The sequence below is a fragment of the Micromonospora eburnea genome (genome assembly GCF_900090225.1).
GTDB classification, from domain to species: Bacteria; Actinomycetota; Actinomycetes; order Mycobacteriales; family Micromonosporaceae; genus Micromonospora; species Micromonospora eburnea.
In genome coordinates, this window is sequence record NZ_FMHY01000002.1 from 1,020,032 (window position 1) to 1,481,404 (window position 461,373).

At 72.2% G+C, this 461,373-nt stretch carries 390 protein-coding genes, 7 tRNA genes and 7 pseudogenes (1 of these 404 running past the window's edge); 265 read left to right on the top strand and 139 right to left on the bottom strand.

The window, feature by feature from the left end:
* Positions 1-175: 175 nt before the first annotated feature.
* Entirely contained in the window at positions 176-952 is a 777-nt protein-coding gene (locus GA0070604_RS05030; protein WP_091114950.1) for a hypothetical protein, read from the bottom strand.
* A 97-nt stretch (positions 953-1,049) separates the two neighbouring features.
* Here GA0070604_RS05030 and GA0070604_RS05035 point away from each other — a divergent pair, with 97 nt between their 5' ends.
* The 5 genes from GA0070604_RS05035 to GA0070604_RS05055 all read left to right on the top strand — a co-directional run bounded on the left by GA0070604_RS05035 (position 1,050) and on the right by GA0070604_RS05055 (position 9,620).
* On the top strand, positions 1,050-2,366 hold the full coding sequence (locus GA0070604_RS05035) for an AAA domain-containing protein (RefSeq protein ID WP_091114953.1): 1,317 nt from the start codon (positions 1,050-1,052) through the stop codon (positions 2,364-2,366).
* Between the two features lie 41 nt (positions 2,367-2,407).
* Positions 2,408-3,121, top strand: a complete 714-nt coding sequence (locus GA0070604_RS05040) for a hypothetical protein (RefSeq protein ID WP_244161753.1) — start codon at positions 2,408-2,410, stop codon at positions 3,119-3,121.
* 3 nt (positions 3,122-3,124) lie between these two features.
* A complete protein-coding gene (locus GA0070604_RS05045; RefSeq protein WP_091114959.1) occupies positions 3,125-3,583 on the top strand; it encodes a MaoC family dehydratase N-terminal domain-containing protein in 459 nt (152 codons plus the stop codon).
* Positions 3,580-3,978, top strand: coding sequence for a MaoC/PaaZ C-terminal domain-containing protein (locus GA0070604_RS05050; protein ID WP_208601973.1), 399 nt, complete (start codon positions 3,580-3,582; stop codon positions 3,976-3,978). Before GA0070604_RS05045 ends, GA0070604_RS05050 begins: the two co-directional genes overlap by 4 nt.
* Before the next feature lie 92 nt (positions 3,979-4,070).
* Positions 4,071-9,620, top strand: a complete 5,550-nt coding sequence (locus GA0070604_RS05055) for a fibronectin type III domain-containing protein (protein ID WP_091114961.1) — start codon at positions 4,071-4,073, stop codon at positions 9,618-9,620.
* A gap of 65 nt (positions 9,621-9,685) precedes the next feature.
* Here the strand turns inward: GA0070604_RS05055 and GA0070604_RS05060 are convergent, their stop codons facing one another.
* Positions 9,686-13,162: a S8 family peptidase gene (locus tag GA0070604_RS05060; RefSeq protein ID WP_244161754.1), complete on the bottom strand. Its 3,477-nt coding sequence runs from the start codon at positions 13,160-13,162 to the stop codon at positions 9,686-9,688.
* Positions 13,163-13,409: 247 nt separating this feature from the next.
* Here GA0070604_RS05060 and GA0070604_RS05065 point away from each other — a divergent pair, with 247 nt between their 5' ends.
* From GA0070604_RS05065 to GA0070604_RS05120, 13 genes are all read left to right on the top strand, one after another.
* Positions 13,410-13,850, top strand: a complete 441-nt coding sequence (locus GA0070604_RS05065; protein WP_091114965.1) for a SigE family RNA polymerase sigma factor — start codon at positions 13,410-13,412, stop codon at positions 13,848-13,850.
* 52 nt (positions 13,851-13,902) lie between these two features.
* Positions 13,903-15,465: a recombinase family protein gene (locus tag GA0070604_RS05070; protein WP_091114967.1), complete on the top strand. Its 1,563-nt coding sequence runs from the start codon at positions 13,903-13,905 to the stop codon at positions 15,463-15,465.
* Between the two features lie 126 nt (positions 15,466-15,591).
* A complete protein-coding gene (locus tag GA0070604_RS05075) occupies positions 15,592-15,969 on the top strand; it encodes a hypothetical protein (protein WP_020217626.1) in 378 nt (125 codons plus the stop codon).
* A 358-nt stretch (positions 15,970-16,327) separates the two neighbouring features.
* Positions 16,328-17,452 (top strand): hypothetical protein, encoded by a 1,125-nt coding sequence (locus tag GA0070604_RS05080; RefSeq protein ID WP_018800503.1) that lies wholly within the window; start codon positions 16,328-16,330, stop codon positions 17,450-17,452.
* 3 nt (positions 17,453-17,455) lie between these two features.
* Entirely contained in the window at positions 17,456-17,986 is a 531-nt protein-coding gene (locus tag GA0070604_RS33315; protein WP_244161755.1) for a hypothetical protein, read from the top strand.
* A 14-nt stretch (positions 17,987-18,000) separates the two neighbouring features.
* The gene (locus tag GA0070604_RS05090) at positions 18,001-18,591 is read left to right on the top strand and encodes a hypothetical protein (RefSeq protein ID WP_018800500.1); all 591 of its coding nucleotides are present in this window, start codon (positions 18,001-18,003) and stop codon (positions 18,589-18,591) included.
* Between the two features lie 14 nt (positions 18,592-18,605).
* Positions 18,606-21,731 (top strand): coiled-coil domain-containing protein, encoded by a 3,126-nt coding sequence (locus GA0070604_RS05095; protein WP_244161756.1) that lies wholly within the window; start codon positions 18,606-18,608, stop codon positions 21,729-21,731.
* A 12-nt stretch (positions 21,732-21,743) separates the two neighbouring features.
* A complete protein-coding gene (locus tag GA0070604_RS05100; protein ID WP_018800499.1) occupies positions 21,744-23,138 on the top strand; it encodes a serine/threonine-protein kinase in 1,395 nt (464 codons plus the stop codon).
* Complete coding sequence (locus tag GA0070604_RS31640; protein ID WP_141721238.1) at positions 23,135-24,142, top strand: hypothetical protein; 1,008 nt, start codon at positions 23,135-23,137, stop codon at positions 24,140-24,142. The genes GA0070604_RS05100 and GA0070604_RS31640 overlap by 4 nt, the downstream gene beginning before the upstream one ends.
* A 676-nt stretch (positions 24,143-24,818) precedes the next feature.
* The gene (locus GA0070604_RS05105; protein ID WP_244161757.1) at positions 24,819-28,445 is read left to right on the top strand and encodes a hypothetical protein; all 3,627 of its coding nucleotides are present in this window, start codon (positions 24,819-24,821) and stop codon (positions 28,443-28,445) included.
* A gap of 1,108 nt (positions 28,446-29,553) precedes the next feature.
* Positions 29,554-30,387 carry a DUF2637 domain-containing protein gene (locus GA0070604_RS05110; protein WP_091114976.1) on the top strand — a complete coding sequence of 278 codons (834 nt, stop codon included), beginning with the start codon at positions 29,554-29,556 and terminating at the stop codon, positions 30,385-30,387.
* A 437-nt stretch (positions 30,388-30,824) separates the two neighbouring features.
* Positions 30,825-31,751, top strand: a complete 927-nt coding sequence (locus GA0070604_RS05115) for a replication-relaxation family protein (protein WP_091114979.1) — start codon at positions 30,825-30,827, stop codon at positions 31,749-31,751.
* A gap of 488 nt (positions 31,752-32,239) precedes the next feature.
* On the top strand, positions 32,240-32,524 hold the full coding sequence (locus tag GA0070604_RS05120) for a hypothetical protein (RefSeq protein ID WP_018800494.1): 285 nt from the start codon (positions 32,240-32,242) through the stop codon (positions 32,522-32,524).
* A 207-nt stretch (positions 32,525-32,731) separates the two neighbouring features.
* Here the strand turns inward: GA0070604_RS05120 and GA0070604_RS05125 are convergent, their stop codons facing one another.
* Both GA0070604_RS05125 and GA0070604_RS05130 read right to left on the bottom strand, forming a co-directional pair.
* Positions 32,732-33,211, bottom strand: a complete 480-nt coding sequence (locus tag GA0070604_RS05125; RefSeq protein WP_018800493.1) for a GNAT family N-acetyltransferase — start codon at positions 33,209-33,211, stop codon at positions 32,732-32,734.
* Positions 33,208-36,267, bottom strand: coding sequence for an orotidine 5'-phosphate decarboxylase / HUMPS family protein (locus GA0070604_RS05130; RefSeq protein ID WP_244162157.1), 3,060 nt, complete (start codon positions 36,265-36,267; stop codon positions 33,208-33,210). Before GA0070604_RS05130 ends, GA0070604_RS05125 begins: the two co-directional genes overlap by 4 nt.
* A 530-nt stretch (positions 36,268-36,797) precedes the next feature.
* On the opposite strand from GA0070604_RS05130, the gene GA0070604_RS33320 reads away from it, so the two are divergent.
* From GA0070604_RS33320 to GA0070604_RS05180, 10 genes are all read left to right on the top strand, one after another.
* Positions 36,798-36,968 (top strand): hypothetical protein, encoded by a 171-nt coding sequence (locus GA0070604_RS33320; RefSeq protein ID WP_244161759.1) that lies wholly within the window; start codon positions 36,798-36,800, stop codon positions 36,966-36,968.
* 114 nt (positions 36,969-37,082) lie between these two features.
* Positions 37,083-38,516, top strand: coding sequence for an APC family permease (locus GA0070604_RS05140; RefSeq protein ID WP_208601974.1), 1,434 nt, complete (start codon positions 37,083-37,085; stop codon positions 38,514-38,516).
* Positions 38,513-39,511 (top strand): acetamidase/formamidase family protein, encoded by a 999-nt coding sequence (locus GA0070604_RS05145; RefSeq protein WP_091114986.1) that lies wholly within the window; start codon positions 38,513-38,515, stop codon positions 39,509-39,511. The genes GA0070604_RS05140 and GA0070604_RS05145 overlap by 4 nt, the downstream gene beginning before the upstream one ends.
* Before the next feature lie 6 nt (positions 39,512-39,517).
* Positions 39,518-40,192 carry a GOLPH3/VPS74 family protein gene (locus GA0070604_RS05150; protein ID WP_020217615.1) on the top strand — a complete coding sequence of 225 codons (675 nt, stop codon included), beginning with the start codon at positions 39,518-39,520 and terminating at the stop codon, positions 40,190-40,192.
* 86 nt (positions 40,193-40,278) lie between these two features.
* Positions 40,279-41,193, top strand: coding sequence for an SAM-dependent methyltransferase (locus GA0070604_RS05155; RefSeq protein ID WP_244161760.1), 915 nt, complete (start codon positions 40,279-40,281; stop codon positions 41,191-41,193).
* Positions 41,193-41,798: a deoxynucleoside kinase gene (locus GA0070604_RS05160; protein WP_091114992.1), complete on the top strand. Its 606-nt coding sequence runs from the start codon at positions 41,193-41,195 to the stop codon at positions 41,796-41,798. The genes GA0070604_RS05155 and GA0070604_RS05160 overlap by 1 nt, the downstream gene beginning before the upstream one ends.
* 56 nt (positions 41,799-41,854) lie before the next feature.
* Positions 41,855-42,883: a zinc-dependent alcohol dehydrogenase gene (locus GA0070604_RS05165; RefSeq protein ID WP_018800485.1), complete on the top strand. Its 1,029-nt coding sequence runs from the start codon at positions 41,855-41,857 to the stop codon at positions 42,881-42,883.
* Positions 42,873-43,994 carry a DegT/DnrJ/EryC1/StrS family aminotransferase gene (locus GA0070604_RS05170; protein ID WP_018800484.1) on the top strand — a complete coding sequence of 374 codons (1,122 nt, stop codon included), beginning with the start codon at positions 42,873-42,875 and terminating at the stop codon, positions 43,992-43,994. The genes GA0070604_RS05165 and GA0070604_RS05170 overlap by 11 nt, the downstream gene beginning before the upstream one ends.
* The gene (locus GA0070604_RS05175) at positions 43,991-44,446 is read left to right on the top strand and encodes an NUDIX hydrolase (protein WP_018800483.1); all 456 of its coding nucleotides are present in this window, start codon (positions 43,991-43,993) and stop codon (positions 44,444-44,446) included. The genes GA0070604_RS05170 and GA0070604_RS05175 overlap by 4 nt, the downstream gene beginning before the upstream one ends.
* Before the next feature lie 280 nt (positions 44,447-44,726).
* Entirely contained in the window at positions 44,727-47,159 is a 2,433-nt protein-coding gene (locus tag GA0070604_RS05180) for a hypothetical protein (protein ID WP_244161761.1), read from the top strand.
* A gap of 194 nt (positions 47,160-47,353) precedes the next feature.
* On the opposite strand, the gene GA0070604_RS05185 is transcribed toward GA0070604_RS05180, so the two are convergent.
* Positions 47,354-52,369 (bottom strand): ATP-binding protein, encoded by a 5,016-nt coding sequence (locus GA0070604_RS05185; RefSeq protein WP_244161762.1) that lies wholly within the window; start codon positions 52,367-52,369, stop codon positions 47,354-47,356.
* Between the two features lie 719 nt (positions 52,370-53,088).
* On the opposite strand from GA0070604_RS05185, the gene GA0070604_RS05190 reads away from it, so the two are divergent.
* Positions 53,089-54,354, top strand: a complete 1,266-nt coding sequence (locus tag GA0070604_RS05190; protein ID WP_091115000.1) for a hypothetical protein — start codon at positions 53,089-53,091, stop codon at positions 54,352-54,354.
* A 178-nt stretch (positions 54,355-54,532) separates the two neighbouring features.
* Here the strand turns inward: GA0070604_RS05190 and GA0070604_RS05195 are convergent, their stop codons facing one another.
* From GA0070604_RS05195 to GA0070604_RS05210, 4 genes are all read right to left on the bottom strand, one after another.
* Complete coding sequence (locus tag GA0070604_RS05195; protein WP_091115004.1) at positions 54,533-55,747, bottom strand: ABC transporter permease; 1,215 nt, start codon at positions 55,745-55,747, stop codon at positions 54,533-54,535.
* Positions 55,744-56,439 carry an ABC transporter ATP-binding protein gene (locus GA0070604_RS05200; RefSeq protein ID WP_091115008.1) on the bottom strand — a complete coding sequence of 232 codons (696 nt, stop codon included), beginning with the start codon at positions 56,437-56,439 and terminating at the stop codon, positions 55,744-55,746. The genes GA0070604_RS05195 and GA0070604_RS05200 overlap by 4 nt, the downstream gene beginning before the upstream one ends.
* Entirely contained in the window at positions 56,436-57,485 is a 1,050-nt protein-coding gene (locus GA0070604_RS05205) for a peptidoglycan-binding protein (RefSeq protein ID WP_091126913.1), read from the bottom strand. Before GA0070604_RS05205 ends, GA0070604_RS05200 begins: the two co-directional genes overlap by 4 nt.
* A gap of 137 nt (positions 57,486-57,622) precedes the next feature.
* On the bottom strand, positions 57,623-58,177 hold the full coding sequence (locus GA0070604_RS05210; RefSeq protein ID WP_244161764.1) for a hypothetical protein: 555 nt from the start codon (positions 58,175-58,177) through the stop codon (positions 57,623-57,625).
* 132 nt (positions 58,178-58,309) lie between these two features.
* Between GA0070604_RS05210 and GA0070604_RS05215 the strand changes: the two genes are divergently transcribed.
* The 6 genes from GA0070604_RS05215 to GA0070604_RS05240 all read left to right on the top strand — a co-directional run bounded on the left by GA0070604_RS05215 (position 58,310) and on the right by GA0070604_RS05240 (position 62,157).
* On the top strand, positions 58,310-58,966 hold the full coding sequence (locus GA0070604_RS05215) for a response regulator transcription factor (RefSeq protein ID WP_208601975.1): 657 nt from the start codon (positions 58,310-58,312) through the stop codon (positions 58,964-58,966).
* Entirely contained in the window at positions 58,963-60,234 is a 1,272-nt protein-coding gene (locus GA0070604_RS05220) for a sensor histidine kinase (RefSeq protein ID WP_091115014.1), read from the top strand. The genes GA0070604_RS05215 and GA0070604_RS05220 overlap by 4 nt, the downstream gene beginning before the upstream one ends.
* Before the next feature lie 213 nt (positions 60,235-60,447).
* Entirely contained in the window at positions 60,448-61,155 is a 708-nt protein-coding gene (locus GA0070604_RS05225; RefSeq protein WP_091115017.1) for a hypothetical protein, read from the top strand.
* 13 nt (positions 61,156-61,168) lie between these two features.
* A complete protein-coding gene (locus GA0070604_RS05230) occupies positions 61,169-61,429 on the top strand; it encodes a hypothetical protein (protein WP_091115021.1) in 261 nt (86 codons plus the stop codon).
* Entirely contained in the window at positions 61,426-61,830 is a 405-nt protein-coding gene (locus GA0070604_RS05235) for a hypothetical protein (protein WP_091115025.1), read from the top strand. The genes GA0070604_RS05230 and GA0070604_RS05235 overlap by 4 nt, the downstream gene beginning before the upstream one ends.
* A gap of 108 nt (positions 61,831-61,938) precedes the next feature.
* Positions 61,939-62,157, top strand: coding sequence for a hypothetical protein (locus GA0070604_RS05240; protein WP_091115028.1), 219 nt, complete (start codon positions 61,939-61,941; stop codon positions 62,155-62,157).
* A gap of 79 nt (positions 62,158-62,236) precedes the next feature.
* Here GA0070604_RS05240 and GA0070604_RS05245 read toward each other — a convergent pair whose 3' ends face one another.
* The 3 genes from GA0070604_RS05245 to GA0070604_RS05255 form a co-directional block, all read right to left on the bottom strand.
* A complete protein-coding gene (locus GA0070604_RS05245) occupies positions 62,237-65,020 on the bottom strand; it encodes an AfsR/SARP family transcriptional regulator (RefSeq protein WP_091115032.1) in 2,784 nt (927 codons plus the stop codon).
* Positions 65,021-65,132: 112 nt separating this feature from the next.
* On the bottom strand, positions 65,133-65,453 hold the full coding sequence (locus GA0070604_RS05250; protein WP_091115036.1) for a GYD domain-containing protein: 321 nt from the start codon (positions 65,451-65,453) through the stop codon (positions 65,133-65,135).
* A 30-nt stretch (positions 65,454-65,483) separates the two neighbouring features.
* A complete protein-coding gene (locus GA0070604_RS05255; RefSeq protein ID WP_091115040.1) occupies positions 65,484-65,705 on the bottom strand; it encodes a hypothetical protein in 222 nt (73 codons plus the stop codon).
* Between the two features lie 95 nt (positions 65,706-65,800).
* Between GA0070604_RS05255 and GA0070604_RS05260 the strand changes: the two genes are divergently transcribed.
* Positions 65,801-69,013 (top strand): ATP-binding protein, encoded by a 3,213-nt coding sequence (locus tag GA0070604_RS05260; RefSeq protein ID WP_091115044.1) that lies wholly within the window; start codon positions 65,801-65,803, stop codon positions 69,011-69,013.
* 66 nt (positions 69,014-69,079) lie between these two features.
* On the opposite strand, the gene GA0070604_RS05265 is transcribed toward GA0070604_RS05260, so the two are convergent.
* From GA0070604_RS05265 to GA0070604_RS05275, 3 genes are read right to left on the bottom strand one after another with little or no spacing between them, the layout of a single operon-like run.
* Positions 69,080-69,934: an ABC transporter permease gene (locus GA0070604_RS05265; RefSeq protein WP_091115048.1), complete on the bottom strand. Its 855-nt coding sequence runs from the start codon at positions 69,932-69,934 to the stop codon at positions 69,080-69,082.
* Complete coding sequence (locus tag GA0070604_RS05270) at positions 69,931-70,944, bottom strand: ATP-binding cassette domain-containing protein (protein WP_091115052.1); 1,014 nt, start codon at positions 70,942-70,944, stop codon at positions 69,931-69,933. Before GA0070604_RS05270 ends, GA0070604_RS05265 begins: the two co-directional genes overlap by 4 nt.
* Positions 70,945-70,970: 26 nt before the next feature.
* Positions 70,971-71,525, bottom strand: a complete 555-nt coding sequence (locus GA0070604_RS05275) for an NADPH-dependent FMN reductase (RefSeq protein WP_091115057.1) — start codon at positions 71,523-71,525, stop codon at positions 70,971-70,973.
* A 136-nt stretch (positions 71,526-71,661) separates the two neighbouring features.
* Between GA0070604_RS05275 and GA0070604_RS05280 the strand changes: the two genes are divergently transcribed.
* Complete coding sequence (locus GA0070604_RS05280; RefSeq protein ID WP_091115061.1) at positions 71,662-72,162, top strand: GNAT family N-acetyltransferase; 501 nt, start codon at positions 71,662-71,664, stop codon at positions 72,160-72,162.
* Positions 72,163-72,210: 48 nt separating this feature from the next.
* On the opposite strand, the gene GA0070604_RS05285 is transcribed toward GA0070604_RS05280, so the two are convergent.
* A complete protein-coding gene (locus GA0070604_RS05285; protein ID WP_091115064.1) occupies positions 72,211-73,194 on the bottom strand; it encodes an aldo/keto reductase in 984 nt (327 codons plus the stop codon).
* Positions 73,195-73,264: 70 nt separating this feature from the next.
* On the bottom strand, positions 73,265-74,014 hold the full coding sequence (locus tag GA0070604_RS05290; protein ID WP_091126915.1) for an SDR family oxidoreductase: 750 nt from the start codon (positions 74,012-74,014) through the stop codon (positions 73,265-73,267).
* A 103-nt stretch (positions 74,015-74,117) separates the two neighbouring features.
* Between GA0070604_RS05290 and GA0070604_RS05295 the strand changes: the two genes are divergently transcribed.
* The gene (locus tag GA0070604_RS05295) at positions 74,118-74,972 is read left to right on the top strand and encodes a helix-turn-helix transcriptional regulator (RefSeq protein ID WP_091115069.1); all 855 of its coding nucleotides are present in this window, start codon (positions 74,118-74,120) and stop codon (positions 74,970-74,972) included.
* A 2-nt stretch (positions 74,973-74,974) separates the two neighbouring features.
* On the opposite strand, the gene GA0070604_RS05300 is transcribed toward GA0070604_RS05295, so the two are convergent.
* Together GA0070604_RS05300 and GA0070604_RS05305 are read right to left on the bottom strand one after the other, a co-directional pair.
* Positions 74,975-75,829, bottom strand: a complete 855-nt coding sequence (locus GA0070604_RS05300) for an aldo/keto reductase (protein ID WP_091115072.1) — start codon at positions 75,827-75,829, stop codon at positions 74,975-74,977.
* Positions 75,830-76,007: 178 nt separating this feature from the next.
* A complete protein-coding gene (locus GA0070604_RS05305) occupies positions 76,008-76,976 on the bottom strand; it encodes a LysR family transcriptional regulator (protein WP_091115074.1) in 969 nt (322 codons plus the stop codon).
* Positions 76,977-77,059: 83 nt separating this feature from the next.
* Here GA0070604_RS05305 and GA0070604_RS05310 point away from each other — a divergent pair, with 83 nt between their 5' ends.
* The 3 genes from GA0070604_RS05310 (at position 77,060) to GA0070604_RS32260 (ending at position 80,833) form a co-directional block, all read left to right on the top strand.
* Positions 77,060-77,992, top strand: coding sequence for a serine hydrolase (locus GA0070604_RS05310; RefSeq protein ID WP_091126916.1), 933 nt, complete (start codon positions 77,060-77,062; stop codon positions 77,990-77,992).
* A gap of 106 nt (positions 77,993-78,098) precedes the next feature.
* Entirely contained in the window at positions 78,099-79,100 is a 1,002-nt protein-coding gene (locus GA0070604_RS05315) for an MBL fold metallo-hydrolase (RefSeq protein ID WP_091115076.1), read from the top strand.
* 260 nt (positions 79,101-79,360) lie between these two features.
* Positions 79,361-80,833 carry a helix-turn-helix domain-containing protein gene (locus tag GA0070604_RS32260; RefSeq protein WP_167363399.1) on the top strand — a complete coding sequence of 491 codons (1,473 nt, stop codon included), beginning with the start codon at positions 79,361-79,363 and terminating at the stop codon, positions 80,831-80,833.
* A gap of 39 nt (positions 80,834-80,872) precedes the next feature.
* Here GA0070604_RS32260 and GA0070604_RS05325 read toward each other — a convergent pair whose 3' ends face one another.
* From GA0070604_RS05325 to GA0070604_RS05335, 3 genes are all read right to left on the bottom strand, one after another.
* Positions 80,873-81,412, bottom strand: a complete 540-nt coding sequence (locus tag GA0070604_RS05325) for a DUF1697 domain-containing protein (protein WP_091115078.1) — start codon at positions 81,410-81,412, stop codon at positions 80,873-80,875.
* Between the two features lie 148 nt (positions 81,413-81,560).
* Positions 81,561-81,956, bottom strand: coding sequence for a hypothetical protein (locus tag GA0070604_RS05330; protein ID WP_091115080.1), 396 nt, complete (start codon positions 81,954-81,956; stop codon positions 81,561-81,563).
* On the bottom strand, positions 81,953-82,885 hold the full coding sequence (locus GA0070604_RS05335; RefSeq protein ID WP_141721241.1) for a ParA family protein: 933 nt from the start codon (positions 82,883-82,885) through the stop codon (positions 81,953-81,955). The genes GA0070604_RS05330 and GA0070604_RS05335 overlap by 4 nt, the downstream gene beginning before the upstream one ends.
* Positions 82,886-83,001: 116 nt before the next feature.
* On the opposite strand from GA0070604_RS05335, the gene GA0070604_RS05340 reads away from it, so the two are divergent.
* Genes GA0070604_RS05340 through GA0070604_RS05360 form a run of 5 tightly spaced genes read left to right on the top strand, consistent with a single transcriptional unit; the run spans position 83,002 to position 86,929 of the window.
* The gene (locus GA0070604_RS05340; RefSeq protein ID WP_091115083.1) at positions 83,002-84,621 is read left to right on the top strand and encodes an AAA family ATPase; all 1,620 of its coding nucleotides are present in this window, start codon (positions 83,002-83,004) and stop codon (positions 84,619-84,621) included.
* A 27-nt stretch (positions 84,622-84,648) separates the two neighbouring features.
* On the top strand, positions 84,649-85,101 hold the full coding sequence (locus tag GA0070604_RS05345; RefSeq protein ID WP_091115085.1) for a hypothetical protein: 453 nt from the start codon (positions 84,649-84,651) through the stop codon (positions 85,099-85,101).
* Positions 85,098-85,310 carry a DUF2997 domain-containing protein gene (locus tag GA0070604_RS05350; protein WP_091115087.1) on the top strand — a complete coding sequence of 71 codons (213 nt, stop codon included), beginning with the start codon at positions 85,098-85,100 and terminating at the stop codon, positions 85,308-85,310. The genes GA0070604_RS05345 and GA0070604_RS05350 overlap by 4 nt, the downstream gene beginning before the upstream one ends.
* Entirely contained in the window at positions 85,294-86,265 is a 972-nt protein-coding gene (locus tag GA0070604_RS05355) for a helix-hairpin-helix domain-containing protein (RefSeq protein ID WP_091115090.1), read from the top strand. Before GA0070604_RS05350 ends, GA0070604_RS05355 begins: the two co-directional genes overlap by 17 nt.
* The gene (locus tag GA0070604_RS05360; protein WP_091115092.1) at positions 86,243-86,929 is read left to right on the top strand and encodes a 4Fe-4S single cluster domain-containing protein; all 687 of its coding nucleotides are present in this window, start codon (positions 86,243-86,245) and stop codon (positions 86,927-86,929) included. The genes GA0070604_RS05355 and GA0070604_RS05360 overlap by 23 nt, the downstream gene beginning before the upstream one ends.
* Before the next feature lie 11 nt (positions 86,930-86,940).
* Here GA0070604_RS05360 and GA0070604_RS05365 read toward each other — a convergent pair whose 3' ends face one another.
* Genes GA0070604_RS05365 through GA0070604_RS05375 form a run of 3 tightly spaced genes read right to left on the bottom strand, consistent with a single transcriptional unit; the run spans position 86,941 to position 89,347 of the window.
* Positions 86,941-87,660, bottom strand: a complete 720-nt coding sequence (locus tag GA0070604_RS05365) for a YqeB family protein (RefSeq protein WP_091115094.1) — start codon at positions 87,658-87,660, stop codon at positions 86,941-86,943.
* A gap of 2 nt (positions 87,661-87,662) precedes the next feature.
* Positions 87,663-88,454, bottom strand: coding sequence for an ABC transporter permease (locus tag GA0070604_RS05370; RefSeq protein ID WP_091115096.1), 792 nt, complete (start codon positions 88,452-88,454; stop codon positions 87,663-87,665).
* Positions 88,451-89,347, bottom strand: coding sequence for an ABC transporter ATP-binding protein (locus GA0070604_RS05375; protein ID WP_091115097.1), 897 nt, complete (start codon positions 89,345-89,347; stop codon positions 88,451-88,453). Before GA0070604_RS05375 ends, GA0070604_RS05370 begins: the two co-directional genes overlap by 4 nt.
* A gap of 131 nt (positions 89,348-89,478) precedes the next feature.
* Between GA0070604_RS05375 and GA0070604_RS05380 the strand changes: the two genes are divergently transcribed.
* Together GA0070604_RS05380 and GA0070604_RS05385 are read left to right on the top strand one after the other, a co-directional pair.
* Positions 89,479-90,723 (top strand): sensor histidine kinase, encoded by a 1,245-nt coding sequence (locus GA0070604_RS05380; RefSeq protein WP_091115099.1) that lies wholly within the window; start codon positions 89,479-89,481, stop codon positions 90,721-90,723.
* Positions 90,702-91,415, top strand: a complete 714-nt coding sequence (locus GA0070604_RS05385; protein ID WP_091115101.1) for a response regulator — start codon at positions 90,702-90,704, stop codon at positions 91,413-91,415. Before GA0070604_RS05380 ends, GA0070604_RS05385 begins: the two co-directional genes overlap by 22 nt.
* 18 nt (positions 91,416-91,433) lie before the next feature.
* On the opposite strand, the gene GA0070604_RS05390 is transcribed toward GA0070604_RS05385, so the two are convergent.
* A complete protein-coding gene (locus GA0070604_RS05390) occupies positions 91,434-92,207 on the bottom strand; it encodes a D-Ala-D-Ala carboxypeptidase family metallohydrolase (RefSeq protein ID WP_091115103.1) in 774 nt (257 codons plus the stop codon).
* Between the two features lie 333 nt (positions 92,208-92,540).
* Between GA0070604_RS05390 and GA0070604_RS05395 the strand changes: the two genes are divergently transcribed.
* Together GA0070604_RS05395 and GA0070604_RS05400 are read left to right on the top strand one after the other, a co-directional pair.
* Positions 92,541-93,182 (top strand): DUF6642 family protein, encoded by a 642-nt coding sequence (locus tag GA0070604_RS05395; protein WP_091115104.1) that lies wholly within the window; start codon positions 92,541-92,543, stop codon positions 93,180-93,182.
* Positions 93,183-93,218: 36 nt separating this feature from the next.
* Complete coding sequence (locus GA0070604_RS05400) at positions 93,219-93,683, top strand: PPOX class F420-dependent oxidoreductase (RefSeq protein ID WP_091115106.1); 465 nt, start codon at positions 93,219-93,221, stop codon at positions 93,681-93,683.
* A gap of 7 nt (positions 93,684-93,690) precedes the next feature.
* Here the strand turns inward: GA0070604_RS05400 and GA0070604_RS05405 are convergent, their stop codons facing one another.
* A complete protein-coding gene (locus tag GA0070604_RS05405) occupies positions 93,691-94,332 on the bottom strand; it encodes an NAD(P)-dependent oxidoreductase (RefSeq protein WP_091115109.1) in 642 nt (213 codons plus the stop codon).
* Between the two features lie 174 nt (positions 94,333-94,506).
* Here GA0070604_RS05405 and GA0070604_RS05410 point away from each other — a divergent pair, with 174 nt between their 5' ends.
* Entirely contained in the window at positions 94,507-95,565 is a 1,059-nt protein-coding gene (locus GA0070604_RS05410) for a hypothetical protein (protein ID WP_091115111.1), read from the top strand.
* Between the two features lie 46 nt (positions 95,566-95,611).
* On the opposite strand, the gene GA0070604_RS05415 is transcribed toward GA0070604_RS05410, so the two are convergent.
* The gene (locus GA0070604_RS05415; protein WP_091115113.1) at positions 95,612-96,844 is read right to left on the bottom strand and encodes a serine hydrolase domain-containing protein; all 1,233 of its coding nucleotides are present in this window, start codon (positions 96,842-96,844) and stop codon (positions 95,612-95,614) included.
* A gap of 65 nt (positions 96,845-96,909) precedes the next feature.
* Between GA0070604_RS05415 and GA0070604_RS05420 the strand changes: the two genes are divergently transcribed.
* Positions 96,910-97,503 carry a pentapeptide repeat-containing protein gene (locus GA0070604_RS05420; protein WP_091115115.1) on the top strand — a complete coding sequence of 198 codons (594 nt, stop codon included), beginning with the start codon at positions 96,910-96,912 and terminating at the stop codon, positions 97,501-97,503.
* A gap of 83 nt (positions 97,504-97,586) precedes the next feature.
* Positions 97,587-98,558, top strand: a complete 972-nt coding sequence (locus GA0070604_RS33860; protein ID WP_091115117.1) for a hypothetical protein — start codon at positions 97,587-97,589, stop codon at positions 98,556-98,558.
* Between the two features lie 86 nt (positions 98,559-98,644).
* Here the strand turns inward: GA0070604_RS33860 and dacB are convergent, their stop codons facing one another.
* Positions 98,645-100,228 (bottom strand): D-alanyl-D-alanine carboxypeptidase/D-alanyl-D-alanine endopeptidase, encoded by a 1,584-nt coding sequence (dacB, locus tag GA0070604_RS05430; RefSeq protein WP_091115119.1) that lies wholly within the window; start codon positions 100,226-100,228, stop codon positions 98,645-98,647.
* Positions 100,229-100,599: 371 nt separating this feature from the next.
* Between dacB and GA0070604_RS05435 the strand changes: the two genes are divergently transcribed.
* A complete protein-coding gene (locus tag GA0070604_RS05435) occupies positions 100,600-100,881 on the top strand; it encodes an iron-sulfur cluster biosynthesis family protein (protein WP_091115121.1) in 282 nt (93 codons plus the stop codon).
* Between the two features lie 89 nt (positions 100,882-100,970).
* On the opposite strand, the gene GA0070604_RS05440 is transcribed toward GA0070604_RS05435, so the two are convergent.
* The 3 genes from GA0070604_RS05440 to GA0070604_RS05450 form a co-directional block, all read right to left on the bottom strand.
* Complete coding sequence (locus GA0070604_RS05440) at positions 100,971-101,525, bottom strand: PepSY domain-containing protein (protein WP_141721242.1); 555 nt, start codon at positions 101,523-101,525, stop codon at positions 100,971-100,973.
* A gap of 81 nt (positions 101,526-101,606) precedes the next feature.
* Positions 101,607-102,884 (bottom strand): sensor histidine kinase, encoded by a 1,278-nt coding sequence (locus GA0070604_RS05445; protein WP_091115126.1) that lies wholly within the window; start codon positions 102,882-102,884, stop codon positions 101,607-101,609.
* Entirely contained in the window at positions 102,881-103,576 is a 696-nt protein-coding gene (locus GA0070604_RS05450) for a response regulator transcription factor (RefSeq protein ID WP_091115128.1), read from the bottom strand. The genes GA0070604_RS05445 and GA0070604_RS05450 overlap by 4 nt, the downstream gene beginning before the upstream one ends.
* Before the next feature lie 222 nt (positions 103,577-103,798).
* Between GA0070604_RS05450 and GA0070604_RS05455 the strand changes: the two genes are divergently transcribed.
* Positions 103,799-104,110, top strand: coding sequence for a PadR family transcriptional regulator (locus tag GA0070604_RS05455; protein WP_091115131.1), 312 nt, complete (start codon positions 103,799-103,801; stop codon positions 104,108-104,110).
* A gap of 14 nt (positions 104,111-104,124) precedes the next feature.
* A complete protein-coding gene (locus tag GA0070604_RS05460) occupies positions 104,125-104,679 on the top strand; it encodes a PspC domain-containing protein (protein ID WP_167363400.1) in 555 nt (184 codons plus the stop codon).
* A gap of 452 nt (positions 104,680-105,131) precedes the next feature.
* Here the strand turns inward: GA0070604_RS05460 and GA0070604_RS05465 are convergent, their stop codons facing one another.
* Positions 105,132-105,959 (bottom strand): abortive infection family protein, encoded by an 828-nt coding sequence (locus GA0070604_RS05465; protein WP_091115138.1) that lies wholly within the window; start codon positions 105,957-105,959, stop codon positions 105,132-105,134.
* A 320-nt stretch (positions 105,960-106,279) separates the two neighbouring features.
* On the opposite strand from GA0070604_RS05465, the gene GA0070604_RS05470 reads away from it, so the two are divergent.
* The 4 genes from GA0070604_RS05470 to GA0070604_RS05485 all read left to right on the top strand — a co-directional run bounded on the left by GA0070604_RS05470 (position 106,280) and on the right by GA0070604_RS05485 (position 110,803).
* Positions 106,280-108,685 carry a M14 family zinc carboxypeptidase gene (locus GA0070604_RS05470; protein ID WP_167363401.1) on the top strand — a complete coding sequence of 802 codons (2,406 nt, stop codon included), beginning with the start codon at positions 106,280-106,282 and terminating at the stop codon, positions 108,683-108,685.
* A gap of 157 nt (positions 108,686-108,842) precedes the next feature.
* Positions 108,843-109,319, top strand: a complete 477-nt coding sequence (locus GA0070604_RS05475; RefSeq protein ID WP_091115146.1) for a septum formation initiator — start codon at positions 108,843-108,845, stop codon at positions 109,317-109,319.
* A 108-nt stretch (positions 109,320-109,427) separates the two neighbouring features.
* Positions 109,428-110,210 carry a hypothetical protein gene (locus GA0070604_RS05480; protein ID WP_141721243.1) on the top strand — a complete coding sequence of 261 codons (783 nt, stop codon included), beginning with the start codon at positions 109,428-109,430 and terminating at the stop codon, positions 110,208-110,210.
* Positions 110,211-110,410: 200 nt separating this feature from the next.
* Positions 110,411-110,803: a cupin domain-containing protein gene (locus tag GA0070604_RS05485; protein ID WP_091115154.1), complete on the top strand. Its 393-nt coding sequence runs from the start codon at positions 110,411-110,413 to the stop codon at positions 110,801-110,803.
* A gap of 60 nt (positions 110,804-110,863) precedes the next feature.
* Here GA0070604_RS05485 and GA0070604_RS05490 read toward each other — a convergent pair whose 3' ends face one another.
* Positions 110,864-112,051 carry a threonine synthase gene (locus GA0070604_RS05490; RefSeq protein WP_091115157.1) on the bottom strand — a complete coding sequence of 396 codons (1,188 nt, stop codon included), beginning with the start codon at positions 112,049-112,051 and terminating at the stop codon, positions 110,864-110,866.
* A 9-nt stretch (positions 112,052-112,060) separates the two neighbouring features.
* Entirely contained in the window at positions 112,061-113,095 is a 1,035-nt protein-coding gene (locus GA0070604_RS05495) for a DNA polymerase ligase N-terminal domain-containing protein (protein ID WP_091115159.1), read from the bottom strand.
* Positions 113,096-113,224: 129 nt separating this feature from the next.
* On the opposite strand from GA0070604_RS05495, the gene GA0070604_RS05500 reads away from it, so the two are divergent.
* Complete coding sequence (locus tag GA0070604_RS05500; protein ID WP_091115163.1) at positions 113,225-114,010, top strand: aldo/keto reductase; 786 nt, start codon at positions 113,225-113,227, stop codon at positions 114,008-114,010.
* Positions 114,011-114,094: 84 nt separating this feature from the next.
* Here the strand turns inward: GA0070604_RS05500 and GA0070604_RS05505 are convergent, their stop codons facing one another.
* Both GA0070604_RS05505 and GA0070604_RS05510 read right to left on the bottom strand, forming a co-directional pair.
* The gene (locus tag GA0070604_RS05505; RefSeq protein WP_091115166.1) at positions 114,095-115,231 is read right to left on the bottom strand and encodes a glycoside hydrolase family 12 protein; all 1,137 of its coding nucleotides are present in this window, start codon (positions 115,229-115,231) and stop codon (positions 114,095-114,097) included.
* A gap of 157 nt (positions 115,232-115,388) precedes the next feature.
* Complete coding sequence (locus tag GA0070604_RS05510) at positions 115,389-116,168, bottom strand: IclR family transcriptional regulator (protein ID WP_244161765.1); 780 nt, start codon at positions 116,166-116,168, stop codon at positions 115,389-115,391.
* Between the two features lie 198 nt (positions 116,169-116,366).
* Between GA0070604_RS05510 and GA0070604_RS05515 the strand changes: the two genes are divergently transcribed.
* Together GA0070604_RS05515 and ctaD are read left to right on the top strand one after the other, a co-directional pair.
* Positions 116,367-117,473: an FAD-dependent monooxygenase gene (locus GA0070604_RS05515; protein ID WP_091115173.1), complete on the top strand. Its 1,107-nt coding sequence runs from the start codon at positions 116,367-116,369 to the stop codon at positions 117,471-117,473.
* A gap of 142 nt (positions 117,474-117,615) precedes the next feature.
* Positions 117,616-119,376, top strand: coding sequence for an aa3-type cytochrome oxidase subunit I (gene ctaD / locus GA0070604_RS05520; protein WP_091115176.1), 1,761 nt, complete (start codon positions 117,616-117,618; stop codon positions 119,374-119,376).
* Positions 119,377-119,601: 225 nt separating this feature from the next.
* Here the strand turns inward: ctaD and GA0070604_RS05525 are convergent, their stop codons facing one another.
* The 5 genes from GA0070604_RS05525 to GA0070604_RS05545 form a co-directional block, all read right to left on the bottom strand.
* Positions 119,602-120,360: an alpha/beta hydrolase family protein gene (locus tag GA0070604_RS05525; RefSeq protein WP_091115180.1), complete on the bottom strand. Its 759-nt coding sequence runs from the start codon at positions 120,358-120,360 to the stop codon at positions 119,602-119,604.
* 75 nt (positions 120,361-120,435) lie between these two features.
* Positions 120,436-121,695 (bottom strand): MFS transporter, encoded by a 1,260-nt coding sequence (locus tag GA0070604_RS05530; RefSeq protein WP_091115184.1) that lies wholly within the window; start codon positions 121,693-121,695, stop codon positions 120,436-120,438.
* A 64-nt stretch (positions 121,696-121,759) separates the two neighbouring features.
* Positions 121,760-122,341 (bottom strand): isochorismatase family protein, encoded by a 582-nt coding sequence (locus tag GA0070604_RS05535; protein ID WP_091115187.1) that lies wholly within the window; start codon positions 122,339-122,341, stop codon positions 121,760-121,762.
* 10 nt (positions 122,342-122,351) lie between these two features.
* Positions 122,352-123,638, bottom strand: a complete 1,287-nt coding sequence (locus GA0070604_RS05540; RefSeq protein ID WP_091115191.1) for a nicotinate phosphoribosyltransferase — start codon at positions 123,636-123,638, stop codon at positions 122,352-122,354.
* A gap of 17 nt (positions 123,639-123,655) precedes the next feature.
* Positions 123,656-126,331, bottom strand: a complete 2,676-nt coding sequence (locus GA0070604_RS05545; protein WP_091115195.1) for a LuxR C-terminal-related transcriptional regulator — start codon at positions 126,329-126,331, stop codon at positions 123,656-123,658.
* Positions 126,332-126,530: 199 nt separating this feature from the next.
* Between GA0070604_RS05545 and GA0070604_RS05550 the strand changes: the two genes are divergently transcribed.
* The 9 genes from GA0070604_RS05550 (at position 126,531) to rdgB (ending at position 133,488) form a co-directional block, all read left to right on the top strand.
* Positions 126,531-128,084 (top strand): P-loop NTPase family protein, encoded by a 1,554-nt coding sequence (locus tag GA0070604_RS05550; protein WP_091115198.1) that lies wholly within the window; start codon positions 126,531-126,533, stop codon positions 128,082-128,084.
* 115 nt (positions 128,085-128,199) lie between these two features.
* A complete protein-coding gene (clpS, locus tag GA0070604_RS05555; protein ID WP_091115201.1) occupies positions 128,200-128,490 on the top strand; it encodes an ATP-dependent Clp protease adapter ClpS in 291 nt (96 codons plus the stop codon).
* Between the two features lie 73 nt (positions 128,491-128,563).
* Complete coding sequence (locus GA0070604_RS05560) at positions 128,564-129,061, top strand: DUF2017 domain-containing protein (protein WP_208602224.1); 498 nt, start codon at positions 128,564-128,566, stop codon at positions 129,059-129,061.
* A 55-nt stretch (positions 129,062-129,116) separates the two neighbouring features.
* Complete coding sequence (locus GA0070604_RS05565) at positions 129,117-129,605, top strand: M67 family metallopeptidase (RefSeq protein ID WP_091115208.1); 489 nt, start codon at positions 129,117-129,119, stop codon at positions 129,603-129,605.
* A gap of 66 nt (positions 129,606-129,671) precedes the next feature.
* Positions 129,672-130,007: a MoaD/ThiS family protein gene (locus GA0070604_RS05570; RefSeq protein ID WP_091115212.1), complete on the top strand. Its 336-nt coding sequence runs from the start codon at positions 129,672-129,674 to the stop codon at positions 130,005-130,007.
* Between the two features lie 12 nt (positions 130,008-130,019).
* Positions 130,020-130,985 (top strand): PLP-dependent cysteine synthase family protein, encoded by a 966-nt coding sequence (locus GA0070604_RS05575; RefSeq protein ID WP_091115215.1) that lies wholly within the window; start codon positions 130,020-130,022, stop codon positions 130,983-130,985.
* 222 nt (positions 130,986-131,207) lie between these two features.
* Positions 131,208-131,954: an MBL fold metallo-hydrolase gene (locus GA0070604_RS05580; protein ID WP_091115218.1), complete on the top strand. Its 747-nt coding sequence runs from the start codon at positions 131,208-131,210 to the stop codon at positions 131,952-131,954.
* Between the two features lie 191 nt (positions 131,955-132,145).
* Complete coding sequence (gene rph / locus GA0070604_RS05585) at positions 132,146-132,871, top strand: ribonuclease PH (RefSeq protein ID WP_091115221.1); 726 nt, start codon at positions 132,146-132,148, stop codon at positions 132,869-132,871.
* On the top strand, positions 132,871-133,488 hold the full coding sequence (rdgB, locus tag GA0070604_RS05590) for an RdgB/HAM1 family non-canonical purine NTP pyrophosphatase (protein ID WP_091115225.1): 618 nt from the start codon (positions 132,871-132,873) through the stop codon (positions 133,486-133,488). The genes rph and rdgB overlap by 1 nt, the downstream gene beginning before the upstream one ends.
* A 265-nt stretch (positions 133,489-133,753) precedes the next feature.
* Here the strand turns inward: rdgB and hutH are convergent, their stop codons facing one another.
* From hutH to GA0070604_RS05620, 6 genes are read right to left on the bottom strand one after another with little or no spacing between them, the layout of a single operon-like run.
* Positions 133,754-135,289, bottom strand: a complete 1,536-nt coding sequence (hutH, locus tag GA0070604_RS05595; RefSeq protein WP_091115228.1) for a histidine ammonia-lyase — start codon at positions 135,287-135,289, stop codon at positions 133,754-133,756.
* Positions 135,286-136,461 (bottom strand): imidazolonepropionase, encoded by a 1,176-nt coding sequence (gene hutI / locus GA0070604_RS05600; protein ID WP_091126917.1) that lies wholly within the window; start codon positions 136,459-136,461, stop codon positions 135,286-135,288. The genes hutH and hutI overlap by 4 nt, the downstream gene beginning before the upstream one ends.
* A gap of 41 nt (positions 136,462-136,502) precedes the next feature.
* On the bottom strand, positions 136,503-137,855 hold the full coding sequence (locus tag GA0070604_RS05605) for a formimidoylglutamate deiminase (protein ID WP_091126918.1): 1,353 nt from the start codon (positions 137,853-137,855) through the stop codon (positions 136,503-136,505).
* Positions 137,852-139,072 (bottom strand): allantoate amidohydrolase, encoded by a 1,221-nt coding sequence (locus GA0070604_RS05610; RefSeq protein WP_091115232.1) that lies wholly within the window; start codon positions 139,070-139,072, stop codon positions 137,852-137,854. Before GA0070604_RS05610 ends, GA0070604_RS05605 begins: the two co-directional genes overlap by 4 nt.
* A gap of 11 nt (positions 139,073-139,083) precedes the next feature.
* Complete coding sequence (gene hutU, locus GA0070604_RS05615; RefSeq protein ID WP_091115235.1) at positions 139,084-140,727, bottom strand: urocanate hydratase; 1,644 nt, start codon at positions 140,725-140,727, stop codon at positions 139,084-139,086.
* Between the two features lie 12 nt (positions 140,728-140,739).
* The gene (locus tag GA0070604_RS05620) at positions 140,740-141,588 is read right to left on the bottom strand and encodes a MurR/RpiR family transcriptional regulator (RefSeq protein ID WP_091115239.1); all 849 of its coding nucleotides are present in this window, start codon (positions 141,586-141,588) and stop codon (positions 140,740-140,742) included.
* A gap of 127 nt (positions 141,589-141,715) precedes the next feature.
* Here GA0070604_RS05620 and GA0070604_RS05625 point away from each other — a divergent pair, with 127 nt between their 5' ends.
* The 7 genes from GA0070604_RS05625 (at position 141,716) to GA0070604_RS05655 (ending at position 151,536) form a co-directional block, all read left to right on the top strand.
* A complete protein-coding gene (locus tag GA0070604_RS05625) occupies positions 141,716-143,815 on the top strand; it encodes an acyltransferase family protein (protein WP_091115242.1) in 2,100 nt (699 codons plus the stop codon).
* A 195-nt stretch (positions 143,816-144,010) separates the two neighbouring features.
* Positions 144,011-145,258: a hypothetical protein gene (locus GA0070604_RS05630; RefSeq protein WP_091115246.1), complete on the top strand. Its 1,248-nt coding sequence runs from the start codon at positions 144,011-144,013 to the stop codon at positions 145,256-145,258.
* A gap of 172 nt (positions 145,259-145,430) precedes the next feature.
* Positions 145,431-146,495: a glycosyltransferase gene (locus GA0070604_RS05635; protein WP_341845331.1), complete on the top strand. Its 1,065-nt coding sequence runs from the start codon at positions 145,431-145,433 to the stop codon at positions 146,493-146,495.
* Positions 146,482-147,603: a glycosyltransferase gene (locus GA0070604_RS05640; RefSeq protein WP_091115248.1), complete on the top strand. Its 1,122-nt coding sequence runs from the start codon at positions 146,482-146,484 to the stop codon at positions 147,601-147,603. The genes GA0070604_RS05635 and GA0070604_RS05640 overlap by 14 nt, the downstream gene beginning before the upstream one ends.
* Before the next feature lie 10 nt (positions 147,604-147,613).
* Positions 147,614-148,798, top strand: coding sequence for a glycosyltransferase family 4 protein (locus tag GA0070604_RS05645; RefSeq protein WP_244161768.1), 1,185 nt, complete (start codon positions 147,614-147,616; stop codon positions 148,796-148,798).
* Entirely contained in the window at positions 148,795-150,300 is a 1,506-nt protein-coding gene (locus tag GA0070604_RS05650; protein ID WP_091115253.1) for a hypothetical protein, read from the top strand. The genes GA0070604_RS05645 and GA0070604_RS05650 overlap by 4 nt, the downstream gene beginning before the upstream one ends.
* Positions 150,301-150,303: 3 nt before the next feature.
* The gene (locus GA0070604_RS05655; RefSeq protein WP_091115255.1) at positions 150,304-151,536 is read left to right on the top strand and encodes a hypothetical protein; all 1,233 of its coding nucleotides are present in this window, start codon (positions 150,304-150,306) and stop codon (positions 151,534-151,536) included.
* Positions 151,537-151,560: 24 nt separating this feature from the next.
* Here GA0070604_RS05655 and GA0070604_RS05660 read toward each other — a convergent pair whose 3' ends face one another.
* The 5 genes from GA0070604_RS05660 to bcp all read right to left on the bottom strand — a co-directional run bounded on the left by GA0070604_RS05660 (position 151,561) and on the right by bcp (position 155,549).
* Positions 151,561-152,931, bottom strand: coding sequence for a glycosyl hydrolase family 28-related protein (locus tag GA0070604_RS05660; protein WP_091115257.1), 1,371 nt, complete (start codon positions 152,929-152,931; stop codon positions 151,561-151,563).
* Positions 152,932-153,119: 188 nt separating this feature from the next.
* Complete coding sequence (locus tag GA0070604_RS05665; RefSeq protein WP_091115261.1) at positions 153,120-154,193, bottom strand: LCP family protein; 1,074 nt, start codon at positions 154,191-154,193, stop codon at positions 153,120-153,122.
* A 114-nt stretch (positions 154,194-154,307) separates the two neighbouring features.
* Entirely contained in the window at positions 154,308-154,841 is a 534-nt protein-coding gene (locus tag GA0070604_RS05670) for a GNAT family N-acetyltransferase (protein WP_091126921.1), read from the bottom strand.
* Between the two features lie 64 nt (positions 154,842-154,905).
* Positions 154,906-154,992 (bottom strand) — tRNA-Leu (locus GA0070604_RS05675).
* A gap of 86 nt (positions 154,993-155,078) precedes the next feature.
* Positions 155,079-155,549, bottom strand: a complete 471-nt coding sequence (gene bcp / locus GA0070604_RS05680; RefSeq protein ID WP_091126922.1) for a thioredoxin-dependent thiol peroxidase — start codon at positions 155,547-155,549, stop codon at positions 155,079-155,081.
* A gap of 160 nt (positions 155,550-155,709) precedes the next feature.
* Here bcp and GA0070604_RS05685 point away from each other — a divergent pair, with 160 nt between their 5' ends.
* Genes GA0070604_RS05685 through GA0070604_RS05700 form a run of 4 tightly spaced genes read left to right on the top strand, consistent with a single transcriptional unit; the run spans position 155,710 to position 158,392 of the window.
* Positions 155,710-156,429: an energy-coupling factor ABC transporter permease gene (locus GA0070604_RS05685; protein ID WP_167363402.1), complete on the top strand. Its 720-nt coding sequence runs from the start codon at positions 155,710-155,712 to the stop codon at positions 156,427-156,429.
* Positions 156,426-156,839 carry a PDGLE domain-containing protein gene (locus tag GA0070604_RS05690; protein WP_091115264.1) on the top strand — a complete coding sequence of 138 codons (414 nt, stop codon included), beginning with the start codon at positions 156,426-156,428 and terminating at the stop codon, positions 156,837-156,839. The genes GA0070604_RS05685 and GA0070604_RS05690 overlap by 4 nt, the downstream gene beginning before the upstream one ends.
* A 12-nt stretch (positions 156,840-156,851) precedes the next feature.
* Entirely contained in the window at positions 156,852-157,622 is a 771-nt protein-coding gene (gene cbiQ / locus GA0070604_RS05695) for a cobalt ECF transporter T component CbiQ (protein ID WP_091115268.1), read from the top strand.
* Complete coding sequence (locus GA0070604_RS05700) at positions 157,619-158,392, top strand: energy-coupling factor ABC transporter ATP-binding protein (RefSeq protein WP_091115272.1); 774 nt, start codon at positions 157,619-157,621, stop codon at positions 158,390-158,392. The genes cbiQ and GA0070604_RS05700 overlap by 4 nt, the downstream gene beginning before the upstream one ends.
* 45 nt (positions 158,393-158,437) lie before the next feature.
* On the opposite strand, the gene GA0070604_RS05705 is transcribed toward GA0070604_RS05700, so the two are convergent.
* From GA0070604_RS05705 to GA0070604_RS05720, 4 genes are read right to left on the bottom strand one after another with little or no spacing between them, the layout of a single operon-like run.
* The gene (locus tag GA0070604_RS05705) at positions 158,438-159,550 is read right to left on the bottom strand and encodes a hypothetical protein (RefSeq protein ID WP_341845332.1); all 1,113 of its coding nucleotides are present in this window, start codon (positions 159,548-159,550) and stop codon (positions 158,438-158,440) included.
* Positions 159,547-160,263 (bottom strand): DsbA family protein, encoded by a 717-nt coding sequence (locus GA0070604_RS05710; RefSeq protein ID WP_091115276.1) that lies wholly within the window; start codon positions 160,261-160,263, stop codon positions 159,547-159,549. Before GA0070604_RS05710 ends, GA0070604_RS05705 begins: the two co-directional genes overlap by 4 nt.
* Positions 160,256-160,780 carry a MauE/DoxX family redox-associated membrane protein gene (locus tag GA0070604_RS05715; protein ID WP_091115280.1) on the bottom strand — a complete coding sequence of 175 codons (525 nt, stop codon included), beginning with the start codon at positions 160,778-160,780 and terminating at the stop codon, positions 160,256-160,258. The genes GA0070604_RS05710 and GA0070604_RS05715 overlap by 8 nt, the downstream gene beginning before the upstream one ends.
* 32 nt (positions 160,781-160,812) lie before the next feature.
* Positions 160,813-161,400, bottom strand: coding sequence for a sigma-70 family RNA polymerase sigma factor (locus GA0070604_RS05720; RefSeq protein WP_091115284.1), 588 nt, complete (start codon positions 161,398-161,400; stop codon positions 160,813-160,815).
* A 242-nt stretch (positions 161,401-161,642) separates the two neighbouring features.
* Here GA0070604_RS05720 and GA0070604_RS05725 point away from each other — a divergent pair, with 242 nt between their 5' ends.
* The 3 genes from GA0070604_RS05725 (at position 161,643) to GA0070604_RS34230 (ending at position 165,169) form a co-directional block, all read left to right on the top strand.
* Entirely contained in the window at positions 161,643-163,325 is a 1,683-nt protein-coding gene (locus GA0070604_RS05725) for a copper resistance CopC/CopD family protein (RefSeq protein WP_091115288.1), read from the top strand.
* Between the two features lie 16 nt (positions 163,326-163,341).
* A complete protein-coding gene (locus GA0070604_RS05730; protein ID WP_091115292.1) occupies positions 163,342-164,070 on the top strand; it encodes a YcnI family copper-binding membrane protein in 729 nt (242 codons plus the stop codon).
* A 151-nt stretch (positions 164,071-164,221) separates the two neighbouring features.
* Entirely contained in the window at positions 164,222-165,169 is a 948-nt protein-coding gene (locus tag GA0070604_RS34230) for a hypothetical protein (protein WP_377592623.1), read from the top strand.
* Positions 165,170-165,333: 164 nt separating this feature from the next.
* Here the strand turns inward: GA0070604_RS34230 and GA0070604_RS05740 are convergent, their stop codons facing one another.
* Positions 165,334-166,593 (bottom strand): glycosyltransferase 87 family protein, encoded by a 1,260-nt coding sequence (locus tag GA0070604_RS05740; protein ID WP_091115294.1) that lies wholly within the window; start codon positions 166,591-166,593, stop codon positions 165,334-165,336.
* Between the two features lie 73 nt (positions 166,594-166,666).
* Here GA0070604_RS05740 and orn point away from each other — a divergent pair, with 73 nt between their 5' ends.
* Both orn and GA0070604_RS05750 read left to right on the top strand, forming a co-directional pair.
* The gene (gene orn / locus GA0070604_RS05745) at positions 166,667-167,257 is read left to right on the top strand and encodes an oligoribonuclease (RefSeq protein WP_091115298.1); all 591 of its coding nucleotides are present in this window, start codon (positions 166,667-166,669) and stop codon (positions 167,255-167,257) included.
* A gap of 100 nt (positions 167,258-167,357) precedes the next feature.
* A tRNA-His gene (locus GA0070604_RS05750) sits at positions 167,358-167,430 on the top strand.
* A gap of 176 nt (positions 167,431-167,606) precedes the next feature.
* Here GA0070604_RS05750 and GA0070604_RS05755 read toward each other — a convergent pair.
* Both GA0070604_RS05755 and GA0070604_RS05760 read right to left on the bottom strand, forming a co-directional pair.
* Positions 167,607-168,917 carry a L,D-transpeptidase gene (locus GA0070604_RS05755; protein ID WP_091115301.1) on the bottom strand — a complete coding sequence of 437 codons (1,311 nt, stop codon included), beginning with the start codon at positions 168,915-168,917 and terminating at the stop codon, positions 167,607-167,609.
* A gap of 223 nt (positions 168,918-169,140) precedes the next feature.
* Positions 169,141-170,421: a L,D-transpeptidase gene (locus tag GA0070604_RS05760; RefSeq protein ID WP_091115305.1), complete on the bottom strand. Its 1,281-nt coding sequence runs from the start codon at positions 170,419-170,421 to the stop codon at positions 169,141-169,143.
* Positions 170,422-170,607: 186 nt separating this feature from the next.
* On the opposite strand from GA0070604_RS05760, the gene GA0070604_RS05765 reads away from it, so the two are divergent.
* The 3 genes from GA0070604_RS05765 (at position 170,608) to GA0070604_RS05775 (ending at position 173,996) form a co-directional block, all read left to right on the top strand.
* Positions 170,608-170,680, top strand: a tRNA-Lys gene (locus GA0070604_RS05765).
* 233 nt (positions 170,681-170,913) lie between these two features.
* A complete protein-coding gene (locus GA0070604_RS05770) occupies positions 170,914-172,242 on the top strand; it encodes an MFS transporter (RefSeq protein ID WP_091115308.1) in 1,329 nt (442 codons plus the stop codon).
* Positions 172,239-173,996 (top strand): glycoside hydrolase family 2 protein, encoded by a 1,758-nt coding sequence (locus tag GA0070604_RS05775; protein WP_091115313.1) that lies wholly within the window; start codon positions 172,239-172,241, stop codon positions 173,994-173,996. Before GA0070604_RS05770 ends, GA0070604_RS05775 begins: the two co-directional genes overlap by 4 nt.
* On the opposite strand, the gene GA0070604_RS05780 is transcribed toward GA0070604_RS05775, so the two are convergent.
* Complete coding sequence (locus GA0070604_RS05780) at positions 173,981-174,961, bottom strand: DUF2804 domain-containing protein (protein ID WP_091115316.1); 981 nt, start codon at positions 174,959-174,961, stop codon at positions 173,981-173,983. The two genes, GA0070604_RS05775 and GA0070604_RS05780, sit on opposite strands and share 16 nt — an antisense overlap.
* A 284-nt stretch (positions 174,962-175,245) precedes the next feature.
* On the opposite strand from GA0070604_RS05780, the gene GA0070604_RS05785 reads away from it, so the two are divergent.
* Positions 175,246-175,321 (top strand) — tRNA-Lys (locus GA0070604_RS05785).
* 330 nt (positions 175,322-175,651) lie between these two features.
* Complete coding sequence (locus GA0070604_RS05790) at positions 175,652-176,284, top strand: hypothetical protein (protein ID WP_091115318.1); 633 nt, start codon at positions 175,652-175,654, stop codon at positions 176,282-176,284.
* 156 nt (positions 176,285-176,440) lie between these two features.
* Here the strand turns inward: GA0070604_RS05790 and GA0070604_RS05795 are convergent, their stop codons facing one another.
* On the bottom strand, positions 176,441-177,196 hold the full coding sequence (locus GA0070604_RS05795) for a MarR family transcriptional regulator (protein ID WP_091115324.1): 756 nt from the start codon (positions 177,194-177,196) through the stop codon (positions 176,441-176,443).
* A 237-nt stretch (positions 177,197-177,433) separates the two neighbouring features.
* On the opposite strand from GA0070604_RS05795, the gene GA0070604_RS05800 reads away from it, so the two are divergent.
* The 5 genes from GA0070604_RS05800 to GA0070604_RS05835 all read left to right on the top strand — a co-directional run bounded on the left by GA0070604_RS05800 (position 177,434) and on the right by GA0070604_RS05835 (position 192,980).
* Positions 177,434-178,099 (top strand): DUF4097 family beta strand repeat-containing protein, encoded by a 666-nt coding sequence (locus GA0070604_RS05800; protein WP_091126925.1) that lies wholly within the window; start codon positions 177,434-177,436, stop codon positions 178,097-178,099.
* A 127-nt stretch (positions 178,100-178,226) separates the two neighbouring features.
* Positions 178,227-179,033 carry an alpha/beta fold hydrolase gene (locus GA0070604_RS05805; RefSeq protein ID WP_091126926.1) on the top strand — a complete coding sequence of 269 codons (807 nt, stop codon included), beginning with the start codon at positions 178,227-178,229 and terminating at the stop codon, positions 179,031-179,033.
* Positions 179,034-179,371: 338 nt separating this feature from the next.
* The gene (locus GA0070604_RS05825; RefSeq protein WP_244161769.1) at positions 179,372-185,848 is read left to right on the top strand and encodes a carboxypeptidase regulatory-like domain-containing protein; all 6,477 of its coding nucleotides are present in this window, start codon (positions 179,372-179,374) and stop codon (positions 185,846-185,848) included.
* Positions 185,849-186,139: 291 nt separating this feature from the next.
* Positions 186,140-192,274 carry an RHS repeat domain-containing protein gene (locus GA0070604_RS05830; protein WP_244161770.1) on the top strand — a complete coding sequence of 2,045 codons (6,135 nt, stop codon included), beginning with the start codon at positions 186,140-186,142 and terminating at the stop codon, positions 192,272-192,274.
* Positions 192,255-192,980, top strand: a complete 726-nt coding sequence (locus GA0070604_RS05835; RefSeq protein ID WP_141721245.1) for a hypothetical protein — start codon at positions 192,255-192,257, stop codon at positions 192,978-192,980. Before GA0070604_RS05830 ends, GA0070604_RS05835 begins: the two co-directional genes overlap by 20 nt.
* A 241-nt stretch (positions 192,981-193,221) precedes the next feature.
* Here GA0070604_RS05835 and GA0070604_RS05840 read toward each other — a convergent pair whose 3' ends face one another.
* The gene (locus tag GA0070604_RS05840; protein ID WP_091115343.1) at positions 193,222-193,875 is read right to left on the bottom strand and encodes a response regulator transcription factor; all 654 of its coding nucleotides are present in this window, start codon (positions 193,873-193,875) and stop codon (positions 193,222-193,224) included.
* Positions 193,863-195,845, bottom strand: a complete 1,983-nt coding sequence (locus tag GA0070604_RS05845; protein WP_091115346.1) for a sensor histidine kinase — start codon at positions 195,843-195,845, stop codon at positions 193,863-193,865. The genes GA0070604_RS05840 and GA0070604_RS05845 overlap by 13 nt, the downstream gene beginning before the upstream one ends.
* 159 nt (positions 195,846-196,004) lie before the next feature.
* On the opposite strand from GA0070604_RS05845, the gene GA0070604_RS05850 reads away from it, so the two are divergent.
* From GA0070604_RS05850 to GA0070604_RS05865, 5 genes are all read left to right on the top strand, one after another.
* Positions 196,005-196,373: a hypothetical protein gene (locus tag GA0070604_RS05850; RefSeq protein ID WP_091115350.1), complete on the top strand. Its 369-nt coding sequence runs from the start codon at positions 196,005-196,007 to the stop codon at positions 196,371-196,373.
* Complete coding sequence (locus GA0070604_RS05855; RefSeq protein WP_091115354.1) at positions 196,370-197,047, top strand: hypothetical protein; 678 nt, start codon at positions 196,370-196,372, stop codon at positions 197,045-197,047. The genes GA0070604_RS05850 and GA0070604_RS05855 overlap by 4 nt, the downstream gene beginning before the upstream one ends.
* Positions 197,048-197,147: 100 nt before the next feature.
* Positions 197,148-197,573, top strand: a complete 426-nt coding sequence (locus tag GA0070604_RS32265; protein WP_167363403.1) for an effector-associated constant component EACC1 — start codon at positions 197,148-197,150, stop codon at positions 197,571-197,573.
* Between the two features lie 2 nt (positions 197,574-197,575).
* Positions 197,576-201,907, top strand: coding sequence for a type VII secretion protein EccCb (gene eccCb, locus GA0070604_RS05860; RefSeq protein WP_167363404.1), 4,332 nt, complete (start codon positions 197,576-197,578; stop codon positions 201,905-201,907).
* A gap of 98 nt (positions 201,908-202,005) precedes the next feature.
* Positions 202,006-202,737: a Clp protease N-terminal domain-containing protein gene (locus GA0070604_RS05865; RefSeq protein WP_091115363.1), complete on the top strand. Its 732-nt coding sequence runs from the start codon at positions 202,006-202,008 to the stop codon at positions 202,735-202,737.
* A gap of 49 nt (positions 202,738-202,786) precedes the next feature.
* Here GA0070604_RS05865 and GA0070604_RS05870 read toward each other — a convergent pair whose 3' ends face one another.
* The 3 genes from GA0070604_RS05870 to GA0070604_RS05880 form a co-directional block, all read right to left on the bottom strand.
* Positions 202,787-203,305, bottom strand: coding sequence for a hypothetical protein (locus GA0070604_RS05870; protein ID WP_091115366.1), 519 nt, complete (start codon positions 203,303-203,305; stop codon positions 202,787-202,789).
* 121 nt (positions 203,306-203,426) lie between these two features.
* Positions 203,427-203,612: a DNA repair protein gene (locus GA0070604_RS05875; protein ID WP_091115368.1), complete on the bottom strand. Its 186-nt coding sequence runs from the start codon at positions 203,610-203,612 to the stop codon at positions 203,427-203,429.
* Between the two features lie 463 nt (positions 203,613-204,075).
* A complete protein-coding gene (locus tag GA0070604_RS05880) occupies positions 204,076-205,527 on the bottom strand; it encodes a glycoside hydrolase family 3 N-terminal domain-containing protein (RefSeq protein ID WP_091115370.1) in 1,452 nt (483 codons plus the stop codon).
* Between the two features lie 123 nt (positions 205,528-205,650).
* On the opposite strand from GA0070604_RS05880, the gene GA0070604_RS05885 reads away from it, so the two are divergent.
* Complete coding sequence (locus GA0070604_RS05885) at positions 205,651-206,826, top strand: ROK family transcriptional regulator (RefSeq protein WP_091115373.1); 1,176 nt, start codon at positions 205,651-205,653, stop codon at positions 206,824-206,826.
* A 114-nt stretch (positions 206,827-206,940) separates the two neighbouring features.
* Here the strand turns inward: GA0070604_RS05885 and GA0070604_RS05890 are convergent, their stop codons facing one another.
* Positions 206,941-207,951 (bottom strand): ABC transporter permease subunit, encoded by a 1,011-nt coding sequence (locus GA0070604_RS05890; RefSeq protein WP_091115377.1) that lies wholly within the window; start codon positions 207,949-207,951, stop codon positions 206,941-206,943.
* Positions 207,948-208,958 (bottom strand): ABC transporter ATP-binding protein, encoded by a 1,011-nt coding sequence (locus tag GA0070604_RS05895; RefSeq protein WP_091115381.1) that lies wholly within the window; start codon positions 208,956-208,958, stop codon positions 207,948-207,950. The genes GA0070604_RS05890 and GA0070604_RS05895 overlap by 4 nt, the downstream gene beginning before the upstream one ends.
* Before the next feature lie 75 nt (positions 208,959-209,033).
* Here GA0070604_RS05895 and GA0070604_RS05900 point away from each other — a divergent pair, with 75 nt between their 5' ends.
* Both GA0070604_RS05900 and GA0070604_RS05905 read left to right on the top strand, forming a co-directional pair.
* Positions 209,034-209,885, top strand: coding sequence for an ABC transporter ATP-binding protein (locus GA0070604_RS05900; protein ID WP_377592637.1), 852 nt, complete (start codon positions 209,034-209,036; stop codon positions 209,883-209,885).
* A gap of 17 nt (positions 209,886-209,902) precedes the next feature.
* Positions 209,903-210,802 (top strand): ribokinase, encoded by a 900-nt coding sequence (locus tag GA0070604_RS05905; RefSeq protein WP_091126928.1) that lies wholly within the window; start codon positions 209,903-209,905, stop codon positions 210,800-210,802.
* Between the two features lie 4 nt (positions 210,803-210,806).
* Here the strand turns inward: GA0070604_RS05905 and GA0070604_RS05910 are convergent, their stop codons facing one another.
* The gene (locus GA0070604_RS05910) at positions 210,807-211,775 is read right to left on the bottom strand and encodes a helix-turn-helix domain-containing protein (protein WP_091115388.1); all 969 of its coding nucleotides are present in this window, start codon (positions 211,773-211,775) and stop codon (positions 210,807-210,809) included.
* A 72-nt stretch (positions 211,776-211,847) separates the two neighbouring features.
* Between GA0070604_RS05910 and GA0070604_RS05915 the strand changes: the two genes are divergently transcribed.
* Complete coding sequence (locus GA0070604_RS05915; protein WP_091115391.1) at positions 211,848-212,300, top strand: rhodanese-like domain-containing protein; 453 nt, start codon at positions 211,848-211,850, stop codon at positions 212,298-212,300.
* 7 nt (positions 212,301-212,307) lie between these two features.
* Here GA0070604_RS05915 and GA0070604_RS05920 read toward each other — a convergent pair whose 3' ends face one another.
* Positions 212,308-212,790, bottom strand: coding sequence for a DUF6232 family protein (locus tag GA0070604_RS05920; protein WP_091126929.1), 483 nt, complete (start codon positions 212,788-212,790; stop codon positions 212,308-212,310).
* A 252-nt stretch (positions 212,791-213,042) separates the two neighbouring features.
* Here GA0070604_RS05920 and GA0070604_RS05925 point away from each other — a divergent pair, with 252 nt between their 5' ends.
* The gene (locus GA0070604_RS05925) at positions 213,043-213,450 is read left to right on the top strand and encodes a nuclear transport factor 2 family protein (RefSeq protein ID WP_091115393.1); all 408 of its coding nucleotides are present in this window, start codon (positions 213,043-213,045) and stop codon (positions 213,448-213,450) included.
* Here GA0070604_RS05925 and GA0070604_RS05930 read toward each other — a convergent pair.
* Positions 213,396-213,914 carry a DUF6232 family protein gene (locus GA0070604_RS05930; protein WP_091115396.1) on the bottom strand — a complete coding sequence of 173 codons (519 nt, stop codon included), beginning with the start codon at positions 213,912-213,914 and terminating at the stop codon, positions 213,396-213,398. The two genes, GA0070604_RS05925 and GA0070604_RS05930, sit on opposite strands and share 55 nt — an antisense overlap.
* A 150-nt stretch (positions 213,915-214,064) precedes the next feature.
* Between GA0070604_RS05930 and GA0070604_RS05935 the strand changes: the two genes are divergently transcribed.
* Positions 214,065-214,838, top strand: a complete 774-nt coding sequence (locus GA0070604_RS05935) for an enoyl-CoA hydratase-related protein (RefSeq protein WP_091115400.1) — start codon at positions 214,065-214,067, stop codon at positions 214,836-214,838.
* A 110-nt stretch (positions 214,839-214,948) separates the two neighbouring features.
* A complete protein-coding gene (locus tag GA0070604_RS05940; RefSeq protein ID WP_091115404.1) occupies positions 214,949-216,571 on the top strand; it encodes an acetolactate synthase in 1,623 nt (540 codons plus the stop codon).
* A 37-nt stretch (positions 216,572-216,608) separates the two neighbouring features.
* Here the strand turns inward: GA0070604_RS05940 and GA0070604_RS05945 are convergent, their stop codons facing one another.
* The 3 genes from GA0070604_RS05945 to GA0070604_RS05955 are packed head-to-tail and all read right to left on the bottom strand — an operon-like array spanning position 216,609 to position 217,727.
* Positions 216,609-217,016 carry a PLD nuclease N-terminal domain-containing protein gene (locus GA0070604_RS05945; protein ID WP_091115407.1) on the bottom strand — a complete coding sequence of 136 codons (408 nt, stop codon included), beginning with the start codon at positions 217,014-217,016 and terminating at the stop codon, positions 216,609-216,611.
* A gap of 28 nt (positions 217,017-217,044) precedes the next feature.
* On the bottom strand, positions 217,045-217,344 hold the full coding sequence (locus GA0070604_RS05950) for a DUF202 domain-containing protein (RefSeq protein ID WP_091115410.1): 300 nt from the start codon (positions 217,342-217,344) through the stop codon (positions 217,045-217,047).
* Positions 217,341-217,727: a YidH family protein gene (locus GA0070604_RS05955; protein WP_091115414.1), complete on the bottom strand. Its 387-nt coding sequence runs from the start codon at positions 217,725-217,727 to the stop codon at positions 217,341-217,343. The genes GA0070604_RS05950 and GA0070604_RS05955 overlap by 4 nt, the downstream gene beginning before the upstream one ends.
* Before the next feature lie 41 nt (positions 217,728-217,768).
* Here GA0070604_RS05955 and GA0070604_RS05960 point away from each other — a divergent pair, with 41 nt between their 5' ends.
* The 14 genes from GA0070604_RS05960 (at position 217,769) to GA0070604_RS06025 (ending at position 235,037) form a co-directional block, all read left to right on the top strand.
* Positions 217,769-218,566, top strand: coding sequence for a GNAT family N-acetyltransferase (locus tag GA0070604_RS05960; RefSeq protein WP_091115417.1), 798 nt, complete (start codon positions 217,769-217,771; stop codon positions 218,564-218,566).
* On the top strand, positions 218,563-218,973 hold the full coding sequence (locus GA0070604_RS05965) for a hypothetical protein (protein ID WP_091115420.1): 411 nt from the start codon (positions 218,563-218,565) through the stop codon (positions 218,971-218,973). The genes GA0070604_RS05960 and GA0070604_RS05965 overlap by 4 nt, the downstream gene beginning before the upstream one ends.
* Before the next feature lie 389 nt (positions 218,974-219,362).
* Positions 219,363-220,142, top strand: coding sequence for an electron transfer flavoprotein subunit beta/FixA family protein (locus tag GA0070604_RS05970; protein ID WP_091115424.1), 780 nt, complete (start codon positions 219,363-219,365; stop codon positions 220,140-220,142).
* 9 nt (positions 220,143-220,151) lie between these two features.
* Complete coding sequence (locus GA0070604_RS05975) at positions 220,152-221,111, top strand: electron transfer flavoprotein subunit alpha/FixB family protein (protein WP_091115428.1); 960 nt, start codon at positions 220,152-220,154, stop codon at positions 221,109-221,111.
* A 203-nt stretch (positions 221,112-221,314) separates the two neighbouring features.
* Positions 221,315-222,490: a cysteine desulfurase family protein gene (locus tag GA0070604_RS05980; RefSeq protein WP_091115431.1), complete on the top strand. Its 1,176-nt coding sequence runs from the start codon at positions 221,315-221,317 to the stop codon at positions 222,488-222,490.
* Positions 222,491-222,527: 37 nt separating this feature from the next.
* The gene (gene mnmA, locus GA0070604_RS05985; RefSeq protein WP_091115435.1) at positions 222,528-223,601 is read left to right on the top strand and encodes a tRNA 2-thiouridine(34) synthase MnmA; all 1,074 of its coding nucleotides are present in this window, start codon (positions 222,528-222,530) and stop codon (positions 223,599-223,601) included.
* A 207-nt stretch (positions 223,602-223,808) separates the two neighbouring features.
* A complete protein-coding gene (locus GA0070604_RS05990; RefSeq protein WP_091115438.1) occupies positions 223,809-224,813 on the top strand; it encodes a uroporphyrinogen decarboxylase/cobalamine-independent methonine synthase family protein in 1,005 nt (334 codons plus the stop codon).
* Positions 224,814-224,853: 40 nt separating this feature from the next.
* Positions 224,854-225,222 carry a VOC family protein gene (locus tag GA0070604_RS05995; RefSeq protein ID WP_208601976.1) on the top strand — a complete coding sequence of 123 codons (369 nt, stop codon included), beginning with the start codon at positions 224,854-224,856 and terminating at the stop codon, positions 225,220-225,222.
* Between the two features lie 44 nt (positions 225,223-225,266).
* Positions 225,267-226,280 (top strand): ADP-ribosylglycohydrolase family protein, encoded by a 1,014-nt coding sequence (locus GA0070604_RS06000; protein ID WP_091115444.1) that lies wholly within the window; start codon positions 225,267-225,269, stop codon positions 226,278-226,280.
* Between the two features lie 159 nt (positions 226,281-226,439).
* Entirely contained in the window at positions 226,440-228,575 is a 2,136-nt protein-coding gene (gene ligA, locus GA0070604_RS06005; protein WP_091126930.1) for an NAD-dependent DNA ligase LigA, read from the top strand.
* Between the two features lie 161 nt (positions 228,576-228,736).
* Complete coding sequence (locus GA0070604_RS06010; protein WP_091115447.1) at positions 228,737-231,322, top strand: putative bifunctional diguanylate cyclase/phosphodiesterase; 2,586 nt, start codon at positions 228,737-228,739, stop codon at positions 231,320-231,322.
* Between the two features lie 188 nt (positions 231,323-231,510).
* Positions 231,511-231,816, top strand: coding sequence for an Asp-tRNA(Asn)/Glu-tRNA(Gln) amidotransferase subunit GatC (gene gatC, locus GA0070604_RS06015; RefSeq protein WP_091115452.1), 306 nt, complete (start codon positions 231,511-231,513; stop codon positions 231,814-231,816).
* 236 nt (positions 231,817-232,052) lie between these two features.
* Positions 232,053-233,528 (top strand): Asp-tRNA(Asn)/Glu-tRNA(Gln) amidotransferase subunit GatA, encoded by a 1,476-nt coding sequence (gatA, locus tag GA0070604_RS06020; RefSeq protein ID WP_091115456.1) that lies wholly within the window; start codon positions 232,053-232,055, stop codon positions 233,526-233,528.
* A gap of 153 nt (positions 233,529-233,681) precedes the next feature.
* Positions 233,682-235,037: a putative Ig domain-containing protein gene (locus GA0070604_RS06025; RefSeq protein WP_091115459.1), complete on the top strand. Its 1,356-nt coding sequence runs from the start codon at positions 233,682-233,684 to the stop codon at positions 235,035-235,037.
* 42 nt (positions 235,038-235,079) lie between these two features.
* On the opposite strand, the gene GA0070604_RS06030 is transcribed toward GA0070604_RS06025, so the two are convergent.
* A complete protein-coding gene (locus GA0070604_RS06030; protein WP_091115463.1) occupies positions 235,080-236,039 on the bottom strand; it encodes a helix-turn-helix domain-containing protein in 960 nt (319 codons plus the stop codon).
* 98 nt (positions 236,040-236,137) lie between these two features.
* Here GA0070604_RS06030 and GA0070604_RS06035 point away from each other — a divergent pair, with 98 nt between their 5' ends.
* The 3 genes from GA0070604_RS06035 to GA0070604_RS06045 all read left to right on the top strand — a co-directional run bounded on the left by GA0070604_RS06035 (position 236,138) and on the right by GA0070604_RS06045 (position 241,341).
* The gene (locus tag GA0070604_RS06035; protein WP_091115466.1) at positions 236,138-237,241 is read left to right on the top strand and encodes a WD40/YVTN/BNR-like repeat-containing protein; all 1,104 of its coding nucleotides are present in this window, start codon (positions 236,138-236,140) and stop codon (positions 237,239-237,241) included.
* A gap of 136 nt (positions 237,242-237,377) precedes the next feature.
* A complete protein-coding gene (gene gatB / locus GA0070604_RS06040) occupies positions 237,378-238,877 on the top strand; it encodes an Asp-tRNA(Asn)/Glu-tRNA(Gln) amidotransferase subunit GatB (RefSeq protein WP_091115469.1) in 1,500 nt (499 codons plus the stop codon).
* 106 nt (positions 238,878-238,983) lie between these two features.
* Positions 238,984-241,341: a transketolase-like TK C-terminal-containing protein gene (locus tag GA0070604_RS06045; protein ID WP_091115473.1), complete on the top strand. Its 2,358-nt coding sequence runs from the start codon at positions 238,984-238,986 to the stop codon at positions 241,339-241,341.
* A gap of 58 nt (positions 241,342-241,399) precedes the next feature.
* Here the strand turns inward: GA0070604_RS06045 and GA0070604_RS06050 are convergent, their stop codons facing one another.
* On the bottom strand, positions 241,400-243,037 hold the full coding sequence (locus GA0070604_RS06050; protein WP_091115477.1) for a metallophosphoesterase family protein: 1,638 nt from the start codon (positions 243,035-243,037) through the stop codon (positions 241,400-241,402).
* An 84-nt stretch (positions 243,038-243,121) separates the two neighbouring features.
* Entirely contained in the window at positions 243,122-244,297 is a 1,176-nt protein-coding gene (locus GA0070604_RS06055; protein WP_091115482.1) for a PQQ-dependent sugar dehydrogenase, read from the bottom strand.
* Positions 244,298-244,366: 69 nt separating this feature from the next.
* Here GA0070604_RS06055 and GA0070604_RS06060 point away from each other — a divergent pair, with 69 nt between their 5' ends.
* Positions 244,367-245,293, top strand: a complete 927-nt coding sequence (locus tag GA0070604_RS06060; protein ID WP_091115484.1) for a 2-hydroxyacid dehydrogenase — start codon at positions 244,367-244,369, stop codon at positions 245,291-245,293.
* Positions 245,294-245,335: 42 nt separating this feature from the next.
* Here the strand turns inward: GA0070604_RS06060 and GA0070604_RS06065 are convergent, their stop codons facing one another.
* Positions 245,336-245,713, bottom strand: a complete 378-nt coding sequence (locus GA0070604_RS06065) for a PH domain-containing protein (protein ID WP_091115487.1) — start codon at positions 245,711-245,713, stop codon at positions 245,336-245,338.
* A 242-nt stretch (positions 245,714-245,955) separates the two neighbouring features.
* Here GA0070604_RS06065 and GA0070604_RS06070 point away from each other — a divergent pair, with 242 nt between their 5' ends.
* Entirely contained in the window at positions 245,956-248,130 is a 2,175-nt protein-coding gene (locus tag GA0070604_RS06070) for a putative bifunctional diguanylate cyclase/phosphodiesterase (protein WP_091115491.1), read from the top strand.
* A 73-nt stretch (positions 248,131-248,203) separates the two neighbouring features.
* Here GA0070604_RS06070 and GA0070604_RS06075 read toward each other — a convergent pair whose 3' ends face one another.
* On the bottom strand, positions 248,204-249,223 hold the full coding sequence (locus GA0070604_RS06075; protein ID WP_091115495.1) for a LacI family DNA-binding transcriptional regulator: 1,020 nt from the start codon (positions 249,221-249,223) through the stop codon (positions 248,204-248,206).
* 386 nt (positions 249,224-249,609) lie between these two features.
* Here GA0070604_RS06075 and GA0070604_RS06080 point away from each other — a divergent pair, with 386 nt between their 5' ends.
* The 4 genes from GA0070604_RS06080 to GA0070604_RS06095 all read left to right on the top strand — a co-directional run bounded on the left by GA0070604_RS06080 (position 249,610) and on the right by GA0070604_RS06095 (position 255,412).
* Entirely contained in the window at positions 249,610-250,893 is a 1,284-nt protein-coding gene (locus GA0070604_RS06080) for an ABC transporter substrate-binding protein (protein WP_091115499.1), read from the top strand.
* A 106-nt stretch (positions 250,894-250,999) separates the two neighbouring features.
* The gene (locus GA0070604_RS06085) at positions 251,000-252,013 is read left to right on the top strand and encodes a carbohydrate ABC transporter permease (RefSeq protein ID WP_091115503.1); all 1,014 of its coding nucleotides are present in this window, start codon (positions 251,000-251,002) and stop codon (positions 252,011-252,013) included.
* A gap of 68 nt (positions 252,014-252,081) precedes the next feature.
* Positions 252,082-252,924: a carbohydrate ABC transporter permease gene (locus tag GA0070604_RS06090; protein ID WP_208602227.1), complete on the top strand. Its 843-nt coding sequence runs from the start codon at positions 252,082-252,084 to the stop codon at positions 252,922-252,924.
* A 34-nt stretch (positions 252,925-252,958) separates the two neighbouring features.
* On the top strand, positions 252,959-255,412 hold the full coding sequence (locus GA0070604_RS06095; protein ID WP_091115510.1) for a glycoside hydrolase family 2 protein: 2,454 nt from the start codon (positions 252,959-252,961) through the stop codon (positions 255,410-255,412).
* A gap of 54 nt (positions 255,413-255,466) precedes the next feature.
* Here the strand turns inward: GA0070604_RS06095 and GA0070604_RS06100 are convergent, their stop codons facing one another.
* Entirely contained in the window at positions 255,467-256,177 is a 711-nt protein-coding gene (locus GA0070604_RS06100; RefSeq protein WP_091126931.1) for a hypothetical protein, read from the bottom strand.
* 89 nt (positions 256,178-256,266) lie between these two features.
* Positions 256,267-258,114: a dihydroxy-acid dehydratase gene (gene ilvD, locus GA0070604_RS06105; protein WP_091115514.1), complete on the bottom strand. Its 1,848-nt coding sequence runs from the start codon at positions 258,112-258,114 to the stop codon at positions 256,267-256,269.
* 111 nt (positions 258,115-258,225) lie between these two features.
* Between ilvD and GA0070604_RS06110 the strand changes: the two genes are divergently transcribed.
* The 5 genes and pseudogenes from GA0070604_RS06110 (at position 258,226) to serA (ending at position 267,121) form a co-directional block, all read left to right on the top strand.
* Entirely contained in the window at positions 258,226-260,676 is a 2,451-nt protein-coding gene (locus GA0070604_RS06110) for a putative bifunctional diguanylate cyclase/phosphodiesterase (protein WP_091115518.1), read from the top strand.
* Between the two features lie 181 nt (positions 260,677-260,857).
* A pseudogene (locus tag GA0070604_RS06115) lies at positions 260,858-262,752 on the top strand (acetolactate synthase large subunit).
* Positions 262,753-262,798: 46 nt separating this feature from the next.
* Positions 262,799-263,314: an acetolactate synthase small subunit gene (ilvN, locus tag GA0070604_RS06120; protein WP_091115522.1), complete on the top strand. Its 516-nt coding sequence runs from the start codon at positions 262,799-262,801 to the stop codon at positions 263,312-263,314.
* 87 nt (positions 263,315-263,401) lie between these two features.
* Positions 263,402-264,415, top strand: coding sequence for a ketol-acid reductoisomerase (gene ilvC / locus GA0070604_RS06125; RefSeq protein WP_091115525.1), 1,014 nt, complete (start codon positions 263,402-263,404; stop codon positions 264,413-264,415).
* A 1,107-nt stretch (positions 264,416-265,522) separates the two neighbouring features.
* Positions 265,523-267,121: a phosphoglycerate dehydrogenase gene (serA, locus tag GA0070604_RS06135; protein WP_091115531.1), complete on the top strand. Its 1,599-nt coding sequence runs from the start codon at positions 265,523-265,525 to the stop codon at positions 267,119-267,121.
* A gap of 62 nt (positions 267,122-267,183) precedes the next feature.
* On the opposite strand, the gene GA0070604_RS06140 is transcribed toward serA, so the two are convergent.
* Together GA0070604_RS06140 and GA0070604_RS06145 are read right to left on the bottom strand one after the other, a co-directional pair.
* Positions 267,184-267,540 carry a hypothetical protein gene (locus GA0070604_RS06140; RefSeq protein ID WP_091126932.1) on the bottom strand — a complete coding sequence of 119 codons (357 nt, stop codon included), beginning with the start codon at positions 267,538-267,540 and terminating at the stop codon, positions 267,184-267,186.
* A 336-nt stretch (positions 267,541-267,876) separates the two neighbouring features.
* On the bottom strand, positions 267,877-268,749 hold the full coding sequence (locus GA0070604_RS06145; RefSeq protein WP_091115535.1) for an FAD:protein FMN transferase: 873 nt from the start codon (positions 268,747-268,749) through the stop codon (positions 267,877-267,879).
* A 221-nt stretch (positions 268,750-268,970) separates the two neighbouring features.
* On the opposite strand from GA0070604_RS06145, the gene GA0070604_RS06150 reads away from it, so the two are divergent.
* Both GA0070604_RS06150 and GA0070604_RS06155 read left to right on the top strand, forming a co-directional pair.
* The gene (locus tag GA0070604_RS06150; protein WP_091115538.1) at positions 268,971-270,002 is read left to right on the top strand and encodes a 3-isopropylmalate dehydrogenase; all 1,032 of its coding nucleotides are present in this window, start codon (positions 268,971-268,973) and stop codon (positions 270,000-270,002) included.
* Positions 270,003-270,203: 201 nt separating this feature from the next.
* Entirely contained in the window at positions 270,204-271,301 is a 1,098-nt protein-coding gene (locus GA0070604_RS06155; protein ID WP_091115542.1) for a branched-chain amino acid aminotransferase, read from the top strand.
* A 185-nt stretch (positions 271,302-271,486) separates the two neighbouring features.
* Here the strand turns inward: GA0070604_RS06155 and GA0070604_RS06160 are convergent, their stop codons facing one another.
* The 4 genes from GA0070604_RS06160 to GA0070604_RS06175 all read right to left on the bottom strand — a co-directional run bounded on the left by GA0070604_RS06160 (position 271,487) and on the right by GA0070604_RS06175 (position 273,927).
* Complete coding sequence (locus GA0070604_RS06160; RefSeq protein ID WP_377594171.1) at positions 271,487-272,236, bottom strand: tyrosine-protein phosphatase; 750 nt, start codon at positions 272,234-272,236, stop codon at positions 271,487-271,489.
* Positions 272,237-272,286: 50 nt separating this feature from the next.
* On the bottom strand, positions 272,287-272,745 hold the full coding sequence (locus GA0070604_RS06165; RefSeq protein WP_091115549.1) for a PRC-barrel domain-containing protein: 459 nt from the start codon (positions 272,743-272,745) through the stop codon (positions 272,287-272,289).
* Positions 272,746-272,833: 88 nt separating this feature from the next.
* A complete protein-coding gene (gene ahpD, locus GA0070604_RS06170; RefSeq protein WP_091115552.1) occupies positions 272,834-273,364 on the bottom strand; it encodes an alkylhydroperoxidase, AhpD family in 531 nt (176 codons plus the stop codon).
* Positions 273,365-273,366: 2 nt separating this feature from the next.
* Positions 273,367-273,927, bottom strand: a complete 561-nt coding sequence (locus GA0070604_RS06175; protein ID WP_091115555.1) for a peroxiredoxin — start codon at positions 273,925-273,927, stop codon at positions 273,367-273,369.
* A 363-nt stretch (positions 273,928-274,290) separates the two neighbouring features.
* Between GA0070604_RS06175 and cimA the strand changes: the two genes are divergently transcribed.
* Positions 274,291-275,871 (top strand): citramalate synthase, encoded by a 1,581-nt coding sequence (gene cimA / locus GA0070604_RS06180; RefSeq protein ID WP_091115559.1) that lies wholly within the window; start codon positions 274,291-274,293, stop codon positions 275,869-275,871.
* A 45-nt stretch (positions 275,872-275,916) separates the two neighbouring features.
* Here the strand turns inward: cimA and GA0070604_RS06185 are convergent, their stop codons facing one another.
* Positions 275,917-276,912: an endonuclease/exonuclease/phosphatase family protein gene (locus GA0070604_RS06185; RefSeq protein ID WP_091126933.1), complete on the bottom strand. Its 996-nt coding sequence runs from the start codon at positions 276,910-276,912 to the stop codon at positions 275,917-275,919.
* A 203-nt stretch (positions 276,913-277,115) separates the two neighbouring features.
* On the opposite strand from GA0070604_RS06185, the gene GA0070604_RS06190 reads away from it, so the two are divergent.
* The 8 genes from GA0070604_RS06190 (at position 277,116) to GA0070604_RS33335 (ending at position 282,732) form a co-directional block, all read left to right on the top strand.
* Positions 277,116-278,165 (top strand): AAA family ATPase, encoded by a 1,050-nt coding sequence (locus GA0070604_RS06190; protein WP_091115563.1) that lies wholly within the window; start codon positions 277,116-277,118, stop codon positions 278,163-278,165.
* The gene (locus GA0070604_RS06195; protein ID WP_091115567.1) at positions 278,162-279,163 is read left to right on the top strand and encodes a DUF58 domain-containing protein; all 1,002 of its coding nucleotides are present in this window, start codon (positions 278,162-278,164) and stop codon (positions 279,161-279,163) included. Before GA0070604_RS06190 ends, GA0070604_RS06195 begins: the two co-directional genes overlap by 4 nt.
* Positions 279,160-280,119, top strand: a complete 960-nt coding sequence (locus GA0070604_RS06200) for a VWA domain-containing protein (RefSeq protein ID WP_091115571.1) — start codon at positions 279,160-279,162, stop codon at positions 280,117-280,119. The genes GA0070604_RS06195 and GA0070604_RS06200 overlap by 4 nt, the downstream gene beginning before the upstream one ends.
* A gap of 48 nt (positions 280,120-280,167) precedes the next feature.
* A complete protein-coding gene (locus GA0070604_RS06205; RefSeq protein ID WP_091115574.1) occupies positions 280,168-281,028 on the top strand; it encodes a S1C family serine protease in 861 nt (286 codons plus the stop codon).
* Positions 281,029-281,156: 128 nt separating this feature from the next.
* Positions 281,157-281,462: a hypothetical protein gene (locus tag GA0070604_RS06210; protein ID WP_091115578.1), complete on the top strand. Its 306-nt coding sequence runs from the start codon at positions 281,157-281,159 to the stop codon at positions 281,460-281,462.
* 9 nt (positions 281,463-281,471) lie between these two features.
* Positions 281,472-281,897: an alternative ribosome rescue aminoacyl-tRNA hydrolase ArfB gene (gene arfB, locus GA0070604_RS06215; protein WP_091115583.1), complete on the top strand. Its 426-nt coding sequence runs from the start codon at positions 281,472-281,474 to the stop codon at positions 281,895-281,897.
* 143 nt (positions 281,898-282,040) lie between these two features.
* Positions 282,041-282,628: a GNAT family N-acetyltransferase gene (locus GA0070604_RS06220; RefSeq protein ID WP_091115586.1), complete on the top strand. Its 588-nt coding sequence runs from the start codon at positions 282,041-282,043 to the stop codon at positions 282,626-282,628.
* Positions 282,625-282,732: a cellulose-binding domain-containing protein gene (locus GA0070604_RS33335; protein WP_244161772.1), complete on the top strand. Its 108-nt coding sequence runs from the start codon at positions 282,625-282,627 to the stop codon at positions 282,730-282,732. The genes GA0070604_RS06220 and GA0070604_RS33335 overlap by 4 nt, the downstream gene beginning before the upstream one ends.
* Positions 282,733-282,842: 110 nt before the next feature.
* On the opposite strand, the gene GA0070604_RS06225 is transcribed toward GA0070604_RS33335, so the two are convergent.
* A complete protein-coding gene (locus tag GA0070604_RS06225) occupies positions 282,843-283,733 on the bottom strand; it encodes a 3-methyladenine DNA glycosylase (protein WP_091115589.1) in 891 nt (296 codons plus the stop codon).
* 34 nt (positions 283,734-283,767) lie between these two features.
* Complete coding sequence (locus GA0070604_RS32270; RefSeq protein ID WP_091115592.1) at positions 283,768-285,156, bottom strand: hypothetical protein; 1,389 nt, start codon at positions 285,154-285,156, stop codon at positions 283,768-283,770.
* Between the two features lie 188 nt (positions 285,157-285,344).
* On the opposite strand from GA0070604_RS32270, the gene GA0070604_RS06235 reads away from it, so the two are divergent.
* From GA0070604_RS06235 to GA0070604_RS06250, 4 genes are all read left to right on the top strand, one after another.
* Complete coding sequence (locus GA0070604_RS06235) at positions 285,345-286,148, top strand: fumarylacetoacetate hydrolase family protein (protein ID WP_091115596.1); 804 nt, start codon at positions 285,345-285,347, stop codon at positions 286,146-286,148.
* Between the two features lie 106 nt (positions 286,149-286,254).
* Positions 286,255-286,326: transfer RNA gene (locus tag GA0070604_RS06240), tRNA-Gln, on the top strand.
* 135 nt (positions 286,327-286,461) lie between these two features.
* Positions 286,462-286,537 (top strand) — tRNA-Glu (locus GA0070604_RS06245).
* 253 nt (positions 286,538-286,790) lie between these two features.
* Positions 286,791-286,866, top strand: a tRNA-Glu gene (locus tag GA0070604_RS06250).
* Between the two features lie 186 nt (positions 286,867-287,052).
* Here the strand turns inward: GA0070604_RS06250 and GA0070604_RS06255 are convergent.
* Complete coding sequence (locus tag GA0070604_RS06255) at positions 287,053-287,739, bottom strand: IclR family transcriptional regulator (protein ID WP_091115602.1); 687 nt, start codon at positions 287,737-287,739, stop codon at positions 287,053-287,055.
* A 49-nt stretch (positions 287,740-287,788) separates the two neighbouring features.
* Between GA0070604_RS06255 and leuC the strand changes: the two genes are divergently transcribed.
* The 4 genes from leuC to GA0070604_RS06275 all read left to right on the top strand — a co-directional run bounded on the left by leuC (position 287,789) and on the right by GA0070604_RS06275 (position 292,826).
* A complete protein-coding gene (gene leuC, locus GA0070604_RS06260) occupies positions 287,789-289,231 on the top strand; it encodes a 3-isopropylmalate dehydratase large subunit (protein WP_091115606.1) in 1,443 nt (480 codons plus the stop codon).
* A gap of 15 nt (positions 289,232-289,246) precedes the next feature.
* Positions 289,247-289,834: a 3-isopropylmalate dehydratase small subunit gene (leuD, locus tag GA0070604_RS06265; RefSeq protein ID WP_091115610.1), complete on the top strand. Its 588-nt coding sequence runs from the start codon at positions 289,247-289,249 to the stop codon at positions 289,832-289,834.
* Positions 289,835-289,995: 161 nt separating this feature from the next.
* Entirely contained in the window at positions 289,996-290,643 is a 648-nt protein-coding gene (locus GA0070604_RS06270; protein WP_091115614.1) for an HU family DNA-binding protein, read from the top strand.
* A 128-nt stretch (positions 290,644-290,771) separates the two neighbouring features.
* A complete protein-coding gene (locus tag GA0070604_RS06275) occupies positions 290,772-292,826 on the top strand; it encodes an endonuclease/exonuclease/phosphatase family protein (RefSeq protein ID WP_091115617.1) in 2,055 nt (684 codons plus the stop codon).
* Between the two features lie 70 nt (positions 292,827-292,896).
* On the opposite strand, the gene GA0070604_RS06280 is transcribed toward GA0070604_RS06275, so the two are convergent.
* The 3 genes and pseudogenes from GA0070604_RS06280 to cofC form a co-directional block, all read right to left on the bottom strand.
* Positions 292,897-293,778, bottom strand: a complete 882-nt coding sequence (locus GA0070604_RS06280; RefSeq protein ID WP_091115620.1) for an NUDIX hydrolase — start codon at positions 293,776-293,778, stop codon at positions 292,897-292,899.
* Positions 293,779-293,818: 40 nt separating this feature from the next.
* Positions 293,819-296,119 carry an RNA degradosome polyphosphate kinase gene (locus GA0070604_RS06285; RefSeq protein WP_377594326.1) on the bottom strand — a complete coding sequence of 767 codons (2,301 nt, stop codon included), beginning with the start codon at positions 296,117-296,119 and terminating at the stop codon, positions 293,819-293,821.
* Between the two features lie 276 nt (positions 296,120-296,395).
* Positions 296,396-296,986 (bottom strand): annotated as a pseudogene (gene cofC, locus GA0070604_RS33345) (2-phospho-L-lactate guanylyltransferase); the annotation flags it as partial.
* A gap of 133 nt (positions 296,987-297,119) precedes the next feature.
* On the opposite strand from cofC, the gene GA0070604_RS06295 reads away from it, so the two are divergent.
* The 4 genes from GA0070604_RS06295 (at position 297,120) to GA0070604_RS06310 (ending at position 301,052) form a co-directional block, all read left to right on the top strand.
* On the top strand, positions 297,120-297,854 hold the full coding sequence (locus GA0070604_RS06295; RefSeq protein ID WP_091115624.1) for a lysophospholipid acyltransferase family protein: 735 nt from the start codon (positions 297,120-297,122) through the stop codon (positions 297,852-297,854).
* 76 nt (positions 297,855-297,930) lie between these two features.
* Complete coding sequence (locus tag GA0070604_RS06300; protein WP_091115628.1) at positions 297,931-298,938, top strand: NAD(P)H-dependent glycerol-3-phosphate dehydrogenase; 1,008 nt, start codon at positions 297,931-297,933, stop codon at positions 298,936-298,938.
* 10 nt (positions 298,939-298,948) lie between these two features.
* The gene (locus tag GA0070604_RS06305; RefSeq protein ID WP_091115634.1) at positions 298,949-300,064 is read left to right on the top strand and encodes a cystathionine gamma-lyase; all 1,116 of its coding nucleotides are present in this window, start codon (positions 298,949-298,951) and stop codon (positions 300,062-300,064) included.
* Positions 300,065-300,266: 202 nt separating this feature from the next.
* Positions 300,267-301,052, top strand: a complete 786-nt coding sequence (locus GA0070604_RS06310; protein WP_091115638.1) for a putative protein N(5)-glutamine methyltransferase — start codon at positions 300,267-300,269, stop codon at positions 301,050-301,052.
* Positions 301,053-301,147: 95 nt separating this feature from the next.
* Here GA0070604_RS06310 and GA0070604_RS06315 read toward each other — a convergent pair whose 3' ends face one another.
* Complete coding sequence (locus tag GA0070604_RS06315) at positions 301,148-301,345, bottom strand: DUF397 domain-containing protein (RefSeq protein ID WP_091115642.1); 198 nt, start codon at positions 301,343-301,345, stop codon at positions 301,148-301,150.
* 7 nt (positions 301,346-301,352) lie between these two features.
* Complete coding sequence (locus GA0070604_RS06320) at positions 301,353-302,198, bottom strand: helix-turn-helix domain-containing protein (protein WP_091115645.1); 846 nt, start codon at positions 302,196-302,198, stop codon at positions 301,353-301,355.
* A gap of 273 nt (positions 302,199-302,471) precedes the next feature.
* Here GA0070604_RS06320 and GA0070604_RS06325 point away from each other — a divergent pair, with 273 nt between their 5' ends.
* Entirely contained in the window at positions 302,472-302,699 is a 228-nt protein-coding gene (locus GA0070604_RS06325; protein WP_091115649.1) for a hypothetical protein, read from the top strand.
* Between the two features lie 182 nt (positions 302,700-302,881).
* Complete coding sequence (locus tag GA0070604_RS06330) at positions 302,882-303,982, top strand: D-alanine--D-alanine ligase family protein (protein WP_091115652.1); 1,101 nt, start codon at positions 302,882-302,884, stop codon at positions 303,980-303,982.
* A 25-nt stretch (positions 303,983-304,007) separates the two neighbouring features.
* Here GA0070604_RS06330 and GA0070604_RS06335 read toward each other — a convergent pair whose 3' ends face one another.
* Together GA0070604_RS06335 and GA0070604_RS06340 are read right to left on the bottom strand one after the other, a co-directional pair.
* A complete protein-coding gene (locus GA0070604_RS06335; protein WP_208601977.1) occupies positions 304,008-304,670 on the bottom strand; it encodes a DUF3515 family protein in 663 nt (220 codons plus the stop codon).
* Positions 304,671-304,904 (bottom strand): Lrp/AsnC ligand binding domain-containing protein, encoded by a 234-nt coding sequence (locus GA0070604_RS06340; protein ID WP_018786298.1) that lies wholly within the window; start codon positions 304,902-304,904, stop codon positions 304,671-304,673.
* Positions 304,905-305,066: 162 nt separating this feature from the next.
* On the opposite strand from GA0070604_RS06340, the gene GA0070604_RS06345 reads away from it, so the two are divergent.
* The 3 genes from GA0070604_RS06345 to GA0070604_RS06355 all read left to right on the top strand — a co-directional run bounded on the left by GA0070604_RS06345 (position 305,067) and on the right by GA0070604_RS06355 (position 307,629).
* A complete protein-coding gene (locus GA0070604_RS06345) occupies positions 305,067-306,014 on the top strand; it encodes a thiamine-phosphate kinase (protein ID WP_091115656.1) in 948 nt (315 codons plus the stop codon).
* Between the two features lie 63 nt (positions 306,015-306,077).
* A complete protein-coding gene (locus tag GA0070604_RS06350) occupies positions 306,078-306,545 on the top strand; it encodes a GNAT family N-acetyltransferase (protein ID WP_091115658.1) in 468 nt (155 codons plus the stop codon).
* 448 nt (positions 306,546-306,993) lie between these two features.
* The gene (locus tag GA0070604_RS06355; RefSeq protein ID WP_091115661.1) at positions 306,994-307,629 is read left to right on the top strand and encodes a C39 family peptidase; all 636 of its coding nucleotides are present in this window, start codon (positions 306,994-306,996) and stop codon (positions 307,627-307,629) included.
* Between the two features lie 146 nt (positions 307,630-307,775).
* On the opposite strand, the gene rpmB is transcribed toward GA0070604_RS06355, so the two are convergent.
* Entirely contained in the window at positions 307,776-307,967 is a 192-nt protein-coding gene (rpmB, locus tag GA0070604_RS06360) for a 50S ribosomal protein L28 (protein WP_073832489.1), read from the bottom strand.
* A gap of 238 nt (positions 307,968-308,205) precedes the next feature.
* Here rpmB and GA0070604_RS06365 point away from each other — a divergent pair, with 238 nt between their 5' ends.
* Complete coding sequence (locus GA0070604_RS06365) at positions 308,206-309,822, top strand: DAK2 domain-containing protein (RefSeq protein ID WP_091126936.1); 1,617 nt, start codon at positions 308,206-308,208, stop codon at positions 309,820-309,822.
* Positions 309,819-312,020, top strand: coding sequence for an ATP-dependent DNA helicase RecG (recG, locus tag GA0070604_RS06370; RefSeq protein ID WP_091115665.1), 2,202 nt, complete (start codon positions 309,819-309,821; stop codon positions 312,018-312,020). The genes GA0070604_RS06365 and recG overlap by 4 nt, the downstream gene beginning before the upstream one ends.
* Positions 312,021-312,310: 290 nt before the next feature.
* Here the strand turns inward: recG and GA0070604_RS06375 are convergent, their stop codons facing one another.
* A complete protein-coding gene (locus tag GA0070604_RS06375) occupies positions 312,311-313,327 on the bottom strand; it encodes a hypothetical protein (protein ID WP_091115669.1) in 1,017 nt (338 codons plus the stop codon).
* Between the two features lie 254 nt (positions 313,328-313,581).
* On the opposite strand from GA0070604_RS06375, the gene rsmD reads away from it, so the two are divergent.
* From rsmD to GA0070604_RS06420, 9 genes and pseudogenes are all read left to right on the top strand, one after another.
* Positions 313,582-314,145 (top strand): 16S rRNA (guanine(966)-N(2))-methyltransferase RsmD, encoded by a 564-nt coding sequence (gene rsmD, locus GA0070604_RS06380; protein WP_091126937.1) that lies wholly within the window; start codon positions 313,582-313,584, stop codon positions 314,143-314,145.
* The gene (coaD, locus tag GA0070604_RS06385) at positions 314,142-314,630 is read left to right on the top strand and encodes a pantetheine-phosphate adenylyltransferase (protein ID WP_091115673.1); all 489 of its coding nucleotides are present in this window, start codon (positions 314,142-314,144) and stop codon (positions 314,628-314,630) included. The genes rsmD and coaD overlap by 4 nt, the downstream gene beginning before the upstream one ends.
* A gap of 158 nt (positions 314,631-314,788) precedes the next feature.
* On the top strand, positions 314,789-315,286 hold the full coding sequence (locus GA0070604_RS06390) for an SPFH domain-containing protein (protein WP_091115677.1): 498 nt from the start codon (positions 314,789-314,791) through the stop codon (positions 315,284-315,286).
* Positions 315,287-315,412: 126 nt separating this feature from the next.
* On the top strand, positions 315,413-315,976 hold the full coding sequence (locus GA0070604_RS06395; protein WP_091115681.1) for a YceD family protein: 564 nt from the start codon (positions 315,413-315,415) through the stop codon (positions 315,974-315,976).
* A 5-nt stretch (positions 315,977-315,981) separates the two neighbouring features.
* Positions 315,982-316,155, top strand: a complete 174-nt coding sequence (gene rpmF, locus GA0070604_RS06400) for a 50S ribosomal protein L32 (RefSeq protein ID WP_091115685.1) — start codon at positions 315,982-315,984, stop codon at positions 316,153-316,155.
* Between the two features lie 111 nt (positions 316,156-316,266).
* On the top strand, positions 316,267-317,247 hold the full coding sequence (locus tag GA0070604_RS06405) for a phosphate acyltransferase PlsX (protein ID WP_091126938.1): 981 nt from the start codon (positions 316,267-316,269) through the stop codon (positions 317,245-317,247).
* A complete protein-coding gene (gene rnc, locus GA0070604_RS06410) occupies positions 317,244-318,062 on the top strand; it encodes a ribonuclease III (protein ID WP_091115688.1) in 819 nt (272 codons plus the stop codon). The genes GA0070604_RS06405 and rnc overlap by 4 nt, the downstream gene beginning before the upstream one ends.
* Positions 318,055-318,911, top strand: a pseudogene (gene mutM / locus GA0070604_RS06415) (bifunctional DNA-formamidopyrimidine glycosylase/DNA-(apurinic or apyrimidinic site) lyase). The gene rnc and the pseudogene mutM overlap by 8 nt, the downstream one beginning before the upstream one ends.
* 235 nt (positions 318,912-319,146) lie before the next feature.
* Positions 319,147-321,366 (top strand): MMPL family transporter, encoded by a 2,220-nt coding sequence (locus GA0070604_RS06420; RefSeq protein WP_091115692.1) that lies wholly within the window; start codon positions 319,147-319,149, stop codon positions 321,364-321,366.
* Between the two features lie 97 nt (positions 321,367-321,463).
* Here GA0070604_RS06420 and GA0070604_RS06425 read toward each other — a convergent pair whose 3' ends face one another.
* Positions 321,464-322,360 (bottom strand): endo alpha-1,4 polygalactosaminidase, encoded by an 897-nt coding sequence (locus GA0070604_RS06425; protein ID WP_244161773.1) that lies wholly within the window; start codon positions 322,358-322,360, stop codon positions 321,464-321,466.
* A 128-nt stretch (positions 322,361-322,488) separates the two neighbouring features.
* Positions 322,489-323,541, bottom strand: coding sequence for a CAP domain-containing protein (locus tag GA0070604_RS06430; protein WP_091115696.1), 1,053 nt, complete (start codon positions 323,539-323,541; stop codon positions 322,489-322,491).
* A 371-nt stretch (positions 323,542-323,912) separates the two neighbouring features.
* Here GA0070604_RS06430 and GA0070604_RS06435 point away from each other — a divergent pair, with 371 nt between their 5' ends.
* The 3 genes from GA0070604_RS06435 (at position 323,913) to GA0070604_RS06445 (ending at position 328,646) form a co-directional block, all read left to right on the top strand.
* Positions 323,913-324,107: a hypothetical protein gene (locus GA0070604_RS06435; RefSeq protein WP_007456482.1), complete on the top strand. Its 195-nt coding sequence runs from the start codon at positions 323,913-323,915 to the stop codon at positions 324,105-324,107.
* Positions 324,108-324,429: 322 nt separating this feature from the next.
* Positions 324,430-328,029 carry a chromosome segregation protein SMC gene (gene smc / locus GA0070604_RS06440; RefSeq protein WP_091115699.1) on the top strand — a complete coding sequence of 1,200 codons (3,600 nt, stop codon included), beginning with the start codon at positions 324,430-324,432 and terminating at the stop codon, positions 328,027-328,029.
* Positions 328,026-328,646 carry an HAD family hydrolase gene (locus GA0070604_RS06445; protein ID WP_091115703.1) on the top strand — a complete coding sequence of 207 codons (621 nt, stop codon included), beginning with the start codon at positions 328,026-328,028 and terminating at the stop codon, positions 328,644-328,646. The genes smc and GA0070604_RS06445 overlap by 4 nt, the downstream gene beginning before the upstream one ends.
* A gap of 67 nt (positions 328,647-328,713) precedes the next feature.
* Here GA0070604_RS06445 and GA0070604_RS06450 read toward each other — a convergent pair whose 3' ends face one another.
* The 5 genes from GA0070604_RS06450 to GA0070604_RS06470 all read right to left on the bottom strand — a co-directional run bounded on the left by GA0070604_RS06450 (position 328,714) and on the right by GA0070604_RS06470 (position 333,801).
* Complete coding sequence (locus tag GA0070604_RS06450) at positions 328,714-329,235, bottom strand: DinB family protein (protein WP_091115707.1); 522 nt, start codon at positions 329,233-329,235, stop codon at positions 328,714-328,716.
* A gap of 65 nt (positions 329,236-329,300) precedes the next feature.
* Complete coding sequence (locus GA0070604_RS06455; RefSeq protein ID WP_091115710.1) at positions 329,301-329,792, bottom strand: universal stress protein; 492 nt, start codon at positions 329,790-329,792, stop codon at positions 329,301-329,303.
* A 130-nt stretch (positions 329,793-329,922) separates the two neighbouring features.
* Positions 329,923-331,533 carry an MDR family MFS transporter gene (locus GA0070604_RS06460; protein ID WP_091115713.1) on the bottom strand — a complete coding sequence of 537 codons (1,611 nt, stop codon included), beginning with the start codon at positions 331,531-331,533 and terminating at the stop codon, positions 329,923-329,925.
* A 104-nt stretch (positions 331,534-331,637) separates the two neighbouring features.
* Positions 331,638-332,075: a MarR family winged helix-turn-helix transcriptional regulator gene (locus tag GA0070604_RS06465; protein WP_091115717.1), complete on the bottom strand. Its 438-nt coding sequence runs from the start codon at positions 332,073-332,075 to the stop codon at positions 331,638-331,640.
* A 13-nt stretch (positions 332,076-332,088) separates the two neighbouring features.
* Positions 332,089-333,801, bottom strand: a complete 1,713-nt coding sequence (locus tag GA0070604_RS06470; RefSeq protein WP_091115721.1) for an alkaline phosphatase D family protein — start codon at positions 333,799-333,801, stop codon at positions 332,089-332,091.
* 148 nt (positions 333,802-333,949) lie between these two features.
* On the opposite strand from GA0070604_RS06470, the gene ftsY reads away from it, so the two are divergent.
* The 11 genes and pseudogenes from ftsY (at position 333,950) to GA0070604_RS06525 (ending at position 346,864) form a co-directional block, all read left to right on the top strand.
* A complete protein-coding gene (gene ftsY / locus GA0070604_RS06475; protein WP_091115724.1) occupies positions 333,950-335,122 on the top strand; it encodes a signal recognition particle-docking protein FtsY in 1,173 nt (390 codons plus the stop codon).
* Between the two features lie 7 nt (positions 335,123-335,129).
* The gene (locus tag GA0070604_RS06480) at positions 335,130-335,996 is read left to right on the top strand and encodes an aminoglycoside phosphotransferase family protein (protein ID WP_208601979.1); all 867 of its coding nucleotides are present in this window, start codon (positions 335,130-335,132) and stop codon (positions 335,994-335,996) included.
* A gap of 282 nt (positions 335,997-336,278) precedes the next feature.
* Positions 336,279-337,580 (top strand): ammonium transporter, encoded by a 1,302-nt coding sequence (locus GA0070604_RS06485; RefSeq protein WP_244162163.1) that lies wholly within the window; start codon positions 336,279-336,281, stop codon positions 337,578-337,580.
* 25 nt (positions 337,581-337,605) lie between these two features.
* The gene (locus GA0070604_RS06490) at positions 337,606-337,944 is read left to right on the top strand and encodes a P-II family nitrogen regulator (protein ID WP_067307311.1); all 339 of its coding nucleotides are present in this window, start codon (positions 337,606-337,608) and stop codon (positions 337,942-337,944) included.
* A gap of 14 nt (positions 337,945-337,958) precedes the next feature.
* Positions 337,959-340,324, top strand: a pseudogene (locus GA0070604_RS06495) ([protein-PII] uridylyltransferase).
* A gap of 137 nt (positions 340,325-340,461) precedes the next feature.
* Positions 340,462-341,364 (top strand): ABC transporter ATP-binding protein, encoded by a 903-nt coding sequence (locus GA0070604_RS06500; protein ID WP_091115738.1) that lies wholly within the window; start codon positions 340,462-340,464, stop codon positions 341,362-341,364.
* On the top strand, positions 341,354-342,175 hold the full coding sequence (locus tag GA0070604_RS06505; RefSeq protein ID WP_091115741.1) for an ABC transporter permease: 822 nt from the start codon (positions 341,354-341,356) through the stop codon (positions 342,173-342,175). Before GA0070604_RS06500 ends, GA0070604_RS06505 begins: the two co-directional genes overlap by 11 nt.
* Positions 342,176-342,216: 41 nt before the next feature.
* On the top strand, positions 342,217-343,344 hold the full coding sequence (locus GA0070604_RS06510) for a sensor histidine kinase (protein WP_091115745.1): 1,128 nt from the start codon (positions 342,217-342,219) through the stop codon (positions 343,342-343,344).
* On the top strand, positions 343,341-343,997 hold the full coding sequence (locus GA0070604_RS06515; RefSeq protein ID WP_091115748.1) for a response regulator transcription factor: 657 nt from the start codon (positions 343,341-343,343) through the stop codon (positions 343,995-343,997). The genes GA0070604_RS06510 and GA0070604_RS06515 overlap by 4 nt, the downstream gene beginning before the upstream one ends.
* Positions 343,998-344,121: 124 nt before the next feature.
* Positions 344,122-345,681 (top strand): signal recognition particle protein, encoded by a 1,560-nt coding sequence (gene ffh / locus GA0070604_RS06520; protein WP_091115751.1) that lies wholly within the window; start codon positions 344,122-344,124, stop codon positions 345,679-345,681.
* Between the two features lie 103 nt (positions 345,682-345,784).
* Positions 345,785-346,864 carry an amidohydrolase family protein gene (locus GA0070604_RS06525; RefSeq protein ID WP_091115754.1) on the top strand — a complete coding sequence of 360 codons (1,080 nt, stop codon included), beginning with the start codon at positions 345,785-345,787 and terminating at the stop codon, positions 346,862-346,864.
* A 19-nt stretch (positions 346,865-346,883) separates the two neighbouring features.
* Here GA0070604_RS06525 and GA0070604_RS06530 read toward each other — a convergent pair whose 3' ends face one another.
* Entirely contained in the window at positions 346,884-347,447 is a 564-nt protein-coding gene (locus GA0070604_RS06530) for a hypothetical protein (protein ID WP_091115758.1), read from the bottom strand.
* Positions 347,448-347,565: 118 nt separating this feature from the next.
* Here GA0070604_RS06530 and proS point away from each other — a divergent pair, with 118 nt between their 5' ends.
* From proS to GA0070604_RS06590, 12 genes and pseudogenes are all read left to right on the top strand, one after another.
* The gene (proS, locus tag GA0070604_RS06535; RefSeq protein ID WP_091115761.1) at positions 347,566-348,981 is read left to right on the top strand and encodes a proline--tRNA ligase; all 1,416 of its coding nucleotides are present in this window, start codon (positions 347,566-347,568) and stop codon (positions 348,979-348,981) included.
* 72 nt (positions 348,982-349,053) lie between these two features.
* Entirely contained in the window at positions 349,054-349,701 is a 648-nt protein-coding gene (locus tag GA0070604_RS06540; RefSeq protein WP_091115764.1) for a ribonuclease FAU-1 family protein, read from the top strand.
* 242 nt (positions 349,702-349,943) lie between these two features.
* Positions 349,944-350,390 carry a 30S ribosomal protein S16 gene (gene rpsP, locus GA0070604_RS06545; RefSeq protein ID WP_091115769.1) on the top strand — a complete coding sequence of 149 codons (447 nt, stop codon included), beginning with the start codon at positions 349,944-349,946 and terminating at the stop codon, positions 350,388-350,390.
* Positions 350,365-350,625, top strand: a complete 261-nt coding sequence (locus tag GA0070604_RS06550; protein ID WP_187399607.1) for an RNA-binding protein — start codon at positions 350,365-350,367, stop codon at positions 350,623-350,625. The genes rpsP and GA0070604_RS06550 overlap by 26 nt, the downstream gene beginning before the upstream one ends.
* A complete protein-coding gene (gene rimM / locus GA0070604_RS06555; RefSeq protein WP_091115778.1) occupies positions 350,625-351,167 on the top strand; it encodes a ribosome maturation factor RimM in 543 nt (180 codons plus the stop codon). The genes GA0070604_RS06550 and rimM overlap by 1 nt, the downstream gene beginning before the upstream one ends.
* 16 nt (positions 351,168-351,183) lie before the next feature.
* Positions 351,184-351,962, top strand: a pseudogene (gene trmD, locus GA0070604_RS06560) (tRNA (guanosine(37)-N1)-methyltransferase TrmD).
* A gap of 143 nt (positions 351,963-352,105) precedes the next feature.
* Complete coding sequence (gene rplS / locus GA0070604_RS06565; RefSeq protein ID WP_091115781.1) at positions 352,106-352,465, top strand: 50S ribosomal protein L19; 360 nt, start codon at positions 352,106-352,108, stop codon at positions 352,463-352,465.
* Between the two features lie 189 nt (positions 352,466-352,654).
* Positions 352,655-353,529, top strand: a pseudogene (gene lepB, locus GA0070604_RS06570) (signal peptidase I).
* A gap of 9 nt (positions 353,530-353,538) precedes the next feature.
* Entirely contained in the window at positions 353,539-354,171 is a 633-nt protein-coding gene (gene lepB, locus GA0070604_RS06575; protein ID WP_091115788.1) for a signal peptidase I, read from the top strand.
* 48 nt (positions 354,172-354,219) lie between these two features.
* Positions 354,220-354,687, top strand: a complete 468-nt coding sequence (locus GA0070604_RS06580) for an NUDIX hydrolase (RefSeq protein ID WP_091115791.1) — start codon at positions 354,220-354,222, stop codon at positions 354,685-354,687.
* The gene (locus GA0070604_RS06585) at positions 354,681-355,517 is read left to right on the top strand and encodes a ribonuclease HII (protein WP_091115795.1); all 837 of its coding nucleotides are present in this window, start codon (positions 354,681-354,683) and stop codon (positions 355,515-355,517) included. Before GA0070604_RS06580 ends, GA0070604_RS06585 begins: the two co-directional genes overlap by 7 nt.
* A complete protein-coding gene (locus GA0070604_RS06590; RefSeq protein ID WP_007075222.1) occupies positions 355,514-355,837 on the top strand; it encodes a DUF2469 domain-containing protein in 324 nt (107 codons plus the stop codon). The genes GA0070604_RS06585 and GA0070604_RS06590 overlap by 4 nt, the downstream gene beginning before the upstream one ends.
* Positions 355,838-356,187: 350 nt before the next feature.
* On the opposite strand, the gene GA0070604_RS06595 is transcribed toward GA0070604_RS06590, so the two are convergent.
* Positions 356,188-356,838: a class I SAM-dependent methyltransferase gene (locus GA0070604_RS06595; RefSeq protein WP_091115798.1), complete on the bottom strand. Its 651-nt coding sequence runs from the start codon at positions 356,836-356,838 to the stop codon at positions 356,188-356,190.
* A 300-nt stretch (positions 356,839-357,138) separates the two neighbouring features.
* On the opposite strand from GA0070604_RS06595, the pseudogene GA0070604_RS06600 reads away from it, so the two are divergent.
* Positions 357,139-357,768 (top strand): annotated as a pseudogene (locus GA0070604_RS06600) (M23 family metallopeptidase); the annotation flags it as partial.
* A 20-nt stretch (positions 357,769-357,788) separates the two neighbouring features.
* Here the strand turns inward: GA0070604_RS06600 and GA0070604_RS06605 are convergent.
* The 5 genes from GA0070604_RS06605 to GA0070604_RS06625 form a co-directional block, all read right to left on the bottom strand.
* Positions 357,789-358,970, bottom strand: coding sequence for an aminotransferase class V-fold PLP-dependent enzyme (locus tag GA0070604_RS06605; RefSeq protein ID WP_091115802.1), 1,182 nt, complete (start codon positions 358,968-358,970; stop codon positions 357,789-357,791).
* A gap of 188 nt (positions 358,971-359,158) precedes the next feature.
* A complete protein-coding gene (locus GA0070604_RS06610) occupies positions 359,159-360,106 on the bottom strand; it encodes a tyrosine-type recombinase/integrase (RefSeq protein WP_091126941.1) in 948 nt (315 codons plus the stop codon).
* A gap of 260 nt (positions 360,107-360,366) precedes the next feature.
* Positions 360,367-361,587 (bottom strand): DNA-processing protein DprA, encoded by a 1,221-nt coding sequence (locus GA0070604_RS06615; RefSeq protein WP_091115805.1) that lies wholly within the window; start codon positions 361,585-361,587, stop codon positions 360,367-360,369.
* A gap of 147 nt (positions 361,588-361,734) precedes the next feature.
* Complete coding sequence (locus GA0070604_RS06620) at positions 361,735-363,255, bottom strand: YifB family Mg chelatase-like AAA ATPase (RefSeq protein ID WP_091115809.1); 1,521 nt, start codon at positions 363,253-363,255, stop codon at positions 361,735-361,737.
* Between the two features lie 2 nt (positions 363,256-363,257).
* Positions 363,258-363,617 (bottom strand): YraN family protein, encoded by a 360-nt coding sequence (locus GA0070604_RS06625; protein ID WP_091126942.1) that lies wholly within the window; start codon positions 363,615-363,617, stop codon positions 363,258-363,260.
* Positions 363,618-363,869: 252 nt separating this feature from the next.
* Between GA0070604_RS06625 and GA0070604_RS06630 the strand changes: the two genes are divergently transcribed.
* The 8 genes from GA0070604_RS06630 to GA0070604_RS06665 all read left to right on the top strand — a co-directional run bounded on the left by GA0070604_RS06630 (position 363,870) and on the right by GA0070604_RS06665 (position 373,063).
* Positions 363,870-365,003 carry a hypothetical protein gene (locus GA0070604_RS06630; protein WP_425256102.1) on the top strand — a complete coding sequence of 378 codons (1,134 nt, stop codon included), beginning with the start codon at positions 363,870-363,872 and terminating at the stop codon, positions 365,001-365,003.
* Between the two features lie 386 nt (positions 365,004-365,389).
* Positions 365,390-366,217: a 30S ribosomal protein S2 gene (gene rpsB / locus GA0070604_RS06635; protein ID WP_091115816.1), complete on the top strand. Its 828-nt coding sequence runs from the start codon at positions 365,390-365,392 to the stop codon at positions 366,215-366,217.
* A 135-nt stretch (positions 366,218-366,352) separates the two neighbouring features.
* Positions 366,353-367,180, top strand: a complete 828-nt coding sequence (gene tsf, locus GA0070604_RS06640; protein WP_091115819.1) for a translation elongation factor Ts — start codon at positions 366,353-366,355, stop codon at positions 367,178-367,180.
* A gap of 161 nt (positions 367,181-367,341) precedes the next feature.
* Complete coding sequence (pyrH, locus tag GA0070604_RS06645) at positions 367,342-368,109, top strand: UMP kinase (RefSeq protein WP_091115822.1); 768 nt, start codon at positions 367,342-367,344, stop codon at positions 368,107-368,109.
* Positions 368,110-368,186: 77 nt separating this feature from the next.
* Complete coding sequence (gene frr, locus GA0070604_RS06650; RefSeq protein ID WP_091115825.1) at positions 368,187-368,744, top strand: ribosome recycling factor; 558 nt, start codon at positions 368,187-368,189, stop codon at positions 368,742-368,744.
* A gap of 260 nt (positions 368,745-369,004) precedes the next feature.
* The gene (locus GA0070604_RS06655; protein ID WP_091115828.1) at positions 369,005-370,555 is read left to right on the top strand and encodes a phosphatidate cytidylyltransferase; all 1,551 of its coding nucleotides are present in this window, start codon (positions 369,005-369,007) and stop codon (positions 370,553-370,555) included.
* A 104-nt stretch (positions 370,556-370,659) separates the two neighbouring features.
* A complete protein-coding gene (gene rlmN, locus GA0070604_RS06660; protein WP_091115831.1) occupies positions 370,660-371,808 on the top strand; it encodes a dual-specificity RNA methyltransferase RlmN in 1,149 nt (382 codons plus the stop codon).
* Positions 371,809-371,839: 31 nt separating this feature from the next.
* Positions 371,840-373,063 (top strand): DivIVA domain-containing protein, encoded by a 1,224-nt coding sequence (locus GA0070604_RS06665; RefSeq protein WP_091115835.1) that lies wholly within the window; start codon positions 371,840-371,842, stop codon positions 373,061-373,063.
* 74 nt (positions 373,064-373,137) lie between these two features.
* Here GA0070604_RS06665 and GA0070604_RS06670 read toward each other — a convergent pair whose 3' ends face one another.
* Positions 373,138-373,362 (bottom strand): DUF2631 domain-containing protein, encoded by a 225-nt coding sequence (locus GA0070604_RS06670; RefSeq protein ID WP_091115838.1) that lies wholly within the window; start codon positions 373,360-373,362, stop codon positions 373,138-373,140.
* Between the two features lie 346 nt (positions 373,363-373,708).
* Between GA0070604_RS06670 and GA0070604_RS06675 the strand changes: the two genes are divergently transcribed.
* Positions 373,709-375,271 (top strand): Rieske 2Fe-2S domain-containing protein, encoded by a 1,563-nt coding sequence (locus GA0070604_RS06675; RefSeq protein ID WP_091115842.1) that lies wholly within the window; start codon positions 373,709-373,711, stop codon positions 375,269-375,271.
* 131 nt (positions 375,272-375,402) lie between these two features.
* On the opposite strand, the gene GA0070604_RS06680 is transcribed toward GA0070604_RS06675, so the two are convergent.
* On the bottom strand, positions 375,403-377,004 hold the full coding sequence (locus GA0070604_RS06680; protein ID WP_091115845.1) for a phytoene desaturase family protein: 1,602 nt from the start codon (positions 377,002-377,004) through the stop codon (positions 375,403-375,405).
* Between the two features lie 37 nt (positions 377,005-377,041).
* The gene (locus tag GA0070604_RS06685; protein ID WP_091115848.1) at positions 377,042-377,779 is read right to left on the bottom strand and encodes a TetR/AcrR family transcriptional regulator; all 738 of its coding nucleotides are present in this window, start codon (positions 377,777-377,779) and stop codon (positions 377,042-377,044) included.
* A 109-nt stretch (positions 377,780-377,888) separates the two neighbouring features.
* Here GA0070604_RS06685 and GA0070604_RS06690 point away from each other — a divergent pair, with 109 nt between their 5' ends.
* The gene (locus GA0070604_RS06690) at positions 377,889-380,063 is read left to right on the top strand and encodes an MMPL family transporter (RefSeq protein WP_091115852.1); all 2,175 of its coding nucleotides are present in this window, start codon (positions 377,889-377,891) and stop codon (positions 380,061-380,063) included.
* A 55-nt stretch (positions 380,064-380,118) separates the two neighbouring features.
* Entirely contained in the window at positions 380,119-380,664 is a 546-nt protein-coding gene (locus GA0070604_RS06695; RefSeq protein WP_091115856.1) for a GNAT family N-acetyltransferase, read from the top strand.
* Positions 380,665-380,689: 25 nt separating this feature from the next.
* Here GA0070604_RS06695 and GA0070604_RS06700 read toward each other — a convergent pair whose 3' ends face one another.
* Positions 380,690-381,868: a serine hydrolase domain-containing protein gene (locus GA0070604_RS06700; RefSeq protein ID WP_091115859.1), complete on the bottom strand. Its 1,179-nt coding sequence runs from the start codon at positions 381,866-381,868 to the stop codon at positions 380,690-380,692.
* Positions 381,869-382,132: 264 nt separating this feature from the next.
* Here GA0070604_RS06700 and dxr point away from each other — a divergent pair, with 264 nt between their 5' ends.
* Genes dxr through ispG form a run of 3 tightly spaced genes read left to right on the top strand, consistent with a single transcriptional unit; the run spans position 382,133 to position 385,773 of the window.
* Positions 382,133-383,344, top strand: coding sequence for a 1-deoxy-D-xylulose-5-phosphate reductoisomerase (gene dxr / locus GA0070604_RS06705; RefSeq protein ID WP_091115862.1), 1,212 nt, complete (start codon positions 382,133-382,135; stop codon positions 383,342-383,344).
* Positions 383,344-384,591: a M50 family metallopeptidase gene (locus GA0070604_RS06710; RefSeq protein ID WP_091115866.1), complete on the top strand. Its 1,248-nt coding sequence runs from the start codon at positions 383,344-383,346 to the stop codon at positions 384,589-384,591. The genes dxr and GA0070604_RS06710 overlap by 1 nt, the downstream gene beginning before the upstream one ends.
* Before the next feature lie 9 nt (positions 384,592-384,600).
* A complete protein-coding gene (gene ispG, locus GA0070604_RS06715) occupies positions 384,601-385,773 on the top strand; it encodes a flavodoxin-dependent (E)-4-hydroxy-3-methylbut-2-enyl-diphosphate synthase (RefSeq protein ID WP_091115869.1) in 1,173 nt (390 codons plus the stop codon).
* A gap of 74 nt (positions 385,774-385,847) precedes the next feature.
* Here the strand turns inward: ispG and GA0070604_RS06720 are convergent, their stop codons facing one another.
* On the bottom strand, positions 385,848-386,534 hold the full coding sequence (locus tag GA0070604_RS06720) for a winged helix-turn-helix transcriptional regulator (RefSeq protein WP_091115875.1): 687 nt from the start codon (positions 386,532-386,534) through the stop codon (positions 385,848-385,850).
* Positions 386,535-386,661: 127 nt separating this feature from the next.
* Between GA0070604_RS06720 and GA0070604_RS06725 the strand changes: the two genes are divergently transcribed.
* Positions 386,662-387,483 carry a class I SAM-dependent methyltransferase gene (locus tag GA0070604_RS06725; RefSeq protein ID WP_091115879.1) on the top strand — a complete coding sequence of 274 codons (822 nt, stop codon included), beginning with the start codon at positions 386,662-386,664 and terminating at the stop codon, positions 387,481-387,483.
* A gap of 71 nt (positions 387,484-387,554) precedes the next feature.
* Here GA0070604_RS06725 and GA0070604_RS06730 read toward each other — a convergent pair whose 3' ends face one another.
* On the bottom strand, positions 387,555-388,142 hold the full coding sequence (locus GA0070604_RS06730; protein ID WP_091115884.1) for a PadR family transcriptional regulator: 588 nt from the start codon (positions 388,140-388,142) through the stop codon (positions 387,555-387,557).
* A 121-nt stretch (positions 388,143-388,263) separates the two neighbouring features.
* Here GA0070604_RS06730 and GA0070604_RS06735 point away from each other — a divergent pair, with 121 nt between their 5' ends.
* From GA0070604_RS06735 to GA0070604_RS06760, 6 genes are all read left to right on the top strand, one after another.
* Complete coding sequence (locus tag GA0070604_RS06735; RefSeq protein WP_091126943.1) at positions 388,264-389,487, top strand: MFS transporter; 1,224 nt, start codon at positions 388,264-388,266, stop codon at positions 389,485-389,487.
* Between the two features lie 89 nt (positions 389,488-389,576).
* Complete coding sequence (locus GA0070604_RS06740; RefSeq protein ID WP_091115886.1) at positions 389,577-390,416, top strand: GNAT family N-acetyltransferase; 840 nt, start codon at positions 389,577-389,579, stop codon at positions 390,414-390,416.
* 172 nt (positions 390,417-390,588) lie between these two features.
* Positions 390,589-391,416: an ATP-binding cassette domain-containing protein gene (locus GA0070604_RS06745; protein ID WP_091115890.1), complete on the top strand. Its 828-nt coding sequence runs from the start codon at positions 390,589-390,591 to the stop codon at positions 391,414-391,416.
* Positions 391,413-393,563, top strand: a complete 2,151-nt coding sequence (locus GA0070604_RS33865; RefSeq protein ID WP_091115893.1) for a YhgE/Pip family protein — start codon at positions 391,413-391,415, stop codon at positions 393,561-393,563. The genes GA0070604_RS06745 and GA0070604_RS33865 overlap by 4 nt, the downstream gene beginning before the upstream one ends.
* A gap of 65 nt (positions 393,564-393,628) precedes the next feature.
* On the top strand, positions 393,629-394,222 hold the full coding sequence (locus tag GA0070604_RS06755; RefSeq protein ID WP_244161774.1) for a TetR/AcrR family transcriptional regulator: 594 nt from the start codon (positions 393,629-393,631) through the stop codon (positions 394,220-394,222).
* An 88-nt stretch (positions 394,223-394,310) separates the two neighbouring features.
* Positions 394,311-397,841: an ATP-binding cassette domain-containing protein gene (locus GA0070604_RS06760; RefSeq protein WP_091115897.1), complete on the top strand. Its 3,531-nt coding sequence runs from the start codon at positions 394,311-394,313 to the stop codon at positions 397,839-397,841.
* Between the two features lie 34 nt (positions 397,842-397,875).
* Here GA0070604_RS06760 and GA0070604_RS06765 read toward each other — a convergent pair whose 3' ends face one another.
* From GA0070604_RS06765 to GA0070604_RS06780, 4 genes are all read right to left on the bottom strand, one after another.
* Positions 397,876-398,943: an NADH:flavin oxidoreductase/NADH oxidase gene (locus tag GA0070604_RS06765; protein ID WP_091115901.1), complete on the bottom strand. Its 1,068-nt coding sequence runs from the start codon at positions 398,941-398,943 to the stop codon at positions 397,876-397,878.
* Positions 398,944-399,005: 62 nt separating this feature from the next.
* A complete protein-coding gene (locus GA0070604_RS06770) occupies positions 399,006-400,298 on the bottom strand; it encodes a dicarboxylate/amino acid:cation symporter (RefSeq protein ID WP_208602230.1) in 1,293 nt (430 codons plus the stop codon).
* A 235-nt stretch (positions 400,299-400,533) separates the two neighbouring features.
* Positions 400,534-401,154 (bottom strand): DUF998 domain-containing protein, encoded by a 621-nt coding sequence (locus tag GA0070604_RS06775; RefSeq protein WP_091115907.1) that lies wholly within the window; start codon positions 401,152-401,154, stop codon positions 400,534-400,536.
* Positions 401,147-402,112 carry a glutathione S-transferase family protein gene (locus GA0070604_RS06780; RefSeq protein WP_091115911.1) on the bottom strand — a complete coding sequence of 322 codons (966 nt, stop codon included), beginning with the start codon at positions 402,110-402,112 and terminating at the stop codon, positions 401,147-401,149. The genes GA0070604_RS06775 and GA0070604_RS06780 overlap by 8 nt, the downstream gene beginning before the upstream one ends.
* Positions 402,113-402,215: 103 nt before the next feature.
* On the opposite strand from GA0070604_RS06780, the gene pcaF reads away from it, so the two are divergent.
* Positions 402,216-403,415 (top strand): 3-oxoadipyl-CoA thiolase, encoded by a 1,200-nt coding sequence (pcaF, locus tag GA0070604_RS06785; protein ID WP_091115915.1) that lies wholly within the window; start codon positions 402,216-402,218, stop codon positions 403,413-403,415.
* Between the two features lie 55 nt (positions 403,416-403,470).
* Here the strand turns inward: pcaF and GA0070604_RS06790 are convergent, their stop codons facing one another.
* Positions 403,471-404,724 (bottom strand): serine hydrolase domain-containing protein, encoded by a 1,254-nt coding sequence (locus tag GA0070604_RS06790; protein WP_091115918.1) that lies wholly within the window; start codon positions 404,722-404,724, stop codon positions 403,471-403,473.
* A 113-nt stretch (positions 404,725-404,837) separates the two neighbouring features.
* Here GA0070604_RS06790 and GA0070604_RS06795 point away from each other — a divergent pair, with 113 nt between their 5' ends.
* Positions 404,838-406,175 carry a sensor histidine kinase gene (locus tag GA0070604_RS06795; RefSeq protein WP_208601980.1) on the top strand — a complete coding sequence of 446 codons (1,338 nt, stop codon included), beginning with the start codon at positions 404,838-404,840 and terminating at the stop codon, positions 406,173-406,175.
* A complete protein-coding gene (locus GA0070604_RS06800) occupies positions 406,172-406,849 on the top strand; it encodes a response regulator (protein WP_091115922.1) in 678 nt (225 codons plus the stop codon). Before GA0070604_RS06795 ends, GA0070604_RS06800 begins: the two co-directional genes overlap by 4 nt.
* Before the next feature lie 398 nt (positions 406,850-407,247).
* Here GA0070604_RS06800 and GA0070604_RS32275 read toward each other — a convergent pair whose 3' ends face one another.
* Positions 407,248-407,568, bottom strand: coding sequence for a hypothetical protein (locus tag GA0070604_RS32275; protein WP_167363405.1), 321 nt, complete (start codon positions 407,566-407,568; stop codon positions 407,248-407,250).
* Between the two features lie 504 nt (positions 407,569-408,072).
* On the opposite strand from GA0070604_RS32275, the gene GA0070604_RS06810 reads away from it, so the two are divergent.
* A complete protein-coding gene (locus GA0070604_RS06810; RefSeq protein ID WP_091115928.1) occupies positions 408,073-410,379 on the top strand; it encodes a helix-turn-helix domain-containing protein in 2,307 nt (768 codons plus the stop codon).
* Here GA0070604_RS06810 and GA0070604_RS06815 read toward each other — a convergent pair.
* The gene (locus tag GA0070604_RS06815; protein WP_091115931.1) at positions 410,376-411,536 is read right to left on the bottom strand and encodes an MFS transporter; all 1,161 of its coding nucleotides are present in this window, start codon (positions 411,534-411,536) and stop codon (positions 410,376-410,378) included. The two genes, GA0070604_RS06810 and GA0070604_RS06815, sit on opposite strands and share 4 nt — an antisense overlap.
* A 48-nt stretch (positions 411,537-411,584) precedes the next feature.
* Here GA0070604_RS06815 and GA0070604_RS06820 point away from each other — a divergent pair, with 48 nt between their 5' ends.
* From GA0070604_RS06820 to GA0070604_RS06830, 3 genes are all read left to right on the top strand, one after another.
* Complete coding sequence (locus tag GA0070604_RS06820) at positions 411,585-412,100, top strand: CGNR zinc finger domain-containing protein (protein ID WP_091115935.1); 516 nt, start codon at positions 411,585-411,587, stop codon at positions 412,098-412,100.
* Positions 412,101-412,257: 157 nt separating this feature from the next.
* The gene (locus GA0070604_RS06825; protein WP_091115939.1) at positions 412,258-412,998 is read left to right on the top strand and encodes a VOC family protein; all 741 of its coding nucleotides are present in this window, start codon (positions 412,258-412,260) and stop codon (positions 412,996-412,998) included.
* Positions 412,999-413,167: 169 nt separating this feature from the next.
* Entirely contained in the window at positions 413,168-414,004 is an 837-nt protein-coding gene (locus GA0070604_RS06830) for a serine hydrolase (RefSeq protein ID WP_091126946.1), read from the top strand.
* 84 nt (positions 414,005-414,088) lie between these two features.
* Here GA0070604_RS06830 and GA0070604_RS06835 read toward each other — a convergent pair whose 3' ends face one another.
* Complete coding sequence (locus GA0070604_RS06835) at positions 414,089-414,289, bottom strand: DUF397 domain-containing protein (protein ID WP_091115943.1); 201 nt, start codon at positions 414,287-414,289, stop codon at positions 414,089-414,091.
* Positions 414,280-415,077: a helix-turn-helix domain-containing protein gene (locus tag GA0070604_RS06840; RefSeq protein WP_091115947.1), complete on the bottom strand. Its 798-nt coding sequence runs from the start codon at positions 415,075-415,077 to the stop codon at positions 414,280-414,282. The genes GA0070604_RS06835 and GA0070604_RS06840 overlap by 10 nt, the downstream gene beginning before the upstream one ends.
* 227 nt (positions 415,078-415,304) lie before the next feature.
* Here GA0070604_RS06840 and GA0070604_RS06845 point away from each other — a divergent pair, with 227 nt between their 5' ends.
* From GA0070604_RS06845 to GA0070604_RS06855, 3 genes are all read left to right on the top strand, one after another.
* Positions 415,305-415,487: a hypothetical protein gene (locus GA0070604_RS06845; protein ID WP_091115950.1), complete on the top strand. Its 183-nt coding sequence runs from the start codon at positions 415,305-415,307 to the stop codon at positions 415,485-415,487.
* Positions 415,488-415,527: 40 nt separating this feature from the next.
* Entirely contained in the window at positions 415,528-415,776 is a 249-nt protein-coding gene (locus GA0070604_RS06850; protein WP_091115954.1) for a flavin reductase, read from the top strand.
* Between the two features lie 275 nt (positions 415,777-416,051).
* Positions 416,052-416,933, top strand: coding sequence for a fructosamine kinase family protein (locus GA0070604_RS06855; RefSeq protein WP_091115958.1), 882 nt, complete (start codon positions 416,052-416,054; stop codon positions 416,931-416,933).
* Between the two features lie 154 nt (positions 416,934-417,087).
* Here GA0070604_RS06855 and GA0070604_RS06860 read toward each other — a convergent pair whose 3' ends face one another.
* Positions 417,088-417,651 carry an ArsR/SmtB family transcription factor gene (locus GA0070604_RS06860; protein WP_091126947.1) on the bottom strand — a complete coding sequence of 188 codons (564 nt, stop codon included), beginning with the start codon at positions 417,649-417,651 and terminating at the stop codon, positions 417,088-417,090.
* A 65-nt stretch (positions 417,652-417,716) separates the two neighbouring features.
* Here GA0070604_RS06860 and GA0070604_RS06865 point away from each other — a divergent pair, with 65 nt between their 5' ends.
* On the top strand, positions 417,717-418,286 hold the full coding sequence (locus tag GA0070604_RS06865) for a dienelactone hydrolase family protein (protein WP_091115962.1): 570 nt from the start codon (positions 417,717-417,719) through the stop codon (positions 418,284-418,286).
* A gap of 100 nt (positions 418,287-418,386) precedes the next feature.
* Here GA0070604_RS06865 and GA0070604_RS06870 read toward each other — a convergent pair whose 3' ends face one another.
* Positions 418,387-419,208: a TetR/AcrR family transcriptional regulator gene (locus GA0070604_RS06870; RefSeq protein WP_244161776.1), complete on the bottom strand. Its 822-nt coding sequence runs from the start codon at positions 419,206-419,208 to the stop codon at positions 418,387-418,389.
* Between GA0070604_RS06870 and GA0070604_RS06875 the strand changes: the two genes are divergently transcribed.
* The 10 genes from GA0070604_RS06875 (at position 419,137) to GA0070604_RS06920 (ending at position 433,425) form a co-directional block, all read left to right on the top strand.
* On the top strand, positions 419,137-420,267 hold the full coding sequence (locus GA0070604_RS06875) for an FAD-dependent oxidoreductase (protein WP_244161777.1): 1,131 nt from the start codon (positions 419,137-419,139) through the stop codon (positions 420,265-420,267). The two genes, GA0070604_RS06870 and GA0070604_RS06875, sit on opposite strands and share 72 nt — an antisense overlap.
* 188 nt (positions 420,268-420,455) lie before the next feature.
* Positions 420,456-422,033, top strand: coding sequence for an amino acid permease (locus tag GA0070604_RS06880; RefSeq protein ID WP_091115969.1), 1,578 nt, complete (start codon positions 420,456-420,458; stop codon positions 422,031-422,033).
* Positions 422,034-422,101: 68 nt separating this feature from the next.
* The gene (locus tag GA0070604_RS06885; RefSeq protein ID WP_091115972.1) at positions 422,102-422,905 is read left to right on the top strand and encodes a FadR/GntR family transcriptional regulator; all 804 of its coding nucleotides are present in this window, start codon (positions 422,102-422,104) and stop codon (positions 422,903-422,905) included.
* 64 nt (positions 422,906-422,969) lie between these two features.
* The gene (locus tag GA0070604_RS06890; RefSeq protein ID WP_091126949.1) at positions 422,970-424,334 is read left to right on the top strand and encodes a glutamine synthetase family protein; all 1,365 of its coding nucleotides are present in this window, start codon (positions 422,970-422,972) and stop codon (positions 424,332-424,334) included.
* A 152-nt stretch (positions 424,335-424,486) separates the two neighbouring features.
* The gene (locus GA0070604_RS06895) at positions 424,487-425,842 is read left to right on the top strand and encodes an aldehyde dehydrogenase family protein (RefSeq protein WP_091115976.1); all 1,356 of its coding nucleotides are present in this window, start codon (positions 424,487-424,489) and stop codon (positions 425,840-425,842) included.
* 1 nt (position 425,843) lies between these two features.
* Positions 425,844-426,611 carry a 3-oxoacyl-ACP reductase gene (locus GA0070604_RS06900; protein ID WP_091115980.1) on the top strand — a complete coding sequence of 256 codons (768 nt, stop codon included), beginning with the start codon at positions 425,844-425,846 and terminating at the stop codon, positions 426,609-426,611.
* Between the two features lie 115 nt (positions 426,612-426,726).
* The gene (locus GA0070604_RS06905) at positions 426,727-427,455 is read left to right on the top strand and encodes a gamma-glutamyl-gamma-aminobutyrate hydrolase family protein (RefSeq protein WP_091115983.1); all 729 of its coding nucleotides are present in this window, start codon (positions 426,727-426,729) and stop codon (positions 427,453-427,455) included.
* Between the two features lie 9 nt (positions 427,456-427,464).
* A complete protein-coding gene (gene map / locus GA0070604_RS06910) occupies positions 427,465-428,322 on the top strand; it encodes a type I methionyl aminopeptidase (protein WP_091126950.1) in 858 nt (285 codons plus the stop codon).
* Positions 428,319-429,032, top strand: coding sequence for a VIT1/CCC1 transporter family protein (locus GA0070604_RS06915; protein WP_091115986.1), 714 nt, complete (start codon positions 428,319-428,321; stop codon positions 429,030-429,032). The genes map and GA0070604_RS06915 overlap by 4 nt, the downstream gene beginning before the upstream one ends.
* Before the next feature lie 184 nt (positions 429,033-429,216).
* A complete protein-coding gene (locus GA0070604_RS06920) occupies positions 429,217-433,425 on the top strand; it encodes a S8 family serine peptidase (RefSeq protein WP_091115989.1) in 4,209 nt (1,402 codons plus the stop codon).
* A gap of 71 nt (positions 433,426-433,496) precedes the next feature.
* Here the strand turns inward: GA0070604_RS06920 and GA0070604_RS06925 are convergent, their stop codons facing one another.
* From GA0070604_RS06925 to GA0070604_RS06945, 5 genes are all read right to left on the bottom strand, one after another.
* Complete coding sequence (locus GA0070604_RS06925) at positions 433,497-436,181, bottom strand: FtsX-like permease family protein (RefSeq protein ID WP_091115992.1); 2,685 nt, start codon at positions 436,179-436,181, stop codon at positions 433,497-433,499.
* Positions 436,178-436,840, bottom strand: a complete 663-nt coding sequence (locus GA0070604_RS06930; RefSeq protein ID WP_091126951.1) for an ABC transporter ATP-binding protein — start codon at positions 436,838-436,840, stop codon at positions 436,178-436,180. The genes GA0070604_RS06925 and GA0070604_RS06930 overlap by 4 nt, the downstream gene beginning before the upstream one ends.
* Before the next feature lie 174 nt (positions 436,841-437,014).
* Positions 437,015-437,596, bottom strand: coding sequence for a PadR family transcriptional regulator (locus tag GA0070604_RS06935; protein WP_091115996.1), 582 nt, complete (start codon positions 437,594-437,596; stop codon positions 437,015-437,017).
* 70 nt (positions 437,597-437,666) lie between these two features.
* Complete coding sequence (locus GA0070604_RS06940; protein ID WP_091116000.1) at positions 437,667-438,116, bottom strand: ferritin-like domain-containing protein; 450 nt, start codon at positions 438,114-438,116, stop codon at positions 437,667-437,669.
* Positions 438,113-438,559 (bottom strand): hypothetical protein, encoded by a 447-nt coding sequence (locus tag GA0070604_RS06945; RefSeq protein WP_208602231.1) that lies wholly within the window; start codon positions 438,557-438,559, stop codon positions 438,113-438,115. The genes GA0070604_RS06940 and GA0070604_RS06945 overlap by 4 nt, the downstream gene beginning before the upstream one ends.
* A gap of 230 nt (positions 438,560-438,789) precedes the next feature.
* Between GA0070604_RS06945 and rimP the strand changes: the two genes are divergently transcribed.
* From rimP to GA0070604_RS07000, 11 genes are all read left to right on the top strand, one after another.
* Complete coding sequence (gene rimP, locus GA0070604_RS06950; RefSeq protein ID WP_091116006.1) at positions 438,790-439,473, top strand: ribosome maturation factor RimP; 684 nt, start codon at positions 438,790-438,792, stop codon at positions 439,471-439,473.
* Entirely contained in the window at positions 439,470-440,513 is a 1,044-nt protein-coding gene (gene nusA, locus GA0070604_RS06955; protein WP_091116010.1) for a transcription termination factor NusA, read from the top strand. Before rimP ends, nusA begins: the two co-directional genes overlap by 4 nt.
* Before the next feature lie 16 nt (positions 440,514-440,529).
* Positions 440,530-440,865, top strand: coding sequence for a YlxR family protein (locus tag GA0070604_RS06960; RefSeq protein WP_091116013.1), 336 nt, complete (start codon positions 440,530-440,532; stop codon positions 440,863-440,865).
* A 93-nt stretch (positions 440,866-440,958) separates the two neighbouring features.
* Positions 440,959-443,952 (top strand): translation initiation factor IF-2, encoded by a 2,994-nt coding sequence (gene infB, locus GA0070604_RS06965; RefSeq protein WP_091116017.1) that lies wholly within the window; start codon positions 440,959-440,961, stop codon positions 443,950-443,952.
* A gap of 76 nt (positions 443,953-444,028) precedes the next feature.
* On the top strand, positions 444,029-445,093 hold the full coding sequence (locus tag GA0070604_RS06970) for a TRM11 family SAM-dependent methyltransferase (protein ID WP_091116021.1): 1,065 nt from the start codon (positions 444,029-444,031) through the stop codon (positions 445,091-445,093).
* A 125-nt stretch (positions 445,094-445,218) separates the two neighbouring features.
* Positions 445,219-445,512, top strand: coding sequence for a DUF503 domain-containing protein (locus GA0070604_RS06975; protein ID WP_091126952.1), 294 nt, complete (start codon positions 445,219-445,221; stop codon positions 445,510-445,512).
* 198 nt (positions 445,513-445,710) lie between these two features.
* Complete coding sequence (gene rbfA / locus GA0070604_RS06980) at positions 445,711-446,199, top strand: 30S ribosome-binding factor RbfA (protein WP_091116024.1); 489 nt, start codon at positions 445,711-445,713, stop codon at positions 446,197-446,199.
* Positions 446,196-447,242, top strand: coding sequence for a DHH family phosphoesterase (locus GA0070604_RS06985; protein WP_091116028.1), 1,047 nt, complete (start codon positions 446,196-446,198; stop codon positions 447,240-447,242). The genes rbfA and GA0070604_RS06985 overlap by 4 nt, the downstream gene beginning before the upstream one ends.
* A gap of 65 nt (positions 447,243-447,307) precedes the next feature.
* Positions 447,308-447,715, top strand: a complete 408-nt coding sequence (locus tag GA0070604_RS06990) for a hypothetical protein (protein ID WP_091116031.1) — start codon at positions 447,308-447,310, stop codon at positions 447,713-447,715.
* Complete coding sequence (locus GA0070604_RS06995) at positions 447,715-447,924, top strand: DUF6186 family protein (protein WP_208602232.1); 210 nt, start codon at positions 447,715-447,717, stop codon at positions 447,922-447,924. The genes GA0070604_RS06990 and GA0070604_RS06995 overlap by 1 nt, the downstream gene beginning before the upstream one ends.
* Before the next feature lie 501 nt (positions 447,925-448,425).
* Entirely contained in the window at positions 448,426-449,751 is a 1,326-nt protein-coding gene (locus GA0070604_RS07000) for an MATE family efflux transporter (protein ID WP_091116038.1), read from the top strand.
* Between the two features lie 15 nt (positions 449,752-449,766).
* On the opposite strand, the gene GA0070604_RS07005 is transcribed toward GA0070604_RS07000, so the two are convergent.
* Positions 449,767-450,771 carry a hypothetical protein gene (locus GA0070604_RS07005; RefSeq protein WP_091116042.1) on the bottom strand — a complete coding sequence of 335 codons (1,005 nt, stop codon included), beginning with the start codon at positions 450,769-450,771 and terminating at the stop codon, positions 449,767-449,769.
* 177 nt (positions 450,772-450,948) lie between these two features.
* Between GA0070604_RS07005 and truB the strand changes: the two genes are divergently transcribed.
* The 7 genes from truB (at position 450,949) to GA0070604_RS07040 (ending at position 458,994) form a co-directional block, all read left to right on the top strand.
* On the top strand, positions 450,949-451,833 hold the full coding sequence (gene truB, locus GA0070604_RS07010; protein ID WP_091126953.1) for a tRNA pseudouridine(55) synthase TruB: 885 nt from the start codon (positions 450,949-450,951) through the stop codon (positions 451,831-451,833).
* 33 nt (positions 451,834-451,866) lie between these two features.
* Positions 451,867-452,793, top strand: coding sequence for a bifunctional riboflavin kinase/FAD synthetase (locus GA0070604_RS07015; RefSeq protein WP_091116047.1), 927 nt, complete (start codon positions 451,867-451,869; stop codon positions 452,791-452,793).
* A gap of 228 nt (positions 452,794-453,021) precedes the next feature.
* Complete coding sequence (rpsO, locus tag GA0070604_RS07020; RefSeq protein WP_043962418.1) at positions 453,022-453,291, top strand: 30S ribosomal protein S15; 270 nt, start codon at positions 453,022-453,024, stop codon at positions 453,289-453,291.
* A gap of 223 nt (positions 453,292-453,514) precedes the next feature.
* Positions 453,515-455,878 (top strand): polyribonucleotide nucleotidyltransferase, encoded by a 2,364-nt coding sequence (locus GA0070604_RS07025; RefSeq protein ID WP_091116051.1) that lies wholly within the window; start codon positions 453,515-453,517, stop codon positions 455,876-455,878.
* A gap of 232 nt (positions 455,879-456,110) precedes the next feature.
* A complete protein-coding gene (locus GA0070604_RS07030; protein ID WP_208601981.1) occupies positions 456,111-457,478 on the top strand; it encodes a M16 family metallopeptidase in 1,368 nt (455 codons plus the stop codon).
* Positions 457,479-457,658: 180 nt separating this feature from the next.
* Positions 457,659-458,432, top strand: coding sequence for a 4-hydroxy-tetrahydrodipicolinate reductase (gene dapB, locus GA0070604_RS07035; protein WP_091116057.1), 774 nt, complete (start codon positions 457,659-457,661; stop codon positions 458,430-458,432).
* An 85-nt stretch (positions 458,433-458,517) separates the two neighbouring features.
* Positions 458,518-458,994 carry a GNAT family N-acetyltransferase gene (locus GA0070604_RS07040; protein ID WP_091116061.1) on the top strand — a complete coding sequence of 159 codons (477 nt, stop codon included), beginning with the start codon at positions 458,518-458,520 and terminating at the stop codon, positions 458,992-458,994.
* Between the two features lie 33 nt (positions 458,995-459,027).
* Here the strand turns inward: GA0070604_RS07040 and GA0070604_RS07045 are convergent, their stop codons facing one another.
* The gene (locus GA0070604_RS07045; RefSeq protein ID WP_091116064.1) at positions 459,028-461,151 is read right to left on the bottom strand and encodes an amylo-alpha-1,6-glucosidase; all 2,124 of its coding nucleotides are present in this window, start codon (positions 461,149-461,151) and stop codon (positions 459,028-459,030) included.
* 143 nt (positions 461,152-461,294) lie between these two features.
* Between GA0070604_RS07045 and GA0070604_RS07050 the strand changes: the two genes are divergently transcribed.
* Positions 461,295-461,373: the start of a LacI family DNA-binding transcriptional regulator gene (locus GA0070604_RS07050; protein ID WP_091116066.1), read on the top strand. It continues 911 nt past the right edge of the window; the window shows 79 of its 990 coding nt (coding positions 1-79); the start codon lies at positions 461,295-461,297; its stop codon lies off the right edge, out of view.

A 461,373-nucleotide genomic window follows, 5' to 3' on the forward strand; every position in this document is an offset into this window, starting at 1 on the left:
CATGTCAGGCCTGTTCGCATCATGAATAGCCTTTCCCTCGGGCGGGTATTCCACCTCCTCTCTCCACCGAGCGCTGATCCGGTTCCCGATTCACGCGAAGTAGCCCGCGAATGATCGCGGGCTACTGGTGTGGGCCTGGCCGCCGGGACCGGTCCGGCGGCCAGGGCCGCGATCGTCAGCCGTTCTCGACGGCGGTGAGCCGCACCGTGGCCGTGTTGTCGGACGGGTCGGCGTCGGTCAGTTCCTGCAGCGGGAAGTACATCGCGCCGACCTGGAACGTGGCGGCACCGAGGTCACCCGCCGGCATCTCCGCCGGGGCGACGACGAGCAGGTCGAAGTCGCGCTCCTCGCCCGGCACGAACCGCTGACCCGGGACGTACAGCCGGGTCTCCGTGGTCGCCGGGCCGCTGTCCGGCTCGGTGGCCCACACCCGCACCCCGTTGGGCAGGCTGACGCCCTCGACCCAGAGCTTGTCGTGCGCCGCGTCACCCGCGTAGCGGGCCGTCATCGGCACCCGGCCGAACCAGTGGCCGTCCGCCACCCGGGTCAGGGTGGCGTCGCCCGCCGTGAGCGACGCCCTGATCTTGCTGTCCTGCACGTACGGCCGCGCCGGGCTCAGCCGCCCGTCCGCCGAGCGGAACAGCGTCCCGAAGTCGTCCCGACCCGCCGGCTCGCTCTGGTAGAAGACGGTCGCCGTGACCGTGCCGCTGCCGGCGCGCATCGCGTATGCCCGAACCGTCGTCAGCACCTCGAACGACAGGACGGCCTGCCGGCTCTCGCCCGGCTGGAGGTAGAGCGACGGCGAGCAGTCCCAGGTGCGCCGGCCGTCGCGCAGGTCGTCGAGGCTCAGGCATGGCGCGTCCGGGCCGGCGGTGCGGAACGAGCCGGCGACCGGCTCCAGGATCTCCAGGTCGAAGCTGTCCGCGGTGCTGCCGAGGTTGGTCACGGTCATCTGCCGGACGCCGGGCGGGAACCGATCCTTCCTCCCCACGCGTATGGTGGCGGCACCGCCGCCGGTCGGAGCGGCGGCCGATTCAGGAAGGTGATCAATGGTCGCTGGGCTCGCGGTGCCGCCCGCGATCGAGGCGGAGCGGGTCATCACCGCCGTGCTGACCGACCTGCGTTCCGGCGCGCACCGGGGCGTCGTGGTCGACTCCCCGCCCGGCGCGGGCAAGTCCACCCTGGTGGTGCGGGCCGCCGTCGAACTGGCCGCCGCCGGCGAGCCGCTGATCATCGTGGCGCAGACCAACGAGCAGGTCGACGACCTCATCGACCGCCTCGCCCGCAAGGCCCCCGAGCTGCGTATCGGGCGGCTCTCCGCCACCGACTACCGGCCGTCCGAGCGGGTCGAGGGCCACGAGACGGTCCGGGTCGCCGCGAAGGTCGCCGACCTGGCCGCATCGGCCGTCGTCATCGGTACGGCCGCCAAATGGGCCACCGTCGCCGAGGGCGTCTGGCCGTGGGCGATCGTGGACGAGGCGTACCAGATGCGCTCGGACGCCCTGCTGCGCGTGGCCGGCCGGTTCGAGCGGGCGCTGTTCGTCGGCGACCCCGGGCAGCTCGACCCGTTCTCCACCGTCGAGACCGCGCGCTGGACCGGCCTGACCTGGGATCCCATGCAGTCGGCGGTGGTCACGCTGCTGCGGCACAACCCGGAGCTGCCGGTGCACCGGCTGCCGGTGTCCTGGCGGCTGCCGGCCACCGCGGCACCGGTGGTGGCGGAGGCGTTCTATCCGTTCACCGGCTTCCGGGCCGGCACCCGCCTCGCCGACCGGGCGCTGTCGTTCACCGAACCCGGGCCCGGCGACGGGTACGACGCGACCGTGGAGGTGGCCGCCGCCACCGGCTGGGGGCTGTACGAGCTGCCGGCCGGGCACACGCCGCGTACCGATGGCGAGGCCGCGGCGGCCTGCGCGGGTCTCGCCCTGCGGATGCTGCGGCGCGGCGCGGTCGCGGTCTCCGAGCAGGCACCCGGCGGCGCGCCCGTCACGGCCGACCGGATCGCCGTCGGCGCCGCCCACCGCGACCAGGCGGCGGCGATCCGGGCCCGGCTCGGCGAGGCCGGCGCGGGCATCACCGTCGACACCGCCAACCGGCTCCAGGGCCGGGAGTACGACGTGACGATCGTGCTGCACCCGCTGTCCGGCCGGCGCGACGCGACCGCGTTCCACCTGGAGTCGGGGCGGTTGTGCGTGCTCGCCTCCCGGCACCGGCACGCGTGCGTCGTGGTGGCGCGGGCCGGGATCACCGAGCTGCTCGACGCGCACCCGTCGACCGAGCGGGTGCACCTGGACGTGCCGGTCAAGTTCCCGGACGGCTGGGCGGCCAACCAGGCGATGCTCACCCACCTCGCCGCACACCGCTGACCAGCGGTCTCGACAGTGGAAGGTCTGTGATGCTCGACGACATGCGCGTGCTGCGTGACGCGGTGGCGGGCTACCGGGCGGCGGCGACGGCCGCCGGAGTCCCCTGGCCCGAGGGCGGCGACCGGCACGACGGGCTGCCGGCAGATGTGCTCTGCCGGGCCTTCGACGTCGACCGCATCCCCGAACAAGTGCTCTGGCTCCACTCCGAGGGCCTGCCGTACGAACGGGTCCTGCCCGACGGCGCGTACCCGCTGGAGTGGAAGGACGCCGGCGAACTGCTCGAATACCTGTCGTTCTCGGTCGCGATCCCGTTCCACTGGCGGCACCAACTGCCGCTGTTCTTCGTCGACCACCTCGTCTTCACGTTCGTGCTCGCCGAGAACCACGAGGGGGAAATCTGGCGCTACCAGATCGACGCCGACGACCGGAATCCGCTACGCGCCGCCCCCAGCCTGGCCGCGCTGTTCACCGAGTGGACCGACGGCTTCCCGGCGGGGGTCTACTCCCGTTCGCCGTACGACGGCTGCCTCCAGATCGGTGACGGCGGCCGCGACCCGGTCGACCTGCTCCTGGACCGGGGACTCAACCCCTTCGCCTACCCCGTGTACGTCTCGTTGGCCTCGCACGAGGATCTGATCCGCGCCCGGCAACAGGAGTGCGGTGTCGACACCGACCGTGCCGACGAGTTCGAGAGCCTCGAAGAACTGCGCGACGCCGTCGACGCGGCCCGCGCCTCGCTGCGGAGGCTGAGCTGACCGATGCCCGTCGACCCGGACCAGGCCAGGGCGCTGACGTTCGCGCCGATCACCGTCACCGTGGAGCGCGGCCGGCTGCGGTTCTTCGCCAAGGCCGTCGGCGAGACCAATCCGGTGTACGTCGACCTGGACGCCGCCCGGCAGGCGGGCCACCGCGACCTGCCCGTACCACCCACGTTCTTCTTCAGCCTCGAAATGGAGGGGCCGGACTCGTGGGCGTACCTCGCCGAGCTGGGCGTCGACCTGCGCCGGGTCCTGCACGGCGAGCAGTCGTTCACCTACCACTCGATGGTGTACGCCGGCGACACCGTCGCGCTGCGCACCCGGATCGTCGACGTGTACGCCAAGAAGGGCGGCGCGCTGGAGTTCCTGGTCCGCCGGACCGACATCACGCGCGGCGGTGACCTGGTGGCCGAGGCGACCTCTGTCATCGTCGTACGCAACCCGGAGGCAGCCCGATGACCACAGCAGGCATCCAGGTCGGCACCGAGCTGCCGCCGCTGCGGCTCCCGCCGGTGTCCCGGGCCACGCTGGCGCTCTTCGCCGGCGCCTCCGGCGACCACAACCCGATCCACATCGACCTCGACGTGGCCCGCTCCGCCGGGCTCGACGACGTGTTCGCCCACGGCATGCTCTCCATGGCGTACCTGGGTCGGCTGCTGACCAACTGGGTGCCGCAGGACCGGATCCGTTCGTACCGGGTGCGCTTCACCGCTATCACCCCGGTGCACGGCACGCCGACCTGCACCGGCCGGGTCGTCGCCGTCGCGGACGGGCTGGCCACCGTCGAACTCGCCGTCACCCTCGCCGACGGCACCACGACGCTGACCGGCGAGGCGGTCATCGACCTGACCTGACAACCGGTGGCCGTAGCGCACGTGGAACTTGCACTGTCAGCCTATTGATCGATTAATTTACAAGTAGTCGTGGGATGTTTGAGCATGTTCGCATGCATCCGAGCGCAGATGGACACCCTGGACCTGTTCACTTACCGGGCCGTTTCCGGCGGCGCGGCGGGATCGCGCGGCTCGCGCTGGTCGTACCGCTGACGCTGGCCCTGCTCGTCTCGCCGGCGACCGTCGCCCGGGCCGCCCCGCCCCCCGGCGGCATGTCAGCGGCACAGCTCACCGCGGCCTTCGCCGGATACGGCGACACCAGTGGCCGGTGGAACGGCGGTGACAGCACCGCCTCGGTCGAGCTTCCCGACGGCCGGGTGGCCTGGCTCTTCTCGGACACCTTCGTGGGGCCGGTCAACGCCGACGGCTCCCGCCCGCCCTTCCAGCCGATGATCCACAACTCGATGGTGGTCCAGGACGGCGACGCGCTCACCGAAACGCTCACCGGCGGTACGGCGGAGGAGCCGAGGTCGCTGGTCGGCGGGGAACACGACGGCGACCCGGCCGAGGCCGGGCACTGGGTGGCCGACGGCACGGTCGAGGGCACCACGCTACGGGTGCTCTACAACCACTACCGACGGACCGGGACACACCCGCTCGACGTGAAGCTGAGCGGCACCTCGCTCGCCTCCTTCGACCTGCCGGACCTGACCCTGCGCTCGCTGACGCCGCTGCCACTGTCGGACCGGATCGCCTGGGGCTCGGCGATCCTGGAGGACGGCGACACCACGTACGTCTACGGCACGAGCCTGCTCAACGACGCCGGCCCGGTGAAGTCCGTCTACCTGGCGAAGGTCGCGGCCGGCCAGCTCGCCGGTGCCTGGCAGTTCTGGACCGGCGCCGGCTGGTCGGAGCGGGAGTCCGACGCCGCGCGGCTGATGGGCGGGGTGACCACGGCGTTCGGCGTGCAGAAGGTCGGCGGCCAGTACGTCCTGGTCACCGTCGACGGCAACCTGGTGTTCAACTCGGAGGTCGTGGCCTACACGGCCACCTCGCCCACCGGCCCGTTCACCGGCCCGATCCACCTGTTCCGGGCGCCCGAGCCGCAGCCCGGCCGGGAGGTCATCGTCTACGACGCCCGCCTCCACCCCGGGCTGGCCCGGTCCGGGAAACTCCTGGTCTCGTACAACGTCAACAGCCTCGCCGACGGCGACAACCAGACCGACGCCCGCCTCTACCGGCCCCGGTTCACGGAAGTGGACTGGCCCCGGCCGGCCCCCGATCCGGCGACCCTGCCGCCGGTCCCGGCCGGGCTGACCGTCGCCGCCGACCAGCAGCGCAACGCCCGGCTCACCTGGACCGCCTCGCCCGGCGCCACCGGATACCGGATCTACCGGCGCGACGTCTCGTACGGCCAGAGCCACCCGGTGCGGCTGCCGAACGACCTGCCGGCGTCGCCCTTCACCGACGCCGGCCTGGCCGACGGCCACCTGTACGAGTATTCGGTCGCCTCGGTCAACGCCAACGGCGAGAGCGCCCGGTCGGCCCCGGTGGCGGTCACCGCCCGGGGCGGCCCGACCCAGGAAGGCACCTTCCAGACCGCGCCGGAGGGCAGCGCCGTCACCGGGTCGTACCTCGTGGATCTACGCGACAGCGCCGCCGCCGGTGAGTACGGCATCAAGGAGATCGCCGACCGGCTGGTCGCCCGCTACGGCGGAAGCCTGAAGTACGTCTACTCCGCCGGCCTCGGCGGCTTCTCGGTCAGCGGAATGACGGACGCCCAGGCACGGCAACTGGCTACCGACCCGGCGGTCGAGGTGGTCGAGGAGGACCGACAGGGAAGCGTGGCGGGGGCCGGCGGGGTCCAGGCTGACCCGCCCTCATGGGGTCTCGATCGCATCGACGGCAAGGTTGACCAGCGCTATGTCTACCCGTCGACGGGTGCCGGGGTGACCGCGTACGTGATCGACTCCGGCATCATGACCACCCATGCCGATTTCGGCGCACAGCGGGCGGAGTTCGGCTACAGCGTCTTCCAGAACGCCCCCCTCGGCTGCAAGGCCCACGGCACCCACGTCGCCGGAATCATCGGCGGATCGACATACGGGGTGGCCAAGGACGTTCGCCTCGTCGATGTTCAGGTTTCGTGCGACGGGCTCCTGGCGAGCGATCTCGTCAAGGGCGTGGACTGGGTGACCGAGCACGCCAAGCTGCCCGCGGTGGCGAACATGAGTGTCGTTGTGCCGGCCGTCGAGGAAGCCAACGGCGTCGTCAAGGCGGTGCAGGGCATGATCGACAAGGGTGTCACGGTTGTCGCGGCAGCCGGTAACGACAACGGCGACGCCCGGTCGAGGATGCCTGCGGCGATGCCGGAGGTGATCACTGTCGGGGCCACCAACAGCGGAGACGAACGCTGGGACGAGCAATCGAGGGGCAGCAACTACGGACCTGTCCTCGACCTCTTCGCACCAGGCGCCGACATCACGTCGGCCTGGATCGGGTACGACCACGACGAAGAGGTCGGCAGTGGCACGTCCCAGGCGGCACCGCACGTCGCCGGTGCGGCGGCGCTGGTGCTGCAGGCGCACAAGAACTACACGCCCGAGCAGGTGACCGCCGCGCTCCTGGGGCAGGCCGAAGCGGACGTGGTCCGCAATCCCGGCAACGGCTCCCCCAACCTGCTGCTGCGGGTCGCGCCGCCGCTGAACGAGGCGCCGACCGGCCTCACCGCCACCCCCGCCGACGACGGCACCATCAACCTCGCCTGGCAGCCGGTCAACGCCGACGGGGTCAGCTACCAGGTCTCCCAGCGGGATGTGACCGCCGGGCAGCCGACTGCCACGCCGTGGGACACCAACGTCTGGAGCGGCACCACGGCGGTCGCTCGGGCCCTTGTGCCCGACCACACCTACGAGTTCACCGTGGCCGCGGTGAACACCATGGCGGTCAGCCCGCAGTCGAACGTGGCCACCGCGAAGTCGACCATCGCCCCGCCGCCCGCGCCGAGCGGGCTGACCGCGACCGCCCAGGGCAACGGCACCATCAAGCTCACCTGGACCGAACCGCAACCGGACGTCTGGTACTGGGTGTACCAGCGCGACGTGACCGCCGACGAGCAGGAGTTCACCAAGCTGCCGCTGCCACTCACCGAGTGCTGCTCCCTGGAGGCCGGGTTCCTCGTCCACGGCCACCGGTACGAGTTCAAGGTCTCCGCGACCAACCGGGGCGGGGAGGGGCCGGCGTCGGAGCCGGCGAGCGCGACCGCCTACTTCGACGCGCCGGCGCCTCCGACGAATCTGCGAGCCACCCCGGGGGACGGGCGGGCCACCCTGACCTGGGATCCGTCACCTACCGACGACGTCTGGTACTGGGTCTACCAGCGAGACGTCACGGAGAACGAGGGGTGGGAGCAACTTCCGCTGCCGCTCAGCGACTGCTGCACGCTGACCGCGCAGTTCCTGGCCAACGGGCACGAGTACGAGTTCAAGGTGACCGCCACCCGGGGCTCGGAGAGCGTCGCGAGCAACGTCGTCCGGGTCAAGCCCATGCCCGCGAAACCGGGCAAGCCGACCAACCTGCGTCTGCAACCGCTAGGGACCGGGGAGATCACCCTGACCTGGGACGCCCCCGGCCCCGATCTCTACTACCGCGTCTACTGGCGGGACGTGACCGCCGGGGAGACCACCTTCCGCCGCAGCGACCTGCCGACCGACAAGACGACCGCGACCTGGGGCCTCCTCACCCACCTGCACGTGTACGAGTTCAAGGTCACCGGCGAGAACCTGTCCGGCGAGGGGCCGGCGTCCGACCCGGTGCAGGCCAAGAGCCAGGTCGCGCTGCCCAAGGCACCCACCAACCTGCGGGCCACCACCGCGGGGAGCCTGGAGATCGACCTGTCCTGGGACGCCCCCGGGCCGAACGTGCTCTACTGGGTGTACTGGCGGGACGTTACGGCGGGCGAGACCACCTTCCGCAAGTCGCAGTATCCGACCGACCAGACCGAGGCGACCTGGCAGTACCTGACCGACAAGCATGTGTACGAGTTCAAGGTCAGCGCCACCACCGCCGCGGGTGAGGGACCGGCGTCGGCGACGGCACGGGCCACCGCGGTCGGCATCGCGCCGCAGCCACCGACGAACCTGAAGGCGACACCCGGCGACGGCGTCGTCCGGCTCACCTGGACCGCCAGCACCACCGCCGGCGTCAACTACGTCGTCTACCTGCGGGACACCTCCAAGGGGCAGTCCTGGCAGAAGTTGCCGTACCCGGTCGGCTCCTGCTGCACCTTCACGGCGGAGTACCTGACCAACGGCGACACCTACGAGTTCAAGGTGGCCGCGACGAACGCGGGTGGGGAGAGCAAGCCGTCGAACGTGGTGACGGCGAAGCCCATGCCGCCGTTCCCGCAACCGCCGACGAACCTGCGGGCCACCGCGGGCAACGGCGAGGTGAAGCTCGCCTGGTCGGCGAGCCCCACCCCGCAGGTCTACTACTGGATCGAGTACCGCAAGGCGGGTGGCTCCTGGACCCGGTTGAAGTACCCGCTGAGCACCTGCTGCACGTTCACGGTGGACTACCTGAACAACGGCACCACCTACGAGTTCCGGGTCCGCGCCACCAATGTCGCGGGCGACAGCAACCCGTCGAACGTGGACAGCGCCCGCCCGATGCCGCCCTTCCCGCAGCCGCCGTCCAACCTGTCGGCGACCGCGGCGGGCGACGGAAAGGTCAAGCTGACCTGGTCGGCGAGCCCCACGTCGCAGGTCTACTACTGGATCGAGTACCGCAAGGCCGGCGGCTCCTGGATCCGCATGGAGTATCCGGTCACCACCTGCTGCTCGTTCACCGCCAAGTACCTCACCAACGGCGTCACCTACGAGTTCCGGGTCCGGGCCACCAACCTCGCCGGCACCAGCGCCGCCTCGAACGCCGACAGCGCCCGCCCGATGCCGCCCTTCCCGCAGCCGCCGTCGAACCTGCGGGCGACCCCGGGCGACAGCCAGGTCAAACTGACCTGGTCGGCCAGCTCGACCCCGAACGTGCTGTACAACGTGTACCAGCGCGACGCGAGCCTGAACGGCTGGTGGGAAAAGCTGCCGTACCCGATCAGCAAGACCTCGCTCACCGCCCAGTACCTGGCCAACGGACACCGATACGACTTCAAGATCACCGCGATCAACGTGGCCGGGGAGAGCAAGGCGTCGAACATCGTGACCGTCATGCCCCGCTGGGCGGACGGGACGACCACCCCTCCGGCGAGGGTGACCAGCAGCTGGATTCTCAACGACTATCAGGGCATCGAAGCGATCCAGCGCGACGACGTCACCGCCTCGGTGCAGGGCACCCGGTCCGGCGACTACATCCGGCTGAACGGGGACTGGAACACCAGAAACGGCAAGACGCTACTCTCCGGCATCTTCTGGTACAACATCATCGACTGCGTGGAGGGCTACAGCGTCGCGCACGACAACCTGGTCTATGAGGTCGGTCCGGAAACCCACGGCGGCATCAGTTTCCAGTACCGGATGAATCCGCAGCGGACATACAAGGTGGAGGTGCACGGCCAGGGCGACCTGACCTACAGCGGCGGCATCCACGGCAAGTTCGCGCTGCACCCACCGGGACGGATCATCCCGTTCATCGCGGAGACCGCCTGCTTCTGAGCGGTGCCTGACCCTGGCGGGTTGTGGCCGGCGACCGACCACAACCCGCCAGGGTCCCTCCCGAGTCAGCCGGCCCGGTAGGCCCGGATGATCGTCTGGTCGATCCCGCTGCCGCCGTCGGCGGTCACCTTGACGCGCAGCGACACCGCCTGCCCGTCACCCGGAGTCGGCAACGCGGCGGTGAAGCCACCGTCGCCGCCGGCCCTCACGGTGACCGGCTGCCAGGTGCCGCCGTCGTCGGTGGAGGTCCACAGCTCGAACCCCGTCACCCGCTGCTTCGCCACGCCGTGCGACTGGTGCACGGTGAAGCCGGCGGTGCCGCCGGTCGGGTGGTTGGCGGCGTCCAACGGCAGCGCGTAGTCGACCGACAGCAGTGGCACCGGGACACTGCGGTGGTCGGACGGCCCAGTCGACCGGAACGTCCAGGCGGTGCTCACCCTGGTCGACACGGGCAGCAGCCCGCCCATGTCCAAGTCGTAGCTGAGCCGGTAGTCACCCGCCTGCTGCGGAATGGTGAAGTCACCGGACGACCCCGCGTACTCGCCGACCAGGCGCCCGTCGCGGTGCAGGGTCAGCTTCCGCTTCGCCACCTCCTCGAACTCGTCCCAGCCGAGGCAGTCGAAACGCTGGTGCTCGTCGGCCAGCTCGACCAGGTCGACGTGCAGATTGCCCCGGGTACGACGGATCGGCTGCGGCATGCAGTCGCTGTACGACGTCGCGGGATCGTCGTACCAGTCCGGGCGCAGCGGTTGGCGCACCCAGGTCTTGGTGTGCCGGCTGCCGGGCGCGTACTGCCGATGCGCCTCCTGCGTCACCGCCTCGTAGTCGCTGTTCGGACCGGAGAAGAACGCCTCGTCGTCGTAGAAGAAGCCCGGCGAGAGGTAGTCCACCCGGTTGGTCGGCACGTTCTCGGTGTAGGCGTCGAGGAGGTTGAGCCCGGCGGCGGTCCAGGCGTACCGCTTGTGGCCGGTGGTCGAGCCCGGCTTGTCCAGCCGGTGGAAACGCTGGTCGATCCGGGCGTACGTGGCCAGCTCGCTCGCGGTCACCCGGTGCGTCAGATTCGCGGGAATGCCGTTGGGCAGCGCCCGGATCACCTCGTAGACGAACGGGCTGGGCTGCTCACCGGGCGCCCGCAGGCTGAACGTCGTGTACGCCTCGAACCTACCGACCGTCGGCTCGGCCATCGGCACCGCGTACACGCCCCAGTCGCGGGCCTCGTCGCCCCAGGCGTACGCGAAGTCCTCGCTGACCAGGGTGCCGTTCGGCGCGTACTGCTGGTAGGTGATGCCCGCCTGGCTGGCCTCGGTCGACACCCCGTCGACGCTCACCCGCAGTTGCTCGGCCCGACCGGCGTCGGCGACCAGCGCGGTGTCCCGGTCGACCAGCACCTCCGGGGCACCGACCAGCGCCATCCGGCTCGCCCAGGTATCCCAGTCGGTTTCCATCTGGTAGCCCGCGACGGTGTACCGGCCGGCCGGCACCCGTACGGTCTCCGGCTCGCCCGGCGCCACGTTGGCGAACTCGGCGAAGATCGTCGGGTCGTCGAGGTTCACCACCCGTACTCCGCCGAACTGGTCGACACCGGCAGCCGCGTTGGGCAGCCGCGTCGCGCTCAGCGTCAGGTCATAGCTGCGCGGTTCCACGTAGAACGTGACCGGGGTGACGGCCACGAACCCGCCGGCGGCCCGGGCGGTGACGACCGCGGTGTACAGCCCCGGCTTCGCGGCGAACCGGGCCCGGTCGATCCGCAGGGTGACCCGCGCGGTGCCGCGCGGGGAGACCGCCACCTGGTTGGCCGAGAGTGCCCCGGCGGCGGCCGGCGCGGTCGTGCCGTCGCGGTGCCGGATGGTCAGGCCCAGGTCCAGGCGCAGCGCCCGCGACTCGGTGTTGCGCCAGGCCAGTGCCGTCGACGCGGTACCGGACTGCGGGTAGTCGAAGGTGCCGAGGTTGATCAGGTCCTGCCCGGCGACCACCCCGGTCAGCGCCCGCGCGGCGTTGAGCCGACCGGCGCCCACCGCGTAGCTGTCCGCGCCGGCCAGCGGGTCGGCCGCACCGACCAGGGCCGCCTTGAGCTGGTCGGGCCGCCAGTCCGGGTGCCGTTGCGCGAGCAGCGCCGCCGCCCCGGCGACGTGCGGAGTGGCCATCGAGGTGCCCGAGGCCATGGTGTACCGGGCGTCGAGCGCGTTGCCCATCAGGGTGCCCGTGGCCCGTGCGGCCACGATGCCCACACCCGGAGCCACCAGTTCCGGCTTGGCCGCACGGGTGTTGACCAGCGGACCGCGGCTGGAGAAGTCGGCCAGCGCGTCGTTGGGGTCCACCGCGCCGACGGTGAGGGCCGTGCTCGCCGCGGCGGGCGCGGCGATCCAGCCGTCGGTCGGGCCGTCGTTGCCGGCGGCCACGACGAAGAGCGTGCCGTGCTGCCGGGTCAACTCGTCGACGGTGAGGGACATCGGGTCGCTGCCGTCGCTCGGCGCGTCGCCGCCCAGGCTCAGGTTCACCACGTCGGCCCGCGCCGCCGCCCATTCCATCCCGGCGATGACCTGGGACTCGGTGCCGAATCCGTCGTCGTCGAGGACCTTGCCGACCAGCAGCTTCGCACCGGGAGCGACACCGCGACGCTCGCCGCCGGCCGCCGCGCCCGTGCCGGCGATCGTCGCCGCGACATGCGTGCCGTGTCCCATGCGGTCCACGGCGTCACCGTCCGGCGTGCTGAAGTCCGCCCGTTCCACCACCTGGCCCACCAGATCCGGATGGGTGAAGTCGGCGCCGGTGTCCAGCACGGCCACCCGGGTGCCCGCCCCGGTCACCCCGCTCCGCCACGCCGTCGGGGCCGCGATCTGGGTCAGGTTGCGGTCCAGGCCACCGGTGGTCTGCTCACGCCGGGTCGGCGCCGGCGCCGCTGTCGCGCGTACCCGCCGGTCCAGCCACACCTTGGGGCCGGCCTGCGCGGCCCGCGCGGCGGGCCGGCCCGCCGTCCGCGACGTCAGGGTACGGATGAACGCCGCCCCGCTCCGCTTCGACTGCCGCCCGGCCACCGCGCCGATGGACGGCAGCGCCCGACGCCGGCCCAGGCCGGTGGTCAACGGATCCGCGGCGAGCGTGCCCGCCCCCGCGTCACCCGGGCGCACGATCAGCGGCAGGTCCTGGCTGCGCGCGTCGTCGTAGCCGTTCATGATCAACGCCGTCACGTCGAACAGCGACTCGTCGAGCACCGAACCGAGCAGCCCGGCGACCTCCGCGGGCACGACCCGCAGGTGGCCGTCGGGCCCGCAGCCGCGATGCTGCACCCCGTGCGGCTTCGCCGGCCGTACGGTGACCGCCGGGCAGGCGGAGCCCCGCCCGGAGACGGTCACCACGTCACCGGTCAGCAACGTCAGCGTGTACGTCCTGCCGACCGGCAGCACCGGGCCACCGCCCTGGTCGGTGCCGGCCTGCTGCCGCGTCGGCGGCTGCGTCGGGGGCCGCGCCACCGCGCCGCCACCGTCGATACCGAGACTCAGCGCGACCGCTCCCGCGATCACCCCGAGTCGTCTTGAGAACATGCGTCTACGTCCTGTCAGCACAGCTTCCTCCACACCGGGTCGTTGCCGTCTCGGCCGACAGCCACGAGGCTGCGGCCGTGCGGTACTCGACGTGTTCCTCCACATAGGAGACGGAGGCCAGGCTTGATCGGTTGTACGACGGCACAGGCGTCTGGTGACCGAGGGCAGCCGGCACGGACCGGGCAGCGGCGTACAACCGTTTCCGAGCGGCGGCCGTCTGTAGGGGGGAACCGATGGAGGTAACCGGATGCCCGACGCATCGGAACAGGAATACATCGAGTACGTCAGTGCACGGCTACCGATGCTGCACCGGCTGGCGTACTCGCTGTGCGGAGACAGTGACCAGGCCGACGATCTGGTGCAGGAGACGGCGGTACGGCTCTTCGAGCGCTGGTCGCGGGCGTCTCGGGCCGAGCAGCTCGACGCGTACGTCAGAACGATCCTGGTGCGGCTCTTCCTGGACAGCCAACGCAAGGGCTGGTGGCGGATCCGGCTCTTCGCCGCGCCGCCGGACGTCCGCCGGACCGAGGACCGGGGCACCGAGGAGCGGACGGTGCTGCGGGACGCGCTGGCGAAGGTGCCGCCGCGTCAGCGGGCCGTCCTGGTCCTGCGGTTCCTGCACGACCTGCCGGTGGACGAGGCGGCGCGGATCCTGGGCTGCTCGGCCGGCACCGTCAAGGATCGTTAGATACTAGGGTCGATGTTGCCAACCACGAACGTCGATCTAGGGGAATGGTCTGATGGTACGGCGTAAGGCCCGGTCGGGGAATCGGGGCCGGTTCGACAGCAAGGACGCGTTGTCGGCTGGTGGCGCGGATGTGCGGGCGCTGCGGTATCAGCGCGCCAGCCAGGACAAGAAGGAGCAGGGCAAGAGCGTCCACGACCAGGGCGTACTCAACCTGGCGGAGATCACGAAGCGGTCCTGGACGGACGCGGGGTCCTTCACCGACAACCACCGCTCGGCCAGCCGCCGTGCCACGAAGGAGCGCGAGCAGTTCGAGTTGCTGATCGAGCAGATCCGCGCGGGCAAGGGCGACGTGCTCGTGGTCTGGGAAATCTCCCGCAAGGAACGCGACCTCGCGGTGTTCGTAAAGATCCGCGACATGTGCCACGAGGTCGGTCTCAACTTCTGGCTCGTCGGCGGCGTGCTGTATGACCTGCGGGACAAGAACGACCGGATGATGCTCGGCTTCCAGGCCGTGCAGGCCGAGTGGATGGCCGACTCGATCCGCGACAACGTGCTGCGCGGCATCGTCGGCGCCGCCGAAGCGGGCCGCCCGCACGGGAAGGTCACCTACGGGTACCGGCGGATTTACGACCAGCGCACCCGTGCCCTGCTTCGTCAGGAGCCGGACACCGAGATCCGCACGGCCGTGGCGACCGACGGGACGGTGACGCAGTACTCGCGGGCCCAGGTGGTGCGAGACAACTTCCGCAAGGTCTCCGAAGGCATGCCGCTGATCGCGGTCGAGGCCGAACTCAACCGACTCGGCATCCCCGCCTCCGAGGGCGGACTCTGGCGGCGCGGCATCCTGCGCAAGCAGGTGATGAACCCGGCCTACATCGGCAAGCGGGTGCTCCGAGGCGAGATCGTCGGCGACGGCATCTGGCCCGCCCTGGTAGAGGAGGAGACGTACTGGTCGGTGGTGCGGATGCTGGGCGACCCGTCCCGGACGACGACCCGGCCCGCTCGTGCGGTGCATTTGCTGTCGTACCTGGTGCGCTGTGGCGTGTGTGACGGGCCGTTGTCGTCGCAGAAGGTGAACCGGCACGGCTGGACCGGGCAGGTGTACTCCTGTCTGCACAAGCGGTGCGCCGCCGTGAAGGCCGAGTACTTGGACGAGTACGTGCAGCGCACGGTGGTGGCGTGGCTGTCGCGCCCCGACGTGTACGACATCCTCACCGCCGCCAGCGCCACCGACGAGGAAGTCGCCCACGCCCGCGCCGAAGCCCAACGGCTGCGCGGGGAGTTGGAGGACTGGCGCAAGCTCGGGGAGGAGGGCGAGGTTACCGCGATTGCCTACGCACGCGCCGAGAAGGGCCTCCTCGCCCAGATCGCCGAGCACGAGCAACGCGCGGCCGACGCCGGGATCCCGGCCGTGCTGCGCGGGCGCATCGGTGACGAGGCGGTGCAGGCGTGGCAGGAACTCGGCGATGACATCGCGGTCAAGCGGGAGATCATTCGACTCGTCGCCGACATCAAACTCCTGCGCGCCGGGTTCAAGGGTGAACGCCGCACCTTCGGCCGCCACCGCCTGGACTGGCGGTGGAAGTTCGGCCCGCAGGACCAGCAAGCGGCCTGAACTCGGCGAATGCTGAGCTAGGGGCCGTGGAGGGCGACTTGACCTGCGGGATGAGTCGAGCGTCGATGGTGTCCGCCGCCCGCCACGGGTCGGGCGGCGTGATCCGTCGACGGAAGGTGTTCGGCTGTGCCCCGTGAACGACTCAGCACCCTGGCCATGCTGCCCAACGATGTCACCGATGCGCTGCTGTGGCGGCTGGCCTTTGACGTCGCCTCCGCCCACCAGCCCAACGAGCGCGGCGACTGCCGCAACCTCCAATGTCACGGGCAGCGCGGCATGTGCGCCGCCGCTCGCGCCGCCCGCCGCGCGATGACCGCCGCGCGCGCACCGCGAGCGACAGCGCCGCCCCCGCTACCTCATCGGGGCCGCACCGCCGTGGCCGGCCCATCCAAGCGCAGTTTCGCCGGCTGGTTCACCGCACGCTCGCCGATCGGGGTGACACGTCCGACCAGCCGTCCGGAGGCGCTGCCGCGCCGGTCGGATTCAGGGCGCGCGGTGGCGTGACAGGCCCAGGTCTCCGTTGACGGAAAACGCCGCCGCGGCACATCCGGTGTGGCATCGTTGGCGAGATCCGGCCAGCGTGACCAGGTCATCAGCTAAGCGAGCCCTCCTCGATCATCCGACCTGCTGGACCTGTCGCCCTGGGCCTAGCCACTATCGCTCGGTGGATGACAACGCGTGACGTGACGAAAAGTTTGGGCTTCGGTACCTTCGGTAGGTGACCCAGCCGGAGATGGACCGAGATCCGAGCCTTGGCTCGTCGGATCGGGGAACTACGGCCCCACTCCCTCGATCCGCGCACCAGTTCCGCAGCAAGCGGGCTAGACATGCCGCGGCAGCCCTGGGGCCGCTGCTTCGTGAGGTGGGCGCGTTCGACTCCTCCGATGAGGATATTGACGCCGCGGTCGAGTTGTGCCGGTCCCTCATCGACCTGGATCCGGATGGACGTGGTGTTCCGACTCGACGTGTGTTCGAGCACCTGGCCGATCGGTTCCCGCGTGACCTCTTGGCTCGTCGCCTCAACGCCTTGATGCTGGGTGGAGCGGTCGCGAAGAAGAGCGACCGGCTCCATGAGCAGGATGTGCGTCTGGGTCTGTCGGGCTGGCTGGCCATCGCGTTGATCCCGTGGATCTCGACGATGTCTCGGCACAGGGCGCTGTTGGAGATGATGAACCGGACGGAGACCCGGGCTTCGGCACCCGGCGCAACCGCTGCGGATGTTCGGGCTGATCTGAACGATCTCAGCCGCATGCTGTCGGCCTATGCGAACGGGCTACGGCAGATCATTGAAGAGCGGGACGTCAAGGCAATGATGGAGCACGCCATTGACGTCGATGACGAACAAATCCGGGCGCGCGTCAGGCAGACCAGCAAGGCCGTCAACCGAGGATTCGAGTCGCAGCTCAATGATGCGCTCAAGCAGCTTCAGGCGGCAGCCAGCCGGTATGTGCGGCAGCAAGTGCGGCTGCTTCAGGCGTTGAAAGTGGTTCGAGGCTCTGTCCGGCTCTGGATCCGCAGCGACGAGGTACATGAAGTCCTCAAGAAAGCCTCGTTGGGCGACCTCGCCGTCCTTTGGGATGGCATCGCCTTCGACGAGTCTCCGTACTGGATCGATCCCGCGAGAGTCATGAAGGCGGTCAGCGATCTGACGTTCGTCGAAGACGACGAACGCGTGCCAGAGGCATCGGACGATGCCGTCGAAGTCGGCGAGCCGTTCTTCGAGGACAACCTCCGTGATCTCGCTGAACAGCTACTCGACGGGCGTGACGAGATGGATCTGACGGAGTTTCTTCTGAGCCGCCCTTGGCCGGTTCCGGCCGTGGCCATCACGCAACTGTCCGCCTTGGCTGGCCTAGAGCTGGGCTACGACCTCGAATACGATCATATGATCGCCACTCTTGACGATGGCCCGTCGACGCGCCTCGCAACCAAGATCATCCTACGCCGCGTGGCCGTTGTATCCCCGGCGCCGGGTGGCGGAGGGTGAGCAGTGAACAATACGTTGCCCGTGCAACTACAACTGGCGCTGCTGCGGCAGCGCGGCGTACGCGACGCCGAAGGCCAGCCCGTAGCGGAGATGGAGCGAGCCGCAGAAGCTGCAGGTCGACGGGTGCATGCGGTCGAGAGTCCCCATGGCGGTGCGCTCTTGGTCCTCGGCTGGGCTGGCCACGATCCGGGAGTCGGAAGCCAACCCCGGATCGCGCGACGACAGCTCACCATGGGAACTACCAAGGTTCTTATTGTCGGCCTGGCATTGCTGTCCGACGGCCGCCGTGGGCAGGCCACCACGTCCCTCGCGGAGATTGCAGCCGTACTCGAATGGCTGACGGGAAAGTCGTCGGCGGGGGTCGTGGGCACAGCGATAGAGGTGCTGACACGTGCTGGCCTGCTGCACCTGTCTGGTGACGAGCTGACCCTGGGACCGGTCGCCCTTACCTGGGATACCCAGACCCGCGACACCGTGGGCGCAGCCGTCCAGAAACTGCATGAGTACCCGGGCTGGGAGGAACGGACCGCATGACGGTGGATACATCGGTGGATGACCCGATCGTCCTGGAGACGGTCCGAGCGTTGGAAGCAGCCAGCGCACCCCTTCGGCCGCAGGAGTGGTACGCGCTCGCCGACAGCCACTTGCGAACGATGGTCGAGCATCGCCTGCGGGCGATCGGACGTGAGCTCGTTGATGTGAGCGAGCACGACGGCAAGCCCGGCGGGTACCTCAGCGGCTGGTCGGACGAGGTGGCCCCGACCGTCGCCGCCCATCGCGGGGAACTGCAGACGAAGGATCTCGCTGTCCTCAGCATGATCTACCTACACAGCCACATACTCGGCACACTACTCGGTGAACAGACCATCCCGTTGAGTGCCCAACTCGACGCCCACGAAGGGCCAGATGGCCGGGATATCGTCACAGCGGCGGAGCTCGGCGACTGTCTACGCACACTTCAATCGCACGAACTCATCGACCACGCCAAACGTCCCGGGCTCGCCCTGCGTCGGCTGTCTGTCTCGCAACGACGTCGACTGGATGAAAACCTGGTACTGCTGTGCCGGCCCAACAGTCTTTGGGCTCGGCAGATACGGCAGGACAGAGCACAGCAGCCGCAATCGGAGGCTGACGACTAGTGTTCACTCCCAAGTTGCCCATCGAGACCGCAGATCTCGGCCTCATCGGCAACCGCAGCCTGCGCGCCTTTCAGATGATCCGAGTCGGCCGCCATCCCAGCTCTGTGTTCCTACTTCCTTACGGTGGCATTTGGTTGATTACTGGCCGGGGCCCTGGGTCCGGGTCCAACGGCGTCGGCAAGACCGTGCTGCTGGCAGCGTTGACGCTGCTCAACGGAGATCCACAGTGGCGAGGCGAGGCGGGTGTTGGGCCATACGCGGCGCGCCTGCTGTTCGATCGCAAACGCGCGAAGGTCAGCGACACCAGTTATCCCGATGCCCTCCGCGGATATCTGATCGGTGTTTACCTACACGGCCGCCGCCCATCTGATGCGATCACCGTTATGATGCGTATCCAGCGTCACGACTCGCGATATGTGCAGGTGCGATGGGGCGACGGCGTGCTCCTGGCAGAAGGGCAGACCGAGTCCGATCGCGTGCTGGCCGCCGACGCGATCTGGGAAAACATGCGCGGTGGCGAACAACTAGGCCCAAAGAACTACGCAGACGTCCTATTCGGGTCCTCGCCGCGATGCCTGGCCTACATTCGTGCACGCGGCAGCGAAGACAACCAAGACACTGGAATACTGGCACTCGGCCAGCAGCAGTTCCGCCCAGCCGATCTGGCCAACCACATCATCGCCCTGTCCGGACACCAACAAGCCGTCATCGAGGAGCGCAAGTCCCGCCAAGAAGTCGCCGCCGAAGAGCTGTTTCTGACGAGGATGAAGCGTGACGACGCCGACCTCAAGGTCAAGGAGCGCCAGCAGCTCGCAGACATCGAATCACGAAAGCGGGCGCGTGCCCACATGGACGTAGCGGCAACGCACTGGCAGGAATTCCTCGGCATCGGCAGCGTCCTGGAGCGTAGGCGAGAGGCCGACCTGCGCGCGGCCGTGGGCCAACTTGAATCGGCGATTCTCCAGATGGAGGCCGAGGTCGAAGTCAAGGAGCGCGAACTACGGGAACTGCCGTCCATCGACCAGCTCGCCCGACAACACGCCCACGACCGCGGTCTCCGCGAGCGCGCCCACGCTCAGCTGGAGAAACTGACGAAGGAGCAGGGCGAGAAGGAACTGCGGCAGCGACAATTGGCCACTGAGCATGGCGAGCTGGAGGCGAAGGCGGCGCACGCTTTGGGTCTCACGGTCGCCGAGGCCGACCAGCAGCTGCAGGACGCCAAGGAGCGTGAAACCAAGGCCGTCGCCGGCGCGGTCCTGCAGGAGCAACAGCTGAAAGCTGCCCGGCAGGAGCTCGATCAGATCCGGGCAGGCAGACACGGTGAGTCCGGCATGGTTCTGGCCGCTCTCGAAGACGAAGGCATTGACGCCCGGCGCCTCGTCGATCTCATCACATTGGACGACACTCGGCGGGCGGTGTGGGAGGCGCGGCTGAGTCCGTTCGCACACGCGGTGGTCATCTCCGCCACCTGCACGGAAACCGCGGACCGAGCTCGCCAGGTACTTGAACAGCATCCGGGTATCCCTGCGCTCATGCTGGAGCAGGATCTCGATGGTTTCCAGATGGTGTCGCCGGGTGACGGTGGCCCGCTCGACGCGCTGCTGGGCACGCTCGCCGCGCGTATGCAGGAGAAGACGTCGGTTGCCGTGTTCGACGAGCGGCTCGGCTTGCATATTTGGGGCGGGTTCGAGATTCCCCTGACAGATCGTCGTGCTGCCATCCGGGCGGCGGAGGACCGTGTCGACGAACGTCGCAAGGAGTGGGAAGCCGCCACAAAGGAGGGGCAGGCGGCCACCAAACGCAGGCAGACAGCCGAACGCGTCGTTGAGGGCGCCCGTGCAGTGGTGCGGCTCACCGCAGTCATGGAGGAAAAAGACCAAGTCGACGAAAGGCTGTTGCAGCTCACCAAAGCGATCCCGGTGGCGGAGAAGGACGAGAACGACGCACGTCAAGTGGAAGCCGAGTCGAAACGAGCTCATGACGAACATGCCGAACGTAGGGCCGGTCTCGTCACCGCCATCACGAAACTGAAGACCGACGGCGACGACAATCTCGCCTTAAGGAGGCTGGGCCTGGCCGCGGCGCGTGACCGGGCCAGCAAGCAAGCCGAGACCGCCCGCCAATGGCGGCAGCATGCCGGAATCGTCGACGCCGCAGCGGCCGCTGAAGGCTTCGATACCACGGGCGTCGAGGCAGACGAGCGCACTCGCGACGCCAGGCTGCACGACGCATGCTCCTCGTTGCGGCGAGCTATCGAATGCGTTGTGACGCATCCGGCCGCCAGCCGACAGCAAGAACCGCCAGCGGAGGAGGCGCCGGACTTCGGCTCGTACGACGGACATGTCGCAGAGTTGAACGCGGAAATCAACCGCATGCACGCGTGGTGCGCGGAGCACAAGACTGCCGCAGAGGCCAGTAGGCCGTTCGACGCCGTAACGACGCCGTTGAGGGAGTGGCTGAACTGGTACGGAGAAAACGACACCGCCGACGAGCAGGACATCCGAGTTCGGCAGAGGGACCGCGAGAAGAGCATCGAGGCTCGCGAGAAACTAACCGAAGAAACCCGCCTGTGGCTGGTCAGCCAACGAGAACTTCAAATTCGATTGATCACAGATGCGTTCAAGAGCGCGGAAGAGCAGCTCAACCTGCTACTCAGCGTCGCCGGACGTGATCGTGTGGCCCTCCGCTTCACGTACGTCGATCTCGGGAACCCCGATCTGCCGCTCAAGTGGGAAGTTCGTCCGGAATGGGTTCTACCAGCCGGGGAGACGGTCGACTACAGCGCGTCACCAAACACGGCAGAACTCATCATCCTGCACACCCTGCTCGCCGTCTCATCCATGGTCTCCGCGACCCAACCCCAGGGCCGGATGGTCGTCGTCGACGAGTCAGGCAACAACCTGGACGGCAGCAACCTGCGCCGCTTGGCTGGAATCCTTGAACATGTCGCCGCCCGGTACGGCCTCACCGTCGTCTTGGCCTGCCAGGATGTCTACGCCCACCTCGTCGCCCCGCATACGGCTAGCCTCGTCAAGCTCCTGCGGCTAGGTAGCAACGACGTGCTCAACGCCCGTCCCGCCGTCGTGCACGGGCCCGACGAGCCAGAACTGGTAAAGCACTTCGCCCCATATCTGAAGTGAGCGATGCGGAGCATGAGTCAGACCACGGTAATCGCGACGCAGCCACAAGAGATCGCCGGCCTACCCCGACAGCTTGCAGCCTTCCCGGTCTACCGAATCACCGAACGCGCCGGCGGTGCGACGAAGCACACGCTCATCCGTGTCCATATCCGCCCAGCCGTCGAGCCGGCCATCGAACAGTGGCAGGCAGCACTCAACAAGATCCCCGACCCGACGCGCGTATGGCTGCTCCGAGAGCGGTCGCGCAAGGCGACCAGCATCGTCAACCGTCTCAAGGACCAGACGATGCAGCTGACCTACCAGTGGTGTTTGGACGGCTTGATCTCCTTCGAGGCCGAACCTCCGGCCCGCCTCGGCGCGGAACACGGACGTCTTGTCCAATGGAAACTGGCCGACGACGTCTCCGCCTACGTCGAACGTGACAAACAAGACAGAACTCTGCAACGAAAAACGATGCACGATGAGGCGCGTCAACTGACAGCCACCTTGGCCGCCCACCCGATCACCGATCTGCTGGCAGACCCGGACAGTCACGACCTGTCCACCCTCGGACACCTCCTCACCGTTGGTCGCTCGCTTCTGAATCCTGACAGCACCATCCGCCAAATGACGAACAGCGGACCGCTGCATCGGCTCACCAGAGGGCACCAGTTGGTTCACCTGCTCGCACGAGGCGAACAGCGGGACTACCGCCCCGACAGCGAGCTTGCACGCGGCGGCCAGGCGGTCGTGGTCAGGGCCACCCACAAAGTCACGAAGGTCCCCGTCGCCATCAAGAGGCTTAAAGCCCGAAACGACGACTCCGTTGCCCGTATGCGCCGAGAAATCGAAGCCACCACACGATTCGGCGCCCATCGCAACATCGTCCCGGTGCTAGACGCTAGCCGCGACGGTGACTGGTTCGTCATGCCGATCGCGGAGGCAACGGCCAAGGACCACGCGACACAGCTGAGGAATCCAGACCACCTACGCCTGCTGATTCGGGCGATCATCGACGGACTTCGCGAGCCGCATGAGGCGGGGTGGATCCACCGAGATCTCAAGCCCGAGAACCTTCTCATGGTCAACGGCCACTGGGCGATCGCAGACTGGGGAATCGGCAGACGCCCGCGCGGCCTGACAAGCACACCGGGACGCACACATACGGGCAGTCTGTACGGCACGGAAGGCTACGCGGCCCCGGAGTCTTCGCACGATGCCCACGACGTCGGGCCTCAAACGGACATTTACAGCATCGGCCAGATCATCGGAGCGGTCATCACCGGACGACAGCCGCTGCCTAACATCCCACTACTTCCCGACGACACACGATGGAGAGAAATCGTGCAGGCAGCCACGCAGTTCCACGCCGCGCGCAGACCTGCAACAGTCGACGAACTCCTACACCTAGTGGAGCGTGTCTGGTGAGCGCCGAAAGCCCGCAGTCGGCGGCAACCCGCGTTGCGCTGGAGCCGTTCTTCCTCCACCGCGAACAAGTCATGGGAATCCTGGGCTCACAGCGTATATTCGATCACCGCCAACGATCAACCGATGACTGGTCGACACCTCATTCCTTAGCGACAGCACTAGGCGAGGCTCTGCCACAGCTCGGAATCGGGGAACTACAAAATGCCATCCACGCCGATGGCGTGCAGCTGGGCCAGGTCGTGGGTATCGAGCAAGAATTCGACTTCCGCCGGGCCAAGGAGCGAGACTGCCCGGGCGACATGCCGATCGATTTCACAGCAAGACTCAACACCGATGCCGAGACCACGATCCGTGGAACATTCAACGCGGCCCGGCTGGCGGCTGATTCATCAGCGGGAAACGTAACCGGCCGCAAGCACGCGTACATCATCGGAACCGTGACCGCGCGCGACAGAACCATGGTGCATCTGAGGCCGGTGTTCGTCGGCATCCGCTCCTACGTCGAGGACGACGAGTCCGCTCTATTCGGAATCAGTTCTCCGCGCCGTGTCTACCCAAGTGAAGTAGACCAGTTTCGGCACATCAACTTCGCGGAGCCCTGTACGTCATCCGATCTGCAGAAACTCGAACAAACGCCAGAAGAAGTTGTCAAGAACTCCATAGCGGTACTTCTTGGTGAACCGTACGTTCCCAAAGATTGGGGCGGCGAGAGATCCGACCTCTACACTAGTACGATGTTCGTTCGAGGTGTCCAGGTATCTACTGCATGGCTGTTTAAGGGGCCAGGGTCTCGAGGACCGATGACCGTCAGAACTCTGGGCAGCCGCGGAGACCAGATTGTTCGACTATTCAGTGAGCCGGCCGACGTGCTTGTGCTCCAACATTATCGGGAGATAACCACTGCGGTGATTAGCATGATGGAGGCTCATGCTCATGATTCGCGCCGTCCGCGCCGGTTCATGATTCTCGACGGCGCAGACACCGCAAGAATTCTGCGAGGCTGAGCGGACCCTGGACCCGGAGCGCCGACGTCTTCGCATTCTGCGGATGCAATCCTCACGGCTCGGTCGAACGTCCTCGGTAGTATCCGCGGCGTTCTGGATCGCCTAAGCCATAGGTGACAGGCGGCGCTCGTCGTGAGGACCATGAGGTGTCCCGGCACACCCTTGGTCGGCAAGCGCGGGTACGACACGCGTCCACGGCAGCCGCACCACACTCCCAGCGGCTAGCCTCCCAGCGTCCGGTGTCCTTAACTCTGCGAGCCACAAATTGATCGACTTTAGCCAACAGGGGAGGCCGTGGACGCGAGACTGGCGTCCGTCGGTCACGCCAGCAGACCCGAGCGTGGTCGGCCGTCAGATCCTGGCCGGCTTCGAGGCCGGCGCCGTCCGGGCGTTGCTGCACGCTGCCTGCTCGTCGCCCACCGCGGTCCATCACCTTCCTGTCCTTGCCGAGTTGCTGGCGCAGTCGTACGCGTTCCCACCGCGCGGAGAGCGGCCTTGTACTCCGGCGAATCTTTCTCGGTGGATTAACACGCTTCGCGCTGAGGTACCCGGGGTGACGGTCGGGGATGACTGGATTCCGTGTGACCCCCGCTTGATCGTCCGGACGAGGATTGGCGGACGTCGCCGCCCAGTACATCCCGGCCTGCTCAGCCGTCCGCAGGACCTGATTCCCACCGTGCTTGAGTACGCCGAATGCATCGATCCGCTGCTGGTCGGCGCACTCGGGTTCGGCTTGGCCGACGTGGCCGAGCTGGCAATGCGGATCATGGAGGTGGAGCGGCTGGCGCTTGGGCCGCACTGGACCGGTCAGCGCCCCACCGATCCCGCCGACCCCGCGCGGGTGAGCAGAGCGGAGGCGCAGGCCGCCCAGCAGCTACTCGCTGAATGGGCAGACCACGCCAACGACACAGGCTCGCCGGTGCCGCTGCAGATTGCCGGTGACGAGTCGCTGGAATCCGGTCGCCGTCAGCGCCTGGTCGCCGCCTTTGCATGGTGCACGCGTGAGGCAGCCGACATCGCGGCTCAACATGGCTGGCTGCTGCGCGGGGCCTTGTTCGTCCGGCACAACGGCCAGGTCGCGCCCGCTCCCGGCGCAGTGGTCATGGACAGCTTGGCCGCTTCGACCATGGCGCTGGTCAAACAGGCAACGGCGAGCCTCAAGCCGACCAGCCGCCGTCGCACATCTCCGAAGGTCGACGGTGCGTCTGATCCAGCGAGCCACCTTCTTGCGATCGCCACCGAAAAGGTCGTGATGAGCCTGCGCGGCCTCCCGGCGCATGTCTTCACCGGCGCGGTCACGGACGCCGGCTCGGAGATCACGGCAGTCGTCGCGCCGGGTGGCCGGCACCTAGTCGCCGTTCAGGTCGTTGCCGACATCGACCCGAAGGCGCTGTCGCGTGCGGTCGACCGCGGGCAGAAGCAACTTCGTCGGCTGCGGCCGAGCAGCATCCTGCGGCTTCCTCCCTTCGCTGCCGGCGACGATCCCAGGATGGCGCCGCCAAACGCTCTGCCGTTCGCCGCCGGGGCCACGACGCCAGCGGGAACCTGCGCGATTCGCTCCGACGTCGAGATACGGCGGGTCACGCTCATCGCGGGACCGTGGGCGCAGCCGCGGTTGCGTCGCCGGGGCGTCGTCACGATGACGGTGGATGAGTGGTGCGATCTCGTGGCGCAGTCCGGTGAGGACCCGGAAGAGTTCTGGGCCTTTCTCGATGAGCTGGCCGAGCTGCCCGGCGTACGTGTGGTCGAAGCGTTCGAGCTGCGGGACCTGTGGACTGCGTTCGGCGAGATGGGGCTGTTGTACCCGGGCGGCAACGAGGTGGGCGGCCTGGTGGTAGCACCGCGGGACTGCACGCTCGAATGGCACGACGCCGCGCAGGCCGACGGCGTCAACGACGTACTCGAGCGGCTGAACCTACCGGCGTTGAACGAGTGGCCGCTACGCTCGCCGGTTCGAGACGGTGTTGCCACCGTGAGCTGCCTCCAGCCCACCCAACATGTTCTGATCAACGCCGCACCCGCCCTCGCGATCGACACGGATCCCGGCACCGGCGAGGACTTCGACCCAGGACTGGCCTTCACGGTCGCCGAGGCGATCCGCGACGGCGTCACGCAGCTGTCCGACCGGGCGGCCGAGCCCGGCAGCCCCGCGGCGACTCAGGCCGGATGGGCCGCGTGGCAGACCGCCACCAGCGACGACGACGCCACGCTCGTCGAGCTGGTGACCACGCGGAAGTCACAGACCAAGGAGCCGGTCTGGTTCGCCGGGATCGCGCCACACGCCTTCTTGATCGCCTACGACCGGACACGGTTCGCGCCGCTGAGCACACAGGACGTCCAAAACCTCGTCGGAAGCGCCCTCGCTGACGCAATCGCGGCCCGGATCGCGATCACCGCGTCGGCCATGGAGGTCGAGCCGGGCGTCGTCGACGGGCAAGCCCTGCTCGCCGGCGCACCGCAGGCGATCGAAGCAGCCCAAGCATTCACTCACGCGTGGCGAGAACTGTCCCCGACGATCCGAGTCGGTCACCGCCACGACGTCGTCTTCGCCCCGCCTGGGGGCCCAGGCTCGCGGGTGAGCGTCCGGGCCCGACACCGTGCCGAACGGCGTCTGGCCCAGGCCCTCGTGACGGCCGCCGTGCCCGCTCAGCGGGTCACCGGCGCCGAGGCGAGCCAGCTCCTCATGACGACCGTGTGTCCCACCGCGTTGGAGGTGCTGCTCGACGACCTCGCTCAGTTCGAGCCCACCGCAGCACTCGCCGTCGTCGCTCGGGAAGTTGAACGGGTTTGGGCCGAGCGGTCACGGCTGCAGGCCCAGCGCACCGCACGAGAGGTCGCCGGTTGGGACCCGACCGACGCCGACGGCGACCCGATTGAGGACACCATCACCTGCCGAGCCGCCGACCTCGTCATCGAGGCGATGCTGCACGCGCCACCACGCGGTACCGCGCTGCTGGACCACCGCGACTGGGAGCGGCTGCTCCTGGAAGCGGCCCTGTGCCTGGAACTGTCCGGCCGCGCCACGGCCAACACCGTCGGCCTCGACCGGATTGCGGTGGACCTAGCCGACACCGGTGTCTGCCGCACCAGCGTAATCTCCTCTCGAATCGACACACTTGCCTACCACGAGGCGCGGTTGGCCATTCACCAGCACCGTGACGCGAAGCAGCTTCACTACGCCGCCCACTTGGGCGCCGATGCCTGCCTCGCCTTCGATGCTGATGAGGGTGCCCCGCGGACGTGGGCCACTGTCCTCGGCGCCGTACTGGCCGATCCGCAACGTCCTTGGTACGAGCGGCCCGTGGTCGAAGCCGCTCTGGCGGCCGACCAAGCCATGCGCGAGCACCTGCACACCGGCATCGACGAAATCAAGGCCGTCATGATGGTCGCCGCATCCTGGTCCGTCACCACGGTGACCGGTGAGGTCATCGACATAAATCGTGACGAGCTGATCCATGAAGTAAAAGACTGGGCTGGACTCGATGCTGCCGCAGTGGCCGCCGCCGTCGATCTGCTCACCTTGACGCCCGCGCGGCTGGCGGAGGAGGGGCTGTCGTACTGGGAACTGGAACGGCGCAGCGGCCGACTCGCAACCCGGCCGCTGCTCGCGTCGCCATCAAAAGCCGGTCACGGCCAGATCCTGCTGCTGCCCCGCCGGATCGCCGCAACGCAGCAGATCTTCGCCAACTACGCAACTGATGGCCGGCTGCCCTGGCCACCTCACAGCCTCCCGCCAGCTGTCACGGCGGCCTATGAAGCCTGGCAACAAGCCGGACAGGATGCGTTCGAGATCTACCTTGAAGAAGTCGTGCGCGATCACGGGTTCACCCACTGCAGGCGCGGGCTGAAGGAGAAGCCGGCGGCGAGAATGGGCATACGCCTCTCCGGAGAGATTGATTTGCTTCTGGCCGATCCGCATCGTGCCCGGCTGTGGGTCATCGAGGCCAAGCACGCGCAGGTGCCGTTCGGCCTTAACCAGATCCTCTACGAGATCACCGACTATCACGGCGTGACCCCGGAGACGGCACCTCCTGGGCGGTTCCGCTTCAAGACGCCCGAACGCTCGTACATCGGCAAGCTGCTGACGAAGACCCACGACGTCCGCCAGCAGCTCGGCCCGGTGCTAGGCATGCTCGGCATCAACGACGACTCCAGACCTTGGCAGGTCATACCCCTGATCGTGACGCCGAGCCCGGTGGCCGCTGCCTTCGCCGCCGAACCGAAGGTGGCGTTCACCTGCCCGGAGCCGCTACCAGGCGTCCTGTCGGCTATGAGTCTGCCCCGCACTGGCTACCACGGCTAAGCTAAGCCGAGTGCGCTCCCAGGCACCGCTGGGACAAGTTGGACTGCGTCAGTTGGGCCGCCGCCACCGACCTGGAACAGCGCCGGACCCGACACCGCCCGGCCTTCTCCGGCGCACTCCCCAAGGGTCACTGGACGCGCTCGGCTGGCTGGGCGGCTTTGTCGCCGACCTCAGCACCCAACACGGCGCCACCACACCGGTCCTGCTCACCGTCCCCGCTCCTGGCAAGCCAAGGCCTCCGCAACGCGGCCAGACGCTGACATTTCCCCGGCAAGCGCCGCTTACCCCACCGACCACGCCCACACTCGGAGTCGCCCGTCTCAGTATGTGAACGACTTGGAAAGAATCTTCTGCCCGCGCGGAGTGGACGTGCAGGCACATCGAGGGACGCAGGCGGACCTTTAGCACTTGGCCGGACGGTTGGCAAGACTCGGTGGCTGATCCGTTGCAGATCGGGGGTTGACTCCATCGGGTTTCCGGGGCGTAATGGAAACACGTTCCCGCAGCGCCGACCGGCGCGGTCGGCCACACATGCAGCGGGCAGGCACCCCACAGCGGGGTGCCTGCCGTTGTTCGTACCAACGCTGTAAGGGGCGTGCAGAGATGGGAGGCACCCACATGAAGGACCGTTCGTCGGCGAGTTGAGCCGCCGCACCACCTGAGCGCTCCTGTGGCGCTGCCGGTGGTGAGTCTTGATCCTCTGTGGCTCGGCTAGGCCGTCTGCCCTGTGTCCGTGCGTGTTGACCACAGCCCGCTGTGCGGGTTGTGGCGACGCCTGCTGGCCTGCTGCCTGCCCCTGCGCGGGTCTGGCGTGCTCGTTGACTTGACCATAGTGATGTCTGTCGTTCCCTGTACCTGCGAGGGATCCGCCCGGCCGGGCGTCACCCGGCTGGGTCGCGCCTGCCCGGGAACTGACCGGAAGCCGGGCAGGCGCGGCCCGGGATGGACCCCTAACCACCTGAAAGCACACCCTTCAACCACTTCTTTCGGGAGCAGAACGTGACCTCACACAACAACTACACGGAGGCGGCTGCCGCTGCGGTCCGCCTCCAGACGACAACGCCGAACGCGGCCGTACACGCCCCGCCTGTACCCAGGTGGTGGGCCGTTGGCGACTGACCGGCGAACCGCCCGCTCACTTGCCCGTCCGGCCTCGGGGCGGGAGCGGTGGGAGGACCGCGTCCAGGTGGCGATCATGTTGTTAATCGGCGGGGCGGCCGGCGCGGCGTCGTTCACGCACGTGCACGATGTCGCCGCCGGACACGGGCAGCCGGGCTGGCTGGCCTGGGCCGACGCCGTCGTCCTGGAGTTGATGTCGATCGCTGCCGGTCTGGAGCTGCGCCGCAAGCGACGCCTGGGCAAGAGCGTCGTCTTCCCCGCGGCGGTGCTAGTGGTGGCGGTGTCGCTGTCGCTGGCCGCGCAGGTCGTGGAGGCGGAAGCCTCGGTGATCGGCTGGATCGCCGCCGCCCTGCCGGCGCTGGGCTTCCTGGCGATGGTGAAGATCGCACTCGGCCGCGCCGAAGCCCATCCGCCCAACCAGACCGCTCACGCCGAACGGACGAAGCCCGGACCGCCGCCCGCCGTCGACGCGTCGGTCCCGGACACCACAGCACCGGTCCCCGCCGCCGCCACCGCGGTCCCGGACTCGCCGACGGCGGTCCCCGCCGTCACGGACCAACCTCCGGCGGTCCCGGACCGCCCGGACCACGAGGCGTCGACCGACGAGGGCGGTCCGGAGGTCGCCGCGCTGGTCCCGGCCGCCCGGACCGCCGCCCACACCCTCACCACCGAAGGGACACCGCTGTCCCGCAAGGCCCTCGCCCACCAGCTACGCGCGGACGGGCACCAGCTGTCCAACGCCACCGCCTCCGCGCTCGTGCGCGTCCTGCGCGCCGAGACCACACCGCCCGAACGGGATCTGTCACCGCGGGAGGCCGCGTGACAGAGCTTCGACCCACGGCTTGTGTCAGGTCGAGCCGCCGCTGTCAGACCCGCATCCACGTCTGCCAGGAGACTCGGCAGCTGACACCACCTGACCAGACCTGTCAGTGCGTTCCCACTCGCCGCAGCGGGCGGACACGCACCACAAACCCACCTACATCCTCGACCTCGGAGCAGCAACGATGACGACCCCAACCGACGACCTCCGCCGGTATCGCCGGCCGGACTCACACCAGCTTGCACGAACCCGTCGCCCGGCAGCCGTTGTGCCCGGCGGTTCAGCAGTCAGTGCCGACCTCCGTTCTACCGTCCGTCTTGATACAGACCCCCAACCCGACCCCTCACGGCCGCTCACAGCCCAGGTCAGCGCCGCTGTCCGCAGCCTGGGACCGCTCCAGACAGACCCTCCAGTCTCGGGTCTCCCCCCAGGGGCTGCCCGTGGGTAAACACCTACCGGCAGCGGATCCGCTGCTTCGCCTGCAGGCCAGCATCACCGCCCGCGATGACCGGCTCCTCGGTTGGCTCTACGACCACGGCGTGCTCACCACCGACCAGATCGCCGCCGCCCTGTTCCCATCCCTGGACTTCACCCAACGCCGGCTGCGCCGCCTCACCGCCCTGCGGGCGGTCGACCGGTTCCGACCCAACAAGGCCGACGGCGGCTCTCACCCCTACCACTACGTCCTGGACCAGCTCGGCTACGACCACGTCCACGCCCAACGCGGACTCCCACGAGGCCGCCGCGACCAGGCCCGCCGCCGCAAACAGTCATTGACGTCCCGGCCGGACCTGCCGCACCTGCTCGGTGCCAACCAGGTCTTCATCGACCTCGCCGCCCACGCCCGCACCCACCCCGACACCGAGCTGGTCCGCTGGCAGCCCGCGTCGGCCTACCACGAACCCGGCTCCCTGTACCGCTCCGGCGGCGATCCGCAGATCATCATCGCCGGAGCGACCGGCTTCCCCCGTCCGGACGGCGCCGGGGTGTGGACCGAGGACAGACGGTCCGTGCCGTTCTTCCTCGAGTACGACACCAGCGGCGAAAACCTGCGGGTCCTCATCGACAAGGTCATCAAGTACGAGCGGCTGTACATGATGAGCACCTGGGCATGGCCGGTGCTGTTCCATCTCCCCTCGGCCCGCCGTGAGGCGAACCTGCATCACCGCCTCGCCGCCGTCTCCGACCCGACAACGGTCATCGCCACCACCAGCGCCGAGCTACGCACCGCCCTCGCCGCCAGCCCCGCCCGCCAGATCTGGCAGGTGCCCGGCCGCGCGGGCCGGCACCGCCTCATCGACCTGCCCTACACCGACACCCACCACGACGACGAATACCCCGCCCACGAGCAGCCCCCCGCCAAATGAGCGGGCCGTCTCATGAGGTCAGGCGGGACAGGCGGCGCGTACGGCCGCCCTGAACGCCCCACACACCGCCGGACCTACCCACACCCGCCAACCCCGCCGGGGCGGGAGACGTTCTTTGCGTGTGGGCGCGCACCGAGGGCGACGAGAGCGGACCGCCCGCGTCGGACGAGACCCGTCAGAGTCTGTCAGCAGCGCAGTTCGGCGACAGACCCACGCCCGTCCGAGTACCCACACCCGACGGCACGCCGCTGTGAGTCGCTATGAGTGGCGAACGCCTTCACTTCCGTGGCCACCGGAGGTACCGTCCGCGGCCCTCCACCCGCTGTTCGCCGCAGCCGAAGCCACCCGACCGGCGACCGCGTCGAACCGCCGCGCGCCTCCGGCTGACGAGTTCCGGCAATCGATCTTCTGTGCTGCCTGCCAACCGAGAGAGGAGATGCCATGGCCCCACACCTCACCCTCACGCCACGAGCCGTCCTGGGAGGGACATGGCCACACGCCGTGACCAGCGATCACGCGCGAACACACCACACCCGTCGCCGCCGACCGCGCCCACGCGGACAACCGGCGGCGAGGCCCCGACCGCACCCCCCGACACCGAGTGCTCCGTCCTGCCGGGGACGCTGTCGATGGCCCGCTACCTGACCGACCCCGCCACTGAGACCGAGATCCAAGCCCTGGCCGCCGAAGCCGGCCTCCCCACCGTCGACCAAGCCGCCACGCTCGCTCGCCTGCTCCGCCTGCACAAGCCCGCACCGCCACGCGCCGCGTGACCTGCGCCTGCTCCTCATTGGAGCGGGCGCGGCCCGCTTCATCCGTACGCTAACGATCGGGTGCGTACTGCATCGCTACGGCGTTCGCTGCTGCACTGCCCACCGTCTGTCGCCCTCTTCCGATGGTGGGATACGGCGATGTTCCGCGATCTCCTACGTCTGGGGCAAGGAGGCACCCCGGGTTCGGCACCTGGGCGGCCCCTGTCGCTAGCCGTTGATCTGGCGCTCGTATACGGCGCGGTGCTTTCCTGGCCCCTTGTAGTCGTGGATTACGGCCACGCCAGCCTCGGTCGTGTCACCGGCAACGTTGCTGAAGCCCAGAGCGAGCCACGTTCTGTGGGCGGCGTAGTTGTCGGGTTCGGAGGTGAGGAAGAGGCGGCGGCATCCCCAAACAAAGCCCTGCCGGTGGATTTCGTCTACGAGCGCCCGAGTGATCCCCTCACGGCGGTGGCCGGGGTGCGTCATCACGTCTTGAAGGTAGATCTCCGAGGGGTCGACCTGGCTTCGAAAGGCGATCACGCTTCCGGCGACATGTCCGTCGATGATGGCGAGTGGGCAGGTGTCGGCGAACAGCGTGGCGTACAGCCAGTAGTCCGATGAGCCCCGCAGCCTGATGTACGGCTCTCCCAACCCCAGGAGCTTTTCGAGGTCGGGAATCCGGTCAACCGTGAGCGGGGTAATGATCACTGGTGGTGTCCTTCGGTGAGTTCGATTGAGGCGGCGAGGTCCCGCGCGGCGACGGCAGGGTCCAGGGAGTCGGTAACTCCGCGACCGACGACGAGGATGTCCCAGGAGCGTCGTCGGCTGGCTTCGACGTCGGCGGGTTCGAAGCCGCCGGAGACCGCGACCGGCAGCTTCGTCCAAGACCTGATGAGCTGCGCCTGGTCGAGGGGGTGAAAGCCGGCCACGCCCAAGTCGATGTTCGTGGTGATGGCGAAGCCGTCGACTCCCGCGCGTTCCATGTCCTGGACCCAGCCCTGGACCAGTCGGCCCTCGGGCACGTCGATCATGATGGGGATGCCCAAGCGCCTGCTCGCTTCGGCTGCCGCGGACACGCTGGCGATGCTGGCGGGTCCGATGAGCAGTACGACGTCGGCTCCGGCCTCGGCGGCGAGGACCACCTGGTCGCGTCCCCAGTCGGCGGACATCATCTCGGCCACGACCCACGCATCGGGAGTTCGCTGCTTGACCGCGCTGATGGCCTGGACGCCGACGCTCTTGATGAGCGGGTCGCCGATCTCGATGAATTGCACACCCGCGCTGGCTGCGGCTTGGGCGACGGCGATCGAGTGGTCGACGTCGCGGACGTCGAGTGCAACCTGAAGTGCCCGTCTGTCTCGGAGGCGCCGGAAGGCTTCTTTACTGATGCCTCCGGCTGCGCTTGTGGCGGTGCCACGGTGGTCAAGCAGGTTGGCTTCGGCGCGTACGAGCCAGTCGGCCGAGGCGAGGCCCTGGCAGATCAGCGCCGACTGGACGTTCGTGGGCAGCCGCAGAGCACCGGTACGGATCTCTCGGAGCAGGCCGAACAGGGCACTGCGGGAGGAGTCCTCGTCCTGCAGGGGTTTTCTTCCGCACTTCAGCAGGAGTCGCTGGGCGGCGACTCGCACGTTTCGAGGGCCGTTGCGCCATGCGTCCTGGCTCCGGATGACAAGGTCGGCGGCCGAGTCTTCGTCCCCAACTCTGAGGGACAGTCCTCGGAGGAGACGTTCGCGGACATGCCAGTTGCGGTCGTCGAGGAGCGTGGCCAGGAGGTGTTCCAGACCAGGTGCGGTCGACTGGCCCGCGGTTTCGGCGGCGGCGGCGCGGACTTTGTAGTCGCGGTCCGCCGTCAACGCCTCCATGATCGAGACCACCGTCTGCTGGGGGATCGCGTGGCCCGCGCGGATCCCCTCGGCGAGAGCGGCGCGGGCTCGCCAGTCGGGATGGGCCAGGAGAGTCTTCAGCTCCTGGGAAGTGCCGTCGTCGGCGGTGAGGAAGACGTAGAAGTGTCGGGCGAGGAACACCGCGTCCTCTACGGTGTCGAGCTGCGCAAGGCGGACGAAGTCGTGAACGGCCGCGAGGGGCAGCTGCGTCTCGACGCACGCCACGATGTCAGACCAGACTGCCGGGCCGAAGCGGCGCAGCACCCGCAGCATCCATCGCGGGTACTCCGCACCCAGTGCCGTCGCGGCTGCGTTGGTGTGCAGGAGGGCTCTGGCCAGCGGTAGGCCATTGTCGTGCAGGCACCGGGAGGCGCACACGCGCAGCACCTCGGCGGTGGTGAACGCCGGGCTCTCACCGGTGAGTTCGAGCATCAGGGGCAGCGTTTCGGTGATGCTGATCGACGGTGACTGGGCGACGGCGGCCAGCAGCTCCGGCGACGTCGCGTCCAAGCCCTGCAACAGGAATTCCAGGACGCCCCGTAGGTCGCCCGATGCGCTCGTGCGAGCAGCGAGGTCGTTGAGCAACTCGATGGTGACGGTCGAGCGTCCGTGTGCCTCGATGACCTGGGCGAGCCACCGGGCGAAGAGAAACTCACGGATGACGTCGTGATGGAACGTCAGACCCCCGGACCGGCCGGACCGCACGAGTCTCGTGATCGGAGACGCGGTGAGTTCACCGACATCGCCCGGTGGGTTGGCTTCGATCGCAGGAAGCAGCGGGTGCGGCCACGCCGCAGCGAGCTGCCTGCGGGCGAGTGCTGTCAGGTCCGCCGTCGCGCGGTCGACGTCCAGGCTCGCCGCCTTCAAGATCGAGGCGACGCAGAATTCCACAAGCCGGTAGGCGTTGGGTTGCCCGAGCGGCTCGGTCGACTTGGCCGCTCGGATGAGGCTCATGTACAGCGGCAGGCGGGCCAGGTTGCGAATCTTCGGAGGCAGGGCATCGAACGGCGGTTCATCGACATGCCGCTGCGCGTTCCACACCTCTCGGGCGGTGGGGGCGTCCCAGCGGTCCAGCCGCAGCGAGGGCTCGGCAGTCTGCGCCTGGCCCTGACCGGGCATGACCGCTGCCGACAGGACGGGGTAGGGCGCCAGCTCGATCTCCGGCGGTGTGCGCAGTACGAGCAGAAATCTCAGGTTGCCCGAGAGCACCTGCCGCAGCGTGGCATCGAGCTGACGGCAGACCTTGTCCACCACGGCGTGCGACTGGGGGCTGTCGATGACGACGAGCAGCGGCCGGGACAGGTCCCGGCTCTCCACTTCCAGAGTCAGCAGGGAATCCTCGCCGGCCGGTTGGGATCCGTAGCGGAGGATCTCGCGCGCCAGGTCGGTGTCCTCGGTCCACGAGTCCGCGGTCAGCAACTGAACATCCACACCGGGCGCCCGCGACGCCAGGTGGCGGGTGAAGCTGGTCTTGCCGCAGCCAGGGGGGCCGCTGATCAGATAGACGCGCGCGGTCGAGGCGAGGAAGTCCGCCACCAGGCGCTGAATGTCGGCCGGGGGCGTGTACGCGAGATCCTCGGGTTGTTGGCCACCGAGCGCGGCGAGGACGGCGGCCGTCCGTTCTTGGGAACGGGCACCGAGATCTTGCCTGGTGGGCCGGCTGCCGCCGGCAGGCACGGTTGAGGCGCTCGGCTCCGCAGTCGCCGACGCCTTGAGGGTCTGGGCGAACCGCTGCTTGACCTCGGTTGGTGACCGTGCCAGATCGACATCGAGCATCTGCTGGGTCTCGTAGCGCATGCGGGTGGCGGACCCGCGCTTCTCCCAGTTGGAGATGGCCGCCGGATTGACCCCCAGGTGCTCGGCGAAGCCGCGCACGCTCATCCGTAGAGCCAGCCGTAATGCTTTCGCCTCGCGGCCGGTCCACCGTCGTACCGTATCCACGGGCTATCCCCCAGGCCGTGCACTCAGCGTCCTCGTCGCAGTCGGCAGCGTAGTAGACGACGGCGTGCGTAGACGAGCTGAAACTAGGACAACACTAGAACGTCCACGCGTCGTCACGCAGCAGGCCGGACCCGCAGGCTGGTCGCACAGACAACCACGGCGCTGGATCGGGTGATCGGGAGTTTCGCCAAGTCTCTACCGCCGTGGACAGCCCTCGCGTTTTGCGAGCAGTGGTGTTGGTGGAGGTGCCCCGTGGCCATTGACGTACGAAGCGGCATGGTGCACGACCCCGTTCGCCGTGCCGGATCCAACCCTAGCGGTGGACGGCCAGCGCAGCCGGAACCGCCTGTCTCGAAGGTCTTCACCCTTGAGGGGCTGCTGCTGTGCCGCGGTTGCGGCACGTCGTTGCAGCCCGTGCGGATGCTCGGTCAGCGTGCCTACCGAGGGCCCTGCGGCTGTCGGCTGACCCTGTGGATGCCGAGGCCATCGAACAGTTCGTCCTGAAGTCGGTGGTGGCGCCAGCGCCGGGGTTGGTGGCGGACGCGGCACCTGAGGAACTCGGCAGCATCTTCCGCCGCTTGTTCGTCGCCGTACGGGTTGGTGGCTGCGCCCAGGACTTCTCCATCGTCTGGCGCCTCTAGCAGCTGATCCAGCAGTTCCTGGCTGTGCGTCTGCCGGCTGAGCCGGTGACGTCGCTTGGCCAGCCCTCACGGCCGTGAGGGCGCCGACATCGATGACCAACAGGGAGGAAATCCATGTACACGAGGCAGACAGCGCCGCCACCGGAGATCGGGGTGGCGCAGGTGTCGCCGGACTCGTCGCGGTTCGGGTACCGACCAGAGCTGCGCCGCTCACTCGGCTTCGCTGACCTGCTCTTCTACGGGTTGGTGTTCATGGTGCCGATCGCGCCGATGGGCATCTTCGGATCCGTCTACGCGGGTGCCGGGGGGATGGTCGCGCTGGCCTACGTCGTCGGCATGGTGGCGCTGGTGTTCACCGCCGCCTCGTACGCCCAGATGGTCAAGGCGTTCCCGCTGGCAGGCAGCGTCTACAACTACGCGGGGCGAGGGATCGGCGCACCCGTCGGCTTCCTCGCGGGCTGGGCCATCCTGCTGGACTACGTGCTGGTGCCGAGCCTGCTCTACCTGATCGCGGCGGTGGCGATGCACTCCACCGTACCGGTGGTCCCCGTCTGGGCTTGGCTGGTCGGCTTCGTGCTGCTCAACACGCTGGTCAACTACCGGGGAATCCGGATGACCGCCCTGATCACCCGCGTGCTGCTCATCGGCGAGGTCATCGTGCTGGTGGTCTTCCTTGCCGCAGCCGGTCGTGCTCTCGCGCAGGGCAAAGGACAGGGCCTTTCGTGGACGCCGCTCTACAACCCTGACACCTTCACCTGGGCGCTGGTGTTCGGCGCGGTATCGATCGCCGTGCTCAGCTTCCTCGGCTTCGACGGCATCTCCATGCTCGCCGAGGAGAACAAGGGCGGCGCGGGACAGATCGGCCGGGCCATGGCCGCCGCGCTGGGCGTAGCCGGACTGCTGTTCATCACCCAGACCTGGATGGCCGCGTTGCTGGTGCCCGACCCGGGCGGCCTCCTGGCGAACGGCGACCCGGACGGGACGGCGTTCTACGACGCGGCGCGGCTCGCCGGTGGACCCTGGCTCGCCACCCTGTGCGCGGTCGCCACCGCCGTCGCCTGGGGCGTGGCGAACTCCCTCGTCGCGCAGGTCGCCACCTCGCGGCTGCTGTACGCCATGGCCCGCGACCGGCAACTGCCGAAGTTCCTGGCCACGGTCTCGGTGCGCCACAGCGTGCCCACCCACGCCATCACCCTCACCGCGCTGGTGTCACTGGCGATCGGCCTCTACATGAACTGGCGCGCCGACGGCATCACGCTGCTGTCCAGCCTGATCAACTTCGGCGCGATGACCGCGTTCCTCGTCCTGCACCTCGCCGTCGTCTGGCACTACCTGGTCCGCCGCCGCAGCCGCAACTACATCGCCCACCTGATCCTTCCGGGCCTCGGGTTCACGATCCTCGCCTACGTCGTGGTCAACGCCAACGTGGCCGCCCAACGCCTCGGCTTCGTCTGGCTCACCCTCGGCCTGCTGACCCTGGCCGGTCTGTACGCCGCCGGCCGCCGTCCCAAGCTGTCCGGCCTCTCGAGCGGACGGGGGTCGGTATGACCAGCACGGTCACCTACCCGCCGAGCGAGAACGAGCTGCGTTACACCTTCGGCGCCCACCCGGCGGTCGCCGAGATCAAGCCCGGCGGCCTGCTGGTCACCAGCACCGAGGACTGCTTCGGCGGCGCTGTCCGCACCGTCGACGACCTGCCCTCGAAGGTGTGCCAGGCGTTCAACCCCGTCACCGGCCCCTTCTACGTGGCCGGCGCGGAACCTGGCGACACCCTCGCCTTGCACTTCGCGACCATCACCCCCGCCCGCGACTGGGGCATGTCCGCCACCTTCCCGCACTTCGGAGCGCTGACCGGCACCCACACCACGGCGATGCTGCACCCGCCGATCGAGGAGCGGGTGTGGCGTTACACCATCGATGCCGCCGCCGACACCGTCACCTACCGCGCCCGCCGCTCCGACCACGTGGTCCTCATGCCCCTGGAGCCGATGCTCGGCACCGTGGGAGTCGCTCCGGCCAATGGGGAAGCACGCTCCACGATCGTGCCCGACGCTCACGGCGGCAACCTGGACACCCCGGAGATCCGCCCAGGAGTCACCGTCTACCTCGGCGTCAACGTCCCCGGTGCGTTGTTCGCCATCGGCGACGGCCACGCCCGCCAAGGCCAGGGCGAGGTGTGCGGCGTGGCGGTGGAGACGGCCATGAACGTCACCATCGCCGTCGACCTGATCAAAGGCGTGTCCACACCATGGCCGCGCATCGAGACCGACCACCGGGTCATCTCGATCGGCGCCGCCCGGCCCTTGGAGGACGCGTACCGGATCAGCCAGCACGACCTGGTCACCTGGACGGCGCAACTGACCGGGCTGGAGTTGCTCGACGCCTACCAGCTCGTCTCCCAGGCCGGCCGCGCCGCACCCGGCAACGTCTGCGATCCGCTCTACACCATGCACGCCGCCCTCACCAAAGCCGTCCTGGCGGGCGCGAGCCCTTACGGCGGGGTGCACCAGCGGCTGCGCCACATCGCCGAGCCGACCCGGTGACCCGCCATGAGCCACGCCGCCTTCGACACACCACCGGTCCGCCTCCCGCTGCGCGTCGAGCTGTTCGTGCTGACCCACAACGACAGCGGCGCTCCGCTGGCTCACCTGCCATCCCTGTCGCTCGCGCTGGCCGGGGCTATCCTCACCAGCCTGGTTGCGCCGATCGAGCGGGTCCGCGTCGTCGGCGACGCTGCCATCGCCGTGCACCGGCAACCCACCGGCGACCCGGTCGCCGACTGGGCGCTGACATTCCTGGCCCGCCACCACCGTTCGCTGTCCGTCCGTGAGGCCGTGCGGCTGCTCGGCGAGCACGCCTACGACAAGGTCACTGCGGGACTCATCGCCGGCGGCCTTGTCGAACAGGTCACCAGACGCCGCATGCTCGGCCGGGTCACCGCGTACCCGCCGACAGACCCTGCGGTCATTCACCGCGTCCGTGGGCGGCTGCGATACGGCGTCCTCGGTTACGACGACCCCGACCTGCAGACCGACGCTCTCGCCGGTCTACTACGGGCCCTGCGACTCGAATCCGAGCTGTACCTCGACGGCTTCGACACCGACCTACGCGACCGGCTCCGCCAGATGCTAACCCGCGCCGGACACCACACACCCGCCACCGAAAAGATCATCTGCGCCGTCGAAGACCTCATCGGCGAGACCGCCGTATCGGTGTACCGATGAGCACCCACGACACCGCCACAAGCAGCGGGCAGCCACCACCACCGAGGGCGATCACGAGCGCCCCAGTCGGCACCAGGGGAACGACCATGGGAACTGAGGCGATGAGCTGGGCGCCCGCCGAGCTTGATCTGAGCCGCCCGAACGCCGCGCGGATGTACGACTACTTCCTCGGCGGCAGCCACAACTTCGCAGCCGACCGTCAAGCAGCCGACGCGGTCCTCGCCGTCGCACCCCACGTCGCTGACGCTGCCCGCGCCAACCGAGCGTTCCTGCGCCGCTCCGTCCGATACGCGCTGCAGCAGGGCATACGCCAGTTCATCGACCTCGGCTCAGGCATACCGACCGTCGGCAACGTCCACGACATCGCCCACTCCGTCAACGCCGACGCGCGGGTCCTCTACGTCGACGTCGAGCCGGTGGCCGTGGCGCATGCCAGGGCCCTGCTGGGCGTCGACCCGCGAGTCGATGTCATCCAAGCCGACATCTGCTTCCCGGACTTCATTCTCGACAACCCCGCCACCCAGCGGCTGATCGACCTTGCCCGCCCGGTGGCCATCCTGTTCGTCTCGGTCCTGCACTTCATCCCCGGCGACGTCAACGCCATCGTGGAACCCTTCCGCGCCGCGGCGAGTCCCGGCAGCGCCCTCGTCATCTCCCACGCGACCTCCGGCACGGCCACCAGCCAGACCGAGGAGGTCCAGCGGCTGTACCAGCGCACCCCCACTCCACTGCAACTCCGCCACCTCGCCGATGTCCAGGCGCTGTTCGGTGACTTCGCCATGGTCGCGCCCCAACCTGGCGCAGCGTCGCGCCCAGGCGGCGCCGTACTCGTCCCGGTGTCTCACTGGCGCCCCGACCCCGGGGACCACCTCCCGGCGGAAGGGTCGTCGGCGAGCCCCTTCCTCGCCGGAGTTGGCATGAAAGGACCCGCTGTCATGACGGAACAGCCAAGGTCAGAACCGGCCGGGCAAAGGGCATCCCGGCCATCGGGCAGGCGCTGATGTTCATCGGACTCGCCGGGCCGACGGGTGCCGGCAAGACGACCCTCGCACAGCGACTCGCCGAGCGTCTCGGAGCGCGTCTGATGCGCGACCCGTTCGTCAACAACCCCGCTCTACCGAAGCTCTACGCCTCCGGGAAGACCTGCCCAGTGGCCCTGGCTCTCCAGGTCGAGTTCACCTTCCTGGCGCTGCGCGTCGCGCAACTTCGCGAGATCCACGACCTGCTCGCGCACGGCACCCCCGTCGTGGCGGACTGGTCCATGGCGCAGCAGGTCATCTTCGCCCACACCACCCTGCCGCCCGAGGACGCCAGTCGGGTGAGGAAGACCTGCGCCACCTGGAGCGACGCCGCCGCACGACCCGACCTTCTCATCGCCCTGACCGCACCGGCGTCGGTCCTGGCACGCCGGATCGCGCAACGCGGCAGACCCATGGAATCCGCGCTGTCCACCGCCTACCTCGAACACCTCACCCGAGCCTTCGACACACCGCTCGGTGACTACGCCAGCCGAATCATCCGACTCGACACCAGCGAATTCGACGCCTTCAACGACGAAGACGTCGACGCGCTCCTTGCCCGCCTACCAGCCCTGGAGAGGTCATGACCGAAACCGACGTCGCACAACCCCGCACGGCCCACGCGCCTCCCTGCAGCAGGATCATGATCACCGGTCCGGGCCAGGTGGAGATCGTCCGTGAGCACCTGCCCGCACTCGGCCTCGACGACGTCTACGCCGAATCGGTCGTTTCCGGCATCAGCCACGGCACCGAGATGGCTTGGGTAGCCGGAGACGCCGCCGCGCTGCACCGGTCGTGGGACCCGCAGCGACGCATCTTCCTCGACGGTGCCGGCAGGGACTTTCCGGTAGCGCCCGGCTACGAGACCATCGCGCGGGTCACCGCCGTCGGTGAGGCCGCTGTCGGCAAAGTCAACATCGGCGACCTCGTCACTCTCGACCGCCCGCACGGCACCGCGCACATCATCCCCGCAGACGCCGCCGCATCGAGCCGGTTACCGACTGGCATCGACGCCGAACGCGCGGTCTTCTTCATCCTGGCGCGCGTCGCCCTCGGCGGCGTCCACGACGCCGAGGTACGCCTCGGCGACACCGTCGTCGTGGTCGGGCTCGGCACCGTCGGCCTTCTCGCCGGCCAGCTCGCGCGGCTCGCCGGAGCCGCCAAGGTCATCGGGGTGGACCGTTACCCGCTGCGTCTGGACACCGCCGACTCCCTCGGCATCACACCCGTACACGCCGCTACCGCTGACGATGTCGCCGTACAGGTCCGCAAGCTCTGCGGCCCCCAGGGCGCGGACGTCGCCATCGAAGCCTCCGGCTCCTACCGCGGCCTGCACGAGGCGATCCGCTGCGTCCGGGTGGGCGGCCGGGTCGCGACGGTCGCCTCCTACCATGGCGACCAGGACGGCCTACGGCTCGGCGAGGAGTACCACCGCAACCGCATCACCCTGGTCTCCTCCATGACCGTCAACGGCTGTCCACAGCGCGCCTACCCCGCCTGGGACCTGCCCCGACTCAGCGCCTCAGCCCGAGACCTGGTCATCAGTGGGCACGTTCATGTCGACAGCCTGGTGACCCACCGCTTTCCCTTCAGCGAGGCGGCCAAGGCGTACCGCCTGATCGCCCAGCGTCCCGAGGAGACCATCAAGGTGGTGCTCACCTATGGCAAGTAGCGGCCACGACGTCCTCAACCCCGTTGACGACCGGTACACCCCTGCGCCCTGCGGTGAACTCGACGAAATCCGGGCCACGCTCGACGACGGCCGTCTCTCCGGCGGCGCCCCCGTACTCGCCATCTACGAACAGGCGCTCGCCAAGCGCTTCGGCGCCCGCCGCGCCATCGCCGTCAATTCGGGAACCTCCGCGCTGCACGCCGCGCTCATCGCCCTCGGCGCCCGCCCCGGCACCGAGGTCCTCGTTCCGGCCACCGCGCCTCTGCCGACCGCCATGCCGGTACTCACCTGCGGGGCCACACCCGTCCCCGTCGATACCCTGCCCGAATCCCTCGCCCTCGACCCCGCCGACATCCAGCGCAAGCTCACCGGACGCACCCGCGCCGCCATCACGCTGCCGCTCTGGGGCTACCCCAACGACGAGCGAGCCAGCACAGACATCCTCGCCCAGGCGGGAGTGCCGGTCATCGAGGACGCATGCCAAGCCCACGGCACCCGAGTCGGCAACCAGTTCGCCGGCACCCACGGCGCAGTCGGCTGCTTCTCCACCCACGACCGCAAGCTCCTATCCACCGGGGAGGGGGGCTTCATCCTCACCGACGACGAGGAACTCGGCGAGTGCATCGACTGGTACACCCACCTCGGCCACCTGCGCGGCACCACCCACGGCGTCAACTACAAGCTCGCCGGCCCCCTGGCCGCCATCGGCCTGCGCCGTCTCAAGCTCCTCGACGGTCAACTCGACCGACGCCGCCGCAACGCCCAACGCATCCTCGCCGCGCTGCCTCCCGGCGGCCTGCTGCGGGAACTGCCGTACGGCGTCCAGGACAAGCCGAACTACTACAACCTCGTCCTCACCATCAAGGACCGCATCCCCCAAGTCGCCGCCGCGTTCGAAGCCGCCGGACTCCCACCCGACTCGATCCGGTGGCGCTACCGGCCGCTGTACCACCAGCCCATCTTCCAGCCCTACGCCAACCAGTGCCCCAACGCCGAACACCTCGCCACGACCACCGTGCAGCTCCCCGTTCACCCCGGAATGACGGACGCGACCGTAGCGTGGATGGCCGACCGCGTAGCCCAGATCGCCCAGGGAGAAACCCGAGCATGATCCGCCATTTCACCAGCTCAGCCATCGTCTTCAACGACGAGGGCCACGTCCTGCTCGTGCACCACAACAAGATCGACCTGTGGCTGTACCCCGGCGGACACGTCGACCCCAACGAAGACCCCGCCGAAGCGGCACTCCGCGAAGTCCACGAGGAGACCGGGATCATTGCCGACATCCTCGGTCCGCAGCCGTTCCGGCACCCCGCCGTACGAAGCATTCCGAGCCCGTTCGCCATCATCGAGATGGACATCGAAGACCGCAAGGTCGGACCGCATCGACACATTGACTTCGTCTACGTCTGCCAGGCAGCCGGCGGCGACCTGGTGGCGCAGGTCGAAGAGGTTGGCGGCGCACGGTGGGTACCCGTGGAGAACATCGCGGCTCTGCGCACGCCCGCCGAACTCCCCGCGCTCGTCTCTGAAGCCGCCCGGCTGATTCCCCAGCCAGCTTGAGGAACCCCAAGGGGCAATGAAGCGGAGGACGCCGCAGGATACCGGGCGTCCTCCGCAGTCTCGCCCGGCGCGGCGCACAGATTCATGCGGGCCCATCCCAGGCACCAAGCCGCCGCCGGTAAGGGTTGAGGGTGTCGGGGGCTGCCCGGTCAGGGCGGTGGCTAACGGGAGCCGTTCGATGAGGCGGGGTCGCCGAGCAGGTCAAGGTCAGATCCCAGCCCGCCCGAAGATGTCGGAATTGATAGACTTTGATGTCGGTGGGAGCCGTCATACTGGGGCCGTGAACTCCGAGTACGGACGGGTGGAGGTCGTAGGCAGCGGCGTGACGGGTAGCCTCACCCGAGCCGCGGCCTATATCCGCCAGTTGTCCCAGAACGCGTCCAATGTTGACGATCTCCTCACTCGTCTCGGGGAGGCGATCGCGTCCGCTCGCCTTGCGCTTGAGAAGTGCCTGCATGGGTACGACTCGTTCGACACGCTCGCGTTCCTTCGTTTCGCGGTGGGGCCGTGGGACTTCAGCGAAATGCGCGAAAGCCAGAGCCAGGTCGAAAACTCTCAAGCAGCTCAGGACGTCATCGCACTCACGCTCCTAGGCATGGGGTTGCCCCGGCAGCCGCTCACTGGGGAGAACTCGGGGCAGCCCAACCCCGGGAAGGCACTAGGTCTGGCGGCCGACATCGTGAGGGCCGCCCAGACGCGCGCCGTCTTGCAGGGTCAGCGTGTAGATCAGCCGCTCGGCGCTCTCGCGGGCGAGTTCATGGGGTACGAGCTCTCGGTCCGCGGACGGCAGTACGAGTCGATCGCGAAGGAACTGAACACCGGGCTCTTGGGTGACCCAACCGTTGCCACCGTCATGGCGAACACCCTCGGGTTCACCCTCGACGACATCCGGGCCGTACGCGAGGCGTCGGTGGCCCTGCTAAACGAGCGGTTCTTCGGGGCGCGCGACCGCGTCGGGGACGCCGTTCAGTCCGGTGCCGGCATCGAGGACATCGACGCCGACGCGTTCGGGCGCGACATGAATCTCATGATGAACGAGTGCCGGCTGTTCGGGGCTGTGTCGGCCGTCGAGGCCGCAGGCCGTGCCGGAGTCGAGGAGTCGACGGCGAAGGCAGTCCTGGAGTATTTCAGCACCTCCCGGCCAGCGGATAGTGAGGCTAACCCGGTCATCAGGTTCGCGCAGGGGGAGCGTGTGGTGCCGTGGGGGTGCATCGCGGACGACGGCGAGTACCTCATCCTCAACGGGTTTCTGGGTGAAGACGAACTGCGCCGCAACATCGAGCGTGGGCTCGCCGCGGCCGCCGCCGGAAAGCGCGGAAGTGCAGGCAAGGCGTGGTCGAAGTACGACGGGCGGCGGGCCGCGTACTCCGAGTCGAAGGCGGCTGCCGCGCTGAGCAAGCTGCTTGCCGGAGTCGAGCCCCGCTGGGAGGGGCAGAAGTACATCGGCCCGGTCTCCACTGACCACACGGCAAGCCTGGGCAAAGACGCCGACCGGACGGGCGTCCAGACCCGGGAGTTCGAGTCGGACTTGCTGTTCGTCGTCGACGGTGTCGCCTTGTGCGTCGAGGTGAAGGCGGGGTCCGTCACAGAGAAGGCCCGCGGCGGCAACGCCAAGCGGTTGGCCTCAGACTTGCAGAAGACCCTCAAGGAGGGCAACGAGCAGGCGGACCGGTTGACCAACCTGATCCGCACCAACCAGGGGGTGTGGAGCGTCGACGGTGAGTGGATTGACCTGGCGTCGGTCAGGGAGGTCCACTCGATTATTGTGATGCTCGACGATATGGGCCCGCTGTCGCTGTCGATGAACGAGCTCGCGCACAAGGGCATCATCGACACCGACGAGGTGCCGTGGATCGTGAGCATGCACGACCTGATCGTCATAAGCCGCACGATCGACCACTCCGCTCAGTTCCTCGAGTACCTGCGGCGTCGCCGCGGCCGGAAGCTCGCAACAATGGTGAACGGCGTCGACGAACTCGACATGTTCATGTGGTTCCTCACCGGAGGTATGTACTTCGAGCCCGACCCGCGGGACGTCGCGGCCCAACTCCCAATCGACAGGCCCATCAAGGCGTCCGACATGCGCCGCTACGAGGAGCAGTCCCGCGTACGGCTCGGCACTCTTACTGACCCGCTGGATGCGTGGTTCTACAGCCGCGAAGGCCTCTCACACGCTCATGCTCCCAAGCCGATCCGACAGGAGGAGCCGTGGGTCGAGCAGTACCTGGCGGCGAGCGAGTCGGCCAAATCACCCGGATGGCTTCGGTTCGGCGCCGACCTGGTCGGTCTGAGCGACAGCGCGCAACGCGACATCGGGAAGAAACTGAAGGAGCAGTGCCACCAGGCGCGTGGCGGCCACATCGAGCGCAGCCTGACCACTCACGGCACCACCAGTGCCGGGCCCTGGCTGCTTACTGCAGCGGCCGTGCCTGAAGGGGCAAGCATCGACCACCTCCCCGAGTACATAGACGCGAAGCAGTACCAGACCCGGTCGAGCCGGTCAATGCTGCTGCTGTACGAGACCGACGGGTCGCTGAGTGGGTCTCGCTACCGCAGTGAGCCCCAACCTCGGACTGCCGACCGAGACGCCGCGATCAAGGTCACCCCGCTGCGAAGCCTCGCGGCCACCTTCAACAAGGTTCCTCCGAGTGCACGACGCACCACCAGGCAGTTGCGCGGCAAGCGGGGAAAGAAGAACCGCCGGCGCCGCTGAACATGTTGCACATAGGTCAACCAGCGCGGTGACATTACCCTGTCATGCGACCGCTCTTGGTTCATCCGGACCTGCCGCGGATAGAGCGCGCGAAGCAGCCGATGAGAGCACGTCATCTGACGGTAAATCTGCCCAGCCGATGCCCCAAGTGCTTGACCAACGCCTACGCATGGCCGTTGACCGCATTGCGGCGATTAGGTGCTGTACGCAGCGAGACCTGAATTCCCGGCGACCACGAGAGCATCGATCAAGGCCTGCCATTGTGCGAGTGTGTCGTGCTCCTCGGCTGTTGCACGGACCGCGGTCAACCATTCGTTAGACGACGTCGATCGGTTGATCGTGACTCGGCCATCTTGAATGCACAGGCCGGCAACCCAGGCGAGCCCCCGGGTGGCTTGCTCTGCGGCCGGCAGCTTACGGACGAGCCGGATGAGCGCATCGAGACAACGCGCTTCTCCCATACCGACCGGCAGCCACCGATTCACCAGGTCCGTCAGCGAAGGGGGAGCGACCCAGTCGATGGGTGGGCCAGACAATTCGTTGTACAGCCCCTGCGTCCACGACAGCGGGTAGGGCAGCAGAGCGGCGGCAGCCCAGGCTCCCCAGGTCCGCTCACGGTAGACGTTAGGCTGGCCCTCGGCGTATGTGAGGGCATGGACCAGCAGGCCCGGCCATATCTCTTTCGCCGCCCTGGCCAGAGCGGCGTTCTCGGCGCCGGCCGCCGCGAATCCATGGAGCGCGTGCATCAACAGCCAGGCGTCGTGGCGCAGAACGTCGAGGTGATCGATGATCGGGCTCGGATTGGCGTCGGCCGCATAGGACTGCAGGAGGGCGCGTGCCGCGACGAGCGCGTGCGTCCCCCGATGGTCGACATTCCAGCCTTTCTCCTTATGCCGAACCATGGCGCGCCGCTGGACGGCTAGCAGACCGGCGAGAAGCTGCTGGGCGTCGTTGGTGACGCAGTGGCTGGTCGTTGCCGCGACACCCAGGGCGCGGATCGCAGGGTCGAGGACGGGGATGTCGATCGATTCGCCGTCGAGTTCCTTCAGGCGCGCGGTAACATCGCCCTCGATCGTCACCCGAGCGCAACACTGGGTGTCGACATTCCAGGGCCCGATCTCGGCACGCCGTGCTGTTTCAAGGACCCACGCGAGCGCAGTCGTGTGAATGCACTCACCGTCGGTACAGGGTGATGCCCACACTATGTCGCAGCCGCGGGCGAGAAAGAGACGGGTTTCGAGCGGCGCTTTACCGGCCAGGGCCAGCCCGACCTTGGTTACGTCGGCGACTGCCACGTTCGCCTCGGTCAGCGCGGGCGCGAGTGCCGGCGTGAGTAGGGCGGGGAGTGCGCGGGCGGCGGACCGGTCGGCGCCGAGGTCGAAGTACTGGCCTTCGTCGCGTAGGTCTGCGGAGTCGAGGAATGTGGCGGCAACTGCCATCACTACCCCGACGGCGAACGCGCCCTTGTCGCCGAGGGCTTCAGGTTCCCCGTTGGCGGCGTGCTCGATGGCTGTTCGCACGACCTGCGCGACGGCGTCGTGCGGGCGCATGTGGTGTTGGGGGGCTTCGAGTAGGGCTTGCGCAGCGGTCAGGTCGTCTGCGATCTCTGCGGCGGTGGGTGGCTCGTAGCCGTCACCGGACCTGGCTGACGCCCAGTAGCGGTTTTGGAGGCGCAGTACTACGTGGTTCTGTTCTTGTTGGGCGATGATGTCGGCCTGGGCCGCGATGACTTCGGGCGGTGGAACGACCTCGAGGTATAGCTGATCGCCGTCCCGGGTTAGCCGGTACCGGGTTTCGTCGAAGTTGGCCGCCCAGTGCATGGTCTCATCTGGTCTGAAACCTTGCCGGCTGCCGTTGGCGACGAGCTGTTCACCGATGCCACCCAGTTCCGCGCGGCGTGCCTCATGGGCATGGGTCATGAGCCAGACGGCCACTTGCTGCGGGGTCCAGCGGCGGCGCTCCGGGTGTGCGAGGTCGTCGGAGGGGGACGCCCGGAACCCGACATGTTCGTTGATTGTCCGGCTGAATTCAAGCAACCAGATGGAGGGCTCGGCGAGGAATCGGTCGAGTTGGTTGTCCGCCTTTTCGATGTTGCGGGCGAACAGCCCGTACAGCATTCCCGGAACCGCGAGGTTCTCGCAGCCGTCGAGGAGACGCTGGATGATGACGTCTGGGCCGGCTCCCGAGTCGAGTAGTTGCTCGGCGAGGCGTTCCATGGCTTGCAGCGCGCTCATGCAGGGGTACGGGCCGCTGGATGTTCCTCGATACCACGCCCATACCTGTCCATCGCCGACGTACCGGCGGGGCTGGCCGGTCAGGTTCAGTGTGACACCCAAGGACTCATCGTCCGTCTCTGCGGTGGTGTCCAGCTCCTCCCCGGGCGCAGACATGCCGCGACCGCGGTTCAGTTGTGAGGTGATTTTCACGCGGACTCGGGCGGCGTGGTTCAGCACGTTGTTCAGCACTCGGATGGAAGTGGTCAGTGATGCGTTCCTGAGCAACTGCAGAAACCCTCCGAACCAGTACGCGGCGAATGGCGGAGGGAAGTCCTTCCAGCGCCCTTGATGATCGCGGATACCTTCGCCGTGGTCGCCCCACCGGTCGTCGGTGTCCTCGTCGATGTAGTAGGCCTCCATAAGCCTGGCGAGCAGCTCGGGGTCATGCCGGGCAATGCTCAGCGCGCTGACGGGTGCGTCGACCGCTGGAGCAAGGTAAGCGGGTGCATCTTCGGCCAGCGTCTGCAGGCAGGCTTCGACGTCGCTGTTTATGTCGGGCCCGAGCAGTGCCAACGTCTCGACAAACTCGTCGTCGGTGACCCGGTAGTCCAGGTTCTTCCGCTGTCGCCGGGGCCTTGCCCGGGTTGTCCAGCCCAGTACGTCGTCGTCGGTCGATTCTTCCGGCGGGAACCGCTCCCAGAAGGTCAACAATCGTATACGGAGCGCTTCGCGAAGAGCGTGGCCCGCCGGCTCACCTACGACGATGAGGGCTTGGAGCCAGCTCGTGAGGACCTCGAACGCCTGCGTGGAGATGTTCCAGGGCTCATCGTGGTCGATTAGAAGTCGTGCGACCGGTGCCCCGATTGACGGATCGATGGCCCCGTTGAAGGTGAACCGCTGCGTGATCACACGCAGCACGTCAGCCAGCTCGAGATTAGCGGGTGCGGTGCCGGTTGCGGTCTTGAGGCACTCATACGCGGCCGAGGTTTCCAGGACCGCCTCGATCGGAACATCCGCCCACCGGGAGCCATGTGCGCGGGCGAGATCCTTGAAGCCCGAGATCAGGGACTCGAAGGTCTGCTCGGGCTGGCGTGCGGGGTCGACCAGGTGACCCTTACACGCGAGGGCGACGGCAGACAGCGCCCATCGCGGCACCCCGGCGGCGTTGAGCGTGCCGACAATCTGTTCGGAGCGAACGAGGCAGATGGCGGTCGCGTAGCGGCGTACTTCGTCGTGTGCGAACTGTGGCTGCCGGCGGTAGACGTTGTGGGGTGCCAGGAGGTGGTCGGCGCGTAGAGCATCGACCGCTGAGGATTCGAAGATGCTCGGGCCGACCATCCTGTCGGGACCAGCGAGTGTGGCTGCTGCGAGCGTGAGCAAGACTTCTTCCCGTGCCTGTGGTGACCCGTGGCCGGGGCGTCCGTCGCCGCGGACAACCTTGCTCCAAATGACCTGGAGGCAGTCCCATTCGCTCATTGGCCCATCGAGGGCGACGCCGGTTCGCGCGAGCAGGTCGAGCACGACCAGGCGCCTGAGCAAGGAGGCGCCGGGCAGGTTTCGCAGCAGTCCGCGTAGCAAGGGGAACCGTTGCGCAACTTTGGCGAGGTCGGTGTCGTCCAGGGGTGCGACGTGGAAGGTCTGAGCGGAACCTTGCCGTGCGATGGTCAACTGCTCGCGGACGAACTCTGCAGCAGGGTCGGCGGCGACTGCGACGATTCCCATTCCGGCCGTCGAGGCGGCGGTGACCAGATGGTGCAGCAGCCCGGCAGATCGTTCGTTCGCTGCGTCGGCGGCGTCGATGACGAGGACCCTGCGTGGCGCCGAGAGTTCGGCTATCACCTGGCCGAGCGGTGTACCGAGCAGGTGTTGGAGTTCGACGCTGGTGTTCGGCAGCTCGCGGAAGTTGACGACGACTGCTTCGAAGCCGCCGGGCTCGGCAGTCTCGAGTTCGGCGACGGTGGACAGGACCAGGGCACTCTTGCCGGTTCCCGAGGAACCGGTGACGACCAGCGCGCCGTGGTCGGAGGCGACGCGCCGCAGTTCGGCGGCAAGATTCGCGCGTCTTTCGGCGAACGGCAGCGCAAGTTCCGTCGCGCCATCGGTGCCGGCGCCGAGGCTGCCGCGTACGGCGCCGAACGCCATGATGCGATACTGGTGCAGGATGTTCCAGGCCTGCTTGGTGCGGGTGGCTGGGGCGTCGATGAGCAGGTGGGTGTCGGATCGCAGCAGGTTGAGGTCGACCACGGCCCCGAGAACGTCGTAATCGCCAGCTTTTACCTCGAGACGGTCACGCAGGCTGACGCCGTCGGCATCGTCGGCGGCAATGCCGTCCAAGGAGCTGGCCACAGCGGTCCAGTCGGACTCATCTGGGCTTTGTACCTTGAAACCGAGGATGTGCAGCCGGGTGAGGAGAGCCCAGGTCCGCTCTCTCACCTCGGTGTCATCGGGCTCCTTCCCGAGGGGCATCGCGACCATCCGACGCAGGTGGAGGTAGCGGGCGCGTGTGGGTTGCGACCAACGGCCATCTGTCTCCAGGGCGGTGTGGAAGGTGTGGGCGTCGCCGTTCGCCCGGGCGAGGTCGCACAGCTTGGCAACCTGTTCCCATTCGGGCTTCCACCCGGCGACCGCGACGGCGACGCGTCCGTCGGGGTGGGCGGCCACCTCGTCGAGCAGCGACCCGACCAGTTTGACGGTCTCTTCGTGACTGGGGACGAAGTTGGGCGTCGCCCGGCAAGCGACGGCGAGTTCGATGTCGTGATCGCCCGCAACGACGAGCAGGTCGTCGGCCGGATGTGCGGGCCCGGTCTGAAACGCGAGCGACCGGACTGGGAGCTCGCCCGTTTCTCTCCGGCGGCTGCCGGTGAGCATGCTCGCGAGGTAGGTGGCGGCCACGCGGCGGGCGAAGGAAACCCCTCCTCCGCCGGTGGAGTACGTGTTGACGCCAGTCCGCGTCGACGCCTCTGCGTCCGCGGGACCCTCATTCGAGCTACTCATCACATCTCCAGCGTTGCGCTGCCGCGGCCGGTCACCGGACCGCGTCGCACCACTCTAGGGCTGCTGACCGACCGCACCGGTGACGCTCAGCCGGGTCGGCGACGCGCTCGACCTGCTCGACCCGGACGGACGACCTCAGATTGATAGCGCATCGAACATTTCCTACATTCAGCGAATAGAGGGCTAATCGGAAGATGTCAGCACGATCGCCCGAACCTGACCCGCTCGCTGAGTTGATGTGGCGAGATCAGGCAGCACTCGTTCCATACCCACCGAGCGCCTGACGACGTGCTGTTCTCCGTCGGCGTTCACCGCTTCACCGGCACCCCCCAGCCGCTGGAGAGCGGCAAGACATTCCAGGATCGGAGGCTTCGAACGCGCCGGCAACATCGCCGCACGCCTCCGCCATCGCGCAGGAATAACACCCTCCAAAACTGCCCCTACCCCTACCGCGCGGCCGTGACACCGACTTCGACCCTGCCCGAGACGAAACGGCACCGGTCATCCGCATGAGCTGAGGGGCTGGATCGGCAGTAGGTTGGCGACGGGCGAGCGGCTGACCCGCTGCTGTGGACGGCTCCCGACAGGCGAGTGAGGATACCGGAACCAATTGGCTTTTATAGACGCTTGACTACGGTGAAAAGCCAGACCGCGCACGGCCTCGCCGCGATGCGCCGACTGCTCGGCAACCGGCAGTTGATGGAGACGGGAGCGATGTCTTGACGCCAGATGAGAAGAAGTTCGCCGAACTACTGCGCGAACTCGACGACGGACCCGACCGCCCGGCCCGGGTGGACCTGGCCACCGCGATCCGCGAGGCACGCCGCCGCCGGCGTAACCGCCGTACGCTCACCGCCTCCGTCGCCGGGGTGGCGGCGCTCGCGATGGTGGCGGTGCCGCTGGCCGTACAGGCCGGTCGCCCGGCCGAGTCGGGGCTGGCGATGACGCCGGGGGCGTCGACCGGTGCCAACCCTCCGCCGTCGGCGGGGGGATCGGACAACGCCAGCCGTCGGCCGACCCCCGCGGCACCGAGCACCTGCAAGGTCGAGTTGCTGCCCGTCCCGCACGGGTACCGCAAGAGTCTGGTCACCGGCGGCGACTCGACCGGCCGGTACCTGCTCGGCCGGTCGTACCCGAACGACAGCGGGTCGCACCCGGTGATCATCTGGGACGGCGACCGGGCCAGCGAGGTGCAGATGCCCGGCAACGACCAGCGGTTGGCCGACATCAGTCCCTCCGGCGTCGCGGTCGGTGTGGCGTATGCCGGCGACCGGCCGCAGCCGTACGTGGTGCGGTCCGGCAAGGTCACCCGGCTGCGCGGAGTGACGGCGGGCGAGGCGACAGCGATCAGCGACGACGGCCGGATCGTCGGGGCCCGGCAGGTCGGCGAGCGGCAGCTGCCGGTGCTGTGGTCCGGGCCGGACGAGACGGCTGTCGACCTGCCGCTGCCCGGCCCGACGTGGGAGGGGATCGCCATCGGCGTCGACTCCGACGGCACGATCGTCGGCAAGGTCCAGAACGGCGCGGGACGCGTGTTCCAGACGGCCGTCTGGCGGTCCGGCGGGAAACCCGAGCTGCTGCCGCTACCGCAGGTGACCGGCGGTACGGCGGACGGCGTCATACCCGCTTCCTTCCACGGCGGTTGGATCACCGGCAAGGCGTTCCGGGACAAGGGCAGCGAACGGCAGGTGTATGCGGTCCGCTACCACCTGGCCCGCGGCGAGTACGTGCCGATGCCGGCCGAGATCATGATGTACGCCGGAAACGGCGAGGGCTGGATGGTCGGCTCGATCGACCACATCGACGTCGGACTCCTGACCGACGCGGGGCTCGTGCGGCTGCCGGACCTCGACGAGCGCACCGGCCGGTACGGCGCGATCGCGACGAGCGTGAGCGCTGGCGGGCGGGTGATCGGCGGCCAGCTCGACACGAAGCCGAACCTGCAGGACGTCGAGATGCGGGCGGTCCGCTGGCGCTGCCACTGACCAGCCCTCCGGCGTCCGGCCCGGAATGGCGCGTGCGGCAGTGATCGTCTCCGGGTGCGGCATGTGGTGGTCTCGGTGGGCTTGGAGACCACCACATGCGCGACAGGGAGTGGATCATCCACAGCGGCGGGTTGTGGCCGGTGATCGGCCACAACCCGCCAGTTCGCCGAGCGCCTGGTCAGGGCGTGGCGAGCGCCTCGGTCGGAGCGAGGCGGGCGGCCCGGATCGCCGGGTACAACCCGGCGAGGGCACCGATCAGCAGGGTCGCACCGACCCCGCCGCCCACCGCCCACGGCGGCACCACCGTCGGCCACGACTGGGAAAGCGCGTAGCCCGCCGTCACCCCGCTGCCCAGCAGCACCCCGCCGAGCCCGCCGAGGGCGGACAGCAGCAGCGACTCGGCCAGGAACTGGGTGCGTACCTGGCCGCGGGTGGCGCCGAGCGAACGGCGCAGGCCGATCTCCGGGCGGCGTTCCAACACCGAGATGACCATCGTGTTCGCCACGCCGACGCCACCGACCAGCAGGGCCACCGCGCCGAGCCCGAGCAGCAGCCCGGTGAACGCCGCGTCGGTGGCCTGCTTCGCGGCGAGCGCGTCGGAGGGCCGGGACACCTTCACCTCGTTCGGCGCCTCCGGGTTCGCCGTGGCGCCGAGCACCGCCCGGACCGCCTCGACCGCGGTGTCCGCCGTGCGGGCGTACACCGTGGTCGGATGCCCGTCGAAGCCGAGGTACGACGTCGCCGCGTCCCAGCCCACCAGCGCGGACAGGTCAAGCTCCGGAGCCAGCGGCGCGGAAGCCAGGATCCCCACCACGGTGAACCAGCGCCCGCCGAGCTGCACCTGCACGTCCGGCCCGGCGGCACCGATCCCGAGCCGTCGGGCCGCGGTGGCGCCGAGCACCACCGCCGGGTAGCGGGCGGTCGCAGCGTTCAGCCAGGTGCCGCTGACCACCTCCAGCCCCACGGTGTCCCGCAGCTCCAGGCTGGCCGCCCGGGCGGCGATCCCACCGCTCTCACTACGGGAGATCAGATCCGACCGGTACACCCTCGAACCGGAGAGCAGCCCGGTGGCGGCAACGGTCCGCACCGGCCCGATCCGCCCGATCATCGCCACCGACTCGGTCGGCAGTTGGGCGTCGCCGCCGAAGAGCCCGCTGCCCGGAGCGACGGTGAGCAGGTTGGTGCCCAGCTCGGCGAGCGTGCGGTCCAGCTCCGCCCGCGACGACGCGGAGATCCCGACGACCGAGACCATGGCGGCGATCCCGATCGCGATGCCCAGCGCGGACAGCACGGCCCGCAGCGGCCGGGTCCGCAACCCGACCCCGCCGACCCGCACGATGTCCCGCGGCCGCATCCGGGCCGGCACCAGCCGTACCGGCTTCCGCTCGGTCATGCCGGCACCCCCAGGGAGCGCTGGTCGGCCACGATCCGGCCGTCCCGCATCTGCACCCGCCGGGGCAGCTCGGCCGCGATCTCCAGGTCGTGGGTGATCACCACGATGGTGGTCCCGGCCTCGTGCAGCTCGTGCAACAACGCCAGCACCCCGGCACCGGACGCGGAGTCCAGGTTGCCGGTCGGCTCGTCGGCCAGCAGCAGCGCGGGCGCACCCACCACCGCGCGGGCGATCGCCACCCGCTGCCGCTCGCCGCCGGACAGCTCGTGCGGCCGGTGGTCGAGGCGGTGCCCCAGGCCGACCCGGACCAGCGTGGCCTCCGCGCGCCGCCGCCGCTCCCGCAGGGGTACGCCCGAATAGAGCAGCCCGTCGGCCACGTTGTCCCGCACCGGCACGTTCGCGGCCAGGTGGAACTGCTGGAAGACGAAGCCGATCCGGGACGACCGGAGCGCGGAGAGCTGACGGTCACCGAGCCCCGCCACGTCGTACCCGTCGATGCGTACCCGGCCGGAGGAGGGGCGGTCCAGGGTGCCGATCAGGTGCAGCATGGTCGACTTGCCCGACCCGGAAGGGCCGACGATGGCGACCAGCTCGCCGTATCGGATGGTCAGCGAGACCCCGTCGACGGCTCGTACCCCGCCCGGGTAGACCTTGCTCACCTCGGCCAGCTCGACAACCGCGTCGGCGGTCACGTCGGCATCCCCACCGTCGCTCCCTCGGCCAGCTCGGCACCGGAGACCTCCACCCGGCCGGACGCGAACAGCCCGGTCTCGACGGCGACGATCCGGGTGGCGGAACCCTCGACCAGTTGTACGCCGTACCCGCCCTCGGCCAGCGCCAGCAGCGCCGCGACCGGCACGGTGAGCACGTCCCGGCGCTCGGCGGCGGTGAACGCCACCTTGGCCGAGGCCTGCTCGAAGCCCGTCAGGGCCTTCGGGTCGGCCACCGTCACGGTGACCTCGATCTTGGTCTCGGGGTCGCTGGCGCCGCCCGCCCCGCTGCTGCCGGCCTCGATGACCGTCTCGGTGTTGGTGATCGTCCCGGTGACGTCCTTGCCGTTGGGCAGCGAGACGTTCACCTTGGCGCCCCGCTTCGCCAGCCGCTCGTCGTCGACGGCGAGGGAGACCGTCACCACCCGGGCGGTGCCCGTGTAGGTGAGCACCGCCTGGCCGGGCTGCGCCGGGTCGCCGACGTCCGCCTTGTGGCTGTCCACCCGGACCGCCCCGTCGGCGTAGACCACCTGGCCCAGCTCGACCCGGCCGGTCTCGGGTAGACCCAGGTCCTCCTGCCAGCGCCGTACCGCGTCCGCGGTGGCCGAGGTGTACTCGTCGTCGGCGGTGAACCCGGTGTAGCCCAGCGCCTTCAGGTTCTTCTCGAACTGCCGTACGTCGGCGCCGGACATGCCGGGCCCCAGCGTCCGGTACGCCGGCAGCGAGCCGTACAGCAGCACCACCTTGGCGTTGTCGACCGCGAACAGCGGCTTGCCCCGGGTCACCTGGCTGCCGGTGGCGGCCAGCGAGGTGAGGGTGCCGGCGGTGCGCAGCGTCGCGCTGCGCGTGGCGCCGTAGCCGAGTTCCCCGTCGAAGCTCTCCGAGTCGACCAGGGTCTGCCGGGTGACCTGGGCGGTCGCCGGCGGCAGCCCGCCGTTGGCCGCCGTACCCCCGGTGCGCCCGTCGGCCCCGACCGCGACCGCGGCCCCCGCGGCGGCGGCGACCACCACCGCGGAGACGATCACCAACGGGGTACGCGCACGGCGACGTCGCTTCCGCCCGCCGCCCGCCGGTGCGGCTCCGGCCGGCGCGGTCGCGTCGACACTCAGCGATCCCACCTCCACTCGCGACTGCGGGTCTCGCAGATCCGGCTCGCTCGTCGTGCTCACTGGGTCCTCTTCATGATCATCGGTGCGCCGCCGTCCTTCCGGCACTTCTCCATCGCGGCCTGCACCGACGGGCTCTCCGGGTCGAAGCCGGCGTCGCCGGTGAGTTCGAGGGCGCCGTCCGGGCCCGGGTCCGGGAAGTTCGGCACCCCGTTCTCCCGCATGCACTTGGCGAGCTGGCGCACCATCTCCACCTGCTCCGGGTCGAGCTTGACCGGCTTGCCCCCGTTGGGCATCAGGCTGCGGCACTTCTCCATGGCCGCCTGCGCCTTCTCCCGGTCCTGTCCGGCCGGGATCTTGACGCGGAATTTGCCGCCCTCGCCGGGCTCCGGATCCGGGAAGTCGGGCATCCCGTTCTCCCGCATGCACTTGGCGAACTCGCGCTGCCGGTCCTCGTCGCTGACCTGCGCCACGGTGGCGCTGGGCGAGGCGGCGGCACCGCCACCGGCCGTGGCCACCTGCTCCCCGTCCTGGTCGGTACCCGCGCAGCCGGTGACCGCGAGCCCGAGCAGCATCGGCAGGACGAGCAGTGATCTCGACGCCCGTAGGCGCATGGCACAACTCCTTCCTCTCCGGCCGGCGCGGATCGCCGGCCGACAGGGACGAGTCGACCGCAACGGCGGTATCCGGGGCGTAACCGTCGGCGTTAACGGCGGCGTTACCCGAGGCGGGGGCACCATGGGACGGTGCGAGTGCTTGTGGTCGAGGACGAGACGCTGCTGGCCGACTCCATCGCCGAGTGGCTGCGCCGGGAGTCGTTCGCGGTGGACGTCGCGTACGACGGTGACGCCGCGCTGGAACGGCTGGGCGTCACCGACTACGACGTCGTGGTGCTCGACCGGGACCTGCCGGTGGTGCACGGCGACGACGTCTGCCGGGCGGTGGTGGACAGCGGCGGCGAGACGCGGGTGCTGATGCTGACCGCCGCCGCCGCGGTACGCGACCGGGTGGCCGGCCTGGCCCTGGGCGCCGACGACTACCTGGTCAAACCGTTCGCGCTGGTCGAACTGTCGGCCCGGGTGCACGCGCTGGGCCGGCGGGCCCGGCCGGCCGTCCCGCCGAAGCTGAGCCGGGCCGGCATCGTGGTCGACCCGGCCCGGCGGGAGGTCCACCGCGACGGCCGGTACGTCGCGCTGTCCCGCAAGGAGTTCGCGGTGCTGGCGGAACTGGTACGCGCGGGCGGGGCGGTGGTCTCCGCCGAGGAGCTGCTGGAGCGGGCCTGGGACGAGCACATCGACCCGTTCACCAACGTGGTACGGGTGACCGTGATGAAGCTGCGCCGCAAACTCGGCGACCCGCAGGTGGTCGAGACGGTGCCCGGAGTGGGGTATCAGATCCGGTGAAGCGACTGACCATCCGCGCGCGTCTGACCCTGGTCCACGGCGGCCTCCTGCTGCTCGCCGGCCTGGTCCTGCTCGGCGTGACCTACGTGCTCGTGGACCAGCGGATGCGGGAGCCGCTGAACGGTGTCTTCGCCCGGGCCCAGGTCGTCACGCCGGGCCCGGTCGGCAGGTTCACCAACCCGGGCGGCGCGACCGAACAGGTGCGGATCCTGCTCCAGGAAGCCCAGGACGAGGCCAAACGGACCGCCCTGGAGTCGCTGCTCACCCAGGGCGGCCTCGCGTTGCTGCTGATCTCGGCGGTCGCCCTCGGCTTCGGCTGGTTGATCGCCGGGCGGGCACTGCAACCGCTGCACCAGATCACCGGCACCGCCCGGCGGATCGCCGCCGCCGGCGCGGCCGGACGGGGCCTGCACGAGCGGATCGCGCTGCACGGGCCCCGGGACGAGGTGAAGGAGCTGGCCGACACGTTCGACCTGATGCTGGAGCGGCTCGACCGGTCCTTCGACGGTCAGCGGCGGTTCGTGGCGAACGCGTCGCACGAGCTGCGTACCCCGCTCGCGCTCAACCGGTCGCTGTTGGAGGTGGCGACGTCCCGGCCGGGTGCCTCGGCCGAGCTGCGGCAGCTCGGCGAGACCCTGCTGGCGATCAACGAACGCCACGAACGGCTCATCGACGGGCTGCTCACCCTCGCCGACTCGGAGCAGCAGGTGGTCGACCGTACGCCGGTGGACCTCGCCGAGATCGCCGGCCACGTGCTCGACCAGGCGGCGGCCGGTGCGTCGGAGCTGACCGTACGCCGGCAGCTCGCGCCCGCGTCCACGGCCGGTGAGCCGGTGCTGCTGGAGCGGCTGACGCAGAACCTGGTGGAGAACGCGGTCCGGCACAACCTGCCGGCCGGCGGCGAGATCGAGGTCAGCACCCGCATCGTCGAGGGCCGCGCCACCCTGGTGGTCGCCAACACCGGCCCCGTGGTGCCCAGCTACGACATCGAGACGATCTTCCAACCGTTCCGGCGGTTACGCCACGAGCGTGTGGCCGGCCCCCGGCCGAACGGCGATCGCAGCCGCGCCGAGGACCGGGCCGGTGTCGGGCGTGGTTTCGGGCTCGGCCTGTCGATCGTGCGGGCGGTGGCCCAGGCGCACGGCGGCACCGTGCACGCCTACCCCCGGGACGGCGGCGGACTCGTCGTGACGGTGGTCCTGCCATCCCGGAACGCGAGCGTTCCGGCGCAGTCGGCGCGGCCACTGCCCGCGGTGGCGCCCGGCTGACGTGCGCCGTCGCACCACACGGCACCCGTGCCGCACCGACCGGTGCCCCGTCCTGAGCCGGCGTGGTGGCCTGCCGGCCGCGCTGCCACAGGAGCAGGGATTCACGCCGCCGTCGATCATCGACATTTCTGTCAATCTCCCGTCACAGAGCGCATTCAGCTGATCAATATCGGTCGATAGCGTCGAGGCACTGCCGTCGACGAAAGGCCGACGATGAAACACAACGAACCCCCGTTCTCGCGTCGGCGGCTCCTCGCCGGCGCGGCGGCGGCCTCGGCGGTCACCGCGACCGGCCTGGCCGCCACCTCGACCGCCGCCGCGGCGAGTCCCACCCACGCCCCCACCCCACTGGTCACCCGGGACCGGATCGGCTCGGCCCTGCTCCACGCGCCGGGCGGCGGCCCGGCACCGGCCCGTCTCCAGGCCGACTTCCACGACCGGCTCGTCGCCTGGCTCGCCTTCTGGTCGGCGAACTCACCCGCCGCCTGGAGCGCACCCGTCCGGATCGAAGGCCGCGTGGACCGGTCCGGCGAGGTGTTCACCCTGCACGCCATCCGCTACCGGCGCGACGACGAGCCGCACGACGGGTTCGCCGCCGCCCGCCTGGACGGCAGCCACTGGGCGACCCTGGCGAGCCTGCACCACCACTTCCCGGTGGTGACCCCGCTGGCCGGCGGCGCGATCCAGGTCGGCGACGGGGTCGCCGGCTTCACCGGCTCGCCCGCGCAGGTGGCCTTCGCGGTCGCCGCGTGCCGGGAACTGTGGGGCGAACGCTCGGCCACCGCGTCCCGCTGGCAGGAGCACGCCGGCCGCGCGCTGACCCGCGCCGGCCAGCGCGTCGACGTCGCCACCCGCGCCGGCTGGGCGACCTTCACCCGGACCAGCCTGCGCCGTGGGCTGGGCACCGAATCGTACGAGTGACCGGAGGTAACACATGTCCCGCAGCGAGTTCCGGTTCGTGGTCGACGGCGTCGACCTGACCCCCGAGCAGGAGAGCCTCATCTCCCGAGAGATCCAGAAGGCCGGCCTGGCCGCCCTCGCCGCCGCCAACGCGAAGCTGGCCAACCCGCTGACCGTCGGGCACGGCAACATCAGGCTCCGCCCCGAGTGGCGTGGCCTCTGGGTGCTGGACGGCATCTCCGCCGACGAACTCGGTCAGAAGATCAACGACATCGGGTTCTGGATCCAGAAGTGACCGACGTCGCCCGACGGGCCGACCCGCCGGAGCGGATGTGTCCGAGTACACCCGCGGCCAACGCCACGGTCTTCCTCGGCATGATCACTCCGGCGGGCCGGGTCGCCTACGTCACGCCGGCGATGCCGGCCGAGGTCGCCCTCGCCGAGGCGGCGGCCTCGGACGCCCCGGTCGAGTCCCGCTACCGGCTCGCCGGGCCCTGCGTCACCTCGTCCTGCGGGTTCTGGACCGGTGACCACTGTGGGCTGGGCGCCCGGCTGGCCGACTCGTACCAGGAGGTCGTGGCTCCGGCCGAGGTGGAGCTGCCGAAGTGCGCGATCCGGCGTACCTGCCGATGGTTCGCCGAGCAGGGCGCGGCGGCCTGTCCCGCCTGCTCGCACGTGGTCACCGACTCCCGCTGACCAGGGATCGGCCGGGGTGCCGCGGCTCCGCCGCCTTCCACAGCGCTTCCACAGCTTGCCGGCACAGTTGCGTCCGTCGCTCTCAAATCCCGGCTGGGGGAAGGACGGATGTTCAACGTCATCACCGTGCGCCAGGGCACCCGGTCGACTCTCACCGGCAGCCACAACCTCGCCTACCGGGCGCTGCACCAGCACGACGACAGCGTCCTGGCGCGACGCGAGCATCCGCTCAGCGGGCCGTTCCAGCGGCGGTTCCGGGCGGGCGCGGGCACGCGGACAGGCGTCACCGCGACAGCCGACGAGGCCGACGAGGAGGTCACGGACTGAGCGCTCCCTGACGACCTCGTCCGCCCCGACGGTGCCGCACCTGTAGGACGGGGGGGTGCGGCACCTCACGGGCGGGCCGTCACAACTCCTCGCTGAGCAGCGCGCGGACCCGTGCGGCGTCCGGATGCTCGATCTCGGTGAGGATCTCCAACGACCGCTGCCAGGAACGCCGGGCGGCAGCACTGTCACCGGACGCGTGCTGGGTCTCACCCAGGTAGCGGAGGGTGATGGCCTCGTTGGGGCGGTCGCCGAGCCGCTCGTACAGCGCGAGCGCCTCCCGGTAGCAGGAGATCGCCTGCTCGATGTCGAGGTGACGGTAGGCGTACCCGAGGCTGTCCCACGCGCCGGCCATGCCGACCGGGTCGCCGATGCGCTCCAGCAGGACCAGCGACCGCCGGCAGTGCGCGATCGCCTGTTCGTGCTCGCCCAGCAGCGCGTGACACCAACCCACCGAGTTGAGCGTGCTCGCCACGCCCCGCTCGTGGCCGGCGTGCTGGAACAGCTCCAGGGCCCGCTGGTCGTGGCGCAACGCCTCGCCGATGTCGCCCCGCTGCTCGCACAGCCAGCCCAGGCTGCGGTTGGTGAACCCCTGCCCGACCAGGTCGTCGAGCCGCGCGAACAACTCCAGCGCCTGCCGGTAGTGCTTCCGCGCGGCGTCGAACCGGCGCAACCGGACGTACGCGCCGCCCAGGGTCCGGTGCGCCTCCGCCTCGGCGGCACGGTCACCCTGCCGCCGCGCGGCGGCCACCCCGGCCTGCCCGGCCCGCACCCAGTCCGGCCAGTGTCCCCGGCGGGCGAAGAAGTTGGTGGTCGCCCACGCCAGCGGCCACACGTACCGGTCGAGCCCGCAACGCGCCGCCAGCTCCAGCACGGCGAGCAGCACCGCGTGCTCGGCGTCGAACCAGGCGAGCGCCGCCGGCTGGTCCGTGAACCCCTCGACGGCCACACCGGCGGCCGCCGGCGGCACCGCCAGCGGGTCGCGGTGCGACCAGAGCAACCGGTCGGCCGCGAGCGCGGCGTGCAGGTGGTGCTCCACCACCCGCTGCCGCGCCGCCGGCAACTCGGGGTCGTCGCGGCCCAGCTCGCCGGCGTACCTGCGGAGCAGGTCGTGCAGGAGCAGCCGGCCCGGAACGTGCTCCACCACCAGATGCGCCGCCGCCAGCTCCCGCAGCGTCGGCCGTACCTCGTCGGCGGGCTGACCGGCGAGGCTGGTCACGGCGGCGACCGCGATGTCCGGGCCGGGGTGTGCGGCCAGCAACCGGAACAGTCGGGCCGCGGCCAGGGTGAGGCCGTGGTACGACCAGGAGAAGACGGCCCGTACGTCGGTGCCGGTGCCGGTGTCGCCCACGGTGAAGGCATCGAGTCCGCCGCCGGGCGGCAGCTCCGCGGCGAGCGCCGCGAGCGTGAACTCGGGGTGGGCGGCGGCCCGGGCGGCCACGATCGCCAGGGCCAGCGGCAGCCGCCCGCACGCGTCGATGATCGCCTCCACCGCCGCCGGCTCGCCGGCCAGCCGCGCCGCCCCCAACCGGCGGGCGATCAGCTCCCGGCACTCGTTCCTGGGCAGCGGCGCCAGGCGCAGCGGCCGGGCGCCCTCGGCGACCACCAGCCCGGAGAGCTGGTTGCGGCTGACGACCACCGTGGCGCAGCCGGCCGCGCCGGGCAGCAACGGGCGGACCTGCTCGGCGTCGCGGACGTTGTCCAGCACCACCAGCACCCGCCGATCGGCCAGCAGGCTGCGGTAGAGCCCGGCCTGCGCCTCGATCGTGGCCGGCACCCGATCGGGCGGCACGCCGAGCGCGTCGAGGAAGCCGCGCAGCGCCTCCCCGGCCGTGACCGGCGTCCCCGTCGGGTCGAACCCACGCATCGTGACGAACAACTGCCCGTCCGGAAAGTCGTCCAGCAGGGTGTGCGCCAGCCGTACCGCGAAGAGGGTCTTGCCGACGCCGGCCGGTCCTCCGACGAGCACCAGCGGGGAGCCGCCCGGAGCGGAGCGCAGCAGCCTCCGGGCCTGGTCGAGGTCGTCGGCGCGACCCACGAACTGCGGCGGGTCGGGCGGCAGCAGGCAGGGCCGCAGCGCCTTGTCACGGTCGGCCGACAGCGCTCGCGGCGGCAGCCGCCGGTGCAGGATGTCCCGCTGGAGTTCGTGCAGCTCGGGCGCGTCGAGTCCGCGCTCCCGCAGCAGCACCACGCCCTCGCGGCAGACCTCGGCCGCCTCGTCCACCCGCTGTTCGGCATAGAGCGCCAGGGCGAGCAGCCGCCGCACGGCCTCGTCGTAGGGGTCGTCGACCAGGGCGCCGGACAACTGCGCGATCGCCTCGGCGTGCCGGCCGAGCGCGTTGAGTGCCTCCGCGTACCCCCGCCGCGCGGCCCGGCGGGTCGCGTCGAGTCGGGCGACCTCCGGCAGCACGAACGAGCGGTCCGCCACGTCGGCGAAGGCCGGGCCACGCCACAACGCCAGCGCGCGATCGAGCAGCGCCGCGGCGCGTTCGGTCAGATCGGGCTCGCCCGTGTCGAGCAGCCGGCGGCCCTCCGCGCACCAGCGCTCGAACCGGCGGTGGTCGACCGCGTCCGCCGGCAGGTCGAGCCGGTACGCCGCACTGCTGCCCGAGCCGACCGTCACCACCACCGGCCCGTCCGGGTCGCCCAGCGCCCGGCGCAGGTGCGACACGTGGCTACGCAGCGTGGCCCGCGCGCCGGGTGGTGGCTCGGCACCCCACATCAGCTCGACGACCCGGGACGCCGGCACCGCCGAGCCCGCCTCGACCAGCAGGATCGCCAGCAGCTCCACCAGTTTCGGGCCGAGCCGGACGGGCCGCCGGCCGAGTGTCACGCGTACGGGACCGAGCACGCCGATGCGCAACACCCAGGCTCACTCTCCCCACTCGGCCAGCTGTCCGGACCACCGTAGTGGACGATGAGATGACCATGAGTGGGTCGAGCGTGGCCGTCTCGGATGGCGGGTCCGGACTACCGGCTCACTTGCCCGGGGCCTGGTAGGTCAACTTCATCCGGGTCGCCTCGTCGACCTCCTCCGGTGTCAGCACCGGCGTGATCCGGGTGTGCACCCCGCCCGCCGCCCGGATGGCGATGGTCAGCGCGGCTGCCGTCTTGTGGTCCGGCAGGTCGCACACCACATAGGTGTCGTACTTGCCGAACGAGAAGTGCACGGACTCCGTCCGCCCGCCGATGGCCGCGACCGCTTCCCGGATCACCTCGGCGCGCTTGGAACCACCGTCGTTGACCAGCCCTCTGACCCCGTCGATGGTGAAGGTCGACTCCAACAGGAACTTCGGCACCTCGTCATCACCCCCCGGATGTACTGGCGGTCAGCGGTTTCCCTGGCGTTGGACGCGCTCGCCGCCCTCGACCCTGGCCCGGCCGTGGTCACGCTCGGTGCCCGAGGTCCCGGTCGCGGCCCGCAGGTGTCGCCGCTCCGGGGAGCGTTCGACCTCGGAGCCCTGCCGGCCCCGGGCCCCGCTGCCGGAATTCCGTCCCGCGCGTGCCGACTCACCGCCCGGGTCGTGCTTGTTCGGCTTGTGACTACCCATGCGCCCGGCGTACCCGCTGCCCCGGCGGCTAGTCGTCGCAGGAGAGGGTCGCCACGTCCGGACTTGTCGGACCGGTCGGCTACGGTCGGGAGGTCATGGAGCCGCGGTTCGGCGAGGCGATCATCGGGCGGGAGCACCCCGCAGCCCTGCTGCGCGCCGAAGTTGATCGGGTGACCATGAGCCACGGCGGCCTCGTCCTGGTCACCGGCGAGGCCGGCATCGGCAAGACCACCCTGGTGACCGTCGCGGCGGAGGAAGCCCGGCAGCGCGACGCGCTCGTGCTCGGGGCCGCCTGCTGGGACTCCGACAACGCGCCCGGCTACTGGCCCTGGGTGCAGGTGCTACGCCGCCTGCGCCGCTCCGCCGACGACTGGGACCTGGCACGGGAGGCCGCCGAGCCCGGGCTCGCCACGCTGCTCGGCGAGGCCGCCGGCACCGAACCCGTCGCCGACGACGATGGCGGCCAGGCGGAGTTCGCGCTCCACGACGCGGTGACCAGCGCCCTGGTCGCGGTGGCCCAGCGTCGGCCGGTCGTGGTGGTCCTCGACGACCTGCACTGGGCCGACCCCGCCTCGATGCGGCTGCTGCAGTTCGCCACCCAGCACACCTGGTTCGAACGGCTGCTGCTGATCGGCACCTACCGCGACGCGGAGGTCGAGCCCGGCGACCACCGGCTGCGCCCGCTGCTGCTCCCACTGACCGCCAAGGCCACCACCGTCACCCTCACCGGCCTGTCCCGTGACGAGGTCGCCGCGCTGATGACCCGTACGGCGAACCGGCAGCCCGACGCCGGTCTCGTCGACGAGGTGCACCGGCGCACCGGCGGCAACCCGTTCTTCGTCGAGCAGACCGCCCGCTTGTGGAGCGTCGACGGTCTGGTCACCACCATCGCGCCCGGCGTACGGGAAGCCGTGCGCCGCCGCCTGGACCACCTGCCCGCCCCGGTGGTCGAAGCGCTCACCGTGGCCGCCGTGCTCGGCCGGGTCTTCCACCGCGGCCTCCTCGCCGCCTGCGTACCCAGTCCCGTGGCACAGGTCGACCGGCTCCTCGACCGCGCGGTGTCCGCCCGGCTCGTGGTGGCCCGCGGCGGCGGCCGGTTCGCGTTCGCCCACGACCTGGTCCGGGAAACTATCTACGACGGGATGCCCGACGCCGACCGGCGTGCCCGCCACGCCGCCGTGGTCCGTGCCGTCGACCGGTCGGCGACTCTGGCCGATCAACTGATTCCGGCCGACCTGGCGCGCCACGCCTGGCTCGCCGGCCCTGACCTCGACCCGCCCCGGGCCGCTGACCTGCTGATCAGCGCCGCCCGGGATGCCGGCGGCCGGCTGGCCCTGGAGGAGTCGTCGCTGCACTTTCGGCGTGCGCTGGAGGTGGCCGGCGAGCCGGCACGACGAGTCAAGGTCATGGTGGAACTCGCCCAGTTGCTGCACCACACCGGCGGCCGCGAAGAGGCCGAGCGGCTGCTCGCCGACGCCGCGGCGCTGGCGCGCGGGCTCGACGAGCCAGCACTGCTGGCCCGCGTCGCGCTCACCGTCCACCGGCAGCGGGCCACCATCCGACGCCTCGCCGAGCCAGAGGAGCTGGTACGCGAGGCGTACCGGCGGCTCATCGGCGAGCCTGACCGCGGCATCCCGCTGAGCACCCTGGCCGCCGACCTCATCACCGCCACCGAGGCGCTCGCCCGCCACGGCCAGGACGACGAAGCGCTCGCCTTCAGCCTGTGGGCCCGCCACGACGCGACGTGGGGGCTCGGCACCGCCGCCGACCGGGCCGCGGTGACCACCGAGATCCGTGACCTGGGCCGCCGGACCGGCGACCGGGAGACCGAGCTGTGGGCGACGTCGCTGCGCTGGGTCGCGCTGCTCGAACTCGGCGACCCGCGCTACCACCGGGAACTCACCGCGTTCGTCACTGCCTGCCGGGAGGGCGACGTCGCCCGGCACCGGATGGCGGCGGCCATCGACGCCGGCATCATCGCCGGCTTCCGGGGCGACTTCGCCGAGGCCGACACCCACTTCGCCGAGATGGACGGGTTCGGCGAGTGGGAACACGCCGACCACGCGTTCATGGGCCACCACCTGCGCTGGTCACGGCTGCTGCTGCAGGGGCGGTTCGCCGAGCTCGACCCGCTGCTCGACGGGCTCGACGCGGCCGGGCATCCGCACCCGGAGCTGCTCCGGGCGATCACCGCCGCCGAACGCGGTGACACCGGGACGGCCGTCCGGCTGGCCACCGCGATCGAGGCCGCCGGCACCACGTACCCCCGCGCGGTGTCACCGTTGTGGCTGCGGCTGTGCGCACAGGTCGCCGCCGCGACCGGCGACCCACGTCGCTGCGCCGAGGCGCGTGCCGCACTGACCCCGCACCGCAGCCGGTGGATGGCCGCGCTGTTCGGCTGCGACATCGGCGGCCCGGTCGACCACTGGCTGGCCGGCGTCGACGCCGCGCAGCAGCGCTGGGACGACGCAGTCGCCGGGTTCGAGGCGGCGCGGGACGCGGCCGACCGGATGGGCGCTCGGCCCTGGTCACTGATCAGCCGTGCCGCGCTGGTGGACGCGCTGACCGCGCGCGGCCGCCCGGGCGACGCGGCCAGGGCGGCGCGATTGCGTGCCAGCGCGGCGGACGAGGCGCGGGCGCTCGGCATGGCGCAGGTGCTGCACCGACTCGGCGTCGGGGCACCGGAACCGACTGTCCCGTCCGCCGGGCCGGACCCTGCCGGCTCCGGCCCGGCATCAAGGGGACCGGGACAGGAGGCGGTCGACCACGAGTTCCGCCGCGACGGCGCGGTGTGGCGGCTCGCGTACGGCGGCGACGTGGTGCACCTGCCCGACGCCAAGGGCCTGCACGACCTGCACCTGCTGCTGAGCCGTCCCGGCGTCGACGTCCCGGCCGTCGAGCTGCTCGACCCGGCCGCCGGCCCGGAACTCGTCGCCGCCCGCCGGCTCGGCGGCGATCCGGTGCTCGACGACGAGGCGAAGGCACACTACCGGCGCCACCTGCGACGGCTCGACGACGAGATCGACCGGGCCGTCGTACGCGGCGACGAGGAGAAGGAGGCCGCGCTCGACGCGGAGCGCACCGCGCTGCTGGCCGAGCTGCGCGCCGCGGCCGGGCTGGCCGGCCGCACCCGCCGGCTCGGCGACGAGGCCGAGCGTGCCCGCAAGGCCGTCACCGCCCGGATCCGCGACACCCTGCGCCGGCTCGACGATCGCCATCCGGCGCTCGCCGGCCACCTGCGCGACACCGTCTCCACCGGGAGCACCTGCCGCTACCTCCCCGCCGAGCCCGTGCCCTGGCGCCTCTAGACCGGCGTTCCGGCGGACCGGTCGGACGGGGGCACCGCCACGTCCCGGGCGGTACCCCCGTCGAGGTCACCGGCGGTTGTACCGGTACATGGTCAGCGTCCCGAAGACCACCACGAAACCGGCGCTCCAGAGCAGCAGCCACAGCGTGTTCGTCGCGTCGAATGATCCGGCCGTCGTCGCGCGTACCGCCGCCACCAGATGGGTGATCGGGTTGACCTTGACGAAGGCCTGCAGCCAACCCGGCATGGTGCTCGGGCTGACGAAGACGTTGCTCAGGAAGGTCAACGGGAACAGCACCATCATGCTGACCCCCATCACCGACTTCTCGCTGCGCAGGACCAGGCCGAAGAACGTCCAGACCCAGGAGAACGCGAACGAGAAGACCACCAGCAGGCCGATGCCGGCCAGTACCCCGAGCGGCCCGCCGTCGGGCCGGAACCCGAGCGCCAGCCCGACGCCGAGGATGACCACGGCGGCGAGGACGTAGCGCAGCACGTCACCGAAAATCATCCCGACCAGCGCGGCCGGCCGCCAGATCGGCAGCGTCCTGATCCGGTCGAAGACGCCCTTCTCGATGTCGTTGTTGAGACCGACACCGGTGTACATGGTGATCATCACGACGCTGGTCACCATGATGCCGGGCAGGAAGAACTGCAGGTAGTCCCGCGGACTGTCGGCGAGCGCACCGCCGAACAGGTACGTGAACATCAGCACCATGATGATCGGGAACGCCGTCACGTCGAACAGCTGCTCCGGCACGTGCTTGATCTTCAACATCGCCCGCCAACCGAACGTCAGCGACGCCGACAACGCGCTCGGCCGTGGCGGCCGGGCGCCCGGCGCGAGGACGGTCGCCAACGCCTCGGCGGACGGCACGTAGACCGACGGTGCCCGCCCGGTCGTGGTCGCGGTGTCGCTCATCGGGCCGCCTCCAGCTCGTCGTCCCGCTCGTCGGCCGTGCCGGCGGGGTGATCGGTCAGGGCCAGGAACACCTCGTCCAGGGTCGGCTGGCCGAGGGAGAAGTCGTCGACGACGATGCCGGCGCGGGCCAGCTCACCGAGCGCCCGCGCCGCCTGCTCGCCGGCCTCCAGGTCGGTGCCGTCCTCGCCGACCCGGGCTGTCATCGCCACCGGATCCGGCTCCAGCTGCACCGGCACGCCCAGCGCCACCCGCAGCAGCTGCTCGGCCGCAGTGCGCTGCCCCGGGTCACGCAGCCGTACGTGGATGGTGCCCGAGCCGACCGACGACTTCAGCTCGCCCGGGGTGCCCTCCGCGATCACCCGGCCGTGGTCGACCACCGCGATCCGGCCGGCCAGCTGGTCGGCCTCGTCCAGGTACTGGGTGGTCAGCAGCACCGTGGTGCCGTGCGCCACCACCGCCCGGACGATCTCCCACACCTGGTTGCGGCTGCGCGGGTCCAGGCCGGTGGTCGGCTCGTCCAGGAAGAGCAGGTCCGGGGTGTTGAGGATGCTCGCCGCGATGTCGATCCGCCGCCGCATCCCACCCGAGTACTTCTTCACCTGGCGGCCCGCCGCCTCGCGCAGACCAAACGCGTCGAGCAGGTTCTCGGCGCGGGTCCGGGCCGCCGGCTTGCCCAGCCCGAGCAGCCGGCCGAGCAGGACCAGGTTCTCCATCCCGGTCAGGTCCTCGTCGAGCGAGGCGTACTGCCCGGTCAGGCTGACCCGGGCGCGCACCGCGTCCGCCTCGACCACGACGTCGTGGCCGAAGACCCGGGCCCGTCCGCCGTCCGGGCGCAACAGCGTGGCCAGCACCCGGACCGCGGTGGTCTTGCCAGCCCCGTTCGGCCCGAGCAGCCCGTAGACGGTGCCGGCGGGGACCCGCAGGTCCAGGCCGTCGAGCGCGCGGGTCGCGCCGAACGACCGGACCAGACCGTCGGCCTCGACGGCCAGGCCGGTGTTCCGGTTGCCCATGATTCCTACCTTTCATCTCGACATCTTCAGGAGACGTACGGGCGCGCGGCACGGCCTTCCCGCAGCGCCAGACCCCACCAGCAGAGCTCGTCGAGGAGCACCCGCGCGCCCTGCCGCAGCTGCTCCGCGACCTGCCCGGTCAGCTCGCCGTCGAGCAGGTCGACGCCGACGACGTCCCGCACCGTCACCGCGTGCAGCGCGGTGAAGACGGTCCGGAGCTGGTCGACCGCGTGCATGCCGACCGAACCGCACCCGTACGACACGAAGCCGACCGGCTTGGCCTGCCACTCGTCGTACGCGTAGTCGATCGCCTGCTTCAACGAGGCCGGGAAGCTGTGGTTGTACTCCGGGGTGACCACGGCGAACGCCTCCGCACGGCTCACCTGCCGCACGAACGAGCGCATGGCCGGGGTGGGCTCGGCGGGAAAACGCGCGGGGAAGTCGTACCCGGCGAGGTCGACGACCGTGACCGCCAGCTCGTCGTGCCGCCGCGCCTGTTCGACGAACCAGTCGGCGATCCGGTCGGCCATCCGGCCCGCCCGGGTGCTGCCGATGATCACAGCCAGTTGTAGCGGCGCCATGCTCCCTCCCGCCCTCGTCGTCTCTCAGCTGTCAGGCGCGAGACGGCGGCCAGTCCGCCGCCAGATGAAATCTGGCGGGACCCCGGTGTCGGTGGCGGCTGCTCTACTGCGCGCGACGCCGGATGAGGGAGATGGCATGACCGAGGTGCGCATCGCGCGATGGAGCGGCGATGACCTGGACCTGCTGCGGCAGCTCAACACCCACGAGGTGCGCGAGCACACCGGCGGGCCGGAGACCGACGAGCAGGTGGTCGCCCGCCACGAGCGGTACGTGCGCGGCCCCGGCCCGCGTAGCGGATACCTGTACACCGTGGTGCTCCCCGGTGGGGAGAAGGCGGGCAGCGTCGGCTACTGGGCACGGGAGTGGCACGGCGAGCAGGTTTACGAGATGGGCTGGGCGATCCTGCCCGCGTACCAGGGGCGGGGGCTGGCCACTGCGGCGGTGCGCGCGGCGATCGCGGAGGCCGCGGCGTGCGGCGATCGGCGCGCCGCGCACGCCTACCCGTCGGTCGACAATCCGGCCTCCAACGCCGTCTGCCGCAAGGCGGGCTTCACCCTGCTCGGTGAGACCGAGTTCGACTACCCGCCGGGGCAGCTGATGCGCTCCAACGACTGGCGGGTGGGCCTGACCGGGTGACGGTCCCGGCGCGGCGACCCCGGAGGCCGCCGCGCCGGGACCGGCGGGTCAGCGGGCCGCGTCGAGCCGGGCCCGCTGCTCCGGGGTCAGCTCCAGGTCGACGGCCGCCAGGCTCTCGTCGAGCTGCGCCACCGAGGACGCGCCGACCAGGGCGATCGCCGGGATGTCCCCGCCCATCAGCCAGGCCAGCACCACCTGGTTGACCGTCGCACCGGTCTCCGCCGCGACCGACCGCAGCGCGGCCAGCCGGGCCGGGGTGCTCGGCAGGTCGTACTCGACGCCCAGCCGCTCGGGCCGGGCGTACGCGCCCTTCAACAGCGGCGAGTACGCGACCAGGGCGAGCTGCGGCTCGGCCCGCAGGTAGCTGGCCAGGTCCGGGCCGACCCAGCCTACGTCGCCGTCCGGGTCCAGCTCGATCGGCAGGTCGACCCGGCTGGGCAGGTAACTGCGGTGGTACTGGAGCACCTCGTACCCGGGCAGCCCGGCCGCGGCGGCGAGCGCCCGGGCCCGCTCCACCCGCCAGGCGCGGTGGTTGCTCGCGCCCAGCAGCCCGACCGAGCCCTCGCCGACCAGCTCCGCGAACCCCTCCACGGTCTCCCGCAGCGGCACGGTCCGGTCCTCGATGTGCGCGTACAGCAGATCCAGCCGCTCCACGCCGAGCCGTTCCCGGCTGCGCTCGGCCGACTCGCGGATCACCTTCGCCGACAGACCTTCCGGATTGTCCACGTAGCTGGTACCCGGGGCGAGGGGCCGCGCGCCGAGCTTGGTGGCGACGACCACCTCCGCGCCCACGCCGCGGCTGCGCCGCCAGCGACCGAGCAGCTCCTCGCTCTCCCCGCCCTGGCCCCCGTTCTGCCAGAACGCGTAGTTGTCCGAGGTGTCGATGAAGGTGCCGCCGGCCTCGACGTAGCGGTCGAGAATGGCGTACGAGGTGGCCTCGTCGGTGGCGGTGCCGAAGAGCATCGCGCCGAGGCTGAGCACGCTGACCTCGCGGCGGGTCGCCGGATCGGTGCCGATGGTGCGGTATCTCATGGGTCCTCCCCGTGGGACGAGAGCCGACGCCGACCACCCTCGACCTTCGAGCGCGCTGGAAGTCAAGCCCTCACCACGGCAGCGTCCCGTAGCCGCCGCCGGCGTCCATCTGGTAGCCCCACAGCAGCCCGCTCGGCCCGTCCGCCGGCAGTGTCGCCAGGTGCACGCTGACCTCCGCGCCCTCCTCGGCCGTCCGGAACCCCGCGTGCCCGTTGAAGTCGGTCGCGCAGTAGCCGGGGTTGGCCGCGTTCACCTTGATCGGGGTGTCCCGCAGCTCCTTGGCGTACATCGCGGTGACCATGTTCAGCGCCGTCTTCGACGACGGGTACGGCACCGACGCCAGCGGGAACAGGGCACCTCTCGGGTCGGTCATCGCCGCGATCGAGCCGACCTCGCTGGAGACGTTCACGATCCGGGCGGCCGGGGCCTTGCGCAGCAACGGCAGGAAGGCGTTGGTCACCGCGACCACGCCGAAGACGTTCGTCTCGAACACCTCCCGCAGCGTGCCGAGCGTGGTCTCGCTGGGCAGCGCCGACCCGTCCACCCGGATGATGCCGGCGTTGTTGACCAGCACGTCCAGGTGCCCGTACGCCCGCTCGACCAGCTCGGCGGCGGCGGCGACCGACGCGGCGTCGGTGACGTCCAGCGGCACGAACCGGGCGTCCGCCCCCTCGGCGCGCAGCGCGCGTTCCGCCTCCCGGCCCCGCGCGGCGTCCCGCGCGCCGACCAGCACCGTCCACCCGCGTGCGCCGAACTGCCGGGCGGTGGCCAGCCCGATTCCCCTGTTGGCCCCGGTGACCAGGGCGATCGTCGTCGTCATGGCACCGAGGTTGCCGCCGGGACCGGGCGACCGGGAGAGCCCCGCCGAGCCTGGTACCGGCGGTACCACGCTGGGCGGGCGGGGTTGCGGCAGGCTGGACTCCATGACCGTGCTGCGCCGCGACGAACTGGCCGGCTTCCTGCGCACCCGCCGCGCCCGCTTGCGCCCCGCCGAGGTCGGCCTTCCCGAGGGGGTACGCCGACGCACGCCGGGCCTGCGCCGGCAGGAGGTCGCCCAGCTCGCCGGCATGTCCATCGACTACTACATCCGGCTGGAACAGGGGCGGGGCCCGCACCCGTCCCGTCAGGTGCTCGCCGCGCTGGCCCGGGCACTGCTGCTTGGCCGCGACGAGCGGGCGTACCTGTTCCGGATCGCCGGAGCGAGCCCGCCGGAGCCGATCGGACCGAGCCGGGAGGTGCCGCCGGGGCTGCGACACCTGCTGGACGCGATGACGGAGACACCGGCCTACCTGGTCGACGCCGCGTACGAGGTGCTGGCGTGGAACCGGCTGGCCACCTGGTTCGTCGGCGAGCTGTCGGCGGTGCCCGCCGAGGAACGCAACATGATCCGGGCGATGTTCGGGCGGGCGGTTCCGGAGTCGCACTGGAACGATCCGGAGGCGCTGCGGTTCGCCCGTACGGCGGTGGCCGACCTGCGGGCCGCGTACGGCCGGTATCCGGCCGACCCGGCGATCGCCGGCCTGGTCACCGAGTTGCTCGGGGTGTCGCCGCGGTTCGCCGCGCTGTGGGCCGAGCACGAGGTGGGGGAGCGCCGGCCCACCGTCAAGCGGGTGCCCCACCCGGAGCTGGGCCCGCTGGAGTTCGAGTGCCGGGTGCTGCACGTGCCGGAGACCGACCAACGGCTGATCGTCTACGTCCCCGCGCCGGGCTCGCCGACCGCGGCGGCCTTCCGCCGGGCTGGCGAGCGCGTCCGGGTGGGCCCCGACGCCGAGAGCTGAGTTCAGCCGGGCAGGTAGTCGAAGGTGTCCGGGTTCGGGCCCTGCCGGCCGTCCTCGCCCCGGTCCAGGGCGCCGATCCGGTCCATCGCGGCGTCGTCCAGCTCGAAGTCGAAGATCTGGAAGTTCTCCTCGATCCGCTTCCGGGTGGTCGACTTCGGGAAGACGATGTCGCCGCGCTGCACGTGCCAGCGCAGCACGACCTGGGCCGGGGTACGACCGACCTCTTCGGCGATGTCGACGACTGTCGGGTCGCCGAGCACCTTGCCCTGCGCGATCGGCGACCACGCCTGGGTGAGGATGTTGTGTGCCGCGCCGTACCCGCGCACCTCCTCGTTGCGGAAGTACGGGTGCGCCTCCACCTGGTTCACCGCCGGCGTCAACTCAGCCTCGGCGGCCAGCCGCTTCAGGTGCGGCACCTGGAAGTTCGACACGCCGATCGACCTCGCCCGGCCGTCGCGCTGGAGTTCCTCCAGCACCTTCCAGGTGGAGACGTAGTCGCCGTCGTACCGGGTGGGCAGCGGCCAGTGGATCAGGAACAGGTCGAGGTAGTCGAACTTCAGCGCCCGCAACGTCGCCTCGAACGCCCGGCGGGCGTCGTCGGGGCGGTGGCAGTCGTTGCTCAGCTTGCTGGTGACGAAGACCTCGCCGCGGTCCAGCCCGGCGGCCCGGATCGCCTGCCCCACCCCGGCCTCGTTGCCGTACATCTCGGCGGTGTCGACGTGCCGGTAGCCGACATCGAGGGCCGCGCCGACCGCCCGGGCGGTGTCCTTCGGCTCGACCTGGAACACGCCGAAGCCGAGCTGCGGGATCATGTTGCCGTCGTTGAAGGCGATGTTGGGAACGGTGTTCACGGCCATCGAGCCTCATCTCCCGTCGTCGGGGCCGGGAACGCTTCCACGCCGTCGCCCCGGACCTGCCACCGGATGCTCCTACCCGATCCGGCCGCATCCTCACCGGCGCCGACGGGCGATCCGCGACAATTCGGCCACTACCCGCCCGCCCCGCGTCGACCCGTCACCGCCGCATCCCGGCCGGTCAACCGGCCGGGGTGTGGTCGGCCTCGAACAGCACCGGCCACGGCCGGGCGGCCGGTGCGACAGCCACGGCCGGTGCCGGCTCGGCGACGGCCAGCACCTCGGCCGCGAGCTGCCCGAACATCGGCGCGGCCGGGTGGGGCGCGCGGTCCGGCCAGGCCGCCGACGTCCGCTTCACCAGCGGCGTGTCCACGACCGGCCGCCAGGCGATCCGGGGCTCCCGGCGGGCCACCGCCTCCGGCTCGACGGCCACCGCCCCGCCGGCGAGCAGCAGGCCGAGGAGGAACTCGGGGTTGCGCGCGTGCCGGACCCGGGCCGGTGAGAAGCCGTGCCGGCGGCAGACCGCCAGCAGGTGTTCGTGCCAGCCGGGCGCGGTGGCCGGGGGAGCGGTGACCAGGTCCAGGCCGGCCAGCTCCGCCAGGTCGACCTCGCGCGCCCGCACCAGCGGCGACGTGCGGGGCAGCAGCACCCCCAGGGGTACGTCCACCGGTGGTCCCGTCCGCAGCCCGGCGGTCTCGACCGGGTGGTGCAGCAGCCCGACGTCGAGCCGCCCCTCGGCTAGCATCCGATGCTGCTCGGCGCTGGTCAGCTCGTGCAGGTCGACGTCGAGTCCGGGTGCCCGGGCGGCGAGCCCGTCGAGCAGCGCCCGCAGGGTCACCGCCGGGGTCTCCGGCGGCACTCCGGCCCGCAGCACGCCCAGCGCTCCCCGGCGTACCTGGGCCATCAGGTTGCGCAGCCGCTGCTCCCCGGCGAGCAGGTCGTCCGCCTCGCCGAGCAGGAGCTGACCGGCGGTGGTGAGCCGGACCCGCCGCTGCGACCGGTCGAACAGCGCGAGGTCCAGCTCCCGTTCCAGGCGCCGGATCGACTGGCTCAGCGGCGGCTGCGCCATTCCCAGTGTCTCGGCCGCCCGCCCGAAGTGCAGCTCCCGGGCCACCACCACGAAGTGTCGTAGCTGCCGCAGGAGATCCACGATCCCGCACCCTACGTACCCTCCGCGATCCGGCCGGGGCTGCCCCGCCGGGCCGGGACCGTGGGTGGGGCTAGCGTGTGGGGGTGGCGATCGGGGGGCAGGTCCGCGAGGTGCTGGAGCGGCCCGGGGTCAGCGGGTGTGTGCACGTGGTCGACGTGGACGATCCGGGGCGGGAGGTCGCCGTCCGGGCGGACGAGCAGGTGGTGATCGCCTCCGTCTTCAAGATCCTGCTGGTGCTGGAGTTCGCCCGGCAGGTCGCCGCCGGGCAGCTCGACCCGACCGAACGAGTGCTCGTGCGGGCCCGGGACCGGCTCGGCGGGTGGGGCATCGCCGGCTGCGCCGACGACGTCGAGGTGTCCCTGCGTGACCTCGCCTACTTCGCCATGTCGGTCAGCGACAACACCGCCGCCGACCTGTTGTTGCACCGGGTCGGGCCGGACGTGCTGCCGATGCTCGCCGCCGAGCTGGGGCTGCCGCGTACCCGGATCGTGGGCGGTCCCCGGGAGCTGGTCGAGGTGATGCTCGCGGACGTCGGCGCCCGCACCGAGGCCGACTTCGCCCGGATCTTCCCCACCCTGGGCGCCGAGCAGGTCCGGTCCATGCGGGTCTTCGACCCGCGACACACCACGTCGAGCACGGCCCGGGAGATCACCCGGCTGCTCGGCCTGATCTGGCGCGACGAGGCCGGGCCGCCGGTTGCCTGCGCGGCGGTCCGCGAGCTGATGAGCCGCCAGCTCTTCTGGACCCGGCTCGCCGCCGGCTTTCCGCCCGGCGTCCGGGTCGCCGGCAAGACCGGCACCCTGCCCGGCCTGCACCTGGAGGCCGGCGTCGCCGAGTACCCCGACGGCGGCCGGTACGCCATCGCGGTCTACGCCCGCACCGAGCGGCTGAGCACCCGGAGCATCGACGTGGACCTGGCGATGGGCGCGGCGGCCCGTACCGCCGTCGAGGCGTTGCGGGCAGGCGCGAATCCGCCGCCGGCCGAGGGTCGTGGCGGCCCCCCTGAGCTGCACTGATATCCCGTCGCATATCGGCGGTGCCGGTGGTCGATCTTGGACAGGGCGGGCCGGTCGGTGCTGGGGTGGACGCACCGACCACCCGACCGACGGGGGAGAAGACACCATGCTCGACAACCACTCGTACGACCGCCGGCGCTTCCTGCGCGACGCCGCGATCGGCGCCGCCGCCGTCTCGGCCGGCGGGCTCGCCGCCGGTGCGCCGGCCCAGGCCGCCCCGGCGACCGCCGCCCCGGTCGCCGCCGCCCCGGTCGCCGCCGCCACCGGCCGGCGCTCCGGCGCGGTCAGCTTCCGCTGGTGGGGTACGTCCGGCTGGCGCATCGACATCGGCGACCGGACCGTGCTGGTCGACCCGTACCTCAGCCGCTACGACACCGGCCTGTTCAAGGGCGCGTTCCGGGAGGACACCCCGCTGGAGGTGGCCACCGACGTCATCGACCCGCTGGTGGACCGGGCCGAGAACATCCTGGTCACGCACACCCACTGGGACCACTTCAACGACGTGCCGTACCTCGCCGGCCGGACCGGCGCCCGGGTTTTCGGCACGCTGACCGCGCACCACCTCGGGCTGGCGTACGGGCTGCCGGCGGGGCAGCTCGTCCCGGTCAAGGGCGGCGAGGTGCTGGACTTCGGCACCTACACCGTCGAGGTGGTCAGCTCCCTGCACAGCCGCAACAAGTCATGGTCGGTGGCCTTCCCCGGCGTACGGCACAGCCAGCCGCCGAAGCCGGTGACCATCGCCGACCTTCCCGAGGGGGACACCCTGGCGTACCAGATCCGGGTGGCCGGCGGCCCGGCGGTGTTCTTCATGGGCGCGAGCGACCTCAACGAGCGCAACCTGGCCGGGCTCGCCCCCGACGTGGCGATGGTGGCCTCCGCGGCGACCACCTCGACCGCCGACTACGTGCCCCGGCTGATGGCGGCGCTGGATTATCCGAAGGTCGTGGTGCCGGTGCACTGGGACAACTTCGAGACCCCGCTGACCAACCCGCCGGTGGTGGAGAAGACCGACCGTGAGCGCCTCGAAGACCTGATCACCGCCGTGCAGCGGGTGTCACCGCGTAGCCGGGTCCTGGTGCCCGAATACCACACGGCATACCACTTCTGACATAAGGGGTGGCCCGCCACCGCGTCCGGTCGCGGGCCACCCGGCCGGGGGAGCCGCCGACCACCGTGGCCAGCGGCAGATTGTCGGGCACCCGGCGCCCGCCACGCTCAGGTATCTTGAGCCGGAGTGCGCCTCGACCGTCCTGTTTGGATCTCGAACGGGATCGACGACGCCTCCGCTCCGATCCGGCACGGCCGCGACCGGGAAGACCGGTCAGGGAGCGAAGATCCTCGTACGGCCGTCAGGAGGATGAGACCGACGTGCTGGGGTTGGACCAGGTAACAGCCGCCTCGAACGAGAGTGACGGCACATCCGCAGGGCCGGACACCGCGGTTCCGGCGGACCCGACGCGGGCACCCAGCGCCGGCACGCCGGCCGAGCTGGTCACCGCGATGCGCGCGCTCAAGGAGTGGACGGGCCTGACCTACCGGCAGTTGCAGCGCCGGGCCGCCGCTTCGGGCGCCGTGCTGCCGCACAGCACGATCGCTGCCGTGCTGACCCGCACCACACTGCCCCGTGAGGACCTGCTCGCCACGTTTGTCCGAGCCTGCGGCGGCGATGACGCCGCGGTCGAGAGCTGGCTGACCACCCGTCGCCGCATCGCCGTCGCCGCCACCCGGTCCGGTCCGGACAACACCGGCACGCCGTCCCAGCCGGCGGCACCCGAGCCGGACGCGGCCACGAGCGCCCAATCGGCCGACCCGGTCCCGCCGGCGGTCGAACCGGATCGGAATTCGGCCGTCCCGGATCGGGAGCCGACCGTGCCGGATCGGGATTCGGCTGTGCCGGATCGAGAGCCGGTCGTCTCGGATCGGGAGCCGACCGCGCCGGATCGGGAGCCGGTCGTCTCGGATCGGAATTCGGCCGCGCCGGATCGGGATTCGACCGTGCCGGATCGGGAGCCTGCGGCGTTGCCGGCGGGTGCCGGTGCGGCCGGGCTCCTGAACGATCCGCCGACGGACCCCGAGCCTGACGCGCCCGCCGCCGCCCGTGCCGTACCCGACGTGGACAGTTCGGGGCCGGCCACCGCTCCCACCGATGCCGCCTGGGAAGCGGCAATAGGCACCGGCACCGGCTCCGACCCGAGCGCGCTGACCTCAGCGACCGCCGAACAGCGGCAGTGGCGCTGGAAGGGCATCCACCGCCACGACCCGGCGGACGAGGTCCCCCGCCCCAAGGGGCTGCGGTGGCTGGTGCCTCCCATCATGTACCGCACCGGTTGGGCGGCCCGGGTTCTGTCGGGCGTGCTGGTGCTCCTGCTCGTCCTGATCGCCGTGGCGTTCACCGTCCGCCTGATGCGCGACCGGGGCGGCTCCCCGGCTGTCGACCCCAACAGAAGCGACGTGGTGGTCGAGACCGAGGACGCCGATCCGCAACAGCCCCCGTCTCAGTCGCCGCCCACCACCCGGCCCAAACCGCCCCGGACCAGCACGCCAGGGAAGGGACAACCGTCCGCCGGTGTCGTTCCGCCGCTGGCGCCTGCCGCGCCCGCTGCGTCCACCGGGTCCGCTGGGCAGGCTGGACCCACTGCGCCACCCACCGCGCCCGCTGCGCCCACCAGCGCACCCAGATCGAGTCGCCACCCCGACCCGGGGTCCGGGAGCACGACATATAGCTGCGACACCAACGGCTGCAACCCGTTCCTCGGAACGTCGGATCCGTGGGGACAGCCCGCACCGGGCAATACGAGCGACTGCCAGTATCCGTGTGTCGTGATCACCAAGTTGGACTAGGCGCATTTCGCCTGGCGGCGGGCCTGCCGGCCCTCGTGGTCAGCCCGCCGTCAGGTCCCGCAGGGCACCCACCGACTTCCAGTTGCGGGTGGTGGCCACCACACCGAGCTTCTTCTCCAGGTAGGTGTTGGTGAACTTCGACCGGCCGTACCCGCCGTCGGGGTAGTGCAGGAAGACCTCCCGCCCGGTCACCGCGTACTCCAGGTTCTCCCCGCCGGGGACGGTCAGCGCCGTCACCTTCGCCTTCGCCGGCGCGGTGGACAGGAAAGCCACCAGTAGCCGGGTCGGGTCATCCTGCCGGTCGGCGTACGGGTTGCCGTCGACCACGGCCGCCAGTTCGCCGCCGCTGCGTACCAGCACCGGCACGGTCAGCCCCAACTCGGACGTGATCGCCCGCTCGATGCCCTCGGCCAGGATCTCGGCCCTCGTCGGCGGGCTGGTGAAGACCACGTTGCCGCTCTGCAGGTAGGTCTTCACGTCCTCGTGCCCGAGGCCCGTGACCAGGCGACGCAGGTCCGCCATCGCGATCCGGGTGGTGCCGACGTTGACGCCCCGCAGCAGGGCGGCGTAGCGGGTCATCCGGGCCTCCTCGCCTCGACGTCGCTGGTGCCCAGCCTATGGCGCGTGGTGGGGGCCGGCTGGCCGGGCCGCCCGCTCGGCGGCGGGTGGCCGGGGCTGCCGGCGTAGGCCGTCGGGCCGCCGACGCGCGCCGAGAGGGCGTCGCGGATCAGCGTTGGCGGATGGCGGTGGAGTCGAGACGGAAACCGACGGTGCGGTCGACGATCCGTTCGACCAGCTCCGCCTTCCGCAGCCCGGCCACCCCGCGCAGCCCGGCCCGGGCGGCGAGGGCGCGCAACGCCCGGGTCGTCCAGGACGCCAGGTACGCCGTAGCGTCGTCGCGCCGCGACATGGCGGTGAGCGCGGCGTGCGCCCGCTCGACGTCCACCCCGGAGGGCGTGGGTGAGGCGGCGCGGGTGGCCGGCGACTCGCCGCCCGTGGCGCGGGAAGCCGGCAGCAGGGCCAGCCGGGCGCGTCCCTCGGCCAGGGCGGCCACGTCCGCGGCCGAGAGACCGGTCAGGAACTCGGCCACCCGGGCCAGCACGGTACGGGTCGGGTCGGTCATGCGCCCGCCCCCACCGGCTGGAGGTTGGCCAGGAACTCGGTGGTGATCTGCCGCAGTTCCTCGCGTACCGCCGGGGCGGTGACCCGGTCCCGCAGCACCACCGGCACCCCGCGCGGGGTGTTCGTGGCGAACAGCGTCACGTTCTCCCGCAGCGCGGTCGGGAAGACCGGTACGCCCAGCGCGCTGACCTGATCCATGTAGCCCTGCTGCGCGGCGATCGGCCGCTGCGCCATCAGCTGGATCATCGTGAACACCACGCCGGCGATGCCCGGGGCCACCTTGTGGTGGCGGCGGATCTTGGCGAACCGGCGGGAGTCCGCGTTGTACCGGTCGACCAGTTCCCGCACGTTGCCGTGCAGGTAGTCGATGCCCAGGGTGGACAGATAGTCGGCCCGGGCCGGGATGAGCAGGTGGTCGCTGGCGATGATCGCCGACTGGGTGACCACGTTGAAGTTCGGCGGGCAGTCGATGAGCACCAGGTCGTACGGGTCCAGTGCCGGGTCGTGCAGCCCCTGGTCGAGCGAGCCGCGGACCCGGAACAGCTCGGCGTCGTACTCGTCGCCGTCGGCCACCCCACGCGCCAACGCCAGGTCGATGTCGACGAGTTGCAGGTGGGACGCGATCAGGTCGAGCCGCCCCGTGCCCTTGAGCTGGGCGTTGGCGGGGCCGGGGGTGACCACCAGCTCGCCGAGGGTGGCCGCCGGATCGTTCCCGCGCAGGCCGTCGTACCAGCGCTTGACGGTTCGGCCGTCGCGCAGCCGGTCCCGCCAGTCGTCGGGTTCGTAGAAGCTGAACGTCAGGCTGGCCTGCGGATCGAGGTCGATCAGCAGCACCTTCAGCCCCCGGTTGGCCAGCTCGGCCCCGATGTTGGCGGTCATCGTGGTCTTGCCGACCCCGCCCTTGTAGTTGATCACCGATACGACGTACACCGGCACCTCCCCGACCGGGAACGGTAACGGGCGGCGGCGTCCGGCGACAGGGCAGCACCCAGGAGCCCCGGTGTTACAGTGCCGGCTCGGCGGGCCGCTCAAGGGGAGGCGTCAGCATGGCCGGTTTCCGCGACACACTGTCGAAGCTGCTGAAGGCACGTGTCCCGGTGCTGCTCGTCGAGTCGTACGAGGAGCAGCGGGTGCTCGCCGAGATCGCCGCGGTGGCGCAGGACGCGCTCCAGGTGCGTACCCCCCGCGGGCTGTGGACCTGGTCGGCCACCCGTGGGCTGGTCTCCCCGGACGGCGGCGGCCGGCAGGGCACCACCGGGGCCGAGGCCGCCCTGGATGCCGCGCAGCGGATCGAGGAGCCCGCCGTCGTCGTCTTCACCGACCTGCACCCCGCCCTCGGCGCGGGTGGCCGGCCGGCGGAACCGGGTGTGGTACGCCGGCTGCGGGACCTCGCCGCCGCCTTCCGCTCGGGGCCGGTGCCGCGCACCCTCGTCCTGGTCTCCCCGGTGCCGCACCTGCCGGTGGAACTGGCCAAGGAGGTGACCGTGGTGGACTTCCCGCTGCCCGCCGAGGCGGAGATTCGCGCGGTGCTGGACGCCATGATCAGCGCGAACACGGCCAGCGGCCGGATCCGGATCGACGTGGACGAGCGCGGCCGGGAGCGGCTGGCCAAGGCGGCCCTCGGGCTGACCCTGCACGAGGCGGAAAATGCCTTCGCACGAGCCATGGTGGACGACGGGGTGCTCGACGCCCACGACCTCAGCGTGGTGCACGAGGAGAAGCGGCAGGCGGTACGCCGATCCGGGCTGCTGGAGTTCGTCGACGACAGCGTGCCGCTCGGCGACATCGGCGGGCTGGAGAACCTGAAGCGCTGGCTGGCCAAGCGGGACGGATCGTGGCTGGCCGAGGCCGCCGCGTACGGGCTGCCCGCGCCCCGGGGGGTGCTCATCACCGGCGTGCCGGGCTGCGGCAAGTCGCTGACCGCGAAGGCGGTCGCCGCCGCCTGGGGGCTGCCGCTGCTGCGGCTGGACATCGGCAAGGTCTTCGCCGGGCTGGTCGGCTCCAGCGAGCAGAACATGCGCGGCGCGATCCGTACGGCGGAGGCCGTGTCGCCGTGCGTGCTCTGGCTGGACGAGATCGAGAAGGGCTTCGCGGGCGGCAGCGGGGATTCCGGCACCTCCGCGCGGGTGTTCGGCTCCTTCCTCACCTGGATGCAGGAGAAGACCCGGCCGGTGTTCGTCATCGCCACCGCCAACGACTTCGCCGGGCTGCCCCCGGAACTGCTGCGCAAGGGCCGGTTCGACGAGATCTTCTTCGTGGACCTGCCGACCCGGGCGGAACGCGCCGCCATCTGGCAGGTGCACATCGCCCGCCGGCTGCGTCACCCGGCCGTGGCGGGCGACCTCGCCCTCGACCACGCCCTGCTCACCGAGCTGTCCGAACTCAGCGAGGGCTACTCCGGCGCCGAGATCGAGCAGGCCGTCGTCGGCGGACTCGTCGACGCGTACGCCGAGCGCCGCCCGCTGCGCCGCGACGACCTGCTGCGGGCACTGATGAACATGGTCCCGTTGAGCGTCACCCAGGCCGAGCGGCTGGATGCCGTCCGGGCCTGGGCGGAGAACCGCGCGGTGGCGGCGACCGCCGCGGAGGACTGGGACCTGGACAACCGGGCCGCCGGATCGGCCCACGCGGGCGGACCGCAGGGCGGCCGGCGCGTGGAATTCTGAGCCGTCCACCCATCCGAGGGAGCCTTGGTGAGCATCTCGTTGTTACTGCTACCCCTGGCGGTGGCCTCGGTGGCCGCCGTGCACGCCGCCACCGACCGAGACGACCAGGGGCGCACGATCTGCCAGGTGCGGACCCGGATGCGCGACGAGACGCTGCTGGCCGCCGCGCTGCGGGACACCGGCGCGGTGGTCGGCGTCGAGGGCCAGACGCTCGCCGCGGCCTGGGCCGGGGTACGCGCGGACTTCGAGCGTGACGCGGACGGCATCTGGACGGCGCACCTGCGCGGCGACGTGGACGAGGAGCGCGCGACGGCCATCGTGCGGGCGGTCGACGCCGCGTACGGGCACCAGGTGCAGCGGGCGGTGCTCGACCGGTTGCGCGCGCAGGCCCCCGCCGCCGGGCTGCGCCTGGAGTCCGAGGAGGTCACCGAGGACGCCTCGGTACGCCTGGTCTTCGCCGTCGAGGGGCGGACGGCGTGACCGGCCGGCCCCGGGTCGAGGTGACCGTGCACCCGGACGGTTCGGTGACCGCGCAGACCCACGACGTCCTCGGCGAGCGCTGCCTGGACTACGTGGCCGTGCTGGAGGACCTGCTCGCCGCGCGGTCGGTCGACAGCGCGTACACCGCCGACCTCACCCGTGCCGAGGTGAGCGCCCGACAGGAGGACCGCGATGTCGACCGCGCCTGACGGCGGCTGGCCCGCGTACCCGGCGGGCTCGCCGCCCGCGGCCTACGGCCCGGGGTTGCCGGCGACGCCGGTCACGGGTGGGCCGCCCAATCCCGGGGTCGACGGGAAGTGGCGGCTGCTGCACAGCTGGTGGCTGCTCCTGCCGATCCTCGGCTGCGGCTGCCTTGGCGGATTCGGCTTCATCTATGTCGGTCTACGGACGCGTCGACCCGCCTGGTGGATCTCCGGCATCGGCTACGCGCTGCTCGGCTGGGCCGCTTTCGCGACTGTCGGAGAGGCCGACAAAGAGTCCGTGCTGAGCAACGTGGCGACCGCGGTCATGCTCATGATCTGGATCGGGGGCATCGTGCACGCGCTCCTGATCAACTCGGCCTGGCTGCGTTGGCAGGCCACCCACCGGCCCTGGTACCAGCAGCCGACCGGCTGGTCCGCCACCGGCTACCCGCCGGGCCCGCTCGCCCCACCGCCGGTCCCCGCCCCGACCCCGGCGACGTGGCCGTCCGGCAGCCCCACGACGGGCGGGTTCGCGCCGGCTCCGCCGGGTGCTCCCGACGGCTTCGCGCCGCCTGGCAGTCCGGTGGCCGGTGGCTTCGCCTCGCCCGGCGGTCCGATGGCCGGCGGCTTCGCGTCGCCGGTTCCGCCGGGAGTCGGCGTACCGGCGCAAGCCTCCCCGCCGGCCGCGTCCTGGGACGTGCCGCAGTCCGGGTCCACGGTGGACGTGAACACCGTGGACGCCGCCCAGCTCACCACCCTGCCCGGCTTCGACGCGACCCGGGTGCACCGGGTGCTCGTCGAACGGGAGCGCCGCCGGGGGTTCGGCAGCGTCGCCGAGTTCGTCGCCGCCGCCGAACTGGCCCCGCACGAGTACGCCCGGCTGCGGGACGTCCTGGTCTGCGTACCGCCGGCCGGTCCCGCCACGCCCGGCCAGCCGCATGGACGCGTACTCGATTTCTGAGGCCGGCCCGGGACGGGGGCCGGCGGGCCGGGCCGACCTGGTGCGGGTCGCCCGGTTCCTGGCCGCCACCCGCGCCGAGGGGCCGGGGGAACGCACCGCCGTCTGGGTGCAGGGCTGCGCCGTGCGCTGCCCCGGGTGCTTCAACCCACAGATGTGGGCTTTCCGGGGCGGTGACCCGGTCGCCCCGGCGGACCTGGTCCGGCGGGTGCTCGACACCGCCACCGACGGGCTCACCCTGCTCGGCGGCGAGCCGTTCGACCAGGCCGCCGCGCTGGCCGAGGTGGCCGCCGGGGTACGCCGGGCCGGTCGCTCGGTGATGACGTTCACCGGCTACACCCGGGCCGGCCTCGAACGCGCGATCGAGGCCGGCCGCGACGACGTGGCGCGCCTGCTGGCCGAGACGGACCTACTGGTCGCCGGGCCGTTCCGGGCCGACCTGATCGACACCGTACGACCCTGGGTGGGCTCCACGAACCAGGAGTTCGTGCTGCTCGGCGACCGGTTCCCCGACCTGCTCGACCAACTGCCCCGAACCCCCGACCGGGTGGAGATCGTGGTCGACCCCGCCGGGCGGGTCGCGGTCAACGGCTGGGCGGAGCTGGACGCGCTGGACGACCTGCTCGCCGGTACGGACCTGCGTCCGGCCCGGGGCGGGCGCGGGTAGCGCGCGGGGCTTCATCGCCCCTGGTGGTCCCGGTCGGGCTGGCCCGGGACCGGCCGCCAGTACTGCCGCTTCTTCTCGTCCCGGACCACCACTCCGAGCCGCGCCAGCTCGCCGCGCAACTCCCGGGCCTCCCCGCCCCGGTTTTCGTCGAGCGCCCGCTGCCGCGCCCGCAGCACCGCCTCCGCCCCCGTCGGCAGCCCCGGCAGCCCCTCCACCCACCGCCGGTACGCCGCCTCGTGCGGGTCGCGATCCCGCCACGGCCAGCCCTGACCGGTGAACGCGGCACGCAGCTTCCCGTGGTCCAGGTCCGACTGCTCCCGGGCCAGCTCCGCGCCGTCGGCGTCGAGCAGCACCAGCGCCTTGCCGTCGAGGAAGACTCCCGTCACCCCGGCCCGCGCGATGTCCCGGCCGTGGCCGTCGCGGTGCAGCCGTACCTCGGTCCGGCCCACCGTCACGGTCATCCGCTCCCGGGTGCCGAGGAACGCGAGCACCAGGCCGGCCAGCGCCGCCACCCCCGCGCCGCCCGGGTACGCCCGCTCGGCCGGCAGCCCGGCCAGTAGCTCGAACCAGCCCTGGAACGGCACCCAGGGCAGGTCGGCCAGCCAGCCCGACGCGGCGGTGAGCGCCGCGCCCAGCCCGGCCCCGAGCAGCGGGAAGCCGACCCACATCACCACCAGATCCCCGGCGCCTCCGCGGACCACCGTGGCGCTGCCGTACCCCCGCGTCGACACGGTCAGGAGACCTCCCGCCGCAGTGTCCGGACCAGCCCGGCGGCCAGCGGTACGACCACCCAGACCAGCAGTGACACCGCCAGCCGCCCCCACTGCCCCGCGGTCACGTCGGGCCCGAGCAGCGGCTCCATCGTCCTCCCGGTGTCCAGCCAGCCGGCCGGTCCGCGCAGCGCCGAGATCATCTCGCTGAGGATCGACCAGAGGTTGGGCAGCAGCAGGAAGATGACGACCGCCAGCGGTGTGCTGAGCAGCAGCAGCCCGAACGCCGCGCCCATCAACGCGTTGGCGACCTGGAGGACGGCCGCGTGCAGGAGCAGGGACGCCTCGAACGACCAGCCGCCCGCGCCGCCGGTGGCCCGTGCGAGCAGGGTGGCGACGGCGGCCACGGCGAGGCTGACCAGCACCGAGGCCAGCGCGGCCAGCACGATCGCGGCGAGCTTCGCGAGGACCACCCGGCCCCGCCTCGGTACCAGGGTGAACGTGGTCAGCGCGGTCCGCTGCGACCACTCGGCGGTGATGGAGAGGATGCTCAGCACCGGCAGCAGCAGCCCGGTCGGCAGCAGCGAGAGGACGAAGAAGGCGGTGAAGTTCTGCCGCTCGTCGTCGAGGACGAAGAGCTGCACGGTGACGATGGCGGCGGCGAGCAGGGCGATGGTGATCAGCAGCCAGTAGCCGGCCCGGGTGTCGGCGAGCTTGCGCAGCTCCACCCCGGTCAGCCGGAGCAGGGACGGCCGGTGCGGTTCGGCCCGGCGGGCGACGGCGGGCGCGGCGGGTGCGGGTGCGGTCGTGGTCATCGGAGATCCTTGCCGGTCGACGCGTCGGAGGTGAGGGTGAGGAAGAGCTGTTCGAGGCCGGCGCTGCTGGCCGGCCGCAACTCGGTCAGGGCGACACCGGCGTCGGCGGCGGCCTGACCGACCGCCTCGGCCTCGGCCCGGACCAGCAGGCCGTCGGTGGACCGGGTGGCGTCGAGCCCGGCCCGGTCCAGGGCGACGCGTAGGGCGCCCTGGTCACGGGCGCGGACCAGGGTGCCGGCGCCGGCGAGCAGCTCGTCCTTGCCGCCCTGGGCCACCACCCGGCCGTTGCCGATCACCACCAGCCGGTCGGCGACCGCCTCCACCTCGCGGAGCAGGTGGGAGGAGAGCAGCACCGTGCCGCCCCGGTCGGCGAAGTCGCGCAGCAGGCCGCGCATCCAGAAGATGCCCTCCGGGTCGAGGCCGTTGGCCGGCTCGTCGAGGATCAGCACCCGGGGGTCACCGAGCAGGGCCAGCGCCAGGCCGAGCCGCTGCCGCATCCCCAGCGAGTACGCCCGGATCCGGCGCTTCGCCGCGGCCGCGTTCAACCCGACCAGGTCGAGCTTCGCGGTGACCTCCCGACGGTCGACCCCCATGGTCGCGGCGGCGACGGCCAGCACCTCCCGGCCGGTGCGGCCGGCGTGCTGGGCGGAGGCGTCGAGCAGAACGCCGATCTCCCGGCCGGGGTTGGCGAGCTGCCGGTAGGGCCGCCCGGCGACCGTGGCGCTGCCCGACGTCGGCGGGGTCAGGCCACAGACCATCCGCATGGTGGTGGACTTGCCGGCGCCGTTCGGGCCGAGGAAGCCGGTCACCGTGCCCGGTTCGCAGCGGAACGAGACGTCGTCGACGGCGCGGTGTGAGCCGTACCGCTTGGTCAGGTGTTCGATGGTGATCATGCCAGTCAGCCTGCCGGCGCCACCCGGCCGTCCGCTGCGGCCGGCGGTCGACGGCAGCGCTACCTCGGTCTACCCGTAGGTCTCGACTTTGGTAGCTGGCCGGGCCCGGGGGCGGTTCCTAGGATGGTGGAATGACCAGCGCCGCCGTACCGGAATACCCCTGGCTGTTGCCGGGGGCCCTCGCCTCACCGGCGAAGGCGGCGCGGCGGACGACCCGGGACTGGCTGGTCGACACCCTGTGCTTCCTGCTCGCCGTCGGCTGGCTGCTGCTCGCCGTCGACGACGCCCGCTCGCCACAGCCCGACATCGCGCTGAACGCCGGCCCGGCCTGGCTCGTCCCGGCCGACCTGGTGGTGGGCGTGCTGGCCTGCGGGGCGCTCTGGTTCCGCCGGCGCTGGCCGGTCGGCCTCGCCGTGGCCATGTTGCCGCTGACCCTCGGCTCGGTCACCGCGGCCCTGGCTGTGCTGATCATCCTGTTCACCGTCGTGGTGCACCGGCCGTTCCCGGTCGCGGCGGCGCTGGCGGGCGCGAACCTGGTCACCAGCATGGTCATCAACCAGCTGCGCCCGGACCCGAGCATGTCGTTCTGGCTGGCGATGATCTGGACCGCGGTGATCTTCGGTCTGGTCATGGCGTGGGGGATGTTCGTCCGGGCGCGCCGGCAGCTGGTGCTGTCCCTGCACGACCGCGCCGAACGGGCCGAGGCCGAGCAGCAGTTGCGGGTGGCGCAGGCCCGGCAACTGGAACGCACCCGCATCGCCCGGGAGATGCACGACGTCCTCGCCCACCGGATCTCGCTGCTCAGCCTGCACGCCGGGGCGCTGGAGTTCCGGCCGGACGCGCCGCCGGAGGAGATCGCCCGGGCGGCCGGGGTGATCCGCGGCAGCGCACACAGCGTCCTGCAGGATCTGCGCGAGGTGATCGGGGTGCTGCGTACGGACGGCGACGGCGCGGAGTCGCGGGTCCCCGACCGCCCGCAGCCGACCCTGGCCGACGTGCCGGCCCTGATCGAGGAGTGCCGGGCTGCCGGGATGCGGGTCACTCTCAGTGATGAGGTCGCCGTGCCGGAGACGGTGCCCGCGGCGGTCGGGCGCAGCGCGTACCGGATCGTGCAGGAGGGGTTGACCAACGCCCGTAAGCACGCGGCGGGCACCACGGTCGCCGTCGGGCTGGCCGGCGGACCGGGCGACGGCCTCACCGTCGAGGTCCGCAACCGGTGGCCGGTCAGCGACGTCCCCGGGCCGGCGATTCCCGGCACCGGCACCGGCCTGATCGGCATCGCTGAGCGGGTCAACCTGGCCGGCGGCCGGCTGGAGCACGGGCGCGACGACTCGGGCGACTTCCGGCTCGCCGCCTGGCTGCCGTGGCCGGCGTGACGGCCGGCGCCGGGGCCGACGCGGCACCGGTGCGGGTGCTGATCGTCGACGACGACGCGCTGGTCCGGGCCGGCCTGTCGATGATCCTCGGCGGGGCACCGGACGTGCGGGTCGTCGGTGAGGCCAGCGACGGCGCCGAAGTGCCGGCCGCTGTCGAGGCGTACGCGCCGGACGTCGTGCTGATGGACATCCGGATGCCCCGGGTGGACGGGCTGACCGCCACCGAGGCGTTGCGGGCGGCACCCCGGTCGCCCGAGGTGCTGGTGCTGACCACGTTCGACGCCGACGAACAGGTGCTGCGGGCCCTGCGGGCCGGAGCCGCCGGCTTCCTGCTCAAGGACACGCCACCTGCCGAGATCGTCCAGGCGATCCGCCGGGTCGCGGCAGGGGAGGCGGCCCTGTCGCCGGCGGTGACCCGCAAGCTCATCACGCACGTGACCGCCACCGCCCCCGCGGGGGTCGGGCAGGACCCCCGCCGGGAGCGGGCGCTGCGGCTGCTGGACGGGCTCAGCGAGCGGGAGCGGGAGGTCGCGGTCGCGCTGGGGCAGGGCCGGAGCAATGCCGAGATCGCCGCGGAACTGTTCATGAGCGTGGCGACGGTGAAGGCGTACGTGTCGCGCCTGCTGGCCAAGCTCGACCTGAACAACCGGGTGCAGGTGGCCCTGCTCGTCCACGACGCCGGCCTGGTCTGACCGGTCGACCCGGCCGGCTCAGATCCCGCAGCGCGAGGCGGACCAGGTGATCGTGTTCGCGCTCTTGTCGGCGTTGTTCTCCCGACGCGCGTCCACGTGGACGTGGGTGCTGTGGCCGGGGTAGCCGGGGCCGAAGATCCCGCTGAAGCCGTGGCTGCGGGCCTCCTGGGCCAGCCGGCACAGCGACGAGGTACGCGAGGTCAGGTCGGCCGCGTTGCCGTAGAGGTGCTGGCTGTCCGACGCGCCGCCGACCTGCCGGTTGCAGGTGGAGCTGCGGAAGCCGCCGTTCACGTAGACGGGCTTGTCGCCGAGGCTGTGGCGCAGCGCCTCCAACTTCCACATCAGGCGCAGCGCGTTCGTCCGGGTTGCGCTCGCCGAGAGCGGGCCGCCGGTCCAGCCGCCCGTGCCGCAGCCGTTGTCCAGTTCGGCGTAGCTGAAGTGGCTCGGGGTGCAGTCGTTGTCCTGTAGCTCGTAGATCTTGGCGAAGGTCTGCGGGCCGGCGATGCCGTCGGCGTGCAGCCCGTACGCCGACTGGAACCGGCGGACCGCGGCCACCGTCTCGGCGCCGTACCTGCCGTCGACGTGAACGATCTTCCGGTACCCGGCCCAGCCGGCCACCCTGATCTGCAACTGGCGGACGTCGTCTCCGGAACTGCCCGGGGCCAGGGTCCGCTTCCAGGTGTAGCAGCCGTCGGCGTGGGCCGCCGGCGCGGCGACGACCGAGGCGACGGCGGCTCCGGGTATGGCCAGTGCCAACGTGACGACCAGCCGTTTCAGCAAATTGACGCGCACAGGATCCCTCCTGACAGGAGTGAGGATTGGGGTGCGATCCGGGCATCGGACGGACGCCCTCGCTCACCCACCCTGGCACTGTTTCGCCCAGACAGCAGGCTTTCATCCGAATTAGTCTCATAACGGCACTTCAACGAGGGTTCGTGCAAATTGCACCAGAATTTGGGAACTTCCCGTGCGGGGTTATCCCGCCCAGAATCGCCCAAAGGTGACGAAAGCGCCGCTACGACGCCACCACGGGTGATGTCGCGGGGCGGCCCATGGCCGGTAACGTCTGCGCCGGGGCCGGGCGACGGCTACCCAGGGCGACCTTCGCGGGCGGGGAGGTGGGCGTTGGCGCGAGGTGGCGTCTTCTGCGTCGAAGGGCAGTGGCACCGGGACCTCAACGAGCGTGGTTCCGTCCTGCCCACCCTGGAACTACTCGAACGGCTGGGCCGGATCCGCTTCATCCACAAGGACGCCGCCACCCGCGACGAGCTCTTCTACTTCATCGATCGCTGGCTGCTCAAGCAGTACGCCGACTACCGGGTCGGCTTCTTCGCCATGCACGGCGAACCCAGCCGGCTCTGCCTCACCGACTGGGATTCCGTGGAGCTGGCCGACGTCGCCGAGCGGATGGCCGGCCGCTGCGAGGGCCGACGGCTCTACTTCGGCAGCTGCTCGGTGCTGCGCGCCTCCGACGCCGCGTTGCGGGACTTCCTCGACGTGACCGGGGCGGCGCTGGTCTGCGGCTTCACCCGGGAGGTGGACTGGGTCGAGTCGGCCGCGTTCGAGACCGTGCTGCTCGACGTGCTGGCCAACGGGCAGCGGCACAACGCTGCCGAACTGCGGATGGGCTCCGCGCACTGGGCGCCCCTCGCCTCGTACCTCGGTTTTCGGGTGATCTACGCCAACGGCCGCGCCTGGCGGGCGGCGGCCCGGCCCCGGGTGCCCGCCCAGCCGGCCCCGGGCCGGGCGTCCGCCCGCCCCCGCTGACGCCCGCCGTCGAGGCGGGCCTGGTAGAACCGACGCATGGCACGCACGATCGCGACCAACACCCGGGTCGACCGGGACGCCCTGATCGAGTTCCTCCGCCCCCGGCACCGGGTCGTCCTGATGACGACCCGCGCCGACGGTCGGCCGCAGTCCTCCCCGGTCTCCGGTGGAATCGACGCCGACGGTCGGTTGGTCATCTCCACCTACCCGGAGCGGGCCAAGGTGGCCAACATCCGCCGCGACCCCCGGGTCTCCGCTTGCGTGCTCTCCGACGAGTGGAACGGGCCCTGGGTGCAGGTCGACGGCACCGCCGAGGTGCTCGACCTGCCGGAGGCCCTGGAGCCGCTGGTGGAATACTTCCGCAGCATCTCGGGTGAGCACCCCGACTGGGACGAGTACCGCCAGGCCATGGTGCGGCAGGGCAAGTCGCTGATCCGGATCACCATCGATGCCTGGGGCCCGATCGCCACCGGCGGCTTCCCCGCCCGGCTGGCCGACTGATCCCGGCTCAGTAGGCCGCGGTGAAGCGCGCGTTGCTGAACCGCGGCCGCTCGATCTCGTCGACGATCGCCACCGCCAGGTCCTCGTAGGTGAGCACCGACCGGCCCTGGTCATCGGTCACCGGTTGGTCCGTGCCGGTGCGGTAGTGGCCGGTCCGCTCACCGGGGTGGAACTCCAGCGGCGGCGGGGAGACGTACGTCCAGGTCACCCCGTCAGCCGAGGAACGGTAGACGGCCAAAGCGTCGGCCTGGCCCAACGCCGCGTCCCGGTACTCCTCGGGGAAGTCCGGCTCGTCCAGGTACGGGGTGCCCTTCGGCGTCAGCAGCGTCGCCCCGCCGCCGACGTGGATCACCCGAGGCGGGTCGGGTAGTTCCCGCAGCGTGTCGACCAGGGTCCGAGCGGCATCGCGCCACAGCTCCCGCTCGCCGCCGCCGATCGCCACCACGAACACGTCGGCGTCCTCGGCCAGCTCGCGGATGCTGCGCGCGGACGTCGCGTCGCCCGTCACCGTACGCACCCCGGCCGGAAGGTAGCTGGTCGCCTCCGGGCGGCGTACCGCCGCAGTGACCCGGTGACCCCGCCCGACCGCCTCGGCGGCGATCCGCGAGCCCGCGGTCCCGCCGGCGCCGAACACGACGATGCTGCCCATGGCCGACCACCCTTCCGCCCGACGTCCTCGCCCCTCATCAGGCTAGGGAGCCGAACACCCGGCCGGTGCCGGATCGGCCATCCCGCCGTTCCCCGGACCGAGGGCTGTGCCGTGGAACTTGCGAACGGCGCGTACGGTTCGGTTAGCAAGATCGTCAATGCCGAAGGGGACAGCATGAACTCTCCGACCCGCCGCTTGCTCGCCTGGACGGCGCCCGCCGCGCTCGCCCTGACCGCCCTCGTCCCGGCCCTGGCGGCCCCGGCCACGGCGAAGCCGAAGCCCACGCCGACCGTCACCACCAGCCCGGTCGACAAGGACCTCGACGGCGACGGCGTGCCGGACCTGATCGCCGTCGGCGGGCCCGGCACCGGCCTTCCCTCCGGCGTCTGGTCCGCGCTCGGCGTCAAGTCCCCCAAGACCGGCGTCGGCACCGGCCAGGTGCAGACCCCGGCCATCAACATCGGCCTGCGGGGCAACGGCGTCAGCGGCACCTCCTCGCCAGCCGACTTCGACGGCGCCCAGGTTCTCACCGGGCACTTCTCCGGCCTGGATCGCCAGGACTTCCTGTACTACTACGCGACCGGTGACCCGGCAGGCGGCGGTAGCGTGATCCTGGGTGCCGGTGACGGCACCATGCAGGATCCCTACCGGGGCGCCCAGTTCACAATCGTGCGGGAGCAGCTGCTCGACTCCAACGGCAACAGCCCGCTGCAGCTGGCGAACGCGTTCACCGCGGACGGCAACGACAACGGCTTCCCGGACATGGTCGGCACCGCTGGCGATGCCATGAACGGTTACCGGCTCAACTACTATCCCTGCGCGTTCGCCGTAACCGGGGGTTATTACGGGGACAACACCGCACTGACCAACCCCACGCCGACCGGCGGGGCCGACTGGCAGAACTGGCGTATCGCCAGCACCGAGGTCGGCTCCGGTGTCGCGCTGTTCCTGCACAACCCCACCACCGGCGACCTCTACCTCTGGACCGGGGTCACCATGGTCGACAACGGTGACGGCACCGGCTCGCTGACCCGCACCCAGTACAAGGTGGCGGCGAACTGGAACACCGGCGTGGCGGTCAGCACGCTCTGGGCCGCCGACATCAACGCCGACGGCACCCCGGACCTGTGGACCGTGCTGCCGGACGGCACCTACCGGGCGTACCTGATCTCGGGGCTCTCCGGCAAGGGCAAGGTGAAGGTGACCGCGACCGGCGCCCAGCCGCTGGTCTGACCGCGGCCGGGGCGCGCTGCCATCGGGCAGTGCGCCCCGCGTCGGGTCAGTCGATCAGCGCGGAATAGACCAGCTGGCGCAGCTGCGAGCGCAGCGGGTACGTGCTGGACGGCATGAGCTGGGTGAACAGCAGCGCGGTGACCTCCTCCACCGGGTCCACCCAGAACGCGGTGCTGGCCAGCCCGCCCCAGTAGTACTCGCCGACGCTGCTCGGCACCCGGGCCGGCACCGGGTCCAGCACCACCGCGAAGCCGAGGCCGAAGCCGATACCGTCGAGCACCGTCTCGGCGGAGCCCTGCGGCTCGAACGAGGCCAGGTCCCGCCCGCCGGGCAGGTGGTTGCGGGTCATGAAGCGCACCGTGCGGGGCGCCAGCAGGCGTACGCCGTCCAGCTCGCCGCCGCGCAGCAGGAACTGGGTGAACCGGTGGTAGTCGGCGGCCGTGGAGATCAGCCCGCCACCGCCGGAGAACCAGCCCGGCTCGGCCAGCGCGGCGTGGCCGATGCCGTCCTGGCGCAGCGTCTGCCCGGTACTCGGATGCGGTGCGTAGAGCGCGGCCAGCCGCTTGGCGTCTGGCTCGTCGACCCACCAGCGGGTGTCGGTCATGCCCAGGGGCCGCAGGATCCGCTCGGCGAAGAACTCGTCCAGGCGCTGCCCGGAGACCACCTCGACCAGCCGGCCCAGCACGTCGGTGGAGACGCCGTAGTTCCAGCTCGTGCCCGGCTGGAAGAGCAGCGGCAACCGGGCCAGAGCGGCGGAGGCCGCCGCCAGATCCATGCCGGGCGGCGCGCTCAGGTCGAAGCCCGCAGCCCGGTACAGGCCGTCGACCACGGTGCTCTGCGCGAAGCCGTACGTCAGGCCGGCGGTGTGGGTGAGCAGGTGCCAGACCCGGATCGGCTCGACCGCCGGCACCGTGTACGGCTTGAGCACCGAGCCCTTGTCATAGACGCCGACGTCGGCGAACTCCGGCAGCCAGCGGCTGATCGGATCGTTCAGCTCGAACCGGCCCTCCTCCCACAGCATCATCGCCGCGACGGAGGTGATCGGCTTGGTCATCGAGTAGATGCGCCACAGGGTGTCCGGCTCGACCGGCGCACCGGCCTCCCGGTCGCGCAGCCCGTAGGTCGAGGAGTGGGCGATCTCGCCCCGGCGGGTCACCACGATCTGCCAGCCGGCGAGCCGGCCGTCGTCGACATACCTGCCGAAGTGCTCGTCGATCCGCTCCAGTCGGGCGGGGTCGAAACCGATACGGGCCGGGTCGGTGCTCACTGCGACGCTCACGACGCCGAACCTATCGGCCGGTACGTCCGCCGGGAAGTGTCGGCGGGCCACTCTAATCTGGCCTGATGTCGCAGCTCACCGAGGACGTCACCTACCGTGACGAGGACTGGTACGCCGAGGAACTCGTCGAGCGGCACTTCGTCCGCTGCTCCTTCTTCCACGTCGACCTCACCGAGGCGGTCAGTCAGGGGGCGGTCTTCACCGAGTGCGTCTTCGGCAACGTCGCCCTCAACGCCTCCCGGCACACCGACTCGGCCTTCACCCGCTGCACCTTCAAGCGGTGCAACCTCTTCGAGGCCGAGTTCACCGGCTGCAAGCTGGTCGGCAGCAGCTTCGAGCAGTGCGACCTGCGCCCGTTGCGGGTCAGCGGTGGCGACTGGTCCTTCGTCGCCATGCCCCGGGCCGACCTGCGCGGGGTGCGCCTCGCCGACGTACGCATGCGCGAGGTCGACCTCACCGGCGCGGACCTGACCGGCGCCACCGTCACCGGGGTCGACCTCTCCGGCGCGCAGTTGCACGCCGCCAAGCTGCTCCGCGCCGACCTGCGCGGCAGCGACCTGACCGCGCTGGACCCGACGACGGTCGAGCGGGCCGGGGCGGTCATCGACGCCGGCCAGGCGATCGTGCTGGCCCAGGCGCTGGGCTTCGAGATCCGCTGACGGCGGCCCGTCCCCCTTCCGGGGGAGGCCGGTCCACTCCCACTCGGGAGGGGCCGCATGACCGGGGGCGGCAGGGTGGGGCCATGACGCTCACCATGCCGCCGCCGGTCGCCGGCCATCCCACCGGGAACCGTTTCGCCTGGCTGCCGTACGCCGCTGCGGCCTGGGCGATCGGCTACGGCGCGCTGCGCGCGACATGGCTGGTGGCCGGGGGGCCGTCCTTCGGGCCGCTCGGCACCGATCTGGTGGCGGTGACCGGCTGGTGGGCGGTCGCGCTCCACGTCGCTGCGGCGATGGTCGGTGTCACGCTCGGCCGCGCCCGCACCTGGCGGCCGGCGCTGCTCGGGGCGGCGTGGTTGACCTGCGCCGCCATCATGGCCTCCTGCGCGCTGCTCCTGCTCGACGTCGTCGGTTTCCTGATCCTCGACCTCAGCCCGGCGTTCACCCTGGCCGGCTTCCTCAGCCGGGCCGGTGCGTTCACCGGCGCGGTGCTGCTGCACGCGGCGGCGCTCGCCCACCTCCGCCGTTTCCGCGGGGACTGCGGCCGGTGCGGCCGGACTCGCGCATCCGGCGGCCCGGTGCCGCGCTGGGCCCGGATCGCTGCCTGGTCAGCGGTCGCCGGGTGCCTGGTGCGGCTGGCCGCCCAGGTGGCGGTGGGCTTCGAGGGCCTGCCGCTGGCCCAGGGCCTCTCGGTGCTGATCTTCGAGGGGGGCTTCCTGCTCGCCGGAATGCTGCTGCCGCTGGCCCTGGTCCACCAGTGGGGGACGGTCTGGCCCGGCTGGGTGCCGCTGTTGGCCGGTCGGCGGGTCCCGCGCCTGGTGCTGCTGGTGCCGGCGGCGGTATTCGCGATCGGCCTGGTCGGCTACTTCGGCGTCGGGATCGCCGAGCTCGCCGTCGAGACGGTCACCGGCACGTTCGAATCGGACGGGCGCTACACGCTGGCGTTCTTCTGGACCGCCGAGCTTGGTTACTGGGTCTGGGGCTGGGGTCTGGGCCTCGCCGCGGTGAGCCACCACCTGCGCACCCGCCGCCCTTGCCCGCACTGCGGCCGGTGAACTCGGGACAGTTTGTCAATCGGGGGGGTCCTGAGCCCGGCTGGCCGCGGCCCCTGCCCGGTGGGCCGGGCAGGGGCCGCGGGCCTTCAGCACACGATGGGCTTCACCCAGGAGCACTCCAGTCCCTCGGGCACCCGGAGGCTTTCCGGCGCCGCCGGCACCGTCAGCCGCGTCGTGGTCGCCCCCTTCTCGGTGTACGACGCCAGCGCGATCGCGATCTGGTCCTCCAGCCCCTTGACCGACGAGGTCAGGTAGTTGTTCAGCACGATGGAGAAGGCCAGCAGGTGGCCGTCGGCGTCGGTGACGTAGCCGGAGAGGCTGGACGCGCCGGTCAGGCTGCCGGTCTTGGCGTGCACGTTGTTCGCCGCGGGTGTGTCACGCATCCGGCTGCGCAGCGTCCCGCCCACGAAACGTTCGGCGTTGCCGGCCAGCGGCAGGGCCGCGTACCAGGTGTCGAACCACGGCTCGGCGCGGGCCGCCACGAGCAGCGACACGAACTGGGCCGGCGGGACCAGGTTGCGCCGGGACAGGCCGGAGCCGTCGCGCTGGCGCAGCGTACCGGTGTCCACGCCGGAGCCGCCGGCGTAGTTGCCGATCGCGGCGAGCCCGGCCGACCAGGTGCCGGAGCCGGAGAGGACCCGCCCCAGCTCCTTGGTCAGCACCTCCGCGTGGCCGTTGTTGGAGAGCTTGAGGAACGGCACCATCAGCTCGGCCAGCGGCATCGAGTCGTGCCGGGCGATGGTCGCCGCGTCGCCCGGGGTGGCCCGGCCGAGCACGGTCCGGCCGAGGACGCGTACCCCGTGCCGGCGCAGGGCCGACCGGAAGATGTCGGCGGCGTACCCGGTCGGCTCCCAGACCGTCATCCATTCGCTGGTCGGCTCCTCGGCGACGGCGATCTGCCCGGTCACCACGATGGTGTTGCCGCCGTGTTCGCGTTCGAACGAGAGGGTGGTCTGGCCGGTGGCGACCGTCTCGGCCCGGTTGTCGACGCGCAGCCAGCCGTTGGGCGGGGTCATCGTGACCGCCGGTGGCACGCCGGCCCTGGCGGCCGGGGTGGCCTGCACGATCACGGTGCCGGCGTCGTAGTCGGTGTCCGGGGCGACGGTCAGCGCGGAAACCTGCGCGGCGTAGTAGTAGGACTCGTCGTCCCAGGTCCAGTCCGGGCCCAGCCGGGTCCGGTCGTAGCGGGTGTCGTCGGCGACCAGGTTGCCGGTCACCACCCGTACGCCCTCGGCCGCGACCTGCGCGGCCAGCCGGTCGTAGTCCCGGGCCAGCAGGGTCGGGTCGCCGCCGCCGCGCAGGTACAGGTCCCCGGAGAGCACTCCGCCCCGGCGTACGCCGTCGCTGGCCACGTCGGTGGTGAAGCGGTGTCCCGGCCCGAGCAGTTGCATCGCCGCCGTGGAGGTGAGCAGCTTGGTGTTGGAGGCGGGGATCAGCCGCCGGTCCCCGTTGCGGTCGTAGAGGGTCTGCCCGGTGGCGGTGTCCACCACGACCACGCCCGCCTGCGCGCCGTCGAGCCGGGAGTCGGCGAGGACCGCGTCGATGGTGGCGGCCAGCCGGACCTGCGCGGGGCTGGGTGAATCGGCGGTGGCGGTGGGGGCGCCGGCGGTGGCCGCGGTGGCGACCAGGGCCAGCACCGCGAGTGCCTGCGGAAAACGACGACGATGCATCCGTTGATGCTCGCATGGCGCTTTCCTCCGGAGAAGGCCGGAGTTCGAAACTTATTGCCAAGATGTGCCCAGATCTCCCGGGTGACGGCTGGAGCGGTGCCGAACCCGTCCGCATACCCGGCGGCGGGGTTCGGGAAACACCGGTCCGGTGCCCGCGTCACCCGTTCGGGTCAGGTGCCGGCGGCCCCGGTGTCGACTGACTTCGCTCTATTTGACGGATGCCTGTACAGGGGGCACCGTAGGCGATGAGGGGCGCTCGACCTGCCCCGTTTCGTGTGGCGAGGACTGATTTGCCATTCCGGGTCCGGACCCGGCCGCATGGGCCGCGTCGACCCGTCCGCGATCCCGAAGCAGCCACGAGGAGTTCCGCGATGCTGACCATGACCGACAACGCCGTCCTGGTGATCCGCGACCTGACCGAGCAGCAGGACGTCGCCGACGGTGGCGGGCTGCGTATCGCCGCCGACACCGAGGCCGGTTCGCTCTCCATCGAGCTGGTGCCGCAGCCGGTGCAGGGCGACCAGGTGGTCGACAACCAGGGGGCCCGGATCTTCCTCGACGCCGACGCCGCCCAACTGCTCAACGACACCTCCGTCGACGCGGTGGTCGACGAGGAGGGGATCGTGCAGTTCGGCTTCACCTCGAAGGAGTGACCAAGGGCCCGGCTGGCCGCACCGTCCGCTGACGAGGAAGGGTCAGGGCGGAGCGGTCCGCCCTGACCCCGGACCCGGCGCGGATCCGCTCAGTCGTCGGAGCCGCCGTGGTCGTCGTCGTGGGTGTCGTCGCTGCGGCCGCGGGTGCCCCCGTGGTCGTCGTACCGGTCGTCGGAGCCGCCGTGGACCCTGCCGTGGTCGTCGGTCCGGGTCCGTGCGCCGCCGTGGTCGTCGGTCCGCTCCCGTTCGGCCTCCACCACGGCACCGTTGCCCCGGTCGACCTTGACCTCGTGCCGGATACCGCCGTCGACCACCTTGACACTCCACACCGGACGGCCGTGCTCCGTCTCGGCCTCGATCTCCACGATGCGGCCGCCACCGGCACGGGCGAGCGCGATCTCGCCGGCCCGCGTCCGGCTGACCGCGCCGCCAGCGGTCCCGGCGGCGGCGCTCGGCGTGGCACCGCCGGGGGTCGGGTCGTCGTCCGGCTTCGGATTGTCGTCGCCCGTCGGGCCGGCCGTCACCGCGCTGAGCGCGGTGCCGGGAGCCGGCCGGTCGGCCGTGGTCACGCCGAGCGCCGCACCGGCCACCGCAAGCACCGCGGCCCCGCCGGCCACCGCCAGGACCAGGGAAGTTCGTCGCATCTTCGCCACCTCTCCTCGGTTGTGCCATCGAGGATCGGCGCGGCGGGGATAGCGGCGCGCTGCCCGGCGGATAAGCCCAGGTTAAGGTCGCGGCGGCCCGAGCCGGAGCAGCACGACGGCACCCCCGTCGGACCCGCCGCGCAGCTCCAACCGGCCGCCACTGGCCCGGGCGGCCCGGTCGGCGATGTCCAGGCCCAGCCCGGTCGAACCGGTCCGGCTGGCGCCCCTCCGCACCGCTCCGGCCGGCATCCCCGGGCCGGAGTCGGCCACCGTCAACGCGACCTGCCCCGCTTCGTGGGTGAGCCGGACGGTGAACGGTGTGCCGTCCGGTGTGTGCGCGAAGACGTTGCCCAGCAGCGCGTCCACCGCCGCGGCCAGTTCGTCGTCGGTCACTCCCACCGGCAGCGGGCCGGGCGCGAGATCGAGGGCCACCCTGCGGCCGGTGTCCTCGGCGAGGACGGACCAGAACGCCACCCGCTCGCCGACCACCGCCGCCGCGTCGCAGCCGGCCCGGCCGTCCCGTGTCGAGCTGCGCCAGCGGGCCTGCTGGATCAGACCGGTGACCGCCCGTTCCAGGCCGTCCACCGCCGTGGTCAGCCGGGCCGCGTCGTCCGGGTCGCGCAGCGACTCGGCCTCCAGCCGCAGCGCGGTCAGCGGGGTACGCAGCCGGTGCGACAGGTCGGCCACCTGCTCCCGCTCCTCGCGCAGCAGCACCTGGATCCGTCCGGCCAGGTGGTTCAGCGCCCCGGCGACCTCCCGCAGCTCGGCGGGCCCGGCCGGGGTGACCCGGGCGTCGAGTTCGGCGTTGGCGAGCCGGTGGGAGACCGCGGAGAGTTCGGTGATCGGCCGCACCAGGGTCCGGGCCAGCCGGTCGGCGACGACCAGCCCGACCAGCACCAGCAGCACCCCGAGCAGGGCGAGCACCAGCCAGGCCCGGGCCACCCCGGCGGTGAGCTGCGACCGGGGGACCACCGTACGGATCACCGCCGTCCCGTCCGGGCGGCCCTGGACTGCGATCACCACCTCCCGTCCGTCGGCCGACTCGGCGGTCAGGCTCTGCCCCCGCGCGGCGAGCGCCACCGCCGGCGTACGCGGCACGGAGGCGCCGAGCACGGTGCCGTCGGGCAGGAACACGCTGACCGGCCGGCCCGAGTCCGCGGCGAGCTGCTCGACGGTCAGCCGGACGGTGGCCGGGTCGGCCGTGCCGACCAACGGCACCAGGCTCTGCGCGTCAGCGGTGGCCCGTACGGTCGCCCGGTCCGCGGCGACGGTGCGGACCAGCAGCGCCAACGGCACCAGGAAGGCGGTCAGGACGAGCACGCTGACCGCGGCGGCGAGCAACGCCAGCCGGCCCCTCACCGGGCGGCTCCCGGCGCCTCCAGCCGCACCCCCACACCCCGTACGGTGTGCAGGTAGCGCGGTTCCTGGGCGCTCTCGCCCAGCTTGCGCCGCAGCCAGGACAGGTGCACGTCGACGGTCTTGTCGGCGCCGCCGTACGGGATCCGCCAGACCTCGGTGAGCAGCTCCCGCTTGGTGACCACCTGCCCCGGCCGCCCGGCGAGGTGGTGCAGCAGGTCGAACTCGCGCGGGGTCAGCTCGACCGGGACCCCGTCCAGGCGCACCTGCCGGGAGCGCGGGTCGATCCGCAGGCCGCCGACCACGAGCGTGGGGTCCCCGGTCGAGGCGTCCCCGGCCGACCGGCGCAGCACGGCCCGGACCCGGGCGTCCAGTTGCGCGGCCGTGAACGGTTTCACCAGGTAGTCGTCGGCCCCGGCGTCGAGCATCCGGACGATCTCGGCCTCGTCATCCCGCGCGGTGGCCACGACGATCGGCACCGAGCTGACCGCGCGCAGCATCCGCAGCACCTCCCGACCGTCCAGATCGGGCAGTCCCAGGTCGAGCACGACGAGGTCGGGCCGGTCGTCGAGGGCGTCGCGCAACCCTGTCATCGCGGTGGAGGCCGCGGCGACCGCGTGGCCGCGCTCCCGCAGGGCCCGGATCAACGGGGTACGGATCGTCAGGTCGTCCTCGATGAGCAGCAGCCGCGCCACAGGTTGCACCGTAGCCGCCGCCGTGCTCCGGGTCACACCTCGTCCGGTTCGCGCAGGCGCTCCGGTCTGCGGCGCGAGGGCCGGATCGGGTCCGCGGACATAACGGCTAGACCGTTTTCGGGCGAAGTTCCCGCAGGTGCACGTGCTGTCGCTCCCGGTAGGCCATCCCGTTATGGTACCTAGCTGCGATATAGTACCTTCGTGGAAGAAGATAATCCGCGGATGGCGGCGCTCAGGAGAGGGATGCTTGAGCCGCTCGTGTTGGCCTCCCTGGAAGCCGCGCAGCGGTACCCCGCCGAGGTTGTCGTTGTGCTGAGGGGCGCAGGCTTTCCTGTTCAGGAGGGCACCCTCTATCCGCTCCTGGCAAAGCTGCGCCGCGAAGAGCTGGTGAGCCACGAATGGAGAGAGTCACCGACGGGACCGCCACGCAAGTACTTCAACCTCACGAGCGCCGGGGAAGAGCAGCTAGCCGCGTTCAGGGAGTACTGGACCGCTCTGACCCAAATGATCGAACGGATAGGACGACAGCCATGACTGCTACTCGGCACATGAGACTTGCTGGGCACGCTCAGCTGTTCACGCTCACTGATGATGCGCATTCTGACCTGGTCTCGTACCTCTCGCGCTCCCGTGCTGCGCTGGAGAACGAACCTGATGGTGACGAAACCCTGCGGGACGTCGAGGCGGCCCTTGGTGACCAGCTTGCGCCGCTGTGCGAAGGCGGTTCGGTTGTGGACGCCGTGCAGATGCAGAACCTTCTCGATCGCACGGGGTCCATCGAGTCGAGCCGTACGATGCAGAATGGGAGTGCCCCGCAGCGCCTGCCGTCCTGGGTTCGTGTCACCGAGGGCAAGTGGCTGGCGGGGGTGTGCCTCGGGGTGGCAGCGCGTGCGAACCTCGATCCTGCGTGGGTTCGAGGTGTTGCGGCGGTCGCCGTGTTCCTCGTTGCAGGCATCCTGGCTCCACTCGGAGAGGGCATCCCCATGCTCTTGTTTCTGGCCGCAGCTGCGCTCGGCTACATCGTCCTCATCGTGGCGCTGCCACCGGTTCGCTCCGTCGCTGAGTATCGACGCCTCCACCGCCTGGGCCGCAACTACCCGTAGACCGTTTGAACTGCCGTGGAAGGTCGTCCCCGACGCTGAGCAAGCTCCTCCACCTACCCCTCACATCGGCCGCCACCGAACGGACGGGCCGCCGCGGTCGGCCGGCTGAAGATCAGTCCTTAACGTTGCTTGGGCTGGAAACTACGGGGGGGCCGGTGAGGCGGCGGGAGACCGTCGAGCAACTGGCCGCCCGCGTGGACGCCGGGCAGACTTCTTGCTCGGGCGAATGGCACGCCGGGCACGCGGCCCGTACCGCCGTGACCGGTGGCATGTACGCCGCCGCCCGCCGCCAGCGCTCTCGGGGTACCGGTGACGGTGACGTGGCGGGACCGCCGCGACACGGCCGTGTGGCCCACGCACCGCAAGGCCGACGGGCAGACCCATCCGGTCGGCACCGCTTCACGGTTGGCGCGGCCCGGCAGCGGAGACGACCGGCCGCTGCCGGCTGGCTCTCAGCGCCCGGCGCCGCGCCCGCTCATCGCGACCTCCAGCATGAACGCGCACCAGGCGATCGCTGAACGGGCCGCCAACCGGCCGACCGCAGCGTCGACCGCCGGCACGCCGGTCATGCCGTGCCCGTCACCGACCTTGTTCCGCAGCTCGGCCACGTTTTGAGTGAGCGGGTGGAGACGGCTGAGGATGCGCTTCACCTGGTCCAGCTGCGGGCCAGCGGCCTGGGTGACGTGCACCCCGAGGGCCTGGCTGGCCTTCGCCACCAGCGCGGGCACCTCGTCCTTGTCGCTTACCGGTTCCCCGCGCAGCGCGAGCACCGCCTTGGCGGTGGCCTCGATCAGGTTCTTCGCCCGGCCGATCAGCGCGCCCGTGTCGTCGGGCAGGGCGCGTTCCAGCCGCGTCAGTTCCTGACGGATCGCCGCGGCGTCGGCGAGCGCGGCGGTGGCGGTGGCCGCTAGGCCGGCGATCGCCGCGAGCGGGTCACCGGGGGCGTCGAGGGCATACCCGTCGTCGTGCAAGCAGTTCCGCAGCCGGACCACCATGTCGCGGTGTGCCCCTGCCCCCGCCTCGTGCAGTTCGGCGATCCGGGAGGCGAAACGCAGCACCCGCGCCACGTTCTCCGGGTCCGTCAAGTCCGCGGCGACGATCGTGTTGTAGGCAGCTCCGGCAGCGCGCAGTGAGGGGATTTGCTCTTGCGTGTTGCGCCGGTCGGGCACGAACCGCAGGCCGACGGCCCTAGCGGCGGAGGCGACATCCATCGTGTTCACGGCCCCTGTGGCGAGATCGGCTACCGCGACGATGGTCTGCGTTGACAGGAGCTGCTGCACGACCGTGGATCGTGTCACGGGCCGAAGGCCGGACGCTAACCGGTTCGCCGGGTCACCATGCCGGGCAGACGCTGCCCGCCCGCCTGGAGGCACGGCGCAGGCGGTGCGGACAGCCGGACCGGGATGATCGTTCGATTCGGTAGGGACCAACGCCCGCCCTTGATGACATCGATCTTGACAGCTTGTGAGAGTCGGATCACACTTCCGGCCAACTGTGGCTGCCGAGGTCGTGCCGGGACCCCCACCGGGTCGCCCTCGGGACCTCCCTGCCAGGAAGGACTCTCATGAGGAGCACAAGGAGACCGATCAGACGGGGCCGATTGCTGGCCCTGCTGGCGCTGCCGCTGGCGCTCGCCGTCAGCGCACCCGGCCTCGCGAACCCGACGTCGGACAGCGCGGTGGCCCCCGACAGGTCGTCGAGCGGCGATCAGAACGGCGTCGGGCTGATGCGTATCGTGGTCGCCGACAAGTCGGGCATCGACCGGCTCAACGAGCTGGGCGTCGACCTCGCCGAGTACGTCAAGCCGGTCGACAACGGCATCGAGGTGCACGCGATCCTCAGCCCGGAGGAGAGCCAGGCGCTGCGGGACCAGGGCTTCGACGTGCAGGACGCGATCTCCGACCAGAGCGACTACGCGGAGAACGTGGCCGAGCGGTCCGCCGCGGTCCGGGCCGTGCAGTCCCTGGCCGCCAGCACCGACACCCTGACGGTGCTGCGGTCCGAGTGGTTCACCAGCCTCGACGACCAGCTCTTCCTCAACGTCGAGGTGAAGTCGAGCGCCGGCGCCGACTCGACCACGGTGCTCACGGTGAGCTGGGACCGCGGGGCGGGCACCGAGATCGGCTCCGGCGGCACCACCACCCTGTCCCGGTTCACCGACGCCGGCCAGTACATGTACCACCGGTTCAGCAACCCGCTGGCCATCGACGTCGCGCCGTCCAGGGCCACCATCACCAGCAACAAGGGTGGCTCGGTCACGGTCGACGTGGGCAGGTGGCTGGGTAGCCCGCGCAAGGTCACCGGCGACCACCCGTACGTGTCGGACTTCGTCGACCACTACATGGACCCGACCGAGGTCACCGCCCGGTTCACCTCGCTGGCCGCGGAGTTCCCGAAGCTCACCCAGCTGATCGACCTGCCGTACAAGACGAACGGCTACCGGCGCCAGGCGCAGGCGCAGTTCGGCACCGCCACGGCGAGCATCCTCTACGTCACCTCGAAGGCGTACGGCTCCGAGGGCGGCAACGACATCACCATGTCGCTGGTCAACCCGGGCGCGGCCAACGCCCCGCTGACCGTCGGCGTCTCCGGCAAGGCCGTCACGGTGAACCTGGCGACCAACGGTTCCGGCGCGGTCACCAGCACCGCGGCGCAGGTCGTCGCCGCGGTCAACGGCCACGCCGACGCCGCCAAGCTGCTCACGGCCAGCACCTACCGGGGCAACGCCGGCACCGGCGTGGTGGCCGCGACCGGCGTCACCCAGCTGACCGACAACCTGAAGGCGCCGGCGAGCGTGTCCCGCGACCCGTTCCAGATGAAGGTGCTGCGGATCGGCAAGCACCGGGACGGCTCGAAGGTCGGCGTCTTCCTCTACTGCCAGGAGCACGCCCGGGAGTGGGTGACCCCGCTGGTCTGCGTGGAGTCGGCCGAGCGGCTGCTGCGCAACTACGCGCAGGACCCGAACACCCGCAAGATCGTCGATGACCTGGACATCTTCATCCTGCCGGTGGTCAACCCGGACGGCGCGCACTACAGCATGTACGACTACAACATGCAGCGGAAGAACATGACCAACTACTGCCCGGCGGCGTCGGCGGACCCGGCCAACCGCAACGCCTGGGGCGTGGACGTCAACCGCAACTTCTCGGTCGGCTCCGTCTTCGACGGCTACAACGGGGCATCGGCGACCAGCTGCACGAGTGAGACCTTCGCCGGCCCGAGCGAGCTGTCCGAGCCGGAGGCGCGCAACGAGGTCTGGCTGGTCGACAACTTCCCGAACATCAAGCTCTCGATGAACACCCACTCCTACGGCGGCTACTTCATGTGGCCGCCGGGGGCGTACAAGACCGCCGGGCGGGAGGTGCTGCCGCGGGTGGACCAGGGCACCGAGGCCTTCTTCTGGACCTCCTCCGACTACATCCTCTCCCGGGTGCAGGAATACCGGGGCACCGCGATCTGGCCGGGCCGTACCGGGCCGGTGACCGACGTGCTCTACTCGGCGGCCGGCAACAGCGCGGACGAGCACTGGTACAACCGGGGCATCATCGGCTGGGACTTCGAGGTCGGCGCGGACGTCTACAACCCGGCGACCAAGCGGTTCACCGCGGTCGGTTTCCAGCCGCCGTTCGCCGAGGGCCACGAGGAGGCGATGGAGTTCGCCAACGGCAACATCGGCATCCTTGAGGTCGCCCGGGCGTACGCGACCGACAAGATCCAGCCGAAGAGCACGGTGAAGATCGTCAAGCAGGAGCCGGGCGAAACCACCTTCACCTTCAGTGTCAGTGAGCCGGCGAACGTGTACTACACGCTCGACGGCAGCCGGCCGACGTTCGACTCGCCCAAGCTGGCCCTCGCCGGCATGCGGGAGGGTGTCCAGAACATCACGGTGAAGAGCAACACGACCGTCAACTGGTTCTCCGTGGACATCGCCGGCAACGTGGAGAGCAACTACAAGCCGGACGGCAACGGCAAGAACCACAACAAGCAGACCGTATCTGTCAAATAGTCGATCTCGATCGAACAGCGGTGGCCGCCGGCCCGAGGTCGGCGGCCACCGGCCTTTCCGCGTACGCCGACTCGGCGTCGTTCCTGCCGCGAGCCACGTCGACGCTCTTAACCTTCCCCGGTGCCGGTCTTAACCCTTCCTCGGGGACACTCGGGGCATGGGCCGTCGACCGATCCTCGCCGCCGTCGGATGGTTGGCCACCACCGTCGCCGCCACGCTCGTCGGGCTGGGCGCGATCCGGCTGGTCGGAGACGGCATCACCGGCACCCCGGGCGGCGTACTCGACCAGCGGGAGGTCGCCCGCGCGCTCGCGTCACCGGAGCCGGCGCCCGGCGTGCCGAGCGGCGGTCCGACCCCGACCGCCGCCGCGGCGAGCCCGCCGCCGACCCGCGGCCCGACCGCCACCGCGGCTCGGCGGAGTTTCGTCACCCCCGGCGGTACGGCGGTGGCGGAATGCGGGCCGGCCGGGGTACGCCTGGTCACCTGGTCGCCCGCCCAGGGCTACCGGGCCAAGGACACTCCCGACCGGGGGCCGGACGATCACGTCGAGGTCCGCTTCGAAGGCTCGGCGGGCGAGTACGAGCTGAAGCTGCGCTGCGTCGGCGGGCGACCGGTGGCGGAGACCCACGACTGAGTCCAGCCGCGACGGTCCGGCCGTCCGGCACCGGCGGCGACGGCGATGCGCGGCGCACGGCGTCGCGGCCGGACGGCGCTCGACGGCGCCCTGTGGCAACATCGCGCCGTGCGTCCCCACCGCCTGCTCGCCGCGCTCGCGGCCGGGCTCGCCCTCGCCCACCTGATCGGACGCTGGTACGCCGTACCGCTGCTGCCCGCCGCGCACACCCTCGCCTGGATCGCCGCCGCCGGAGTCGCGCTGACCACGCCCGACTTGGCCCGGCGCACCCGGTACGGGCTCGGCCTCGCCGGGGTGGCGGTCGGTGTGCTGTCGCTGCCGTCGGGTGGCGACGCACCAGGGTTGCAGTTCCTGTCGCCGCTGCCGCCGTCCGACCCCGGGCTCACCGGCCAGCAACTCCGGTGGTGGGCCCTGCTGGCCGTGGCCGGGGTCGCGCTCACTCTCGCGGTGTCCGCGCTGCCTCGACTCGCCGCCGATCGGGGGCGCACTGCCGTGGCCGTCGTGCTGGCCGTGGCGGCCGGCGGGCTCGCGCTGGCGCTCGGGCCGGTCGACGCGTTGCCCGCGTACGCGGTGCTGGTCGCCCTGGCCGTGCTGGCCCTGGCCCGGTCCGGCGCGGTGGCGGTGGCCCTCGGCCTGGGCCTGGTGGCGGTGCTCCTCCTCGACGACCCCGCGCAGGGCTGGTTCTCCTGGCTGCGCCCGACGAACCAGCAGGCCACACTGGAGTTCCTGAGCGAGGCGGAGTACCGGCGGCGGTTCGCGGGGAACGCGTGGCCGGCCAGCGAACTGACCGAGGCGTTGCGGTTCGTGGCCGGGGCGCTGGTGCTCGTCGGCTGTCGACGGGCGGGGCGGGCGCGGGCACGAGCGCACGGCGCCGTCCGACCGGGGTCGTAACGTCGCCGCGCTCTGGCCGTCTCCCACCACCGCAGCCGTACGGCGGTACGACAGCGGGGACTTGGCTCGACCGGCCCAGCACGAACCGGTCCTGGCCACCAGATCCCCGCTGAACAGGGATCCAAACCACGGAGAGGTGGCGAACTCCACGATCTGCGCGTCCCGGCGTGACGGGCGCGCGGACCGGGTATGTGCGCGCCATGGAGCATTTCACGATCGAGACCGTCGCCGAGAAGAGCCCGGACTTCCGCCGGGTGCTGTGGACCGGTGGGCAAACCCAGTTGGTGATCATGACGATTCCGCCGGGCGGGGAGATCGGCGAGGAGGTCCACGAGGGCATCGACCAGATCCTCACCTTCGTCAGCGGCACCGGCGAGGCCCGGGTGGCCGGTGAGAAGAAGGAGGTGGTCTCCGGTGATCTGGTGGTCGTACCGGCCGGCACGAAACACAACTTCGTCAACACCGGGCCCAACCCGCTCGTCCTCTACACCGTCTACGGCCCACCCGACCACGCCGACGGGGCCGTGCACCGGACCAAGGAGGAGGCGGAGGCGGCCGAGGCGGCCGGCCAGGACGAGCCGCCCACCGCCTGATCCTGTCCTTGTTAACAGGGGGCCCCTGCTCTACCGGAGGCGTTAGTAAGGGGCCCTTCCTTACACCAGCGGGACGGTGGAGACGTCCACCGTCTCCGGGTATTTCAGCCCCGCGCCGGTGTTCAACACCACCACCCGCTCGCCGGCCCGGATCCAGCCCCCGGCGCGCAGCTGTCGGGCGGCGGTCAGGCAGGCGGCCCCCTCCGGGCAGAGCAGCAGGCCCTCCCGGGCGGCGAAGTCGCGCAGGTCGGCGAGGATCGCGGCGTCGTCGACGGCGACCGCGGTCCCGCCGCTGTCCCGCAGCGCGGTCAGGATCAGCTCGTCGCCGAGCGGGGACGGCACGGTGATGCCGAACGCCAGCGTGTGCGCGTCCGCCCACGGGGTGGCCCGGGGCTCGCCGGCCGCGAACGCCCGGACGATCGGCGCGCAGCCGGTGGACTGCACCGCGACGAGGCGGGGCAGCCGGTCCTCCACCCAGCCCAGCTCGCGCAACTCGTGCAGCGCCTTGTGGATGCCGATCAGCCCGACCCCGCCGCCGGTCGGATAGATGATCACATCAGGCACCTGCCAGCCGAGCTGCTCGACGATCTCGTACCCCATGGTCTTCTTGCCTTCCAGGCGGTACGGCTCGCGCAGCGTGCCGGCGTCGAAGATCCGCCCGCCCGACTCGGCGACCAGCCCCGCCACCCACCGGCCGGCGTCGCTGATCAGGCCGTCCACCAGGCGCAGGTCGGCTCTGGCCGCGACGCACTCCCGGCGGCAGACGGTGGGCGCGTCGAGCGGCATGGCGATGGTCGCGCCCAGCCCGGCCCGGGTCGCGTACGTCGCCCAGGCCGCCCCGGCGTTGCCGTTGGTGGGCATGGCGATCCGCTCGACGCCCAGCTCCCGGGCCCGGCTCACGCCCACCGCCGCGCCCCGGGCCTTGAACGATCCGGTCGGGGCCAGCCCCTCGTCCTTCACGATCAGTTCCGGGATCCCGATCTCGGCGCCGTACGCGGGGGCGCGCAGCAGCGGCGTCCAGCCCTCGCCGAGCGTGGTCACGAAGCGAGGGTCGACCACCGGCAGCAGCTCCCGGTAGCGCCACAGATCGGCCGGCCGGAGGCCGAACTGCTCGGGGGTCACCGACGCGGCCACCGCGGCCAGGTCGTAGCGGGCCAGCAGCGGAGAGCCACAGTCGCACAGGTTTCGCGGCTCGTCCGCGGGGCGTTCCCGGCCACAGCGCGGGCACTCCAGGTGCGTCAGGTGCACGATGGTCCCTCAGCTCGTGTCGATGCTCAGCCAGTGCCGGCTGCGCCGACCCGGCTCGTACGGGGAGTCGAGGCGCTTGGCCACCACGCCCGGGAGCCCCTGCTCGCCGGCGGTCCGCAGGGCGTCCGCGCCGACACCCGGGAACCACGGCGGAGTCTGCCAGTGCCGGCCGGTGATCGCCAGACCGTCGAGCAGCTCGCGGCGCTGGTCGTACGGCAGGTCGAGGGTGGTCACGCCCTCCAGCCAGAGCAGGTCGACGGCGAGGAACTGGCCGTCCCGCTTCGTGGGCGCCCGGACCCGCCCGGCCGGGTCGATGCGGACCAGCACGCCGTCCAGCACCGCCTCGGTGGGCGCCAACTCCTCGGCCAGCACGCGCAGCCACGGGTACGCCCCGGTGATCTCCTCGTCGGTCTCGTCCAGCAGCCGCAGCCGGCCGCCCGAGACGTACGCCAGCGCCCGTACGCCGTCCCAGCGCAGCTCGTAGCCCCACGCGGCCTCGTCCCTCGGCAGCCGGGCGGCCGGGGTGGAGTGCATCGGGCGGATCAGGTCGGGCATCGGCGTCCAGCCCTCCGGGGCCGGGTCGGTGCGCCGGACCATCCAGTCCCGGCCCCGGCCCCCGGTGGCGAACAGCACGTAACGGCCGCTCGTCCGTTCCCCGTCGAGCACCACGATCACCTCGTCGTCGCGCCACTTCTCGGCGCGGTACGTCCCGGTGTCATGGATGGTCATCCGCCCGCCGCCGTACTCGCCGGCCGGGATCTCACCGTGGAACGTGAGGTACTCCATCGGGTGGTCCTCGGTGTGCACGGCGAGATGGTTGCGGCCGGGGTCGCGGGGCAGGCCGCGGGGCACCGCCCAGGACGCCAGCACGCCGTCGTGCTCCAGCCGCAGGTCCCAGTGCAGGCTCCGGGCGTGGTGCTGCTGGATGACGAAACGCGGCTTGCGGCGGGAGGGCCGCCTCCGCCGGGGGGCCGGTTCCGGCACCGGCTCGGGGGTACGCGCCGCGTCCCGCTTCCGCCGGTACTCCTCCAGCCGGTCAGCCACCCCCGCATTGTCCGGCACGTCGGGTACGTCGGCACGGCGGACCGTCCGGTTCCTGCCACCTCGTAACGGTCCGCGGCCCTGCCGGTGACCGGCGGCATGGTGGGGGCGATCACGGGTAGAACAGGCGCCATGACCAGCCCTGAACAGCCCACCGCCGTGCTCCCGGGCGAGGTACGGATGCCGCTGCTCGGCTTCGGCACCTGGCAGGCCACCGGCGAGGCCGGGTACGACGCGGTGCTCGCCGCCCTCGACGCCGGCTACCGGCACATCGACACCGCCACCATGTACGGCAACGAGCGGGAGGTCGGCCGGGCGGTCAAGGAGAGCGGACTACGCCGGGAGGACGTCTTCATCACCACGAAGCTGCCGCCCGAGGCGGTGGGCCGGGAGCGGGAGACCATCGAGGCGAGCCTGGCCGCCCTGGACACCGACTACGTCGACCTCTGGCTCATCCACTGGCCGCCGACCTCGCCGGGCGAGGGCATCCCGGTCTGGCGGGAACTGCTCGCCGCCCGCGACGAGAACATGGCCCGGGCCGTCGGGGTGAGCAACCACAGCATCGACCAGATCGACGAGCTGATCCAGGCCACCGAGGAGAATCCGGCGGTCAACCAGATCCGGTGGAACCCGACGCTGTACGACCGGCACGTGCTCGCCGCGCACCGGGACCGCGGCGTGGTGCTGGAGGGCTACAGCCCGCTCAGGGACACCGACCTGTCCGATCCGGTGCTGGTCCGGATCGCCGCGGCGCACAACGCCTCGCCCGCGCAGGTGGTGCTCCGCTGGCACATCGACCACGAGATCGTGGTGATCCCGAAGTCGGTCCACCCGGATCGGATCCGGGCCAACGCCGACGTCTTCCGCTTCTCGCTCAGTGCCGAGGAGATGCGCGACATCGACGCCCTCGGCACCTGACCCGCCCGGACGACCGGGCCGGTTCTGGTTGGGGCGCGGAAACGGGTGCGGTCGATTGACCACGCCCGTTCCGTTCGTCCGGCGTCAGGCCCGGGAGCAGGCCGTTCCGTTGAGCGAGAAGCTGGTCGGTGACGAGTACGTGCCGCTCAGCGTGCCCTGGTAGCCGAAGGCCGTCGAGGCGCCTGGCGTGAGGGTGCCGTTGTGGCTGACGTTCTTGGCGGTCACCGCGGAGCCGCTCTGGGTGACGGTGGCGTTCCACGAGCTGGTGATCTGCTGTCCGCTCGGCAGGTTGTAGGTGAGCGTCCAGCCGTTGATCGTGGACGAGCCGTTGTTGGTGATCTGCACGTCGGCGGTGAAGCCGTTGTTCCAGGAGTTCGGGGTGTACTTCACCGTGCAGCCGCCGGTCGGCGGGGGCGTGGTCGGGGGCGCGGTGGTCGGCGGGGCCGTCGTCGGCGGGGTGCCACCGGTGTTGACGCTCTGCGAGAAGGAGGTCACCGCCAGGCCCACGCCGCCCTGCCACGGCTCGAAGCCGGCCTGGATGCTGGTCAGGTACCAGTCGGTGGTGATCGCGCCGCGGCTACGGGTGTCGTTGATGAACGTCATGGCGTCGAAGCTCAGGCTGGGGATCGCCGACGACGACACGTACGAGATGACGTTGTTGGAGCCGTTGCTGCCGCGCCAGACCTCCCAGCTGCGTCCGGCGAGGTTGGCGGTGCCCACCACGGAGCCGATCGGCTGGATCGGGCCCTGCCGGTTGAACCAGATCATGATCTCCATCTGGTTCACCCCGTCCTTCTTGGGGCTGGGGTCGAGCCAGATGTCGTACGCGGCGTCGTAGACGGCGCCGCTGACGTAGTTGTAGTTGATGCTGGCCGGGGCGCTGCTGATGTTCTTCACCTGGGCCGGCAGGTTGGTGCCGGGCGAGCAGTTCGTGTAGTGGCAGCCCACGTAGATGGACGGGTAGGAGACCGGGGCGCCGCTGGTGTTCCCCGTGCCGTCCTGCCGGGTGATGGAGAAACCGGTGGAGGTGACGTTGATGCACTGCTGTGCGCTGGTGCCCCAGCGGTTGTTCTGCACGACGTACTTGCCGCCGATGGTGGTGGACCCGTACTGGTCACAGATCTGGGTGTCGGCGGAGGCGGTGCCGCCGAGAGCGACGGCGACGAGCGTGCCGGCGGCCATCAGGCCGGCGGCCGCGAGGGCCCTCAGGGGACGCTTCATGATGCTCCTTGGCTTCGGCGCGCGGCGCCGGTGTTCGGGACGGGACAGGGGCCGGGAGCGCTCCCAAGCCCAGCCAACACATTTACATGCTTGAAACTGCCGCGCAACGGGGTGAGGTGCCGGAAGCAGCGGTCCGTTCACCCTTCCGAACGGGGTTCTAAAAGTCCTCGCCGAGCAGGGCCCGCGCCGCGCGCGCCTGGGCCGCCGCCGCGCGCAACGCCACCGCCACCCGTCGTTGCGTCGCCGGCCCCAGCCGGTTGACCGGCGCCACCACCGCGAGCGCGTCCAGCGCGGGGTCCCGCAGGGGCAGCGCCACCGCCACCCCGACCAACCCCGGCCCGCTCTCCTCCTCCACCACCGCCCAGCCCCGCCGGCGGACGGCGGCGAGCTGGGCGCGCAGCTCCTCGGGGCGGGTGGTGGTCCGCTCGGTGAGCGCCGGCAGCGGCCAGCTGAGCAGCCGGTCCACCGCGTCGTCCGACAGTTGGGCGAGCAGCGCCCGGCCGGCCGCGGTGGCGTGTGCCGGCAACCGGGCGCCGAGCGGCACGTGTGGTCGCAGCGTGTGGGCCGACTCCCGCTTGGCCAGCACCACCACCGCGTCGCCGGCGCGCCGGCACAGCAGCACGGTCTCGCCGAACCGGGCGGCGAGCTGGTCCAGCAGCACCCCGAGCGACCCACCCGCGTCCGTGCCGGCCAGATACGCCGCCCCGACCTGGAGCGACCGCAGGCCCAGGCCGAACCGGGTCCCGGTGGGGTCGGCCGCGATCCAGCCGCGGGCGAGCAGGGTGTGCAGGATGCCGTGCAGGCTGCTCTTGGGGATGCCCAGGCTCCGGCTCAGCTCCACCAGCGACCGGGGCCCGGCCGGGTCGGCGAGGGCCTCCAGCACGTCGAGGGCGCGACCCGCCGACTTCACCGGGTGTCGTGCCTCGCCTGCCGCCACGGCGGCCACTCTAGTGACCATCAATACGTCGGGGGAGCCTCCGGCGCCGACGGAACGACGTTCAGCAGGCCGGTCAGGGTTTCCGGAAGGCGGGAGAGGCGGTCGAGCCGGGCTGATCAGCCCTGGTGTGTACCGATTGCGACGAGTAATGTCTTGCCTCCAACGCGTGCCGAACCCCTCCCGGAGGCGTACCCAACGATGGGTGGTTCCCCTCTGCGCATCCTCGTCGTCGGCGCGGGCATCGCCGGTCTCGCCGTGGCCCGAGCCCTGCGCCTGGCGGGATTCCGGCCCGACGTCACCGAGAAGCTGCCCCCCACCGAGCGGGGCGACACCGGCCTGTACCTGCCGGGCAACGCGGCGCGGGCGCTGCGCCGACTCGACCTGGACGGCCCGGTGCGACCGCTCGGCCACGTCATCCACCGCCAGCGCTTCCTCGACGCCGCCGGCGCGCCGCTCTGCGAGGTCGACCTCGACGCCCTCTGGGCCGGGGTGGGGGAGTGCCGCGCCCTGCCCCGCGCCGAACTGCACCGGGTGCTGCTCACCGGGGCCGGCGGCGCAGTCCGGCACGGTGCCGAGATCAGCACCGTCGAGCCGCTGCCCGGCGGCGTCGCGGTCGGCTTCACCGACGGCACATCCGGGGAGTACGACCTGGTCATCGGTGCCGACGGGCCGCGCTCGACGGTACGCACCCTGGCCGCGCTCGGCGGCCCGCCGCGCCCCGTCGGGCAGGTGGTCTACCGGGCGGTGGTCCGGGGTGGCCCGCCGGTCGCGGACTGGACCGCACTACTCGGCGAGCGCGCCGGCTTCCTGGTGGTGCCGATCGGCGCCGGCGCGCTGCACTGCTACGCCGACGAGGCCGGCACCGCGCTGCCGGCCGACCCCCCGGCCCGGCTGCGCGAGCTGTTCGGCGGCTACGGCGGCCCGGTGCCCGACGTCCTCGACGTGCTGGAGACGGTGCACGTCGAGCTGACCGAGGAGGTCGAGCTGGGGCGCTGGTTCCACGGCCGGGTGCTGCTCGTCGGTGACGCCGCGCACGCCACCGCGCCGACCCTGTCCCAGGGGGCCGCGATGGCGCTGGAGGACGCGGTGGTGCTCGCCGAGTCGCTGCGGGCCGCCGGCAGCGTGGAGGCCGCGCTGATCGCGTACGAGAGCCGGCGACGGCCGCGTACCCGATGGGTGCGGGACCGGACCCGGGACCGCAACCGGACCCGCGACGTGCCGCCCGCGCTGCGCGACCCGTTGCTACGCGGACGTGGCCGGCGCATCTTCCAGGAGCACTACCGACTTCTCGTGGACCCGCTCTGAGGCACTGTGCCAGGCGGCGGGGATCGTAGCCGCCCACCCCCGGCGGCGCTGCCACCTGCCGGGGACTATCCTCCTTGCGGATGACGGCTGCGCAGATGAACAGCGTTTGCCGAGCGGGACAACCCAGAACCGGAGGCCACTCGTGACCACCGTCGCACCCAAGCCGGTCGTGACCCGGCCCTGGCCGGTCCGCGAGCCGGTCAAGGGGTCGGCCCTCGCGCGGCTGCTGCGGACCACGGACGCGAAGCAGATCGGGATCATGTACATGGTCACCGCGTTCGCGTTCTTCCTTATCGGCGGCCTGATGGCCCTGATCATGCGCGCCGAGCTGGCGCAGCCGGGCCTGCAGTTCCTGTCGCCCGAGCAGTACAACCAGCTCTTCACCATGCACGGCACGATCATGCTGCTGTTCTTCGCGACGCCGATCGTGTTCGCCTTCGCGAACTACGTGGTGCCGCTGCAGATCGGCGCGCCCGACGTGGCGTTCCCCCGGCTGAACTCGTTCGCCTACTGGCTGTACCTGTTCGGCGGCACCATGGCCACCGCCGGGTTCATCGCGCCGGGCGGTGCGGCCGACTTCGGCTGGACGGCGTACGCGCCGCTGAGCACCGCGGAGCACTCGCCGGGCGTCGGCGCCAACCTGTGGGTGATCGGTCTGGTCATCTCCGGCCTGGGCACCATCCTCGGCTCGGTCAACCTGATCACCACGATCCTGACCCTGCGCGCCCCCGGCATGACCATGTTCCGGATGCCGATCTTCACCTGGAACATGCTGGTCACCAGCCTGCTGGCCATCCTGATCTTCCCGCTGCTGGCCGCCGCGCTGCTGGCGGTCGCCTCGGACCGCCTGATCGGCACCCACGTGTACGACCCGGCCACCGGTGGCCCGATGCTGTACCAGCACCTGTTCTGGTTCTTCGGGCACCCCGAGGTCTACATCATCGCGCTGCCGTTCTTCGGCATCATCTCCGAGATCATCCCGGTCTTCTCCCGGAAGCCGATCTTCGGTTACAAGGGTCTCGTCGCCGCGACCGTCGCCATCGCCGCCCTGTCGATGAGCGTCTGGGCGCACCACATGTTCTCCACCGGCCAGGTGCTGCTGCCGTTCTTCAGCTTCCTCAGCTACCTGATCGCCGTGCCGACCGGTATGAAGTTCTTCAACTGGATCGGCACCATGTGGCGGGGCCAGATCACCTTCGAGACGCCGATGCTCTTCGCCATCGGCTTCCTGGTCACCTTCCTCTTCGGTGGTCTCACCGGCGTGCTGCTCGCCAGCCCGCCGCTGGACTTCCACATCCACGACTCGTACTTCGTGGTGGCGCACTTCCACTACGTGCTCTTCGGCACGATCGTGTTCGCCGTCTTCGGCGGCATCTACTTCTGGTTCCCGAAGATGTTCGGCCGGATGCTCGACGAGCGGCTCGGCAAGATCCACTTCTGGCTCACCATGGTCGGCTTCCACACCACGTTCCTGGTGCAACACTGGCTGGGCAACGAGGGCATGCCCCGCCGGTACGCCGACTACCTGCCGGGCGACGGCTTCACCACGCTGAACACGATCTCCACCATCGGCGCGTTCATCACCGGTATCTCGACCCTGCCGTTCATCTACAACTGCTGGAAGTCCTACAAGGCCGGTCCGGTGGTCGAGGTCGACGACCCGTGGGGCTACGGCAACTCGCTCGAGTGGGCCACCAGCTCGCCGCCGCCGCTGCGTAACTTCGACCGGATGCCGCGGATCCGCTCCGAGCGGCCGGCGTTCGACCTCAAGTTCCCGGAGCTGGCCGCCGGGGTGCCCGCCCTGGCCGGCCCGCCCGAGGGTGGCGCCAAGCCGCTGACCAGCGAGGCCGACGGCGGTGCCAGCTACGTGGAGGACACCAGCGGCAACCGCGACCAGCGCTGACGATCGCAGGGCAGAGGCCCCTTCGCACCGGAAACGGTGGGAAGGGGCCTCTCTCGTCTGCCGGCCGCCCCGGTCGTGGCCGGCCGAGCGCGTCAGGGTGCCCCGAAGGCTGATCCACTCCGTGTACGGCATGTGGCGGTCTCCGGGCGACGGGGGACCGCTACATGCCGCACACCGAGACGATCACGCCGGAGCGTGCCCGGCGGGCGCGGGGTGGCGAGCCGGTCAGGCCGGCGGCGCGTAGGTGTCGAGGAACTTTGTCACCCGGTCGCGGATCTCGACGCTGCCACCTTCGCCGAGCAGATTCACCCCGTGCGCGCTGGTCGGCACCAGCACCAACTGCCGCTGCGTGCTCTGCGGGGTGGCGGCATACATCTGCCGGGCCGACTCCGAGAAGCTCGGCTCCAGCTCACCCGCGCCGTACAGGACCGGGGCGGTGATCTTCGGAGCTGCCGCGGCGGCGTCCGCGTCCTGGTAGCTGGACGGTGACGAGAGGGCGATGACGGCGACCGGCGGCGGGCTGAGGGTCGGCGTGGCGGCCAGCACCGCGGCACCACCCATGGACCCGCCGGCCAGCACGATCCGGCTGGCACCGTCAGCCCGCAACGCGCTGGCCGCCGCCTCCACCTGCCGGGCCAACGGCACCCCGTGACCCCGCGAGACGCCGTTCCCGGCGAAGTCGAAGGCGAGCACCCGGTAGCCCCGGTCGGCCAGCGTGCGCCCGAAGGGCAGCCACTGGCAGACGTCGCCGGCCGCCATGTGCGCCAGCACCACCCCGGTGGCCCCGGAGCCGAGAACGATCCCGCCCAGTTCGGCGTCGATCTCCTTGCCGAACTCGACCTGCCGGCCGTCCCCGACGAACTCGGGGCAGCCGCTGCCCGCGTTGAGTCCGGTCGGCTGCGTCGGCGGCGGAGGGTCGGCGCTACAGGCGACCATCCCCACGGAGAGGGCAACGGCGATCAGGCGGAGGGCGGCGAGCTTCATGACGGCTCCTCGGGACGTGATGGAAGCGCTCCCATTCTTCCCGTCCGAGGGCTTCGCGGGTGATCCCGCTCGCGACTACCGTGTCGAAGCCGTTACCGCCGGGCCGAGCGGATCCGGCCCGGCCGCCCGGTCCGCGGGCACCGGCGCGTCCTCCGGCCGGTCGGCCACCGCCCGCCGCTCGCGCAGCTCGACGAGCAGCACGACGAGTGCGACGAGCAGCCCGATCGTGCCGGTCGCCGCGAAGCCCCAGAGCGGCGCCGAGGCGTCGATCACCGCGCCGGCGAGCGGGGCACCCACCGCGATCCCGACCGTCACGGCGGAGCCGTGCAGGCCCATCGCCTCACCGCGTACGGCCGCCGGGGCGAGCCGGCTGACCGCGTCGGAGGTCGAGGCGATCGTCGGCGCGCAGAGCGCCCCGGCCGGGATCAGCGCCAGGCAGAGCAGCCACCAGTGCGCCCCACCCAGCCCGACCGGGATCGTGGTGAGGCTGAGCATCGCCATCAGCACCAGCGGGGAGAACGTACGGCTGACCGCGCCGTACGCGAAGCCGCCGACCAGCGACACCATCGCCCACACGGTCAGTACGGCCCCGGTCCACCCGACCTCGCCGCCGGCGCGCAGCATGGCGACCACCGCCACGTCCGTGCCGCCGAGCACCAGGGTGGCGGCCGTACTCACCGCCAGCACGGCGAGCAGGCGGGGCGTCAGCCACTCGCGGCGGGGCACCTTCCGGTACGGGCCGGCCGGCTCGTCGGCGCCCCGGGTGGGCGGGTTGAGCAGCCAGAAACAGATCCCGGAGGAGACGATCCCGGCACCGACCGCCCACATGGTGACGCGCGGGGAGATGGCGGTCGCCAGCGCCACGGCCAGCGCCGGGCCGACCATGAACGACAGCTCCACCGACATCGAGTCCAGCGCGTACGCCGGGCGACGCCGGTCAGCCGGCACCAGCGCGGCGACCGACTGGCGGACCACCGAGAAGACCGGCAGCGCGACCAGCCCGGCCAGGAACGCGGCCGGCAGCAGCACCAGGTACGACAGCGTCGGCGCGGTGGCCCAGAAGACGCCTTCGGCGACCGTGGTCAGCACGAGCACCGGGCGCAGCCCGCGCCGGTCGACCAGCCGACCGAGCAGCGGGGAACCGAGCGCGGAGCCGACGGTCGACGCGGCGCCGACCAGCCCGGCGGCGCCGTACCCCCGGTCGAGGTCGAGCAGGACGTGGAAGGTGAGCGCCACCGCGGTCGCGGTGAGCGGGATGCGGGCCAGCACCGACACCAGCAGCAACGACCGGAGACCGGGCAGGGCGAGCGCCTCCCGGTAAGGCTTCAAGTTCACGACGGTGCGTACCTCCGGCGGCCATCCTCGGGCCGGGGTACGACAGCCGCAAGCGATTAGCCGGTCAAGCGGTCCTGATCACAGGTGTGCCGACCAGGGTGACCCCGACGCCGTCCATGCTCCGCAGCGCCACGTCGAGCGTGTCGGGCGCGACGGCGGCGGTGAGATCCAGCAGCACGGTGGTCCGGAACCCCTCCAGGGCGGCGTCCACGGCGGTCGCCCGTACGCAGTGATCGGTCGCGATCCCGACCACGTCCACCCGGTCGACGTCGTGCCGGCGCAGCCAGTCGGCCAGGCACTCGCCGCCCTCCGCGTGCCCCTCGAAGCCGGAGTACGCGGCGGCGTGCTCGCCCTTGTGGAAGATCGCCTCGACCCGCCCGGTGTCCAGGTCGGGGTGGAACTCCGACCCGGCGGTGCCGACCACGCAGTGCCGCGGCCAGGAGTCGACGTAGTTCGGCGGGTCGCCGAAGTGCGCGCCCGGGTCGATGTGGAAGTCCTTCGTCGCCACCACGTGGTCCCAGCGGCCCGGCTCGGCGGCGAGCAGCCGGGAGATGCCGGCGGCCACGCCGGCCCCGCCGGCCACCGCGAGGGAACCGCCCTCGCAGAAGTCGTTCTGCACGTCCACGACGATCAAGGCGTTGCTCACCACGGCCTCCTCAACCTGCTGGTACGACGGTCACCGGGACGGCCGGATCGCCGCCGGACAGCTTCAGACCCTCCCACGGGATGGAGATCAGGCACTGCCGCAGGTGCTCCCGCGACTCGTCGAGGGTGGGTCGCGCGACGGGCTCGCCCTCGACGATGAACGGGTGCTGGAGCGGCCGGTCGTTGGGCTGCCGGTCCGGCACCCCCTGCGGCACGACGATCTCCTCGGTGGCGGTGCCGCTCGGCCGGTGCCGGCGTACGGCCACCTTCCGGCCGCCGATGGTGGCCTTGTGCTCCGAGCGCTTGACCACCGCGCGCCCCTCCACCTCGACCAGCTTGTAGACCAGCCCGGCGGTCGGCGCGCCGGAGCCGGTCACCACGGCGGTGCCGGCGCCGTACATGTCGACCGGCTCGGCGGCGAGCGCGGCGATGGCGTACTCGTCGAGGTCGCCCGAGACGATGATCTTCGTCTCGGTGGCGCCGAGCGAGTCCAGCAGTTCCCGGCACTGTTGGGCGATCACCGCCAGGTCGCCCGAGTCGATCCGGACCGCCCGCAGCTCCGGCCCGGCCACCGCGATCGCGTTGCGGATGCCCTCGGCGATGTCGTACGTGTCGACCAGCAGCGTGGTGTCCTTGCCCAGCGTGGCGACCTGCGAGGCGAACGCCGTCCGCTCGTCGTCGTGCAGCAGGGTGAACGCGTGCGCGGCGGTGCCGGCGGTCGGGATGCCGTACCGCTGGCCGGCGGCCAGGTTGGAGGTGAACCGGAACCCGGCCAGGTACGCGGCCCGGGCCGCGGCTACCGCCGCCTCCTCGTGCGCCCGGCGGGAGCCCATTTCGATCAGCGTCCGGCCCCGGGCGGCGGTGACCATCCGGGCGGCCGCCGCGGCGACCGCGCAGTCGTGGTTGAGCACCGAGAGCACCAGCGTCTCCAGCACCACACACTCGGCGAAACCGCCGGAGACGGTGAGCAGCGGGGAGTTGGGGAAGAACAGCTCACCCTCGGCGTACCCGTCGACGTCGCCGGTGAAGCGGTAGTTGGCCAGCCACTCGGCGGCCCGGTCGTCCACCACCCCGGCATGGCGCAGGAAGTCGACCTCCTCGGCGTCGAACCGGAACTCCCGGATCAGGTCGATCAGCCGGCCGGTCCCGGCCACCACGCCGTAGCGTCGGCCCGCCGGCAGTCGCCGGGTGAACACCTCGAAGACGCAGCGGCGGTCGGCGGTGCCGTCCCGCAGCGCGGCGCTGACCATGGTCAGCTCGTAGTGGTCGGTCAGCAGTGCGGGGCGAACGGTGCTCACGGCACCCAGCCTAGGGTTCACGCCGGATCGATGCCGTCCTGGCCCGGCAATGACCACAGCGCGGTCCGCAACTCGCCCCGACCGGCCACCCCCAGCTTGGCGTAGACCCGCTGGAGGTGGTTCTCCACCGTACGCGTCGACAGGTAGAGCCGTTCGGCGATGGCCCGGCTGGTCTCCCCGTCGGCGGCGAGCCGGGCGATCTCCCACTCGCGTTCGCTCAGCGTCGGCCGGAGCAGCCGCAGCGCCGGCGTGTCAACCTGGTCACAGCGGCACAGCAGGGCGGCGAGCCGTTCCCGGGCCGGCCCGGTCGCGCCGGCCCGTCCGCGCATCCGGTGCAGGGCCATCGCGGTGGCCTCGGCGGCGTACACGGTCAGGTCCCGGGCGGCGAGGTCGTCGGCGACGGCGAGCAGGTCGGCGGGGGAGTCCTCGACCGCGGCCCGGGCGTACCGGGCGACCAGCGGCGGCAGCGGACCGTCGACCCGCTCGGAGAGCTCGGCGAGCCGCTGCGCCACGGTGCGCCGGCCGCCGTCACTGCACGTCGGACCGACCGGGGCGGTGGCCCGGTCGAGGCGGACCAAGTCGAGCAGAACCAGCAACTCGTGACCGGCGAGGCCGTCGTCGCGCAGCCGGTCGGCCAGCGCGCAGAGGTGCTTGGTGGCTGTCGCCAGGTCACCGGCGACGGCGTGCACCGCGCCCCGGGCCTGCTCCAGCCACGGATACAGCACCGCCATGCCCGGCGCGTGGATGCGGTCCGCCTCGGCCATCGCCTCCGCCGCGTGCCTCGCGTCACCGCGCAGGGCCGCCGCCTGGGCGCGCTCGGCGTGCGCCAGCCCGGCGTAGACCCGGCTGGTGGCCAGCACCGCGCACGCCCCGAGGCTGGTCCTGAGCGCCTCGTCGCCGCGCCCGCGCAGCCGCGCCGCGTACGCCTGGAGGATGGCCAGATAGCCGGTGCCGAGTCGGAAGTCGCCCGCGCCGGCCAGGTCGGCGAACTCGTCGGCCACGATCGCGTCGATGCCGGCCAGGTCGCCGGAGAGCGCCAGCCGGGTGCCCCGGGCCAGCTCCATCGCGAGCTGGAGGTACGGCATCGCGCCGCGCCAGCGTGCCGCCTCCGCCTGCACCCGGGCGATCGCGTTGGCGCTGCGCCGGTATCGACCCTGCGCGGCGTGCAGGTGGGCGATCGTGCACCGGGCCAGCTCCCGGGCGGCGGTCGGCGCGGCCGGCCGATCCAGCACCGCCTGGGCGAGCCGCAGCGCGGCGCCGGTGTCCAGCCGGTGCAACCGCATGATCGCCTCGAAGGCGCGGACCCGGGCCTGGTCGGCCGGATCGGTCAACTCGTCGCCGCGCGCGGCGATCTCCTCCACGGTGGACTCCCGGCAGAGCCCCCAGTAGCTGACCATGCCGCGGACGGTCAGCCAGCGGCTGTGTCGCGGGCCGTCGCGGACCTCGCCGGCGACCGAGTCGAGCACCTGCATCGCCTCCTCGGGCCGGTCGCCGAACATCAGGATGGTGGCGAGCAGTTCGGCCGCGCCGGGACCGCCGTCGGCCGCCAGCGCCGCCCGGGCCAGCCGGGTCGCCAGCGGTACGTCGTACCGGCCGAAGGCCTGGGCCGCCGCGCCGAGCAGCAGCGCCGCATCCTGTGCCGTACCCGAGTCGAGCCGCCACACCGCGACCCGGAGCAGGTCGTCCCGGCGGCGGGCGCCGACCTGCTCCAGCAGCCCGGCCAGTGCGGCCTTGAGCCGCCGGGTGCGGCTGACCGGGCACTGCCGGCGTATCACCTCGCCGTAGAGCGGGTGGGCCAGCCTTACGTTCCACCGTCGGTCGTCGTGCACCAGGCTGATCAGGGCACGTTCCTCGGCGGCCTCCACGTCGGCCGGGTCGACCGCCTTCTCCAGCAGTTGCAGGCCCAGCGGCTCGCCGAAGGCGACCAGCTCGACCACCGACCGTACGCCGGGGGTGAGCTGGCCGATCCGGGTGTCGATCAGGTCGGTGAGACTGGGCGCCAACTCCAGCCGGCCGGTCCACTTCCAGACCCCGTACGTGTCGCTCAGCTCGTCGCCGCCGGAGGCGGCCAGCACCAGTTCGCGCAGCAGCAACGGGTTGCCCGCGGAGAGCCGGAACAGCCGCTCGGCGGACATCGCGTCGACCGGCCCGCCCACGATCGCGGCGAGCAGCCCGGTGGTCTCGGCCGAACTCAGCGGGCCCAGCTCGACCAGGTTCATCAGGTCGTCGGTCCACAGGGCGCGGATCGGCAGCGGGATCTGCTCGCCGTCGCGCAGGGTCCCGATCACGGTGGCGTTCTCCGCGCGGGCGATCAGGTGGACCAGCGCCGCCGAGGGCGGGTCGAGCAGGTGCACGTCGTCGATGGCGAGCACGATCGGCCGGCCGGCGGCCTGTTCCTGCAGCACCTCCACGGCCCAGCGGAGGATGCCGGCGGGGGAGAGCCCCGGCGGCTGCTCGGCCGGGAGCATCTGGACCAGCCCGCCGAAGGGCAGCGCCGCGGTCGTGGCGCTGGCCGAGACGGACCAGACCGCGTACCGGTCGGTGGGGAGGTTGGCCAGTCCCTCGCGCAGCAGGCGGCTCTTGCCGACCCCGGCCTGGCCGCTGAACAGCAGCCCGCGTACCTCGGGGTCGCCGACCGCCGACAACAGACGGTCGAGTTCATCCGTTCGGCCGACGAATTCCCACCGACTCATCTATGCAGCATATCGACGGTGATCCGTCCGCGTGCGGACCGTCACGCAGCGAGATTGAGTAACCTGTTCATCACGCATGAGTATGCGCGATGTTCGGTGTCGGGTGTACGGCAGTCGTACTCTTCCGGCATCCGGGCCGATGGCCGGATTTCCCATGCGACCGGCTCGCAGTCCGGTCGCCCGATCGGGAGGCCGCGTGATGAAGCCGGGTCCTCTCCCCTCGGTTGGCGTGCCCCGTCCGGGCGGACCGGCCGAGTCGTCGCCCTGCGCGCCACTGCCCGGCCGGCGCGGGTCGGCCGGCCCCGGCCCCGACGACCCGCTGACCGTCGTCGTCGCGGGTCCGGCCGGCGCCGGCCGCCGCGAACTGCTCGCCGGCCTGCTCGGGCTGGTGCCCGGGATGCTGGCCGTGCCGGCGGGGAGCTACCTGCTCGTCAACCACGCCAAGGCGCCGACCCGCGCCGCGTACGTGCCGGGCTACCGCCAGCCCCACTCGTACGGCCCGGATCCGCTCGCCGCCGGTCCGGCGCTCGCCCGCCCGCCCCGTCGGGTGGAGCTGGGCCTGCCGGACCCGCTGCTGCGCCACTTCGCGTTGCTCGACACGCCGGACACCGGCCCGCTCGGCGTCGCCGCCACCCGGGTGCTGCTCGACGCGGTGAGCCGGGCGGGTGCCCTGCTGTTCGTGATCTCCGCCGACCAGGCGTTCACCGCCGCCGAGCTGGACCTGCTGGCCGAGGTGGCCCGCGCCCGGGTCGAGGTGTTCTTCGCGGTCACCCTGGGGGCCGCCGGCTGGGCGACGGTGGCGGAGAGCCCGACGGCGACGGACGACACGGGGGCGTCCGTCCCGCCGGCACCATGGGCGGCGGAGCATCCGGTCGACCCGGTGCAGGTCTCGGTCGGGGCGCACCGCGCCGCCCTGCTCGCCGCGGTGCCCGCCCTCGCCACGGCCGGCTGGTACCCGGTGTCGCAGGCCGACCACCAGGCCCTGCGCTTCGCCCTGGTCGGCTGGGCGGCGGACGAGGTGCTACGCCGGGGCAGCGCCCACCCGCCGGAGCCGCCCGGCGCGCACGATCGGGTGCCCGTCGTGCCGGGGACCGACTCCGGTGACGTCGTCGAGCGCCTGGACCGGCAGGCCCGCGCCGGTGCCCAGCGGATCCGCCAGCACATCGCGCTGGAGCTGGCCAGTATCCACCTCCGCGTGGTTCAGGAGATCGTCTTCGGGGTCGGCTGCGCCGGTCTGCCGCAGCTCTTCGACCAGGAGATGGCGGCGCTGTCGCAGCTCGCCACCGCGCGGTGCGACGAGGCGGTCCGCGAGATCGTCGACGACGCGACAGCCCGCGTCTTCGGGGCGCCCGTGGCCGAGGGGGTGCGCCGCCGGATCATCCACGCCGTCCGATGGGGCCTCGCCGACCACCCGGCCGGCCGGGAGCTGGACCGGGTGCTCCTGGTCACCAGCACCGCCGGGGTGGCCGGGCTGGCCGGCGACGGCGCGCTCGACGCGTTGGCCGCCTTTCCCGGCGCGGTGCGCGACGAGGCGTTACCCCCGGCCGGGGTGGCCCTCTCCGGCGGCTGCTGGCAGCAGTGGCGCGTGCCCGGTGGCAACGACCCGAACGCCGCGCGCTCCTGGGCGCAGCGGGCGTTGCGCGAGGTCGAACTGGAGCTGACCCGCGTGGTGTCGCGACGCTTCGAGGCGGTCCGGCACTCGCTGGGCGCGGTGCTCACCGATGCTGTCGACCACGGCATCCTGCTCGCCTGAGGGCGGCCCCGCCGCCCGGTCGCCGGGGTCGCCGTACGCGGCCCGGGCGGGTGAACCGGGCCGACCCGGCGTTCCGATTCATCGGTCGCCCGGATCCGGTGGCACGATGGGGGGCATGGCGGCTCCGCAGGTTGCGCCGGTCGAGACGCCGGACACCGATGAGGTGCCGGTTTCCGACCGGCCGTGGGTGACGATTGTCTGGGACGATCCGGTCAACCTCATGACCTACGTCACCTGGGTTTTCCAGAAGCTCTTCGGATACAGCCGGGAGAGGGCCGAGCAGCTCATGCTGGACGTGCACCACAAGGGCAAGGCGGTGGTCTCCAGCGGGGCCCGCGAGCGGATGGAGCACGACGCGTCGCAGCTGCACGCGTACGGGCTCTGGGCGACGGTGGACCGGTCGTGAGCGGGCGAACCATCAGGCTCGGCGCGGTGACGGCGCACGCCGGCGTCGGCCGCAGGGAGGCGGTGGCGTGAGCATGTTCCGCCGCTACGGTGACCGTTACGTGGCCGCCCTGGGTGTGGACGAGGTGCGCGTGCTGCGCAAGGTCGCCTCGGAGGTGGTCGGCCTGCTCACCGACGGCTTCGACCACGGCGATCCGGTGGTCGGCCGGCTCTTTCCCGAGGTCTACCCGGAGGACGCGGCGAGCACCGCCGAGTTCCGTCGCTACACGGAGGGGGATCTCAAGACCGCCAAGATCGATCAGGCCGGCGCGATCCTCGCCGCGCTGCCCGACGGGGAGGTCGGCGGCGAGGTGCGCCTGGACGCCGAGGCGGCCGAGGCGTGGCTGCGCGCGCTCAACGACGCCCGGCTGGCGATGGGGGTCCGGCTGGAGATCAAGGACGGCACCGACGTGGGGGAGGAACTCGACGAAGCGGTGGCCGTGGATCCGACCTCGTCAAGGGTGTTCCAACTGTCGGTATACGCGTACCTGGGATATTTGCAGGAATCCCTGCTCAACGCCCTGATCGACTGAGTCGTGACGGTCACCACCTCGCCGCCCACGACCGACAGACGCTAGGCTGGTCGGCGTGCTGAGCATCGACCGGTCGATCATCGACGCGATCGTGGCCCACGCGCGCCGGGACCACCCGGACGAGGCGTGCGGCGTGGTCGCCGGTCCCGCCGGCAGCGACACCCCGACCCGGCACATTCCGATGGAGAACTCCGCCCGCTCCATGACGTTCTACGAGTTCGACTCGATGGAGCAGTTGCGGGTGTGGCGGGAGATGGACGACCGCGACGAGGAGCCGGTCGTCATCTACCACTCGCACACCGCGACGGAGGCCTATCCGTCCCGCACGGACATCTCCTTCGCCGGTGAGCCGGGAGCGCACTACCTGCTCGTCTCGACCCGTGAGCCCGACACGGAGGAGATCCGCTCCTTCCGCATCGTCGACGGCGTGGTCACCGAGGAGCCGGTCCGGATCGTGGATGCCGCCGTGGACCCGCACGCCGTCCAGTCCTACATGTTCGGGCAGAGCCCGGCGACGGTCGATTACGAGTGTTCCGGCAGCTGATTTCTCCAGCGCCGGCATCTCTTCTCTCTTCCCGTCACCTGGCACGACCCGAACAAGGAGCACACGATGGCCATCGAGGTCCGTATCCCCACCATCCTGCGTAGCTACACCGGCGGTGCCAAGGCCGTCGAGGGTGCCGGCGACACGCTGGGCGACCTGCTCGTCGACCTGGACTCCCGGCACGCCGGCCTGAAGGGTCGGCTGGTCACCGACACCGGCGCGCTGCACCGGTTCGTCAACGTCTACGTCAACGACGAGGACGTCCGCTTCCTGGGCGCGCTCGACGCCAAGCTCAACGACGGCGACAGCGTCACCATCCTGCCGGCCGTGGCCGGTGGCGCGTTCGGCTTCGCCGCGGCGGCGGCGATCGCCCGGCATCCCGTCGCAGCGCGCACCCGCTGAGGGCGGCGCGTCATGGCGCGTTACGACAGCCTGCTCGACGCGTGTGGCGGCACACCCCTGGTCGGGCTGCCCCGGCTCTCGCCCACCGTGCCCGACGGGGCGCCCCCGGTGCGGCTCTGGGTGAAGCTGGAGGACCGGAACCCGACCGGCAGCATCAAGGACCGGGCGGCCCTGTACATGGTCCGCGCGGCCGAGGCGGCGGGCCGGCTCCGCCCGGGTGACACCATCCTGGAGCCGACCAGCGGCAACACCGGCATCTCGCTGGCCATGGTGGCGAAGCTGCGCGGCTACCGCCTGGTCTGCGTGATGCCGGAGAACGTCTCCACCGAGCGGGTGCAGCTGCTGCGGATGTACGGTGCGGAGATCATCTTCTCGCCGGCCGCCGGTGGCTCGAACCAGGCTGTGGCCACGGCGAAGCAGATCGCGGCCGAGCACCCCGACTGGGTGATGCTCTACCAGTACGGCAACGAGGCGAACGCCCGGGCGCACTACGAGACGACCGGGCCGGAGCTGCTGCACGACCTGCCCACGATCACCCACTTCGTGGCCGGTCTGGGCACCACCGGGACGCTGATGGGCACCGGGCGCTACCTGCGGGAAAAGGTGGACGGCATTCAGATCGTCGCCGCCGAGCCCCGCTACGGCGAACTGGTCTACGGCCTGCGCAACATCGACGAGGGCTACGTGCCCGAGCTATACGACGCCGGGGTCCTCTCCCGGCGTTTCTCGGTCGGGACGCGGGACGCGGTGCTGCGGACCCGGCAGCTCGTCGAGGTGGAGGGGATCTTCGCCGGCTTCTCCACCGGCGCGATCCTGCACGCCGCCCTCGCGGTGGCGCACGAGGCGGTGCGGGACGGCCGCGGCGCGGACGTCGCGTTCGTGGTCGCCGACGGCGGCTGGAAATACCTCTCCACCGGGGCGTACGGCGGCACTCTCGCGGACGCCGAGGAGGCCCTGGAGGGGCAGCTCTGGGCCTGATGGCTCGCGGGTCGGGTCGGTCGGCGGCATCCGTCGGCCGGCCCGATCCTTTCGTCTGGGCGAGACGCGTATCGGTGTCACGTTGATGACAACTTCCGGTAGACGATTCTTGCCGACCGGGCCGACGCGTAGGCTGCGCACCGTGGCGCACGCGTCGGTAGAGATCATCGGCGGGGTGACTGCCGGCGCGTCGGCTACGAAGCGTGACATCGAGGCAACCGGATGCGACTGACCGTCCTCGGCTGCGCGGGCAGCTTCCCCGGCCCCGAGTCCCCCTGCTCGGCATACCTCCTGGAGGCGGAGGGCTTCCGGCTCCTGATCGACTTCGGTTCGGGGGCGCTCTCCACCCTCCAGCGCTACGTCGGGCTGCACGCCCCCGACGCGATCCTCCTCACCCACCTGCACTGCGACCACATGCTCGACGCGGTGTCGTACGTGGTGGTGCGCCGATACGCCCCGGACGGCCCGTACCCGCCCCTGCCGATGTACGCGCCCCCCGGTGCGCCGGACCGGCTGGCCACCGCCTACGGCCAGGAGGACGGCACCGTCGAGGACGTCTACCAGTTCTACGGACTCCAGCCGGGCACCTTCCCGATCGGCCCGTTCACCGCCACCGTCGACCGGATGAACCACCCGGTCGAGACGTACGGTGTGCGACTGGAGCACGGCGGCCGGGTCTTCTGCTACTCGGCGGACACCGCGCCCTGCGACGCGCTGCTGCGCCTGGCGCAGTCGGCCGACGTGTTCCTCTGCGAGGCCAGCTACCTCGACGGCGTGGAGAACCCACCGGACCTGCACCTGACCGGCCGGGAGGCCGGCGAGGCGGCGACCAAGGCCGGGGTCGGCCGGCTGCTGCTCACCCACCTGGTCCCGGCCTGGGGCAGCGAGGCGCTCACCATCGAGGCGGCGGCCGCCGCGTACGCCGGACCGCTGGAAGTGGTCCGTGCCGGCGCCTGCTACGACGTCTGACCCTGCCGGCAGCGCCTCGCGTGGCGGTAGCGTCCGGCGACCGGTCGCCTGGCGCGTTCGTCCGGGCCGCGCCCTCGGGCCATGCGGATCGCCAGCGTGACCGAGCCGTTCCCGCCGGGCTGGTGCTCGGCGCCGACTCCACCCGGCCCACCCCGCAACGAACCTGGCCGGGCACCACATAGGGTGCAGGCATGGCGCGACCTGACGGGCGGCAGCCCGACCAACTCCGACCGGTGACCCTGACCCGGGGCTGGAGCACCCACCCGGAGGGCTCGGTCCTCGTCGAGTTCGGGGCGACCCGGGTGCTGTGCACGGCCAGCGTGACCGAGGGGGTGCCCCGCTGGCGCAAGGGTTCCGGGCTCGGCTGGGTCACCGCCGAGTACGCGATGCTGCCCCGGGCCACGAACACCCGCTCGGACCGGGAGAGCGTCAAGGGGAAGATCGGCGGGCGTACCCACGAGATCTCCCGGCTGATCGGCCGCAGCCTGCGCGCCTGCGTGGACCTGAAGGCCCTCGGCGAGAACTCCATCGTGCTCGACTGCGACGTGCTCCAGGCCGACGGCGGCACCCGGACCGCCGCGATCACCGGCGCGTACGTGGCGCTGCACGACGCGGTGACCTGGCTGGCCGAGCGCAAGGCCCTGACCGCCAAGGTGGAGAAGGTGATGCACCGTTCGGTGGCCGCGGTCAGCGTCGGCATCGTCGCCGGTGAGCCGAGGCTGGACCTCTGCTACGCCGAGGACGTGACCGCCGAGGTCGACATGAACGTGGTCTGCACCGGCACCGGCGACTTCGTCGAGGTGCAGGGGACGGGCGAGGCCGGTGTCTTCGCCCGTGAACAGCTCGACGCCCTGCTGGATCTGGGCGTCATGGGCTGTCTGGAACTGGCCGACGCGCAGCGGAAGGCGCTCAACTGATGAACAAGGTGCTTCTCGCCACCCGAAACCGTAAGAAGCTCGTCGAGCTGCAGCGGATCCTCGACGGCGCGCTCGGCGCGCACCGGATCGCCCTGCTCGGCCTCGACGACGTCGAGGCGTATCCGGAGCTGCCGGAGACCGGCCTGACCTTCGGCGAGAACGCGCTGATCAAGGCCCGGGAGGGGTGCCGGCGTACCGGCTTGCCGACCATCGCTGACGACTCCGGCCTGGCCGTGGACGCGCTCAACGGCATGCCGGGCGTGTTCAGCGCCCGCTGGGCCGGCCGGCACGGCGACGACCAGGCCAACCTTCAGCTCGTCCTGGACCAGATCGCCGACCTGCCGGACGAGCACCGCGCCGCGTCGTTCGTCTGCACCGTGGCGCTGGTGCTGCCGGGCGGCAAGGAGCACCTGGTCGACGGTCGCCAGGCCGGCCGGCTGTTGCGCGCGCCGCGCGGCGACGGTGGCTTCGGGTACGACCCGATCTTCCTCGGCGAGGGGCAGGAGCGGACCAACGCGGAGCTGACCCCGGAGGAGAAGGACGCGGTCAGCCACCGGGGCAAGGCGCTGCGCGAGCTGGCCAAGCTGGCGGCCAAGGTACTCCCGCCGGCGGTCTGACCGGGTGTCCGCCGCCACGTGCCGGTGGTGCTCGGCGCCACCGTCCAGCGGTGTAGAGCCGACCGGCAGCGCGCAGAGCCCGAGGCCCAGCCCTCGCCGGCCTTGCGTCGCCACAGCGATCGCGGCGAGGCCGAGCAACAGCCCGGCAACGCTCGCGTTCATGGTCAGCTCGCTCGGCAGTTCCGCCAGCCGCTCCGGGGTCGGTGTCTTCACCCAGTTGAGCTGCTCGGCCGTGCTGGCCTCGGCCGAGCAGCTGTGCGAACAGTCAGCTGAGTGGGCCGAGCTCCCGTTCGATCGCGGCGCGCAGCTCGGGGCCGCGTACCGCCTCCCGGGCGGCCTCCATCAGCGGTGCGAGGAACACGTCCGGTCCGGGCTCGCCCACCACGTCGGCGAGGGCGGCCAGCGCGGCCCGGCCGGCCGGCGACGGGGTCAGCGGCGCCCGGAGCTGGAGCCCGCGTACGGCGGCCAGCAGCTCCACCGCCAGCAGGCTGGTCAGGTTGTCCAGCACGGTACGCAGCTTCTTGGCCGCCGCCCAGCCCATCGAGACGTGGTCCTCCTGCATGCCGCTGGTGGGCAGCGAGTCCACCGACGCGGGCGCGGCGAGCCGCCGGTTCTCCGCGACGATCCCGGCCGCCGTGTACTGGGCGATCATCAGCCCGGAGTTGACCCCGGCGTCGGGGGAGAGGAACGCGGGCAGGTCCCGGGAGCGGGTGACGTCGAGCAGCCGGTCCACCCGGCGTTCGGCGATGGCGCCCACCTCGGCGGCGGCGATGGCCAGGTAGTCGGCGGCGAAGCCGAGCGGCGCGCCGTGGAAGTTGCCGGTCGACTCGACCCGCCCGTCCGGCAGCACCACCGGGTTGTCCACCACGGACCGTAGCTCCCGCCCGGCCACCGTCGCGACGAAGTCGAGGGTGTCCCGGGCCGCGCCGGCCACCTGCGGGGCACAGCGCATCGAGTACGCGTCCTGCACCGCGTGCGCCAGGTCGTGGCGGTGCGAGTCCATCACCGCCGAGTCCTGCAACAGCTTGTGGATGTTGGCCGCCGAGGCCGCCTGGCCGGGGTGCGGCCGGATGGCGTGCAGCTCGGGCAGGAACGGCCGTTCCGAGCCGAGCATCGCCTCGATCGCCAGCGCGGCGGTCACGTCGGCCATGGCGAACAGGTGCCCGGCGTCGTGGATGGCCAGCAGCAGCATGCCGAGCATGCCGTCGGTGCCGTTGATCAGGGCCAGCCCCTCCTTGGCGGCCAGCTCGATCGGCGTGAGGCCGGCCCGGCGCAGCGCCTCGTCGCCGGGGATCCGCTCCCCGGCCGGGCCGAGCACCCAGCCCTCGCCGAGCAGCACCAGCGCGCAGTGGGCGAGGGGCGCCAGGTCGCCGGAGGCGCCGAGCGAGCCGTGCTCCGGCACCCACGGGGTGACCTCGTGGTTGAGCAGGTCCACCAGGGCCTCGGCGACCAGCGGCCGGACCCCGGAGCGCCCCAGGGCGAGCGAGCGTACCCGCAGCAGCATCATCGCGCGGACCACCTCGCGGGGCATCGGCGCGCCCACCCCGGCGGCGTGCGAGCGGATCAGCGCGTGTTGCAGCTCGGCCCGCCGCTCGGGCGCCACGAAGGTGTTCGCGAGGGCCCCGAACCCGGTGGAGACACCGTAGACGGGCCGCCCGGCCGCCTCGATCCCGTCCACGATGGACCGGCTGGTCGCCATGGCCGCCACGGCGGCCGGGTCGAGGACGACCTTGGTGGTGCCGCGGGCGACGGCGAGCACGTCGGCGGGGGAGATCCCGGTGGGCTGGATGGTGACGGTCATTGGGGCACTCCGTTGTGCAGAACCTGGCGGATCAAGGGCACACCGGGCCGGTAGGCCAGGTGCAGGTGGGAGGGGGCGTCGAGGATCATCAGGTCGGCCCGGGCGCCGGGCCGCAGCACCCCGACGTCGTCGCGGCGCAGCGCCGCCGCCCCGCCGGCGGTCGCGGCCCAGACCGCCTCCGCCGGGGTCATCCGCATCTCGCGTACGGCGAGGGCGATGCAGAACGGCATCGACGAGGTGTACGACGACCCGGGGTTGCAGTCGGTGGCCAGGGCCACCTTGACGCCCGCGTCGAGCAGCCGCCGCGCGTCCGGGTACGGCGACCGGGTGGAGAACTCCGCCCCGGGCAGCAGGGTGGCGACCGTCTCCGAACCAGCCAGCGCGTCGACGTCGGCGTCGGACAGGTGGGTGCAGTGGTCGACGCTGGCCGCGCCGAGTTCCACCCCGAGCCGTACGCCCGGGCCGGGCCCGAGCTGGTTGGCGTGCAGCCGCACGCCCAGTCCGACCGCCTGCCCGCAGGCGAGGATCGCCCGGGCGTGGTCGGCGTCGAAGGCGCCCCGCTCGCAGAACACGTCGATCCAACGGGCGTACGGGGCGGCGGCGGCCAGCATCGGCCCGCACACCATGCCGACGTAGTCGTCGGGGCGGTCGGCGTACTCGGCGGGGACCACGTGTGCCCCGAGGAACGTGGTGTCCCCGGTGAACTCGGCGGCGATCCGTAGCGAGCGGGCCTCGTCGGCGACGGTGAGGCCGTACCCGCTCTTGATCTCGATGGTGGTGGTGCCCTGCCGCATCGCCTCGCCACGCAGCCGGCGCACGGTGGCCCGCAACTCGTCGTCGGAGGCGGCGCGGGTGGCGCCGACGGTGGTGCGGATGCCGCCCCCGGTGTACGGCTCGCCGGCCATCCGGGCGGCGAACTCGGCGGCCCGGTCCCCGGCGAAGACCAGGTGGGCGTGGCTGTCCACGAAGCCGGGCAGCACCGCCGCGCCCTCGGCGTCGATCCGCCGGTCGGCGGCCGGGGCGTCCGTGGCCGGCCCGACCCAGGCGACGAGGCCGTCCTCGACCAGCAGGGCGGCGTCCCGGCGCAGCCCCAGCGGCCCGCCCGCGCCGCCCGTGGAGTTGGTGACCAGCTCCCCGATGTTGTCCACCAGCAGGCTGCCGGTGCTGCGCATGGTCCGTCGCGTCGGGCCGTCCGGGCGCATCGGGAAGCCGGTCACGAGGTCACCGCCTCGATGGCGGCGTGCAGCTCGGTGGGCACGTCGACGGTGAGGTGCCGGCCGTCGGCGACCACGGTCCGCCCATCGACCACCACGTGCGTGACGTCGGCCGCGGTGGCCGCGAAGAACGCGCCGACCGGCGGCACCCCGGCCGTCCGGGCGCTGTCCAGCCGAACGGTGACCAGGTCGGCCCGGTCGCCGACCGACAGCCGGCCGGCGTCGCCCCAGCCCAGCGCGGCGTGCCCGTCGATGGTGGCGGCGGTGACCAGCTCGACGGCGGTGAAGTGCCCCCGCCTGCGGGTACGCAGCCGCTCGTCCAGCTCCACCGCGCGGGCCTCCTCGAAGAGGTCGATCACCGCGTGGCTGTCGCTGCCGAGGCTGAGCGGGCTGCCCGCCTCGGCCATCCGGCGGGCCGGCCCGATCCCGTCGGCGAGGTCCCGTTCCGTGGTGGGGCAGAGGCAGACGCCGGTCCGGTTCTCCCCGAGCAGGGCGACGTCGGCGCCGGTCGGGTGGGTGGCGTGCACCGCGGTGGTGTGCCGGCCGAGCACCCCGTGGTCGGCCAACAGCCGGGTCGGGGTGCAGCCGTGCACGGCCCGGCAGGCGTCGTTCTCGGCGGGCTGCTCGGACAGGTGGACATGCAGTGGCACACCGGCGCGGTCGGCCAGATTGGCAACGGTGGCGAGCTGCTCCGCCGGCACGGCGCGGACCGAGTGGATGGCCGCGCCGACGCGGGCGTGGTCGTCCTCCGGACGGAAGGCGGCCACCCGGTCCGCCCAGCGCAGCGCGTTCCCGTCGCCGAACCGGCGCTGCGGTCCGGTCAGCGGCTCGCCGTCCACTGTCGAGGTCAGGTAGCAGGCGTCCAGCAGGGTGAGCCGGATCCCGGCGTGCGCGGCCGCCTCGACCAGCGCCGCCGACATCGCGTTCGGGTCGTCGTACGGCTGCCCGTCCGGGCCGTGGTGCAGGTAGTGGAACTCGCCGACGCAGGTGATTCCGGCGAGCGCCATCTCCGCGTACGCGGCCCGGGCCAGGGCCAGGTACGAGTCGGGGTCGAGCCGGGCGGCCACGGTGTACATGACGTCCCGCCAGCTCCAGAAGTCGCCCCGCCCGCCGTGGGTACGCCCGCGCAGCGCCCGGTGGAAGGCGTGCGAGTGGGCGTTGGCCAGGCCGGGCAGGGTGAGTCCGGGCAGGCGTACCGCATCGCCCAGCACCTCCACGCCGGCGGCCGGCGGACCCGCGCCGACCAGCGGGGTGACCGAGGTGATCCGGCCGTTCTCGGCCTCGATCAGCACGTCGGGCGTGGGTTCGGCGTGTTCGGGCAGCCAGGCGTACTCGGCCAGCCAACGGGTCAGCGGCATGCCAGCTCCTCCAGCACCCGGGCCAGGGCGACCACCCCGGCCGCGCAGTCGGCATCGGTGGCGGACTCGGCGGGGGAGTGCGACACCCCGCTCGGGTTGCGCACGAACAGCATCGCGGTGGGCAGGTGCGCGGCGAGCACCCCGGCGTCGTGTCCCGCCCCGGTGGGCAGCACCGGCGCGTCCAGCAGCGCCGCCAGCCGGTCGGCCAGCCCGTTGTCGAACGCCACGAGCGGGGTCGCCGACTCCTGCGTGCAGGTCAGCTCGGTGCCGTCCCGTCGCGCCCGCTCGGCCGCCTTGGCCCGTACCGACTCGACCAGGCCGTGCAGCGTCTCCGGCTCGGCCGCCCGGGCGTCCAGCCAGCCGGTCACCCGCGCCGGGATCGCGTTGGTGGCGTTCGGCTCGACCGACACCCGGCCCACGGTGGCGTGCGCGTCGCGTAGCCGGGCCTCCTTGTTCGCCGCGAGCACCGTGAACGCGTAGGTGAGCATCGGGTCGCGGCGGTCGGTCATCCGGGTCGTACCCGCGTGGTTGGCCTCGCCGTGGAAGTCGAACCGCCACCGGCCGTGCGGCCAGATCGCGCTGGCCACGGCGACCGGCGCGGCCAGGTCGACCAGCGCCCGGCCCTGTTCGACGTGCAGCTCCACGAAGGCCGCGAAGCGGCCGAGCAGCCCCGGATCGGCGCCCGCCGGCCGGTCGCCCAGCGCCTCGGCGAAGCTCACCCCGGCGGCGTCGCGCAGCCCGGCCGCGCGGTCCACCGCGATCTCCCCGGTGAGCAGCCGCGACCCCAGGCAGGGTACGCCGAACCGGGCCCCCTCCTCCTCCACGAACGCGGCCACCGCCACCGGCCGGACCGGGGCGACCCCGGCGGCCCGCAGCTCGTCCACGGCGAGGAACGCGCTGACGATGCCGAGCGGCCCGTCGTACGCCCCGCCGTGCGGCACCGAGTCGAAGTGGCTGCCGGTGAGCACCGCGTCGCCGGCGTCCGGGTCCCCCCACCAGGCGAACAGGTTCCCGTTGCCGTCCTCGGCCACCGGCATGCCCCGCCGCCCGGCCTGCTCCCGGAACCAGTCCCGCAGCCACAGCTCCGGCTCGGTGAACGCGTACCGCAGGTAGCCGCCGCTGCCCGCGTCCCGCCCCACCGGGGCGATCTCGTCCCACAACTCCCGAAACCTGTTAGGAAGGGTCCCTTCCTCTACCGAATGCGTTAACAAGGTGCCCTTCCTTATTCCATAGGAATGCGGACGCCGGTGCGCTCGGCGACCTCGCGGGCATCGTCGTACCCGGCGTCGACGTGCCGGATGACGCCCATCGCCGGGTCGTTGGTGAGCACCCGCTCGATCTTCTGCCCGGCGAGGGCGCTGCCGTCGGCGACGCAGACCTGGCCGGCGTGGATCGAGCGGCCGATGCCCACCCCGCCGCCGTGGTGGATGGACACCCAGGACGCGCCGCTGGCCGTGTTGACCAGCGCGTTCAGTAGCGGCCAGTCGGCGATCGCGTCGGAGCCGTCGGCCATCGCCTCGGTCTCCCGGTAGGGGCTGGCCACGCTGCCGCAGTCCAGGTGGTCCCGACCGATCACCACCGGCGCGCTCAGCTCGCCCGAGGCGACCATCTCGTTGAACCGCACCCCGGCCCTGTCCCGCTCGCCGTAGCCGAGCCAGCAGATCCGGGCCGGCAGGCCCTGGAAGGCGACCCGCTCGCCGGCCATCCGGATCCACCGGGCCAGGGACTCGTTCTCCGGGAAGAGGTCGAGGATGGCCCGGTCGGTGGCCGCGATGTCGGCCGGGTCGCCGGAGAGCGCCGCCCAGCGGAACGGGCCCTTGCCCTCGCAGAACAGCGGCCGGATGTACGCCGGCACGAAGCCGGGGAAGTCGAAGGCCCGCTCGTACCCGCCGAGCTTCGCCTCGCCGCGGATCGAGTTGCCGTAGTCGAAGACCTCCGCGCCCGCGTCGAGGAAGCCGACCATCGCCTCGACGTGCTTCGCCATCGACGCCCGCGCCCGGTCGGTGAACTCGGCCGGTTTCGCCGCCGCGTAGTCCCGGGCGTCGGCCAGCTCCACCCCCTCCGGCAGGTACGACAGCGGGTCGTGCGCGCTGGTCTGGTCGGTGACGATGTCGATCGCGACGCCCCGGCGCAGCAACTCCGGGAAGACCGTGGCGGCGTTGCCGACCACGCCGACGCTCAGCGCCCGCCGGTCCCGCTTCGCGGCGAGCACCCGCTCCACCGCGTCGTCCAGCGAATTGGCGATCTCGTCCAGATAGCGGTCGTGCGCGCGGCGCTCCAGCCGGCTGCGGTCCACGTCGACGATCAGGCAGGCGCCGCCGTTCATGGTGACCGCGAGGGGCTGCGCCCCGCCCATCCCGCCGCAGCCGCCGGTCAGCGTCAGCGTGCCGGCGAGGCTGCCACCGAAACGCTTGGCCGCGACGGCGGCGAAGGTCTCGTAGGTGCCCTGGAGGATGCCCTGGGTGCCGATGTAGATCCAGGAGCCGGCGGTCATCTGCCCGTACATGGTCAGCCCGAGCTGTTCCAGCCGGCGGAACTCCGGCCAGGTGGCCCAGTCGCCGACCAGGTTCGAGTTGGCCAGCAGCACCCGGGGCGCCCACTCGTGGGTCCGCATGACGCCGACCGGGCGGCCGGACTGCACCAGCATGGTCTCGTCGTCACGCAGCTCGGTCAGCGTCCGGACCAGCGCGTGGTACGACGGCCAGTCCCGTGCGGCCTTCCCGGTGCCGCCGTAGACCACCAGGTCCTCGGGGCGCTCGGCCACCTCGGGGTCGAGGTTGTTCATCAGCATCCGCAGCGCGGCCTCCTGCGGCCACCCCTTCGCGGTACGTGCGCTGCCGCGGGCGGCGCGGACGGGCTGGTGCATCTCGTACTCCTCTCAGCTGAGGAACAACTGACGTCGGGCGGCGGACGACTCGAACGCCTCGAGCCGGGCCTGGGTCTCGGCCGGGGCGGCGTCGCAGATCGCCTGGAGCACCACCATGGCCAGGGCCATCGGGGCGGTGTGCAGGTCGAAGACCAGGTCGGTGCCGACGGCGGCGGGCAGCACCACCTCGGCGTACTCGGTGGCCGGGCTCACCGGGGAGTCGGTGATCGCCACGACGGTCAGCCCGGCGTCGCGGGCCTCGCGCAGCGCGTCCAGGGTCTCCCGGGGGTAGCGGGGCAGCACGAAGGCCAGCAGCGCGGTCGCCCCGGCGGCGGCGGCCTGTTCGAGCCGGTCGGCGAGGAGGCTGCCCCCGTCGTCGAGCACCCGCACGTCCGGGTGCACCTTCGCCGCGAAGTACGCGAAATACGCCGCGAGGGGCGCGGCGGCGCGCAGCCCGAGCACCGGCAGTGGACGGCTGGCCGCGAGCAGCTTCCCGACCCCGGCGATCCGGTCGGCGTCGGCGAGCTGCCCGGCGAGCCGGTCGAGGTTGCCCATTTCCGCGCGGACCGCCCGCTGGAGGGTGTTGCCGGCATCGGCCGGCCCGGCGCCGTCGGCGGCGGTCAGGCCCCGTAGCCGGCGGCGCAGCGCGGGGTAGCCGTCGTGGCCGAGGGCCATCGCGAACCGGGTCACCGACGGCTGGCTGACCCCGGCCAGCTCGGCGACCTCCGCCGCCGACAGGTACGCCGCCGCGCCCGCGTGCTGCACCAGGCAGTGCGCGATCCGGCGTTGGGTGGGGGTGAGCCGTACGCCGTGGAACAGGTCGAGCAGGCGGTCGGCCGACTCCGCACCGCTTTCATTCATGTCACGACTCTATGCATGAAAACTTTCAGAGCGCAACACCCTGCCGGTCCCGTCCGCCGACGGGGCTCACGAGACGTGAGCATTTCTCTGTACTATCCGCACGGCGGGTGAGCAGAGGAGTTGGGCCATGCAGTCGGTGACAGCAGGCCGCCCGGTTTCGCCGCCGCCAGCCGTCCGCGACGGCGCTGACGCCCGGCCGCGACGCGGCTTCCGAACGGACATCGAGGGCCTGCGTGCCCTCGCCGTCCTGCTGGTCGTGCTCTGGCACGCGGGCGTCCCGTTCGTCTCCGGCGGATTCGTCGGGGTCGACGTCTTCTTCGTCATCTCCGGATACCTGATCACCAGCGGAATGGTGGCGGAGGTGGCGGCCCGAGGGCGCCTGTCGCTCGGCGGATTCTGGGCGAGACGGGCAAAGCGGCTACTGCCCAGTTCCGCGCTCGTCCTGCTCGCCTCCCTGCTCCTCACGTACCTGTTCCTGCCGGACATCCGGTGGAGGGACACGGCGTGGGACGCCGTGAGCAGCGCCGTCTACGTGATCAACTGGCGGCTCGCCGACCAGTCCGTCGACTATCTCGCCGCCGAGCAGGCCCCGAGCATCGTTCAGCACTTCTGGTCCCTCGCGGTCGAGGAGCAGTTCTACCTGCTGTGGCCGGTGCTGCTGGTGGCCGTCGCCTGGGTGGCGCGGCGACGCGGCGCGGCGCAGCCGTGGTTCGGCCGGCTCGCCCTGGCCGTGGTGGGTGTTCTCGGGCTGGCCTCCTTCGCCTGGTCGGTGCTGTTGGTCCAGGCCGAACCCGGCCGGGCGTACTTCGTCACCACCACCCGGATCTGGGAGCTCGCTGTCGGTGCGCTGCTCGCCCTGTCGCCGTTCCGGCGGCTGACCGGTGCCGCGGCGTCGGCGTCGGGGTGGATCGGCATCGCGGCCATCGCGGGCTCGGCGGTGGTGCTCGACAACTCGATGCCCTTCCCGGGCCCGCTGGCGCTGCCCGCGACCATCGGCACCGCCCTCGTCATCGCGGCCGGCCCGGACATCCGGTACGGACCGGTGGCGGTCCTGCGCGTGCCACCGATGCAGTTCCTCGGCGGCATCTCGTACACCCTGTATCTCTGGCACTGGCCGCTGATCGTGGCGTTCACCGCGCGGACGGACGATCCGGGCATCGTGTTACCGGCCGCTGCGGTGGCGCTCTCGGTCCTCCTGGCGTACCTGACGAGCCGGTTCGTGGAACGGCCGGTCTGGCACTCGCGGAAGCTCTCGGTGCGGCCGCGGGTCGCGCTCGCCGTCGGGTTGGCCTGCACCGCGCTGTCGGTCTGCGCGGGCGTGGTGTTCCACCTCGTCACCGCGGTGAGCCCCACCGGCGCGGCCCTGCTGAACGCCCGCGGCGCCGCCGTGTTGACGCCGGGGGACACGGGCGCGGGCGTGCCCGTCAACCACGTGCCGTCGATCGTGCCCGAGCCCGCAGCGGCCCGTGCCGACATCGCCTCGGTCTACGCCGACGGCTGCCACGGTGCGGCGGACGAGACCAAGGCCCTGCGCTGCACGTACGGCAGGTCCGACGCCCCGTTCACCGTCGCCCTGATCGGTGATTCCCACGCCGCCCAGTGGGTGCCCGCCCTTCAGTCCATCGCGGAACGGCGGAACTGGAAGCTGGTGACGTACACGAAATCGGGCTGCCCCGCCATGGACGCCCTGGTGGCCACGGGTGCCGACGAGCGCCCGTACGAGACGTGCGTGACCTGGAACCGGTCGCTGCGGAGCGCGATCGCCGAGGACCGCCCCAATCTGATCGTCACCACCAGCTACACCTACTCCGTCTATTCCAACGGCAGGGTGCTGCACGGGATGCAGAACCGGACGGCACTTGTGGAGGCGATGCGCCGGGCCTGGCAGGGGTTCGCGGAGGTTGCGCCGGTGGTGGTCGTGCGGGACACCCCGGCGCCGGGGCGGGACATCGCCGAATGCGTCTCCACCCACCGTGAGCAACTGACCAGGTGTGCCGTGCCCCGGGACAAGGCCCTGGCCGGCATCGGCCCGATCCAGGTCGATGCCGCCGAGGGGCTGGCCGGCGTACGTGTGCTCGACCTGAACGACGCCATCTGCCCGGCCGACCGGTGCGCGCCGGTCATCGGTGGCGTGCTCGTCTACCGCGACGCCAACCACCTGACCGCGACGTACGCGCGGACCCTCGCCGACCGGCTCGACGAGCAGCTACGGGTGGCGACGGGATAGCGCGCCGGGCCCTTCCTCAAGCCCTGCAGCGGCGGCGGTTCCCTGGGCCGATCTCGACTGCCGATCGGGTGCCGGGTGCCGACCGGACCGGCCGGTAGTGGCTGGTCGGTGCGCTTCCAGCCGGTGAACCAGAGGCGACGCCGTGAGCGTCGCCTCTGTACTATCCGCAGGGCGGATGAGCAGAGGAGTCGTGGCATGCAGCCGGTCGGTCCATACAGGTTCACCGAGGCACTCGGCGTGTGTCAGGTGGGCACGGCGTGGTGGGCCGTCGACGGGCAGGACCGGCTGGTGACGGTGGCGGTGCTCGACGGCGCCGCCGCCACCGACCAGCCCTGGCGGGAGGCCTTCGCCAACGCCGCCAACGCGTTGGCGCTGACCGCGGGCGGCCAGCGTTACGTCAACGCCGACTTCGCCGCCCCGAAGCCCTGGGCGGCGTACCCGTCGGAGGAGGGGATGGGGGCGCAGCGGCTGTTCCAGACCCTCGGCATGGATCTGCAGCCGGCGGAGACCGAGGCCGAGGTCCTGATTCCGGAGACCGGCACCGTCGCCGAGCCGCCGGAGCCGGTCTCCGGCGTGCCGACCTCCGGCACGCCCAGTCCCACCTCCGGCGCACCGCTGCCGTGGGCGATGCACGCCGCCGTGCCCCAGCAGGTCTCGTCCCCGCCGCAACCGGTTTCCCCCGCACCCCAGCAGGTGTCCCCGGCCCCGCTGTCCGAGCACGCGCAGCCGATCAGTGTCCCGCCGCAGGACCCGTTCACCTCGCCGGTCCCCCGGATCACGCCCTCCGAGCCGCCCCGCCGACGCATCGCCCTGGTCGACGGGCCGCCGCGGCGTTCGCGGGTCTGGCTCCAGGCGGTCGTCGCGCTGGTGCTGCTGCTCGCCGGTGGCGCCATCGGTTTCGGTTGGGGGAACACCCGCGGGGCTACGGCGAAGCCGTCCCCCACCCCCTCCCTGGCGGTCTACGAGGCGACCCAGTTCTCCATCAACAAGTCCAAGTTCGACGGAGCCCTCGCGCAACTGGCCGAGCCGTGGCTCACCCGGATGGGCGGCTGTGCCGCCGACACCGACACCGGTGGGCCCGACCTGCCCCCCGACGAGCAGCGGCACGTCTTCTGCCGGTACGGCGGCGTCTCGGTGCACTTCGCGCTCTACGACTCGCCCGCCAAGGAGGACGCCGCCCGCGCCTACCGTGGACAGCTCAGCCTCACCGGTACCGCGCTCGCCCCGGGCCTGCGCGAGGCGACCCGTACCAAGGGCGGCGTCACCGGCGCGGCCGGCAGCTACGTCGAGTACGCCTTCAAGAGCGGCGACGATCGTCCGATGTGCGGTATCTGGTGGGACCGGGACGACAGCGTCGGCGCGTTCTACATCGAGACGCTCTGCGAGGCGGGCATCGCCGGGAACTGGGACGCGCTGCGTGACCTCTGGCGCCGTAGCAGCTGAACTCCGCCCGAACGTACGTTGACAAGCGTTTCCACAAGCGAATGAATGAGCGGGCACTGCCGTCCACTCGGAAGCATTGGTCAAGCGGGGGATCATGACTTTTGTGGAGGACCTGCGTCCTGCCGTTGATCGGTCCGTTCGTCCACCTCTGCTGGCAGGCCGGTCGGTCGCCATGGTCCACGAGTGGTTCGGGGCCACGGGCGGGGCGGAGAGCACTTTCCTCACCATGGCCGATCTGGTCCCGCACGCGCAACGCTTCGTGCTCTGGGCGGACCGGGACGTCCCGGTGGACCGGCTCCGGTTGCGACAGTCCTGGATGGCCAGAACGCCGTTGACCCGTAGCAAGGCGCTCGCCCTGCCGTTCATGCCGTTGGTCTGGCGCAGGTGGGACGGCGGCCCCGTCGACGTCGTCATCTCCTCCAGCCACGCGTTCGCGCACACCGCCAGGTTCGGTCCGCCGGAACGGACGCGACACCTCAGCTACGTCCACTCGCCCGCCCGCTACGTCTGGAGCCCGGGCCTGGACTCGCGGGGCAAGAACCCGCTGCTCGCCCTCCCCCGACGAGCGCTCCAGGCCGTCGACGTCAGGCTGAGCCGGCACGTGCACGCCTACGCGGCAAACTCGCGCGAGGTCCAGCAGCGGATCCGACGGTTCTGGAACCGCGACGCCGTGGTCATCCACCCGCCGGTGGACGTGGACTTCTTCGCCGCGGCACCGCCCCCCGAGCGCGCCCAGCCGCGCGAGTATCTGCTGGGCGTCGGGCGGTGGGTGCCCTACAAGAACTTCGACCTGATGATGGAGACCGCCGCCGAGGCCGGGCTTCCGCTGATCATCGCGGGCTCCGGGCCGGAGGAGAGCCGGCTGCGGCGGGCCGCCGAGCGGGTCTCGGCACAGGTGACGTTCGAACGGCGGCCGACCCGGGAGCGACTGCGCGAGCTCTACTGGGGTGCACAGGCATTGCTGTTCCCCACCCACGAGGACTTCGGCATCGTGCCCGTCGAGGCCCAGGCCTGCGGCACCCCGGTGATCGGCCTGCGCGGCGGTGGCCTCCTCGAGACCGTCCGCGACGGCGAGACCGGTCACCTGGTCGAGTCGATGCAGCCCAGGGCGTACGCCGCCGCCGTACGGCGCGTCGCGGACCTCCGGGCCGACCGGATCCAGCACCACGCCGAGGAATTTTCCCGGGCCAGGTTCGCGGCACGCATGTCGGAGTGGATCGCGCATGAGTCGAGCTAGCCGGCCACCGGCGAGTGTCGTCGTCGACTGCAGCGGAGTCGGCGCCGGTGGGATCACCCGGGTGCTCACCGAACTGGTCCGGCACTGGCCGGCCGCCTGGCGGCTGCGGATCGTCGCGGCCCCGTCCTCCTGGGACGTCCCGTCCGAACACGCCGCTGCCCTCGAGATCGTCAGCCGACAGCAGGGCGGCCGGGCCGGGACGATCGCCTCCGCCGCGGCAGCGCTGTGGCGAGCCACCGGGCGTGCCCCGGACGGGGCAGGCGTGGTGCTGTCGCTGAGCCCCTCCGCCGCGATGCTGGGCAGCCGGCTCCCGGTCGTCACCGTGCTGCACGACCTCGCGTTCAAACTCTGGCCCCACGACCTGCCCAGCACCGTACGCCAGTACCGGCGGGCCAGCTACGCCGCCGCGATCCGCCGGTCCGAGCGCCTGCTCTGCGTGAGCGCGCGTACCCAGCACGACCTGCTGGGGCTGTACGGCGTGCCACCTGAGCGCGCGCGGATCTGGCACCCGGGCAGCGACCTGACCGTCCTCCCCGGCGGGCTGCCCGAGCCGCTCGCCCGGATCAGGCAGCGCGGCGAGCGGTACCTCCTCGTCGCCGGCCACGCGGCGCACAAGGGCGTCGAACTGGCGGTGGATGCGCTACCCGAGCTGCCCGAGTACGCACTGGTGGTGCTGACCGGCGGGCAGCCGGTCGACCGGTTCCGGGAGGTGGCGGAGAGATCGACGGCGAGAGACCGGATCCTCATGCTGGAGCGGCTCCCGGACGCCGGGTACGCCGCCGCGCTGGCCGACGCCGCCGTCTTCCTCATGCCCAGTCACTTCGAGGGCTACGGTCTGCCGGCGGCGGAGGCGTTGCGGGTGGGCACGCCGACGGTCGTCTCGCCCGACCCCGCGCTGCACGAGGCCACCGGTGGCCGGGCCGTGCGGATGACCTCCTGGTCGGCCCGGTCCCTCGTGGCGGCCGTACGCGCGGCCGAGCAGGCACCGCGTCCGGCCGTCGGCCAGGGAGGCCGGTCCTGGCAGGAGGCGACGGCCGATCTGGTCGCGCTGCTCGACGGAGCGTCGTCCGACGACCGGCGGCCCGTGCCGGCCGGCGCCGGAGGATAGGAATACTCCCGTGCGTATCGCCATGGTGCACTCCTCCTTCGCCGTTCGGGGCGGTGCGGAACAGTACGTTCGCGACCTGTCCCGGGCGCTGGCCGCCCGGGGGCACGAGGTCCGGATCTTCAGCCGGGCGTCCGCCAACGGGCAGCCGGACGACCAGCCGGTCGGGACCCGACTCTCCGATCGGCTGGGACGACGTCCGCGGCTGCTGCGGAAGGTGTTCGGCCACCTGGGCGACCTGATCGACCCCACCGGTCTGCGGGTCCGTGACCTGCGCTCCTTCGCCCCCGACGTGGTGCACGTGCACAACTGGCAGGGGATCGGGGTGCTACCCGTCGCACGCCTGGCCCGCGCGTATCCGACCTGCCACACCGTCCACGACTATGCGATGTGCGACCCGAACAACGCCCTGGCCAACCGTGGCCGGACCTATCTCGGGGACCGGTTGCTGCGGGTCCGCTCGGCCTGGCTGGTGCGGCGGCTGCGACGGGTCACCCTGCTCTGGCCCGCGCAGCGCACCCGGGACATCGTGCGGAACCACGTGCCCGGCGAGGCCCGGCTCATCGGCCGGATCGTGCCACTGGCCGTTTACACCGCCGGCGAGCGGCCGGTGGAGTGGCCGCCTGGAGATCCGAAGGTCTTCCTGTTCCTCGGCGCGCTCACCGAGCACAAGGGCATCGACCTGCTGCTCGACGCCTGGCGGGACGTCGCGGCCACGACCGATGCCACCTTGCTGATCGCCGGGGACGGCGCGTGCCGCGCCGCCGTCGAGGAGGCGGCCGATACCCTGCCGGGCCTGCGTTACCTCGGCTACCTCGACGGGCCGGGGAAGGAGGCGGCCCTGCGGCGTGCCGGCTGGCTCGTCCTGCCCAGCCAGTGGGCGGAGAACTACCCGATCTCATGCTGCGAGGCGCTGATGGCCGGGCGCCCGATCATCTCCAGCCGGATGGCCCGGCCACCGATGGCGTCCGACGGGTCCGTCCGCACGTTCGACGACCGGGCGGGGCTGACCAGCGTGCTGCGTCGGGCTGCGACACTGCCGGACCACGAGTACCGCGCCGCGGCTTCCTCCTCCGCCTACGACGGTCGCCAGCTCGACTGGGACCGCCACGTCGATGCGATCCTTGACAGCTATGAGGCGATCCGGACCCGCACCGACCTGCCCGGCCTTCTCCACGGCGAGGTGACCACCCGATGACATCCGAGACCGACACCCGGCCCGCCGGTGCCCCGGCCCCGGACGGCCCCGAGGAGCCCGCGGCGGTGCGGGAGCACGGCGGCACGGTCGTCTCCTGGCAGCGCCACTGGTGGCCGTCGATCGCCGCCGCGGTGGCCTCCCCGCAGCGCCGCCGTTGGCTGCTGATCGCCGCCGCGGTGCTTCTGGCCGCCACGGTCGCCGGGCCGTTCGTCGGCTTCTCTCCGGTTCTGCCTCTCGTGCTGGTCGTCCTGGTCGTCCTCGCGGTCCGCACCGTGCCCGGGCTGGCCTTCGTGATGGTCGTCCTCACCGCGCCGTTGGGGCTCTGGTTTCTCGGCGTCGAGGGGCTGGTGGGCAACGCCTTCGGCGGCCGCGAGTACGCACTGAGCCTCGCCGCGACCCTGGTCGTCGGCGTGCTCTTCGTCGAGACGGTGCTACGGCAGGGCTGGTGGAACCGCCGCCGCCACCTCCTCGCCGCCGGGGTGGCGCTGCTACTCCTCGCGGCGTGGAGCCTGATCGGGATCGCCCACCACGGGGCGGCGCAGACGGCCGTGGGCGTGCGACTCCTGGTCGTGCCACTGATGATCGTCCTGGTGCTCGTCGCGCTGCCGCTGCCCCGGATCACCACCCTCGTCACCGTCATGTCCTGGCTGCTCGTGGCCAACGCGGTCGCGGCGGTCGCCGAGCTGGCGGTGGGACCGGCCCGTCTCGTGGAGTGGGGCTTCGAGGAGGGCCGGGCGGTCCGCTACATCGGGGAGACGTTCCGGGTGCCCGGCCTCACCGAGTTCAACGCCGAGCTGGGCATCCTGGCCGGCGCGTACCTGCTGGGCTACGTGACGCTCTGGTTGACCAGGGGAGCACGCCCCACGCTGCGGTCCTGGCACGCCGGCGCCGGCGCCGCCGTCCTCTGCCTCGCCCTCAGCACGAGCCGCTCGGGGGCGCTGCTGGTGGCGGCCGGCGTGCTGGGCGCCGTGGTGTCGAACCGGTCGGGGGGCGCTGCCGCCCGACGTGCCCGGCTGGTGGCCCTGGGGGTGGTCGGGGCCCTGGCCGCCGCCTTCGGCGCGCTGGGCGCCACCGGGGCGACGAGCATGTTCGACCGGTTCAGCAACTGGTCGCAGCTACTCGGCGACGACCTCACGCTCTGGGGCCAGGGCATCGGCGGCGTCGGCGCCGCGACGAGCTCCCGGATCGCCTCCGGAGACCAGATCTTCGTCGACAACTACTACGTCAGCCTGGCGTTGCAGTTCGGCCCGGTGGTGGCGGTCGCCGTCGTGGTGGCCCTCGGATACGCGCTGGTACGCCTCTGGCGACGAGCGGCGGACGAGCCGACCGCGGGCCTTCACCTCGCGATCCTGACCGGGTTGGCCTGCGCCTGCCTCGTGGTGGAGGCGTGGGAGTACCCGGGCGCGATGATGTGCCTGGCGCTCTTCGTCGCGTACGGCTGGCGGCTGCAGACCGGACCCACGCCCGCCGGGTCGCTGGCTCAGCTGCCCGGGCACCGGTGAGCTGTGCGGTCCCTCGCCGCCCAGGTGATGCGCCTGCAACGCACCCAGTTGTCGGTCCAGGCGCTGACCCGTCTCTGCAGTATCGTCGTCTTCCTGCTGGCGTCCCGATGGGACAGCGACCACCTCGCGCTCGTCGCGCTCCAGGGCATCCTGCTGGCGATCCCGTACACGCTGATCGAGGCGCTGGTCGGCCGGCCGCTTGCCACGGACATCGTGCCGCGCGACTGGAACCTGGGCCGGTGGGCGGGCCAGGTGGGGCTGGCCGTCGCCCTGCCCGTCGGTGTCGTCGGCTACGTGTCCGCGTCGGTCGCCCTGCCGCAGACCACCGCCGCCGACCGCATGCTCATGCTCGCGCCGGTGATCCTGCAACTGTCGATCGAGGCGGTGTTCTGGGCCACCACCCGGACCCGCTCGCCGCAGCACGCCAACCTCATCCCGCAGCTCACCGCGGTCGGCACCATTCTCGGCGCGGTCACGTGCGTGGCCGTGGACCTGCCGGTGTACGTCGCCGCCGTGCCGGCACAGACCGCCGTGCTGCTCTGGTGCCTGCTACGCCGGCCGCCCGCCGACGCCGGCCGGGTACGCCCGCCCGTGCGGCGCAGCCTGTCGCTCGGCGCGATGTACTGCTACGCCGGGGCGGTGGACCTGTCGTACTCCATCGCGCTGCCGTCCGTGGCCGGCTCGGTGGCCGGGCCCGCGTCGGTGGCGGTGCTGCGGGCGATGGATCTGGCCTTCGGGCCGTTCCACGTGGCCCTCTCGGCCAGTACCCGGGAGGATGTCGTGGCGGGGCGGAAGAGCCGTTGGCTGACGGGTACCCGAGCCATGACCGTGGCCACCCTGGTCGCGGTCTGCGTGATCGTCCTCGGCAGCCGGCAGGTCCGGGGAGTGCTGGCCGAGGACTTCGCCAGCCTGGGCACAGCCGTGCTGGCCGCCTACTGCGGTTACAAGGCGCTCGTCATGGTCTCCGCCTGGCTCTCCACCCGGCACATGATCTGGGCGCCACCGCGCCGCTACCTGGGCTCGGCCATCGGTTCGCGCACAATCGCGTTCGCCGGGGTGGCCGCCGCGGTCGTCTGGGCCGGTGGACTCTCCGACCTGATCCTGCTGCTGCTGGTCGCCGAGGCGCTGATCGTCGGCTGGTTCCTCGTGCGCATGCGGCTCGGCGGGACCGGTCGGGACAGCGATCCCGCCGCGGTCGCCGTCCTGCCGGCCGGCGGCGTGCCGGTCGGGCGGTAGCCGAGCCGCGACCGCCCCCGACGCTCACGGCTCGGCGCTGATCACCCGTACCGCGCCGTTCGGGAACAGGGCGCACAGCTGCGTCTTGCCGTTCGCCTCGCGGGCGAACACCCGAACGCTCCCGTCGTCCGGTGGCGACGGGGTGGCCTGCGTGCGCAGGTCGAAGGCGGGGCTGACGACGAGGTTCTTCTCCGGATTCCCCAACTCCTGGATGATCTCGACCTGGGTCGTACGGGCGGGCTTGCCCATCCAGCCGCGACCGGATCCGGGGATGTGCCGTCCTTGTTCGTCCGCCGCGCCGGGCTGCCAGACGCTGGCCCGGACGATGGAGGCGCCACGGTCGCCGCCGAAGTCGACGGCCGCGGTGCCGCAGTTCACGATCCGGGTGTCCACGACACAGCCGGCCGGCTCGTCGGCCTGGGTAGCGGGGGAGAACTGCACCCCGATTTCCTGCGGGTGGTTGTAACCCAGCACGAAGCCGGACATCCAGCGGCAGTCGTTGCGGGAGATGCGCACCCCGACGCCGCCGTTGAGGTCGGCGTAGCAGTTGACGCAACCGAGGGCCGGGGCGGCGAGGTCGAACGAGAGGTCCTGGCGGAGTCCCCAGGCGTGGCAGTTCACCAGGAACGTCCCGTGGGACTCCCCGGCGAGCCGGAACCCGGCTCCGCCGTTCTGCGAGGCCAGGCAGTTGAGGAACAGGGAGTCGTGCGGACCGGTGAAGTGAAAACCGTGCCCGTCGTTCTCGCGTGAGCGCACCGCCGACAGGCGTGACTCCATCTGCTGGCCGGTCGGCAGCGCGGCGGTCGGTCCCCATTCGCTGACGACCCCGTCATTGCGACAGTTGAAGACGATCACCTCGGTCAGCTCGTAGCCGTAGCCGTAGATCCGGAGGCCGTACCCGCCGTGCGGGTTCTGCTGCTTGTTCCCGTCCACGGCGAGGTCACGCACACTGAACAGGGTGATGCCGTCGTCCGAGCGGGTGCCGGCCAGCTTGGCGTAGCCGTCCGATTCGATGACCGCCGAGTTCGCGCCCGCGCGCAGCTTGAGCGTCGTCGCGTCCCCGCCGGAACCTCTGAGGTGGACCCGCGAGTAGAGGGTCAGCGTGCGGGTGACGTACGTGCCCGGTGGGAAGAAGACGATGCCGCCGGTCCCGCGCGCGGCGTCGATGGCCTTCTGGAGGGACCTGGTGTCGTCGGTCTTGCCGTCCCCGACCGCGCCGTGTTCCTTGACGTCGATGACGGATCCGCCGCCTCCGTCCGAGAAAAGGTTTCTGGCGGCCGCACCGACCAGGACCGTGGAGCCCACTCCGGCGGTGATGGCCCCACCGCGCAGCAGCGCCGCCCGCCGCGAGACTCCCCCGAATCTCCGTTCGTCGGCGGCATCCTCGTGGGCCATGTGCTTTCCTCCCCGACAGCGGGTGCCACTGCCCACGGCACCCGCACCCCGTCACCGCAGTGGACGCCCAGCTACGGCCGCGACCGATGATTCCATGCCCGCGACGTGCTGCGGTAGGCGGCCGTGCCGGGGCTGGCGCCCCGGCGATCTGTCGGCCGGCCGAACCAGTCCAGCGTGAAGGCGTCCCCTTACTGGCCGGCCTGAAGCACGTCGGCGACCGAGTCGCGGCGTACGGCGTCGAAGAGTACCTTCGCCTTGGCCTTGTCGGCGAAGACGACACTCTGGTCGCCGACCCGGCCGGTGCCCTTCGTCGGGCAGGTGAAGAAGCTCAGGTTGCCGCTGCGTAGGTGCCGCAGTTCGGTGGCGAAGTCCAGGATGGACAGCGACTTGTCCACGGACACCGCGTTGCTGGTCGCCTTGACGAAGGCGTTGAGCTTCGCCGGGTTCGACAGCGTGCCACCGGATGCGGCCTTGTCGAGGATCGCCTTGATCACCTGCTGCTGGTGCCGGATCCGGGCGAAGTCCCCGTCGGCGAAGGCGTACCGCTCCCGGGCGTAGTCCAGCGCGGCGGCCCCGTCGAGGGTCTGCCGCCCCTGACGGAAGGTCCGCCTGCTGTCCGGGTTGAGCGAGTGGGTCGAGGTGAAGCTCTTTTCGACGTCGATCTCGATACCGCCGAGGGCCTCGACGATCTCCTTGAAGCCGGCGAAGTCCACCATCGCCACGTGGTCGATCCGGACCCCGGTGAAGCTCTCCACTGTCTGCACCATCAGCGGCACGCCGCCCCACGCGAACGCCGCATTGATCTTGGCGTCCCGGTTGCCGTGCTGGCCGTTCTTCGAGCGCGGCACGTGTAGCCAGGTGTCGCGCGGAATCGAGATCAGCTGCGCGCTCGACCGGTCCTGCGGCAGATGGGCCAGGATGATCGTGTCACTGCGGGAACCCCCGGTGTTCTCCGGGTCACGGGAGTCGCTGCCCAGGATCATGATGTTCAGCGCGTCCTTGACCACCACCGGCGGACGGGCCTGCTCGGGCACGTCCGTGAAGGCGTCCACCCGCTCGATGTTGGACTCCACCGAGCGCAGGTAGAAGGCCGCCGCGCCGGCGCCACCGACACCGATCAGGGCAAGCACCAGCAGCACGATCAGGGCGATCCGGCGCCCCCGGCGACGGCGCCGTGGCACCGGGGCGACGTCGTCCACGGTGGACGACAAGGGCTCTGTCCGCTCTGCTCCCGGCTCGGCGATCTGCTGGCGATCCGACATGGGACGATGCTACTGAGTGCCGCACGGTCGCGTGGGGCCGCCGCCGTCGCGACGAGGCTGACCCGGTCGCCCGGTACGACAGCAAGCTGCTGGGCGCCTCGGCCCGTTGCGCGGTCAGGCCGCGGCGCGGCCCTTCAGGTCGAGCCACATGAAGACCTCGTCCCGGTCGTCGCCGGAAGGCAGGCGCAGCGCGGCGGGCAGCCGCCCGACCTCCCGGTAGCCGAGCCGGCCGTAGAACGCGCCCAGGCCCTGGCCGTCCCGGACCGTCACCTGCAACGCCTCCAGGCCCAGCTCGCGGCCGATCCGCTCGGCCTCGCGCATCAGCGCCGCCCCGTAGCCGCGGCCCTGGGTGTCCGGCTGGACCATCACCCGCTTGAGCACCCGCCAGTGTGCCTGCAGGTTGAACCGGTTGTCGGCGATGACCAGGAAGGCTACGAGGCGGTCCCCCTCGTAGCCCGCCAGCAGCCGGTCCGGTCCGTCGACGACGCCCGCGAAGGTCTCCTCGGCGACGGGCCGGACCTCGGCCGAGGTGACCGGGGCGACGAAGCCGACCGCGCCGCCGGCGTTGGTGACGTCCACCCACAGGGAGACGATCTGTTCGCGCAGCTCAGAGCTGAGCACGGGGTCGAGTACGAAGCGCAGGTTCACGCCGGCCATCCTGCGGGACCGGCGCGACGTGAACCCACCTTCGTGACCTTCACGACAGTGCCGCTGGTGCGGGAGAGGGGAGTCGAACCCCCACGTCCTCTCGGACACGGGCTCCTAAGGCCCGCGCGCCTGCCTATTACGCCACTCCCGCAGACCTGCTGAGTGTAGAGCGTCGGGCGTCCGGGGTGGCGAGCCCAGCCCCCTCAGACGAGCTGTCGCGACCCGGGTACGGCGGGCTCAGTCCAGGCCGAGGTCGCGGCGCAGCTTGGCGACGTGCCCGGTGGCCCGGACGTTGTAGAGCGCCCGTTCGATCTTCCCGTCCTCGTCGATGACGAAGGTGGAGCGGATCACCCCGGTCACCGTCCGGCCGTACATCTGCTTCTCGCCGTACGCGCCGTACGCGGTCAGCACCGTCTTGTCGGTGTCGGCGACCAGCGGGAAGGTGATGCCGTCCCGGTCGCGGAACTTGGCCAGCTTGGCGGGCTTGTCGGGGGAGATGCCCACCACCTCGTACCCGGCGGCCTGGAGCGAGGCGAGCGAGTCGCGGAAGTCGCAGGCCTGCTTGGTGCAGCCGGGCGTCATGGCGGCCGGGTACGCGTACAGGATGACCTTGCGGCCGCGCAGGTCGGCCAGGGAGATCGTCCCGTCGCTGTCGGTCGGGAGGGTGAACTCGGGGGCGGGGTCACCGGGGCTGAGGCGGTCGGTCATGGCGGAGACGATACCGCCGGTGTGCCGCCCGGGCGCGGCGATGACGCGCCGCCGCGTGATGATCACCATGGCTTGTTGCAAGGGATTGGCAACAACGCTCTGCCGCAAATAGGCTCACCGGTGACGGCGTGGACCGCCCCGCCGCGCCTCGGGAGGTGGAGTGGAAACCCTGGCGATGCACATCTCGAACGGGATCATCGACGGTCCCGTGGCCGCGATCTTCGCGGTGCTCGCGCTCGCCGTGCTCACCTTCTGTGTGCTGCGCGGGCGCCGGGACCTCGACGACCGGCTGGCACCGATGGCCGGTCTGGTGGCCGCGTTCATCTTCGCCGTGCAGATGCTCAACTTCCCGATCGTCACCGCCGGCGTCAGCGGCCACCTGCTCGGTGGCGCCCTCGCCGCGCTGCTGGTCGGCCCGTGGGTCGGCGCGCTCTGTGTCGCCGTGGTCCTGGTCGTGCAGGCCCTGGTCTTCGGCGACGGCGGGGTGGCCATGCTCGGCCTCAACATCACCAACATGGCCGTGCTCGGCACCGCCGTCGGCTATCTGCTGGTCGCGCTGCTGCTGCGGGTGCTGCCGCGTACCTCGGGCGGCCTCGCCGTGACCGCCTTCGTCTCCGCGCTGGTCAGCGTGCTGGTCGCCAGCCAGGGCTTCGTCCTGGAGTACTGGCTGGGCGGCACCACCAACCTGGGTGGCAACCTGACCGGGCTGGCCGGCACGGTGGCCGGGTTCCACCTGCTGATCGGCATCGGCGAGGGCCTGATCACCGCGACCACCGTGGTCACCGTCGCCAAGGTCCGCCCCGACCTGGTTTACGCGCTGCGCGCCCTGAAGCCGGCCACGCCGGCTCCCGCCGTACCGGTCGCCGGAGGTGCCCGATGAGCAAGCGTCCCTGGCCCTTCGTCCTCGGCGGCCTGCTGATCGCCCTGCTGCTCGCCGGCGTGGTCAGCAACTACGCCTCGCCGCACCCCGACGGGCTGGACTCGTCCCTGCTGAAGGGCTGCACGGTGAACGCCGATGACGAGATCACCGGCGGCAGCTGCCCGGCGCAGCAGGCCAAGGAGCACGAGTTGGGTGACAGCCCCCTGGCCGACTACGGCGTCCGCGGGGTGACGAACGACTTTCTCTCCACCGGCCTCTCCGGCGTGATCGGCGTGCTGCTCACCTTCGCCCTGGGCGGTGGCCTGTTCTGGCTGGCCCGCCGCCGCGGCACCGGGCCGGCCGCCGCCGACGGCGCGACGGTCCCTGCCGGCGAGGCGCCCGGCACCGCCCGCGCCAACTCGGCCGGCTGAGGGTACGCGGCCATGGGTGCCGGGCACGCGCACGTGCTCTACCGCGAGTCCACCTCCCCGGTGCACCGCCTCGCGCCCGAGGTGAAGATCGCCGCGATGGTGCTCTTCACCGTCGCGGTGGTCGCCACGCCCCGGGAGGCGTACTGGGCCTTCGCCGGGTACGCCCTGCTGGTCGCCGCCGTGGCGGCGCTGGCCCGGGTCGGACCCGGCTGGCTGCTCAGCCGGGCGCTGATCGAGCTGCCGTTCGTGCTCTTCGCGTTCGTGCTGCCGTTCCTCGGCACCGGGGAGCGGGTCGAGGTGGCCGGGTTGAGCCTGTCCGTGGACGGCCTGCACGGTGCGTGGAACATCCTGGCCAAGGGCACCCTCGGCGTACTGGCGTCGCTCCTGCTGGCGGCGACCACGACGACGCGGGACCTGATCGTCGGCCTGGACCGGCTGCGCTGCCCACAGGTGCTCACCCAGATCGCCACCTTCATGCTGCGCTACCTGGAGGTGCTGGTGGGCGAGGCCCGGCGGATGCGGGTGGCCCGGGTGTCCCGGGGCGACGACCCCCGTTTCCTGTGGCAGTTGCGCGGCTTCGCCGAGGGCGTGGGCGCGCTCTTCCTGCGCGCCTTCGAGCGTGGCGAGCGGGTCTACCTGGCGATGGTCTCCCGCGGCTACACCGGGCGGATGCCGGCGGTCTGGCAGGGCGCGGGCGCGGCCACCGCCGGGCAGTGGGCGGCCGCCGCGACCGTGCCGTTGGCCGCGGCCGCCATCGCCGCCGTCGCGGTCGTCCTGACATGATCGGGGATGTGCCCACACCTGCCTCCCTGGACGTACGCGGCGTCCGGTACGCGTACCCGGACGGTCACGTCGCCCTGCACGGGGTGGACCTGAGCGTGCCGCGCGGCGACCGGGTCGCCCTGCTCGGGCCGAACGGCGCGGGCAAGACCACCCTGGTGCTGCACCTCAACGGCATCCTCACCCCGACCGAGGGCACGGTCAGCGTCGGCGGCCTGACGGTCAGCCGGGACCGGACCACCCTCGCCGAGATCCGGCGCCGGGTGGGCATCGTCTTCCAGGACCCGGACGACCAGCTCTTCCTGCCCACCGTGGCCGAGGACGTCGCGTTCGGGCCGGCCAACCTGGGGCTGCGCGGGGCGGAGCTGGCCGCCCGGGTCGACGAGGCCCTGGCCGCCGTGGGGATGAGCGAGCACCGGGACCGGGCGCCCCACCATCTCTCCTTCGGCCAGCGCCGCCGGGTGGCGGTGGCCACCGTGCTCGCCATGCACCCGGAGATCCTGGTCCTGGACGAGCCGTCGTCCAACCTCGACCCGGCGGCCCGGCGGGAGCTGGCCGAGATCCTGCGCGCCCTGCCGGTGACCCTGCTGATGGTCACCCACGACCTGCCGTACGCGGCGGAGCTCTGCGACCGGTCGGTGATCCTGGACGCCGGCCGGGTGGTCGCCGACGCACCCACCGTGGACATCCTCACCGACCAGGAACTGCTGGCGACGCACCGCCTGGAACTCCCCTACGCCTTCGATCCCCGCACCGCCGCCCGCCTCTCCTGACCCACCTCAAGTTCTCCTGAGCGTGGTGGGGGAGCCGGGCGCTCGTCAGCGGGGGGCGGACGGCGCGGGGACGGTGCGTGGGTGGCGGGCCGGCGGGCGGGCGAGGCGGGCGGCGGCGTGCAGGCGCAGGACGCCGGCGGCGACCGCACCGGTCCCGGTGGCCAGCACCGACGCCACGATGATCCGGGCCAGGACGGCCGGCCCGGCCATCGGGACCACCGAGCGGGACAGCACGGCCAGGTTCGCCAGCCCGGCGAAGAGGACCAGGCAGGCCCCGGCCAGGGCGAGCGCGAAGTCGGCGCCCCCGCGGCGGGCCAGCGCGTAGCCGCCGGCGGCGATCGCGCCGAGCCCGGTGAGCAGCGTCCACAGCTGCGCGCCGAGCAGCCCGAGCAGCACCCCGCCGACCCCCTCGGCACCGGCGTCCAGCACCCGGCCGACCGTGAACGCCACCGCGGCCACACCGCCGAGGGCGAGCAGGGCGCCGACCGCGCGCAGCGCGCGTACCCCGGGCGCCGTGCCGCCCGGGACCAGCCCGGCCGCGCCGATGACCAGGAAGCCGAGCGTGGCGGCCACCCACCAGGGGTACGCGTCCGGCGGCGGCAGCCAGTCCAGGGTGCCGCGTACCTCGATCGTCTCGTCGCCGGCGCGCAGCGGCACCACCCAGTCGCGGATCCGCTGCTGCCGGGTCGGGTCGGCGCTCACCTGCGGCGGTGGCGTCGACTCCAGCCAGAGCGTCCGCTGGTCGTGCCAGCGGGCTGACGGCCCGTCGGCGACCCGCCGCCAGACCGGCGGGGCCGCCGGATCGGCCTCCGGCGGCAGTTGGGTGTCGCCGGCGATGGTCCGGTTCAGGTACGTGGCGGGGGAGCGGCTGTTCTCGTACACCCCGCCGGGGCCGATCCGCAGGTACGGCTCCCCGGAGTAGCCCATCACCTCGACGTCCCGCCCGGTGCGGTTGGTCAGCTCCAGCCGGGCCCCCGCCTCGACGATCCGGGCGGTGAGCCCGGGCCGGTCGGGGCTGGTCGCGGTGACCTCGGCCCGGTAGTCGGTGCCGTCGGGGGCGTCCGCGCCGTGCGCGGCGGCCGGCGTGGCGAGGGCGAGGAGGGCGGCGAGCGCGGCGGTGACCACCAGCCCCGCCCGCCGCAGTGGTGCCGGGATCACTTGCCGGCCGCCTCCACCGCCGCCTTGAGTCCTTCGGGGCTGCGGTCCTCGATTTCCTTGCCGTTGACCTTGATGGTCGGGGTGCCGGTGACCCCCGACCGGCTGGCCTCGTCGGTGACGTGCGAGGTCCACGACTTGTACTTGCCGTCCTTGACGCAGGAGCTGAAGGAGTCCCGGTCCACCCCGACGCTCGCCCCGATGTCGATCAGCTCGGCGTCGCTCAGCCCGGGGCTGTTCTCCGGCGGCTGCTTCGCGAAGAGCGCGTCGGTGAACTCCTTGAACCGGGCGCCGTCGGCGGCGCAGCCGGAGGCGGCGGAGGAACGGGTGGAGTACTCGGTGCTGGAGAAGCGGTTGAGGAAGGCGACCGGGTGGAAGACCACCCGCACCTTGTTCTGGTTGATCAGCTCAGTGACGGTCGAGCCGCTGGTGTCCTGGAAGTGCTTGCAGGCGGGGCAGAGGTAGTCCTCGTAGATGTCGACGGTGACCGGGCCGTTGCCGAGGACGATGCCGGTGCCCTCGTGGTTGGCGTTGGGCGGGGCGGTGTAGGTCTTCGACTGCTGGCTGGAGAAGACCGCCCAGCCGATCAGCCCGGCGATCACCAGCACCGCCGCCGCGCCGATCGAGGTCCAGATCGTCCGGGTCCGCCGCTTCTCCCGCGCGATCTGCTCCCGGACCACCTGGGCCGCCCTCTTCTGGCCCTTGCGACTACTCATCCTCGCCCTCCTCGGGTGCCTTGCCCGCCAGCCAGCCGTCCAGTGCGAACGGGGTGCGGGGCCAGATCAGCAGGAACCCGGCCAGTACCAGGAATCCCAGGTCCCGGAGGATCTCCGGGAGGTAGCTCGGGGCCTGGCCGGCGGCGAGCTGTCCGCCGCTGCCGAAGCACCCGCAGTCGATGGACAGGCCACGGGCCCAGGCGGAGGCGATCCCGGCGACGAAGACCACCAGCAGCGCCGCGGAGACGCCGGCGATCAGCCGGGTGGCCAGCCCGACGATCAGGAGTACGCCGAGCGCCAGTTCCACGAAGGGCAGCGCGGCGCCGATCGCGGTCGCCAGGTCGTACGGCATCACCTGGTAGGCGTTGACCGCCCGACCGGAGGCGGCCAGGTCGCCGACCTTGCTGGCGCCGGCGAACAACCAGACGGCGGCCAGGCCGAGCCGGGCGGCGGCGCCGAGCCAGGGACGGAGGACGGCCCAACGGGCAGCCCGGACACTCGGTGCAGTCACGGTCATTGGTCGCCCCGGATCCGAGAGAAGTTCCACTGTCATCCGGCCAGCGCGTCGTCGACGGCGTTGATCAGCTCGTCGCGGGCCCGGGCGACCCGGGAGCGGATGGTGCCCACCGGCACCCCCTCCACCGCGGCGGCCTCCGCGTACGACAGCCCGAGCAGTTGGGTGAGCACGAACGCGCCGCGCCGCTCGGCGGGGAGCCGGCGGACCAGGTCGTTGGCGCCGAGCTGCCCGGCCGGATCGGGGTACGGACGGTCGGTGGCCGCCTGCGCGGCGAGCCGCTCGCCGAGCCGCCGTCGGCGTACCACCGTCCGCAGGTGGTCGGCGCAGGCCCGCCGGGCGATGCCGAGCAGCCAGGTACGCGCGCTGGAGCGCCCCTCGAACCCGGGCAGCGCCCGGAACGCCCGCAGGTACGTCTCCTGGGTCAGGTCGTCGGCGCTGTCCGGGTCGATCAGGGCCGCGACGAAACGCCACACCTCGACCTGGGTGGCCCGGACGAAGGCGGCCTGTGCCGCCGGGTCGCCTTCGCGGGCGGCCAGCGCCCAACGGGTCGCCGGATCCCGCGCAGCGTCGTCCGTCGCCGGACCGGGGCCGGTGGAGACGTCGCGTGGGGTGGGGATCACGACTGACGAGGTTACGCGGCGTACCAGGGCAGGGCAGGGTCCTTCGGCCCTTTCTATGGTCCCGCCCACGCCGGGAACTTTTCCCGTCCACCCCCCGACTAATCGCTCATGACGTGGGACGACGTGTGCGAGGCGCGGCCGGCCGCTGGGCGCCCGCCGGCCCCGGCCGTGGCCCTGGCGGCGCCTGGCCGCGGGCGAACCGGGCTCGCCGATCCGTCGGCGCGTCGGGAAGCATGATGGCCATGACTGCTGCCGTACGCCGCCGGCCCGTGGCCGCCGCCGACCGTCGCTGGGCCGCCCGCTGGGGGACCGTCGCCGGCCTGCTGGTCACCCTCGTCGCCCTGCTGCTCGCCCCGGCCACCCCGGCCAGCGCCCACGCGGTGCTGGCGAGCACCAGTCCGACCGCCTCCGCCGTGGTGCCCAACGCGCCCGCCGAGGTGGTGCTGACCTTCAGCGAGGGGGTACGCAAGGTCCCCGACAAGATCCGGGTGATCGCTCCCGACGGGTCCCGGGCCGACCGGGGCGAGCCGACGTTCAACGGCACCGTGGTGACCATCCCGGTCGACTCTTCCGGGGCGCGCGGCACCTACCTGGTGAGCTACCGGGTGATCTCCGCCGACAGCCACCCGGTCTCCGGCGCGTTCACCTACTCGGTCGGTGCGCCCTCGACGCCGCCGACCGACTCCGGTACGGACAACCGCGCGAACCCGGTGGTGGAGAACGCGGTGAAGGTGGTCAAGTACGCCGGCTACCTGGGCTTGCTGCTGCTGGTCGGCCCGGCCCTGGTGCTGGCCGCGCTCTGGCCGCGCCGGCTGTCCCGGCGCGGGCCGGCCCGGCTGGCCTGGTCGGGGCTGGGCCTGCTGGTCTTCGCCACCCTCGCCGAGCTGTGGTTGCAGGTGCCGTACACCGCCGGGGGCAGCCTGTTCGACGTGACCGGCTCCGGCCTCGGTGACGTGTTGGGCAGCGCGTACGGCACCGCGCACCTGGTCCGGCTCGGCCTGCTCGCCGCTTCGGCGTTCCTGCTCCGGCCGCTCCTCGCCGGGCCGATCGGCCGCACCGACGGGATCATCCTGGCCGTCCTCGGCGGGGCGGCGCTGTTCACCTGGCCGCTGGCCGGCCACCCGGCCGCCTCGCCCGCCCCTGCGGTCTCGGTGGTGGTGGACGCGGTGCACCTGGGCAGCATGGCCGTCTGGCTGGGCGGCCTGGTGATGCTCGCGGCCTTCCTGCTGCGCCGGGCCGACGAGCGGGAGCTGGACGCGATCCTGCCGATCTGGTCCCGCTGGGCGACCCTGGCGGTCGCCGCGCTGCTGCTCGCCGGCACCGTGCAGGCGCTGATCGAGGTGGCCACCCCGGCGGCCCTGGTCGACACCACGTACGGGCGGCTGCTGCTCGCCAAGATCGGGATGTTCGCGCTGGTCATCGGGGTGGCGGCGTATTCTAGGGCGCTGGTGCGGCGGCGGACCGCCGCCGGCCGTCCGGGGTCGATGCGTCGGGCGGTGGTGGCCGAGCTGGCGATCACCGCGGTGGTGCTCGGCGTCACGGCGAACCTGGTGCAGACCACCCCGGCGCGCACCGCTGTCGCCAATGTCGCCGGTGAGTCGGCCGGCTACTTCTCCAGCACGTTGACCAGCCCGCTCTACTCGCTCCAGGTGGAGCTGGATCCGGCCGCGCGTGGTAACAACTCGATCCACCTCTACGCGTACACCCCGGACAACCGGCCGCAGCCGGTGAAGGAGTGGAAGGCCACGGCGGCGCTGCCGTCGGCCGGGATCGAGCCGATCCAGATCCCACTGCTCGGGCTGACCGACAACCACGCCTACGGGGAGATCAGCCTCCCCGCGTCGGGTGAGTGGCAGCTCCGCTTCACCCTCCGCACGTCCGACATCGACCAGGCCACGGTGACCGCCACCGTGCCGATCAAGTAACGGAAGGCTGCTCACCATGATCCGTCTCCGGCGTTCCGCCGCCGTCGCCACGCTCACGCTGGCCGCCGTCGCCACGGCCGTGCTCGGCCTGCCCGGCCCGGCCTCGGCGCACGTCACGATCAACCCGAAGGAGGCCAGCCAGGGCGGCTACGGCCGCTTCGCCTTCCGGGTGCCGAACGAGAGCGACACGGCGTCCACGGTCAAGGTCGAGGTGGTGCTGCCGGAGAACGCGCCGGTCGGCTCGGTCTCGACCATGCCGGTGCCGGGGTGGACGGTGCAGGTGGAGAAGCGCAAGGTCGACCCGCCGATCGAGGTGCACGGCAGCCAGCTCACCGAGGCGGTGGCCAAGCTGACCTGGACCGCGCCCGCGAACGCCGGGGTCAAGCCGGGCGAGTTCCAGGAGTTCCCGGTGTCGATGGGGCCGCTGCCGCAGGTCGACCAGATGGTGTTCAAGGTGCTTCAGACGTACTCGGACGGCGACGTGTCCCGGTGGATCGAGGCGCCGACGCCGGGCGGCGAGGAGCCGGAGAACCCGGCCCCGGTGCTCGCCCTGACCGCCGCGTCGGCGTCCGCGGCGCCGGCCGCGAACGCCCCGGCCTCCCCGGTCGCCGAGGCCGGTGGTGACGACGACTCCGACTCCGGCACCGTCCTCGGGGTGGCCGGTCTGGTCGCCGGCCTGGCGGGTCTGATCCTCGGCGGTCTGGCCTTCCTGCGTACCCGTCGGGAGCCCACGCCGAAGCCCTGACCAGCGCCGCTGCCCGCCGGCCCGACGGATCTTCCGGCGGGCCGGCGGGCTTTCTGCGGTCCTTTGGGCGCTTGCCGTGGATATCCGGCGATTGCGTGGTTCACGTCGGTAAGGTCGGCCGGGTAATTGGCTACCGAGGGGGACTACGCGAATGCGGTTCGTGCGCACGATCGCCGGAATGCTGTTGTTGGCGGCGGGGATTCCGGCACTGCTGGTGGGGGCCGTGCTCTGGACCGCCGCCCGGCACGCCGACCCGAACGGCGGCTTCGGCGCCCGCGTCGAGCCGATCCGCAACCCGGGCCAGGCCGTCGTGGTCACCGACGTCGACGACCTGCTCCGTGCGGAGGCGCCGTTCGCCCGCACCGGGCTGGCCCGCCTGCGGCTGGCCGCGCGTACCCCCGACGGCCCGGCCTTCCTCGGCCTGGCCCCGACCGACCAGGTCGACCGCTGGCTCCGGGACGTCCCGCACGCCGCGGTGAGCCGGGTCGTGCTGGCCCGCGGCCCGCTGCCGGTCCGCCTGGAACCGGCCGGCCCGGCCGCCGCCGAGGCCACCGCCGTCGCCCCGCACGACCAGAGGTTCTGGGTACGCGAGGGGACCGGCGCGCTGGAGTGGGCTCCGGCCGAGCTGGCCGACCGGCCGTTGAGCCTGGTGGTGATGCGCCCGGACGGCCGGGCCGACCTGACCCTGGACCTGCGCGCCGAGGTGCGGGCCGGCTGGCTCCCCGGGATGGCGTGGGCGCTGCCCGCCGGCGGGGTGCTGCTGGTGGTCCTCGCCGTGGTGCTGCTGCTGCGTCCGGTCCGCCCGCGCGAGGTGGTCTTCGTGGTCGAACCCGACCAGGTCCCGGTGCTCGCCGGGCGGCTCGGGGTCACCTCGCTCAGCGGCCTGGGCGCCCGCGTGGAGCCGTGCGGCCTGCCCGAGCGGCAATTGGTCTCGGTCGGCGCGGCGTCACCCGCCGAGCGGCCCCGGCCGGCGCTCGGACCGGTGCCGAGCCGGCGTCCGGAGACCCTCGCGGATCTGCCGGCCGGCCGCGACTGGTCCTGGCCGCTCGCCTCGGCTCCCGAGACACCCGGGCCGGTGGAGGGTTCCGTCGACGCCTGACGGTCCCCGGCCCCGGACACGGCGGGTGGCCCTCCGCGCTGCCGACGCGGAGGGCCACCGTCACCGGGGGAATTCGGTGCTACCTGGGAGAAAATTGAGGTAGTTGGGAGCAGATTAGCGCTGAACCGGCATCAGTCGCGAGATCTGTCCATTTGGTGCAACTTTCAGGGCGTGGCGCGGTGCTCCGCCCGCTCCGGTCGGCGGGCCGGCAACGCCACCAGCAACAGCAGGCTGAGCAGCACGTACGCGTTGCGGACGACGAACTCGCCGACGTTGTCGGTACGCGTCGGGGCGGCCCCCCAGTCCAGGAAGGTGACCACCCCGTAGATGCTGACGATGCCGGTGCCGGCCGCCAGGGCGAACAGCCAGCGGCGCTGCCGGGCACCCGTCACCGGGTCCCGCCGCTCGTCGAGCGCGGCGTCGACCAGCACCACCGCCGCCGGGATGAACCAGTACAGGTGGTGGGTCCAGGTGATCGGGCTGACCAGCCCGCCGACCAGGCCGGTCAGGGTGAGCCCGGCGAGCGCGTCGCCGGCCCGGGCGACCCGGGCGGCCCGCCACAGCCCGTACCCGACGACCACCCCGACCAGCAGCAGCCAGGGCAGCTGACTCGGCTTCTCCGGCGCGGTGAACCGGCTGAGCAGGCCGAACAGCGACTGGTTGCCGGTGTAGTCGGTGCGACCCACCCGGTCGGTCGCCCACAGCTCCTGGGTCCAGAACCGCCATGAGTCGCGGGGCGCGAGGGCCGCGGCCAGCAGGGTGGCCAGCGCCGCGGTCGCCGAGGCGACCAGGGCCGCCCGCCAGCGCCGGGTGGCCAGCAGATAGATGATGAAGATGCCGGGAAAGAGCTTGAGCGCCGTCGCCAGCCCCACGCCCACCCCGCCCCAGCCCCGCTCCCCGGGTACGGCGAAGAGCAGGTCGGCCAGGACCAGCACCACCAGCAGCATGTTGATCTGGCCGAAGGTGATCGTCTCGCGGGTGCTCTCCGCGGCGAAGACCAGCAGGACGGCCACCGCGAGGGCGAACAGCCGGGGCAGCTGGTGCCGCCGCGTCATCGGCGTCACCAGCCACCGCGTCGTCACCACCACGCCGACCACGGTCAGCACCGTGAAGATCGTCACCGTGGCGCCGAGCGGCAGCAGGGCGAACGGCCGTAGCAGCAGCGCGGCGAACGGCGGATAGGTGAAGTAGAGGGCCCCCTGCACCCGGTCCGGCTGGACGTAGTCGTAGAGCGGGTTGCCGGCCGCCCACCAGTCCATCGCCCGCATGTAGATCTTCAGGTCGAAGAAGTCGTGGCCCAGGCCCGGCTGGTACAGCACGGGCAGCACCGCCACGAGCGCCACCACCGTGACCAGGCGACGAACCGTACGGCCGCCCGGATCGTCCTCGGTGACGGCGGGTGGCGCGACGGGTTCGGCGGGCACGCAAGAACACTAGCGGTCCACCTCCGTCGGGTGCTCCAGGCGCGGGCGGTTCGGCGACGCGTAGTCTGGTCCGGTGGCTGATCTTCTCGTCTGGATCGACTGTGAGATGACCGGGTTGGACCTCCGCCGGGATGCCCTGATCGAGGTCGCCGCGCTCGTCACCGACCCCGACCTGAACGTGCTCGGGGAGGGCGTGGACGTGGTCATCCACGCCGACGAGGCGGCGCTGGAGGGGATGCCGGAGATCGTCCGCACCATGCACGGCAAGTCCGGCCTCACCGAGGAGGTACGCCGCTCCACGGTCACCCTCGCCGAGGCCGAGGACATGGTGCTCCAATACGTCACCTCGTACGTCAAGGACGCCCGCAGCGCGCCGCTCTGTGGCAACTCGATCGCCACCGACCGGGGCTTCATCGCCCGGGACATGCCGCGCCTCGACGCGCACCTGCACTACCGGATGATCGACGTCTCCTCGATCAAGGAACTCTGCCGGCGCTGGTATCCGCGGGTGTATTTCGGGCAGCCGCAGAAGGGGCTGGCCCACCGGGCCCTTGCCGACATCCGGGAGAGCATCCGCGAGCTGGAGTACTACCGGCGCACCATCTTCGTTCCGCTCCCCGGCCCGGATGTGGAGAGCGCCAAGGCCATCGCGGCCCAGCTCTGAGCCGTCGGCGCGGTCGGCCGGAACCCGCTGGACGGGAGTGGCAGGGGTATGGCTATTATTAGTCCGCACCCCGCCCGGGCCGACCGGCGCGGAGCGCATGGTGGCTGTAGCTCAGTTGGCAGAGCACCGGGTTGTGGTCCCGGTTGTCGTGGGTTCAATTCCCATCAGTCACCCGGCTAGTGGATGTCCTCCACCGCAGGTCAGGCCCCCTCCTCGGAGGGGGCCTGACGCGTATCGGGGGACCGGCAGGGGAGAACGACACACGGGCGATCGCCGCCCAACCGCCCCCGAACAGACGACAGCGCCCGCCCTCCCGAACTGGGAGAGCGGGCGCAGGTCTGCCCACCGGTCAGGCGGTGGGGGTGGGCTCGCCCGTGGTGTCCGGGTCCGTGCTCGGGCTGGGCTCCTCGTCCGGCTGCGCCGGCGGCTCGTACGGCAGGGCGCTGCCCTTGACGTACTCGTCCCAGCTCATGTTCCAGTCGGTCCAACCGTTGCCGTTCTGGAGCTTGCGCTCGGTGCCCTTCACCGTGATCGGGTCGCCCAGCCGGGTGTTGGCGAAGAGCCAGGCGCCGTCCTTCATCGAGACGTTCACGCAGCCGTGCGAGACGTTCTGCCGGCCCTGCACCCCCTCGGACCAGGGGGCCGCGTGGATGAACTCGCCGCCCCAGGTGAGCCGCTGCGCGTAGTCGATCTCGGTGCGGTAGCCGTCCGCCGGGCCCAGTTCCTCGAAGGTGTCGAAGACCGTGTGCCTCTTCTTTTCGATCACCACCATGGTGCCGCTGGACGACGGGGTGCTCTTCTTGCCGAGGCTCACCGGGATCGTCTTGACCACCTTGCCGTTCTTGGTGACCGTCATCCGCTTGGTGCTGTTCTCGACGGTCATGACGAACGACGGGCCGATCTTGATGTCGACGGTCAGGTCGGAGCGGCCGTACCAGCCGTCACCGAGCGGCAGCCCGCCCGCCTGCACCCGGTACGTCACGGTGCTGTTGGCCTGCCAGAACTCCTTCGGCCGGTAGTGCACCTCGGTGGGGCTGATCCAGCGCCAGATGCCCTCCTGGACCGGGCTCGCGGTGACCGTCATCCTGCGCTGCACGTCGTCCCGGTAGTCCTGCGGAATGGCCCGGCTGAACTTGACGATCAGCGGCATGCCCACGCCGACGACCTGGTTGTCGCCGAGGAAGCTGCTGACCCTGATCTGCTTGGCGGGCTTGGCCATGGTGGTGAAGGTGCTGGTCGCCGTCGCCGGCTTCCCGTCGTCGCCGGTCGCGGTCACCGTCGCGGTGTACGTCTGGCCGTACTCCAGGGCGCCGGCCGGCAGCCAGCTCTTCCCGTCGGCCGCGAGCTGGCCCGGCACGGACTTGCCGGCGGCGTCCGTCAGCTCGACCGTGGTCTGCTCCGCCTGTTCGGTGGTGAAGGAGATGGCGGTGGCGGCCGGGACGTCCTTGGCATCGGCCTTGGGCTCGGCGATGGTGGCGCTCGCCTTCGGGGCGCTCTCGCCGCTCTGCCAGCTGGACGGCTTGTCGCCGCCCTTGCTGCCGCTGGTGCAGGCGGAGGTGAGCGCCACGGCGGCGGCGAGCACCGCGGCCACGAACATCCGGCGTCGACCCCTCCGCCGGGCGACGCCGGGCCGGATCAGCTCGTCCTGGCTAGCTCGCATGATTCCCCCCACACAGTTGTGATCCCCGAACCCATCGTCCCCTACAGACGCGCGGATACAGATACCCGTTGCTTGGAGTGAACCGAAACACCCCAATCGCCAGGTAACGATTTCGTGCGCTGCGACGCTCCGTGACCGGGGCCCGCGTCCACCCCGGCCACCGACGTGCGCCGAAACGGCCCGGCCAGGCCGGGGCGGCCCGTCCGGACCACGGTACGCCGGCCTAGAAGGCCGGCTCGGCGCCGCCGTCCGGGACCGGCAGCGCGCTGCCGGCGACGAACTGCGACCAGCTCATGTTCCACGCCGTCCAGCCGTTGCCCGGTGCCAGCTTCCGCTCGGTGCCGCTGACCGTGATCGGGTCGCCGACCAGGGTCTTGCCGAACAGCCACCGCCCGTTCGCCATCGAGACGTTCACGCAGCCGTGCGAGACGTTCTGCCGGCCCTGCACCCCCTCGGACCAGGGCGCGGCGTGGATGTACTCGCCACCCCAGGTGATCCGCTGGGCGAAGTCGATCTTCGTGACGTACCGGTTCCGAGGGTCCGGCTCGTCCCGGGTGTCGAAGACCGTCGACTCCTTCTTCTCCATCACCACCAGCGTGCCGCTGGAGGACGGGGTGCTCTTCTTGCCGAGGCTCACCGGCAGGGTGCGGACCAGCGCGCCGTTCTCGTACACGCTCATCTTCTTGGTCGCGTTGTCGACCTTCATCTCGAACGCGCGGCCGATCTCCGCGGTCGCGCTCCGGTCGACGTTGCCGTATCGGCCGTTGCTCAGCGGAATCCCGGCCAACGCCAGCCGTACGGTGAGCGTGGTGCCCGGCTTCCAGTACTCCGGCGCCCGGTAGTACGCCTGGGTGCCGTTGTCGACCCAGTGCCAGGCGCCCGGCTGCGGCGGGTCGGTCTGCACGAACATCCGCTTCTGCACCGCGGCCCGGTCCTTCTTCGGGATGCCCGGCGAGAACTCGGCCACCACCGGCATCGCCACGCCGTACGTCTTGCCGGTGAACAGGTACAGCCCGGAACCGATCATCGACTTCGGTTTGGCCATCGTGGTGAAGGTGCTGGTGCCCTCATGGGTCTGGCCGTCCGTGCCGGTGCCGCTGACCGTGGCGGTGTAGCGGGTGGCGTACTTCAGCGGGGCGGACGGCACCCAGGACGAGCCGTCGCGACGCATCCGGCCCGGCACCGCCTTGCCGTTCGCGGCGGTGAGAACGACCTTCGACACCGTCCCGCCGCCGGGAATCGTCGCGCTGATCTCGGTGCTGACCGGCCGCCCGGCAGAGCCGTCGGCCGGGCTCACCCGCAGCGGCTGGACGTCCGGCTGCGCCGGCTCGCCCGGGACGGCGGTGGTGGTCTCCGTGGCGGGCGTGCTGGCGGTCGGATCGGCCTGCTGCCCGCCGGCCACGAACGCCGGCTTCTTCTGGTCGTCCCCGCACCCGGTCAGTGCCAGCGACGCCGTGAGGACCAGGACGCCCATCATCGCCCCGGCCCGCGCGAACCTACCCATCCCCACCCCGTTCTCGCATGCTTGGCGCACATCGTGCCGCATTACCGCCATGGCTCCGGGCCCTTCACTCCGTCAGCAGGGAGATTTGGGGGATTTTGCCGGTTAAGCTTGACCGAAGAGGGGAGCCGGGGATCGGATTGGAACCCGGGTCAGGGGCCGTGCTAGTGTTCTCTCCGTTGCCGGTGAGCGCCGCTAGCTCAACTGGCAGAGCAGCGGACTCTTAATCCGCGGGTTCGGGGTTCGAGTCCCTGGCGGCGCACAGGTGAAAAGGCTCTGGTTCGGTCACACCGAACCAGAGCCTTTTTGTATGCCGGATCGGATGCCTGCGCTCGTGGAGCGCCGCGACGATCCGCCTCGCGACGTCACGCTCACGCTCGCGATTGACGAGAGCTCGTACCGCGCGCAGCCATAGCTCACGCGGCCTGGGCGACCCCGAACCCACCGACGGCCGGGCGGGGTGGATCCTGTTCTGATCCGTCGAAGGAGGCCGTCGTGTCCACATCCCAGAGTGTGCTCACCCCGGCCGCGTCGGCCAGTCCAGCCAATCTGCGCCTCCGCGTCTGGCTTGCCCTGGTCGTTCTCGGACTTGTCGGGCAGATGGCCTGGACCGTCGAGAACATCTACCTGAACCTGTTCGTGTACGACACGATCACCGACGATCCGAACGCGATCGCCACGATGGTCGCCGCCAGCGCTGTGACCGCCACGGTCGCCACTCTGCTCCTGGGCGCCCTCTCCGACCGGACCGGCCGGCGCAGGTCGTTCATCGCGGGCGGATACCTGCTGTGGGGCGTCTCCACCGCCGCGTTCGGCTTCCTGACCGTGGGCCTCGTGCGGGACATCGCGCCCGTCGCGAACGTCGTGCTCGTCACGGCGATCGCGGTGATCACACTCGACTGCCTGATGTCCTTCCTCGGCTCCGGGGCCAACGACGCGGCGTTCCAGGCGTGGGTCACCGACGTGACCGAACCGGCCAACCGCGGTCGGGTCGAGTCGGTGCTCGCGATCATGCCGCTGGTCTCGATGCTGGTGATCTTCGGCGGATTCGACGGGCTGGCCCGCACCGGGAACTGGCAGCTGTTCTTCGTGATCATCGGCGCGATCATGGCCGTGGCCGGGGCGCTGGCCTGGTTCCTGGTCGAGGACAGCCCGTCACTCGTCCGGCACGAGGGCGGCTACCTACGTGCGGTCGTCTACGGTCTGCGCCCGGCCGCGATGCGGGCCAACCCGGGGCTCTACCTCGCCTTGGCGGCCTGGTCGATCTGGGGGATCTCCACACAGGTGTTCCTGCCGTACCTGATCATCTACCTGCAGCGGTACCTGAGGATCGAGGGGTACGCCATCGTCCTCGCCATCGTCCTGATCACGGCGTCGGCGATCAGCGTGCTCAGCGGGCGGCTCATCGACCGCGTCGGCAAGGTGCGCTTCCTGCTGCCGGCGGTCGTGGTCTACGGTGCCGGCCTGGCGCTGATGTTCTTCGCCCGCGGCATGGTTCCCGTGATCGCCGCCGGGATCGTGATGATGTCGGGCTTCATGCTCGTCCTCGCCCCGATCGGCGCGATCGTGCGTGACCACTCGCCACCGGACCGGGCCGGCCATGTCCAGGGGCTGCGGATGGTCTTCGCCATCCTCATTCCTATGCTCATCGGCCCCTACCTCGGTGCCGCCGTGATCACCAACGCCGGCGAGGTCTACGAGGACCTCGGTGTGGTCAAGCAGGTCCCGACGCCGGCCGTCTTCCTCATGGCGCTGGCCGTGCTGGTCCTCATCGCGGTGCCGGCCGTGGCGCTGCGGCGGCGGGAGCGGGGGGCCCAGGCGTGACGCTGCTGACCCCGTGGGGTGCCACGCTCGACACGGAGCGTGTCCTGCCCGAGTACCCGCGCCCGCAGTTCGCCCGGGACAGCTATCTCAACCTCAACGGCCGGTGGGAGTACGCGATCACCGGTTCCGCCGCGGAGCCTGAGCGCTACGACGGTGAGATCCTCGTGCCGTTCTCACCGGAGTCCACGCTCTCCGGCGTCGGGCGCCAGCTGCGGCCCGGCGAGACGCTGTGGTACCGCCGCCCGCTGGCGCTGCCGGCGGGCTTCCACGCGGCCGGCTCGCGGCTGTTGCTGCACTTCGGCGCGGTCGACCAGACCTGCCAGGTGTACCTGAACGGAGTCCGGGTCGGCGGCCACACCGGTGGGTATCTGCCGTTCACCTGCGACGTCACCGACGCGCTCCGTGAGGATGCCAACGTCCTGGTCGTGTCGGTCCAGGACGACAGCGACACCGGCCACCACTCCCGGGGCAAGCAGCGGCTGCGCCGCGGCGGCATCTGGTACACCGCCCAATCCGGGATCTGGCAGACGGTGTGGGCCGAGAGCGTGCCCGCCGTCCACATGCAGCACCTCACCCTGACTCCGCTCCTCGACGAGGGCTGCGTCGAGGTGACCGTGCACGCGACGGCGACCTCCGGCGACGCCGGCATCCGGATCCTGGCCGACGGGGTCTCGGTGGCCGAGGCCGCCGCGCCCGTCGGCGTAGCCGTGCGTATCCCGATCCCGGGGGTACGGGTATGGAGCCCCGAGGATCCGTTCCTGTACGACGTGACCGCCGAGCTGGGCGCGGACCGGGTCCGCAGCTACTTCGGCATGCGCTCGTTCGGGGTCGGACCGGACGGGGACGGCGTGCCCCGGCTGCTGCTCAACGGCCAGCCGTACTTCCACGCCGGGATTCTCGACCAGGGCTACTGGTCGGACGGCATGTACACCGCGCCCTCCGACGAGGCGATGGTCGCCGACATCGCGACCATGAAACGACTCGGGTTCACCATGCTGCGCAAGCACATCAAGGTCGAGCCGCTGCGCTGGTACTACCACTGCGACCGGCTGGGAATGCTGGTCTGGCAGGACATGGTCAACGGCGGCGGCAGCTACCACCCGCTGGTCGTCACCGCGCCGGCGGTGACGCCGCTACGGCTGCCCGATCGGGGCCGGTGGCGGCGCTGGTTCAGCCGCGCCAACGCGGGCGGGCGGGCCCAGTTCCGGGCGGAGCTGCGCGACACCGTCGAGCACCTGCGCAACGTGGTGAGTCTCGCCGTATGGGTGCCCTTCAACGAGGGCTGGGGGCAGTTCGACGCGGCCCGGATCGCCCGCGAGGTCGCCGAGCTCGACCCCACCCGTACGGTCGACCACGCCAGCGGGTGGCACGACCAGCGCGGCGGCGACCTCAGGAGCCTGCACGTCTACTTCCGCCGGTTCCGGGTGCCGCGGCGACGCGGCGACCGGCGGGTGCTGGTGCTGTCGGAGTACGGCGGCTACAACCTGCGCGTCGACGGGCATGCCTTCAGCCGCAAGGATTTCGGCTACCGGCGGTGCCGGACCGCCGAGGAGCTGGGCGAGGCCTTCGTACGGCTGCACACCGAGCAGATCGAACCCGCGATCCCGGCTGGTCTGAGCGCGACCGTCTACACGCAGCTATCCGATGTGGAGGACGAGCTGAACGGTCTGCTCACCTACGACCGCCGCGTGGTCAAACTCCCCGAGGAGGCCGTCCGGCAGGTCAACGCCCGGCTGCGCTACCAGCGGTTGTGAGCCTCCTCCGCCCATCCGACCAGGCCGTCCACGGTCACCCGTTCGCCATCGTCCGCCTGGACCCAGCCGGAGAAGTGCCCGAAGCACTGGTGGGTCTCGTTGGCCACGATGCCGAGGTTGGTGCGCGCGATCTTCTCGTGGAACGGGTGGAACTCCACCTCCACCCGGTCACCGCTGATCCGCCACGGCCGCAGCCAGTCGCGGCGGTCGTAGCTCCAGCGCAGTTCGGCGCCGAGCTTGTGCAGCCGCCCGTCGACGAAAAGGGCGTTCTCGGTCGAGCCGGTGCCGTCGGTCCATTTGCCACCGAGCTGGATCGACACGCCCGGCCCGCTGCCGGCCGCCCAGTTCCACCGGATCGCGTATGGCCACTTGCCCCGGCCGTGGTCGAGTACGGCGAACGAGTCCTCCTCGGCCACGGCGTGCGCCGCGCCGTTCACCCGGAGCGAGCCGCGCACCGGGCGTCCGACGTCCTTGACCGTGTACTGGAACCGGCGCGCGCTCCACGGGACCACGACGCCGAGCGACTCGTGGCCGGGCGGCAGCGGCACGACGAGGTCGATCTCGACGCCCGGTGCGGTGGCGCGGATCGTGCTCCCCTCGGAGTTCTGGTCGATGTCGATCGACAGGCCGGCGCCGCGCACGCTCGCGGTGCCCGCGCCGCTGACGGGCGGCAGTACGGCGCCACGGGCGAAGGGGACCACCACGTCCTTGCTGACCTCGACCTTCGTGGCGCGGTCGAGCACGTAGACGCCGTGCACGCCGGCGTAGTCCAGCGACGACGCGACGAGGCCGACGATGTGGGTGGGCGTGACGATCCCCCAATACTCCCAGCGCTTGGCCCTACCCCAGCCGCGCAGGTTCGCCCGGTGCAGCGGTCGGCGGGTCCAGCCGACCGCCGCGGGGTTGAGCCGCCCGTTCGGCAGGCACAGGTCGACCGGCTCGACGATCTCCTTCTCGTGCGTCACGGGGGAAGCGTAACGACGCCTGGTGACGGCGGTTCCGATCCCCGTCGGGTACGGCGGCCGGCAGGGCAGCGCCGCCGGGCGGGCCGTGGTGTCGGTGGACGGGCTCTCCCGGCTGCGCCAGGCCACGTGATCTCTCATGCCACCGCCGGGCCGAGCTGGCCGAGGCGCATCGGATGATCGAGCAGGGGAGCTGTGCGGGCTCCAAATGGTGATCATCCCGTAGCGGGCGGCCGCCCGTTGAGCCCCGTCGGGCCCGTGTTAATGTCTCTCCCCGTTGCCAGCGAGCGCCGCTAGCTCAACTGGCAGAGCAGCGGACTCTTAATCCGCGGGTTCGGGGTTCGAGTCCCTGGCGGCGCACCAGCAATCAAGGCCCTGACCTGGCGTTTCGCGCCGGGTCAGGGCCTCTTTCGTGTCCCTGCCGATGGTCGGCTGCTCGCCGTGTGCTCGGCAGCGGTTGGACGTGTGGCGGGTGCCTGGCGAGGATGGCTCCCGCCGACTAATCGGCCTTGCACCCGAGTCGAATGCCCATCTTGGCGTCGATCCGGTTTAAGCATTCGTCAGGCCCCCGACTGCCTTTTGAGCGGCCCGCGGGAAGTCTTCATGCGAAGCCTCACCGGTTGGCGGGGAGCTACCTGGCCGTGTCGGCGCAGGCGCCCGAGGCGGTGACGGTCGCTGGTTAACCTCGTCGGCGTGAGTTTCAGCGCCTACGCCCGCCAGGTACGCGATCCGGCTTTGCCGTACCAGCGCCGGGTGTCGGCGCTGCGCTCCTGCGTACAGCTGTACCGGCCGATCGGCTTTCACGCCACACTGAGTTTCCTCGAAGAACTGGCCGGGCCGTTCCAGCGTGAAGAGGAGGCACTCCTCCGCGCGCTCGACGCCCTCTCGGCGAGCAGGGCAGCCCGTCGCGTCGAAGTTCGCCGTTATGCCGAGGCCCGGGTCGCAGCCAAGCGGCGTGGCCAGCGACAGCCGCGTCCCGACGACCCTAATCCACACCAATTACGCGGCTACTGGTACGGCGCTCCTAAGCGGGCCGCGCTCCGCGCACTGACGTTTTGGCAGCGCGATCGCCTCGCCGCGTTGCTGGCATCAGACGATCCGATCGCGGCGCAGCTCGGCTGCTGCATGAGGGCATGCGTGGCGGCTGCGGGAGCACTGACGCCGCAGCACCGGCAACTCCTGACCGCCGCCATCGAAACGCTCCGCGAGCGCGTTCAGCCCAACCTTTGGCGAGACGACCAGGCAGCCTACTTCCGAGCGTGGGACCTGCTGCAGATCGCCCGGTACATCGAAGTCGCAGCCGATCCTGAGGATCACGCTGGGTGACTTGCGGGCTGGTGCCACCTGATAGGCGCAGCGCAGTGCGCTCAGGCCATGCTCGTAGCGGCCCCACTGCCGGACTCCTACCGAGTCGCCACCGCCGAGGCCATTTGGAGCGAAGGGACCTCGACGTGAGCGGCATCGGCGTCATCAGGACGGCTGCTATTCGCGCTCCGGGCTTGGTTGGGCGGTGCCGGTCGAGGTGGTTTCGGGTTTGGTGTGGAGGACTTCGCGGGCCTGATCGGCGGCACGGGTGATGCTTTCGCTGACGAAGTCGAGGAAGCGGGCGATGTTCTCCAGGCGGGCGGCGGCGGGGGTGTGGGGGCCGAGGACGGCGACGCCCTGGCGGGCGGTCTCGACGAGTTGGTCGTTGGATCGCGCGCTGGCGATTGTCGCCTGGTAGAAGAGTTCGTCGTCGACGACGTAGCGGTCGCGGCGGCGTTCGTCGCGTTCTCGGCGGACCAGGCTCTGGCTCTCCAGGTAGGAGATGGCCTTGGAGATGGACGCCGGGCTGACCTGGAGGTGCTGGGCGAGTTGGGACGCGGTGAGGCTGCCCGCGTCGGTGGTGAACAGGCAGGTCAGCACCCGGGCCATCATTTTGGGCAGGCCGGAGGCCATGAGGACGGTGGTGAGCGTCTCCTCGTACTCGGCCACGGCCTCGGCGTCGCGTCCGTGTGGCTGGGGGACTGACTCCGGCCCTCGGGAGGAGACGGGTCTGCGCCGCTGGGCGCGGCGCTCGGTAGCGCGATGGGCCAGGTCGGCGCGGTAGGCGGTGGGGCCGCCGTTGCGCATCACCTCACGCGTGACCGTCGAGGTCGGACGGTCGAGGCGTCGGGCGATCTCGGCGTAGGGAAGGCTGTCGGCCAGCCCCAGCGCGATCTGCTGGCGTTCCTGCTGGGTGAGCCTGCCTCCTGGCATCGCGATCTCCCTGGTGGTTCTCCGTGGGCGGTCCCTGATGCCCCACTGTAGCGTTCACCGTTCGTCCATTGCAATGCGCGGGTTGGCTTCCGTTGCGTTAAAGGCAAGGCGGTTGCAACGATTTCAGGCATGTGGCCTGCGGAAATGCATGTTCCGTGCAACAAGCTCGTTGCCTTTATTTGGAAAGCAACGTAGCGTTTCCAACGTTGGAAACAGTGAATGAGTACGGAGAGCATGATGCAGAAGTTCGACACCCCCACCCCGATCTCCGCCGTCCTGGACATCCCCGCCGGACGCATCCAGTTCATCGCCGCCGACCGCGTCGACACCACCGTCGAGGTCCTGCCCGCCAACCCCGGCAAGAGCCGCGACCTCCAGGCCGCCGAGCAGACCACCGTCGCCTACGTCGACGGCGTTCTGCGAATCCATGCCCCCGAGCCCCGGAACCAGCTCTTCGGTTCCTCCGGATCCCTGGAGGTCACCGTTCAGCTGCCCGCCGGCTCGCGGATCGAGGCCAGGGCCGCAAGCACCGAGCTCCGCGGTGTCGGCCGCCTTGGCGACGTCGCCTTCGAGGGCGCGTACCGCCAGATCAAGATCGACGAGGCGGCGAGCGTCCGGCTCACCGCGACCGACGGTGACGTCGAGGTTGGTCGGCTCAACGGCCCTGCGGAGATCAGCACCGCACGGGGCGACATCCGGATCGCCGAGGCCGTGCGCGGCACGGTCGTGCTTCGCACCCAGTCCGGCGACATCTCGGTCGTCGCCGCCGCCGGCGTCTCGGCCGCCCTGGACGCCGACACCGGCTACGGCCGCATCAGCAACGCCCTCAAGAACGATGGCACCGCCGAACTCGACATCCGCGCCACCACCGCCCACGGCGACATCACCGCCCGCAGCCTCTGACGAGACGGAACCGGACGGTCCGGCCGTGCCCACCGCGACCGAGATCCTGTCGGTCGTCGCCGACCGCACGGCCGGCCGTCTGCCGCGAGCCACCCGCCATCCACGTAACGCGACCAGGGGGAACCCCATGACGAAGAACAGCAGCAATTCGAAGTGGACCGGCATGGTGCCGATTGACGATACGGCTCTGGCGGTCACCGACACCGGCGGTCCCGGTATCCCCGTGGTCTACCTCAACGGCCAGTTTGCCACTCAGGGGTACTGGCGTCGGGTCATCGCGGAACTCGGCCCCGACTATCGGCACCTCACCTACGACGAGCGGGCTCGCGGCAGATCGAAGCGTTCAGCGGACTATTCCTTCGAGGTCGCCGTCCGGGATGTGGATGCCGTTCTCGCGGCCAGGGGGGTGGACCGGGCGCTGCTGGTGGGCTGGTCCTACGGGGCGGTCGTCGGAGCGCACTGGGTCGGCCGGAATCCGGACCGTGCCCTGGGCGCGGTCCTGGTTGACGGCGCTTTCCCGCACGACTGGCTCGACGAGGCCATGGAGCAGCGGATCCGGAAGCTGTTCCGGCGGATGGGCTGGTTCCTGCCGCTGCTGCGCCTGACGGGCCTGGCCCCGCGGATGACCGCCGAGCAGCAGGCCGACAGCAACATCGAGCTGGGCAGGCTCTCCCGCGAGCGCGAGCTGGGCCCGGTGCTGGACGGCATCACCGTCCCGACGCGGTACGTGGTCGCTTCGGGGACGTCCTTCGGAAGCCGCGGTGATGAGCAGGAACGGATACGCGCCAGCCTCGACGCGGTGACCGCCCGCAACCCGAACATCAAGGTGAGCGCGAAGGTCGCGAGCAACCACGGCGCCCTCCTGCGCAAGGACTTCCGTGCCATCGCCGAGGCCGTACGCGAGGTCGCCGCCCTCGGCCACGGGATGCGCTGAAGACGCGACCAGCGTCCTGAGCGAGGGGCTCTGCCGTGAGCGGCAGCCCGTGGCCGGTTGGGACGCTCGTTGGGCGGCGACGGCGGGTGATGGTGCGGGCCTACGGGCCGAGGGTCGGGGATCGATAACGGTGCGTCATGGCGTCGGCCCCTGCGCGGGCTTCTGCCCGTTCCGTCCTCACAAGTTGTAGTCGCCCTTTACATCGACTGATCTACATCCCTAGTGTCTCGGCCAATCGTCTGACATGATCACGGGGGTTGTCGATGGCTGGTTGGCGTTCGCCTGCGCGCGTTCTGCGGGCTCGGTCCGGCTCTTTACGGCGTTGGTTGGCTGTCACATTGGCCGCCACCACTACCGCCACGACGCTCGGGGTGGTGGCCGCCACCCCGGCCGCGGCCAGCGCGCCGAACAACAACACCTGCGTGGACGAGCAGCCGGACGCGGCGGCGGCTCGCCGGATGCTGGCGCTCTGTGGCCGGCGGGTGGAGGATCTCTCCGCGCGTACGGAGTGGTCACAGACGTTCCTGAACGTCGACGGGTCACAGACGTTGGAGCAGAGTATCGAGCCGACCCGGGTGCGTAAGGGCGGTTCGTGGGTTCCGGTGGACACGACGCTGAAGCTGACCGCCGACGGGATCGTCCCGCGGGCCACCGTCCTGCCGCTGGTCTTCTCCGCCAAGGGAAACGGGCCGTTCGCGCGGGTGCGGGACGGTTCCCGCGAGTTGGCCGTCTCCTGGCCCGGGACGCTGCCGGCACCGGTGTTGAACGGCTCCACGGCGACCTACCGGGATGTCCTGCCGGGGGTGGACCTCCAGGTCACCGCCCGACCGCTCGGGTTCTCCGAGGTGCTGGTCGTCCGGACGCGTGAGGCGGCGGCCAACCCGAAGCTGCAGTCGCTGCGCTTCGGGATCCAGACGAAGGGTGTGACGGTCGGCACGTCCGCCGGAGGCGGACTCGCCGCCCGCGACAGCAAGGGTGGCGCGGTCTTCGCCGCGCCGGCGCCGCTGATGTGGGATTCCTCGGCCTCCGAGGAGAAGGCGGGTGGGCCGGCCGAGCAGGACAAGCGGGAGCGGCCGGTCGCCCCGAAGCGTAAGCCGGCGGTGGCGGAGACACCCGCTGCCGCGGGTCGGGCCGATGGCGTCGCCCCCGGCAAGGAAGCGGCGCCGGAGCACGCTCGGCGCGCCGTGATGCCGGTGCGGGTCGACGGCGACACGATGACGCTGCTTCCGGACAAGGCGATGCTGGCCGACCAGGGCGCGAAGCTGCCGATCTACATCGATCCGTCCTGGACCGGCGGCATCTCGGGCAACGCGTGGACGTCGGTGTGGAGCAAGTACAAGTCGAGTTCGTTCTGGCAGGACTCGTCGGCGTTGACGAACGGCTCGACGAAGGGCTCGGCGGGTTCGGGGCGTACCGAGGACTGCTCGGGTTGCGCGGACCACATCATCCGTTCGCTGTTCCGGATGAACACCTCGACCGTGGCGGGCAAGCACATCCTGAGCGCGCAGTTCCGGGTGGAGCAGAAGTGGTCGTGGACGTGCAGCCCGAAGTCGAACGCGAAGTTGTGGATGACCGGCGCGATCTCGACGAGCACGACGTGGAACAACCAGCCGACCTGGTACAGCAGCTACACCTCGCAGACGCTCGGCAACCGCAAGTACGGGGCTGTGCACGGTTGTCTGGGTACCGGCACCATCGAGTTCAACGTCACGTCGATGGTGGCGCACGCGGCGGCGAACAAGTGGTCGACCCTGACGGTCGGGCTGCGGGCGGTCGACGAGGGCACGAAGGACCAGTGGAAGCGGTTCAACCACGCCTCGCCGAAGCTGGCGATCACGTACAACACCGACCCGAACGCGCCCGGCGACCGTAAGTCGGACGGCAAGGCGTGCGCGACGGGGACGTCGCGCCCGTACGTGCTGACCACCACGCCGATTCTGGCCGCGAAGCAGTCCGACCCGGACACCGCGCAGCAGTCGTTGACCACGTACTTCTACTGGTGGCCGGTGGGCGGTTCGCGTAACGAGACGGACAAGGTGTCGCAGGCGGCGGGCAACCCGTCGACGGTGTCGAAGGCGATCCCCTCCGGGAAGTTGACCGACGGTACGAGCTACGTGTGGCAGGCCCGGACGTGGGACGGTTCGCACTACGGCCCCTGGTCGGGCACGTGCGAGTTCACCGTCGACGCCACACCGCCGCCACCGCCGGCGAGTGTCACCTCCACCAACTACACCAGTGACGGCGTACCGCGGGGTGGGGTCGGCCTGTCCGGCACGTTCAACATCGCGCCGCCGACCGTTCGGCCGTACGAGGTCAAGGAGTACGCCTACAGCCTCGACTCGGGTGTGCTGCTCGACGCCCCGACCGTCCCGGCCCGCAGCACGGACTACGGTGCCTCGCTCACCCTGGCCCCGCTGCACGACGGGGTGAACAAGCTCTACGTGTGGTCGAAGGACCACGCGGGCCGCTTCTCCACTTCGGTGGTCTACACGTTCAGCGTCCGCGCCGGCTCGGGTCCGGCGGCGGAGTGGACGTTCGAGGAGACCGGCACCACCGCCACCGACGTCTCCGGTCACGGCAACACCCTGAGCACCGGCTCGGCGAGCCGGGTCGCCGGCCGCTCCGGTGTGGGCACCGCGCTGTCGCTGCCCGGCACCACCGCGGCGACCATGAGCGGAACGATCAACACCCCGCACCCTGACACTGGCGTGTCCACCCCGGTGCGGACGGACTCGAGTTTCACGGCGGCCGCCTGGGTGAAGATCAACTCGACCGAAGGAACCGCCTTCCAGACCGTGCTCAGCGCAAGCGGATCTCGGACGTCCGCCTACCAGCTCGGCTACGCCGGTAGCAACCAGCGCTGGCGATTCACCATGCCAGCGGCTGACACCGACAACCCGGCGCTCTACAGCGTGCTGTCTGACGCGGCTCCGACGGCGGGTAAGTGGACGCACCTCGCCGGTGTGTACGACGCGTCAACGAAGAAGATGACGTTGTATGTCAACGGTGTGGCGCAGACCGCCACGACGACCCTGTCCGGTGGCTTCAACGCCACCTCCGAGGTGGCGGTCGGCCGGCGCAGGTGGAATGGCGGCGCGGACAGTTTCTTCACCGGAACCGTCGACGACGTGCGGTTCTACAACTTCATCGAGACCCCGGCGAACTTGGCGAAGCTGGCGGTGCCGCTGCCGCCGAAGATCACCTTCCCGAACGGGACCAGCGTCACGGCCGGCGGGCAACTGACCGTGAAGTTCGACGCGGGTGGGGACACGAACGTCACGAAGTTCAAGTACAGCGTCGACGGCACCGGCCTGGGCACCACGGTGAACGCGAGCAGCCCGGGCGGCACGGCAACAGTCACGATCAACGTAGGCAGCACGACCGGTGAGCACCTGGTGTACGCGGCCGCGGTGGACGACGGCAACCGGGTCAGCCTGATGCGGCAGAACCCCTTCACCGTGACACCCGCGGCCAGCCTGTCCGGCACCGTGTGGGACCCGTACTGGATGCCGCAGGCCGGGGCCGTCGTCCGTCTGCAACCGGGCGGATACCAGGCGACCAGCGGCGCTGACGGCAGCTACGCGCTGGCCAACTTCCCGCCCGGCAACTACACGATCACCGCCACCGTCGGCGGCCGCTGTGGCCCGGCGTTCAGCGGGCCGCTCGAGATCGACGGCCAGGGGCTCACGTTCGACATCTTCCTCGGTCTGTTCAGCGACGACCTGGGCCACACCTGCACGGAGCAGACCACGGCCTTCACCACGGCGAGCACCGCGCTGGCGCTGACCGGTGACGACGCCGTCACCACCGTGTCGTTGCCGTTCGCCTTCCCGTTCTACGGCGGCGCGTACCGCAGCGCCTGGGTCGACACCAACGGCCTGCTGTCGTTCACCGACCCGGGTGGCTCGCACCCGTACACCGGGGGTGGGCAGCTGCCACCGCCGGCGGCCTCGAACGCCGTGGTGGCCCCGTTCTGGGACGACCTGGTGGTCGACGCGTCGGCGAGCGTGCGGACCGCCACCACCGGCACCGGCACCGGCCAGCGGTTCGTCGTCGAGTGGCGCAACGTGCACCGTAAGGGCAACACCAGCCAGCGCCTGTCGTTCGAGGCGATCCTCGCGCCGGACGGTACGGTGACCACCAACTACGACCAGCTCGACAACGACGCCGAGAAGGGCGCCAACGCCATCGTCGGCATCGAGGCGCCGGCCGGCCAGGACCGCCTGTTCTACTCGGTCGACGAGCCGGTGCTCGCCAACACCCGGGCGGTCACCTTCGTCCGCCCGGACGTGGCCGGCGGGCTGGAGACCCACAACCTGACCGGCACGCTCACCGACGCGGCCGGCGCCCCGGTGGTCGGTGCCACGGTCACGCTGGACCCGAGCGGTCTGAGCGCCACCACCGGCGCCGGCGGGGCGTACAGCTTCACCGGCCTGGTGGCCGACAGCTACACCGTGTCGGTCAAGCTCGCCGGTCGGTGCGGTGCGGTCGTGCGCAGCCAGGTGGAACTCTCCGCCGACACCGTCCGCGACCTGCGGCTCGGCCCGGACTACGGCGGCCTCGGATACGCCTGCACCACCGGTCCGTCCGGGTTCGTCGCGGCCTCGAACGTGCTCGCCCTGACCGGTGACGACGCCGCCACCTCGGTCACCCTGCCGTTCCCGGTGCAGTTCCACGGCCAGTCGTACACGTCGGGTTGGGTGCACACCAACGGCCTGGTGAACTTCGGCAGCGTGCACGGTGCGGTGGACGCGTGGGCGAACCCGACGATGCCGACCGCGGCCGCACCGAACGCCGTGGTGGCCCCGTTCTGGGACGACTTCGAGGTCGACGGGTCGGCGAGTGTCCGGACCCAGACGTTCGGCACCGCACCGAACCGGTACTTCGTCGTCGAGTGGCGCAACGTGGGCTTCCGCCCGTACAACACGGAGCGGGTGACCTTCGAGGTGATCTTCCACGAGGACGGGCGGATCGCCTTCCACTACGGCGCGATGTCCACGCCGACGCAGACCGGCGCCGGGGCGACCGTCGGGTTGGAGAACGCCTCCGGAACGGTGGCGGCCCTGTACTCCTTCCAGGAGGCGGTGCTGACCGCGAGCAGCTCCATCACCTACACGCCGGCGCCGGTCGGCACGGTCAAGGGGGTGCTCACCACCGCCGTGACCGGCGGCCCGTACGCCGGAGCCACCGTCACGCTGAACCCGGGTAACCGCAGCACCACCACCGGCGCCGACGGCAGCTACCAGTTCACCGGCGTACCCGTCGGCGAATACACCGTGGCGGCGTCGACCGGGGACAACCGGTGCGTCGGCCAGTCCGCCAAGGAGGTCATCAACCACCCCGGCGGGACCTCGGACGTGGACCTGTCGGTGATGGTCGACGGTGACGAGTTCGGCTACAAGTGCACCACCGGCGCGCAGACCTACATCCCCGGCGACATCGTCGAGGGCTGGAGCGGCGACGACACCGTCTGGCAGAAGAACCCGCCCTTCCCGGTCAAGCTCTACGGCGAGTCGTACACGTCGGCCTGGATCAGCGCCAACGGCCTGATCAGCTTCAAGGACCCGGCGTACTTCGGCTGGATCGCCGCGCAGCCGGGCACCATCCCGTCGCCGGCGAAGGAGGGCTCGCCCAACGCCGCCGTCTATGTCCACTGGAACGACTGGGTCGTCGACTCCGAGGCCCGCATCGCCACGAAGATCAGCGGCACCGCACCCAACCGGCAGTGGATCGTGGAATGGCGCAACGTCCACTACTGGGGCGACACCAACACCCGGACCAGCTTCGAGGCGATCTTCAACGAAGGCGGTGACATCACCCTCGCCTACACCAACATCGACCCCGCCAAACCCGTCCTGCGCGGTAGCGGAGCCACCATCGGCATCGAGAACGCCGACGGATCCATCGCCTTCCAGTACCTGCACAAGGAGTCGTTGCTGGCCACCGGACAGGCCATCACCTTCAAGCCCAACCCGCCCGGCCAGGGCAGCGTCACCGGCACCGTCACCTGCCAGGGCACCCCGGTCGCCGGGGCGACCGTGACGGTCGCCGACCGGACCGCCACCACCGCGGCCAACGGCACCTACCAGATCACCAACGTGCCGGCCGGGTCCTGGGCCGTGATCGCCACCGTGACCAGCGGCGCCTGCAAGGGCTCCGACGTACGGCAGGTCGTCGTGGGCACCAACACCCAGGTCACCGCCGACTACAGCCTGGGAGCCACGCCCACCGGGGGCGGATACACACTGGCGGAGCAGCCGGTGCCGTACACCCCCGCCAACAGCACGGTGCTACCGCTGACCGGCGACGACGCCTACACGTCGGTGGCCCTGCCCTTCCCGGTGACGCTGTACGGGCAGACGTACAACACGGGCTGGGTCGACATCAACGGGGTCGTCAGCTTCATCGACCCCCGGGTGCCGTCACCCGACGCGTGGCCCATCCCCTCGCCCGCCAGCCCGGAGGAGCCCAACGCCGCGCTCTACCCGTTCTGGCACGACTGGGTGGTGGACAGCAGCGCCAGCGTCCGTACCACCGTCCGGGGCAGCGCACCCAACCGGCAGTTCGTCATCGAGTGGCGCAACGTCCACTCCTACGAGGACCCGCTCACCCGGGTGACCTTCCAGGCCATCCTCGACGAGGCCGGCGGCTACAGCTTCGCCTACACCGACAACGACGGCACGTTCCTGGAGCGCGGTGGCGGCGCCACCATCGGCATCGAGAACGCCGACGGCACCTCCGCAATCCAGTACGCGTACCGCCAGCCGGTCCTCCGGCCCGGCCTGGGGCTGCGGTTCAACCCGCCCACCCCCTGACACCACCGTCCGGAACGTGAGTGGGCGGGGCGTCTCGTGCGAGATTCCCCGCCCACCCTCTCGGCCTGTCGCCTCGTGCTGAGCCACGAAACTCTCGGAGCCCCCATGAAGACTTCTGCACTCTCCCGATATTCACTGTCAGTAGCTTTTCCGTCGCGCAGAGGTAAGGACTGGGGTCGCGGCCCGCTCGCAGCGGCCGTCGCCGCCGTCCTGGTGGCCGGACTGCTGCAGGCTGGACCGGCGCGGGCGACGCCCGCCGGCTACCAGCGATCGTCTCCCAAGCCGGCGCCCATGGTGCCGGTCAGGACGGTCCAGCCGGCCGGTGTGCCGGCGGCGAAGCAGCTGCCGCTGGCCTCTGCCAAGCCGGCCCCGGTCTGGCCGGAGGCGGGCGCGGCGGTGGTCGACCTGACCGCCGGCCGGCTCGGCGCCGACCCCGTTCGCGCCGGCACACTGCCGATACGGGTCAACCGATCTGCCGCGACCGCACGCACCGGCGGGGCAGCCGCGAGTCGGGTACGCGTCGAGGTGTTCGACCGCGTGGCCACCACGCGCGCCGGGGTGCGGGGCCTGCTGATGCGAGTCGGCCGTACGGACGGCGTCGCCGCGCCTGGGCAGGCGGACGTGTCCGTCGACTACGGCTCGTTCGCCACCGCGTACGGCGCCGACTGGGCCAGCCGGCTCCGCCTCGTCTCGCTGCCCGAGTGCGCCTTGACCACACCGGAGCGCAAGGAGTGCCTCCGCACGCCCCTGAAGTCCCACAACGACCTGGGCTCCCGCACGGTGACCGCGAGCGTCGCCGTCGGCGGGGCGCAGACCCTGCTGGCGCTGGAGGCGGCCGATTCCGGCCCGGCCGGTGACTACAAGGCCACTCCGCTGCAGCCTTCCGCGACCTGGAGCGCCGGCGGCAGCGCCGGCGCCTTCACCTGGTCGTACCCGATGCGGGTGCCGCCCGGTGCCGGTGGCCCTGAGCCACAGGTGGAGCTCAGCTACTCGTCGCAGTCGGTCGACGGCCGGCACGCCGCGTCCAACAACCAGCCTTCCTGGATCGGTGAGGGCTTCGAGGGCTGGCCCGGCGGCTACATCGAGCGCACCTACCGGAACTGCTCGGACGACATGGGCGGCTCGGCGAACAACACCGAAAAGGCCACCGACCTCTGTTGGGAGACGGACAACGCGACGCTGTCCCTCGCCGGTCACGCCGGTGAACTGATCTACAACTCCACCGAGGGTCGGTGGCATCTGCGCAACGACGACGGCTCCCGGATCGAGCGCCGGACCGGTGCGAGCAACGGGGACAACAACGGCGAGTACTGGGTCCTCACCACCACCGCCGGCGTGCAGTACTGGTTCGGGCTCAACCGGCTCCCTGGCTGGGCCTCGGGAAACCCGGAGACGAACTCGACCTGGACGGTGCCGGTCTTCGGCAACGAGCCCGGGGAGCCGTGCCACGCCACCACCTTCGCCGCCTCGCACTGCACGCAGGCCTGGCGGTGGAACCTCGACTACGTCCTGGACCTCAACGCCAACTCCGTTTCCTACTGGTACGGCAAAGAGACCAACAAGTACGCCCGCAACCTCGACCAGAAGAACGCCACCACCTACGACCGCGGAGGCTGGCTGGACCGGATCGACTACGGCACGCGGCAGACGAGCGGCGTCGACTCGGTGTTCGCCACCCCGGCACCCTTCCGGGTCGAGCTGACCGAGGCCGACCGCTGCCTGAGCGGCTGTGCCACGCACGACGAGGCGCACTGGCCGGACACCCCCTGGGACTCCGAGTGCACCGGCACGTCCTGCACCGACACCTTCGCGCCGACGTTCTGGACCACGAAGCGGCTGGCGTCGGTCACCACCCAGGTGCGCAGCGGCTCGGCGTACAGCGATGTCGAAAGGTGGACCTTCACCCACAGCTTCCCCGACCCTGGTGACGGCACCCGGGCCGGCCTCTGGCTCTCCAAGATTTCCCATGTCGGTCTGGTCGGGGGCAGCGCCAGCCTTCCGGACATCGAGTTCACCCCGGTGCAGTTGTCCAATCGGGTCGACACCATCGATTTCGCCGCGGCGATGAACTGGATGCGGATCGCGAAGATCCGCAACGAGGCCGGTGGTACGACCAGCGTCAACTACTCCGCCCAGGACTGCAAGGCGGGGCAGACCATGCCCACCCCGCAGACCAACACCCGACGTTGCTACCCGGTGATCTGGGAGCCGGAGGGCTACTCGAATCCGGTGACGGACTGGTTCCACAAGTATGTGGTCACGACCATCTACGAGAATGACAACACCGGTGGTGTGCCGCCGCAGGGCAGTCCGCGGGTGGTCTATTCGTACAGCTACTACGACGGTGCGGCGTGGCACTACAACGACGACGACGGGATCATTGATCCGAAGCGCAAGACGTGGTCGGACTATCGGGGTTACGGGCGGGTCGGGGTTACCGTCGGTGATCCGGGTGAGCAGGCGTACACGGAGACCCGGTACTTCCGGGGGATGAACGGGGATCGGGCCACCCCGACGGGCGGTACCAGGCCGGTGACGATCGACGGGATCGCCGACGAGGACTGGTACGCCGGAATGACCAGGGAAAGCACGGTCTACAACGGCCCGAACGGCCCGGTGGTCTCACGGGAACGGAACGTACCCTGGGCATCGGCCGCCACCGCGACGCGGACGATCAACGGGGACACCGTTACCGCGCGGTTCATCGGGGTCGGCACGACCACCAGGCACACCGCGCTGGACGCCGGCCGTGGCGAGCGGGTCACCAAGACGGTCACCACCTACGACAGCTACGGCATGGCGGTTGTGGTCGACGATCTCGGCCAGGACGGCGTCGAGGGTGACGAGCGATGCACCAAAACCGACTACGCACCGCGCAACACGACCGCCTGGATCATGGACCGCGCGCACCGGGTCCAGTCGTACGCGGTGAAGTGCGCGGACACCGCCGCGCCCACGTCGTTGACGGAGAACGACGTGATCGGAGAGGTCCGAACCTCGTACGACGGCAACGCCTTCGGGGTCGCGCCGACGCGCGGTATGGCCACCCGGAACGAGGAGATGTCGGCGTGGAACGCCGGTGCTCCGACCTTCACCACCGTCTCTCGTTCGGCCTACGACAGCCAGGGTCGTGTCACCTCGGTCTGGGACGCGAACAACTACGAGACCAAGACCGCCTACACGCCCGCCACGGGCGGCCCGGTGACCGCCGTCACGGTCACCAACGCGGCCCAGCACGTGACCACGACGACTGTCTCGCCCGGATACGGCATCGAGACCTCGGTGGTGGACCCGAACGGCAAGCGGACCGACCTGGCCTACGACGGACTCGGCCGGCTGAAGTCGGTCTGGCTGCCCGGCCGCGACAAGGCCACCCAGAGCGCCAACTCGACCTTCAGCTACACCGTCCGCAACGACGCGGCCACGGTGGTCGCGGCGTCGAAGCTCACCCCCTCGGAGACGTACTCCACCTCGTACGCCCTGTACGACGGCTTGATGCGGGAGCGGCAGACGCAGGCACCGTCGATCTCGGGCGGGCGCCTCCTGACCGAAACGTTCTACGACACCGCTGGCCGCAAGTCGAAGAGCTTCGGCTCCTACCACGCGTCCGGTACGGCCGGCGGCACGCTGGTCACCACCACCGAGCGGGCATTCGTGCCGAACCAGACCCGGACGGTGTACGACGGCGCGGGCCGGGCGATGGCGGAGGTCTTCCAGCCCTACGACGCCGAGCGCTGGCGTACCTCCACCTACTACGCGGGTGACCGCACCGACTTCACTCCGGCCGCCGGTGGCACCGCCACCTCCAGCGTCGCTGACGCCCGTGGGCAGTTGGTGGAGCTGCGGTACTACCACGGAGCCATCCCGACGCCGGCTACGGCGGGCAGTTGGGACGCCACGAAGTACACCTTCAACAGGAAGGGGCAGAAGACCGCCGTCACCGACGCCCGCGGCAACAAGTGGACCTACACCTTCGACATCCGGGGCCGGCAGACCGAGGTCGTCGACCCGGACAAGGGCAAGGCGATCTCGACGTACGACAACGGCGGCCGGGTCGCCACGCTCGCCGATGCCCGAGGCAAGAAGCTGGCCTACCAGTACGACTCCCTCAACCGGAAGCGGGCGGTCTACGAGAATCAGGTCGGCGGCACCATGCGTGCCCAGTGGATGTACGACACCGTGGCGAAGGGGCAGCTGACCCAGTCCACCCGGTTCGTCGGCGCGGCGTCGTACCAGGTGAAGATCACCGGCTACAGCGACGCCTACCAGCCGACCGGCCAGCAGATCATCATTCCGACCTCGGAGACCGGCCTGGCCGGCACGTACAACTTCGGCACCACCTACAACGCCGACAACTCGGTGGCCTCGCAGAGCATGCCGTCCACGAACGGTGACCTGCCGGCGGAGACCCTGCTCTTCGACTACAACACCTTCGGTCTGCCGAGCGGCCTCCGGACCCTGTACGGCAGTGCCAACCTCTCGTACGTGGCGGACACCGACTACAACGCCCTGGGCCAGGTCGACCAGGTGGAGCTCTACACCGGTAGCGGTGGACGGGTCTTCCAGAGTTTCACCCGGGAGCTGGAAACGGGGCGGCTCACCGGTATCCGGACCGACCGGGACTCGGCGGCGCCGAACATCCTCGCCGACGTTCGATACAGCTACGACAACACCGGCAACATCACCAAGATCACCGATGTCACGCCCGACCCGGTCGACGACACCCAGTGCTTCGCCTACGACCAGATGCGCCGGCTCACCGAGGCGTGGACGCCGTCCTCGGGCGACTGCACGGCGACCCGATCGGCGGGCGCGCTGGGCGGCCCCGCGCCGTACTGGCGGTCGTGGACCTTCGACAGCGTGGGCAACCGCCGCACGGAGGTCGTGCACACCTCTGTCGGGGACACCACGACCACCTACAACTACCCGCCCGACGGCTCGCCGAAGGCGCACAGCCTGACCTCCACCACCGGGGGGCAGGTGGGCAGCTACACCTACGACGAGACCGGCAACACCCTGACCCGCCCCACCGGCTCCGCCGGCACCCAGAACCTCACCTGGGACTTCGAGGGCCACCTGGACACCGCGAGCGACTCGACCGGGCAGACCAGCTTCGTGTACGACGCAGACGGCAACCGGCTGATCCGCCGGGACCCGACCGGCAAGACGCTCTACCTGCCGGGGCAGGAGATCCGCTACAACTCCAGCACGCAGAACACCACCTGCACCCGCTACTACTCCCACGCGGGCTCCACCATCGCGTCACGGACCGCCGCCGGCCTGGACTGGCTGACGGGTGACCATCACGGCACCGCCGGGGTGACGGTCAACGCGGCGACCCAGCAGGCGGCGATCCGGCGCGAGACGCCGTACGGGACGCCGCGCGGTGCCCAACCGGCGTGGCCCAACGACAAGGGCTTCGTCGGCGGCACCAAGGACAACACCGGCCTGACCCACCTCGGGGCGCGGGAGTACGACCCGGCCATCGGTCGCTTCATCAGCGTCGACCCGGTGCTGGACCTGGCCGACCCGCAGCAGATGAACGGCTACAACTACAGCAACAACAGCCCGGTCACCGCCAGCGACCCGACTGGGCTGAAGCAGTGTGGCGACGACCGGTGCACCATGTACACCACGCCGACGCCGGATGGCGAGATCGTGCACGAGCCGGGCGGCAAGAAGACAAAGATCAAGAAGCCGAAGGTCTGCTCCGAGCGTTACTGCATCGGCTCTCCCCGGAACCCGACCAACCACGGCCCGTGGGACGATCAGTTCGTCTACGACCCGAACGCCAAGTGGACGCCGGAGGACGTGGCGAGCTGGTCGAAGTGGCAAGGGTACCGCTACGGCTGCATCGCCTCCGAGAAGGCCAACATGGGCCGGTGCGCGGGTTGGGCCGACGCGCCGTACATGTACGATCACTACCTGAACGGCACCGGCGACCCCTACGTCTTCACGTTCTCGCCCGCCTATTACGAGGACGCGATGCTCAGACGCCACATCGACCTGGAGATCGCGGCCGCGCAGCGGGCAGCGGAAGACCTGATGGGCAAGTCCGGCAGCAACTCGTTCCAGATGACGGGTGGCAACCGGCACTTCCCAGGGCAGCCATCAACCGAAAAGTGGCAGAAGATCGTCGGGTCCTTCGACATGTGGGCCAGCGCCGAGGTCACCGTCACCGGTGACACGGTCGCCATGCGAATCACGATCCACGCCGAGGACCGGTGGAATTTCAACAGGGGCGCGCACGACCTCGGGTCCGGAATCAAGGACGACGAAAACGGCCGCTTCGCCGTGCTGGGCAAGGCGAAGGGTTTCAACTCCTCAGGTTCCATGGTGAAGGAAGTGACGTGGACGATCGGCTCGCCACGCAGCGCGACCGTGAGCGACCCGAAAGCGATTATTGATGAACCGCATCGTTGGTAGGCAGTTGTCCGCCCTGGCCGCCGTGATGGGGATCCTCCTCACCTCGGCCTGTGGGTCGAACAGCGGAATCTCCCCGACGGGTGGCCGGGAGCGGCCGGCCACCCTGTCGGCCGGCCCGTACAGCACCGACCCGGCGAAGACCGGCGTGCAGCCGCTCTATGATCTGAGCCGCGAACTCGACGATCAGGTCGGGAGAGCGCTGATCGGGCCGGCCCTGGACATCGACGGCGTCACGGAGGTGCCACTCCAGTCGCCGTACATGGACGACCTCCTCTCCGGGGTGTGCGGGACCCAGCCGGGCAACGGCGTATACCTGAGTGCTTTCGGGCAGCGCCGTGAGTGGAAGGCGCCGCACCTTCGGATCCAGCAGTTCGCTGGCGGCTGGGGCGTCAGCCCGGCCGCCGAGGCTGTCGCCCGGGTTCGTGGTCAGCTCGGCTGTGGCACCTATCGTGATCGTGAAGGGCTACATCGGATTCTCGGCGAGCGGGAGCTTTCCCGTCTGAGCGGGCTGGATGACCAGTTGATGTTCTGCGAGGTGATCAACGAGAAGGGGCCCGATCGGCCGACCTACCTCTGCACCGTGCTGGTGGCCCGGGGCGAGGTCGCCTCCCGGATCCAGACCTGGGCCGCCACCGCCGAGCGGGCCGAGCAGGTGACCCGGGAGCTGGCCGCTCCCGCGGCCCAGCGCCTCGCGGCCGTCTCGTGAGGTAGATCCGGCCGGGAGAAACAAGGGCCGGTGGCCGGTTCCACGGAGCAGCCTGCCCGTCCGGGCCCCACTCGGGCCGGGACGGGCAGGCTGCCAGCTGCATGGCGCCCAACCTCTATCCCTGACCGGCCCCGCCGCGTGCTCGGACGGTCGACCTCTCGAACGTCGTGGCGGTCCGTCGGCGGGGCCGGTCACGCTTCTGGCGCGACGCCAGTTGGTGCTCGTCGTCAAGGCAATAGGCTCATCCCGAGTGACCCGGGCGGCGGAGGTGCACCAGCACCGCGAGCACCCGCCGGTGGTCTTCGTCGGAGGAGGCCAGACCGAGCTTGGCCATGATCGAGCTGACGTGCGCCTCGACGGTCCGCTCGGTGAGCCACAGGCGGCGGGCGATCCCGACGTTCGTGCGCCCCTCGGCCATCAGGGCGAGGACCTCCCGCTCCCGGGCGGTGAGGCTGCTGAGCGGGTCGTCCGGCGGCCGGTGGCCGATGAGCCGGGTGACCACCTCCGGGTCGAGCGCCGACCCGCCCGCCGCGACCCGTCGCAGCGCGTCGAGGAAGTCGTCGACGTCGAGAACCCGGTCCTTGAGCAGATAGCCGAACCGCCCGCCGGCGACCAGATCCACCGAGTGCCGGGTCTCGATGTGCTGGGAGAGCAGCACGATGCCGAGGTTTGGTTGACGTGCTCGGATCTGGCGTGCGGCGCGGGCGCCGTCGTCGGTGAGGTCGGGCGGCATCCGTACGTCGATGATGGCCAGGTCCGGCGCGGTGTCCTCGGCGGCAGCCAGCAGGGTCGGGGCGTCGATCGCCTTGCCGACCACCTCGTGCCCGGCGTCGGCGAGCAACCGGGCCAGACCCTCCCGGAACAGCGCCGAGTCCTCGCCGATCACGATCCGCACGGCAGCACCGCCTCGACCAGGGTTCCGGCACCGGGCTGGCCGGCCACCGTGAGCGCACCCCCGGCGGCGGCCACCCGGTCGCCGATGCCCGCCAGCCCGCCGCCGGGCCGTACCTGGGCCCCACCGACGCCGTCGTCGCGGACCGTCACGGTCAGATCGCCGTCGGCCCGGGACACCCGCAGGTGTACGGCGCTGGCGCCGGAGTGCTTGACCACGTTCGTCAGCGCCTCGCTGGCCACGTAGTAGGCGGTGGTGGCGAGGTCCTCGGGGACCGGCTCGGGGCAGACGTCGAGGGTGACCGCCAGCGGTACGCCGCGGACCAGCATCGTCAGCGCGTTCGCCAGCCCCTCGTCGAGGCTGGACGGGCGCAGCCCGTGCGCGATCTGCCGCAGCTCCGCGACCGCGGTGCCCAGTTCGGCGACCGCCTGGTCGAGCAGGCCGGAGACGTCGGTTTCGGGCAGGTGCCGCTGGGCGAGCCGCAGTGCCATCCCGAGGGAGACCAACCGTTGCTGGGCGCCGTCGTGCAGGTCACGCTCCAGCCGCAGGCGTTCGGCGTACCCGGCGCGCAGCAGCCGCGCCCGGCTGGCCTCCACGTCGAGCAGGGCCCGGCGTAGCTGCAACCGCAGCCGGACCACCTCGACGAGCAGCGCGCAGGCGTCGGCGAGTTCGCGCGTCAGCTCGCGGGTCGTGTTCCCGCCGCGTACGAGGACGCCGATCGGCTGGCCACCGAGGCGGATCACGGTCGCGTCCTCGGGCGCCTCGAAACTTTCCCCGGTCGCGGTGACCAGCTCGTTCGTGCCCGGCATCCGGTAGCCGACGCGTACCTCCGGATCGCGCAGCGCCTGGCGCAGCGCCTCCTCCAGCCCCTCCGGCGCGGCCTCACCGGCGTGCATCCGGTCACGGAGGTCCTCGATGGTCGCGAGCGCGGCCTGGCGGGCGGGATAGAACCGGCGGTCCACCTCGCGCTGCAACCGGACGCGCAGCGGGGACAGGGCGAGCGCGCAGACCGCGGTGGCGCCGGCCGCGGCCACCGGCGAAGAACGGCCCGCCGCGACGCCGGCGACGAACATGGCGACCGTGTAGAAGGCCAGCAGCGCGGCGGTGACCAGGCCGTAGGTGACCGTGGCGCTCAGCGCCTTGTTCACGTCGTACAGGTCGTGGCGGAGGATGCCGATCGCGGTCGCCGTCGGGACCGCGACCAGCGTCGCGGCGAGCCCGACCACGACCAGGTCCGGCCCGTCGAGCAGCAGGTAGCTCAGCCAGCACAGCAGCAGCGTCGCGGGCAGGAAGAACGCGCCGAGCGCGAACCACTTCACCTGCGCCCGGCGTACCGGGTCGGTGGCCCGCCGGTATCGCACCACCATCGCCACCGTGGACGCGACGAGCAGGGCGAGCAGCCCGGGCAGCAGGGCGACCGCGATTGGTCCCAGCACCCGCGCCAGCGCCGGCGACGCGGTGCCGAACGCGTGCTCGGCGGCCGCGAACGGCGGCGGGAACGGGGCGGGATCGAGACCGGCGAGCACGATGAACGCCGCCGGCACCACCACGAGGCCGGTCGCCACCACCTGCCAGCGCCGCCCGGGCAGCAGCCGCCCGTCGGGGAAGAGCAGCATGAGCAGCGCCGCCGGCACGTAGTTGAGCATCCAGGAGCCCTGCCTGACGGTGGCCAGGAGCGACGAGACCGGCAGCCGCCCGGGGCGGTGCGCCACGACGTACGTGTAGACATCGGTCAGGGCGACCCAGATGGCGAGCAGCCCGAAGAAGGTGAGCAGGGCGCCGATCACGTTGGTCGGGCGCCTCGTCACGATCAGCATGCCCAGGACCACGGAGGCGGCGGCGAGCAGGCAGGCGGTCACGAAGTAGAGCGTCTGGCCGGCGTCGCGGCCGAGGGTCAGCAGCCAACCGCCCGCGCCGACGAGCGCGACGGCGATCGCCGCCATCGCGTACGCGACCAGCCGCGGCATCGTCATGGCCCTCACGGTAAGCCCATCGTGCCGTCGACGGATACGTGCCAGCACGGAGGTCGCCTCCGTACCTGCCCGCACGCCGGGTCCCGAGTCCGCCCCGATGCGCTCCCGGTGCCTCGGGCCAAGACTGCTGGCCAGGACATCCGTTCAAGGGAGGCAAACGTGGAACGCACGCGCAGCTTGACCGTCGGTCTCGTACTCGCCGGCGTGCTCGGCATCGGCGACCTGGCCACCGGATTTTCCGGCGCGGGCGGGGAGGGCCAGCCGCCGGTCGCCGCCGCCGTGGTGATCACCCTGCTCGGCGCCATCACCCTCGCCGGTGCCTGGTTCGCCTGGCGCGGACGGCGCGGCGGCCTGGTCGCGGTGATCATCGCCCGGATCCTGTCCGGACTCGCCGTGCTGCCGGCGTTCGGTGACGACGGCATCTCCACCGCGAACGAGGTGGTCATCGGGATCGGTCTCGGGGCCACCGTCGCCGCCCTCATCCTGATCTGGCCGGCCCTGCGTCGTCCGGCGGTGGCCGCGTCATGACCGCCACCCTCGACCGCGAGGTCACGCTCGCACCGGCCGACGCGCCGCGCCGGATCGGCACCGTCCTCGCGATGGTGCTCGCCCCCTGGGGGTTCCTGGTCGCCAACGCCTGCTACGCCTGGGCCACCCGCGACGGCGGCAGCGACGAGACCGGCGCGGAGAGCCTCGCGCTCGCCGCCGCGCATCCGGCGCTGCTGCGGGCGTCGACCATCGCGGCCCTGCTCGGCTGCCTGCTCGTCGTCCCGGCCGCGCTCGGCGCCATCCGGTTCACCCGGAACCGGGCGAACCGGCTCGGCCTCGTCGGCGGATCACTCATGATCGGCGGGTACGTCGCGTACTTCGGCGCCACGATGCGGGGTTTCGTCGACCTGGCCATGGCCGATCGTGGCGGCCCCACCGGCGACTACGCCGCGGTGCTGGACGCCGCGAGCGAGTCCGCGATCCCGTTCCTGCTGCTCTTCGTGGTCGGGAACATCCTCGGCACCCTGCTGCTCGGTATCGCCATGTTGCGCGCCCGGACCGCGCCGGCCTGGGCCGCGGTCGCCATCTGCTGCTGGCCGGTGCTGCACGTGACCGGTCTGATCGCCGGCACCGAATGGTTCGAGGTCGCCGGTGCCACGCTCCAGGCCGTCGGCTTCGCCGCCCTGGCGCTCCGGCTGGCCCGCACCGGCTGACCCGGTGGCCGGCATCCCGGATGCGGGGTGCCGGCCAGCGGCGTGGGCGGCGGGCGCCGGTCGTGTTGAATGTAGACAGTCGTGTTGCCGGAGGTGGGTCGTGACCAAACTCTCACTGCTGATCGAGCCGGCGGCGCCGCTGCCCGCCGAGCGTGTCGACGGGCTGGCCGCCGGGCTCGCCGACGACCTGCGGGCGGTACGCGGGCTGCGGGTCGCGTACGCCCAGGCGCCGGCCGTCGGCCCCGGCAAGTCGGCGCAGGCGTGGGAGCTAGGCATGCTCGTCGTCGGCGGCCTCTTCTCCGCCAGCACCATGCGGGCCCTGGCCCAGATCGTCGTGGCGTACGCCGACCGGGTGAAGGCCCGGTCGATCCGGGTCCGCAACGGCGACCGGGAGGTCGTGGTCACCGGCGACACCCGGATCGACCCGGCCGTGCTGGAGCGGTTGACGCAGCTTCTCGGCGCACCGCCCGGCCCGGCGCTGCCCGATTCGTCGGCGGGCGGCGGGAGCACCGACGCCGGGAGCTGAACGTGGGACAGCGACGCGCGCTCCTGATCGCCAACGACCGCTACCTCGACGAGTCCCTGGCCGACCTGTATGCGCCCCGGGAGGAGGCGCGCGACCTGCTCAGCCTGCTGGCCGACGCCGATGTCGGCGCGTTCGACCAGACGGTGCTGCTGGAGAACGAGTCCAAGAGCTCGATCGAGCGGGCGATCGAGTCGATGCTGCGGGCGGCCGGCCCGGAGGACCTCGTCCTGCTCTACTTCTCCGGCCACGGGGTGCGCAGCAGCAAGCGGGGGCGGCTGCACCTGGCGGTGGCGAACACCGAACTCGACCACCTCTCGTCGACCGCGATCTCCGCCTCGTTCGTCCGGGAACTCCTCGACGAGTCGGACGCGGCCAGCTCGGTGATCCTGCTCGACTGCTGCTACAGCGGCGCGTTCGAGGGCCACGGCCTGAAGACGACGGACGACCTCGCGATCGACGGCGAGCTGAAGACCGGGTACGGCCGGTACGTCATCACCGCGACCAACGCGGTGGAACGGGCCGACGACGGGCGGCCCGCGTCCGGGGCCGGGCCGCGCCTGCGGTCGGCGTTCACCGAGACGGTCATCCAGGGGTTGAGCACCGGCGCGGCGGACATCACCGGCCAGGGCCGGATCACCCCCGACGACCTGTGGCGGTACGTCCACCTCGAACTGCCCAAGCGGTCGGCGCAGACGCCGTGCCAGTTCGGCAGCGCCAGCGACGAGATACACATCGCCCTGTCCCGGGAGGGCCACCACCGGCAGCGCCGGCGGCGCGACCAGCGGGGGCCGCGGCTCGGCGACCTTCTCGGGCCGCTCGAACCGGCCGACGACGTGAAGCTCTGCGCGACCGACTGGCGGCGACGCGGACTGCTCAAGGTGCCCGTCGGGCAGGCGCAGCGGATCGACCAGCCGGCCGGCGAGCCGGTCTGGCTCGACCTGGCCTCCGCCGAGGGGCACCTGCTGGTGGTCGGGCGGGCGGGCACCGGCAAGACCAGCCTGCTACGCACCATCATCGCCGGGCTGGCGCTGACCCATTCCGCCGACGAGGTGGCGTTCAACTGCCTGGAGTCGGGTGGGAACTGGCTCGGGCCGATGCTGCGCCTGCCGCACGTACGGGCCGTCGTCGGCGACGACGAGGTGGGCGACGTGGGCGAGTTGCTCGACCGGCTGGAAAGGGACGTCCTCGACCGGAAGCGGCTGTTCCGCGACCACAACCTGGAGTCGCCCACCAGCCTGCGGGCCCGCCGTGCCACCCTCGACGCCGGACCGTGGCCGGACGTGTTCCTGGTCGTCGACCGCTGGCACGACTTCACCACGCTGCTGCCGGACTTCGCCACCCGGGTCGTCGACCTGGCCAACAAGGGCCTCGGCTACGGGGTCCACGTGGTCATCGCCGACCGGAGCTGGCGGAGCATTCCGGAGGACCTGCGGGAGTTGCCCCAGATCCGGATCGAGACCCGGCTGTCGCAGCCGCAGGAGTCGCTGGTCAGCCCGGACCAGGCGATGCGGCTGCCGGCCAACATGCCGGGCTGGGCCATCCACGGCCGGCGTACGTTCCGCATTGCGCTGCCCGACCTGACCTCCGCCGAGCGGGACGTCGAGCTGGACTCCGAGGCCGGGGCGGCGGACGGCAGCGGGACGCTGGTGTCGGTGATCGCCGAGGCGTGGGACACGGCCGGCGACGGGTCGAGTCTGCCGTCGCCGGTCACCGCGCAGGCGGACGAGGCGCTGTTCGTTCTCGGCGTGCCGGATCGGGCGGCGCTCTGGCGGTTCGAGGGACGGCACACCCCACTGGGCCCCGACCACCTGCGGGTGCCGCTGGGTTTCGACGAGCGGGGCGAACCGGTGTTGCTCGACCTGAAGGAGCCGGCCCGGAACGGCATGGGCCCGCACGGCCTGCTGGTCGGGGCGCCCGGTTCCGGCAAGAGCGAGCTGCTGCGTACCCTCGTGGCCGCGCTGGTGGCCCGGCACTCCTCGGCGGAGCTGAACCTCGTCCTCGTCGACTTCAAGGGTGGGGTGGCCTTCGCGCCGTTCGCCGCGCTGCCGCACGTGAGCGCGGTGATCACCAACCTTGCCGACGAGCTCACGCTGATCGACCGGCTGGCGGACGCGCTGACCAGCGAACTGCTCCGGCGGCAGCAACTGCTGAGCGGTTCCGGCAACTACGCCAACCGGTGGGACTACGAGCAGGCGCGGGCGGCCGGCGCCGACCTGCCGCCGCTGCCCACCCTGCTGGTCGTCTGCGACGAGTTCTCCGAGCTGCTCGCCGCGCGGCCCGAGTTCAGCGACGTCTTCGTGCAGGCGGCCCGGATGGGCCGCGCCCTCGGCGTGCACCTGCTGCTGGCCAGCCAGCGGCTGGAGGGCCGGCTGCGCGGGCTGGAGAGCCACCTGTCGTACCGGATCGGGCTGCGTACCTTCTCGGTGGCGGAGAGTCGGGCGGTGCTCGGCGTGCCCGACGCGTACGCGCTGCCCACCGCCCCCGGGCACGGCTACCTGAAGGCGGGGGTGACGATGACGCCGTTCCGCGCCGCGTACGTCTCCGGCCCGGCGGCGACGGGCGACGCCGAGGCCGACGTACCCCTGGAGCTGGCCGGACGCAGCGCGCTCGACGTGCTGGTCGCGCGGCTGCACGGTCGGGGCGCCCCCGCCCACCAGATCTGGCTGCCGCCCCTGGGCGAGGCGCCCGCGCTCGACGAACTCCTGCCGCCGTTGCAGGTCGACCCGGCCCGGGGCCTCACCGCCGGCCCGCCGCAGTCCGCGCTGGCGGTGCCGATCGGCCTGGTGGACGTGCCCCGTGAGCAGCGCCGGGCGCCGCTGGTGCTGGAGCTCGGGGGCAGCAGCGGGAACGTCGGTGTGGTGGGCGCGCCGCTGTCGGGCAAGAGCAGCACCGTGCGAACCCTGGTGGCGTCGCTGGCGTTGAGTCACACCCCGCGCGAGGTGCAGTTCTTCTGCCTCGACCTGGGCGGCGGCGGGCTGCGCGGCCTGGGGCGGCTGCCCCATGTCTGCGGGGTGGCCGGGCGGCGCGACGCCGAGGCGGTCCGGCGATCCGTCGCCGAGGTGGCCGCGTTGCTCGACGAGCGGGAGCGGCGCTTCACCGAGCACGGCGTGGGCTCGATGGCCGCCTACCGGGCGTTGCGCGACTCCGGGAAGGTCACCGACGACCCGTACGGGGACGTCTTCCTCGTGGTGGACGGCTGGGGCACCCTGCGCCAGGAGTACGAGGAGCTGGAGGAGGTCGTCAACCACATCGCCCAGCGCGGGCTCGCGTACGGCGTGCACGTCGTGCTCACCGCGGTGCGTTGGTTCGAGTTCCGATCCAGCCTCCGGGACCTGCTCGGCGCCAAGCTGGAGTTGCGGCTCGGTGACCCGACGGAATCGGAGTTCGACCGGCGGGCGGCGGCGACCGTACCCCGGTCCGCGCCGGGGCGGGGGCTGGCGTCCGGCCGGCTGCACTTCCTGACCGCCCTGGCCCGGATCGACGGCCGCAGCGACGTCGAGGACCTGACGGAGGCGGCCGCCGCGCTGGCGGAACGGGTCGCGGCGGCCTGGCCGGGCGACCCGGCCCCACCGGTACGGCTGCTGCCGCGCCAGCTCTCGGCCGCGGAGCTGGACGAGCTGCGCGACCCGACGGCGACCGGGCTGCCGATCGGGCTGGACGAGGCGGACCTGGCCCCGGTCCACCTCGACTTCGACCGCGAACCGCACCTGATCGTGTTCGGTGACGCGGAGTGCGGGAAGTCCAACCTGTTGCGGTTGATCGCCCGGCAGATCGTCGGCCGGTACTCGCCGGAGCAGGCCCGGCTGATGGTCGCGGACTACCGTCGTAGCCTGCTGCACGCCGTCGAGGGGGAGCACCTGCTGCACTACGCCGCGGCGCGGCCGGCCCTCGTCGAGGGGCTGGACCAGGTCCGGCAGGCGATGGAGCGGCGGCTGCCCGGTCCGGACGTCTCGTACGACCAGTTCCGGGGGCGTTCCTGGTGGCAGGGGCCGGAGCTCTATCTCCTGGTGGACGACTACGACCTGGTCGCCAGCGGTGGGACCAACCCGCTGAGCGTGCTGCACGAGCTGCTGCCGCACGCCCGGGACATCGGGCTGCACCTGATCGTCGCCCGCCGGGTCGGCGGGGCCGCCCGGGCGCTGTACGAGCCGTTGCTGCAACGCCTGCGCGAACTGGATTCGCCGGGTCTGCTGATGTCGGGCAGCCGGGAGGAGGGGCCGCTGCTGGGCGGGCTGCGACCGCAGTCGATGCCGGCGGGACGCGGCACGCTGGTCCGCCGCCGGGACGGCAACCGGGTGGTCCAGACCGCTTGGTCGCCGCCGGAGCCGGAGTGACGGGCCGGTCTGGTGGACGGCAGTTGAGGTTGTAGTTCCGCGAGAGGCATCGTCAACTCAAGGTTGACGCAGGAGGGCCGTCAACCTACGGTTGACATATGACGGACCCATTGAAGATGACCCACTCCGTACGCCTCGACGACCTGATCGAGGCCATCAAGAAGGCGCACAGCGACGCGCTGGACCAACTCGCCGACGCCGTACTGGCCGCCGACCACCTGGGCGACATCGCCGACCACCTGATCGGGCACTTCGTCGACCAGGCCCGGCGCTCGGGCGCCTCGTGGACGGAGATCGGCCGCAGCATGGGGGTCAGCAAGCAGGCGGCCCAGAAGCGGTCGGCCGCCAAGGCCGAGACGGCGGCTGCCCTGGACCCGAACGCCGGGTTCGGCCGGTTCACCACCCGAGCCCGCAACGTGGTGATGGCCTCGCAGGAGGAGGCGCGCTCCGCCGGTAACGCCGAGATCGGCCCCGGGCACCTCGCCCTCGGACTCTTCGTCGACCCGGACGCGCTCGCGCCCCGCCTGATCGAGGCCGCTGGCGTGTCCGCGGAGCGGTTCCGGGAGGCGGTGGCCGCGACCCTGCCGGCGAAGGCCGAGCGGGTCCCGGATCTGGTCCCCTACGACGCGCGCGGCAAGAAGGTGCTGGAGCTGACGTTCCGGGAGGCGCTGCGGCTCGGCCACAACTACATCGGCACCGAGCACATGCTGCTCGCCCTGATCGAGGAGGAGGGCGGCGACGGCGTACTCGCCGGCCTCGGGCTGAAGAAGGACACGATGGAGGCCGCGATCGCCGGCGCGCTGGCCGAGATCGCCCGGAAGATGGCCTGACCACGCCCGGCCGGGCGCGCGCCGCGGGGGCGCGTGCCCGGCCGGGACCTCAGTCGACGGTGGGGAAGCCGTAGCGCGCGGCGTGCTCCGGGTCGGCCGGGTCGACCTGGCGGATCCCGGCGTCGGCGAGGCGCTTGTTCACCTCGTCGAGCTGCTCGCGCACCAGCCGTGCCTCCTCCTCGGTGACCCGGCCGCGGTGCGGCTTCCCGGCGTGTTCGATGGTGCCGTAGTCGACCTTCTCCGCGCTCCGCCGCGTCTTCGGCGGCCGGACCCGCTCCGCCGTACGCAGCAACTGCGCCATCGGCACGTCGGTGGCCATCGAATCGAACTCGCTGGCGGTCAGCACCACCCGGCGCGGCTCGTCCCCGCCGTGCCGGTCGTGGATCTCCACCACGGCCACGTCCAGCGCCGCGTCGTCGATGCTCTCCACCTCGACGGGTGTGGCATCCAGTTGCACGGGCCCGGCGACGAGGTCAGGGTGCTCCAGCACGACGACCTTGACCACCTCGTCGTCGGGGCCGAGCAGCTGGCCGGTGAAGTCGGAGACGTGAATCGTCTTCTTGCCCATGCGCGGAGCTTCTCCTGTCGTTGGCCGGGATTTCGGACCAGACGACGCTACCCGACACCTGTGCGAAAGACTGCGGTGGAGCGACCCGGGTGTGTCGCCGCCGCCGGCCGGCGGCGGCGCGTCAGCGGGTGTTGAGGCCGTGCTGGGCCGAGGCGCTGGCGGGCAGCGCGTTCAGCGCGGCCCAGGAGAGCGGCCCGGTCCGGGCTTCCCGGTACCGGGACTGCGCCGGGCACCGCTCGGCGTGCCCGGTGGTCGGCCAGTTGCGCTCGGCGTCCTGCTGATACCGGTCGGCTGGCTGTTTCGGCATGACAATTACCGTCCCACGAAAAGTTGTACATGTATGGAAATGAATATGACGTGGGATCGGTGCGTCAGGTTCCCGACGGTGGGGCGGACTGTGGATCCCGGGCCGGATCCACAGTCCGCCGCTCCCTCCCAGGCCCGTCATCGGTAACGCTAAGTGTCGACGATAGGTCAGACAAGGGATGCGGCGGGGGATGTCGGTGTCCGGTAATGGACTTGACCTGGGGTTCTGCGCGCCCGGGGCTGCCGGCCGTCAGTGACGTAGCGTGCGGATGAGCGCCTCAGGCGAGGGATGACGTGGTGCCCGGCGGCGGTTGTTCCTGTCGGGCGCTGTGGAGCTGATGCCGCAAACGATTCATCCAAGATGGCCGGGAGTGAATCGTTCACGACATCAGCTTGAAAGGGAATGAGGAGCGGCCGGTCCGCCGGCCACCAACGCTCACCGGCCGGCGATGCGGGGCGGCGGCTCAGCCGGCCAGGCCGAGCACCTGCGCCGCCGCGCGCCCGTTGGCGTGGCTGGCGCCGTACGTGGTGACGAAGGCGCGGGCCCCGACGGGGCGCCAGGCGGCCGGCCAGCCCATCTCGACCACCGTCACCGGATGCGCGGCGGCCAGCGCCTCGACCAACTCCCGCGCCCCGGGCAGCCGGTGCAGGTGGCGGCCGACCAGCACGATCGGCCGGTCACCGGCCCGCCCCCGCAGCTCGTCCGGGTCGGTCTCACCGGCGACGGCGCGCACCTCCTCGGCCCCGACGAGGTGCGGCCCCAGCCCCCACGGCACTCGCCCCTCGGCGATGGTGGAGGCGGCGTGGACCTGCACCACCAGCGGCGCGGTCAGGCCGGTGATGTCGCCCTCGACGCGTACCGCGCGCAGCGCCGCGGCGTAGCCGAGGCCGTCGGGGGTGGCGGCCGGGGTGCCGGCGGCGCCCGTCCAGGCGGCCAACTCGGCGGCGCGCCCGGCCGCCTCCTCGACCCGGCTCCGGTCCAGCCGGCCGTCGCCGAGCGCGCCGACGACCTCCTCGACCACTGTTTCCACCAGGTCGGCGTCGACCTTCGCGCCGATGCAGAGCAGGTCCGCCCCGGCGGCCAGGGCGCGTACGGCGGCCGGACCGACCCCGCCCGCGGCCAGCGCGGCCCCCTTCATCTCCAGCGCGTCGGTGATCACGGTGCCGGTGAAGCCGTACTCGCCCCGCAGCAGGTCGACCAGGACCGGCCGGCTGAACGTGGCCGGAGCGTCGCCGGTCAGCGCCGGCACCCGGATGTGCGCGGTCATGATTGCGCGTACCCCGGCGTCGATGACCGCGGCGAACGGCGGCAGGTCGCGCTCGCGGAGCACCGCCGGAGGCGCGTCGATGGTGGGCAGCTCGTAGTGGGAGTCGGCGACGGTCGCGCCGTGCCCGGGGAAGTGCTTGGCGCAGCCGGCCACCCCGGACGACTGGAGGCCGGTGACCGCGGCGGCCGAGTGGGCGGCCACCCGGGCGGGGTCGGCGCCGAACGAGCGGGTGCCGATCACCGGGTTCTCGTCGGCGGTGTTCACGTCGACGGTGGGGGCCAGGTCGAGCGTGATGCCGAGCGCCGCGAGTTCCGCCCCGATCGCCGCGTACACCTGGCGGGTCAGCGGCAGGTCGTCCACCGCGCCGAGCGCGGCGTTGCCCGGGTACGGGCTGCCGGTGGCGTGGGCCAGCCGGGTGACGTCGCCGCCCTCCTCGTCGATCGCGATGATCGCGTCCGGGCGGCCGGCGCGCAGCGCGGCGGTGGTCGCCGCCACCTGGGCCGGGTCGTGGATGTTGGTGCCGAACAGTGTGTGCCCGGCGAGCCCCTCGGCGAGCAGGTCCACCGCCCAGTCGGGCGGGACCGGGCCCGGGTACGCGGCCAGCAGCGTGCCCAGCGCCAGCCGCCGGAGTCCAGGATCCTGCCCCACGTGTCTCCCCTTTCCCTGCCGGGTCGTCCGACGACTCCGGATCGGGGTGGCCGATACGCTAGCGGACACCCCCAGTGCGGGCGTTTTTGATTAGCAAACTTTACTGAAAATAGAGGACGTGGCATGAGTGCGACCCGGCTGCCCGGCACCCCCCGCCTGCTACGCGCGCTCAACGACCGGGCGGCGCTGGAGCTGCTGCTCGAACGCGGGCCGCTCACCCGGGCCCGGCTCGGCGAGCTGACCGGGCTGTCCAAGGTCACCGCGTCGCAGCTCGTGGAGCGGCTGGAGGAACGCGGCCTGGTCACCCGGGTCGGCGAGCAGGCCGGCGGGCGGGGCCCGAACGCCCAGCTCTACGCGGTCCGTCCGAGCAGTGCGTACGTGGTCGGCGTGGACGTCGGCGCCGAACGCGTGGTGGCGGCCTGCGCCGACATCACCGGCGAGGTCGTCGGCCGTGTGGAGCAGTCCACCCGGGACACCGACGACCCGGTCGGTGTGGTGCACAACGCGGTGGTCCAGGCGGCGAGCAGCGCCGGTGCCGAGCTGTCGAGCGTGCGGCGCATCGTGCTGGGCACCCCGGGCCTGGTGGATCCGGGCACCGGCGACATCACCTTCGCGTTCAACCTGCCGCGCTGGCACCGGGGTCTGCTCGCCGCGCTCCGCGACGACCTGCACACCCCGGTGGTCTTCGAGAACGACGTCAACCTGGCCGCCGTCGCCGAGGCCCAGTCCGGCGCGGCCCAGGGCGTGTCGGACTTCGTGCTGGTGTGGGTGGGCGCCGGCGTCGGCCTGGCGATCGTGCTCGGCGGCCGGCTGCACCACGGCAGCAGCGGGGCGGCCGGCGAGATCGGCTATCTGCCGGTGCCGGGCGTACCCATCCCGCGGGACGTCACGAAGCGGGCCAAGCCGGCGTTCCAGCAGCTCGCGGGCGCGGACGCGGTCCGCGCGGTGGCCGTCGAGCACGGGTTCGCCGCGGGCGGCGCCGCCGAGGCGGTGCGCGCCGCGATCGCCGCCGGCACGGCCGGCGGGCCGATGCTGGACGAGCTGGCCCGCCGGCTGGCCCTCGGCGTGGCGAGCACCTGCGTGGTGCTCGACCCGCCGCTGGTGGTGCTCGCCGGCGAGGTGGGCCAGGCGGGCGGGGCGGCGCTGGCCGACCGGGTGCAGCACGAGGTCGCCGCGATCACCCTGGTCCGGCCGCGGGTGGTCGCCACCGGGCTGACCGAGGAGCCGATCCTGCGGGGCGCGCTGCGCACCGCGCTCGACGCGGTCCGCGACGAGGTGTTCGGCTCGACGGTCGGCTGACCGTCCGCCACTCGTCGCCCGCGCCGCCATGTGAAGGAATTCTTCACGAATCGGAGAATCACTGCAAGGAGTTGCCGGTACGGCCCCGCCCGGCCGGGGCCGTACCGGGCCAGATCAGGTCAGATCGCGGCGGCGGAACGCGGTGAAGGCGCCCCCGACCAGCAGAACCGTGAGCCCGAGCAGCACGGTCAGTCCCGTCCCCCAGTCCAGGGTGTAGGAGCCGTCGCAGAAGCCGGTGACCTCACCCTGGCAGGCATGGAGGTCCCAGAACCGGGCCTCAGCGGAGAGCCAGGCGATCAGGTAGCTGGAGAGCATCCACCTGTCCGGCCGGGCCACGTCGACGATCTGCAACACCAGCCGCGCGCCCAGCTCCCACACCACCAGGTACGCGGCCACCGTGCCCAGCGCCGCCGAAGTGTGCCGGCCCAGCGTCGCGATGGCGAAGCCGAGCGCCCCGGCGAGCAGCACCAGCACCAGCCCCCGCCCGTACAGGGCACCCAGCGACTGCCAGAACGCCCCGTCCAGGTGCCCGGGATGCCCTGCCGCCTGCCCGATCAGCCAGAACACCGTCAGGTACGCCGCCGACGCCACTGCGGAGAGCGCCAACAGCGCGCCGAGCAGCGTACCCAGCTTGGCGCCGAGCACCGCCCAGCGGCGGGGCCGCCACAGCAGCAGGTTGACCACCCCGCCCGAGTTCAGGTCGGCGCCGATGTAGGAGGCCCCGACCAGGAACCCGAAGAGCGCCAGGAACGCGATGAGGAAGTAGAGCAGCGGCCGGGCCTCGACGGCGAAGACGAACACCCCGTTGAGGTAGTCGGCCACGATGGGCAGCCGCTCCATCCGGCCCGGGTCCACCTCGGCGCAGTCCGCCGGGATGTAGTCGTTCTCGGCCGGCGTCGCCTGCCCGGCCTTGATCCGCAGACAGCGGTCGTGCGCCATCTCCAGCTCGCGGATCTGGTTGGCGGCCTGCGCCTGGGCCCGGCTCAGCTCATCCGGCGTGGGCTGGTGGGACCCGGCCAGCGTGGTCGCCGCGGTCACCGCGAAGGCGGCCAGCAGCAGCACCACCATCAGTTGCACGAAGCGGCGAGCGGTCAGCCGCTCCAGCTCGGCTCGGACCAGGTTCACGCGTCCACCTCCCGGTTCTCGCGCGCGTCGAGGTCGATCACCACGTCCTCCGGGCCGGCCGGTGGCCCGTCCAACTGCCGGGGCACGGCCGGGTGCGGGGTGGTGCCGGTCAGCTCCAGGAAGACGCTCTCCAGATCCGGCCGGAGCGGGACCAGCTCGCGCACCCAGAGCCCCTGCTCGCCCAGCGTGCGGCTGATCAGCTCCGGCTCGTCGACCCCGGCGACCACCAGGTGGTCGGGATAGGCGGTGACCGACAGGCCGGCCTGCCCCAGCAGCTCCACGGCCCGCTCCGGCTCGGCCACCCGGACCTGCCACTCGTGCTGGTCGAAGCCGGCGAGCACGTCGTCCACCCGGCCGTACGCCACCCGCCGGCCCCGGCTGATGATCGTCACGTGGTCGCAGATGAGCTGGATCTCGGCCAGGATGTGGCTGGAGAGCAGCACGGTCACCCCGGCGGCGGCCAGCGACCGCATCAGGTCGCGCATCTCCCGGATGCCGGCCGGGTCCAGGCCGTTCGCCGGCTCGTCGAGGATCAGCAGCTCCGGCTGCTTCAACAGCGCCGAGGCCACCGCCAGCCGCTGCTTCATACCCAGCGAGTAACCCTTCACCCGCTCATCGCTGCGGTCCAGCAGGCCGACCTGCTCCAGCACCTCGTCGATGCGGCTGGTGGGCACGCCCCCGGCCAGGGCCAGCAGCCGCAGCGTACGGCGGGCGGTGAAGTTGCCGAAGAACTGCGGGCTCTCCACGATCGCGCCGACCCGGCCAGCCACGTCCGGCAGCCGATCGGGGGAGGCGGCCCCGAGCACGTTCATCCGGCCGCCGTCGGCCCGGACCAACCCGAGCAGGGCGCGCAGCGTGGTGGTCTTGCCCGAGCCGTTCGGCCCGAGGAACCCGTGCACCTGGCCGGCCTCGACCAGCAGGTCGAAGCCGTCCACGGCGACCCGGCGCCCCTGGCGCAGGGTGTGGAACGTCTTACGGAGACCGGAGATCTCGATGACCGCGCTCATCAGCGTGGCTCCGGGTGGCAGTCGGGCATGAGCCGTCCTCGGGTTGTGGTGACCAACGACACGGCGCCTCACCATATGGGGGTGACACCGCCCGTGGGGGGCAGCGCGCGGGTTGCGTGGTTGGATGGACCGGTGACTGGTGACCTTGATCTGGTGGTCAGCCTCGACGGGGTCGGCGTCAAGCGCTCCGGCAGCGCGCTGCTGCACGACGTCGACTGGCGGGTCGAGTTGGACGAACGCTGGGTGGTGCTGGGCCCGAACGGCGCCGGCAAGACCACCCTGCTCAACCTGGCCGCCGGGCGGCTGCACCCGACCACCGGCAGCGCGCACGTCCTCGGCGAGCGGATCGGCCGCACCGACGTCAACGAGCTGCGGACGCGGATCGGCCTCTCCACCGCCACGCTGGCCGAGCGGATCCCCTCCGACGAGCGGGTCGCCGACGTCGTGGTCACCGCCGCCTGGTCGGTGATCGGCCGCTTCCGGGAGAGCTACGACCGCACCGACGAGGCGCGCGCCCACGCGCTGCTCGGCCAGCTCGGCGTCGGCCACCTCGCGGAGCGCGTGTACGGCACGCTGTCCGAGGGGGAACGCAAGCGGGTGCAGGTCGCCCGGGCCCTGATGACCGACCCGGAGCTGCTGCTGCTCGACGAGCCGGCCGCCGGGCTCGACCTGGGCGGGCGCGAGGACCTGGTCGCCCGGCTCGCCGAGCTGGCGTACGACCCGGACGCGCCGGCCATGGTGCTGGTCACCCACCACGTCGAGGAGATCCCGCCCGGCTTCACCCACGCGCTGCTGCTGCGCGACGGCGGCGTGATGGCCCAGGGGCTGCTCGCGGACACGCTCACCGCCGACAACCTGTCCAAGACCTTCGGTCTGCCCCTGGTCGTCCAGCGTTCCGGCGACCGGTGGGCCGCCCGCGCCGCCTGACCCGAGGAGAGACCAGCGTGCCGCAGACCCGGGTCGCCGTGGTGGGCAGCGCCAACATGGACGTGGTCGGCACCGCTCCGGCGCTGCCCCGGCCCGGCGAGACCGTGCTCGGCAGCGACTTCGTGATGCTGCCCGGCGGCAAGGGGGCCAACCAGGCCATCGCCGCAGCTCGCGCCGGCGCGTCCTGCGCCTTCCTCGGCGCGATCGGCTCGGACGCGTTCGGGGTCACCCTCAAGGCCCGGATCACCGCCGCCGGGGTCGACACCAGCCAGCTCCGGGTGGTCTACGGGGACTCCGGCGTCGCCCTGGTCATGGTCAACGCGACGGGCGAGAACGCCATCCTGGTGGTCCCCGGAGCCAACGGCGCGTTCACCGGCCTCACCGAGGGCGAGCTGCACGCCGTACGCGAGGCGGACGTGCTGGTCGCGCAGCTGGAGGTGCCGGTCGAGACGGTGACCGAGGCGGCGGCAGCAGCCCGCGGGGCCGGCACCCGGGTGGTGCTCAACGCGGCACCTGCCCGGCCGGTGCCGGCGGAACTGCTCGCCGCGGTCGACCTGTTGGTGGTCAACGAGACCGAGGCCCGCGCGCTCACCGGCCGGGGCCGGGACGAACCGGAGGCCCTGCTCGACCTGGTGCCCCGGGCGGTGCTCACCCTCGGCGCCGAGGGAGCCCGGTACGTCGACCGGGACGGGACCTCGGTGCACGTGCCGGCGGTGAAGGTCGACGTGGTGGACTCCACCGCCGCCGGGGACGCGTTCACCGCCGCCCTCGCGGTGGCCTGGGGCGAGGGTCGGGAGCTGCTCGACGCGGTGCACTGGGCGGCGGCGGCCGGTGCCGCCTGTGCCCGCCGGCTCGGCGCCTCGGTGGCGCTGCCCCGCCGGATCGAGATCGACGAGCTGTACGTCCCGCCGGCCTGACCGGTCAGGCGGCACCGGCGCGGAACGCCCGCCGGTACGCGGACGGTGAGGTCCGCATCGCCCGGCCGAAATGGTGCCGGTAGGTGACCGGGCTGTCGAAGCCCACCGCCGCGGCGATCTCCGCGACCGGCGCGTCGGTCGTTTCCAGCAGGGCGAGGCTGGCGCGTACCCGCTGGTCGATCAGCCACCGGATCGGGCTGGCGCCGGTGGCCCGGGCGAAGTGCCGAAGGTAGCTGCGGCTCGACATGTGTGCCTGCCGGGCCAGTGCCGCCACGGTCAGCGGCTCGGCCAGGTGGCGGACCGCCCAGGCCATGCTCGTGGCGATCCGGTCGTCGTCCGGGTCGGCGCTCACCGGCGCCTCGATGAACTGGGCCTGCCCGCCGTCGCGGTGCGGTGGGATCACCAGCCGGCGGGCGACCGCGTTGGCGACCGTCGCACCGAAGTCGTGCCGGACCACGTGGACGCAGAGGTCCAGCCCGGCGGCGCTGCCGGCGCTGGTGAGGATGGCGCCGTCGTCGAGATAGAGCACGTCCGGGTCGACGGTGACCGCCGGGTGGCGGCGGGCGAGCAGGTCCGCGTACTGCCAGTGGGTGGTGGCCCGACGACCGTCGAGCAGGCCCGCGCCCGCGAGGGCGAACGCGCCGGAGCAGATCGACATCAGCCGGGCGCCCCGGCGGTACGCCTGGCGCAGCGCGGCCACCAGCTCCGGCGACGGGTCAACCGTCACGTCGGGCACCCCGGGGAGGATCACCGTGCCCGCCGAGGCCAGCGCCTCCAGACCGTACGGGGTGTGCAGGGCGGCACCGCCGACGACGGGCACCGGCCCGGGGCGCTCCGCGCAGACGGTGAGTTGGTACCAGTCGACTCCCAGCTCGGGCCGGGGCAGCCCGAACACCTCGGTCACGATCCCGGTCTCGAAGACCGACATCCCCGGGTACGCGAGCACCGCCACGGTCCGGTCGACAGGAGCCATGGCGGAATGTTAGCGGAGAACGGCGATCGCGCCACTGCCGCCGGTGCCCGCACGGGCCGCAGGATTGGAGGCATGTTGTTCTCCGTACCGCCGGCCGACCCGGCGACCGCAACCGCCCACTTCCTCGCCCGGCTGAGCCTCGAAACCGACGTCAGCGACGTGCACGCCGCGCTGGAGGCTGGCCCGCCCGACCTGGTGGTGGTCGACTCACGGGGCGCGGCGGCCTGGCGGCAGGGGCACCTGCCCGGCGCGGTGCACCTGCCCACCGACGAGATCGCCGCCCGCGCCGCCGACGTGGTGCCACCCGGGTCGACGGTGGTCACGTACTGCTGGGGGCCGGGCTGCAACGGCGCCACCCGGGCGGCGCTGGAGTTCGCCCGGCTGGGCCGGCCGGTGAAGGAGATGATCGGCGGCTTCGAGTACTGGGCCCGGGAGGGGCTGCCGGTGGTCACCCCGGCGGGGATCGTCCGCCGCCGGCTCGACGAGCTGACCGCCGTGACCGCGACCGTGACCTGCGACTGCTGAGACCCGGTCAGCGGTGTTCGCTGTGCTGCTCGACGGCGCGTTGCACGGCCCGGTAGATCTGCCCGAACCGGAGCGCGTCGGGGGTGCGCAGCAGCATCACCTCCCGCCCGTGGTGCTGCACCCACAGCTCGTGCACCCGGCTGCCCCGCTCGTAGGAGCGGTCCAGCCAGCCCAGCGGCACCTCAAGGAACGGGGCCAGCGCCAGCCCGACGACCACGAACGCGGCCAGGATCACCAGCGCCAGCTTCCAGTCGCCCCGGTCCTGCGCGGCCCAGGCCAGCGAGAGCACGCAGATCAGCGCCACCAGCGGCGGCAGCGACAGCAGCAGGACCAGCATGCCCCGGCCGAGGACCCGACCCCGGACGGCCAGGGTGGCCGCGCCGCGGGCGTGCCAGACGTACGTCACGTCGGCGAGGGCGACGACGTGCCCGCCGGCGCGGATCGCCTCGGAGGTGACCTGTACCGCGTCGTCCCGGTAATAGAGGGTCATCATTCAGCCTAACCAGCCGCCAGCAAGTCCTGCTTGCTCCAGGCCGCCTCATGGAGGGGTCGAGAGGGCCTATGAACTTGATGACGTAAATGATTCACCGTCCACGCCGGCCGCAGCGTTCATCGGCCTCGGCCGGCTCGGCGCGGCTGAGCCGTTTACGTCATCAAGTTCGTAGGCGACGTAGAGGTGACGGTCGGTGCCGATCCACTGTGGGGCAGTGGGTGCCGGCTCCGGAGCGTAGCGTTGGCCGGCATGGCGGAGACCGAGCAGGAGCGCAACGTCGCGGTGGTCCGGCGGTATCTGCGGACCTTCGTCACCAAGGACCTGGCCGAACTGGCCGAGGTGGTCGCCGAGGACGTGGAGATCTACGGATCCGGCACGGCGGTGCGCGGGCGGCACTATCCGGAGGGGGCCGTTTCCTCGCCCGGGCTCACCGTGCTCGACCAGGAGATCCTGGAGATCTTCGCGGCCGAGGACCGGGTGGTGGTGTCGATGGCGCAGACGTACCGGCGGGACGCGACGGGGGCCACGACGGTGCAGAGCGCCTGCAAGATGTACCGGCTGGCCGGCGGGCGGATCGTGCAGTTCTGGGGCGAGCAGGACACCTACGGCCTGCTGCGCGGCCTCGGTCTGCTGCCGGACGAGCCGATCGTGTTCTGAACCGGCGACGCTGGGACGCCCTCCATCGCCCGCTGCACCGCCCGGTAGATCTGGCCGAACCGCAGCGCGTCGCCCGTACGCAGCAGCCGCACCGGCTGGCCCTGCCAGCGTGCCCACATCTCCAGCTCCCGGCTGCCCCGGGCGTACGACCGGTCCAGTTGCTCGAAGAGCATGTCGGCGAGCGGCCCGACGCCGAGCCCGACCAGGACGGACGCCCCCACGATGGCGATGGTGACCACGGGGGAGCGGTGCAGCCAGAGCGCGAGCCCGACGCCGAGCGCGGCGGCCACCAGTGGCCCGGCCAGGGCCGCGCCGATCGCGCCCCGGCCGGCGAGCACCCGCCACGAGCGACTGCCCCGCCGGTGCCACACCATGCTCAGTTCGGCAAGTGGGTAGGTCCGTCCGTCGATCCGGACGGCCGTGGAGGTGACCTGTGCCGACCGGTCCTCGTAGTAGCTGATCATGGCCTCGCTCCGGGTGTCGCGGCTGCGACGGCTCCAGCTCGGCGCGTCTGACGCCGCGCAGCGACCTGGAGCCGTCGACACCACACTGTCTACCGCAACGATGCGGGTCGTAAGGTTGGCACGCGACTTCGACGAGGAAGTGAGGGCAGCGTGGGCGAGTTCGTCAGGCTGGAAGTGAAGGACGGCATCGGCACCATCCGCCTGGAGCGGCCGCCGATGAACGCGCTCAACACGCAGGTCCAGGAGGAGTTGCGAGCCGCGGCGAGCGCCGCCACCGCCGACGCCGGGGTCCGTGCCGTCATCGTGTACGGCGGGGAGAAGGTCTTCGCCGCCGGCGCGGACATCAAGGAGATGGCCGATATGTCCTACGTGGACATGGCCGAGCGGGCCGCCGACCTCTCCAGCGCGCTCGGCGCCATCGCCCGGATCCCGAAGCCGGTGGTCGCCGCGATCACCGGGTACGCCCTCGGCGGCGGCTGCGAGCTGGCCCTGGCCTGCGACTGGCGAATCGTGGCCGAGGACGCCAAGCTCGGCCAGCCGGAGATCAAGCTGGGCATCATCCCGGGTGCCGGTGGCACCCAGCGGCTGGCCCGCCTGGTCGGCCCGGCCCGCGCCAAGGATCTGATCATGACCGGCCGGATGATCGACGCGCAGGAGGCGCTGCGGATCGGGCTGGCCGACCGGGTGGTTCCCGCCGCCGAGGTCTACGACGCCGCGGTCGCCTACGTGAAGCCGTTCCTGACCGGCCCGGTGCAGGCCCTGCGGGCGGCCAAGGCGGCCGTCGACGGCGGCCTGGACATGGACCTCACCTCGGGCCTGGCCTGGGAGAGCCAGCTCTTCGCGGCGCTGTTCGCCACCGACGACCGGCGCGAGGGCATGGCCGCGTTCGTCGAGAAGCGCAAGCCGAACTTCACCGGCCGCTGATCCGCCGTCTCGGGGCCGGCGGCGCACCCGCCGTCGGCCCCGAGGGCGGTTCCCATTCCGCCTACCGGCCAGTAGCGTGTGACTCCGGTCCTGGGACGATTGGAGTCGCGATGACGGAACGGGTCGAGGGGCACGGCGGGGAGCTGGCGCTGGCGGCGTTGCGCGCGCACGGCGTACGGGAGATGTTCACCCTCTCCGGGGGGCACGTTTTTCCGCTCTACGACGCCGCGCACAAGACCGGCTTCCCGATCTACGACGTGCGGCACGAGCAGACCGCCGTCTTCGCCGCCGAGGCGGTGGCGAAACTCCAGCGTCGCCCCGGTCTGGCCGTGCTCACCGCCGGCCCCGGGGTCACCAACGGCGTCTCCGGCCTGACCAGCGCGTTCTTCAACGCCTCCGCGGTGCTGGTGCTCGGCGGACGGGCCCCGCAGTTCCGCTGGGGCTCCGGCAGCCTCCAGGAGATGGACCACCTGCCGCTGGTCGCCCCGGTCACCAAGCACGCCGAGACGGTGTTCAGCGCCGACGACATTCCGCGCGCGGTCACCGCCGCGCTCACCGCGGCGCTCACCCCGCACCGTGGCCCGGCCTTCCTCGACTTCCCCCTCGAAGCGGTCTTCTCCGCCGGCGACGCCGACCTGCCGGCCGTCACCCCGATCGCCCCGATCGAGGCCGACCCGGACGAGGTCGCGAAGGCGGCCGGCCTGATCGCCGGCGCGTCCCGACCGGTGATCATCGCCGGCTCCGACGTGTACGCGGGCGACGCGGTCGACGCCCTGCGCGCCGCCGCCGAGTCGCTCCAGGTGCCGGTCTTCACCAACGGCATGGGTCGGGGCGCGCTGCCCCCGGCGCATCCGCTCGCCTTCGCCAAGGCCCGCCGGGTCGCGCTCAGGGGCGCCGACGTGGTCGTGGTGGTCGGCACCCCGCTGGACTTCCGGCTCGGCTTCGGCGACTTCGGCGACGCGCGGGTCGTGCACGTCGTCGACGCGCCCAGCCAGCGCGCCGGGCACGTCCAGCCGGCCGCCAGCCCCGCCGGCGATCTGCGGCTCATCCTCAGCGCCTTCGCCGAGCACCCCGGCGACCGGGCCGACCACGCCGACTGGATCGCCCAGCTGCGCACCGCCGAGGACGCCGCGAAGGCCCGCGACGCCGAGGAGATGGCCGCCGAGACCGACCCGATCCGGCCGGCCCGGGTCTACGGCGAGCTGCGGCGGGTGCTCGCCGCCGACGCGATCACCATCGGCGACGGTGGCGACTTCGTCTCGTACGCCGGGAAGTACCTGGAGCCGGCGCAGCCGGGCACCTGGCTCGACCCCGGCCCGTACGGCTGCCTCGGCACCGGCATGGGCTACGCGATGGGGGCCCGGGTGACCCACCCCGACCGGCAGATCTGCGTGCTGATGGGCGACGGCGCGGCCGGCTTCTCGCTGATGGACGTGGAGTCCCTGGTCCGGCAGCAGCTCCCGGTGGTGATCGTGGTCGGCAACAACGGCATCTGGGGCCTGGAGAAGCACCCGATGCGGGCCATGTACGGCTACGACGTGGCCGCCGACCTCCAGCCCGGCCTGCGCTACGACAAGGTGGTCGAGGCGCTCGGCGGGGCGGGCGAGACGGTGGAGAAGGCCACCGACCTCGGTCCGGCCCTGGGGCGCGCTTTCGACGCCGGCGTGCCGTACCTGGTCAACGTGCTCACCGACCCGGCGGACGCGTACCCGCGCTCGTCGAACCTGGCCTGACGGTCACGGCGGCCGGGCCGGTGCCCGGCCGCCGTGCTCAGACCTCCGGCCGGTCCCGATCGCCGTCCTGCCGGCGCAGCTCCTCCTCGCGCCGGCGCAGGTCCTCCTCCCAGCGGCGCAGGCGCTCCTGGTCCTCCCGGCGGGCCCGGTCGGCGAGGGAGGACAGGAACGCGGGGTCGTCGTCCGGTGCCACCGGCCGGGGGCGGTTCCGCTCGGAGAACCCGTTGCCCACCGGCCAGGCGGTGCCCGATCGGCGCGCCGTCGGCTCCCGCCCGGCGGCGAACCATGCGATCGAACCGATCAGCGGGAAGAACAGGATGATCAGCACCCAGGCGATCCGGGGCAACGCCCGGATCTCCCCCTCCTCGGCGGAGAGGCAGCTGATCAGCGCGAAGATCGCGAGTACGACCTGGGCCAGGAAGAGGAGCCCGTAGAGGCGTGCCATGTCGGACATCATGGCTCAGCGGCGCCGGTCAGCGCAGCCCGCGTAGCACCAGCACGACTCCGAGCAGCGCGGAACCGGCGGCGGTCAGCGCCACCAGCGGGAACGACCAGCGGTGTGCCGGCAGCGGTCCGCTGCCGGTGGCCCGCCGCCAGGTGACCGCGAACGCGCCGAGCCAGCCCGCCACGGCGAGCCCGGCCAGCAGGGCGTCGGTGAGACCGCCGGTGAGCGCCAGCCGGATCAGCAGCAGGGTGACCCCGGTGAGCGCCAGCAACGTACGCCGCCAGGCCAGGCGGGTCCGCTCCGGCTGGAGGCCGGGGTCGCGGGTCATCCGACTCCCCGGACGAGGACCGCGATCACCAGCAGCAGCGCGCCCGCGGCCACGGCGAGGGCCAGGATCGCCGGGAAGCGGGACGCCGGCAGTTCCTCGCCCAGCCGGATCGCCCGCTCGGTGCGCGCCCAGTGGTCGACCGCGCGGATCGCGACGGTCGCGCCGAGCACCAGCAGCGCGATGGCGATCGCCTCGCGCAGGTGGGCCAGCGGGAGCGGAGGCAGGAACTGCGCGGCGGCCAACCCGCCGGCGACCAGCGCCAGGCCGGTACGCAGCCAGGCCAGGAAGGTCCGCTCGTTGGCCAGCGAGAAGCGGTAGTCGGGCGTGCTGCCGACGGACCGTAACTCGCGCGGGTCGAACCACCGCCTGATCGCCTGCCACACATCTCCGATTATCCGCTTTGTGCAGTGCCTAGCCTGTCAGCATGACCGATCTTGACGCGCGGACCCTGCGCGACGCGTACGACAACCAGATCCGTCCGGAGATCCCGGACCCGCTGCCGGCCGGGGTGACCGTGGACCGCGACGGCCCGCTGGTCCGCATCCTCGGCCTGGACCATCGCGGCTTCATCACCTACCGGGACCTGGGCGGGCTGGCCGGCGCGGAGCTGGACGCGCTGATCGCCCGGCAGGTCGAGTTCTTCCGCGCCCGGGGCGAGGCGGTCGAGTGGAAGCTCAACGGCCACGACGAGCCGGCCGACCTGGGCGACCGGCTGCGCGCCGCCGGGTTCGTGCCGGAGGAACTGGAGACCGTCGTGGTCGGCCCGGTCGCGGCCCTGGCCGCCGCCGTCCCGGTCCTGCCCGAGGGGGTACGCCTGCGCGAGGTCACCGCCCGGGAGGACCTGGAGCGGATTCGCGCGATGGAGGAGGCGGTCTGGCAGGTCGACCGCAGCCACCTGGTGACCGGGCTGGCGAAGGAGATCGCGGCCGACCCGCAGTCGATCACGGTGGTGGTGGCCGAGGCGGGCGACAGCGTGGTCAGCGCCGGCTGGGTGCGTTACCTGCGCGACACCGGTTTCGCCACCCTCTGGGGCGGTTCCACCTTGCCGCAGTGGCGGCGCAAGGGCATCTACCGGGCGCTGGTGGCGTACCGGGCGCGGTTGGCCGAGCAGCGGGGGAAGGCGTTGGTGCAGGTGGACTGCTCGCCGGACAGCCGGCCGATTCTGGAGCGGCTCGGGCTCGTTGCGGTCACCACGTCCACCCCGTACGTCTACACTCCATGATCATGGAACGGTTGACGGCTGAGGAGCGGCTGACCCTCAAGACCGGGGCGTTCGGCGCCGTCTTCCTGGTCTCCAACGCCGAGCCCGGGATGCTGGCCATGGTGCGGGAGAGCATCGCGGCGTCGGGTGCGTTCGGCGCGGCCAGCGGGGTGGTGAAGGAGGCGCTGACCACCGGCCCGCTGCCGGAGCTGCCCCGGGACTCCGAGCTGGAGATCGAGGCGACCGTGTTGCCCGCGCTGAGCCGGTCGATGGCGATCCTGCGGGCGAAGTCACCGGGGGACGTCGAGATGTACCGGTCGGTGGTGCTGGCCGCGGCCGACCAGGTGGCGCAGGCCCATCGCGGCGTGAGTTCCGGCGAGGCGACGGTGCTCGACCGGATCAGGGCGGCCCTGGCCGAGCCGGCCTGACCGACTGGGCGGACCAGAGGGTCCGGATGCTGGCCCGGACGCAGCGGTCGCGGACCCGGCCGCAGGCGCACCGGTAGGTGTCCGGGACCATCCGACGGCAGGGGCGGCGGGAGGTGGGGCCGCCTTCCGCCGCGTCGCGTACGGTCACCGGAACGGCCTTTTCCGACATATGCGTCACCTCCCGATTTGCGAGCTTACCCGCGCTTCGGTCCCGCGGTGAGCTGTGTCACTCTAAGGCTCCGAAGGGGTGATGCTACTTGCGGGTAACATTGGCCCCGTGGGCAAGTGCACAGCAGCCCGTAGTTGACCGATCGTTAAGTCACGCGGGAGGCTGCGCCCGTGACCGGGCGAGGGATCGCTACACCAAACAGGAGGGTCGTCGAAGCGCGATGAACATCGTCGTACTCGTCAAGCAGGTGCCTGATTCGGGCGCGGACCGCAACCTGCGTGCTGACGACAACACCGTCGACCGCGGTTCGGCGAGCAACGTCATCAATGAGATGGACGAGTATGCCATCGAGGAGGCGTTGAAGATCAAGGAGGCGCACGGCGGTGAGGTCACGATCCTGACCATGGGTCCGGACCAGGCGACCGAGTCGATCCGTAAGGCGCTGTCCATGGGGCCGGACAGGGCCGTGCACGTGGTGGACGACGCGTTGCACGGTTCGTGCGCGGTGGTCACCTCGAAGGTGCTCGCGGCCGCGCTCGGCCAGTTGGGCGCGGACCTGGTGATCTGTGGTGCGGAGTCGACCGACGGTCGGGTCCAGGTGATGCCGCACATGATCGCCGAGCGGCTGGGTGTGGCCGCGCTGACCGGTGCGCGCAAGCTCACCGTCGACGGGTCGACCCTGACGGTGGAGCGGCAGACGGAGGAGGGCTACGAGGTGGTCACCGCCTCGACCCCGGCCGTGGTCTCCGTGTGGGACACGATCAACGAGCCGCGTTACCCGTCGTTCAAGGGCATCATGGCCGCGAAGAAGAAGCCGGTGCAGACGCTCGCCCTGGCTGATTTGGGTGTCGCCGCCTCCGAGGTGGGTTTCGACGGGGCGACCAGCACCGTGCTCGAGCACACCAAGCGCCCGCCGCGCTCCGGCGGCGAGAAGATCACCGACGAGGGCGAGGGCGGCGTGAAGCTGGTCGAGTTCCTCGCCACCGAGAAGTTCGTGTGAGGTCTGGACATGTCTGAGGTTCTCGTCGTCGTCGAAGCCACCCGGGAGTTCGGCGTCAAGAAGGTCACCCTGGAGATGCTCACCCTCGCCCGCGAGCTGGGCACCCCGAGCGCGGTCGTGCTCGGTGGTGCCGGCGCGGCGGCGGCGCTGGGCGCCAAGCTGGGCGAGTACGGCGCGGAGAAGGTCTACGCCGCCGAGGGTGAGGAGATCGACGGCTACCTGGTGGCCCCGAAGGCCACCGTGCTGGCCGACCTCGTCGCTCGGGTGCAGCCGGCGGCGGTGCTGCTCGCCTCGTCCCAGGAGGGCAAGGAGATCGCCGCCCGGCTCGCCGTGAAGCTGGACAACGGCATCCTGACCGACGTGGTCGCCCTCGAAGCGGACGGCACCGCGACCCAGGTCGCCTTCGCCGGCTCCACCATCGTCAAGTCCAAGGTCACCAAGGGCCTGCCGCTGGTCACCGTGCGGCCGAACTCGCTCACCCCGGCCCCGGCCCCGGCCACCCCGGCCGTCGAGCAGCTCACCGTCTCCGTCGGTGACGCCGACAAGTTGGCCCGGGTCGTCGAGCGGGTCGCCGAGCAGAAGGGCTCCCGCCCCGAGCTCACCGAGGCGTCCGTCGTCGTCTCCGGCGGCCGCGGGGTCGGCAACGCCGACAACTTCAAGCTGGTCGAGGAGCTGGCCGACCTGCTCGGCGGCGCGGTCGGCGCGTCTCGCGCGGCGGTCGACTCCGGGTTCTACCCGCACCAGTTCCAGGTGGGCCAGACCGGCAAGACCGTCTCCCCGCAGCTCTACATCGCGCTGGGCATCTCCGGCGCGATCCAGCACCGCGCCGGCATGCAGACCTCGAAGACCATCGTCGCGGTCAACAAGGACGGCGAGGCGCCGATCTTCGAGCTGGCCGACTACGGCGTGGTCGGCGACCTGTTCAAGGTCGTCCCGCAGGCCGCCGAGGAGATCCGCAAGCGCCGGTGAGCGCTCCGCGATAAGGACGAAAGGGAGCTGATCGGCGGGCCGGGGAGCTGAGCCGGCCCGCCGATCAGCCGTCAGGGCGGCCCTCGGTTCAGCCTACCGAGCAAGGACATCCGCATCATGCCGGGAAGGACAAACCGGACCTGGTTCCTGAGGAGCGGTCCGGGGCCCGGCACGCCCCGGCTCGGCCGTTAGGCTGAACCCCGATGGCATACCTGGATCACGCGGCGACGACCCCGATGCTCGACGAGGCACTTGAGGCGTACGTCGCCACCGCCCGCGAGGTGGGCAACGCGTCGTCGCTGCACGCCGCCGGCCGGTGCGCCCGCCGGCGGGTGGAGGAGTCCCGTGAACGGGTCGCCGCCGTGCTCGGTGCCCGCCCCTCCGAGGTGATCTTCACCGGGGGTGGCACGGAGAGCGACAACCTCGCCGTGAAGGGCGTCTTCTGGGCCCGCCGCGCCGCCCGCGCCGACCGCACCCGGGTGGTCGCCAGCGCCGTCGAGCACCACGCGGTGCTGGACACGGTGGACTGGCTGGCCGGACACGAGGGCGCCGAGGTCGGCTGGCTGCCGGTCGACGCCATCGGCCGGCTCGACCCGGAGCGGCTCCGTGCCGAGCTGTCCACGCACGGCGACCGGGTCGCCCTGGTCACCGCGATGTGGGCGAACAACGAGGTGGGCACGGTGCAGCCGGTGGCCGAGCTGGCCGCGGTCGCCGCCGAGCACGGTGTGCCGTTCCACACCGACGCGGTCCAGGCCGTCGGCCAGGTACCGGTCGACTTCGCCGCCAGCGGGGTCTCCGCGCTCACCGTCACCGGGCACAAGCTCGGCGGTCCGGCCGGCGTGGGCGCGCTGCTGCTGGCCCGGGACGTGGCCGCCACCCCGGTGCTGCACGGCGGCGGCCAGGAACGCGACGTCCGCTCCGGCACCCTCGACACCGCCGGCATCGTGGCCTTCGCGGTCGCCGTCGAGGCCGCGGTGAAGGGCCAGCAGGAGTACGCGACCCGGGTCGCGGCGCTCCGCGACGAGCTGGTGGAGCGGGTCCGGCAGGCGGTCCCCGAGGTGGTCTTCAACGGTGACCCGGTCGACCGGCTCCCCGGCAACGCGCACTTCTCGTTCCCGGGTTGCGAGGGGGACGCCCTGCTGCTGCTGCTCGATGCCCAGGGCATCGCCTGCTCCACCGGTTCGGCCTGTTCCGCCGGGGTGGCCCAGCCCTCGCACGTGCTGCTGGCGATGGGCGCCGACGACGACCGGGCCCGGTCGTCGTTGCGGTTCACCCTCGGCTACACCAGCACCCGCGCGGACGTCGACGCCCTCATCGCCGCGCTGCCCGGCACGGTGGAGCGGGCCCGGCGCGCGGCCGCTCTCCGTAGCCCCCGCTGACCCGGATACCCTCGGTGAGGACGAGGGGAGTGGGCCGGTGAGGGTTCTGGCGGCGATGTCGGGCGGGGTGGACTCTGCCGTGGCGGCGGCGCGGGCGGTGGCGGCCGGGCACGACGTGACCGGGGTGCACCTGGCGCTGGCCCGCAATCCGCAGACGTACCGCACCGGAGCCCGGGGCTGCTGCACCCTGGAGGACTCCCGGGACGCCCGGCGGGCCGCCGACGTGATCGGCATCCCGTTCTACGTCTGGGACATGGCCGACCGGTTCCACGAGGACGTGGTGGACGACTTCGTCGCCGAGTACGCGGCCGGCCGTACCCCGAACCCGTGCCTGCGCTGCAACGAGAAGATCAAGTTTGCCGCGGTGCTGGACCGCGCGGTGGCCCTCGGCTTCGACGCCGTGGTCACCGGCCACCATGCCCGGCTCGGCCCGGACGGCCTGCTGCGACGCAGCGTCGACGTGGCCAAGGACCAGTCGTACGTCCTCGCGGTGCTGACCCGCGAGCAGCTCGACCGCTCGATCTTCCCGCTCGGCGACTCCACCAAGGCCGAGGTACGCGCGGAGGCCGCCCGGCGCGGCCTCGCCGTGGCCGACAAGCCCGACTCGCACGACATCTGCTTCATCGCCGACGGCGACACCCGAGGCTTCCTCGCGCAGCGGCTCGGCGAGGCCCCGGGCGACGTGGTCGACGCGCTCACCGGCACGGTGGTCGGCAGCCACAGCGGCGCCTACCAGTACACCGTCGGGCAGCGGCGCGGCCTGCACCTGGATCGACCGGCCCCGGACGGTCGCCCCCGCTACGTGCTCTCCATCACCCCGAAGACCAACACCGTGACCGTGGGCCCGGCCGAGGCGCTGGAGGTCGCCCAGGTCCGGGCCACCCGTCCGGTCTGGACAGGTGGCGAGCGGCCGGTCGCGCCGATCGAGTGCGAGGTGCAGCTACGGGCGCACGGCGACGTGGTGCCGGCCACGGTCGAACTTGCCGCCGACGGCCTCCGTGCCGACCTGCGCCGCCCGGTCCGCGGCGTCGCCGCCGGCCAGGCGATCGTGGCGTACCGGCCGGACCCGGCCGGGGACGTGGTGCTCGGCTCCGCCACCATCACCGGCTGACCCGCCGCTGCCCCGCGCTCCGGGCCCGGTCCGCCCGTGCTCCGCGCCAAGATCGTGCTCGACCCGGGAACGAGTGGTATCGGAAAGGGGACGAGGCCACTACTTCCCGGATCGAGCACGATCTCGCGCAGCAGTCCGGCGTACCCGTGGTTTCCGTCCAACGGCGTCCGCGGCGAGGGCGGGCCCGGCAACGGATAGTCTGCGGCGGTGACTGATCAGCCCTGGCCCTGGCCCGCGGGGGCGGCGACCGGCATCGGTTCGCTGCCCGGCACCGACATCGCCGAGGCGCAGCGCATCGTGCTCGGCGAGCTGCCCGCCCTGCCGCACCTGCCGGAGCTGCCCGCCCGGGGCCCCGGCGCCGACCTGATCGGCCGGACCGGCGGCCTCCTGGTCGAGCTGCCGGTCGAGCTGTACGCGGCCCGCTGGCGGATCGCCCCACGCCCCGGCCGGGACCTGCGCCGCGCCCGCGACCTGATGGAACGCGACCTCGACCAGCTCGCCGAACAGGCCGAGGAGTACGCCGGTCCGGTCAAGATCCAGGCGGCCGGCCCGTACACCCTGGCCACCTCGCTGGAGTTGCCGATCGGCGGCCGGCTGCTCCGCGACCCGGGCGCGGTCCGCGACCTCGCCGGCTCGCTCGCCGAAGGACTGCGCGGGCACGTCGAGGCGGTCGCCCGGCGGCTGCCCCGCGCGTCGGTGCTGCTCCAGCTCGACGAGCCGTCCCTGCCGGCGGCACTGGCCGGCCGGGTGCCCACGGAGAGCGGCTTCGGCACCTACCGGGCGGTGGAGCCGGAGGTCGCCCGGACGCTGCTGCGCGGCGTGATCGAGGCGGCCGGGGTGCCGACCGTGGTGCACTGCTGCGCGCCCGACGTGCCGCTGGAGCTGATCCGGGCCGCCGGGGCGGTCGGCGTCGCCCTCGACCTCGGCCTGGTCACCGACCTGGACCCGCTCGGCGAGGCGATCGACGCCGGGCTCGGGCTGCTGGCCGGCGCCGCGCCCGCGCTGCCCCCGACCGCCGGGCGCGCCCCGACCTCGGCCCAGGTCGCCGACCGGGTACGACAGCTCTGGGACCGGCTCGGCTTCCCCCGCCGCCGGCTCGCCGAACAGGTGGTGGTCACCCCCGCCTGTGGCCTGGCCGGAGCCACCCCGGCGTACGCCCGGGCGGTCCTCACCGCCTGCCGCGACGCCGGGCGCCGGCTGTCCGAGGAATAGTGGTTGTTCACGGTCGTAGCCCGTGGGCAGGATGGCCGGCATGGTTGGACGACTGCGCTCCACAGTGATCGACTGTCCCGATCCGCGTGCCCTGGCCGGCTTCTACGCCGAGTTGCTCGGCCTGCCGCTGATCGAGGACAGCTCCGACGGTGACGAGTGGGTGGTGCTCGGCGGCCCACCTGGGCACCAGCCCCGGATCGCGTTCCAGAAGGCGCTCGGGCTGCGCGCGCCGGACTGGCCCGACCCGGATCGGCCGCAGCAGTTCCACCTCGACGTGACGGTGGACGACATCGAGGCCGCGGAGAAGGCCGTGCTGGCCCTGGGCGCACGCCGGTTGCCCGGCGAAGGCGACGACTGGCGGGTCTACGCCGACCCGGCCGGGCACCCGTTCTGCCTCTGCTGGGACTGACCGGCGGGACCGCGGCCGGCCGGCGAGGCTTGCGCGGGCGGGGCATGATCGCCTGCGTGACCGACTCCGCTCCGCGCCGCGCCTCCGGCTCACTTTTCGGACTCGCCTACGGGGACGCCCTGGGCAAGCCCACCGAGTTCCTCACCGTCGCCGAGATCGTCCGCCGGTACGGCCCGGCCGGCCCCCGCGAGCTGACCGGCGATCCGGCGCTGGTCACCGACGACACCCAGATGGCGCTCGCTGTGGCCTGGGCGCTGCGCGACGCGCCCGCGTACACGCCGGAGGTGGTGGAGCCGCTGCTGCGGCGGCGGTTCCTCGACTGGGCGGTCAGCCCGGACAACAACCGCGCACCCGGGATGACCTGTCTGCGGGCCTGCGCCGAGCTGGACCGGGGCACCCGCTGGCAGGAGGCGACGGTGGCCGGCTCGAAGGGGTGCGGGGCGAACATGCGGGTCACCCCGGTCGGGCTCCTCGACGTCGACCTCGACACCCTCGCCGGGCTGGCTCAGCTCCAGGCCGGGCTGACCCACGGCCATCCGACCGGCCTGGCCGCCAGCGAGCTGACCGCGTACGCGGTCCGGCTGCTGCGCGACGGCGCCGCGCTCGCCGAGCTGCCCGGCCTGCTCGCCGCGCGGGCCCGGCAACAGCGGACGGTCTACCGGGGCGACTGGCTCGGCGACCTGTGGCAGCGCTCCGGCGCGGCGACGCCGCAGGAGTTCATCGCCCGCGGCTGGGACGAGTGCCTGCGTACGCTCGACCGGCTGGACGCGGCGCTGGCCCGCCCGGACGACGGCGACGACCCGTGCCGGCTCACCGGCGAGGGCTGGATCGCCGAGGAGGCCCTGGCCACCGCGCTGCTCTGCGCGCTACGACACGCCGACGACCCGGTCGGCGCGCTGGCCCGGGCCGCCACCACGGCCGGCGACTCCGACTCGATCGCCGCCCTGGCCGGCGCCTTTCTCGGCGCCGCACACGGCATGTCCGCCTGGCCCGCCGCCTGGTCCACCCGCATCGAGTACGCCAACCAGCTCGCCATCCTCGCCGCTCCCCACGACTGACCCAGCCGCTGATCATGAAGTCGTTGCCCCGACACGTCGGTGACGAAGGCAACAACTTCATGATCAACCGCCCCGGTCGGCGGCAGGTATGGGGAGGTTGTCAGGCCTGCCGGCTAGCGTGCGGAGGTAGCACGATTACGGGAGGTCGACAGCGGCATGGTGTCCGAGGATGCGGTTCCACAGGCGGTCAGCCCCGCGCAGGAGGCGGCGGCGGGCGCCGAGCCGACCCCACAGGCGCGGGAGCGGCACGCCACGCTGAGCCAGGAGCTCACCGAGCACCAATACCGCTACTACGTGCTGGACGCGCCGACCATCCCGGACGCGGACTTCGACAAGCTGCTGCGTGAGCTGGAGGCGCTGGAGGCGGAATATCCGGCGCTGCGCACCCCCGACTCGCCGACCCAGCGGGTGGGCGGCACCTTCTCCACCGACTTCGCGTCGGTCACCCACGCCGAGCGGATGCTCTCGCTGGACAACGCCTTCACCGACGAGGAACTGGCCGCCTGGGCCGAACGGGTCGAGCGGGAAGTCGGTGGCCCGGTCCCCTACCTCTGCGAGCTGAAGGTCGACGGCCTGGCCATCAACCTGACCTACGAGAAGGGCCGGCTGGTCCGGGCCGCCACCCGGGGTGACGGGCGCACCGGTGATGACGTCACCGCCAACGTGCGCAGCATCAAGAACGTGCCGTCCCAGCTCACCCCGTCCGACGACTTCCCCGAGGTGCCGGAGTTCCTGGAGGTACGCGGCGAGATCTACTTCCCGGTCGCCGCCTTCGACGACCTCAACGCCGGCCTGGTCGAGCAGGGCAAGCTACCGTTCGCCAACCCGCGCAACGCCGCCGCCGGCAGCACACGCCAGAAGGACCCCCGGATCACCGCCTCCCGCCCGCTGCGCCTGGTGGTGCACGGCATCGGCGCCCGCCGGGGCTTCCAGCCGGCGGCGCAGTCCGAGTCGTACGTGGCGCTGAAGGCGTGGGGCCTTCCCACCAGCGACCGCTGGCGGGTGGTGCCGGACCTGGCCGGCGTGGCCGACTTCATCGCCTACTACGGCAAGCACCGGCACGACGTCGAGCACGAGATCGACGGCGTGGTGGTCAAGGTCGACCCGGTCTCCATCCAGGGGCGGCTCGGCTCCACCAGCCGCGCGCCGCGCTGGGCGATCGCCTTCAAGTACCCGCCGGAGGAGGTCACCACCAAGCTGCTCGACATCGACGTCAGCGTCGGGCGCACCGGGCGGGTCACCCCGTTCGCCGTCCTCGAACCGGTCCGGGTGGCCGGCTCGACGGTCGCGTTGGCCACCCTGCACAACGCCCGCGAGGTGGAGCGCAAGGGCGTGCTGATCGGCGACACGGTGGTGCTGCGCAAGGCCGGCGACGTCATCCCCGAGGTGCTCGGCCCGGTGGTCGATCTGCGCCCCGCCGACGCCCGCCCGTTCGTCATGCCGACCACCTGCCCGGCCTGCGGCACCCCGCTCGCGCCGGCCAAGGAGGCCGACGTCGACATCCGCTGCCCCAACGCGCGCCTGTGCCCCGGCCAGATCCGCGAACGGGTTTCCTACCTGGCCGACCGCAAGGTGCTCGACATCGAGGCGCTCGGCGAGAAGAGCGCCGCCGCGTTGCTGGACGACCAGATCATCACCAACGAGGGCGACCTGTTCCAGCTCGACGCCGAGCAGCTCGCCCGCTCGCCGTTCTTCGTCAACAAGGACGGCACCCTCGGCACCAACGCCAGCAAACTGCTGGACAACCTGGCCGTGGCCAAGGAGCGCGACCTGTGGCGGGTGCTCGTCGCCCTCTCCATCCGGCACGTCGGTCCGAAGGCGGCGCAGGCCCTCGCCCGGCACTTCCGTTCGATCGAGACGATCGAGGCGGCCGGTGAGGAGGAGCTCTCCTCGGTGGAGGGCGTCGGCCCGACCATCGCCGCCAGCATCAGGGAGTGGTTCGCCGTCGACTGGCACCGCGAGGTGGTGCGCAGGTGGGCCGAGGCCGGCGTACGGATGGCCGAGGAGGCCGGCGAGGAAGGGCCGCGTCCCCTCGAAGGGCTGACCGTGGTGGTGACCGGCACCCTGGGCGGGTTCAGCCGCGACCAGGCGTCCGAGGCGATCCAGAGCCGGGGCGGCAAGGTCACCGGTTCGGTCTCCAAGAAGACCAGCTTCGTGGTGGTCGGCGACAGTCCCGGCGCCAAGGCCGACAGGGCCGCCAGCCTGAAAGTGCCGGTCCTCGACGAGGAGGGCTTCCGGGTGCTGCTGGAGTCCGGCCCGGAGGCGGCCCTGGCGGTGGCCCGCGTCGAGTCCTGAGACCGGGCGCAAAGTGAATCTTGGGGTCGCGCCGCGTATACCAACTTAATTACGACTACGACCGATTCGTGACTGTCGTATCGGGAAATCCGGCACCGAGGGCGTTTCATTGGCGTACGGCGTGCGGACGGCGCACGTCAGGGCCGTGCCCGGGAGGTGCGATGGAGACCGGCGACCCGCGAAACTCGGTTCCGCCCGGGCGGGGTGCGCCGTTCTTCGGTTTCGTCGTGGCGGTCGGTGTGCTGGCCGTACTCGTCTCGGCCGGTCCGCTGGCCCGGCTGCCCGATCGGCTGTCCGGGCTGCCGGCCGCGTTCTGGACCATGGCGGCGCTCGCCGTCGCCTGTGACGCCCGACCGTTCGTGCCACCCGGCCGACGGCGCACGTCGGCGGTCTTCCCGTCGACCTGCTTCAGCTTCGCCATCCTGCTCGGCTGGGGGCTCGGTCCGGCGGTCGCCGTGCAGGCCGTGGCGGTGGCCGTCTCCGGCTGGCGGTTGGGGCACGCCCCCTGGCGGACCGCCTTCAACGCCGCCCAGTACGCCTGCGCGCTCGCCGCCGCGTACGCGTTCACTCGGCTCGGCTCCGGCGAGCTGTTCGACGGCGGGCGGCTGCACTGGACGGACGTGGCGGCGGTGGGTGGCGCCACCGCCGCCTGGTTCGTGGTCAGCTACGGCCTGGTCAGCTCCGCGATCCGGCTGCGTTTCGGTGACCGCTGGTGGCCCAACGTCCGGCTCGGCCTGGGCTACGAGCTGCTCTCCACCGGCTCGCTGCTGCTGCTCGCCCCGGTGCTGGTCGCCGCTTCCCGGGCCAGCGCCGCGCTGATCCCACTGGTGCTGGTGCCGTTGTTCGCGGTCTACCGGATGGCCCGGCTCTCCACCGAGCGGGAGCAGTTGGCCGCCCTCGACCCGCTCACCGGGCTGCCCAACCGCAAGGCGCTGCTGGCCGAGGTGGCCGAGCAGGTGCACCTGCACGCCGAGCGGGCCGCCCGGGGTGAGCCGGACGCCCATCTGGCGCTGCTGCTGCTCGACCTGGACCGGTTCAAGCACGTCAACGACGCCCTCGGGCACGCGGTGGGGGACCGGCTGCTGGTCGAGGCGGGCGCCCGGCTGACCGGCGTGGTACGCGAGGGCGATCTGGTGGCCCGCCTCGGTGGTGACGAGTTCGCCATCGTCGTACCCCGGCTCACCGGCACCGACCAGGCCCGCGAGCTGGCCGACCGGGTGGTCGCCGCGCTGGCCGAGCCGGTCCCGCTGGACGGGCTGCCGCTGGATGTGGGCGGATCGATCGGCATCGCGATCTTCCCCGAGCACGGCGAGGACTTCGCCACCCTGATGCGCCACGCCGACGTGGCCATGTACGACGCAAAGCACCGCAACGACACCGTCGCCGTGTACGCGGCCGAGTCCGACCACAACTCGGCGGAACGGCTCAGCCTCCTCGCCGACCTGCGCCGGGTCCTGGAGGCCACGACCGTCGCCGGCACCGGGGAGCCGCCCGGCGTACGCGGGGGCGACGGCGCCGCCCTGGGGTCCGCGCCCGCTCTGACCGGTCCGGCCCGCGTCGGCCGGGGCGACGGCGTATCTCGCCACGGTGGCCGGGCCGGCGGGGCCGCCCGGCCGGGGGGCGGGTCGGGGCGGTGGCGGCTGCGGCGCCGTGAGCGCGCCCAGGTGCCGCCCGACGACGAACTGATCAGCCTGATCGTCGCCAACGCCGATCCGATCCGCCGCCGGGCGGCCCGGACGGTCACCACCGACGGGCCGGGAGCTGCCGGCCAAGGGGAACGCCGGCCGGCGACGTTCGGTGGCCAACCGGAGAGAGCCGCCGGCGGCGCTCCGGACAGCCGGCCGGCCGGCCACGTCGAGAACCTGCCCACCGGGCAGGCCGAGGGCCGGCCCGGGGGCGCGGTGATCGGGAGGACCGGTGGCGCGGACGACCCGGCCGGGGATCCGGGCGAGATCACGATGTACTACCAGCCGCAGATCGAGATCGCCACCGGTGAGGTGGTCGGGGTCGAGGCGCTGCTGCGCTGGTGGCACCCGCGCCGGGGCATGGTCGACCCGGGGGAGCTGATCCAGGTCGCCGAGCAGAGCGCGGTGATGCGGCTGCTCACCCGGCGGGTGGTGGACGACGTGGTGGAGCAACTCGCGAAGTGGTCGGCGGCCGGGATCACGCTGCGCGCCGCGCTCAACGTCAGCGTCCGGGACCTGCACACCGGCGAGATCGCCGACCAGATCGCCGACCGGCTCGCCGGCTACGGGGTACGCCCGGACCGGCTTCAGGTGGAGATCACCGAGGGCGCCCTGATGGCCGACCCCCGCCGGGTGCTGGCCAGCATCTCCCAGCTGCACCGGATCGGCGTCGGCATCGCGCTGGACGACTTCGGCACCGGGTACTCGTCCTTGCAGCACCTGCGCCGGCTGCCGTTGTCCGAGGTGAAGGTGGACCGGTCGTTCGTCCTCGGCATGGCCGAGGACCCGGACGACGCGGCGATCGTACGGTCGATGATCGAGCTGGCCGGGGCGCTCGGGCTGCGCGTGGTGGCCGAGGGCGTGGAGGACGAACGCACCTGGCGGCTGCTGCACACCGCCGGCTGCGACGTGGCCCAGGGCTGGTTCCACGCCCGGCCGATGCCGGCCGGGGAACTGGCCGCCTGGCTGGCCCGGTACCGACCGGTCCGCCCCGTGGTGACCGCCGACGCCGACGGGCCGCGCCGCCATCCGGGGCCGCACGCCAGCGACGACCACGCATAGCCGGTCGCCCTCGCCCGGACGTGGCACGGGCGAAGCCGCCACGCCGCGCCCTCGGGGCGTGGCGGGTGGTGGGCGGCCGGGGAGCCGGAGGCACCGCCGAGGGCCCCGACACATAGACTCGGCACGGTCACCACCTGCGCGGCACGCGGGCAGGTCGGCACGCAGCACACAGCCAGGAAGGGGTCGTCATGGCCGCCATCTCCCGCGAGGAGGTCGCGCACCTCGCGCGACTGTCGCGGCTCGCCGTCACCGAGGAGGAGCTGGACATCTTCGCCGGCCAGCTCGACGTGATCCTCCAGTCGGTCGCCCAGGTCGGCGAGGTCGCCGCGGCGGACATCCCGCCGACCTCCCACTCGGTGCCGCTGACCAACGTCCTCCGCGAGGACGTGGTGGTGCCCGGGCTGACCCCGCAGGAGGCGTTGTCGGGTGCCCCCGACGCCGAGGAGCAGCGGTTCCGCGTCCCGCGGATCCTGGACGAGGATGTGGCCTCATGAGCGAGCGCAGCGAGCGAATCATTGGGCTCAGCGTGGTGGTGCCTCATGGCGGCACGGAGCGAAGCGGAGTGGCGGCATGAGTGAGCGCAGCGAGCGAATCATTGGGCTCAGCGTGGTGGTGCCTCATGGCGGCACGGAGCGAAGCGGAGTGGCGGCATGAGCGAGCGCAGCGAGCGAATCATTGGGCTCAGCGTGGTGGTGCCTCATGGCGGCACGGAGCGAAGCGGAGTGGCGGCATGAGTGACCTGACGAAGCTGAGCGCCGCCGAGATCGCAGCGCTCGTCGCGAGCGGAGAGACCTCCGCGGTCGAGGTGACCCAGGCCCACCTGGACCGGATCACCGCCGTCGACGACCGCGTGAACGCCTTCCTGTACGTCGACACCGAGGGCGCGCTGGCCGCAGCCCGTACCGTCGACGAGCGCCGGGCCGCCGGCGAGGAGCTGGGCCCCCTGGCCGGTGTGCCGGTCGCGGTGAAGGACGTGCTCACCACCAAGGGCGTGCCCACCACCGTCGGCTCGAAGATCCTGGAAGGCTGGCGCCCGCCGTACGACGCGACGATCGTGCAGCGGCTGCGCGACGCGGGCACGGTGATGCTCGGCAAGACCAACATGGACGAGTTCGCCATGGGCTCCTCCACGGAATACTCCGCGTACGGCCCGACCCGGAACCCGTGGGATCTCGACCGCATCCCGGGTGGCTCCGGTGGCGGCAGTTCGGCGGCGCTGGCCGCGTACGAGGCACCGCTCTCGATCGGCTCGGACACCGGCGGCTCGATCCGCCAGCCGGGTGCGGTCACCGGCACGGTCGGCGCGAAGCCCACCTACGGCGGCACCTCCCGCTACGGCCTGGTCGCGTTCTCCTCGTCGCTGGACACCCCCGGCCCGTGCGCCCGTACGGTGCTGGACGCCGCGCTGCTGCACGAGGTGATCGGCGGTTACGACCCGCGCGACTCGACCTCGATCCCGGCCGCGGTGCCGGACGTGGTCGGCGCGGCGAAGCTCGGCGCGACCGGCGACCTGACCGGGGTGAAGCTCGGTGTGGTGACCGAGTTCACCGGCGAGGGTGCCGAGCCGGGCGTGATGGCCGCGTTCCGCGAGTCCGTCGAGGCCCTGGCCAAGCTGGGCGCCGAGATCGTCGAGGTCTCCTGCCCGCACTTCCGGTACGCGCTGCCGGCGTACTACCTGATCGCGCCGAGCGAGTGCTCCTCCAACCTGGCCCGGTTCGACGGCGTCCGGTTCGGCCTGCGGGTCGGCGACGACGGCAACCGGTCGCTGGAGGAGGTCATGTCGCTGACCCGCGAGACCGGCTTCGGTCCCGAGGTGAAGCGGCGCATCATGATCGGCACGTACGCGCTCTCCTCGGGCTACTACGACGCCTACTACGGGCAGGCGCAGAAGGTTCGTACCCTGATCACCCGGGATTTCACCGCCGCGTTCGAGCGGGTCGACGCGCTGATCTCGCCGACCACCCCGTTCGTGGCGTTCCCGATCGGGGCGCGCACCGCCGACCCGTACCAGATGTACCTGGCCGACCTGTTCACCATTCCGACCAACCTGTACGGCGGACCGGCCATCTCGGTCCCGTGCGGTCTCTCCGACGGGCTTCCGGTCGGTTTCCAGGTCATGGCTCCGACCATGGCCGACGACCGGATGTACCGGGTCGCGGCCGCCCTGGAGTCCGCGGTCGGCACCCTCACCCCGCCGGCACTGTGACCCTCTCGCGGGGCGGTCCGACGGGCCGCCCCGCGAATCGGCGGCACGCGCGCACCGTTCGGTCCATTACGCCTTGCCAGTGGTCCTGATTGGATAGAGTGCCTCTCACTGGCGAACGCGAATGGCTTGCCTCATAAATTTCCTGGACGGGCGATGAAGACGCTACGGCCGATCATGATTCTGTCGGCGCTCATGGTGCTCCTTTTCGGCACGGCACAGCCGGCGGCTGCCGCGACGATCACCATCACCTCGGGTGATCCGGCTTCGCCGGTCACCGCCTACGAGACGTATCCGGCGTACACGTTCACGGCGTCGGGTGGTGTCGAGCCGTATACGACGGCGTTGCGGTCGGGTGCGTTGCCGCCGGGGATGGCGTTGTCGTCGTCGGGGCCGCTGTCGGGTACGCCGACCGCGGTGGGGAGTTACACGTTCAGCGTCCGGATGACCGACGCGAACGGGTCCTTCGCCGAGCGGGACGTGACCATCGAGGTGGTCGCGCCGACGATCACCATCACCTCGGGTGATCCGGCCTCGCCGGTCACCGCCCGCGAGAAGTATCCGACGTACACGTTCGCGGCCACCGGTGGTGCCGGGCCGTACACGACGGCGTTGCGGTCGGGTGCGTTGCCGCCGGGGATGGCGTTGTCGTCGTCGGGGCCGCTGTCGGGTACGCCGACCGCGGTGGGGAGTTACACGTTCAGCGTCCGGATGACCGACGCGAACGGCTTCTACGCCGAGCGGGACGTGACCATCGAGGTGGTCGCGCCGACGATCACCATCACCTCGGGCACCCCCACCTCACCCTGGTACACCGGTCAGCCGTACCCGACGTACACGTTCACGGCCGCCGGTGGTGTCGGGCCGTACACGACGGCGTTGCGGTCGGGTGCGTTGCCGCCGGGGATGGCGTTGTCGTCGTCGGGGCCGCTGTCGGGTACGCCGACCGCGGTGGGGAGTTACACGTTCAGCGTCCGGATGACCGACGCGAACGGCTTCTACGCCGAGCGGGACGTCACGGTCGTCATCGCCGACCCGGCCACCACCATCACCTCCGGGGACCCGCATCAGGGCACGGTCGGCGAGGCGTACTCGTTCCGGTTCACCGCCGCCGGTGACTCCGGCATCACGTTCAGTGTGGCCGCCGGCGACCTGCCCGCCGGGCTCACCCTCGCCCCTGACGGACTGCTCAGCGGTGTTCCCGAAGCCGCCGGCAGTGCCAGCTTCACGGTCAAGGCGACCGGCACGGCGTCGAGCGACACGGCCGAGGTGACCCTCACCATCGCCGCCGCGCCCACATCCTCGCCGACGGCGACCGCGACGCCGACCGCGTCGGCGACGGCCACGCCGGCTCCGGCCGCCTCGCCGTCGACCACACCCGGTTCCGGCCTTCCGGTCACCGGTTCGAGCCTGGTCACCACGCTGCTGCTGGGCGTCGCGGCCATCGCCGTCGGTGGGATGATCCTCGTCGTGCTGCGCGCCCGTCGCCAGCGGTTCACGGCGGGTGAGTGACGCCCGACCGGCTGGCGGGCTGTTGAGGCGGGCGTCGCGGGTTCAGGCCAGGCCGCGGCGCCCGGCCTGCAACCCGGCCTGAAATCGGGTACGGGCGCCGAGGGTGGTCAGCAGGGCCGACGAGCGGCGGCCCAGGGTGCGTACGCTCACCCCGAGCTCCCGGGCGATCGCCTCGTCCTTCAGGCCGGTGGCGAGCAGCCCCAGCAGCCGCAGGTCCAGCTCGTCGCCCCCGGGCGCGGGCCGTTCCGGATCCCACACGGGCAGCGGGGTGGCCTGCACCCACAGCATCTCGAAGAGCTTCACCAGCGCCGACACGACCATCGGCGCGCGGATCACCAGCGCCGCGTCCACGGCCCGCTCGCTGGCCAGCGGCAGCAGCGCCACCGAGCGGTCGCTGATCGCCAGTTTCAGCGGTACGTCGGTGTGCACCCGCGCCTGTTCCCCGGCCGCCACGGCGGCCATCGCCTGCTCGAAGGCGCCGGGCAGCTCGAACGCCTCCGGGGCGTAGATCCCGCGCACGCTGGCCTGCCGGCTGAGCAGCTCGTTCTCGGGCAGGTTCGCGGCGGCCACCTCCTGAACGTACGGCGGCCGGTCGAGGACCAGCAGTTCGTTCGTGACACCGTGGCTGAGCTGGACGAACTGGGCCTCGACGGCGGCCCGCCCGGTGACGATCTCCAGCAGTTCGTCCGGGCTGGTCAGCAGTTCCTGCGGGAACTCGGCCGCCATCCGTTCGGCGGCTCGACGGGCTGCGCCGAACTCCGCGGTGCGTCGCACGACCAGGGCGTTCACCGCGACGTCCGGGCGGGTCGCCACCAGCCGGGTGCCGGAGCCGACCCGGCGGCTGACGAAGCCGAGATCCTCCAGGCGTTCGGTCGCCGCGCGCACCACCCGCGGGTTCTCGCCGACCTGCTGGGCGAGTTCCGGCACGGTCGACTGCCGTTTCCGCAGCAGGGCCAGGTAGACCGACTCCTCCACGGGGGTCAGACCCAACGACTCGAACACCCGCGCCCCCCTTCCGCGGGTGTCCGACACAGGCCATGGCCGGGCTCGGACACCCGAAACTTCTGGTGATCGCGCATGCCCACGTCTAGACATGCCTCATGATCTTCTCTCGACTCAGCGGTTCGATCGCGCTGGCCGTCACGGCCGCGAGCGCCGTCAACCTTGCCTCCGCGCTCCCCGCCGCCGCTGCCGACGGCTGGCACCGCCCGCAGTGCGGCACGGTGCGGGGCGACGGTTCGGTGACCTTCACCCGCAACAACGGGACCGTCCTGGTGCCCACCACGACCGCCCCCACCCCGGTGGCCTACCCGAAGGTCGTCGCGTTGACGACACCGAACACCCTGGTGGCGATCTCGAAGAAGACGATCCAGCGGTCCACCGACGCCGGTTGCAGCTGGCAGCTGATCGTCGACACCGCGCCGGACCTGGCGACGTACGATCTGGCCGCCGGGCCGGGGGGCATCGCCTACGCGTACGGCGTCAACGACCAGCCGATCTTCTGGGTGCAGGGCGACCAGGTCGGCAAGGCCCTCGGCCCGGTCCCCGGCGATGGCGTGACCGGGCTGTCGGTGGACCCGGCCGACGCGCGGGTGCTGCGGGCGGTCAGCAAGGCCGGGCAGATCTACGACTCCGGTGACGGCGGCGCCACCTGGTCCGCGGTCGGGGTGCCGGCCGGGCCGGACGAGTTCGTCTACAAGGCGGCGATCGATCCCACCGACCGGGCCCACGTCGTCGTCGGCACGATGAGCCACGGCAGCTACGTGACGTTCGACGGCGGGCAGAGCTGGACCCGGTCGTCCGGGGTCGGCGACACCGCGCGCGTGAACGCCTTCTCCGTGGCTATCTCGCCAGCGGATCCGCGGACGGTCTGGCTGGAGGGCTACGACGAGAGCCGGAACGACAACTCGGCGCGGCGCATCTGGCGCTCGACCGACGGGGGCCGCAGCTTCGTGTCGATGCTCGACGGCTCCGGGCCGACGCTGTTCAACGGCACCCCGCTGTGGCCGAGCCCGGTCGACCCGAACGTGCTGTACTTCGAGTACGGCACGTCGTTCGCCGGCTACGGAACCGACCTCTACCGGTACGACGCGTCGAAGGGCAAGCTGACCGCGCAGCACAACTCCCACCACGGGATCACCAGCGTCGCCTTCAACCCGATCGACCCGCAGGTGATGTACCTCGGCGTGGTCGAGGAGCGCTGACCTCCGGGCCCGCCCGGGGACGGCTTCCCTGGGCGGGCCGGGGCGCGTGCCGGCGTGGAGGCAAACCCGGGCGAGGTGACCGCGCCCATCCCCATTAGGCTGGGGCGGTTCCGTCCGGATCGCGCCTGGAGCTCAGATGACGACGACACTGCCCGCGTACGACGAGGTCGTCGCGCGCTTCGAACCGGTGATCGGCCTGGAGACCCACGTCGAGCTGGGCACGAACACCAAGATGTTCTGCGGCTGCCCGACCGACTTCGGCGGTGAGCCGAACACCCGCGTTTGCCCGGTCTGCCTGGGCCTGCCCGGCTCGCTGCCGGTGGCCAACAAGGCCGCCATCGAGGCGACCATCCGGATCGGCCTCGCGCTGAACTGCTCCATCGCCGAGTGGTGCCGGTTCGCCCGGAAGAACTACTTCTATCCGGACATGCCGAAGAACTTCCAGATCAGCCAGTACGACGAGCCACTCTGCGTCGACGGCTACCTGGACGTCGAGGTCAACGGCGAGCTGGTGCGGATCGGCATCGAGCGGGTGCACCTGGAGGAGGACACCGGCAAGACGCTGCACGTCGGCGGCGCCACCGGCCGGATCCACGGCGCGACCGAGTCGCTGGTCGACTACAACCGGGCCGGCATTCCCCTCGTCGAGATCGTCACCAAGCCGATCCCCGGCACCGGCGCGCTCGCGCCGGAGGTGGCGCGGGCGTACGTCACCGAGCTGCGCGACGTGATCCGGTCGCTGGGTGTCTCCGACGTTCGGATGGAGGAGGGCTCGCTGCGCTGCGACGTCAACACCTCGCTGAACCGGCCGGGTGACGAGTGGGGCACCCGCACCGAGACCAAGAACGTCAACTCGCTGCGCTCGGTCGAGCGGGCGGTCCGCTCGGAGATGCTGCGCCAGGCGTCCGTGCTCGACGCCGGCGGGAAGATCACCCAGGAGACCCGACACTTCCACGAGGACACCGGGGACACCACGCCCGGCCGGTCCAAGGAGACCGCCACCGACTACCGGTACTTCCCGGAGCCGGACCTGGTCCCGCTCGCGCCGGACCCGGCCTGGGTGGCCGAGCTGAAGGCCGCCCTGCCGGAGCTGCCGCGCCTGCGCCGCAAGCGGATCCAGCAGGACTGGGGCCTGTCCGACCTGGACATGCAGTCGGTGGTCAACGCCGGCGCGGTCGAGCTGATCGAGGCCACCGTGGCCGCCGGAGCCACCCCGGCCAGCGCCCGCAAGTGGTGGCTGGGCGAGCTGTCCCGGCGGGCCAACGAGACCGGCGTGGAGCTGGCCGACATCGGCGCCACCCCGGGGCAGGTCGCCGAGCTGCAGAGCCTGGTCGACGCGGGCAAGCTCAACGACAAGCTGGCCCGTACCGTCCTGGAGGGCGTGGTGGCCGGCGAGGGCTCGCCGACCGAGATCATGACCAACCGCAATCTGGAGGTCGTCTCCGACACCGGCGCGCTCACCGCCGCCGTGGACGAGGCGATCGCCGCCAACCCGGCCATCGCTGACAAGATCCGCAGCGGCAAGGTCGCGGCGGCCGGCGCGCTGGTCGGCGCGGTCATGAAGACCACCCGCGGCCAGGCGGACGCCAAGACCGTCCGCGAGCTGATCCTGGAGCGTCTCGGCGTCCAGGGCTGAGTCGCAAGGAGGGGCCCCCTGTTAACGCCTGGTGCATAACAGGGGGCCCCTCCTAACAAGAACCCCCTCGCGAGGGCGTCAACGGCGACGCCCGGATGGAGCCACCGTGAACCAGCACGACCTCGACGTGCTCGACGAGATCCAGCGCCGAGTGCTCTGGCTCGCCACCCGCATCGTGGACGCGGCCAACCACGACCGGAACACCGGCGACGGGGTGAAGGTCGGCGGACACCAGGCCTCCAGCGCCTCCCTGGTCACCGCGATGACCGCGCTCTGGTTCGCCCACCTGGACGCCGAGGACCGGGTCGCGGTCAAGCCGCACGCCTCGCCGGTCTTCCACGCCATCCAGTACCTGCTCGGCAACCTGGACCGGTCGTACCTGCCGAGGTTGCGGGCGCGCGGCGGGTTGCAGTCGTACCCGTCGCGGACCAAGGACCCGGACGAGGTGGACTTCTCCACCGGCTCGGTCGGTCTCGGCGCCGCCGCGCCGCTCTTCGCGGCGGTCACCCGCCGCTACGTCGACGCGCACTTCGGCCAGCGCCCGCACTCCCGGTTCGTCGCCCTGATCGGCGACGCCGAGCTGGACGAGGGGAACATCTGGGAGGCCGTCGCCGACCCGGCCACCACCGGGCTGGGCAACGTGATGTGGCTGGTCGACTTCAACCGCCAGTCGCTGGACCGGATCGTCCCCGGGGTACGCATCAACCAGTGGCGCGGCCAGTTCGAGGCCGCCGGCTGGCACGTCGTCGAGGTCAAGTACGGCCGCCGGCTCGCCGAGGCGTACGCCCGGCCGGGCGGCGAGGCGCTGCGCGACTGGATCGACCTGATGCCGAACGAGCAGTACCAGTCGCTGTTCGGGCTGACCGGGCCGGCTCTGCGCAAGCAGTTCCTCGACGGCGCGCCGGCCGAGGTGTCCGCCTTCGTCGCCGACATCCCCGACGCCGAGTTGGGCCCGCTCGTCACCGACCTCGGTGGGCACGACATCGAGGCCATGCTCGACGCGTACGCCCAGTGCGACGCGGTCACCGACCGGCCCAGCGTGGTCTTCGCCTACACCGTCAAGGGGTGGGGCCTGCCGATCGCCGGCAACCCGCGCAACCACTCGGCGCTGCTCACCACCGAACAGGTCGACGCCCTGCGCGCGGCGCACGGCCTCACCGTCGACGCCGAGTGGGACCGCCTCGACCCGGCGTCCCCGGCCGGCATCCGGGCCGGCGAGCGTCGGGAGGCGCTGTCCCGCGCGCCCCGCGAGCGGGCGCTGGGGGTCACCGTCCCGGAAACCACCCGGGTACGCGCGAACAAGCCCGTCTCCACCCAGGAGGTCTTCGGTCGGGTGCTGGTCGACCTGGCCCGGGACGAGAACGTTGCCCCCTATCTGGTCACCACCGCGCCGGACGTCGCCACCTCGACCAACCTGGCCGGGTTCATCAACAAGACCGGCGTGTTCGCCCCCACGGCGCAGCGTTCCTGGTCGGAGGACCGGATGCTGCGCTGGACGGAGAGCCCGGCGGGCCAGCACATCGAGCTGGGCATCTCCGAGATGAACCTGTTCCTGCTGCTCGGCCAGCTCGGCCTGTCCTGGGACCTGTCCGGGCAGCCGCTGCTGCCGGTCGGCACGGTCTACGACCCGTTCGTGCTGCGTGGCCTGGACGCCTTCCTCTACGGCACCTACTCCGGCTCCCGGTTCGTGGTCGCCGGCACCCCGTCCGGCATCACCCTCGCCCCGGAGGGCGGCGCCCACCAGTCCACCATCACCGCCTCCGTCGGCCTGGAGCTGCCCGGCGTCACGTTCATCGAGCCCGCGTACGCCGGCAGCCTCGACTGGCTGCTCTGCGACGCGCTCGGCCAGATCGCCGGGGGAACGGCGCCGACCGCCACCGCCGCGCCGAGCGAGGACGGGGCGTACTACTTCCGGCTCAGCACCCGCCCGATCGACCAGGCGCCGTTCGAGGCGGCCCGGGCCCGGATCGGCGACGCGGTGCTGCGCCGGCAGGTGGTCGCCGGGGCGTACCGGCTGGTGGACGCGCACGAGGCGTACCCGCAGCTGGCGGACGCCCCGGTCGTGCAGCTCGCCGCCTCCGGCGCGGTGCTGCCCGAGGTCCTGGCGGCCGCCGCGGAGCTGGCGGAGGAGGGTGTCGCCGCCCACGTGGTCGACGTGACGAGCCTGGACCGGCTCTACCGGGCCTGGCAGCGCACCCTGCGTCAGGGCGTACGCACGGCGACCGTGCCGAGTGTGCCCGGCGCGCTGCGGTCGGCGTTCGCCGACCGGGTGCCGGTGGTGACCGTGCACGACGCCGCCTCGCACGCGATGGCCTGGCTCGGCTCCGCGCTCGCCGCCCCGGCGGTGCCGCTCGGGGTGGACGAGTTCGGCCAGTCCGGCAGCGTCCGCGAGCTGTACGAGCTGCACGACCTGCTGCCCGGCAGCATCGTCAACGCCGCGCTGGCCGCGCTCTCGCTGCGCTGACCCGGGTCACCGGCCGCCGGGCGGCTCCTCGCGATGGCGGGAGCGCCCGGCGTCGGTGTCAGCGGGTGGGGGTCGCGGTCGGAGTCCGGGCCGGGGTCTGGGTCGGTGTCGACGACTCCGGCCCGCCGCGGGTGGGCGTCGGGGTGACCGGCACCTGGGCGCCCTTCTCCGGCTCCTTGATCACGTGCCGTTCCAGGTTGACCTGCGACTGCCCGGTGCCGCCCACGGTGATCTCGTCGTACGCCTGGAGCATCTTGTCCTGGTCGAAGTAGAGGACGGTCATCGTCAGCGGGGTGGGCTTCTCGCCCTCCAGGCCGCGCAGCCCGGCGCCGCCGGTGGACCCCTCCACCATCAGCGTGGTCGGGTCCTTGTCCGGCACCTGCGGCAGCTTCGCCACCTGCCGTTCGTGCAGGTGCCCGGAGAGCACCAGCGGGGCCGCGCCGGAGAGCGGCCCGGCCGAGGCCGGGTCGTGCACCAGGGCGATGTTCACCTTGGTCGGCGAGTTCTGCACCGTGGTGGCGAGCTGCTCACCGGCGCCGATCATCTGGTCGGCGACCTGCGCGGTGAGCCCGCTGCCGGCCGGCGAGGTCTCCTTGTCGGGGGTGAACCGCGGGTCGCCGATGCCGGCGATGGTCAGCCCGGCCACCGTGGTCGTCGAGTTGTCCAGCACGATCGCGTTCGGCTGCTGGGCCACCGCCGCGGCGGTGCGCGGCGAGTCGTGGTTGCCGCGGATGTAGACGTACGGCTTCTTGAGCAGGCCGATCGAGCCGACGTAGGACGCCTCCGGCTCGCTGCCCCAGTCGGTGATGTCCCCGGTGTCGATCACCACGTCGATGCCGAACTGCTCGACCACGGTCCGGATCAGCGACCAGCCGGTCGGGTTCAGGTGCATGTCGGAGACGTGCAGCACCCGGGTGGAGCCGGGTGCCGGCTCGTACAGCGGCAGCGTGGAGACGGTCGTGTAGAGCTGGCTGACGTTGCCGACCATCCGCTGGAGCTGCTCGGCGTACCTGGTGTAGTCGTTGGCGATCCGCCGCGCGTCGCCGACTATCGCCGGCGCGTTGACCAGCAGCCCCTCGTAGCGGGGCTCCTCGATCGACTGGGGGCGGACGGTGGCGGCGGCCAGGCCGAGGCTGCTCCCGGTGATCGCCAGCGCCAGGCCGCCGGCCCAGGCCGTGCGGCGCACGTTGCGGAAGACCAGCCCGGCGAGCAACAGGGTGGCCAGCACCGCCGAGGCGAGAGTCTTGAGCCCGAGGCGCATCACGCCGACGCGGACATCCTCGACGGCGGACTGGCTGGCCCGGCTGATGTTCGCCGGGTCGTCGAGCAGCGCCTCGGTACGCCGCTGGTCCAGCGAGCCCAGCTCCACGGTCAGGTAGGCCGGCCCGTTGTGGCTGTCCAGCAGCAGCGCGCCCAGCGGCGGCACGTCGATGGTGGTGCCCCCGCTCAGTGACGGGCTCAGGCTGAGCTGCGCGCGGAACGGTCCGATGTCGGTGCCCTGGTGCCCACCGGCGTACGTGCCGGCGACGATCCCGGTGAGGGTGACCACGAGCACGGCCAGCGCGAGGCCGAGCCGGCGCAGCCCGGCGAACCACCACCCGGCGCCCGGCCAGCGGAACGCCCGGCGGCGGGCCTGCCCGGTCTCCGGGGCCGCCTCGTCCGCGGTGCCGCGTCGCTCGTTCTCCTGGCCGTCCATGTTCAATCCTGACCTGCCCATTGAGGGATCGTGGAAAACCCGGGGAGCCCGGGCCTGCTCGACTGTTAGGCCGTACGGCCGGCTTCAGCTGCGCCCGGCCCCGCCGTCGGCGAAGACCAGGCGCAGTATTCGGTCGTCCTCCGCGGCCGGCTTGCCCCGCCCGTCGTGGTTGGACGTGCTCACCCAGACCGAGCCGTCCGGCGCGACCGCGGCGGCCCGGAGCCGGCCGTACTTGCCGGTCAGCAGCTCGCGCGGCTGGCCGAGAACGCCACCGTTCGCAGTCAGCTCGACCAACCAGAGCCGCTGCCCGCGCAGGCACGCGGTGACCAGGAGGCGGTCCGCCGCGGCCAGCCCGGAGCAGGAGGCGTCGGCGGTGGGCCACTGCGTGATCGGGTCGACGTAGCGCCGGTCGTCGGCGCGTCCCTCGGCCTGCGGCCAGCCGTAGTTGCCGCCCTTGTTGATCTGGTTGATCTCGTCCCAGGTGTTTTGGCCGAACTCCACCGCGTACATCCGTTTGTCCGGCGTCCAGGCGAAGCCCTGGACGTTGCGGTGCCCCAGCGACCAGACGGGGGAGCCGGGGGTGGGGTTGCCCGGCGCGGGCTTGCCGTCCGTGGTGATCCGCAGGATCTTGCCGCCGAGGCTCTTCGGGTCCTGTGCGTTGGCCGTCTTCCCGGCGTCGCCCGTGCTGGCGTAGAGGTAGCCGTCCGGGCCGAAGCCCAGGCCCCCGCCGTCGTGGTTCCCGGCCTTCGGGATGCCGGTGAGGATCGGGGTCGGTGATCCGCCCAGTCGCAGCTTCGCGATCCGGTTGTCCTGCTCCGAGGTGTAGTAGACGAAGACGGTGCGGTCCTTGGCGTACGACGGGGAGACGGCGATGCCGAGCAGCCCGCCCTCGCCGTCGGCCACCACGCCCGGCACGGTCTGCACCACGCCCACGTTCATGCCCCCCGGCCCGGACTCGGGGCCGACCTGGAGAATCCGGCCGCTGTCCCGTTCCGTCACCAGCGCGCCACCGTCGGGCAAAAAGGCGATCGCCCAGGGCACCTCCAGCCCCTTGGCCAACACGGTGACCACCACCTGCTGCCCGGCGCCGCCGGAGCTGGCGGTGGCCGAGGGCGTGGGCAGGTTCGGCGGCGCGCCGGCCGGGTCCGGGTCCGGCTCGCCGAACGCGCAACCGGCGGTGCCCAGCAGCAGCGCCGCGCAGGGCGCCGCCAGCGCCGTCCGGAGGCGGCCGCTGCGGGGGTACGGGGGACGGGCGTTCACCCGCCCCAGGGTAGCCGGGCCGCGGCCGACCGGCTGGTACGGCGGGCGCGACGACTATCGTCGGCAGTCGTGAAGGTATGGATTCCGCACCCGGCCGGCCGCGCCCTCCTCGGTGAGCTGCCGTCGGGCATCACCGTCGAGCTGTTGGAGGACCCGACCCGGCTGCCGTCGTCCCCGGCCGGCGTGCGCTTCTGGGTGCCGCCGTTCCTGTCCGGCGGGGACGCCGCCGCGCTGCTGGCCGACCTGCCCGACCTGGCGGTGGTGCAGCTGCTCTCCGCCGGGGCGGACGCCTGGGTGGGGCGGGTCCCCGACGGGGTGACGCTCTGCGACGCCCGGGGCGTGCACGACTCGGCCACCGCCGAGTGGGTGGTCGCCGCGATCCTGTCCGCGCTGCGCGGTTTCGGCCCGCTGGCCCGGGCCCAGGCCCGCCGCGAGTGGGCGTACGCCGAGGTGGCCCCAACCGACGAGCTGGCCGGCAAGCGGGTGATGATCGTCGGGGCGGGTTCGATCGGCGCGGCGGTCCAGGCCCGGCTGGCCCCGTTCGAGGTGACCTTCACCCTGGTCGCCCGCAGCCCGCGTCCCGCCGAGGGGGTGCACGGGGTGGACGAGCTGCCCGCCCTGCTGCCCGAGGCGGACGTGGTGGTGCTGCTGGTGCCGTTGACCGAGCGGACCCGGGGGCTGGTCGACGAGAAGTTCCTCGCCGCGATGCCGGACGGCGCGTTGCTGGTCAACGCGGCGCGCGGCCCGGTGGCCCGGATGCCGGCGCTGGTGGCCGAGCTGACCTCCGGCCGGCTGCGGGCCGCCCTGGACGTCACCGATCCCGAGCCGCTGCCCGCCGACCACCCGCTGTGGGAGCTGCCGAACGTGTTGCTCACCCCGCACGTCGCCGGCTCGGTACGCGGCCTGCTGCCCCGGGCGTACCGGCTGGTGGGGGAGCAGCTACGCCGGTTCGTGTCCGGAGCGCCGCTGGCGAACCGGGTGGTGGACGGCTACTGACCGGTCCGTTCCGGCCGATCCTCGGGTGCCGTCCCGGTTCGTTCAGTCGGTGTCGCCGGGCAGCTCCTGCCCGGTGGCGGAGACCAGCCGGGGCAGGTCGTCGGCGCGTACCGCGGGGAGCACGAGCAGCTCCCCGTCGTCGAGTCGGGCGATCCCCCGGCCGCGGGCGTCGCCGGCCAGTTCGGCGACCCGATCCCAGGGGATCCGTCGCTGCCCGAGGAGCGCCCGCACGCGCACCTCGCGGGAGTCGGCGTCGGTGCCGGCCCGCCACGCCCAGATCAGGACCGCGAGCGGGATCAGCAGTACCCAGAAGAACCACAGGCTCGCGGTGGCCAGCGGCAGCGCGCCGACGAACGTGACGATCGCGGCAACCAGGATGGCCTGGTTGTGGCGGAAACGGATGGTGTCGGGGCGGCTCACCCCCCGATGATCGCACCCCGGGGCCGGGCCGTTCCCGGCGGGCGCGACGGGGACGACCGGCGGCACACATGTGACCTGTATCACGTCCGGTGTCCCGTCACGGGGGCGCGTCGGGAGTCGTTCATAGCCATGGCCACGCCGGTCCCGGCCCGGTCGTCCGTGCCATCCTCCGCCCCGCCGCTGAGCCCGCACGCCGCTCCGCAACAGCACCGCCCCGTGCCCCCTCACGAAGGCGACCGCACGTGCCCGTCACCCGCCCCGCCGTCGGTCGACGCCACCGGCCATCGCTGCCCGACCTCGTCGTGCCGCTCGCCGGCGCGCTGCTCGTCCTGGCCGGGGCCGTCGACCTCGTCCCACCCCTCGCCGCGGTGGCGCTCGCCGTCGCCACCGGCTGTGCCGTGGCCGGCGTACGGTGCGCCGCGATCCTCGACGGGGCCGTGCTGGCCGCCGGTCTCACCATCGCCGTGCTGCCGCTGGCCGATCCGCCGCGCCGGCCGCCGGTCGCGCTGACCGGCCTCGCCGTCACCGCCGCGCTGTACGCCGTGGCGCTGCACCGGCTCCCCGGCCGGTCCCGGCTCGCCGCCGCCGAACGCCTCCGCCGGAGCGTTGACGTCCTCAGCCTCGGCGTCAGCCTGGTCTTCACGGCCTGGATGCTGCTGCCACCCGGCCCGGTGCCACCGGCGGCGGCGACCGCGACCGTCGCCGGCGTGACCTGCGCGGCGGTGCTGCTGGTGACCGCGCGGGCGGACCGGCACCGCCGGCCGGGCGCGGCGTGCTGCTTCGCCGGAGCGGCGGCCTCCCTCGTCGGGCTGGCCCTGATCGTGGTGCTGCTCACCTACCGCGCTCCGGAGTGGGCCGTCCTGACCGCCGCGCCTCCATTGCTGGCCGGTGCGCTGCTCACCGCCGGCGGCGCCCGGCGTACGGCCGCCGGGGCGCGACCCCGGCCTGGCGGCACGCCAGCGGTCTGGCCCGCGCTGACCGCGCCGGCCGGTATCGCCGCGCTCGCCGCCGGCCACCACCTGTGGACGGTGGGGGAGATCGCCGCACCCGCGATCGCCCTGGGGCTGGCGGTCGTCCCGCCGATGGTGCTCCGCGAGCTGCTCGCCGTCGCCGACCAGCGCCGCCGCGTCGACCGCCCGGCCCGGGCGGCCGGCCGGCCCGCCCTGGCCGACGACCGGCCGGCCATGGCCGACCCGCTCACCGCGCCGGCGGACCGGGGCGAGCTGCTGCGCCGGCTCGGCGGACGGGCGGGCGGCGCGCTGCTCGTCGTCGACCTGGCCCGTGCCGACAACGGCCTGGCCCCGGACCGGCCGGTGCTGGTCGAGGTCGCCCGGCGGCTCCGGGCCGGCTGCGGCCCCGGCGATCTGGTGGCCCGCCTCGCCGACGCCGAGTTCGCCGTGCTCACCGACGTCGGACCGGTGGTCGCGTACGCGCTGGGCGGCCGGCTCCTGGCCGCGGTGACCGGGCCGTACCCGGGGGCCGGCGGGATGACCCGGCTCCGGGTCTGCGTCGGGCTGGCCGAGACGACCGGCGGCGATCCGGAGGACGTGTTGCGCCAGGCCGAACTGGCCCGGCGGCGCGCGGTGCAGCTCGGCCGGGACCGGGTCGAGTGGTACGACGCGTACCTGGAGGAGCAGCTCGTCCGCCGGCTGGACCTGGAGCGGGAGCTGCCGGGGGCGCTCGCCCGGGGCGAGCTGGACCTGGTCTACCAGCCGGTGCTGGCCCTCGCCGACCGGCAGCCGGTGGGCACCGAGGCGCTGCTGCGCTGGCGCAGCCCGGCGCTGGGCACCGTGCTGCCCGACGAGCTGCTGCCGGTCGCGGCGGACCTGGACCTGCTCGGCGAGGTGGGACGGTGGGTGCTCGACCGGGCCTGCCGGCAGCTCGCCGACTGGTCGGACGGGAGCCGGGAACTGTGGATGGCGGTGAACGTCACGCCCCGCGAGCTGGCGGCGGCGGACTTCGTGGCCCGGACAGCGGCCGCCCTGGCCGCGTACGACGTGCCACCGGAGCGCCTGGTGGTGGAGGTCGCCGAGCCGGCCGTCGCCGTGGAGCAGCCCACGGTGGTGGCCCGGCTCGCCGGCCTGCGCTCGCTCGGGGTACGGACGGCGCTGGACGACTTCCGTGCCGAGCACGCCTCGCTGGCCCAGCTCCGCCGGCTGCCCATCGACCTGCTCAAGGTCGGCCCGCACCTGGTCGGGCCGACCTCGGACGGGCGCGGCCCGCTGATCGAGGTGGTGGCCAAGCTGGGCGACCGGCTCGGCCTGGAGGTGGTCGTCGAGGGGCTGGAGTCCGACGTCCAGGTCGCCGGGGCCCGCCGGGCCGGCTGCCGCTACGGCCAGGGCTTCGCCCTCGCCCGCCCGGCCACCCCGGAACGGGTCGAGGCGTGGTTCGAGGAGTTCGGCGCCGCACCCCGCTGAACTGGTCTTTCAGCGTCACGTGACTGGTCTTTCAGCGTCAGGTGCGACGGGCCGCCGGTTGCCCTGAACCGGTTCACCGGCGTCGGGGCGGTGCGGTGCTGCCGCGCGGTGTGAGGTGGGCGGTCTCGTCCTGGAAAACGGTGACCGGCTCGCCCGCGATCACCGCGAGGAGCTGCCGGGCGGCGTGTGCCCCGTACGCGGGGATGTCCCGGCCGACGGCGGTCAGTGGCGGGTGCACCAGCTGGCAGAGCGGGGAGTCGTCCCAGGCCACGATGGACAGGTCGCCGGGGACGGCGAGGCCCATCTCCTGGGCGACCGAAAGCCCGGCGATCGCCATCACGTCGTTGTCGTAGATCATCGCGGTGGGCCGGTTGGCGGAGCTGAGCAGCCGGCGGGTGGCCCGGGTGCCCTCCTCACCGGTGTAGTCCGACCAGACCGTGGTGGCGTCGTCCAGTCCCAGCCGTCGGCACACCGCGTCGAACGCGTTGTTTCGGATCTCGGTGTGCAGCAGGGTGGGCAGGCCACCGACCCGGGCGATCCGCCGGTGTCCGAGCGCGACGAGGTATTCCACGGTCTCCGCCAGGGCCGCCGCGTCGTCGGACCAGACGCTGGCCAGGCGGCCGGTGTGCCCGGGTCCGCCGATCACCACGGCCGGCAGCTGCAGCTCCTCCAGCGCCGGCACCCGCCGGTCGTCGATCCGCAGGTCGCACACGAGCACGCCGTCGACCCGTCGCTCGGCCCACCACCGGCGGTAGACCGCGACCTCCGCCTCGTGGTCGGCCACCACCTGTAGGGTCAGCGCGTACGAGCGGGCCGACAGTTCGGCCTCGACGCCGCTGATCAGCGCCATGAAGAACGGCTCGATGCCGAGCGTCCGGGCCGGCCGGCACAGGGCCAGGCCGACCGCGTTGGCGGTGGCGCCGGAGAGCGCCCGGGCGGCGCTGCTCGGGCTGAACCCGATCTCGGCGGCGATCGCCAGGATGCGTCGGCGGGTCGCCTCGGACACGCCGGGTTGCCCGTTGAGCGCGTACGACACCGCGCCCTTCGAGACCCCTGCCCGCCGGGCGACGTCGGCGATGGTCGGCCGCTTCACCGGCGCGTTCCTCCAGTTTCTCCGGGCCCCGTGGGGGCACACTCCTCAGCCGCCGGGGGACCGGCGGCTGTCACGCTACTGCAACGGGTCGCGCCCGCGGATCGGGCGTGGCGACGGGCCCGGGGCTGGACCGGACGGCTCACTTGCGCGGTTAAGCGTTCGAGCACGCCGAGCGGCGGCCACCATCGGCCCGCTCACGATCCTGCTCTGGAGAGCGCTTCATCACGCATGATCGCGCTGCCGTGCGGCCCGGAAGGTTACCGTACGGTCTCGCTGTTGATCGGCCGTTGACAGTGCATTGGGCCGATCGTACGGTGTGCTCACTTATCCGGTTCAGTCAACGTTTCTCGATCTTGGGAGCGTTCCCATTCGGCGCGGAGGATGACATGAAACGGTCCTGGACGCACTGGGCTCGGGCGGTCACCGTGGGTGCCGTCAGCCTGGTCATGGTCGCGGCGTGCAGCGGGAAGAGCGGTACCGACGACTCGGGTTCGGGCGACGGTCAGATCACTTTGAAAATCAACTTCTGGGGCGACTTCGGCCTCCAGGACCTCAAAGCCAAGTACGAGGCCGAGCACAAGAACATCAAGATCCAGCTGAACTCCGGCGAGTACAACGCCCAGCACGAGGACCTGCAGAAGAAGCTGGTCGCCGGCACCGGAGCACCGGACATCGCGGCGATCGACGAGGGCTTCATAGTCCAGTTCCGCAGCCAGTCCGACAAGTTCGTCAACCTGCTGGACAAGGGCGCCGGCTCGTACGAGAGCAAGTACCTGCCCTGGAAGTGGAAGCAGTCGCTGTCGGCCGACGGCAAGAGCCAGCTCGGCCTCGGCACCGACGTCGGCGGTCTGGCCATGTGCTACCGGACCGACCTGTTCAAGGCCGCCGGCCTGCCGACCGACCGGGACCAGGTCTCCGCGCTCTGGCCCACCTGGGACAAGTTCTTCGAGGTCGGCCAGCAGTACACCGCCAAGTCCAAGAAGAAGTTCGTCGACTCGGCCACCAACCTGTTCAACCCGATCCTCGGCCAGCAGCCGGTCGGCTTCTACAACGAGCAGGAGCAGCTCCAGATGGACGGCGGCCCGAAGGTCGCCTTCGACAACGCCGTCAAGGGCATCGAGGCCGGCCTGTCGGCCAACCTCACCAGCTTCCAGGCGGACTGGGACAAGGGCTTCACCAGCGGCTCCTTCGCCGTGCTCGCCTGCCCCGCGTGGATGCTCGGCCACATCAAGGACACCGCCCCCGGCACCGAGGGCAAGTGGGACATCGCCGCGGTGCCCGGCGGCGGCGGCAACTGGGGTGGCTCGTTCCTGACCATCCCCAAGCAGGGCAAGCACGTCGACGAGGCGTACAAGCTGCTGGAGTGGCTGGTCGCGCCCGAGCAGCAGATCGAGATCTTCAAGAAGGTGGGCAACCTGCCCTCGCAGCCGGCCCTCTACTCCGACCCGGCGATCGCCGACTTCAAGAACCCGTTCTTCAACAACGCGCCGGTCGGGCAGATCTTCCCCAAGATGGCGGCGGGCCTGACCCCGCAGTACCTCGGCAAGAAGAACGGCCCGACCCGGGTCGAGGTGGAGAACGTCATCCGCCGGGTGGAGAGCAAGAGCCTGAAGCCGGACGCCGCCTGGGCGGAGGCGGTCAAGGCGGCGGAGAAGGTGGCCAACTCCTGACGGCGGCCTCGCCGCAGTGACTCAGTCGCAGCACCGGTGACGGAGCGGGGTACCGCCCGCTCCGTCACCGTCCGTCCCGTCACCACTTCGGCCCTGGAGTGATCCGATGTCCACCACCCGTGCCGCAGCCACACCGTCGCCGGGCCGCCGAGCCGCGCCGGAGCGCGGACGCGGGGGCGGCAGACCACGGTTGACCTGGCGTGACCGGCTGTACCGCCTCGACCTGCGCTACCTGCCGTACGTGATGATCGCGCCGTTCTTCCTGCTCTTCATCGTGTTCGGGCTCTTCCCGCTGATCTTCAACGGCGTGGTCGCGCTGCGTAACTACCGGCTCGACGACCCGACGCTGCCGTACTGGGCCGGCTTCGACAACTTCACCAAGCTCTTCGGCGACGAATACTTCTGGAACGCGCTCTACAACACCTTCGGCATCTTCCTGCTCTCCACCGTGCCGCAGCTGCTGCTCGCGCTGATCGTCGCCTCGCTGCTCAACCGCAGGCTGCGGGCGCAGACCTGGTGGCGGGTCGCGGTGCTGCTGCCGTACGTGACGCCGATCGTCGCCTCGACCATGGTGTTCAGCGTCTTCTTCTCCCGCGACTTCGGCATGGCCAACTGGGTGCTCGGCCTGTTTGGCATCGGCGGCGGCGACGACCCCATCGACTGGCGCGCCGACAAACTGCACTCCTGGATCGCCATCGCGACCATGGTCAACTGGAAGTGGATCGGCTACAACGCCCTGCTCTACCTGGCCGCGATGCAGTCCATCCCGCGCGACGTCTACGAGGCGGCGGCGCTCGACGGCGCCAGCCCGTGGAAGCAGCTCTGGCGGATCACCGTGCCGATGATCCGGCCGGTGGTGCTCTTCACCGTCATCCTCTCCACCATCGGCGGGCTGCAACTCTTCACCGAGCCGATGCTCTTCGACCTGAACGCGCAGGCGGCCACGGGCGGTTCCGGCCGGGAGTGGCAGACCATCGCCCAGCTCATCTACAAGGTCGGCTGGAAGGACCTCAACCTCGGCTACGCCGCCGCGATGTCCTGGGCGCTCTTCTTCATCATCCTGATCGTCGCCGGCGTCAACACCCTGCTCACCAACCGACTGTCCGGAGGGCGCAAATGACCGCCGTGACCGCGCCGCCGTCCATTCCGCCGTCCACCCCGCCGGCCCGGCGCAACCGTCCGCGGCTGATGGGACGGGCCCCGCAGGACACCGCGGCCAGCATCTGGACCTATCTGCTGCTGGCCGTGACGTTCCTGTTCGGCGCATTCCCGCTCTACTGGATGTTCGTCATCGCCACCAGCACCGACGAGGCGCTTGCGCAGCTCCCTCCGGCGGTGGTCCCCGGTGACCGGTTCCTGGTCAACCTGGACGAGGTCTTCTCCCTCCAGGACGTCTACTTCGCCGCCTCGCTGGTCAACAGCGTCATCGTGTCGAGCGTGGTGACCGCCTCGGTGCTCTTCTTCTGCTCACTGGCCGGCTTCGCCTTCGCCAAGCTGCGGTTCAAGGGCAGCAAGGCCCTGATGCTCTTCGTGGTGCTCACCCTCACCGTGCCCAACCAGCTCGGGGTGGTCGCCCTCTACATCGTGATGGGCAAACTCGGCTGGAACGGCACCCTGCTCGCGGTCATCGCGCCCGGTCTGGTCAGCGCGTTCGGCGTCTTCTACATGCGGCAGTTCATCGTCAACAGCGTGCCCGACGAGCTGGTCGAGTCGGCGCGGGTGGACGGTGCCACCACCATGCGGATCTACGCCACCATCGTGCTGCCGGCGCTCCGTCCCGCCCTGGCGGTGCTCGGCCTGCTCACCTTCGTGGGCACCTGGAACGAGTTCCAGTGGCCGTTGATCACGCTGGGCGGCAGCGACTACCCGACCTCGATGGTGGCGGTGTCCGACCTGGCCAGCGGCAACTACGTGATCTACCGGCGGGTGCTGGCGGGCGCGTTCGTCGCCACCATCCCCCTGCTGGTGATGTTGTTCGTCGGCGGACGCCAGATCGTCCGGGGAATCATGGAAGGCGCGGTGAAGTCGTGAGCGAGCGAACCAGGCTCGGCAGCGAGGCGGTGGCATGAGCCGGCAGGCGTTGCACGAGGGTTGGGTGCTGCGGGCCGTACCCGGCCCGCAGGTGCCGCCGGAGGTCGCCGGCACGGCGGTTCCGGCCACCGTACCCGGCTGCGTGCACACCGATCTGCTCGCCGCCGGCCTCATCCCCGACCCGTACCTCGACGACAACGAGACGAGGCTCGGCTGGATCGGGCGTACCGACTGGGTCTACGAGACCACCTTCGACTGGCAGTCGGGCGACGTGGACCGGGTGGACCTGGTCTGCGCCGGGCTGGACACGGTCGCCACGGTGACCCTCAACGGCACCATCGTCGGTCGCACCGAGAACCAGCACCGCGGGTACCGGTTCGCCGTCGGCGCCCTGCTGCGGCCGGGCGCGAACGTGCTGGCCGTCCGCTTCGACTCGCCGTACCGCTACGCGGAGGCACACCGGGACCGGCTCGGGGACCGTCCCAACTCGTACCCGGAGCCGTTCAACTTCATCCGCAAGACCGCCTGCAACTTCGGCTGGGACTGGGGGCCGAACCTGGTCACCGCCGGCATCTGGCAGGAGATCGGGCTGCACGCCTGGTCGACCGCCCGGCTGGCCACCGTCCGCCCACTGGTCACCGTCTCCGGTGACACCGGCCGGGTGGAGCTGCACGTCGAGGTCGAGCGGGCGGCGGACGTCCCGCTGGTCGTGCGGGCCGAGGTCGCCGGCGTCGCCACCGAGGTCACCGTCGCGGCGGGGGAGCGCACGGTCGTGGCGACGCTCACCGTCCGCGACCCCGAGCGGTGGTGGCCCGTCGGGTACGGCGAGCAGCCTCGCTACGACCTCGACGTGACCCTGCGCGCCGAGGACGGCCGGGCGCTGGATGCCTGGTCGCGGCGGATCGGCTTCCGCTCGGTACGCCTCGACACCGCCCCCGACGCGCACGGCAGCGCGTTCACGCTGCACGTCAACGACGTGCCGGTCTTCGTCCGGGGCGTCAACTGGATCCCCGACGACGCGTTCCCCGACCGGGTCACCCAGCAGCGGCTGGCCGAACGCCTCACCCAGGCGGTCGGGGCGAACGTCAACCTGCTCCGGGTCTGGGGCGGCGGCCGGTACGAGTCGGACGACTTCTACGACCTGGCCGACTCCCTCGGCCTGCTGGTGCAGCAGGACTTCCTCTTCGCCTGCGCCGCGTATCCGGAGGAGGAGCCGTTCCGCACCGAGGTCGAGGCCGAGGCGCGTGAGCAGGTGTCCCGGCTGGCCGTCCACCCGTCGCTGGTCCTGTGGACCGGCAACAACGAGAACATCTGGGGCTGGCACGACTGGGACTGGCAGCAGCCCCTCGCCGGGCGGACCTGGGGGCGGGGCTACTACCTGGAGCTGCTGCCCCGGATCGTCGGCGAGCTGGACCCGACCCGGCCGTACTGGCCGGGCAGCCCGTGGTCGGGCCGGGAGGACGTGCACCCCAACGACCCGGCGTACGGCACCACACACATCTGGGACGTCTGGAACACCGACGACTACACGAAGTACCGGGAATACCTGCCCCGTTTCGTCGCCGAGTTCGGCTACCAGGCGCCCCCGGCGTACGCGACCCTGCGGCGGTCCATCTCGGACGAGCCCCTCGCCCACGACTCGCCCGGCATGGCCCACCACCAGAAGGCGATCGACGGGGACCTGAAGCTCCAGCGCGGGTTGGACGCCCACCTGCCGGTGCCCGCAGACTTCGACGACTGGCACTACCTCACGCAGCTCAACCAGGCCCGGGCCATCCAGCTCGGGGTCGAGCACTTCCGGTCCCACCGGCCGGTCTGCATGGGCGCCATCGTCTGGCAGCTCAACGACTGCTGGCCGGTCACCTCCTGGTCGGCGGTCGACGGCGACGGCCGGCGCAAGCCACTCTGGTACGCGCTGCGCCGCGCCTACGCCGACCGGCTGCTCACCGTGCAGCCCCGCGACGGTGGCCTGGCCGTGGTGGCGGTCAACGAGACCGGCGCGGCGTGGCAGGGGCCGGTCACGGTCACCCGGTTCACTCTGGCCGGGGAGCCGAGGGCGAAGACCTCGGTGGACCTCGACGTCCCCGCGTACTCGTCGGTGGTGCTGACGCTGCCGGCGGAGCTGGCGCGGCCGGACGAGGCCCGGCGGGAACTGCTGGTCGCGGAGCCCGGCGACGTCGCGGAACGGGCGCTGTGGTTCTTCGCCGAGGACCGGGAGATCGAGTGGCCGGCGGCGGAACTGGAGGCCACGGTCGAGCCGGTCGACGGCGGCCAACTGGTCCGGGTGACCGCCCGGACGGTGCTGCGCGATCTGGCGCTGTTCCCGGACCGGCTGCACCCGTCGGCGGAGGTCGACCAGTCTCTCGTCACCCTGCTGCCGGGGGAGTCGGCCGCGTTCACCGTGCGCGCGGACACCCCGCTCGACCCGGCCGCCCTCACCCGCCGCCCGGTGCTGCGCTGCGTCAACGACACGAAGCGGCCTTCGTGATTCTTGGACAGTTGCCGTTCGCTGTGCACGGCAACTGTCCAGAATCTCGATCGGTCAGCCCTGTAGCGCGCCCAGCCCGGCGAGCAGCTCCCAGCGCTCGTCCTCGTTGAGCACCGCGTACGCGGGTGCGTCGCGGCGGTCGGTCTCGGCCTCGACCGCCTGCCGCTGCGGCCCGTCGGGCAGCGCCTTGATCTGCTCGGCGGTCAGCCCGGCGGCCCGCCACGCCGCCCGGTGCGCGTCGGCCCGGTGGTGCCGCAGCGAGCCGAGCCGGGTGGTGAGCAGCACCGCCGGCGAGGCGTCGTCCGGCTCGTACGCCGGGGCCATGGCGCGGAACGCGGGGCCGCCGGTGGCCAGCCCGTGCGCCAGCACCCGGCCGACCAGCTCGGCCAGCCGGGGCACCGACGCCATGCCGGGCAGCATCGGCGGCCCGGCGGACCAGAGTTCCTCGGCGGCCTCGCCGGTCGCCCGCTGCGCGTACAGTGCCAGCTCCCGGCCCAGCTCGGTCAGGTGCCAGGTGCCCTCGGCGTCCACCTTCAGCACGCCCTGCGCCAGCTCCCGGCTCATGTCACCGTCGGTGTAGGACAGCCCGTCGGCCATCGCGTCGGCCGGCATCGGCCGGGCCAGCAGCCCCGAGTAGAAGCTGTTCTCGGCGCCGAGGCTCGCGCCCCGCTCCGCGTAGAACGCCTCCATCCGGGCCCGGGCCGCCCAGCGGGCACCCACGTACACCCGGTCGATCACCGGTCGGATCAGTCGCGCGTAACTCACCGTCGTCTCCACGACGCGCGACCCTACCGGCGGAAGCGTTAAGAAGGGGCCCCTGCTATGCCGCAGGCGTTAACAGGGGGCCCCTCCTTTCACTCAGGCACGCGGCGGTAGGCGCCGTCGCTGGCCGAGGTGGCCATCGAGGCGTACGCGCGCAGCGCCGCGGAGACCGGCCGCTGCCGATCGGTCGGGGTGTACGGGCGGTCCCGCTTCTCCTCGGCGACCCGGCGGGCCTGGAGCACGTCGTCCGGCACGTTGAGGTGGATCGACCGGGCCGGGATGTCGATGACGATCTCGTCGCCCTCACGTACCAGCGCGATCAGCCCGCCCGAGGCCGCCTCCGGGGAGACATGGCCGATCGACAGCCCGGAGGTGCCGCCGGAGAATCGCCCGTCGGTGAGCAGCGCGCAGGAGCGGCCCAGCCCGCGGCCCTTGAGGAACGAGGTGGGGTAGAGCATCTCCTGCATGCCGGGGCCGCCCTTCGGGCCCTCGTACCGGATCACCACCACGTCCCCGGCGACGATCTCCTTGGCCAGGATCGCCGACACCGCGTCGTCCTGCGACTCGTAGACCTTGGCCGGGCCGCGGAAGGTCAGGCACTCCTCGGGCACCCCGGCGGTCTTCACCACGCAGCCGTCCGGGGCCAGGTTGCCGTGCAGGATGGCCAGCCCGCCGTCGGCGGAGTACGCGTGCTCCCGGTCCCGCACGCAGCCGCCGACCGCGTCGGTGTCCAGCGACGACCAGCGGTTGGTGGTGGAGAACGGCTCGGTGGTGCGCACCCCGCCCGGGGCGGCGTGGAACAGCTCGACCGCCTCCGGCGTGGCCGAGCCGCCCCGCACGTCCCAGTCGGCCAGCCACTGCGCCAGGCTGGGCGAGTGGACCGCGTGCACGTCCCGGTTGAGCAGGCCGGCCCGGTCCAGTTCGCCCATGATGGCCGGGATGCCGCCAGCCCGATGCACGTCCTCCATGTGGTACTGCGGCGAGTTCGGCGCGACCTTCGCCAGGCAGGGCACCCGGCGGGAGATCGCGTCGATGTCGGCCACCCCGAAGTCCAGTTCCGCCTCACGGGCGGCGGCGAGCAGGTGCAGCACGGTGTTGGTCGAGCCGCCCATGGCGACGTCGAGCGCCACGGCGTTCTCGAAGGCGGCCCGGTTGGCGATCGAGCGGGGCAGCACCGAGGCGTCGTCCTCGTCGTACCAGCGCCTGGCGATCGCCACGGCGGTGCGGCCGGCCTCGACGAAGAGCGACCGGCGCGCGGCGTGGGTGGCCAGCGTCGATCCGTTGCCGGGCAGCGCCAGGCCGATCGCCTCGGTGAGGCAGTTCATCGAGTTGGCGGTGAACATGCCGGAGCAGGAGCCGCAGGTCGGGCAGGCCGAGCGCTCGATCTGGCCGAGCTGGTCGTCGGTGACGGCCTCGTTGGACGAGGCGATCATCGCGTCGATCAGGTCGATCTTGGAATGCACGACCCCCTCGATCGCCACCGTCTTGCCGGCCTCCATCGGGCCGCCGGAGACGAAGACGGTCGGGATGTTGAGCCGCAGCGCGGCCAGCAGCATGCCCGGAGTGATCTTGTCGCAGTTGGAGATGCAGACCAGAACGTCCGCGCAGTGCGCGTTGACCATGTATTCGACCGCGTCGGCGATCAGCTCCCGGCTGGGCAGCGAGTAGAGCATGCCGCCGTGGCCCATGGCGATGCCGTCATCCACGGCGATGGTGTTGAACTCCCGGCCCACCCCGCCGGCCTCGGCCACCGCGCCGGCCACCAGGCCGCCAAGGTCCTTGAGGTGTACGTGGCCGGGCACGAACTGGGTGAAACTGTTGGCGATGGCGACGATCGGCTTGCCGAAGTCGTCGTCGGTCATCCCGGTGGCCCGCCACAGGGCCCGGGCGCCCGCCATCGTCCGACCGTGCGTGGAGGTCCTCGACCGCAGCTCAGGCATGGCTACCAGTGTTGCACCGCCAACCCGGCGGCCCCCGGGCGCGCGGGTTGTGTCCCAACAGTTGCACACCCGGTACGTCTCCGGGTGCACGGATCCGGCACAGTTGAGGTCGTGTATTCGACCCCGGGTGTGGTCACCGTCGTGGCGTTGAGCGGGCTTGTCGCCGCCGGCGCCACCGCGTTGCTCGCCGCCTCGGCCCGCCGCCGGGTCGGATCCCACCGGCAGACCCACGTGCTGCTCGCGGTGGCTGCCGGGATCGCGCTGCTCAGCCTCATCGTCGGCGTCATCGCCGTGCTGGCCGCCGACGACTGGACCCACCGGCCGGGGCAACGCACCGGCTGGGCGACGTTCGTCTCGGTGGGCGGCACGCTCAGCGGGCTCGCGCTCGGCGTGGCCCTGCTCCGACTGCCCGGCGCCGCGGCCACCCGGGCCGCCACCGCCCGGTTGCTGCTCGACGGCGTGATCATCGCGAGTGCGCTCTGGTTCGTCGGGTGGGTGGTCCTCAGCGAGCCGACCCGGCTGCTCGGCGCGCTCACCCCGGCGGGCAGCGCACCCGTCGTGCTGGCCACGATGAGCGCGGCGCTCACCGCCGGGCTGACCCTGATCATGGCGCTCCGGTCCGCTCCGCCACGCGGGCGGCTGGTCCTGCTCGGCGCCGGGGCGACCGCGGTGACCGGCGGTGGGCTGGTCCTGTCCGCCGGGCTCGGCCAGGCCGGCCCGGTGATGGCCCTCACCGGCGCCGCGGTGCTGGCCGCGGGCCTGCTCGGCGTCGCCGCGGCGGTGCACCGGGTCGATCTGCCCGGGCAGATCGACGTCGACCTGATCCGCCGCGACGGCGAGTACGCCTTCGCGCCGATGTTCGCCATGGCCGCCTCAGCGATGTACCACCTGAGCCAGGGCGGCGGGTTCGACGCCTTCGGCATCGTCGCCGGCAGCGTCGAGGGATTCGCCCTGGTGGCCCGGCAGTACCTCGCCCTCAACGACGTCCGGGGCTACGCCGACCGGCTGGCCGCCCGGGAGGCCCACTTCCGTGAGCTGGCGCACACCGATCCGCTCACCGGGCTGGCCAACCGGCGCGGGCTGCTGCGCGCGCTGCACCGCTGCGCCGACGCCGGCCTGCCCTGCGTCCTGCTCGGCCTGGACCTGGACGGCTTCAAGAACGTCAACGACATGCGGGGGCACGACGTCGGCGACGCGGTGCTGGCCGAGGTCGGTCGGCGGCTGCGCGGCAACCTGCGCCCGGGTGACCTGGCCGCCCGGCTGGGCGGCGACGAGTTCGCGGTGCTGATGCGCGGCGCGAGCGACGCCGGGCCGGTCGCGGAACGGCTGCTCGGGGTGCTCGGCGACCCCTACGAGGAGGCGGACGGGCCGATCTTCCTGTCGGCCAGCATCGGGGTGGCCGGCAACCGTGGGGAGACCGACGTCGCGCTGCTGCTGCGCAACGCCGACCTGGCCCTGCGCTATGCCAAGCAGCGGGGCAAGAACCGCATCGAGCGCTACGACGCCGCGTACGACCAGCTGCTGCGCCGGCGCACCATGCTGGAGCACGAGCTGCGCGGCGCGATCGAGCGCGACGAGCTGCGGCTGGCGTTCCAGCCGGTGGCCTCGCTGCCGTCGGTGCGTCCGGTCGGCGCCGAGGCGCTGCTCCGCTGGCACCACCCGGAGCTGGGCAACGTCCGCCCGGACGAGTTCATCCCGCTCGCCGAGGAGTGCGGGATGATCTCGAAGCTGGGCGCCTGGGTGCTGCACCAGGCCTGCTACCAGCTCTCCCGGTGGCTGGCCGACGGGCACGACGTCTGGGTGTCGGTGAACGTCTCGCCGCGGGAGCTGCACGCCCCGGAGTACGTGGTCCAGGTCGCCGAGGCGCTGCGCGCCCACCACGTACCGCCGCAGCGGCTGGTGCTGGAGGTCACCGAGCACGCCGTCGCCACCGATCTGGACGAGCTGATCCGCCGGCTGGCCGCGCTGCGGCTCACCGGGGTACGCATCGCGCTGGACGACTTCGGTACGGGCTACTCGTCGCTGGGGCAGCTGCGCCGACTGCCGATCGACATCCTGAAGATCGACCACAGCCTGGTCGCCGAGCACGAGCCGGTCCGGCCGGTGGGCCGGGACGGTCCGGCGTTCGCCCCGATGGTGGACATCGTGATGCGCCTCGGGCACCACTTCGGGCTGGAGGTGATCGCCGAGGGCGTCACCAACCCCGCCGAGCTGGCCGCGGTGGTGGCCGCCGGCTGCCGCTTCGGTCAGGGCGCGCTCTTCGGTTGGGGGGTGCCGGCCGAGCACCTGGAGGCGATGCTGGTGGCGGCGACCTCGCCGGGTGCGCGTCCCAGTCCGGTGCCGCCGGCGTCGTCCATCACGTCGGTGCGCCCCGGCTCGTCGCCGCTGCTGCCCCGGCTGCGGTCGGACGCGTCCGCGCCGGTGCCGGCGGCACGTCCCCCGGACGAAGGATCTTCGCAGGTGGGATCGGTCGCGGAGGGCGTGCCGCAGCGGGACACGCCGACGTCCGTTAACCAGAATGTGGGATCAGTTGACTCATCGCGTGAGATGCGTCAGGCTTAGCCGCATGTCGTCGAACCGGTCGCTGCGAGTACTTACCTGAGCGCACTCTCCTCTGCTCGAGAGTGCGCTGGCCCCGTGCATCTGCACGTGGGCTTTTTTGTTGCCATCGGACCATCGCCGGGACGCCCGCGTTCCATCCTGAGAAGCGCATCACCCACTCCAGCAAAAGGCTTGAACCGCCATGACGAGACCCACGCCAGAGACCCTCGCCCACTCCGCCCGGCGAGCCCGTACGGCCACCGAGCCGGCCGGCGCCGCCGACAACGCCTCCACCCCCGCAACGGTTCCGTCCCGGCCGGCGCGGACGCCACGACCGAACGGCGGCCCGCGTCGGCGCAGGTCTCCGGCGCCGGATCGCTGGTGCGGTCGCTTGAGGCCCTCGGCGTCGACGTCGTCTTCGGCATCCCGGGCGGCGCGATCCTGCCGGCCTACGACCCGCTCTACGACTCCACCGTCCGGCACATCCTGGTCCGCCACGAGCAAGGCGCCGGGCACGCCGCCACCGGGTACGCCCAGGCCACCGGAAAGGTCGGGGTCTGCATGGCCACCTCCGGCCCGGGCGCGACCAACCTGGTCACCCCGATCGCCGACGCGTACATGGACTCGGTGCCGATCGTGGCGATCACCGGTCAGGTCGCCCGGCCGGCGATCGGCACGGACGCCTTCCAGGAGGCGGACATCCAGGGCATCACTCTGCCGATCACGAAGCACAACTTCCTGGTGCAGACGGCCGAGGAGATCCCGCAGGTGCTGGCCGAGGCGTTCCACCTGGCCGCGACCGGCCGTCCGGGCCCGGTCCTGGTGGACATCCCCAAGGACGTCCTGCAGGCACAGACCACCTTCTCCTGGCCGCCCACGCTCGACCTGCCCGGCTACCGGCCGACCCTGCACCCGCACGGCAAGCAGATCCGCGAGGCGGCCCGGCTGATGACCGGCGCCCGCCGTCCGGTGCTCTACGTCGGCGGCGGTGTGCTCAAGGCCGGTGCCACCGAGGGGCTGCGCCGGCTGGCCGAGCTGACCGGCATCCCGGTGGTCACCACGCTGATGGGGCTCGGCGCGTTCCCCGACTCGCACCGGCAGCACCTGGGCATGCCCGGCATGCACGGCACCGTCGCCGCGGTCTACGGCCTGCAGAAGGCCGACCTGATCGTGGCCCTCGGGGCCCGTTTCGACGACCGGGTCACCGGCAAGCTGGACTCGTTCGCGCCGGACGCCACGGTCGTGCACGCGGACATCGACCCCGCCGAGATCGGCAAGAACCGGCACGCGGACGTGCCGATCGTCGGCGACGCCCGGCACGTGATCGACGAGCTGATCGCCGCGGTCACCACCGAGCGGGCGGCCCGGGCGGCCGCCGACCTCGGCGACTGGTGGGCCCAGCTCGACGACCTGCGCCGGCGTTACCCGCTCGGCTACGAGGAGCCGGCCGACGGCACCCTCCCGCCGCAGTACGTGATCAAGCGGCTGGGTGAGATTGCCGGCCCGGACTCGATCTACGTGGCCGGTGTCGGCCAGCACCAGATGTGGGCCAGCCAGTTCATCTCGTACGAGAAGCCGTACACCTGGCTCAACTCCGGCGGCCTCGGCACGATGGGCTACGCCGTTCCGGCGGCGATGGGCGCGAAGGTCGGCAAGCCGGACACCACGGTCTGGGCGGTGGACGGCGACGGCTGCTTCCAGATGACCAACCAGGAGCTGGCCACCTGCGCCCTGGAGGGCATCCCGATCAAGGTCGCCGTGATCAACAACGGCAACCTGGGCATGGTCCGGCAGTGGCAGACCCTGTTCTACGGGGAGCGCTACTCCAACACCGAGTTGGGCACCCACAAGCACCGCATCCCGGACTTCGTCAAGCTCGCCGAGGCGCTCGGCTGCGTCGGCCTGCGCTGCGAGACCGCCGCCGACGTGGACAAGACCATCGCGGCGGCCATGGCGATCAACGACGCTCCGGTGGTCATCGATTTCGTGGTCGGCAAGGACGCCATGGTCTGGCCGATGGTCGCCGCCGGCACCAGCAACGACGAGATCATGTTCGCCCGGGGTGTCCGCCCCGCCTTCGACGAGGACGAGCTCTAATGCGCGAGCGCAGCGTGCGAATCATCAAGTTCAGCGAGGTCGAGGCATGAATCTGCACACCCTGTCCGTGCTGGTGGAGAACAAGCCCGGTGTCCTGGCCCGGGTCTCCGGGCTGTTCTCCCGGCGGGGCTTCAACATCGACAGTCTCGCCGTCGGGGAGACCGAGAACCCGGACGTCTCCCGGATCACCATCGTGGTCAACGCCGAGTCGTCCCCGCTGGAGCAGGTGACCAAGCAGCTCAACAAGCTGGTCAACGTACTCAAGATCGTCGAGCTGGATCCGCAGGTCTCGGTGGCCCGGGAGCTGCTGCTGGTGAAGGTCCGCGCGGACCGCAACGCCCGCGCCCAGGTGCTGGAGACGGTGAACCTGTTCCGCGCCCGGGTGGTCGACGTCGCCCCGGACACCCTGACCATCGAGGCCACCGGCACTCCCGACAAGCTCGACGCGCTGCTGCGTGACCTCGAACCCCTCGGCATCAAGGAGATGGTGCAGTCCGGCACGGTGGCGATCGGGCGCGGCTCGCGCTCGATCACCGCCGGTCCCGCGCTGCGTGCCGCCTGACCCGATCCGACCGGCGCCCGAGCGCCACATCCACCGCACAAGTCCACGACGGGCCGCCGGGCACCGCCGTACGAAAGGGAAGTCACAATGAGCGTTGAGGTGTACTACGACGACGACGCCGACCTGGGTCTCATCCAGGGCCGCAAGGTCGCGGTGATCGGGTACGGCAGCCAGGGCCACGCCCACGCGCTGTCGCTGCGCGACTCCGGCGTCGACGTGGTGATCGGCCTGCCCGTCGGTTCGAAGAGCCGGCCGAAGGCCGAGGAGCAGGGCCTGCGGGTGCTCACGCCGGCCGAGGCGGCGGCCGAGGCCGACGTCATCATGATCCTGGCGCCGGACACCGCCCAGCGCGGCCTGTACGCCGAGGCGATCGCCCCCAACCTGACCGCCGGCAAGGCGCTCTTCTTCGGCCACGGCTTCAACATCCGGTACGGCCTGATCAAGCCGCCGGCCGACGTGGACGTGGCGATGGTCGCCCCGAAGGGCCCGGGTCACCTGGTCCGCCGCCAGTACGTCGACGGCAAGGGCGTGCCCTGCCTGGTCGCCGTCGAGCAGGACGCCAGCGGCAGTGCCTTCGGCCTGGCCCTGGCGTACGCGAAGGCGATCGGTGGCACCCGGGCCGGCGCGATCAAGACCACCTTCACCGAGGAGACGGAGACCGACCTCTTCGGCGAGCAGGCGGTGCTCTGCGGCGGTGCGGCCGCGCTGGTGCAGACCGGTTTCGAGGTGCTCACCGAGGCCGGCTACGCCCCCGAGGTGGCCTACTTCGAGTGCCTGCACGAGCTGAAGCTCATCGTCGACCTGATGTACGAGGGCGGCATCGCCCGGATGCGCTACAGCATCTCGGACACCGCCGAGTACGGCGACCTGTCCCGCGGCCCCCGGATCATCGACTCCCGGGTCAAGGAGGAGATGCGCAAGATTCTCGGCGAGATCCAGTCTGGCGAGTTCGCCCGCGAGTGGGTGGCCGAGGACGAGGCCGGCCGGCCGAACTTCGCCAAGTGGCGGGCCGAGGGCGCGGCGCACCCGATCGAGGAGACCGGGCAGAAGCTGCGCGCCATGATGAGCTGGGTCGACCGGCCCATCACCGAGACCGCCTGACCGGCCCTGGCAAGGCGGGTGGCGCGCCCGGGGCTCTCCCCGGCGCCGGGCGCGCCACCGCCGTCAGTCGGTGCTCTGCTCGATCCCAGCCGGGCCTGCCGGGGCTGTAGACGCAGCCAGGTCCGGCTCTGGAGCTCGCCGCGGACTTCCTCGGCGACGACGAGCGCGTCCTCCCAGCGCTCCACGGCGGCCAGGCTCTCCGCCAGCCCGGCTGCCGCCAACTGGCCCGTCGGCGCCCACCGGGTCTGCTTGAGCAGGGGGAGCGCGCGGTAGAGGTCCACCGCCTCCTGATGGGCGGCGAGCGCCTCGTCCGGCCGGCCCAGCGCGGCCCGGCAGTCGCCGATCACGATCAGCGTCCGGGCCAGCCCCATCCGCTCACCGGCCCCGAGCGGTCGGCAGCTCAACCAGGTCGCCCGGGCGCGGAGCGCCAGTCGCAGCGCCTCCCGTACCGAGCCGGTGGAGTACAGCGACGCGGCGACGAGCCGTCGGGCCTCGGCGAGGACGACCAGCGCCTCGCGGTTGTCGCCGTCCTCGACGTAGCCGATCGCCTCTCGTCCCTGTGCGATCGCGGCGGCGACGGTGTGGTCGTCGGGGACGGCGGCCTGCGCCACCAGGGCCCGGGCGAGGCCGACCCGGTGCCGGCCCGGGTGATCGTTTTCGAGCCGGCGGTAGAGGGCCACCGCCTCCTCGGCGGCGGCGGTGCGCCGGGCGGTGAACCTGTTTCGGATGCTCACCTGTTGGGACCGGGTGACCAACGCCTCGGCCAGCCGCGGGGCGTACCGGAGCGGGGCGTGCCGGGCCAGCCGGCGTAGCAGCGCGACACGGACACCGAGTGGCAAGGCGTTTTCCTTTCCCCGTGTGGGCATCGGCATTCGTTGTACTCCAACGGCGCCAGCGCTGGACCGGGTGAACGGGGGATGACCGACCGACGGCACGAGTGTGTGAGGGCGCTCACCCCGCACTCTGGGACACGCCACCGGAACCGCCCCCTACGATCCTTCATAGGTGTGTAGCCCGCACCTGACGGCCACGGCACGGATCAGCGCAGGGCGCAGCGCGGCGCCCCGGCGTGCCAGGCTGACCGCATACGAGCGTCTACGAGGACCGATGAATCCTGTCGTACTGATCGCCGAAGAACTCGCCCCCGCCGCCATTGAGGTGCTCGCACACGACTTCGACGTGCGTCACGTTGACGGCACCGACCGTCCGGCCCTGCTCTCCGCGCTCTCCGAGGCCGACGCGGTGATCGTACGCAGCGCCACGCAGATCGACGCCGAGGCGATCGCCGCCGCGCCGCGGCTGAAGGTGGTCGCCCGGGCCGGCGTCGGCCTGGACAACGTCGAGGTGCCGGCCGCCACCGCACGGGGCGTCATGGTCGTCAACGCGCCCACCTCCAACATCGTCTCCGCCGCGGAGCAGGCCGTCGCGCTGCTGCTCGCCGTGGCCCGCAACACCGCCAGCGCCAGCGCCGCGCTCAAGGCGGGGGAGTGGAAGCGGTCCAAGTACACCGGCGTGGAGATCCAGGGCAAGACCGTCGGCGTGGTCGGCCTCGGCCGCATCGGGGTGCTGTTCGCGCAGCGCATCGCCGCCTTCGGCACCCGGCTGATCGCGTACGACCCGTACATCCAGCCGGCCCGCGCCGCGCAGCTCGGCGTCCGCCTGGTCGGTCTGGAGGAGCTGCTGCGGGAGAGCGACTTCATCTCGATCCACCTGCCCAAGACGCCGGAGACGGTCGGCCTGATCGGCGAGAAGGAGCTGGCGATCGTCAAGCCGGGCGTCCGGATCGTCAACGCCGCCCGCGGTGGCCTGGTCGACGAGCAGGCCCTGGCCGACGCGATCGCCGAGGGCCGGGTCGCCGGCGCCGGCGTCGACGTGTACGCGAAGGAGCCCTGCACCTCCTCTCCGCTGTTCGCCTTCGACAACGTGGTGGCCACCCCGCACCTGGGCGCCTCCACTCACGAGGCGCAGGACAAGGCCGGCTTGGCCGTGGCCAAGAGCGTCAAGCTGGCGCTCCAGGGCGAGTTCGTGCCGGACGCGGTGAACGTGCAGGCCGGCGGTGTGGTGGCCGAGGACGTCCGGCCGCTGCTGCCGCTGGCCGAGAAGCTCGGCCGGGCCTTCACCGCGGTGGCCGGCGGGGTGGCCGCCAGCGTCACCGTCGAGGTGCGCGGCGAGGTCGTCACGCACGACGTGTCGGTGCTCAAGCTCGCCGCCACCAAGGGCCTGTTCAGCTCCGTCGTTGAGGAGCAGGTCACCTACGTCAACGCCCCGCACCTGGCCGCCGAGCGCGGGGTCGAGGTGGCGCTGACCACGCACGCCGAGACGACCGAGCACCCCAACCTGGTGACGGTGCGCGGCGCGCTGCCGGACGGCCGGACGGTCAGCGTCTCCGGCACGGTGACGCACGCCGGCACCCGTGACGTCATCAAGCTGACCGAGGTGGACGGTTTCGCCGTGGAGATCGGCGCGGAGGGCATCCTGGTCTTCCTGCGCTACGCCGACCGGCCGGGCGTGGTCGGCACCGTCGGCACCCTGCTCGGCGCGGCCGGGGTCAACATCGCGGCCATGCAGGTCGCCCGCCGGGAGGCCGGTGGCGAGACGCTGATGACGCTCACCGTCGACCAGGCGCTCGGCGCGGACCTGCTCAGCTCGGCCGCCGATTCGATCGGCGCGGTCGCGGCCAGCGCGGCCGACCTGCGCGACGAGTAGTCCGCACACGACTGATCAGGGGCCCGGCCGGCAGGCCGGGCCCCTCGTCGTACGGGCCGAGGTCAGGGGGTGACGCGGGTCGGCGGTGGGTAGACCGTGCCGTCCTGGGCGTCGAAGAGCATCAGGTCGTGCTCGGCGGCCAGCCGCTCGATGTCGAGCAGCACCTGGTCCTCGCAGGTCGGGACGAGGTTCATCTCGATGTGGTCGCAGGCCGTGTGCAGCGGGGCGACCTCCCACGGGGTGCCCGGACCGGCTGGGCGGTCCGGATACGCGGCGGTGATCGCCCGGTAGAAGCCGACCAGTCTCGGGTCGGGGTGCTGCTGGACGTGCCGCCCCTCGCGGCACCGCTGCACCGCCGCCCGTACCTGGTCGGGTGTGGCCCCGGCGGGCAGGGCCCACACGCTCAGATCGAAACTCACGGCGGACACTGTGCCATTCCCGGCGGCCGCCCGTCATCCCTGCCCCCGCCAGCGGGTTGTCGCCCGGCCGTGAGACCGGGTAACGGGAAGGTCCGCTGTGGAGACTCTTGCGTCGAGTTGCGTCGATTCGCTAGCGTACCCGTGCGGTCACTGGCTGAGTTGAGACTCCGGCCCGTCTTCGGGTGGCGCGGTCGGGCGTCCGGCCCGCCGGCCCGCACCCCTCGGTTGCGCGAGCCACGCGCACTCGTCGCTGACCGGCCTCCACAGTCGTTGCCGAGACCGTGGGGGCCGATCGCGTCCCGGTCCCCGGCCGGGGCGACGAGGGCAGGTCGCGCCCTACCGTCGGCGGTCGGCGAAGAGCACGCGGTAGTCCGAGCCGCTGCGGAACCAGGCCAGCCCGGCCGGTCCGGCGGCGTAGAGGGCGGTGGCGTAGGCGTCGGCCACCGCGAGGTCCGGGCCCACCACGGTGGCGGCGAGGAGTTGGTCGGCCGACTCGCCGGTGTGCGGGTCCACCACGTGCCCCCGGCGACCGGTCACCCCGGAGGTGCCCACCGCGCCGGCCGTCATCTCCAGCATCAGCGGAGCCCGGCGCGCCTCCGTCGGGTGGTGCACGGCGACTCGCCACGGACCGCCGTGCGGCGCCTGGCCGCGTACGGTCAGGTCGGCGCCGCTGAGCACGGCGTAGTCGTGGACGCCGGCCGCCCGCAGCCGGGCCGCGGCCCGCTCCACCGCCCAGCCGCCGAGCAGCCCGCCCGGGTCGAAGCCGCCCGGCACCGCCCAGGCGTCGAACCACCCGTCGGTCGCGGCCCGCATCGCGGCGCAGCGGTCCACCAGGTCGGCCAGCGGAGGGTACGACTCGGGGCTGATCTCGCCCCGGCGCAACTTCGACACCAGGCTGTCCGGCTGGTTCGGCCCGTACGTGAGGTCGATGGCGCGCAGCTCGGCGACGGCGTCCCGTAGCGCTTCCCCGACGCCCCGCCGGCCCAGCCAGTCGGGCGCGTTGAGCAGCAGGGTGTACTCGGCGGTCGAGGTGCGGACGGTGTGCCGGACGCTGATCCGGTCGAGGGCGCTGCCGCCGGCCCGGTCCAGGCGGTGGCTGCGGGCGCCGAGGCGCAGATCGGGTCGGCTCAGGACGGAGGGCTGGTCGATCCACCGGGTGCGCGGCTGCACGTCACTCCAGTGGGTTCGCCGCTGCGCTTCGATCCGCATCGCACCTGCTCCCTCGCTGACGACGCCGCAGCGCCGCGGCGAAGCCGGTCCCGGGCCCCGTCGACCCCGGTCAGCATCGACCATAGGTAGTGGAGATGATCGCAACATGAATGCCACCTGGGAGCCTCCTGAGCATCTCTAATCCCGAATATTGGAAGGCTCGTACCGGGAGGCGGGACGGCGGCGTACCGTTGCGCTGAACGACGAGGTGAGGAGCACCAGTGGCACGGATCGCGGTGGTGGCCGGGGACGGGATCGGACCCGAGGTGGTCGAGCCGGCCCGCAAGGTCATCGATGCCGTGCTGCCCGGCGTGACGGCCACCGAGTACGACCTCGGCGCGGCACGCTACCACCGTACCGGTGAGGTGCTGCCCGACTCGGTCCTCGACGAGCTGGCCGGCCACGACGCCATCCTGCTCGGCGCGGTCGGCGACCCGACGGTGCCGCCCGGCGTGCTGGAGCGCGGCCTGCTGCTCAAGCTCCGCTTCGCCTTCGACCAGTACGTCAACCTGCGCCCGTCGCGCCTCTGGCCCGGCGTGCCCGGGCCGCTGGCCGCCGTCAAGCCGGGCGAGGTCGACCTGGTCGTGGTCCGCGAGGGGACCGAGGGCCTGTACGCCGGCGCCGGCGGCTCGCTGCACCGGGACACCCCCGCCGAGGTGGCCACCGAGGAGAGCCTGAACACCCGGCACGGCGTCGAGCGGGTGATCCGGGACGCCTTCGCCCGGGCCGGCCGCCGGGAGCGCCGCAAGGTCACCCTGGTGCACAAGACCAACGTGCTGACCCACGCCGGCTCGCTGTGGGCGCGTGCCTTTGAGGCCGTCGCCGCCGAGCACCCGGACGTGGCCACCGAATACCAGCACGTCGACGCCGCCGCGATGTTCCTGGTCACCCAGCCCCAGCGGTACGACGTGGTGGTCACCGACAACCTCTTCGGCGACATCCTCACCGACATCGCCGCCGCGGTGACCGGCGGCATCGGGCTGGCGGCCAGCGGCTGCATCAACCCGGAGGGGCGCTACCCGTCGATGTTCGAGCCGGTGCACGGCTCCGCGCCGGACATCGCCGGCCAGGGCGTCGCCGACCCGGTCGCCGCGGTGCTCTCCGCCGCGCTCCTGCTCGACCAGCTCGGCCACGCCGACGCCGCCGCGCGGGTCACCGCCGCCGTCGCCACCGAGCTGGCCGGCCGTACCCCGGGGGCGCCGGTGCGCACCGAGGAGGTCGGCGACCGGCTCGCCGGGTACGCCGTAGGCTGACCGGGCCGCTCGCGTCGGCCCGGATCCGGGCCGCCAGACCCGTCCGGGCAGCAATGTGTCGGCCACCGCTTCGCCGTTGTGCGCAGCCGGTGTGCCGGGACGTACCTATCCGCTGAACGACCGTTCGGGGTAAGTTTCTGGCACCAGTGACGCCGGCGTGCGATGGCGCATGCCGTGAGGACCCTCAGGGAGGTCAGCGCGATGAGCGGTGGTGACAAGCTCGATTTCGAGATCCGTCCGAATCCCGCGCCGGTATCCGCCGCCGACCGGGCCGCCCTGCTGGCGAACCCCGGGTTCGGCCGGGTGTTCACCGACCACATGGTGACGATCCGGTACGCCGACGGCAAGGGCTGGTACGACGCCCGGGTGGAGGCGCGCGCCCCGATTCCGATGGACCCGGCCGCCGCGGTCCTGCACTACGCGCAGGAGATCTTCGAAGGGCTGAAGGCGTACCGGACCGCGGACGGGGGCGTGACCCTGTTCCGTCCGGAGGCGAACGCGGCCCGTTTCGTCGCGTCCGCCCAGCGGCTGGCCATGCCCGAGCTGCCGCCGGCGACGTTCGTCGAGTCGCTGCGCCGGCTGGTCGAGATCGACAAGGACTGGGTCCCGGAGGACGAGGACAGCACCCTCTACCTGCGGCCGTTCATGTTCGCCAGCGAGGTCTTCCTCGGCGTCCGCCCGGCCAACGAGTATCTCTACGCGGTCATCGCCTCCCCGGCCGGGGCCTACTTCACCGGCGGGGTCAAGCCGATCATGGTCTGGGCCTCCCCGGACTACACGCGAGCGGCGCCGGGTGGCACCGGCGCGGCCAAGTGCGGCGGCAACTACGCCTCCTCGCTGGTCGCCCAGGCCGAGGCGATCGAGGCGGGCTGCGACCAGGTGGTCTTCCTGGACGCGGTGGAGCGGCGCTTCATCGACGAGCTGGGCGGCATGAACGTCTTCTTCGTCTACGACGACAACACCCTGGTCACCCCGCCGCTCACCGGCACCATCCTGCCGGGCATCACCCGGGACGCGGTCCTGACCCTGGCCGCCGAGGCCGGGCACCGGGTGCAGGAACGGCCCGTCAGCATCGCCGACTGGCAGGCGGACGCGGCCAGCGGTCGGCTGCGCGAGGTGTTCGCCTGCGGCACCGCCGCCGTGATCACCCCGATCGGCGGGGTGCGCTTCCCCGACGGGGAGTTCCTCGTCGGCGGCGGCGAGCCGGGACGCTTCACGATGACCCTGCGGCAGCAGTTGGTCGACATCCAGCGCGGCCGGGTCGAGGACCGGCACGGCTGGGTGCATCGGGTGCTCTGACCCGCCACCGCCCATCCCCGGGGGCGTCCCCTGCGGACACCCCGGGGAATGCCGCCTGCCGGGATCGCGCTCGAACGCGGCTGTGGTGGCCTCGCCGCGATGAGAGGCCACCATCCCGGAGCGAGCGCGACCGGGCGCGGCGCGCAGCGGCCCGCGAGGTGGCCGGACGGCGGGTGGGGGTGCGGTCAGTCGAGCAGGTGGTCGCGGAGCGCGGCCAGTTGGGTGTCGGTCACGCCGGCGTGGCGCAGGTAGCCCTCGATCGACCCGTACCCGTCGCGCAACTCGGTGAGGAACAGGATCATCGTCTCGGCGGGGGAGGCGAGGAACGGCGGCGGCAGTTCCTCGGCCGTCGGCATGGTGGCCGCGACCCAGGCGCTGAACCGGGCGGACGCCTCGGTGCTCAGCGCGTAGTCGGCGGCGATGTCGTCGTCGGCGACGCCGAGCGCGGCCAGGGTGAGGCCGCAGACGATCCCGGTGCGGTCCTTGCCGGCGACGCAGTGCACCACCACCGGCAGGTTGGCGCTGTCGGCGATCAGGCCGACCGCCTCGGCCAGCCCGGCGGTGCCGGTCCGCGCGAGGTCGGCGTACCGGTCGGCCAGGTAGCGGGCCAGGCTGGTGCCCGGTGAGTACGGCTGCTCGGCCCAGTCCTGGTGCTCGGGATGGATGTGTCGGTAGGCGAGCCCGTCGTACGCGGGCACCCGGCCGTCGCGGGTCACCTCGGTGGGGCGGCGCAGATCGATCACGGTGCGGATGCCGAGAGCGGTGAACGCCGCCCGGTCGGTCTCGTCGATCCGGTGCAACGAGTCGGAGCGGTAGAGCCGGCGCCGGCGGACGGTCCGTCCGTCCTGGCCGGTCAGCCCGCCGACCTCACGGAAGTTGAACAGGGCGGGAAAGGGGCTCCGATGCGGAGTGTCCGTGGCGTCCACCCCAGACACGGTAACGGCCGGCGGGGCCTCGATGTGCCCCGCCGGCCGTCAGACGCAGGTCACCGGGCGGTATCCGGCGGGATCGACGAGTACGTGTCGTCGTAGTACCCGCCGAGCTTCTCCCGGTACGCCGGATCCGCGTCGGTGGACACGTCGTACTCGGGCGCGGCCTTGATCTGCTCCTTGCTCCGGTCGACGTAGACCTTCCGCTCGTCGTGGTCGACGTGGTTGACGGTGCCGGCCGGCAGCATGACCTTCTTGCCGAAGATCCACGGCCCGGTGTCGACCACGAGGTAGCTGGAGTTCACCTCGTGGCTGGCCCGGTCGACCTTGCCGACAGCGCCGTCACTCGCCTCCACCTTGTAGCCGACCAGGTCGACGCCGGACACCCCGGCGTCGTCCCGGTAGCTCCACGGATCGAAGCGCCCCGCCGGCGTGCCGCCCGCGAGGTCGCCCCGGCCGCCCTGGGTCAGCGGGTCCGGCGTCCCGTGAATCGTTCGAGGGTCGAGCCGCTCCATTGGCGTCCACTCCCTTTCTCGACTTTTTCGGGGGATGTGCCCTGTCGGACCCTTCGTACCCGGTTGCGGAGGTCGCTACACCGGCGGATCAGGCCAGCGCGGCCTCCGCGTCGAGGGCCACCGCGGCGGCGTGCACGACGGCCGCGATACGCAGCCCCTCGTGCACCTGCTCACGGGTGAACCCGGCGGCGCGCAGCGTCTTCTCGTGTGACTCCAGGCAGACGCCGCAGCCGGTGATCGCCGAGACGGCGAGGCACCACAGCTCGAAGTCGCCCTTCTCCACGCCCGGCCGGGCGATGATCTGCATCCGCAGCCGGGCCGGCATCGACGCGTACTGCTCGTCGCCGATGAGGTGCTTGGCCCGGTAGTAGATGTTGTTCATCGCCATGATCGTGGCGGCGCCCTTGGCCGCCTCGACCGCCTCCGGCGTGAGGTGACCGGCCGCCTCGGCGGCGATCTCCTTCAGCACCATCGGGTTGCGGGCCGCCACCGCGCAGGCCAGGGCGGTGCCCCACGCCTGCTCCGGCTTGAGGGTCGAGGTGGCGATGGTGGAGCCGAGGTTGAGCTTGATGTCCTTGGCGTAGTCCGGCAGCGCCGCCTTGACGGCGTCCAGGCTCATCGTCAGGCCCCGGCGCCGGCGAGCAGCGCGGTGGCGTCCAGGGTCGCGCCGCCCTTGTTCCAGTTGCACGGGCAGAGCTCGTCGGTCTGCAGCGCGTCCAGCACCCGCAGCACCTCGGAGACGTTCCGGCCGACCGAGCCGGCGGTCACCATGGCGAACTGGATCTCGTTGTTCGGGTCGACGATGAAGGTGGCCCGCTGGGCGACGCCGTCCTCGCCGAGTACGCCACAGGCCTCGGTCAGCTCGCGCTTGATGTCGCTGAGCATCGGGAAGGGCAGCTCGCGCAGGTCCGGGTGGTCCTTGCGCCACGCGTAGTGGACGAACTCGTTGTCGACGGAGACGCCGAGGACCTGGGCGTCCCGGTCGGCGAACTCGCCGTTGAGGCGGCCGAACTCGGCGATCTCGGTCGGGCAGATGAAGGTGAAGTCCTTCGGCCAGAAGAACACCACCCGCCACTTGCCCTCGTGGGACTTGTGGTTGATCGTCTCGAACGCCTTGTCGGCGTCCAGCGACACGCAGGCGGTGAGTTCGTACTCGGGGAAGCGGTCACCGACAGTGAGCACAGGTCCTCCTTGACAGCGGCTTACCAGCGGCGGGAAGCCGGTAACTGGATCGGTTCCAGATACTTCCCCAGTGCTGTTTTCGCCTGGTGGCGACCGGTTGACTTGTGAAGTCGATCACGAGTGGCGGGTGCTGCTCCGGATCCGTCCCCCGATCGGGTAATGAGCACCCACCGTTACCGTCCCGGCATGTGGATTTTGCCTCCCAGAACCAGCGCCGGGGTGGCAGAGTACCGATCGTGACCAGCCACGTCCTGATTATTGGCAACTAGCGCGCCGGCCTTCCCTCTCGCCGAGCGCGCAGACCTCCCGCATCCGCGGGGGGTCTTTTTGTTGCTCCCCCAAGGCTTCGAGAAGAGGACTCCCATGACCTTCCAGGTGTACGACACGACGCTACGCGACGGCGCCCAGCGCGAGGGGCTCAGCTACTCGGTGGTCGACAAGCTGGCGGTGGCCCGCCTGCTCGACGACCTCGGGGTCGGCTTCATCGAGGGCGGCTGGCCGGGCGCCGTCCCCAAGGACACCGAGTTCTTCCAGCGGGCCCGCACCGAGCTGGACCTCAAGCACGCGACCCTGGTCGCCTTCGGCGCGACCCGCAAGGCCGGGGTGGCGGTCGAGACCGACCCGCAGGTGCGTGGGCTGCTCGACGCCGAGACTCCGGCGGTGGCGCTGGTCGCCAAGGCGGACCTCCGGCACGTCGAGCGGGCGCTGCGCACCACCGCCGCCGAGAACCTCGCCATGATCCAGGACACGGTGCGCCACCTGGTGCGGCAGGGCCGGCGGGTCTTCGTGGACGGCGAGCACTTCTTCGACGGCTACCGGCACGACCCGGCGTACACCGCTTCCGTGCTGGAGGCGGCGCTGGCCGCGGGGGCCGAGCGGTTCGTGCTCTGCGACACCAACGGCGGGATGCTGCCCTCCCAGGTCACCGCCGCCATCACGGACGTCACCGCGCGTACCGGGGTGGCGCCGGAGCTGCTCGGCATGCACGCCCAGAACGACACCGCCTGCGCGGTGGCCAACACCATCGCCGCCGTCGAGGCCGGAGTCCGGCACTTCCAGGGCACCGCCAACGGGTACGGCGAACGCCCCGGTAACGCAGATCTTTTCGCGATCGTCGCCAATCTCCAGCTCAAGCTCGGGCTGCCCGTCCTGCCGGAGGGCTGCCTGGAACAGCTGGTGCGGGTTTCGCATGCCATCGCGGAGATCGCCAACATCGCCCCCGACACCCACCAGGCCTACGTCGGGGCCGCCGCCTTCGCCCACAAGGCGGGGCTGCACGCGAGCGCGATCAAGGTGGACCCGTTGCTCTACAACCACGTGGACCCGTCGGTGGTGGGCAACGACATGCGGATCCTGGTGACCGAGATGGCCGGACGGGCCAGCGTCGAGCTCAAGAGCCGCGAGCTGGGCCTGGACCTGTCCGGCCATCCGGAGGCCCTGACCACGGTCACCAACCGGGTCAAGGAGCTGGAGGCCGACGGCTGGTCGTTCGAGGCCGCCGACGCCTCGTTCGAGCTGCTGGTCCGCTCCGAGCTGCCGGACCGGGCCGCGCCCCGGCCGTTCGCTCTGGAGTCGTACCGGGTGCTGGTCGAGCACCGCGAGGACGGCGCGGTCGTCTCCGAGGCCACCGTCAAGATCCGGGTACGCGGCGAGCGGGTGATCGCCACCGCCGAGGGGAACGGCCCGGTCAACGCCCTGGACGAGGCACTGCGGGTGGCGCTCGTGCGGCACTACCCCGAGCTTCGCGACTTCGAGCTGGCCGACTACAAGGTCCGCATCCTGGAGGGCAGCCACGGCACCGGCGCGGTGACCCGGGTGCTGGTGGAGACCGCCGGGGTGGGCCGGGACTGGACCACCGTCGGCGTGCACCCGAACGTGGTCGAGGCGAGCTGGCGCGCCCTCGTCGACGCCCTCACCTACGGCCTCTCCCGGGCCCGGGTGTAAGGAGGGGTCCCCTGTTATCGCCAGGCGATAACAGGGGACCCCTCCTTACAGCGCGGCGGGGAGGCGTAGTTCGGCGAGGACCGCGCGGTGGTCGCTGCCGGGCACCGGGCGCACTTTGACGGCGCGTACCGCGATGCGCCGGTCGACCAGCACGTGGTCGATGGTGACCGGCGGGATCGGGTCGCCGTCGTACGGGCCCCAGGTGCCGGCGAGCCCGGCGCCGGCCGCGTCGGCGGCGTCGGCGTACCCGGTGTCGATCAGGTTCCGCAGCGGGGCGTGGTCGAGGGTGGCGTTGAAGTCCCCGGCCAGGATGCTCAGCCGTCCCCGTGGCGTGGCCGGCGGCTGCCCGCGCAGGTCGGTCCGCCAGTCCGGCACCACGTTGACGGCGTACGGGGCGGCCGGGTGCGCCGACTCCACCCGTACGGGTGGCGCGCCCGGCACCGCCAGCGTCCCGTACGCCTGGGTGAAGCCGAAGCCCCGGTTGCGCCGGAACCCGCCCTCGTCGAGCGGGAAACGCGCGTACAGCCCGGAGCCGGTGGTGCCGACCTCCGGGTTCAGCACCCGGTGGGGCAGCAGGGCGGCCAGCCCGAGGCGGTCCAGTTCGGCCGCGATCTCCGGGGTGAACTCCTGCACGGTCAGCACGTCCACCCGCTGCGTGCGGACCAGGTCGATCAGCCGGGCCGGGTCGGCGCTGCCCTTGAGCAGGTTGGCGGTGAGCAGCCGCAGCGTCGGCCCGCCGGCCGCCGGCTGTGGGGCGGCGACCGCGCGTGGGGCGACCGCGCCGATGAGCGCCAGCGCCGTGAGCGCCGCGACCACCGCCGCCGCCCACCTTCGCAGGGCGAGCGCCAGCACCAGGGGGAGCAGGGAACCGGCCGCGACGTACGGCGTGAAGGCGACCGCCTGCACCAACGGCCCCCGGTCCGACCCGGCCAGCCGGAGCGCCGCCCAGGCGGCGGCGGGCGCGACGGCGAGCCAGCACGCCGCTGTCGCGATCCGGTGGTTCCGGCCCTTCCGGGCCGCGCTCCGTTCCTCGTCCGTGATCGCGGTCACGGCGTCACCGTACCGTCCGGCGGCCCGTGGCGACGCCCGGCCGGCGGTCCGGTCTGCGTCGGTCTGCGCCGTCGGAACCCCGGTCGTGCGGTTGCGTCCCGACGGGGGGAGTCGTCCCGGTCCGGCCCTGGAACGACCTGGCCGGGGCCGATAATCCCACGTTTGTCCGACCGCCCGTACGGGAAGCAAGCACCGTGACGGACATCTCGGACACCCTGGCCAGCGTGCCCAGCCCGGTCGAAGCCGACGCCGGCGGCGTCGAGCTGGAACAGACCCTATTCGAGGTCAAGCGCGTGATCGTGGGGCAGGACCGTCTCGTCGAGCGCCTGCTCACCGCCCTGGTCGCCGACGGACACTGCCTGCTGGAGGGCGTGCCCGGAGTGGCCAAGACCCTCGCCGCGCAGACCCTCGCCACCGTCGTGGGCGGCACCTTCTCCCGTATCCAGTTCACCCCCGACCTGGTCCCCTCGGACATCGTCGGTACCCGCATCTATCGCGCCTCCACCGAGGCGTTCGACGTCGAGCTGGGACCGATCATGGCGAACCTGGTCCTCGCCGACGAGATCAACCGGGCTCCGGCCAAGGTGCAGTCGGCGCTGCTGGAGGCCATGGCCGAACGGCAGGTCTCCATCGGCGGACGGACCTGGTCGGTCCCCGAGCCGTTCCTGGTGCTCGCGACCCAGAACCCGATCGAGTCGGAGGGCGTCTACCAGCTCCCGGAGGCGCAGCGTGACCGGTTCCTCATGAAGGTCGTGGTCGACTATCCGAGCGACGCCGACGAGCTGGCCATCCTCTACCGCATGAGCAGCGACCGGCCGACGCCCCGGCAGGTGCTCGACCCGGCCCGGCTGCGTGAACTCCAGCGTCGGGCCGGTCAGATCTTCGTCCACCACGCGCTCGCCGAGTACGTCGTCCGGCTCATCCTCGCCACCCGGGACCCGGGCCGGTTCGGGCTGCCCGACATCGCGCCGCTGCTGGCGTACGGGGCGAGTCCCCGGGCCACCCTCGGTCTGGTCGCCGCCGCCCGCGCCCAGGCGCTGATCCGGGGCCGGGAGTACGTGCTCCCGGAGGACGTCCGGGAGCTGGCGGTGGACGTGCTGGCCCACCGGCTGGTGCTCTCCTTCGACGCGGTGGCCGACGGGGTGTCCGCCGAGTCGGTCGTCCGCCGGCTGATCGAGGCGGTGCCACCGCCCCGGGTCGTCGCCGGTCGCCCCGAGACGGCGTCCGACCTGGCGGCGGCATGAGGCGCCGGGCCGCCCCGACCCGACCCGAGCCCGGCCTGGCGGATCTCGCCCCCGACCAGCGGCTGCGCCGGCTCGAACTGACCGTCGCCCGTCGCCTCGACGGGCTGCTGCACGGCCAGTACCGTGGCCTGCTGCCCGGTCCGGGCAGCGAGGTGGCCGGCAGTCGGGAGTACCGCCCCGGCGAGGACGAGGTACGCCGGATGGACTGGGCGGTCACCGCGCGGACCACCGTTCCGCACGTCCGCGAGGTCGACGCCGACCGCGAGCTGACCACCTGGCTGCTGGTCGACGCCAGCCCCAGCATGGAGTACGGCACCGCCACGTTGGACAAACGCGAACTCGCGGTGGCCGCCGTGGCGGCGGTCGGGTTCCTCACCGCGGGCGTCGGCAACCGCCTCGGCGCGCAGGTGCTCACCCCCGACGGGCTGCGCCGGTTCCCGGCCCGCGGCGGGCGGACGCACCTGCTCGGGCTGCTGCGCGCCCTGCTCGGCGCGCCCCGTACCGGCGGATACGAGGAGGCCACGGCACCCACTCCGCCGAGCCTCGCGGACGGGCTGGCCGGCGTCCAGCGGGTGGCCACCCGGCGCGGCCTGGTGGTGGTCGTCTCCGACTTCCTCGACGGGCTGCCCGACGACCCGGACGCCGCCCCGCCCTGGGAGGCGGCGCTGCGCCGGCTCGCCGTCCGGCACCAGGTGCTCGCGGTGGAGGTGACCGACCCGCGCGAGCTGGAACTGCCGGACATCGGCCTGATCACCCTGGTCGACCCGGAGACCGGCCGGCGTCGCGAGGTGTGGACCGGCGACCGGGCCCTGCGGGAACGGTACGCCCAGGCCGCCGCCGCCCAGCGTGACCAGGTACGCGACGTGCTGCGCCGGGCCGGGGCGGCCCACCTGGCGCTGCGTACCGATCGGGACTGGGCGGCCGACATCGTGCGGCACGTGCACCACCAGCGCCGGCTGGCCGCCGCGCCCGCCCCGGCCCGGGGAGGTGGCGCGTGACCTGGCAGTCACCCGCCCGGCTCTGGCTCCTGCTCGGCGTCGCCGCGCTCGTCGTCGGCTACCTGGCGATGCAGCGTCGGCAGAGCCGGTACGCGGTCCGCTTCACCAACCTGCGTCTGCTGGACCGGGTCGCGCCGCGCCGGCCCGCCTGGCGCCGGCACGTGCCGGCGGGGCTCTTCCTCGCCATGCTCGCGCTGCTGGTGGTCGGCTTCGCCCGGCCCAGCGCCGAGGTGCGGGTGCCCCGGGAACGGGCCACCGTGATGGTGGCGGTGGACGTCTCCACCTCGATGCTCGCCACCGACGTCGACCCGGACCGGCTGACCGCCGCCAAACAGGCCGCCCGCCGGTTCGTCGACGGCCTGCCCAAGGAGTTCAACGTCGGGCTGGTCGCCTTCGCCGGCAGCGCGGCGGTGCTGGTCCCGCCGGGCACCGACCGGGACGCCCTGCACGAGGGGATCGGGCGGCTCGCGGAGGGGGTCACCGGCGTGCAGGGCACCGCCATCGGGGAGGCGATCAGCACCTCGCTGGGCGCGGTGAAGAGCCTGGACGCCAAGGCCGCCAAGGACCCGCCGCCGGCCCGGATCATCCTGCTCTCCGACGGCGCGAACACCTCCGGGACGGACCCGATGGAGGCCGCCGCCCAGGCCGTGGCGGCCAAGGTCCCGGTGCACACCATCTCCTTCGGCACCCCGTCCGGTTTCGTCGACCGGGGCGGGCGGCCCATCCAGGTACCGGTCGACGGGCAGACCCTCAAGGCGGTCGCCGAGGAGACGGGAGGCGGCTTCCATGAGGCGACCACCGCCGCCGAGCTGCGTGCCGTGTACGAGGACATCGGCACGTCGGTCGGCTACCGCAAGGAACGGCAGGACGTCTCCGCCCGCTTCATCGGTCTCGGACTGGTCTTCGCCATGGGTGCGGCCGCCGGATCCCTTCGGTGGTTCTCCCGGCTGCCCTGATCCGCACCACCCATCCGGCATGTCGGCACGACACGTGAGGAGCCAGGTATGGCAGTGCAGACCGGACTCGGCGAGCCACGCGGCCCGTGGTTCGTCTCGCCCGAGCTGGATCCGGACGGGCGCGGGCGCTGGGACGTACCCGGATCGGAGCGGGGCCCGGGGCCGCGGGGCTGGCGGGGCCGGCTGCTCAGCGCGGTGGCGGTGGTGGCCGTCTCCACGCTCTCCGGGGCGGCGGCCGGTAGCTGGGTCGCCGACCGTGACGCGTCCGGGCCGGCGGCGGCCTCCGCCGCGCCGGTGCCGGCGGAGCTGGTCACCGCAGCCGAGAAGACCGTGCCGGGGGTGGTCTCGGTGATGGTCGGCGGGGCGTCCGGGTCGTCGGCCAGCGGTTCCGGCTTCGCCCTCGACCACGAGCAGCACATCGTGACCAACGACCACATCCTGGCCAAGGGCGGCTCCGGGCCGGTGACCGTGGAGACGTCCGACGGCCGCCGGTTCACCGCCGAGGTGGTCGGGCGGGAGCCGAACAGCGACCTGGCGGTGCTCAGGGTGCCCGCGTCGGCCGGGCTGCCTCCGCTGCCACTGGCCAAGCCCAACTCCACCCGGGTCGGCGAGCCGGTCCTGGCGGTCGGGTCGCCGCTCGGCCTCTCCGGCACGGTGACGGCCGGTATCGTCAGCGCGCTCAACCGGCAGGTACGCATCGGCAACGGCCGGCACACCGCGGTGCAGACCGATGCCTCGATCAACCCGGGCAACTCGGGTGGCCCGCTGGTCAACGCGCGGGGTGAGGTGGTCGGGGTGAACACCGCCATTGCCACGATCGACGGCAACGGGTCGATCGGCATCGGGTTCGCGATCCCGATCGACCAGGTGCAGCAGACGGCCGACACGATCATCGGACGGGGTGGCTGACCGTCGGTCAGGCCGTGACCTGCGGAGGTGGGCCCAGGCCAGCCGGTCGGATCGGGTGAACTGTCGGATATCAGGCGTGAGACCATCGGACCATGGAAATATCACGCTGAGTATGGATACTGGCGTGGGTGGAGCAAGCTGTCATCGCGGCCCTCCTCCTGGTGGGCCTGGTCATCGGCACCGGCGTCGGCGCGTCGTACGCCCGCGCGAAGCGTGGCTGGAAGGACTACCAGACCGCCCGGAACACCGTGCCCACCACCCGGCGGACCGCCTGGCTGGCGATTCGAGCGGTCCTCACCAAGGTGGGCGTGATCGCCCTGCTGCTCGGTGGCGCGGCCGCGTACGCGGCGGTCGGGTCGGACCACGAGCCGGCGGGTCCGGCACCCACCCCGACCGTGACAACTCCCGCGCCGGGTCACCCGTCCGGGCGATAGCCTCAGGGCGTGGATGACGGACTGCGGGTGACCGAGCGACTTGTGGTCCCCGCCGCCGAGCTGCGCGAGCGTTTCTCCCGCTCGTCCGGGCCGGGCGGGCAGGGGGTCAACACCGCCGACTCCCGGGTGGAGCTCAGTTTCGACCTGGCCGGCTCGCCGAGCGTGCCCGAGCGGCTGCGCGTACGCGCGCTGGAGCGGCTCGCCGGCCGGCTGGTCGACGGCGTACTGACCGTGGCCGCCAGCGAGCACCGGGCGCAACTGGCCAACCGGGAGGCCGCCCGCGACCGGATGGCCGCCCTGTTGCGTGCGGCGGTCGCCCCGCCGCCGAAACCCCGCCGCCCGACCCGACCGTCCCGGGCGGCGAAGGAGCGCCGTCTGGCCGACAAGAAACGCCAGTCCCAGCGCAAGCGCGACCGGCGGGTGGACGGCGACTGACGCCGGGCAGGTCGCCGTGGCGGATCCGACCGGCGACCGGCTCGCGCGAGGCGGCCACGGGCCGAATCCGGGACCCGCCACGCCGCGACCGGCCGCCGCAAAACGGGTTGTCTCCGGTTGCCCTGCCGCCCACAATTCGCCGCATGTCCGCCGACTTCTCCGTCAAGCCCACCCTCACCGGTGACCGGGTCGTGCTGCGTCCGTTCGTCGACGACGACATCGCCACCTTCGAGGTCATCCTGGCCGACCCGGAGGTGGCCCGGCTCACCGGCAGCCCGCCGGAGCCGTTCGACGCGGGTCGGCTCCGCGCCTGGTACGGCACCCGCAACAGCCAGACCGACCGGCTCGACCTGGCGGTGGTGGACAAGGCGACCGGGACCTGCGTCGGCGAGGTGGTCCTCAACGAGTGGGACGGCGACAACCGCAACTGCAACTTCCGCACCCTGATCGGCCCCGCCGGCCGGGACCGGGGGCTCGGCACCGAGGCGGTGCGGCTGGTCGTCGGGTACGGCTTCGAGCAGCTCGGCCTGCACCGGATCTCGTTGGAGGTGTTCGCGTTCAACCCGCGCGCCCGGCGGGTCTACGAGAAGGTCGGCTTCGTCGCCGAGGGCACGCTGCGCCAGGTGCTCCGCGACGGCGAGCAGTGGGTCGACGCCACCGTCATGTCGATCCTCGCGCCGGAGTGGGCGGTCCACCGGGGCCACCCGGCGGGTGCAGCCGTGCCAACGTGAGCTGGAACGGGGCTCTCGCCCCGGCCGCCCAGGCCACCTTCGGTTTCCTGGCCGACGCGCCCGGCGGGAACCGCGTACCGGCGGTGAGCTGCACCGCGAGCTGACCCCGCCCGGGGCCGCTGCAAGGATCAACTCCGTATGCGGTAACCGGTGGTCTCGTAGCCGGTTGTGACCACAAGGTGCCGCACACGGAGTTGACCAAGAGGCATCGTGGTCAGCCGTCCGAGGCGGCGAGGAGCCGGTCGCATTCCGCGATCAGTCGTGCACGCAGGGGCGCGGCCCGTTCCGCGAACGACCGCTGTGCCAGCACATACTCGTGCCGGCCCTCGACGGTCTCGATTCTGACGGGCGGGTAGCCCAGTGCGGTGAGGTCGTACGGAGAGGCCCGCATGTCCAGGGTCCGGATCTCCCTGGCCAGCTCGAAGCAGTCGGCCACGAGTTCCGAGGGAACCAGGGGCGAGAGCTTGTAGGCGTACTTGTAGAGATCCATGTTGGCGTGCAGGCAGCCCGGCTGCTCCAGCGCGTGCTGGGTCTCCCGGGTCGGGGTGAGCACGTTCAGCGGCCGGGCCGGCGCGGTGAAGAACCGGTACGCGTCGAAGTGGCTGCACCGGACGCCACGCTCCTCGACGACGGCGGCGGTCGCCTCCGGGCTGAGCCGCAGCGGCCAGGCGTTGTGCCGCACCTCCTCCTGGGTCTGCCGGTAGACCATCGCCCACTCGTGCATCCCGAAGCAGCCGAGGTGGGCCGGCCGGCCGGCGGTCGCCGCGAGCAGCGTACGGATCCAGGCGAGCGACTCGGCGCGTCGTGCGCGTACCCGATCGGTGTCGAGGGTGAGCCCGGCGGCGGTGGCACGGTAGTCCCGGCCGAACCCGGCCGGGTCCGCGTCCCGCAGCAGCACGCCCGCGCCCGGATGCCAGCGGCGCAGCTGGGCGGGCCGGTGCGAGTAGTAGGTGAAGAGGAAGTCCTCCACCGGGTGCTTCACGCCGCCGCGCCGGCGGGCCAGGTGCGGCGCGAGCCAGGCGTCCACCCGCTGCTCGTGGGCACGCCGTCGGGCCTGCCAGTGGGCCGCGTCGAGCGCGGTGGCGGGGGCGAGGGCGGCGGTCACGGACCCCAGGGTACGACCGCCGCCCGCCCGCCGGTCAGGGCACGTCCACCCGGACGCCGGCGGAGAAGACGCCGCTGCGCAGCTCCAACTGTTTGGGCTGGTCGGTGCCGCGCACGCTGAAGACCAGCGGAAGGAGTACCCGGCTGCCCGCGGCGACCGGCTGGGCGAAGACGTCCCGCCCGAGGTTGGCCACCCGGGTGGCGTCCTCGTCGGTGGCGACCCAGTTGCCGCCCGGCAGGTACGCCCGTTGCAGCTGGCCGTGCCAGGTCTGTTCCTCCGACGTGACGTTGCGCACCCCGACCGTGGCCAGGCACTGCCGGCCACCCGGCGAGGTCGAGGGGAGGGACCCGGTGCCGCAGGCCACCCGGTAGACGGTGAACTCGAACGCGGACTCGCGCAGGGGCACGCCCACCTGCCCGGTCACGCTCTTGCCCATCCACGCGCCGCTGGTCGGCTGCTTGGTGGTGTCGATCGCGGCGACCCGCTGGGTGGCCGTCCACGCGCCCGCCCCGACCAGGCCGGCCAGCACCGCCGCGGCGACCGGGACCATCAGCCACATCGGCGGACGGCGGCGGCGCCGCGTCGGTGCGGGCATCGCCGGGCGTGGGTAGACGGTGCCGCGCTCCGCCCGGCCGGCCGCCGCGCCGGCCAGGGCCGGGGCGCCGCCGCTCGTCGCCGCCGGGCCGGCCGGCGCCACGCCGGTGCGCCGCCGGCGCCGCCACCACCAGGTGAGCGCGCCGGGGGTGAGGACCAGGAGCCCGGCCAGCCCGCCCAACAGCACCGGCGGTCGCCGCCACACCGGTGGCGCCGCCGTCACCTTCGCCGCCGGAGCCGCCGGGGCCGCCCAGGTCGCTGTGGCGCAGTCGTACGGACGGGTGCCGTCGGCACCGTACGCGCAGGTGGGCGCGGTCACCGACTGCCCGGTGGCGGCCGTGCTGAGGGCGGTGTTCAGGGTGGTGGTGCTGTGCGCGGGCAGCTTCAGCCGCCAGGTCACCTCGCCGGCCGTGGACGACCCGGCCGGGCCGGTGGCCCGACCACCGGCGGTCACCGTGGTGGCCTTCGACCCCGCCGGCAGCTCCTGCCGTACGGTCGTCTCGACCACCTTGTTGCCGTCGTTGCGCACCTGGATCTGGTAGCCGGGCGCCGGGGTGTGCGCCGCGGTCATCGCCACGGTGACCGGCGGGGCCGACATCTGCGCCGGCGGCGGCTTCGCGGGCGGCACCGCCGGTGGGGCCGCCGGCGCCCCGGTCGGGATGGGTGTGGCGCGTTCCGCCGGGGCGGCCTGTGCCGCCGCCGGGGCCGGGTCCGCGGGCGCCGCGGCAGCCCGGGGTGCCACGGCGGGCAGGGCTGGTACGGCGGCGATGACCCCGAGGCAGTTCACGATCAGGGCCAGGGACCTGTGGTGTCGTCTCGTTGCAGGCATGTGACCGAACCTCCCGGACCCGAAGCTATGGTCCCCGGCTCGCCGTGTGGGTACGAAGTGGGCATTCCCGCCCCGGTCGGCGTGTGGCGGCGTACGCTGGCGCGTCCCCCTCCGCCTCCGCGTGCCCGGCCGACGTGGCGTGCCCGCGTCCGGCGTGACCGGGGCGGTGGCGGCGATAGATTGGCCGGGTGCGTATCGCTCGTTTCGCTCATGCCAAGGGAATGTCGTTCGGGGTCGTCGAGGGGGAGCCGGGGGCCGGGCCACAGGGCCTGACCATCGCCGAGATCGAGGGACATCCGTTCGGGCAGATCTCGTTCTCCGGTGCCCGCTGGGCGCTCTCCGACGTCCGGTTGCTCTCCCCGATCCTGCCGAGCAAGGTGGTCTGTGTCGGCCGCAACTATGCCGAGCACGCCGCCGAGCACGGCAGCGAGGTGCCCAAGGAGCCGCTGCTCTTCCTCAAACCGTCCACCTCGGTGATCGGCCCGCGGGACGCGATCCGCCTGCCGATCTTCTCCAAGCAGGTCGAGCACGAGGCGGAGCTGGCCGTGGTGATCGGCGCTCCGGGCGCGCGGCGCGCCGACCGGGCCGCCGCCGAACGGGCCATCTTCGGCTACACCTGCGCCAACGACGTCACGGCGCGGGACCTGCAACACTCCGACGGGCAGTGGACCCGGGCCAAGGGCTTCGACTCGTTCTGCCCGATCGGGCCGTGGATCACCACCGGGCTGGACGTCTCCGACCTGGAGGTTCGCTGTGAGGTGGGTCGCAATCCGGAGGAGATGGAGGTACGCCAGCTCGGCCGGACCAAGGACATGGTCTTCGACGTGCCGGCCCTGGTGTCGTACATCTCCCACGTGATGACGCTGCTTCCCGGCGACGTGGTGCTGACCGGCACCCCGGCCGGGGTTAGTCCGCTCACCGACGGGGATACGGTCACCGTGCGGATCGAGGGGATCGGCGAGCTCACCAACCCGGTGGTGCCGGTCGCCTGATGCGTCCGACGTCTCGTTTCCGCTGGTCAGGGGCGGTTCGAGGGGTTGGATTTGGCCTGCCGGCACGGGGAGGGTAAAGTTCATTCCCGGCGCCGCAAGGGGCCAATGGGGTATGGGGTAATTGGCAGCCCGACTGATTCTGGCTCAGTTAGTCTAGGTTCGAGTCCTGGTACCCCAGCGCAACCGCGGATTCGCGAGAATCCCGGACGCTGGATTCTGGTGGAGTTCCACTCCGCCCCTCACCCGAGGGGCGGCAGTTGACCTCCGATAGAGTGCAGCTTCCTCACCTGCCGGTGAGGAAGCAGATAGTTCTGGCCCCGTCGTCTAGCGGCCCAGGACGCCGCCCTCTCAAGGCGGTAGCGCCGGTTCGAATCCGGTCGGGGCTACCATGCGCACAGCCCGTCCCACCCGTGGGGCGGGCTGTTTCGTATCCCTGCCTCGTTTCCGGGACGCTTTCACGTCCGGGCGTTGCGCCTTCTCCGTCGGGTTGCGTACCTCCCCGCTGCCTGGTGGCGTGGCCGGGGTGGGCTGGTCCGACCGAGGTCCCCGCCGCGCCGCCCCCCGTCGTCGGGCGCTCCGAGCGGTGCCGCTAGACTATCCCCCGCACCGCTCGTTCCGGGTGGTGATGCAGGAAAAGTGCCTGGCCCCGTCGTCTAGCGGCCCAGGACGCCGCCCTCTCAAGGCGGTAGCGCCGGTTCGAATCCGGTCGGGGCTACCAAGGAACGGCCCGTCCCACCCCGGGACGGGCCGTTCGCCGTTTCCCCCCACTACCCCCCGGCCCCCCGCCCTCCCTCGCATCCGGTGATCAAGAAGTTTGCGTCACGTTCGCGTTGAAAACGTGACGCAAACTTCTTGATCAACGCGGAGATCGGGGGGTGGGGTTGGGGGGAGGGGGTGGGTGGGGTTAGAGGCCGGAGAGGCGTTGGCCGGCGCGGACGACGGCCATGGCGTGGCGCTCGCCGGGGCGGCGGCCGAGGCGCTCGATCGGACCGGAGATGCTGATCGCCGCGATCACCCGGCCCGTGCGGTCCCGGATCGGGGCCGAGACGCTCGCCACACCGGCCTCCCGCTCGGCGACGCTCTGCGCCCAGCCGCGGCGGCGCACCTCGGCCAGGGTGCGGCCGGTGAACTTCGACCGGGGCAGCAGCGGCATGACCGCCTCCGGCGGCTCCCAGGCGAGCAGGATCTGCGCCGCCGACCCGGCCGTCATGGGTAGCACCGAACCGATCGGCACGGTGTCCCGCAGGCCGCTGGCCCGCTCGGCCGCGGCCACGCAGACGCGCTCGTCGGCGCGGCGCAGGTAGAGCTGGGCGCTTTCGCCGGTGGCGTCCCGCAGCGCGGCGAGCAGCGGCTCGGCCGCGGTCAGCAGCACGTCCGGCGCCGCGTTGGCCAGTTCGCCGAGCCGGGGCCCCGGGCGCCAGCGCCCCTGGGTGTCCCGGACCAGCATCCGATGGATCTCCAGCGCCTGTGCCAGCCGGTGCGCGGTCGCCCGGGGCAGCTTGGTGCGTTCAACGAGCTCGGCCAGGCTGGCGCCGTCGACACAGGCGGCCAGGATGACCACCGCCTTGTCGAGAACGCCGACACCGCTCATACTGTGTCCCACAACCCGAAATTTACCTCCCAGAATTTAGGATGTCCAGATGGTGGGAGACACTCAACCGAGGACCCTGGCCGAGAAGGTCTGGGACGCGCACGTCGTCCGCTCCGCCACCGGCGAGCCGGATCTGCTCTTCATCGACCTGCACCTGCTCCACGAGGTCACCAGCCCGCAGGCGTTCGACGGGCTGCGGCTGGCCGGCCGCGGGGTGCGGCGCACCGACCTGACGATCGCGACCGAGGATCACAACACCCCGACCGGGTACGACGATCCGTCGTTCCGCTCCCGGCGCGGCGACCTGCTGACCATCGCGGACCCCACCTCCCGCACCCAGATCGAGACGCTGCGCCGCAACTGCGCCGAGTTCGGCGTACGGCTGCACCCGCTGGGCGACGAGAACCAGGGCATCGTGCACGTCATCGGCCCGCAGCTCGGCCTCACCCAGCCGGGCATGACGATCGTCTGTGGCGACTCGCACACCGCCACCCACGGCGCGTTCGGCGCGCTGGCCTTCGGCATCGGCACCAGTGAGGTGGAGCACGTGCTGGCCACCCAGACGCTGCCGCAGGCCCGGCCGAAGACCATGGCCGTGAACGTCACCGGCCGGCTCGCCCCGGGCGTCACCGCCAAGGACCTGGTGCTGGCGCTGATCGCGCAGGTGGGCACCGGCGGCGGGCGCGGCCACATCGTGGAGTACCGGGGCGAGGCGATCCGCGAGCTCTCCATGGAGGGCCGGATGACCATCGCCAACATGTCCATCGAGTGGGGCGCCAAGGCCGGCATGATCGCGCCGGACGAGACTACCTTCGCGTACCTGAAGGGGCGGCCGAACGCGCCGCAGGGCGCGGAGTGGGACGCGGCGGTGGCGTACTGGCGGACGCTGCCCACCGAAGAGGGGGCGACCTTCGACGCGGAGGTGACCCTGGACGCCAGCCGGATCACCCCGTTCGTCACCTGGGGCACCAACCCCGGGCAGGGCGCCCCGCTGGGCTCGGCCGTGCCGGACCCGGAGGAGTTCGGCACCGAGCCGGAACGGACCGCCGCCCGCCGGGCCCTCGAATACATGGACCTCGCCCCCGGGACCCCACTGCGTGACCTGGCCGTCGACGTGGTCTTCGTCGGCTCCTGCACCAACGGCCGGCTGGAGGACCTCCGCGCCGCCGCCGACGTGCTGCGCGGCCACCAGGTCGCCGACGGCGTACGCATGCTGGTGGTGCCCGGGTCCGCCGCGGTCCGCGAGGCGGCCGAGGCGGAGGGGCTGGACAAGGTCTTCACCGACGCCGGTGCCGAGTGGCGCTTCGCCGGCTGCTCCATGTGTCTGGGGATGAACCCGGACACCCTCTCGCCGGGCCAGCGCTCGGCCTCGACCTCCAACCGCAACTTCGAGGGCCGCCAGGGCCGGGGCGGGCGTACCCACCTGGTGTCCCCGCCGGTCGCCGCCGCCACCGCCGTGGTCGGCCGGCTGGCCGCCCCCGCCGACCTGTAGAAGGGCAGCCGAGAGATGGACAAGTTCACCACCCACACCGGCACCGCCGTGCCGCTGCGCCGATCCAATGTGGATACCGATCAGATCATCCCCGCCGTGTACCTCAAGCGGGTGACCCGTACCGGTTTCGCCGACGGGCTCTTCAGCGCGTGGCGGGAAGACCCGGCATTCGTTCTCAACGATCCCGCTCATTCGGGAGCGTCGATTCTCATTGCCGGCCCCGAGTTCGGTACGGGTTCCTCGCGGGAGCATGCCGTCTGGGCGTTGCGGGACTGGGGCTTCCGGGTCGTGATCTCGCCCCGCTTCGGTGACATCTTCCGTGGCAACGCGCTGAAGGAAGGGCTCCTTCCGGTGGAGCTGGAATTGCCCGCCGTGGCGGGACTCTGGGATCTGGTGGAGGCGGACCCGACCACCCCGATCACGGTCGACCTCGCCGCCCGTCAGGTTCACGCCGGGGAGGCCACCTGGGCTTTCCCCCTCGACGACCACAGCCGCTGGCGGCTGATGGAGGGCTTGGACGACATTGGACTCACCCTCCGGCACGAGGCCGAGATCGGCGCGTACGAGGCGTCCCGGCCGTCGTTCCTGCCGTCGGTCGCCTGACCGTAGATAGCTATTCGCCCCCGCCGGCCCCGACCGGCGGGGGCGAATCCGTTACGACACAAGGCCTTTTTTCCACCGAATGTTTGTGTCCCGGCAGCGCAGGGCATACCGTGCGCGCAGAATGGCTCGCGTCGAGTCAGTTGCACAATCGGGAGGAAGTCGTGAACAAGGCCGAGCTCATCGAGGCGCTCGCCGTTCGCCTGGGGGACCGGAAGACGGCGACGGCCGCGCTCGACGCGGTCCTCGCTGAGGTCCAGGCGGCGGTCACCAAGGGCGAGAAGGTGGCGATCACCGGATTCGGAGCGTTCGAAAAGCGTATTCGGGGTGCCCGAACAGCGCGCAACCCGCGGACAGGTGAGGCGGTGAAGGTCAAGAAGACCTCCGTTCCGACCTTCCGTCCGGGCGCTGGGTTCAAGGAGATGGTGGCCAGCGGCAAGGTGCCGAAGGCCACGGCCGCAGCCAAGAAGATTGCCGCCGCCGCGAAGACCACGGAAGCGAAGGCGGCCGGGGCCAAGGCGGCCGCGGCGAAGAAGACCGCCGCGGCCGGCGCCGCCAAGAAGACCACGGCGGCGAAGGCCACCAAGACCACCGCCGCCAAGAAGGCCGCGCCGGCGAAGAAGGCCGCCCCGGCCAAGGCCGCGGCGGCGAAGAAGACCGCCGCCGCCAAGAAGACCACGGCGGCGAAGAAGACCACGGCGGCGAAGAAGACCGCCGCCGCCAAGAAGACCACCGCGGCGAAGAAGACCACCGCCGCCAAGAAGGCGCCGGCGAAGAAGGCGCCGGCCAGGAAGACCGCCGCCCGGCGTTGACCGTCGCGGCCTGAGGGCGCCCACCGTTCGCGGTGGGCGCCCTTTTCGTGGCTACGCGTTGACCCTCCAGGGGCCGGGCCCGCAGAATCCTCGTGCCGAACACCCCCTCGGTCACGAGAAGAGGCGTCGTGCGCCACCGCCATCTCCCCACCGTCGTGCTGGCCCTGGGCGTCGTGGTCCTGCTCGACCTGCTGCGGGTGTGGCTGCCCGCAATCATCACCATCTTCGGGCAGGCGGCCGACACCCCGGCTGAACTCCTCGGCGCCTTCGCGCTCGCCTGGTTCCTCGTCGCGTTCGCCGCTCCGCCGGTCGTACGCCGGCTCGGTCCCCGTCCGGTGGGTCTGGTCGCGGCCGGGGCGCTGGCCGCCGCCCGGCTCGCCCTGACCGCTGCGCCCGGCGGCCAGCCGCAGCTCTGGTTGGCCTGCGCCGGGCTGCTCGCCGGCCTGGTCTGGCTCGCCGCCACCGCCGCCCGCACCGACCGGCCGGTCCCCGGACTGGTGCTGGGCCTGGCGGGTAGCGCGGTCGGCCACGCGCTGCTCGGCACGGTGGACCTGGTCTGGCGGGACGGCTGGCTGGCGTGGCCGCTCAGCACGCTGCTGGTCGGGGCGTTTCTGGCCGCCCAGACGCGTTCCGTACCGCCGATCGGGGCGACGGGGGCACCGAGCGGCCGGGGTGGCGTACGAGCCTGGCTGTTGGCCGGTCCGGCGATGCTGCTGGCCGGTCAGGTGGCGCTCTCCCCGGCACTGTGGAGCACCGCCGAGTCCTACGGCCATGTCTCGCGGGGCTTCGGGCCAAGCTCGTCGGACTTCCCCGGGCTCGGCCTGCCGCCGGAACACGTTTCGGCCTTCGCCCCGCTGGCGGCCGGGTTGTTCCTCTGGGCGGCGTTCACCCGGCCACCGCGGGGCCTCGCGCGGGCGCTCTGGCCGGGCGCGTTGCTGGCCGGAGCGGTGCTCTTCGCCGCCGGCTGGGCCGGTTGGCTGCGGCCGGCGTACGTGCTCGTCGCCGCGGGTCTCGCCGGTTGTCTCGCGCTCGCCGACACCCATCCCGTCGGCGCGACCCGCGCGAACATTCCGGCTGGCGGGCACGGTGCGGATGGCGCCGACAACGGGACCGACCCGGGCGTGGATGCCGGGATCCTCCCGGGCCACGGTGGCGGCCGAGGCTCGGCGCGGCCCCTGACCCGCACCGGACGGCCGGCCCCCGGCTGCTCGCGGCGCGGCTACGCCGCCGTCGGCGGGATGCTGCTCTTCGCCGTCTCGTCGATCGTCTACTACGCGGCCTACGACCTCGGCTACCCCAACGGGTGGGTGCCGGTGGGGGTGGCCGTACTCGTCGCCGTGGCCGCCGTCACCGGGCGGCCCGCCGCGCCGCCCGCCCTGTCGGGCGCGGCACTGGCCTGGGCGTTCATCGGGGTCACGCTGCTGACCTTCGTGGCCGGTGAGATCCACCGACCGGTGCCGACGGCTGCGCCGGGCGGCGGATCGCCGGGAAGCGTACGGGTGGTGGCGTACAACATCCGGATGGGTTTCGGGCTGGACGGGCGGCTCGACCTCGACGGACTGGCCCGGGCGGTCAGCGGGGAACGACCCGACGTGGTGCTGCTCAGCGAGGTGGACCGGGGCTGGCTGCTCAACGGCGGCCACGACACGCTCGCGCTGCTGGCCCGACGGCTGCGGATGCCGTACGTCTTCGCACCCGCGGCCGATCCGCTGTGGGGGGACGCGGTGCTGAGCCGTTTCCCGGTGCGGTCCGGCCGGACCCGACCCCTCGCCCCGCACGGCGCGCCGACCGGGGCGCAGGCCCTCGGCGTCACGCTCGACCTCGGCGGGCGGGAACTCGCCGTGGTCGCCACCCACCTGCAACCGCCGCCCGGGCAGGGGCCGGTGGCCCAGGCCCGCGAGGTCGCCGCCTTCGCCACCCGGTACGCGGCCGGTCGTCCGCTGGTGCTGGCCGGCGATCTGAACACCGAGCCCGGCGAGCCGGCGTTCGGCGAGTTCACCCGGGCCGGTCTGGTCGACGCCCTGGCCACGGCCCGCCCGCTGCCGACCAGCCCGGCCGACGACCCGCGCGAGCAGATCGACCACGTTCTCGTCTCGCCCGGCGTCGCCGCCAGCGCGGTGACGGCACCGCGTACCACGGCCAGCGACCACCTGCCGGTCGCGGTGACCCTGGCCCTGCCCTAGCCTCGCCGCCCGAATTCGGTGTTAACAAGGGGACCTGGCTCTACCAGAGGCGTTAACAGGGGGCCCCTCCTTACAGGCGGTCGGCGGCGAGGAGGCGGTCGCCGGTGAAGGCGAGCAGCCAGCCGCCGCCCTTGGCGGTGGTGAAGTCGTCTGCCCGGCCGGTCAGCCGCTCCAGCAGGCCCGGGATCACCTTGCCCTGGCTGCACACGGCGACCGGTTCGCCGGCGACGGCCAGCGTGGTGATGAGCGCCGCGGCGGCGAGGACGCACTCGTCCGGCTGCTGGCCGGGCTTTGGCTCGTCCAGGTCGCCGGTCACCTCGATCGGCAGGTCCAGCAGGGCGGCGGCCGGATCGAGGGTCTGCACGCAGCGGCGGGCCGAGGCGGCGAGCAGGCGTACCGGGCGGACCACGGCCACCAGGTCGGCCAGCGTCCGCGCCTGCGCCCAGCCCTGGGCGTCCAGCGGCCGGCCGTGGTCCGGGCCGGTCCAGGTGCCCCGCTTGCCGGCGTGCCCGTGCCGGACCAGCAGCACGGTGCCGGTCACCGGCGGCAGCGCCGCGAACGCGGCGATCACCTCGGCGTCGTGCGGGTAGCTGACCCGGCGTACCGCCTCGTCGACCCCGAGCCAGCGCACCTCGTCGACCTCGGTGTCGGGCTGGAAGCCGCCGGTCGCGGCGGCCCGCATCGACCAGTAGTCGACCGCCTTCGGCCGCCCCTCGCTGCGGTAGTGGACGGTGGGCAGGCGTACCTGCGGCACGGCCCGGACGTCGGTCTCCTCGGCGACCTCGCGTACGGCGGCCCGCAGCGAGTGCTCTCCGGCGTCCAGCTTGCCCTTGGGCAGCGACCAGTCGTCGTACCGGGGGCGGTGCACCAGGCACACCTCGACGCCGTCCGCCCCCGGGCGCCAGGCCACCCCGCCCGCTGCCCGGATCCGCACCGGCTCCTCGTCCGTCACCCGCTCACCGTAAGCCCGGTCCGAGCCGACCGTGGCCCGCTCACCCCGCCGTCCCGCCCACCCGGTGCAGCAGCAGGTCCTGCAGGTGCGTCAGCGGCTCGTCGGGGGTGCCGGTACGCCGGCTCCAGCTACCGTCCCCGGCCAGCTCGAACGCGTCCACCTCCGGGCTGAACGCGGCGGTCAACACGTAGTCGAGTTCGGCCCGGGCCACCGGGTCGCTCACCTGTACCAGCGCCTCCACCCGGCGGTCCAGGTTGCGGTGCATCAGGTCGGACGAGCCCATCCAGAACTCGCCGTCGCCGTTGTTGCCGAACCGGAAGATGCGCGAGTGCTCCAGGAACCGGCCGAGGATCGAGCGGACCCGGATGTTCTCCGACAGCCCCGGCACCCCTGGCCGCAGCGTGCACATGCCCCGGATCAGCAGGTCGACGTGCACGCCGGCCTGGGAGGCCCGGTACAGCGCGTCGGTGATCTCCTCGTCCACCAGGGCGTTCACCTTGAACTGCACCAGGCCCGGCATGCCGAGCCGGACGTGCGCGATCTCCCGCTCGATCCGCTCGATCAGGCCACTGCGGATGCCCTGCGGTGCCACCAGCAGTCGCCGGTACGCGGTCTGCCGGCTGTAGCCGGTGAGCACGTTGAACAGGTCGGTCAGGTCGGCGCCGATCTCCGGATCGGCGGTGAGCATGCCGAAGTCCTCGTAGGTCCGGGCGGTCTTCGGGTGGTAGTTGCCGGTGCCGATGTGGCAGTAGCGGCGGATCTGGTTGCCCTCCTGGCGTACCACCAGGGCGGTCTTGCAGTGCGTCTTCAAACCGACCAGGCCGTAGACGACGTGGCAGCCGGCGCGTTCCAGGGTGCGGGCCCAGCCGATGTTCGCCACCTCGTCGAAGCGCGCCTTCAACTCGACCAGCACCACCACCTGCTTGCCGGCGGCGGCCGCGTCGACCAGCGCGTCCACGATCGGGGAATCGCCGCTGGTGCGGTAGAGGGTCTGCTTGATGGCCAGCACGCCCGGGTCGGCGGCGGCCTGCTCGATGAAGCGCTGCACGCTGGTGGCGAACGAGTGGTACGGGTGGTGCACCAGCACGTCCCCGTCGCGCAGGGTGGCGAAGACGCTGCGCGGCACCTCGCCCTCGGTGAGCCGGGGGTGGGTGGCCGGCACGAACGGCGGGTCCTTGAGCTCGGGGCGGTCGGCCTCGCCGTACACCTGCCAGAGCGCGGAGAGGTCCAGCAGGCCGGGCACCCGTAGCACCTCCTGGTCGTGCATGTCCAGCTCCCGGACGAGCAGCTCCAGCATCCGGTCGGAGATCGAGGCGGCCACCTCCAGCCGGACCGGCGGGCCGAAGCGCCGCCGGGCCAGCTCCCGTTCGAGCGCCTGGAGCAGGTCCTCGTCGCGGTCCTCGTCCACCTCCACCTCGGCGTTGCGGGTCACCCGGAACAGGTGGCACTCCACCACCTGCATCCCGGAGAAGAGCTGCCCGAGATGCACCGAGATGAGGTCCTCCACCGGGATGAAGCAGACGCCGGGCGCGTCCCGGGCCACCCGGACGAACCGGGGCACGTTGTTGGGCACCTTCACCCGCGCGAACAGCTCCGAACCACCGTCCGGCTCGCGCACCGACACGGCGAGGTTCAACGACCGTCCCGAGATGTACGGGAACGGGTGCGCCGGGTCCACCGCGAGCGGGGTGAGCACCGGGAAGATGTGCTCCCGGAACCAGGTACGCAGCCGCTCCCGTTCCGGGTCGTCCAGCTCGGCCCAGCGCAGGATCCGGATGTCCTCCTCGGCCAGCCTCGGCAGCACGTCGTCGACGAAGCAGTTGGCCTGCCGGGCGACCAGGTCGGCGGCCTTCGCCGCGATCAGCTCCAGCTGGGTACGCAGCGGCAGCCGGTCGCCGCCGCGTACCGGCAGGCCGGCGGAGAGCCGGCGCTTCAGCCCGGCCACCCGCACCATGTAGAACTCGTCCAGGTTGCTGGCGAAGATGGCCAGGAACTTCACCCGCTCCAGCAGCGGGGTACGCGGGTCCTCGGCCAGCGCCAGCACTCGGGCGTTGAAGTCGAGCCAGGAGAGTTCCCGGTTGAGGAACCGGTCCTCGGGCAGCGGCTGCGCCGCCGCCCGCTCGGCGTACGGGCCCGGGCCCTCGACCGGGTCGAGCGCCTCCTCCAGGCCCGCGGAGGCGGCCGCGGCGTCCAGGTCCGCCGGGTCGACGGCGAGGTCCTCCTCCGGCGCGCGGACCCGGCGGAACCGGCCGTCGGCGCCCCGGGCCGGGATGCCGTTGCGGGGCGACTCGGGGTCGGGGATGTGCTGCGTGCTCTCGGGCTGCTCGCGAGGGGTGCTCACCACCTCATGATTCCCCGATTGCGGTGAACGGAAAATGAACTCGGGGCAGGTTGCTCAGGCCATCGTCGGCAACGTCACGCGGACGATCTCGCCCGCCGCGTCCCGTTCGATCCGGACCCGCTGGCCGAGCCGGAGCAGCCGCAGCCCGGAGGCGTCGAAGGCGCGGGCCGGGAAGGGCAGCTCGGTGCCGTCGTCCAGGAGCAGCACGCCGCTGCGGGTCGACGCGTCGTAGGTGGCCACCGTGCCCTGCATGCCAGCACCGTACCCGAGCGGTCCGCCGAGCAGTCCCGCCGTGCGCGGACCGGGGCTCAGCCGCGCGACAGCGGCCAGGTCGGCGGCGGTGTCCACGTCCCGGCGCAGGGTCGGCCAGTCGCCGCGCAGCGGCAGCGCCCCGCTCGCCGCGTGCGCCGCCGCCGAGCCCATCCCGAACCGGGGGTCCAGCGGCACCCCGGCCGGCGCGGCGAGCAGCACGGTGCCGCTGCCCGGGGCGTCGGCCACGAACCCGCGTACCCCGGGCGGGCCGGTCGGGACGGCCCGCAGCGCCGCGGCCAGCTCGGCCGGTCGCAGCGCGGGCAGGTCGGCGGTGAGGCCGGCCACCGCGGCGCGCGGGCCGGCGACCGCCGCGCCCCGCCGGAACGCGGCGTTCAACCCGCCGGCCGGGTCCGGCAGCACCCGCGCGCCGGCCGCCGTCGCCTCCGCGGCCACCCGCGCGTCGTCGCTGACCACCAGGATCTCGCCGACGGCCGGGCAGGTCCGCACCGCGCGGACCGTGTCGGCCACCAGCGCCAACGCCAGCTCCTCATGGGGTACGGCGGGCAGCGCGCCCCGCAGGCGGCTCTTCGCCGCCCCGAGGCGCTTCACCGGCATCACCACGGTCCAGGTCGGCTCGGGCACGTGACCATCCTGCCAGTCGGACGGCGGTACCCTCACTGGCCGGACCCAGGGCGAGCAGGCATGATTTCGTCGCGGGCGTGTGGGTCGGGCGATTCGAGGAGGCAGGGTGGCACCGCGGAGGCTCGGGTTCTGGCAGTGGCTGGCCGTGGTGCTGGTCAAGCCGCCGTTGAACGTCTGGACGCGGCGCACCTGGCGGGGCATGGAGCACCTGCGCCACCCCGGCGGCATCATCATCGTGCCGAACCACGTCGGGCACACCGATCCGCTGGTCGCCGCGCACTTCGTCCACGACGCCGGGCGCTGGCCGCAGTTTCTGGGCAAGGCCAGCCTGTTCCGGATACCGGTGATCGGCTGGATCCTGTACCGGTGCAAGCAGATCCCGGTGGAGCGCGGCACCGTCGAGGCGGCCAAGTCGCTGGACAAACTGGTCGCCGCGGTGCAGGCGGGCGGCGCGGTGGTGATCTACCCGGAGGGGACGATCACCCGCGAACCGGACCTCTGGCCGATGCGGGGCAAGACCGGGGCGGCCCGGCTGGCGCTGGCCACCGGCGCGCCGGTGATCCCGGTCGCCATGTGGGGGCCGGAGAGGATGTTCGAGCCGCGTACCGGCCGGCTCAGCCTGCGCCCGCGGATCCCGGTGACCGTGGTGGCCGGGCCGCCGGTCGACCTGAGCCGCTGGGCGGACGCCACCCCGTCCCGGGCGGTGCTGGAGGAGATGACCGACACGATCATGCTGCGGATCCGGGACATGGTCGCCGAGATCCGTGGCGGCACCCCGCCGCCGCTGTGGGAGCGTCCCGCCCGGACCCGTACCCCCGGCAAGGGCGAGGCGACGGAATGAGCGAGCGGGGCGAGCGAATCGGCCGGCTCGGTGCGGTGGTGCCGCATGGCGTCGCCGACCGTAGGGAGGCGACGGCATGAGTGGGCATGTCGCGGTGCTGGGGGCGGGGTCGTGGGGTACGGCGTTCGCCAAGATCCTCGCGGACGCCGGCCGGGACGTGACGATCCTGGCCCGGCGGCAGTCGGTGGCCGAGGTGATCCGGACCGAGCGCCGCAATCCGGACTACCTGCCGGGCGTGCGGCTGCCCGACCGGGTCACCGCGACCGGCGACGCCGAGGAGGCGATCGTCGGGGCGGAGGTGGTGGTGCTCTCGGTGCCGTCGCAGACGCTGCGCGGCAACCTCGCCGGGTGGACCCCGTACCTGGCCCCCGACGCCACGCTGGTCTCCCTGATGAAGGGCATCGAGCTGGGCACCACCAAGCGGATGAGCCAGGTGATCATGGAGACCGCCGGGGTGCCGGCCGACCGGGTGGTGGTCGTCTCCGGGCCCAACCTGGCCCCGGAGATCGCCGCCGAGCAGCCCGCCGCGACCGTGGTCGCCGGCACCGACAGCCGGCGGGCCGCCCTCGTCCAGTCGTCGATCCGGACGCCGTACTTCCGCCCGTACACCAACGACGACGTGATCGGCTGCGAGCTGGGCGGAGCGGTGAAGAACGTGATCGCCCTGGCGTACGGGATCGCCACCGCGATGGGCTTCGGCGACAACACCCGGGCCATGCTGATGACCCGGGGTCTGGCCGAGACCGCCCGGCTGGGCGTGGCGCTCGGCGCCGACCCGATCACCTTCGCCGGGCTGGCCGGCATGGGCGACCTGGTCGCCTCCTGTTCCTCCCCGCTGGCCCGGAACCGGACCTTCGGCGAGCACCTGGGCCGGGGGGAGACCCTGGAACAGGCGCAGGCGGCCACCCGGCAGACCGCCGAGGGCGTGAAGAGCTGCCTGTCCATCCGGGACCTGGCCCGGGCGAACGGCGTGGAGATGCCGATCACCGAGCAGATCGAGCGGATCTGCCACGAGGGGATGGACCCACGGCTCGCCGTGGACGCCCTGATGAGCCGGACCGCGAAGCCCGAGTCCTACGAGTGAGGCGGGAATCATGAGCGACTGGGGTGACGGCACCCGTAGCGTGCACGCCGGGCTGCCCGCGCCGACGCCGGGGGAGCCGTTCCTGCCCGGCCCGGTCTTCGCCGCGCCGTACCACCTGGACCCGTGGCAGGGGCCGGCGGCGGCACCCAACGGGTACGGCCGGCCGGACAACCCGACCCGGCGGCTGCTGGAGGCGGCCATCGGCGAGCTGGAGGGCGGCGACTGCCGGGTCTTCGCCAGCGGCCAGGCGGCCATCACCGGGCTGCTGCTGGCCCTGCTGCGCCCCGGCGACACCGTGCTGCTCCCCGCCGACGGGTACTACACCGTGCGGGCCTTCGCCGCCGGCACGCTGGAGTCGTTCGGCGTACGGACGCTCCTCGCCCCGACCGCCGGGCCGTACCCGTCATTCGACGGTGTCCGGCTCGTGCTGCTGGAGACCCCGGCGAATCCGGGCCTGGATGTCGTCGACGTGGCGGACGTGGCCGACCGGGCGCACGCGGCCGGCGCGCTGGTGGCGGTGGACAACACCACCGCCACCCCGCTCGGTCAGCGCCCGCTGGACCTCGGCGCCGACGTGGTGGTGGCCTCCGGCACCAAGGCGTTGACCGGCCACTCCGACCTGGTGCTCGGGTACGTGGCGACCCGCTCCGCCGAGCTGCTCGACCCGGTGACCACCTGGCGCATGACGACCGGCGGGGTGCCCGGGGCGTTCGACTGCTGGCTGGCCCACCGCTCGCTGGCGACCGTCGACCTGCGGCTGGCCCGGCAGACCGCCAACGCGGAGGCGCTCGCCCGGCTGCTCGCCGGCCGTGCCGACGTGACCGGTCTGCGCTGGCCCGGGCTGCCGGGGGATCCGGCCTATCCGGTCGCCTCGGTCCAGATGCGACGGATGCCCGGGGTGCTCTCGTTCGACCTGGGCGACGCCGACCGGGTGGCCCGGTTCCTCGACGCGTCGCGCCTGGTCGCCGCCGCCACCTCGTTCGGCGGGGTGCACACCACGGCCGACCGGCGGGCCCAGTGGGGCGACGACACCGCCCCCGGCTTCGTCCGGCTCTCCTGCGGCATCGAGGACACCGCCGACCTGGTGGCCGACCTGACCGCCGCACTGGATGCCAGCGCGGCCTGACCCCGCAGGGTGGACCGTACGCCGGGGCGGCGCGGCGCCGCCGGCTCGGCTATCGTGACGGGCAGCCACGGCCCACCCGGGCCTCGACCGAAGGGGGTGAGTCCGATCCACCAGCGAAGGACCGGCGCTCCCTCCGAGTCCGCGTCGCCTCGGGAGTAGGCGACGCCGGGAGCGCCGACGAGTGTTCCCGAAGGGCATCCCCATGGCACCGTTCCATCCCGACCGTCCCGCCCTCGTCAGCCGGCTGCGCGCCGCCGGCTGCGTCTACGCCGAGGACGAGGCGGACCTGCTGATCGCCGCCGCCGACTCGGCCGAGGCACTGATCGATCTCGTCGACCGCCGGGTCGCCGGCCGGCCGCTGGAGCATCTGCTCGGCTGGGCCGAGTTCTGCGGCCTGCGGGTCGCCGTCGACCCCGGGGTGTTCGTGCCCCGCGGGCGTACCACGCTGCTGGTGTCCGCCGCCGCGGCGGCGGCCGGGCCGGCCCCCGCCGTGCTCGACCTCTGCTGCGGGTCGGGTGCCGCCGCGCTGGTGCTGCACGGCCGGCTCGGTCCGCGCTGGCTGGCCGCCGCCGACATCGACCCGGCCGCGGTGGCCTGCGCCCGACGCAACCTCGCCCCGCTCGGCGTGCCCGTCTACCAGGGCGACCTGTTCGCGCCGGTCCCGTCCGAGTGGCGGGGCCGGCTCGACCTGGTGGTGGCGAACGCCCCGTACGTGCCGAGCGGCGCGGTGGCGCTGATGCCGGCGGAGGCGCGGCTGCACGAGGCGCCGGTGGCCCTGGACGGCGGCGCGGACGGGCTGGCCGTGCTGCGCCGGGTGGCGGCCGGCGCGGCCGAGTGGCTGGCCCCGGGCGGGCACCTGGCGGTCGAGGTGAGCGTCGCGCAGTCCGAGGCGCTCTGCGCGGTGCTGACCGGAGCGGGCCTGGTGCCGACGGTGGTGCACGACGAGGACCTGGACGCCACGGCCGTCACCGCCCGGCGGCCCGCCTGAGCCACGGCGCGTCGGCGGGAGGGACGCCGGTCGGCCCGGGGCGCATGCGGGTGCCCTCGCCGCCCGCATCCGTCGTTCACGCCTGCGCGGGTGGGTCAGCCGAGCGGCGGTGCGGTGGTGAAGGCCGCCCAGGCGGCCGGGGAGAAGACCAGCACCGGGCCGGCCGGGTCCTTGGAGTCGCGCACCGCGACCGCCTCGGGCAGCGACGCCATCTCGACGCACGCGCCCGCGTCGCCGCTGTGGCTGCTCTTGCGCCAGCCGGTGACCGGCTGGCGGCTGTTCGTGCCGTTCATCGTGGTTCTACCTCTCGTCCAGTAAGCGGAGGAGCTGTTCCCGGCTGGCCGCCGGGCTCAGCGCCACGGTCCGCAGGTGCTCCATGATCTTGGTGCAGGTACGCAGGTCCTCCGGCCGGTCCAGGACCATCTGCCCGGCGACCGTCTCCACGGAGGCGATGATCGGGTCCTCCGGGTCGGCGAACTCCAGGATGTGCAGGGAGCCGCGGGTTCCCCGGTGATAACCGGCGGCGAGGGGGATCACCTGCACGGTGATGTTGGGCAGCTCGCCCATCTTCAGCAGGTGCCGTAGCTGCCCCTCCATCACGGACCGGTCGCCGACCGGGCGCAGCAACGCGCCCTCGTCGATGATGGCGTCCAGGATCGGCGGATCGTCACCCGTGAGCCGCTGCTGCCGGTCGAGTCGCAGGTGGACCCGTTGCTCCACCTGCTCGTCGCTGAGGGTGTGCGGGCCGCCGCGCATCACGCCGCGGATGTAGTCGGCGGTCTGGAGCAGGCCGGGCACCACGGAGGGCTCGAAGTTGGCGATCCCGGTCGCCTCCGCCTCCAGCGCGATGAAGTCGATGGTCCGCCGGTCCAGCAGGTACGAGTAGGAGACCCACCAGCCGGGCTTGCGGGCGTCCTTGGCCAGTTGCACCGCTGCGGCGATCTCGTCCGGGCTCACCTCGTAGAGGGTGAGCAGGGCGCGCACGGTGGCCGGACTGATCAGCGTCTGGGCGTTCTCGTACCGGGACAGGGTGCTCCGGGTGCTGTTGATCTCGTCGGCCGCGACTTCCAGGGTCAGGCCGGCGGCTTCCCGGTGGGTACGCAGAGCGATGCCGAGCCGTCGGGCCCGGGCGGTCTTCGGCGCCATGTATCGATGGTCGCACATTCGATGGGAAAGTGGGCATGAGAGAAGATCGATGAGAGTTGCATTCATGTGTACCAACATGTCAGTCTGTGATCACGTCCTCACCGCCGGTTGTCGTGGCGACGGTGGTGGTGAGCGACCGGAGGGACGGGGTGCGCGGTAGTCGGGTTGTTCTCCCCCCATGGTCCGACCGCCGCGTGCCCCTTGCCCCGGAGCGGGCGGGAGGGGGCGCGCAATGACGGCGACGGCCTGCCGCCCCGGACCGGCGGTGCGCCGGTGACCCGTTTCCTCGTGGTCCTCACCGACGTCCGGCCGCTCGACGGCGGGGCGCGCAACGAGCGGACGAGCCCGGAGCGCCGCCGGCAGGTGGTCGGGGTGGACGGCCGGGAGGCGGCGGACCGGATCGCCGGCGCCTTCATGGCGCTCGGCATGGTCCGCGCAGGGCGGCAGCGGGTCAAGGTCCTTGCAGTCGGGCGCCGTCCAGACGGGCTCCGGAGCGTCTGAGCCGCATCCCGCCCGGTCGCGGCCCGATTACTCACCGTATAAGATTCGTTGCCCGGATCGGTTCACCCACCCGTCTCCCCGGGTATCGACCACCCGCGCTCGCCACGCACAGTAAGGTCAACCGGGTGAGCGCCACGGGCGAGCACGGCCAGCCGCAGTCGCGACCGAAGAGGTGACCACCAGTGACCACGCCAGGCAAGACCCGTGTGGCGATCGTCTTCGGCGGCCGTAGCCCCGAGCACGGCATCTCCTGCGTCAGCGCGGGCAGTGTGCTGGACGCGCTGGACCCGGACGAGTTCGAGGTGGTGCCGGTCGGCATCACCCGGCGGGGCCAGTGGGTGCTGGCCAGCGGCGACCCGAGCCAGCTCGCGATCCAGGACCGCAAGCTGCCGGAGATCACCTCCAGTTCCGGGGCGGAACTGGTGCTGCGCGCGGACCCGGCGGCGGGCGGCCTGATGGTGCTCGACCCGACCCAGGGCCCCCGGGCGCTGGCTGACGTGGACGTGGTCTTCCCGGTGCTGCACGGCGCGTACGGCGAGGACGGCACCATCCAGGGCATGTTGGAGATGGCCGACATCCCGTACGTCGGGGCGAACGTCTTCGCCTCCGCGGCCGCCATGGACAAGGAGTTCACCAAGAAGCTCTGCGTCGCCGAGGGCATCCCGGTCGGCCCGTACGTGGTGCTCCGCAACGGGATGACCATGACCGAGGAGGACAAGGAGCGGCTGGGCCTGCCGGTGTTCGTCAAGCCCTCCCGGGCCGGCTCCTCCTTCGGCATCACCAAGGTCGACGACTGGTCGCAGCTCGACGCGGCGGTCGCCACCGCCCGCGAGATCGACACCAAGGTGCTGGTCGAGGGCGCGGTCGTCGGCCGCGAGATCGAATGCGGCGTGCTGGAGGGGGAGGCCGGCGGTGCCCCGGAGGCGTCGGTGCTGGCCGAGGTGCGGATGATCGGCGGCCACGACTGGTACGACTTCGAGGCCAAGTACATCTACGCCGACGAGGTCTGCGAGTACGACGTCCCGGCGAACCTGCCCGAGCGGGTCACCCGCCAGGTGCAGGAGTACGCCGCCCGCGCGTTCACCGCCCTGGACTGCTCCGGACTGGCCCGGGTCGACTTCTTCGTCACCCCCGAGCTGGACGTCTATCTCAACGAGATCAACACCATGCCCGGCTTCACGCCGACCTCGATGTTCCCCCGGATGTGGGCGGCCAGCGGCCTGGAGTATCCCAAGCTCGTCAACCGCCTCATCCGTACCGCCCTGCGCCGCGCGGGCCGCTGACCGGGGCGACCCGCACGGCGGGTGGTCAGGAGGAGCAGCCGGAGGGCGCGGTCTTGGCCGACGGGACCGTGGCGACGATCGTGTCGGAGATCGGGGCCACCCACTGGAGCGGCTGCTCGTACGCCTTGGGCAGCCGGACCCGGACGGGAACCTCCCGGTCGACGGTGGTCAGCACCGCGCCGTCGGCCTCCTCCACCGGGTGCCAGCAGACCCCGTTGACCCGCCACACATCGCCGGTCGCGGGGAGGCAGCCGTCGGTCGGCTGGTCGGTCGACGTGGCGGCGGGCGCGGGGCACACCTTGAGCGGCGGGATGCCGCCGCAGGCGACCGTCAGCGCCGGGTCGCCGTACGCGGCGTTCTGCTCGGCGCCGGCGGTGACCGGGCGCTGGTTCAGGTCGCGGACGCTCGCCGGAAGCTGTGACATCAGGGCGCGGCACACTGTCGCCGGCCGTTCCGCCAGGGCCGGCGCCGGCATCTCGACCGGTGCGGTCGACTGCGGCCGGACGGCGGTCGGCGACGCGCTCGGCGTGGCGGCTGGCTCATCGGGGGAGAACTTGGCGAAGGTGAACCCGGCCACCGCCGCGGTGACCGGCACGGCGACCAGGGTTGCCCAGAGGGCGGCGCTGCGGGTGCTCCGGTCCCGGCGCGGAGTTTCGTCGGGAGCGGGGGAGGAAGTGATCTCGTCCACTTACAGGCGCACCACCGAACACGTGAGGGTGCGGGTGATGCCGGGCACCATCTGCACCTTGCTGACGATGAGTTTGCCAAGCTCGTCGACGGTGTTCGCCTCGGTGAGCACGACCACGTCGTACGGCCCGGTGACGGCGTCGACCCGTACCACGCCGGCAAGGTCCGCGATCTGACCGGCCACGTCACGCGCCCGACCGACCTCGGTCTGGATGAGGATGTACGCCTGTACCACGACTCGACCTCCGTCCGTCGCCGACTGGGGCGACCCGAAGGGTGAAACTACCTTACGGAGCAGGCCAGATCCCTATCGGTGGCCGGCTGGACGCGGTGAGCGAGGACACGCCGGGGCGTGGTGCGGGAATGTGAAGACGGAAGAGCGCGACGAGGGGACGGCATGACAGTCGCGGGTGTCGGGGAGTTCGGGCTGATCGACCGGGTGACGGCCCGGCTGGCGTACGGGGAGAGCTGTCTGCTCGGCCCGGGTGACGACGCGGCGGTGGTCGCGGCCCCGGACCGGCGGGTGGTGGCCTCCACCGACGTGCTGGTGGAGGGGCGGCACTTCCGCCGGGACTGGTCCGGGGCGCGGGACATCGGGCACCGGGCGGCGGCGGCCAACCTGGCCGACATCGCGGCCATGGGCGCCACCGCGACCGCGCTGCTGGTCGCCCTCTGCATCCCGGCCGAGCTGGAGCCGAGCTGGGCGGAGGAACTGGCCGACGGGCTGGGCGCCGAGGCGGCTCTGGTGGGGGCGGGTGTGGTCGGCGGGGACATGTCGTCCAGCCCCATCATCACGATCGCGGTGACCGCCCTGGGCGACCTGGCGGGCCGGCCGCCGGTGGTCCGTTCCGGGGCCCGCCCGGGCGATGTGGTGGCGTTGGCCGGGCGGACCGGCTGGGCGGCGGCCGGCTACACCGTGCTCTCCCGGGGCTTCCGGACGCCCCGGCTGCTGGTCGAGGCGTACCGCCGCCCCGAGGTGCCGTATCGAGCCGGCCCGGAGGCGGCCGGGCACGGCGCCACCGCCATGATCGATGTCTCGGACGGGCTGCTGGCCGACCTGGGGCACGTGGCCAAGGCCAGTGGGGTGGCGATCGACGTGACCCGGGACGCGTTCGAGGTGCCCCGGCAGATGCGCGACGCGGCCCAGGCGTTGGGCGTCGACCCGTACTCGTGGATCCTGGCCGGCGGCGAGGACCACGCCCTGGCGGCGACCTTCCCGGCCACGGCGGCGCTGCCGACCGGGTGGCGGCCGATCGGGCGGGTGGCCGAGGGCGCCGGGGTCACCGTGGACGGCGCGGCGTACGACGGCCCCACCGGATGGGACCACTTCCGCCGTACGGAGTGATCTGCGACCGACGTGTGCCGGGCGGGTCGGGGTGGAGCGGTCTCCGGTCGTAGCCTTCATCACGTGAGCGAGATCGAGATCCGGCCGCGGCGCTTCGACGCGCCCGAGTCGCAGGCGTTGATCCGGGCGGCCCTGGCCGACCTCGGCGAGCGGTACGGCGGCAGCGGCGACGAGACCCCGGTCGACGCGGCGGAGTTCGCGCCCCCGGCCGGTGCCTTCCTGGTCGCCTACCTCGACGGGCAGCCGGTGGGCTGCGGCGGCTGGCGCAGCCACGGCGACGACGGCGCGACGGCCGAACTGAAGCGGATGTACACCGCGCCGGCGGTCCGGGGGCGGGGCGTCGCCCGGTCGGTGCTCGCCGCAGTCGAACGGTCCGCGCGGGAGCAGGGCCGCAAGCGGATCATCCTGGAGTGCGGTGACCGGCAGCCCGAGGCGATCGCGATGTACACCTCGGCCGGCTACGAGCGGATCCCGAACTTCGGCTTCTACAAGGACGAGCCGGGCTGCCTCTCCTTCGGCCGCACCCTCTGACCCCGCCCCGCTCCGCCCCGCCCGCTTGATCGGCTCCATGTGCGGCATGTGGTGGTCTCCGGCGTCCGGAAGACCACCACATGCCGCATCCTGCGTGACCCCCAACGGACTGCGGCACCCCGCCCGCGCCGAATGTCCGGTCTGGGTGGGATGGGTGGGTTCGCGGGGTGGGGTGTCCCGTGGTCGGGGCCACCCGTGGGCCGGAATCATGCGGGGGGTCGGGGCGTTGTACATGGCTGACCGTGCCGCACCCCCCGCGCCGGTCACCCCGCCCGACGAAATCGGGCCGCCGGCCCGGCGGAATGACCCGCCACCGCCGGTCGTTACACCACCCGGGCCACCCGAGCAGGCCACGCCGCCGGACCCCCGAAGACTTCCCCCCTCCTGCGTGACACCCGCACCCCCCTGTCGCGGGCCTGTCGCGAACCCCCAACGAAAGGCTTTTGTCATGCGTACCGACATCCTGCGCAAGACCACCCTGACCGTCGCCGGTATCGCCGCCACCGCCGGTGGGATCGCCGGCCCTGCCATCGCCGCGCACGCCGCCGACAAGCCCGCCCCCAAGCCGGCCGCCGAGCGGGAACTCCACGTCCGCTACCAGGCCCAGCCCAACTTCTACTACTGCGGCCCCGCCGCCGCCCGTAACGCCCTCTCCGTCCAGGACAAGAACATCGACGTCGACACCATGGCCAAGGAGATGGGCACCACCGAGAACGGCACCAACAGCATCAACGACATCACCCCGGTCCTGAACAAGGAGACCGGCAAGACCGACGCCTACCACTCGGTCGAGATCCGTGACAGCAAGGCCGACGACAAGCAGACCGACAAGCTGCGCACCGACATCGTCCGCACCGTCGACGACGGCCGCGCCGTGGTCGCCAACATCGCCGGCACCGCCACCGACACCGACGGCAACACCCACTCCTTCGAAGGCGGCCACTACATCAGCGTCGTCGGCTACCACGACAACGGCAAGACCGTCACCATCGCCGACTCCGCCAACCCGAACACCGCCTCCTACCGGATGAGCGTCGACAACCTCGCCGACTGGATCGCCACCCGCGGCTACAGCACCTCCTGACCGGCAACCGCTGACAGGAGCGAACACGAAGGGCCCGACCCCCACAAGGGGTCGGGCCCTTCGTCGTACGCCTCGCGGGCACGACAGAAGCCGGCGGACCGATCGGGTCCGCCGGCAACCGACGAGTGTTGGGTGGCGCTACCGCGTCAGGCGCGGGTGACCTTGCCGGCCTTGATGCACGACGTGCAGACCTGCATCTTCTTGGTGGTGCCGCCACCGGCCGGGGTACGCACCGACTGGATGTTCGGGTTCCAGCGGCGGTTGGTCCGCCGGTGCGAGTGGGACACGTTGTGGCCGAAGCCCGGCCCCTTGCCACAGACGTCGCACACGCTAGCCACGGGATACTCCTGGGTTTGAAACGTTCATGAGGTCGCCGCCAGGCGCTGCCCGGGCAACCTGGTCAGGTTACCCGATGACATGCCGGTACGCCCAACCGGACCCGGCTGGAAGCGATGGAGACCTGCCCAGCGTACCGGTGGGGCAGGGCGGCCGGTCAGCGGCCCCGGCCCGGCGGACACGCCGACGCGGACCGGGCGACCCCGGCGCGTGTCGGTGCGCGCCAGTAGGCTTCCGGTCGTGCTGGACTCCCTCGACGCCGCCGCGGTACGCCGCTGGTGCGCGAGCGGGCTGGCCGCCCTCCAGCGGCACCAGGGCGAGGTCGACGACCTCAACGTCTACCCGGTCCCGGACGGCGACACCGGCACCAACCTGGTGCTCACCCTCACCTCCGCGCAGCAGGCCCTCGCCATGGACCTGGACACCCTGCCCGACGACGGGCACACCCCGCACGGGCACGCGCTGCGGCTGATGGCCCAGGGCGCGCTGCTGGGCGCGCGGGGCAACTCCGGGGTGATCCTGTCGCAGATCCTGCGTGGTCTCGCCGACGCGCTGGCCGCCGCCCCGGCGGTCCGCGGCCGGCAGTTCGCCGCCGGGTTGGCCGCCGCCACCACTGCCGCCTACGCCGCCGTCGCCCACCCGGTCGAGGGCACCCTGCTCACCGTGGTCGCCGCCGCCGCACGCGCCGCCGAGCAGGCGGACAGCGACGACCTGCGCAGCGTGGTGCGGGCCGCCGCGGCCGGTGCCGCCCGCTCGCTCGCGCGTACCCCGGAGCAGTTGCCCGCGCTGGCCCGCGCCGGTGTGGTGGACGCCGGCGGGCGCGGCCTCTGCCTGCTGCTGGACGCGCTGGTCGAGGTGGTCACCGGGGAGAGCCCCGAGCAGCCGCCGCCCGCGCGGCCCACGGTCCGCCCGCCCGCCACCGCCGTCCGGGAGACCGGCTCCCCGGCGTACGCCTACGAGGTGCAGTACCTGCTCGACGCCACCGACGAGGCGGTGGCCCGGCTGCGCGCCGAGCTGGACCCGCTCGGCGACTCGCTCGTCATCGTCGGCGACGGCAGCCCCGGCGGCGGCACCTGGAACGTGCACGTGCACGTCAACGACGTCGGCGCGGCGATCGAGGCGGGGGTCGTCGCCGGCCGCCCGCACCGGATCACGGTGACCCGGTTCGCCGACCAGGTCGCGCTGCCCGCGCCGGTCCCGCTGCCCGACGGCCGGGCGGCCGTGGTGGTGGCCACCGGCGCCGGCATCGCCGAGCTGTTCGCCGCCGAGGGGGCCACCGTGGTGCCGGCCAACCCGTCCACCGGCGAACTGCTCGACGCGATCCGGGCCACCGGGGCGGCCCGGGTGGTGGTGCTGCCCAACGACCCCAACACGCAGGCGGTGGCGAGCACCGCCGCGCGCGAGGCGCACGGGATCGGGGTGAAGGTGAGCGTGGTGCCCACTCGCTCCCCGGTGCAGGCCCTCGCCGCGCTCGCCGTGCGCGACCCGTCCCGGCGATTCGAGGACGACGTCATCGCGATGGCCGAGGCCGCGGGCGCCTGCCGGTACGCCGAGGTCTGCCATGCCGGCCGGGAGGCGCTCACCGTGGCCGGCCCGTGCCGGCCGGGCGACGTGCTGGCACTGGTCGAGGGGGAGGTGCACCTCATCGGCGCCGACCTGGTGGCCACCTGCACCGCCGTGGTCGACCGGATGCTCGGCGGCGGTGGTGAGCTGGTCACCCTGCTCCGCGGGGCGGACGCCCCGGCCGGGCTGACCGACCGGGTACGCGAGCACGTCGAGCGTTCCTGGCCGTTCGTGGAGGTCCAGGCGTACGAGGGCGGGCAGCCGCACTATCCGCTACTGGTGGGGGTCGAATGACGAGCGAACCGGCCACGGTCGACACGCCACTGAAGAAGCTGGTCGGGGAGAAGACCGCCAAGGCCCTGGCCGGCCACCTCGACCTGCACACCGCCGGCGACCTGATCTACCACTTTCCCCGCCGCTACGACGAGCGCGGCGAGCACACCGACATCCGCTCGCTGGACGTGGGGGAGCAGGTCACCGTGCTGGCCCAGGTGCAGCGCACCGCCGTACGACCGATGCGCCAGCGCCGGGGCAGCCTGCTGGAGGTGACCGTCGGGGACGGCTCCGGCGGCGTACTCACCCTCACCTTCTTCGGCAACCAGGCGTGGCGGGAGCGGGAGCTGCGCCCCGGCCGGTGGGGGCTGTTCGCCGGCAAGGTCACCGAGTTCCGGGGCAAGCGACAGCTCAACGGCCCGGAGTACGTCCTGCTCGGCGAGGGCGGCGACGGCGAGGCGGCGGCCAACGAGGAGGTCGAGGAGTTCGCCGGGGCGCTGATTCCGGTCTACCCGGCCGCCGCGGCGGTGCCGACCTGGGTGATCGCCCGCTGCGTGCGGGTCGTGCTGGACACCTTCACCCCGCCGGAGGACCCGCTGCCGGCCACCGTCCGGGCCACCCGGAACCTGGTCGGCATCGGGTCGGCGCTGCGTGAGATCCATCGACCGTCCACCAAGGAGGAGCTGTATCGGGCCCGGCGCCGGCTCAAGTGGGACGAGGCGTTCGCCGTGCAGCTCACCCTGGTGCAGCGCAAGCACCGGGCGGCGGCCTGGCCGGCGCGGGCCCGGCCCGCCAAACCGGGCGGCCTGCTGGACGCGTTCGACGCCCGGCTGCCGTACGAGCTGACCGCCGGCCAGCAGGCCGTGGGCCGGGAGATCGCCGCCGACCTGGCCACCGCGCACCCGATGCACCGGCTGCTCCAGGGCGAGGTGGGCTCCGGCAAGACCGTGGTCGCGTTGCGGGCCATGCTCCAGGTGGTCGACGCCGGTGGGCAGGCGGCGCTGCTTGCCCCGACCGAGGTGCTCGCCGCCCAGCACCACCGGGGCATGCTCGACCTGCTCGGCCCGCTTGCGCAGGCCGGCGAGCTGGGCGCGGCCGACAACGCCACCCGGGTGGAGCTGGTCACCGGATCGCTCGGCGCGGCGGCCCGGCGGCGGGCGCTCGCCGAGGTGGCCGAGGGGCGGGCCGGCATCGTGCTGGGCACCCACGCCCTGCTCTACGAGGGGGTCGACTTCCACGACCTGGGCCTGGTGGTCGTCGACGAGCAGCACCGGTTCGGTGTGGAGCAGCGGGACGCGCTGCGCGCCAAGGCCGACCAGCCGCCGCACGTGCTGGTCATGACCGCCACCCCGATCCCGCGTACGGTCGCGATGACCGTCTACGGCGACCTGGAGGTCTCCACCCTCTCCCAGTTGCCGCAGGGGCGTTCGCCGATCGCCTCGCACGTGGTGCCGGCCGCCGAGAAGCCAGCCTTCCTCGACCGGGCCTGGCGCCGGTTGCGCGAGGAGGTCGCCGCCGGCCACCAGGCGTACGTGGTCTGCCCGCGTATCGGTGAGGGACCGCAGAGCGACGAGGAGGCTCCACGCGAGGACGACAACGGCCGCCGGCCGCCCCTCGCGGTGACCGAGGTGGCGCCGCTGCTCGCCGAGGGCCCGCTGCACGGGCTGCGGATCGGCGTACTGCACGGGCGGCTGCCGGCCGACGAGAAGGACGCGGTGATGCGCTCCTTCGCCGCCGGCGATCTGGACGTGCTGGTGGCGACGACGGTGGTCGAGGTGGGCGTGAACGTGCCCAACGCCACCGTGATGATCGTGCTGGACGCCGACCGGTTCGGCGTATCCCAACTGCACCAGTTGCGCGGGCGGGTCGGTCGGGGCTCGGCCGCCGGCCTCTGTCTGCTGGTGACGGAGGCGGTGGAGGGCTCGTCGGCCCGGGAGCGGTTGGACGCGGTCGCTTCGACCACGGACGGCTTCAAGCTCGCCGAGCTGGACCTGGAGCAGCGCCGCGAGGGCGACGTGCTGGGCGCGACCCAGTCCGGCCGCCGGTCCCACCTGCGATTGTTGTCGCTGCTGCGGGACACCGACCTGATCCGCGACGCCCGCGCCGAGGCGATCGCCCTGGTCGAGGAGGACCCGGAGCTGGCCCGGCATCCCGCCCTGGCCGCCTCGGTCGCCGCCCTGGTCGACGAGGAACGCGCCGAGTACCTGGAAAAGGGCTGACGGCGCTCTCGCCGCCTGGCGTGATCGCCTTCATGCGCGGCCGTCGCGCTGGCGTGATCGGCTCCACTTGCGGCATCCGTCGCGCCCGCGTGATCGACTCCACTTGCGGCATCCGGTGGTCTTCCGCGGCCTAGAGGCACCGATATGCCGCATGTGGAGTCGATCATCCCTCCGTTCGGCAGAGCGGCCCGGGAAGAGCGGCTGACTAGCGGACCGGATACGCCGAGGGCGCGCCGACCTGGTGGTCGACGCGCCCTCGGTTCAGTTCAGCGCGAGTGGTTCAGCGCGGATCAGGCGGTGAAGCGGATCCGACGACGGCGAGCCATCACGAAGAACACCGCACCAGCGGCGAGCAGCACGGCGGCAACACCGGTGATCACGCCGGCGGCCGGGCCGGTGACCGGCAGACCGCCACCGTCGCACTCGGCCGGCTTCTCCCAGGTGACGGCGTCCTCGGGGTCGCCCTTCTCGCCCTCGAAGCTCGGGATGATGGTCAGACCCTTGTGGGCCTTGAAGGTCACCTCGGTCTTCTTGCCCGGGATCAGCTCCAGCTTCTTCGTCTCACCCTTCTCCGAGGTGAAGACGATGGTGGCCTCGACGCCGTCAGCCGGGTTGTCGGCGGTCACGGTCAGCTCGTCACAGGTGAAGATGATCTCGAAGACCGGCGCGTTGGGCTCCTCCGGCACCAGCGGGCCGGACGGCTCGCTCGGCTGGGGGGTCGGCTCGGCCGACTCGGAGGGCTGGACGGACTCGGACGGCTCGACCGTCGGCTCGACGGACTCGGAGGGCTCGACCGACGGCTCGGGAGACTGGGACGGCTCCGGCGACTGGGACGGCTCGGGAGACTGGGACGGCTCCGGCGAGGCCGGCGGCTGCGACTCGCAGTTCTTCGTCGCCTTCGCGGTGCCGGTCGCGGTGTTCTTGTGCAGGTTCTTGCCGCGTACCCACTCGGCGCTGACCTTGAGCTGGGCCGCCTGGCCCTTGGGGACGATCTGCTCGCCTTCGAGCTTGCCGTACTTGGTCTTGCCGTTCTCCCTGCTGCCAGCAGGGAGAACGGCATCGGTGTGGATGTTGGTGACCTCGGTGCCGGACGGGGTCCACACCGACGTGATCTTGCCTGCCAGGTCCCACTCGCTGTTTTCTACGGTCCAGTTGACACGCAGGTCACCGTTGGGCAGCTTGCATGCCTTGCCGCTGATGGTGGTGTGGTGGGCCAAGGCCGGGCTGGCGACGACCGCCACGCCCGTGAGGCCGATCAGCGCGCCGGCAGCGACCGCCGCGACACGCCGGAGGTTCAGACGGTTCACGTCTACTCCTGTTTGGGGGAAGCAGAGACTGTGACAGGTGGGGGGGAAAACCACACGCCGCACCCGCACCGGCAGACCTTATCGATATGCGCGTGCCCAGGGCGGCCTTCAGCGCTCACTAAGGATCTCGTTGTAAATCTGTGACCTTATGTGGCCGCAGAGTAGTTGCGTAATCGCGTATGGCTTGGGGTTCCAGGTGCCCGGATGGCGACCCTGGCGTCGCGTAGCGTCATGGACATGTGCGGGAGCAATCGGTGACCCGGATCGTGGCCGGGACGCTCGGCGGGCGGCGGATCGCCGCGCCGCCCGGCGCCGGCACCCGGCCCACCTCCGACCGGGTCCGGGAGGCGTTGTTCAGCGCGGTGCAGGCCGATCTCGACCTCGACGGGGCGCGCTTCGCCGACCTGTACGCCGGCTCCGGCGCGGTCGGGCTGGAGGCGCTGTCCCGGGGCGCGGAGCACGTGCTGCTGGTCGAGTCCGACGCCCGGGCGGCCCGGGTGATCCGGGAGAACATCGCCGTGCTGCGGGCCGCCCCGGCCGCCCGCCTGGTCACCGGCAAGGTGTCCACCGTGCTCGCGGCCGGACCCGACGGCGGGCCGTACGACGTGGTCTTCGCCGACCCGCCGTACGCCGTACCCGACCAGGAGATCACCGCGATGCTGGCCGCGCTGGTCGACGGCGGCTGGCTGGCCCCGGACGCCCTGGTGATTCTGGAGCGGTCCAGTCGCACCGGCCAGGTCACCTGGGTGGAGGGCATCACGCCCGAGCGCAGCCGTCGTTACGGCGAGACCACTCTTTGGTACGGTCGCCGATCATGAGACGTGCGGTCTGCCCGGGCTCCTTCGACCCGGTCACCAACGGACACCTCGACATCATCGGCCGGGCCAGCCGGCTCTTTGACGAGGTGATCGTCGGCGTGCTGGTCAACCAGTCCAAGCAGGGGCTGTTCAGCGTCGATGAGCGTATCGCCATGCTCCGCAAGGTGACCGTGTCGTACGACAACGTGCGGGTGGAGTCGTTCCGCGGACTGCTGGTGGACTTCTGCCGCGCCCAGCAGGCGAGTGTGCTGATCAAGGGCCTGCGCGCGGTGAGCGACTTCGACTACGAACTCCAGATGGCCCAGATGAACATCGGCCTGGCCGGCGTGGAGACGCTCTTCATGCCGACCAACCCGCTCTACTCGTTCCTCTCCTCCAGCCTGGTCAAGGACGTGGCCAAGTGGGGTGGCGACGTCTCGGCGCACGTCCCCGACGTGGTCCGCGAGCAGCTCGTCGCCCGCCTCCACCCGGACGCCCGGGCCTGATCCGGGCGCCGCCCGGCACCGGACGGGCGGCACACGACGCGCCGGGAGGGGTGCGTCGGCGCGGGGTGGTACGGGCGCGACATGATGTGTGCAGCGCCGAACCCGGGCGCAGGCCGCATCATGTAGGTCGGCCGACGAACGACAGGAGTGAGGTACCGGTGGACCCGCTCGATCGCATCGACGAACTGATCGCCATGGTGGAGCAGGCCCGCTCCGTCCCGATGTCGCGCAACAACTGCATGGTCGACCGGGGCGAGATGATCGCTGCTCTCGACGAGCTGCGCGCGGAGCTTCCCGCCGACCTGCGCCGGGCCGCCGCGCTGCTGGAGGAGCGGGACAAGATCATGGAGGCCGGCAAGCGCGAGGCCGACCGGATCATCAGCGAGGGTGAGGCGGAACACGCCCGCCTGGTCTCGGTGAACGAGATCACGGTCTCCGCCGAGCACGAGGGCGCCCGGATCATCGCCGAGGCCCGCAGCGAGGCGCAGCGCCTCCGCGACGAGGTGGACGACTACGTCGACACCGCGCTGGCCAACTTCGAGCAGTTCCTCACCCGGGCGCTCGCCTCGATCGAGCGCGGCCGGGACAAGATGCACGCGCTGCGCGAGATCGGCACCTTCGCCGGTGACGAGGCCGACCGCCCGCTACCCTTCTGAGCGGCCCCTGGCCGGCGGCCGACAGCCGGCCACCGACGGGCCGGGGCGAGCGACGCCCCGGTTCGACGGTCCGGCCATCGCCCAGGTAACCTTCTTTGTCGGCCTCTCACCGGCCGGAGTCTGACTATGCCCAAACACACGCCATCCCCACTCAACCCCAGGTCGCCGCTGGTCCTCGACACGAGGGAGCTGCCGCGTCGGCCTGGCGCGTTGCGTACGGTCAAGCGGGTCGTGCCGGCACCGGAGGACCTCGGCGTGGAGTTGATCGGCGTGCCGGCGGGCGCGGACCTCGACCTCGACCTGAGGTTGGAGTCGGTGTCCGAGGGCGTGCTCGTCTCCGGGACCGTCACCGGCCCCGTCAAGGGCGAGTGCGGTCGCTGCCTGCGCCAGATCGACGACTCGGTGGCCGTGCGGATCCAGGAGCTGTACGCGTACGAGAACAGCACCACGGACGACACGACCGACGAGGACGAGGTAGGCCGGATGCAGGGCGATCTGATCGACCTGGAGCCGGCGCTGCGGGACGCGGTGGTGCTCGCGCTGCCGACCAACCCGCTCTGCCGGGAGGACTGCCCAGGCTTGTGCCCCGACTGCGGGGTGCACTGGGACGATCTGCCGGCCGACCACAGCCATCAGCAGATCGACCCGCGTTGGGCGGGCCTGTCGCAACTGACCCGTACAGAGGAGTAAGAACCGTGGCCGTCCCCAAGCGCAAGATGTCGCGCAGCAACACCCGGGCCCGTCGGGCGCAGTGGAAGACCGCGGCGGTCGCGACCGTGGCCTGCCCGCAGTGCAAGTCGCCCAAGCTGCCGCACGCCGCCTGCTCGGTCTGCGGCACCTACAACGGCCGTCAGGTCCTCGACGTCTGATCTGGGCGCCGAGTGACGTCCCCGACCACCGGTCGGGTGGCGCGCACCCCCTGGCTCTCGCCCGGTGCCCCGGCTCCCTCCACCGTCGGCCGATCCCCGGCCGTCGCCCCGATGGAGCCGGGCACCGCGCGGATCGCCGTCGACCTCCTCGGCGGGGACGATGCTCCCGCCGTCGTGGTTGACGGCGCTCTGCGGGCGGTGCGAACCGACCCTGACCTGCACCTGCTGCTCGTCGGACCGACCGAGGTCGCCGGCGGGCTGATCGGTGCGCTCGATCCGGAGCAACGTGCCCGGGTCACCGTCCGCCCGGTGCGGACCGCTGTCGGCATGGCCGACCATCCCACCGCCGCGCGTGCGGAGAGCACCGTCCGCGCGGCGGTCAGCGCCGTTCGCGACGGGCTCGCCGACGCGCTCGTCTCCGCCGGCTCGACCGGCGCCACCGTCACCGCCGCCGCGCTCGGCCTCGGCCGGTGGGCCGGCATCCGCCGCCCGGCCCTGGTGGCCACCCTGCCCGCCGTCGCCGGCCCGGTGGTCCTGCTCGACGTCGGTGGCACGTTGGAGTCCGGCCCCGCCACCCTCACCCGGCACGCGGTGCTCGGCGCCGCGTACGCCGCCGTGGCGCACACCGTCGCCGCGCCCCGGGTCGGGCTGCTCTCCGTCGGCACCGAGGCGGGCAAGGGCGACCGGCTGCGCCGGGCCGCCGACCCCGCCCTCGCCGCCGTACCGCTGCCCTGCGACGGTCGCTACGTGGGCCTGGTCGAGGGATTCGACATCTCCCTCGGCGCGCGCGCCGACGTCGTGGTGACCGACGGGTTCACCGGTAACGTGCTGCTCAAGGCCATCGAGGGCGCGTACGCGATGGCCGGCGGACCACCGGCGAGCGGTGGTGCCCCGCGCGCCGCGGCCCTGCTCGGCGTCTCCGGCACGGTGGTCGTCTGCCACGGGGCGGCCCGGCCCGACGACGTCGCGTCCGGCATCGCCCTCGCCGCCCACCTGTGGCGGCGTGGCGCCACCGACACCGTCTCCACCCTGCTCGACGGTTTTTCGCACGATCCCGCACCTGACCGTAACGACACCGAGGTAGCACCATGACCAACGACAAGCGGCGGCGTGCTCCCGTCGGCCACCTGGAGGCGGCCTTCGGGGTGTCGCTCGACCCGGAACTGCTGGAACGCGCGCTCACCCACCGTTCCTACGCGTACGAGAACGGTGGCCTGCCCACCAACGAGCGGCTGGAGTTCCTGGGCGACTCGGTCCTCGGCGTGGTGATCACCACGGCGCTGTTCCACAACCACCCGGACCTGGCCGAGGGGCAGCTCGCCAAGCTGCGCGCCAGCGTGGTCAACATGCGCGCCCTCGCCGAGGTGGCGCGCGGCCTCGGTCCGCACGGGCTGGGCGCGTACCTGCTGCTCGGCAAGGGGGAGGAGACCACCGGCGGCCGGGACAAGGCCAGCATCCTGGCCGACACCCTGGAGGCGCTGCTCGGCGCGATCTACCTCCAGTACGGCCTGGACACGGTGGCCGGCGTGATCCACCGCCTCTTCGACCCGCTGATGGCCGAGTCGGCCGGCCGGGGCGCCGCGCTGGACTGGAAGACGAGCCTCCAGGAGCTGACCGCCGCGCTCGGGCTGGGCGTGCCGGAATACCGCATCGAGGGCACTGGCCCGGATCACCTCAAGACCTTCACCGCCTGGGTGGTGGTGGCCGGCAACCGCTACGGCGGCGCCGAGGGGCGCAGCAAGAAGGAGGCCGAGCAGCGGGCCGCCGAGTCGGCCTGGCGGATGCTGACCGAGCAGGCCGAGCAGGAGCAGGGCGCGTTGACGGGGGACGCCGCCGAGGCGGCAGCGGGCGACGCCGGCAGCGGATCCACGGCCGACCCGGCCGGTGCGGGCGCCGGCCGTGCCTGAGCTGCCCGAGGTCGAGACGGTCCGGCAGGGCCTGGCCCAGTGGGTCATCGGCCGGACGATCAGCTCCGTGGAGGTGCGCCACCCCCGGCCGTACGCCGGCACCAGCCGGGCGGGGAGCACTTCGCTGACGTGCTGGCCGGGCGGACCGTCACCGACGTGCGGCGCCGGGGGAAATACCTGTGGCTGCCGCTGGACAGCGGGGACGCCCTCGTCGGGCATCTCGGCATGTCCGGCCAGCTGCTGCTCCAGCCGGTCGGAGCGGCCGACGAACTGCACCTGCGGGTCCGGTTCCGGTTCACCGACGACGGCCCGGAGCTGCGCTTCGTCGACCAGCGCACGTTCGGCGGGCTGGCGGTGTCCGAAGGCGGGGCGGAGCTGCCGCACGAGATCGCGCACATCGCCCGGGACCCGATGGACCCGGAGTTCTCCGACGCCGGCTTCGTGGCCGCGTTGCGCCGGCGGCGTACCGAGGTGAAGCGGGCGTTGCTGGATCAGACCCTGGTCTCCGGGATCGGCAACATCTACGCCGACGAGGCGCTGTGGCGGGCGAAGCTGCACGGTGCCCGGCCGACCGACGCGCTCACCGGCCCGGCGGTCGGGCGGCTGCTCGGGCACGTCCGGGACGTGCTCGGCGAGGCGATCAAACAGGGCGGCACCAGCTTCGACGAGCTGTACGTCGACGTCAACGGCGAGAGCGGCTACTTCGACCGGTCGCTCAACGCGTACGGCCGGGAGGGGGAACCCTGCCCGCGGTGTGGTGCGCCGATCCGTCGCGAGGCGTTCATGAACCGTTCGTCGTACAGTTGCCCGCGCTGCCAACCCCGCCCCCGGGGTGCTCTCCGGGGATGACCCGGAGCCGTCTCGGGGTTGCGCCGGTGTGCTGCATCGGGCGGCTTGGGGCGCGTCCCCCGGTCGTACCCTGAAAGTCCCCTTCTGTCCGGTTGGTTGAGCCGGTCCGGGCCGACCGGGCGGGACCGGTCGGCTCGGGGACGAGCCGGGGCCGTCCCCGGATGTGCGGGCGTCGCCCGCTCCCTAGCGTCAGCACCGTCGGCACGGGGCCGACGTGTGGAGGGGGAACCCGGGTATGGGCAGGCGACCGGTGACGGTGCGACTGGCACGGTGGAGTGCGGAGCATCCGTGGCGGGCCATCGCGCTGTGGGTGGTGTTCGTGGCGGTGTGCTTCGTCGGCGGCAACGCCGCGGGGCTGAACGAGGCGAGCTCCGCCGACCAGTCGATCGGCGAGGTGGGGCGGTCCGAAGCGATCGTCGACAGTGGCGGCTTCCACGAGCCGGCGACGGAGAACGTGTTGATCACGTCCCGTTCGGGAGCGCTCGACCAGGCCGCGGCGAAGGTCGCGGCCGACGACGCGGCGGCCCGGCTGCGGCAGGTCGACGGGGTCGCCTCGGTGGGTGCCCCGCTGCCGTCCCGGGACGGCAGCGCGTTGCTGCTGTCGGTCACCATGTCCGGCGACCCGGAGACCGCGTCGGACCGGGTGCAGCCGCTGCGGGACACCACCGCCAAGGTGCAGGAGGCGCATCCGGCGCTACGGATCGAGGAGGTCGGCGGGCCCTCGATCAACAAGGCGCTCGACGACACGCTCGGGAAGGACTTCCAGCGGGCGGAGCTGCTCAGCCTGCCGGTCACCCTGGCCATCCTGATCATCGCGTTCGGCGCGTTGATCGCGGCCGGCGTGCCGGTGCTGCTCGCGCTCTCCTCGGTGGCCGCGGCCATGGGGCTCTCCACCCTGGCCTCGCACCTGGTGCCGGCCAACGACACCACGGCCAGCGTGATCCTGCTGATCGGCATGGCGGTCGGCGTCGACTACTCACTGTTCTACGTCCGTCGGGAGCGTGAGGAACGGGCGAAGGGGCGGTCCGGGCTCGACGCGGTGGAGATCGCGGCGGAGACCTCCGGGCACGCCGTGGTGGTCTCCGGCACCGCCGTGATCATCTCGATGGCCGGGCTGCTGCTCGCCCAGGACGCCATCTTCTCCTCGCTCGCCGTGGGCTCGATCCTGGTGGTCGCGGTCGCGGTGATCGGCTCGCTGACCGTGCTGCCGGCGCTGCTCGCCAAGCTCGGCCGCTGGGTCGACCGGCCCCGGGTGCCGCTGCTGTGGCGGCTCACCGCCCCGCGTACCGGCCGGCACGGCCAGCCGGCCCGGCCCCGGTTCTGGCCGGCCGTGCTGCGGCCCGCGCTGCGGGCGCCGCGGACCACCCTGATCGTCTCGGTCGGGCTGCTGCTCGCCCTGGCCGCCCCGGCGCTGGGCATGAAGATGAAGTTCCCCGGCATGGAGGACGTGCCGCGCACCACGCCGGCCATGCAGGCGTACGACCGGCTCACCGCGGCCTTCCCGAGCAACGGCACCAACCACGTTGTGGCGGTGCGGGCGCCGGCCGGGCAGGCCGACCGGGTGCACGCGGCGTTGACCGACCTGGCCGGGCGGGCCGCCGCCGAACCGCTCTTCGCGCCGGCCGAGGGGGACGGCGCGAAGATCGAGGTGTCGGCCGACCACCGGGTGTCGGTGCTGGAGGTGGCCACCCCGTACGCCAGCCGCACCGACGAGGCCACCCGGTCCCTGCACAAGCTGCGCGAGGATCTGGCTCCGGCCGCGCTGCGCGGCATCCCCGGGATCGAGTACGCGGTCGGCGGCGCCGTGGCCGCCAACGAGGACTACGCCCAGCACATCCGGGAGAAGCTGCCGATCGTGGTCGCCTTCGTGCTGGCGCTGACCTTCCTGGTGATGGCCTGGACGTTCCGATCGGTGGTGGTCGCGCTCACCTCGATCCTGTTGAACCTGCTCTCCGCCGGGGCCGCGTACGGCCTGCTGGTGCTGGTCTTCCAGGGTGACTGGGCGGCCGGACCACTCGGCTTCACCTCGATGGGCGCGATCGTCACCTGGCTGCCGCTGTTCCTCTTCGTGGTGCTCTTCGGGCTCTCCATGGACTACCACGTCTTCGTGGTCAGCCGGATCCGTGAGGGCGTCCTCGGCGGCCTGTCCAACCGGGACGCGGTGGCGTACGGGATCACCTCGTCGGCGGGCGTGGTGACCAGCGCGGCGATCGTCATGGTCGGGGTCTTCTCGATCTTCGCGACGCTGAGCACCATCGACATGAAGCAGCTCGGCATCGGGCTGGCCGCAGCGATCCTGCTGGACGCCACGATCATTCGGGCCGTGGTCCTGCCGTCCCTGATGACCCTGCTGGGCGACGCCAACTGGTGGGCCCCCCGCTTCCTGCGCGCCCGACCGGCCACCCCGCCCGCCGAGCCGGCCGTCCCCACCCCGGAACTCGTCGGCGCCCACTAACCGCCCGCCGCCCAGCTGATCATGAAGTTGTTGCCCTCCGCTCCGTGCCGGGGGCAACAACTTCATGATCAATGCCGAGGGGAGGGGAGGGAGCCGGTCAGGGGCGGGGGCAGGGGGTGCGCCAGGCGTCCAGGGTGCGGGCCTTGAGCATGGAGGCGAAGCCGTAGCCGACGGTGGTGACGCAGAAGGCGGCCGGGTCACCCGTGTACTCCACGTGGAAGACCGGCTTGTGCGCGTCGGCGAAAGGCAGCAGTTTGGCGCACTCCCGCCGGCGTACGCACTCCTGGTTGACGGCGAAGTCGAAGTCGGGCGCGAGCGCGGCCACCTGCGGCACGTCGTCGACCAGCCCGGGCGAGAGGTCGAGCCGGCGGGCCAGGGCGGCCAGCCGACGGTTGAACAGCAGTTGGTCGTCGAAGTCGAGCGAGAATCCGGTGCGGTGCCGGTAGCCGTCGGCGTCGTCGACCGCCACCGCGCCGAAGCCCTTGCCCCGGCACAGTCGGAACCGGTCGGCGAGTATCGGCTCCAGCGCGCCCCATCGGCGTACATCCAGCCACTGGCTGCCCGGCCGGCCCGGCACCGCCGCGCCGCGTACCTCCGCCGGGAAGCGGCTCGCGTCCGGGTCGGTGGAGGCGTACGTCCCGACCCGTACCTGGCAGACGAGGCGGCGGTTGCGGTCCCGTAGCGCGGCGGTCTCGGTGGAGGTGGTGCCGACCGGATCGAGCAGGAACACGTCGGCGTCGACCGTGACGTCCAGCGGGCCGGCGAGCTGCCACTGCCACTGCCATCGGTTGGCCCGGTCGGCCGGCCACCGGGTGGGCGCCCCGGGTGCCACGATCGGGGTCTGGCAGCCGGACACCGGGGCGAGCAGCAGCACCGTCACCAGTGCCGCCGCGCTGCGGCGCAGTCCGCGTGGCAGGACGCGGACCGACCGACCGCGCGGTACGGGCCAGGCCGGCCGCATCCGCATCGACAGCTCCCGGGTCGCGGGCGGCATGCCGCCGCCCCTGCCGGTACGCCGAGCCGACCCGGGGCGTGCCAGCCGTGCGGCACGGCGTACCTCACCCGGTCAAACGAGCGCGGACCCGGTCACGACGCGGCAGCGGACCGCGCCGGGGTGCCCGCTCAGCGTGGGGTGCCGAAGTCCTGCGTCCAGTACGGCCCGTTGCTCCGCGCCACGCCCACCCCGATCTGGGTGAACGAGCAGTTCAGGATGTTGGCGCGGTGGCCCGAGCTGTTCATCCAGGCGTCCATGACGGCGGCCGGGCTCTGCTGGTTCCAGGCCACGTTCTCCCCGTACGCCCGCCAGGCGTAGCCGACCCGGTCGAGCCGCTCGCCGGCGTCGCTGCCGTCGCTGCCGTCGTGCGTCATCGTCTTGTGATCGGCCTGGTCCTGGCTGTGCCGCTGGGCGGCCAGCGTCAGCTTGTCGTTGACGGTCACCGCCTTGCAGCCGGCCTTGGCCCGTTCCGCGTTGACCAGGTCGACGACCTGCTGTAGCTCGGCGCTCAGCCCGTTGGTCGAGGTGGCCCGGGTGGCGGCGGGGCTCGGCGCGGTGGTGCGCTGGAGTTGGCGGGAGGGGGCGGTGGTCCGGCTCGACTGCGGCGTGGCCGTCCGGGTCGGGCTCGGCCGGGCGCTGGTCGGGGCGGCACTGGGCGAGCCGGTCGGCGAGGCGGGGGCGAGGGCGTCGCCGGGGACGGCGGCGCCGGTGTCCGGCGCGACCGGAGCGGCGGCCACCGCGTCGTCGGCCACGGTCGACTCGGTCTGCTGGCCGTCGCCGGGCAGCGCCAGGGCGGCCACGCCCAGGGTGGCCACCAGCGTCGCCGCGGCGGCGGCCGCGCCGGCCAGCAGGGGACGCGGGAAGCGGCGCGGCTGCCGGTGCCGCCCCGGCTCGCCGGACGGGCCGTCGGCGGCCGGACGCCGGGCGACGGTGAACTGCTCCTCCGCCGGCCAGCCGCTGTCTGCGGGGTCGGTCCGCCAGGTGCCGTCCGGGGCGTCGGTCCGCCAGGCTTCGGTCGGGGTGTCGACCCAGCCCGCGGTCGCCTGCTCCGGCTCGTCCCCGAAGAGGTACGTCGACCGCGGCTCCGGCCGGTCGGTGAGCCAGGCCGGCCCGTCGGCGGCCGGCGGCTGCGGGTGCCGGGCAGAGCCATCCGGTTCGATCGGGTCGGTCCAGCGGTACACGCCTGTCCCCTCCACGGGTCGGTTGTCGGCCGGCCTGACGCTAGGTGGCGCCGCGAGCTGCGGCAACGTGGCTAAGAAAGAGTTAAGGGGAAGTCGACGGAGAGGGCGGGGTGTTCACGTATTCCGGGGCGTACAGTTATCTGGTCCGGACAGAGCGTGTCCGCGCCTCACGGCAGCCCCCGACAAGTGGACAGGTCGACGTGGAGATGATCTACGGCCTGCGGGAACTTGACGAAGGAGGGGTTTGCGGCTCAATATATAGGTGTCGCCAGTCGCGCCCAGTCATGCCCGCATTCTGCTGGGATGGCAGCCGCGAACATGATGGGCGCGCGTTGGCCGGCCTTTCCGGCAGCGCATATCAAGGAGTCAGCATGGCGAAGGCCCTCTACGGCCACGTTGGTGCAGCGCCCGACCGGCGCCTGCTCGACGAGGTCACCCGGCTGCGTGCCAGGGTTCAGGCACTGGAGTTCGAGATCACGCGTCTGCGCGCCGACAATGATCGGCTGGCGGCGGCAGCGGCGGAGGCTGACGACCTCCTCCGGCTGGCCGAGCCCGCGTTGACCTGATCTTCGGTTGTCGGAAAACTGAATCGCACCACACGAAAAAGCGCGCCGACACCCACGTGCCGGCGCGCCGCTTTGTGCGTACGCCTATTGTTTTCGCGCCGTATCTTCCGATCGGGTGAGCCCGGAATTGCGCGGCGGCGACCGGGCCGCGAATAAGATCTTGTGGTTTTCGGCACTCTCTCCCGGGCGCGCCGAAACCGGACACGACGGCCCCCACGGTGGGTCGCTTGCCGTAGTCTCCCCGGCCCCGGGTTAGTCTGCGGGTCAACCAGGTCCGCGCAGCCGGCGACGGTACGGCGGCCACCGGACGAGGATCGAGAAGGTGCATCTCAAGAGCCTGACGGTGAAGGGCTTCAAGTCCTTCGCCTCCGCGACGACGCTCAAGCTGGAGCCGGGGATCACCTGCGTGGTCGGCCCGAACGGCTCCGGCAAGTCCAACGTCGTCGACGCCATCGCCTGGGTGCTCGGCGAGCAGGGGGCCAAGGCGCTACGCGGCGGCAAGATGGAGGACGTCATCTTCGCCGGCACCGCCGGGCGGGCGCCGCTGGGCCGGGCCGAGGTCACCCTCACCATCGACAACACCGACGGCGCGCTGCCGATCGAGTACACCGAGGTCTCCATCACCCGCCGGATGTTCCGCTCCGGCGAGAGCGAGTACGAGATCAACGGCGACTCCTGCCGGCTGCTGGACATCCAGGAGTTGCTGTCGGACTCCGGCATCGGCCGGGAGATGCACATCATCGTCGGCCAGGGCCGGCTCGACGGCATGCTGCACGCCAAGCCGGAGGACCGGCGGGCGTTCATCGAGGAGGCGGCCGGCGTCCTCAAGCACCGCAAGCGCAAGGAGAAGGCGCTGCGGAAGCTCGACGCGATGCAGACCAACCTCAACCGGCTCACCGACCTCACCGCCGAGCTGCGCCGCCAGCTCAAGCCGCTGGGCCGGCAGGCCGAGGTGGCCCGCCGCGCCGCCGCCATCCAGGCCAACCTGCGCGACGCCCGGCTGCGGCTGCTCGCCGACGATCTGCACACCCTGCGGACCACGCTGGACAAGGAGATCGCCGACGAGACCGCGCTGCGCGAGCGGCGGGAACAGATCGAGGCGGAACACACCGAGGTGCAGGCCCGCCTCGGCGAGCTGGAGGCCGCGCTCGCCGAGGACGCCCCGCTGCTCGCCGCCGCCCAGGACACCTGGTACAAGCTCTCCGCGCTCCAGGAGCGCTTCCGGTCCATCGAGCAGCTCGCCCGGGAACGGTTGCGCCACCTCAGCGCCACGCCCGACGACGAGCGCCCCGGCCGCGACCCCGACCAGCTGGAGGCCGAGTCGCGGCGGGTCCGCGAGCAGGAGGAGGAGCTGCGCGCGGCGCTCACCGAGGACCAGATCCGGCTGGCCGAGGCGGTCGAGCACCGGCAGGAGCTGGAGCGGCAGCTCGCCGCCGCCGAGCGGGAACTGGTCGCCGCCGCCAAGGCCATCGCCGACCGGCGGGAGGGGTTGGCCCGGCTGACCGGCCAGGTCAACTCGGCCCGGGCCCGGACCACCAGCGCCGGCGAGGAGATCGACCGGCTCGCCACCGCACACGCCGACGCGCTGGCCCGGGCCGAGAAGGCGCAGGCCGAGCTGGACGCGGTCGCCGAGCAGTCCACCGAGGCGGACCGGGACAACGCCGACCTGGACGCCCGGCACGCCGAGGCGGTCGCCGTCCACGAGCAGGCGCAGGCGGCCGTCCGTAGCCTCGCCGACGCCGAGCGCGCCGCCGAGAAGGACGCGGCCACCTGGAAGGCCCGCGAGGAGGCGCTGGCCCTCGGCCTGCGCCGCAAGGACGGCGCCGGGGCGCTGCTGGCCCGCGCCGACCAGGTGCCCGGCCTGCTCGGCAGCCTCGCCGGGCTGCTCACCGTCGCGCCCGGCCACGAGGCGGCGCTCGCCGCCGCGCTCGGCGGGCTCGCCGACGCGGTCGCGGTCAGCGGCGTGGACGAGGCCGTCGAGGCGATGCGCCTGCTCAAGATCTCCGACGCCGGCCGGGCCGGCCTGCTGGTCGGCAGCCCCGCCGGCCCGGGCATGGACGGCCCGGCCGACGCGCTGCGCCCGAAGCTGCCCGACGGCGCCCGCTGGGCGCCCGACCTGGTGGAGTGCTCGGCCGAGATCCGGCCGGCGGTGTACCGGGCGCTGCGCGACGTGGCGCTGGTCGACGACCTCGCCGCCGCGGCCGAACTGGTCGCCGGCAACCCGGAGCTGCGCGCGGTCACGCCGGAGGGTGACATCGTCGGGGCGTACGCGGCGGCCGGCGGGTCGGCCAAGGCACCCAGCTTCATCGAGGTGCAGGCGGCCGTCGAGGAGGCCCGGGCCAACCGGTCCGCCGCCGAGCGGAGCAGCGCCGAACTGCGCGAGCAACTGGTCGAGGCGCGCGCCGAGGTGGCCGCGGCGAAGGAGGCCGTACAGCACGCCGCCGCCGCCAAGCGTGAGGCGGAGAGCCACCGTAACGCCGCCGCCCGCCGGCTGGCCGAACTGGGCGCGGCGGCCCGGTCGGCCAGGGCGGAGACCGACCGGCTCGGCGAGTCCCGGGCCCGCGCCGAGGCGGCCCGGGAACGTGACCTTCAGGCGCTCGCCGAGCTGGAGGAGCGGCTGCGGCTGGCCGAGGCCACCCCGGTCGACGCGGAACCGTCCACCGAGGAGCGCGACCAACTCGCCGCGATGGTGCCGCAGGCCCGGCAGAACGAGATGGAGGTCCGGCTCGCGGTGCGTACCGCCGAGGAGCGGGTCTCCTCGATCGCCGGCCGGGCCGACTCCCTGGCCCGGCAGGCGAACGCCGAGCGGGCCGCGCGGGAACGCGCGGCGGCCCGCCGGGCGGCCCGCACCCGCGGCGCGGAGATCGCCCGGGCCGTGGTGGGCGGCGCCCGCGAGGCGCTGACCCGGCTCACCGTCTCCATCGCCCGCGCCGAGGAGCACCGCGACGCCGTGGCCCGCGAGCGCGCCGCCCGTGAGGCCGAGCTGTCCGAGGTACGCGGCGCGGCCAAGCGGCTCGGCGCCGAGCTGGACCGGCTGACCAGCCAGGTGCACCGGGACGAGGTGGCCCGTGCCGAGCAGCGACTGCGCATCGAGCAGTTGGAGGCCAAGGCCGCCGAGGACTTCGGCCTCGACGTGGCGACGTTGATCGCCGAGTACGGCCCGGACCAGCTCGTCCCGCCCACCGACGCGGACGTGGCGGCGGCCGAGAAGGAGAACAGCCCGGTGCCCGAGCCGGTCCGCTACGAGCGGCCGGTGCAGGAGAAGCGGGCCGCCAAGGCGGAACGGGAGCTGGCCCTGCTCGGCAAGGTCAACCCGCTCGCGCTGGAGGAGTTCGCCGCGCTGGAGGAGCGTTACAAGTTCCTCTCCGAGCAGCTGGAGGACCTGAAGGCCACCCGCCGGGACCTGCTCACCGTGGTCAAGGACGTCGACGACCGGATCCTGGAGGTCTTCGCCAGCGCGTTCGAGGACACGGCGCGGGAGTTCGAGCAGGTCTTCACCGTGCTCTTCCCCGGTGGCGAGGGCCGTCTGGTGCTCACCGACCCAGAGGACCTGCTCACCACCGGCGTGGAGGTGGAGGCCCGGCCGCCCGGCAAGAAGATCAAGCGGCTGTCGCTGCTCTCCGGTGGGGAGCGGTCGCTGACCGCGGTGGCCATGCTGGTGGCGATCTTCCGGGCCCGGCCCAGCCCGTTCTACATCATGGACGAGGTGGAGGCGGCCCTCGACGACGTGAACCTGGGCCGGCTGATCACACTCCTGGCGCAGTTGCGGGAGAAGAGCCAGCTCATCGTGATCACCCACCAGAAGCGGACCATGGAGATCGCCGACGCGCTGTACGGCGTGACCATGCGCAGCGGGGTCACCCAAGTGATCAGCCAACGGCTCAACCGGGCCGACGACGACGGGCAGGAGAAGAACGAGTGAGTCGGGAACGCGCGACCGCGCTGCTGGTGGACTTCGACGGCGTGCTGCGCCGCTGGGATCCGGCGGTGGCCGCCGCCGTCGAGCGGGAGTACGGGCTCACCGAGGGCGTACTGGGCGAGATAGCCATGTCGTGGGGTCTGCTCCAGCCGGTGCTCACCGGCCAGGTCAGCCACGCGCAGTGGATGAGCAGCGTGGCCGACGCACTCACCCCCTCGCTGGGCGACCCGGTCCGGGCCCGCGCGGCGGTGGAGGAGTGGCAGCGTTACCGGGGCGAGGTCGACCCGGACGTGCTCGCTTTCATCCGTGCGGTGCGGGCGGCCGGCGTACGGGTGGGGCTGGGCACCAACGCCACCGACCTGCTCGACGTCGACCTGGCGACGCTCGGTCTGACCGACGAGTTCGACGCGGTGGTGAACTCCTCGGCCGTCGGGGTGAACAAGCCGGCCAAGGAGTACTTCCAGGCAGCCTGCGCGGCGCTGGAGACCCCGCCGGCGCGGGTGCTCTTCGTCGACGACGAGGATCGGAATGTCTCCGGCGCCCGCGTGGCCGGCCTGTCGGCGCACCGCTGGACCGGCCCGGGGGACCTGCGCTACCTGCGCGCCGCGCTGGAATCCTGAACCGCCTCGCCGAGGTGGCGGGCTCCGGTCCGCCTGGAACGCCGCCACCTCGCCGAGCCGGGGCAGGTCAGTCGCCGGTTACGCCGTCGATCCGTTCGCGGATCAGGTCGGCGTGGCCGTTGTGCCGGGCGTACTCCTCGATCATGTGCACGTACACCCAGCGCAGGTTGAAGGTGCGCTTCTTCGGGCCGACCTCGATGAAGGTCTCGTCCAGGGAACGGCCGGCTGCGGCGGCGCGGGCCAGCTCGACCTCGCGCTGGTACGTGGCGAAGTCGGCCTCGGCGTCGGCGTTGCTGACGTCGTGGTCGGCGTCCGGATTATCCGGGATGTAGTACGGGTAGTCGACCGACTGTCTGGCGAAGTTCTCCCGGAACCACCAGGCCTCCACCTCGGCCAGGTGCCGGACCAGGCCGAGCAGGGTCAGCGCCGAGGGCTCGACGCTCGCCGTGCGCAACTGCTCGGCGGTCAGCCCGGCACACTTGAGTAGCAGGGTGTCGCGGTGGTATTCGAGCCAGCCTTCCAGCATGGTGCGCTCGTCGCCGACGTAGGGCTCGTTCTTCCGGGTGATTTCCGGCGCTCTCCAGGTCATCCGGCGATGTTAGGAGGGGCCCCCTATACAACGCGAGGCGTTAACAGGGGGCCCCTCCTTGCATTTCAGGGCACCACGACGACGGGCCAGCGGCCGGTGCGGACCAGGCGGGTGGCGACCGAGCCGACCAGACGGTGCCCGGCTTGCTCGGACGCCCCGACCACCACCAGGTCCGCGCGGAACTCGTCGGCCGCCGCACACAGCTCGGTGTACGCGTCGCCCCGCCGGCACAGGAACGTGACCGGCAGGCCCAGCTCCTCCGCGCCGCGCCGGCACTCGTCGCGCAACTCGGCGGCCAACTCGTCGTGGGTCTGCTGGACCGCCCCGGCCACCACGCCCGACATCATCGCGGCGTACGGGGCCGGGGAGCTGACGAAGACCACCACCAGGCCGGAGCGCTGCCGGCGGGCCAGCCCGGCCGCGTACGAGGCGGCCCGCAGCGAGGTGCGGCTGCCGTCCACGCCGACCAGCACCACCCGAGGCCCGTCCGTGCCACGTTCGAACGGCAGCGGCCGGGACTCCGGGCCGTACTCCTCACGCTCGACCGGCGTGCTCATGCCGCCGCCTCCCTGCGGTCGGCGACGGCATGAGGCACCGACGCGCTGAGCTGGCCGATTCGCTCGCTCCGCTCGCTCATGCCGCCGCCTCCCTGCGGTCGGGGACCTGGCCGATTCGCTCGCTCATGGGTCACTCCTGGCCGCCGGTGCGTACCACCGGGGCGTTGTTCCCGGCCGCGACGGTCGCCTCCCGCCCGGCCTCGGTGGAGGTCGTGTGCTGGCGCAGCGGCACCTCCTTGATGAGGGCGACCGCGATCAGGGCGATCAGCCCGAACGGGGCGGCGGCCAGGAAGATGTCCCCGGCGCCGTGCCCGTACGCGGACTCGACCACCGCGCGGATCGGGGCGGGCAGGGTGTGTACGTCGGGCAGGGTGCCGCCGCTGCCGGAGCCGGAGGCCCGCATGCCGAGCCCGGCCAGCCCGTCGGCCAGGTAGTCCTTGACCTTGTGGGCGAGCACCGCGCCGAGGGCGCTCACGCCGATCGCGCCGCCGAGGCTGCGGAAGAACGCGACCGTCGAGCTGGCCACGCCGAGCTCGTGCGTGCCGACGGTGTTCTGCACGGCGAGGACCAGGTTCTGCATGGTCATGCCCAGCCCGAGACCGATCAGCGCCATGAAGATGGCGAGCCGCCAGTACGGTGTGTCCGCGCGCACCGTGCCCATCAGGACGAAGCCGACCGTGAGCAGGGCCGAGCCGGCGACCAGGTAACGCTTCCAGCGGCCGGTGTTGGTGATGATCCGGCCGACCACGGTGGAGGCGACCAGCAGGCCGCCGATCATCGGCAGGGTCATCAGGCCGGACATGGTCGGGCTCTCGCCGCGGCTGATCTGGAAGTACTGGCCGAGGAAGACCGAGGCGCCGAACATGCCCACGCCGACCGCGACGCTGGCGACCACGGCGAGGGTGATGGTGCGGTTGCGGAACAGGCGCGGCGGGATCATCGGCTCGTCGGCCCGCTGCTCCACCCGGATGGCGAGCGCGCCGAGCAGCATCGCACCGGCCACCATGACCGCGCTCTGCCAGGAGATCCACTCGTACCGGTCGCCGGCCAGGGTGACCCAGATCAGCAGCAGCGACACGGCTGCGGTGATCAGCGTCGCGCCCCACCAGTCGATCTTCGCCGGGCGCTTCACGACCGGCAGGTGCAGGGTCTTCTGAAGCACGATCAGGGCGAGGACCGCGAACGGCACGCCGACGTAGAAGCACCAGCGCCAGCCGAGCCAGGCGGTGTCGACGATCACGCCACCGATCAGCGGGCCGCCGATGGTGCCGACGGCCATCACCGCGCCGAGGTAGCCGCTGTACCGGCCACGCTCACGCGGGGCGATCATCGTGGCCATGATCACCTGGGCGAGGGCGGTCAGGCCGCCCGCGCCGACGCCCTGGAGCACTCGGCAGGCGATCAGTTCGCCGGTGGACTGGGACTGACCGGCCAGCACCGAGCCCAGCACGAAGATCCCGAGGGCGAGCTGGACCAGGAGCTTTTTGCTGATCAGGTCGGCGAGCTTGCCCCAGATCGGAGTGGTCGCGGTGGTCGCCAGCAGCGTCGAGGTGACCACCCAGGTGTACGCGGACTGGCCGCCGTGCAACTCGGTGATGATCCGCGGCAGCGCGTTGGAGACGACCGTGGAGGAGAGGATCGCGACGAACATGCCCAGCAGCAGGCCGGAGAGCGCCTCCAGGATCTGCCGGTGGGTCATGCCGACGGCGGTCGCCCGGGTGGGCGCTGTCGCCTGCGTCATCGTGGGATGCCTCCGGAGGGAGAGTGGGGGGATCGAGGGTTCGGCTTGGTTGCCTCAAGCAACAACTTGGGATGGCGCCGGCCTTATTCCCGCCCTCTCGGGCCTCAGAAGGTCTCGTTGAACCGGTGCAGCAGTCGGGCGAAGTTCTCGACGTCCCGTTCCGGCCAGTTCCGCAGCGTACGGCGGATCTGTTCGAATCGGGCCGCCCGTGCCGCGTCGAACCGGCGGCTGCCCTCCTCGGTGAGGCTGAGCTGCGCCGCCCGTCGATCGCTCGGGTCCGGGTCGCGGCGGACCAGCCCCAGCCCTTCGAGCCCGGCGATCTGCCGGCTGAGCGTGCCCTTGCCGATGCCCAGCCGGGCGGCCAGGTCGGTCAGCCGGATCGAGCCCGACCGGCGCAGCCAGAGCAGCAGACCGTACGTGTTCGGCTCCAGGTTGGGGTGCACCTCCCGGGCGACCTCCCAGGACAGCGCCCGCCCGCGGCGCAGCAGCGCGGTCAGCTCGTCCTCCACCGCGCGCAGGGTCTCCGGAAGGTGATCGTCCACGGGCTGAGCGTACTCACGCCTGATCGCTGAGCGCCTGCCGTGCCACCTCGTGGAGCTGCCCGTCGGCGGTGGTGCCCTCGATCACCACCTCGGCCGACCGCCCCCGGTGGGTCAGCGTGGCCACCGCGTTGCCGAAGTACGGCCCGGCCAGCCTCCGCCACCGGACGCTCGGCCGGCCCACTCCGGCGGCGCGCGCGAGAGCCCGGGTGGCGGCGGCCGGCCCCGGGTTCCAGCCCAGCCGCATCAGCGGCCGCATCGCCGCCGGCACCTGGTTGTGGATCGGCGAGCAGGTGAGCTGGTGCACCGGTGTGTGGACGGTTCGGTCGGCGAACCGCGCCCGGGCCACATACGAGTGGTGCACGTCACCGGAGAGCACACTGATCGAGGCGGGTGGCGCGTACGCCGGCCCGGCGCCGACCCGCGCCCCGCTGCCGCCCGGGGTGCCGCTGCCCAGCCGGGCGAAGAGCTCGCCGAGGGCGTCGAACGAGCGCCGGAACGACGCCCAGTGTTCCAGGTCCAGGGCCCGGCGCAGCCACTCGGAGGCCTTCGCCACCCAGGGTCGGCGGGAGTCGGCGAGCTTCTCGTTCCACGCCTCGACGTGGTGGATGCCGGGCGGCAGCAGCCAGGGCAGCGAGGCGCCGACCACCAGGTGGTCGTAGACGCCGTGCGCGCGGTCGAGGAACCACGACCACTCGCCCGGCGGCAGCATCGCCCGGTTGCCGGACTCCAGCACCCGGCTGGACCGGTTGTCCAGCATCACCAGCCGGGTACGTCCCAGATTTAGGGCGTAGCTCCACTGGTACTGCACCGCTCTCCACCGCTCGGTGTCGTGCGCGACGTCTGCCTCCCGGTCGACCCGCTCGCCGAACTCGTGCAGCACACCGGTGGCGTCCTCGGTGGCGATGACCTTGGCGTACAGCGGGTCGGCGGCGATCTCGTCCGGCGAGAGGTTGCCCAGGTGCTGGTAGACCCAGTACGAGGCGAGGCCGCTGCGGATCCGCTCGGCCCACCACGGCTGGCCGCGCATGTCCGCCCGCCACGACGCCGAGGTGTTCCAGTCGTCGATCACCTCGTGGTCGTCGAAAATCATCACGCTGGGCACCGTGGAGAGCAGCCAACGGATCTCCGGGTCGCGCCAGGACTCCAGATAGAGCTTGGTGTACTCGTCGAAGCTGACCACCTGGGTGGCCGGGGCGCCCGCGGGCCGGCGCCGACGCCGCCTGAGCAGCTTGCGCACGGTCGGCGAGGTGACGTCGGCGTAGACCTGGTCGCCGAGCAGCACCAGCAGGTCGGGCAGGCCGGCGGGATCCGGGTCGGCGATCAACCGTCGGGCGTACGCGTCGAGCGCGTCCGGCGGCAGCCTCCGGGCGGTCGCGTGCTGGGTGGTCTCCCGGCACGAGCCGAAGAGCAGGTTCACCGGCTGGTCCCGGTCGTCGGCCGCCCGGGTCCGGATCACGCTGGGCGGGAAGCCGCTCTCCGGCACCGGCCAGGCGACCTCGTCGTCGATCAGCACCTGGTAGGTCGTGGCGCTGTCCGGGGTGAGCCCCGTCACCACCACGATCGCGTAGTGGTGGTCGTACGCCGAGAAGGTCGGCGCGGTGCCGGTGGCGCCGCCGGCCGTGCGGACGGTGACCGACGCGGGCGCGCTGGTCTCCACCCAGACGGTCGCCCGCGTGCCGACGACCCGTCTCAACAGCGGGCCGATGAGCAGGCGAGAGCTGGGCACGGAGCACCTCCGAGGGAGAATGTTTCACCGTTTCTACCCGGACGGCGGGTTCGGCACGCCTGGCTGCGGCGAGCGTATCGGCAGCTCGCTCGCGGGGACGGAGGCGGTGAGTGGGACGCCGTCGCCGGCATCTGACAGGATTTCGGGCATGAAGGAATACCTCCTCATCGCACTCGCCCTGCTCGGCGTGCTGATCCTCGGCGGCCTCAGCCTCGTGGTGCCCCGGCTGCGCCGGCGTGCCGAGGAAGTGGAGGCCGAGACCCGCGCCGAGGAGGAGCTGGCCGCTCCGCCGGTCGAAGAGGCGCCGGAGGTCTCCACCGGCGTGCTGGTCGAGCCGCCGGTGGTCGAGGCACCGGCGATCACCATCGAGGTGCCCGAGCCCACCGCCGGCCGGCTGGTCCGGCTGCGCTCCCGGCTGTCCCGCTCGCAGAACGTCTTCGGTCGGGGCCTGCTCGGCCTGCTCACCCGCGAACACCTGGACGAGGACGCCTGGGAGGAGATCGAGGACAGCCTGATCACCGCCGACGTCGGCATCGACGCCACCCGGGAGATCGTCGACCGGCTCCGCGAACGGACCCGGGTGCTCGGCACCCGCTCCACCACCGAGCTGCGTGCCCTGCTCGCCGCCGAGCTGGTCAACGCCCTCGACCCGGCCCTGGACCGGTCGCTGAGGACCGCCCCCAAGGTGGACGTGCCGGCCGTGGTGCTGGTCGTCGGGGTCAACGGCGCCGGCAAGACCACCACCTGCGGCAAGATCGCCCGGGTGCTGATCGCCGACGGCCGCACCGTGCTGCTCGGCGCGGCCGACACGTTCCGGGCCGCCGCCGCCGACCAGCTGGAGACCTGGGGCAGTCGGGTCGGCGCGGAGACGGTGCGCGGGCCGGAGGCCGCGGATCCGGCCAGCGTCGCCTTCGACGCGGTCCGGCGCGGCATCGACACCAGGGTCGACACCGTGCTGGTGGACACCGCCGGCCGCCTGCAGAACAAGATCGGCCTGATGGACGAGCTGGGCAAGGTCAAGCGGGTGGTGGAGAAGCACGGCCCGATCGACGAGACCCTGCTGGTGCTCGACGCCACCACCGGGCAGAACGGCCTGGAGCAGGCCCGGGTCTTCACCGAGGTGGTGAACGTGACCGGCGTGGTGTTGACCAAGCTCGACGGGACCGCCAAGGGCGGCATCGTGATCGCCGTGCAGCGCAAGCTCGGCATCCCGGTCAAGCTGGTCGGCCTCGGCGAGGGCCCGGACGACCTGGCCCCGTTCGACCCGGCGCAGTTCGTCGACGCGTTGCTCGGCACCGAGCCGCTCGCCCGGGACGCGTAGCCTCGACGTGACGAGTGACGATCGCGCCTACGCGGGGTGGCGCGACCCCAGCCACCACCTGGCGCCGCGCCTCGGGAGGCCGTACGTGACCTCGCAGGAGATCCCGCTGCACGGCGGGAACGTCAGCACCGTGGTCCGGGTGGGCGACACGGTCCGGCGCAACGCCGGCCCCTGGACCCCCTCGGTGCACGCGCTGCTGCGGCACCTGGAGTACGTCGGCTTCACCGGCGCCCCCCGCGCCCTCGGCATGGACGAGCGCAACCGGGAGGTCCTGTCGTACCTGGAGGGGGAGTGCGGGGAATACCCGCTGGCTCCGCACTGGGTCACCGACGAGGCGCTGGTGACCGTGGCCACCATGCTGCGGATGTTCCACGACGCCCAGTACGGCTTCACCCCGCCGCCGGGTGCCGTCTGGCGTTCGTTCGGCCCACCCCCGCCGGACACCGAGGTGATCTGCCACCACGACGCCGCCCCGCACAACGTGATCTGGCGGCCGGACGGCACGCTCGGCCTGATCGACTTCGACCTGGCATCGCCGGGCGCGCGGATCTACGACGTGGCGTACGCGGCCTGGACCTGGGTGCCGATCTTCTCCGACCGGGACTCGATCACGCTGGGCTGGAAGCGGCCGGACCGGCCGCGCCGGCTGCGGCTCTTCGCCGACGCGTACGGGCTGATCCCGCGTGACCGGCACCGCCTGGTCCGGACCATCCGGAAGCGGGTCGTGGATCACGTCGAGGGCATCCGGCGGATGGCCGCGGCCGGGGAACCGGCGTTCGTCCGGATCGTGCACAAGGGTCACCTGCGTCGCCCGATGCGTGACCTGCGGCTGATCGACTACGAGCGGCACGCCCTGGAGTACGCGCTGCGCTGACCGAGCGGGAAAAGTGGCCGGCTCCTCCCCGGAGCGGCCGCTTTTCCGTTTCCGGGCCAAGATCAGTGTTCTTCACACGCCGGAAACATCCCGTCACGGGGCGGAAATCGGGCGGTGCCGGTGGAGGAAACAGCCGGCGAGCAAGCTTCCGCGCAGCCGGCTGACGGGCGACGCTGCCACATCTCAGTCGGAGGGAGGACATCCACACCGAGAGGAGGCAGCGTGGAGATCAACACCGGCAACACCGCCTGGTTGCTCCTGTCGTCTGCGCTCGTGCTGCTCATGACCCCCGGTCTGGCCCTGTTCTACGGCGGGCTGAACCGGTCCAAGGGCGTACTGAACATGATGATGATGAGCTTCTCGTCCATCGGGCTCGTCAGCATCCTGTGGCTTTTCTACGGCTTCACCGTCGCCTTCGGGGAGGGCGGCAGGTTCATCGGCGACCTGGGGCAGTACCTCGGCACCAGGACGTTCGTCGGGGAGGGCGACCTCTGGGGCGAGACCGGCATCCCGATCTACGTCTTCATTGCGTTCCAGATGATGTTCGCCGTCATCACCGTCGCCCTGATCAGCGGCGCGCTCTCCGACCGGACCAGGTTCGCCGGCTGGCTGGTGTTCGCCTTCGGCTGGGCCACCCTGGTCTACTTTCCGGTCGCCCACATGGTCTGGGGCGGTGGTCTCATCGGCGGCGACATCGGCGCCCTGGACTTCGCCGGTGGAACCGCGGTGCACATCAACGCCGGGGCCGCGGCGCTCGCCCTGACGCTGGTCCTCGGCAAGCGGGTCGGCTGGCCCCGGGAGAGCACCAAGCCGCACAACGTCCCGTTCGTCGCGCTCGGCGCCGCGCTGCTCTGGTTCGGCTGGTTCGGCTTCAACGCCGGCTCCGAGTTGACCGCCGACGGGGTCACCGCGCTGGCCTTCATCAACACCCAGGTGGCCACGGCCGCCGCCCTGCTCGGCTGGATCGTCGTGGAGTGGGTGCGCGACGGCAGGCCCACCCTGGTCGGCGCCTCCTCGGGCGCGGTGGCCGGCCTCGTCGCGGTCACCCCGGCGTGTGCGTTCCTCACCCCGGCCGCGTCGGTGCTGCTGGGCCTCGTCGCCGGTGCGGCCTGCGCCCTCGCGGTGGGCCTGAAGTACCGGTTCGGCTACGACGACTCCCTGGACGTGGTCGGCGTGCACTTCGTCGGTGGGTGGATCGGGTGCCTCTGGATCGGCCTCTTCGGCACCGCCTCGGTCAGCTCGCTGGTGGCCAGCGACGGCCTGCTGGTCGGCGGTGACGCCACCCTGCTCGGCAAGCAGGCGCTCGGTGCGCTGATCGTGACGGTCTACTCCTTCGCGGTCGCCTACGCCCTCGGCTTCGTGATCGACAAGACGATCGGGTTCCGGGTCTCCGCCGAGGCGGAGGTCGACGGCATCGACGTCGCCGAGCACGCGGAGAGCGCGTACGACCTGTCGCCGACCACCGGCGGCGGCGCCGGTGGCGCGTTCGCGATGGCCGGGATCGGTGCCGCCAAGCCGGTCGCGGCGGCCACCGACGAGGTGGACGAGCCCGCCGAGCCGGTCAGCGAGAAGGTCGCCGGTTAACGTTCCTGGGATGGAGGGGATGGACATGAAGCTGGTGACCGCGGTCATCAAGCCGTACCAGCTGGACGCGGTGAAGGAGGCGCTGCACGCCCTCGGCGTGGCCGGCCTGACCGTCAGCGAGGTCCAGGGCTACGGCCGGCAGAAGGGGCACACCGAGGTCTACCGGGGCGCCGAGTACACGGTCGAGTTCCTGCCCAAGATCAGGGTCGAGGTGCTCACCGACGAGATGGACGTGGACAAGGTCGTCGACGCCATCGTGGCCGCCGCGCGGACCGGCAAGATCGGCGACGGCAAGGTCTGGGTGACCGGCGTCGAGGAGGTCGTCCGGGTCCGCACCGGCGAACGCGGCCTGGACGCGCTGTAGGAGGCACAACCTCGATGACCTCGTTGACCAAGGGGAACGCGTCCGGACATCCGGGCAACGGCGCCGCGAACCTCTTGATCAACGGGGTCGTCGGCGTACCCGGCGGGGTGGGGGCGGAGGCGCGGGGGGCGCGGGCGGACGCGATCGGCGGGTGGTTGGAGTCCTTCTTTCCCGATCGGGAGGGGGTTGCGCTGGTCGCGGTCGGGGGTTGGGGCGGCGGGAATGCGCGCCGTACGGGGATCTCGACCTGGTGCTGCTGCACGCCGGGCTGCCCGGCATCGAGGAGTTGGCCGCTTCGCTCTGGTACCCGGTCTGGGACGCCGGTCTGCGGCTCGACCACTCGGTCCGCACCGTCGCCGAGGCGCTCTCCGTCGCCCAGGACGACGTGAAGGTCGCCCTCGGCCTGCTCGACGCCCGCTACCTCGCCGGTGACCGGGCGCTCGCCGACCAGCTCATCGGTACCGCGACCGACCACTGGCGGCGCACCGCCGTCCGGCGGCTGCCGCGGCTGCGCGAGATCACCACCGCGCGCTGGGCCACCCACGGCGAGCTGGCCTTCCTGCTCGAAGGCGACCTGAAGGAGGCCGCCGGCGGGCTGCGGGACGTGGGCATCCTGCGCGCCATCGCCACCGCCGGCGTCACCGATGCGCTACGCCCGGCCGTCCTCGCCGCCCACCGGCGGCTGCTCGACACCCGCGACGCGCTGCACCAGCAGGTCGGCCGCCGCGTCGACCGGCTCGTCGCCCAGGAACGCGACGGCGTCGCCAAGCTGCTCGGGCTCCGGCAACTCCAGCCCGGCGCGTCTGGCGCCGCGCCCCGACCCGGTGCCGCCATGGACGACGGGGACGCGCTGCTGCGCCGGGTCGCCGGGGACGCCCGTACCGTCAGCCACGCCCTCGACGACGCCTGGCGGGCCGCCGACCGGCTCCGCTCCGGCCGCCGCCGGGGCGGCGACGGGCGGTCCGTACGCCGCCCGGTCGCCCGGGACGTCGTCGAACACGACGGCGAGCTGGTGCTCGCCCGCACCGCCATCGGCGCCCGGCCCGACCCCAGCCTGTCGCTGCGGGTCGCTGCGGCGGCGGCCGTCACCCGGCTCCCGATCGCCCGGGCCACCTGCGAGTGGCTGGCCGCGTACTGCCCGCCGCTGCCCGCGCCGTGGCCGCCGGCCGCCCTGGCCGCGCTGATCACCCTCCTCGGGGCCGGCCCCGGTCTGGTGCCCGCCTGGGAGACCTGCGACCGGTACGGCCTGGTCGACCGCTGGCTGCCCGAGTGGACCCGGCTGCGCAGCCTGCCCCAGCACAACCCCGTGCACCGGTTCACCCTCGACCGGCACCTGGTGCAGACGGCGTACGAGGCGAGCCGGCACACCCGCGACGTGGACCGCCCCGACCTGCTGCTGCTCGGCGCGCTCCTGCACGACATCGGCAAGGGGCTGGCCGCCGACGGTGCCGCCGGGCGGGCCGACACCCGTGCGGACCACAGCGCGCTCGGCGCGCCGCTGGCCGAGGCGGTGGCCACCCGGATCGGGCTGCCCGAGGCCGAGGCGGCGCTGATCGGCACGCTGGTCCGGCTGCACCTGCTGCTGCCCGAGGTGGCGACGCGGCGCGACCTGTCCGACCCGAAGACCGTCGCCGGTGTCGCCGCACAGGTGGGCGACACCACCACCCTGGACCTGCTGTACGCCCTGGTCCGGGCCGACGCCGCCGCCACCGGGCCGGCCGCCTGGTCGGACTGGAAGGGGCGGCTCGTCGCCGAGCTGGTCGCCCGGGTGCGTACCGCCCTGGACACCGGCGTGGTGCCGTCGCCGCCCGCCCCGGACCCGGCGCTGGTCGCGGGGCCGCTGCCGGTCGTACACCTCGGGGAGGACCGGGTGTCGGTGGCCGCGGCGGACCGGCGGGGCCTGCTCGCCACGGTGGCCGGCTGCCTGGCCCTGCACCGGCTGGAGGTGATCTCCGCGGACGCCGCCACGGTCGACGGCCGGGCCCTGGTCGAGTGCCGGGTCCAGCCGCGCTACGGCCTGGCGCCCGACCCCGTCGCGCTCACCGCCGACCTGCGCCGCGCGGTCGGCGGCGACGTCTCGGTCATCCAGCGGCTGCGCGGCCGGGCCCTCGCCGCCCGTGGCCAGGGCACCGCCGCGCCGCGGGTGGTCTGGCACCGCGACGCGGCCACCGACGCGGTGCTGCTGGAACTGCGCGCCGCCGACGCGGCCGGGCTGCTCTACCGGGTGACGTGCGCCCTCGACGAGGCCGGCGTCCAGGTGCGGGCGGCCCGCATCGCCACCCTCGGCGGCGACGTGGTGGACGCGTTCTACCTGGTCGGCGGCTGGCCCCCCACCGCCACCCGCCACCGCATCGAGTCCGCTCTCCTCGCTGCGGTGTAAGGAAGGGCCCCCTGTTAACGCCTCCGGTAGAGAAGGGTCCCCCTCTCACCGATGGCCCGGGGATACGTTGCGGAGCGTAGGCGAAGGGCCGCTTGTGGGGGGATGGTGAGCGAGGCGGCAGGCGGCACGCTCGGGGCATGAACCTGCCAGTGCACACCGAAGGGCTCACCAAACGGTACGGCGGCCTGACCGCCGTGCGGGACCTCGACCTGACCGTCCATCCCGGCGAGGTGTACGGCTTCCTCGGCCCGAACGGGGCCGGCAAGACCACCACGCTGCGGATGCTGCTCGGGCTGGTCCGCCCCACCGCCGGCACGGTACGGCTGCTCGGCCGACCACCCGGCGCCGGCCGGCTCACCGGGGTCGGGGCGCTGATCGAGGGCCCGGCCTTCTACCCGTACCTGTCGGGGCGGGAGAACCTGCGGGTGCTCGCCCGCTACGCCGGGGTCGGCGCGGACCGGGTCGCGTTGGTGCTCGACCTGGTCGACCTGACCGACCGGGCCGGCGACCGGTACGCCGGTTACTCGTTGGGCATGAAACAGCGGCTCGGCGTGGCCGCCGCCCTGCTCAAGGACCCGCGCCTGCTGATCCTCGACGAGCCGACCAACGGCCTCGACCCGGCCGGCATGGCGGACATGCGCACGCTGATCCGGCGGCTCGGCGCGTCCGGGTGCACGGTGCTGGTCTCCAGCCACCTGCTCGGCGAGGTCGAGCAGGTCTGCGACCGGGTCGGGGTGATCTCCCGGGGGCGGCTGATCGCCGAGGGCAGCGTCGCCGACCTGCGCGGCGCGGCCGTGCTGCGGGTGCTCGCCGACCCGCTTGACCGGGCGGCGACGCGGGCCCGGGAGCTGGTCGGCGCCGAACGGGTACGGGTGGTCGACGGCGGGCTGGAGCTCTCGGTCGAGCCGGACCGGGCCGCCTGGCTCAACGCCGAGCTGGTCGGCGACGGGGTGGCGGTGCGGGAACTGCGTACCCGGGAGCGGGATCTGGAACAGGTCTTCTTCGACCTCATCGAGAAGGGAACGGCCGATGTCGCGTAGCTTCCGGGCCGAGGCGGTCAAGCTGCTCCGCCGGCCGGCGTCGTGGTTGCTGCTGGCCATCACGCTGGTGCTCGCCCTGATCTTCACCTACGTCTTCCCGTACGCCAGCATCGCCGGTGGGACGACCGGCCCGAACACCGACCGGACCCTGCCGATGCTGCTGCCCGACCGGCTGGTCGGGAACTCGCTCGGCGGCCTGCCGGTCTTCCTGGGCGCGATCGTGTTGATCCTCGGTGTGCTCACCGTCGGCGGCGAGTACGCCTGGGGCACCTGGAAGACCGTGCTCGCCCAGGGACCGACCAGGCTGGAGGTGTACGCGGGCAAGCTGCTCGTCCTGGCCGCCGCCACCCTCGCCGTGGTGCTCTCGATCTTCGCCCTCGGCGCGGTGGCGAGTGTGCTGATCGCGGTCGCCGAGTCGCAGCCGGTCCACTGGCCGTCGGCCGGCGACCTGCTCACCGGGATCGGCGCGGGGTGGCTCGTCGCGACGATGTGGGCCATGCTCGGTGCCGTGCTCGCCGTCGCGCTGCGGGCGGTGGCGCTGCCGGTCGGGTTGGGGCTGGTGTGGCTGCTCGCGGTGCAGAACCTGCTCGCCGCGCTCGCCGCGCCGCTACTCGACTGGGTGGCCCAGCTCCAGAAGGGGCTGCCCGGCCCGAACGCCGGGTCGCTGGTGGCGGCGCTCGGTGCCACCGCGGACACGCCCGGGGTGGCGGCGACGGTCGGCGGCGGGCAGGCTGCGGTGGTGGTGGCGGCCTATCTCGTCGCGTTCGCGGCGGTCGGCGGGGCGCTGCTGCGTCGACGGGACATCGGCTGAGGCCGGCGGGACATCGGCTGAGGCCGGCGGGGAGGGACGGCGTGGACCGGAACCGGAGCGGCTGGGGCGACCGGGTCTTCGACGCCCTGGTCGCCCTGGTCCTGGTCGTCTTCGGCCTGTTCGGCACCGGGCCGGCCGGCCTCAACCAGGGGCTGAGTACCGGCCGGGCGACGTATCCGCTGGTCGTGGTGGCCGCGCTCGCCCTGGCCGTCCGGCGACGGTGGCCGCTGGCCACCCTGGCCGTGGTCACCGGGGCGACCACGCCGTACCTGGTGCTCGGCTACCCGTACGGGCCGATCCTGATCTCGTTCTTCGTCGCGGTGTACACGGTCGCCGCGTACCGGCCGTTGCGGACCGCGGCGTTGGCCGGCGCGGCCGCGATGCTGGCACTGCTCGTGCACGTCTTCGTCGGGGCGCGCCCGACCGGACTGGACGGCCTGATGGGGGCCGCCGCCTGGTTGGTGGTGCCGTTCGCGGTCGGGACCACCGTCCGCCTGGGCCGGGAGAGCGCGGCCCGGAACCGGGTGGACGAGGCCCGCCGGCTGGCCGACGCCGAGCGGCTGCGGGTCGCCCGGGAGGTGCACGACGTGGTCGGGCATGGGCTCGCCGCCATCCACATGCAGGCGGAGATCGCCCTGCACCTGCTCGGCAAGCGGCCGGAGCAGGCCGAGGCGGCGTTGACCGCGATCAGCCGGACCAGCAAGGAGGCATTGGACGAGCTGCGGGTGACGCTCACCGTGGTACGGCGGGACGAGGCGGCCGACGAGCGGTCCCCCGCCCCCGGGCTGGACCAGCTGCCGCAGCTGCGCGATCGACTGGCCGGGGCCGGGGTGCCGGTGACCGTCGAGGTCGACGGGGAGCCGCGCCCGCTCCCGGTCGCCGTGGACCTGGCCGCCTACCGGGTCGTGCAGGAGTCGCTCACCAATGTGCTGCGCCACGCCGGTCCGGCCACCGCCACCGTCCGGCTGCGGTACGCGCCCGACGAGGTCACCATCGAGGTCACCGATACCGGGCGCGGCCCGGTCGCCGGGCCGGAGTGGTCCGGCGGGTACGGCCTGGCCGGCATGCGGGAGCGGGTGACCGTGCTGGGCGGGTCGTTCGCCGCCGGCCCCGGCCCCGGCGGCGGTTTCCGGGTGTACGTCACGCTGCCGGCGGAGGAGGTCGCATGATCCGGGTGTTGCTCGCCGACGACCAGGACCTGGTCCGGATCGGGCTGCGTGCCCTGGTGGAGAGCGAGGACGACCTGACGGTGGTGGGCGAGGCGGCCGACGGGCTCGGCGCGGTCGAGCTGGCCCGGCGGGAGCGCCCCGACGTGGTGCTGATGGACGTCCGGATGCCGGGCGTCGACGGCATCGAGGCGACCCGGCGGATCGTGGCCGATCCCGGGCTGGCCGGCACCCGGGTGGTCGTGCTGACCACCTTCGAGCTGGACGAGTACGTCTTCGACGCGCTCCGGCACGGGGCCAGCGGCTTTCTCACCAAGGACACCCGTCCGGTCGAGCTGCTGCGGGCGATCCGGCTGGTCGCCGAGGGGGAGGCGCTGTTGTCGCCGTCGGTGACCCGGCGGGTGGTTCGGGAGTTCGCCACCCGGCCGGCCCGGGTGCCCCGGCCGCACCCGCGGCTCGACACCCTCACCGACCGGGAGCGGGAGGTGGTGGGGCTGGTCGGCGAGGGGCTGAGCAACGCCGAGATCGCCGAGCGGTTGGTGGTCAGCCCGGCCACCGCGCGTACCCACGTCAGCCGGGCCATGGTCAAGCTGGCCGCCCGGGACCGGGCCCAGCTGGTGGTCTTCGCGTACCAGTCGGGGCTGGTGGCCTCGTGATCTCCTGACGGCGGTCCGGCCGGCGGGAAGCAGTGGGCGGGTGGGACCGTTACCCTTGCGGGTAGCCGGCCTTGTGCGCGCCGGCCGACTTGTGCCCGCCGAAAACGACAAACGGGATGTTCGCGTGTTTGACACCTTGAGTGACCGCCTGTCCGGGATCTTCACCAAGCTCCGCGGCAAGGGCCGGCTCACCGACGCCGACATCGACGCCACCGCGCGCGAGATCCGGATGGCGTTGCTGGAGGCCGACGTCGCCCTGCCGGTGGTCAAGGGCTTCATCGCGAGCGTCAAGGAGCGGGCCCGTAGCGCCGAGGTCTCCCAGGCGCTGAACCCGGCGCAGCAGATCATCAAGATCGTCAACGAGGAGCTGGTCGCGGTTCTCGGCGGCGAGGGGCGGCGGCTCCAGTTCGCCAAGCACCCGCCGACCGTGATCATGCTGGCCGGTCTCCAGGGTTCCGGTAAGACCACCCTCGCCGGCAAGCTGGCCCGTTGGCTCAAGGCCCAGGGCCACCAGCCGCTGCTGGTCGCCGCCGACCTCCAGCGTCCCAACGCGGTCGGGCAGCTCCAGGTGCTCGGCGGCCGGGCCGGCGTCGAGGTGTACGCCCCGGAGCCCGGCAACGGCGTCGGCGACCCGGTCCAGGTGGCCCGCGACTCGATCGAGCACGCCAGGCGGGCGGCTCGGGACATCGTGATCGTCGACACCGCCGGCCGGCTCGGTATCGACGCCGAGATGATGCAGCAGGCGGCCAACATCCGCGACGCGGTCCAGCCCGACGAGGTCATCTTCGTCATCGACGCGATGGTCGGTCAGGACGCGGTACGCACCGCCGAGGCGTTCCGCGACGGCGTGGGCATCACCGGTGTGGTCCTCTCCAAGCTCGACGGCGACGCCCGCGGTGGTGCCGCGCTGTCGGTCCGGGAGGTCACCGGGCAGCCGATCCTCTTCGCCTCCACCGGCGAGAAGCTGGAGGACTTCGACGTCTTCCACCCCGACCGGATGGCCAGCCGGATCCTCGGCATGGGCGACGTCCTCACCCTGATCGAGCAGGCCGAGGCGGCCTTCGACGCCGATCAGAAGGAGAAGATGACCGCCAAGCTGGTGGGCGGTGAGACCTTCACGCTGGAGGACTTCCTCGACCAGCTCATCGCGGTGCGCCGGATGGGCCCGATCGCCAACGTGCTGGCCATGATGCCCGGCATGGGGCAGATGAAGGACCAGCTCGCCGAGCTGGACGACAAGCACTTCGACCGGGTCACCGCGATCATCCGGTCGATGACCCCGGCCGAGCGGGTCAACCCGAAGATCATCAACGGTTCCCGGCGGGCCCGCATCGCCAACGGCTCCGGCGTCACCGTGATGGACGTCAACCAGCTGCTCAACCGCTTCGCCGACGCGCAGAAGATGATGAAGCAGATGGGCGGCATGATGGGCCTGCCCGGCGCGGGTCGGCGCAAGGCGACCAAGTCCCCGAAGAACAAGCGCAAGGGCACCAAGGGTGGCGGCCGGCCGCGTACCGGGGCGGGGCTGCCGGGCGGTGGGGGCTTCCCCGGTGGCATGCCGCAGCTCCCGCCGGGCCTGGACCCGGGCGACCTGGCCGGCGCCCAGGGCCTGCCGCCGGGCTTCAAGCTCCCGAAGATCGACTTCAACAAGCTCGGCAAGGGTGGTGACAAGCACCCCCGCTGACGTGTCGGTGGCGGCGGGCGGTCTCATCGACCTGCCCGCCCGCACCGCCCGGCGGAATGACCTGCTCGCCGCTGACGAGGAGTAATCGGGTAGGACTGTGCGCATGGCTCTGCATGTGCGCGGTGTGCTCCTGCCGGACGACGAGGTCCGGGACCTGTGGCTGGTCGGCGACCGGGTCACCTTCGAACCGGTGCCCGGCGCGGAGACCGTCGCCGAGGGCGGCTTCGTCCTCCCCGGCCTGACCGACGCCCACTGCCACATCGGCATCGCCCGGGGCGGCGCCCCGATCACCACCCTCGACCAGGCCCGCGAGCTGGCCCGGGTCGACCGGGACGCCGGGGTGCTCGCCATCCGGGACGCCGGCTCGCCGTACCCGTACCCGGAGCTCGACGACGACCCGGAGCTGCCGCGACTGGCCCGCGCCGGCCGGCACGTCGCGCCGCCGAAGCGCTACCTGCGCGACATCGGGGTGGAGGTCGGCGCGGCCGAGGTGGCCGCGACGGTGACCGAGCAGGCCGCCGCCGGCAACGGCTGGGTCAAGCTGGTCGGTGACTGGATCGACCGTGGCGTGGGCGACCTCGCCCCGGCCTGGGACGCGGACACCATGACCGCCGCCGTCGCCGCCGCGCACGCCGCCGGGGTACGCGCCGCCGTGCACACCTTCAGCGAGTCCGCCGTGGAGATCATGGTGCGGGCCGGGGTGGACTCGGTGGAGCACGGCACCGGCCTCAGCGTCGACCTGATCGACCTGATGGCCCGGCAGGGCACCGCGCTGGTCCCCACGATGATCAACATTCAGACCTTCGGGCACATCGCCGAACAGGCCCGCCCCAAGTTCCCCGGGTACGCCGACCACATGCTCGCGCTGCGGGACCGCTTCCCCGACGTGGTCCGGGCCGCGCACGAGGCGGGCGTGCCGATCTACGTCGGTACCGACGCCGGTGGGGGCATCGACCACGGGCTGGCCGCCGAGGAGATGCTGCTGCTGCACGAGCGCGCCGGCATGTCCGCCGAGGACGTCCTCGCCGCCGCCTCCTGGCGGGCCCGGGAGTGGCTCGGCTTCCCCGGCCTGGTCGAGGGCGGCCTCGCCGACCTGGTCGTCTACCCCGAGGACCCGCGCCGCGACCTCCGGGTGGTCCGCACCCCGTTCCGCATCGTCCTGCGCGGTCGCGTCATTCGCTGACCGCAGCCGCCGGGGCGGCTCAGCTCACGACCAGCAGGTACTTCGCCCGTACCGAGAACTCGCCGCCGTCGGTGCCGCCGAAGGTCAGCTCGTGCTCGCCGGGAGCCGGCGGCGGCAGGCTCGCCCAGAGCCCCCAGCAGGTGACCGGGTACGGGCGGGACCGGCCGGTGACGGCGTTGCGGAAGGCACCCCGTACCTCGAAGGGGGTCGCCGTGCCGATGGTGGCGAGCGGCACCCGCTCGTCGTCGATCTTGGCGTGCCCGGTCGCCCCGTCGACCACCGGCACCTCGCCCGGGGCGGAGCCGACCTGCCACATGTTGAACGCGGGGAAGAAGAGCGGCCGTCCGGCGGGAATCACGCAGCGCCGTCGCACCGTGCCGCCGTAGGTGCCGGCCAGGAACCAGACGTCGTCGGGCTGGTGGTGCCCACCGTCCTCGCCGGTCGTGTCGTGGATCGGGTCCGTCATCGGCCCGTGCGCCGCCAGCCACCGCACCCAGCGCGCGACGAGCCCCTCGGGGGAGGACGGCGGGTAGGGCGGCGGGGCAGCCTCGGCCCGGCCGAACAGGGAGCGCAGCGGTGGCATGGGCGCAGATGCTAGTGCCCTGGTCAGCCGCCCCACCCGGCCGGGATCCCGCCACCGGTGGCCGGTGCGGGCGCGCCCGATCGCGGCGTCCGCCGGGCGGCGCATAGGATGTGCCCTCATGGCACGCGTGCTCACTCCCCGTGCGGAGGACTTCCCCCGCTGGTACCAGGACCTGATCGCCAAGGCGAAGCTGGCCGACAACGGCCCGGTGCGGGGCACCATGGTCATTCGACCGGCCGGTTACGCCATCTGGGAGCGGATGCAGGCCGAGATGGACGCCCGGATCAAGGCGGCCGGGGCGGAGAACGCGTATTTCCCGCTCTTCATTCCGGAGAGCTACCTCAAGCGCGAGGCCGAGCACGTCGAGGGCTTCTCGCCGGAGCTGGCCGTGGTCACCCACGGCGGTGGCAAGCAGCTCGCCGAGCCGGTGGTGGTCCGCCCCACCAGCGAGACGGTGATCGGCGAGTTCATGGCCAAGTGGATCGACTCGTACCGGGACCTGCCGCTGCTGCTCAACCAGTGGGCGAACGTGGTCCGGTGGGAGCTGCGCCCCCGGGTCTTCCTGCGTACCAGCGAGTTCCTCTGGCAGGAGGGGCACACCGCGCACGCGACTCGTTCCGACGCCCGGGCCTACGCCCGCAAGATCCTGCACGAGGCGTACGAGGACCTGATGGTCAACGTGCTCGGCATCCCGGTGGTGGTCGGCCTGAAGACCGCCCGCGAGCGGTTCGCCGGCGCCACCGCCACCTACACCTGCGAAGGCATGATGGGCGACGGCAAGGCGCTCCAGCTGGGCACCAGCCACGAGCTGGGCCAGAACTTCGCCAAGGCGTTCGACATCAGCTTCTCCTCGGCCGAGGGTGGCCGGGAGCACGCCTGGACCACCTCCTGGGGCACCTCGACCCGGATGCTCGGCGGCCTGATCATGTGCCACGGCGACGACAACGGCCTGCGGGTGCCGCCGCGGCTGGCGCCGGTCCAGGCGTACGTGATGATCGTCAAGGACGGCGAGGGCCCTGGCGGCCCTGCCGAGGCGGCGCGAAAGCTTTACGACGCGCTGCGCGACGCCGGGGTCCGGGTCGCGCTGGACGACCGCACCGACACCGCGTTCGGCCGCCGGGCCGTCGACGCCGAGCTGCGCGGCTACCCGGTCCGCGTCGAGGTCGGCCCCCGTGACCTGGCCGCCGGCAACGCGGTGGTGGTCCGGCGTACGGACGGCTCGAAGGCCGCGACGCCGGTGGCCGACGTGGTCGGCGCGGTCCTGGCCGCGCTGGAGGCCGACCAGCAGGCGCTGCACGACCAGGCCCTGGCGTTTCGGCAGTCCCACACCGTCGAGGTCGCCAGCCTGGCCGAGGCGATCGAGGCGGCGGCCACCGGCTGGGCCAAGGTGCCGTGGTCGGCGGTCGGTGTCGAGGGCGAGGCCGAGGCGAACGCCCAGGGCGTCACCGTTCGGTGCCTGCTGCGCGCCGACGGCTCGGTGCCCGACTCCGAGGATGAGCCCGACCTGCGCGCCATCCTCGCCCGCGCCTACTGAGGTGCAAGGAAGGGCCCCTTCTTAACGCCTCTGGTAGAGGAAGGGGCCCCTGCTAACCACTGGGGTGATGACGTGCGGTTCGAACCGGGCCAGCTGATCATGCACCGGAACGTCCGCAACGGCCGGATCGGTTGGGTGCGGCCGGCCCGGGTGGTCCTCGACGACGACCGGGGGCTGCTGCTCTGGGTCGCCCGGGACACGCCGGTGGCCCACGAGGTGACCGAGGCGGGGCTGGGCATGCGGGCCATGCCGTTCGCGGAGTGGATCACCTTCCGCTACCGGCTCGCCGAGGGCCGCTGGGCCGGGCCGCCGGTGCTCAAGTTCCTGCCCACCGGCGTGGCGCACTCGGTCTGGTGGTTCCGGGACGACCGGGGTGGGTTCCGCAACTGGTACGTCAACCTGGAGGAACCCGGCGTCCGCTGGGACGACGGCGCGGTGGCCGGGGTCGACATGGTGGACCAGGATCTCGACGTGGTCGTCCACCCGGACCTGAGCTGGGAGTGGAAGGACGAGGAGGAGTTCGTCGAACGCCTCGCCTTCCCGGAGCACTACTGGGTGGCCGACGAGCAGGCGGTCCGCGCCGAGGGGGAGCGGGTGATCCGGCTCGCCGAGGCGGGGAGGTTCCCGTTCGACGGCACCTGGTGCGACTTCGTGCCGCCCGCCGAATGGGACGTACCGGAGAAGCTTCCGCTGGGCTGGGATCGGCCGCCGGCCCGCTGAGGCGTGTCGTACGTCACCCGGAGGTTGACTCCGAGCTTTCCGGCCCGGGTCCGGTGTGAGAGATCGGGGCGGGATCTGGCAGAATGGGTCGCTGGTATCCGGCGCGCGTCCGGCGCCCTCTAACCCGGGCGCGTCGCCAGTTGACCGAGCAGTCTCCGGCCCAACCCCACTGTGCCGGTCGGCGCTCACCCGCCACACCGCCCGTACCGGGCCGGTGAGATCGCAACAGGAGCGAAACAACTGTGGCCGTAAAGATCCGGCTCCTGCGGATGGGCAAGATCCGCAACCCGCAGTACCGCATCGTCGTCGCCGACTCGCGTACCAAGCGCGACGGCCGGGCGATCGAGTTCGTCGGTGTGTACCAGCCGAAGGAAGACCCTTCGGTGATCGAGGTCAAGTCGGAGCGGGTTCAGTACTGGCTCTCCGTCGGCGCGCAGCCGAGCGAGGCGGTGCAGCGTCTGCTGGAGCTGACCGGTGACTGGCAGAAGTTCAAGGGCCTGCCGGCCCCGCCGCCGCTGAAGGTCGCGGCGGAGCGGGCCGACCGCAAGGCGGCGTACGAGGCCGAGGCGAAGGCCGCCGCCGGCCTCGCGGAGACCCCGGCCAAGCCGGCCAAGAAGGCCGCGAAGCCGGAGGCCGAGGCGCCGAAGGCCGAGGAGCAGACCGGTGTCGAGTCCGGCGAGCAGGCCTGACATGGCGCTGCGTCCCGCCCTGGAGCACCTGGTCAAGGGGATCGTCGACCACCCGGACGACGTCCGGGTGCGGATGGTCGACTCCCGTCGGGGCAAGCGGCTTGAGGTCCGTGTGCACCCGGAGGACCTCGGCACGGTGATCGGGCGGTCCGGCCGGACCGCCAAGGCGCTGCGCCAGGTGATCGGCTCCATCGGCGGGCGCGGAGTACGCGTCGACATCGTCGACTCGTACTGATGCTTCTCGTCGTCGGCAGGATCGGTAAGCCGCACGGGATCCGCGGTGAGGTCACCGTGGAGGTGCGGACCGACGAGCCCGAAGCACGGTTCGCCCCGGGCATGGTGCTGCGCACCACGCCCGGGGCGGTCACGCCCGCGGCGCCCGGGGCCTACCGGGTGCCGGCGGAGCTGACCGTCGAGTCCGCCCGGTGGCACCAGGGCCGGATGCTGGTCGCGTTCGAGGGCGTGCTGAACCGCGACGTCGCCGAGGCGCTGCGCGGCACCCTGGTCGGGGTGGACAGCGCCGACGTCGCCCCGCCGGAGGACCCGGAGGAGTTCCACGACCACCAGCTGGTCGGCCTCGCCGTGGTCACCCCGGCCGGCGAGCGGCTGGGCGAGGTGGCCCGCATCGACCACGCCCCCGCCTCCGACCTGCTGGTGCTGCGGCGCCCCGAGGGGCGTACCGCGCTGATCCCGTTCGTCAAGGCGATCGTGCCCGAGGTGGATCTCGCCGGCGGTCGCGTCGTCGTCGATCCGCCCGGTGGCCTGCTCGACCTGTAGTTGGAGTCAGCCCCTCATGCGCGTCGACATCGTGTCGATCTTTCCCGAGTACTTCGCCCCGCTGGACCTGTCGCTGATCGGCAAGGCCCGGGCGAACGGCACGCTGCGGCTGGCCGTACACGATCTGCGGACCTGGACGCACGACGTGCACCGCACGGTCGACGACACGCCGTACGGCGGCGGGCCCGGCATGGTGATGCGGCCGGAGCCGTGGGGCGAGGCCCTGGACGCCCTCGTTCCGGGCGCGGACGGCGAACCGGAACCCCGGCTGCTGGTGCCCTCCCCGGTCGGCGTCCGGTTCACCCAGGCCCTGGCGCACGAGCTGGCCGCCGAGTCGCACCTGCTCTTCGCCTGCGGCCGGTACGAGGGCATCGACCAGCGGGTGCTCGACCACGCGGCGACCCGGATGCGGGTGACCGAGGTCTCCCTCGGCGACTACGTGCTCTTCGGCGGCGAGGTGGCGGTGCTGGTGATCCTGGAGGCGGTCACCCGGCTGCTGCCCGGGGTGCTCGGCAACGCCGGCTCGCTGGACGAGGAGTCGCACGCCCACGGGCTGCTGGAGGCGCCGATGTACACCAAGCCGGCGACCTGGCGCGGGCACGAGGTGCCGGAGGTGCTCCGCTCCGGCGACCACGGGCGGATCGCCCGCTGGCGGCGCGACGAGTCGCTGCTGCGTACCGCCGCCCGCCGCCCCGACATGATCGCCGCACTGCCCCCGAGAGCCTGGACAAGCGGGACCGGGCGGCCCTGGACCGGGGTGGATTTCAGCCGCCGTCGGGGGATGTGGCAAAGTAGAGGGGTTGCCGCATCCGTCCACGCCGTGGGCGGCTGCGAGGACCCTCGACCGGGGCCGGCGTCACCGGCCACCACCCGGGGGTCAGAATCACCCATTCGCGCATCGACTGACGGTGCGCCGTGAGCCTTACGAGGACGCAGCGATGAACATCCTGGACGCCCTTGACGCCCAGTCGAAGCGCGTTGACATCCCCGACTTCCGGGCCGGTGACACCGTCAAGGTGCACGCCCGCGTCGTCGAGGGCAACCGGTCCCGGGTCCAGATCTTCCAGGGCGTCGTCATCCGCCGCCAGGGTGACGGTCTGCGCGAGACCTTCTCGGTCCGCAAGATCAGCTTCGGTGTGGGTGTGGAGCGGACCTACCCGGTGAACAGCCCGGCGATCGACCGGATCGAGGTCGTGACCCGCGGTGACGTGCGCCGCGCCAAGCTCTACTACCTGCGCGAGCTGCGCGGCAAGAAGGCCAAGATCAAGGAGCTGCGCGAGAAGCAGCCGGCGAGCTGAATTTCCGCTCGCCACGCCGCCTGAGCTGCGCGGATGCCGTATCGATCGGAGCGCATTACCCTGGTCGTACGGGCGCAGGGGAGCGGCGCGCCGCGCTCGCTCGCGGTGGCACAGCGGTCCACTACCGCCCGTGGGGTCTCTGGGGAGGCTCCCGGGCGGTAGTGTCGTTTCTGCGGACCGGAGAGTGGCATGGTGCAGATGCTTGACGAGGACGGCACCGTCGACCCATTGCGCCGGCGGTCCCGGCGCGGTCGGCGGCAACTGCCCCTCTGGCAGGAACTGCCGCTGTTGCTGGTCGTCGCGTTCTGCCTGGCGGTGCTGATCCGCACCTTTCTGTTCCAGGCGTTCTTCATCCCTTCCGGGTCGATGGAGAACACCCTCCTCATCGGCGACCGGGTGCTGGTCAACAAGGTCGTCTACGACGTCCGCGAGCCGGCCCGCGGCGAGGTGGTGGTCTTCCGGGGCACCGATCGGTGGGTGGCCCAGGAGGCGCCGGCGCCGCCGACCAACTTCCTCGGCCGGGTCGGCCGGACCCTGGGCGACCTGGTCGGGATCAGCCGCCCGGGGGAGAAGGACTTCATCAAGCGGGTCATCGGCGTCCCCGGTGACCGGATCTCCTGTTGCGACCCGGCGACCGGCCGGGTCATGGTCAACGGCGTACCGCTGGACGAGTCGGCGTACGTATGGGAGGACTCGCCGGTCGAGCTGCCGCCGAACGCGAGGGAGTGCCGCTCCCGGCAGTTCACCGAGGTGGTCGTACCGCCGGGGCAGATCTTCGTGATGGGTGATCACCGGCTGGTCTCCCAGGACGCCCGGTGCCAGGGGCCGGTGCCGATCAGCAACGTGGTCGGTCGGGCCTTCATGGTCGTGTGGCCGTCGCAACGATGGGCCACCCTGCCCGTCCCGCAGACCTTCGCCGACCTGCCACATGCGAACGCGGCGCCGGCCCGGCCGGCTCCGGTGGATTCCGACCCGGTGGGCGGTGTGGTCCTGATCATTCCGGTCACAGCCGCGCTCTCCGTTCTCGCGCGTTCAGGGCGACCGCGCCTTGCCCGGCAACGTAGGCTCCACCCGTGATCGACGAGCAGACCGAAAAGCCGCGCAGCTCCTTCTGGAAGGAGCTGCCCATCCTCCTGGGCGTGGCGATCCTGGTCGCAGTGCTGGTACGCGCCTTCGTGCTGCAGACCTTCTTCATCCCGTCGCCGTCCATGGAGAACACTCTCAAGATCGACGATCGGGTGCTGGTCAACAAGCTGGTCTACGACTTCCGCTCGCCGCACCGGGGCGAGGTGATCGTCTTCAAGGCGCCCACCTCCTGGAGCGGGAACCCGCAGGGCGAGGACTTCATCAAGCGGGTGATCGGCGTCGGCGGCGACCACGTGGTCTGCTGTGACCGCACCGGCCCGCAGGAGCGGTTGGTCATCAACGGCAAACCGATCGACGAGCCCTTCGTCTTCCCCGGCAACAAGCCGGCCGACCAGGATTTCGACATCACCGTGCCGCAGGGGCGGCTCTGGGTGATGGGCGACCACCGGGAGGCCTCCGGCGACTCCCTGGAGCATTGGCAGCAGTCCGGCGAGGACATCAACGAGGCGACCATCCCCGAGGACCGGGTGGTCGGCCGGGCCTTCACGATCTTCTGGCCGCCCAGCCGGGCGACCTGGCTCACCGTGCCGAAGCAGTTCGACGGGATCCCCAATCCCTGACCCCGGACGGCGTGGTCGTTCGTCGGACGCGTCTGGCAGGCTGGGGCGGTGACCGTCTACACCCCTCGTCGCGCGGCTCGTGTGCTGCTCGTCGACGCGTCCGACCGGGTGCTGCTCTTCGCCGGCACCGACCCGGGGCAGCCGGGGCGCGCCTACTGGTTCACCCCTGGCGGCGGCCTGCGCCCGGGGGAGAGTTCCGCCGAGGGCGCGGCCCGGGAGCTGGCCGAGGAGACCGGGCTGCGGCTGGCCCCGGTCGCGTTTGGCGTGCCCGTCTGGGCGGAGACGGTGGAATTCCCGTTCGACGGCGTCTGGTACCGCCAGGAGCAGGAGTTCTTCCTGGTACGGGTCCCGTCCTGGGAGGTCGACACGGCGGGCTTCGACGAGATCGAGCGGGCCAGCGTGTCCGGGCACCGGTGGTGGTCGGTGGCGGAGCTGGCCGCGACCGCCGAGCGCTACTACCCGTTGGATCTGCCCGAGCGGCTCACCCGGCTGCTCGCCGGAGGTGTGTCGTGCTGACGCCTCCGCGTACGGTGGTGCGCCGCGACGGTGGCCTCTACGCCCTGGAACGGGCCCTGCAACGGCGGGGCTTCCGGCATGTGGCCGGCGCCGACGAGGCCGGCCGGGGTGCCTGCGCCGGCCCGCTGGTGGCCGCCGCGGCGGTGCTGCCCGAGGGGCGGCGCGGCGAGATCGAGGGGTTGGCCGACTCCAAGCTGCTCACCCCGGCCAGCCGGGAGCGGATCTACGACGAGGTGGTGGCCCGGGCCCTGGCGTACGCGGTGGTGGTCATCCCCGCCGAGGAGGTCGACGCGCGGGGGCTGCACGTGTGCAACCTGGCCGCGATGCGCCGGGCGCTCGCATCGCTGGCCACCCGTCCGGAGTACGTGCTGACCGACGGCTTCGGCGTCGACGGGCTGGACGTGCCCGGGTTGGCGGTCTGGAAGGGAGACCGGGTGGCCGCCTGCGTGGCGGCGGCCAGCGTGCTGGCCAAGGTCACCCGGGACCGGATCATGATTGAGCTGGACGAGCGGTATCCGGGCTACGGCTTCGGCGAGCACAAGGGCTACATCACGCCGGAGCACACCGCCGCGCTGCGGGAGCTCGGGCCCTGCCGGGAGCATCGCTTCTCGTACGTGAACGTGGCGACCGTCTCCGGGCGGGACGGCCGGCCACCGCGTTCCCGGCGCCCGGCGGGCCGGGGTCCGGACGAGGCGCTGTTCGGCGGCCCGGACGAGCCGATGGAGCGCTCCGGCCCGCCAGGGGGTACCGTCGGCGTGGCGTTGGGCGAGCAGCCGCGACCTCCGGCGCCGGTGGGGGAAGATGTGGTCATGGAAGGCGGAGAGCGATGAGCGCCGAAGATCTCGAAAAGTACGAGACCGAGATGGAGCTGCAGCTCTACCGGGAGTACCGCGACATTGTCCGCCAGTTCTCCTACGTGGTGGAGACCGAGCGCCGCTTCTACCTGGCCAACCAGGTCGACCTGCACGTCCGCAACTCTGACGGCGAGGTCTACTTCGAGGTCGAGATGCACGACGCGTGGGTGTGGGACATGTACCGTCCTGCCCGGTTTGTCAAGAATGTTCGGGTGATGACGTTCAAGGACGTCAATGTGGAAGAGCTGGAAAAGCCCGACATCTCGCTTCCCGCGGATTCCGGATTCGGCGGCTGACCCGGCCGGACGTCGGGCCGGTCCGACCTGCCACCACCGCCGACGGCTGATCGCTCCGCCAGCACCACACCACCTCGACCCGCCGCACCAGGTTCTTCGGCGAAGCCACTCCGGTTCCACGGCTGCTCGACCGGCTGGTTCCGCCCCCCGGAGGCGTCCGTCGCCCGCGCACTCGGGAAAGTGACGCCCCGGCGCCGCCACGCCCACGTGCCGGGGTCGGCTCCTCAAGGTCGCAGTCGTGCCGCCGTCGAGGCCGGCTCGATGGCGGTGGCCGGCGCGTGATCCGACCGTCCATCGTGCAAGGCCCGCCTTGATCCACAGTGGCCGGCCGGGCCGCCTCCACGACCCGGTCAGGGGCGGGCGAGGCGGCGACCGCCGACGAACTCGAACATCGTCACCCCGGGCGGCAGCGGGCGCGGCGTGCCGGTGAAGCGGTGCACGCCGACCCCCACCCCGTCGGCCGGGCTGCTCACCGCCACCGGCGTGAAGCCCTCCTCGGCGAACCATTCGCAGATCGTGGGGACCAGGTCCGGCTCACGGCGGTGCCGGGTCCAGAAGACCGTGCCCCCGGTGGCGCAGAGCGCCGCGCAGTGCCCGACCGTGGCCCGGACGTCGGCGTCGACGATGTTGCCGAACACCCCGCAGACCAGGACCAGGTCCGCCGGGGCGAAATCGGCGTACCGGTCGGTGAGCGCCGCGTCGCCGACCACCACCTCCACGCCGGTGAGGCCGGCCTCGGCGGCGGCCCTGCGGGCCACCTCGGCGTTGCGTGGATCCAGCTCGACCAGGCGGGCGGTGACGTCGTCCCGCCGGGGATGGGCGGCGAGCACCGGGATCAGGTCGTGCCCCTGGCCCGCGCAGAGGCTGATCGCCCGCAGCGGGCCCGCCGGTGCCGCGTCCAACGCCTCCCGGACCCGGACCCGCACCTCGGCGAGGCGCCGCGACAGGGCAGAGCCGGGCTGTTCGTAGTCGGCGTGCCAGGCGTACCAGTCCCTCGTCACGCGGCCAGCATAGGCGGCGGTGCCCTACCAGATCGTCCCCGCGTACGGGGCCCTGTCCACAGCCGGACCGTCGTCCACAGTGCCCGACGCCGTCGCTGGCCCGAGTCCGCCGAGGACGGCAGGGTGCCGGGTGTGCGGACCTTTCTGCGACGGGCCGGCACGGCCCTTAACGCCCTGCTGCTCGTGATTCCGGCGACCGCCCCGCTCGGCGTCCCGCCTCTCGTGGTCCCGGCGATCGGCCGTGTCGTCGTCTCGCCCCTCGTGGTCCCGGCGGCCGCCCAGGTCGTCGTCTCGCCTCTCGTGGTGCCGGCGATCGGCCGGGTCGTCGTCTCGCCTCGATCCGGCGTGGCCGTCCGCTCGGCGGCTCCCGTCCATACCCCGGTGTCGTCGGCGTCGGCCCCGGGGCGGGCGGCGACTGCTGCGGAGCCGCTCCCGCTCGGCCCGCCGCCGATCGATCTGCACGAGTCGGTGACCATCTCCGGCGGCGCGAGAGCAGCCGCGGCGGCGGCCGTCGAACCCCAGCCGCGGTTCGGCTGGCCTCTGGCCGGCACGCCCCGCCCGGCACGCCGGTTCGACCCGCCGCCGCAGCCGTGGCTGCCCGGCCACCGGGGCGTCGATCTGGCCGCCACGCCGGGCGTCGAGGTCCGCGCCGCCGGCACCGGGATCGTCCTCTTCGCGGGCCTGGTGGCCGGGCGTCCGGTGATGACCATCGGGCACGCCGACGGGCTACGCACCACCTACGAACCGGTACGCCCCGGGCTGCCGGTCGGCGCCCAGGTCACGGCCGGCACCCCGATCGGCGTGCTCCTCGCCGGCCATCCGGGCTGCCTGACCGAGGCGTGCCTGCATTGGGGGCTGCGCCGGGGCGAGGAGTACCTGGACCCGCTCACCCTGCTCGGCCTCGGCGCGGTCCGGCTCCTTCCGCTCGACGTCCCGGCCGTCGATGCCGCTCAGCCCTGGGCGAGCAGCACGGGCAGGCGGACGGCCAGCCGGTCGTACTCGTCCGGGGTGTTGTAGACCTGGCCGCAGAGGCGCAGCCAGCCCCGGCCGTTCCAGGCCGCCACCGACACCTCGGCGGCGAGCCGTTCCGCGATCCGGGCCCGCAGCGCCCGCGCTGCGTCCATCGTCGTGGCGACGCCGGGCGGCAGCGGAATGAGCCGCATCGCCACCGTCGGCCCGCCGGGCTCCGGCAGGTGGGACGGCGCCACCCCGAGCGCGTCCCCGACCACCCGCTGCCCGTACGCGGCCAGTGCGGCGTTATGCGCGCGTACCCGGTCCGGCCCCAGGCTGCGCAGGGTGAACGGGCCCGCCGGGGCGGCCAACCATGACGTGTAGTCCAGCGTCGCCTGCCACTCGACCCGGGTGGGAAAGCCGCTGTCCTGTTCCCAGGACACGACGAGCGGTTGGATCCGCTCCCGCCACGGCTCGGCCACCACCAGCGCGGCGGTGCCCCGCGGCGTGTACGCCCACTTGTGCAGGTTGCCGACCCAGAAGTCGGCACCGATCGAGGCCACCGTCGTCGGCAGCATGCCCGGCGCGTGCGCCCCGTCGACCAGGACCGGGATGCCCTGCTCCCGGGCCACCCCGACGATCGCCGCCGTCGGGAAGAGCCGGGCGGTGGGCGAGGTGATCTGGTCGACGATCAGCAGCCGGGTACGTCCCGGGCGCAGGCCGGCCCGGATGATCTCGACCATCTCTTCGTCGGTGGCGTTCAGCGGCACCGACACCGTCCGGGACTCCGCCCCGGTCCGCCGGCACTCCCGAGCCACCGACAGGGCGACTGCCCCGTACCCGTGGTCGGTGGTCAGCACCTCCTCGCCGGGGCGCAGGCCGAGCGACTGGAGCACCACCGCCACGCCGGTGGTCGCGTTGCCCACCAGCGCGGTGCCGTCCGGGTCGGCCCCGAGGAACCCGGCCAGGTGTCGCCGCGTGTGGGCGATCCGGTCGACCAGGCCCTCGGCGAAGAAACGGAGCGGATTCGCCTCCATCTCGTCACGCAGGCGCTGCTGGGCCCGCTGCACACCGATCGGAACCGCGCCGAACGACCCGTGGTTGAGATGGCTGACCGACGGGTCGAGGGAGAAGAGCAGCCGAGCCCCGGGGATGGGCTCGGGCGGCTGCGGGACCGTCATTCGCTGATCGTAGCCCGCCGTGGATCATCAACTCGCGGTTCTTCCGCGCAGGAGCGGTTGCTGCCGAACCGGCGTACAAGTCGGCTGCCTGATCCACACCATGTCGCGCAGACGGCGCTATCCGGCACCCGTCGAGACCACCACATCCCGCACACGGAGCCGATCAAGGTCTAGCGTCTCACCCAGGGTCAGGCCCGCGGGTGCGCCTGGCGGTACGCCGCCCGGAGCCGCTCCACCGACACATGCGTGTAGATCTGCGTGCTGGCCAGCGAGGAGTGGCCCAGCAACTCCTGCACGGCCCGCAGATCCGCCCCGCCCTCAAGCAGATGGGTGGCCGCGGAGTGCCGCAGCCCGTGCGGGGTCGTGCGGGGCAGGCCGGTGGCCTCGGCGTAGTCGGCGACGACCCGGCGCGCCGTGGTCGGGTTGAGTCGTCCGCCCCGCGCGCCCAACAGCAGCGCCGCCCCGGAGGCGGGAGCGGCCAGGGCGGGCCTGCCTCGGCTCAGCCAGGCGTCCAGGGCGTGCTGCGCCGGCACCCCGTACGGCACGGCTCGTTCCCGCCCGCCCTTGCCCAGGACCCGGACCACCCGGCGGACGTGGTCGACGTCGGTGACGTCCAGCCCACACGCCTCGCTGATCCGTACGCCGGTGCCGTAGAGCAGTTCGAGCAGCACCCGGTCGCGTAGCAGCACCGCGTCACCGGTTCCGGCGTCGTCCCCGCCGGCGGTCGACCCGTTGATGTCCGCCGATCCGGTGCCGCCGGCCGGGTGAGGCGCGTTCATCAGGGCGGCGGCCTGGTCGGACCGCAGGACCGCGGGCAGTTCCCGGTGGGCCCGGGGACTGGACAGCGGGGCGGCCACGTCGGCGGTGAGCCGGCCCGCTCGGTACGCCCACGCGCTGAATGCGCGCGCGGAGGCGGCCCGGCGGGCCAGCGACGTGCGGGCCGAGCCCATCGTCCGCTGCTTCGCCAACCAGCTCCGCAGCACGGTCAGGTCCAGCTCCGACAGGTTCGCACAGCCCATCCGTACCGCGTGGTCGAGCAGGGAGACCAGGTCGGTCACGTACGCCCGCACGGTGTGCGCGGACCGGTTACGCACCCGGGCCAGGTGCTCGGCGAACTCGTCCACCGCCTCCCGCATCTCCACCGGCAGCGCCTCGTGGACCGCCCGCGTGCCGCGCCGTTCGGCGCTCACCGGCGTCTCCCGGATCGCCCGTCGATCGCCCGTCCGGCCGAGCCCGGCGTCCGGGCCGGGCGGCGGGGCGTGTCGGTGAACCAGGACGGCCGGGAGGCGTCGTTGGAAGGCGTCCCGCAGCCGGTGCGGACGCTGCTGTCGGCGGACACCGACCCAGCCTACGGGCCGTGCCGCCCCGGGTCGCCCGACGGCGGCACCGGCCCGCGTCATGGTCCGGCCTTCGGGGTGCCACCCTTCGCGCCTGGTGGGGCGAGTGCGTAGCCGTCGTCCCGGCGGATCACCAGGGCCAGCTCCTCCAACATGGACAGCTTGCGCATGGCGGTACGCAGATCCACCCCGGCGCGGGCCGCGACGCTGTCCAGGGCCAGCGCCTTGCGCCGGGGCAGCGCCTCCAGCACCTGGACCGTCTCGTCGTCGAGCCGGTCCCGGAGCCGTTCTGGTGCCCGGACGGGCGGGGCCAGGTCGTCGCCGATCCGCCCCACCTCCTCCAGCACGTGTGCCACGCCGGTGACCAGCCGGGCCCTGGGCTGCTCGCGCAGCAGCTCGTGCGCGCCCACCGACATCGCCGAGGTGACCGGGCCCGGCACCACCATGCCCGGTCGACCGACCCCGATCGCCCGGTTCAGGGTCTGGGTGGCACCACTGCGGGCCGCCGCCTCCACCAGCACCGTCCCGAGCGTGCCGGCCGCGATGACCCGGTTGCGAATGAGGAACCGGGGCCGCAGCGGGTCGGCGCCCGGCAGCCATTCGCTGACCAACAGGCCGGTCTCCGCTATCCGGTCGAAGAGCGCCGCGTTGCCCATCGGATACGGGCGGTCCACCCCGCAGGCCAACACGGCGACGGTGAGCCCGCCGGCGGTCAACGCGCCCCGGTGCGCGGCGGAGTCGATGCCGAAGGCGCCACCGGAGACCACCGTCCAGCCCCGGTCGGCCAGCCCGTAGCCGAGTTCGGTGGCGACGTGCGTCCCGTACGGGGTTGCGGCCCGCGCACCGACGACGGCGACGGAGCGGTCGAGCGCCTCCCCGAGTGGCCAGGCGCCACGTACCCAAAAGCAGAGCGGCGGCGCGGTCTCCAGGTCGACCCGGCGTTCGGCCCCGGGCAGCACCAGCCTGCGCAGGTGCGCGACCCGGGCCGGCCACTCGTCGTCCTCGGGGGTGACCACCCGCGCGCCGAGCCGCTCGGTGCGCGCCAGGGCCTGCTCCGCCACCGCCCTGGCGTCGCCACCGGCCGAGCGGGCGGCCACCCCGGACCGGAGCGCCCGGTCCGGAGCGCCACCGTCGAGCAGCAGGTCCAGCGTGGCGACCGGGCCGAGCTGGTCGACCAGCCGGTGCACCGACCAGGTCCCCGGCTCGGTCAGCCAGGTCAGGGCCACTCGCGCCAGCCGCCGGTCCGTCATCGCGCTGGACTTCTCGCTGCGCTCGCTCATGCCGGCACTTCGCTTCGCTTCGTGCCGTCATGAGGCACCATGGCGCTGGACCTGATGATTCGCTCGCTGCGCTCGCTCATGCCGGCACTCCGCTTCGCTTCGTACCGTCATGAGGCACCACGGCGCTGGACCTGATGATTCGCTCGCTCATGTGCCCTCTCCTGTCCTGAGCTGGATGGCCTCCGCTATGTCCCCGCCGTCCGGGCGATCCCGCCCATCCAGGTCGGCGATGCTCCAGGCGAGTCGGATGACCCGATCGAACCCACGGGCGGAGAGCGAACCGGAGTCGAGCCGCCTGCGCAGCTCGTGGGTGTCCCGCCCGGGCAGCCGCCAAGGCGGGCGGCGCAGGTGCGGGCCGGGGATCTCGGCGTTCACCCGCCGGCCGGTGGACGCCCACCGGTCGGCGGCGGCCCGGCGTGCGGCGGCGACCCGGGCGGCCACCGTCTGGGACGACTCGTTCGGGGTGCCCGTCTCCAGCAACTCCGCCGCCCGTACGGGCAGCAGCCGGACCTGCACGTCGACCCGGTCGAGCAGCGGCCCGGAAAGCCGACCCAGGTAGCGCCGCCGAGCCAGCGGAGTGCACTCACAGTCCGCGTCGCCGGAGGGCTTCGCGCACGGGCAGGGGTTGGCGGCCAGCACCAGTTGCGTGCGGGCCGGGTATTCCGTGGCGCCCCGGGTCCGGGCGACCCGTACCCGGCCGCTCTCCAGTGGCTGGCGCAGCGCCTCCAGCGCCCCCTTGCTGAATTCGGGCGCCTCGTCGAGGAAGAGCACCCCGCGATGGGCCAGCGACACCGCGCCGGGCCGGGCGAGCCCCGAACCGCCGCCGACCAGGGCGGGGACCGTGGCGGTGTGGTGCGGTGCCTGGAACGGCGGCCGGCGTAGCAGCCGCCCGCCGGGCGGCAGGAGCCCGGCGATGGAGTGCAGGGCGGTGACCTCCAGCGCGGCGTCGTCGTCGAGTTCCGGCAGGATCGACGGAAGACGCTCGGCGAGCATGGTCTTGCCGGCCCCCGGAGGCCCGAGCAGCGCCAGATGGTGCCCGCCTGCCGCGGCCACCTCCAGCGCCCGCCGGCCGAGCAGCTGCCCGGCCACCTCGGCGAGGTCCGGACCGTCCTCGTCGGAGGTCGGCGCGAACGCCGGCGGCGGGAGCAACGGCGAACCGTCCCGGACGAAGGCGACCAGCCGGTGCAGGTTGTCGACCGCGCGTACCTGGACGCCGGGGATCACTGACGCCTCGGCGGCGTTGCCGGCCGGCACCACCACCCGCGGGAAACCGGCTCGGGCCGCGGCGGCGACCATCGGCAGCACACCCCGTACCGGGCGGACCGTGCCGTCCAGGCCGAGCTCGCCGAGGATCACCGTCCGCTCCAACGGCAACAGCGGTAGTTCACCCGAGCCGCCGAGCACCGCCGCCGCGATGGCCAGGTCGAACGCGGATCCGTACTTCGGCAGGGTGGCCGGGAGTAGATTGAGGGTGATCCGCCGGTTCGGCCACTTCTGGCCGGAGTTGACGATGGCCGCGCGGACCCGGTCCCGGGCCTCGTGCAGGGCCGTGTCGGGCAGGCCGGAGATCGCGACACCCGGCAGCCCGGGTGCCAGATCGGCCTCCACCTCCACCACGTGCCCGGCCACTCCGACCAGGCCCACGGAGAGCACCTTGGCGTAGCTCATGGCTAGAACGCGCCTCTCAGGTGCTCGACCCGCGCCGGGCCGGCGACCGGGAGCCGGACAGCCAGCACGTCGAAGCGGACCTCGTCGGCGACGGTGCCCGTCTCGGCGAGCCAACGGGCTGCCAGGCCCCGCAGCCGGCGTGCCTTCGCCGGCACGACCGCCTCGGCCGGGGTGCCGAAGTCGTCCGTACGACGGGTCTTCACCTCGCAGAAGGCGAGCACCACGCCGTCCCAGGCGATGATGTCGATCTCCCCGTCTGGGCAGCGCCAGTTCCGGGCGACCGGGCGCAGCCCCGCCTCGATCAGGTGCCGGACAGCGCACCGCTCCCCGTACGCGCCGACGGCCTGGTTCCGCTTCGTCATGCCGGCCACGGTGCGCCTCCGGCGGCCCGGTGGTGGTGTTTCGCCCGGCGTCGGTGTGGACAACCGACGCCCTGTGGACGGGCTGACGATCATGTTTCGGCTGTGCTAGCGCACCGCGATGCCGGTGGCTGAGCCGGCACCGTTCGTTACTCGGCGTGTTCGTGATGGACCGGTCGGTGTGGCATCGGCTGCGGTGCGAGCTGGCGCGGGGGCGGATGGCGCGCGTGGAGCCGGTCGCATACGGTGCCGATCGTGGACGGACGACGGAGCTTTCCCGAGGATCAACGGGGGTCGCACTGGAACGACCCCGGATACGCCGAGCCGGACTGGCGCGCCGCCAGTGAGCCGCGCTACCGCGACGACGACTACCCTGCCCCGGAGCAGCGCACCGGCGGCGAGACCCGGTACGGCGAGCCGGGACGGTTCGGCGCGGTCGATCCGCTGGGCGACGACACCGAGAGCTACCGGGGATCGCGACGGCTGGGCGACCCGGAGATCTCCGGAGAACTGCCGGGCGAGCGCGGCGGCCGCCGGGCGGCGCGCGAGACCGGCGATCTCGGCGGGGACGTACGCGAGAGCGCGGCCGACCCGCTCGGCCTGGACCGTACGGGCGACGTGCTGCGTCCGAGCCCGCTGGCCGGATATCCGATCGTCGAGCCCGCCCAGCCGGCCGAACCGGCCGTCGCGGCCCCGGTGTTGCTGACCGTCGGGGATCGGCCGGCGCACGGCATGTCCACACCGCTGACGGTCGAGGATCGGCCGGCGCATGGCAGCCCCGCACCGCTGGCGGTCGGGGATCGGCCGGCGCATGGCGGTCCCGCACCGCTGGCGGTCGGGGATCGGCCGGCGCATGGCGGTCCCGCACCGCTGGCGGTCGGGGATCGGCCGGCGCATGGCGGTCCCGCACCGCTGACGGTCGGGGATCGGCCGGCGCACGGCATGCCCACGCCGCTGACCGTCGGGGAGCGGCCCGCCGCGCCCGGGAGCGAGGCGGTGAGCGGCCCCGCGCCGCACCCGTTGGACCTGCCGACCGGCCCGATGCCCGCGGTCGCGCCCCGGCTGGACGGTCCGCCGCCCGGGGACGGCGTCTACCGGACCCGCCGGCCGGCGCTCGCGGTGCTGCTGGCATTGCTGGTGCTGGTCCTGGAGGTCCCGGCGCTGCGGGTGCTCCTGCGCGGCCTGGTGGGCGATCCGGTCTCGACCTCGCACGTCGTGGTGGGCTCGTTCCTCGTGCTGGGGCTGCCGATCTTCGGCACGGGGCTGTACGGGCTGCGTACCGGCGGGCTGGCGCTCGCCGACGGCAGCCGTGGCTGGCTCCGGCCGCCGACGGCGTACCTCACGGTCGGGCTCGTGCTCTTCGTCGCGGCGGCGATCGCCGCCCGCTGACCGGCCGTGGTGTCGGCCGGCCCGGGTCCCCGCCGGGCTGGCCGGCCGCGCCGGTTGCGGCTTGTCGGCGTGTCCAGTCGTCGGAACACCCTGAGACGCCGCACGTCAGGGTGCCGAACCGTCGGCGCCGCGTCCGAGGTACGCCCGGAATTCGACCCTGTGGGCGTTCCCGCACCCCGGAACCGGCGTACGGGGAAGGGGCGTACACTGGTCGACTGGCGACCGCCGTGTGCGGTCGACCTCGCGCGCCCTCTCCGCGGACCAGTTCGTGGGGCGACGGCCTCCCTGGTCCCGATTCTGATCGGGTCCGTCACGGCCGACGACCGGGTGCCAGGCGTCCGGCCGCCGGCCGGACGGGACAACCAGGGATAATTAGGAGTAACACCATGGCCGTCGTGACCATGCGCCAGCTGCTGGAGAGCGGTGTCCACTTCGGGCACCAGACGCGGCGCTGGAACCCGAAGATGAAGCGCTTCATCTTCACCGAGCGCAACGGTATCTACATCATCGACCTGCGCCAGACCCTCGACTACATCGAGAAGGCGTACGACTTCGTGCGCAGCACCGTCGCCGAGGGTGGCAGCATCCTCTTCGTCGGCACCAAGAAGCAGGCCCAGGAGGCCATCGCCGAGCAGGCGACCCGGGTCGGCCAGCCGTACGTGAACCACCGCTGGCTCGGCGGCATGCTGACCAACTTCCAGACGGTGTACAAGCGGCTCCAGCGGATGAAGGAGCTGGAGGCTCTCGGTGACCTGAGCGGCACCGCCGCCGGGTACACCAAGAAGGAGACCCTGCAGCTGTCCCGTGAGAAGGACAAGCTGACCAAGACCCTCGGTGGTCTGCGGGACATGCAGAAGCTCCCGGCCGCGGTCTGGGTGGTCGACACCAAGAAGGAGCACATCGCCGTCGACGAGGCCCGCAAGCTGGGTATCCCGGTGATCGCCGTGCTCGACACCAACTGCGACCCGGACGAGGTCGACTTCCCGATCCCGGGCAACGACGACGCCATCCGCTCGGCCGAGCTGCTGACCAAGGTCGTCGCCGCCGCGGTCGCCGACGGTCTGATCGCCCGCTCCGGCCGCCGCCGCGGCACCGACGAGAAGCCCGAGCCGGGCCAGGTCGGCGCCGACGAGCCGCTGGCCGAGTGGGAGCGCGAGCTGCTCGAGGAGCCGAAGAAGGGCGACGAGCAGCCGGCGACCACCGCCGCGGAGTGATCGAACCGTCGCGTCCCCATCGTCCGGTTTTTCGCCCGGTGGGGGCGCGACGGGTCCCCGGGCACAACCGGCCCGGATCCGGGTAACCGGCACCCAGACCATCCCACCGCAGCCTCAAGACCCGAAGAGAGAGTCATGTCCAACTTCACCGCCGCGGACGTCAAGAAGCTCCGCGACCTCACCGGCGCCGGCATGATGGACTGCAAGAAGGCGCTGACCGAGGCCGAGGGCGACTTCGACAAGGCCGTCGAGATCCTGCGTGTCAAGGGCGCCAAGGACGTCGGCAAGCGGGCCGGCCGTACCGCCGCCAACGGCCTCATCGCGCACGCCGGCCAGGCGCTGCTCGAACTCAACTGCGAGACCGACTTCGTCGCCAAGAACGACGCCTTCATCGCGCTGGCCCAGCAGCTGGTCGAGCACGGCGTGGCCAGCGGCGTGAGCAACGCCGAGGAGCTGCTCGCCAGCACCATCGACGGCAAGAGCGTCGCCGACCTGGTCCAGGAGCAGTCGGCCAAGATCGGCGAGAAGCTGGTCCTCAACCGCTTCGGCAAGCTCGACGGCACCACCGCCGTCTACCTGCACCGTAAGAGCCAGGACCTGCCGCCGGCCGTCGGCGTGCTGGTGCAGTACACCGGCAAGAGCGACGAGGCCGCCGACGCGGACGCCCGCGGCGTGGCCATGCAGATCGCCGCGATGCGGCCGCGGTACCTCACCCGCGACGAGGTCCCGGCGGAGGTCGTCGAGTCGGAGCGGCGTGTCGCCGAGCAGACCGCCCGCGAGGAGAACAAGCCCGAGGCGGCGCTGCCGAAGATCGTCGAGGGCCGGGTCAACGCCTTCTTCAAGGACTTCGTGCTGCTGGAGCAGGCGTCGGTCGCCGACAACAAGAAGACGGTGAAGCAGGTGCTGGCCGAGGCCGGCATCGAGGCCACCGGCTTCCTGCGGTTCGAGGTCGGCCAGGCCTGAGCCGTCGCCCCGGGCGCAGGACGCGTCCGGGGCCAGGGGAACGTCAACGAGGAGGCCGCCGGTGTACGTGACACGCACCGCGGCCTCCTCGTCGCATAAGGTCGGCAACGGCAGGTACGCGGTACGCGCGCCCGAGGGTGCGCGACGGAAGGGCGGGGCGGATGACGCAGGTTGTGAGTGACCGGAGCCTGGCGGCGGATGATCCGACCGCCCCACCGCCCGGCCGGGCCCGGCGGGTGGTGCTGAAGCTGTCCGGCGAGGTCTTCGGCGGCGGCGCGATCGGCGTCGACCCGGACGTCGTGCAGGGCATCGCCCGGCAGATCGCGACCGTGGTCCGCCGCGGCGTACAGGTTTCCGTGGTGGTCGGCGGCGGCAACTTCTTCCGCGGCGCCGAGCTGCAGAAGCGCGGCATGGACCGGGCCCGGGCCGACTACATGGGCATGCTCGGCACGGTGATGAACTGCCTGGCCCTCCAGGACTTCCTGGAGAAGGAGGGCGTCGAGACCCGGGTGCAGAGCGCGATCACCATGGCCCAGGTCGCCGAGCCGTACATCCCGCTGCGGGCGATCCGGCACCTGGAGAAGGGCCGAGTGGTCATCTTCGGCGCGGGCGCCGGGATGCCGTACTTCTCCACCGACACGGTCGCCGCCCAGCGGGCGCTGGAGATCCGCGCCGACGTGGTGCTGATGAGCAAGAACGGTGTGGACGCCGTCTACACCGCTGACCCCCGGATCGACCCCTCCGCGAGCAAGCTCGACTCGATCACCTTCTCCGAGGTGCTGCGCCGCAACCTGCGGGTGGCCGACGCCGCGGCGTTCAGCCTCTGCATGGAGAACGGCCTGCCGATGCTGGTCTTCGGCGCCCAGGGCGACGACACGATCGTCCGCGCCGTCGGCGGTGAGAAGATCGGCACCCTGATCACCGCCTGAGCGGCCCAGCCGAGCCAACAGCGGTCCTCCGATACGACACAGTTCACGACGAGCAACAGAAGGAGGCGAGGAGACCGGTGATCGACGACACCCTCCTCGAGGCCGAGGAGAAGATGGAGCGCGCCATCGAGCACGCCAAGGAGGAGTTCGGCGGCATCCGCACCGGTCGCGCCAACGCCGCCATGTTCTCCCGGATCGTCATCGACTACTACGGCAGCCCCACTCCGCTGCCCCAGATGGCGTCCATCGGGGTCCCCGAGCCGCGTATGGTGATCATTAAGCCGTACGACAACTCGCAGCTCAACACGATGGAAAAGGCGATCCGCGACTCCGACCTCGGGGTGAACCCGAACAACGAGGGCACCCAGCTGCGTATCCTGCTCCCGCAGATGACCGAGGAGCGGCGCCGCGAGATGATCAAGGTCGCCCGGCAGAAGGGCGAGGAGGCCAAGGTGGCCGTCCGCAACGTCCGCCGCAAGGGTAAGGAAGAGCTGGACCGCCTGGTCAAGGACGGCGAGGTCGGCGAGGACGAGGGCCGGCGCGCCGAGAAGGAGCTGGACGACCTGACCCAGCGGTTCGTCGCCACCATCGACGAGTTGATCAAGCACAAGGAGAACGAGCTGCTCGAGGTCTGAGCGGTCCGCCACCCGTTGCGGCACCGGCGCGCCGCCACCCACCTCGGGTGGCGGACCCGGTGCCGTCGTCGTGGTGGGCCAGCGTCCGCCGTCCCGGGATCGCGAGTGCAGTAGGCTCGGCACGACTCCCGACCACCACGGGGTGAACGGCGGGGATCTCCCGGCCGTCGGGTCGGTCAACCGAAACAGTCGCGCCTGTAGGGGATGGTCTTGGTCTTGCGTCATGTGGTGGCTCTCGTACCGCTTCCGCTCGGTACGTGATGTCCCGCCCCGACCCCTACGGCGCCGCCGAGCCACGCGGCTGGGACCGGCCGGCCCCGCTGCCGTGGCCCGAGACCGACCTCGAACCGCAGCCCTGGCGTCGGCCGGACGGCCCTGAGGCGTACGCGGAATCGCCCGGAGGTGCCGGTTCCGCCACCGATCCGCACGCGCGGCCCTGGCCGGACGACGACCGGTACGACGCGCCGGGCGGCCGCCGGCGGTACGAGGACCATCCTCGCCACGGCGGGGACGACCACGGGTACCGCGAGACGGACCGTGGCTGGCACAGCCGGACCGGCTACCGCGACGATCAGGGCCACCCGGACGCGGGCCGTGGAGAGCGCGACCGGTGGGACAGGGAGCGCGACCGGTGGGACGGCGAGCCGGCCTACCGCGACGCGGGCCGCGAGGAGCACCGCTGGGACGGCGACCCGGCATACCTTGACGCCGGCCCGGGGCACCGGGACGAACCCCGGTACCGGGACGCGGACCATGACCCACCTGAGCGGGGCTACGACGAGCCGGTTCAGGGCAGCCGCCCCTACGCGCCGGACGACGAGTACGCGACCGCCCAGATCGCCCCGGTGCGCGACGAACCCGCCCAGGCCGGCGCGGGACCGGACGACCCGACCGGCCAACTCGCGGCGGTCCGGGACGAGCCGCCGCCGGGCCGGCGCGGGCGTGGCCGCCGCCGGGCCAGTGCCGACCGGCCCGCCACAGCGCAGCCAACGACCGGCCGGGCCGGCCGTAACCTGCCGGCGGCGATCGGCGTCGGCCTGGCCCTGGGCGCGGCGATCCTGCTGCCGCTCTTCCTCTACCCGCCGGCGTTCCTCGTCGTGATCGCCGCCGCGATGGCGATCGGCAGTTGGGAGATGGCCCGGGCGGTACGCCGCGGTGGGGCCCACCCACCGCTGGTGCCGCTGATCGCCGGTGGCGTGATCACCGTCGGGCTGGCCTGGTTCGCCGGCCCGGATGCGCTGAGTCTCGGCCTGCTGGTCACCGTGCTCGGCACGATGATCTGGCGATTGGGCGACGGCCCCGGCAACTATCAGCGTGATCTGACCGCGGCCACCCTGATCGCGGTCTACGTGCCCTTCCTCGGCGGCTTCGCGGCCATGCTCGCGGCCACCCCCGGCGACGGGCACCTGCGGGTGCTGGTCACCCTGGTCGCCGTGGTGCTCTCCGACACCGGCGGGTACGCGGCCGGCGTCGCCTTCGGCAAGCACCCGATGGCCCCGAGGATCAGCCCGAAGAAGTCCTGGGAGGGCTTCGCCGGCTCGCTGACCGCCGCCGCGGCGGGCAGTGCCCTGCTGCTCTGGCTGCTGCTCGACGTGGCCCCGTGGTGGGGTGCGCTGTTCGGGGTGGCCATCTCCTGCGCGGCGGTCGTCGGCGACCTCGCCGAGTCGATGATCAAGCGGGATCTCGGGGTGAAGGACATGAGCAACCTGCTCCCCGGGCACGGTGGCCTGATGGACCGGCTCGACTCGATCCTGTTCGCGGTGCCGGCGGCGTATCTGCTGCTGACGGTCCTGGTGCCGGCGGTGGGCTGAGGGATGAATCACGCGGGCGGGCCTGAATCCACCGGCCGGTCAAGGCCGATTCGGCACCTACGGCCAGGTACGACCCGCCCCTGGCGTGTCAGACTGGACGCGCCATGACGAGCATCCCCCTGATCCCCGTGGACCCCGACGCTCGCGGCCGACGGCCCGCGCTACCGCCCCGGCACCTCGCCGACCTGGACCTGCCCGGTCGGCAGGCGCTGGTCGCCGAGCTGGGGGAGCCGGCCTTCCGGGCCAAGCAGGTCTCCAACCACTACTTCGGCCGGCTGGTGCGTGACCCGGCCCAGATGACCGACCTGCCGTCGGCCACCCGGGAGCGGCTGGCCGGGGCGCTGCTGCCCACCCTGCTCACCCCGGTACGCGAGCTGGCCTGCGACGACGGCGCCACCCGCAAGGCGCTCTGGCGGCTGCACGACGGCTCGCTGGTGGAGAGCGTGCTGATGGGCTACCCGGACCGGGTCACCGTCTGCATCTCCAGCCAGGCCGGCTGTGGCATGGCCTGCCCGTTCTGCGCCACCGGCCAGGCCGGGCTGACCCGCAACCTGTCGACCGCGGAGATCGTCGACCAGGCCGTCTATCTCGCCGGGGTGGCCGCCTCGGGGGCGGTGGCCGGCTCGCCGCCGCGCCTGTCGCACGTCGTCTTCATGGGCATGGGCGAACCGCTGGCCAACTACTCGCGGGTGGTCGCGGCGATCCGCCGGCTGGTCGCGCCGGCCCCGGAGGGGCTCGGCCTGTCCCAGCGGCACATCACCGTCTCCACGGTCGGCCTGGTGCCGGCGATCCGCCGACTGGCCAGCGAAGACCTCTCGGTGACTCTTGCGCTGTCGCTGCACGCCCCCGATGATGAGCTGCGCGACGAACTCGTCCCGGTCAACCAGCGCTGGAAGGTTTCCGAGGTGCTGGACGCGGCGTGGGACTACGCGGCCACGACGGGGCGTCGCGTGTCGATCGAGTACGCGATGATCAAGGACGTGAACGACCAGCCGTGGAGAGCCGATCTGCTCGGGCGGCTGTTGGCCGGCAAGCTGGCACATGTGAATCTCATCCCGCTCAACCCGACTCCGGGCAGCCGCTGGGACGCCAGCCCGAAGCCGGTCGAGCGGGAGTTCGTCCGGCGGTTGCGCGACGCCGGGGTGTCGACCACGGTGCGGGACACCCGGGGGCGCGAGATCGACGGCGCGTGTGGGCAGCTCGCCGCCGCCGAGGACAGGGACACCGAGGCGCCGCGTGAGGCAACGGCGTGACCGGGCGTAGCGAACGAGACCAGGAGACATAGTGGCGAGTCAGGGTCAGCGTTTCCGGCGTAAGGCGCTTCGCCGGGGATACAAGGTCGACGAGGTGGACGCCTTCCTGGACCGGGTGGAGGCCACCCTCGCCGGTCAGCCGGTCGGCGCGCCCGTCGCCTCCCAGGAGGTCCACGACGTCGTCTTCCGGGTCCGGTTCAACGGCTACGACGAGTGGCAGGTCGACCTGCACCTCGACCGGGTGGAGCGGCAGCTGGCCGAGCTGGAGGAGCGGGGCGGCGTGCCGGGCGGGCGCGGTGCCGATCCCCGGATGGCCGACCGGCACGGACCGCCGATGCGCGACGACCGCGGCCTCTCGCCCGTGCCGCAGCCGCCGATGCCGCCCCGATCGATGCCCGCGCAGGCCGGCCCGCCCGTTGACCGTTACGGCAACCGCTACGACGACCCGACCGCCGGCAACCGCTACGACGACCCGGTCCCCGGTGGCCGTTACGACGAGCCGGTCCCCGGCAACCGTTACGACGAGCCGGCCCCCGGCGGCCGGTACGACGACCCGGCCGGTGGTGGCCGTTACGACGAGCCGACGGGTGCCTTCGCCGGCGGGTACGACGGCCCGCGCGGCGGGTACGACGCGCCCCGCGGCCCGGGCGGACCCGGTCCGATGGGGCCGGGCGCCCCGATGGGTCCGGGTGCCCCGATGGGGCACGGCGCTCCGCCGCCCCGCGGCCTGCCCCCGGGGCCGGGCGGCTACGGCCCCGATGACCGGTTCGACGGTTTCGAGGCCGGTCGGCGTGGCCGCCCCGACATGACGGCCGAGATCCGGATGCCCGAGCGGGATCTGCGTGACCTGCGTGGCCGTGGTCCGGCCGGCCCGCCTCCCGTGCCCCAGCAGGGTTTCGGAGGCCCGCCGCCGATGGCCGGTCCGCCGATGGGCGGCCCACCCGCCGGTGGCCCGCCGATGGGTGGCCCGCCGATGGGTGGCCCGCCGATGGCCGGCCCGCCCGGCAGCGACCTCTACCGGGTGGACCAGATCCGCCGCAGCTTCCAGGTGCGCCGCTTCGGCAGCGGGTACGACCCGGACCAGGTCGACCGGTTCTTCGACACCCTGCTCGGCGGCATGCAGGGCCGCAACCCGATGCCGGTGAACCCGAAGGAACTGGACACCCTGCGCTTCGGGCTGGTGCCCGGCGGCTACTTCGAGGCCGAGGTCGACGCCGCGCTCAAGGACGTGCAGGACATCCTGCTCGGCCACTGATCCGTCAACGACGAGGGCCCGCCCCCGGCCGGGGGCGGGCCCTCGTGCGTACCGGTCGAACGCGTGGCCGTCGGTCAGGACCGCAGGCCGCTGCGGCGCAGCACCGCGTCGGCGACCACGATGGCCAGCAGCAGCGCGGCGATCCCGATCAGCCAGATGTTCTCGACCCTGCCCTCGTGGTTGCCGCAGAGCGCCATGACCACCAACAATGCCGCCGACAGCACCGCTCCGATCCGTCCGGCCCTACGGTTCCCGGGCTTGTGCTGATCTGGCGCGGTTACCGGCTCGCTTCCTGCCACTGTCGGTCCTTCCCTCGCGATCGGATCTCCGGTTAGTCTGGCACGCCCCGTACCGGGCTCGGCGCAGGGTCCGACCTGATGAGGGACGCATGACCCGCGCGGCGGATCGTGGCCCGTTCGAGGCGGCGTACCGGGCGTGGTGCGCGGGACCGGGCGGTCGCCGGTGAACTTCCTGGAGCCGCCTGGCGCGGCGCCCGCCTGACGGGAGCGGTGCGGGGCTGGGCGCCCGGGTCGTTGGACCCGTACCGGCCGGGCAGAACGGCACTACCGGCGTCGCGGGACGGTGAGCATACTGCCTCCGGTAGCGTCTTGACGTACGCCTGATTGCCTTTCGAGGGGGACTGCGGTGCGAGTGACCGGTACGGGACATGCCAGCATGCGGATCGACACGGCCGCGGGCAGCATCCTGTGCGACCCGTGGGTCAATCCCGCTTATTTCGCCTCATGGTTCCCATTCCCCGACAATTCACAGCTCGACTGGGACGCCCTGGGTCAGGTCGACTACCTGTACGTCTCGCACCTGCACCGCGACCACTTCGACGCGAAGCACCTGCGCGACTACATCTCGAAGGACGCCACGGTCCTGCTGCCCGAGTTCCCCACCTCGGAGATGGAGGACGAGCTGCGGGAACTGGGCTTCACCAAGTTCCTCAAGGCCCCGAACGAGCAGGTCGTGGAGCTGCCCGGCGGCCTGAAGATCATGATCCAGGCGCTGACCAGCCCGACCGACGGTCCGATCGGCGACTCCTCGCTCTGGGTGGAGTACGACGGCGTCCGGCTGCTCAACCAGAACGACGCCCGCCCGACCGACCTGAGCGTCTTCAACGAACTGGGCCACGTGCACGCGCACATGCTCCAGTTCTCCGGCGCGATCTGGTACCCGATGGTCTACGAGCTGCCGCAGTCGGCCAAGACCGCGTTCGGCAAGCAGAAGCGGGAGCGGCAGTTCGACCGCACCTGGCGCTACATCGACGACCTGAAGGCCGACCACGTCTTCCCGATCGCCGGGCCGCCCTGCTTCCTCGACGACGCGCTGTGGCAGTTCAACGACATCTTCGGCGACGAGGGCAACATCTTCCCCGACCAGTCGGTCTTCCTGGCTGAGTACGCGAAGGTCGGCGGTACCAACGGGATCGTGCTGCTGCCGGGCAGCGTCACCGAGATCACCACCGAGGGTGCGACCACCACCCACCCCGTGCCGGTGGAGGAGTTCTTCGCGAACAAGGTCGCCCACCTGGAGGAGATGCGGGAGCGTAAGCGCCCGATCATCGAGGCGGAGAAGGCGTCCTGGCGGCATCCCGAGGTCGACGTTCTGGGCGAGATGAAGCGCCGGATCGAGCCGCTGCTGGACGAGTCGATCTACCTGGCCAAGGGCGTCGGCGGGCCGGTCCGCTTCGACCTGGTCGGCACCGACAGCTCAGGCGGCGAGACCGTTGAATCCATTGTGGTGGACTTCCCGGGCAAGGAGGTGCGGCCGTACGCGGACGAGAAGGTCCGCTACCGGTTCCGTACCGAGCGGGCGCTGATCGAGCACCTGCTGCACATCGGCGAGGTGGACTGGGTCAACTCCCTCTTCCTCTCCTGCCGCTTCTCCGCGGCCCGGATCGGCCAGTACAACGAGTTCGTCTACGCGTTCTTCAAGTGCCTCTCCGAGGAGCGCCTCCAGTACGCGGAGGGCTGGTACGACGAGCACGAGCGGGCCGTCGACGCCGAGGACATCACGCTGGACGGCTGGGTGGTGCAGCGCCGCTGCCCGCACCTGAAGGCGGACCTGAGCCGGTTCGGCATCGTCGACGGCGACCAGCTCACCTGCCAGCTGCACGGCTGGCGTTTCGACCTGGCCAGTGGCCGCTGCCTCACCAGCGTCGGCCACAAGATCCGCGCCGAACGCGCCGAGACCGCCAGCTGACGCGCCCGCCTGGCCGCCTCGCTCTGATCCACTCCGTGTGCCGCAAAAGGCGGTCTCGTCGGCGAATATGACCGCAACTTGCCGCACACGGAGCGGATCAAGAGGCGACCTCGGCAGTTGATCAAAAGGCGTCAGTGGCCCAGGTCGGTGAGGATGCGGCGGGCGGCGTTGTGGCCGGCGGCGCCGATGACGCTGCCGGCGGGGTGGCAGCCGGCGCTGCCCGCGTACACGCCGTCGATGCCGGTGGCGTACGGCATCCGGTCGGTGAACGAGACGGTGTTGTCGACGTGGTGGATGTGCCCGCCGGTGATGCCGAAGTGCTTCTCGATGCCGGGCGGGGGCAGCGGCACCGCGTCGGCGATCAGGTCGCCGGTGCCGGGGGCGTACCGTTCGCAGATGTCGATCAGCCGGGAGACGTAACCGGGCAGCGCCTCGTCCCAGGTGGTGCCGGCCAGCTCGTAGGGGACGGACTGCACGAACAGCGCCGACGAGTGGTGCCCGGCGTCGTCGGCCAGCGACGGGTCGACCGTGGTGTGCAGGTACCACTCGATGGTCGGCTCCGCCGGCAGCCGCCCGGCCCGCACGTCCGCCCACATGGCGCGCAGCGCGCTCATCGGCGACTCGCCGCCCTGCCCGACCAGCGAGGCCGAGCCGGGCAGCAGGTGGATGGTGGAGCCGAACGGGCTGGGCGCGTCCGCCGGCAGGCAGGAGAACCGGGGCAGGCCGCGTAGCGCCAGGTTGAGCTTGAGCGTGGTGCCGGGGCGGCGGACGGCCGCCATCCGCTCACCCAGCTCCGCCGGGACCGCGCCGTCGGGCAGCAGCTCCAGCAACCGGTACGGATCGCAGGCCCCGAGCACCACCGGGGCGGCCACCTCCCGCCCGTCGGCCAGCACCACACCGGACGCGGCGCCGCCATCCAGGGTGATCGCGGTGACCGGGGTGCCGGTCCGGATGGTCGCCCCGGCGGCGCGGGCGGCCTCGGCGAAGGTCCGGGAGACGGTGCCCATGCCGCCCTGGGCGATCATCCAGGTGCCGCCGGACCCGGGCAGCCGGCACATGTTGTGCACCAGGAAGTTGTGCCCGGTGCCCGGGTCGTCCGGGCCGGCGTTGAGGCCGGAGAGGCCGTCGGTGACCGCGTACATGCTGACCAGCAGTTCGGAGCGGAAGTCGAAGCGGGCCAGGTAGTCGGCGACCGAGCCGCGGACCAGGTCGACGAAGACCTGCCGCAGGGCCGGGCGGACGTACCGCTCGGCGGTCTCGTCCACCGGCAGCGGCCCGGTCAGCCAGGCCGGGGCCAGGTCCTCGCGGAGCTGGGCCAACTCGGCCTGGAGCGCGTCGTCGGCCGCCGCGTCGGCGGGGGAGAACATTGCCGCGAGCTGCCGCCGGCTGGCCGCCGCGTCGCTGCCGAAGAGCAGGTACGGCGAGCCGAGCCCGCCCGGGGTGGGCAGGAAGTAGTGCGGGTCGCGGCGCAGCACCGGAATGCGTACGTCCAGCGTGGCGAGCAGCTCCGGCGGCATCAGCCCGAGCAGGTAGGAGCCGGTGGAGTGCCGCAGGCCGGGAACCTTCGGGAACGGGTTCTCGGTGCGGGTGGCCCCGCCGATCACCTCGGCCGCCTCCAGCACCAGCACGTCGAGGCCGGCCCGCGCCAGCAGGATCGCCGAGACCAGACCGTTGTGCCCGGAGCCGATCACGACGACGTCGGCGCGGGACGGCAGGTTGCTGCGCTCGCTCATGCGGCCACCTCGCTTCGCTCGCTCATGTCGGGGGAGCCTAGTGGCGCGCGCCGCCCTCGGGGAGGGTCCTGCCGGGGTCGACTGGCCGGAGCAGAGCGAGCAGGTTGATCAACTCGGTCTCGAAGAACGCCGCCGGGTCGTCGACCGCCCAGCCGAGGTGGCCGAAGACCTCCATGGCGACCAGGCCGTAGAGCCGGGTCCAGGCGGAGAGGAAGGCGTACGCCGCGTCGATCGGCAGCGGGCCGTGCTTGGTCGCCAGTGGGGCGAGGTGCCCGCCGAGCCGTTCCTGGAGCAGCTCTGCCGGTGGGGTGGGCAGCCGGCTGCCCCGGGTGAGTTCCACGAACGGGGTGAGGAAGACCGCGCCGAGTCGTGCTCCGGGGTGGTCGGGGTTGTCGCACTGGTCGGCGAACTCGATCACACCGGGGACCGGGTTGCCGAAGATCAGGGTGAACTCGGCGGGATGGCCGACGGCCCAGCGCCGCATCGCCCGGCACATTTCGAGGAGCTGGCCGGCCGGGTCCGGGCCCGCCGCGTCCCGGGCCGCCTCGACCTCCTGGCGCAGCTCGTCGTAGAGGTCGCCGGCCAGCCCGGCGACCAGCGCCTCCAGGCTGGGGAAGTACCGGTAGATCGCCGGGGCGGTCATGCCCATGTCCCGGGCGATCGCGCGCAGCGAGACCGCCTCGATCCCGCCGGTCACCAACAGCCGCCGCGCCCCGTCCTTGATCTCGGCGAGAGTCGCCGTGCGCAGGCGTTCCCGCCGGGTGGGTGCGGTCATCCGTCAGCCCCCTTGACTGGAGCGAACGGCGTTGCAATAGTAAACGCCGTTCACTTAGCTAATTCATGGTTACCAGCTACGACCTTAACGGTCGATGAGGGGAGCGGCGATGTTCGCCTGGTGGGGGCGAGTGGTGGTACGCGCCCGGTGGGCGGTGCTGGCCGCCGCCGTGGCGCTCGTCGTGCTCGGCTCCACCTGGGGCGCCGGCGTCTTCGGCGAGCTGACCGGGGGCGGCTACCAGGACCCGGTCAGCGAGTCCAGCCGGACCGCCGAGCGGATCACCGCCGAACTGGGCCGGCAGGACAGCGACGTGATCGTCCTCTGGTCCAGCGACACCGCCACGGTCGACCAGCCGGCGTTCCGCGACCCGGTCACCGCCACCGTCGCCGGGCTGCGCGGGCAGCCCGCGGTGACCAGCGTGACCACCTGGTACGACAGCCCCGCCCCGGCCCTGGTCGCCACCGACCACCGGGCCACGTACGCCCTCATCCAGCTCGCCGGCGCGGACGAGGACGCGCGGACGACACAGTTCGAGGAGCTGCGCCCCGCGCTCGACGCCCCCGGGCTGCGTACCGAGGTGGGCGGCATGGTCGCCTTCCAGCACTACGCCAACACCCAGACCACCAAGGACATCACCCGTGCCGAGGCGCTGTCCATGCCGGTGCTGCTGGTCCTCCTCGTGTTGATCTTCGGCGGGCTGGTCGCCGCCGCCACCCCACTGCTCATCGGTGGGCTGGCCATCCTGGGGGCCTTCGTCGCCGTACGGGTGGTGAGCCTCTTCACCGACGTGTCGATCTTCGCGATCAACATCATCACCCTGGTCGGCCTCGGCATGGCCGTCGACTACGCCCTCTTCGTGGTGAGCCGGTTCCGGGAGGAACTCGCCGCCGGACACGACACCGCCGAGGCGATCCGGCACACCATGGCCACCGCCGGCCGGACCGTGCTGGTCTCCGGGCTGACCGTGGCGCTCGCCCTGTCCAGCCTGCTGATCTTCCCGCAGGCGTTCCTGCGCTCGATGGGGCTCGGTGGGGTGGCCGCCGTCCTGGTCGCCATGCTGGCCGCGCTGACCGTGCTGCCGGCCCTGCTGGCCGTGCTCGGCCACCGGATCGACGCGGTGCGCGTACCCCTGCCGTGGCGGCGCGGGACGCGGCGGGCCGGGCCGGCGGCGGCCGGCGGGGGCGGTGTCTGGGCCCGGATCGCGCGGAGCGTGATGCGCCGTCCGGTGCGCTACCTGGTCGGGGTCGTGGTGCTGCTCGGCGTGCTGGCCGCCCCGTTCCTGCGGATCACCTTCGGCGGCTTCGACGAGCGGGTGCTGCCGGCGGACGCCGCGCCCAGGGTGGTCTCCGAACGGATCGCCGCCGAGTTCCCAGGTGGTCAGGTCGCCCCGATCGACGTGCTGGTCTCCGGCGCGTCGACCGAGGCGGCGCGAGGGTTCGCCGACCGGGTCGCGGCCGTGCCGGGGGTGACCGGGGTACGGGTCGCCGCCGAGCGCGGGCAGACCACGCTGCTCTCGGTGAGCTACCCCGGCGAACCGACCGGCGACGTCGGCCAGCGGGTGGTCCGCGAGCTGCGGGAGATGCCCGGGCCGGCCGGCGCAGAGGTGCTGGTCGGCGGGCGACCCGGCGCCGACCGGGACCTGCTGGACAGCCTCGGCGACCGGCTGCCGTGGATGGCGCTGTTGATGGCCGTCGCCACCCTGCTGCTGCTCTTCCTCGCCTTCGGCTCGGTCGTGCTGCCGGTCAAGGCGGTGCTGATGAACCTGGTCTCGATCGGCGCGTCGTTCGGCGTGGTGGTCTGGATCTTCCAGGACGGTCACCTGGCCGGGCTGCTCGGCTTCACCCCGACCGGCTTCATCGAGCCGAGCAATCCGATTCTCATGCTCGCGGTGCTCTTCGGGCTGGCCACCGACTACGAGGTGTTCCTGCTCTCCCGGGTCCGTGAGGAGTGGGACCGCACCGGCGACAACACCGCCGCGGTGGCCGGCGGGCTCCAGCACACCGGGCGGATCATCACCGCCGCCGCGTTGTTGCTGATCATCGTGGTGGCCGGCTTCACCACCGGCGGCATGTCCTACATCAAGCTCATCGGGGTCGGCATGATCGTGGCCATCGTTGTCGACGCGACCCTGGTCCGGGCCCTGCTGGTGCCGGCGACCATGCGGCTGCTCGGCCGCTGGAACTGGTGGGCCCCCGGCCCGCTGGCCCGGATCTACCGCCGCTACGGCATCCGCGAATCCGACCAGCCGGTGCCCACCCCCGACGCCCCCGTCCCGGTCCCGTGACCAAGTCCCTTTCCGGCGATCGAGGTGGCCGGGCCCGGGGCTAGCATCCAAGACCATGACGATCGCCTCGACCGACCGGCTCGTGATCCGGGACTGGACCGACTCGCCGGACGACCTGGCCCGGATCTACGACATCTACTCTCGGGACGAGGTGATGCGCTGGCTGGGCGGGGGAGCGGGGCTGATGACCGACCCGGCCCAGGCGCAGGAGCGGGTGCGGGCCTGGCGGGACCGTTACGCCCCGTACGCCGGCCGGTGGGGCATCTGGGCGATCGAACCACGTGCCGCCGGACGGGCCGCGGGCAGCGTCCTGCTGAAGCCACTGCCCGGGAAGGACGGCACCACGCCCACCGACGACATCGAGGTCGGCTGGCACCTGCACCCCGACTCGCAGGGCCACGGGTACGCCACCGAGGCCGCCCGGGCCGTCCTGGACCGCGAGTTCGCCGCCGGCACCCGACAGGTCTACGCGGTGGTGATGGCGGGCAACGAGCCGTCGATGGCGGTGGCCCGGCGGCTCGGCATGACCCACCTCGGCGTCCGCACCGACTGGTACGGCGGCATCGAATTGGAAACCTTCGTGCTGACGGCGGTGGACTGAGTCCGCACCCCGGTGCGGACCGGATCTAGTGCCGCAGGATGAGTTCGCGTGAAAGGCTGTCGATGCGCGTGCTGGCCTGGGCGTCGTAGTTGCTGAGCTTCACCGCGACCCAGTCGGTGGGCGGGTACCACTCCACGCTGGCCGTCACACCGGGAGAGGCACCGATGTGGCCGGCGGTGCAGCGGTCGCCGACGAGTTTCCAGCTCGGGCCGTATGTCTCGAACATCGGCGGGAGGGGAGCGGCGCCGGGGATCGGCGGCGGGGGCGGCACGGGAAACTTCGGGCTGATGAGCAGCTCCGTGTGGATGGAGTCGAGCAGTTCGCGGCCCTGGAGTGCGCGGGTGAAGCGGACCAGATCCGACGCGCTGGCGAAGGCGTTGGTGGCGGGTGAACCGATGAAGGTGTATCCGTCGACCGCGTCGGTCCGCTGTCCTGACGGTTGCGTGACGTACGGGTGGGCGATGCGCTTGTCGCTTTTCCACTGCGGCAGGGTGTAGAAGTCGGAGCGGGGCATGCCGGCCGCGGCGAAGACGTGGTCGCGTACGTAGTCGAAGTAGGACTGACCGGAGACCTGCGCCACGATCGTGCCGAGGAGGTGGTAGCCGGAGTTGCTGTACCCGTGGGCGCTGCCGGGAGCGAACCTCAACGTGTCCCGGCGTACGTATCCGAGCGTGCCGTCCATGACCTGCTCGGCGCTGGTCCAGGTGGCGGCTTCGTCGAAGAAGCCGTCGATCTGCACGTAGTCGCCAAGGCCGGAGGTGTGGGTCAGGAGTTGGTGGACCGTGACCTTGTCGGCCACGTCGGCGGGGAAGCCATCGAGATAGGTGCCCAGCTTCTCGGTGAGCGCCACCTTGCCCCGCTGGACGAGCTGAAGGATCGCGACGGCGGTGAACATCTTGGTGACCGAGGCGAGCGCGTAGATGGTGTCCGGCCCGTTGCGGATCTCTTTCTGCTTGTCCGCCATGCCGTACGACCGGGACAGCACCGTGCGGTTCTTGTTCACCAGCAGGACGGTGCCGGAGAACTGGTCCTGGGCGGCCAGATCTGCTACAAATCGGTCGAACTCGCCACCCGGTCGTAGCGAAGAAGCCGTCGATGCCGATGCCGATGCGGATCTGGTGGGGGAGGCCATGGCCGCCACCGGTACGGCGCTCATCAGTCCGAGCACGGAACGGCGGCCCAGCGGTAGGTCTTGTCGCGTCATGTGAACACTCTGGGGCGGGCCGGGCTCAACCCGCGTCTGTCTCAGGTCAGATGGCTGACCTGTCCTGAGACAGACGGCGGCGATTCGCGGGATGCGTAAGTCGGACAGGTGGTGCCGCCGCAGCCGGCACGACCTTCGTCATGCGGCAGCCGTTCGGGTTCTTCGTCGATCCGGTCGACCTGCGCAAGCGGGGAGTTGAGGAACCGGACAACGGGATGTGAGGCTCCCAGCGAGCGCCCAGCCGGGCTGAGGAAGAATGTCCGGGTGACATCTCCCCGAGACCTAGTCCTGCTCGGCTCGACCGGCTCGATCGGTACCCAGGCCATCGACATCGTCCGGCGTAATCCGGACCGGTTCCGGGTGGTGGCGCTCGGCGCCGGTGGCGGCAACGTGGAGCTGCTCGCCGCCCAGGCCCTCGAACTCGACGTCGAGGTGGTCGGCGTGGCCAGGGCGTCCGCCGCCCAGGATCTCCAGCTCGCGTTCTACGCCGAGGCGAGCCGGCGCGGCTGGGCCACCGGCGACTTCAAGCTGCCCAAGATCGTGGCCGGGCCGGACGCGATGACCGAGCTGGCCGGGTGGCCGTGCGACGTGGTGCTCAACGGTGTCGTCGGCTCGCTCGGGCTGGCGCCGACGCTGGCCGCGCTGCGCGCCGGACGTACCCTCGCCCTGGCGAACAAGGAGTCGCTGGTGGCCGGCGGCCCGCTGGTCAAGGCCGCGGTGACACGGCCGGGGCAGATCGTCCCGGTCGACTCCGAGCACTCGGCGCTGGCGCAGTGCCTGCGGGGCGGCACCCGGGGGGAGGTGCGCCGGCTGGTCCTGACCGCCAGCGGCGGGCCGTTCCGGGGCCGGCGCCGGGACGAGTTGACCGAGGTCACGCCGGAGCAGGCCCTGGCCCACCCGACCTGGAACATGGGGCCGGTGGTCACGATCAACTCCGCCACGATGGTCAACAAGGCGCTTGAGGTGATCGAGGCGCACGAGCTGTTCGACGTGCCGTACGCCGACATCGAGGTGATGGTCCACCCGCAGTCGGTGATCCACTCGATGGTCGAGTTCGCCGACGGCTCCACCCTCGCCCAGGCCAGCCCGCCGGACATGCGGCTGCCCATCGCCCTCGGCCTCGGCTGGCCGGAGCGGGTGCCCGGGGCCGCCGCCGCGGTCGACTGGACGAAGGCACACACCTGGGAGTTCTTCCCGCTCGACGACGCCGCCTTCCCGGCGGTCGCCCTGGCCAAGGCGGCCGGGGAGACCGGGCGCTGCCGGCCGGCCATCTACAACGCGGCGAACGAGGAGTGCGTGGCCGCGTTCGTCGCCGGGCGGCTGCCGTTCCTCGGCATCGTCGACACCCTGCGGCGTGTGCTGGACGGCGCTCCCGACTTCGACGAACCAGGTACCGTCGAGGACGTGCTCGCCGCCGAATCGTGGGCACGGGCGTACGCCCAGGAGATTATCGCCGCTTCGGTGGAAGGAGCTTGATGAGTTACCTGCTCGGGGTGGTGCTCTTCGCCGCGGCGATCCTCATCTCGGTGAGCCTGCACGAGGCGGGGCACATGCTCACCGCCAAGGCTTTCGGGATGAAGGTGACGCGCTACTTCGTCGGCTTCGGCCCGACGCTGTGGTCCTTCAAGCGGGGCGAGACCGAGTACGGCATCAAGGGCATCCCACTCGGCGGCTTCTGCAAGATCGTTGGGATGACCCCGCAGGACGACGACGTCGAACCGGGCGACGAGAAGCGCGCCATGTGGCGGTACCCGGTCTGGAAGCGCACGATCGTGATGTCCGCCGGCTCCATCACCCACTTCGCCCTGGCCCTGGTGACGCTCTGGTTCATCGCGATCTCCGCCGGCCTGCCCAACCCGAAGTTCCCGAGCACCGAGGCGCAGTTCCGGGCCGAGCCGGCGGTGATCGGCCTCGCCGAGTGCGTGGTGGTGGAGAACGTGAGCCGCCCGTGCCAGGCCGGCGACCCGGCCAGCCCGGCCGCCACCGCCCAGCTCAAGACCGGCGACCGGATCACCGCGGTCAACGGCCAGGCGGTCGCCACCTGGGGCGACATGCTCGACGTGGTCCGCGCCACCAAGCCCGGCCCGGCCACCGTCGACTACGTCCGCGACGGTGCCCCGGCGACCGCGACCGTCGACCTCGCCGCCGTGCAGCGGCCGCCGCTGGACGACCCGAAGGGCGCCACCTCGTCGGTTTCCGCGCTCGGCGTCGCCCTGCGCCCCAGCACCCCCGCCCTGGTGCAGTACGGCCCCGGTGCCGCGTTCGGCGCCACCGCCGACTTCACCGGCAACATGGCGGTGCAGACCGCGCACGCCATGCAGCGGATCCCGCAGAAGGTCCCCGCCCTGTGGACCGCCGTCACCGGCGGCGAGCGCGACATGGACACCCCGATCAGCGTGGTCGGCGCCAGCCGGCTCGGCGGCGAGGCCGTGGAGAACAGCGCCTGGCTGGTGTTCTTCATGCTCTTCGTCTCGCTGAATTTCTTCATCGGGGTGTTCAACCTGCTGCCGCTGCTGCCGCTGGACGGCGGGCACATCGCGATCGCCTGGTTCGAGCGGGTCCGGTCCTGGCTCTACGCGCGCCTGCGCCGCCCCGATCCGGGCCGCGTCGACTACCTCAAGCTCATGCCCATCACGTACGCGGTGATCCTGATCGGTGGCGTGTTCACGCTGCTGACCGTCACCGCGGACGTCGTCAATCCGATCACGCTCTTCTCAAGGTGAGTGCCTGAAGTGACCGCTGTCAGTCTCGGGATGCCTCCCGTACCACCGCCGCCGCTCGCCCCGCGCCGGGCCAGCCGCCAGATCATGGTCGGCCCGGTGCCGGTCGGTGGGGGCGCGCCGGTCTCGGTGCAGTCGATGACCACCACCCTGACCGCCGACGTCAACGCGACGCTCCAGCAGATCGCCGAGCTGACCGCGTCCGGCTGCCAGATCGTCCGGGTCGCCGTGCCGTCCCAGGACGACGTGGAGGCGCTGCCGGCGATCGCGAAGAAGTCGCAGATCCCGGTGATCGCCGACATCCACTTCCAGCCGAAGTACGTCTTCGCCGCGATCGACGCCGGCTGTGCGGCGGTCCGGGTGAACCCGGGCAACATCCGGCAGTTCGACGACAAGGTCAAGGAGATCGCCAAGGCCGCCGGTGACGCCGGTGTGCCGATCCGGATCGGCGTCAACGCCGGTTCGCTGGACAAGCGGCTCCTGACGAAGTACGGCAAGGCCACCGCCGAGGCGTTGGTCGAGTCGGCGCTCTGGGAGTGCTCGCTGTTCGAGGAGCACGGCTTCCGGGACATCAAGATCTCGGTCAAGCACAACGACCCGGTGGTGATGATCCGGGCGTACCGGCAGCTCGCCGAGCAGTGCGACTACCCGCTGCACCTGGGCGTGACCGAGGCCGGCCCCGCCTTCCAGGGCACCATCAAGTCGGCGGTGGCGTTCGGCGCGCTGCTGGCCGAGGGCATCGGTGACACCATCCGGGTCTCGCTCTCCGCCCCGCCGGTCGAGGAGATCAAGGTCGGCGCCCAGATCCTGGAGTCGCTGGGCCTGCGCGAGCGGGGCCTGGAGATCGTCTCCTGCCCGTCCTGCGGCCGGGCCCAGGTCGACGTCTACAAGCTGGCCGAGGAGGTCACCGCCGGCCTGGAGGGGCTGCCGGTGCCGCTGCGCGTCGCCGTGATGGGCTGCGTGGTGAACGGCCCGGGCGAGGCCCGCGAGGCCGACCTGGGTGTCGCCTCCGGCAACGGCAAGGGCCAGATCTTCGTCAAGGGCCAGGTCATCAAGACCGTGCCCGAGGGGCAGATCGTGGAGACGCTGATCGAGGAGGCGCTGCGGCTCGCCGACGAGATGGGCGCGGAGATCCCCGAGGATCTGCGTGACCTGGTCCCCGGCGCCACGGTCACCGTGCACTGACCGAAGATCCGGCGCGACGTGCGGCTGCCCCGGTGGGGGCAGCCGCACGCGTCGTTTCCGGCCGGGTCCGGGGATCACACCGGCGTCGGCGGCCTGGGTACGGCGGCGAACTCGGAGAGCGTGAACCACCGGGGTAGGGCTCGACGGAGCACCTCCGGGCCGGCAATCTCGACCGCGCCGCCGCGCAGCGCCGCCGGCCAGCTCAGGTCGCCCAGCCAGACCTGAACCAGGGTCCGCAGGTCGGCGTGTACCGTCACCGTCACGCCGTGGCCGGGGTCCACGTCGCAGACGTCGGCCTCCCCGCTGTTGATGACGAGCCACCAGTCCCGGAAGCCGGCCGGCACGTCCCGGAAACGGAAGTGGACGACCGTCCGCCCCCGCGGGACAGCGCGGTGGTCGACGTGGCGGTGCATGTCCCACAGCAGCAGCTTCGGGTCCAGGTCCGCGTCGCCCAACTCGCCGATCCAGCGGACCCCCCACGCGCCGAGCGCCTCGAGCACCGGCCGCAGCTCCCGTCCCGCCTGGGTCGGGACGTACCGCACGTCGACGCCGTCAACGTGCCGCTCCACGACGCCGGCCCGGACGAGCTGGTGCAGCCGCCGGGACAGCAGGGTGGGCGACATCCGGGGCAGGCCTCGGCGTAGCTCGTTGAACCGCTCGGACCCGCTCACCAGTTCCCGGACGACGAGCAGCGTCCAGCGTTCGTCGAGCAGTTCCATGGCCTTCGCGACCGGGCAGAACTGGTGGTAGGAGGCCCCCATGGCCGCACGCTACGCCGTCGCGGTGGGCCGGACCACGGGCCTGTCGGGTCCGGTACAGATCTCGTACTAGGTCGCCGGTGCCCCGCTGCCTACCGTCCGGTTCAGAGGACGAGGCAGAGGAGCAGTCATGATCGAATCGATGGAGCAGGACCGGGCGGTGAAGGCCGGGCACCGGCGGATGTGGGCGCTGGGCAGCTACGCGGCGGTCGCTGCGGAGGTCATCCCGGAGCTCGGGGCGACCCTGGTGCGGGCGGCCGGCGTCGGCCCCGGCGATCGGGTGTTGGACGTGGCCGCCGGCACCGGCAACGCGGCCATCCCGGCGGCCCTGGTCGGGGCCAGCGTGGTGGCCAGCGATCTGACCCCGGAGCTGCTGGAGATCGGGCGGGCGCTCGCCGCCGAGCGCGGCGCCCAATTGGAATGGCAGCGGGCCGACGCCGAGGCGCTTCCGTACGCCGACGGCGAGTTCGACCGGGTCCTGTCCTGCGTGGGCGTGATGTTCGCACCCCGGCATCAGGCCGGCGCCGACGAACTGGTCCGGGTCTGCCGGCCGGGTGGCACGATCGGCCTGGTCAACTGGACGCCCGAGGGGTTCATCGGGCAGATGTTCACCACCATGAAGCCGTACGCCCCACCGCCACCGCCCGGCGCGCAGCCGCCGCCGCTCTGGGGCAGCGAGGAGCATGTCCGTACGCTGCTCGGGGACCGGGTCACCGACGTCGTCGTCCGACGTCAGACGGTCACGGTGGACCGCTTCACCAGTCCGGAGGCGTTCCGCGACTTCTTCAAGGCCCACTACGGGCCGACGATCGCGACGTACCGGGCGATCGCCGGTGATCCCGACCGGGTCGCCGCGCTGGATCAGGACCTTGCCGACCTGGCGCGGCGGCACATCGAGGCCGGGGTGATGCGGTGGGAGTACCTGCTCGTCACCGCGCGTCGGAGCGGCTGACCGCGCACTGGTGCCGGCAGGGTGGCCTCGCCGGGCCACCCTGCCGGGCGCACAGAAGCACGCTGGAGTGTTCACTCGGATTCGGCGAGGATGGCGTACAGCTTGCGGCGGGTCTCGTCGAGCACCTGGGCGGCGCGTTCCCGCTGGTCGTCGGTGCCGGTCATCATCACCTGGCGCAGCGCATGCATCGCCTGCGCACCCGCGTCGCGGATGTCGTGCCAGCTGTTCACGGTCGTTTCGGCGAACTCCGCCCACGGTGGGTTCTGCGCCGCCGCGGCCGCCTCGTCGCGCCCCTGCTCGGTGAGGGCGAACCGCTTCCGTCCGCCGTCGGAGTCCGCGGCGGCGGCGATGACGCCCTCGTCCTCCAGCAGTTGCAGGGTCGGGTAGACCGATCCGGGGCTGGGCCGCCAGGCCCCGCCGGTCCGGGAATCGATCTCCTGGATCATCTCGTAGCCGTGCATCGGCCGCTCGGTGAGCAGGGCCAGCACCGCGCCGCGCACGTTGGGCCGGCGGCCGCGCCCGCGCCCCCGCCCGCCCCGGCCGTGCCCGTGCGGGCCGGGCGGGAACGGCGGGCCGGGCGGGACGGGCGGAAAGCCGAAGCCGCGCATCCGCCGCTCGTGCATCTCGTGCATCTCATGCAGTCGTCGATGGAAACCCATCGGTCCTCCTTCGTTGTCCTATCGCTGATACCTCGACGATATATCGGAAATGCATCGGCGACAAGACGGGCGAGCAGAGGGGAGATGCAAACCGTACGTACGTCTTGCTATGGTGTTCGGCGTGCGCCTGCTTCCCGAACCGGGTCCGGCCCGGATTCTCGCCATCTCGACGCTGATCAACACCGTCGGCCGGGGCACCTGGCTGACCGTCAGCGCGCTCTTCCTGACCCGGTCGGTGGGGCTGACCGTGACCCAGGTCGGCGTCGGACTCACCGTCACCGCCCTGGTCAGCCTCGTGGCCAGCACCCCGATGGGCTATCTCGCCGACCGGTACGGCCCGCGCGGGATGCAACTCGCCGCGCTGCTCGCCTCGGCCGTGCTCACCGCCGCCCTGGTGGCTGTCCGGTCCTTCCCGTCGTTCCTCGCGGTTGGCGTGCTGATGGCGGTCGCCGACGCGGTCAGCCGGGGCGCCCGGGGCGCCCTGATCGCCGGGGCGGTGCCGCCCGACCAGCGGGTACGGACCCGGGCCTGGCTGCGTGCGGTCACCAACGTGGGGATCTCCGTCGGGGCGGTGGCCGCCGGTGTCGGTATCGCGGCGGACACCCGTACGGCGTACGTGGCGCTGATCCTGCTCGACGCGGTCAGCTACCTGGGCGCCGCCGCGATCCTGCTCCGGCTGCCCACGGTGCCGCCGGTGCCCGCGCCGGCACACGGCCCACGCCTGATCGCGCTGCGGGACCGCCCGTTCCTCGCCTTCACCGTGCTGGACGGGCTGATGTCCATGCACTTCGGCCTGATCAACATCGCCCTGCCGCTCTGGATCGCCGAACACACCGCCGCGCCGCGCTGGCTGGTCTCGGGGTGCATGCTGGTCAACACGGTGATGGTCGTGCTCTTCCAGGTCCGCGCCTCGCGGGGCACCGAGGAACTGACCGGGGCCGGCCGGGCCGCCCGCCGGGCCGGCGCGGTGATCGCGGTCGCCTGCCTGCTCTTCGCGGCCAGCGGCGGGGTGTCCGCCCCGGTCGCCGTCGCGCTGCTGCTCGCCGGCTCGCTGGTGCACGTGGTGGGGGAGCTGTGGCACGCCGCGGCCGGCTGGGGCGTGTCGTTCGGGCTCGCGCCCGCGCACGCCCAGGGGCAGTACCAGGGCGCGTACGGGATGGGCATGCAACTCGGGTCGATGGTGGCGCCGGTGGTGGTGACCACCCTGGCGGTCGGCTGGGGCGCGCCAGGCTGGTTGCTGCTCGGTGTCCTGTTTCTCCTGCTCGGAGCGCTGGTGCCGCCGGTGGTGGCCTGGGCGGGGCGGACCCGGCCGGCAGAGGTGGGCGCCCCGGTTCCGGTCGGCTGAGTCGCCGCTCGGTGGCCGGTCCTGCGGTCCCCGTCGGGGTCCGCAGGTCGGCCCGCGCGCCGTGGGTCACATCTGGCAGGCTGGTACCCGTGCTCACCGTGCCCGTACGCCAACTGGGGGAGTCGGAGCGTCGTGCGGTCGAACGGCTGCTCGACCTCGACCCGTTCGGCGGTGCGCAGGTCGCGGAGCGGGTCGCCGCCCGGGGGCTGGCCTGGTGGCGGGCCGAGGGGCGGATCCTGGGCTACGGTGCCCGGCGCAACCTGGAGTCGATCTGCTGGCTGGGCGGCAACCTGACCCCGGTGCTCGCCACCGAGCCGGCGGTGGCCGCCTTCGCCGACCTGTTGAGCACCGAGGAGCGGCTCTGCTCTTCGATCGTGGGGCGGGCCGACGCGGTGCTCGGGCTCTGGGACCGCCTCTCCGCGTACTGGGGGCCGGCCCGGGACGTACGCCCCAACCAGCCGCTGCTGGCCACGGACGCGCTGCCCACCGTGGCGGCCGACCCGGAGGTGCGCCGGGTGCGCGCCGGCGAGGTCGACCGGCTCTTCCCGGCCGCGGTGGCGATGTACACCGAGGAGGTCGGGGTCTCGCCGCTGGCCGAGGACGGCGGGCGCGGCTACCGGCGGCGGGTGGCCGACCTGGTCCGCGCCGGCCGCGCCTACGCCCGGTTCGTGGACGGCAAGGTGATCTTCAAGGCCGAGTTGGCCGTGGTGACCCGCCGGACGGCCCAGGTGCAGGGGGTCTGGGTGGCGCCGGAGTGGCGGGGACGGGGGATCGCCACCGCGGCGATGGCGGCGGTGGTACGCGACGCCCTGGTCCAGGTCGCCCCCACGGTCAGCCTCTACGTCAACGACTTCAACCTGCCCGCCCGGCGGGTCTACGAGCGCTGCGGGTTCCGCCCGGTCGGCACCCTCGCCACCGTGCTCTTCTGAGGGTTGTAAGGAAGGGACCCCTGTTAACGCCTGCGGTATAGCAGGGGCCCCCTGCTAACTCCGCCCGGCATGGCCGGGATCACGCCGCGATGAATTGCGTCGAACCGGACGGGGAGGGTTATGCTACCCGAGTTTTTGTACTGACTAGTCAGTCTAGATATCGGGACGGGTGATGAAGATCGTCGAGGCCAGCGGGCTGGGGCTGCGTACCCGCCGCGGCTGGGTCTACCGGGACGTCGACCTCACCGCCGAGGCGGGGGCACTGCACGCGGTCACCGGCCCGCCCGGCAGCGGGCGGTCCTCGCTGCTGCTCACCCTGGCCGGGCGCTTCCCGCACACCGACGGGGAACTGCGCCGCCGGGGGAGCGCCGCGCTCGGGCAGGTCGCCGGGGTGCACGAGCCCGACCCGACGCTGACCGTGGCCGAGCACATCCAGGAACGGCTGCTGCTGCTCGGGCCGGTGCCGCGCCGCCGCCGGCAACTCGTCCCGGTCGCCGCCGTACGGGCGCGGCGGGCGTACCGCCGGGACGCCTTCGCCGCCGCGCTCGCCAGCACCGGCTGCGCCGACATTCCGCTCGACCCCGATCGGTACGGCCGGGATCTGACCCCCGTCGAGCGGCAGGCGCTCGGCCTGGTGCTGGCCGGCCTGAGCGCCCCGAACCTGATCGTCGCCGACGACGTCGACGCCGGCTCCGACGCGCCCGAGCGGGCACAGATCTGGGCCGTCCTGGCCCGTCTCGCCGAGCAGGGGTACGCCGTGATCGCCAGCGCCCGCTCGGTCGAGCCGGGCGTCGACGCCGTCGTGCACCGCATCGGCGACCCGGCCCCGCCCGCTCACGCCGAGCTGACCCCGCCCGCCCGGGCTGAGTTGGCCCCGCCCGCTGCGGCGTCCGCCCCCGTCGTACCGCAGGCGGTGGCGCGGGACGCGGCCGATGCCGTTCCCGCCTGCGAGGATGCCCCGTCGGCGGCCCAGGAGCACAGCACCGAGGTGAACCGATGAGCGTCCTCCGACTCGCCCTGTTCGAGTTGCGCCGGATGACCCGGGGCCGGCTGCCCCGTGCCGCGCTCGCCGTCCTCACCGTCATCCCACTGCTCTACGGCGCCCTCTACCTCTACGCCTTCTGGGACCCGTACGGGAAACTCGACCGGATCCCGGTCGCCCTGGTCAACGCCGACCACCCCGCGAAGGCCGCCGACGGCAGCGAGGTGCACGCCGGGCGGGACCTCACCGAGAAACTGCTGGACCGGAAGGTCTTCGGCTGGACGGTGACCGACCAGGCCGACGCCACCGAGGGGCTGCGCGACGGCCGCTACCACCTGGTGTTCGCCATCCCCGCCGACTTCTCCACCACCCTGGCCGCCGGTCCCGACCCCGAGCAGCCGGCCCGCCGGGGCGAGCTGAAGCTGGTCAACGATGACGCCACCAACTATCTTTCCGGGCTGCTCGCCCGCTCCGCGTTCAGCGAGATCCGGGCCGCCGCCGCGCAGAGCACCGCCGCGTCCTACTTCGACAAGATGCTGATCGGCTTCACCGACGCCAAGGCCGAGACCGGCCGGGCCGCCGACGGCGCCGGGCAGCTCCACGACGGGCTCGGCACCTCGCAGGAGGGCGCCGGGCAGCTCACCGACGGGCTGGGCAGCGCCGAACACGGCGCCGGGCAGCTCGCGGGCGGCCTCGACCAGTCCGTGCAGGGCGCGGAGACGCTGGCCGACGGCCTCGACCAGCTCTACACCGGCGCGGCCCAGCTCGCCGACGGCGCCAACCGGGCCGCCACCGAGACCCGGGCCGCCGCAGCCCAGGTGGACGCCGCCGCCGGCCGGTACGAGCCGTTGTTGCGGCGCAACGCGGCCGACATCCAGCGGGCCGCCAACCTGGTCGCCGAGGGCGCGCAGGCGCTCGCCGACGGGCTCGACGCGCTGCCGGCGCAGGCGGACGAGGTGGTGACCCGGTCTGAGCAGGTCCGCGACCGCCTCGACGCGGTGGTGAAGGCGCACCCCGAGCTGGCCGACGAGCCGGATCTCGTCGCCGCCCGGCAGGCCGCCGACCGGGCGGTCACCGCCGCCCGGGCCATGGGGTCCACGCTGGACCGGACCGACCTGGCCGCACTGAAGAAGCAACTGACCGAGATCGCGCGTACCGCCCGCGAGGTCGCTGTCGCCGCGCCGCGCCTGGCCGACGACGTCGAGGCCGCCCGGGCCAAGGTCGACCAGCTCGCCGCCGGGCTCACCACGCTCGCCGACGGCAGCGCCAAGCTGCGCAACGGGCTCGGCGACGCCACCAAGGGCGCCGACCAGCTCCGCGGCGGGCTCTACCGGCTCGCCACCGGTGCCCGCCAGCTCGACGGCGGGCTGGCCCAGCTCAGCTCCGGCGGCGCCCGGCTCGTCGACGGCCTGACCAAGCTGGAGAGCGGTGCCGGCGAGCTGGCCGACGGACTCGCCGCCGGGGAACGGAAGCTGCCCGGCTACCACGACGCGGAGAGCCGCTCCGGGGTCCTCGGCGACCCGGTCGACCTGATCCGCACCGCGCACCACCCGGCCGGCTCGTACGGGGTGGGCTTCGCCCCGTACTTCCTGGCCCTCGCGCTCTGGGTGGGCGCGATGATCACGTACATGCTGCTGCGGCCGGTCAACCGGCGGCACGTGATGTCCGGGGCGCCCGGCTGGCGGGTCGTGCTCGCCGGCTGGCTGCCCGCCGCGGCGATCGGCCTGGCCCAGGCCGGGGTGCTGTTCACCGTGGTCACCCTGGTGCTCGGCCTCGACCCGCGGCACGGGCCGGCGACGCTGGGCCTGCTCGCGCTCACCTCGCTGGCGTTCACCGCGATCATGCAACTGCTCGGCGTGGCGCTCGGCCCGGCCGGTCGGCTCGCCGCGCTCGCCCTGCTGATGCTCCAGCTCACCTCCTCCGGCGGCACCTACCCGGTGCAGACCTCGCCCGGCTTCTTCCAGGCGATCCACCCCTGGCTGCCGATGACGTACGTGGTGGCCGGCCTGCGGCACACCATCAACGGCGGCCCGGCCGGGCCGGTGGTCACCGGCGCGCTGGTGCTGGTCGCGTTCGGGGCGGGCGCGCTGCTGCTCAGCATCGGCGCGGCGCGCCGGTCCCGCCGGCTCACCCCGGCCAAGCTGCACCCCGAACTGGCCATGTGAGGATGTTCATGGGCGTGTCGGGCCGCCCCGGCGGCCGGTACCCGACGGGTCGACGGGGAGGGCGAGTGACAGACGGACGAACACGCCGGCGGGAGGACACCCGCCAGCGGCTCTTCGTGGCAGCGGTCGAGCTGATCGCCGAGCGGGGCTTCTCCGCCACCACCGTCGACGACATCGCCGCCCGGGCCGGGGTGGCGAAGGGGACCGTCTACTACAACTTCGAGTCCAAGACGGTCCTCTTCGAGGAACTGCTGCGGCACGGCATCGGCCTGCTCACCGCCGACTTCCGGGCCGCGGTCGCCGGGCTGCCGCCCCGCGCGGCGCTCGCCGCGCTGGTCCGCGCCGAGCTGGAGTACATCTGCCGCTACCGGGCCTTCGCCCAGCTCCTGCTCTCCGAGATGTGGCGGACCAACCGGGAGTGGCAGCAGACCCTACGGCTGCTGCGCGGCGAGGCGATCGAGGTGATCGCGGAGACCGTCCGGGCCGGCGTGGCCAGCGGCGACCTCCCCGCCGACCTGGACGTGCGTACGGCCAGCTCGGCGCTGTTCGGTGTGGGCCTGGTGGTGGCCGTGGACTGGCTGGTCTTCCAGCCCGACCGGCCGATCGAGGACGTGCAGGAGGCCCTGCTCGGCATCGTCCGCCGGGTCGCCCAGGCGTGAACCGCGCGTAAATGGTTTGAGCCGTCGCGGTCGGAACGGAAGGCTGGAGGCACCGCCCCCATGCCGACCCGAGTCCGGAGGACCGTCCATGCGCCTGCTCCGCGACCTCTGGGCCACCGCACCACGTCGGATGGCGGTCGTCCTCCTGTTCATCGTGCTCGGGGCCGGCGGCCAGGCGGCCGCGTCCGCGCTGGCCGGGCCGGTGCTGGTGCACCGTTCGGGCGGCTGGTTCACCGCCCTGGCCGTGGCGCTGGTCGCGGTCGTGGTCAGCGACCTGCTCATCGGGCTGCTGATGGCCGGCCTCACCGCCGACTGGTCCGCCGACGTACGCCGCCGGCTGTGTCGGGTGGCGCTCGGGCAGGACCTGCCCACCCTGGAGACCACGCCGGTCGGCGAGTTGCTCGACCGGATCGACAACGACGTCTACCAGGTCGCCGCCGAGATGCGGAACACCGGCGTACGCCTGGTCCAGGGGCTCGCCGTCTGCCTGCTCGCCACGGTCAGCGCCCTGTTCGTCTGGTGGCCGGCCGGGGTCGGGATGATTCTGGTGACCGCCCTGCTCGGCGTGGTCCTGCGCCGGCCCACCGCCCGGATCGCCCCGGCCCGGATGGCCGAGGAGGAGGCCTGGTCCGACCTGGCCGCCGTGATGGAGGAGGCGGTGCACGGCCAGGACGACGTGCGGACCAGCCTGGCCCGGCCGTACGTGCTGCGGCTGTACGCCCGCCGGGCCGCCGAGGTGGTCGCCCGGGGCGGGCGGGTGTTCCGGATGTCCGCCAAGGTCACCGCACTCGCCGCCGGCGGGGTCCGGCTCGGCATCGCCGCCGTGGTCCTGGCCGGGGCCTGGGCGCTCACCACCGGCCGGGTCGACGGTGCCCGGCTCACCGCGATCTGGCTGCTCGTGCTCGCCTTCGGCGCGACCGTCGAGCACATCGCCCGCTGGGTGCCGCACCTGCAACAGGCGTTCGGCGCGTGGGCGCGGGTGCAGTTGCTCGCCGACTCCCGCCAGGAACCGGCCGGCGGCGTCGCGCCGGACGACGGGGACCTGACCGTACGCGGGCTCACCTTCCGCTACCCGGCCGTCGGGGACGACCGCGGCCCGGCGCTGCGCGACCTCCGGCTCACCTTCGCCCGGGGCCGGTCGTACGCCCTGGTCGGGCGGACCGGGTCGGGCAAGTCGACCCTGGCCAAGGTGCTCACCCGGGCGGTGGACGTGCCGCGCGGCACCGTCTTCCTCGGCGACACCGACCTGGTCGACCTGGACGTCGAGGAGTTGCGCCGGTGGATCGCGGTGGTGCCGCAGCGCACCGAGATCCTCGCCGGCACCCTGGCCGAGAACGTCGCGCTCTTCGACCCCGCCCTGCTCGACGACGCCACCCGGGCGTTGGAGGAACTGGGCCTGGCCGGCTGGATCGCCGAGCTGCCCGACGGGGTGCACACCAAGCTGGGCGAGGGCGGGCAGGCGCTCTCGGCCGGGCAGGAACAGCTCGTGGCGTTCGCCCGGATCCTGGTCCGGGACCCGCACGTGGTGATCCTCGACGAGGCCACCGCCCGGCTCGACCCGGTCACCGAGAACCGGGTCCGCCAGGCCACCGAACGCCTGCTCGCCGACCGGATCGGCATCGTCATCGCGCACCGGCTCTCCTCGGTGCGCCGCTGCGACGAGGTCGTGGTGATGGCCGACGGGGCGGTGCTGGAGGCCGGCCCGCTGCGCGAGTCGGCCCACTTCGCCGAACTGCTCGCCACCAGCCAGGCCAACGCGTACGCCGGTGCCGGTGGCCGGCGCGGCGGAGTGGAGTTGCTGGACGGACCCGGCGACGCCTGGCCCGACGACCAGCCGGATGTCCCTGACGCAGCGCCCGGCGGGCCGGTGGACCCGGCCGCGCCGACCACCGTCCCGCGCCAGGCCGCGGTGCCGCGGACCGACCCGCCGCCGGTGCCCCCCGCGCCGCCCGCGCGGACCCTGCGGGAGATCCTCCGGCTGGGCACCAACGATCCACGGTACGGCCTGCTCTCCGTCGTCCTCTTCATCGTGATGACCCTGCTCGGGCTGGACGGCTCGGTGCTGCCCTGGCTCTGGGCCGAGGTGGTCGGCGGGGGCGACCCGTGGCTGCCGGCGCTCGGCATCGTCGCCGCGCTGCTGGTCGTGCTGCCGCTGCCGTACCTGACGAACCTGTGGTTCCCGCAGTGGTGGATCCGGCAGATGCTGCGGATCAGCCTGCGGCTGGTGCACGGGCAGACCGGGGCCCGACGGGTCAGCCGGCACACCCCCGCCGAGGTGGTGGCCCAGGGCGGCGACACGGAACGGGTGGTGCAGCTCGCCGACAACCTGATGGACCAGTTCATCTCGCTGACCATCATGATCACGATGACCCTGGTGACCGGCAGCTTCGTACCCGCGCTGTTCTTCCTCGGCACCATGGTGGTCTCGGGGCTGGCGGCCACGCTCTTCGCACCCCGGCTGGAACGCACCGCCCGCGGCACCGTCAAGGCCCGGGCCGCGTTCGCCACCGCGCTGGTCTCCTCGCTCTCCGCCGCCCGTACGGTGAAGCTCGCCGGCGCCACCCGGCCGGTGCTGGACCATCTCGCGGCGCTGGACACCGTCCGCAGCGACCGGCAGCGGCGGGAGATCGCCATGCAGGTGTGGGCGCGGTCCACCCCGTCGATGGCCAGCGGGCTGCTGCCGATCGGGGCGTGGGCGCTCTACCTGGCCGGCGGGCTCTCCGCCGGGGCGACCCTGGTGGCGGTCTCCACGCTCGGCGCGGCCCGCTGGTTCGCCTGGACCACGGCGGCGCTGGTCTCGCACTACCCGTCGGCGCGGGTGTGGACCCGGCGGACCGTGGCGATGACCGGGGTGGCGGCGTACTCGGCGGAGGTGCCCGGGGTGGATCTTGCCGCGGGTAGCGCCCCGGCGCCCGAGCCGCCGGCCCGGCACCCGTTGCGCCGGCTGGAACTGGCCGGGTTCGGCGCGCTGCACTCCGACGGCGTGCTAGCGGCCCGCGACGTCGACCTCACCGTCGAACGGGGGCAGCTCGTGCTCGTGGTCGGCCCGGTCGGCTCCGGCAAGTCGTCGCTGCTGCGCGCTCTGGCCGGGATCGTCCACCACACCGGCACGCTGCGCTGGAACGGGGAGCCGGTCACCGAGCCGGAGCTGTTCCTCCGCCCCAACCAGGTCGGGTACGTCGGCCAGTTGCCCCGGGTGCTCTCCGGCACGGTGGCCGACAACATCGCGCTCGGGCACCAGGTGGACGCCGCCGGAGCGGTGTCGACCGCCCAGCTCGACCACGATCTGGCCGCCGCGGGCGGCGGGCTCGGGCTACTCATCGGGCACAAGGGCACCCGGCTCTCCGGCGGCCAGCTCCAGCGGCTGGCGCTGGCCCGGGCGCTGGCGCCGCGTACCGAACTGCTGGTCGCCGACGACGTGTCGTCCGCGCTGGACGTCACCACCGAGTTGGCGCTCTGGGCGGCGCTGCGCGAGCACGGGGTGACGGTGGTCGGGTCGACCTCCAAACGGGCCGCGCTGGTCCGGGCGGACCACGTGGTGGTGCTGGTCGACGGGGCGGTGGCGGCGCAGGGCCCGTGGCGCGACCTGGAGTCCGACTGGGGCCATCTGGCCGGCTGACCTGGCTTGAGGTGTGGCCCGGGGCCAGGGGTGGTCAGAAGGCGCGGGTGTACTGGTTGGGCCAGCCGGGGGTGGCGCCGAGCTTGGCGGCGGCACGCCGCGGCCAGTACGGGTCGCGCAGCAGTTCCCGGCCGAGCAGCACCAGGTCGGCCTCGCCGCCGGCGACGATCTGCTCGGCCTGCTCCGGCTCGACGATCAGGCCGACCGCGCCGGTCGGTACGCCCGCGTCGCGGCGGATCCGCGCGGCCAGCGGCACCTGGTAGCCGGGGCCGACCGGGATGCTCGCCCCGGCCGAGGCGCCGCCGGAGGAGGTGTCGATCAGGTCCACACCGGCGCCGGCCAGTTCACCGGCGAGCACCACGCTGTCCTCGGCGGTCCAGCCGCCGTCCACCCAGTCGGTGGCGGAGATCCGGGTGAGCACCGGCACCGCCTCGCCGACGGTGGCGCGGACGGCCCGGGCCACCTCCAGGGTGAGCCGCATCCGGCCGGTCCGGTCGCCGCCGTACGCGTCGGTGCGGTGGTTGGTCAGCGGAGAGAGGAATTCGTGCAGCAGGTAGCCGTGCGCGGCGTGGATCTCGACCACCTGGAAGCCGGCGTCGAGGGCCCGCTCGGCGGCGACGGTGAACGCCTCGACCAGTCGGGCGATTCCGGCCTCGTCGAGCGCGGTCGGCCGCCGGTAGTCGGGCAGGAACGGCTCGCTGCCGGGGCCGACCGGCGTCCAGCCGCCCTGGGCGTCCGGCACGCCGCCCCGGTGCCCGGCCCACGGCCGGTACGTCGACGCCTTGAACCCGGCGTGCGCGAGCTGCACGGCCGGCACCGCCCCCTGGGCGGCGACGAACGCGGTGATCGGCCGCCACGCGTCGACGTGCGCGCCCGACCAGAGCCCGGTGTCCTGTGGGCTGATCCGCCCCTCCGGGAGCACCGCGGTGGCCTCGGTGATGATCAGCCCGGCCCCGCCGACGGCGCGGGAGCCGAGGTGGACCCGGTGCCAGTCGGTGGGCAGGCCGCCCGGGCCGGCGCTGTACTGGCACATCGGCGCGAGCGCGACCCGGTTGGGCAGGGTGACGCCGCGCAGGGTGAGTGGGGTGAACAGGACACTCATGCGGGTGATCCTCCTCGGATACGACGAAGGAGGGCCCGGGGGCCCTCCTTCGTGCGGCGTGCTCAGGCGGGGGCGGGGGCGAGCCGCTCCGTTGGACGGTCGGTCCCGTCCGCGTCCACCAGGTCGCGGCTGCCGGCCGAGTCGTACGCGGACCGGTCGAGGGTGCCCTCGCGGGCGGCGACGATGGTCGGCACGAGCGCCTGGCCGGCCACGTTGGTCGCGGTGCGGATCATGTCGAGGATCGGGTCGATGGCCAGCAGCAGGCCGGCGCCGGCCAGCGGCAGGCCCAGCGTGCTCAGGGTCAGGGTGAGCATCACGATCGCGCCGGTCAGGCCGGCGGTGGCCGCCGAGCCGACCACGGAGACGAAGGCGATCAGCAGGTAGTCGGTGACGCCCAGGTGCACCCCGAAGACCTGTGCCACGAAGATCGCGGCCAGGGCCGGGTAGATCGCGGCGCAGCCGTCCATCTTCGTGGTGGCGCCGAACGGCACGGCGAAGGAGGCGTACTCGCGGGGCACGCCGAGCCGCTCGACCGAACGCTGGGTCACCGGCATGGTGCCCACCGAGGAACGGGAGACGAAGGCCAGCTCGATGGCGGGCCAGGCGCCGGCGAAGAAGCGCAGCGGGTTGAGCCGGCCGGCGGCCACCAGCAGCAGCGGGTAGACCACGAAGAGCACGATCGCGCAGCCGACGTAGACGGCGGTGGTGAACTTGGCGAGCGGGGCCAGCAGGTCCCAGCCGTACGAGGCGACGGCGTTGCCGATCAGGCCGAGCGTGCCGATCGGGGCGAGCCGGATCACCCACCAGAGCGCCTTCTGCACGATGGCCAGCAGCGAGCGGTTGAGCGCCACGAACGGTTCGGCGGCCTCGCCGACCAGCATGGCGGCGGCACCCACCACCAGGGCGAGGAAGACGATCTGGAGGACGTTGCCCTCCACGAACGCGCCGACCGGGTTGGTCGGGACGATGCCGGTGAGGAAGTCGGTCCAGGAGCCGGACTTCTTCGGCGCGGTGGCGCCGGCCAGGTCGAGGGTGACGCCCTTGCCGGGGTCGGTGACCAGGCCGAGACCGATGCCGATGCCCACCGCGATCAGCGCGGTGATGCCGAACCAGAGCAGCGTCTTGAGCGCGAGCCGGGCGGCGTTGGCCACGCCGCGCAGGCTGACGACGCTGACCACGATGGCGGTGAAGACGAGCGGCGGCACGGCCAGCTTGAGGAGCTGGACGAAGAGGTGGCCGACGGTGTCGAGGGTGCTGGTCAGCCAGGCGATGTCGTTGGCGCGGGCGAGGAAGCCGAGCGCCACGCCGAGCACGAGGCCGAGCAGGATCTGCAGGGAGAAGGGGAATTTGCGCAGGGCGGCAGCCATGGGACGTCCAAGGTCTGGTGGAGGTGAACGGGGCAGCGTCAGAAGAGCGGCTGCGCCGGACAGATGCCGCTGGCCTGCAGTCGAAGGTCGACGTACAGGCGCACGGTGAGGTTCCAGACGTTGGTCATTGCCCGGCGAGGTTACCCCGGCCGGCGTGCGGGTGGAAGGAGCGGCGACCGTGACGATCCTTACAGGGCCGGTTCATCGCACGGTGATCCGATCGTCACGATCGGCGGGCCAACCCGAGGGCGGTCGCGGTGGCCAGGCCCCAACCGGCGACGACCAGCAGTAACAACCGCTCCAGCACCCCCACCACGCTGCCGCGCCCCACGGTCAGCATGGCCAGGGCGATCGCCGCGGACAGCGGCACGGCCAGCGCCGCGCCGCCCCGGGCGATCCGGCGCAGCGGCCGGCCCGCCGCCGGGGCGAAGGCCAGGGCCAGCATCGCGAAGACCGCCGCGGCGGTGGCCGCCACGCTCGACCCGCCGTGCACCAGGTCGGCCACCGTGGCCGCCTCGAACGGCGGCAGCGGGCAGCCGGCGCTGCACGTCACCGCGCCGGAGAGCGCCGTGCAGCCACCGCCGACGGCGAGCAGCGCCGCCGCCGGCTCCAGCGCCGGAGGCAGCGCCACCGCGAGCAGCAGCAGCGCCGCCGCCAGCGCGAACACCCCGATCCGGTACGTCCCGGCGTACCCGCTGGCGGTGATGCCGGCCTCGCTGACGTACCCGGTCAGACCCGGACCTGGACCGGCGACCACGGCGACCGTCACCGCGACCGTGCCGGCCACCACGCAGCCGGCGGCGGCCGACGCGGCGACGGCCCGGGCGACGCCCGGCTCAGCCACGCCCGTGCGGCGTGGTCCAGCCGTGCAGGTCCGGACCGAGCGGCACGATCCGGGTCGGGTTGATCATCTCGTGGGTGGCGTAGTAGTGCCGCTTGATGTGGTCGAAGTCCACCGTCTCGCCGAAGCCGGGAGTCTGGAACAGGTCCCGGGCGTACGCCCAGAGCACCGGCATCTCGGTGAGCTTCTGCCGGTTGCACTTGAAGTGCCCGTGGTACGCCACGTCGAAGCGGACCAGCGTGGTGAACAGCCGCACATCCGCCTCGGTGATCTGGTCGCCCATCAGGTAGCGCCGCCCGGACAGGCGCTCCGACAGCGCGTCCAGCCGGGCGAAGAGCGTCGTGTACGCCTCGTCGTACGCCTGCTGCGAGGTGGCGAAGCCGCACCGGTAGACCCCGTTGTTGACGTCCCGGTGGACCTCCGCCATCAGCGCGTCCATCTCCGGACGCAGCTCGACCGGGTAGAGGTCCGGCGCACCCGGCTTGTGGAACCGCCGCCACTCGGTGATCAGATCCAGGGTGAGCTGCGGATAGTCGTTGGTCACCACCCGCCCCGTCCGGGTGTCGACCAGCGCCGGCACGGTCACCCGCCCCTGGTAGTCCGGGTCGGTCGCCAGATACGCCTCGGAGAGGAAACTGATCCCCAGCACCGGGTCGAAGCCGTCCTGGTCGAGGGTGAACCGCCAGCCGCGCTCGTCCCGGATCGGGTCGACGGTGCCCAGCGAGATCACGTCCTCCAGGCCGAGCAGGCTGCGCACGATCCGGGCCCGGTGCGCCCACGGGCAGGCCCGGCACCAGATCAACCGGTACCGGCCGGCCTCCAGCGGCCAGCGGTCCTGCTCGTCGGGGCCGCCGCCCTCGGGCGAGGTGGAGTGCGGGGTGACCCGACCGGTGAACCGGTTGGGCTGGCGGACGAACGCGCCGCCGCCGGAGGTCTCTGCGCCGAACTGAGCCCGAGCCATGCCGTCAACCTATCCGTTCCGGGCGTGGATATCCTGGCGCCGGGCGTCCCCGTGACCCGGCGGGCGCCGCCAGCCCCTTCCCACCCCCGGAGGACGCGCGCCGATGACCGTGGCATATCTCGTGGCCGGAGTCCGTACCCCGATCGGCCGCTACGCCGGCGCCCTCGCCGGGGTACGCCCCGACGACCTGGCCGCGCATGTGATCCGTGAGCTGGTCGCCCGCCACCCGAAGGTGGACTGGGCCCGCACCGACGACGTGATCCTCGGCTGCGCCAACCAGGCCGGCGAGGACAACCGCAACGTGGCCCGGATGGCGGCGCTGCTCGCCGGGCTGCCCGAGGAGGTGCCGGGCAGCACGGTCAACCGGCTCTGCGGCTCCGGCCTGGACGCCCTCGCCATGGCCGCCCGGTCGATCGTGGCCGGTGAGGCCGACCTGGTGGTGGCCGGCGGGGTGGAGAGCATGAGCCGGGCCCCCCTCGTCATGCCGAAGGCGACCACCGCGTTCTCCCGTACGGCCGAGGTCTACGACACCACCATCGGCTGGCGGCTGGTCAACCCGCTGATGAAGCGGGGCTGGGGCATCGACTCGATGCCGGAGACGGCGGAGAACGTGGCCGCCGAGTTCGGCATCGACCGGGCCGCGCAGGACGAGTTCGCGTACCGCTCCCAGCAGCGCGCCGCGAAGGCACAGGCCGACGGCCGGCTGGCCGAGGAGATCGTGCCGGTGACCGTGCCGGCCGGTAAGCGGGAGACGAAGCTGGTCGAGGTCGACGAGCACCCCCGGGAGACCACGCTTGCGAAGCTCGCCGCGCTGCCCACCCCGTTCCGCGACGGCGGCACGGTGACCGCCGGCAACTCCTCCGGCGTCAACGACGGCGCGGTGGCACTGCTGGTCGCCTCCGAGGCGGCCGTCGCCCGGTACGACCTCACCCCGCTCGCCCGGGTGACCGGCGCGGCGGCGGCCGGCGTGCCGCCCCGGATCATGGGGATCGGCCCGGTGCCGGCCACCCGCAAGCTGCTCGACCGGCACGGCCTCGGCCTGGCCGACGTCGACGTGATCGAGCTGAACGAGGCGTTCGCCGCCCAGTCCGTGGCGGTGCTGCGCGAGCTGGGGCTGCCCGAGGACGCCGAGCACGTGAACCCGAACGGCGGCGCGATCGCGCTCGGCCACCCGCTCGGCGCCAGCGGCGCCCGGCTGGCGCTCACCGCCGCGTTGGAGCTGCGCCGTCGGGGCGGCCGGCGGGCCCTGGCGACGATGTGCATCGGCGTCGGCCAGGGCATCTCCCTGCTGCTGGAGGCGTAAGGAGGGGCCCCCTGTTAACGCCTGCGGTATAGCAGGGTTCCCTTCTCACAACTGGCTACTGGGTGAGGATGCGCTGGATGGTGGCGTCGATGGGCATCGTGTCCTCGGGGTCGTAGTTGCTGAGCTTCACCGCGATCCAGCGCGTGTGCGGGTACCACTCGATGTTGGCCGAGATGCCGGCGTTGCCGCCGTTGTGCCCGGCCGCCCACTTGCCGTTGACGAGATTCTGGAACAGGCCGTACGCCTGGTAGATGGACTTCGCCGGCAGCGGGGGCTTGCCCGGCTCCCCGGGCTTCGCCGGCAACGTGGCTACCGGGTACTTCGGGCTGAGCACCAGCTCGGTGTAGACGGGGTTGAGCAGTGCGCCGTCGAGCAGCGCCCGGGCGAAGCGGACCAGGTCCGGCGCGGAGGCGAAGGCGTCGCCGTCGGGACGCCCGATGAACAACGGCCGCTGGTCCACGATGTCGACGCGCTGGCCGGAAGGCTGCCTGGTGTAGGGGTGGGCGATGCGCCGGTCGGCCTGCCACTGCGGCTTGGTGTAGAAGTCCGAGCTGGTCATGCCGGCCGGACCGAAGACGTGCTGCCGGATGTAGTCGTAGTACGACTGTCCCGAGACCTGCGCCACGACTGCTCCGAGGGTGGCGAAGCCGGAGTTGCTGTACTCATGACTGGTTCCGGGCGTGAAGCGCAGCGGCGCGTCGCGGATGAAGCCCAGCGTTCCCTCCATGACCTGCTCGGCGCTATTCCACTTGGCCGCCTCGGTGAAGTAGCCGTCGATGCCGAAGTAGTCGCCCATGCCGGAGGTGTGGGTGAGTAGCTGGTGGATGGTCACGTTGTCGGCGACGGCGGAGGGAAAGCCGTCCACATAGGCGCCCAGCTTCCGGTCGAACGCGACCTTGCCCTGCTGGACGAGCTGTGCCACCGCCACGGCCGTGAACATCTTGGTCACCGACCCGAGGCAGAAGATGGTGTTGTCGGTGTTCGGGACGGACTTCGCCTGGTCGGCCATGCCGTAGGAGCGGGTCACCACCCGGCGCTGGCCGTCGACGATCAGCACGGTGCCGGAGAAGGTGTCCTGGGCCGCCATCTGCGCCAGGAGCTGGTCGAGTTGGCCGCCGGGCCGCAGCTCGGCCGGCACCGGCGAGGCGCCGGAACCGGAGCCGGCGGCTGCCGCGGCGGCGGTGTCGGCGGAGCCGGACAGCGCCCACGCGCCGCCGACGGCTATCGGGGCCGCGCCCAGCAGCCCGAGTAGCGAGCGCCGGCCCACCGGCCGGCTGGTCAGGGATCGCACTGGTTCCTGTCGCGTCATGCGCCCACTCTGCGGCCGGCCTGCCGCTACCCGCGTCTGTCCTGCGACAGACGGTGGCGTCTGCCGTACGACAGACGCGGCAGCACATTCGCTGTCCCTAGACTCGCGGGATCATGACCGTGATCGCGATGCTGAGGCAGGCGCTGCGCGGCTGGATACCCGGGCCGCTGGTGCGGGATACGGCGCTGGCGGTCGGCCTGCTCGCGGTGTGCCTGCCGGTGAACAATCCCGTCGCGACGGTACGTACGGTCGCCGCGGCGCTGCCCGACGGCGGGTGGGGTGGCGCCGCCGTGACGTGGGGGTGGTGGACGGGGACGGCGCTGGCGCTGGCCGGCGTCGCGTTGCGCCGACGCTGGCCGCTGCCGATGCTTGTCGTCTGCGCGCTGGCCACGGCGGTGCACCTGGCGCTGATGGTGATGCCGATGGTGGTGGATCTGGCCGTGGTGGTGCTGCTCGGCACGGTCGCGGCCCGCTGCCGGCGCCGCGTGTCGCTGGCCGCGTTGTCCGGCCTGCTGCTGGTCGTCGCTGTCTGGTGCCTGACCGACGAGCGCCTGGGGCGTCCGATCAACGGGCTGCCGACGTTCTCCGTCGAGGTGATGCACCACGTCGGCCCGGACGGACGCGACGGGGGTGGCGTCGTCAGCCGGGCGGAGAGTTCGAACACGTGGAGCCCGCTGGCGGTGCTCGGCTCGGTGCTGTTCGCCGCGTGGGCGGTCGGCTCCGGCACCCGCACCCGACGCGAGTACGTCCGGCAGTTGCACGCGCGGGCCGCGGATCTGGAGCGGGAACGGGACCAGCGGGCGGCGCTGGCGGTGGCCGCGGAGCGCGGGAGGATCAGTCGAGAGCTGCACGACGTGGTGGCGCACGGTCTGTCGCTGATGGTCATTCAGGCACAGGGCGCCGACGCCGCGCTGGACAACCGGCCCGCCGACACACGCAGCGCGTTGCGTACGATCGTGAAGACCGGCCGTGATTCGCTGGCGGACATGCGCCGGGTGCTCGCCGCGCTCGGCGAGGTGGATGACGCCTGGCATCCTCAGCCGGGGCTCGCCCAGCTACCCAGCCTGCTCACTCGGGTGCGGCGCGCCGGCACGCCGGTACGGCTGCGGGTGGACGGCACGCCCGTGGAGCTGCCCTCGGCCGTGGACCTGTCCGGCTATCGCATCGTTCAGGAAGCGCTGACGAACGTCATGAAGCACGCCGACGCCGGGGCGAGCGCCGACGTTGTGATCTGCTATTCGAACACTGAGCTACGCATCGAGGTCAGCGACGACGGTCAGGGCACGAACGCCACCGACGGGGGCGCGATCGGCGTCGATGCCGGCGGCAACGGGCTGCGCGGCATGGACCACCGGGTGACGCTGCTCGGCGGCCGGCTCAGCGCCGGTCCTGGACCTGACGGGGGTTTCGTGGTGCGGGCCCGGCTGCCCATCGAGGAGCGGGACGAATGATCAAGGTGCTCATCGCCGACGACCAGGCGTTGGTCCGCACCGGTTTCCGGATGATCCTGGAGAACACGCCGGACATGGAGGTGGTCGGCGAGGCAGGTGACGGCGCGCGGGCGGCGACGCTGGCGCGGGAACTTCAGCCGGACATCGTGCTTATGGACGTGCGGATGCCGGAGGTCGACGGCGTCGAGGCAACCCGTCGCATCTGCGCGGACGGCACCGGCCGGGTGCGGATCCTGATGCTGACCACGTTCGACCTCGACGAGTACGTCTACGCCTCGCTGCGGGCCGGCGCCAGCGGCTTTCTACTCAAGGACACTCTCGCCGCTGACCTGCTCTCGGCCATTCGGGTGGTGGCACGCGGCGACGCGGTGGTGGCGCCGAGTGTGACGCGGCGCCTGCTGGAGCGCTATGTGGGCACCGCGCCCACACCGCTCGTGCCGCCCGCCGCCGCTGGCCTGCTCACCGACCGGGAACGAGAGGTCCTGGCACTGGTCGCCTGCGGGCTGTCGAACAGCGAGATCGCGGCGCGCATCTACGTGACCGAAGGCACAGTCAAGACGCATATCAGCCGGATACTGGCCAAACTCGACCTGCGCGACCGGGTGCAGGCCGTCGTCTACGCCTACGAATCCGGCCTGGTGCAGCCGGGAGCGAGATCCGGCGGCGGACCGTGACGAGCGCGTTCACCTGTCACCACGAGAAGGGTGGCCGGGAGCAGCGACTGCTGGGCCTGGGCGTTGGGTTGGGTCAGCTCGCTCCTGCGAGTTGCGCGGTCCGTCCATTGATGGAGCGCCGGCGCGGGGTGCCCGGAGGGTACGGCGAACCGCCGTATCAGTGAGAGAGAGGTGGACACCCCACGCCGTCGCGGGCCGGGCGTTGCCGAGCGCCCGGCGGTGGGCCCGTCGCGATCGGGCCTGGTCACAGGCTCAAGGATGCGGCCGGCGTAGCCGGTGTGGCAACGGAATTAGTCGTGGTGAGTGGCACTCCGTCCGGCTCCGGCATCCGGGGCGGGTCGGTCAACCGGAGCCTGGACGAGCCGGGAGATGAGATCGCCTCCCGGCTGCTCGTGACCTTAGGGGTGGTACAGCTCGCGGATCTGAGTGATCTTTCCGGAGGCGTCGAGGGTGAGGTCGTACATGTTGCCGTAGCAGCTGTACGGCTTCATGCTGTTGGGGTTCTGGGTGCAGGTGTTGATGTGCTGGAGCAGGACGTCGACGGTGACGTCCTGGGTCTGAACTCCGACGAACAGCTGTGCGGTGGCGCCGGCTGCGAACTCGTAGGCGTCAGGGCTCGACACGGTGGCTACGTAGTGGCCGTCGTTCGGCACGTCCGGTCCGCAGACGAACCTGGTCTCGTTGGCCCCAATCCGGTTCGGGGAGCCCCAGGCACTCACCGCGTTGATCACCTTGTGCCCTGGTTGCTCGGCCCTGGCCGTACAGTCATCAGCCGGAGCCGGCTGGGAGTCATGCGATGGCGTGGCGCCAGGGGCGCTGGGCTGCCCGGTTTCTGCTGCGCTGCTCGGCGCAGTGGGCGAGGTGGCCGCTGCACCGGTGTCAGCGGAGGGGGTGTGGCCGGATGCCGTCGTCTCCTCGGGACCGCAGGCACTGAGCGCGAGGGCGGCGGCGGTGAGAATGACGCTGGCGGCAAGGCGGCGAGCTGACAATGTGGGTTTCCCTCTGTTTCGGCGTCGGCAGTCGGTGGGCAGTCCTCCGATGCCCGTAACCCCGGTTGTCAGGTGGGCGCGTGACGGCGCCGCCCTGCTGGCAGCCGGGCCCTCTACAAGATCACCGTGAGCGGATTGGACACCAGGCGGTTGTGCCGGCAGAAATAGCTCTCGTCATACTTCTGCCGCCTGGCTTGGCTGCCCGCCGAGTCGCACCGATCGGGGGATTCCAACGTGGGCGTTGCTTCGCCGGCCGTGGGGGAGTTCGGGCAACTGCTGCTCAGCCTGCGCTCGCGGGCCAGGCTCACGCAGGAGGAGCTGTCCCACGCCACCGGAGTGAGCCTCCGCGCGCTCGCGGACCTGGAACGCGGCCGGTCCCGGGGCCCGCAGCGGCGCACCGTACGCGCTCTGGCCGAGGGACTGGGACTGGACGCCGCTGACACGGAGAAGCTGGAGCGGGCCGCCCAGGCAGGCCGCCCTCGCCGGCGGAGCGCTGCGCCGACGGCTCACCATGGCCTGGCCCTGCCGCGTGACATCGAGGACTTCACCGCTCGTGAGGCGGCTCTGGCCAAACTGCGCGCGCTGGCCGGGAAGACCGACCTCGTCCGGCCCACGGTTGCGCTGATCTCGGGGCCGCCTGGCCTCGGCAAGACCTCTTTCGGCGTACGCGCCGCCCATGCGCTCGCACCGCACTTCCCGGACGGACAGTTCGCCCTCGACCTGCACGGCATGGACCCGGAGCCCACCACCCCGCGCGATGCGCTCGCCCGCCTGCTGCGGGCGGTGGGTGTGGCCGAGAGCGCCATCCCCGGCGGCGTGGACGACCGGTCGGGCCTGTTTCGTTCGATCGTCCGCGACCGGCGCCTACTGCTTCTGCTGGACAACGCGGCCCACGAGGATCAGGTTCGCCCGCTGCTTCCCGGCAACGGCGGCTCGCTGACGATCGTCACCAGCCGCCATGCGCTGGCGGGCCTGGAATCGGTCCACCGCATCGAACTGGCGTTGCTGCGGCGCGAGGAAGCGGTCGAACTGCTGACCCGCATCATCGGCGCGGAGCGGGTCCAGCAGGAGACGCAGGCGGCCCGCGATCTCGCGGAACTGTGCGGGCACCTACCGTTGGCCGTCCGGATCGCCGGGCAGCGCCTCGCCGGCAGGCCCCACGAACGCGTCAGCAAGCTGGTCGCCCAACTCGCCGATGAAGAGCGTCGGCTGGACGCGCTCCAGGCCGGCGGCCTGCGGGTACGGGCCGCCTTCGCCCTCTCGTACCGGCAACTGGCCCCGGCCACCAGGACCCTGCTGCGGCGTGCCGCACTGGCCGCCGGCCCCGACTTCAGCCCGGAGAGCGCCGCCCTGCTGGCCGATCTACCGATCCGCCAGGCGGCGCTGTGCGCCGAGGAACTGGTGGATGCCGGGCTCCTGCTGCCCCGGCCCACCGTCGAGCGTTACCAGTTCCACGACCTCCTCAAGCTGTTCGCCGCCGAGCAGTTGGCCGTGGAGGACGGCACCGAGGCGTGCGACGCGGCCCAGGACCGGGCTGCCCGGTGGATGTTGCGCCGGGCCACCGCCGCAGCACTCCGTTTCGACGCCGACCGCCACCAGGACCCACCCGGCGGTGACCCCGATCCCGCCAGCGCACCCGCTAGCCGCGAGAAGGCCCGCGAGTGGTTGGAGGCCGAGCGCGCCCAGTGGCTCGCGGCCCTGCGCCGGGCCCAGGCCACCGGGTGGCACCAGCAGGTCATCGACATGGCTGAGGCGATGCACTGGTTCTCCGACCTCAACCAGCACTGGGAGCTGTGGGTGGAGGTCTTCCGGCGCGCCGTCGACGCGGCCCGAGCCCTGGGCAGCAGGCACAACGAGGCTGTGCACCTCAACTATCTCGCCTGGGCCTACAACATCTGCGTCTACGACCATCACGCCGCCCTGGAGGCCGCAGACACGGCGCTGGTGGTGGCCCGCGAGATCGACGACCAGCTCCAGATGGGCTGGGCGCTGGCTTACGGAGCGGCGGCGCTGCACCGGATCGGCCGGGTCGACGAGTCCATTGGCCGGCTCCAGGACGCGGCTGCCTGCCTCAGCGGCCAGACCTCCCTCCAGGGCCGCCTCGCCGAACTGTCGACCCTGAACACCCTGGGTAACTACCTGCGCCAGCGTGGTTGCGCCGAGGACGCCCTGACCATCCACCGACGAAGCGAAGCCAGCTGCCGCGCCGGGATGCCGGGACTGTCCCCCGAGCTGATCGCGTTGTACCTTGCGGTCGCCTGGCAGTGCCTTGGCAACGACCTCGCGGCGCTGGGCCGCTGGACCGACGCCGAGGCGATGCTCCGGCAGGCCCTGGCCGGTTTCGAGGCCGCGAACATGCTCGCCTGGAGCGAACCAGCCCGGCTGGACCTCGGGCTCGTGCTCCGCCGGCTGGCCCGCTACGACGAGGCCCGCGAAGTCCTGCTCACGGCCCGGGACACGCTCGGCGAGCTGAACAGCCCCCGGCGGGTGGAAGCCGCCGCTGAACTCCGTGAACTCGACAGGCTCACCGTCGGTGCCTAGAGATGCACTGGCTCGCCCGAGTGGTCGCCGGCCTTGCTGGCGACGTAGGCCGCGACGAGGTGAGCGGCGGCAGCCGTGAGGAGTGCGACGGCCAGGCCGGCGTGCATGAGGGAAGCCGCGGCCAGTGCGCCGATGCCTGAGGCGGTGATTTTGAGGCTGGCCCCGGTCGTGAAGATCTGGGTACGCAGGTGGGCGGATGCCTCCTGGTGGCGGATCTGGATCAGCCCGGCGAGCTGGGGTCCGTCACCCGCGCCGATGACAACGGCGGCAAGGATCGTGGTGACCGGGTGCCCGGCCGCCGCGATCGCGATGCCGAGTCCGACCAGCACGGTGGCCCAGGTCAGGACCCGTCCCGGACGGTGCAGCGCTCCACGTCGATCGAGGAGAGCATTCGATGCCAGAGCTGCTACGGCCAGGACAACCAGCAGGATCGATCCGGCAGCGGGGCTGCCGAATTGCTCCTGCCCGATCGCGGGGACGAGGACAGCGAACAGGCCGAAGCCGAAGAAGGCCACGCACGACGACACGGTCGCGGCCCGCAGCCTGGGCTGATGCGTGATCGCGGCGATGCCTCGGCGCAGGTCGGCCAAGGGATGAGACTGACGAGCGTCCTCGTCTGAGTTCTCGTGACGGAGGACGCGTGCGAAGGGCGCGCACACGGTGCCTGCCCCGAGTAGGAGAAGAGTCAGGACCAGCGGCGCGTTCGACCCCACGATCGCGTACGCGGCACCGGCGAGGGCCGGGCTGACCAACCCGGCGAGGCTGTAGGAGCTCGCGTCGAAGACGGCCAACCGCTGTGCCCGGGCGGCATCGGGGTCGGTGAGCGATGCCGACCAGCCGCCCGCGACGGCCGGCCCGAAGAGGCCGGCCAGGACTGCGACCACCATGGCCAGTCCTTCGTGCCCTTGATGCAGCGCGACCCCGACCGCCGCCAGCCCGACCGTGAACGATGCCAGGGACAGGGCCAGGGGGCCACTGGACCGAGCCCGGTCCAGCCAGACCCCCAGCAGAGGGCCGCCCACCGCTGCGGCGACGGCAAGGAGCCCGAACACGGCGGCGCCGTCATCGGGGGAGGACCCGCCGTAGGCGAACAGGAGGACCGCCGTGCCGGCCATCTCGTCCCCGGTGCGTGCCATGAGTGCGCCGAGCGGCGCCATGACCGTGTAACGGTTTGTCACGCCTATTACGTTACATAGACTGGTGGCATGGCGATGTTCAAGACAGGGGCGGAAGCCGCCGTACGGCGCTGCGCTGACGTGATGAACGCGGCCGACACTGATGACGCAAGCCTGTGCGCCACCCTTGCGGCCCACGGGGAAACGGTCTCGTCGTTGCAGCCCGACGAGACTCGCCAGCTGCGTGACGCCGCCGCCCGGCTTCGCCCAGTTGCCCAGGCCGGCTCACTCGAAGAGGCATGCGCGCGACTGAACGAGGTGCTAGCCGCCTGCCGGCCACCGCGGCTGACGGCACATGAAGGCACCCCATGGCACTTGCACGTCGACAGCAGCGATGACGCCGACTGGGGCGAGTGGTTCACCGCCTCCTCGGCGATGGCCCTGGCCATCCTCGTCGCCGAAACCCAGCAGCCACCCTTGGGCGTCTGCCAGGCGCCGGGCTGCGACCATGTCTTTCCCACGCACAGCCCTGGACGCCCGCGCCGCTACTGCTCCACCACCTGTTCCTCACGCGCCCGCGTCGCCAGCCACCGCGCCCGCGTCTAGCAAACCGTGCCAGCCGCACCCGGCGGCATTGGCGTGTGCGACAGCGCAGCTCCGTCAGGTCGCTGCAACGATCGTCGAGTTCTGCCATGTGCGTGACGGTCGCGGGTTTGGCAGACTGCTGCGTCGCCTGCGCTGTCAAACAGATGAGGTGCCGACGATGCTTGACGAAGGTGTCCAGCCCAACGAGATCGCCGTGCCGCTGCTGCCCTGTGTGGCACCGGAGGAAACCCTGGCCTTCTGGCGCGCCCTGGGCTTCGCCGTGACCTACGAACAGACGAAGCCCTACCTGTACCTGGCGTTCCGGTGGCGCGGATTCGAGCTGCACTACGGGCACGCCTCCAGCAACCTGAACCCGTCGGAGAACACCGGCGGGTGCCTGGTGATGGTTGACACGGTCGCGCCGTACCATGCAGCGTTCACCGAGGCGATGCGCAGCGCGTACGGGAAGGTGCTCGCAAAGGGGCTGCCTCGGATAACGCGGTACCGGCCCGGCGCCTCACGGTTCACCGTCACGGACCCGTCGGGAAACTCGATCATTTTCATCCAGCGGGACGAGCCGGCGGAGTTGGAGTACGGTGGCTCCAAGCAGTTGCCAGGGCTTGCCCGGGTTCTGGACAACGCGCGGATCCTGCGCGAGTTCAAGAACGACGACCGGGCCGCCTTCCGAGCCCTGAACTCGGGACTGCGCCGGCACGGCGAAGGGGCACCGGTCGTGCAGCAGGCGATGGCGCTGGCCATGCTCATCGAGCTGTCGACGGCGCTGGAGGAGCCGGAACGGGTACCGGAGTGGGGCGCCAGGCTCCGGCAACTCAACCTGACCACGGAGGAGTGCCGTCAGGTCGAGTCCGGGGTTGCCGACCCCACGGTGATCGAGCCGTGGATGCCCGCCCCGGCCTGACACGCCCACGGTGTCATAGCGAGCGGCACGACCGGGCCAGGCTCGCCTGTTGGCGTTCGCGACGTACGCCGGTGACGACTCCAGCGCCCACGCCGGACGGGCGCGAAAGCATAGGGTCGGCGCCATGATCCGAGCGGAGATTCTGGTACGGCAGGGCGACGACTTCATCGTGGACGACGCCACGGAGACGCGGTATCAGCTGGCCTCTGTGAGCAAGCAGTTCACCGCGGCTGCCGCGCTCCTGCTCGTGGAAAACGGCAGGCTGGCCCTTGACGATCCCGTGGGCCGCTGGATCGACGGCTGCCCGGAGGAGTGGCGAGACATCACGCTGCACCACCTGCTCACCCACACCTCCGGCCTCGGCCACTGGGACGACTATCCCATGATCGACCTAGCTCGGCGGCTTGAGCCCGGCGAACTGCTGAAGACCTTCCACCGGGTGCCGCTTCGGTACCCGCCGGGCAAGGGCTGGAGCTACAGCAGCCCGGGGTATGTGCTGTTGGCGCACGTCGTCGAACGGGCCGCCGATACGCCCTACCGGGTCTTCCTGGCAGACCGCATCTTCGATCACCTTGGTTTGACCAGGACGTTCGCGGGAGCGCCCGGTGGGCGGCCGAACCTGGCGCTCGGCCACGACGCCGAGGGCCAGCCGTTGCCGACCTGGGAACTGGACGTGTTAGGCATGGGAACCGGAGACGTGTGGTCGACAGCCAAGGACGTGTTGGCCTGGCTCGATGCCCTCCAGGGCGGACAGCTGCTGAGCGAGCCGTACCGCACGCTGATGTTGACCGAACAGGCGCGAACCGGCAAGGGTTCGGATGACAGCGGTTACGGCTACGGCGTCTTCGTAGGTGAGCTCAACGGTCGACGGTGGTGGCACCACAGCGGCCACAACGCGGGCTACAAGGCGTTCGTCGGCTGTATTCCGGACCTGGGTCGCCGCATCGTGGTTCTCAGCAATACCGAGGCGACGGACACCAGCACCATTGCGCCTCTGCTCACATGATCAGGCACCTCGAATCACATGGCGTGCAAACACCAACAGGTCCTCCCGCCTGGACGGGAGGACCTGTTGAAGTGCTGCCGGGTGTCAGCCCACGGGGCCGATCTGCCTGGCCAGTTCGACGAAGGACCGCCACGAAGAGGGGGTGAAGTGGAGGGTGCCACCCTCCGGGTCCTTGGTGTCGCGTACCAGCACGACGCCCGGCAGGTTGTCGGCGACCTCCACGCATGACCCGCCATTGCCGCCGGACCTGCTCGACTTTCGCCACTGTGGGGTCATCACGTCCATGACTTCGCCACTTCCTTGATCAGCTCGAATGACTGCCGGCGGGGGAGCGCCTCGCTCCGGACGATCTCCCACGTCTTGGCCAGCTTAGCGATGTCGGCTGGTGCATCGACGATCTGCGCGGTGAGCTGGTTGTCCGCATGAGCCACGCGTGCGCCATCGGACAGTTCGGCGATGATGAACTGCCCGGCCAGGCCCAGGTACATTCCGGCGTCCACGGGCACCACGTGCACCTGGATGTGTTCCCGCTTCGCCTGTTCGACAAGGTGCTCAAGCTGTTCGGCCATCAGCCCGGGCTGGTCGAGCACCGGCCGACGGAGCACGGATTCGTCCAAGACGACGATGAGTTGTGGGGGAGGCTCGCGCTCCAGGATCGCCTGCCGATCCAGCCGGGAAGCCACCGCCTGGTCAACGTCCTTTGGGCCGAACCGGCCCCCGGCCAGTGTGGCGCGGGCGTACCGTTCGGTCTGAAGTAGGCCGGGGATGTAGGCCAGCTCGAACCACCGCAGCGTGGCCGCTTCGCGCTCGAACTCGATCCACTCACGCAACCAGGCGGGCGTGTTGTCAAGCTTGCCGAGCTCACGCAGCATGCGGCCGAAGCGTCCCCCGGTCTTGTGCTTGTCGTCGACCGCCTTCATGTACTCGCATGTCGGCGGCCGGCCGCCGGTTTCCACCGAGCTCACGTGGGACCCGGAGTAGCCGATCGTTCTGCCGAAGTCGTCCTGACTCAGCCCGAGGGTCGCCCGGAACAGCCGTAGCTCACCCAGTACGTAGTTGGTAGCGGTTCCCATCGATCCCCCAACTCCTGCTCGGTTCTACCCGGCGGTCGCTCATGGCCGCCCACCTGTCTGCTTGACCTGCGCGGATGGGCCGAGCGCGTATCGACGGTAATGCCGTCCCATCCAGACTGTCACGCAAGCGGATCGGCTCGGCGCGGGACAGCGTGGGGTGGGTCCCAGCTCGGGGTCGCCCCGCACCCGTACGTGGGGCGGCCCCCTCCAAGGACGAGGAGGACGATGTGCGTACCCGTCTGTTCCGGCATCGGACCAAGGGGCTGCCGACGCTGCCGAGGCGCGAGCCGGGCAACAACCTGCCCGCGTGGATGCGGGAGCCGACCCGGGTGTTCCCCACGCTTGAGCCTGGCCGCCCGGGGCGATTGACGCCGGCCCAGGAGTGGCGGGCGAACGGGGGCCGCTGGTGACCGGAGAGGAAGTCCGCGCGATCGGCCGGGGGGTGCGGTGATGGGGCGCCGGGTGATCCCGCATCTCCCGACGCGCCCGCTGTGGCGGTGCCGCAACTGTGGTGCGGAGTGGCCCTGCCAGCCGGCCCGGTTGTCGCTGCTCGTCGAGTACCGGGGGAACCGTACCGCGTTGTTGCTCTACCTCGGTGGGTTGATGGCCGAGGCCCGGGAACAGCTCGCCCAGCTCAACCCGGACCACGCCCCGGACCTGCACCATCGCTTCATCGCCTGGGCGCGGGCGCGCGACTGATGGTGCCGGAGCCCGTCCCTGGACGGCGCTGGGCGCCTGCCGGGCTGACGCGCGGATCGCGGAGGCGGGCGGCTTCACTCCGCACCGAGCGCATCCCGAAACGTCCTCGCCGACGCGGACCCGGGTTGCCGAACCAGGGCCAGGAGGAATGGTGCCTGCCGTCGACGAAAGGTTCGTACGTCTGATCTTGGCCTGGAGGTTGATCCTCGGGAGGTGGTCGTTGTGATCACATAGATCTTGCTGACGAGCACCCCGGACAAGAGGAGCCTGTTGTGATGCGGCCGTCGACGTTCCTGCTGGAGGGGCTGTTCCGGGCTGGGATGCGCGATGTCGTCACAGTGGAGCCGGCGACGGGTGGGGTCGCGGCGCTCGCGGGCATAGCAACCCGTCGGGACGCGCCGTCGGTGTTCGTCAAGGCATTCGCCGACACGCCGGCCGACGACGTCTTTGTCGCGGAGGCCGAAGGGCTGGCCGCCCTGCGCGACCTCGGCGGCATGGCGACACCCGAGGTGATCCTGGCGGACCGGGAACTGCTCGTGTTGTCGGTGCTGTGTCCGAGGCCGCGCAGCGAGACCTTCTGGGAACAGTTCGCGCACGCGCTCGCCCGCCTGCACCTGAGCACCACCCATCCCCGCTTCGGATGGCACCGCGACAACTGGCTGGGCCGCTGCCGGCAGATCAATACCTGGGATGACGACGGCTTCGCGTTCTTCGCGCAGCACCGGCTGCTCCGGTGGCTCGGGCAGCCCCGCGTCGAGGCGGCACTCGACGCCGAGGACCGGGCTGCGCTGGAACGGCTGTGTCACCGGCTGCCCGACCTGCTGCCGGATCGGCCGGCCTGCCTGACGCACGGCGACCTGTGGGCACAGAACGTCCTGGCCACCCCGGACGGCCAGCCCGCGGTGATCGACCCGGCCGTGTCCTACATGTGGGCCGAGGTCGACCTCGCCCACGTGTGGTCCACCTCGCCGCCGCCCGAGGCGCGACGGTTCTTCGAGGTCTACGCGGAGCTGACCTCCCTCGACAGTGACTGGCGCGCCCGCATGCCGATTGTTCAGCTGCGCCAACACCTCGCCGTGCTGGCCCAGTTCGACGACGACTGGGGCGCGGGCGAACAGGTCCGTGCCACCCTTGCCCCGTTCCGGACACGGACCTGACCGACAGGCGACGCCCGACCACGGCTACGCGCGGGCCGTGGCGATCCGAGCGCTCCGCCCACGGCAATGCACCGGCCGCGTTCCGAGGAGGGTCCAAGCCGCATCGCGAGGCATGCCTTCGGGTTGCCGGATGCGGGGCTCCGCTTCCGAATTATCACTCCGCTGCGGGCAGGGTCGGATGGTCGGTGGGGTAGATCCCCATCGCGAATCCGTACATGGTTTCGCCGGACCTCGGCATCCGGTCGAACGCATCAACGAGTTGCGCCATCTGCTCCCAGAACTGAGCGGCCTGATCCTGGGAGATGCGCGCATGTCGGATGAAACCCCAGAGCTTTCCCTGCTCGAACGCCTTCGCGGACTCGTGTGCAGCCACCTCGAAGTCGTTGAAGTCGCCCGGCATCTGTTGGCCGGCGGGTGAGGGCTCCGCCGCCACATAAAACATCCGTGCGGTACGCCCGTAGAAGCGTTCCTCGACCGCCCGCACCTTCCGCGTACGCACCACCTGGAGCAGGCCGTTGCGTGCAAGCACGTCCACGTGGTGGGCGACCGTGCTCTTGGGGCGCTCGACCGCGGCCGCGAGCTCGGTGACGGTCGCGGCCCGCTCGTGGAGGAGCTGAAGGATCACCGTACGGAGCGGGTGGCCGATGGCCTTCACCTGATCCGGGCTGGTCAGCGCCAGCCGGTCGGCTAGCTCGTAGTCCGGGGCGTTGTCTGCCATGGCGTAACAGACTAGCATCGCGGAACGTTCCAAAAATTTCGATCGTTCGCAAGGAGTTCAACACCGTGACCGACGTGCTGCTCTACCACCACATCCAGGGCCTGACCGACGGGGTCCGGAGCTTCGCCGACAGCCTGCGACAGGCCGGGCACACCGTGCACACGCCAGACCTGTTCGACGGCCGCACGTTCGGCAGCATCGAGGAGGGGTTCGGATTCGCTCGGGAGTCGGGGCTGGACGCGATCCGGGAGCGCGGCATCGCCGCGGCCGACGACCTCGGCCCCGGGCTCGTCTACGCCGGATTCTCCTTCGGCGTGACAATCGCCCAGCGGCTCGCGCAGACCCGGCCCGGTGCCCGCGGGGCACTCCTCATGGACTCCTGCCTCCCGGTCGCGGAATTCGGCGAGAGGTGGCCCGAGGGCGTGCCGGTGCAGATCCACGGCAAGGAGGACGACGAGTTCTTCGACGAGGACCTGCCGGCCGCACGCGAGCTCGCCGGCTCCACGGCGAACGCGGAGCTGTTCGTCTATCCCGGCGACCAGCACCTCTTTGCCGACTCCTCGCTCGACGCGTACGACCCGGAGGCGTCCGCGCTGCTCATGGAGCGGGTACGGGCGTTCCTCGCCGCCGTCTGACCGGCGTGGCCCAACCCGGCTGGCCCACGCTTCGTCCGGACATCGGCCGGGCCCGGCTGTCTGGTCGAGGTGTAGCCGGTACTGGCCGGCTAGCGGCAGGTCACGTGTGGGGATGGTTGGTGATGCCGTCCAGGATGGTGATCAGGTTGTGGTGGAAGGTTTCCTCGGCGTTGAGGTGGGCGCCGTCGATGACGAGCCGGGCGACGGTGGGGTAGCGGCCGGTTTCGAGCATGCGTGTCAGGTAGGGCCCGAGGGCGGCCTGCCAGGCGGACACGTCGGTGCCGGTCGAACGGGCGGTGCGTCGCTCGGTGATCTCCCTGCGCAGCGCTCCGACGATGAACGCGTTGAGGGCGCCCAGGGCCCGTTGGAGATCGTCGATACCGCGGATGCCAGGGGCCTGGCTGAGCGCCGCCGCGGTCGATTCGCCCACGGCGAGCGCGTGAGGCCCCAGGTGTGGCCTGGCGCCGAGCAGGTCGGCGAACCACTCGTGATCAAGAGCGGCGTCGCGGGTCCGGTGAACGATGGCCAGTACGGTGGCGCGCCACCCGGAGTGCTGGCCGGCCTCGGCGATCTGGGCGTACACGGCGTCGACCATCAGATCGAGCAGTTCGGACCTGTTGGTCACGTAGTCGTAGAGCCGCATCGGACCGACACCGAGTTCTTTGGCGATCTTGCGTACCGACAGCCCGTCGAGGCCGTGTGCGTCGGCGATCCGGATCGCCGTGGCGGCGATCTTCGCGCGGCTCAGTGGCACCGGCGCTGACCGCGGCCGAGGTTCGGGCCGTTCCCAGACGGGCAGCGGTGCGCTACCGTACGACGTATCCATAAGATACAGCGTACGGTAAGGAAGATGATGATGCGAATCGCGATCGTCGGTGGTGGCCTCGGCGGCCTGACGCTGGCCCGAATCCTGCACCGGCACGGCATCGACGCGGCGGTGTACGAACGCGAGGCGGGCCGATCCGCGCGATCACAGGGCGGATCGCTCGACCTGCACCCGGAGTCCGGGCAACGAGCCCTGGCCGATGCGGGCCTTGCCGGCCGGTTCCGGTCCGAGGCGCGGCCGGAGGGCGAGGAACATCGCATCCTCGACCCGGCCGGACGCACCCTCGTGCACCACAAGCCACAACCCGGGTCGTTCTCCGGACGCCCCGAGATCGACCGCAGCGCACTGCGTGATCTTCTGCTCGATTCACTCCCCGCCGACACTGTCATGTGGCAGCACCGGCTCGTCGCGGCGACGCCACGGCCCGACGGAGGCTTCGGGCTGACGTTCGATGGCGGCCACAGCGTCGACTGCGACGTCCTCATCGGCGCGGACGGCGCACGCTCGGTCGTCCGCCCGATGCTGACCGACGTGGCGCTGTCGTCCGTGGCCACCCTGGCCGAGCTCCGCATCAGCGACGTCGACCGGCGCCACCCGGATCTCGCCGAGCTGGTCGGCCCCGGAAACCTCTGGTGCGTCGGCGTGAGCCAGATCCTGGCGGCGCAACGCCTCGGCGACGGCAGCATCCGGGTCGGCATCTCCCTACCTGCGGACGATCGCCACCTGGACACCTACCGCAGCAAGCGTGCCCTGCTGGACATGTTCGACGGCTGGGACCCCGGCCTCACCGCACTCATCGAGGCGGGCGACAGCCCGCCGACCCCGCGCAGGATCGAGGCGATGCCCACCGGAACACGCTGGGCCCACCGGCCGGGCGTCACCCTCATCGGTGACGCCGCGCACCTCATGCCGCCGGTCGGCGAGGGCGCCAACCAAGCCATGCTCGACGCCGCCGAACTCGCCGCCGAACTCGCCACCAACCCCGCCGACCCCGACGTGGCGATCCAGGCGTACGAGGAGGCGATGTTCACCAGGACCCACCCGATCGCCGAGATGTCCGCACGAGTCCAGGCGATGATGTTGTCCCCCGCCGCGGCCGACGACATCATCCGCTTCTTCACGCCACGGCCCACCGAGCCGGCAACCGCGGATTGACAACGCGCGACGCGGCGGCCCCGCCCTGGTGGGCGCTCCTGCCGTGGAGGGTCGGGTGTCCGTTCATTGGTCTGGTCCCGACCGAATTTCCGGCCGATCTCCATTGACCTGGTTCCGGGTGTGGGCTCATCATCCCGTCAGGCGGTGACGCAGGTCACAGTCTTCACCCCCGCTCAAGGGAGATACCGATGAGCTCAACGATCGAGGACGGAGTAACCCCACCTTCCCCTGTCACTGACGAGGAACGGCTCGCGCAGCTGGGATACAAGCAGGAACTACGTCGCAAGCTGTCCGGCTTCTCCAACTTCGCGGTCTCGTTCTCCATCATTTCCATCCTGGCCGGCGCGATCACGTCGTACGGCATCGCGATGACGGCGGGCGGCCCGCTGGCGATCACCCTGGGCTGGCTCTTCGTCGGCGTCATGGTGATCTTCGTCGCGCTCGCCATGGCCGAGATCTGCTCGGTCTATCCCACCGCCGGGGCCCTCTACTGGTGGGCCGCCGCGCTCACCAAGCGGAACAAGGCGGTCTGGGCGTGGTTCGTCGGCTGGTTCAACTTCCTCGGCGAGGTGGCGGTGACCGCCGCCATCGACTTCGGTGCGGCGATCACCACCTCCGCCTTCCTGAGCCTCGCCTTCGACCTGGAGGTGACCGCGGGACGTACCTTCCTGATCTTCCTGGTGATCATCGCCGCGCACGGCCTGCTCAACACCTTCGGCGTCAACCTCGTACGGCTGCTCTCCGACATCAGCGCCTGGTGGCACCTGGCCGGCGTGGCGGTCATCGTCGGCGCCCTCGCGATCGTGCCCGACCAGCACAAGCCGATCTCCGAGGTCTTCCTGGAGGTACGCAACGAGACCGGCTTCACCTTCGCCGGCGCGGCCGGGTACGCGGTGCTCATCGGTCTGCTGATGGCCCAGTACACCTACACCGGTTACGACGCCAGCGCGCACGTGGCGGAGGAGACGCACGACGCCGCCCGCTCCGCGCCCCGCGGCATCGTGATGTCGGTCGTGGTCTCGGTCCTCGCCGGCTTCGTGCTGCTGTTCGCCATCACCTGGTCCATCCAGGACTACGACGCCGAGCGGACGACCGCGCTGGGTCTGCCCCCGGCGCAGATCTTCATCGACGCGGTCGGCCACGACCTCGGCACGTTCCTGCTCTTCATCTGCGTGGTCGCCCAGTTCTTCTGCGGCATGGCCTCGGTCACGGCGAACTCCCGGATGGCCTACGCGTTCAGCCGGGACGGCGCGCTGCCCGGCTCCCGGATCTGGAAGCGGGTCAACCCGCGTACGGGCACGCCGACCAACTCGATCTGGCTCTGCGTCACCTGCTCGACACTGCTCGTCCTGCCGTCGCTCTGGAACACCACCGCCTACCTGGCGGCCACCTCCATCGCGGTGATCGGCCTCTACATCGCGTACGTGGCTCCGGTGTTCCTGCGCCGGCGTGCGTCGGACTTCCGGGTCGGGCCGTGGAACCTCGGTCGGTGGAGCGCGCCGGTCGGGTGGATCGCGGTCGTCTGGGTCGCGGTCATCTGTGTCCTGTTCGTGCTGCCGACCAGCAGCCCGGTCACCGCCAGCACGTTCAACTACACGATCGTCGCGGTCGGGGTCGTGCTCGGCGGCGCCTGGCTCTGGTGGGTGCTCAGCGCCCGGCGCTGGTTCACCGGCCCCCGCCACAACGTGCCGGCCCCGGCGATCCCGCACCCGTCGACGGGCGCCGAGCCCGCCACGCAGCCGGGTGTCGAATCGGCCGCCGAGTAGGTTGCCCGGGTGGTGGGTGCTCCGACGGGCACCCGCCACCTGGACGGACGGTGGGGAAGGGACGGCCGATGCCGAACGATGCCGGGACTGTCGAGCCGGTCAACGCCGCCGGAGGGCCGAGCGGTGCCGGGGCAGCCACGCCGGACGCCGTACCGGCCTTCCCGGTGTGGCGTCCGGTGCGGGGCGGCAACGCCTTCGAGATCACTGTCGCCCGGCTCGTCCAGGCGATCAAGCTCGGCCTGGTCCGGGTCGGCGAGCGGCTGCCCGCGGAGCGGGAACTGGCCGAGCGGCTGCGGGTCAGCCGGGTGACCCTGCGGGAGGCGATAGCGGCGTTGCGCGACGCCGGCTACCTGGAATCCCGGCGCGGTCGTACCGGTGGGACCTTCGTCCGCTCGACGCTGCCCGTACCCGGTGCCGGCGGCGGGCACCCGGACGCGGGAGAGCTGGCCCGCGAGATGGGTGAGCGGCTGCCGGACGCGCTCGACTTCCGGCGCGTACTGGAATCGGGTGCGGCCGGGCTGGCCGCGAACCGTAGCCTGCCGGCGGTCGAGCGGCAGGCCCTGGTCGCCGCCCTGGCCGCCTCCCGCGACCGCGATCCGGCCAACCGGCGGGTCGCGGACTCCCGACTGCACCTGGCGGTCGCCGCGGCCAGCGGCTGCCCGTCGTTGGCCGCCGCCGTCGCCGACGTGCAGTTGACCCTCGACCGGCTCCTCGCCGCGATCCCGGTGATCCCCCGGAACCTCGACCACTCCGACGCCCAGCACACCCGGATCGTCGACGCGATCCTGGCCGGCGACGCGAACGCGGCCCGGCTGGTGATGGAGGAGCACTGCGACGCCACGGCGGAGTTGTTGCGCGGCCTGCTCGGGTGAGGCGGGCCGCCCATTGACGAACTCAAAGGTTCGGTAGTAGACCTTTCGCATGGAGGGCGCGCCGATGAGGACAGCTCCACTCACGCTGGAACAGCTCCGGGCCGCGGTCCGCGACGGCGGGATCGACACGGTGGTGCTGGCCCTGACCGACATGCAGGGCCGGCTCCAGGGCAAGCGGTTCCACGCGCCCTACTTCCTCGACCAGGTGGTCGCGCACGGCAGCGAGGGCTGCAACTACCTGCTCGCCGTCGACGTGGACATGAACACCGTCGACGGGTACGCGATGTCGAGCTGGGCCCGCGGCTACGGCGACTTCGCGATGAAGCCCGACCTGGTGACCCTGCGCCCGGTGCCCTGGCAGCCGGGGACCGCGCTGCTCCTGGCCGACCTGGAGTGGCTGGACGGCTCGGGTCCGGTGGCCGCCTCGCCCCGGCAGATCCTGCGCCGGCAGCTCGACCGGCTGGCCGGGCACGGGCTCACCGCGTACGCCGGGACGGAGCTGGAGTTCGTGCTGTTCCGCGACTCGTACGAGGAGGCGTGGCGGCGCGGCTACCGCGACCTGACCCCGGCCAACCAGTACAACGTGGACTACTCGCTGCTCGGCACCGCCCGGGTGGAGCCGTTGCTGCGCCGGATCCGCACCGAGATGGCCGGAGCGGGGTTGACCCCGGAGAGCGCCAAGGGCGAGTGCAACCTCGGCCAGCACGAGATCGCCTTCCGCTACGACGAGGCGCTGGCCTGCGCCGACCACCACGTGATCTACAAGAACGGGGCGAAGGAAATCGCCGCCCAAGAGGGCATGTCGATCACCTTCATGGCCAAGCCGAACGCCCGCGAGGGCAACTCCTGCCACGTCCACTTCTCGCTGCGCGACGCGTCCGGGGCGTCCGCGATGCCGGGCGACGGGCCGGCCCAGCTGAGCGTCACCGGGCAGCGGGTGGTGGCCGGGCTGCTCGCCACCATGCGCGAGTTCAGCCTCTTCTCCGCCCCGAACGTCAACTCCTACAAGCGCTACCAGCCGGGCTCGTTCGCCCCGACCGCGCTGCGCTGGGGCACCGACAACCGCACCTGCGCGCTGCGGCTCGTCGGGCACGGCCAGGGGCTGCGGGTGGAGAACCGGGCGCCCGGCGCGGACGTCAACCCGTACCTGGCGATCGCCGCGCTGGTCGCCGGGGCGGTGTACGGCATCGAACGGGAGTTGACGCTGGAGGAGGAGTGCACCGGCAACGCGTACGACGACGGCACCGCCGAGCGGGTCCCCGGCACGCTCCGCGACGCCCTGGCCCTGTGGGAAGGCTCCGAGCTGGCCAAGGACGCCTTCGGCCCCGAGGTCGTCGCCCACTACGCCAACCAGGCCCGCGTCGAGCTGACCGCCTTCGACGCCGCCGTCACCGACTGGGAACTAACCCGTGGCTTCGAACGCCTCTAACCCACCCCACCCCCCACCCCACCCCCCACCCCACCGCCCACCCCGGCGATCTTGCACTTTCGGTCTGTGGTTCGTGCCGATATGAGGCTTTTGTTGAGGCGGCAACTGCAAGATCGGCGGGTAGCGGGAGCGGGAGCGGGAGGGGAGGGCGCGTGACTGAGGTGCGGAACCCGGCGACGGGGGAGGTGCTACGGGAGGTTCCCGGCACGTCAAGCGCGGAGGTGGATGCGGCTATCGGGCGGGCCGCGGGGGCGTACGAGGGGTGGCGGAAGGCGGCGCCGGGGGAGCGGGCGCGGGTGTTGCGGCGGTTCGCGGCGGAGGTCGACGCGCATCTTGAGGAGCTGGCGCTGCTGGAGGTGCGCAACTCCGGCCACACCATCGGCAACGCCCGCTGGGAGGCGGGCAACGTCCGGGACGTCCTCGACTACTACGCGGGCGCGCCCGAGCGGCTGACCGGGCGGCAGATCCCGGTGCCCGGCGGCCTCGACGTCACCTTCCACGAGCCGCTCGGCGTGGTCGGGGTGATCGTGCCGTGGAACTTCCCGATGCCCATTGCCGGCTGGGGCTTCGCGCCCGCCCTGGCGGCCGGCAACACCGTCGTGCTGAAGCCGGCCGAGCTGACCCCGCTCACCGCGCTGCGCCTGGCCGAGCTGGCCCTCGAAGCGGGGCTTCCGGAGCACGTGTTCACCGTCCTGCCCGGGCAGGGGAGCGTGGTGGGGGAACGGTTCGTCACCCACCCGGCGGTACGCAAGGTCTGCTTCACCGGTTCCACCGAGGTCGGCACCCGGATCATGGCGGGCTGCGCGGCCCAGGTTAAGCGGGTGACCCTGGAGCTGGGCGGCAAGTCCGCCAACCTGGTCTTCGCCGACGCCGACCTTGAGAAGGCGGCGGCCAGCGCGCCGTACGCGGTCTTCGACAACGCCGGCCAGGACTGCTGCGCCCGGTCCCGGATCCTGGTCCAGCGCCCGGTGTACGACCGCTTCCTCGAACTGCTCGAACCGGCCGTACGCGCGTTCCGGGTCGAGGACCCGGCCGCCGAGACGGCCGAGATGGGCCCGCTGATCTCCGCCGGCCACCGGGACCGGGTCGCCGGGTACGTAGACGGGGCGAAGGTGGCCTTCACCGGCTCCCGCCCGGACGGCCCCGGCTTCTGGTACGCCCCGACGGTGCTGCTCGCCGACTCCCCGGCCGACCGGCACTGGCGCGAGGAGATCTTCGGCCCGGTCGTCTCGGTGCTGCCGTTCGACGACGAGGCGGACGCGATCCGGCTGGCCAACGACACCGAGTACGGCCTCTCCGGCTCCGTCTGGACCCGGGATGTCGGCCGGGCGATCCGGGTGGCCCGGGCGGTGGAGTCGGGCAACCTCAGCGTCAACTCGCACTCCTCGGTGCGCTACTGGACCCCGTTCGGCGGGATGAAGCGCTCCGGTCTCGGCCGGGAGCTGGGTCCGGACGCGCTGCACGCCTTCACCGACGTCAAGAACGTGTTCATCAGCACGGAGGAGTGAGATGCAGGGACGATTGACCGGCCGGGTGGCCGTGGTGACCGGGGCGGGCAGCGGGATCGGGCTGGCCACCGTACGGCGCTTCGCCGCCGAGGGGGCCCGGGTGGTCTGCGTCGACATCGACGCCGAGACAGGCCGGCGGGCCGCCGACGAGGTGGGCGGCGAGTTCGTCGCCTGCGACGTGGCCGACGAGGCGTCGGTGCGGGACCTCTTCGACGGGGTCGCCGAACGGCACGGCCGGATCGACGTCGCGTTCAACAACGCCGGCATCTCCCCGCCGGACGACGACTCCATCCTGGACACCGGCCTGGACGCCTGGGAGCGGGTGCTGCGGGTCAACACCACCAGCGTCTATCTCTGCTGCAAGTACGTCATCCCGCACATGCGCCGGCAGGGCAAGGGCTCGATCATCAACACCGCCTCGTTCGTCGCCCTGATGGGGGCGGCGACCTCGCAGATCGCGTACACCGCGAGCAAGGGCGGGGTGCTGGCGATGACCCGGGAGCTGGGCGTGCAGTTCGCCCGGGAGGGCATCCGGGTCAACGCGCTCTGCCCCGGCCCGGTCGCCACCCCGCTGCTGCTGGAGCTGTTCGCCAAGGACCCGGAGCGGGCCGCCCGCCGCCTCGTGCACGTGCCGATGGGCCGGTTCGGCAACCCGGAGGAGATCGCCGCCGCGGTGGCCTTCCTGGCCAGCGACGACGCCTCGTTCATGACCGCCGCGCAGTTCGTCGTCGACGGCGGAATCACCGGCGCCTACGTGACGCCACTGTGAGCGCGAGGAGTGAGCCGGGTCTGCGAGCCCCGCAGTCGCGAACGAGGGCGGGCTCGGTGAGCGCGAGGAGTGAGCCGGTTCTGCGAGCCCCGCAGTCGCGAACGAGGACGTCGCGGTGAGTCGGCCGGTGATCGGGATCACCGCGTACGCCGAACCGGCCGGCTGGGCGGTGTGGCGGGACGTCCCGGCGGCGCTGGTGCCGCAGGCGTACGTCCGGGCGGTGACCGCCGCCGGCGGCCGGGCCGTGGTGCTGCCCCCGGACGACACGGACGCGGACGTGCTGCGGGTCCTCGACGGGCTGCTGCTGGCCGGTGGCGCCGACGTCGGCCCGGAGCGGTACGGCCAGCCGCCCGACCCGCGCACCGAGAGCCGGCCGGACCGGGACGCCGGCGAGCTGGCCCTGCTGGCCGGCGCGCTCGCCGCCGACCTGCCGGTGCTCGGAGTGTGCCGGGGGATGCAGCTCCTCGCGGTCGCGCACGGCGGCGCGCTGCACCAGCACCTGCCGGACGTGGTCGGCCACGACGGGCACCGCCCGGCCCCCGGGGTGTACGGCGCCCACCCGGTCCGGTTCGCCCCCGGCAGCCTGGCCGCAACGGTGCTGGGCGGGGTGGACCGGGTCAACTCGTACCACCATCAGGGGGTGGCCGACCCGGGAAGCCTGACCGCCACCGGCTGGGCCGACGACGGGGTGCTGGAGGCGGTCGAGGACCCGGGGCGGCGCTTCCTGCTCGGGGTGCAGTGGCATCCGGAGAACGACGCCGATCCCCGCCCGATCACGGCACTGGTCCGGGCCGCCGGCCGGTCGACCGGCCGTGACGGGGATCACCCCGGTGGGCGGCGATAGGCTGTGGTCATGACTGTCCGTGCGCCGCTGACCCCAGGCACGCTCTCCCCGTGGCGAGCGGTGCCCGCCCACATCCCGCGCCCCGAGTACGTGGGCAAGAAGCGTCCGCAGGAGTGGCGGGGCTCGCACGTGCAGACCCCCGAGACCATCGAGAAGATGCGGGTCGCCGGCCGGCTCGCGGCTCAGGCCACCCAGCTCGCCGGAGAGCACTGCAAGCCGGGGGTGACCACCGACGAGATCGACAAGGTGGTCCACGAGTTCCTCTGCGACCACGGCGCCTACCCGTCGACGCTGGGCTACAAGGGCTTCCCGAAGTCGTGCTGCACCAGCCTCAACGAGGTGATCTGCCACGGCATCCCGGACACGACCGTGCTTGAGGACGGCGACATCATCAACGTCGACGTCACCGCGTACATCGGCGGGGTGCACGGCGACACCGACGCCACGTTCTGCGTGGGCGAGGTGAGCGAGGAGGCCCGCCTGCTGGTCGAGCGGACCCACGCGGCGATGATGCGCGGCATCAAGGCGGTCGCCCCGGGCCGGCAGATCAACGTGATCGGCCGGGTCATCGAGTCGTACGCCAAGCGGTTCGGCTACGGGGTCGTCCGTGACTTCACCGGCCACGGCATCGGCGAATCCTTCCACAGTGGCCTCTACGTGCCGCACTACGACAGCCCCCGCCCGACCGACGTGATGGAGCCGGGCATGACGTTCACCATCGAGCCGATGATCACCCTCGGCACCTACCAGTACGACATGTGGGACGACGGCTGGACGGTGGTGACCAAGGACCGCAGGTGGACGGCCCAGTTCGAGCACACCATCGTCGTGACCGACGACGGCTACGAGATCCTGACCCTGCCGTGACCGACACCCCCGCCGCGCTGCGTGAGGCCCACCACGCGGACGTGTCCGGCGGCTGGCTGCGGCCGGCCGTGTTCGGCGCGATGGACGGCCTGGTCACCAACATCGCCCTGATCGCCGGCGTCGGCGGCGGTGGCGTCTCGCCCCGCAACATCGTGCTCACCGGTGCCGCCGGTCTGGTCGCCGGCGCCATCTCGATGGGGCTGGGGGAATACACCAGCGTCCGGTCGGCCAACGAGCAGGTGGCCGCGGAGGTGGCCAAGGAGCGGCGCGAGCTGGAACGGCACCCCGAGGCGGAGGCCCGCGAGCTGGCCGACGCGTGGGTCCGCCGAGGGCTGCCCCGGGACCTGGCCGTGCAGGTGGCCGACGCGGTCCGCGCCAACCCGGAGGAGGCGCTGCGGATGCACGTACGGGAGGAGTTGGGCGTCGACCTCGACGACCAGCCCAGCCCGTGGGCGGCGGCGATCTCCTCGTTCCTCTGTTTCTCGGTCGGCGCGCTGGTGCCGCTGCTGACGTACCTGCTCGGTTTCACCAGCCTCTGGCTGGCGCTCGGCGTCGGCGGGGTGGGGCTCTTCGCGGCCGGCGCGATCGTGGCCCGGTTCACCTACCGCGGCTGGTGGTCCAGTGGTCTGCGGCAGCTCCTGCTCGGCGGCCTGGCCGCCGCCGCGACCTATTTCATCGGCACCCTGATCGGCGTCTCCGGCATCGGCTGACGCGCTCGCCCGTCGGCGTCCCCGCCGCTGAATCCAGGATGTAGTGGCCGCACCGCCGCACCGAGACCACTACATCCTGGATCGGGCGCGATCTCGGCTGATCGTGGCCAGGTAGTGCCACGGCACCAACGTGCCATCCGGAAGCATTGCCCTGACCTGCGGGCGTCGACTACCCCTCATACGCATGATCTTGTCCCGCATCGCCAGATGGCGAGCCGCCGCCGCGGCGGCCGGTGCCGTCCTGGTTTCGACCCTGCTCCAGCCCGGACCGGCAACCGCCGATCCGGCCGCCGGTCCGCAACGCACCATGATCGTCGAGTTCAGCGCCGCGCCGACGATCGCGGCGGCGCCCCGCCACGGCTCCCTGGACGCCCAGGCGGGCGACCGGCTCCGCCAGGCCCGCGAGGCGGTCAGCGGTGCGGAGCGCGGCGTGACCGAAGCTGCCCGGCGTGTCCACATCAAACTCGACCACCGCCGGTCGTACCACGTCCTGCTGCCCGGCATGGCGGTGCGGGTGCCGGCCAACCAGGTCGACGCGTTGCGCCGGCTGCCCGGGGTCAAGGCGGTGCACGACGTCACGAGGTTCCACGTACGCACCGTCGACAGCGTGCCGCTCATCGGCGCGCCGGAGGTGTGGCGGCGCACCGACCCGGCCGGGCGCCCGGCACGCGGGCACGGCGTCACCGTCGCGGTCATCGACACCGGGGTGGACTACCGGCACCCGGCCCTGGGCGGCGGGTTCGGCCCCGGCCACCGGGTCGTCGGTGGCTACGACTTCGCCAACGACGACACCGACCCGATGGACGACAACGGGCACGGTACGCACGTGGCGGGCATCATCGCGGGCACCGGCGCCGGCGGCGACATGGCCGTGACCGGGGTCGCGCCGGACGCCACGCTGACCGCGTACAAGGTGCTCAACGAGTACGGGTGGGGCGACACCGAGGACATCATCGCGGCCCTGGAGGCGGCGGTGGACCCCGCCAACCCGTACCGGGCGGATGTGGTCAACATGAGCCTGGGCGCGACCGGCGACGGCACCGATCCGGTCGGGCTGGCGGCGACACGTGCCGTCCGGGCGGGCGTGGTGGTGGTCGCCGCGGCCGGCAACGACGGGCCGGGTGAGCGGACCGTGGACACCCCGGCCGCCGCCGACGGCGTCCTCGCGGTCGGCGCCTCGACCAGCGGGCTGCGCCTGCCGACGCTGGACCTGGCGAGCCCGCGCAAGGAGCGGGTGCAGACCTACCGCAGCGAGGTCTCGGCGAACCCGCCGGTCCGGCCGGTCAAGGCGGACCTGATCGACATCGGCGAGGGCGCTCCGGCCGACTACGCGCGCGCCGGCGACGTACGGGGGAAGGCGCTGCTGATGGCCCGCCCGCCGTACCACAGCCCCTTCGACGACCTGGACCGGTACGTCGAGGCGGAACGCCGGGGCGCGCTCGCGGTCATCGGGTACGGCGGGGTGCCGGGTCCGTCCGCCGCGGCCGGCGAGCTGGCCGTCGAGGCGTCGACCACCCTCGGCACCGGCAACGACGCTCGGCTCGACCGGCTCGTGGTGCTCGACGTCGGGGACGAGGGCCAGTACCAGCAGCTACGTACCCTGTTGGACGCCGGCCGGGTCCGGGTGACCGTCTCGGGAGAGGACGCGACCGACCGGATCGCCAGCTTCTCCTCGCGCGGCCCCGATCCGCGCTGGCGGCTGAAGCCGGAGATCGTCGCCCCGGGCGTGGAGATCCTCTCCTCGGTGCCCACCGCGCTCTGGGAGCCGGGCGTCTACCGGTTCAGCGGCACCAGCATGGCGGCGCCGCACGTCGCCGGTGCGGCGGCGCTGCTGCGCCAGCTCTGGCCGGACGCGTCCGCCGAGCGGATCACCGCGGCGCTGATCGGATCGGCCACGGCGGTGCCGGACGCGGGCCCGGGCGTGGCCGGCGCCGGTCGGCTGAACATCCCGGCCGCCCTCTCCGCCACCGTGACCGCCGATCCGCCCGCGCTGTCGTTCGGCCTGGCCGACATGTCGCCCGGCGGCGTCCAGGCGGCCGACACGGTGACCCTGCGTAACGACGGTGACCGGCCGGCGCGGCTGCGGCTGGGCATCGTTCCCGGTCCGGGCAGTCCGGGCCAGGTCCGTGTCGAGCCCGCCCAGGTCACCGTCCCGGCCGGCGGTTCGGCGAGCGTGACCGTACGGGTCACCGCCGACGCGCCGGAGCAGGGCAGCGGCGACGTCACCGGCTGGTTGACCGTGGACGCGCCGAACAAGAGCAGCGACCTGCGGGTGCCGTACCTGCTCCCGATCCGTACGCCCCAGATGTACGTCAGCCCCGATCCGAGTGACGGGCACAGTGAGCTGTTCCTGTACACGCTGGAGCCGGCCGCCGCCCCGCCCACCGTGGTGCTGCGTTCGCCGAACGGGCACGAGACCACGGTGACCGTCCGGAACGACCACGATCTGTGGTGGCGCGCGCCGGTCTCCGCCGAGGCGCCCGGCGTGCACACCCTGACCGCCACGGTGCAGACGGTGGCGGGGCCGAGGCTGATCGGACGTACCTCGTTCGAGGTGGCCGACCCGTCGGGCAGCGGACGCTGGGAGCTGATCGGGCCGCACTCGACGGGCGGGCAGCTCGCCACCACGCCCGCGGACCCGAACCGGCTCGCGGTCGCCGTGTCGTCGGACGAGGCGGGGGTGTGGCTGACCACCGATCGGGCCCGCACCTGGCGGTACGCGCGGATCACCCCGGTCGCCGGCGGCGATCCGACCGTGCTGATCGACCCGAAGCGGCCCGACCGGATGTGGGCGGCGGTGAACAGCGCCTTCGACCCCAGCTACCAGGGCAAGGTGTTGCGCACCGACGACGCCGGCCGCACCTGGCGTACCCTGCCCTTCCCGGACACCAGGATCGATGCGTTCGCCCAGGATCCGTCCGGCGCCGTGCTGGCCGCGTTGACCGGGGCGACCGCGTGGACCAGCCGGGACGGCGGCCAGACGTGGGCGTCGACCGCCGCGCCGTGGACGGGCGGGGTCAGCGGCGTCGCCTTCGCCGGAGACGACCTGTACGTGGCCGCCGAAAACGGTGTGTGGCGGTGGGTCGTCGGATCGTCCGGCGCCCCGACCCTGGTACGCCCCGCCAGCGACTACTTCACCGCGCCCCGCGACGTGGCGGTCGCCGGTGACACGGTCGCCGTCGCCCAGCGGGACAACACCATCTGGGGCACCACCGACGGCGGGCAGACCTGGCAGCACCTGCTGACGATCGACGACTGGTTCTCCGCGCTCAGCGGCGTCGGCGACACGCTGCTGGTCGACGCGTTCTCGCAGACGCAGCTCAGCCGGGACCGGGGCCGGACCTGGACCGAGGTCAAGGAGCCGGTGGACGGGATCACCTTCGACCTGGCGCAGTGGCCCGGCGACGAGAAGACCCTGCTGTTCGGGATGGAAGGCGGCGTCTACGCCACCGGCGACGCGAGGAACTACGAGCGGGTCGGCGTACCCGGGCAGTCCGCGGACCGGATGGTGCTGGCCGGCGACAAACTGCTGGTGGGCACCCCCGCCGACGTGTACCGCACCACGCTGCCCGGCGACCCGGGCCGGCTGGAGTGGGGCGCCTCCGGGGGCGAGAGCCGGATCGGCCAGTCGGTACGCGGGCTGGCGGTGTCGCCGACCGATCCGCGTACGGTCTGGAAGCTGTACCTGAACGGCTACCTCGGCACCCGGCTGACCCGCAGCGACGACGCCGGTGGCACCTGGTCGGAGGTGCTCCTGAACGACCTCACCCCGCTGGGCCTGCTCGTGCACCCGGCCGATGCCCGGCAGATCGTCATCCCGTACTACGACATCGCCAGCTCGGGGCTGTTCGTCAGCCGGGACGGCGGCACCACGTGGAAGAAGATCGATCACGGCGCCCGCTACACGGCCATCGCGGGCGACCCGCGCGACCCGAAGCGGCTGTGGCTGGGCGACCGGGCGGGTCTGTGGCGTTCCGATGACGGCGGGGCCACCCGGGTGAAGGTGCTCGACGGGCCGGTCACCGCGCTGCACGTCGACGGCAAGACCGTCGTCGCCGGTGGCGACCGGATCCGGGTCAGCACCGACCGTGGGCGGAACTTCGTCGACGCGCGCACGCTCGGCACCGGAGCCCACGGGCTGCCCGTCCGGGTGAGTCAGGTCACCGAGGCGGACGGCGTGCTCTACGCCGGCACCACCGGATACTCGGCGGCCGGCCTGCTCCAGGGCGGTCGAGGCGTGCTGCGCAGTGCGGACGGCGGCCGCACCTGGGTGAACATCGGTGCGGGTCTGCCCGATCCGTCGGTGCAGTCCGTGGTGGCCAGCCCGGACGGCCGGTGGCTGTTCGCCGGCACCCGGTCCGGCGGCGTCTACCGGCTGCCGATCGGTCGCTGACGGCGGGCGGGGTCCGCGGCTCCATGGGGGCCGCGGACCCCGCCCACCCGATCCGCCCACATCGGGTCGGCTCAGTCCAGCCGGCGCTCGATCGGGAGCCGGGACCGGGTGAGCAGCCCCGCGCCGAGCATGGCCACCAGCGGGACCACCACCAGCACGGCGAGGGTCAGGCCGGGCACCACCAGCGGGTACGGGTCCTGGGCCGGCCACGACTGCGTGTACCGGCGGTTCAGGGCGGTCAGGATGATGGCCGCCGAGCCGAGGCCGGCCACGATGCCGAGCACCGAGCCGAGCCCGGCGATCACCCCGGCCTGGCAGAGCGAGAGCACCCGGCGTACCCGGGGGTCGGCGCCGACCGCGGCCAGGGTGGACAGATCCCGGCGGCCCTCGGCGGCGGCGAGGCCGGTGGCCACCCCGGCCGCGCCCACGGTGATCACACCGGAGGCGCCCGCCAGCAGGAGCAGCAGGGGCCGCTGGTCCCCGCCCGGCGGCCCGTCGTCCAACAGCACCGACAGCTGGGCCGAGGACATCTCGGTGATGAGCCGCTTGTGCTGCTCGGCGGTGGGCGGGTCCGGCGTGTCGACGACGTAGCCGAACTGCTCGCCGACGAGGCCGAGCGCGGCCGCCGCCGACGGGGAGAGGACGAGCCGGTCGACGGGGAGCCCGCCGCGCAGCGCGTAACCGGGCAGCGTGGCGCTGGCCGCCGAGCCGTCGTCGCTGTGGGTGACGGTGATCGTCACTCGACCGTCCACCACCTGGCGCGGGTCGGTGACCACCACCCCACCCGCCCGAAGCACCCGGGTCGCGGCGGCGACCTCCTCCGCCGGCGCGCCGGTGATCCCGGGCAACGCCGCGCCGTCGTCCACGAGCGGGGGCAGATAGATGCTGGTCGGATCGCGGAACGGCCGTACGCAGCGCGGGTCGGCCCGGGCGGCGGCAGCGGTCGCCTCCCCCGGTGCGTACGGGCAGCGCCGCTCGGGCGGCAGCACGACGGTCGCCCCGCAGTAGTCGTGCGGGGATGCGGGCCGTGCGCAGCCCGAGCTGGTGAGCGGGACGACCGCGGTGACCGGCAGCACGGCCCGGATCCGCTGCGCGATCTCGTCGGCCGACGGCTGGGGGCGGCCTTCCGGCTCGCCGAGGTGCATCAGCAGGAGCTGACCCGGCGGGAGGCCCGGCTGCCACTGCGCGCGCTGCCGGGCGTCGTCGCTGGCCAGGTAGACACCGATGGCCACGCTGCCGGCGACCGCCGCCATCACGGCGGAGATGGCCGGCGCGGCCGAGGAACGGTTGCGGCTGGCGTCGCGCAGCGCGAGCCGGGGCGCCAGCGGCAGCACCCGCCCCGCCCGGGCGAGCAGCCCGATCAGCGTCGGGGTGCAGAAGACCAGGCCCAACTCGCCGAGGACCAGCCCGGCCAGGACGGCGGTCAGGCTGGCCCGGGTGGCACCCAGCGCGGCGAGGGCGGCGCCGGCCCCGGTGAACAGCACCCCGAGCACCAGCCAGCGGCGGCGGTGCTTTGGCGGGTTGCGTCGACCGGCGAGGCTGGCCACCACGTCCTGCCGGGCGGCGGTCCATGCCGGGGCCAGCGCGGCGAGCAGCCCGGCCAGCACCGCCACCGCGGCGATCGCGGCCAGGGCGGCCGGGAAGACCCGGTACCCGCCGAGGCGGGAGTGCACCAGGTAGTGCTCGACGAGCGGCCGGCCGGCGAACGCCGCGCCGACCCCGAGCAGCAGCCCGAGCGCCGCCCCGCCGGCCCCCAGCACCACCCCGTCGGCGAGCACGATCCGGCGCAGGTGCCCGGCGTCCCCGCCGGCGACCGCCACCAGGGCGAGTTCCCGGCGCCGCCGGCGTACGCCGACCGCGAACGCCGGGCCGACCAGCAGCACCACCTCCAGCAGGCCGAGCCCGCCGATCAGCAGCACGTTGCCGGCCTTCTCCGGGTCGGGCAGCCCCGGGCCGGCGGTGATCTCCTCCCGACCGGGCATCGGGGCGCGGGTGGCCACCACGATCCCGTGCCCGTTGAGCCGGTCCACCAGCGCCCCGTCCACCGGCCCGGGCACGTCCACCAGCCAGCTCTCCGCGGGCGGGGCGACCGGTCCGGGCACGTTCTCCGGGCGCAGCGCCACCACCTCGCCCAGGTTGTCCGGGAACTCCGCCACCCCGACCACCGTGTACGCCGCGCCGTCGACCGTGTGCACCGGTTCGCCGAGGCGTACGCCGAGCCGGCGCAGCGCGGGCGGGCTGACCGCGATCTCGTCGGGGGCGGCGGGCGGCCGGCCGGCGCGCAGCGCCGCGAGGGGACGGGTGAGCGGGTCGGTGAGGTCGATGGCCCGCGCGTCGAACGTGACGAGGCGGTCGTCGATCCGTACCTGGAACTGAACCCAGCGGCGAAGCCGGGTGACCTTGCTGCCGGCGGGCAGCAGCGCGCGGAGCTCGTCGGCGGTCACCGGGCGGGTCCGGGGCACCTGGTCGCCCTCGACCGGCCAGGAGTTGTCCCCCCACGCGTCCTGCTGGATCGCGCTCCCGTCCGTCCAGCGCAGCTCGGCGTCGGCCGCGCCGAGCCGGCGGTCCAGCTGCTCCGCCTGGCTGAGGTTTGCCATGTCCCAGGTCACGGCGATGAATCCCAGCGCCAGCACGGGCAGCGCGATCATCGCCAGCACCAGCGCGGTACGCCCGCGCGCCCGGCGGGCCTCACGGTGGGCGATCCGCAACGCGGTCCGCCACGAGCCGAACGTGGCGGCCAGCCGGCCCCGGCTCACCGCCCGCTACCGGCGAGCAGCTGCTCGACGCCGGGCAGCGGTGCCGTCGAGTCCACCAGCACCCCGTCCCGGAGGAACACCACCCGGTCGGCCCAGCCGGCGTGCCGCGCCTCGTGGGTGACCAGCACCCCCGCCGCGCCGGCGTCCACCCGGCGGCGCAGCAGGTGCAGCACCGCCTCGCCGGCCTGCGAGTCGAGTGCCCCGGTGGGTTCGTCGGCGAGGACCAACCGGCGCTCGCCGACCAGCGCCCGGGCGATCGCCACCCGCTGCTGCTGGCCGCCGGACATCTGGTCCGGGAACCGGTCGCCCAGCGCGGCCACCCCCACCTCGTCCAGCGCGGCCCGGGCCGCCCTGCGGGCCGTACGGACCCCGGCGCCGTCGAGTTCCAGGGGCAGGGCCACGTTCTCCAACGCGGTGAGGCTGCCGAGCAGATTCAGATCCTGGAAGACGTACCCGATCCGGCGGCGGCGCAGCCGGGCCAACTCGCGCGCGGTGAGCCCGCCGAACGACTCCCCTTCGACCAGCACCTCGCCCGCGCTGGGGCGGTCCAGTCCGCCAGCGAGCGCCAGCAGCGTCGACTTGCCGGAGCCCGACGGGCCCATCACCGCCACCAGCTCGCCGGCCCGGACGGTCAGGCTGACCCCGCGCAGCGCGTGCATGGCCGCCTCTCCGCCGCCGTGGGTGCGGTACACGTCCCGCAGCTCCAGGACCTCACTCACGGTGCCACCTTCGTTCGCGGCTGCGGGGCTCGCAGGATCGGCTCACTCCTCGCGCTCACGGTGTCACCTTCGTTCGCGGCTGCGGGGCTCGCAGGATCGGCTCACTCCTCGCGCTCACCGGCGGGCCTCCTCGTCGGCCCGGTCCACCGCCTCGGTGTGCAGTGGCGGCCGGGTCGGGGTGGGGCGGTAGCGGACCAGGCTGGTCTCGCAGTGGTCGAGCCAGCGGATCTCCGCCTCGGCCTGGAAGATCATCGCGTCCAGCACCAGGCGCCAGGGCAGATCCTCCGGCTTGTCGCTGGCGTACTTCAACCGGGTCAACTCCTGCAACCCGCGCATGGTCGCGCTGCGCTGGGTCTGCACCACCGCGCGGACGTCCACCCCGGGGGTGGTGAGTGCCAGGGCCAGCTTGATCGACAGCTCGTCCCGGGGCCGGTCGGCGTGGCTGATCGGGGTGGCGAACCAGAGGGTCAGGTCCGCCCGCCCGGCGTCGGTGATCTCGTACGGCCGCTGCCCGCCGTCGCTCTCCGGCAGCGAGCGGACCAGGCCGTCGCGTTCCAGGCGGGCGAGGGTGGTGTAGACCTGCCCGATGTTCAGCGGCCAGGTCGAGCCGGTCGACTCCTCGAACGCGGCGCGCAGTTGGTAGCCGTACATCTGGCCGCGTTCGAGCAGCGCGAGCAGGCCGTGACGGATGGACATGGCGAGGAGTATGCATACCTGGTATGCGGGCCGCAACCGGAGTGCTGCGCCGAGTGATCGAGACCTCGGCTCAGGTCGGCCGGCCGGGGAACGGAACGGTGGCCGGGGCCACCTTGGCGGTGCGCCGCCAGCGGGTGGCGCGTACCGCGCAGTCGGTCAGCGCCGCCAGGGCCCGGTTCCGGTCGGCCCCGGTGGTGTGCGGCAGGGCCGCCCGCCAGTGGCCGGCCGTCCGTTCCTCGATCTCCACCGCCAGCTTGAGCGCGCTCGCCTTGTCGGTCACCGGGTACGGCAGCGCGTATCCGGCCTGGTCGGCGGGGACCTGGGCGCCGCCCTCGCTCAACTGGAGGATGAGGGTGTCCCGTCGGGTCCGGTGGGCCGCCTCGGCGGAACGGGCGGCGGTGCGGGCCGCGTCGGCGAGGTGCACCCCGATCACCCCGTACGCCCAGATCGCGGCGTACTCGGCGGCGAGCGCCTCGGCCAGCGCCTGGGCCGGCCCGGTCGGTGCGGTACGGGGGGTCACTTCAGCACCTCCAGGTGGGTCGCCCGGGCGGCCGCGATCGAGCCGAGCAGCGCGGCCCGCTCGCCCGGCGCGGCGGCGCACGCCTTGGCGGCGTTCTCCCGGGCCTGCTGTTCGGCCTGCCGCAGCTCGGCCAGCAGCCCCTGCGGATCGGTGGCCGTCACGGTCGGGCCGGCGGCCGGCGTACCGGACGGGGCGGGGCGGCCGATGACCTTGCGCAGCTCGGCGGCGTGCGCCTGGTGGGCGTCGGCGATCGGGGTGAGGCGGTCGGCCAGCGTCGCGGCGGCGGCGATGGCCGCCCGGTACCGGCCCTCCAGCTCGGCTGCCTCGGCCGCGAGCGGCTCCAGGGGGTCCGGCGCCGGCGGCTGGTCGTCGTCGAAAAGATCACAGCCGGTCAGCGGTACGGCGGCGCCGCCGAGCGCCACCAGCGCCCCGGCGCGCAGCAGGTTTCGCCGGGAATGTCCGGGTGCTCCGTTGCGCTGTGTCGTTCTGCCTGTCGCCACCGGACAAGTCAACACCATCTCCGCCGGCTTGTGGGCCAGTGGCGTCGGTGCGCCGCCGGGCCCGCGCCCCGGCCCGCGCGTTACGCTCTGCGCAGCCACCGGGCGCGTCCGCCCCGGTGGCGTGCCGGCATGGCGGGCCGAACGGCCCGTTCGACAGCGAAAGGGTGCGCCAGATGACGCAGCGTGGCCGTGCCACCAGGCCGACGGGGCCCTCCGGGCGACCCCGCCGGGCCGACGGTCCCCGTACGGGGGACCGGGGCGGCGCGCCCCGTGGCGACCTGAATGCGCGCCGGGCCCGGCTGCGTGAGGTGATCGAGCCGGTGGTCACCGCCGCCGGGTACGACCTGGAGGACCTCTCCGTCTCCCGAGCCGGCCGGCGGCACGTGGTCCGCGTGATCGTGGACGCCGACGGCGGGATCAACCTGGACGCCGTCGCCGACGTGTCCCGGGCGGTCTCCGCCGCGCTCGACGCGGCCGAGGAGGCCGGCGGCGACATCGTCGCCGGCGAGTACCAGCTCGAGGTCAGCTCGCCGGGGGTGGATCGGCCGCTCACCCTGCCCCGGCACTGGCGGCGCAACGTCGGCCGGCTGGTCAAGGTGACCGTGCGCGGCGGGGCGGGCGTGCCCGAGCAGCGGACCGCGGCGGACCGCCAGCTCACCGGCCGGGTGGTCGAGGCCGACGACGAGCACGTGGTGCTGGAGACCGACGCCGGCCGGGTGGCACACCCGTACGCCGAGCTCGGGCCCGGCCGGGTCCAGGTGGAGTTCAGCCGCCTGGACGAGCTGGCCGACGACGAGGCCGGCGAGGACATCGACGACATCGACGACGAAGATGATGTGGAGGACGAGGAGAGGTGAACATCGACCTCGCGGCGCTGCGCGCACTGGAGCGCGAGCGGGAGATCCCGTTCGACACGATCCTCGCGGCGATCGAGACCGCGCTGCTGACCGCCTACCGGCACACCGACGGCGCCGAGCCGCATGCCCGGGTGGAGATCGACCGCAAGACCGGGGCCGCCTCGGTGTACGCCCAGGAGGTGGACGCCGAGGGCGCCGTGGTACGGGAGTGGGACGACACCCCGCACGACTTCGGCCGGATCGCGGCCATGACGGCCAAGCAGGTGATCCTCCAGCGGCTGCGGGAGGCCACCGACGAGGTGCACTTCGGTGAGTACGTGGGCCGCGACGGTGACCTGGTCACCGGCGTGGTGCAGGCGCACGAGGCCCGTAAGGAGAAGGGCATCGTCAGCGTCGACCTGGGCAAGCTGGAGGGCGTCCTGCCCCAGTCCGAGCAGGTCCCCGGCGAGCGGTACGACCACGGCGAGCGGATCCGCTGCGTCGTCGTGCACGTGGCCAAGGGAATGCGCGGGCCGCAGATCACGTTGTCCCGGTCGCACCCCGCGCTGGTGAAGAAGCTCTTCGCGCTGGAGGTGCCGGAGATCGCCGACGGCACGGTGGAGATCGGCGCGATCGCCCGTGAGGCAGGTCACCGTACGAAGATCGCGGTGCGCTCGACCGCGCCGGGGGTCAACGCCAAGGGCGCCTGCATCGGCCCGATGGGCCAGCGGGTCCGCGCGGTGATGAGCGAACTGCACGGCGAGAAGATCGACATCATCGACTGGTCGGACGACCCGGCCACCTTCGTCGGCAACGCGCTCTCCCCGGCCAAGGCGCTGCGGGTGGAGGTGGTCGACCTGGCCAGCCGGACCGCCCGGGTGACCGTGCCGGATTTCCAGCTCTCGCTGGCGATCGGCCGGGAAGGGCAGAACGCCCGGCTCGCGGCCCGGTTGACCGGTTGGCGGATCGACATCCGTTCCGACGCGGAGCAGGCAGACACGGGCGACCGGAGCGGGGCTGATCACGTACCCGAGCCGGGCGGCGCGATCTCGAGCAGCTAGGGGTAGACTTCCTCCAGTGGCACGACGCGCGCTGCCGGAGCGCACCTGTGTGGGCTGCCGGAAACGAGCGCCGGCCAGCGAGTTGTTGCGGATTGTCGCGTTCGGTGACGGGGCTGGTCACTTCAGCCTCCGGCCCGATGCGGCCCGCAGACTGCCGGGTCGGGGAGCAAACATGCACCCAGATCCGGCCTGCTTCGCGCAAGCGGTGCGGCGCCGCGCCTTCGGGCGGGCACTGCGCATCGCCGGGATCATCGATCACGGCGTGCTGGCGGAGCACGTTGACGCGCCAACCCCGACGACCGGTCAGCCCGATCGGTCGAGGGTCGCTAGCAAGGTAGGACGACCGACATGAGCACACGATGAAGTCGCAGAAATGACCAGGCTTCAAGTGCACGAGTGAGGTCGCTGCGGGTGCTGCCCGCACGACCTCGGAGTGAGGAGTGCAGTGGCAGGAAAGGCCCGCGTACACGAGCTCGCCAAGGAGCTCGGGGTCGAAAGCAAGACCGTTCTCGCCAAGCTCAAGGAGATGGGCGAGTTCGTGAAGTCCGCGTCCAGCACCGTCGAGGCGCCCGTCGCCCGACGGCTGCGTAGCGCCTTCGTGGCCTCCGCCGGTGCGGCTGCGCCGGCCGCCCCGCCGGCGGCCGCGCCCACCCCGGCGCCGACCCCGACCCCGACGCCGTCGCCGACCCCGGGTGCCCCCCGGATCTCGGCCAAGCCGATGCCGCCCCGGCGGCCGACGCCGCCGACCCCCGGGCCGAAGCCCAAGGGTCCGGTTCCCGGTCCGCCGCAGCCGGCGGCTCCAGTGGCCAAGCCGGCGAGCGCGCACGACATCGAGGTGGCGGCCGCCGAGGCGCGTGCCGCCGCACTGAAGGCTGAGCAGGAGGCCGCGGTCAAGGCCGCGCAGGCCGCCCGCCAGCAGCAGCGCGAGAACGTCCGCCGGGAGCCCCCGACCGAGGGTGGCCCCCGTCCCGGCCCGCGTCCGGGTCCGGGCACCATGCCGCCCCGTCCGGGTTCCCCGGCTGCCGGTCGTCCCGGCGCGCCGGCCCCGGGTCCGGGCGCGCGGCCCGGCGGTCGTCCGCCGGCGCGCGGCGCCGGCAACAACCCGTTCGGCATCCAGGGCGGCCAGCAGCAGCGGCCCCCGGCCGCCGGTGCGGGTGGCCCGCGGCCCAGCCCGGCCTCGATGCCGCCGCGGCCGAGCCCGGCCTCGATGCCGCCGCGGCCCAGCCCGGCCTCCATGCCGAGCCAGCGCCCCGGTCGCCCTGGCGGCCCCGGCGCGGGTCGTCCCGGCGGTGGCGCCGGTCGTCCCGGTGGCGGCGGCGGTGGTTTCCGTGGCGGTCCGGGTGGCGGCGGTGGCGGCGGCTACCGGGGTGGTCCCGGTGGCGGCGGCGGTGGCGGCGGCTACCGGGGTGGCCCCGGTGGCGGCGGTGGCGGTGCCGGCGGTGGCTTCCGTCCGGGTGCGCCGGCCGGTGGCGCCGGTCGTCCGGGTGGCGGCGGCCGTGGCCGTGGCGGCGGCACCGCGGGTGCCTTCGGGCGTCCCGGTGGCAAGCCGACCCGAGGCCGCAAGTCCAAGAAGCAGCGCAGACAGGAGTTCGACAACCTGTCGGCCCCGACCATGTCCTCGGGTGCCCCCCGGGGTCAGGGTCAGGTCGTCCGGTTGTCCCGTGGCGCCTCGCTGTCGGACTTCGCCGACAAGATCAACGCCAACCCGGGTTCGCTGGTCCAGGAGATGTTCAACCTGGGCGAGATGGTGACCGCGACCCAGTCGTGCTCCGACGACACCCTGCTGCTGTTGGGTGAGCACCTCGGCTTCGACGTGCAGATCGTCAGCCCGGAGGACGAGGATCGCGAGCTGCTCGCGCAGTTCAACATCGACCTCGACGCGGTGGTGTCGGAGGACCGCCTGGTCAGCCGTGCGCCGGTGGTGACCGTCATGGGTCACGTCGACCACGGTAAGACCAAGCTGCTCGACGCGATCCGCAAGGCGAACGTGGTGGCCGGCGAGGCGGGTGGCATCACCCAGCACATCGGCGCGTACCAGGTCCACGTCCCGCACGAGGGCGAGGACCGGGCGGTGACCTTCATCGACACCCCGGGTCACGAGGCGTTCACCGCCATGCGTGCCCGTGGTGCCCAGGTGACGGACATCGTGGTGCTGGTGGTCGCGGCCGACGACGGCGTGATGCCGCAGACCATCGAGGCGCTCAACCACGCCAAGGCGGCGGACGTGCCGATCGTGGTCGCGGTCAACAAGGTCGACAAGCCGGAGGCCAACCCGGACAAGGTCCGCCAGCAGCTGACCGAGTACGGCCTGGTTGCCGAGGAGTACGGCGGCGACACCATGTTCGTCAACGTGGCCGCGAAGCCCGGCATCGGCATCGAGGACCTCCTGGAGGCCGTGCTGCTGACCGCCGACGCGTCGCTGGAGCTGACCGCTCCGATCGACGGGCCGGCGCAGGGTGTCGCCATCGAGGCGCACCTGGACAAGGGCCGCGGTTCGGTGGCGACGGTGCTGGTGCAGAAGGGCACCCTGCGGGCCGGCGACTCGATCGTCGCCGGTGGGGCGCACGGCCGGGTCCGGGCCATGCTGGACGAGAACGGCAAGCCGGTCGACGAGGCCGGTCCGTCGCGTCCGGTCATGGTGCTGGGTCTGACCACGGTGCCGGGTGCGGGTGACACCTTCCTGGCCGCCGAGGACGACCGGACCGTGCGGCAGATCGCCGAGCAGCGCCAGGCGCGGCGGCGGGCGGCGGCATTCGCCAACTCCCGTGGCCGGGCCACCCTCGAGACGCTCATGGAGCAGCTCAAGGAGGGCGAGAAGACCTCGCTCAACCTGGTGCTCAAGGGCGACGGCTCCGGTTCCGTGGAGGCGCTCGAGGACGCGCTGTTCAACCTCGACATCCCGGAGGAGGTCCAGCTTCGGATCATCCACCGGGGCGTGGGTGCGATCACCGAGAGCGACGTCATGCTCGCGAGCGCCTCGTCCGAGGCGGTCACGATCATCGGCTTCAACGTGCGGGCCGCCAACAAGGTTCGCGAGATCGCCGACCGCGAGGGCGTGGAGATCCGGTACTACACCGTCATCTACCAGGCCATCGAGGAGATCGACGCCGCCCTCAAGGGTCTGCTCAAGCCGGAGTACGAGGAGGTCGAGCTGGGGAGCGCGGAGATCCGCGACATCTTCCGCTCGTCCAAGATCGGCAACATCTCCGGTTGTATCGTCCGGTCCGGCATCATGCGCCGCAACGCCAAGGCGCGGCTGCTGCGGGACGGGGCGGTCGTGGCGGACAACCTCACGATCAGCTCTCTCAAGCGGTTCAAGGACGACGCGACGGAGGTCCGCGAGGGCTTCGAGTGTGGTCTGACGCTGAGCGGTTTCAACAACGTTCAGGTCGGCGACATCATCGAGACCTTCGAGATGCGGGAGAAGCCGCGCGCCTGAGCGGCGTGAACGACCGACGGCCGGGACCCCTGGGTCCCGGCCGTCGCCGTCTGCGCGTACTGCGACAATCTCCGGCGTGCTCAGGTACGCGCTGCTCCTCGCCCCCTCCGCCAACCGGGTCTACGCCGACGCGACCGGCCGGCTGGCCCGCGCCGAACTGTCGGCCTTCGCCGGCTCTGGGGTGCTCGACGCGGCGCCCGCCGAGATCGCGGTGGAGCGGATCGGCGGGGTGGAGTACCTGACCTTCGCCGCGCCCGAGCCGGGGCCGGGCACCCGGGACCTGGCGTACCTGGCCAACCTGTCGGCGGCGTACGCGCTGTTCGAGCGGGTGGGCGACGACCTGCTCCGGCCGGTGCCACTGCGCCCCCTGGCCCGGTACGACTCCGACCTGATCACCATCCCGAAGTACGCCGGCAAGACCAACGAGCAGTTCACCCGACTGCTGCTCAACGTCACCCTGCTGGCCTCCGCCTCGGCCGGCGGCATGCTGGACCGGCGGCTCGTGGTGCTCGACCCGCTCTGCGGCCGGGGCACCACGCTCAACCAGGCGCTGATGTACGGCTACGACGGCATCGGTGTCGAGCATGACGGTAAGGACGTCGACGCGTACGCCGCGTTCCTGCGTACCTGGCTGCGCCGCAAGCGGCTCAAGCACACCGCGGAGATGGTGTCGGTACGCCGGGACCGCAAACTGCTCGCCCGGCGGTTCGAGGCGGTGCTCGCGCCGTCCCGGGACGAGCACCGGGCCGGGGCGACCCAGCGCGTCACGATGCTGCACACCGACACCACCCGGGCCCGGGAGGTGCTCCGGCCGGCCTGCGCCGACGTGATCGTCACCGACGCCCCGTACGGGGTGGCGCACGGCAGCCGTACCGGTCATGGGTTGTCCCGTAGCCCGCTGGACCTGCTCGGCGCGGCCGTGCCGGTCTGGCGGGAGCTGCTGCGCCCCGGCGGGGCGCTGGGCCTGTCCTGGAACACCCAGGTGGCCCCACGGGCGGCGGCCGAGGAGGTGCTGGCCGGGGCCGGCCTGCGGGTGGTGGACGGGCCCGGCTACCGGGATCTCGCGCACCGGGTCGATCAGGCGATCGACCGGGACGTGCTGGTGGCGGTCGCGCCGGCGGCTCCCGCTCGGCAGGTCTGACGCCGCGCGGCGAGCTGAAGCTGTCGACGACTCCCGCTCGGCGGCGCGTGACGCCGGGCGGCGGCCGGAGCCGTCGGCGGAAAACGGGTGACCCGGGTGGTGGGCTGGGCGTACCGTTGCTCGCCGTGTACACGGGAACCGCGCACTTCGACCTGTTGTTGCCGGGGGACTCCCGGTCCCTGAAGGCCAAGCGTTCGTACGTCCGGCCGATCGTCGCCGCGCTGCGCCGGTTCGAGGTGTCGGCCGCCGAGGTCGGGGCGCTCGACCTGCACGGGCGGGCGGAGATCGGGGTGGCCGTGGTGGCCGCCGAGGCGGCTCACGTCCGCGAGGTGCTCGACTCCTGCGAGCGGCTGGTGGCCGCCCGCCCGGAGACCGAGCTGCTCTCCGTCCGCCGCCGTCTCTACGGCGCGGAGGACTGACCGGGCCGCGCCCGGGCAGGCCGTTAGGAAGGGCCCTTTACCCGCACGAGGCGTTAATAGGGCGCCCTTCCTTGCACCGGCGGCCCTGCGCGGCGGGCGGGGCGGCGCGGGTAGTGTTCGAGTTGTTGAGGGGTCGGACCCGGCGGCGCCCGCGCCGTCGTCTCCGGCCGGGAGTGGGAAGCCCTGGAGGTGGGGGACATGACGGATCCGGCCAAGGTACGCCGGCACGCGGAGCGCATCCGTGAACTGGTCGCGTCGGTGGTGCGGAGCCAGATCAAGGACCCCCGGCTCGGGATGATCACCATCACCGACGCCCGGATCACCGCCGATCTGCGCGACGCCACCGTCTTCTACACGGTGCTCGGCGACGCGGCGGCCCAGGCCAGCACGGCCGCCGCGCTGGAGAGCGCCAAGGGCATGCTGCGCAGTACGGTCGGCAAGGCGCTCGGGCTGCGCCACTCGCCGACCCTGACGTTCGTCCTGGACGACGTGCAGGACCAGGTAAAGCACATCGACGACCTGCTCGCGGCGGCCCGTAACGCCGACGCCGAGGTGCAGCGGCTGGCGGCCAAGGCCCAGTACGCGGGCGACGCGCAGCCGTACCGGCTGGAGGACGAGGACGAGGACGCCGACGTCGAGGACGCCGAGACCGGCGACGACGAGCCGCGCGGCGGCGACCGCCGGTGACCTCACCCGCCGAGGGCGGTACGCCGGCCGGTGCCGGCCCCACCGACACCGACTGGGCGGCCGCCCTCGCGGCGGTACGCGGGCTCCCCGCCGACGCGCGGGTGCTGCTGATCTGTCACGTCAACCCGGACGGCGACGCGCTGGGCAGCATGCTCGGCTTCGGGCTGGGCCTGCGCCGGTGGGGCGTACGCCACCTCCAGGCGACCTTTCCCGGGCCGCCGGAGGTGCCCGAGCCGTTCCGCTGGCTGCCCGGGCTCGACCTGCTGGTGCCGCAGGACGAGGCGTACCCGGATCCGGACCTGGTGATCTGCTTCGACGTGGCGAGCGAGTCCCGGCTGGGCGACCTGGCTGACCGGCTGGACAAGGCCGGCGCGGCGCTGGTGCTGGATCACCACGCCTCGAACACCCGGTTCGGCGGCATCCACCTGGTGGACCCGCACGCGGCGGCCACCTCGGTGGTCGCCGAGGGGCTGCTGGAGCGGCTCGGGGTGCCGCTGGACGCGGAGATCGCCACCTGCCTCTACGTCGCGCTGAGCACGGACACCGGCTCGTTCCGCTTCGAGGCCACCACGCCCGAGGTGCACCGGATGGCGGCCCGGCTGCTGGCCACCGGCATCCGCCCCGGGGACATCTCCCGGCGGATCTTCGACACCCGCCCGTTCGGCGCGGTCCGGCTCTTCGGCGAGGTGTTGGGCCGGGCCCGGCTGGAACCGGCCGCCGCCGCCGGGCGCGGGCTGGTCTGGACGTACGCCACCCAGGACGACCTGGCCCGGTACGGCCAGCCGGCGTACGTGCTGGAGGCACTGATCGACTCGGTGCGCTGCACGGCCGAGGCAGACGTGAGTTGTGTGGTCAAGCAGGTCGCGCCCGGCGAATGGGCGGTCTCGCTGCGCAGCAAGGGCGCGGTGGACGTGAGCCGGGTGGCGGTGGCGCTCGGCGGCGGCGGGCACCGGTTCGCGGCCGGGTTCACCGGGCGGGGCACGGTCGACGAGGTGCTGGACCGGATCCGCGCCGAGCTGGGTGGGGCGCTGCTGACGGTCTGATCTCAGGGGCGATTCCGGGGCGTACTGGCCTTCCCGCGTTCCGTGACGGTGGGGACAATCGGGTGATGGATCATTCCCGCGAGCTCACCGCCGAGGTGCCCCGAGCCTGGGACCGTCCAGTGGTCTCCGTCCCGGTGCTGATCTGTCTCTCTCTCGTGGGCGGCCAGTTGCCGTCCTTCTCCGCCCAGGCCAACCTCTACACGCTCGGTACCGGTGGCGCGTTGATCTGGATCGGGCTGAGCAACCGGGTGCCCCGGCGGCCCGCGCCGGGCCGGTTGCCGTCCGGCGCGATCTGGTGGTTGGTGCCGGTCACCATCTTCGGGGTCTTCGAAGGGGCGACCTTCGTGCTGAACGTCGGCGACGAGTTCCCCACCTTCTCCCTGTTGGCCGATCCGCTGCTGGAGGATCACCTGGTCCGTTCCGCGGCGTGGTTCGCCTGGCTGTCCGCGTTCTGGGGGCTGGTCCGCCGATGATGCGAACTCTGGCGATCGGCGGTTTCCTGACCGCGCTGCTGCTCTTCGCGGCCGTCGAGTGGGTCGCCCGGCGGGAGGGCTCGCGGATCCCGTCGCTCGCCGACGTGTGCGCCTTCGTCATGCGCTACGAGGTCGGCCCGGTGCCGGTCGGGCGGATCGGCCTGTTCGGCTTCTGGTGGTGGCTCGGCTGGCACTTCCTGGCCCGCTGACCGACCGGTGTCCGTATCGCGGGAACAGTGGGCAGCATGTGGAAAGTAAACGTTAATTTAGGTGAGGGCCAGCGCTTCGGCGCTGGTCATGGGCGGTGGCGCCACACCCGGTGCCGCCTCCCGCCAGGGTCAGGCCGACCCGCGCTCACGCTGTCAGGCGAGCCGCCCCGGTGATCCCGGGCCGCCGCCCCGGCGCCCAGCAGCACCGACGGATCCAATCGGCATCGGCGAATGCGTCCGAGCCGGAGTTCGTCGGCCCGTCGGGCCACCGGGTGCCGGTGGTCCCGCACCCTGGAAGGGAACTCCGATGGCGACCAAGCGCAAGCCGCAGACCGAGACCACCACCGACGAGGCGCGCGAGCAGATGCGCCGCGCGCTGCAGACCTCGATGGACACCCGTCAGTGATCCGCCCGCCCGACCCACGGGGTGGGGGTGGGCGGCACCTGTAAGTGGTCCGGCTGATTGCGTTCCTTACGGGCGACGTGTGAGGATCGGCTGCGATGAGTCAGACCACCGCACCCGCCACCGATGCCGCGTCGCCACGCCGGATCGCCGCGCTCGCCCTGCCGGCACTCGTGGTGCTCGCCGCCGAACCGCTCTACGTCCTCGTCGACACGGCGGTGGTCGGCCACCTGGGTCGCGTCCCGCTCGCCGCGCTCGCCGTCGGCGGCACGGTCCTGACCCTGACCGCCTGGCTCGGCACCGTCGTCGCGTACGGGACCACGGGGCGGTCCGCCCGGCGGTTCGGTTCCGGGGATCGGGCCGCGGCGGTGGCCGAGGGGGTCCAGGCGTCCTGGCTCGCCTTGGCCGCCGGTGTGCTGGTGGCGCTCGCCATCCAGGTCGGCGGCGGGTGGCTGGCGCGTACCCTCGTCGGCGGTTCCGGTGAGGTGGCCGACGCCGCCGCGGACTGGCTGCGGATCGCGGCGCTCGGCGCGCCTGGCCTGCTGCTGGCCGCCGCCGGCAACGGCTGGCTGCGCGGTGTCCAGGACACCCGCCGGCCGTTGCTCTTCGTGCTCGCCCCCAACCTGCTCTCCGCGCTGCTCTGCCCGTTGCTGGTCTATCCGGTCGGGCTCGGCCTGGTCGGCTCGGCGGTGGCGAACGCGGTCGCGCAGACCATCTCCGGCGGCCTCTTCGCGGCGGCGCTGGTACGCGAGCGGATCTCCCTGCGTCCCCGGCCACGGCTGATCCGCCAGCAGCTCGTGCTCAGTCGTGACCTGCTCATCCGCGGGGTCGCCTTTCAGGCGAGCTTCCTGTCCGCCACCGCCGTCGCCGCCCGGTTCGGCGCCGCCGCGGTCGGCGCCCACCAGATCGCCGTACAGCTGTGGTTCTTCACGGCGCTGGTGCTGGACGCCCTCGCGATCGCCGCGCAGGCGCTGATCGGCGCGGCGCTCGGCGCCGGCGACGCCGTCGGCGCCCGCGCCCTGGCCCGCCGGATCGCGCTGCTCGGCGGGGCCTGCGGGGTGGCCTTCGCGGTGCTCATCGCCGCCGGCGCCGGCCTGGTGCCGTCCTGGTTCAGCTCCGACCCGCAGGTACGCGAGCAGGCGATGGTCGCCTGGCCGTGGTTCGTCGCGCTTCAGCCGATCGGCGGGGTGGTCTTCGCCCTCGACGGGGTGCTGATCGGCGCCGGGGATGTCCGCTACCTGCGCAACGTCACCATCGCGGCGGCGCTGGGCGGCTTCCTGCCGGCCATCTGGCTGGCCTACGGGCTCGATCTCGGGCTGGGCGGGATCTGGGCCGGCCTGACGCTGTTCGTGGCGCTCCGCCTGGCCGCCCTGCTGCTGCGGCTGCGCTCCGGCGGCTGGGCGGTGGTCGGCGCGGTCCGCTGACCACCGCCACCGCCCTCAACACTCCTCGCCGTCGCCCGGCTGCCAACCCGAGTCGTAGATGTCGGCGGTCGACGCCGGTCCGGGCCGAGCGACGATCCGGTCGACCGGGTCGTACTCCAGCGCGATGTAGCCCTGATCCAGCGCCGCGCACGGTGCACCGGCGATGGTCACGTCGGCGTCCTGGATCCAGAGCCCCTGTGACGACTTCTGGACGTCGTCCGGATGCGGGAACCGCCACACCACCTCATCGCGTACGGTCACCAACTCCGTCCCCGGCGGGTGCTTCTGCGCCTGGAACAGGTCGAAGGAATAGACCCAGATGAAGCGGGTGGTGACGGCCAGCATCCGGATGCCGTCCTCCGCGGTGGTCTTGTACTCGATGGTGCCGCGCGCCCGGATCCCGTCCTGCGGCACCCACGAGGGGTTGGCGTTGGGGAGGATCCGGGTCGCGTAGCCGAGGTTCCTGCCCTCGGCCAGGTCTCGGCGTACCGCCGCTCGATCGTCGGGGGCGAGCATGGCGAGGAAGGGCTGGGGATCGGTGGCCAGCCGGTCGGGGTGCAGCCGGCCTTCGATCAGTGCCGCCTGGACGGCGGTCAGCGCCGTGGTGACCTGTTTCGCGGTGAACGGTCCGGTGGCGCGGGCCGGCGGTAGGACGATGGCGGCCTCGCCCTCGGCGAACTGCTCGGCCGGGGTGTCGAGGTATACCCCGAGGGTGTTGCCGTCCGCGTCCACCTGCCGGGGCGCCGTGGTCGGGGCCAGCCCCCCGAGCACCACCTCGCCCCGGTTGACCTTGGCGACGAAGCGCCAGCCGGCGGTGCCGAGGAAGGCCAGGACGCCCACGACCACCAACGCGCCGACGAGGCCGAGCAGTTTTCCGCTGTGCCGCGCCCAGCCGACGCGGAGTCGCTCCGCGCGGGTCAGTTCGCGTTCCTGGACCGGCGTGCGCATCCAGTCCGGGACCTTCACCGGCTCGTCACTGGTGAAGAGCTGGTCGAACCGGCGGGGATCTTCGTCCGTCATTCCCGTTCCTGATCCGCTGGATGAGATGGCGGGTGATCTTCGCATGCCGGACCGGCGTCCCGCCGCCCCGTTGACGGGGTCGAGGAGATGCCGGGCGGCGTCGAGGAAGTGGTGCGGTGGCGGCGACTCGGAGGGGGGCGGGTGCGGCGGTGTCCTGGTCTGGCAGGCTTGGCGGTCGTGAGCACAGACGGTCTGATCGTGGTCGACAAGCCCGGCGGGATGACGTCACACGACGTGGTGGCGCGGATCCGGCGGCTGGCGCGTACCCGGCGGGTGGGGCACGGCGGCACGCTGGACCCGATGGCCACCGGCGTGCTGGTGATCGGGGTGGGCCGGGCCACCCGACTGCTCACCTACGTGATCGGCGCGGGCAAGAGCTACGCCGCGACGATCCGGCTCGGCCAGGCCACCGTCACCGACGACGCCGAGGGTGACGTGATCGCCACCACCGCGGCCGGCACGGTCACCGACGACGCGATCCGTGCCGCGCTCGCCGCCCAGACCGGCGAGATCGACCAGGTGCCCAGTGCGGTCAGCGCCATCAAGATCAATGGCCAGCGGGCGTACAAGCGGGTCCGCGAGGGGGAGAGCGTCGAGCTGCCCGCCCGGCGGGTCACCATCTCCCGGCTGGACGTCCTGGCGGTCCGCCGGGACACCCCGGACGTGGTCGACGTGGACGTGGACGTGACCTGCTCCTCCGGGACGTACATCCGGGCCATCGCCCGGGACGCGGGCCTGGCGCTCGGGGTCGGCGGCCACCTGACCGCGCTGCGCCGCACCGCCGTGGGCGGCTTCACCCTGGCCGAGGCGGCCACCCTCGACACGCTGGAGCAACGCGCCCCCGACGTGGTCAACCTGCCGCTGGCCGAGGCCGCCGACCGGTTCTTCCCGCGTCGGGACGCCACCGCCGACGAGGCGAAGGTCCTCGCCCACGGCGGCCCGCTCGACCCGGCCGGCATCGCCGGCCCGTACGCCGTGTTCGGGCCGGACGGCGGGTTGATCGCTATCGTCAGCGAGCGGGACGGGCGGGCCCGCGCGGAGATCGTGCTGGCCCCGGCCTGACAACGGCGGCGCGGCGAACAGGGGAGGATCGGCATGCAGCGGTGGCGAGGGTACGAGGCGGCACCCGGGGGCTGGGGGCGCTCGGTGGTCACCATCGGCGTCTTCGACGGGGTGCACAAGGGGCACCAGGCCACCATCGGCCACGCCGTGGCGCACGCCCGTGAGCTGGGGGTCAAGTCGGTGGTGGTGACCTTCGACCCGCACCCGGCCGAGGTGGTGCGCCCCGGCTCGCACCCCGCGGTGCTCACCGAACCGGCCCGCAAGGCGGAACTGGTCGAGGCGCTCGGTGTCGACGTGCTCTGCGTGGTGCCGTTCACCCCGGAGTTCTCCCGGCTGCCGGCCGAGGCGTTCGTGCACGACATCCTGGTCGAGCACCTGCACGCCGCCGAGGTGGTGGTCGGCGACAACTTCCGGTTCGGGCACAAGGCGGCCGGCGACGTGGCCCTGCTGGAACGGCTGGGCCGCACCTTCGGCTTCGGGGTGGAGGGCGCGCCGCTGGTGGCCGAGGCGGGGACGGTCTTCTCCTCCACGTACATCCGGTCCTGCGTCGACGCGGGCGACGTGGCCGCGGCGGCCGTCGCGCTCGGGCGCCCGCACCGGGTCGAGGGCGTGGTGGTCCGCGGTGACCAGCGCGGACGCGAGCTGGGCTACCCGACCGCCAACCTGCTGACCCACCGGTACGCGGCGGTCCCGGCCGACGGGGTGTACGCCGCCCGGCTGGTACGTCGCGGGCGGGAGCCGCTCGCGGCGGCCGTCTCCATCGGCACCAACCCGACCTTCTCCGGACGGGAGCGCCGGGTGGAGGCGTACGTGCTCGACTTCACCGGTGACCTGTACGGCGAGCGGCTGGCCCTGGACTTCGTGGCGCACCTGCGGGAACAACGGACGTACGACTCGATCGAGCCGTTGCTGGCCCAGATCGCCGAGGACGTCGAGCGGACCCGCCAGGCGCTCGGCTGAGCCCGTCGGCCGCCCCCGCGCGACCGGCGCGCGGCACGATCACCGGCCGGCACGCGGCCCTTCACCGGGTGGTTCCCGGCCGGGCTGGTAGTCTGGCGGGGACGTCGGCTGACCGACGTGGGGCCTCGCGTGCCTGCACGACGCCGCGGGTGCGAGGACCGGTCCGAGCCCCGGTCGCCGCTAGCGATCCGACGGACCTCATCGAACGACCCACGAAACAGGGAGAACATGGCGCTCGACCAGGAAGCCAAGGCCAAGATCCGCGCGGAGTACGCGACCGCCGAGGGCGACACCGGTTCGCCCGAGGTGCAGGTCGCGGTCCTCACCAAGCGGATCGCCGAGCTCACCGAGCACCTGAAGGTGCACAAGCACGACCACCACAGCCGCCGCGGGCTGCTGCTGCTGGTCGGCCGTCGCCGTCGGCTGCTCAACTACGTCCAGAAGAAGGACATCAACCGCTACCGGTCGCTCATCGAGCGGCTCGGCCTGCGCCGGTGACCTGACGGGGGAGTGGCCGCACGGCCGCTCCCCCGCTCCGGTACCACTGAGAAAACCGGGCCACGCGACCACCCGAGAGGGAGCCGGTCGGCGTACCGGTCTCCGGTAGTGGCCTCCGGGCACCCCGGCATCCGCCGGTCACCCGGGCGCTTCGATCGAAGACCGGCCGTCTGAGCAGCTCCCCGCGTCGCGGGCCCCCGATGCGAAGGAGCATTGCTGCACCATGACCGAGAACCGACTCGGCAACGAATCGCGCACCGCAACGATCGACAACGGGGCCTTCGGCACCCGTGAGGTCACCTTCTCCACCGGCCGGCTGGCCCGCCAGGCCGCCGGCTCCGTCATCGCCCAGCTCGGCGAGACGGTCGTCCTCTCCGCCACCACGGCCAGCAAGCAGCCGCGGGAGCAGTTCGACTTCTTCCCGCTGACCGTGGACGTCGAGGAGCGGATGTACGCCGCGGGCCGCATCCCCGGCTCGTTCTTCCGCCGTGAGGGCCGGCCCAGCGAGGACGCTATCCTCACCTGCCGGCTGATCGACCGGCCGCTGCGCCCGTCCTTCGTCAAGGGCCTGCGCAACGAGGTCCAGGTCGTCGAGACCGTCCTCGCGCTCGACCCGCAGCACCCGTACGACGTCGTGGCCATCAACGCCGCCTCGATGTCGACCAAGCTCTCCGGCCTGCCGTTCTCCGGCCCGATCGGGGCCACCCGGATGGCGCACGTCGACGGCCAGTGGGTCGCCTTCCCGACGTACGAGGAGCTGGAGCGGGCCACCTTCGACATGGTGGTGGCCGGCCGGGCCCTGCCGGACGGCGACGTCGCGATCATGATGGTCGAGGCCGAGGCCACCGAGCACACCGTGAAGCTGGTCGCCGGCGGGGCCACCGCCCCGACCGAGGAGGTCGTCGCCAGCGGCCTGGAGGCCGCCAAGCCGGCCATCCGGGAGCTGTGCCGGGCGCAGAGCGAGCTGGCCGAGGTGGCCGCCAAGCCGGTCGCCGAGTTCCCGATCTTCCTGGACTACCTGGACGACGCGTACGAGGCGGTCGCCGAGGTGGCCCGCGCCGAGGTCGCCGAGGCCCTGAAGATCGCCGGCAAGCACGACCGCGAGGAGGCCCTCGACCGGGTCAAGGCCAAGGTCGTCGAGGAGCTCGGCGCACGCTTCGAGGGCCGGGAGAAGGAGCTGTCCGCGGCGTTCCGGTCGCTGACCAAGTCCGAGGTCCGCAGCCGGGTGCTGCGCGAGCAGGTCCGCATCGACGGCCGTGGCCCGCGCGACATCCGTCCGCTGAGCGCCGAGGTCGGCGTGCTGCCGCGGGTGCACGGCTCGGCGCTCTTCGAGCGCGGCGAGACCCAGATCCTGGGCGTCACCACGCTGAACATGCTGCGCATGGAGCAGTCGCTGGACACCCTCTCCCCGGAGAAGTCCAAGCGCTACATGCACAACTACAACTTCCCGCCGTACTCGACGGGTGAGACCGGCCGGGTCGGTTCGCCGAAGCGGCGCGAGATCGGTCACGGCGCCCTCGCGGAGCGGGCGCTCATCCCGGTGCTTCCGTCGCGCGAGGAGTTCCCGTACGCGATCCGGCAGGTCTCCGAGGCGCTGGGCTCCAACGGCTCCACCTCGATGGGCTCGGTCTGCGCCTCGACGCTGGGCCTGCTGTCGGCCGGTGTGCCGCTGAAGGCCCCGGTCGCCGGCATCGCCATGGGCCTCATCTCCGACGAGGTCGAGGGCAAGACCCGGTACGTGACGCTGACCGACATCCTCGGCGCCGAGGACGCGTTCGGCGACATGGACTTCAAGGTCGCCGGCACCCGGGAGTTCGTCACCGCGCTCCAGCTCGACACCAAGCTCGACGGCATCCCGTCGGACGTGCTGGCCGCCGCGCTCCAGCAGGCGCACGAGGCCCGGCAGACCATCCTCGACGTGATGCAGCGGGCCATCGAGGCCCCGGCCGAGATGTCGGACTACGCGCCGCGGGTCACCACTGTCAAGATCCCGGTCGACAAGATCGGCATGGTGATCGGCCCGAAGGGCCAGACCATCAACGCCATCCAGGACGAGACCGGCGCCGAGATCTCCATCGAGGACGACGGCACCATCTACGTCGGCGCGACCAACGGCCCGTCGGCCCAGGCCGCGGTCGAGCGGATCAACGCGATCGCCAACCCGACCCTGCCGAAGGTCGGCGACCGGTTCCTCGGCACCGTGGTGAAGACCGCCGCGTTCGGTGCCTTCATCTCGCTGCTTCCGGGCCGCGACGGCCTGCTGCACATCTCCAAGGTGGGCGACGGCAAGCGGGTCGAGAAGGTCGAGGACTTCCTCAACGTCGGCGACAAGGTCGAGGTGGAGATCGCCGACATCGACCAGCGCGGCAAGATCTACCTGGACAAGGTCCGCCCGGAGGGCGCCGAGGCGCCGGCCGCCGATGAGGGCGCCGCCGAGCGTCCGGCCGGCCGGGACCGGGGCGACCGTGGCCCGCGCGACCGGGGCGACCGCGAGCGCGGCAGCCGTGGCCCGGAGCGGGGCGAGGGCGGCGAGGGCGGCGAGGGCGGCGGCGAGTCCCGCCCGCGTCGCCGGACCCGGCACAGCTGATCCACGAGGGCCGGGGCGACGCCGACGGTGTCGCCCCGGCCCTCGGCAACTCCGGCGCGGCGCGTGACGCCGTGCCGTCGCCCGGCGCCGCCGCCTCCGGCGGTGGCGCGTCGGGCCACCCCGATCCGGAGCCGTCGGCCGTGATCACCGCACCACCCACCCCTCGTCGAACTGGAAGCAGGTTTTCGTGAGTCGGACCCGGCGTGCGTCTTCTCCTGCGGGCCGACAGGGGGTGGCACCGCCCGGTGCCGTCCGGCACGCCTCCGGGAGCACCCGGTCCGCCGGCGGCTCGACCCGCGCGGTCACCCGTACGCTCAGTGACGACCCGCTGGGCGGGACCGTACGCCGTACCGTGCTGCCCAGCGGGCTGCGCGTGCTCACCGAGGCGATCCCGGCGATGCGCAGCGTCTCGTTCGGCATCTGGGTGGCCGTCGGCTCCCGCGACGAGACGGGCCCGCAGGGCGGCGCGGCGCACTTCCTGGAGCACCTGCTCTTCAAGGGCACCCACAAGCGCAGCGCGCTGGACATCTCCTCGGCGATCGAGGCGGTGGGCGGCGAGACCAACGCCTTCACCACCAAGGAATACACCTGCTACTACGCCCGCGTGCTGGACGAGGACCTGCCGCTGGCCATCGACGTCATGTGCGACCTGGTCGCCGACTCGGTGCTCAACGACGCCGACGTGGAGACCGAGCGTGGCGTGATCCTCGAAGAGATCGCCATGCACGACGACGAGCCGGGCGACGAGGTGCACGATCTGTTCGCCCGCGCCGTCTACGGCGATCACCCCCTCGGCCGGCTGATCTCCGGTACCGAGGAGACGGTCACCCCGATGACCCGCCGGCAGATCCAGAGCTTCTACCGCCGCCGGTACACCCCGCCGCAGATCGTCATCGCCGCCGCCGGCAATCTCGACCACGCCGCCGTGGTCAAGCTGGTCCGGCAGGCGTTGCGCGGCACCCCGCTGGACACCGATCCGGCGGTGCCGGCCCCGCACCGCCCGGCCGCCCCGGCGGTACGCACCAAGCCGGCCGCCACCCTGGTCGAGCCGAAGGAGACCGAACAGGCCCACGTGATCCTCGGGTGTCCCGGCATCGACCGCACCGACGAGCGGCGTTTCGCCCTCGGGGTGCTCAACAACGTCCTCGGCGGCGGCATGTCGAGCCGGCTGTTCCAGGAGATCCGCGAGCAGCGCGGCCTGGCGTACTCGGTCTACTCCTACGCCAGCCAGTACGCCGACAGCGGCCTGTTCGCCGTCTACGCCGGCTGCGCGCCGGGCAAGGTGGACGAGGTGCTGGAGCTGACCCGGGCGGAGCTGCGCCGGGTGGCCGCCGAGGGGATCACCGAGGCCGAGCTGGCCCGGGGCAAGGGGATGAGCAAGGGCTCGTTCGTCCTCGGCCTGGAGGACACCGGATCGCGGATGAGCCGACTGGCCAAGGGTGAGCTGCTCTACGGCGACCTGATGCCGGTGGACGAGCTGCTGGCCCGGGTCGACGCGGTGACCCTGGACGACGTGAACGGTCTCGCCGCCGACCTGCTCGGCCGGCCGATGTCCCTCGCGGTCGTCGGCCCCTTCGACCGGTCCGCCTTCACGGCCTGACCCGTCCCGTCCGCCTGCCCGGCCTGCCGGCCCGCTTGCTGCGCGCGAGTTGCGGCAAGTGGCGGTCTCCGGCGTTGTGGAGACCACAGGTTGCCGTACGCCGCGTTGATCAAGGCCGCCCGGTGGGATGCCGGCGGTCCGGGCGGATGGCCGCGTCCCGATTGGGATAGGTTGTGCCCCGTGACTGAGGAGCAGGAGACGAGCCCGGCCGAGCCGATCCGGGTCGGTGTGCTGGGTGCCCGCGGCCGGATGGGCGTGGAGGTCTGCAAGGCGGTCGACGCGGCCGCCGACATGGACCTGGTGGCGATGATCGACCAGGGGGACGGGCTGTTCGCCGCCTCCGACGCCGGTGCCGAGGTGGTCGTCGACTTCACCACCCCCGACGTCGTCATGGACAACCTGCACTGGTGCATCGACCAGGGCATCAGCGTGGTGGTGGGCACCACCGGATTCACCGGGCAGCGCCTCGACCGGGTGCGTGGCTGGCTGGCGCGTAAGCCCGAGGTGGGCGTGGTGATCGCCCCCAACTTCGGTATCGGCGCGGTGCTGATGATGCAGTTCGCCGCCCGCGCGGCCCGGCACTTCGAGTCGGTCGAGATCATCGAGCAGCACCACCCGCGAAAGCTGGACGCGCCCAGCGGCACCGCCACGCACACCGCGCGGTTGATCGCCCAGGCCCGGGCCGAGGCCGGTCTCGGCCCCGCGCCCGACGCCACCCGCGACGAGGTGCCCGGCGCCCGCGGCGCCGACATCGACGGGGTACGCGTACACGCCGTCCGCGCCACCGGTCTGGTCGCTCACCAGGAGGTGCTGTTCGGCACCACCGGCGAGACGCTGACCATCCGGCACGACTCGTACGACCGGGCGTCGTTCATGCCGGGCGTGCTGCTCGCCGTGCGTGAGGTGCGCCACCGCCCGGGGCTCACCGTCGGCCTGGACGCCCTGCTCGACTGAGCCACCCGCCCGGTGGCGGGCCGGAGGGCGTCGTTGCGCAGGAAAATGCTCGCCGAGCCCAGGGGCCACGCATAGGCTCACCTCCATGATCAATTCTGACCTGCGCGACCGGGCTGGCCGGCGCGTGACCCTGCGGCCGGTCGACGACGACAACTGGCGGGCCGTGGCCGACATCGCGCCCCGCGACGACCAGCGCGCCTGGGTGCCCGCGCTGGCCGCCCGCTACCTGGTGCTGACCATGCGCTCGGACGTCTGGAACTCGCTCGCGGTGTACGCGGACGAGACGGTGGTCGGGCACGTCATGTGGGGCGTGGACGACGACGGTTCCCGCTGGATCGGCGGCATGGTGGTCGACGCCGCGGAGCAGGATCGGGGCGTCGGTCGGGCCGCCGTGCGTACCCTCGCCGACTGGCTCGCCGCCCAGGGCGGCCCGATCCGGCTCAGTTACCACCCCGACAACACCTCGGCCGCCGCCCTCTACACCTCGCTGGGTTTCCAGCCCACAGGAGCGATGGAGGACGACGAACTGGTCGCCGAACTAACCCCCACCCACCCGGCCTGACAGTGAGGCGTGTCGTTGACAACAACTCCATGATCAACGGCGACGGGCGGGGTGGGGGTGGCCGGCGGGGCGGGGGGCCGGGATGCGGGGGATGGTTGTCGTGGTCAGGTCGGCGGGGAGGCCGGTGACGGTCGGGTGGCCGGCGCGGTCGACGTCCACGGTGACCGGGGCGCCGGCGATCCGCAGGCCGCCGGCGGCGAGCGCGCCCAGCTCCGGGCCGGCCAGCGGGCGTACCTCCACCTGGCCGCCGGGCACGTCCGGGTAGAGGCCGACACCGGCCTGGAGCAGCGCCACCGCAGCCGCCGCCGACCACGCCTGCGGCCGGCACGCCGCCGGGTACTCCACGGGGCGGCCGAGCAGCGCCCGGTCGTCGCCGCCGTACAGCTCGGGTAGGCGGTAGTCGAACGCCTCGGCGGCGCCGAGCAGGCCGTCGGCGAGGCGCAGCGCGGCCTCGGTGAAGCCGGCCCGGGCCAGCCCGCCGAGGACGATCGCGGTGTCGTGCGCCCAGATCGACCCGCAGTGGTACGACAGCGGGCTGAACCCGGCGTCGTCGGTGGACATGGTGCGCAGCCCGAAACCGCCGGCCAGCGCTTCGGTGGACAGCAGCGCCGCGACCTGTGCCGACTCGTCGCCAGACAGCAGCCCGGTGCCGAGCAGGTGGCCGATGTTGCTGGTCAGCGAGTCCACCGGGCGCTTTTCCCGGTCGAGTGCGAGCGCGGGCTGCGGTCCGTACCGGCCGTCGACCCAGAACGCGGCGCGGAACCGCCGGGCGAGCTGGTCGGCGTGTTCCCGCCAGCGGTCGGCGTCGGGGCGGTGGAAGGCGTCGAGCAGGTCGGCCCCGTTCACCGCCGCCTGGTACGCGTACCCCTGCACCTCGGCCAGCACGATGGGCGGCTGGGCCAGCCGGCCGTCCCGGAAGCGGACCGCGTCGCCGGAGTCCTTCCAGCCCTGGTTGGCCAGGCCCCGGCCGGTGGTGTCGACGTACTCGACGAATCCGTCACCGTCGGCGTCGGCGTGCTCGCCGAGCCAGCGCAGCGCCGTCTCCAGGTGCGGAAGCAGGGGCTCGACCTGGTCGGCCGGCAACCCCCAGCGCCAGGCGTCGTGCAGCAGGTTGACCCAGAGCATGGTGGCGTCGACCGTGCCGTAGTACGCGGGCGGGAGCCGTAGCTCGTGGGCCGGCAGGGTGAACTCGTGCCGGCGCAGCTCGTGCAGGATCTTGCCGGGTGCCTCGCCGGTGGCCGGGTCGAGCCGGGTGCCCTGCCGGCGGGCGAGGACCCGCAGCGTTCCGGCGGCCAGCCCGGTGCCGAGCGGCAGCATCATCCGGGCGGCCCAGAGGCTGTCCCGGCCGAACAGGGTGAGGAACCAGGGCACGCCGGCGCCGAGGAAGACGTCCTCGGGGTGCGCGGGGTCGGTCAGCCGCAGCCCGCGTAGGTCGGCCAGGGAGCGGTCGAGCAGCCGGACCAGGCGGCGGTCGTCGGCGCGGACCTCCGGCACGGACCAGTCCGGGCCGGCCGGCGGGGCGGCCACCACCGCCTTGGGGTCGGTGACGGCGAGCCGCCAGCGCAGCGTGACGGACCCGCCGGGGGTCAGCTCGACCGGCCAGCTGAGCCGGGGCGCGGCGGCCCGGTCGCCGGAGACGTCCACGGTGGCCGCCTCGCCGGTCACCGTCACGACAAGGCCCTCGGCGGCCCACTCGACCCGGCCGGGCTCGCCGGCCTTCGCCTCCAGCGGTGATCCGCTGCCGCCGGACTTGACCAGCTCGATCGGGGCGAGGTCGCAGCCGAGGTCGACGCTGACCGTGGCCCGGACCGGGACGGCGGCGGTGGACGAGACACGCAGCTCCTCGGTGAGGCCGGACGGGCCGGCCTGCCGGGTCCGGTCGATCCGGACGGTCGGGTCGGCGCCGGGGTCGCCGAGCCAGCGGGCCAGGGTGACGAAGCGGGCCCCGTGCGGGCCGGCGGCGCCGCGGGTCACCGCCTCCGGCTCCCGGTCGTCGACGCGCAGCTCGGCCCGGGACAGCACCCGGGCGTCGGCGTGGAAGACGCCCTGCACACCGCTCGGCCGGATCTGACCCGCCGTGTCGCCCAGCGCGCTGGTCGGGGCGTGCACCACCCCGACCAGGTCGTGCAGCAGCGGTTGGAGGTGGCGTTCGGACACAGGGAACTCCTGGTGCTGATCGGTGGCCGGACGTCTTGACAGAAGCCGTCGGCCGGGTGCAAAGTGCGAAACATTCCAGAAACTTGAACGATCTAATCCTGCCCCATCGGAGTTGGATCGTTCAAGGTGGCGAGAGGGATTTCGTGGCCGAAAAGGTGACCATCGCGACAGTGGCCCGGCACGCTCAGGTGAGCCGGCAGACGGTCTCCAACGTGCTCAACG

Coding starts and splice junctions, on each gene's coding strand:
- GA0070604_RS05030 (WP_091114950.1), bottom strand. CDS start 952: ATGACCGTGACCAACCTCGGCAGCACCGCGGACAGCTTCGACCTGGAG.
- GA0070604_RS05035 (WP_091114953.1), top strand. CDS start 1,050: ATGGTCGCTGGGCTCGCGGTGCCGCCCGCGATCGAGGCGGAGCGGGTC.
- GA0070604_RS05040 (WP_244161753.1), top strand. CDS start 2,408: ATGCGCGTGCTGCGTGACGCGGTGGCGGGCTACCGGGCGGCGGCGACG.
- GA0070604_RS05045 (WP_091114959.1), top strand. CDS start 3,125: ATGCCCGTCGACCCGGACCAGGCCAGGGCGCTGACGTTCGCGCCGATC.
- GA0070604_RS05050 (WP_208601973.1), top strand. CDS start 3,580: ATGACCACAGCAGGCATCCAGGTCGGCACCGAGCTGCCGCCGCTGCGG.
- GA0070604_RS05055 (WP_091114961.1), top strand. CDS start 4,071: ATGCATCCGAGCGCAGATGGACACCCTGGACCTGTTCACTTACCGGGC.
- GA0070604_RS05060 (WP_244161754.1), bottom strand. CDS start 13,162: ATGTTCTCAAGACGACTCGGGGTGATCGCGGGAGCGGTCGCGCTGAGT.
- GA0070604_RS05065 (WP_091114965.1), top strand. CDS start 13,410: ATGCCCGACGCATCGGAACAGGAATACATCGAGTACGTCAGTGCACGG.
- GA0070604_RS05070 (WP_091114967.1), top strand. CDS start 13,903: ATGGTACGGCGTAAGGCCCGGTCGGGGAATCGGGGCCGGTTCGACAGC.
- GA0070604_RS05100 (WP_018800499.1), top strand. CDS start 21,744: ATGAGTCAGACCACGGTAATCGCGACGCAGCCACAAGAGATCGCCGGC.
- GA0070604_RS05120 (WP_018800494.1), top strand. CDS start 32,240: ATGGCCACACGCCGTGACCAGCGATCACGCGCGAACACACCACACCCG.
- GA0070604_RS05130 (WP_244162157.1), bottom strand. CDS start 36,267: ATGAGCGTGCGCGGCTTCGCCGAGCACCTGGGGGTCAATCCGGCGGCC.
- GA0070604_RS05140 (WP_208601974.1), top strand. CDS start 37,083: ATGTACACGAGGCAGACAGCGCCGCCACCGGAGATCGGGGTGGCGCAG.
- GA0070604_RS05145 (WP_091114986.1), top strand. CDS start 38,513: ATGACCAGCACGGTCACCTACCCGCCGAGCGAGAACGAGCTGCGTTAC.
- GA0070604_RS05150 (WP_020217615.1), top strand. CDS start 39,518: ATGAGCCACGCCGCCTTCGACACACCACCGGTCCGCCTCCCGCTGCGC.
- GA0070604_RS05155 (WP_244161760.1), top strand. CDS start 40,279: ATGGGAACTGAGGCGATGAGCTGGGCGCCCGCCGAGCTTGATCTGAGC.
- GA0070604_RS05160 (WP_091114992.1), top strand. CDS start 41,193: ATGTTCATCGGACTCGCCGGGCCGACGGGTGCCGGCAAGACGACCCTC.
- GA0070604_RS05165 (WP_018800485.1), top strand. CDS start 41,855: ATGATCACCGGTCCGGGCCAGGTGGAGATCGTCCGTGAGCACCTGCCC.
- GA0070604_RS05170 (WP_018800484.1), top strand. CDS start 42,873: ATGGCAAGTAGCGGCCACGACGTCCTCAACCCCGTTGACGACCGGTAC.
- GA0070604_RS05175 (WP_018800483.1), top strand. CDS start 43,991: ATGATCCGCCATTTCACCAGCTCAGCCATCGTCTTCAACGACGAGGGC.
- GA0070604_RS05185 (WP_244161762.1), bottom strand. CDS start 52,369: ATGAGTAGCTCGAATGAGGGTCCCGCGGACGCAGAGGCGTCGACGCGG.
- GA0070604_RS05195 (WP_091115004.1), bottom strand. CDS start 55,747: ATGACCGAGCGGAAGCCGGTACGGCTGGTGCCGGCCCGGATGCGGCCG.
- GA0070604_RS05210 (WP_244161764.1), bottom strand. CDS start 58,177: ATGCGCCTACGGGCGTCGAGATCACTGCTCGTCCTGCCGATGCTGCTC.
- GA0070604_RS05225 (WP_091115017.1), top strand. CDS start 60,448: ATGAAACACAACGAACCCCCGTTCTCGCGTCGGCGGCTCCTCGCCGGC.
- GA0070604_RS05230 (WP_091115021.1), top strand. CDS start 61,169: ATGTCCCGCAGCGAGTTCCGGTTCGTGGTCGACGGCGTCGACCTGACC.
- GA0070604_RS05240 (WP_091115028.1), top strand. CDS start 61,939: ATGTTCAACGTCATCACCGTGCGCCAGGGCACCCGGTCGACTCTCACC.
- GA0070604_RS05255 (WP_091115040.1), bottom strand. CDS start 65,705: ATGGGTAGTCACAAGCCGAACAAGCACGACCCGGGCGGTGAGTCGGCA.
- GA0070604_RS05260 (WP_091115044.1), top strand. CDS start 65,801: ATGGAGCCGCGGTTCGGCGAGGCGATCATCGGGCGGGAGCACCCCGCA.
- GA0070604_RS05265 (WP_091115048.1), bottom strand. CDS start 69,934: ATGAGCGACACCGCGACCACGACCGGGCGGGCACCGTCGGTCTACGTG.
- GA0070604_RS05270 (WP_091115052.1), bottom strand. CDS start 70,944: ATGGGCAACCGGAACACCGGCCTGGCCGTCGAGGCCGACGGTCTGGTC.
- GA0070604_RS05275 (WP_091115057.1), bottom strand. CDS start 71,525: ATGGCGCCGCTACAACTGGCTGTGATCATCGGCAGCACCCGGGCGGGC.
- GA0070604_RS05280 (WP_091115061.1), top strand. CDS start 71,662: ATGACCGAGGTGCGCATCGCGCGATGGAGCGGCGATGACCTGGACCTG.
- GA0070604_RS05285 (WP_091115064.1), bottom strand. CDS start 73,194: ATGAGATACCGCACCATCGGCACCGATCCGGCGACCCGCCGCGAGGTC.
- GA0070604_RS05290 (WP_091126915.1), bottom strand. CDS start 74,014: ATGACGACGACGATCGCCCTGGTCACCGGGGCCAACAGGGGAATCGGG.
- GA0070604_RS05295 (WP_091115069.1), top strand. CDS start 74,118: ATGACCGTGCTGCGCCGCGACGAACTGGCCGGCTTCCTGCGCACCCGC.
- GA0070604_RS05300 (WP_091115072.1), bottom strand. CDS start 75,829: ATGGCCGTGAACACCGTTCCCAACATCGCCTTCAACGACGGCAACATG.
- GA0070604_RS05315 (WP_091115076.1), top strand. CDS start 78,099: ATGCTCGACAACCACTCGTACGACCGCCGGCGCTTCCTGCGCGACGCC.
- GA0070604_RS05325 (WP_091115078.1), bottom strand. CDS start 81,412: ATGACCCGCTACGCCGCCCTGCTGCGGGGCGTCAACGTCGGCACCACC.
- GA0070604_RS05330 (WP_091115080.1), bottom strand. CDS start 81,956: ATGACCGACCCGACCCGTACCGTGCTGGCCCGGGTGGCCGAGTTCCTG.
- GA0070604_RS05340 (WP_091115083.1), top strand. CDS start 83,002: ATGGCCGGTTTCCGCGACACACTGTCGAAGCTGCTGAAGGCACGTGTC.
- GA0070604_RS05355 (WP_091115090.1), top strand. CDS start 85,294: ATGTCGACCGCGCCTGACGGCGGCTGGCCCGCGTACCCGGCGGGCTCG.
- GA0070604_RS05360 (WP_091115092.1), top strand. CDS start 86,243: ATGGACGCGTACTCGATTTCTGAGGCCGGCCCGGGACGGGGGCCGGCG.
- GA0070604_RS05370 (WP_091115096.1), bottom strand. CDS start 88,454: ATGACCACGACCGCACCCGCACCCGCCGCGCCCGCCGTCGCCCGCCGG.
- GA0070604_RS05375 (WP_091115097.1), bottom strand. CDS start 89,347: ATGATCACCATCGAACACCTGACCAAGCGGTACGGCTCACACCGCGCC.
- GA0070604_RS05380 (WP_091115099.1), top strand. CDS start 89,479: ATGACCAGCGCCGCCGTACCGGAATACCCCTGGCTGTTGCCGGGGGCC.
- GA0070604_RS05400 (WP_091115106.1), top strand. CDS start 93,219: ATGGCACGCACGATCGCGACCAACACCCGGGTCGACCGGGACGCCCTG.
- GA0070604_RS05405 (WP_091115109.1), bottom strand. CDS start 94,332: ATGGGCAGCATCGTCGTGTTCGGCGCCGGCGGGACCGCGGGCTCGCGG.
- GA0070604_RS05410 (WP_091115111.1), top strand. CDS start 94,507: ATGAACTCTCCGACCCGCCGCTTGCTCGCCTGGACGGCGCCCGCCGCG.
- GA0070604_RS05420 (WP_091115115.1), top strand. CDS start 96,910: ATGTCGCAGCTCACCGAGGACGTCACCTACCGTGACGAGGACTGGTAC.
- GA0070604_RS33860 (WP_091115117.1), top strand. CDS start 97,587: ATGACGCTCACCATGCCGCCGCCGGTCGCCGGCCATCCCACCGGGAAC.
- dacB (WP_091115119.1), bottom strand. CDS start 100,228: ATGCATCGTCGTCGTTTTCCGCAGGCACTCGCGGTGCTGGCCCTGGTC.
- GA0070604_RS05435 (WP_091115121.1), top strand. CDS start 100,600: ATGCTGACCATGACCGACAACGCCGTCCTGGTGATCCGCGACCTGACC.
- GA0070604_RS05440 (WP_141721242.1), bottom strand. CDS start 101,525: ATGCGACGAACTTCCCTGGTCCTGGCGGTGGCCGGCGGGGCCGCGGTG.
- GA0070604_RS05455 (WP_091115131.1), top strand. CDS start 103,799: ATGGCGGCGCTCAGGAGAGGGATGCTTGAGCCGCTCGTGTTGGCCTCC.
- GA0070604_RS05460 (WP_167363400.1), top strand. CDS start 104,125: ATGAGACTTGCTGGGCACGCTCAGCTGTTCACGCTCACTGATGATGCG.
- GA0070604_RS05475 (WP_091115146.1), top strand. CDS start 108,843: ATGGGCCGTCGACCGATCCTCGCCGCCGTCGGATGGTTGGCCACCACC.
- GA0070604_RS05485 (WP_091115154.1), top strand. CDS start 110,411: ATGGAGCATTTCACGATCGAGACCGTCGCCGAGAAGAGCCCGGACTTC.
- GA0070604_RS05500 (WP_091115163.1), top strand. CDS start 113,225: ATGACCAGCCCTGAACAGCCCACCGCCGTGCTCCCGGGCGAGGTACGG.
- GA0070604_RS05505 (WP_091115166.1), bottom strand. CDS start 115,231: ATGAAGCGTCCCCTGAGGGCCCTCGCGGCCGCCGGCCTGATGGCCGCC.
- GA0070604_RS05515 (WP_091115173.1), top strand. CDS start 116,367: ATGGGTGGTTCCCCTCTGCGCATCCTCGTCGTCGGCGCGGGCATCGCC.
- GA0070604_RS05525 (WP_091115180.1), bottom strand. CDS start 120,360: ATGAAGCTCGCCGCCCTCCGCCTGATCGCCGTTGCCCTCTCCGTGGGG.
- GA0070604_RS05545 (WP_091115195.1), bottom strand. CDS start 126,331: ATGAGTCGGTGGGAATTCGTCGGCCGAACGGATGAACTCGACCGTCTG.
- GA0070604_RS05550 (WP_091115198.1), top strand. CDS start 126,531: ATGAAGCCGGGTCCTCTCCCCTCGGTTGGCGTGCCCCGTCCGGGCGGA.
- clpS (WP_091115201.1), top strand. CDS start 128,200: ATGGCGGCTCCGCAGGTTGCGCCGGTCGAGACGCCGGACACCGATGAG.
- GA0070604_RS05560 (WP_208602224.1), top strand. CDS start 128,564: ATGTTCCGCCGCTACGGTGACCGTTACGTGGCCGCCCTGGGTGTGGAC.
- GA0070604_RS05570 (WP_091115212.1), top strand. CDS start 129,672: ATGGCCATCGAGGTCCGTATCCCCACCATCCTGCGTAGCTACACCGGC.
- GA0070604_RS05575 (WP_091115215.1), top strand. CDS start 130,020: ATGGCGCGTTACGACAGCCTGCTCGACGCGTGTGGCGGCACACCCCTG.
- GA0070604_RS05580 (WP_091115218.1), top strand. CDS start 131,208: ATGCGACTGACCGTCCTCGGCTGCGCGGGCAGCTTCCCCGGCCCCGAG.
- rph (WP_091115221.1), top strand. CDS start 132,146: ATGGCGCGACCTGACGGGCGGCAGCCCGACCAACTCCGACCGGTGACC.
- rdgB (WP_091115225.1), top strand. CDS start 132,871: ATGAACAAGGTGCTTCTCGCCACCCGAAACCGTAAGAAGCTCGTCGAG.
- hutH (WP_091115228.1), bottom strand. CDS start 135,289: ATGACCGTCACCATCCAGCCCACCGGGATCTCCCCCGCCGACGTGCTC.
- hutI (WP_091126917.1), bottom strand. CDS start 136,461: ATGCGCAGCACCGGCAGCCTGCTGGTGGACAACATCGGGGAGCTGGTC.
- hutU (WP_091115235.1), bottom strand. CDS start 140,727: ATGCACCAGCCCGTCCGCGCCGCCCGCGGCAGCGCACGTACCGCGAAG.
- GA0070604_RS05620 (WP_091115239.1), bottom strand. CDS start 141,588: ATGAATGAAAGCGGTGCGGAGTCGGCCGACCGCCTGCTCGACCTGTTC.
- GA0070604_RS05625 (WP_091115242.1), top strand. CDS start 141,716: ATGCAGTCGGTGACAGCAGGCCGCCCGGTTTCGCCGCCGCCAGCCGTC.
- GA0070604_RS05630 (WP_091115246.1), top strand. CDS start 144,011: ATGCAGCCGGTCGGTCCATACAGGTTCACCGAGGCACTCGGCGTGTGT.
- GA0070604_RS05635 (WP_341845331.1), top strand. CDS start 145,431: ATGGTCCACGAGTGGTTCGGGGCCACGGGCGGGGCGGAGAGCACTTTC.
- GA0070604_RS05640 (WP_091115248.1), top strand. CDS start 146,482: ATGAGTCGAGCTAGCCGGCCACCGGCGAGTGTCGTCGTCGACTGCAGC.
- GA0070604_RS05650 (WP_091115253.1), top strand. CDS start 148,795: ATGACATCCGAGACCGACACCCGGCCCGCCGGTGCCCCGGCCCCGGAC.
- GA0070604_RS05660 (WP_091115257.1), bottom strand. CDS start 152,931: ATGGCCCACGAGGATGCCGCCGACGAACGGAGATTCGGGGGAGTCTCG.
- GA0070604_RS05665 (WP_091115261.1), bottom strand. CDS start 154,193: ATGTCGGATCGCCAGCAGATCGCCGAGCCGGGAGCAGAGCGGACAGAG.
- bcp (WP_091126922.1), bottom strand. CDS start 155,549: ATGACCGACCGCCTCAGCCCCGGTGACCCCGCCCCCGAGTTCACCCTC.
- GA0070604_RS05690 (WP_091115264.1), top strand. CDS start 156,426: ATGAGCAAGCGTCCCTGGCCCTTCGTCCTCGGCGGCCTGCTGATCGCC.
- cbiQ (WP_091115268.1), top strand. CDS start 156,852: ATGGGTGCCGGGCACGCGCACGTGCTCTACCGCGAGTCCACCTCCCCG.
- GA0070604_RS05700 (WP_091115272.1), top strand. CDS start 157,619: ATGATCGGGGATGTGCCCACACCTGCCTCCCTGGACGTACGCGGCGTC.
- GA0070604_RS05710 (WP_091115276.1), bottom strand. CDS start 160,263: ATGAGTAGTCGCAAGGGCCAGAAGAGGGCGGCCCAGGTGGTCCGGGAG.
- GA0070604_RS05715 (WP_091115280.1), bottom strand. CDS start 160,780: ATGACCGTGACTGCACCGAGTGTCCGGGCTGCCCGTTGGGCCGTCCTC.
- GA0070604_RS05725 (WP_091115288.1), top strand. CDS start 161,643: ATGACTGCTGCCGTACGCCGCCGGCCCGTGGCCGCCGCCGACCGTCGC.
- GA0070604_RS05730 (WP_091115292.1), top strand. CDS start 163,342: ATGATCCGTCTCCGGCGTTCCGCCGCCGTCGCCACGCTCACGCTGGCC.
- GA0070604_RS34230 (WP_377592623.1), top strand. CDS start 164,222: ATGCGGTTCGTGCGCACGATCGCCGGAATGCTGTTGTTGGCGGCGGGG.
- GA0070604_RS05755 (WP_091115301.1), bottom strand. CDS start 168,917: ATGCGAGCTAGCCAGGACGAGCTGATCCGGCCCGGCGTCGCCCGGCGG.
- GA0070604_RS05760 (WP_091115305.1), bottom strand. CDS start 170,421: ATGGGTAGGTTCGCGCGGGCCGGGGCGATGATGGGCGTCCTGGTCCTC.
- GA0070604_RS05795 (WP_091115324.1), bottom strand. CDS start 177,196: ATGCCAGGAGGCAGGCTCACCCAGCAGGAACGCCAGCAGATCGCGCTG.
- GA0070604_RS05800 (WP_091126925.1), top strand. CDS start 177,434: ATGCAGAAGTTCGACACCCCCACCCCGATCTCCGCCGTCCTGGACATC.
- GA0070604_RS05805 (WP_091126926.1), top strand. CDS start 178,227: ATGACGAAGAACAGCAGCAATTCGAAGTGGACCGGCATGGTGCCGATT.
- GA0070604_RS05830 (WP_244161770.1), top strand. CDS start 186,140: ATGGTGCCGGTCAGGACGGTCCAGCCGGCCGGTGTGCCGGCGGCGAAG.
- GA0070604_RS05835 (WP_141721245.1), top strand. CDS start 192,255: ATGAACCGCATCGTTGGTAGGCAGTTGTCCGCCCTGGCCGCCGTGATG.
- GA0070604_RS05845 (WP_091115346.1), bottom strand. CDS start 195,845: ATGACGATGCCGCGGCTGGTCGCGTACGCGATGGCGGCGATCGCCGTC.
- GA0070604_RS05855 (WP_091115354.1), top strand. CDS start 196,370: ATGACCGCCACCCTCGACCGCGAGGTCACGCTCGCACCGGCCGACGCG.
- GA0070604_RS05865 (WP_091115363.1), top strand. CDS start 202,006: ATGACGGACCCATTGAAGATGACCCACTCCGTACGCCTCGACGACCTG.
- GA0070604_RS05870 (WP_091115366.1), bottom strand. CDS start 203,305: ATGGGCAAGAAGACGATTCACGTCTCCGACTTCACCGGCCAGCTGCTC.
- GA0070604_RS05875 (WP_091115368.1), bottom strand. CDS start 203,612: ATGCCGAAACAGCCAGCCGACCGGTATCAGCAGGACGCCGAGCGCAAC.
- GA0070604_RS05885 (WP_091115373.1), top strand. CDS start 205,651: ATGAGTGCGACCCGGCTGCCCGGCACCCCCCGCCTGCTACGCGCGCTC.
- GA0070604_RS05895 (WP_091115381.1), bottom strand. CDS start 208,958: ATGAGCGCGGTCATCGAGATCTCCGGTCTCCGTAAGACGTTCCACACC.
- GA0070604_RS05900 (WP_377592637.1), top strand. CDS start 209,034: ATGGGGGTGACACCGCCCGTGGGGGGCAGCGCGCGGGTTGCGTGGTTG.
- GA0070604_RS05910 (WP_091115388.1), bottom strand. CDS start 211,775: ATGGCTCCTGTCGACCGGACCGTGGCGGTGCTCGCGTACCCGGGGATG.
- GA0070604_RS05915 (WP_091115391.1), top strand. CDS start 211,848: ATGTTGTTCTCCGTACCGCCGGCCGACCCGGCGACCGCAACCGCCCAC.
- GA0070604_RS05920 (WP_091126929.1), bottom strand. CDS start 212,790: ATGACCCTCTATTACCGGGACGACGCGGTACAGGTCACCTCCGAGGCG.
- GA0070604_RS05925 (WP_091115393.1), top strand. CDS start 213,043: ATGGCGGAGACCGAGCAGGAGCGCAACGTCGCGGTGGTCCGGCGGTAT.
- GA0070604_RS05930 (WP_091115396.1), bottom strand. CDS start 213,914: ATGATCAGCTACTACGAGGACCGGTCGGCACAGGTCACCTCCACGGCC.
- GA0070604_RS05940 (WP_091115404.1), top strand. CDS start 214,949: ATGACGGAACGGGTCGAGGGGCACGGCGGGGAGCTGGCGCTGGCGGCG.
- GA0070604_RS05945 (WP_091115407.1), bottom strand. CDS start 217,016: ATGGCACGCCTCTACGGGCTCCTCTTCCTGGCCCAGGTCGTACTCGCG.
- GA0070604_RS05950 (WP_091115410.1), bottom strand. CDS start 217,344: ATGACCCGCGACCCCGGCCTCCAGCCGGAGCGGACCCGCCTGGCCTGG.
- GA0070604_RS05960 (WP_091115417.1), top strand. CDS start 217,769: ATGACCGATCTTGACGCGCGGACCCTGCGCGACGCGTACGACAACCAG.
- GA0070604_RS05965 (WP_091115420.1), top strand. CDS start 218,563: ATGATCATGGAACGGTTGACGGCTGAGGAGCGGCTGACCCTCAAGACC.
- GA0070604_RS05970 (WP_091115424.1), top strand. CDS start 219,363: ATGAACATCGTCGTACTCGTCAAGCAGGTGCCTGATTCGGGCGCGGAC.
- GA0070604_RS05975 (WP_091115428.1), top strand. CDS start 220,152: ATGTCTGAGGTTCTCGTCGTCGTCGAAGCCACCCGGGAGTTCGGCGTC.
- GA0070604_RS05980 (WP_091115431.1), top strand. CDS start 221,315: ATGGCATACCTGGATCACGCGGCGACGACCCCGATGCTCGACGAGGCA.
- GA0070604_RS05995 (WP_208601976.1), top strand. CDS start 224,854: ATGGTTGGACGACTGCGCTCCACAGTGATCGACTGTCCCGATCCGCGT.
- GA0070604_RS06000 (WP_091115444.1), top strand. CDS start 225,267: ATGATCGCCTGCGTGACCGACTCCGCTCCGCGCCGCGCCTCCGGCTCA.
- GA0070604_RS06010 (WP_091115447.1), top strand. CDS start 228,737: ATGGAGACCGGCGACCCGCGAAACTCGGTTCCGCCCGGGCGGGGTGCG.
- gatC (WP_091115452.1), top strand. CDS start 231,511: ATGGCCGCCATCTCCCGCGAGGAGGTCGCGCACCTCGCGCGACTGTCG.
- gatA (WP_091115456.1), top strand. CDS start 232,053: ATGAGTGACCTGACGAAGCTGAGCGCCGCCGAGATCGCAGCGCTCGTC.
- GA0070604_RS06025 (WP_091115459.1), top strand. CDS start 233,682: ATGAAGACGCTACGGCCGATCATGATTCTGTCGGCGCTCATGGTGCTC.
- GA0070604_RS06035 (WP_091115466.1), top strand. CDS start 236,138: ATGATCTTCTCTCGACTCAGCGGTTCGATCGCGCTGGCCGTCACGGCC.
- gatB (WP_091115469.1), top strand. CDS start 237,378: ATGACGACGACACTGCCCGCGTACGACGAGGTCGTCGCGCGCTTCGAA.
- GA0070604_RS06050 (WP_091115477.1), bottom strand. CDS start 243,037: ATGGACGGCCAGGAGAACGAGCGACGCGGCACCGCGGACGAGGCGGCC.
- GA0070604_RS06080 (WP_091115499.1), top strand. CDS start 249,610: ATGAAACGGTCCTGGACGCACTGGGCTCGGGCGGTCACCGTGGGTGCC.
- GA0070604_RS06085 (WP_091115503.1), top strand. CDS start 251,000: ATGTCCACCACCCGTGCCGCAGCCACACCGTCGCCGGGCCGCCGAGCC.
- GA0070604_RS06090 (WP_208602227.1), top strand. CDS start 252,082: ATGGGACGGGCCCCGCAGGACACCGCGGCCAGCATCTGGACCTATCTG.
- GA0070604_RS06095 (WP_091115510.1), top strand. CDS start 252,959: ATGAGCCGGCAGGCGTTGCACGAGGGTTGGGTGCTGCGGGCCGTACCC.
- ilvD (WP_091115514.1), bottom strand. CDS start 258,114: ATGCCTGAGCTGCGGTCGAGGACCTCCACGCACGGTCGGACGATGGCG.
- ilvN (WP_091115522.1), top strand. CDS start 262,799: ATGAATCTGCACACCCTGTCCGTGCTGGTGGAGAACAAGCCCGGTGTC.
- ilvC (WP_091115525.1), top strand. CDS start 263,402: ATGAGCGTTGAGGTGTACTACGACGACGACGCCGACCTGGGTCTCATC.
- serA (WP_091115531.1), top strand. CDS start 265,523: ATGAATCCTGTCGTACTGATCGCCGAAGAACTCGCCCCCGCCGCCATT.
- GA0070604_RS06145 (WP_091115535.1), bottom strand. CDS start 268,749: ATGCGGATCGAAGCGCAGCGGCGAACCCACTGGAGTGACGTGCAGCCG.
- GA0070604_RS06155 (WP_091115542.1), top strand. CDS start 270,204: ATGAGCGGTGGTGACAAGCTCGATTTCGAGATCCGTCCGAATCCCGCG.
- GA0070604_RS06165 (WP_091115549.1), bottom strand. CDS start 272,745: ATGGAGCGGCTCGACCCTCGAACGATTCACGGGACGCCGGACCCGCTG.
- ahpD (WP_091115552.1), bottom strand. CDS start 273,364: ATGAGCCTGGACGCCGTCAAGGCGGCGCTGCCGGACTACGCCAAGGAC.
- cimA (WP_091115559.1), top strand. CDS start 274,291: ATGACCTTCCAGGTGTACGACACGACGCTACGCGACGGCGCCCAGCGC.
- GA0070604_RS06195 (WP_091115567.1), top strand. CDS start 278,162: ATGAGGCGCCGGGCCGCCCCGACCCGACCCGAGCCCGGCCTGGCGGAT.
- GA0070604_RS06205 (WP_091115574.1), top strand. CDS start 280,168: ATGGCAGTGCAGACCGGACTCGGCGAGCCACGCGGCCCGTGGTTCGTC.
- GA0070604_RS06220 (WP_091115586.1), top strand. CDS start 282,041: ATGTCCGCCGACTTCTCCGTCAAGCCCACCCTCACCGGTGACCGGGTC.
- GA0070604_RS32270 (WP_091115592.1), bottom strand. CDS start 285,156: ATGCCTGCAACGAGACGACACCACAGGTCCCTGGCCCTGATCGTGAAC.
- GA0070604_RS06255 (WP_091115602.1), bottom strand. CDS start 287,739: ATGAGCGGTGTCGGCGTTCTCGACAAGGCGGTGGTCATCCTGGCCGCC.
- leuC (WP_091115606.1), top strand. CDS start 287,789: ATGGTGGGAGACACTCAACCGAGGACCCTGGCCGAGAAGGTCTGGGAC.
- leuD (WP_091115610.1), top strand. CDS start 289,247: ATGGACAAGTTCACCACCCACACCGGCACCGCCGTGCCGCTGCGCCGA.
- GA0070604_RS06300 (WP_091115628.1), top strand. CDS start 297,931: ATGAGTGGGCATGTCGCGGTGCTGGGGGCGGGGTCGTGGGGTACGGCG.
- GA0070604_RS06305 (WP_091115634.1), top strand. CDS start 298,949: ATGAGCGACTGGGGTGACGGCACCCGTAGCGTGCACGCCGGGCTGCCC.
- GA0070604_RS06310 (WP_091115638.1), top strand. CDS start 300,267: ATGGCACCGTTCCATCCCGACCGTCCCGCCCTCGTCAGCCGGCTGCGC.
- GA0070604_RS06315 (WP_091115642.1), bottom strand. CDS start 301,345: ATGAACGGCACGAACAGCCGCCAGCCGGTCACCGGCTGGCGCAAGAGC.
- GA0070604_RS06320 (WP_091115645.1), bottom strand. CDS start 302,198: ATGGCGCCGAAGACCGCCCGGGCCCGACGGCTCGGCATCGCTCTGCGT.
- GA0070604_RS06345 (WP_091115656.1), top strand. CDS start 305,067: ATGACAGTCGCGGGTGTCGGGGAGTTCGGGCTGATCGACCGGGTGACG.
- GA0070604_RS06355 (WP_091115661.1), top strand. CDS start 306,994: ATGCGTACCGACATCCTGCGCAAGACCACCCTGACCGTCGCCGGTATC.
- recG (WP_091115665.1), top strand. CDS start 309,819: ATGACGAGCGAACCGGCCACGGTCGACACGCCACTGAAGAAGCTGGTC.
- coaD (WP_091115673.1), top strand. CDS start 314,142: ATGAGACGTGCGGTCTGCCCGGGCTCCTTCGACCCGGTCACCAACGGA.
- GA0070604_RS06395 (WP_091115681.1), top strand. CDS start 315,413: ATGCCCAAACACACGCCATCCCCACTCAACCCCAGGTCGCCGCTGGTC.
- GA0070604_RS06405 (WP_091126938.1), top strand. CDS start 316,267: ATGGAGCCGGGCACCGCGCGGATCGCCGTCGACCTCCTCGGCGGGGAC.
- rnc (WP_091115688.1), top strand. CDS start 317,244: ATGACCAACGACAAGCGGCGGCGTGCTCCCGTCGGCCACCTGGAGGCG.
- GA0070604_RS06420 (WP_091115692.1), top strand. CDS start 319,147: ATGGGCAGGCGACCGGTGACGGTGCGACTGGCACGGTGGAGTGCGGAG.
- GA0070604_RS06425 (WP_244161773.1), bottom strand. CDS start 322,360: ATGCCGCCCGCGACCCGGGAGCTGTCGATGCGGATGCGGCCGGCCTGG.
- GA0070604_RS06435 (WP_007456482.1), top strand. CDS start 323,913: ATGGCGAAGGCCCTCTACGGCCACGTTGGTGCAGCGCCCGACCGGCGC.
- GA0070604_RS06450 (WP_091115707.1), bottom strand. CDS start 329,235: ATGACCTGGAGAGCGCCGGAAATCACCCGGAAGAACGAGCCCTACGTC.
- GA0070604_RS06455 (WP_091115710.1), bottom strand. CDS start 329,792: ATGAGCACGCCGGTCGAGCGTGAGGAGTACGGCCCGGAGTCCCGGCCG.
- GA0070604_RS06460 (WP_091115713.1), bottom strand. CDS start 331,533: ATGACGCAGGCGACAGCGCCCACCCGGGCGACCGCCGTCGGCATGACC.
- ftsY (WP_091115724.1), top strand. CDS start 333,950: ATGAAGGAATACCTCCTCATCGCACTCGCCCTGCTCGGCGTGCTGATC.
- GA0070604_RS06485 (WP_244162163.1), top strand. CDS start 336,279: ATGACCCCCGGTCTGGCCCTGTTCTACGGCGGGCTGAACCGGTCCAAG.
- GA0070604_RS06490 (WP_067307311.1), top strand. CDS start 337,606: ATGAAGCTGGTGACCGCGGTCATCAAGCCGTACCAGCTGGACGCGGTG.
- GA0070604_RS06500 (WP_091115738.1), top strand. CDS start 340,462: ATGAACCTGCCAGTGCACACCGAAGGGCTCACCAAACGGTACGGCGGC.
- GA0070604_RS06505 (WP_091115741.1), top strand. CDS start 341,354: ATGTCGCGTAGCTTCCGGGCCGAGGCGGTCAAGCTGCTCCGCCGGCCG.
- GA0070604_RS06515 (WP_091115748.1), top strand. CDS start 343,341: ATGATCCGGGTGTTGCTCGCCGACGACCAGGACCTGGTCCGGATCGGG.
- GA0070604_RS06525 (WP_091115754.1), top strand. CDS start 345,785: ATGGCTCTGCATGTGCGCGGTGTGCTCCTGCCGGACGACGAGGTCCGG.
- GA0070604_RS06530 (WP_091115758.1), bottom strand. CDS start 347,447: ATGCCACCGCTGCGCTCCCTGTTCGGCCGGGCCGAGGCTGCCCCGCCG.
- proS (WP_091115761.1), top strand. CDS start 347,566: ATGGCACGCGTGCTCACTCCCCGTGCGGAGGACTTCCCCCGCTGGTAC.
- rimM (WP_091115778.1), top strand. CDS start 350,625: ATGCTTCTCGTCGTCGGCAGGATCGGTAAGCCGCACGGGATCCGCGGT.
- rplS (WP_091115781.1), top strand. CDS start 352,106: ATGAACATCCTGGACGCCCTTGACGCCCAGTCGAAGCGCGTTGACATC.
- GA0070604_RS06590 (WP_007075222.1), top strand. CDS start 355,514: ATGAGCGCCGAAGATCTCGAAAAGTACGAGACCGAGATGGAGCTGCAG.
- GA0070604_RS06605 (WP_091115802.1), bottom strand. CDS start 358,970: ATGACGGTCCCGCAGCCGCCCGAGCCCATCCCCGGGGCTCGGCTGCTC.
- GA0070604_RS06610 (WP_091126941.1), bottom strand. CDS start 360,106: ATGCGGGAGGCGGTGGACGAGTTCGCCGAGCACCTGGCCCGGGTGCGT.
- GA0070604_RS06615 (WP_091115805.1), bottom strand. CDS start 361,587: ATGAGCGAGCGCAGCGAGAAGTCCAGCGCGATGACGGACCGGCGGCTG.
- GA0070604_RS06620 (WP_091115809.1), bottom strand. CDS start 363,255: ATGAGCTACGCCAAGGTGCTCTCCGTGGGCCTGGTCGGAGTGGCCGGG.
- GA0070604_RS06625 (WP_091126942.1), bottom strand. CDS start 363,617: ATGACGAAGCGGAACCAGGCCGTCGGCGCGTACGGGGAGCGGTGCGCT.
- rpsB (WP_091115816.1), top strand. CDS start 365,390: ATGGCCGTCGTGACCATGCGCCAGCTGCTGGAGAGCGGTGTCCACTTC.
- tsf (WP_091115819.1), top strand. CDS start 366,353: ATGTCCAACTTCACCGCCGCGGACGTCAAGAAGCTCCGCGACCTCACC.
- pyrH (WP_091115822.1), top strand. CDS start 367,342: ATGACGCAGGTTGTGAGTGACCGGAGCCTGGCGGCGGATGATCCGACC.
- GA0070604_RS06655 (WP_091115828.1), top strand. CDS start 369,005: ATGTCCCGCCCCGACCCCTACGGCGCCGCCGAGCCACGCGGCTGGGAC.
- rlmN (WP_091115831.1), top strand. CDS start 370,660: ATGACGAGCATCCCCCTGATCCCCGTGGACCCCGACGCTCGCGGCCGA.
- GA0070604_RS06680 (WP_091115845.1), bottom strand. CDS start 377,004: ATGAGCGAGCGCAGCAACCTGCCGTCCCGCGCCGACGTCGTCGTGATC.
- GA0070604_RS06685 (WP_091115848.1), bottom strand. CDS start 377,779: ATGACCGCACCCACCCGGCGGGAACGCCTGCGCACGGCGACTCTCGCC.
- GA0070604_RS06690 (WP_091115852.1), top strand. CDS start 377,889: ATGTTCGCCTGGTGGGGGCGAGTGGTGGTACGCGCCCGGTGGGCGGTG.
- GA0070604_RS06695 (WP_091115856.1), top strand. CDS start 380,119: ATGACGATCGCCTCGACCGACCGGCTCGTGATCCGGGACTGGACCGAC.
- GA0070604_RS06700 (WP_091115859.1), bottom strand. CDS start 381,868: ATGACGCGACAAGACCTACCGCTGGGCCGCCGTTCCGTGCTCGGACTG.
- GA0070604_RS06710 (WP_091115866.1), top strand. CDS start 383,344: ATGAGTTACCTGCTCGGGGTGGTGCTCTTCGCCGCGGCGATCCTCATC.
- GA0070604_RS06720 (WP_091115875.1), bottom strand. CDS start 386,534: ATGGGGGCCTCCTACCACCAGTTCTGCCCGGTCGCGAAGGCCATGGAA.
- GA0070604_RS06725 (WP_091115879.1), top strand. CDS start 386,662: ATGATCGAATCGATGGAGCAGGACCGGGCGGTGAAGGCCGGGCACCGG.
- GA0070604_RS06730 (WP_091115884.1), bottom strand. CDS start 388,142: ATGGGTTTCCATCGACGACTGCATGAGATGCACGAGATGCACGAGCGG.
- GA0070604_RS06745 (WP_091115890.1), top strand. CDS start 390,589: ATGAAGATCGTCGAGGCCAGCGGGCTGGGGCTGCGTACCCGCCGCGGC.
- GA0070604_RS33865 (WP_091115893.1), top strand. CDS start 391,413: ATGAGCGTCCTCCGACTCGCCCTGTTCGAGTTGCGCCGGATGACCCGG.
- GA0070604_RS06760 (WP_091115897.1), top strand. CDS start 394,311: ATGCGCCTGCTCCGCGACCTCTGGGCCACCGCACCACGTCGGATGGCG.
- GA0070604_RS06765 (WP_091115901.1), bottom strand. CDS start 398,943: ATGAGTGTCCTGTTCACCCCACTCACCCTGCGCGGCGTCACCCTGCCC.
- GA0070604_RS06780 (WP_091115911.1), bottom strand. CDS start 402,112: ATGGCTCGGGCTCAGTTCGGCGCAGAGACCTCCGGCGGCGGCGCGTTC.
- pcaF (WP_091115915.1), top strand. CDS start 402,216: ATGACCGTGGCATATCTCGTGGCCGGAGTCCGTACCCCGATCGGCCGC.
- GA0070604_RS06790 (WP_091115918.1), bottom strand. CDS start 404,724: ATGACGCGACAGGAACCAGTGCGATCCCTGACCAGCCGGCCGGTGGGC.
- GA0070604_RS06795 (WP_208601980.1), top strand. CDS start 404,838: ATGACCGTGATCGCGATGCTGAGGCAGGCGCTGCGCGGCTGGATACCC.
- GA0070604_RS06800 (WP_091115922.1), top strand. CDS start 406,172: ATGATCAAGGTGCTCATCGCCGACGACCAGGCGTTGGTCCGCACCGGT.
- GA0070604_RS06815 (WP_091115931.1), bottom strand. CDS start 411,536: ATGGCGCCGCTCGGCGCACTCATGGCACGCACCGGGGACGAGATGGCC.
- GA0070604_RS06820 (WP_091115935.1), top strand. CDS start 411,585: ATGGCGATGTTCAAGACAGGGGCGGAAGCCGCCGTACGGCGCTGCGCT.
- GA0070604_RS06825 (WP_091115939.1), top strand. CDS start 412,258: ATGCTTGACGAAGGTGTCCAGCCCAACGAGATCGCCGTGCCGCTGCTG.
- GA0070604_RS06835 (WP_091115943.1), bottom strand. CDS start 414,289: ATGGACGTGATGACCCCACAGTGGCGAAAGTCGAGCAGGTCCGGCGGC.
- GA0070604_RS06840 (WP_091115947.1), bottom strand. CDS start 415,077: ATGGGAACCGCTACCAACTACGTACTGGGTGAGCTACGGCTGTTCCGG.
- GA0070604_RS06850 (WP_091115954.1), top strand. CDS start 415,528: ATGGGGCGCCGGGTGATCCCGCATCTCCCGACGCGCCCGCTGTGGCGG.
- GA0070604_RS06855 (WP_091115958.1), top strand. CDS start 416,052: ATGCGGCCGTCGACGTTCCTGCTGGAGGGGCTGTTCCGGGCTGGGATG.
- GA0070604_RS06860 (WP_091126947.1), bottom strand. CDS start 417,651: ATGGCAGACAACGCCCCGGACTACGAGCTAGCCGACCGGCTGGCGCTG.
- GA0070604_RS06875 (WP_244161777.1), top strand. CDS start 419,137: ATGATGATGCGAATCGCGATCGTCGGTGGTGGCCTCGGCGGCCTGACG.
- GA0070604_RS06880 (WP_091115969.1), top strand. CDS start 420,456: ATGAGCTCAACGATCGAGGACGGAGTAACCCCACCTTCCCCTGTCACT.
- GA0070604_RS06885 (WP_091115972.1), top strand. CDS start 422,102: ATGCCGAACGATGCCGGGACTGTCGAGCCGGTCAACGCCGCCGGAGGG.
- GA0070604_RS06890 (WP_091126949.1), top strand. CDS start 422,970: ATGAGGACAGCTCCACTCACGCTGGAACAGCTCCGGGCCGCGGTCCGC.
- GA0070604_RS06900 (WP_091115980.1), top strand. CDS start 425,844: ATGCAGGGACGATTGACCGGCCGGGTGGCCGTGGTGACCGGGGCGGGC.
- map (WP_091126950.1), top strand. CDS start 427,465: ATGACTGTCCGTGCGCCGCTGACCCCAGGCACGCTCTCCCCGTGGCGA.
- GA0070604_RS06920 (WP_091115989.1), top strand. CDS start 429,217: ATGATCTTGTCCCGCATCGCCAGATGGCGAGCCGCCGCCGCGGCGGCC.
- GA0070604_RS06930 (WP_091126951.1), bottom strand. CDS start 436,840: ATGCACGCGCTGCGCGGGGTCAGCCTGACCGTCCGGGCCGGCGAGCTG.
- GA0070604_RS06935 (WP_091115996.1), bottom strand. CDS start 437,596: ATGTCCATCCGTCACGGCCTGCTCGCGCTGCTCGAACGCGGCCAGATG.
- rimP (WP_091116006.1), top strand. CDS start 438,790: ATGACGCAGCGTGGCCGTGCCACCAGGCCGACGGGGCCCTCCGGGCGA.
- rbfA (WP_091116024.1), top strand. CDS start 445,711: ATGACGGATCCGGCCAAGGTACGCCGGCACGCGGAGCGCATCCGTGAA.
- GA0070604_RS06990 (WP_091116031.1), top strand. CDS start 447,308: ATGGATCATTCCCGCGAGCTCACCGCCGAGGTGCCCCGAGCCTGGGAC.
- GA0070604_RS06995 (WP_208602232.1), top strand. CDS start 447,715: ATGCGAACTCTGGCGATCGGCGGTTTCCTGACCGCGCTGCTGCTCTTC.
- GA0070604_RS07000 (WP_091116038.1), top strand. CDS start 448,426: ATGAGTCAGACCACCGCACCCGCCACCGATGCCGCGTCGCCACGCCGG.
- GA0070604_RS07005 (WP_091116042.1), bottom strand. CDS start 450,771: ATGACGGACGAAGATCCCCGCCGGTTCGACCAGCTCTTCACCAGTGAC.
- GA0070604_RS07015 (WP_091116047.1), top strand. CDS start 451,867: ATGCAGCGGTGGCGAGGGTACGAGGCGGCACCCGGGGGCTGGGGGCGC.
- rpsO (WP_043962418.1), top strand. CDS start 453,022: ATGGCGCTCGACCAGGAAGCCAAGGCCAAGATCCGCGCGGAGTACGCG.
- GA0070604_RS07025 (WP_091116051.1), top strand. CDS start 453,515: ATGACCGAGAACCGACTCGGCAACGAATCGCGCACCGCAACGATCGAC.
- GA0070604_RS07040 (WP_091116061.1), top strand. CDS start 458,518: ATGATCAATTCTGACCTGCGCGACCGGGCTGGCCGGCGCGTGACCCTG.